Origin of the sequence: Leucobacter weissii (genome assembly GCF_017565745.1) — a bacterium.
In the GTDB taxonomy this organism is placed as follows: Bacteria; Actinomycetota; Actinomycetes; order Actinomycetales; family Microbacteriaceae; genus Leucobacter; species Leucobacter weissii.
Genome location: NZ_JAGDYM010000004.1, coordinates 55,436 through 505,631, shown reverse-complemented (window position 1 = coordinate 505,631; position 450,196 = coordinate 55,436). Strand labels below are relative to the sequence as shown.

The 450,196-nt window shown below is 70.7% G+C and carries 405 protein-coding genes, 4 tRNA genes, 1 other RNA gene and 2 pseudogenes (1 of these 412 only partly in view); 159 read left to right on the top strand and 253 right to left on the bottom strand.

What is annotated here, in order from left to right; genetic code table 11:
• Window positions 1-135: 135 nt before the first annotated feature.
• The 6 genes and pseudogenes from J4H92_RS04510 to J4H92_RS15290 all read left to right on the top strand — a co-directional run.
• A complete protein-coding gene (locus J4H92_RS04510; RefSeq protein ID WP_026926262.1) occupies window positions 136-684 on the top strand; it encodes a hypothetical protein in 549 nt (182 codons plus the stop codon).
• Entirely contained in the window at window positions 681-2,459 is a 1,779-nt protein-coding gene (locus J4H92_RS04505) for a type IV secretory system conjugative DNA transfer family protein (RefSeq protein ID WP_208096485.1), read from the top strand. Before J4H92_RS04510 ends, J4H92_RS04505 begins: the two co-directional genes overlap by 4 nt.
• A gap of 82 nt (window positions 2,460-2,541) precedes the next feature.
• Entirely contained in the window at window positions 2,542-2,979 is a 438-nt protein-coding gene (locus tag J4H92_RS04500) for a single-stranded DNA-binding protein (RefSeq protein ID WP_026926260.1), read from the top strand.
• Between the two features lie 11 nt (window positions 2,980-2,990).
• Window positions 2,991-3,554: a hypothetical protein gene (locus J4H92_RS04495; protein ID WP_374935762.1), complete on the top strand. Its 564-nt coding sequence runs from the start codon at window positions 2,991-2,993 to the stop codon at window positions 3,552-3,554.
• Window positions 3,555-3,557: 3 nt separating this feature from the next.
• Entirely contained in the window at window positions 3,558-3,764 is a 207-nt protein-coding gene (locus tag J4H92_RS04490; protein ID WP_144589011.1) for a hypothetical protein, read from the top strand.
• Between the two features lie 176 nt (window positions 3,765-3,940).
• Window positions 3,941-4,987, top strand: a pseudogene (locus J4H92_RS15290) (recombinase family protein); the annotation flags it as partial.
• Here the strand turns inward: J4H92_RS15290 and J4H92_RS15285 are convergent.
• Both J4H92_RS15285 and J4H92_RS04480 read right to left on the bottom strand, forming a co-directional pair.
• A complete protein-coding gene (locus tag J4H92_RS15285) occupies window positions 4,913-5,512 on the bottom strand; it encodes a hypothetical protein (protein WP_243751938.1) in 600 nt (199 codons plus the stop codon). The pseudogene J4H92_RS15290 and the gene J4H92_RS15285 overlap by 75 nt on opposite strands.
• A 100-nt stretch (window positions 5,513-5,612) precedes the next feature.
• Window positions 5,613-5,688 (bottom strand) — tRNA-His (locus J4H92_RS04480).
• A gap of 149 nt (window positions 5,689-5,837) precedes the next feature.
• Here J4H92_RS04480 and J4H92_RS04475 point away from each other — a divergent pair.
• From J4H92_RS04475 to J4H92_RS04465, 3 genes are read left to right on the top strand one after another with little or no spacing between them, the layout of a single operon-like run.
• Complete coding sequence (locus J4H92_RS04475) at window positions 5,838-6,185, top strand: metallopeptidase family protein (protein ID WP_208096483.1); 348 nt, start codon at window positions 5,838-5,840, stop codon at window positions 6,183-6,185.
• Window positions 6,185-6,481 (top strand): ATP-dependent Clp protease adapter ClpS, encoded by a 297-nt coding sequence (gene clpS / locus J4H92_RS04470; RefSeq protein ID WP_208096481.1) that lies wholly within the window; start codon window positions 6,185-6,187, stop codon window positions 6,479-6,481. The genes J4H92_RS04475 and clpS overlap by 1 nt, the downstream gene beginning before the upstream one ends.
• Complete coding sequence (locus J4H92_RS04465; RefSeq protein WP_208096479.1) at window positions 6,478-7,044, top strand: DUF2017 family protein; 567 nt, start codon at window positions 6,478-6,480, stop codon at window positions 7,042-7,044. The genes clpS and J4H92_RS04465 overlap by 4 nt, the downstream gene beginning before the upstream one ends.
• Before the next feature lie 15 nt (window positions 7,045-7,059).
• Here the strand turns inward: J4H92_RS04465 and dinB are convergent, their stop codons facing one another.
• The 12 genes from dinB to J4H92_RS04405 form a co-directional block, all read right to left on the bottom strand.
• The gene (gene dinB / locus J4H92_RS04460) at window positions 7,060-8,292 is read right to left on the bottom strand and encodes a DNA polymerase IV (protein WP_341782996.1); all 1,233 of its coding nucleotides are present in this window, start codon (window positions 8,290-8,292) and stop codon (window positions 7,060-7,062) included.
• A 10-nt stretch (window positions 8,293-8,302) separates the two neighbouring features.
• The gene (locus tag J4H92_RS04455) at window positions 8,303-9,436 is read right to left on the bottom strand and encodes a glutathione S-transferase family protein (protein ID WP_208096477.1); all 1,134 of its coding nucleotides are present in this window, start codon (window positions 9,434-9,436) and stop codon (window positions 8,303-8,305) included.
• Between the two features lie 79 nt (window positions 9,437-9,515).
• Window positions 9,516-10,571 (bottom strand): alpha/beta fold hydrolase, encoded by a 1,056-nt coding sequence (locus J4H92_RS04450; RefSeq protein WP_208096475.1) that lies wholly within the window; start codon window positions 10,569-10,571, stop codon window positions 9,516-9,518.
• Window positions 10,572-10,694: 123 nt separating this feature from the next.
• A complete protein-coding gene (locus J4H92_RS04445; protein ID WP_208096473.1) occupies window positions 10,695-11,726 on the bottom strand; it encodes a CdaR family protein in 1,032 nt (343 codons plus the stop codon).
• 58 nt (window positions 11,727-11,784) lie between these two features.
• On the bottom strand, window positions 11,785-12,756 hold the full coding sequence (locus tag J4H92_RS04440) for an alpha/beta hydrolase fold domain-containing protein (RefSeq protein ID WP_208096471.1): 972 nt from the start codon (window positions 12,754-12,756) through the stop codon (window positions 11,785-11,787).
• Window positions 12,757-12,763: 7 nt separating this feature from the next.
• Complete coding sequence (locus tag J4H92_RS15280) at window positions 12,764-14,209, bottom strand: GDSL-type esterase/lipase family protein (protein WP_208096469.1); 1,446 nt, start codon at window positions 14,207-14,209, stop codon at window positions 12,764-12,766.
• A 29-nt stretch (window positions 14,210-14,238) separates the two neighbouring features.
• Window positions 14,239-15,753, bottom strand: coding sequence for an Asp-tRNA(Asn)/Glu-tRNA(Gln) amidotransferase subunit GatB (gene gatB, locus J4H92_RS04430; protein WP_208096467.1), 1,515 nt, complete (start codon window positions 15,751-15,753; stop codon window positions 14,239-14,241).
• Complete coding sequence (gene gatA / locus J4H92_RS04425; protein ID WP_208096465.1) at window positions 15,753-17,306, bottom strand: Asp-tRNA(Asn)/Glu-tRNA(Gln) amidotransferase subunit GatA; 1,554 nt, start codon at window positions 17,304-17,306, stop codon at window positions 15,753-15,755. Before gatA ends, gatB begins: the two co-directional genes overlap by 1 nt.
• On the bottom strand, window positions 17,306-17,641 hold the full coding sequence (gene gatC / locus J4H92_RS04420) for an Asp-tRNA(Asn)/Glu-tRNA(Gln) amidotransferase subunit GatC (protein WP_208096463.1): 336 nt from the start codon (window positions 17,639-17,641) through the stop codon (window positions 17,306-17,308). The genes gatA and gatC overlap by 1 nt, the downstream gene beginning before the upstream one ends.
• A 59-nt stretch (window positions 17,642-17,700) precedes the next feature.
• On the bottom strand, window positions 17,701-18,306 hold the full coding sequence (locus J4H92_RS04415) for a DNA-3-methyladenine glycosylase I (protein ID WP_208096461.1): 606 nt from the start codon (window positions 18,304-18,306) through the stop codon (window positions 17,701-17,703).
• A gap of 125 nt (window positions 18,307-18,431) precedes the next feature.
• Window positions 18,432-20,885 (bottom strand): NAD-dependent DNA ligase LigA, encoded by a 2,454-nt coding sequence (gene ligA, locus J4H92_RS04410; protein ID WP_208096459.1) that lies wholly within the window; start codon window positions 20,883-20,885, stop codon window positions 18,432-18,434.
• Window positions 20,882-21,976 carry an NAD(P)H-dependent flavin oxidoreductase gene (locus J4H92_RS04405; protein ID WP_208096457.1) on the bottom strand — a complete coding sequence of 365 codons (1,095 nt, stop codon included), beginning with the start codon at window positions 21,974-21,976 and terminating at the stop codon, window positions 20,882-20,884. Before J4H92_RS04405 ends, ligA begins: the two co-directional genes overlap by 4 nt.
• Before the next feature lie 69 nt (window positions 21,977-22,045).
• Between J4H92_RS04405 and mnmA the strand changes: the two genes are divergently transcribed.
• Window positions 22,046-23,245: a tRNA 2-thiouridine(34) synthase MnmA gene (gene mnmA, locus J4H92_RS04400; RefSeq protein ID WP_341782995.1), complete on the top strand. Its 1,200-nt coding sequence runs from the start codon at window positions 22,046-22,048 to the stop codon at window positions 23,243-23,245.
• 15 nt (window positions 23,246-23,260) lie between these two features.
• Here mnmA and J4H92_RS04395 read toward each other — a convergent pair whose 3' ends face one another.
• The 3 genes from J4H92_RS04395 to J4H92_RS04385 are packed head-to-tail and all read right to left on the bottom strand — an operon-like array spanning window position 23,261 to window position 27,299.
• Window positions 23,261-24,466 (bottom strand): cysteine desulfurase family protein, encoded by a 1,206-nt coding sequence (locus tag J4H92_RS04395; protein WP_279549895.1) that lies wholly within the window; start codon window positions 24,464-24,466, stop codon window positions 23,261-23,263.
• 38 nt (window positions 24,467-24,504) lie between these two features.
• Entirely contained in the window at window positions 24,505-25,455 is a 951-nt protein-coding gene (locus tag J4H92_RS04390) for a tetratricopeptide repeat protein (protein WP_208096455.1), read from the bottom strand.
• A gap of 2 nt (window positions 25,456-25,457) precedes the next feature.
• Entirely contained in the window at window positions 25,458-27,299 is a 1,842-nt protein-coding gene (locus J4H92_RS04385) for a DUF8094 domain-containing protein (protein ID WP_208096453.1), read from the bottom strand.
• Between the two features lie 256 nt (window positions 27,300-27,555).
• On the opposite strand from J4H92_RS04385, the gene J4H92_RS04380 reads away from it, so the two are divergent.
• Complete coding sequence (locus J4H92_RS04380; protein WP_208096451.1) at window positions 27,556-30,360, top strand: coiled-coil domain-containing protein; 2,805 nt, start codon at window positions 27,556-27,558, stop codon at window positions 30,358-30,360.
• Here J4H92_RS04380 and J4H92_RS04375 read toward each other — a convergent pair.
• Window positions 30,345-31,073: an alpha/beta hydrolase gene (locus J4H92_RS04375; protein ID WP_208096449.1), complete on the bottom strand. Its 729-nt coding sequence runs from the start codon at window positions 31,071-31,073 to the stop codon at window positions 30,345-30,347. The genes J4H92_RS04380 and J4H92_RS04375 overlap by 16 nt on opposite strands.
• 229 nt (window positions 31,074-31,302) lie before the next feature.
• Between J4H92_RS04375 and J4H92_RS04370 the strand changes: the two genes are divergently transcribed.
• Window positions 31,303-31,845 (top strand): RNase H family protein, encoded by a 543-nt coding sequence (locus J4H92_RS04370; RefSeq protein WP_208096447.1) that lies wholly within the window; start codon window positions 31,303-31,305, stop codon window positions 31,843-31,845.
• A 27-nt stretch (window positions 31,846-31,872) separates the two neighbouring features.
• On the opposite strand, the gene J4H92_RS04365 is transcribed toward J4H92_RS04370, so the two are convergent.
• The 8 genes from J4H92_RS04365 to rpsB form a co-directional block, all read right to left on the bottom strand.
• Entirely contained in the window at window positions 31,873-32,160 is a 288-nt protein-coding gene (locus tag J4H92_RS04365; RefSeq protein ID WP_208096445.1) for an ATP/GTP-binding protein, read from the bottom strand.
• Between the two features lie 43 nt (window positions 32,161-32,203).
• Entirely contained in the window at window positions 32,204-32,839 is a 636-nt protein-coding gene (locus tag J4H92_RS04360; RefSeq protein ID WP_341782994.1) for an aggregation-promoting factor C-terminal-like domain-containing protein, read from the bottom strand.
• A gap of 129 nt (window positions 32,840-32,968) precedes the next feature.
• Window positions 32,969-33,517, bottom strand: a complete 549-nt coding sequence (locus J4H92_RS04355) for a DivIVA domain-containing protein (RefSeq protein ID WP_341782993.1) — start codon at window positions 33,515-33,517, stop codon at window positions 32,969-32,971.
• A gap of 50 nt (window positions 33,518-33,567) precedes the next feature.
• Window positions 33,568-34,488, bottom strand: coding sequence for a phosphatidate cytidylyltransferase (locus tag J4H92_RS04350; protein WP_208096443.1), 921 nt, complete (start codon window positions 34,486-34,488; stop codon window positions 33,568-33,570).
• 1 nt (window position 34,489) lies between these two features.
• Window positions 34,490-35,044 carry a ribosome recycling factor gene (frr, locus tag J4H92_RS04345; protein ID WP_208096441.1) on the bottom strand — a complete coding sequence of 185 codons (555 nt, stop codon included), beginning with the start codon at window positions 35,042-35,044 and terminating at the stop codon, window positions 34,490-34,492.
• A 53-nt stretch (window positions 35,045-35,097) separates the two neighbouring features.
• Window positions 35,098-35,811, bottom strand: a complete 714-nt coding sequence (gene pyrH, locus J4H92_RS04340) for a UMP kinase (protein ID WP_243751937.1) — start codon at window positions 35,809-35,811, stop codon at window positions 35,098-35,100.
• Between the two features lie 111 nt (window positions 35,812-35,922).
• Window positions 35,923-36,753, bottom strand: a complete 831-nt coding sequence (tsf, locus tag J4H92_RS04335; protein ID WP_208096437.1) for a translation elongation factor Ts — start codon at window positions 36,751-36,753, stop codon at window positions 35,923-35,925.
• A 68-nt stretch (window positions 36,754-36,821) separates the two neighbouring features.
• The gene (rpsB, locus tag J4H92_RS04330; protein WP_208096435.1) at window positions 36,822-37,751 is read right to left on the bottom strand and encodes a 30S ribosomal protein S2; all 930 of its coding nucleotides are present in this window, start codon (window positions 37,749-37,751) and stop codon (window positions 36,822-36,824) included.
• Between the two features lie 317 nt (window positions 37,752-38,068).
• On the opposite strand from rpsB, the gene J4H92_RS04325 reads away from it, so the two are divergent.
• Window positions 38,069-38,557 carry a M23 family metallopeptidase gene (locus J4H92_RS04325; protein ID WP_208096433.1) on the top strand — a complete coding sequence of 163 codons (489 nt, stop codon included), beginning with the start codon at window positions 38,069-38,071 and terminating at the stop codon, window positions 38,555-38,557.
• Window positions 38,558-38,664: 107 nt separating this feature from the next.
• On the opposite strand, the gene J4H92_RS04320 is transcribed toward J4H92_RS04325, so the two are convergent.
• On the bottom strand, window positions 38,665-39,597 hold the full coding sequence (locus J4H92_RS04320; protein WP_208096431.1) for a tyrosine-type recombinase/integrase: 933 nt from the start codon (window positions 39,595-39,597) through the stop codon (window positions 38,665-38,667).
• 326 nt (window positions 39,598-39,923) lie between these two features.
• Here J4H92_RS04320 and J4H92_RS04315 point away from each other — a divergent pair, with 326 nt between their 5' ends.
• Entirely contained in the window at window positions 39,924-40,841 is a 918-nt protein-coding gene (locus J4H92_RS04315; RefSeq protein ID WP_208096429.1) for a hypothetical protein, read from the top strand.
• Window positions 40,842-40,984: 143 nt separating this feature from the next.
• On the opposite strand, the gene J4H92_RS04310 is transcribed toward J4H92_RS04315, so the two are convergent.
• The 8 genes from J4H92_RS04310 to J4H92_RS04275 form a co-directional block, all read right to left on the bottom strand.
• Window positions 40,985-42,043: a hypothetical protein gene (locus tag J4H92_RS04310; protein ID WP_208096427.1), complete on the bottom strand. Its 1,059-nt coding sequence runs from the start codon at window positions 42,041-42,043 to the stop codon at window positions 40,985-40,987.
• Window positions 42,030-42,572, bottom strand: coding sequence for a sigma-70 family RNA polymerase sigma factor (locus J4H92_RS04305; protein ID WP_208096425.1), 543 nt, complete (start codon window positions 42,570-42,572; stop codon window positions 42,030-42,032). The genes J4H92_RS04310 and J4H92_RS04305 overlap by 14 nt, the downstream gene beginning before the upstream one ends.
• Window positions 42,573-42,747: 175 nt before the next feature.
• Window positions 42,748-44,046, bottom strand: coding sequence for a DNA-processing protein DprA (dprA, locus tag J4H92_RS04300; protein WP_243751936.1), 1,299 nt, complete (start codon window positions 44,044-44,046; stop codon window positions 42,748-42,750).
• The gene (locus tag J4H92_RS04295; RefSeq protein ID WP_208096423.1) at window positions 44,043-45,593 is read right to left on the bottom strand and encodes a YifB family Mg chelatase-like AAA ATPase; all 1,551 of its coding nucleotides are present in this window, start codon (window positions 45,591-45,593) and stop codon (window positions 44,043-44,045) included. The genes dprA and J4H92_RS04295 overlap by 4 nt, the downstream gene beginning before the upstream one ends.
• Complete coding sequence (locus tag J4H92_RS04290; RefSeq protein ID WP_208096421.1) at window positions 45,590-46,006, bottom strand: YraN family protein; 417 nt, start codon at window positions 46,004-46,006, stop codon at window positions 45,590-45,592. Before J4H92_RS04290 ends, J4H92_RS04295 begins: the two co-directional genes overlap by 4 nt.
• Window positions 46,007-46,125: 119 nt before the next feature.
• Window positions 46,126-46,449 carry a DUF2469 domain-containing protein gene (locus J4H92_RS04285; protein ID WP_208096419.1) on the bottom strand — a complete coding sequence of 108 codons (324 nt, stop codon included), beginning with the start codon at window positions 46,447-46,449 and terminating at the stop codon, window positions 46,126-46,128.
• A 107-nt stretch (window positions 46,450-46,556) separates the two neighbouring features.
• Window positions 46,557-47,102 (bottom strand): hypothetical protein, encoded by a 546-nt coding sequence (locus J4H92_RS04280; protein WP_208096417.1) that lies wholly within the window; start codon window positions 47,100-47,102, stop codon window positions 46,557-46,559.
• Window positions 47,103-47,104: 2 nt separating this feature from the next.
• On the bottom strand, window positions 47,105-48,406 hold the full coding sequence (locus J4H92_RS04275; RefSeq protein ID WP_208096415.1) for a hypothetical protein: 1,302 nt from the start codon (window positions 48,404-48,406) through the stop codon (window positions 47,105-47,107).
• A gap of 326 nt (window positions 48,407-48,732) precedes the next feature.
• Here J4H92_RS04275 and J4H92_RS04270 point away from each other — a divergent pair, with 326 nt between their 5' ends.
• Genes J4H92_RS04270 through J4H92_RS04255 form a run of 4 tightly spaced genes read left to right on the top strand, consistent with a single transcriptional unit; the run spans window position 48,733 to window position 56,006 of the window.
• Window positions 48,733-49,434 carry a hypothetical protein gene (locus tag J4H92_RS04270; RefSeq protein ID WP_208096413.1) on the top strand — a complete coding sequence of 234 codons (702 nt, stop codon included), beginning with the start codon at window positions 48,733-48,735 and terminating at the stop codon, window positions 49,432-49,434.
• Window positions 49,431-51,122 carry a Y-family DNA polymerase gene (locus tag J4H92_RS04265; RefSeq protein ID WP_208096411.1) on the top strand — a complete coding sequence of 564 codons (1,692 nt, stop codon included), beginning with the start codon at window positions 49,431-49,433 and terminating at the stop codon, window positions 51,120-51,122. Before J4H92_RS04270 ends, J4H92_RS04265 begins: the two co-directional genes overlap by 4 nt.
• A 14-nt stretch (window positions 51,123-51,136) precedes the next feature.
• The gene (locus J4H92_RS04260) at window positions 51,137-54,640 is read left to right on the top strand and encodes an error-prone DNA polymerase (protein WP_208096409.1); all 3,504 of its coding nucleotides are present in this window, start codon (window positions 51,137-51,139) and stop codon (window positions 54,638-54,640) included.
• Between the two features lie 43 nt (window positions 54,641-54,683).
• Window positions 54,684-56,006 (top strand): nicotinate phosphoribosyltransferase, encoded by a 1,323-nt coding sequence (locus J4H92_RS04255; RefSeq protein WP_208096407.1) that lies wholly within the window; start codon window positions 54,684-54,686, stop codon window positions 56,004-56,006.
• A gap of 19 nt (window positions 56,007-56,025) precedes the next feature.
• Here J4H92_RS04255 and J4H92_RS04250 read toward each other — a convergent pair whose 3' ends face one another.
• The 7 genes from J4H92_RS04250 to J4H92_RS04220 form a co-directional block, all read right to left on the bottom strand.
• Window positions 56,026-56,298 carry a DUF3039 domain-containing protein gene (locus J4H92_RS04250; protein ID WP_208096405.1) on the bottom strand — a complete coding sequence of 91 codons (273 nt, stop codon included), beginning with the start codon at window positions 56,296-56,298 and terminating at the stop codon, window positions 56,026-56,028.
• Window positions 56,299-56,341: 43 nt separating this feature from the next.
• Window positions 56,342-57,910 carry a hypothetical protein gene (locus J4H92_RS04245; RefSeq protein ID WP_208096403.1) on the bottom strand — a complete coding sequence of 523 codons (1,569 nt, stop codon included), beginning with the start codon at window positions 57,908-57,910 and terminating at the stop codon, window positions 56,342-56,344.
• Window positions 57,892-59,217: an ABC transporter ATP-binding protein gene (locus tag J4H92_RS04240; protein ID WP_341782991.1), complete on the bottom strand. Its 1,326-nt coding sequence runs from the start codon at window positions 59,215-59,217 to the stop codon at window positions 57,892-57,894. Before J4H92_RS04240 ends, J4H92_RS04245 begins: the two co-directional genes overlap by 19 nt.
• Before the next feature lie 76 nt (window positions 59,218-59,293).
• Window positions 59,294-60,949 (bottom strand): S1C family serine protease, encoded by a 1,656-nt coding sequence (locus J4H92_RS04235; protein ID WP_208096401.1) that lies wholly within the window; start codon window positions 60,947-60,949, stop codon window positions 59,294-59,296.
• A 268-nt stretch (window positions 60,950-61,217) separates the two neighbouring features.
• Entirely contained in the window at window positions 61,218-61,919 is a 702-nt protein-coding gene (locus tag J4H92_RS04230; protein WP_208096399.1) for a hypothetical protein, read from the bottom strand.
• 64 nt (window positions 61,920-61,983) lie between these two features.
• Window positions 61,984-62,688: a hypothetical protein gene (locus tag J4H92_RS04225; protein WP_208096398.1), complete on the bottom strand. Its 705-nt coding sequence runs from the start codon at window positions 62,686-62,688 to the stop codon at window positions 61,984-61,986.
• 209 nt (window positions 62,689-62,897) lie between these two features.
• Window positions 62,898-66,197 carry a hypothetical protein gene (locus J4H92_RS04220; protein WP_208096396.1) on the bottom strand — a complete coding sequence of 1,100 codons (3,300 nt, stop codon included), beginning with the start codon at window positions 66,195-66,197 and terminating at the stop codon, window positions 62,898-62,900.
• A gap of 157 nt (window positions 66,198-66,354) precedes the next feature.
• Between J4H92_RS04220 and J4H92_RS04215 the strand changes: the two genes are divergently transcribed.
• Window positions 66,355-66,428 (top strand) — tRNA-Met (locus J4H92_RS04215).
• Between the two features lie 155 nt (window positions 66,429-66,583).
• Here J4H92_RS04215 and J4H92_RS04210 read toward each other — a convergent pair.
• Together J4H92_RS04210 and J4H92_RS04205 are read right to left on the bottom strand one after the other, a co-directional pair.
• Window positions 66,584-69,640 (bottom strand): UPF0182 family membrane protein, encoded by a 3,057-nt coding sequence (locus J4H92_RS04210; protein WP_424960860.1) that lies wholly within the window; start codon window positions 69,638-69,640, stop codon window positions 66,584-66,586.
• Between the two features lie 87 nt (window positions 69,641-69,727).
• Window positions 69,728-70,798 carry a YlbL family protein gene (locus tag J4H92_RS04205; protein ID WP_208096391.1) on the bottom strand — a complete coding sequence of 357 codons (1,071 nt, stop codon included), beginning with the start codon at window positions 70,796-70,798 and terminating at the stop codon, window positions 69,728-69,730.
• 110 nt (window positions 70,799-70,908) lie between these two features.
• Here J4H92_RS04205 and J4H92_RS04200 point away from each other — a divergent pair, with 110 nt between their 5' ends.
• Window positions 70,909-72,360: a zinc-dependent metalloprotease gene (locus J4H92_RS04200; protein WP_208096389.1), complete on the top strand. Its 1,452-nt coding sequence runs from the start codon at window positions 70,909-70,911 to the stop codon at window positions 72,358-72,360.
• A 161-nt stretch (window positions 72,361-72,521) separates the two neighbouring features.
• Complete coding sequence (locus tag J4H92_RS04195) at window positions 72,522-73,346, top strand: hypothetical protein (protein WP_208096572.1); 825 nt, start codon at window positions 72,522-72,524, stop codon at window positions 73,344-73,346.
• Window positions 73,347-73,521: 175 nt separating this feature from the next.
• Here J4H92_RS04195 and J4H92_RS04190 read toward each other — a convergent pair whose 3' ends face one another.
• Complete coding sequence (locus J4H92_RS04190) at window positions 73,522-73,791, bottom strand: AbrB/MazE/SpoVT family DNA-binding domain-containing protein (protein ID WP_208096387.1); 270 nt, start codon at window positions 73,789-73,791, stop codon at window positions 73,522-73,524.
• Window positions 73,792-73,961: 170 nt separating this feature from the next.
• On the opposite strand from J4H92_RS04190, the gene J4H92_RS04185 reads away from it, so the two are divergent.
• A complete protein-coding gene (locus J4H92_RS04185; RefSeq protein ID WP_208096385.1) occupies window positions 73,962-74,903 on the top strand; it encodes an alpha/beta fold hydrolase in 942 nt (313 codons plus the stop codon).
• A 60-nt stretch (window positions 74,904-74,963) separates the two neighbouring features.
• Here the strand turns inward: J4H92_RS04185 and J4H92_RS04180 are convergent, their stop codons facing one another.
• Entirely contained in the window at window positions 74,964-76,661 is a 1,698-nt protein-coding gene (locus tag J4H92_RS04180) for an ATP-dependent helicase (protein WP_208096383.1), read from the bottom strand.
• Entirely contained in the window at window positions 76,651-77,556 is a 906-nt protein-coding gene (gene nudC / locus J4H92_RS04175; protein ID WP_208096381.1) for an NAD(+) diphosphatase, read from the bottom strand. The genes J4H92_RS04180 and nudC overlap by 11 nt, the downstream gene beginning before the upstream one ends.
• Before the next feature lie 85 nt (window positions 77,557-77,641).
• Between nudC and J4H92_RS04170 the strand changes: the two genes are divergently transcribed.
• A complete protein-coding gene (locus J4H92_RS04170; RefSeq protein WP_208096379.1) occupies window positions 77,642-78,847 on the top strand; it encodes a phosphotransferase in 1,206 nt (401 codons plus the stop codon).
• Between the two features lie 18 nt (window positions 78,848-78,865).
• Here J4H92_RS04170 and J4H92_RS04165 read toward each other — a convergent pair whose 3' ends face one another.
• Both J4H92_RS04165 and J4H92_RS04160 read right to left on the bottom strand, forming a co-directional pair.
• Complete coding sequence (locus tag J4H92_RS04165) at window positions 78,866-82,294, bottom strand: ATP-dependent helicase (RefSeq protein WP_208096377.1); 3,429 nt, start codon at window positions 82,292-82,294, stop codon at window positions 78,866-78,868.
• Window positions 82,291-85,512 carry a UrvD/REP family ATP-dependent DNA helicase gene (locus J4H92_RS04160; protein ID WP_208096374.1) on the bottom strand — a complete coding sequence of 1,074 codons (3,222 nt, stop codon included), beginning with the start codon at window positions 85,510-85,512 and terminating at the stop codon, window positions 82,291-82,293. Before J4H92_RS04160 ends, J4H92_RS04165 begins: the two co-directional genes overlap by 4 nt.
• 297 nt (window positions 85,513-85,809) lie before the next feature.
• Here J4H92_RS04160 and J4H92_RS15685 point away from each other — a divergent pair, with 297 nt between their 5' ends.
• Window positions 85,810-86,079 carry a DUF3107 domain-containing protein gene (locus J4H92_RS15685; protein ID WP_341782990.1) on the top strand — a complete coding sequence of 90 codons (270 nt, stop codon included), beginning with the start codon at window positions 85,810-85,812 and terminating at the stop codon, window positions 86,077-86,079.
• Window positions 86,080-86,353: 274 nt separating this feature from the next.
• Here J4H92_RS15685 and J4H92_RS04150 read toward each other — a convergent pair whose 3' ends face one another.
• Window positions 86,354-87,637, bottom strand: a complete 1,284-nt coding sequence (locus J4H92_RS04150) for a methyltransferase domain-containing protein (protein WP_208096372.1) — start codon at window positions 87,635-87,637, stop codon at window positions 86,354-86,356.
• The gene (locus tag J4H92_RS04145; RefSeq protein ID WP_208096370.1) at window positions 87,634-88,356 is read right to left on the bottom strand and encodes a ferritin-like fold-containing protein; all 723 of its coding nucleotides are present in this window, start codon (window positions 88,354-88,356) and stop codon (window positions 87,634-87,636) included. The genes J4H92_RS04150 and J4H92_RS04145 overlap by 4 nt, the downstream gene beginning before the upstream one ends.
• Before the next feature lie 273 nt (window positions 88,357-88,629).
• On the opposite strand from J4H92_RS04145, the gene J4H92_RS04140 reads away from it, so the two are divergent.
• The gene (locus tag J4H92_RS04140; RefSeq protein WP_341782989.1) at window positions 88,630-90,132 is read left to right on the top strand and encodes a DEAD/DEAH box helicase; all 1,503 of its coding nucleotides are present in this window, start codon (window positions 88,630-88,632) and stop codon (window positions 90,130-90,132) included.
• Between the two features lie 111 nt (window positions 90,133-90,243).
• Here the strand turns inward: J4H92_RS04140 and J4H92_RS04135 are convergent, their stop codons facing one another.
• Window positions 90,244-91,782, bottom strand: coding sequence for a protein adenylyltransferase SelO (locus J4H92_RS04135; RefSeq protein ID WP_208096367.1), 1,539 nt, complete (start codon window positions 91,780-91,782; stop codon window positions 90,244-90,246).
• A gap of 155 nt (window positions 91,783-91,937) precedes the next feature.
• A complete protein-coding gene (locus J4H92_RS04130; protein ID WP_208096366.1) occupies window positions 91,938-92,777 on the bottom strand; it encodes a PHP domain-containing protein in 840 nt (279 codons plus the stop codon).
• A 201-nt stretch (window positions 92,778-92,978) separates the two neighbouring features.
• On the opposite strand from J4H92_RS04130, the gene J4H92_RS04125 reads away from it, so the two are divergent.
• Entirely contained in the window at window positions 92,979-94,460 is a 1,482-nt protein-coding gene (locus J4H92_RS04125; RefSeq protein ID WP_208096364.1) for an aminopeptidase P family protein, read from the top strand.
• 20 nt (window positions 94,461-94,480) lie between these two features.
• Here J4H92_RS04125 and J4H92_RS04120 read toward each other — a convergent pair whose 3' ends face one another.
• Window positions 94,481-94,990 (bottom strand): YflT domain-containing protein, encoded by a 510-nt coding sequence (locus J4H92_RS04120; RefSeq protein ID WP_208096362.1) that lies wholly within the window; start codon window positions 94,988-94,990, stop codon window positions 94,481-94,483.
• 81 nt (window positions 94,991-95,071) lie between these two features.
• Between J4H92_RS04120 and J4H92_RS04115 the strand changes: the two genes are divergently transcribed.
• The 3 genes from J4H92_RS04115 (at window position 95,072) to J4H92_RS04105 (ending at window position 98,146) form a co-directional block, all read left to right on the top strand.
• Window positions 95,072-96,331, top strand: coding sequence for a magnesium transporter MgtE N-terminal domain-containing protein (locus J4H92_RS04115; RefSeq protein WP_208096360.1), 1,260 nt, complete (start codon window positions 95,072-95,074; stop codon window positions 96,329-96,331).
• 113 nt (window positions 96,332-96,444) lie between these two features.
• On the top strand, window positions 96,445-96,981 hold the full coding sequence (locus J4H92_RS04110; protein WP_243751998.1) for a DUF1003 domain-containing protein: 537 nt from the start codon (window positions 96,445-96,447) through the stop codon (window positions 96,979-96,981).
• Window positions 96,974-98,146: an Mrp/NBP35 family ATP-binding protein gene (locus J4H92_RS04105; protein WP_208096358.1), complete on the top strand. Its 1,173-nt coding sequence runs from the start codon at window positions 96,974-96,976 to the stop codon at window positions 98,144-98,146. Before J4H92_RS04110 ends, J4H92_RS04105 begins: the two co-directional genes overlap by 8 nt.
• A gap of 25 nt (window positions 98,147-98,171) precedes the next feature.
• Here J4H92_RS04105 and J4H92_RS04100 read toward each other — a convergent pair whose 3' ends face one another.
• Window positions 98,172-98,555 (bottom strand): twin-arginine translocase TatA/TatE family subunit, encoded by a 384-nt coding sequence (locus tag J4H92_RS04100; RefSeq protein WP_208096356.1) that lies wholly within the window; start codon window positions 98,553-98,555, stop codon window positions 98,172-98,174.
• Between the two features lie 127 nt (window positions 98,556-98,682).
• On the opposite strand from J4H92_RS04100, the gene J4H92_RS04095 reads away from it, so the two are divergent.
• Window positions 98,683-99,315 (top strand): class I SAM-dependent methyltransferase, encoded by a 633-nt coding sequence (locus tag J4H92_RS04095; RefSeq protein ID WP_208096354.1) that lies wholly within the window; start codon window positions 98,683-98,685, stop codon window positions 99,313-99,315.
• A 151-nt stretch (window positions 99,316-99,466) separates the two neighbouring features.
• Here the strand turns inward: J4H92_RS04095 and J4H92_RS04090 are convergent, their stop codons facing one another.
• Together J4H92_RS04090 and dapE are read right to left on the bottom strand one after the other, a co-directional pair.
• Window positions 99,467-99,637, bottom strand: a complete 171-nt coding sequence (locus J4H92_RS04090; protein ID WP_208096352.1) for a DUF3117 domain-containing protein — start codon at window positions 99,635-99,637, stop codon at window positions 99,467-99,469.
• Between the two features lie 90 nt (window positions 99,638-99,727).
• The gene (dapE, locus tag J4H92_RS04085; RefSeq protein ID WP_208096350.1) at window positions 99,728-100,843 is read right to left on the bottom strand and encodes a succinyl-diaminopimelate desuccinylase; all 1,116 of its coding nucleotides are present in this window, start codon (window positions 100,841-100,843) and stop codon (window positions 99,728-99,730) included.
• 19 nt (window positions 100,844-100,862) lie between these two features.
• On the opposite strand from dapE, the gene dapD reads away from it, so the two are divergent.
• On the top strand, window positions 100,863-101,819 hold the full coding sequence (gene dapD, locus J4H92_RS04080) for a 2,3,4,5-tetrahydropyridine-2,6-dicarboxylate N-succinyltransferase (RefSeq protein WP_208096348.1): 957 nt from the start codon (window positions 100,863-100,865) through the stop codon (window positions 101,817-101,819).
• A 174-nt stretch (window positions 101,820-101,993) separates the two neighbouring features.
• On the opposite strand, the gene J4H92_RS04075 is transcribed toward dapD, so the two are convergent.
• The 4 genes from J4H92_RS04075 to J4H92_RS04060 all read right to left on the bottom strand — a co-directional run bounded on the left by J4H92_RS04075 (window position 101,994) and on the right by J4H92_RS04060 (window position 107,568).
• On the bottom strand, window positions 101,994-103,304 hold the full coding sequence (locus tag J4H92_RS04075) for a citrate synthase (protein ID WP_208096346.1): 1,311 nt from the start codon (window positions 103,302-103,304) through the stop codon (window positions 101,994-101,996).
• A 183-nt stretch (window positions 103,305-103,487) separates the two neighbouring features.
• Window positions 103,488-104,633: a succinyldiaminopimelate transaminase gene (gene dapC / locus J4H92_RS04070; protein ID WP_341782988.1), complete on the bottom strand. Its 1,146-nt coding sequence runs from the start codon at window positions 104,631-104,633 to the stop codon at window positions 103,488-103,490.
• 7 nt (window positions 104,634-104,640) lie between these two features.
• Window positions 104,641-104,961, bottom strand: a complete 321-nt coding sequence (fdxA, locus tag J4H92_RS04065; RefSeq protein ID WP_208096342.1) for a ferredoxin — start codon at window positions 104,959-104,961, stop codon at window positions 104,641-104,643.
• 99 nt (window positions 104,962-105,060) lie between these two features.
• Complete coding sequence (locus J4H92_RS04060) at window positions 105,061-107,568, bottom strand: LuxR C-terminal-related transcriptional regulator (RefSeq protein WP_208096340.1); 2,508 nt, start codon at window positions 107,566-107,568, stop codon at window positions 105,061-105,063.
• A gap of 480 nt (window positions 107,569-108,048) precedes the next feature.
• On the opposite strand from J4H92_RS04060, the gene J4H92_RS04055 reads away from it, so the two are divergent.
• From J4H92_RS04055 to J4H92_RS04035, 5 genes are all read left to right on the top strand, one after another.
• Window positions 108,049-108,825, top strand: coding sequence for a DUF2510 domain-containing protein (locus J4H92_RS04055; protein ID WP_208096338.1), 777 nt, complete (start codon window positions 108,049-108,051; stop codon window positions 108,823-108,825).
• Between the two features lie 4 nt (window positions 108,826-108,829).
• A complete protein-coding gene (locus J4H92_RS04050; protein ID WP_208096335.1) occupies window positions 108,830-109,387 on the top strand; it encodes an ATP/GTP-binding protein in 558 nt (185 codons plus the stop codon).
• Window positions 109,384-109,851: a roadblock/LC7 domain-containing protein gene (locus J4H92_RS04045; RefSeq protein WP_208096332.1), complete on the top strand. Its 468-nt coding sequence runs from the start codon at window positions 109,384-109,386 to the stop codon at window positions 109,849-109,851. Before J4H92_RS04050 ends, J4H92_RS04045 begins: the two co-directional genes overlap by 4 nt.
• 13 nt (window positions 109,852-109,864) lie before the next feature.
• Entirely contained in the window at window positions 109,865-110,224 is a 360-nt protein-coding gene (locus tag J4H92_RS04040; RefSeq protein ID WP_208096328.1) for a roadblock/LC7 domain-containing protein, read from the top strand.
• 118 nt (window positions 110,225-110,342) lie between these two features.
• Window positions 110,343-112,010, top strand: a complete 1,668-nt coding sequence (locus tag J4H92_RS04035) for an ATPase, T2SS/T4P/T4SS family (RefSeq protein ID WP_208096325.1) — start codon at window positions 110,343-110,345, stop codon at window positions 112,008-112,010.
• Window positions 112,011-112,032: 22 nt separating this feature from the next.
• Here J4H92_RS04035 and J4H92_RS04030 read toward each other — a convergent pair whose 3' ends face one another.
• From J4H92_RS04030 to J4H92_RS03960, 15 genes are all read right to left on the bottom strand, one after another.
• On the bottom strand, window positions 112,033-113,313 hold the full coding sequence (locus J4H92_RS04030) for a type II secretion system F family protein (protein WP_341782987.1): 1,281 nt from the start codon (window positions 113,311-113,313) through the stop codon (window positions 112,033-112,035).
• The gene (locus tag J4H92_RS04025; RefSeq protein ID WP_341782986.1) at window positions 113,265-114,488 is read right to left on the bottom strand and encodes a type IV pilus twitching motility protein PilT; all 1,224 of its coding nucleotides are present in this window, start codon (window positions 114,486-114,488) and stop codon (window positions 113,265-113,267) included. The genes J4H92_RS04030 and J4H92_RS04025 overlap by 49 nt, the downstream gene beginning before the upstream one ends.
• Entirely contained in the window at window positions 114,485-115,180 is a 696-nt protein-coding gene (locus J4H92_RS04020; RefSeq protein ID WP_208096308.1) for a hypothetical protein, read from the bottom strand. Before J4H92_RS04020 ends, J4H92_RS04025 begins: the two co-directional genes overlap by 4 nt.
• On the bottom strand, window positions 115,177-115,833 hold the full coding sequence (locus J4H92_RS04015) for a hypothetical protein (protein ID WP_208096304.1): 657 nt from the start codon (window positions 115,831-115,833) through the stop codon (window positions 115,177-115,179). Before J4H92_RS04015 ends, J4H92_RS04020 begins: the two co-directional genes overlap by 4 nt.
• Window positions 115,833-116,861: a pilus assembly protein PilM gene (gene pilM, locus J4H92_RS04010; protein ID WP_208096301.1), complete on the bottom strand. Its 1,029-nt coding sequence runs from the start codon at window positions 116,859-116,861 to the stop codon at window positions 115,833-115,835. The genes J4H92_RS04015 and pilM overlap by 1 nt, the downstream gene beginning before the upstream one ends.
• A gap of 45 nt (window positions 116,862-116,906) precedes the next feature.
• Complete coding sequence (locus tag J4H92_RS04005; RefSeq protein WP_208096298.1) at window positions 116,907-117,743, bottom strand: prepilin peptidase; 837 nt, start codon at window positions 117,741-117,743, stop codon at window positions 116,907-116,909.
• Window positions 117,740-119,350, bottom strand: a complete 1,611-nt coding sequence (locus J4H92_RS04000; protein WP_208096295.1) for a PilV family protein — start codon at window positions 119,348-119,350, stop codon at window positions 117,740-117,742. The genes J4H92_RS04005 and J4H92_RS04000 overlap by 4 nt, the downstream gene beginning before the upstream one ends.
• Window positions 119,347-119,937 carry a PilW family protein gene (locus J4H92_RS03995; protein WP_208096293.1) on the bottom strand — a complete coding sequence of 197 codons (591 nt, stop codon included), beginning with the start codon at window positions 119,935-119,937 and terminating at the stop codon, window positions 119,347-119,349. The genes J4H92_RS04000 and J4H92_RS03995 overlap by 4 nt, the downstream gene beginning before the upstream one ends.
• The gene (locus tag J4H92_RS03990) at window positions 119,934-120,374 is read right to left on the bottom strand and encodes a PulJ/GspJ family protein (protein WP_208096290.1); all 441 of its coding nucleotides are present in this window, start codon (window positions 120,372-120,374) and stop codon (window positions 119,934-119,936) included. The genes J4H92_RS03995 and J4H92_RS03990 overlap by 4 nt, the downstream gene beginning before the upstream one ends.
• Window positions 120,375-120,508: 134 nt before the next feature.
• On the bottom strand, window positions 120,509-120,877 hold the full coding sequence (locus tag J4H92_RS03985; RefSeq protein ID WP_208096287.1) for a prepilin-type N-terminal cleavage/methylation domain-containing protein: 369 nt from the start codon (window positions 120,875-120,877) through the stop codon (window positions 120,509-120,511).
• Window positions 120,878-121,186: 309 nt separating this feature from the next.
• On the bottom strand, window positions 121,187-122,089 hold the full coding sequence (argB, locus tag J4H92_RS03980) for an acetylglutamate kinase (RefSeq protein WP_208096283.1): 903 nt from the start codon (window positions 122,087-122,089) through the stop codon (window positions 121,187-121,189).
• 41 nt (window positions 122,090-122,130) lie between these two features.
• On the bottom strand, window positions 122,131-123,285 hold the full coding sequence (argJ, locus tag J4H92_RS03975; RefSeq protein WP_208096281.1) for a bifunctional glutamate N-acetyltransferase/amino-acid acetyltransferase ArgJ: 1,155 nt from the start codon (window positions 123,283-123,285) through the stop codon (window positions 122,131-122,133).
• A 166-nt stretch (window positions 123,286-123,451) separates the two neighbouring features.
• Window positions 123,452-124,525, bottom strand: coding sequence for an N-acetyl-gamma-glutamyl-phosphate reductase (gene argC / locus J4H92_RS03970; RefSeq protein ID WP_208096279.1), 1,074 nt, complete (start codon window positions 124,523-124,525; stop codon window positions 123,452-123,454).
• A gap of 83 nt (window positions 124,526-124,608) precedes the next feature.
• On the bottom strand, window positions 124,609-125,067 hold the full coding sequence (locus tag J4H92_RS03965) for a hypothetical protein (protein ID WP_208096276.1): 459 nt from the start codon (window positions 125,065-125,067) through the stop codon (window positions 124,609-124,611).
• Between the two features lie 69 nt (window positions 125,068-125,136).
• Window positions 125,137-125,209 (bottom strand) — tRNA-Glu (locus J4H92_RS03960).
• A gap of 139 nt (window positions 125,210-125,348) precedes the next feature.
• On the opposite strand from J4H92_RS03960, the gene J4H92_RS03955 reads away from it, so the two are divergent.
• Window positions 125,349-126,026 carry an MBL fold metallo-hydrolase gene (locus tag J4H92_RS03955; protein WP_208096273.1) on the top strand — a complete coding sequence of 226 codons (678 nt, stop codon included), beginning with the start codon at window positions 125,349-125,351 and terminating at the stop codon, window positions 126,024-126,026.
• A gap of 28 nt (window positions 126,027-126,054) precedes the next feature.
• Here J4H92_RS03955 and J4H92_RS03950 read toward each other — a convergent pair whose 3' ends face one another.
• Window positions 126,055-126,462, bottom strand: a complete 408-nt coding sequence (locus tag J4H92_RS03950; protein ID WP_208096542.1) for a hotdog domain-containing protein — start codon at window positions 126,460-126,462, stop codon at window positions 126,055-126,057.
• 197 nt (window positions 126,463-126,659) lie between these two features.
• On the opposite strand from J4H92_RS03950, the gene J4H92_RS03945 reads away from it, so the two are divergent.
• The gene (locus J4H92_RS03945) at window positions 126,660-126,962 is read left to right on the top strand and encodes a putative quinol monooxygenase (protein ID WP_208096270.1); all 303 of its coding nucleotides are present in this window, start codon (window positions 126,660-126,662) and stop codon (window positions 126,960-126,962) included.
• Between the two features lie 49 nt (window positions 126,963-127,011).
• Here J4H92_RS03945 and J4H92_RS03940 read toward each other — a convergent pair whose 3' ends face one another.
• From J4H92_RS03940 to J4H92_RS03905, 8 genes are all read right to left on the bottom strand, one after another.
• Window positions 127,012-127,584 carry a GNAT family N-acetyltransferase gene (locus tag J4H92_RS03940; protein ID WP_208096267.1) on the bottom strand — a complete coding sequence of 191 codons (573 nt, stop codon included), beginning with the start codon at window positions 127,582-127,584 and terminating at the stop codon, window positions 127,012-127,014.
• An 18-nt stretch (window positions 127,585-127,602) separates the two neighbouring features.
• Window positions 127,603-128,574: a bifunctional DNA-formamidopyrimidine glycosylase/DNA-(apurinic or apyrimidinic site) lyase gene (mutM, locus tag J4H92_RS03935; RefSeq protein ID WP_208096265.1), complete on the bottom strand. Its 972-nt coding sequence runs from the start codon at window positions 128,572-128,574 to the stop codon at window positions 127,603-127,605.
• Window positions 128,575-128,592: 18 nt separating this feature from the next.
• Window positions 128,593-129,324 (bottom strand): ribonuclease III, encoded by a 732-nt coding sequence (gene rnc / locus J4H92_RS03930; RefSeq protein ID WP_208096262.1) that lies wholly within the window; start codon window positions 129,322-129,324, stop codon window positions 128,593-128,595.
• A gap of 134 nt (window positions 129,325-129,458) precedes the next feature.
• Window positions 129,459-129,662: a 50S ribosomal protein L32 gene (rpmF, locus tag J4H92_RS03925; protein WP_208096259.1), complete on the bottom strand. Its 204-nt coding sequence runs from the start codon at window positions 129,660-129,662 to the stop codon at window positions 129,459-129,461.
• 11 nt (window positions 129,663-129,673) lie between these two features.
• The gene (locus tag J4H92_RS03920) at window positions 129,674-130,222 is read right to left on the bottom strand and encodes a YceD family protein (protein WP_341782985.1); all 549 of its coding nucleotides are present in this window, start codon (window positions 130,220-130,222) and stop codon (window positions 129,674-129,676) included.
• A 42-nt stretch (window positions 130,223-130,264) separates the two neighbouring features.
• Complete coding sequence (locus tag J4H92_RS03915) at window positions 130,265-131,236, bottom strand: NYN domain-containing protein (protein ID WP_208096256.1); 972 nt, start codon at window positions 131,234-131,236, stop codon at window positions 130,265-130,267.
• 16 nt (window positions 131,237-131,252) lie between these two features.
• The gene (coaD, locus tag J4H92_RS03910; RefSeq protein ID WP_208096251.1) at window positions 131,253-131,747 is read right to left on the bottom strand and encodes a pantetheine-phosphate adenylyltransferase; all 495 of its coding nucleotides are present in this window, start codon (window positions 131,745-131,747) and stop codon (window positions 131,253-131,255) included.
• 109 nt (window positions 131,748-131,856) lie between these two features.
• Window positions 131,857-134,151, bottom strand: a complete 2,295-nt coding sequence (locus J4H92_RS03905; protein WP_208096249.1) for an ATP-dependent DNA helicase RecG — start codon at window positions 134,149-134,151, stop codon at window positions 131,857-131,859.
• A 139-nt stretch (window positions 134,152-134,290) separates the two neighbouring features.
• On the opposite strand from J4H92_RS03905, the gene J4H92_RS03900 reads away from it, so the two are divergent.
• A complete protein-coding gene (locus J4H92_RS03900) occupies window positions 134,291-134,875 on the top strand; it encodes an RsmD family RNA methyltransferase (protein ID WP_208096247.1) in 585 nt (194 codons plus the stop codon).
• A gap of 38 nt (window positions 134,876-134,913) precedes the next feature.
• Here J4H92_RS03900 and J4H92_RS03895 read toward each other — a convergent pair whose 3' ends face one another.
• The 3 genes from J4H92_RS03895 to gabT form a co-directional block, all read right to left on the bottom strand.
• Window positions 134,914-135,288 carry a variant leucine-rich repeat-containing protein gene (locus J4H92_RS03895; protein ID WP_481817102.1) on the bottom strand — a complete coding sequence of 125 codons (375 nt, stop codon included), beginning with the start codon at window positions 135,286-135,288 and terminating at the stop codon, window positions 134,914-134,916.
• A gap of 119 nt (window positions 135,289-135,407) precedes the next feature.
• Window positions 135,408-136,874 carry an NAD-dependent succinate-semialdehyde dehydrogenase gene (locus J4H92_RS03890; protein ID WP_208096242.1) on the bottom strand — a complete coding sequence of 489 codons (1,467 nt, stop codon included), beginning with the start codon at window positions 136,872-136,874 and terminating at the stop codon, window positions 135,408-135,410.
• Between the two features lie 22 nt (window positions 136,875-136,896).
• On the bottom strand, window positions 136,897-138,237 hold the full coding sequence (gabT, locus tag J4H92_RS03885) for a 4-aminobutyrate--2-oxoglutarate transaminase (RefSeq protein ID WP_208096239.1): 1,341 nt from the start codon (window positions 138,235-138,237) through the stop codon (window positions 136,897-136,899).
• A 177-nt stretch (window positions 138,238-138,414) separates the two neighbouring features.
• On the opposite strand from gabT, the gene J4H92_RS03880 reads away from it, so the two are divergent.
• Entirely contained in the window at window positions 138,415-139,635 is a 1,221-nt protein-coding gene (locus tag J4H92_RS03880) for a PucR family transcriptional regulator (protein WP_208096236.1), read from the top strand.
• Window positions 139,636-139,694: 59 nt separating this feature from the next.
• On the opposite strand, the gene thiL is transcribed toward J4H92_RS03880, so the two are convergent.
• Window positions 139,695-140,714 (bottom strand): thiamine-phosphate kinase, encoded by a 1,020-nt coding sequence (thiL, locus tag J4H92_RS03875; protein ID WP_208096233.1) that lies wholly within the window; start codon window positions 140,712-140,714, stop codon window positions 139,695-139,697.
• Between the two features lie 51 nt (window positions 140,715-140,765).
• Between thiL and J4H92_RS03870 the strand changes: the two genes are divergently transcribed.
• From J4H92_RS03870 to J4H92_RS15270, 3 genes are all read left to right on the top strand, one after another.
• A complete protein-coding gene (locus tag J4H92_RS03870) occupies window positions 140,766-141,251 on the top strand; it encodes a DUF3515 family protein (RefSeq protein WP_208096231.1) in 486 nt (161 codons plus the stop codon).
• Between the two features lie 141 nt (window positions 141,252-141,392).
• A complete protein-coding gene (locus tag J4H92_RS03865; protein WP_243751933.1) occupies window positions 141,393-141,812 on the top strand; it encodes an AAA family ATPase in 420 nt (139 codons plus the stop codon).
• Window positions 141,806-142,021: a hypothetical protein gene (locus J4H92_RS15270; protein ID WP_243751932.1), complete on the top strand. Its 216-nt coding sequence runs from the start codon at window positions 141,806-141,808 to the stop codon at window positions 142,019-142,021. The genes J4H92_RS03865 and J4H92_RS15270 overlap by 7 nt, the downstream gene beginning before the upstream one ends.
• 90 nt (window positions 142,022-142,111) lie before the next feature.
• On the opposite strand, the gene J4H92_RS03860 is transcribed toward J4H92_RS15270, so the two are convergent.
• The 7 genes from J4H92_RS03860 to J4H92_RS03830 form a co-directional block, all read right to left on the bottom strand.
• On the bottom strand, window positions 142,112-143,257 hold the full coding sequence (locus J4H92_RS03860; RefSeq protein ID WP_208096538.1) for a D-alanine--D-alanine ligase: 1,146 nt from the start codon (window positions 143,255-143,257) through the stop codon (window positions 142,112-142,114).
• Between the two features lie 80 nt (window positions 143,258-143,337).
• Window positions 143,338-144,435 carry an NAD(P)H-dependent glycerol-3-phosphate dehydrogenase gene (locus tag J4H92_RS03855; RefSeq protein WP_208096536.1) on the bottom strand — a complete coding sequence of 366 codons (1,098 nt, stop codon included), beginning with the start codon at window positions 144,433-144,435 and terminating at the stop codon, window positions 143,338-143,340.
• A 38-nt stretch (window positions 144,436-144,473) separates the two neighbouring features.
• Entirely contained in the window at window positions 144,474-145,247 is a 774-nt protein-coding gene (locus J4H92_RS03850) for a lysophospholipid acyltransferase family protein (protein ID WP_208096228.1), read from the bottom strand.
• A 56-nt stretch (window positions 145,248-145,303) separates the two neighbouring features.
• The gene (gene murA, locus J4H92_RS03845) at window positions 145,304-146,626 is read right to left on the bottom strand and encodes a UDP-N-acetylglucosamine 1-carboxyvinyltransferase (protein ID WP_208096534.1); all 1,323 of its coding nucleotides are present in this window, start codon (window positions 146,624-146,626) and stop codon (window positions 145,304-145,306) included.
• A gap of 190 nt (window positions 146,627-146,816) precedes the next feature.
• On the bottom strand, window positions 146,817-147,494 hold the full coding sequence (gene leuD / locus J4H92_RS03840; RefSeq protein ID WP_208096225.1) for a 3-isopropylmalate dehydratase small subunit: 678 nt from the start codon (window positions 147,492-147,494) through the stop codon (window positions 146,817-146,819).
• Window positions 147,495-147,496: 2 nt separating this feature from the next.
• A complete protein-coding gene (gene leuC / locus J4H92_RS03835) occupies window positions 147,497-149,041 on the bottom strand; it encodes a 3-isopropylmalate dehydratase large subunit (protein WP_243751930.1) in 1,545 nt (514 codons plus the stop codon).
• Window positions 149,042-149,247: 206 nt separating this feature from the next.
• Window positions 149,248-150,267 (bottom strand): TerC/Alx family metal homeostasis membrane protein, encoded by a 1,020-nt coding sequence (locus tag J4H92_RS03830; protein WP_208096222.1) that lies wholly within the window; start codon window positions 150,265-150,267, stop codon window positions 149,248-149,250.
• Between the two features lie 520 nt (window positions 150,268-150,787).
• Here J4H92_RS03830 and J4H92_RS03825 point away from each other — a divergent pair.
• The gene (locus J4H92_RS03825; protein ID WP_208096220.1) at window positions 150,788-151,597 is read left to right on the top strand and encodes a TIGR00645 family protein; all 810 of its coding nucleotides are present in this window, start codon (window positions 150,788-150,790) and stop codon (window positions 151,595-151,597) included.
• Between the two features lie 51 nt (window positions 151,598-151,648).
• On the opposite strand, the gene J4H92_RS03820 is transcribed toward J4H92_RS03825, so the two are convergent.
• From J4H92_RS03820 to J4H92_RS03800, 5 genes are all read right to left on the bottom strand, one after another.
• Window positions 151,649-151,762 carry a methionine/alanine import family NSS transporter small subunit gene (locus tag J4H92_RS03820; RefSeq protein ID WP_208096218.1) on the bottom strand — a complete coding sequence of 38 codons (114 nt, stop codon included), beginning with the start codon at window positions 151,760-151,762 and terminating at the stop codon, window positions 151,649-151,651.
• 2 nt (window positions 151,763-151,764) lie between these two features.
• A complete protein-coding gene (locus J4H92_RS03815) occupies window positions 151,765-153,357 on the bottom strand; it encodes a sodium-dependent transporter (protein WP_208096215.1) in 1,593 nt (530 codons plus the stop codon).
• Between the two features lie 78 nt (window positions 153,358-153,435).
• A complete protein-coding gene (locus tag J4H92_RS03810) occupies window positions 153,436-154,674 on the bottom strand; it encodes an alpha-hydroxy acid oxidase (RefSeq protein ID WP_208096212.1) in 1,239 nt (412 codons plus the stop codon).
• Window positions 154,675-154,684: 10 nt separating this feature from the next.
• Complete coding sequence (locus J4H92_RS03805; protein ID WP_208096210.1) at window positions 154,685-156,130, bottom strand: rhamnulokinase; 1,446 nt, start codon at window positions 156,128-156,130, stop codon at window positions 154,685-154,687.
• Window positions 156,127-158,172, bottom strand: coding sequence for a bifunctional aldolase/short-chain dehydrogenase (locus J4H92_RS03800; protein ID WP_208096208.1), 2,046 nt, complete (start codon window positions 158,170-158,172; stop codon window positions 156,127-156,129). Before J4H92_RS03800 ends, J4H92_RS03805 begins: the two co-directional genes overlap by 4 nt.
• Before the next feature lie 142 nt (window positions 158,173-158,314).
• Between J4H92_RS03800 and J4H92_RS03795 the strand changes: the two genes are divergently transcribed.
• Window positions 158,315-159,100, top strand: coding sequence for a DeoR/GlpR family DNA-binding transcription regulator (locus J4H92_RS03795; RefSeq protein ID WP_208096205.1), 786 nt, complete (start codon window positions 158,315-158,317; stop codon window positions 159,098-159,100).
• A gap of 125 nt (window positions 159,101-159,225) precedes the next feature.
• Window positions 159,226-159,996 (top strand): SDR family oxidoreductase, encoded by a 771-nt coding sequence (locus tag J4H92_RS03790; RefSeq protein ID WP_208096202.1) that lies wholly within the window; start codon window positions 159,226-159,228, stop codon window positions 159,994-159,996.
• A 37-nt stretch (window positions 159,997-160,033) separates the two neighbouring features.
• On the opposite strand, the gene J4H92_RS03785 is transcribed toward J4H92_RS03790, so the two are convergent.
• The gene (locus J4H92_RS03785; protein WP_208096199.1) at window positions 160,034-160,795 is read right to left on the bottom strand and encodes a DeoR/GlpR family DNA-binding transcription regulator; all 762 of its coding nucleotides are present in this window, start codon (window positions 160,793-160,795) and stop codon (window positions 160,034-160,036) included.
• A gap of 153 nt (window positions 160,796-160,948) precedes the next feature.
• On the opposite strand from J4H92_RS03785, the gene J4H92_RS03780 reads away from it, so the two are divergent.
• From J4H92_RS03780 to J4H92_RS03745, 8 genes are all read left to right on the top strand, one after another.
• Window positions 160,949-162,439 (top strand): FGGY-family carbohydrate kinase, encoded by a 1,491-nt coding sequence (locus tag J4H92_RS03780; RefSeq protein ID WP_208096196.1) that lies wholly within the window; start codon window positions 160,949-160,951, stop codon window positions 162,437-162,439.
• Window positions 162,436-163,197, top strand: coding sequence for a class II aldolase/adducin family protein (locus tag J4H92_RS03775; RefSeq protein WP_208096193.1), 762 nt, complete (start codon window positions 162,436-162,438; stop codon window positions 163,195-163,197). Before J4H92_RS03780 ends, J4H92_RS03775 begins: the two co-directional genes overlap by 4 nt.
• Before the next feature lie 65 nt (window positions 163,198-163,262).
• Complete coding sequence (locus J4H92_RS03770) at window positions 163,263-163,988, top strand: SDR family oxidoreductase (protein ID WP_208096190.1); 726 nt, start codon at window positions 163,263-163,265, stop codon at window positions 163,986-163,988.
• A 2-nt stretch (window positions 163,989-163,990) separates the two neighbouring features.
• Window positions 163,991-164,770 carry an ATP-binding cassette domain-containing protein gene (locus tag J4H92_RS03765; protein WP_208096188.1) on the top strand — a complete coding sequence of 260 codons (780 nt, stop codon included), beginning with the start codon at window positions 163,991-163,993 and terminating at the stop codon, window positions 164,768-164,770.
• Complete coding sequence (locus J4H92_RS03760; protein WP_208096185.1) at window positions 164,767-165,801, top strand: ABC transporter permease; 1,035 nt, start codon at window positions 164,767-164,769, stop codon at window positions 165,799-165,801. The genes J4H92_RS03765 and J4H92_RS03760 overlap by 4 nt, the downstream gene beginning before the upstream one ends.
• Before the next feature lie 51 nt (window positions 165,802-165,852).
• Window positions 165,853-166,863: an ABC transporter substrate-binding protein gene (locus J4H92_RS03755; RefSeq protein ID WP_208096182.1), complete on the top strand. Its 1,011-nt coding sequence runs from the start codon at window positions 165,853-165,855 to the stop codon at window positions 166,861-166,863.
• Window positions 166,864-166,966: 103 nt separating this feature from the next.
• A complete protein-coding gene (locus J4H92_RS03750; RefSeq protein WP_208096179.1) occupies window positions 166,967-168,016 on the top strand; it encodes a class I mannose-6-phosphate isomerase in 1,050 nt (349 codons plus the stop codon).
• Window positions 168,013-169,350 carry an FGGY-family carbohydrate kinase gene (locus tag J4H92_RS03745; RefSeq protein WP_208096176.1) on the top strand — a complete coding sequence of 446 codons (1,338 nt, stop codon included), beginning with the start codon at window positions 168,013-168,015 and terminating at the stop codon, window positions 169,348-169,350. Before J4H92_RS03750 ends, J4H92_RS03745 begins: the two co-directional genes overlap by 4 nt.
• 28 nt (window positions 169,351-169,378) lie before the next feature.
• On the opposite strand, the gene J4H92_RS03740 is transcribed toward J4H92_RS03745, so the two are convergent.
• Window positions 169,379-170,320, bottom strand: coding sequence for a hexose kinase (locus J4H92_RS03740; protein WP_208096173.1), 942 nt, complete (start codon window positions 170,318-170,320; stop codon window positions 169,379-169,381).
• A gap of 110 nt (window positions 170,321-170,430) precedes the next feature.
• Here J4H92_RS03740 and J4H92_RS03735 point away from each other — a divergent pair, with 110 nt between their 5' ends.
• The 14 genes from J4H92_RS03735 (at window position 170,431) to J4H92_RS03670 (ending at window position 187,100) form a co-directional block, all read left to right on the top strand.
• Complete coding sequence (locus J4H92_RS03735; protein ID WP_208096170.1) at window positions 170,431-171,255, top strand: class II fructose-bisphosphate aldolase; 825 nt, start codon at window positions 170,431-170,433, stop codon at window positions 171,253-171,255.
• Complete coding sequence (gene xylB, locus J4H92_RS03730; RefSeq protein ID WP_208096168.1) at window positions 171,252-172,754, top strand: xylulokinase; 1,503 nt, start codon at window positions 171,252-171,254, stop codon at window positions 172,752-172,754. The genes J4H92_RS03735 and xylB overlap by 4 nt, the downstream gene beginning before the upstream one ends.
• Window positions 172,751-173,500 carry a DeoR/GlpR family DNA-binding transcription regulator gene (locus tag J4H92_RS03725; protein ID WP_208096165.1) on the top strand — a complete coding sequence of 250 codons (750 nt, stop codon included), beginning with the start codon at window positions 172,751-172,753 and terminating at the stop codon, window positions 173,498-173,500. The genes xylB and J4H92_RS03725 overlap by 4 nt, the downstream gene beginning before the upstream one ends.
• 298 nt (window positions 173,501-173,798) lie before the next feature.
• Window positions 173,799-175,325 carry a sugar ABC transporter ATP-binding protein gene (locus J4H92_RS03720; RefSeq protein ID WP_208096163.1) on the top strand — a complete coding sequence of 509 codons (1,527 nt, stop codon included), beginning with the start codon at window positions 173,799-173,801 and terminating at the stop codon, window positions 175,323-175,325.
• A complete protein-coding gene (locus J4H92_RS03715) occupies window positions 175,322-176,341 on the top strand; it encodes an ABC transporter permease (protein WP_208096158.1) in 1,020 nt (339 codons plus the stop codon). The genes J4H92_RS03720 and J4H92_RS03715 overlap by 4 nt, the downstream gene beginning before the upstream one ends.
• Before the next feature lie 38 nt (window positions 176,342-176,379).
• A complete protein-coding gene (locus J4H92_RS03710; RefSeq protein ID WP_208096155.1) occupies window positions 176,380-177,357 on the top strand; it encodes a sugar ABC transporter substrate-binding protein in 978 nt (325 codons plus the stop codon).
• A 124-nt stretch (window positions 177,358-177,481) separates the two neighbouring features.
• A complete protein-coding gene (locus J4H92_RS03705; protein WP_208096153.1) occupies window positions 177,482-178,540 on the top strand; it encodes an NAD(P)-dependent oxidoreductase in 1,059 nt (352 codons plus the stop codon).
• 64 nt (window positions 178,541-178,604) lie between these two features.
• On the top strand, window positions 178,605-180,038 hold the full coding sequence (locus J4H92_RS03700) for a xylulokinase (RefSeq protein WP_208096149.1): 1,434 nt from the start codon (window positions 178,605-178,607) through the stop codon (window positions 180,036-180,038).
• Window positions 180,039-180,271: 233 nt separating this feature from the next.
• Window positions 180,272-181,525, top strand: a complete 1,254-nt coding sequence (locus J4H92_RS03695) for a cupin domain-containing protein (RefSeq protein WP_208096146.1) — start codon at window positions 180,272-180,274, stop codon at window positions 181,523-181,525.
• Window positions 181,522-182,580 carry an aldose 1-epimerase family protein gene (locus J4H92_RS03690; RefSeq protein WP_208096143.1) on the top strand — a complete coding sequence of 353 codons (1,059 nt, stop codon included), beginning with the start codon at window positions 181,522-181,524 and terminating at the stop codon, window positions 182,578-182,580. Before J4H92_RS03695 ends, J4H92_RS03690 begins: the two co-directional genes overlap by 4 nt.
• Window positions 182,577-184,070, top strand: a complete 1,494-nt coding sequence (locus J4H92_RS03685; RefSeq protein ID WP_208096142.1) for a sugar ABC transporter ATP-binding protein — start codon at window positions 182,577-182,579, stop codon at window positions 184,068-184,070. The genes J4H92_RS03690 and J4H92_RS03685 overlap by 4 nt, the downstream gene beginning before the upstream one ends.
• A complete protein-coding gene (locus J4H92_RS03680; RefSeq protein ID WP_208096139.1) occupies window positions 184,067-185,074 on the top strand; it encodes an ABC transporter permease subunit in 1,008 nt (335 codons plus the stop codon). The genes J4H92_RS03685 and J4H92_RS03680 overlap by 4 nt, the downstream gene beginning before the upstream one ends.
• A complete protein-coding gene (locus tag J4H92_RS03675) occupies window positions 185,071-186,129 on the top strand; it encodes an ABC transporter permease (protein WP_208096136.1) in 1,059 nt (352 codons plus the stop codon). The genes J4H92_RS03680 and J4H92_RS03675 overlap by 4 nt, the downstream gene beginning before the upstream one ends.
• Window positions 186,126-187,100, top strand: coding sequence for a sugar ABC transporter substrate-binding protein (locus J4H92_RS03670; protein ID WP_208096134.1), 975 nt, complete (start codon window positions 186,126-186,128; stop codon window positions 187,098-187,100). The genes J4H92_RS03675 and J4H92_RS03670 overlap by 4 nt, the downstream gene beginning before the upstream one ends.
• Window positions 187,101-187,167: 67 nt before the next feature.
• Here J4H92_RS03670 and J4H92_RS03665 read toward each other — a convergent pair whose 3' ends face one another.
• From J4H92_RS03665 to J4H92_RS03635, 7 genes are all read right to left on the bottom strand, one after another.
• A complete protein-coding gene (locus J4H92_RS03665) occupies window positions 187,168-188,169 on the bottom strand; it encodes a LacI family DNA-binding transcriptional regulator (protein WP_208096130.1) in 1,002 nt (333 codons plus the stop codon).
• 81 nt (window positions 188,170-188,250) lie between these two features.
• Window positions 188,251-189,423 carry an L-rhamnose isomerase gene (rhaI, locus tag J4H92_RS03660; protein WP_208096127.1) on the bottom strand — a complete coding sequence of 391 codons (1,173 nt, stop codon included), beginning with the start codon at window positions 189,421-189,423 and terminating at the stop codon, window positions 188,251-188,253.
• 37 nt (window positions 189,424-189,460) lie between these two features.
• The gene (locus J4H92_RS03655) at window positions 189,461-189,838 is read right to left on the bottom strand and encodes an L-rhamnose mutarotase (protein WP_208096124.1); all 378 of its coding nucleotides are present in this window, start codon (window positions 189,836-189,838) and stop codon (window positions 189,461-189,463) included.
• An 87-nt stretch (window positions 189,839-189,925) separates the two neighbouring features.
• On the bottom strand, window positions 189,926-190,972 hold the full coding sequence (gene rhaS / locus J4H92_RS03650; RefSeq protein WP_208096121.1) for a rhamnose ABC transporter substrate-binding protein: 1,047 nt from the start codon (window positions 190,970-190,972) through the stop codon (window positions 189,926-189,928).
• 88 nt (window positions 190,973-191,060) lie between these two features.
• Window positions 191,061-192,113: an ABC transporter permease gene (locus J4H92_RS03645; RefSeq protein WP_208096118.1), complete on the bottom strand. Its 1,053-nt coding sequence runs from the start codon at window positions 192,111-192,113 to the stop codon at window positions 191,061-191,063.
• Window positions 192,110-193,144, bottom strand: coding sequence for an ABC transporter permease (locus J4H92_RS03640; RefSeq protein ID WP_208096115.1), 1,035 nt, complete (start codon window positions 193,142-193,144; stop codon window positions 192,110-192,112). The genes J4H92_RS03645 and J4H92_RS03640 overlap by 4 nt, the downstream gene beginning before the upstream one ends.
• Window positions 193,141-194,685, bottom strand: a complete 1,545-nt coding sequence (locus J4H92_RS03635; RefSeq protein WP_208096112.1) for a sugar ABC transporter ATP-binding protein — start codon at window positions 194,683-194,685, stop codon at window positions 193,141-193,143. The genes J4H92_RS03640 and J4H92_RS03635 overlap by 4 nt, the downstream gene beginning before the upstream one ends.
• A gap of 262 nt (window positions 194,686-194,947) precedes the next feature.
• On the opposite strand from J4H92_RS03635, the gene J4H92_RS03630 reads away from it, so the two are divergent.
• A complete protein-coding gene (locus J4H92_RS03630) occupies window positions 194,948-195,955 on the top strand; it encodes a LacI family DNA-binding transcriptional regulator (RefSeq protein ID WP_208096109.1) in 1,008 nt (335 codons plus the stop codon).
• A 74-nt stretch (window positions 195,956-196,029) separates the two neighbouring features.
• On the opposite strand, the gene gap is transcribed toward J4H92_RS03630, so the two are convergent.
• On the bottom strand, window positions 196,030-197,040 hold the full coding sequence (gene gap, locus J4H92_RS03625; protein ID WP_208096106.1) for a type I glyceraldehyde-3-phosphate dehydrogenase: 1,011 nt from the start codon (window positions 197,038-197,040) through the stop codon (window positions 196,030-196,032).
• A gap of 173 nt (window positions 197,041-197,213) precedes the next feature.
• Window positions 197,214-198,155 (bottom strand): helix-turn-helix domain-containing protein, encoded by a 942-nt coding sequence (locus J4H92_RS03620; RefSeq protein WP_208096102.1) that lies wholly within the window; start codon window positions 198,153-198,155, stop codon window positions 197,214-197,216.
• 279 nt (window positions 198,156-198,434) lie between these two features.
• On the opposite strand from J4H92_RS03620, the gene J4H92_RS03615 reads away from it, so the two are divergent.
• Window positions 198,435-199,196 (top strand): thermonuclease family protein, encoded by a 762-nt coding sequence (locus J4H92_RS03615; protein ID WP_208096099.1) that lies wholly within the window; start codon window positions 198,435-198,437, stop codon window positions 199,194-199,196.
• Here J4H92_RS03615 and J4H92_RS03610 read toward each other — a convergent pair.
• From J4H92_RS03610 to ssrA, 10 genes are all read right to left on the bottom strand, one after another.
• The gene (locus J4H92_RS03610; RefSeq protein ID WP_208096096.1) at window positions 199,142-200,176 is read right to left on the bottom strand and encodes an aldose 1-epimerase family protein; all 1,035 of its coding nucleotides are present in this window, start codon (window positions 200,174-200,176) and stop codon (window positions 199,142-199,144) included. The two genes, J4H92_RS03615 and J4H92_RS03610, sit on opposite strands and share 55 nt — an antisense overlap.
• Window positions 200,176-201,687: an L-arabinose isomerase gene (araA, locus tag J4H92_RS03605; RefSeq protein WP_208096092.1), complete on the bottom strand. Its 1,512-nt coding sequence runs from the start codon at window positions 201,685-201,687 to the stop codon at window positions 200,176-200,178. The genes J4H92_RS03610 and araA overlap by 1 nt, the downstream gene beginning before the upstream one ends.
• Window positions 201,684-203,285 carry a xylulokinase gene (locus tag J4H92_RS03600; RefSeq protein WP_208096090.1) on the bottom strand — a complete coding sequence of 534 codons (1,602 nt, stop codon included), beginning with the start codon at window positions 203,283-203,285 and terminating at the stop codon, window positions 201,684-201,686. Before J4H92_RS03600 ends, araA begins: the two co-directional genes overlap by 4 nt.
• Window positions 203,282-203,983: an L-ribulose-5-phosphate 4-epimerase gene (locus tag J4H92_RS03595; protein ID WP_208096087.1), complete on the bottom strand. Its 702-nt coding sequence runs from the start codon at window positions 203,981-203,983 to the stop codon at window positions 203,282-203,284. The genes J4H92_RS03600 and J4H92_RS03595 overlap by 4 nt, the downstream gene beginning before the upstream one ends.
• Window positions 203,980-205,053 (bottom strand): ABC transporter permease, encoded by a 1,074-nt coding sequence (locus J4H92_RS03590; protein WP_208096085.1) that lies wholly within the window; start codon window positions 205,051-205,053, stop codon window positions 203,980-203,982. Before J4H92_RS03590 ends, J4H92_RS03595 begins: the two co-directional genes overlap by 4 nt.
• The gene (locus J4H92_RS03585) at window positions 205,050-206,126 is read right to left on the bottom strand and encodes an ABC transporter permease subunit (protein ID WP_208096083.1); all 1,077 of its coding nucleotides are present in this window, start codon (window positions 206,124-206,126) and stop codon (window positions 205,050-205,052) included. Before J4H92_RS03585 ends, J4H92_RS03590 begins: the two co-directional genes overlap by 4 nt.
• Entirely contained in the window at window positions 206,123-207,757 is a 1,635-nt protein-coding gene (locus tag J4H92_RS03580; RefSeq protein WP_208096080.1) for a sugar ABC transporter ATP-binding protein, read from the bottom strand. Before J4H92_RS03580 ends, J4H92_RS03585 begins: the two co-directional genes overlap by 4 nt.
• An 85-nt stretch (window positions 207,758-207,842) precedes the next feature.
• Window positions 207,843-208,847, bottom strand: a complete 1,005-nt coding sequence (locus J4H92_RS03575; RefSeq protein WP_208096077.1) for a substrate-binding domain-containing protein — start codon at window positions 208,845-208,847, stop codon at window positions 207,843-207,845.
• 166 nt (window positions 208,848-209,013) lie between these two features.
• Entirely contained in the window at window positions 209,014-210,033 is a 1,020-nt protein-coding gene (locus J4H92_RS03570) for a LacI family DNA-binding transcriptional regulator (protein WP_208096074.1), read from the bottom strand.
• A 499-nt stretch (window positions 210,034-210,532) separates the two neighbouring features.
• Window positions 210,533-210,903: a transfer-messenger RNA gene (ssrA, locus tag J4H92_RS03565) on the bottom strand.
• 231 nt (window positions 210,904-211,134) lie between these two features.
• On the opposite strand from ssrA, the gene J4H92_RS03560 reads away from it, so the two are divergent.
• Window positions 211,135-211,632 (top strand): YbaK/EbsC family protein, encoded by a 498-nt coding sequence (locus J4H92_RS03560; protein WP_208096071.1) that lies wholly within the window; start codon window positions 211,135-211,137, stop codon window positions 211,630-211,632.
• A gap of 115 nt (window positions 211,633-211,747) precedes the next feature.
• Here J4H92_RS03560 and J4H92_RS03555 read toward each other — a convergent pair whose 3' ends face one another.
• A complete protein-coding gene (locus J4H92_RS03555) occupies window positions 211,748-213,283 on the bottom strand; it encodes an MFS transporter (protein WP_208096068.1) in 1,536 nt (511 codons plus the stop codon).
• Between the two features lie 101 nt (window positions 213,284-213,384).
• On the opposite strand from J4H92_RS03555, the gene J4H92_RS03550 reads away from it, so the two are divergent.
• Window positions 213,385-213,951, top strand: a complete 567-nt coding sequence (locus tag J4H92_RS03550; RefSeq protein ID WP_208096066.1) for a TetR/AcrR family transcriptional regulator — start codon at window positions 213,385-213,387, stop codon at window positions 213,949-213,951.
• Window positions 213,952-213,961: 10 nt separating this feature from the next.
• On the opposite strand, the gene J4H92_RS03545 is transcribed toward J4H92_RS03550, so the two are convergent.
• The 4 genes from J4H92_RS03545 to ftsY form a co-directional block, all read right to left on the bottom strand.
• Window positions 213,962-214,945, bottom strand: a complete 984-nt coding sequence (locus J4H92_RS03545) for an arsenic resistance protein (RefSeq protein ID WP_341782998.1) — start codon at window positions 214,943-214,945, stop codon at window positions 213,962-213,964.
• 60 nt (window positions 214,946-215,005) lie between these two features.
• Entirely contained in the window at window positions 215,006-216,595 is a 1,590-nt protein-coding gene (ffh, locus tag J4H92_RS03540) for a signal recognition particle protein (protein ID WP_208096063.1), read from the bottom strand.
• Between the two features lie 58 nt (window positions 216,596-216,653).
• Entirely contained in the window at window positions 216,654-217,502 is an 849-nt protein-coding gene (locus tag J4H92_RS03535) for a 3-hydroxyacyl-CoA dehydrogenase (RefSeq protein WP_208096061.1), read from the bottom strand.
• Between the two features lie 189 nt (window positions 217,503-217,691).
• On the bottom strand, window positions 217,692-218,582 hold the full coding sequence (ftsY, locus tag J4H92_RS03530; protein ID WP_208096058.1) for a signal recognition particle-docking protein FtsY: 891 nt from the start codon (window positions 218,580-218,582) through the stop codon (window positions 217,692-217,694).
• Window positions 218,583-218,806: 224 nt separating this feature from the next.
• Here ftsY and J4H92_RS03525 point away from each other — a divergent pair, with 224 nt between their 5' ends.
• Genes J4H92_RS03525 through J4H92_RS03510 form a run of 4 tightly spaced genes read left to right on the top strand, consistent with a single transcriptional unit; the run spans window position 218,807 to window position 222,844 of the window.
• Complete coding sequence (locus J4H92_RS03525) at window positions 218,807-220,153, top strand: branched-chain amino acid ABC transporter permease (RefSeq protein ID WP_341782982.1); 1,347 nt, start codon at window positions 218,807-218,809, stop codon at window positions 220,151-220,153.
• A 9-nt stretch (window positions 220,154-220,162) separates the two neighbouring features.
• Window positions 220,163-221,149, top strand: a complete 987-nt coding sequence (locus J4H92_RS03520; protein WP_208096052.1) for a branched-chain amino acid ABC transporter permease — start codon at window positions 220,163-220,165, stop codon at window positions 221,147-221,149.
• Window positions 221,142-222,092: an ABC transporter ATP-binding protein gene (locus J4H92_RS03515; protein WP_208096047.1), complete on the top strand. Its 951-nt coding sequence runs from the start codon at window positions 221,142-221,144 to the stop codon at window positions 222,090-222,092. The genes J4H92_RS03520 and J4H92_RS03515 overlap by 8 nt, the downstream gene beginning before the upstream one ends.
• Window positions 222,089-222,844: an ABC transporter ATP-binding protein gene (locus J4H92_RS03510; RefSeq protein WP_208096044.1), complete on the top strand. Its 756-nt coding sequence runs from the start codon at window positions 222,089-222,091 to the stop codon at window positions 222,842-222,844. The genes J4H92_RS03515 and J4H92_RS03510 overlap by 4 nt, the downstream gene beginning before the upstream one ends.
• Window positions 222,845-222,914: 70 nt before the next feature.
• Here J4H92_RS03510 and J4H92_RS03505 read toward each other — a convergent pair whose 3' ends face one another.
• The 6 genes from J4H92_RS03505 to smc form a co-directional block, all read right to left on the bottom strand.
• Complete coding sequence (locus J4H92_RS03505; protein ID WP_243751929.1) at window positions 222,915-224,198, bottom strand: ABC transporter substrate-binding protein; 1,284 nt, start codon at window positions 224,196-224,198, stop codon at window positions 222,915-222,917.
• Window positions 224,199-224,338: 140 nt separating this feature from the next.
• Entirely contained in the window at window positions 224,339-225,001 is a 663-nt protein-coding gene (locus tag J4H92_RS03500) for a response regulator (RefSeq protein WP_208096527.1), read from the bottom strand.
• Window positions 225,002-225,021: 20 nt separating this feature from the next.
• Window positions 225,022-226,500: a histidine kinase gene (locus tag J4H92_RS15680; RefSeq protein ID WP_208096042.1), complete on the bottom strand. Its 1,479-nt coding sequence runs from the start codon at window positions 226,498-226,500 to the stop codon at window positions 225,022-225,024.
• A complete protein-coding gene (locus tag J4H92_RS03490; protein WP_208096039.1) occupies window positions 226,497-227,408 on the bottom strand; it encodes an ABC transporter permease subunit in 912 nt (303 codons plus the stop codon). Before J4H92_RS03490 ends, J4H92_RS15680 begins: the two co-directional genes overlap by 4 nt.
• Before the next feature lie 19 nt (window positions 227,409-227,427).
• On the bottom strand, window positions 227,428-228,363 hold the full coding sequence (locus tag J4H92_RS03485; protein ID WP_208096036.1) for an ABC transporter ATP-binding protein: 936 nt from the start codon (window positions 228,361-228,363) through the stop codon (window positions 227,428-227,430).
• Window positions 228,364-228,476: 113 nt separating this feature from the next.
• Window positions 228,477-232,046 carry a chromosome segregation protein SMC gene (smc, locus tag J4H92_RS03480; protein ID WP_208096033.1) on the bottom strand — a complete coding sequence of 1,190 codons (3,570 nt, stop codon included), beginning with the start codon at window positions 232,044-232,046 and terminating at the stop codon, window positions 228,477-228,479.
• 85 nt (window positions 232,047-232,131) lie between these two features.
• Between smc and J4H92_RS03475 the strand changes: the two genes are divergently transcribed.
• The gene (locus J4H92_RS03475) at window positions 232,132-232,383 is read left to right on the top strand and encodes a PLD nuclease N-terminal domain-containing protein (protein ID WP_208096030.1); all 252 of its coding nucleotides are present in this window, start codon (window positions 232,132-232,134) and stop codon (window positions 232,381-232,383) included.
• Between the two features lie 32 nt (window positions 232,384-232,415).
• Here the strand turns inward: J4H92_RS03475 and J4H92_RS03470 are convergent, their stop codons facing one another.
• The 6 genes from J4H92_RS03470 to guaB1 all read right to left on the bottom strand — a co-directional run bounded on the left by J4H92_RS03470 (window position 232,416) and on the right by guaB1 (window position 238,086).
• Window positions 232,416-232,970 carry a WHG domain-containing protein gene (locus tag J4H92_RS03470; RefSeq protein ID WP_208096028.1) on the bottom strand — a complete coding sequence of 185 codons (555 nt, stop codon included), beginning with the start codon at window positions 232,968-232,970 and terminating at the stop codon, window positions 232,416-232,418.
• The gene (locus J4H92_RS03465) at window positions 232,967-233,356 is read right to left on the bottom strand and encodes a DUF4260 family protein (RefSeq protein ID WP_208096025.1); all 390 of its coding nucleotides are present in this window, start codon (window positions 233,354-233,356) and stop codon (window positions 232,967-232,969) included. Before J4H92_RS03465 ends, J4H92_RS03470 begins: the two co-directional genes overlap by 4 nt.
• Window positions 233,357-233,463: 107 nt before the next feature.
• Window positions 233,464-233,871, bottom strand: coding sequence for a phage holin family protein (locus tag J4H92_RS03460; RefSeq protein WP_208096022.1), 408 nt, complete (start codon window positions 233,869-233,871; stop codon window positions 233,464-233,466).
• Window positions 233,868-235,025: an AI-2E family transporter gene (locus tag J4H92_RS03455; protein WP_243751928.1), complete on the bottom strand. Its 1,158-nt coding sequence runs from the start codon at window positions 235,023-235,025 to the stop codon at window positions 233,868-233,870. The genes J4H92_RS03460 and J4H92_RS03455 overlap by 4 nt, the downstream gene beginning before the upstream one ends.
• A gap of 16 nt (window positions 235,026-235,041) precedes the next feature.
• Window positions 235,042-236,472: a threonine synthase gene (gene thrC, locus J4H92_RS03450; protein ID WP_208096016.1), complete on the bottom strand. Its 1,431-nt coding sequence runs from the start codon at window positions 236,470-236,472 to the stop codon at window positions 235,042-235,044.
• 141 nt (window positions 236,473-236,613) lie between these two features.
• Entirely contained in the window at window positions 236,614-238,086 is a 1,473-nt protein-coding gene (gene guaB1 / locus J4H92_RS03445) for a GMP reductase (RefSeq protein WP_208096014.1), read from the bottom strand.
• Window positions 238,087-238,146: 60 nt separating this feature from the next.
• Between guaB1 and J4H92_RS03440 the strand changes: the two genes are divergently transcribed.
• Complete coding sequence (locus J4H92_RS03440; protein WP_208096011.1) at window positions 238,147-240,480, top strand: bifunctional alpha,alpha-trehalose-phosphate synthase (UDP-forming)/trehalose-phosphatase; 2,334 nt, start codon at window positions 238,147-238,149, stop codon at window positions 240,478-240,480.
• A gap of 172 nt (window positions 240,481-240,652) precedes the next feature.
• On the opposite strand, the gene pheT is transcribed toward J4H92_RS03440, so the two are convergent.
• From pheT to J4H92_RS03420, 4 genes are read right to left on the bottom strand one after another with little or no spacing between them, the layout of a single operon-like run.
• The gene (gene pheT / locus J4H92_RS03435) at window positions 240,653-243,271 is read right to left on the bottom strand and encodes a phenylalanine--tRNA ligase subunit beta (RefSeq protein WP_208096008.1); all 2,619 of its coding nucleotides are present in this window, start codon (window positions 243,269-243,271) and stop codon (window positions 240,653-240,655) included.
• Window positions 243,271-244,338 (bottom strand): phenylalanine--tRNA ligase subunit alpha, encoded by a 1,068-nt coding sequence (gene pheS, locus J4H92_RS03430; protein ID WP_208096005.1) that lies wholly within the window; start codon window positions 244,336-244,338, stop codon window positions 243,271-243,273. Before pheS ends, pheT begins: the two co-directional genes overlap by 1 nt.
• A gap of 38 nt (window positions 244,339-244,376) precedes the next feature.
• A complete protein-coding gene (locus tag J4H92_RS03425; protein WP_208096003.1) occupies window positions 244,377-244,514 on the bottom strand; it encodes a hypothetical protein in 138 nt (45 codons plus the stop codon).
• Window positions 244,511-245,551 (bottom strand): hypothetical protein, encoded by a 1,041-nt coding sequence (locus J4H92_RS03420; protein WP_208096000.1) that lies wholly within the window; start codon window positions 245,549-245,551, stop codon window positions 244,511-244,513. The genes J4H92_RS03425 and J4H92_RS03420 overlap by 4 nt, the downstream gene beginning before the upstream one ends.
• 59 nt (window positions 245,552-245,610) lie before the next feature.
• Here J4H92_RS03420 and J4H92_RS03415 point away from each other — a divergent pair, with 59 nt between their 5' ends.
• The 4 genes from J4H92_RS03415 (at window position 245,611) to J4H92_RS03400 (ending at window position 249,058) form a co-directional block, all read left to right on the top strand.
• Window positions 245,611-246,231 (top strand): hypothetical protein, encoded by a 621-nt coding sequence (locus J4H92_RS03415; protein ID WP_341782981.1) that lies wholly within the window; start codon window positions 245,611-245,613, stop codon window positions 246,229-246,231.
• Window positions 246,232-246,378: 147 nt separating this feature from the next.
• Window positions 246,379-247,017 carry a copper resistance CopC family protein gene (locus tag J4H92_RS03410; protein ID WP_208095997.1) on the top strand — a complete coding sequence of 213 codons (639 nt, stop codon included), beginning with the start codon at window positions 246,379-246,381 and terminating at the stop codon, window positions 247,015-247,017.
• Window positions 247,018-247,155: 138 nt separating this feature from the next.
• Window positions 247,156-247,800, top strand: coding sequence for a copper chaperone PCu(A)C (locus tag J4H92_RS03405; protein WP_208095994.1), 645 nt, complete (start codon window positions 247,156-247,158; stop codon window positions 247,798-247,800).
• Complete coding sequence (locus J4H92_RS03400; RefSeq protein ID WP_208095991.1) at window positions 247,787-249,058, top strand: Dyp-type peroxidase; 1,272 nt, start codon at window positions 247,787-247,789, stop codon at window positions 249,056-249,058. The genes J4H92_RS03405 and J4H92_RS03400 overlap by 14 nt, the downstream gene beginning before the upstream one ends.
• A 76-nt stretch (window positions 249,059-249,134) precedes the next feature.
• Here the strand turns inward: J4H92_RS03400 and J4H92_RS03395 are convergent, their stop codons facing one another.
• The 5 genes from J4H92_RS03395 to infC form a co-directional block, all read right to left on the bottom strand.
• Window positions 249,135-252,422, bottom strand: coding sequence for a M14 family metallopeptidase (locus J4H92_RS03395; protein WP_208095988.1), 3,288 nt, complete (start codon window positions 252,420-252,422; stop codon window positions 249,135-249,137).
• Window positions 252,423-252,642: 220 nt separating this feature from the next.
• On the bottom strand, window positions 252,643-253,458 hold the full coding sequence (locus J4H92_RS03390) for a TrmH family RNA methyltransferase (RefSeq protein ID WP_208095985.1): 816 nt from the start codon (window positions 253,456-253,458) through the stop codon (window positions 252,643-252,645).
• A gap of 113 nt (window positions 253,459-253,571) precedes the next feature.
• The gene (gene rplT / locus J4H92_RS03385; RefSeq protein WP_208095982.1) at window positions 253,572-253,958 is read right to left on the bottom strand and encodes a 50S ribosomal protein L20; all 387 of its coding nucleotides are present in this window, start codon (window positions 253,956-253,958) and stop codon (window positions 253,572-253,574) included.
• Between the two features lie 36 nt (window positions 253,959-253,994).
• The gene (rpmI, locus tag J4H92_RS03380; protein ID WP_208095979.1) at window positions 253,995-254,189 is read right to left on the bottom strand and encodes a 50S ribosomal protein L35; all 195 of its coding nucleotides are present in this window, start codon (window positions 254,187-254,189) and stop codon (window positions 253,995-253,997) included.
• 74 nt (window positions 254,190-254,263) lie between these two features.
• The gene (gene infC / locus J4H92_RS03375; protein WP_424960859.1) at window positions 254,264-254,821 is read right to left on the bottom strand and encodes a translation initiation factor IF-3; all 558 of its coding nucleotides are present in this window, start codon (window positions 254,819-254,821) and stop codon (window positions 254,264-254,266) included.
• A 350-nt stretch (window positions 254,822-255,171) separates the two neighbouring features.
• Here infC and J4H92_RS03370 point away from each other — a divergent pair, with 350 nt between their 5' ends.
• The 3 genes from J4H92_RS03370 (at window position 255,172) to J4H92_RS03360 (ending at window position 256,697) form a co-directional block, all read left to right on the top strand.
• Complete coding sequence (locus J4H92_RS03370) at window positions 255,172-255,537, top strand: DUF1844 domain-containing protein (protein WP_208095977.1); 366 nt, start codon at window positions 255,172-255,174, stop codon at window positions 255,535-255,537.
• Window positions 255,538-255,655: 118 nt separating this feature from the next.
• Complete coding sequence (locus J4H92_RS03365) at window positions 255,656-256,378, top strand: AzlC family ABC transporter permease (RefSeq protein ID WP_341782980.1); 723 nt, start codon at window positions 255,656-255,658, stop codon at window positions 256,376-256,378.
• A complete protein-coding gene (locus J4H92_RS03360; protein ID WP_208095974.1) occupies window positions 256,371-256,697 on the top strand; it encodes a branched-chain amino acid transporter permease in 327 nt (108 codons plus the stop codon). Before J4H92_RS03365 ends, J4H92_RS03360 begins: the two co-directional genes overlap by 8 nt.
• A gap of 37 nt (window positions 256,698-256,734) precedes the next feature.
• Here J4H92_RS03360 and J4H92_RS03355 read toward each other — a convergent pair whose 3' ends face one another.
• From J4H92_RS03355 to J4H92_RS03330, 6 genes are all read right to left on the bottom strand, one after another.
• Window positions 256,735-257,589: an SseB family protein gene (locus J4H92_RS03355; protein ID WP_208095970.1), complete on the bottom strand. Its 855-nt coding sequence runs from the start codon at window positions 257,587-257,589 to the stop codon at window positions 256,735-256,737.
• Window positions 257,590-257,599: 10 nt separating this feature from the next.
• Window positions 257,600-258,346, bottom strand: a complete 747-nt coding sequence (gene priA / locus J4H92_RS03350; RefSeq protein WP_208095968.1) for a bifunctional 1-(5-phosphoribosyl)-5-((5-phosphoribosylamino)methylideneamino)imidazole-4-carboxamide isomerase/phosphoribosylanthranilate isomerase PriA — start codon at window positions 258,344-258,346, stop codon at window positions 257,600-257,602.
• 14 nt (window positions 258,347-258,360) lie between these two features.
• On the bottom strand, window positions 258,361-259,047 hold the full coding sequence (hisH, locus tag J4H92_RS03345; RefSeq protein ID WP_208095965.1) for an imidazole glycerol phosphate synthase subunit HisH: 687 nt from the start codon (window positions 259,045-259,047) through the stop codon (window positions 258,361-258,363).
• Complete coding sequence (hisB, locus tag J4H92_RS03340) at window positions 259,044-259,649, bottom strand: imidazoleglycerol-phosphate dehydratase HisB (protein ID WP_208095962.1); 606 nt, start codon at window positions 259,647-259,649, stop codon at window positions 259,044-259,046. Before hisB ends, hisH begins: the two co-directional genes overlap by 4 nt.
• A 147-nt stretch (window positions 259,650-259,796) precedes the next feature.
• On the bottom strand, window positions 259,797-260,897 hold the full coding sequence (locus J4H92_RS03335; RefSeq protein WP_208095960.1) for a histidinol-phosphate transaminase: 1,101 nt from the start codon (window positions 260,895-260,897) through the stop codon (window positions 259,797-259,799).
• A gap of 67 nt (window positions 260,898-260,964) precedes the next feature.
• Window positions 260,965-261,381: a hypothetical protein gene (locus tag J4H92_RS03330; RefSeq protein WP_208095958.1), complete on the bottom strand. Its 417-nt coding sequence runs from the start codon at window positions 261,379-261,381 to the stop codon at window positions 260,965-260,967.
• A gap of 257 nt (window positions 261,382-261,638) precedes the next feature.
• On the opposite strand from J4H92_RS03330, the gene lexA reads away from it, so the two are divergent.
• Entirely contained in the window at window positions 261,639-262,304 is a 666-nt protein-coding gene (lexA, locus tag J4H92_RS03325; RefSeq protein ID WP_208095955.1) for a transcriptional repressor LexA, read from the top strand.
• Window positions 262,305-262,374: 70 nt separating this feature from the next.
• On the opposite strand, the gene J4H92_RS03320 is transcribed toward lexA, so the two are convergent.
• The 11 genes from J4H92_RS03320 to J4H92_RS03270 are packed head-to-tail and all read right to left on the bottom strand — an operon-like array spanning window position 262,375 to window position 272,593.
• Window positions 262,375-263,166 carry a glycerophosphodiester phosphodiesterase family protein gene (locus tag J4H92_RS03320; protein ID WP_208095952.1) on the bottom strand — a complete coding sequence of 264 codons (792 nt, stop codon included), beginning with the start codon at window positions 263,164-263,166 and terminating at the stop codon, window positions 262,375-262,377.
• A gap of 7 nt (window positions 263,167-263,173) precedes the next feature.
• Window positions 263,174-263,698: a glutathione peroxidase gene (locus J4H92_RS03315; RefSeq protein WP_208095948.1), complete on the bottom strand. Its 525-nt coding sequence runs from the start codon at window positions 263,696-263,698 to the stop codon at window positions 263,174-263,176.
• A 12-nt stretch (window positions 263,699-263,710) separates the two neighbouring features.
• Window positions 263,711-264,361, bottom strand: a complete 651-nt coding sequence (locus J4H92_RS03310) for a TetR/AcrR family transcriptional regulator (protein WP_208095946.1) — start codon at window positions 264,359-264,361, stop codon at window positions 263,711-263,713.
• A 56-nt stretch (window positions 264,362-264,417) separates the two neighbouring features.
• Window positions 264,418-265,818 (bottom strand): NAD(P)/FAD-dependent oxidoreductase, encoded by a 1,401-nt coding sequence (locus J4H92_RS03305; RefSeq protein ID WP_243751926.1) that lies wholly within the window; start codon window positions 265,816-265,818, stop codon window positions 264,418-264,420.
• Between the two features lie 6 nt (window positions 265,819-265,824).
• A complete protein-coding gene (locus J4H92_RS03300; RefSeq protein WP_208095942.1) occupies window positions 265,825-267,012 on the bottom strand; it encodes an ABC transporter ATP-binding protein in 1,188 nt (395 codons plus the stop codon).
• Window positions 267,012-267,797 (bottom strand): ABC transporter permease, encoded by a 786-nt coding sequence (locus tag J4H92_RS03295; RefSeq protein ID WP_208095939.1) that lies wholly within the window; start codon window positions 267,795-267,797, stop codon window positions 267,012-267,014. The genes J4H92_RS03300 and J4H92_RS03295 overlap by 1 nt, the downstream gene beginning before the upstream one ends.
• Window positions 267,794-268,642, bottom strand: a complete 849-nt coding sequence (locus J4H92_RS03290) for an ABC transporter permease (protein WP_208095936.1) — start codon at window positions 268,640-268,642, stop codon at window positions 267,794-267,796. The genes J4H92_RS03295 and J4H92_RS03290 overlap by 4 nt, the downstream gene beginning before the upstream one ends.
• The gene (locus J4H92_RS03285) at window positions 268,627-269,667 is read right to left on the bottom strand and encodes an ABC transporter substrate-binding protein (protein ID WP_208095933.1); all 1,041 of its coding nucleotides are present in this window, start codon (window positions 269,665-269,667) and stop codon (window positions 268,627-268,629) included. The genes J4H92_RS03290 and J4H92_RS03285 overlap by 16 nt, the downstream gene beginning before the upstream one ends.
• Window positions 269,668-269,682: 15 nt before the next feature.
• Window positions 269,683-271,023: a 2Fe-2S iron-sulfur cluster-binding protein gene (locus tag J4H92_RS03280; protein WP_279549824.1), complete on the bottom strand. Its 1,341-nt coding sequence runs from the start codon at window positions 271,021-271,023 to the stop codon at window positions 269,683-269,685.
• On the bottom strand, window positions 271,020-272,225 hold the full coding sequence (locus J4H92_RS03275; protein WP_208095930.1) for an NAD(P)/FAD-dependent oxidoreductase: 1,206 nt from the start codon (window positions 272,223-272,225) through the stop codon (window positions 271,020-271,022). Before J4H92_RS03275 ends, J4H92_RS03280 begins: the two co-directional genes overlap by 4 nt.
• The gene (locus J4H92_RS03270) at window positions 272,225-272,593 is read right to left on the bottom strand and encodes a (2Fe-2S)-binding protein (RefSeq protein ID WP_208095927.1); all 369 of its coding nucleotides are present in this window, start codon (window positions 272,591-272,593) and stop codon (window positions 272,225-272,227) included. The genes J4H92_RS03275 and J4H92_RS03270 overlap by 1 nt, the downstream gene beginning before the upstream one ends.
• A 242-nt stretch (window positions 272,594-272,835) precedes the next feature.
• Between J4H92_RS03270 and J4H92_RS03265 the strand changes: the two genes are divergently transcribed.
• A complete protein-coding gene (locus J4H92_RS03265) occupies window positions 272,836-273,963 on the top strand; it encodes a glycerate kinase (RefSeq protein WP_208095924.1) in 1,128 nt (375 codons plus the stop codon).
• A gap of 65 nt (window positions 273,964-274,028) precedes the next feature.
• On the opposite strand, the gene J4H92_RS03260 is transcribed toward J4H92_RS03265, so the two are convergent.
• The 8 genes from J4H92_RS03260 to J4H92_RS03225 form a co-directional block, all read right to left on the bottom strand.
• Window positions 274,029-275,375 (bottom strand): coiled-coil domain-containing protein, encoded by a 1,347-nt coding sequence (locus tag J4H92_RS03260; protein WP_208095922.1) that lies wholly within the window; start codon window positions 275,373-275,375, stop codon window positions 274,029-274,031.
• A gap of 74 nt (window positions 275,376-275,449) precedes the next feature.
• Window positions 275,450-276,397, bottom strand: coding sequence for a diacylglycerol/lipid kinase family protein (locus J4H92_RS03255; protein WP_208095919.1), 948 nt, complete (start codon window positions 276,395-276,397; stop codon window positions 275,450-275,452).
• Between the two features lie 476 nt (window positions 276,398-276,873).
• Window positions 276,874-278,244: an LLM class flavin-dependent oxidoreductase gene (locus J4H92_RS03250; RefSeq protein ID WP_208095916.1), complete on the bottom strand. Its 1,371-nt coding sequence runs from the start codon at window positions 278,242-278,244 to the stop codon at window positions 276,874-276,876.
• Window positions 278,241-279,116, bottom strand: coding sequence for a sulfurtransferase (locus J4H92_RS03245; RefSeq protein WP_208095913.1), 876 nt, complete (start codon window positions 279,114-279,116; stop codon window positions 278,241-278,243). Before J4H92_RS03245 ends, J4H92_RS03250 begins: the two co-directional genes overlap by 4 nt.
• Before the next feature lie 63 nt (window positions 279,117-279,179).
• Window positions 279,180-280,532 (bottom strand): NtaA/DmoA family FMN-dependent monooxygenase, encoded by a 1,353-nt coding sequence (locus J4H92_RS03240; RefSeq protein ID WP_208095910.1) that lies wholly within the window; start codon window positions 280,530-280,532, stop codon window positions 279,180-279,182.
• 2 nt (window positions 280,533-280,534) lie between these two features.
• Entirely contained in the window at window positions 280,535-281,323 is a 789-nt protein-coding gene (locus J4H92_RS03235; protein WP_208095908.1) for an ABC transporter ATP-binding protein, read from the bottom strand.
• Complete coding sequence (locus J4H92_RS03230; protein WP_208095905.1) at window positions 281,320-282,120, bottom strand: ABC transporter permease; 801 nt, start codon at window positions 282,118-282,120, stop codon at window positions 281,320-281,322. The genes J4H92_RS03235 and J4H92_RS03230 overlap by 4 nt, the downstream gene beginning before the upstream one ends.
• Window positions 282,107-283,174, bottom strand: coding sequence for an ABC transporter substrate-binding protein (locus J4H92_RS03225; protein ID WP_208095902.1), 1,068 nt, complete (start codon window positions 283,172-283,174; stop codon window positions 282,107-282,109). The genes J4H92_RS03230 and J4H92_RS03225 overlap by 14 nt, the downstream gene beginning before the upstream one ends.
• Before the next feature lie 199 nt (window positions 283,175-283,373).
• Between J4H92_RS03225 and J4H92_RS03220 the strand changes: the two genes are divergently transcribed.
• A complete protein-coding gene (locus J4H92_RS03220) occupies window positions 283,374-284,027 on the top strand; it encodes a GntR family transcriptional regulator (RefSeq protein ID WP_208095898.1) in 654 nt (217 codons plus the stop codon).
• A 20-nt stretch (window positions 284,028-284,047) separates the two neighbouring features.
• On the opposite strand, the gene J4H92_RS03215 is transcribed toward J4H92_RS03220, so the two are convergent.
• From J4H92_RS03215 to J4H92_RS03185, 7 genes are all read right to left on the bottom strand, one after another.
• On the bottom strand, window positions 284,048-285,424 hold the full coding sequence (locus J4H92_RS03215; protein WP_208095895.1) for a serpin family protein: 1,377 nt from the start codon (window positions 285,422-285,424) through the stop codon (window positions 284,048-284,050).
• Between the two features lie 218 nt (window positions 285,425-285,642).
• Complete coding sequence (locus J4H92_RS03210; protein WP_208095893.1) at window positions 285,643-287,394, bottom strand: alpha-amylase family glycosyl hydrolase; 1,752 nt, start codon at window positions 287,392-287,394, stop codon at window positions 285,643-285,645.
• A 5-nt stretch (window positions 287,395-287,399) separates the two neighbouring features.
• Window positions 287,400-289,553: a glycogen debranching protein GlgX gene (gene glgX / locus J4H92_RS03205; RefSeq protein ID WP_208095890.1), complete on the bottom strand. Its 2,154-nt coding sequence runs from the start codon at window positions 289,551-289,553 to the stop codon at window positions 287,400-287,402.
• A 16-nt stretch (window positions 289,554-289,569) separates the two neighbouring features.
• Window positions 289,570-291,027 carry a glycogen synthase GlgA gene (glgA, locus tag J4H92_RS03200; RefSeq protein ID WP_208095887.1) on the bottom strand — a complete coding sequence of 486 codons (1,458 nt, stop codon included), beginning with the start codon at window positions 291,025-291,027 and terminating at the stop codon, window positions 289,570-289,572.
• A 108-nt stretch (window positions 291,028-291,135) separates the two neighbouring features.
• Window positions 291,136-292,434, bottom strand: a complete 1,299-nt coding sequence (gene glgC / locus J4H92_RS03195; protein WP_208095883.1) for a glucose-1-phosphate adenylyltransferase — start codon at window positions 292,432-292,434, stop codon at window positions 291,136-291,138.
• Window positions 292,431-294,620, bottom strand: coding sequence for a 1,4-alpha-glucan branching protein GlgB (glgB, locus tag J4H92_RS03190; protein WP_208095882.1), 2,190 nt, complete (start codon window positions 294,618-294,620; stop codon window positions 292,431-292,433). The genes glgC and glgB overlap by 4 nt, the downstream gene beginning before the upstream one ends.
• 338 nt (window positions 294,621-294,958) lie before the next feature.
• On the bottom strand, window positions 294,959-297,397 hold the full coding sequence (locus J4H92_RS03185) for a glycogen/starch/alpha-glucan phosphorylase (protein WP_208095879.1): 2,439 nt from the start codon (window positions 297,395-297,397) through the stop codon (window positions 294,959-294,961).
• Between the two features lie 170 nt (window positions 297,398-297,567).
• Between J4H92_RS03185 and J4H92_RS03180 the strand changes: the two genes are divergently transcribed.
• The 3 genes from J4H92_RS03180 to J4H92_RS03170 all read left to right on the top strand — a co-directional run bounded on the left by J4H92_RS03180 (window position 297,568) and on the right by J4H92_RS03170 (window position 299,940).
• Complete coding sequence (locus J4H92_RS03180) at window positions 297,568-298,089, top strand: helix-turn-helix transcriptional regulator (RefSeq protein WP_208095876.1); 522 nt, start codon at window positions 297,568-297,570, stop codon at window positions 298,087-298,089.
• Window positions 298,086-298,865 (top strand): alpha/beta fold hydrolase, encoded by a 780-nt coding sequence (locus J4H92_RS03175; RefSeq protein ID WP_208095873.1) that lies wholly within the window; start codon window positions 298,086-298,088, stop codon window positions 298,863-298,865. The genes J4H92_RS03180 and J4H92_RS03175 overlap by 4 nt, the downstream gene beginning before the upstream one ends.
• Window positions 298,866-298,986: 121 nt before the next feature.
• Window positions 298,987-299,940, top strand: a complete 954-nt coding sequence (locus J4H92_RS03170; RefSeq protein WP_208095870.1) for a helix-turn-helix transcriptional regulator — start codon at window positions 298,987-298,989, stop codon at window positions 299,938-299,940.
• 236 nt (window positions 299,941-300,176) lie between these two features.
• On the opposite strand, the gene J4H92_RS03165 is transcribed toward J4H92_RS03170, so the two are convergent.
• The 11 genes from J4H92_RS03165 to J4H92_RS03115 all read right to left on the bottom strand — a co-directional run bounded on the left by J4H92_RS03165 (window position 300,177) and on the right by J4H92_RS03115 (window position 311,059).
• Window positions 300,177-300,344, bottom strand: a complete 168-nt coding sequence (locus J4H92_RS03165; RefSeq protein ID WP_208095867.1) for a hypothetical protein — start codon at window positions 300,342-300,344, stop codon at window positions 300,177-300,179.
• A complete protein-coding gene (locus J4H92_RS03160) occupies window positions 300,320-301,219 on the bottom strand; it encodes a glycine betaine ABC transporter substrate-binding protein (RefSeq protein ID WP_208095864.1) in 900 nt (299 codons plus the stop codon). The genes J4H92_RS03165 and J4H92_RS03160 overlap by 25 nt, the downstream gene beginning before the upstream one ends.
• A 124-nt stretch (window positions 301,220-301,343) precedes the next feature.
• The gene (locus J4H92_RS03155) at window positions 301,344-302,270 is read right to left on the bottom strand and encodes an ABC transporter permease (protein WP_243751925.1); all 927 of its coding nucleotides are present in this window, start codon (window positions 302,268-302,270) and stop codon (window positions 301,344-301,346) included.
• Window positions 302,270-303,589, bottom strand: a complete 1,320-nt coding sequence (locus J4H92_RS03150; RefSeq protein WP_341782979.1) for a quaternary amine ABC transporter ATP-binding protein — start codon at window positions 303,587-303,589, stop codon at window positions 302,270-302,272. Before J4H92_RS03150 ends, J4H92_RS03155 begins: the two co-directional genes overlap by 1 nt.
• 297 nt (window positions 303,590-303,886) lie before the next feature.
• Window positions 303,887-305,125 (bottom strand): MFS transporter, encoded by a 1,239-nt coding sequence (locus J4H92_RS03145; RefSeq protein ID WP_208095858.1) that lies wholly within the window; start codon window positions 305,123-305,125, stop codon window positions 303,887-303,889.
• A 103-nt stretch (window positions 305,126-305,228) separates the two neighbouring features.
• Window positions 305,229-306,035: a siderophore-interacting protein gene (locus J4H92_RS03140; protein WP_208095855.1), complete on the bottom strand. Its 807-nt coding sequence runs from the start codon at window positions 306,033-306,035 to the stop codon at window positions 305,229-305,231.
• 309 nt (window positions 306,036-306,344) lie between these two features.
• Window positions 306,345-307,661, bottom strand: coding sequence for an NtaA/DmoA family FMN-dependent monooxygenase (locus tag J4H92_RS03135; RefSeq protein ID WP_208095852.1), 1,317 nt, complete (start codon window positions 307,659-307,661; stop codon window positions 306,345-306,347).
• Window positions 307,658-308,359 (bottom strand): ABC transporter permease subunit, encoded by a 702-nt coding sequence (locus J4H92_RS03130; protein ID WP_208095839.1) that lies wholly within the window; start codon window positions 308,357-308,359, stop codon window positions 307,658-307,660. Before J4H92_RS03130 ends, J4H92_RS03135 begins: the two co-directional genes overlap by 4 nt.
• Entirely contained in the window at window positions 308,356-309,003 is a 648-nt protein-coding gene (locus tag J4H92_RS03125; RefSeq protein ID WP_208095835.1) for an ABC transporter permease subunit, read from the bottom strand. Before J4H92_RS03125 ends, J4H92_RS03130 begins: the two co-directional genes overlap by 4 nt.
• Window positions 309,000-309,761 (bottom strand): ATP-binding cassette domain-containing protein, encoded by a 762-nt coding sequence (locus J4H92_RS03120; RefSeq protein WP_208095833.1) that lies wholly within the window; start codon window positions 309,759-309,761, stop codon window positions 309,000-309,002. Before J4H92_RS03120 ends, J4H92_RS03125 begins: the two co-directional genes overlap by 4 nt.
• The gene (locus J4H92_RS03115; protein ID WP_208095830.1) at window positions 309,758-311,059 is read right to left on the bottom strand and encodes a Zn-dependent hydrolase; all 1,302 of its coding nucleotides are present in this window, start codon (window positions 311,057-311,059) and stop codon (window positions 309,758-309,760) included. The genes J4H92_RS03120 and J4H92_RS03115 overlap by 4 nt, the downstream gene beginning before the upstream one ends.
• Before the next feature lie 222 nt (window positions 311,060-311,281).
• Between J4H92_RS03115 and J4H92_RS03110 the strand changes: the two genes are divergently transcribed.
• Both J4H92_RS03110 and J4H92_RS03105 read left to right on the top strand, forming a co-directional pair.
• The gene (locus J4H92_RS03110) at window positions 311,282-312,127 is read left to right on the top strand and encodes a substrate-binding periplasmic protein (RefSeq protein WP_208095828.1); all 846 of its coding nucleotides are present in this window, start codon (window positions 311,282-311,284) and stop codon (window positions 312,125-312,127) included.
• Window positions 312,120-312,824, top strand: coding sequence for a maleate cis-trans isomerase family protein (locus J4H92_RS03105; RefSeq protein WP_208095825.1), 705 nt, complete (start codon window positions 312,120-312,122; stop codon window positions 312,822-312,824). The genes J4H92_RS03110 and J4H92_RS03105 overlap by 8 nt, the downstream gene beginning before the upstream one ends.
• Here J4H92_RS03105 and J4H92_RS03100 read toward each other — a convergent pair.
• Window positions 312,807-313,985 (bottom strand): helix-turn-helix domain-containing protein, encoded by a 1,179-nt coding sequence (locus J4H92_RS03100; protein WP_208095822.1) that lies wholly within the window; start codon window positions 313,983-313,985, stop codon window positions 312,807-312,809. The two genes, J4H92_RS03105 and J4H92_RS03100, sit on opposite strands and share 18 nt — an antisense overlap.
• A gap of 207 nt (window positions 313,986-314,192) precedes the next feature.
• On the opposite strand from J4H92_RS03100, the gene J4H92_RS03095 reads away from it, so the two are divergent.
• The 3 genes from J4H92_RS03095 (at window position 314,193) to J4H92_RS03085 (ending at window position 316,174) form a co-directional block, all read left to right on the top strand.
• Complete coding sequence (locus tag J4H92_RS03095) at window positions 314,193-314,684, top strand: carboxymuconolactone decarboxylase family protein (RefSeq protein WP_208095820.1); 492 nt, start codon at window positions 314,193-314,195, stop codon at window positions 314,682-314,684.
• Window positions 314,681-315,676 carry a pirin family protein gene (locus J4H92_RS03090; RefSeq protein WP_208095817.1) on the top strand — a complete coding sequence of 332 codons (996 nt, stop codon included), beginning with the start codon at window positions 314,681-314,683 and terminating at the stop codon, window positions 315,674-315,676. Before J4H92_RS03095 ends, J4H92_RS03090 begins: the two co-directional genes overlap by 4 nt.
• A 93-nt stretch (window positions 315,677-315,769) precedes the next feature.
• Window positions 315,770-316,174 (top strand): GNAT family N-acetyltransferase, encoded by a 405-nt coding sequence (locus tag J4H92_RS03085; RefSeq protein ID WP_208095814.1) that lies wholly within the window; start codon window positions 315,770-315,772, stop codon window positions 316,172-316,174.
• An 18-nt stretch (window positions 316,175-316,192) separates the two neighbouring features.
• On the opposite strand, the gene J4H92_RS03080 is transcribed toward J4H92_RS03085, so the two are convergent.
• Window positions 316,193-316,537: a MerR family transcriptional regulator gene (locus tag J4H92_RS03080; RefSeq protein WP_208095811.1), complete on the bottom strand. Its 345-nt coding sequence runs from the start codon at window positions 316,535-316,537 to the stop codon at window positions 316,193-316,195.
• Between the two features lie 117 nt (window positions 316,538-316,654).
• Between J4H92_RS03080 and J4H92_RS03075 the strand changes: the two genes are divergently transcribed.
• A complete protein-coding gene (locus J4H92_RS03075; RefSeq protein WP_208095808.1) occupies window positions 316,655-317,878 on the top strand; it encodes an MFS transporter in 1,224 nt (407 codons plus the stop codon).
• Between the two features lie 12 nt (window positions 317,879-317,890).
• On the opposite strand, the gene J4H92_RS03070 is transcribed toward J4H92_RS03075, so the two are convergent.
• Entirely contained in the window at window positions 317,891-318,412 is a 522-nt protein-coding gene (locus tag J4H92_RS03070; protein WP_208095805.1) for a hypothetical protein, read from the bottom strand.
• Between the two features lie 226 nt (window positions 318,413-318,638).
• Here J4H92_RS03070 and J4H92_RS03065 point away from each other — a divergent pair, with 226 nt between their 5' ends.
• Window positions 318,639-319,007: a glycine zipper domain-containing protein gene (locus J4H92_RS03065; RefSeq protein ID WP_208095803.1), complete on the top strand. Its 369-nt coding sequence runs from the start codon at window positions 318,639-318,641 to the stop codon at window positions 319,005-319,007.
• On the opposite strand, the gene J4H92_RS03060 is transcribed toward J4H92_RS03065, so the two are convergent.
• The 4 genes from J4H92_RS03060 to J4H92_RS03045 form a co-directional block, all read right to left on the bottom strand.
• Window positions 318,992-319,414 (bottom strand): DUF1622 domain-containing protein, encoded by a 423-nt coding sequence (locus J4H92_RS03060; protein WP_208095800.1) that lies wholly within the window; start codon window positions 319,412-319,414, stop codon window positions 318,992-318,994. The two genes, J4H92_RS03065 and J4H92_RS03060, sit on opposite strands and share 16 nt — an antisense overlap.
• A gap of 111 nt (window positions 319,415-319,525) precedes the next feature.
• Window positions 319,526-320,146 carry a metallophosphoesterase gene (locus J4H92_RS03055; protein WP_208095798.1) on the bottom strand — a complete coding sequence of 207 codons (621 nt, stop codon included), beginning with the start codon at window positions 320,144-320,146 and terminating at the stop codon, window positions 319,526-319,528.
• 1 nt (window position 320,147) lies between these two features.
• Window positions 320,148-320,942: a nitroreductase family protein gene (locus tag J4H92_RS03050; protein ID WP_208095795.1), complete on the bottom strand. Its 795-nt coding sequence runs from the start codon at window positions 320,940-320,942 to the stop codon at window positions 320,148-320,150.
• A gap of 56 nt (window positions 320,943-320,998) precedes the next feature.
• Entirely contained in the window at window positions 320,999-321,334 is a 336-nt protein-coding gene (locus J4H92_RS03045; protein WP_208095792.1) for a hypothetical protein, read from the bottom strand.
• A 166-nt stretch (window positions 321,335-321,500) separates the two neighbouring features.
• On the opposite strand from J4H92_RS03045, the gene J4H92_RS03040 reads away from it, so the two are divergent.
• From J4H92_RS03040 to J4H92_RS03015, 6 genes are all read left to right on the top strand, one after another.
• On the top strand, window positions 321,501-322,661 hold the full coding sequence (locus J4H92_RS03040; RefSeq protein ID WP_208095789.1) for a type III polyketide synthase: 1,161 nt from the start codon (window positions 321,501-321,503) through the stop codon (window positions 322,659-322,661).
• Window positions 322,658-323,350 (top strand): methyltransferase domain-containing protein, encoded by a 693-nt coding sequence (locus J4H92_RS03035; RefSeq protein WP_208095786.1) that lies wholly within the window; start codon window positions 322,658-322,660, stop codon window positions 323,348-323,350. Before J4H92_RS03040 ends, J4H92_RS03035 begins: the two co-directional genes overlap by 4 nt.
• A gap of 53 nt (window positions 323,351-323,403) precedes the next feature.
• A complete protein-coding gene (locus J4H92_RS03030) occupies window positions 323,404-324,078 on the top strand; it encodes a TetR/AcrR family transcriptional regulator (RefSeq protein WP_208095783.1) in 675 nt (224 codons plus the stop codon).
• Window positions 324,075-325,064: an ABC transporter ATP-binding protein gene (locus J4H92_RS03025; RefSeq protein WP_208095781.1), complete on the top strand. Its 990-nt coding sequence runs from the start codon at window positions 324,075-324,077 to the stop codon at window positions 325,062-325,064. Before J4H92_RS03030 ends, J4H92_RS03025 begins: the two co-directional genes overlap by 4 nt.
• Window positions 325,061-325,858 carry an ABC transporter permease subunit gene (locus J4H92_RS03020; RefSeq protein ID WP_208095779.1) on the top strand — a complete coding sequence of 266 codons (798 nt, stop codon included), beginning with the start codon at window positions 325,061-325,063 and terminating at the stop codon, window positions 325,856-325,858. Before J4H92_RS03025 ends, J4H92_RS03020 begins: the two co-directional genes overlap by 4 nt.
• A 63-nt stretch (window positions 325,859-325,921) precedes the next feature.
• Complete coding sequence (locus J4H92_RS03015) at window positions 325,922-327,196, top strand: hypothetical protein (RefSeq protein ID WP_208095774.1); 1,275 nt, start codon at window positions 325,922-325,924, stop codon at window positions 327,194-327,196.
• Between the two features lie 316 nt (window positions 327,197-327,512).
• Here J4H92_RS03015 and J4H92_RS03010 read toward each other — a convergent pair whose 3' ends face one another.
• A complete protein-coding gene (locus J4H92_RS03010) occupies window positions 327,513-327,989 on the bottom strand; it encodes an SRPBCC domain-containing protein (RefSeq protein WP_208095771.1) in 477 nt (158 codons plus the stop codon).
• Window positions 327,990-328,005: 16 nt separating this feature from the next.
• On the opposite strand from J4H92_RS03010, the gene J4H92_RS03005 reads away from it, so the two are divergent.
• The gene (locus tag J4H92_RS03005) at window positions 328,006-328,335 is read left to right on the top strand and encodes an ArsR/SmtB family transcription factor (RefSeq protein ID WP_208095768.1); all 330 of its coding nucleotides are present in this window, start codon (window positions 328,006-328,008) and stop codon (window positions 328,333-328,335) included.
• 247 nt (window positions 328,336-328,582) lie between these two features.
• Window positions 328,583-329,119 (top strand): hypothetical protein, encoded by a 537-nt coding sequence (locus J4H92_RS03000; protein WP_208095765.1) that lies wholly within the window; start codon window positions 328,583-328,585, stop codon window positions 329,117-329,119.
• 194 nt (window positions 329,120-329,313) lie between these two features.
• Here the strand turns inward: J4H92_RS03000 and J4H92_RS15875 are convergent.
• Window positions 329,314-330,348 (bottom strand): annotated as a pseudogene (locus J4H92_RS15875) (IS3 family transposase).
• A gap of 36 nt (window positions 330,349-330,384) precedes the next feature.
• Between J4H92_RS15875 and J4H92_RS02990 the strand changes: the two are divergent.
• Both J4H92_RS02990 and J4H92_RS02985 read left to right on the top strand, forming a co-directional pair.
• Window positions 330,385-330,756, top strand: a complete 372-nt coding sequence (locus J4H92_RS02990) for a nucleotide pyrophosphohydrolase (RefSeq protein ID WP_243751924.1) — start codon at window positions 330,385-330,387, stop codon at window positions 330,754-330,756.
• Window positions 330,743-332,500 (top strand): DUF2075 domain-containing protein, encoded by a 1,758-nt coding sequence (locus J4H92_RS02985; protein WP_208095762.1) that lies wholly within the window; start codon window positions 330,743-330,745, stop codon window positions 332,498-332,500. Before J4H92_RS02990 ends, J4H92_RS02985 begins: the two co-directional genes overlap by 14 nt.
• A 96-nt stretch (window positions 332,501-332,596) precedes the next feature.
• Here the strand turns inward: J4H92_RS02985 and J4H92_RS02980 are convergent, their stop codons facing one another.
• The 5 genes from J4H92_RS02980 to J4H92_RS02960 all read right to left on the bottom strand — a co-directional run bounded on the left by J4H92_RS02980 (window position 332,597) and on the right by J4H92_RS02960 (window position 337,076).
• Window positions 332,597-332,860, bottom strand: coding sequence for a ribbon-helix-helix protein, CopG family (locus J4H92_RS02980; protein WP_208095759.1), 264 nt, complete (start codon window positions 332,858-332,860; stop codon window positions 332,597-332,599).
• Between the two features lie 53 nt (window positions 332,861-332,913).
• Complete coding sequence (locus tag J4H92_RS02975) at window positions 332,914-333,135, bottom strand: hypothetical protein (protein ID WP_208095756.1); 222 nt, start codon at window positions 333,133-333,135, stop codon at window positions 332,914-332,916.
• A 57-nt stretch (window positions 333,136-333,192) separates the two neighbouring features.
• Window positions 333,193-333,432: a hypothetical protein gene (locus tag J4H92_RS02970; protein ID WP_208095753.1), complete on the bottom strand. Its 240-nt coding sequence runs from the start codon at window positions 333,430-333,432 to the stop codon at window positions 333,193-333,195.
• Between the two features lie 220 nt (window positions 333,433-333,652).
• Window positions 333,653-335,431 carry an ABC-F family ATP-binding cassette domain-containing protein gene (locus tag J4H92_RS02965; protein ID WP_341782978.1) on the bottom strand — a complete coding sequence of 593 codons (1,779 nt, stop codon included), beginning with the start codon at window positions 335,429-335,431 and terminating at the stop codon, window positions 333,653-333,655.
• Window positions 335,432-335,639: 208 nt separating this feature from the next.
• Entirely contained in the window at window positions 335,640-337,076 is a 1,437-nt protein-coding gene (locus J4H92_RS02960; RefSeq protein ID WP_208095750.1) for a nucleobase:cation symporter-2 family protein, read from the bottom strand.
• Window positions 337,077-337,277: 201 nt separating this feature from the next.
• Here J4H92_RS02960 and J4H92_RS02955 point away from each other — a divergent pair, with 201 nt between their 5' ends.
• The 3 genes from J4H92_RS02955 to J4H92_RS02945 are packed head-to-tail and all read left to right on the top strand — an operon-like array spanning window position 337,278 to window position 341,317.
• A complete protein-coding gene (locus J4H92_RS02955) occupies window positions 337,278-339,572 on the top strand; it encodes a glycosyltransferase family 4 protein (RefSeq protein WP_208095747.1) in 2,295 nt (764 codons plus the stop codon).
• The gene (locus tag J4H92_RS02950; RefSeq protein WP_208095744.1) at window positions 339,569-340,864 is read left to right on the top strand and encodes a nucleotide disphospho-sugar-binding domain-containing protein; all 1,296 of its coding nucleotides are present in this window, start codon (window positions 339,569-339,571) and stop codon (window positions 340,862-340,864) included. The genes J4H92_RS02955 and J4H92_RS02950 overlap by 4 nt, the downstream gene beginning before the upstream one ends.
• A 36-nt stretch (window positions 340,865-340,900) precedes the next feature.
• A complete protein-coding gene (locus J4H92_RS02945) occupies window positions 340,901-341,317 on the top strand; it encodes a hypothetical protein (protein WP_208095741.1) in 417 nt (138 codons plus the stop codon).
• A gap of 151 nt (window positions 341,318-341,468) precedes the next feature.
• On the opposite strand, the gene J4H92_RS02940 is transcribed toward J4H92_RS02945, so the two are convergent.
• Entirely contained in the window at window positions 341,469-342,476 is a 1,008-nt protein-coding gene (locus tag J4H92_RS02940; RefSeq protein WP_208095740.1) for an endonuclease/exonuclease/phosphatase family protein, read from the bottom strand.
• Window positions 342,477-342,723: 247 nt separating this feature from the next.
• Here J4H92_RS02940 and J4H92_RS02935 point away from each other — a divergent pair, with 247 nt between their 5' ends.
• Complete coding sequence (locus J4H92_RS02935) at window positions 342,724-343,764, top strand: DUF4031 domain-containing protein (RefSeq protein WP_208095737.1); 1,041 nt, start codon at window positions 342,724-342,726, stop codon at window positions 343,762-343,764.
• Here J4H92_RS02935 and J4H92_RS02930 read toward each other — a convergent pair.
• From J4H92_RS02930 to J4H92_RS02915, 4 genes are all read right to left on the bottom strand, one after another.
• Window positions 343,736-344,998 (bottom strand): wax ester/triacylglycerol synthase domain-containing protein, encoded by a 1,263-nt coding sequence (locus tag J4H92_RS02930; RefSeq protein ID WP_208095736.1) that lies wholly within the window; start codon window positions 344,996-344,998, stop codon window positions 343,736-343,738. The two genes, J4H92_RS02935 and J4H92_RS02930, sit on opposite strands and share 29 nt — an antisense overlap.
• Window positions 344,995-346,137 carry a YihY/virulence factor BrkB family protein gene (locus tag J4H92_RS02925; RefSeq protein ID WP_208095733.1) on the bottom strand — a complete coding sequence of 381 codons (1,143 nt, stop codon included), beginning with the start codon at window positions 346,135-346,137 and terminating at the stop codon, window positions 344,995-344,997. The genes J4H92_RS02930 and J4H92_RS02925 overlap by 4 nt, the downstream gene beginning before the upstream one ends.
• An 84-nt stretch (window positions 346,138-346,221) precedes the next feature.
• Window positions 346,222-346,911 (bottom strand): MerR family transcriptional regulator, encoded by a 690-nt coding sequence (locus J4H92_RS02920; protein ID WP_208095730.1) that lies wholly within the window; start codon window positions 346,909-346,911, stop codon window positions 346,222-346,224.
• Window positions 346,911-348,122, bottom strand: a complete 1,212-nt coding sequence (locus tag J4H92_RS02915; protein WP_208095727.1) for an MFS transporter — start codon at window positions 348,120-348,122, stop codon at window positions 346,911-346,913. The genes J4H92_RS02920 and J4H92_RS02915 overlap by 1 nt, the downstream gene beginning before the upstream one ends.
• Before the next feature lie 156 nt (window positions 348,123-348,278).
• On the opposite strand from J4H92_RS02915, the gene J4H92_RS02910 reads away from it, so the two are divergent.
• The 4 genes from J4H92_RS02910 to J4H92_RS02895 all read left to right on the top strand — a co-directional run bounded on the left by J4H92_RS02910 (window position 348,279) and on the right by J4H92_RS02895 (window position 351,316).
• Entirely contained in the window at window positions 348,279-348,908 is a 630-nt protein-coding gene (locus J4H92_RS02910; RefSeq protein WP_208095725.1) for a TetR/AcrR family transcriptional regulator C-terminal ligand-binding domain-containing protein, read from the top strand.
• Window positions 348,905-349,897 carry an SDR family NAD(P)-dependent oxidoreductase gene (locus tag J4H92_RS02905; RefSeq protein WP_341782977.1) on the top strand — a complete coding sequence of 331 codons (993 nt, stop codon included), beginning with the start codon at window positions 348,905-348,907 and terminating at the stop codon, window positions 349,895-349,897. Before J4H92_RS02910 ends, J4H92_RS02905 begins: the two co-directional genes overlap by 4 nt.
• Window positions 349,866-350,690: an SDR family NAD(P)-dependent oxidoreductase gene (locus tag J4H92_RS02900; RefSeq protein WP_208095722.1), complete on the top strand. Its 825-nt coding sequence runs from the start codon at window positions 349,866-349,868 to the stop codon at window positions 350,688-350,690. The genes J4H92_RS02905 and J4H92_RS02900 overlap by 32 nt, the downstream gene beginning before the upstream one ends.
• Before the next feature lie 125 nt (window positions 350,691-350,815).
• Window positions 350,816-351,316 carry a ClbS/DfsB family four-helix bundle protein gene (locus tag J4H92_RS02895; protein ID WP_208095719.1) on the top strand — a complete coding sequence of 167 codons (501 nt, stop codon included), beginning with the start codon at window positions 350,816-350,818 and terminating at the stop codon, window positions 351,314-351,316.
• A gap of 110 nt (window positions 351,317-351,426) precedes the next feature.
• Here the strand turns inward: J4H92_RS02895 and J4H92_RS02890 are convergent.
• The 3 genes from J4H92_RS02890 to J4H92_RS02880 all read right to left on the bottom strand — a co-directional run bounded on the left by J4H92_RS02890 (window position 351,427) and on the right by J4H92_RS02880 (window position 353,051).
• A tRNA-Gln gene (locus J4H92_RS02890) sits at window positions 351,427-351,501 on the bottom strand.
• A 182-nt stretch (window positions 351,502-351,683) separates the two neighbouring features.
• Window positions 351,684-352,133, bottom strand: coding sequence for a hypothetical protein (locus J4H92_RS02885; protein WP_208095716.1), 450 nt, complete (start codon window positions 352,131-352,133; stop codon window positions 351,684-351,686).
• Window positions 352,134-352,280: 147 nt separating this feature from the next.
• Window positions 352,281-353,051 (bottom strand): SDR family NAD(P)-dependent oxidoreductase, encoded by a 771-nt coding sequence (locus J4H92_RS02880; RefSeq protein ID WP_208095713.1) that lies wholly within the window; start codon window positions 353,049-353,051, stop codon window positions 352,281-352,283.
• A gap of 132 nt (window positions 353,052-353,183) precedes the next feature.
• On the opposite strand from J4H92_RS02880, the gene J4H92_RS02875 reads away from it, so the two are divergent.
• Window positions 353,184-353,750 carry a TetR/AcrR family transcriptional regulator gene (locus J4H92_RS02875; RefSeq protein WP_208095710.1) on the top strand — a complete coding sequence of 189 codons (567 nt, stop codon included), beginning with the start codon at window positions 353,184-353,186 and terminating at the stop codon, window positions 353,748-353,750.
• A 104-nt stretch (window positions 353,751-353,854) separates the two neighbouring features.
• Here J4H92_RS02875 and J4H92_RS02870 read toward each other — a convergent pair whose 3' ends face one another.
• The 3 genes from J4H92_RS02870 to J4H92_RS02860 all read right to left on the bottom strand — a co-directional run bounded on the left by J4H92_RS02870 (window position 353,855) and on the right by J4H92_RS02860 (window position 357,832).
• A complete protein-coding gene (locus J4H92_RS02870; RefSeq protein ID WP_208095707.1) occupies window positions 353,855-354,592 on the bottom strand; it encodes a PspA/IM30 family protein in 738 nt (245 codons plus the stop codon).
• A 94-nt stretch (window positions 354,593-354,686) separates the two neighbouring features.
• Window positions 354,687-356,732 carry a TPM domain-containing protein gene (locus J4H92_RS15605; RefSeq protein WP_208095703.1) on the bottom strand — a complete coding sequence of 682 codons (2,046 nt, stop codon included), beginning with the start codon at window positions 356,730-356,732 and terminating at the stop codon, window positions 354,687-354,689.
• Window positions 356,733-356,755: 23 nt separating this feature from the next.
• The gene (locus J4H92_RS02860) at window positions 356,756-357,832 is read right to left on the bottom strand and encodes a Ppx/GppA phosphatase family protein (RefSeq protein WP_208095700.1); all 1,077 of its coding nucleotides are present in this window, start codon (window positions 357,830-357,832) and stop codon (window positions 356,756-356,758) included.
• An 83-nt stretch (window positions 357,833-357,915) separates the two neighbouring features.
• On the opposite strand from J4H92_RS02860, the gene J4H92_RS02855 reads away from it, so the two are divergent.
• Window positions 357,916-358,347, top strand: a complete 432-nt coding sequence (locus J4H92_RS02855) for a GntR family transcriptional regulator (protein WP_243751923.1) — start codon at window positions 357,916-357,918, stop codon at window positions 358,345-358,347.
• 3 nt (window positions 358,348-358,350) lie between these two features.
• Here the strand turns inward: J4H92_RS02855 and J4H92_RS02850 are convergent, their stop codons facing one another.
• The 4 genes from J4H92_RS02850 to J4H92_RS02835 all read right to left on the bottom strand — a co-directional run bounded on the left by J4H92_RS02850 (window position 358,351) and on the right by J4H92_RS02835 (window position 364,660).
• Entirely contained in the window at window positions 358,351-359,802 is a 1,452-nt protein-coding gene (locus tag J4H92_RS02850; RefSeq protein WP_208095698.1) for a glycosyltransferase, read from the bottom strand.
• 1 nt (window position 359,803) lies between these two features.
• Window positions 359,804-361,135 carry a non-hydrolyzing UDP-N-acetylglucosamine 2-epimerase gene (gene wecB / locus J4H92_RS02845; RefSeq protein ID WP_208095695.1) on the bottom strand — a complete coding sequence of 444 codons (1,332 nt, stop codon included), beginning with the start codon at window positions 361,133-361,135 and terminating at the stop codon, window positions 359,804-359,806.
• 9 nt (window positions 361,136-361,144) lie between these two features.
• Window positions 361,145-363,892, bottom strand: coding sequence for a DEAD/DEAH box helicase (locus J4H92_RS02840; RefSeq protein ID WP_208095694.1), 2,748 nt, complete (start codon window positions 363,890-363,892; stop codon window positions 361,145-361,147).
• 99 nt (window positions 363,893-363,991) lie between these two features.
• Window positions 363,992-364,660 (bottom strand): DUF6891 domain-containing protein, encoded by a 669-nt coding sequence (locus J4H92_RS02835; RefSeq protein ID WP_208095693.1) that lies wholly within the window; start codon window positions 364,658-364,660, stop codon window positions 363,992-363,994.
• 74 nt (window positions 364,661-364,734) lie between these two features.
• Here J4H92_RS02835 and J4H92_RS02830 point away from each other — a divergent pair, with 74 nt between their 5' ends.
• The 3 genes from J4H92_RS02830 (at window position 364,735) to yczE (ending at window position 368,442) form a co-directional block, all read left to right on the top strand.
• Window positions 364,735-365,829: an NADH:flavin oxidoreductase/NADH oxidase gene (locus J4H92_RS02830; RefSeq protein WP_208095691.1), complete on the top strand. Its 1,095-nt coding sequence runs from the start codon at window positions 364,735-364,737 to the stop codon at window positions 365,827-365,829.
• A gap of 156 nt (window positions 365,830-365,985) precedes the next feature.
• Window positions 365,986-367,758 (top strand): cation:proton antiporter, encoded by a 1,773-nt coding sequence (locus tag J4H92_RS02825; RefSeq protein ID WP_208095688.1) that lies wholly within the window; start codon window positions 365,986-365,988, stop codon window positions 367,756-367,758.
• A gap of 48 nt (window positions 367,759-367,806) precedes the next feature.
• Window positions 367,807-368,442: a membrane protein YczE gene (gene yczE / locus J4H92_RS02820; protein ID WP_208095687.1), complete on the top strand. Its 636-nt coding sequence runs from the start codon at window positions 367,807-367,809 to the stop codon at window positions 368,440-368,442.
• A 288-nt stretch (window positions 368,443-368,730) separates the two neighbouring features.
• On the opposite strand, the gene J4H92_RS02815 is transcribed toward yczE, so the two are convergent.
• Window positions 368,731-369,219, bottom strand: coding sequence for an Lrp/AsnC family transcriptional regulator (locus J4H92_RS02815; RefSeq protein ID WP_208095685.1), 489 nt, complete (start codon window positions 369,217-369,219; stop codon window positions 368,731-368,733).
• Between the two features lie 202 nt (window positions 369,220-369,421).
• Between J4H92_RS02815 and ald the strand changes: the two genes are divergently transcribed.
• Window positions 369,422-370,546, top strand: a complete 1,125-nt coding sequence (gene ald, locus J4H92_RS02810; protein ID WP_208095683.1) for an alanine dehydrogenase — start codon at window positions 369,422-369,424, stop codon at window positions 370,544-370,546.
• 200 nt (window positions 370,547-370,746) lie between these two features.
• Complete coding sequence (locus J4H92_RS02805) at window positions 370,747-371,229, top strand: hypothetical protein (protein ID WP_208095682.1); 483 nt, start codon at window positions 370,747-370,749, stop codon at window positions 371,227-371,229.
• A gap of 161 nt (window positions 371,230-371,390) precedes the next feature.
• Here J4H92_RS02805 and J4H92_RS02800 read toward each other — a convergent pair whose 3' ends face one another.
• The 3 genes from J4H92_RS02800 to J4H92_RS02790 all read right to left on the bottom strand — a co-directional run bounded on the left by J4H92_RS02800 (window position 371,391) and on the right by J4H92_RS02790 (window position 377,861).
• Window positions 371,391-372,575, bottom strand: coding sequence for a pyridoxal phosphate-dependent aminotransferase (locus J4H92_RS02800; RefSeq protein ID WP_208095680.1), 1,185 nt, complete (start codon window positions 372,573-372,575; stop codon window positions 371,391-371,393).
• 198 nt (window positions 372,576-372,773) lie between these two features.
• The gene (locus J4H92_RS02795; RefSeq protein WP_208095678.1) at window positions 372,774-376,430 is read right to left on the bottom strand and encodes a TM0106 family RecB-like putative nuclease; all 3,657 of its coding nucleotides are present in this window, start codon (window positions 376,428-376,430) and stop codon (window positions 372,774-372,776) included.
• A 147-nt stretch (window positions 376,431-376,577) separates the two neighbouring features.
• On the bottom strand, window positions 376,578-377,861 hold the full coding sequence (locus tag J4H92_RS02790; RefSeq protein ID WP_208095676.1) for an ATP-binding protein: 1,284 nt from the start codon (window positions 377,859-377,861) through the stop codon (window positions 376,578-376,580).
• A 253-nt stretch (window positions 377,862-378,114) separates the two neighbouring features.
• Here J4H92_RS02790 and J4H92_RS02785 point away from each other — a divergent pair, with 253 nt between their 5' ends.
• The 4 genes from J4H92_RS02785 (at window position 378,115) to J4H92_RS02770 (ending at window position 382,169) form a co-directional block, all read left to right on the top strand.
• Window positions 378,115-379,695: a DEAD/DEAH box helicase gene (locus J4H92_RS02785; protein WP_208095674.1), complete on the top strand. Its 1,581-nt coding sequence runs from the start codon at window positions 378,115-378,117 to the stop codon at window positions 379,693-379,695.
• 67 nt (window positions 379,696-379,762) lie between these two features.
• Window positions 379,763-380,935, top strand: a complete 1,173-nt coding sequence (locus J4H92_RS02780) for a winged helix DNA-binding domain-containing protein (protein ID WP_208095673.1) — start codon at window positions 379,763-379,765, stop codon at window positions 380,933-380,935.
• Window positions 380,936-381,062: 127 nt separating this feature from the next.
• Entirely contained in the window at window positions 381,063-381,308 is a 246-nt protein-coding gene (locus J4H92_RS02775; RefSeq protein WP_208095671.1) for a hypothetical protein, read from the top strand.
• 6 nt (window positions 381,309-381,314) lie between these two features.
• Complete coding sequence (locus tag J4H92_RS02770; protein ID WP_208095669.1) at window positions 381,315-382,169, top strand: enoyl-CoA hydratase/isomerase family protein; 855 nt, start codon at window positions 381,315-381,317, stop codon at window positions 382,167-382,169.
• Between the two features lie 111 nt (window positions 382,170-382,280).
• Here J4H92_RS02770 and J4H92_RS02765 read toward each other — a convergent pair whose 3' ends face one another.
• Complete coding sequence (locus tag J4H92_RS02765; RefSeq protein WP_208095668.1) at window positions 382,281-383,927, bottom strand: aminotransferase class I/II-fold pyridoxal phosphate-dependent enzyme; 1,647 nt, start codon at window positions 383,925-383,927, stop codon at window positions 382,281-382,283.
• 125 nt (window positions 383,928-384,052) lie between these two features.
• Here J4H92_RS02765 and J4H92_RS02760 point away from each other — a divergent pair, with 125 nt between their 5' ends.
• Window positions 384,053-384,961 (top strand): LysR family transcriptional regulator, encoded by a 909-nt coding sequence (locus tag J4H92_RS02760; RefSeq protein WP_208095666.1) that lies wholly within the window; start codon window positions 384,053-384,055, stop codon window positions 384,959-384,961.
• Between the two features lie 147 nt (window positions 384,962-385,108).
• Here the strand turns inward: J4H92_RS02760 and J4H92_RS02755 are convergent, their stop codons facing one another.
• From J4H92_RS02755 to J4H92_RS02725, 7 genes are all read right to left on the bottom strand, one after another.
• Window positions 385,109-386,557 (bottom strand): DHA2 family efflux MFS transporter permease subunit, encoded by a 1,449-nt coding sequence (locus J4H92_RS02755; RefSeq protein WP_208095664.1) that lies wholly within the window; start codon window positions 386,555-386,557, stop codon window positions 385,109-385,111.
• Window positions 386,558-386,636: 79 nt separating this feature from the next.
• Window positions 386,637-387,422, bottom strand: a complete 786-nt coding sequence (locus J4H92_RS02750; RefSeq protein WP_208095662.1) for an amino acid ABC transporter ATP-binding protein — start codon at window positions 387,420-387,422, stop codon at window positions 386,637-386,639.
• Window positions 387,419-388,291 (bottom strand): amino acid ABC transporter permease, encoded by an 873-nt coding sequence (locus tag J4H92_RS02745; protein WP_208095661.1) that lies wholly within the window; start codon window positions 388,289-388,291, stop codon window positions 387,419-387,421. Before J4H92_RS02745 ends, J4H92_RS02750 begins: the two co-directional genes overlap by 4 nt.
• A gap of 4 nt (window positions 388,292-388,295) precedes the next feature.
• A complete protein-coding gene (locus J4H92_RS02740; RefSeq protein ID WP_208095659.1) occupies window positions 388,296-389,150 on the bottom strand; it encodes a transporter substrate-binding domain-containing protein in 855 nt (284 codons plus the stop codon).
• Window positions 389,151-389,450: 300 nt separating this feature from the next.
• Window positions 389,451-390,416 (bottom strand): hypothetical protein, encoded by a 966-nt coding sequence (locus J4H92_RS02735; RefSeq protein ID WP_208095657.1) that lies wholly within the window; start codon window positions 390,414-390,416, stop codon window positions 389,451-389,453.
• Window positions 390,417-390,617: 201 nt separating this feature from the next.
• Window positions 390,618-391,946, bottom strand: coding sequence for an amidohydrolase family protein (locus tag J4H92_RS02730; protein ID WP_208095656.1), 1,329 nt, complete (start codon window positions 391,944-391,946; stop codon window positions 390,618-390,620).
• Between the two features lie 133 nt (window positions 391,947-392,079).
• Window positions 392,080-393,714 (bottom strand): adenosylhomocysteinase, encoded by a 1,635-nt coding sequence (locus tag J4H92_RS02725; RefSeq protein WP_208095654.1) that lies wholly within the window; start codon window positions 393,712-393,714, stop codon window positions 392,080-392,082.
• Window positions 393,715-393,740: 26 nt separating this feature from the next.
• On the opposite strand from J4H92_RS02725, the gene J4H92_RS02720 reads away from it, so the two are divergent.
• The 3 genes from J4H92_RS02720 to J4H92_RS02710 all read left to right on the top strand — a co-directional run bounded on the left by J4H92_RS02720 (window position 393,741) and on the right by J4H92_RS02710 (window position 396,417).
• Window positions 393,741-395,138, top strand: coding sequence for an MFS transporter (locus J4H92_RS02720; protein WP_208095652.1), 1,398 nt, complete (start codon window positions 393,741-393,743; stop codon window positions 395,136-395,138).
• 80 nt (window positions 395,139-395,218) lie between these two features.
• Window positions 395,219-396,103, top strand: coding sequence for a DUF4349 domain-containing protein (locus J4H92_RS02715; protein ID WP_208095650.1), 885 nt, complete (start codon window positions 395,219-395,221; stop codon window positions 396,101-396,103).
• Window positions 396,100-396,417 carry a GNAT family N-acetyltransferase gene (locus J4H92_RS02710; RefSeq protein ID WP_208095648.1) on the top strand — a complete coding sequence of 106 codons (318 nt, stop codon included), beginning with the start codon at window positions 396,100-396,102 and terminating at the stop codon, window positions 396,415-396,417. Before J4H92_RS02715 ends, J4H92_RS02710 begins: the two co-directional genes overlap by 4 nt.
• A 10-nt stretch (window positions 396,418-396,427) precedes the next feature.
• Here the strand turns inward: J4H92_RS02710 and J4H92_RS02705 are convergent, their stop codons facing one another.
• Window positions 396,428-397,105: an asparagine synthase gene (locus J4H92_RS02705; RefSeq protein ID WP_341782976.1), complete on the bottom strand. Its 678-nt coding sequence runs from the start codon at window positions 397,103-397,105 to the stop codon at window positions 396,428-396,430.
• Window positions 397,106-397,223: 118 nt separating this feature from the next.
• Window positions 397,224-398,786 carry a MocR-like pyridoxine biosynthesis transcription factor PdxR gene (gene pdxR, locus J4H92_RS02700; protein WP_208095647.1) on the bottom strand — a complete coding sequence of 521 codons (1,563 nt, stop codon included), beginning with the start codon at window positions 398,784-398,786 and terminating at the stop codon, window positions 397,224-397,226.
• A 95-nt stretch (window positions 398,787-398,881) separates the two neighbouring features.
• Between pdxR and pdxS the strand changes: the two genes are divergently transcribed.
• The 3 genes from pdxS (at window position 398,882) to J4H92_RS02685 (ending at window position 401,103) form a co-directional block, all read left to right on the top strand.
• A complete protein-coding gene (gene pdxS / locus J4H92_RS02695) occupies window positions 398,882-399,826 on the top strand; it encodes a pyridoxal 5'-phosphate synthase lyase subunit PdxS (protein WP_208095645.1) in 945 nt (314 codons plus the stop codon).
• On the top strand, window positions 399,820-400,497 hold the full coding sequence (pdxT, locus tag J4H92_RS02690) for a pyridoxal 5'-phosphate synthase glutaminase subunit PdxT (RefSeq protein ID WP_208095643.1): 678 nt from the start codon (window positions 399,820-399,822) through the stop codon (window positions 400,495-400,497). Before pdxS ends, pdxT begins: the two co-directional genes overlap by 7 nt.
• Before the next feature lie 249 nt (window positions 400,498-400,746).
• Window positions 400,747-401,103: a VOC family protein gene (locus J4H92_RS02685; RefSeq protein ID WP_208095641.1), complete on the top strand. Its 357-nt coding sequence runs from the start codon at window positions 400,747-400,749 to the stop codon at window positions 401,101-401,103.
• A 15-nt stretch (window positions 401,104-401,118) separates the two neighbouring features.
• Here the strand turns inward: J4H92_RS02685 and J4H92_RS02680 are convergent, their stop codons facing one another.
• The 3 genes from J4H92_RS02680 to J4H92_RS02670 all read right to left on the bottom strand — a co-directional run bounded on the left by J4H92_RS02680 (window position 401,119) and on the right by J4H92_RS02670 (window position 405,273).
• The gene (locus J4H92_RS02680; protein WP_208095639.1) at window positions 401,119-402,447 is read right to left on the bottom strand and encodes an FAD-dependent oxidoreductase; all 1,329 of its coding nucleotides are present in this window, start codon (window positions 402,445-402,447) and stop codon (window positions 401,119-401,121) included.
• Window positions 402,444-403,919: a PucR family transcriptional regulator gene (locus J4H92_RS02675; RefSeq protein ID WP_208095637.1), complete on the bottom strand. Its 1,476-nt coding sequence runs from the start codon at window positions 403,917-403,919 to the stop codon at window positions 402,444-402,446. Before J4H92_RS02675 ends, J4H92_RS02680 begins: the two co-directional genes overlap by 4 nt.
• A gap of 124 nt (window positions 403,920-404,043) precedes the next feature.
• Window positions 404,044-405,273 (bottom strand): flavin monoamine oxidase family protein, encoded by a 1,230-nt coding sequence (locus tag J4H92_RS02670; RefSeq protein WP_208095636.1) that lies wholly within the window; start codon window positions 405,271-405,273, stop codon window positions 404,044-404,046.
• A gap of 321 nt (window positions 405,274-405,594) precedes the next feature.
• On the opposite strand from J4H92_RS02670, the gene J4H92_RS02665 reads away from it, so the two are divergent.
• Genes J4H92_RS02665 through J4H92_RS02650 form a run of 4 tightly spaced genes read left to right on the top strand, consistent with a single transcriptional unit; the run spans window position 405,595 to window position 409,641 of the window.
• On the top strand, window positions 405,595-406,734 hold the full coding sequence (locus J4H92_RS02665; RefSeq protein ID WP_208095634.1) for an extracellular solute-binding protein: 1,140 nt from the start codon (window positions 405,595-405,597) through the stop codon (window positions 406,732-406,734).
• Window positions 406,735-406,739: 5 nt separating this feature from the next.
• Entirely contained in the window at window positions 406,740-407,669 is a 930-nt protein-coding gene (locus tag J4H92_RS02660; RefSeq protein ID WP_208095633.1) for an ABC transporter permease, read from the top strand.
• Window positions 407,669-408,454 (top strand): ABC transporter permease, encoded by a 786-nt coding sequence (locus tag J4H92_RS02655; protein WP_208095631.1) that lies wholly within the window; start codon window positions 407,669-407,671, stop codon window positions 408,452-408,454. Before J4H92_RS02660 ends, J4H92_RS02655 begins: the two co-directional genes overlap by 1 nt.
• A gap of 5 nt (window positions 408,455-408,459) precedes the next feature.
• Window positions 408,460-409,641 (top strand): ABC transporter ATP-binding protein, encoded by a 1,182-nt coding sequence (locus J4H92_RS02650; RefSeq protein ID WP_208095629.1) that lies wholly within the window; start codon window positions 408,460-408,462, stop codon window positions 409,639-409,641.
• 41 nt (window positions 409,642-409,682) lie between these two features.
• On the opposite strand, the gene J4H92_RS02645 is transcribed toward J4H92_RS02650, so the two are convergent.
• Window positions 409,683-410,975 carry an MFS transporter gene (locus tag J4H92_RS02645; protein WP_208096503.1) on the bottom strand — a complete coding sequence of 431 codons (1,293 nt, stop codon included), beginning with the start codon at window positions 410,973-410,975 and terminating at the stop codon, window positions 409,683-409,685.
• Between the two features lie 370 nt (window positions 410,976-411,345).
• On the opposite strand from J4H92_RS02645, the gene J4H92_RS02640 reads away from it, so the two are divergent.
• The 7 genes from J4H92_RS02640 to J4H92_RS02610 all read left to right on the top strand — a co-directional run bounded on the left by J4H92_RS02640 (window position 411,346) and on the right by J4H92_RS02610 (window position 419,152).
• Entirely contained in the window at window positions 411,346-412,182 is an 837-nt protein-coding gene (locus tag J4H92_RS02640; RefSeq protein ID WP_208095628.1) for a DUF3097 family protein, read from the top strand.
• Window positions 412,179-412,658 carry a Fe-S oxidoreductase gene (locus tag J4H92_RS02635; protein WP_243751921.1) on the top strand — a complete coding sequence of 160 codons (480 nt, stop codon included), beginning with the start codon at window positions 412,179-412,181 and terminating at the stop codon, window positions 412,656-412,658. Before J4H92_RS02640 ends, J4H92_RS02635 begins: the two co-directional genes overlap by 4 nt.
• Complete coding sequence (locus tag J4H92_RS02630) at window positions 412,655-413,647, top strand: alpha/beta fold hydrolase (RefSeq protein WP_208095626.1); 993 nt, start codon at window positions 412,655-412,657, stop codon at window positions 413,645-413,647. The genes J4H92_RS02635 and J4H92_RS02630 overlap by 4 nt, the downstream gene beginning before the upstream one ends.
• A gap of 147 nt (window positions 413,648-413,794) precedes the next feature.
• Window positions 413,795-415,405 (top strand): ABC transporter substrate-binding protein, encoded by a 1,611-nt coding sequence (locus J4H92_RS02625; RefSeq protein WP_208095624.1) that lies wholly within the window; start codon window positions 413,795-413,797, stop codon window positions 415,403-415,405.
• Window positions 415,406-415,512: 107 nt separating this feature from the next.
• The gene (locus J4H92_RS02620; RefSeq protein ID WP_208095622.1) at window positions 415,513-416,469 is read left to right on the top strand and encodes an ABC transporter permease subunit; all 957 of its coding nucleotides are present in this window, start codon (window positions 415,513-415,515) and stop codon (window positions 416,467-416,469) included.
• A complete protein-coding gene (locus tag J4H92_RS02615) occupies window positions 416,466-417,401 on the top strand; it encodes an ABC transporter permease (RefSeq protein WP_208095620.1) in 936 nt (311 codons plus the stop codon). The genes J4H92_RS02620 and J4H92_RS02615 overlap by 4 nt, the downstream gene beginning before the upstream one ends.
• Window positions 417,398-419,152 carry a dipeptide ABC transporter ATP-binding protein gene (locus J4H92_RS02610; RefSeq protein ID WP_208095618.1) on the top strand — a complete coding sequence of 585 codons (1,755 nt, stop codon included), beginning with the start codon at window positions 417,398-417,400 and terminating at the stop codon, window positions 419,150-419,152. Before J4H92_RS02615 ends, J4H92_RS02610 begins: the two co-directional genes overlap by 4 nt.
• A 24-nt stretch (window positions 419,153-419,176) precedes the next feature.
• Here the strand turns inward: J4H92_RS02610 and J4H92_RS15600 are convergent, their stop codons facing one another.
• Window positions 419,177-419,962, bottom strand: a complete 786-nt coding sequence (locus tag J4H92_RS15600; RefSeq protein WP_208095616.1) for a FadR/GntR family transcriptional regulator — start codon at window positions 419,960-419,962, stop codon at window positions 419,177-419,179.
• Window positions 419,963-420,153: 191 nt separating this feature from the next.
• On the opposite strand from J4H92_RS15600, the gene J4H92_RS02600 reads away from it, so the two are divergent.
• The 6 genes from J4H92_RS02600 to J4H92_RS02575 are packed head-to-tail and all read left to right on the top strand — an operon-like array spanning window position 420,154 to window position 427,340.
• Window positions 420,154-421,248, top strand: a complete 1,095-nt coding sequence (locus J4H92_RS02600) for a substrate-binding domain-containing protein (RefSeq protein WP_208095614.1) — start codon at window positions 420,154-420,156, stop codon at window positions 421,246-421,248.
• Window positions 421,248-422,795 (top strand): sugar ABC transporter ATP-binding protein, encoded by a 1,548-nt coding sequence (locus J4H92_RS02595; RefSeq protein WP_208095612.1) that lies wholly within the window; start codon window positions 421,248-421,250, stop codon window positions 422,793-422,795. The genes J4H92_RS02600 and J4H92_RS02595 overlap by 1 nt, the downstream gene beginning before the upstream one ends.
• A complete protein-coding gene (locus J4H92_RS02590) occupies window positions 422,792-423,790 on the top strand; it encodes an ABC transporter permease subunit (RefSeq protein WP_208095609.1) in 999 nt (332 codons plus the stop codon). The genes J4H92_RS02595 and J4H92_RS02590 overlap by 4 nt, the downstream gene beginning before the upstream one ends.
• Window positions 423,791-423,844: 54 nt before the next feature.
• A complete protein-coding gene (locus J4H92_RS02585; RefSeq protein ID WP_208095608.1) occupies window positions 423,845-425,329 on the top strand; it encodes an amidase in 1,485 nt (494 codons plus the stop codon).
• Window positions 425,330-425,349: 20 nt separating this feature from the next.
• Window positions 425,350-426,078, top strand: coding sequence for a 5-oxoprolinase subunit PxpA (pxpA, locus tag J4H92_RS02580; RefSeq protein ID WP_243751920.1), 729 nt, complete (start codon window positions 425,350-425,352; stop codon window positions 426,076-426,078).
• Window positions 426,075-427,340: an MFS transporter gene (locus tag J4H92_RS02575; protein WP_208095606.1), complete on the top strand. Its 1,266-nt coding sequence runs from the start codon at window positions 426,075-426,077 to the stop codon at window positions 427,338-427,340. The genes pxpA and J4H92_RS02575 overlap by 4 nt, the downstream gene beginning before the upstream one ends.
• Before the next feature lie 58 nt (window positions 427,341-427,398).
• Here the strand turns inward: J4H92_RS02575 and J4H92_RS02570 are convergent, their stop codons facing one another.
• Together J4H92_RS02570 and J4H92_RS02565 are read right to left on the bottom strand one after the other, a co-directional pair.
• Complete coding sequence (locus J4H92_RS02570) at window positions 427,399-427,635, bottom strand: zf-HC2 domain-containing protein (RefSeq protein ID WP_208095604.1); 237 nt, start codon at window positions 427,633-427,635, stop codon at window positions 427,399-427,401.
• Window positions 427,632-428,330 (bottom strand): sigma-70 family RNA polymerase sigma factor, encoded by a 699-nt coding sequence (locus J4H92_RS02565; RefSeq protein WP_341782975.1) that lies wholly within the window; start codon window positions 428,328-428,330, stop codon window positions 427,632-427,634. Before J4H92_RS02565 ends, J4H92_RS02570 begins: the two co-directional genes overlap by 4 nt.
• A 157-nt stretch (window positions 428,331-428,487) precedes the next feature.
• On the opposite strand from J4H92_RS02565, the gene aroA reads away from it, so the two are divergent.
• From aroA to bcp, 3 genes are read left to right on the top strand one after another with little or no spacing between them, the layout of a single operon-like run.
• Entirely contained in the window at window positions 428,488-429,975 is a 1,488-nt protein-coding gene (gene aroA, locus J4H92_RS02560; RefSeq protein ID WP_208095603.1) for a 3-phosphoshikimate 1-carboxyvinyltransferase, read from the top strand.
• A 6-nt stretch (window positions 429,976-429,981) separates the two neighbouring features.
• On the top strand, window positions 429,982-431,049 hold the full coding sequence (rsgA, locus tag J4H92_RS02555; RefSeq protein WP_208095602.1) for a ribosome small subunit-dependent GTPase A: 1,068 nt from the start codon (window positions 429,982-429,984) through the stop codon (window positions 431,047-431,049).
• A gap of 38 nt (window positions 431,050-431,087) precedes the next feature.
• On the top strand, window positions 431,088-431,561 hold the full coding sequence (bcp, locus tag J4H92_RS02550) for a thioredoxin-dependent thiol peroxidase (protein WP_208095600.1): 474 nt from the start codon (window positions 431,088-431,090) through the stop codon (window positions 431,559-431,561).
• A gap of 49 nt (window positions 431,562-431,610) precedes the next feature.
• Here bcp and J4H92_RS02545 read toward each other — a convergent pair whose 3' ends face one another.
• On the bottom strand, window positions 431,611-432,003 hold the full coding sequence (locus tag J4H92_RS02545) for a hypothetical protein (RefSeq protein WP_208095598.1): 393 nt from the start codon (window positions 432,001-432,003) through the stop codon (window positions 431,611-431,613).
• A 197-nt stretch (window positions 432,004-432,200) separates the two neighbouring features.
• Between J4H92_RS02545 and J4H92_RS02540 the strand changes: the two genes are divergently transcribed.
• Window positions 432,201-432,449, top strand: coding sequence for a WhiB family transcriptional regulator (locus J4H92_RS02540; protein ID WP_208095596.1), 249 nt, complete (start codon window positions 432,201-432,203; stop codon window positions 432,447-432,449).
• Window positions 432,450-432,583: 134 nt separating this feature from the next.
• On the opposite strand, the gene argG is transcribed toward J4H92_RS02540, so the two are convergent.
• From argG to J4H92_RS02525, 3 genes are all read right to left on the bottom strand, one after another.
• The gene (gene argG, locus J4H92_RS02535) at window positions 432,584-434,005 is read right to left on the bottom strand and encodes an argininosuccinate synthase (protein ID WP_208095594.1); all 1,422 of its coding nucleotides are present in this window, start codon (window positions 434,003-434,005) and stop codon (window positions 432,584-432,586) included.
• Window positions 434,006-434,068: 63 nt separating this feature from the next.
• Window positions 434,069-434,905 (bottom strand): hypothetical protein, encoded by an 837-nt coding sequence (locus tag J4H92_RS02530; RefSeq protein ID WP_208095592.1) that lies wholly within the window; start codon window positions 434,903-434,905, stop codon window positions 434,069-434,071.
• Between the two features lie 60 nt (window positions 434,906-434,965).
• Complete coding sequence (locus tag J4H92_RS02525) at window positions 434,966-435,799, bottom strand: aldo/keto reductase (protein WP_208095590.1); 834 nt, start codon at window positions 435,797-435,799, stop codon at window positions 434,966-434,968.
• A gap of 106 nt (window positions 435,800-435,905) precedes the next feature.
• Here J4H92_RS02525 and hrpA point away from each other — a divergent pair, with 106 nt between their 5' ends.
• Complete coding sequence (gene hrpA, locus J4H92_RS02520; protein WP_208095588.1) at window positions 435,906-439,901, top strand: ATP-dependent RNA helicase HrpA; 3,996 nt, start codon at window positions 435,906-435,908, stop codon at window positions 439,899-439,901.
• Between the two features lie 7 nt (window positions 439,902-439,908).
• On the opposite strand, the gene J4H92_RS02515 is transcribed toward hrpA, so the two are convergent.
• A complete protein-coding gene (locus J4H92_RS02515; protein WP_208095586.1) occupies window positions 439,909-440,073 on the bottom strand; it encodes a hypothetical protein in 165 nt (54 codons plus the stop codon).
• 156 nt (window positions 440,074-440,229) lie between these two features.
• On the opposite strand from J4H92_RS02515, the gene J4H92_RS02510 reads away from it, so the two are divergent.
• The 3 genes from J4H92_RS02510 to rpsO all read left to right on the top strand — a co-directional run bounded on the left by J4H92_RS02510 (window position 440,230) and on the right by rpsO (window position 443,413).
• Window positions 440,230-441,441 (top strand): MFS transporter, encoded by a 1,212-nt coding sequence (locus tag J4H92_RS02510; RefSeq protein ID WP_208095584.1) that lies wholly within the window; start codon window positions 440,230-440,232, stop codon window positions 441,439-441,441.
• Window positions 441,442-441,600: 159 nt separating this feature from the next.
• Window positions 441,601-442,956, top strand: a complete 1,356-nt coding sequence (locus J4H92_RS02505; protein ID WP_208095582.1) for an NAD-dependent succinate-semialdehyde dehydrogenase — start codon at window positions 441,601-441,603, stop codon at window positions 442,954-442,956.
• Between the two features lie 187 nt (window positions 442,957-443,143).
• Window positions 443,144-443,413, top strand: a complete 270-nt coding sequence (rpsO, locus tag J4H92_RS02500; protein ID WP_208095580.1) for a 30S ribosomal protein S15 — start codon at window positions 443,144-443,146, stop codon at window positions 443,411-443,413.
• An 83-nt stretch (window positions 443,414-443,496) separates the two neighbouring features.
• Here rpsO and smpB read toward each other — a convergent pair whose 3' ends face one another.
• The 7 genes from smpB to J4H92_RS02465 all read right to left on the bottom strand — a co-directional run.
• A complete protein-coding gene (gene smpB / locus J4H92_RS02495) occupies window positions 443,497-443,973 on the bottom strand; it encodes an SsrA-binding protein SmpB (protein ID WP_208095578.1) in 477 nt (158 codons plus the stop codon).
• A 196-nt stretch (window positions 443,974-444,169) separates the two neighbouring features.
• On the bottom strand, window positions 444,170-445,084 hold the full coding sequence (gene ftsX / locus J4H92_RS02490; protein ID WP_208095576.1) for a permease-like cell division protein FtsX: 915 nt from the start codon (window positions 445,082-445,084) through the stop codon (window positions 444,170-444,172).
• Entirely contained in the window at window positions 445,081-446,214 is a 1,134-nt protein-coding gene (gene ftsE, locus J4H92_RS02485; protein WP_208095574.1) for a cell division ATP-binding protein FtsE, read from the bottom strand. The genes ftsX and ftsE overlap by 4 nt, the downstream gene beginning before the upstream one ends.
• A gap of 82 nt (window positions 446,215-446,296) precedes the next feature.
• A complete protein-coding gene (gene prfB, locus J4H92_RS02480; RefSeq protein WP_208095571.1) occupies window positions 446,297-447,403 on the bottom strand; it encodes a peptide chain release factor 2 in 1,107 nt (368 codons plus the stop codon).
• Window positions 447,404-447,553: 150 nt separating this feature from the next.
• Window positions 447,554-448,357 carry an ABC transporter permease subunit gene (locus tag J4H92_RS02475; protein ID WP_208095569.1) on the bottom strand — a complete coding sequence of 268 codons (804 nt, stop codon included), beginning with the start codon at window positions 448,355-448,357 and terminating at the stop codon, window positions 447,554-447,556.
• The gene (locus tag J4H92_RS02470) at window positions 448,354-449,214 is read right to left on the bottom strand and encodes an ABC transporter permease (RefSeq protein ID WP_208095567.1); all 861 of its coding nucleotides are present in this window, start codon (window positions 449,212-449,214) and stop codon (window positions 448,354-448,356) included. Before J4H92_RS02470 ends, J4H92_RS02475 begins: the two co-directional genes overlap by 4 nt.
• Window positions 449,215-449,226: 12 nt before the next feature.
• A protein-coding gene (locus tag J4H92_RS02465; RefSeq protein ID WP_208095566.1) for an ABC transporter ATP-binding protein crosses the window boundary here: on the bottom strand, window positions 449,227-450,196 show its 3' portion. 221 nt of this gene lie beyond the right edge of the window; the window shows 970 of its 1,191 coding nt (coding positions 222-1,191); its start codon lies off the right edge, out of view; its stop codon occupies window positions 449,227-449,229.

The following is a 450,196-nucleotide window of genomic DNA, read 5'->3' as shown; positions in this document are numbered from 1 at the left end:
CCGCAGAACCCTCAGGAATCATGATTATCCATCAGGATTCCTGAACGTGGTCGAGGCCAGCTTGGAGGCTGGGGAGACGCACCTAAGCGGCATGAAGATCAGTCTGGAAGATGCGGGTCTAGAGACGGGACACCGATGAACCTCACCGGCCCGCGCCGATCCACCCCGAACGAAGACGATGCCACGGCTCCTGTCGAGCTGCCGCACGTCCTCGTCACCGTCGCCGCAGACGGCACCCTCACCGCCACGGTCGATGGAACACCGTTCGCGTCGCCGGACGCGGGCGACTGGACGCGCGCGACGTTCGGGCCGCTCATGGATGCCATCACCAACGACCGCACCATCGCAGTCCGAGTCGAGGTGCGCGAGAACGACGGCAGCGTCTTCACCGACATCCTCCGCACCCGCAAACCCCGACGCGCAGTCGCACCGTCCGAGACCCCTGCGCCGGAAACTCGTCGAAGTCGCCACGCCCGACGGGTGCCGCGCTTGGCTGAGGTCACCGCGGGCGGGTTCGTGCCTGGCGAGGATGTCGCTGTCGCGACGATCGTCTCCCACACCGACGCTACCGGGACCGGCGAAGCCCGGACGCTCATCGACCTCGACGACCTACCCGACGGCACACACGAGGTGATCCTGTTCGGGCGCATCTCGGGCACGCTCGCGGTGCGGCGGCTGACATGAACCAGCGGCAGGCCGGGGGCATGGGCGACGAACTCACCAATGCCGCCCTCATTGGGCTGATCGGCATGTTCGGGATCGCCCTCGTTCTCCGCGCCGGTGGCAGTGTCGCCGCGTTCCTCACCGGCACACCCCAGCCAGACGCCGGCGCAGCGGCGGGACTCGCCGTGCTGTTCAACCCCGGCGACCCGGCAACCGCGCTCGGTGCCGACGGTCTCAACCCGGTCGCCTACTGGCTCGTCAGCGCGGCACTGCTCGGCGGACTCGCCACCGGGATCGTCTGGGTGTGGATCGTGCTGCGCCGCCACACGCGGAAGACCGAGACCGACCCGCACCGCCTTGCCGGGATCGCGACCAGCCATGAAGTCAAGACCGCAGCATCCGCGAAGGCACTGCTGCACCGCGCGGCCACACTGCGCCCCTCCTTGGAATCACCAGCCCCGCAGGATGTCGGCTACCTCCTCGGTGCCAGTCGCGGGACGAAGGTCTGGGCATCTGTCGAAGACTCGATCCTGCTGATCGGCCCACCCCGCTCAGGCAAGGGCCTACATGTCGTCATCAACGCGATCCTCGACGCACCCGGAGCGGTCGTCACCACCAGCACCAGGCCCGACAACCTCACCGCGACCCTCCGCGCCCGACGCCGCAGGGGCGGACCGGTCGCGGTGTTCGACCCGCAACACCTCGCCGAAGGCATCCCCGCCGGGCTGCGCTGGTCGCCCATTCGCGGCTGTGACGATCCGCTGACCGCGATGATCCGCGCTAACGGCCTCGCAGCCGCCACAGGACTCAGCGCCGGAGGGGTCGAGTCCGGCGGGTTCTGGGAAGGCAAAACCCGCACCGCACTCCAAAGCCTGCTGCATGCCGCCGCGCTCGACGGCCGCCAGCCAGCCGAGCTGTTCAGATGGACCCTCGACCCCAGCGCCGCGTCCGAAGCCGTCGCCATCCTCAACTCACACCCGAACGCCGCGATGGGCTGGGACGACTCACTGGCCGCGATGATCGACGCCGACCCCAAGACCCGCGACAGCATCTGGCAAGGCGTCTCCCTCGCACTCGCCGCACTCGCCGACCCGCGCGTACTCGATGCCGTCACGCCAGGCCCGCACGAGCACTTCGACCCCGAGACCTTCCTCACCGAACAAGGCACCCTGTACCTGCTCGCCACCGAAGCAGGAGCAGGAGCCTCGGCATCGCTGGTCGCGGCATTCGTCGAAGACCTCATCGAAACCGCCCGCCGACTTGCCGCCCGCTCGCCCGGAGCACGGCTCGACCCGCCGCTACTGCTCGCGCTCGACGAGATCGGGAATCTCGCCCCGCTGCCCTCACTTCCGACGCTCATGGCCGAAGGCGGTGGCACCGGGATCACGACAATGCCGGTCTTGCAGTCCCTCGCACAGGCTCGCGACAGGTGGAGTGAACACCAGGCCGGCGCGATCTGGGACGCTAGCATCGTCAAGATCATCCTCGGCGGCGCATCCAACAGCCGCGACCTCCAAGACCTCTCCACGCTCATCGGAGAGCGCGACGAGTACACCGACAGCGTGACCCTCGGCGACCACGGCACCCGCTCCAACCAGCGCTCGATCCGCCGCGTCCCGATCCTGCCGCCAGACCGCATCCGCACCCTGCCATTCGGCACCGGCATCACGATGCTGCGCTCCGCGCCGCCCATCGTCACCGACCTCCGCGCCTGGCCGACTCGCCCCGATGCCGCGCAACTCCGCAGCGACCGCGACGAACTCGAAACACTGCTGCGCCACCGCCCTGTCACCTGACGCTGCGTCTGGGTGCCGAAGCGCACCTGCCTGACACAGCGGCCACACACGGCTGGTCGCCCGAGTTCAGGAGGACGCCATCATGGCCATTCGTACCCACCAGTCCATCTCCGGCTTTGTCGCCTCGGACCCGCAGCTCAGCTACACCGACCGCGGCGACGCACGGCTCTACATGAAGGTCGGCATCGAGCACTACCGCAAGGAGCCCGACAACTCCTTTACGCAACTGGAGACGACGTTCCACGACCTCATTGCGTATCGCGGTGCTGCCGAGCAGGGAGCCGAGCGGCTCGCCAAGGGCGACAACATCATCGCCGACGGACGGGTGCGCGACTACTCCTACGAGCGCAACGGCCAGCGGTACGAGGGCGAGGAGTTCATCGCGACGCGCATCGGACACGACCTCGCCCGCACCCGCTACGAGGTGGATCGCAGCGAACGCACTTCCGGCCGAGACGCCGCGGCGTTCACCGGACCTCAGCAGGCCGCGCCGTCCACCGCGGCTGCCATCGGAATGTGAGCGATCCCGCCATGAGCGATCAGTTCCACCCTGAGCACGACGACATGCCACCCGAGGCAGGTCTCGCGTCCCCGCGTTTCGACGTGCCCGAGCCGCCGCATCCGGTCAACTGGAATCTGCTGACCGCCAACGATCTCGAAGCCGAGTTGCTCGAACTGAACCGTTGGGTGGACTGGCTTCGCCACACCTACGGACTTCCGGCCAGCGTCGTTCCGCCCTACTGGCACCGTCACCCCGAGCTCCTCTGGGAACTGTCGGCGCTGCACCTGCACTGGCTGTGCGCATACGACCCCGAGCAGAATGGGTCGGCACCGCTCGGCTGGCACCGCGACTTCGCCGATGCCCGTGCCCGCCTTCGTGATTGGGTGTCGGCCTGCGGTACGCGGCTCGACCGAGACCGCCCGACTCGCCAGACGAGCTGGCCCGGTGAAGACCCCACTCAGCCCATCGAGGACTCACCGATCACGGATCGCGACGAAGACTTCGTTCGGTTCGTGATCGACATGGTGGATGCGCGCCAGGAAGCAGAGGATGCCTTCTTCGCGGGCATCGACCCGGAGACGGGCGAGGTGTGAATCGTGGCGCGCCGCTATGAACGGAAGACCGGGCAGCGTCAACAGAGCGAGCGCGAGCTGACGATCCGCGCCGAGTTCCACGAGCCGCCCGACCTGGACAAGCTCTGCGAGCTGCTGATCCGCCTGGCGCTCCAACAGTCGGGAGCGTGCCGTTCGGAGGGATCGACGCAACCGAAGCGCCCTCGTGCCTCCGCGAGCGCGTCGTCGTAGAATGGAGGCATCCGTCGCGGATGGCGGATGTTGTGGTCCTAGCGCTTCGCCGCCACGGCGAGGCAAAGTAAACGTGGCCGACTCGGCCTAGTCCTACAGCCTTCGGGCTCTTCTCACGATCAACATCCGCTCTCACAAGTCCGCGTCGGCAGGACCAGTGACTGTGGAGAAGAGCCATGACGATCATCGACGCGGACCGAACCGCGATAGACAGCCTCGTAGCGCCCACCCCGTTCCCCGGATCATTCGCCGTCTCCTACCTACGGGTCTCCACGAAGGAGCAGGCGGAGAAGGGCGGCCAGGCGGAGGGCTTCTCGATCCCGGCCCAGCGCGAGGCGAACCAGCGCAAGGCCGACCAGCTCGGAGCAACGATCATCGAGGAGTTCGTCGACGCGGGCGAGTCCGCGCGCAAGGCCGACCGGCCCGAACTGATGCGGATGATCCAGTACGTCGCGAAGCACAAGACGAACTACTGCATCGTCCACAAGGTCGACCGGCTCGCCCGCAACCGAGCCGACGACGTGACCATCCACCTCGCCCTCAAGGACGCCGGCGTCACGCTGGTGTCGGCCACGGAGAACATCGACGAGACCCCGTCCGGGATGCTGCTGCACGGCATCATGTCCTCGATCGCGGAGTTCTACTCCCGCAACCTCGCCACCGAGGTCGTCAAGGGTCTGTCGCAGAAGGCCGCGCAGGGCGGCACCGTGACGAAGGCACCCATCGGCTACCGCAACGTCGGCGTGCGCGACGAGTTCGGGCGGGAAGTACGCACCGTCGAGATCGACGAGGAGCGAGCCCCGTTGGTGCGGTGGGCGTTCCAGGTGTTCGCATCCGGCGACTGGACGACGAGCCAGCTTCACCAGGAGCTCGTAGCGCGCGGGCTCACGACAGCGGCGTCGCCGCGGCGACCGTCCCGACCCATCGGGAAGTCGTCGGTGCATCGGATGCTGACGAACCCGTACTACAAGGGCAGCGTCCGCTACCAGGGCGTGACCTATGCCGGAGCGCACGAGGCCATCGTCCCCAACGAGGTGTGGGACCAGGTGCAGACCGTGCTCGGCACGCACCGCTCGGCAGCAGATGCAACGCAAGTCCACGAGCACTACTTGAAGGGGACGGTGTTCTGCGGCCAGTGCGGCTCGCGGCTACTGGTGTGCAACGCCAAGAGCAGCCAGGGCACGATCTACCCGTACTTCGTGTGCGCGAGCAGGCATGGTGGCAGAGGCGACTGCACCCGGCAGGCGATGCTCATCGAGCAGGTCGAACGGCTCATCGAGCGCTTCTATGCCAAGGTGCAGCTCGATCCCGAGACGACGCAGGCGGTCTCGGCGATGATCCATGCCCGGTTCGACGAGATGATGGCCGAAGGAGCCGCCGAACTTGCCGACCTCGCGTCCCGGAGAACCCAACTCGAAGGCGAGCAGCAGAAGTTGCTGCAAGCCCACTACGCCGGAGCCATCCCGCTCGACCTGCTCAAGAAGGAGCAGGACCGGATCACCGCGTCGTTGTGGACCATCGAGCACCGGATCACCGCTCACCACGGCCACTATGCCGACGCGCGGGCGAACCTCGACGACTCGCTGAAACTGCTGTCCAACGCAGCCGACCTCTACGAGCACGCCGACGACGCGAACCGCCGACTGTGCAACCAAGCACTGTTCAGGGCGATCTACATCGACGAGGACAACGACGTGCGCGTCGGCTACCGGAACCCGTATGACGGACTGAGCCTCTCCGGCCTCCACGCCGACGCCCTGAGCTGGGCCGCCGAGGCGAAGAAAATGGGCCAGGCGCGAACCGCGACCAAGGGTGGCCCCTTGGTCGCAAGTTCACACCTGACCCGTTTGGGGTGGCTAACGGGACTTGAACCCGCGACCACCGGCACCACAAGCCGGTGCTCTACCAACTGAGCTATAGCCACCACGCTGCCCGGCGGTGCTCGCAGGGCAACCCGACGATCATATCCCATCCTCTCGGTCCACGACGAACCGGGACGGGATGCGGCCTCCGATTCGCCGCAAACGGGCTGCGATGCTGTGTTCGGCCGGCCGACGCTTGTAGGGTGAAAGCATGCTCAGCGTGTCGCACGACGAATTCGAGGCTCTCGTCAGCGAGGGCCTCGACAGCTTGCACGACGACATGCTCGCGGAGCTCGACAACATCATCTTCGTGGTGGAGGATCGCCCGGGCGACGGCAGCGACCTGCTCGGTGTCTACGAGGGGTTCAACCTCAGGGAACGCAGCATCTACGGATACGGCGAGGCGCCCGACCGGATCATCCTCTTCCGCGAGAACCTGCTCGAGCGCTGCGCCGATCTGGACGAGCTGGCGAAGGAGATCAGGATCACGCTGGTGCACGAGATCGCTCACTTCTACGGCCTGAGCGAAGCGCGGATCCACGAGCTGGGGTGGGGCTGATGATCGCCCACGCGGAGACCCGCAGGGACCGGCGCGAGCAGTCCGACGCGGAGCCGAGTCCTCCCTGGCAGACGGTGGTGTGGGACGACCCGGTGAATCTGATGTCGTACGTCACCTACGTGTTCCAGCAGCACTTCGGCTTCGAACGCGCCCACGCGGAGCGCCTGATGATGCGGGTCCACACGAGCGGCAGCGCGGTCGTCGCGGAGGGCGGGCGCGAGATGATGGAGCTGCACGTCGAGGCGCTTCACGGATACGGGCTGTGGGCGACGGTGCGGCAGGCGGAACGGTCATGAGGATGATTCCGCTGCAGGAAGGCGGCCTGCGCCTGCGCCTCGACTTCGACGAAGCGCACCTGCTCGGTCAGCTGACGGGGCAGTTGATCGACCTGCTCCGCGATCACAGCGGAACCGCGCTCGATCCCGACCCTCTTTTCGCGAGCCTCGAGGTGGGCGGCTCGGAGCAGCTTCCCGGCGATCCGGCTCTCGCCCGTCTCTTCCCCGACGCCTACGAGGCGGCCGAGTCCTCCGCCCAGTTCCGTCGCGTCACCGAGCAGGGCCTGCTCAATCGCAAGCTGCAGGATGCGCTCGAGGTGAGCGGCGCCATCGGTCTCGGGGCGGTTCCAGCGCCCGATGCGGAGCCCTCGCCCGTGGAGATCGAGATCTCCCCCGCCAACCTGCCGGCGTGGGTGCGCACGCTCACCGCGCTCCGACTCGCCATCGCGGCCAGGATCGGCCTGAACGCCGAATCCGATCATGCGAGGCTGCTCGCCGACGACGAGAAGCGCGGCACCGTTCTGGTCTACGACTGGCTGGCGGCGATCATCGACTCGATGCTGCGCATGGGCGACGAGGGCTGACGGGAGGTCGGCCGACTACTGCGGCGGCTCCAGCGATCGCGGGTCGACGACGTCCTCGCGGCGAGCGAGCAGCCGCGCGGAAGTGACGCCCTCGCGGCCGAAACGGTCGCGCACCTCGTCCACCGCCTGATCGACGGCCCGCCACTCCTCGTCCTCGTCCCAGAGCGCGGCGGCGCGGCTGTCCTCCGGGAGGAGCTGCTCGGCGCGGACGCCGATCAGCCGGACGGGGCGCGGCGGTCCGCCGCCCGGCCCGTCTCCCAGTTCCGCGAAGAGTTCGCGCGCGGTCCGATAGAGGCGCTGCGTGGTGCCGGTCGCCTCGCCCAGGGTGCGGGATCGCGTGACGGTCGTGAAGTCGTCGTAGCGGACCTTGATCGCCACGGTGCGGGCGGCGAGTCCCTGCGCGCGCAAGCGCTCCCCCGTCCGGGTCGAGAGCCGCAGCAGCTCGCGCTCGAGCACCGCGCGGTCGCGCTGATCGACGGCGAACGTCTCCTCGTGACCGATGCTCTTCTCGACCCGCTCGGTCTCCACCCGTCGCGCGTCCCGTCCGTTCGCCAGCTCGTGCAGCCTCTCGGCGGAGGCCGCGCCGACGATCCGCCGCAGGCTCTCGAGCGGCTCGCGCGCGAGCTCCCCCACGGTGCGGATCGCGCGACCGTGCAGCGCACGGGCGGTGGCCCCGCCGACGCCCCAGATCGCTTCGACGGGAAGCGGGTGCAGGAACTCCAGCGTGCGCTCGGGCGGGATCTCGAGCACCCCGTCGGGCTTGGCCCGCTGCGAGGCGAGCTTGGCGACGTGCTTCGTGCTCGCGAGGCCCACGGAGGCCGGAAGGCCGGTGCGCTCGCGCACGCGCTCCCTCAGCCGGCGGGCGATCTCGGCCGGCGGCCCGAACAGGCGCGCGGATCCGGCCACGTCGAGGAACGCCTCGTCGATGCTGAGCGGCTCGACCAGCGGGGTGAACTCGCGGAACACCTGCATCACCTCCCGGGAGGCGGCGCGATACTTCTCGAAGTGCGGATCGATCAGGATCAGTCCCGGGCAGAGCTGCTTCGCGCGGACGACGGGCATCGCCGACCGCACCCCGAAGCGGCGCGCCTCGTAGCTGGCGCTCGACACGACCGAGCGACCGGTGTCGTGCGCGACGGCCGTCGGAAGGCCGCGGAGCTCGGGGCGATCCTGCAGCTCGACCGAGACGAAGAACGAGTCCATGTCGACGTGCAGGATCGAGGCCGTGCTCCGCTCGGCTCCGCTCACCTCGCCGCTCTCAGCCCAGCGGGCCGTGTCCGGGCACGACCCGCTCGCCCTCGGTCGGCGGCGCGGGCGGCGTGCCGTCGCCGAAGGGCTCCCCGCCGAGGCGCTCCCGCCCGTGGGGGTCGAGCCAGTTGGACAGCTCCGGCCCGTCCGGCACGATCCGGGTGGGGTTGATGTCCTCGTGGGTGACGTAGTAGTGCCGTTTGATCTGGACGAAGTCGACGGTGTCGCCGAACCCCGGCGTCTGGAACAGGTCGCGCGCGTAGCCCCACAGGTGCTCCATCTCGAGCAGACGGTTCCGGTTCGCCTTGAAGTGCCCGTGATAGACCGGGTCGAAGCGCACGAGCGTGGTGAAGAGCCGGACATCCGCCTCGGTGATCGTGCCGCCCATGAGGTAGCGGCGGGTGGCGAGCCGCTCCTCGAGCCAGTCCAGCGCCGCCCAGAGCCGTCGATACGCGGCGTCGTAGGCGTCCTGGCTGCCGGCGAAGCCGCAGCGGTACACGCCGTTGTTGACCTCGGTGAAGATCCGGGTGATCACGGGCCACATCTCCTCCAGCGCGCCGTCCGGCAGCAGATCCGGCGCGCCGTCGCGATGGAACTCGCGCCACTCCGTCGAGAGGTCGAGGGTGATCTGAGGGTAGTCGTTGGTCACCACCCGCCCGCTCGGAACATCGACGATCGCGGGGACCGTGATGCCGCGCGGATAGCCGGGGAAGCGCGCGAAGTAGTTCTCCTGCAGCCGGGCCGTGCCGAGCACGGGGTCGCGATCGCCGACGTTCTCGGGCGATCCCTCGAGGTCGAAGGTCCAGGATCTGGCGTCGTGCACCGGTCCGGGCCGTCCGACGGAGATGACGCCCTCGAGCCCCAGGAGTCGGCGCACGATGAGGGCGCGGTTCGCCCAGGGGCACGCGGCCGCCGCGACCAGGCGGTAGCGGCCGGGTTCGACCGGCCAGGCCTCCGCCCCCTCGCGGAGGCCGTAGCCCACCGCCCCGACCTTCGACGCGGGCGGCGCGGGCAGCCCGCGCACCGCCGCGGGATCCGCGACGATGCGATCCTCGATGTAGTTCGTGTCGCGGGTGAACTCGGCTCCGCCCGTCACGTAGGCGCCCCTGGTCGAGTGCTCGCCGTCGGCTCCGGTCTCGCTCATGCGACTCCCCTCCCCCGGCCCGGGCCGCGCGCGAGCCGTTCCACTCGATTCTATGCGGCTCCGGCGGGGCGGAGCGCGGTCAGACGGGGAGGCTCAGCAGGTCGCCGAGGTGCCGATCCACCTGGGGGATGAAGCCCGGGTCCACCGCGAACAGACCGAGATGCCCATGAACGTCGTCGATCACCCGCAACTCGCTGCCCGGGATGAGCGCCTGCTCGGCGGCGCAGTCGCGCACGGGGAAGAACATGTCCTCGCTGATCGGCAGCACGAACGTCTTGGCGGTGATCCTGCCGAGTGCCGCGGCCAGGTCGCCGCCGGTGTGGCGGGACACGTCGCCCCGCTGCCACTTCCAGGCCATCGCGAGCAGCGCGTTCGGATCCATCGCGGTGAAATAGGGCTCCAGGAAGCCGGTGAGGAACCCCTCCTTCGACCCGAAGCCGAGGGCCGACCATTTCTCCTGCTTCCAGAACTCGGTCGAGAACCCCATCGTGCCCCACAGGTGGGCGTGACGGATCAGCCCGTCGCGCACCTGCTCGTGGCTCGTGTACTCGCCGCCGTTCCAGCCCGGATCCGACCAGATCTGCTCGTTGAGCGTCTCGGTGAACAGGAAATCGTGCGGGGTGTTCTTCGCGGTGCCTGCGATGGGGGCGGCCCGGAGCACCTGGTCCGGGAAGCGCACCGCCCACTCGTAGCTCTGCTGCGCCCCCATCGAGCCGCCGACGACCAGCGCGAGGCGCTCGATCCCGAAGCGCTCTCGCAGCAGCCGCTCCTGCGCCACGACGTCGTCTCCGATGCGCACGCGCGGGAACCTCGACATCGCGATGGTCGGATCGCCGGTGTTGTGAGGAGACACGCTGAGCCCGTTGCCGATCTGATTGACGCAGACGATGAAGTACTTCTCCGGATCGAGCGCGTGGCCGGGACCGATGTAGGCGTCGGCCCAGATCTGATGCGTGCCCGAATACCAGGTCGGGATCAGGATCGCGTTGTCCCTCGCGGGAGCGAGGGTGCCCCAGGTGCGGACGGCGAGGGTGGTGTCCTCGATGACGCCGCCCTCCTCGAGTTCGAGCCGGCCGACGGAGACGATGTCGAAGTCCTGGTGGATGTCGCTGGAGTAGTAGGCGTTGTCGATCATGATGACCACCTCGTTGTGGGTTCGGATGCGGACATCCCCAAGTATGCGCGGCGCACGGCGCGGGCAGAACCGACAACGCGACCCGGATGCGAGCCGCGACCCCGCCACTTGGCGGTCGTCCGCTCAGCGTCCGGCGGGGGGCGGCGGGAGCACGAACGCCTCCGAGCGCCGCAGACGCCAGCGCAGAGCGCTCAGCGCGAATCTCGCACGCCCCAGCCCGTCGAGGGGATGATAGCCGAGCGCCCCGGTCATCGTGTCGAGGCGGGCGTTCATCGTGCTGTGGTGCACGCTCGCGAGCCGCGCAGCCTCGCGCGCGGTCGAGGCGCGGGTGAGCGCCTCGACCGTCTCTCCGACCCAGGGCGTCTGCTCCGCCAGCGCGGCCAGAGCGAGCTCGTCCTGATCGGGCGGTCGATCCGCCGGCGCGTCCGCCAGCACCTCGGCCAAGCCGCCGAGCTCGTCCGCGCGCACCGCCGGTTCCCGAGCGGTGCACAGCCGCAGGCAGACCAGAGCCGAGCGGGCGGCGGCGGGCAGTCCGACGAGGTCCGCGGGGCGGCTGATCCCGATCGGATCGGCCGCCGCCTCCGCGCGCGCGTCGACGATCGAGAGCTGCACCGGCCCGTGCTCGGTCGGCACGACGTCCTCGAGCCCCGTGGGACGCCGGCGCCACGTCGCGAAGAGCGGCGTCGCCACCGCGCGGTGGGGCAGGCCCGCGTCGAGACCCCGCCGCACGGCGATCTCGAGGCGCTCCGACCGGGGCGTCTCCGGGTCGATCAGGCTGGCCAGATCGCGCCGCTCCGGACGTGTTCCGCCGTTCAGGCGCAGCTGCAGCGCGAGGGCGAGACGTTCGAGGATGATGCGGTCGTTGACCGTCGGGAGGTCCTCGTCCACGATCCAGACGGTGAGCGGATCCGCACGATGCCGGTTCGAGCCGGGCGGGACCGGCGCCAGGGCGATGCCGTCCGGACCCACCACCTCCGCGGCGTGCCCCGGGGAGCGGACGAGCCCGACCGGCCGACCCGCGAGCGCCGCGGCGGCGCTCATCAGGCCGCGGACGCCGACGCCCCCGGCCATGAGCTCGTCGAAGCACGCCACCACCCGCAACGACTGGCTGGCCTCGGGATCGAGCGCACCGAGCCTGCCGAGCAGTTCTTGCATGGTGCCACCTCTTCGTGTGCCGGCCTCCGGGCTTGTGCAGCAGTCTGCCAGAGTGCGGTCAATCCTCCAAGCGGCGGCGCAGCCATCTCAGACGCGTCTCGATCATCGCCCTGGCGATGCCGGTGTGCCGGGCGAAGATGTCGCAGGCGTGAAAGGCGCCGGGCCAGACGTGGAGCTCCGCGTCGCCGCCGTCGCGCCAGATCCGCTGCGCATAATCCACCGTCTCGTCCCGGAAGATCTCCGCCGCCCCGACGTCCAGATAGGCCGGCGGCAGCCCGGCCAGCGTCTCCGCCCGCGCCGGCGCGGCGTAGGGCGACACCGTCCCCCCGCCGACCGCGTCGCCGAGCAGCGCGTTCCATCCGGTCTCGTTGCTCACCCGGTCCCAGACGCCCACGCCGTCGAATCGTCGCGTGGAATCCGTGACGCCCCGATCGTCGAGCATCGGATAGTCGAGCAGCTGCCCGACCGCACGGGGGCCTCCGCGCTCGCGGGCCGCGAGCGCCACCGCGGCCGCCAGTCCGCCGCCGGCGCTCGCTCCGGCGATCAGGACGCGTTCGGGGTCGAAGCCGAGTTCACGCGCGTGCGCGGCCAGCCACACGAGCGAGGCGTAGCAGTCCTCGAAAGGGGTCGGATGGGGATGCTCGGGCGCCAGACGATAGTCGACCGTGACGAGTCCGACTCGGAGCCGCGCGACCCAGTCGAGCGCGAGATCGACACCGCTGAATCGGTCTCCGAACATCATGCCGCCCGAGTGGAAGCTGAGGATCACGGCGCTGGGCCGCGCTCCGGCCGGCCTGATGATCGATCCCGCGATCGCCGCGCCGCCGTATCCCGGATAGTCGAAGTCCTCGATCTCGACATCGTGGCCTCGCAGCAGTTCGTCGCGCGGCGGTGAGGCGTAGGAACGCCGCATGAACGGGATCAGCCCGGGGGTGATCGTCGGCGGGAACACTCCCCCGACGACGGCGAGCGCCGCGCGCAGCTCGGGATCGAAGACATCGGCGGCGCGATCGCGGTGCCCGGGCGTCATCGCCGCCTCAGCAGTCGCGGTTGAGGTCGAGCGCGCGGCGGATGAGACCGTCGAGCGCCTCGTGCCCGGCGTCGGTCGGATGCACGAGATCGCCGCGGATCAGGTTCCACGGGTCTGAGGCGGTGGCCCCGGCATCCGTGAACCACTTCGAGAGGTCGATGCTCACCCGGCGCTCGGGATCCTCGGCGGCCACCTGCGCCATCGCATCGCGATACGCCGCCCAGGGGAACGGCAGCCCGGTGGGCCTCATCGGCCGGTAGGCGTGCACGAGCACGTGAATCGGCTTCTCCCCGCCCTCCAGGAGTCCGTCCAGCTCCTCGATCGACCGCCGCAGATCCGGCGTGTAGTCCGCGACGGGATCCCGGCTCTTCCGATAGTCGTTGGAGCCGACGAAGTGCACCACGATGTCCGGGGCGAGTCCGGCGACCCTGCTGAGCCGGGTCTCCGGCGAGCCGCGGAGCAGGTAGCTCTCGGAGGTGGCGCCGCCCACGCCCACGTTGACGACGTGGATGCCCGAGGTCTCCCGCGGCTCGCTCCAGCCGAACGCGTCCTGACGGAGCACGGGCGCCGGGAGGTTGCCGGACAGGTCGAAATCGGCGGAGAGCGCCGCGGCGAAGCGGTTGAGCCACCGGTTCATCTCCTGCGAGGCGCCGGAGCCGGAGGTCGTCGACGATCCCGCTCCGACGATCACCACCGGATGCTCCGAACTGCGTGCGAGACGGTCGCGCAGGGACTGCCGCAGCTCGGCGTCACCGGCGAGCGGCTGGACGCAGACCGAGGGTTCCACTCCTCTGGCCCGGATCCATCCGCTGACCGCCCGGGTCGAACGATCCTGCGCCGCCCGGCTCACTCGGAACACCGCAGCCCCCTCGCCCGGCCACAGCCGGAGGGAGAAGCGGCCGCCGGCATCCGGCTTGACCGACTGGACGTCGACCCATCTCGCGCCCGTCTTGCGCTGCAGGGTCATGCGGGCGCCGGGCAACGCCGGGCTGACCCGCCCCTCCACCAGAATCCTCTTCCCGGTGGTCTCGGTCGCGGACTGGCTCGCCGTGAGCGTCGTGACCGCCCGCACCCGGACCTTGCGGATGAGCGAGCGCCGCTCGACCTTGCGCTTGCCCGAGCGCCACTCGTATGCCAGCACGCGGAAGCTCGCGACCCCGGCCGTCTTCCGCGTGAGCGTGGTCCGGTAGTGGTGCTTCGAGGTCCGGGTGAGCCGCTTGACGGTGACCCAGCGCCCCTCCCGTCGCTCCTGCAGACGGACGATCGGTGTGCGCGTGAAGCCCGATACCTTGGCCTTGACCGTGATCGCGGCGCCCGGGTCGACGGTCTTCCTGACGACCGAGGCGCTCACCCTGCGGTCCGAAGCGGCCTGCGCGGACGGCGCGGGAGCGACGAGGAACGAGAGCAGGAGGGCGAGCAGCAGGCCGCCGATCACGGAACGGCGGAACGGCACGACGCGATCCTCTGCCCTGCTGCTCAGCATCAGTGCCCGGCCCGCTCCAGGATCAGCTCGCGCACGCGCGCCGCGTCGGCCTGGCCGCGCATCGCCTTCATCACCGCTCCGATGACCGCGCCGGCGGCCTGCACCTTGCCGTCGCGGATCTTCTGCAGCACATCCGGCTGCTCGGCGAGCGCCGCGTCGATCGCGGCGATCAGCGCGCCGTCGTCGGAGACGACCGCGAGGCCGCGGGCCTCGACGATCTCCTCGGCGGTGCCCTCGCCGTCGATGAGGCCCTGGATCACCTGGCGCGCGAGCTTGTCGTTGAGCGTTCCCGCATCGACGAGCGCCACCACGGAGGCGAGCTGCTCGGGCGAGATCAGATCCGCCGGAGGGACCGAGCGCTCGTTCGCGATCCGGGCGATCTCCCCCGTCCACCACTTGCGGGCGGTCTGAGCGGGTACGCCGGCGCCGACCGTCGCCTCGATCGCGCTCAGCAGGCCGGCGTTCACCACGTCCTGGAACTCCAGCGCCGAGAAGCCCCATCCCTCGCGCAGCCGGCGGCGGCGCAGCGTCGGATGCTCGGGCAGCGCGGCCCGCAGCTCCTCCACGAGCTCGCGCGAGGGAGTGAGCGGCGCCAGGTCGGGTTCGGGGAAGTAGCGGTAGTCGTCGGCGTCGCTCTTCGGCCGCCCGGGCGAGGTCTCCCCGGTGTCCTCGTGCCAGTGCCGGGTCTCCTGGGTGATGGAGCCGCCGTCTGCGAGGATGCGCGCCTGGCGCTGGATCTCGAAGCGCACCGCGCGCTCCACCGAACGCAGCGAGTTGACGTTCTTCGTCTCGGTGCGCGTGCCGAGCACGGCCATCCCGGCGCCCTCGTTGCCCCGCGGGCGCAGCGACACGTTCGCGTCGCAGCGCAGGTTGCCGCGCTCCATGCGGGCGTCGGAGATGCCGAGCGCGAGAACGATCTCGCGGATCGTCGCGACGTATGCGGCCGCGATCTCGGGCGTGTCCGCCTCGCCGCCGAACACCGGGCGCGTGACGATCTCCACGAGGGGCACACCGGCGCGGTTGTAGTCCACGAGCGAGTACTCGGCCCCCTGGATGCGCCCGGTCGATCCGCCCACGTGGGTGAGCTTGCCCGCATCCTCCTCCATGTGCGCCCGCTCGATCGGCACGTGCACGACCCGTCCCGATGCGAGTTCGATCTCCACTGAGCCGTCGAAGGCGATCGGATCGTCGTACTGCGAGATCTGATAGTTCTTCGCCATGTCCGGGTAGAAGTAGTTCTTCCGAGCGAAGCCCGACACCTCTGCGATCTCGCAGCCGAGTGCGAGACCGAGGCTGATCGACGAGCGCACGGCCTCGTCGTTGACGACCGGGAGCGCACCGGGGAGGCCCAGGCAGACGGGGGTGAGGTTGGTGTTGGGCTCGCTGCCGAACGCGTTCGGCGCCGAGCTGAACATCTTGGTCCTCGTGTTGAGTTCGACGTGGACCTCCAGCCCGATCACCGGCTCGAAGCGCTCCAGCGCCTCTTCGAAGGACATCAACCGGGTCTTCGCCATCAGCTCGCCGCCTTTCCGCCGATGTGGCCGTTCAGCTCGGGCGCCTGCGCCCAGAAGGGCCGGCCGTCGCGATCCTCGATCAGGCGCTCGAGCGCGGCTCCGGCGCGGTACAGCCGGGCGTCCTCGAACGCCGGCGCCAGCAGCTGCAGACCGACCGGCAGGCCGTCTTCGACGGCTGTTCCGACCGGAACGCTGAGCCCCGGGATTCCGGCGAGATTCGCCGGAATCGTCGTGGCGTCGTTCAGATAGTCGAGCAGCGGATCCCCGTGGTGGGATCCGAGCTCCCACGCCGTCGTCGGCGCCGTGGGAGAGGCGATCACGTCGACCCGTTCGAAGGCCGCGGCGAGATCCTGCTGGATGAGGGTGCGCACCTTCTGCGCGCTGCCGTAGTACGCGTCGTAGTAGCCGGCCGAGAGCGCGTAGGTGCCCAGGATGATCCGGCGCTTCGCCTCCGAGCCGAACCCGGCCTCGCGGGTGGCGCTCATCACCTCCTCCACCGTGCCGTTCGCCGCCCCGTCCGGGCCGACGCGCAGCCCGAAGCGGACCGAGTCGTATTTCGCGAGATTGCTCGACGCCTCGGCCGGCAGGATCAGGTAGTACGCGGCGACGGCGTATTCGAAGTGGGGCGCGTCGATCTCGACGATCTCGGCGCCCTGAGCCTGCAGGAGGGCGAGCGCCTCGTCGAAGCGCGCGGTGACCCCGTCCTGGGCGCCCTCGAGCGAGAGCTGAGCGACCACGCCGACCCGCAGGCCGCGCAGCGACTCCCCCGCGGCCCCGGCCCGGGCGGCGGCGGCCATCGAGGGCCAGTCGTGGCGCAGCGAGGTGGAATCGCGGTGGTCGTGCCCGGCGATCACGTCGTGGAGCAGCGCGGTGTCGAGCACGGTGCGCGCGACCGGGCCGATCTGGTCGAGCGACGAGGCCAGCGCGATCGCGCCGTAGCGGCTCACGCCGCCGTAGGTGGGCTTGGCCCCGACCGTGCCGGTGAGCGCCGCGGGCTGGCGGATCGAGCCGCCGGTGTCGCTGCCGAGCGCGAGCGGCGCCTCGAAGGCGCCCACGGCCACGGCCGAGCCGCCGCCGGATCCGCCGGGCACCCGGCCCGGCGCCCAGGGGTTGCGAGTGGGGCCGTAGGCCGAGTTCTCGGTGGAGGAGCCCATCGCGAACTCGTCCATATTCGTCTTGCCGATCGGCACGAGACCCGCCGCGCGCGATCTCGCGACCGCGGTGGCGTCGAAGGGAGAGCGATAGCCCTCGAGGATGCGGGAGCCGGCCGTCGAGGGGAAGTCGGTCGTGACGAGCACGTCCTTGATCGCGAGCGGCACCCCGGCGAGCTCACCGAGCGGCTCTCCGGCGCGGCGGCGCGCGTCGATCGCTTCGGCGGCGCCCAGCGACACCTCGGGGTCGACGGCGAGGAAGGCGTTCAGCCCGCGGTCATCGGCGCCGTCGACCGCGGCGATCCGGTCGAGGTGCGCCTGCGTCGCCTCGACCGAGGTGACCTCGCCGGCGGCGAGCCGGGCAGCCAGCTCGGCCGCGGTCAGTCGGATCACGTCGTCCACTACTGCTCCTCCCCCAGAATCGAGGAGACCCGGAACAGTCCCTCGGCCGCATCCGGCGCGTTCGCCAGCGCCTGCTCCTGCGTCAGCACGTCCGCGACCTCGTCGGGCCGCGTCACGTCGCCCAGAGGAATCGGGTGGCTCGTGGCGGGGACGTCGCCGCCGGCCACCTCGCTCACCTTCGCGATGCTGTGCAGGATCGAGCCGAGCTCGCCGGTCAGCGAGGCGATCTCGTCGTCGGTGAGGGCGATTCGGGCAAGACCGGCGAGATGCTCGACGGTCTGCGCCGTGATCTCACCGCCCTGCGATTCGCCGGAGTCCGCAAGGGTGTCGGGCATACTGCTCCATCGGGGGAAACTGGATCGGTGGGCCCCACCATCCTATTCCCCACGAGCCGCTATTCGCCTACCCGGGTGCCGTCTCGGTTCCACAGCCCGGAGCATCCCCTCCGCGGGCTGTCGACGAGGTGGGCGTCGACGATGCCGATCGCGGTCATCAGCGCGAACACCGTGGTCGGCCCCACGAAGGAGAAGCCCCGGCGCTTCAGCTCCTTCGCGAGCGCCGCCGACTCGCGCGAGGTGCTCGGCACCTCGTCGTCGCCGCGCGGCGCCGGTGATCGCTCGGGCATGTACGACCAGACGAGAGCCGCGAGGTCGGTCCCCTCGTCGCGCAGTCGCAGGGTCGCCGCGGCGTTGCGCACCGTCGCCGAGATCTTGCGGCGATTGCGGATGATGCCGGTGTCCGCCAGGAGCCGCTCGATGTCCGCCGCGCCGTAGGCCGCGACGATCTCGGGGTCGAAGCGGTCGAATGCGCGCCGGAAGGATTCGCGTTTGCGCAGAACGGTGAGCCATGACAGTCCCGCCTGAAAGGCCTCGAGGGAGAGCCGCTCGAACACGCCGGTCTCCTCGCGCACCGGCATGCCCCACTCCTCGTCGTAGTACGCGGTGAGCAGCGGATCCTGCAGCGCCCAGGCGGCGCGGGTCGCGGGAACGGCGATCGACATGTTCGTACCTCCGAGAGGGTCGTCTGCGGTATGTCTTCGCACCAGAGTAGAGAGCGCAGGAGCGCGGCATCGGAACAAAGCGAAATCTGTGGATAACTCGGAGGCGCGCCTCGGACGTGCCCGGCTCAGGTTTCCTCCAGCGCCTCCGGTCCCTCGGCGACCAGCACCGCGAACTGCTCCGCGTCGAGCACCCGGATGCCGAGCTCCTCGGCCTTGGCGAGTTTGGACCCCGCCCCCGGACCCGCCGCCACGAAGTCGGTCTTCTTCGACACACTCGACGCCGCCTTGCCTCCCGCGGCGATGATCGCCTCCTTGGCGCCCTCCCGGGTGAAGCCGTCGAGCGCGCCGGTGGCCACCACCGTCAGTCCGGCGAGGACGCCGCCGCTCTCGTCCGCCGCCCCGGGACCGGGATGGCCCGGGGTCGCCCACTGCACTCCGCTCGCGGCCCAGCGCTCCACGATCTCGCGATGCCAGTCGACCTCGAACCAGTCGAGCACCGATCGCGCGATGGTCTCGCCGACCCCGTCCACCTCGGCCAACTGCTCGACCGTGGCGGAGCGGATCGCCTCGAGCGAGCCGAACCAGTCGGCCAGCGCGCGCGCCGCCACCGGCCCGACGTGCCGGATGTTCAGCGCGACGAGCAGTCGCCACAGCGGGCTCGTCTTCGCGCGTTCCAACTCCGCCAGGAGGGTCTCCGCGTCCTTGGAGGGCAGCACCTCGCGGTGGTCCTTCCGGATACCCGCGGCACGGCGCTCGGCAGCCGTCTTCTCGGCCCACCCCGGCGGGTAGCCCGCCGCGCTCCAGCGCTGGAACGGCATCCGGCGCGCGGGCTCGCCCGTCTTCTCGTCGATCACCGGCTCGCCGGTCTCGCTGTCGCGGACGATCACCTCGATCGGCACCAGCTGCTCGAGCGTCAACTCGAACAGCGCGGCCTCCGTCTTCAGCGGAGGGTCCTCCGGCACCTCGGGTTGCGTGAGCGCGGCGGCGGTGATCTCGCCGAGCACCTCGATGTCGAGCGCGCCCCGGGAGCCGATGTGCTCGACCCGGCCGCGCACCTGCGCCGGGCAGTCCCGCGCGTTCGGGCAGCGGAGATCGATGTCGCCCTCCTTCATCGGGCGCAGCTCGGCTCCGCACTCCGGGCAGCGCGACGGCATCCGCCACTCCCGCTCGCTGCCGTCGCGCCGCTCGACCACCGCGCCGAGCACCTCCGGGATCACGTCTCCGGCCTTGCGCAGCACCACGGTGTCGCCGATCAGCACGCCCTTCGCCTGCACGACCTGCTGGTTGTGCAGGGTCGCCTGGCTGACGGTGGAGCCGGCGACGCGCACCGGCGCCATGACCGCGTACGGCGTGGCGCGCCCGGTCCTCCCGATGCCCACGCGGATGTCGAGCAGTTCGGTGTGCACCTCCTCCGGCGGGTACTTGTAGGCGATGGCCCAGCGCGGCGCACGGCTGGTCTCGCCGAGCTCGGCGTGCAGCGCCAGCTCGTCGATCTTCACGACGACGCCGTCGATCTCGTGCTCGAAATCGTGACGGTGCGCGCCGCGGTCCTCGACGAAGGCGACCACCTCGTCCACCGTGTCGAGGACGCGGGTGTGCGGAGACACGGGGAGCCCCCACTCCGCCATCAGCCGATAGGCGTCGCTCTGGTTCTCGAGGCTCGGGACCTCGGCGTCCTGGTCCGGCGCGTCGGCGCCGTCGGGGCGCTGCGTGAAAGCACCGGCGCCGTCGGGGCGCTGCTCCCAAGCACCGGTGCCGTGCAGGTAGAGCGCGAGGCGGCCGAGCCGTTCCCGCATGAGCGCGAGCTCGCGCGGGTTCTTCTTCTCGGCGCGCTGGCGCAGGCTGCCCGCCGCGGTGTTGCGGGCGTTGGCGAACTCGGGGTAGCGCACCGAGATGCGATCCTCGGGAACCCCCTTGGCCCGCTGCTCGGCCGCGTGCTCGGCCTGCAGCTCGTGCTGCCGCTCGTTCAGCGCCGCGAAGTCCGCCCCGCTCAGGAACACCTCGCCGCGCGCCTCGAAGAAGCGCGGCCACCCCCTCCCCTCCAGCCGCCTCGGGATCGCGGGGATGAACTCGACGTTCTCGGTGATGTCCTCGCCGACGCGTCCGTCCCCGCGGGTGGTGGCGGTCTCGAGCACGCCGTCGCGGTAGGCGAGGCTGATCGCGAGTCCGTCGATCTTCAGCTCGCTCAGCCAGCGCACCTCGCGGCCCGCCGCGGCCAGCGCCTTCTCCGCCCATTCCCGGAGCTCGTCGATCGTGAACACGTTGTCGAGGCTGAGCATCCGCTCCGCGTGCTCGTGGGTGGGGAACCCGGCCGAGACGATCGCTGCGCCCACCTGCTGGGTGGGGCTGTCGAGGCCCGCCAGTTCGGGGAACTCCCGCTCGATCTCCGCGAGGCGCCGGATCAGCGCGTCGTACTCGGCATCCGAGACGAGGCTCACGGCCTCGCTGTAGTAGGCGGTGCGGTACCGCTCGATCTCGGTCGTCAGTCGCTCGCTCTCCGAGCGCGCGGCGTCGAAGCCCTCGACCGCGCGGGACGGGGCGGGGTCGACTGATCGGGGATCGGGGGTGTCCGTGTTCACGGTCCGATTCTAGGGTGCGGTTCGGTGATCCGGTCGGGAGCCCCGTGGAGCTCGGCGGCGATGGCGCGCACGAGCTCGCCGGCGGGGAGAGCCCGGGCGCGGCCGGCGGATCGGCCGGCCCAGTTCGGCGCGATACCGCTGCGCCCGACGGCCTTCGCGGCCGCGGCGAGCCGTTTGTTGGCGTCGTAGGCGATGGGGAAGTCGGGCGGGCGGGGCGCATCAGGACGCTCGCAGAATTCCATGAAGGCGTTGACGAGGCCCCGGGCGGGCCTGCCGGAGTAGGCGCGGCTCAGGCGCGTGGTCGCCGCGCCGTCTCCGAGACGCGCGCGATACGAGGCGTCCGCCCCGGATTCCGGGCAGGCGACGAACGCGGTGCCCAGCTGCGCGGCGACGGCTCCGAGCTGCAGGACGGCGCGCACGCCGGCGCCGTCGGCGATCCCTCCCGCGGCGATGACCGGCAGCCCCGTCCGGGTCGCGAGGCGGCGCGTCAGCGCTGCGGTCGGCAGCCCCTCGTCGGTCGCGTCGGGATCGAACACGCCGCGGTGCCCTCCGGCTTCGATGCCCTGGGCGACGATGCCGTCGACGCCCGCCGCTTCGACGAGCGCGGCCTCGTGGGGGCTGGTGGCCGTGGCGAGGGTGCGGATCCCGGCCCCGCGGAGGGCGCTCAGGCGATCGGCTCCGGGCAGCCCGAAGTGGAAGCTCACGAGCGCGGGGCGCGTCTCGAGCAGTGTTTCCAGCAGGGCGTCGTCGTCGGCGAAGCTCGCGTAGACGGGCTCGAGGGCGTGCGGCGGATCGATGTGCAGCTCTGCGAAGAGCGGCGCGAGATAGCGCAGCCACGCCTCCTCTGTCTCGGGCGCCCGCCGCGGAGGACGGTGGCAGAACACGTTCACGCCGAAGGCGCGACCGGTGAGGCTCCGTGTGCGGAGGATCGTCTCGCGCGCCTGCGCGGCGCTCTGGCCGGCGAGGCCGAGCGAGCCCAGGCCCCCGGCGTTCGAGACGGCCGCGGCGAGCTCGGGGGTGGAGACGCCCGCCATCGGCGCCTGGATCACGGGGAGGCGCATCCCGAGGGAGCGGAGCAGCTCGTCGGCCATGCCCCCAGTCTGCCACGCTCCGGCTCGCACGCCCTCGAACGTCCGCGCGCGCTCGCGTAGACTGCCGGGGTGAAGGTTCTGGCAGCGATGAGCGGCGGCGTCGACAGCGCCGTCGCCGCGGCGCGCGCGGTCGAGGCGGGTCACGAGGTGGTCGGCGTCCACCTGGCCCTCAGCCGGATGCCGGGCACCCTGCGCACGGGATCCCGCGGCTGCTGCACGATCGAGGACTCCATGGACGCGCGCCGCGCGGCGAACCTGCTCGGCATCCCCTTCTACGTCTGGGACTTCAGCGAGCGCTTCAAGGAGGACGTGGTCGACGACTTCGTCGCCGAGTACGCCGCGGGTCGCACCCCGAACCCGTGCCTGCGCTGCAACGAGAAGATCAAGTTCGCGGCGCTCCTCGACAAGGCGATCGCGCTCGGCTTCGACGCGGTCGCGACCGGACACTACGCCACCCTGGTGAACGGCCCCCACGGCCGCGAGCTGCACCGCGCGAGCGCCTGGGCCAAGGATCAGTCCTACGTCCTCGGCGTCCTCACCTCCGAGCAGCTCGCCCACTGCTACTTCCCCCTGGGCGACACCCCGTCGAAGGACCTGGTGCGCGCCGAGGCGCAGCGGCGCGGGATCCAGGTCGCCCAGAAGCCCGACAGCCACGATATCTGCTTCATCCCGGACGGCGATACGCGGGGCTGGCTGGGCGAGCGCCTCGAGCGCCGGCCGGGCGAGATCGTGGACGAGTCGGGCGAGGTCCTCGGAACCCACGACGGCGCTCCGGGCTACACCGTCGGCCAGCGGCGCGGTCTCGCGATCGGGCGCCCGGCGGCCGGTGGCAGGCCCCGCTACGTGCTCTCGATCCGCCCCGTCTCGAATCAGCTCGTCGTCGGAGAGAAGGAACAGCTCTCCATCGGGCGCATCGCGGGCGGCCGCACGAGTCTCACGGGCGAGCCGGGCTTCGACCTCGCGGAGCGTTTCGACTGCGAGGTGCAGATCCGCGCCCACGCCGATCCGGTGCCCGCGACCGCGCGGCTGACCCCGATCGACGAGCACGAGCGCACCGAGCAGCATCGCGCCGGGGCCACGCACGAGTTCGTCGTGGACATCGACCTCGACCGGGCCGAACCGCTCCGGGGGGTCGCACCGGGCCAGAGCGCCGTGCTCTACCTCGGCACTCGCGTATTGGGGCAGTTCACCATCGACCGGGCTCTCCCCGCCTCCGGGCGCGAGGGCGCGCCCGGCGCAACCGGCGCGCAACGCGTCGCGTCGCCCTGAGCGCCTCGGTGCAGGTCAGGAGAGACCGGCGGCGCGGGCGCGGGCGACGGCGTCCGGCAGCGCCGCGAGGAGGGCGTCGACCTCGGCTCCGCTCGTCTCGGGGCCGAGGGTGAAGCGCAGCGCACCCGCTGCCTCCTGCTCCGGAATCCCCATCGCCCGCAGCACATGCGAGACCTCGACCACGCCCGCGGTGCAGGCGGATCCGACGGACGCCGACACGCCGGCCGCGTCGAGGAGGAACACGAGCGAGTCGCCCTGGCATCCGGGGAAGGTGAAGTGCGCATTGCCGGGCAGGCGGGATCCCGCCTCCGCCGGATCCGCACCGCGCAGCACGGCGTCCGGCACCGCCGCCCGCACCCCCGCGACGAGGCGATCCCGCAGCGCGGCGAGCCGCGTCATCCGGGCCGCCCGCCCGGCGCCGTCGCGATCGGCGCCGTAGGCGAGGTCGAGCGCCGCCGCGAACGCGACGGCCCCGGCGACGTCCTGCGTGCCGGAGCGCGCGCGCTGCTGCGATCCGCCGTGCAGCAGGGCGTCGGCCGCGGTCGTCCGGCCGAGCACGAGCGCCCCCACGCCGACCGGACCGCCGATCTTGTGCGCCGAGACGGAGAGCGCCGCGGCGCCGGACGCGGCGAAATCCACCGGAACCTGTCCGAGCGCGCCCACCGCATCGACGTGCGACGGCACGCCGACCGCTCGGGCGAGCGCCGTCAGCTCGGCGACGGGCTGCACCGTGCCCACCTCGTTGTTCGCCCAGAGGAACGACACGAGCGCGATGCGCTCGGCGCCCTCCTCCTCGACCGCGGCTGCGAGCGCACCCGGATCGAGCGCGCCGCTCGCGTCGAGCGGCAACCACCTCAGCCGCGCCCCCTGGGCGTCGCGCAACCACTCGACGGCGTCGATCGTGGCGTGGTGCTCGCCCTCCGGCACCAGGATCACCGGCCCGGATCCCCTGCGCCGCCGCGCCCAGTACATCCCCTTCACCGCGAGGTTGACCGATTCCGTGCCGCCCGCGGTGAGGATCACCTCGGCCGGGTCGCACCCCAGGCGGATCGCGATCCGCTCCCGGGCGGTCTCGAGCAGTTCACCGGCGCGCTGGCCGTGCCCGTGCGTCGAAGCCGGATTGCCGACCGTGCGCAGGGCCGAGACGTACGCATCGAGCACCTCCGCGGGCATCGGAGAGGTCGCGGCGTGGTCGAGGTAGGCCCCTGACGCGGTTCGCAAGCGTTCAGACCCCGGTCTCACGCGCACGGACGTCGGGCTCAGTAGAGCAGGCTCGCCAGGCGACCCCGCGCCGCGATCACTCGCGGATCGGCCACGCCCACCACGGCGAAGAGCTCGAGCAGGTGTTCGCGGATCCGCGTCCTCGCGTCCTCGTCCTCTGAGGAGGCGAAGAGCTCGAGCAGCCGCAGGAACGCGTCCTCGACGTGACCCCCCGAGAGGTCGAGATCCGCCACCAGCACCTGCGCGGCGACATCGCCGGGGTTCGCGGCGGCGGCCGCCCGGACCTCATCCGCGTTCGCTCCCTCCAGGCGGTGCAGGAGCTTGACCTGGGCGAGCGCGTCGCGAGCCTCCTGGTCGGCCGGGGCCTTCGCGAGCACCGCCTCGTAGGCGCGCACGGCCGCCGCGTAGTCGCCGCGCTCGAGCGCGTCGAGCGCCTCGGCATGGGCCGGATTGATCGGTGTCGCGCCGGGATCGTCGGCCTCGCCGCCGGGCGAGTCGGGAGTGCTGACGCGCCCCGAGACCCCCTGCTGCTCGGCCAGCTGCAGCAGCTGGGTGAACACCTCGCGCACCTGCTGCTCGGGCACCGCTCCCTGGAAGAGCGGAACGGGGCGCCCGCCGACGAGCGCGACGACGGTCGGGATCGACTGCGCCTGGAACGCCTGCGCGAGGCCCGGGTTCGCGTCGACGTCGACCTTCGCGAGCACGATGCGTCCGTCGAACTCGTCGGTGAGCTTCTCGAGCACCGGACCGAGCGTCTTGCAGGGCTGGCACCATTCCGCCCAGAGATCGACGACGACGGGAACCGTGCTCGACAGCTGGACCGCCTGCTCGAAGGTCCGGTCCGTCAGCTCGATCACGAGCGACGGCAGCTCGACCGCGCCGACCGGGCCCGCTCCCGCCCCGCTCGCGTCGACCGCTGCGCCGCGCGGCTGACCGGCCGCGGCCAGGTGGCTGAGATCGACGGCTCCGCCGGGAATGTGCTGCACCATGATTATTTCCTCGCCCCCACCAGTTCGGTCGTGTATCCCAGGAGTTGGATCCGCTGATCCCCCGTGTTGCTCGGCACGTAGAACAGCAGCTGATGCGCTACCTCGCTGACGATGCGGTCCTGCTGTCCCTCGAGGCCCGAGAGCGCCGAGACCGCGCCGACCGCCTTGGGCTTCCATCCCTCGCCGGCCCGCTCGACCCGCTCCTCGATCACGGTCGTCGTCACCAGGGCGCCGCCGGTGCCGGTCGAGAGGCTCACGTTCGGCGTCTCGGCCTGAGCCGTCTTCACCGAATAGCGGACATCCTGATCGTCCTCGTCGGCGGCGTCCTCGGCGGAGGCGACCCATGCCGCTCCGCTCTTCTCGATGATCGTGTCGTCCGTCAGGTCGAAGAGCGCCGCCTCCTCGGTGTCCGTCTCGCCGGCCAAGATCCTCGCGTACGCGCCTCCGACCTCGCCCGGAGGCAGCAGCAGCGTCTGCAGGTCGTCTGCGAGCAGCGCCGTCCCCTCCTCCGCCGGCGCGGCCGTCGGCATGGTGATCCCCCCGCGCAGCGCGATGACGCGCGACACCAGATAATTGCTGTGAGGAGTCTCCTGCGTCATGACGAGCGCGAGGGACGGCGAGGCGATCGACTCCTGAACGGCATCGGCGCGCACGGCCTCCGACCCGCCCCCGTCCTCCGAGCCGTCCTCGTCCTCCTCGGTCCCGGCAGGAGTCAGGGACTCCACCGTGACGAAGGCGGTCCGGGGCCATCCCTCGGTGCTCTGCACCAGTTCGTAGTCGAGCGCCTCGTCGGTCAGCCGGGGAGGAGCGTCGTAGGAATCGACCGATTCCCGGATCTCGTAGTTCGCGCTGCGCTGCGCCAACGCGTCTCCGGTGAACCGGGCCTCGAGCAGCTTCGCGTCGAGTTCGTCGTCGGCCGTTCCGGCCGCGGCGACGATCTCGCCGACGATGCGATCGAGCTGTTCGGGAGTGACCGGCACGGGTGCGGCGGTCGTCGTCTCGCCGGTGCCCGTCGGCGCATCCGTCGCCGCCTCCTCGGCGGAGAAATCCGGCCAGTAGCTCGGCGAGCAGCCCGTCAGCGCGAGGGCGAGTCCGATGCCGAGCACCGGCAATGCGCGACGACCGGCGCGGGCTCCGTTCCCGCTCCGAGCCGACGACGCGGCGGACCCGCTGCGGGTCCTCCGGCGACGTCCGAACATGTTCCGCAGGCCGAGCAGCGGCCCCCTCCGCCCGCGGCGCGGACCGAGACCGCGACGATCATGATCCACCGCCAGGAGATAGAGCACGAGGCCGGCGATCGCGAACAGGGCACCGGCAGCGAGCAGCGGGCCCGCCCACGGGGTCCGCCGGTCCTGTGCCCACGCGAGCGAGACGCCCGTCCCCGCCCCGGTCGCGACGATGATCGACTCGTTCTGCTCGAGCGTCACCGGCATCCGGCCCGGGCCCACCTGTTCGGAGCGCCAGAGGTCGCTGCCCCGAGGATCGGCGCCCTGCGCGTCCTCCGCGGTCTCCGGATCGGCGGCGACGGGATCCTCGCTCACCAGACGCGCGCCACCGGAATCGGCGCGCAGCGTGGCATGGGGGAATGCGCTCACCCAGGCTTCGACATCGATCGCCGCGCCGCGCGCGGCGAAGGCGTTCTCTCCCTCGATCACGAGTTCGACGTCGCCCGGCACCGCTTCCAGTTCGGGAGCGTCGAGGACCGCGTAATCGCCGTCGGCTTCGACGCCCGCATAGGAGTAGACGATCTCGTCGGGTCCGGCGAGAAAGGTGCGCTGACCGATGCCGAGGATGAGGAGGACTCCGGAGAGCACGAGTAAGGTGATGGCCAGCCCGAAGCGCACCGGGACTCCTCTCGTCGTCAGCTTTCAGTCATCCGGCCGCCGACGACGAGCACGCGATCGCGGCGACCATTCTCTCAACGCTACCCGAGCTTCCCGTGAACGGTTCTCAGGCCGGGACGCACGGGTCACCCGCGCCGACACGGCACACCGGGTAATCCGCAGGCGGCCTCCGTGCATTTTAGCTATGATTCAGTTCGTTGGGAAGAACGGCGGGCTCAGGAACGAGCACGATCGCCGTCAGGATCCGGAGGATCGCATGAGCGAAGCACACAGCCGTTTTTCCGTCTCGTTGCGCGGCTACAACCGCGCCGAGGTCGATACTCGGGTGGCGACGCTCTCGGAGCACATCGCGGCGCTGCAGACGCACATCGAATCGCTGCAGTCGGCTCACCAGCAGTCGCAGCGCGACGGCGAGGCGCAGCGGACGCTCATCTCGGATCTGCAGGAGCAGGTGGCCGAACTCGGGGCGAGCGGCTACTCGGGGCTCGGCCTCCGGGTCGAGAAGAGCCTGAAGATCGCCGAGCAGCACGCCCAGAATCTGATGGCGCAGGCCGACCTCGACGCCGAGAAGCTGCGCAAGGGCACCGAGGCCGAGACCAAGCGCCTGCTCGATCAGGCGCAGACCCGCGCCGACGAGCTGATCACGTCCTCCACCGAGCAGGCCGAGGCGCTGCTCGCCGGAGCGCGAACCGAGGCCGAGTCGCTCAGCGCACGAGCGCGCGAGGAGTCGCAACGCCTCCTGCGGGAATCCCGGGAGGAGGCGGCTCGCCTCGACACGGGATCGAAGCAGGAGTCGGCCGCAGCGCTCGAGACCGCTCGCTCGGAGGCCCGCGCGCTGCTCGCCGAGGCGGAGGCCGAGGCCGGGCGGCTCAGGACGGTCGCCCGTGCCGAGGCGGAGGATCTCCGACGTCGGAACGAGGCGGAGGCGGCGGAACTCGCCGAGCGCACCGCCGCGAGCGCCCGCGAGGCGGAGCTCGAGCGCGCTCGCCTCGCCGCCGAGGCCGAGGAGGCCCGAGCCGAGTTCGAGGCGAGGACGGCCCGGGCCGAGGCCGAGCACGCCGAGCGCTACGCCGAGCGCGAACGCGCGCTGAACACGGAGATGGACGAGCTGCGGCGCACGCTCACCGACGAGATCGAGACCCTGCGCCGGCGGATCGCCCAGGAGCGCGCCGAGCACGATCGCGCCATCGCCGAGGAGCTCCAGACCCACCAGCAGCGCCTTGCCGCGGCGGAGAGCAGCCACGCGGAGCGCATCGCGCAGGAACGGGCCGAGCACCTCGCGGAGACCGAGCGGCAACGGGCCGCGCTGCAGGCGGAGCTCCAGACGGCTGCGGCGCAGGCCGAGCGCGAACGGGCTCGTGCGGCGGAGCAGGCCGAGGCGGAGCTCCAGCACCGCGGAGACGCCCACGAGCAGCGGATCGTGAACGAGCTGGCGCAGCACGACCGCGTGCTTCGGGATGAGATAGCCGAGCATGAGGCGCAGCTCTCCAAGGAGCGGGAAGCGCACGAAACGGCGCTGCAGCGCGCCCGTGAGGATCAGGAGCGGAGCACCGCTGCCGAAGAGGCTCGCCTCGCGCAGCTCGGCGAGGCGCTCGAACGACGGATCTCCGAGGAGTCCCGGACGCACGACGAGCGGCTGGCGCAGGAGCGCGGCGATCATGAGGCCGAACTCGCACGCGAGCGGAACGAGCACGAGGCCGCCATCGCGCACGAGCGGAACGAGCACGAGACCGCGATCGCGCACGAGCGAGAGGTTCACCGGGCGACGATCGCACGCGAACGCGAGCATCACGACCGCGCCATCGAACGCGAGCGCCGCGATCATCAGGAGCATCTCGCGGCCGAGAGGAACGAGCACGATCGTCGGATCGCGGAGGAGAGCGAATCGCACGCGCTTCGTCTCGCCGACGAACGCGCCGAGCACGAGCAGCGGTTGGAGTCGGAGCTTCGGGATCATCAGAGCCGACTGGCCGACGAGCGCGAGGCGCAGCAGACGCTGCTCGCGACGGAGGCCGCCGATCAGCGTCGCGCGCTCGCCGGAGAGCGCGCCGCGCACGAGGCGGCCCTCGCGGACGAGGTGACCGTCCATCGCGAACAGCTCGCGGCGAGTCTCGCGGCGCACGAGCAGCAGCTCGCGGACGCCGCGACCGCCCAGTCGGAGAAGCTGCGCATCGACCGCACCGAGGCGGCGGCCCTGCTCGGCGCCGACCGGGAGGAGTTCGAGCTGCTGGTCGACCGCGATCGGACCAAGCTCGCCGCAGACATCGAACGCGAGCGCGCCGAGCACGAGCGGCGGCTCGCCTCCGCGGCGGAGGCGCACGCGGAACGGCTGCGCGCCGAGCGGGAGGCCGCGCTCGAGGCCGCCGCGCACGAAGTGCTGCAGTTGCGCACGACCGCGCACGAGGAGACGGACCTGCTGCGCGCGAGCACCGCGCGAGAGCTCGCCGAGCGCCGAGCCGCGGAAGAGGAGTCTCTCGCGTCGCTCAGGACGGAGGTGGAGACCGCGGTCCGGGCGGAGCGCGAGCGCATCGAGCACGAGTCCGCCGACTTCCAGAAGGCTGCGGCCGAGCGCAGGGAGCAGCTCGAACGGGAGATCGCGAACCGCCAGGCCGAGGCGGAGGCCACCGTGCAGCAGCAAGCGGCGGCGGCGAATGCTCTGCTGACGGAGTTGAAGGAGCAGGTCGACGCGGCACGCGCCGAGCACGCGCGACTGATCAGCGTTTCGACCGAAGAAGCCCGGGAGCTGCGTCTCGCGGGCGAGCGCGATGCGGCCGAGATCGTCCGCGAGGCCGAGCACCGCGCCCACGTCACCTTCGTCGAGGCGCAGAACCGCGCGGAGACGGTGCTGGCCGCCGCGGAGGATCGCATGACCCAGCTCAAGGTGGAGCGCGGCGCCGTCGCACGCTACTTCGAGAGCCTCGGGGAGGTGCTCACGAACGCGCAGAAGATGAACCAGGTCACGGAGAGCGCCGTCGAGACGCCGCTGACGGCGGATCGACCCGGCGGGGAGGCTCAGCGACCGCGCGAAGAGGGCGCCACGGCTGCTCAGCCGGAGAGCTGATCCTCCGTCGCCTCCTCCGGCAGCGGCGTCGGCGCCGTGCCGACCGTGCGCACGATTTCATCGAGAACGCGGCGAACATACGACTCGCCGACCCAGAGGTGCTTGGCGCCGTCGACCGGGACCACTCGGGCGTGCGGCACCGCGGAGAATCTCCTGATGGCCTCCTCGGGCCGGAGGAAGTCGTCGAGCTCGGGAACCAGCGCCACGAGCGGGACCCCGGTCTCCGCCCAGGCGGCGAGCTCCTCCTCGCTGGTGCGCCGCAGCGGCGGCGAGAGCAGGATCGCCCCGCTGATGGGATGAGCGAGCCCGTGCTTCAGCGCGAGTTCGGTGCCGAACGACCAACCCACGAGCCAGGGATCGGGCAGACCGCGCTCGGCGACGAACCGCATCGCGGCTGCGACGTCGAGGCGCTCGTCCTCGCCCTCCCCGAAGGAGCCCTCACTCGTGCCGCGCGGGGACGTGGTGCCCCGGGTGTTGAACCGCAGCACGGCGAGCCCGGCGAGCTCGGGCAGGCGCCACGAAGCCTTCCGCAGCACATGGGAGTCCATGTACCCGCCGTGCGTCGGGAGGGGATGCAGGGTGACGAGGGTGGCACGGGGCTCGGTGCGTTCGGGGAGCGCGAGTTCTCCGACCAGCGTCAATCCGTCCTCGGTGCGCAGCTCGATGTCTTCCCGTCGTGCTCGCAGCACCGTTCCGCTCGTGATCCGTCCCATTCCCGCAAGCCTAGTGCCGTGTGCCGGATGTTCACTGCACGTGCCCCGGCCCGCTCGCGGGGTCTCGCGGCGTTGTCGTCAGTCGACGATGCTTCCGGTATCGCCTCCCTCCTCCGCCTTGCGAGACCCCCGCGAGGGCACCGGCATACGCACAACGACATCCGGCATACGACGCGGTGCTTTGCTCCGAGCGCCGTGGTCCGCGCGGGATCCTGGCAGAATGGAGGGCATGACGATCACAGCGGCGGCGGACGGTTCCGCGCTCGGCAACCCCGGACCGGCCGGCTGGGCCTGGTTCATCGACGAGAGCCGTTGGCGCTCCGGAGGCTGGCCCCGCGCGACCAACAACCAGGGCGAGATCATGGCGGTCATCGACCTGCTGCACGCCACCGCCGGAATCGAGGAGTCCTTGCGCGTGCTGTGCGACAGTCAGTACGTGATCAACTCGGTCACCCAGTGGATGCCGGGGTGGAAGCGCCGGGGCTGGCGCAAGGCTGACGGGAAGCCGGTGCTCAACCGGGAGCTCCTCGAGACGCTCGACGTCGCGCTCGCCGGCCGCGATGTGACCTTCGAATGGGTCCGCGGTCACGCCGGTCATCCCCTGAACGAGGCAGCCGACCTGCGCGCGCGCGCCGCGGCGACCGCCTTCCAGCGAGGCGAGGATCCCGACACCGGACCCGGCATCGCCGGAGCCCCCGTCCCGGCGCGGCTCGACGGCGCCTCGGCCCCGCCGCCTCCCGGCCCCGCCGCCGCTCCGCCGGCGCTCTTCTGACGGCTCCCGCTCCCCCACCGGGTGCGCTCAGAACACTCGCCAGCAGTGGGTGTGCCAGTGCCTGCGTTCCCGGATCGCGGCGTCGTCGCCGAAGAGGTGCTCGGCACTCCAGATCACGAGGTGGGCCTGCCCCGGCAGGATATCCAGCGCGCATCCCGGGCAGACGTATGCCTTCTCGGACCTCGACGCGGGGATCTCGCGCACATACCAGTCGGATCCCCGCCGTGTCTCGAGCCGCGCGCCGCCGTGCGCGAGCCTCGTCACGTCGCGGGGCTCGCCGGATGCCGGACGCCGCCGTCGCTTCCCGCGTGCCACGACTACTCCGTCGTGCAGCGGGCGGATGCCGTACCGCTCACCCCTACCACCAGTGGTTTGCCTGCCAGAAGGCGTAGGCCTTGGCCCAGCTCCCGTATCGGCCCTTCGCATAGCCGTCGGCCCAGCGCAGGTTGTCGACCGGATCGAAGCAGCTCCCCGGGACCTTGCCGCAGGGAAGCGCCTGCACGAGACCGGAGGCGCCCGACGAGGCGTTCACCGCGTTGGGATTCCATCCGCTCTCCTTGGAGACGATGAAGTCGACGTAGCCCCAATCGCTCTCCGCGATACCGGCGGCCTCCATCCACTCCGCTGGCGAGCCGCCCCCGGTGTACTTCGGAGCGGGCTCCGGCGCCTGTTCCTGCGGAACCGCTTCGTCCGCGGGAGCCGCTTCGGGCTCGTCCGTCTCCTCGGGCTCGGGCTCGGGCTCCGGTTCGGGCTCGGGAACCTCGTAGAGCGGCGACACGTCTACGTTCAGCTCCTGCAGCTCAGCGGCCTCGGGCACGAACTCCTGGTGGATCCGCTCGTAGAAGCCCTCATCGACGGCGATGCTGCTGGGCGCCGTGAAGGGCGCCCCGACGGCGATGCCGAAGAACCCGACGACGGCTGACGCGGCCAGCACTCCGCGCAGACGGAAACCGCGCGAGGAGGACGCGCGGACGAGGGCTTTTGAAGCAGTCACAATGCGACGATCCTATATCACGAAGGGATCACGGTCGAGTTGGCGGACGTCCGGGCGCGGTGAGGCGGAGGTTCGACTCCCGTCGTCGGGATGCGCCCAGCGGCGCGCACGGGCCGGACGCGCCGACGCTCAGCGGGTGGAGAGGAGCATCTCGATGACGGCGTCGAGCAGCGCATCGACCTGATCCTCGTTGTAGCCGCGCCATTGGGTGTGGAACACGACGCCGCGCACCTCTGCCGTCGTCAGGGTCTCGCTGCCCGCGAGCATCGCGCGAACCCGTTCCAGAAACGCATCGACCTGGGAACGCCGGTATCCGCTCGCGAACAGCCCGCGGCGTCGAAAGCGCCGCCCCGGGGGCCGCTCGATACGCCCCCGCACCTCGGAGAGCAGCTGCTGGACCTCGGCCCACCAGCGCTCCTCGCCGATCTCGGCCAGTCGGGTGCGCCGCTCACGCTCGAAGAAGACCTCCTCGAGCCGATCCATGGCCGCGTCGACGTAGCGCGCGGAGTACCCCTTGCGCTTCAGGCCGAAAGCGGTCCGCCTGATCTCGGTCGAGGTCACCGTCCCGGGCCCCGCGCCCTGCTCGTAGCTCGCCCGCGCACGGTCCAGGAAGGCGTCGACCTGATCGCGGCGGTAGCCCGGCTGTTTGCCGGTGGCCGGTGGGAAGGCTGTGCTCACCAGACTATTGTGCCCTGGGTCGCTGGCATTCGCATGTGCGGCACGGCGTCTCAGGCGAATACGCCGAGCGCGAGCGCCACCCCGTAGACGCCGACCGCCGACGGGAGCAGGGAATCGAGGCGGTCCAGGAAACCGCCGTGACCCGGCACCCAGGAGCTCATGTCCTTGACGCCCAGATTGCGTTTGATGAGCGATTCGGTGAGATCGCCCCCGGTCGCCGTCACCAGCACGACGAGACCGAGCAGCACGCCCACCCACCAGGACTGCTGCAGAGCCAGCACCGAGATGAGCGCGCCGGACGCCATGGCCACGATCGCAGCCCCGGCGAAGCCCTCCCAGGTCTTGTTGGGACTGATCCGGGGCGTCATCTTGTGCCGCCCGAACAGCACTCCCGCGGCATACGCCCCGATGTCGACCGAGACGACGGTCAGCACGAGCGCGAAGACCCACCACTCCCCGCGGGGCGCTTGAACGAGCAGGATCGCGAAGGACGCCAGAAAGGCGACGTACACCAGGGTGAAGAGTCCCGAGAACACGTCTCGGATCAGGGTCTTGGGCGGCACCTCCCAGGCGGGGACGAGCCCCTCGACGAGCCGCCAGGCCGTCAGAAGCAGCGAGGCCGCGAACAGCCCCAGCAGCGCGCCCTCCGCGCCCCAGAACACCGCGCCCCCGGTCACGATCAGACCGCCGATCACCACGCCCACCCGCGGAACGCGGCGACCGGCGACGCGGAACGCCGCGGCCAGCTCGACGAGCGCCACCGACACCAGAAGCGCCACGAGCACCATGAACGCCTGGCGAGCGATGAACAGGCTCCCGAGGAAGAGCGCTCCGAAGATCAGGCCGGAACCGACCGCGAGGAAGAGGTTGCGCCCGGCTTTCTCCTCGATCTTCGCGCTCGTCGCCTCGAACTGCGCCCGCGCCTCATCGAGTTGGGCGCGAAACTCATCGCGACGCTCCTTGCCCGACACCTCACACCTCGAGCAGTTCGGCCTCTTTGTGCTTCAGCGAATCGTCGATCTGATCGATGAACTGCTTGGTCACCGTCTCGAGCTCCTTCTCGGCTCGCGCGACCTCGTCCTCGCCGACCTCGCTCTTGAGCGCATCGAGTTCGTCCTTGGCATGGCGGCGGGCGTTGCGCACGGCCACACGTCCGTCCTCCGCGCGAGCCTTCACGATCTTCACGAACTCCTTGCGGCGCTCCTCGGTGAGCTCCGGCAGCGTCACCCGGATCACGTTGCCGTCGTTGTTCGGGTTCGCCCCGAGATTGGGCATGTCGCGGATCGCCTGCTCGATGCCTTTCATCGCGCCCTTGTCGTAGGGCGTGATGATCAGACTGCGCGCATCCTGGTTCGACACCGAGGCCAGCTGCGGCAGCGGGGTGGGGGTGCCGTAGTAGTCGACCAGGACTCCCTGCAGCAGCGAGGGATTCGCGCGTCCGGTGCGCACCGTGGCGAAGCCCTCCCTGGCCGCTTCGACCGCTTTGGTCATGCGATTCTTCAGGTCGGCGAAAACCTCATCAATCACGGCGTGCTCCTTCGATGATTCGTTCTGTGAAAGTCTACCGGCTGGCAGCCGGCTCAGTTGTGAACGAGGGTGCCCAGGCGCTCGCCTCGGATCGCGGCCGTGACGTTGCCCGCCGGCTCCATCCCGAACACCCGCATCGGCATGCCGTTGTCCATGCAGAGGCTGAAGGCGGTGCTGTCGACGACCTTCAAGCCCCGGACGAGGGCGTCGGCGTAGCCGATCTCATCGATCCGGGTGGCTGCGGGATCCTCGCGGGGGTCCGCGGTGTAGACCCCGTCGACCCCGTTCTTCGCGACGAGCACCTCGTCGGCGTGGATCTCCAGCGCGCGCTGCGCCGCGACGGTGTCGGTGGAGAAATAGGGCAGTCCGGCTCCGGCGCCGAAGATCACCGCCCGCCCCTTCTCGAGGTGACGGATGGCGCGCAGGGGGATGTAGGTCTCGGCGACCTGCGTCATCGTGATGGCGGACTGCACCCGGCTCGACACGCCGGCCTGCTCGAGGAAGTCCTGCAGTGCGAGCGCGTTCATGACCGTGCCGAGCATGCCCATGTAGTCGGCTCGGGCACGATCCATACCGTGCTGGGAGAGCTCGGCCCCGCGGAAGAAGTTCCCTCCCCCGACCACGACGGCGACCTCAGCGTCGGACATGGCCGCTGCGATCTCCGTGGCGATCTGGCCCACCACGTCGGGATTGACGCCCAGCGATCCGCCGCCGAAGGCCTCGCCCGAGAGTTTGAGCATCACACGGCGCTTGCGGGGCTGGGTCATGGTCATCGGCTCCTTCGAAGTTCTGGCTGAGTGTAGCTTAGGGCACCCCGCGGCGATCGCGGGCAGCACGAGGGCCCGGACCGAAGAACGGTCCGGGCCCTCGTGCTGGGCTCAGGCGCCGACCTTGCCCCGCGCGAAGCCGGTCACGGTGATGCCGGCGGCCTCGGCCACCTTCGACACCGAGCGCTTCTGGTCGTCGAGCGCGTGCACCTGGTCGCTCAGCACGATCTGCTTGAAGAACGCCTCGAGTCGGCCCTCGACGATCTTCGGGAGCGCCGCCTCGGGCTTGCCCTCGTTCTTCGAGATCTCCGTCACGATCTCGCGCTCCTTCTCGACGTCGGCCTGCGGAACCTCGTCGCGGTTCACGTAGCTCGGCTCGGCGAAGGAGATGTGGCGCGCGATGCTGATCGCGGCCTGCTCGTCGTCCCCCTCGAAACCGACGATGACGCCGATCTGCGGAGGCAGATCCTTGGAGGTCTGGTGCAGGTAGACCGCCGTGCTCGGCGCCTTCACCACGACCACGCGGCGCAGCTGGATCTTCTCGCCGATGATCGCCGACTCGTCGGTGATCGCGGACTCCACGGTGCCGCCTTCGAGCGGCGCGGCGAGCGCCTCCTCGAGCGAGTCGGCCCGCGCGTCGGCGATGGCCTCGAGCACGCGCTCGCCGAGAGCGATGAACTTCTCGTTCTTCGCCACGAAGTCGGTTTCGCAGGCGAGCTCGATCAGCGTCGCCCGACCCTCGCGCTGCGCGACCGCCACCAGTCCCTCGCTGGCCTCGCGCCCCTCGCGCTTGGCGACGCCCTTCAGCCCCTTGAGCCGGAGGATCTCGATCGCCTTGTCGATATCGCCTTCGGCCTCGATCAGGGCGTTCTTGCTGTCGACCATACCTGCGCCGAGGCGATCGCGCAGTTCCTTCACGGCGGCCATGCTCACCGATGCCATAGTGACTCCTTTACGTCGGTTCGATTCTTCGAACGATGTCAAAATAACGGTTCCGAGTGAACCGCAGGTTACTCCGCCGCGGCCTCGGCGGGCGCAGCGGCTTCGGGAGCCTCGGCAGGCTCCTCGACCTGAGCCGCGGCGGCCTCGGGCTCGGCGGCCGGCGTCTCGGCGGACTCCGGCTCGGCGGCCGGTGCGGGCTCGGCGACGGCCTCGGCAGATTCGGCGGGGGTGCCGGCCTGCTCGGCGTTCAGCAGTTCCACCTCCCACTCGGCGAGCGGCTCGGCGGCGGTCTCGCCCTCGGCCGGCTTCTGGTGACGCTCCATGAGTCCCTCCGCGGCCGCGTCGGCGATCACACGGGTGAGCAGCGCGACCGAGCGGATGGCGTCGTCGTTGCCCGGGATGGGATAAGTCACCTCGTCGGGATCGCAGTTCGTATCGAGAATGGCGATCACCGGGATGCCGAGCTTCTTCGCCTCGTCGATCGCGAGGTGCTCCTTCTTGGTGTCGACGACCCAGAGCGCCGACGGGGTCTTGCTCATATGGCGGATGCCGCCGAGCGACTTCTGGAGCTTCTCGAGCTCGCGACGCTTCAGCAGCAGCTCCTTCTTGGTGAAGCCGCTGGTGCCGCCCTCGAAGTCGAGCTGCTCGAGCTCCTTCATCCGCTCCAGGCGGCCGGTGACCGTCTGGAAGTTGGTCAGCAGGCCGCCCAGCCAGCGCTGGTTCACGTAGGGCTGGTTGACGCGGGCAGCCTGTTCGGCGATCGCCTCCTGAGCCTGCTTCTTGGTGCCGACGAAGAGGATGGTGCCACCGCGCGCGACGGTCTGCTTGACGAAATCATAGGCCTCGTCGATGTAGCGCAGCGACTGCTGCAGGTCGATGATGTAGATGCCCGAGCGCTCCGTGAAGATGAAGCGCTTCATCTTGGGGTTCCAGCGACGGGTCTGGTGCCCGAAATGCACGCCGCTGTCGAGCAGCTGGCGAATGGTGACGACGGCCATGGTCGTTCTCCTGTTCTGCGCGCTCGGAAAAGCGCGCTCTGACGGTTGTCTTCCGTGGGCGGATGCCCCGAAACCTGGTGCCCCGGGTCACCACCGCTGGTTCGGCTCGGATGAGCGGACCAGACCGTCGGCGATTCGCCTTGCGCGGGCACGCGAAGTCACCCCTCTCGAGGTGCCCGTCCAGTGTAGCATTCACCGCCCCTGTTCTCGTTCGCCATCGGCCCTCACAGTTCGAGCGCCATACCGTTCGCAGCACGCTATCCGCAGATTCGCGACGCCGAGCCGTTCCGAGGTCCGCAGCATGTCAGCGTGGAGCGATGAGGATCCTCCGCACGCTCACCCTGCCGCTCGCGCTTCTCGTCGTAGCCGTCACCGCCGTCGCGCCCCGGTCCCACGCCGCATCCGAGCGGCTCTGGTCTCCGCCGCTCGGTCACCCGCTCCGGATCTCGGCGCCGTACTCCCTGCCGAACGGCCCGTATCGGGCCGGCCACCGAGGCATCGACCTGCCCGCCACGAGCGGCGACCCGGTGCGGGCCCCGACCTCCGGCACGATCTCGTTCGCGGGCACCGTCGTCGACCGTCCCGTCATCTCGATCCGCGTCGACGAGCGCACGGTGCTCTCGATGGAGCCGGTGACGAGCGCACTCGCCGCGGGGGACATCGTCGCCCCGGGCGGCATCGTCGGGGAGATCGACTCCGACGCGCACTGCGCGGGCGGCTGCCTGCACCTGGGCGTGCGCGTGGACGGCGACTACGTCAATCCGCTGCGCTTCCTGCGGCCGAGGCCCGTGCTGCTGCCGTGGTGAGTCCGGCACCGCCACGAGCACGTCATCCGCTCTCGCCCGCACCGTTCCCCCGAGGCCGAGACGGCCTCGGCGCGCCTGGAGAAAGCCCGGAAATGGGCTTTCTCTGCTCAGGCGCGTGGATGGGCCCGGCGGTAGGTCTCGGCAAGACGCTCGGTCGACACGTGCGTGTAGACCTGGGTGCTGCCGAGACTCGCGTGGCCCAGCATCTCCTGCACCACCCGCAGATCGGCTCCGCCGTTCAGCAGGTGGGTCGCGGCGCTGTGCCGGAGCGTGTGGGGTCCGCGCGGGCCGCTGCCGGGCTCCTGCTCGAGCTCCCGGGACACCAGCCGGTAGACCGCATGATCGGCGAGCGGACCGCCGTCGTTGCCGAGGAACAGCACGGGAGGCGACGCGCGTTCGGCGCGCGCGGCGAGCGGGGACCGCCCGCGCCCGAGATAGTCCCCCACCGCGCCGGCCGCAGGCGCGCCGAGCGGGACCACTCGCTCCTTGCCGCCCTTGCCGAGCACGCGCACGGTCCGCTCGCGCAGATCGATCCCGTCGAGTCGCAGTCCGCAGAGCTCGGAGACGCGCAGCGCCGTGGCGTAGAGCAGTTCGAGCACCGCCCGGTCGCGCAGTTCCGCCGGATCACCGCTCCGCGCCCGCGCAGCCGCGCGGTCGAGGATGCGCTGCAGCTGGTCCTCGCTGAGCACCCGGGGCAGCGGACTCTCGCGCTTGGGCGCCCTCAGCCTGGAGGCCGGGTTGCCCGGCACCAGCCGACGCTGCTCCAGCCAGCCGCCGAAGGATTTCGCCGTGGCCACGTTGCGCGCGAGCGTGCTCGGCGCGAGTCCGCGCTGCTGCCGCTGCCAGAGCCAGGCGCGCAGCAGCTCGAGGTCGAGCACCTGCACGTCCGCGGAGCCGGGGGCCGCGCCCGCCTCGTCTGCCACGACGAAGGCGGCGAGATCCCGGAGGTCGCGCCGGTAGGCGGCGATCGTGTGCGGCGAGTAGCCGTATTCGTACTCCACCGCGGTCAGGAACCCCGCGATCGCCTCGTCAAGCCGCATGCGCCCAGCCTAACGACCTCCCCGGTTCAGTGCTCGGAAGCTCACCCGCGTCCTCATCGAGGAGCTCGACTTCTCACGGGCGTCCACCTCCGGCGGGCATCGCGACGACCTCGACGCCGTCGATCTCATCGGGCAGCGTCCGACGGATTCCCTCACCGTCCCGGTCGCTCACCTCGGAGATCAGCTACGTCGAAACGGCGACCCACCGGCACTATCTACGTCGCCACTGGTTAGTGGTACAAAGTATTACGCCGCAGGTAGGTCGCGCCACAACGTCCTCGAATACGGCGGATGGTGAGACCTGAGCGAACGAAAGGTTTTCGACGATGACCGCTGCCTACTACCCCTCCCCGCGGGAGAGGCTTGCCGACAGGCTCCTGTGGCTGGCCACTTCCGAAGAAGAAGACACTGTCACGTTGATCCGCTTGTCCAGCTTTGCTGAAGCACAATCGCTCCTCACCCCTGAGAACTTGTGGGACTACATCTATGAGGTGATGGAGGAGCAGGTATTCTTCCTGGATCCGGATGCCGATCTCACGCCGCAGGCGAGCCAGGAGGAGATTGCCGAGTTGGGCGTCCAGCTCGCGCTCAAGGGAATCTCGGATAGCTGGAGCTCGCCCTTCGACAGCAGGCTTCAGCGGCTCGTCGACTTCGATTCGCCCCAGGCCGATGCCGCGGAAGAGTTCCTCGTCGCCGGGCCGGCTCCTGACTGGCGCGACTACATGTCAACGGCACGGAACTCCACCGGGTTCGGGGATTGGCAGTCGATCCCGCTGATACCCGGTGTCTTCCTCTCAAGCGAACCTCAACCTGGCCTGCCGGCAACCTTGCTATTGGGGAACGAGGACGACTTCGGCGACGAAGAAGCAACGATAAACGCTTCAATCAGGGAGACCGGCCCGATGCGCGTCTGGGAGATCGACGGTCCAGCGGATTGGGTGCGGCTCGTAGATGCCGCGCCTGCAGAGGCTACAACGTCCCGAGACGGATATTGGGGAGCAAACGAGACCGGGTGGAGATGGGAGATCCCCGACTGGGAAGCTGTCGCCGAAGAATTCGATGCCGTTCATGTCACAGTGAATGGCTACCTCGATACCTCATGCGTTCCTCTTGAAACCGGATCAGGTGCACGAACGATGTTCGTCGGGTGGGGCCCGGGAATCACGGTCTGGCTGACGCCGCCAAAGATCAGCTGGGGACCAGCATTCAGAGTACGTCGGGTTGACAGCGCCCTCTGGGTGTGAAATCTTGGTCTCCCTGTTTCCTGGCCGAAGCGATGCCCGGCACGCGGTTCGCGATATCTCCGTCGCGCTCCCGGACCGATGCGGGCAGAGCGCCGGTCCCGAGCACGATGATCAGCGCGCTCAGAGGAGCACCTCTGCTCGGGTCATCTCCAGAGGGTGTACCCGGCCGGAGAGCCGGGGTCGAGAGGAAGGTGGGAGAGGCCGCCGGCGTAGATATCCTCGACCTCCAGCACGCGCCGGCTCTCGACGTCGAGCACGAGGTCGTACCGATAGTTCGGTGCCGCCGCACCCGCTTCGATCCTGAGAAGGATCCCGGGCCTGCCCGCCCGATCCACCGTCTCGCCGAGGACGTCGGCGCCCGGCGCACCGAGAACGATCCGGAGCGCCGCGCGCTCAGCGGCATCGCCCAGGGTCCAGATCCGCTTGAGCGCGGTCAGCGCGTTCAGGTAGTCGCCCGCCGAGTGCCCCGGGTCGTCATCGTCCATCCCCGCAATGCGCTTCCAGGCGAGGTCTCGCTCGAGATACTCGCGCATCCCGCGTTCGGTGGTGGGCGGCTCCTCGGAGAACGGGTGCAGATACTCCTCCGGTTCCCAGGTCTCCTCCCAGATCACGGTGCCTGCTTCGAGCGCGTCCTCGGGGACCGGATCGAGCGGGGAGCCCTCCACGTCGCTCGGCGCGTCCGCGATCGTCCGGCTCCGCCCGCGCAGCTCGGAGTCGACGGTCAGCGTCGTCGTCTGCGACTGGAGATAATCGGGCAGCTCCTCCCCTTTGTCCCCGACCGCGAGGTCCCACTCCGTCCGCACGGCGCCCAGCCGCGAGCCGGAGGAGTCCGTCCGGTCCTCTTCGGCGAGCTCCTCCCTCAGCGCGTCGATCGTCCAGTCGCTCCGGCCGATGGGGAGGGCCGGCGGCACCGGTCCCACCGCCGCCTCGGTCACCGGCGCAACGGCGAGCTCATCCCCCCGCGGCAGAAGCACCGAGACGATCCCGACGGTCGCGATCGAGGCGACCACGAGGAATGCCGCGATGCCCGCGGCGAGCGCCGTCGGGTTGCGTCTGACGCGAGGCGGGGGTCCCTGCGTCTTCGGTGCCCTGCGCCCGCTCACGATGTCGTCGAGCAGACGCCGGGCGTGCTCGGGCAGGGGGTCGTCAAGCGAGGCCGGCCTCGCCGCACGCAGCCGGCGCTCCAGTTCAGCGTTGTCCATGCGTCGCTCCTTTCCCGGTCTCGGTGCGCGGCTCGTGCCGTGGTTCGGGATCCTCGAGCGCCCTGCGCAGCGCCGCTCGGGCACGCGTGAGCCGCACCCACAGCGCGGCGGTGGAGCATTCGAGGTAGCCCGCCGCCTCCGCGGCGGGCAGCCCCTCCCAATAGGTCAGGTAGAGCACGAGCCGGTCCGCGGGGCGCAGCCGCATCACTGCGGAACGGAGATCGGCGTGCCGCTCCGCGTCGTCCTCCGACTCCAGCACGGCGCGGTGCTCCATCGCCGCGTTTGCGAATCCCTCCCGGCTGCGCACCCGGCGCCGGTATTCGTTCCCGATCAGGTTGCGGGCGGTCTTGAGCAGCCATCCGACCGTCACGACCGTGCCGTCGCGGTGCTTCGCCCAGGCGATCGCGAAGGTCTCCCCCACGAGTTCCTCGGCGACTCCCGGATCGTTCACCCGCCCGCGGACATACCCCTCGATGATCCGATAGCTCTCGGCGTAGAGGATCGCGAAGGCGCCCGAGTCCGATTCCACGAGACCTTCCCCCTTCCCCGCATGCCGGCCGGATCATCCGGCCCCGCACGTCTACAAGGTAACTGTTTCCCGAGTCGCCGGATCCTTACACGTGAGCGGAGAATTCGTCGACCGTCGTCCTCGGGTCCCCGGATCGCGAACGGGATGGTGTATTCCTCCCCCGGGGCGACCGTGCTCACCGCCGCAGCGCCCATACGGCCTCCCCCGCGGCGGACGGTTCGCGCTGCTCGACACGGCCGAGCACATCGAGCTCGGCCAGGGCGCCGCGGGTCTCGGCGATGCTCAGCCCGCTGCGGCGCGCGACCTCGGCTGCGTCGCGGCCGCCGCGCAGCGGCAAGGCGTCGAGCACCCGCTCGTGCAGCGGCGGGGTGCGCGCCCCGTCGGGCTCCACCCGCTCCCCATCCGCGAGCACGGCGAGCCGGTCGTCGAGTCCGATCAGTTCACAGGCCTCCTCGGCGTTGGTGACCAGCGACGCGCCGTATTCGCGGATCAGGCGGTGGCACCCGGCCGACGCCGCGCTCGTCACCGGGCCGGGCACCGCGCCGAGCATCCGCCCCAGCTCGGCCGCGTGCCCGGCCGTGTTGAGCGTTCCCGAGCGCACCCCCGCCTCGACGACCAATGTGGCGCCGGAGAGCGCGGCAATGATCCGGTTGCGCTGGCGGAACCTCCACTTGGTCGGCGCGGAGCCGGGCACCATCTCGGCGCAGACGGTGCCTTCACGGGCGATCCTGCCGATCAGGGAGTCGTGGGCCGCCGGGTAGGCGCGATCGGCCCCTCCGGCGAGCACCGCCACCGTCGGAGCCGAGGCGGCGAGCGCGGTGCGATGCGCGACCGCGTCGATGCCGTACGCGGCTCCCGAGACGATCGGAGCCCCCGCGCGGCAGACGCCGTCGACGATCTCGGCGGCGACATGGGTGCCGTACCCGCTGGCCGCGCGGGCCCCCACCACCGCGAGCGAGTGCGCCTGGAGGATCGCGGGATCACCGCGCAGCCACAGCGCGATCGGCGCGTGGGCGCCGAGATCGTTCAGCTGAGAAGGCCAGCCGGCACCCTCCGGGATCACGACACTGAGCCCGCCGGCGAGGGCTCGGTCGATGTCGTCGAGCGTCGCGGCCCGGTCGAGGCGGGGCAGCCAGCGATCCCGCGCCTCCGCGAGCACGCGGGCGGCGATATCCTCACCCGCAGCGCGCACGCGTTCACGCATGCCCCTCGCCGAAACGTCATCGATCAGCAGTTGCAGCGCGACCCGAGGACCGAGCGCCGCCAGCATCGCCCCCGCGATGCCGTCACCGGGCTCGGCGAGACGGGACCAGGCGACGCGCGCGAGCAGGGTCTCGGCGCCATCCCACCCCGTCGCACCCTCCTCACCGCCCGGGAACTCATCGTCCCGCTCATCCGCGCTCAGTCGCCGCAGTCTCTGCCGCAGTTCGGCGTCCACGCCCATCCGATCAGCGACTGCCTCCGCCCGAGTCATGCTGCTGCTCCTCCGCGCAGGGCGAGCGCCTGTGCGAGCTGGCTCCGCCCCGGCCGCTCTCTGCCGGACAGATCGGCAAGGGTCCACGCCACCCGAAGCGCCCGGTCGTACCCGCGCATCGTGAGAGAACCGCGACTCAGAGCGTGGTCGAGCACCGCGGTGTCCGCCCGGGGCAGCCTCGCGGCGGGCCCGCGCAACCAGCTGCCCGGCACCTCGGCGTTCACGCGCCAGGGCGTACCCCGCAGTCGTTCGAGCGCCCGCTCCCGTGCCGCGACGACCCTCTGCCGCAACTCCGCGCTCGTCGGCCGGGAACGCTCATCGGTGACGGCGATCGTGCTCGAGACGCGTCGCACGCTCAGCCTCAGATCGATGCGATCGGCCAGCGGACCGGAGATCCGCCCCTCATAGCGGCTGCGCATGAGCGGGGAGCAGCGGCACTCGAGGGCGGTGTCGGGCGATCCGGCGTTGCCGCAGGGGCACGGATTGGCCGCGAGCACGAGCTGCACGCTGGCGGGCAGCGTGGTTCGGATGCGAGCGCGATGGATCTCGACGACCCCGTTCTCGAGCGGCTGACGCAGCGCGTCGAGCACCGTGCGGGGGAACTCGGGAGCCTCGTCGAGGAACAGCACGCCGTGACAGGCCCGGGTCACCGCTCCCGGAATCACCGCACTCGCGCCGCCGCCGATGATCGACACCGCCGAAGCCGTGTGGTGCGGACTCTCGAACGGCGGACGCACCACCAGACCGGTCAGCGAGCCATCGCCGAGCGAGGCGATGCTGCTCGCGACGATCTGCTCGTCCGGGGCGAGATCGGGCAGCAGCGTGGGCAGCCTGGTGGCGAGCAGCGTCTTGCCGGCTCCCGGCGGTCCGATCATGGAGAGATGATGCCGCCCCGCCGCGGCGATGACGAGCGCCTCGACCGCCTCGGGCTGGCCGATCACCTCGGCGATGTCGGGCACCGCATCGGGTACGGGATCGGGCAGCTCAGCCACGTCCGCGCCGAACGGCCCCTGCCTCCACCCCTCGGGCTCGCCCCGGTGCCAGGCGGCCGCCCCGCGCAGATCGCCGACGGCGATCACCTCGATGTCGGGCACCAGTGCGGCCTCCCTGGCGCAGTGCTCCGGCACCATCACCCGCTCGAAGCCGAGACTGCGAGCCGCGAGCACGGCGCTCAGCAGACCGGGCGGCCGGCGCAGGCCCCCGTCCAGGCCGAGTTCGCCCAGGTGCGCGGTCGTCCGCATGCGTTCCATCGGCACGCCGCCGGAGGCGGCGACAACCGCGAGAGCGATGGCAAGGTCGAAGCCCGACCCCTGCTTCGGCAGCGCCGCGGGCGACAGGTTGACCGTGACGAAGCGCTCCGACACCCCGAACCCGGCCTGCTGGGTCGCCACCCGCACGCGCTGCTTCGCCTCTGCGAGCGCGGTGTCGGGCAGCCCGATGATGGCCATGCCAGGCAGCTGATTCGAGAGCGCCGCTTCGACGAGCACACCGGTTCCGGCCAGACCGGTGAGTGCGATCGCGCCGACCCGGGCCACCACGTCGCTCATCCGATCCCTCGCAGATGATGGATGTCCGGGCGCTCGCCGCCGCGCAGCACGATGCCCACCGCATCGATGCGCAGCCGTTCGGCACGGGGGCGCCTCTCCTTCGTCCAGGCGATCAGCAGCCTGCGCAGGCGCCGGGCCTTCGTCGCGGTGACCGCCTCCAGCGGATGACCGAACCCGACGCCGCTCCGGGTCTTCACCTCGACCGCGACCACGGCGTCCCCGTCGCGGACGATCAGATCGAGCTCCCCCGCTCCCCCGTTTCGCCAGTTGCGCTCGAGGACGCGGCAGCCCCGATCCTCGAGATAGGCGGCGGCGATCGCCTCGCCGCGGGCGCCGAGCGCACGGTTGCGGGAGGCGTCGTGCGCGGCCGGGCGCGGTACGGACAGTGCGCGATCCGATGCTGTGTCGTTCATGCGACCAGCTTCGCGGGAGGCCGGGACGGGCGAGAGCGCAGCGGCTCAATCTGTGGAGAAGTGGGGCGATCCGTCGAATCCGGCTCACCTGTGGAGGGCGAAAGGCGCCCGCCCGCAGGCTACTCGTCGATGGAGAGTTCCTCCGGCAGCTTGAACTCGCGGGCCGAAAGCTCCTCGACGTTCACATCCTTGAAGGTGAGCACGCGCACCGACTTCACGAAGCGGTCGGCCCGGTAGACGTCCCACACCCAGACGTCGTTCATGGCCAGCTCGAAGTAGAAATCGCTGCCGGCATCCTGCCGCTGCAACTCGACCTCGTTGGCCAGGTAGAACCGGCGCTCGGTCTCCACGACATATCGGAATTGGCCGACGATGTCGCGGTACTCGCGGAACAGCGAGAGTTCCGCTTCGCGCTCGTAATCGTCGAGGTCGTCTTCGTTCATCGCCTCCATCCTACGCGGTCCCGACGATCCGCGCCCCGTCCCCGGGTCTCAAGATCCGGGAGCCGTAACGCCGGGCCAAAGTCTGACGCCACCGCCGCAGCCAGGCGTCAGACTTTGGCCCGGCCGCTGAGCGGTTCTTGGGCCTGCGCGCCGGCACTCAGCCTCGCCCGTGCTCTTCGCTCGAACCAGAGGCTCAGCAGCGCGGCCGTCACCACGAACACGGGGATCACGAGCCACGGCATCTCAAACCAGAGCGAGGTGACATGCAGGCCAAGATTTGGCGGCGGGAAGGCGAACGCGACCACTGGCCAGGACACACCGAAAGCGGCCACCGCGAGCAGCGCGACATATACCGCATGTCGGAGCGGTTGCACACCAGTGCACTGACGCACCAGGAGGAGCCAATACGCGCAAAAGAACAACGCGTACGGGAGCAGATCCACAGGGTAGAGGATGACGTTTGCGACGGGCAGTAACAACAGCACCAGCCCCCAGAGCATTCCCCCTTCGAGGCCGTTGCTCACATTGACGATCCCGACCGACAGGGCCGCGGCAAAGTTTCCCGCGAATGACGCGAGCAACGCGACCACCAACGACCTCATCAGCGCGCGTCGGATCGACATTCGCGCGCCGCCGTCATTTCTTTCGCCCACACTCAAAATGTCCCCTTCTTATTGATCGTCTCAAAACCGCATACGGGGATACCTGCTATGCAGGAGAAACCCTCGTTTCTCAGTCTCAAAATCGGCGTCCAGCTCTTTCCGTCGTTCCGCAGATACGCCTCATGCCGTGGGACCGGCCTTCGCAAACCATTCGAGATGACATACGAACCAGACCGCGAGACTTTGATCACCAGCTCGACGCCTATCGGCGCAGTTAACGCCGCATTGCAGAACGGAATCCTCACCGTTTTGCGCATCTTGAATGTCGCGATAGAGCTACTGATCCCCCGACTCGTCAAGACGATACCATCTGCGCTCGCCGTCTTCTTCTCCGTGTTCTTCCATGTGCCGTTTACCTTCTCCTGCCTGGTCGTGGTGCCGACCTTTTTGTTGAAGGTGAGTTTCTTGTCCTTCCAGTTCATGAACGCCGCCGCATGGGTCCGGTACGTTCCACTGTCCGCCGCATAGCCTCGGTTGTCACCTTTGAAACGAAAGGAATTGGTTGACGGCGGAGTGCAAACGACTGGCGGTGCGTCCACCCATGCCTCCTGGATGAAGGTGCGGTATCGGAACGTGGTCTTGCTCGGCAGTGCCTTCGCCGCGGCGAGCACTACAGCATCCGCCGCGCCTACCGTGTCAGACATCGGGGTGAGCACGTTCAGTGCGTAGATGTTGCCGGAGGTCGGCTCCGGGACTTCGCCCTCTTGTACCGCGGCGATCTCCTCATCGGTGAGGAACTCTCCCCACTGATCCTCCGGAACCCTCGAAGTGGTGTGCACCTCGTAGAAATACTCGCTGCCCTCCCGAACCTCCTCATCCAGGTACGAGATAGCGGCGTCGGCAGAGGGATGAGCGATCTCATGGATGCTCACGCCATCACGGTAGATGGTCACCTCCTCCGCGTTCACATCAGGCCAGATCAACTCCACGTGCTCGGATGATGCCACGGAGATCGCCTCATCCTCTTCAAGACCCTCATTGTCCGAGGCCATGAGCATGTCATTCACCGCCACATGTCGGCCGTCTTGCAAGACCGCTGAGAAGCCCTCGGTCGACTGGGCGCCCACCGAGACGAGCTCGTAGTTCTCGTCTTCGGCCTCAGCCGCCTCATTCACCACGGCAACCGCAGCGGGCAATCCGGCGTCAGAGTCAGTAACGCTGACACGAGCATCCGCCCCAAACGGACTTTCCTGCGCGGTTGCGGGCAATCCACTGATCAGCGATGCAAGCAATACGGCCATTGCTCCGGTGCCGAGCAGCGTCCGGTGGCGTTTCGTATGGTTACGATTCTGCATGACCTTGTTTCTGCTTTCTCTTCGGAGAGAGCGGAGCACGAACAGTGAGCGCTCTCACTACTTCAGTTGCGCAAGCGAGGCGGGTCGTCACAAACTTCTTGGAAAAACTTTCGTAGGCACCAAATTCCCTTGGCCCCCGACTCCCGATGCCAGCACACACTATCGGCAGTCGCGCCTTCACCACGACAATGGCGTTCCACGACGAGGGGCATGCTCCGCAACGGGAGTGGAGCACCATTCTCGTCGCGGAGGGTGCTTCTCGTCGCCCCATCACAGCGCAACGCATCGACTTGACTTATTCGAACATATCTTCGAATAATTGGTGCATGGGAACGGGCGCGACCATCACCGCACTGCGCCGGCGCATCGCCGAGATGCAGCCGACGCGCCTCGACGAGCGCGCCCTGCCGACCGAGCGCGGCCTCGCTCCGCTGCTCCCCGGCGGCGCCCTGCGACGAGGCGCCTCGTACTCCGTGCGGGGCTCGCACACGCTCGCCCTCGCGCTTCTCGCCGAGGCATCGGCCTCGGGCCTGTGGTGCGCGCTGATCGGCTACCCGGATTTCGGCGCCGAGGCCGCGGCGGGCCTGGGTCTCGCCCTCGATCGCTGCGTGCTCGTTCCGCAGCCCGGCGACCACGGGGTCGGTCTCGCGGGCCTCCTCAGCGAGGCCTTCACGATCGTCGCGCTGCAGCACTCCGGCCGCGTCTCCCCGGGGGAGGGCGAGCGCGTGTCCGCCCGGCTGCGCGAGCACGGATCCGCTCTCGTCGTCACGGGCGAGTGGCCCCGCGCCGAGAGCACGCTGCATGTCACCGCCTCGAGCTGGAGCGGGCTCGGGCAGGGCACGGGGATCCTCGAAGCGCGGCAGCTGACCGTGCGTTCGCAGGATCGTCGCGGCACCGGGCACCATACCGTGCGGCTGGTCGGCGGCGCTCTCCGCGAGCCCGCCCGCACCATCGCGCTCCCCGCCCGAGACGCAGACGGCAGGCGGGGCGGGGCCCGGCCCGGAGCACGAGAGACAGTCGCGCGGTGAGCCGAACCGCCGCCGCGAACCACGCCGCCGAACGCATCGTGGTGCTCAGGATCCCCGACTGGCCGGTGCACGCGCACCTCATCGAACGGGCTGCGACCGATGGCGTGTCGACCGATCGCGCGGCCGCCGACCGCGCGCCGAGCGACGGCACCGCAGCGAGACAACAGCGCCCCGCCCCCATCGCCCTGATCGCCGACCATCGCGTGGCCGCCTGCAACGAAGCGGCACGCGTCGAAGGGGTGCGCATCGGACTGCGACTGCGCGAGGCGCAGAGCCGCTGCCCGAGCCTCGCCACCCACCCCCACGATCCCGCGGTCGACGAACACCGCTTCGCCCCCGTGCTCGCCGCGCTCGAACGTCTCGTCCCCCACCTCGAACCGCTCCGCCCCGGCCTCTGCGCGATGCGCGCGCGAGGCCCGGCGCGCTACTACGGCGATGAGGCCACGGCTGCGGGCGCGATCCTCGGCCTCGCCGAGCGTCTCGGCTTCCACGAGGCGACGATCGGGATCGCGGACGGTCGCTTCGCCGCCGAGCAGGCCGCCCGTGCAGAGCCGGGCGCTCCGGGCCTCGAGAATCCGCGGCCGGGCGTGCGCATCGCACGCGCCGGCGGATCGGCCGCATTCCTCGGCCCCCTTCCGGTCGACCGCGCGGCGGGGCACGATCTCGCCGCCGTGCTGCACGGTCTCGGCATCCGCACGCTCGGCGCGCTGGCGGCGCTGCCCGAAGCGGCGATCCGAGAGCGCTTCGGCGCTGAGGGAGTCGCCGCGCACCGCCGGGCCACGGGCCTCGGGGCGCCCCACCGTCCGGAGATCCTGCCGCGCGCCCCGGCGCGCGAGTTCGCGAGCGAACTCGCCTTCGAACCTCCGATCGACGGCTCCGAGCAGCTCGCCTTCGCCTGCGTATCGCTCGCAGAGGAGTTCATCGACGGTCTGGCCGATGCGCGCCTCGTCAGCACCGCGCTCCGGATCGAGCTCACCGACGACACCGATGCGCGCTACGAACACGTCTGGTTCCACCCCCGCCACTTCACGGCGGCCGACGCGGTGAACCGGATCCGCTGGCAGGCCGACGCCATGCCGCGCGACGTCGAACGCGGCGGAGCGGGGATCACCCGCGTGCGCCTCGCGCCGGCGCACGCGGACCGCGCCTCCGCGCACGAACCCGGGCTCTGGGACAGCGGCCCGGACGAGCGCGTGCATCATCATCTCAGCCGAGCGCAGGGGCGGCTGGGGCACGCCGCAGTCGGCACGATGCAACTCGTCGGCGGGCGGCTGCTCGCCGATCGGCAGCGCTTCGTCCCCTGGGGCACCACGGCGGGAACCTCGCGGCGCGGCGCCCGACGGGCGGCGCACGCGCGCGCTCCGGGGCCCTGGCCGGGAGCGGTCCCCGCACCCGCACCCATTCGGGTCTTCGCGAAACCGCTTCCGGTCGAACTGCTCGACGGGGCCGGGCAGCGCGTGCGCATCGACGAGGACGACCTGCTCGCCGCCGATCCGGCTCGTTTCCGGCCGGAGCGGGACTCGTCGGCCCGAGCGGTGCGCGCCTGGTCGCTGCCCTGGGCCGTCCGGGAGCGCGCGTGGGCCGGCACGCCGCCGCGGTTCAGGCTGCAGGTGCAGCTCGAGAGCAGTGAGGCCTGGCTGCTGTTCCACGAGGCGGATCGCTGGTTCGCCGAGGGCCGTTACGACTGAGCCGGGGCTATCGGATGAGATGGAACAACACGCCCATTCCGTGGCGCGAATTCGAACGGCGGCTCTCCGGGCGCGGCGCCACCGAGGCCGAAGAGCGCGGCGCCGCCGCAGGAGAGACCACCGCACCAGACGTCACGGCGCCGGCGGAAACGGCGCCGAGCGCGGAACCCGTCACGCGGGCACCGATCATGCCCTACGCCGAGCTGCACGCCCACTCCCACTACAGCTTCCTCGACGGCGCCTCCTCCCCCGAGCAGCTGGTCGCCGAAGCGACGCGGCTGGGGCTCGTCGGGCTCGCGCTCACCGACCACGACGGCTTCGCCGGCGCGGCCCGCTTCGCCGAAGCCGCCGAGGCAGCGGAGACGCGGGCGAGGAAGGAAGCGGAAGAGGCCGAACGCGAGCGGAGGCCGCTCTCCGAGCGCAAGCCCGCGCTGCTCACCGTCTACGGCGCCGAGCTCTCCCTCGGCCTCGACGCCCCGCAGCTGGGAGCGGCCGACCCGGCAGGCACGCACCTGCTCGTGCTCGCCCGCGGCGCAGAAGGATACCATCGGCTCGCCGCCGCGATCACCGAGGCGCAGCTGAACGGGGGCGAGAAGGGGCGCCCGAGCTACAATCTCGAGGCGCTCTCGGCGGCGAGCGGCGGCGAGTGGGCGATCCTCACCGGCTGCCGCAAAGGCGCCGTGCGCCGTGCGCTCGACGGGGCGGGCAACCGCAGCGACGGCGAGGCCGCAGCGCGACGGGAACTGGATCGGCTCACCGCGCTCTTCGGCGTCGACCGCGTGCACGTCGAGCTCACCGATCACGGCCATCCCGAGGACAGTTCCCGGAACACCCGCCTCGCGGCGCTCGCCGACGAGTTCCGCCTGCCCACGATCGTCACGGGCAACGCGCACTACGCCACGCGGCCCGAGGCGGCGCTCGCCGAGGCCATGGCCGCGGTGCGGGCCAGGCGCAGCCTCGACGAGCTGGATCCGTATCTGCCGGCGAGCGGGATGGCGCACCTGCGCAGCGGCGACGCGATGCTCCGCCGCTTCGCGCAGCATCCCGATGCCATCGCCCGCACCGTGCCCCTCGCCCGAGAACTCGCCTTCCCCCTCCGAGCAGCGCGCCCGCGTCTCCCGAAGCTCGAGGTGCCCGAGGGCCACACGCAGATGAGCTGGCTGCGGCGGCTCGTGCGGGACGGCGCCGAATACCGCTACGGATCGCCGCTCCCCGAGCACGCGCGGGAGCGACTCGAGCGCGAGCTCGCCGTGATCGAGCAGAAGGACTTCCCCGGCTACTTCCTCATCGTGCACGACCTGGTGCGCGAGGCGCGCGAGCGCGGGATCCTCTGCCAGGGCCGCGGCTCCGCCGCCAACTCGGCGGTGTGCTACGTGCTGCGCATCACCGAGGTCGACGCCATCTTCTACAATCTCCCCTTCGAGCGCTTCCTATCGAGCCTGCGCGACGAGGAGCCCGACATCGACGTCGACTTCGACTCGGAGCGGCGCGAGCAGATCATCCAGTACGTCTACGAGACCTACGGGCGCCGCAACGCCGCCCAGGTGGCGAACGTCATCAGCTACCGCCCGAAGGCCGCGATCCGCGACGCCGCGAAGGCGCTGGGCTACAGCCCGGGCCAGCAGCGCGCCTGGACCAAGGCGATGGAGCGCTGGAGCGCCGTGGACGATCCCGACAGCCCGGTGCCCCTCCCCGTGCAGCAGCTCGCCCGGCAATTCCTGGGCGCCCCGCGGCACCTCGGGATCCACTCCGGCGGCATGGTGCTGACGGAGCGGCCCGTCGGCGAGGTCTGTCCGATCGAGCACGCCCGGATGGAGGACCGGACCGTGCTGCAGTGGGACAAGGACAGCTGCGAGACGATGGGCCTCGTCAAGTTCGACCTGCTGGGTCTCGGCATGCTCAGCGCGCTGCAGAAGACGATGGATCTCGTCGCGGCGGGCACCGGCGAGAAGTGGACGCTCGCCACGATCCCGCGGGAGGAGCCGGGCGTCTACGATCTGCTCTGCCGCGCGGACGCGATCGGCGTGTTCCAGCTGGAGAGCCGCGCACAGCTGAACACGCTGCCCCGGCTGCGGCCCCGCGAGTTCTACGACCTCGTGATCGAGATCGCGCTCATCCGCCCCGGCCCCATCCAGGGCGGGGCGGTGCACCCGTATCTGCGGCGCAGGAGCGGGCAGGAGCCGATCGCCTACCCGCATCCGACGCTCGAGCCGGTGCTCGAGCGCACCCTCGGGGTGCCCATCTTCCAGGAGCAGCTCATGCAGATGGCCACCGCAGTGGGCGGCTGCTCGGCGGAGGACGCCGATCTGCTGCGCCGCGCCATGGGGTCGAAGCGCGGCGAGGAGCGCATCGACAGCCTCAAGGCGACGCTCTTCGCAGGCATGAAGGAGAACGGGATCGAGGGCGACGAGGCGGACCGTCTCTACGAGCAGATCAGATCCTTCGCGGATTTCGGCTTCGCCGAGAGCCACTCGATCAGCTTCGCCCTGCTCGTCTACGTCAGCGCCTGGTTCAAGCTGCACTACCCGGCGGCCTTCCTCACCGGCCTGCTGCAATCGCAGCCGATGGGCTTCTACTCGCCCCGCGAGCTCGTCGAGGACGCGCGGCGCCACGGGGTGCGGGTGCTGCCGCCCGATGTGCAGCGCCCCCGCGTCCACGCCGAGCTCGAACCGGCGGAGGACGCCGGGGAGAGTCCCGCCGCGACGACCGGATCCCCCGGGCTCGACGCCTGCCTCGATCCGCAGCAGCCCCCGACCGGAGCGTTCGCCCCCGGCTCCCCCGACACGAGCGGCGCGCACCGCAGGGACGGCGCCTTCGCGGTCCGCCTGGGGCTCACCGGCGTGCGCGGCATCGAAGCCGCGGTCGCCGCGCGCATCGCGGCAGCGCGGACACGGGGCGGGCCGTTCTCCGACCTCGCCGACCTCGCCCGCCGCGCCGATCTGGATCGCGCCCGGATCGAGGCGCTGGCGGCCGCGGGCGCCTGCGACGGCCTCGGCCTCGGCCGCCGCGAAGCGCTCTGGTCCGCCGGCCCGGCCGCCGACAATCGCGAGCGCTTCCTGCCCGGCATCGCCGTGCACGTGCAACCTCCGCTGCTGCCCCTGCTGAGCGCGGCCGAGCAGACCGACTTGGATCTCTGGATGACGGGGATCCCCTTCGGCGCGCACCCGCTCGCGCTCATGCGCGACGCGCTCGACGCGCGCGGGACCGTCCGCTCCGACCGGGTGCGGCGCGCAGCGCCGGGCGGCCTCGTGGAGGTCGCCGGGCTCGTCACGCACCGGCAGCGCCCGGGCACCGCGAGCGGCATCGTCTTCGTCACGCTGGAGGACGAGGCGGGGAGCGTCAACGTCGTCACCTGGCGCGACGTCTGGGCGCGCTATCGGATCGTCGCCCGTTCCGCCCCCGCGCTCATGGTGCGCGGGATCCTCGAACGCTCGCCGGAAGGAGTCGTCAACGTGATCGCGGAGCACTTCGAGCCGCTCGCGGCGCCCACCGGCATCTCCTCGCGCGACTTCCGCTGACGCCCGCAGCGGCACGCGCCGACCCGCGCGGTAGGCTGGCCGCGTGAACGCCTCCACCGCACTCCTCACCGACCGCTACGAGCTGACGATGGTCGATGCAGCGCTGGCCGCGGGCACCGCGCAGCGGCAGAGCGTCTTCGAGCTCTTCACCCGGCGGCTGCCCGGAGCGCGGCGCTACGGGGTTGTGGCCGGGACCGGCCGCCTGCTCGAGGCCATCGAGCGGTTCCGCTTCGGCGACGACGAGCTCGCCTGGCTCGAGACGCAGGGGTTCCTGCGCCGGGAAACGCTCGACTGGCTCGCCGACTACCGCTTCAGCGGCAGCATCTGGGGCTACCCCGAGGGCGAGGTGTTCTTCCCCGGATCGCCGCTCCTCATCGTCGAGGCCGGCTTCGCCGAGGGCGTGCTGCTCGAGACCCTGGCGCTCAGCGTGCTGAACGCGGACTCCGCGATCGCCACCGCTGCCAGCCGCATGGTGAACGCGGCGAACGGCAAGCCGCTCGCGGAGATGGGAGGCCGTCGCACGGGCGAGCACAGCGCCGTCGCCGCGGCCCGCGCGTCATACATCGCGGGTTTCAGCGCGACGAGCAACCTCGAGGCCGGGCGCCGCTACGGCATACCGACCATGGGGACCGCCGCCCACAGCTTCACGCTGCTGCACGACAGCGAACGGGCCGCGTTCGAGGCGCAGATCGCCACCCTGGGCGAGGGCACCACCCTGCTGGTCGACACCTACGACACCGAGCAGGGCGTGCGCACCGCCGTCGAGGTGGCGGGCACCGGGCTCGGCGCGGTTCGCATCGATTCCGGCGACCTGCCGGTGACCGTGGCGCGGGTGCGCGAGCTGCTCGACGATCTCGGGGCCACGAATACCCGGATCACCGTGACCAACGACCTCGACGAGTACACCGTCGCCGCGCTGGCCTCCTCGCCGGTCGACTCGTTCGGCGTCGGCACGTCCGTGGTCACCGGCAGCGGAGCGCCGACCATGGGGATGGTCTACAAGCTCGTCGCCCGCACCGGGGACGACGGGGACTGGGTGTCCGTGGCCAAGCAGTCCGCCGACAAGGTCTCGAAGGGCGGGCGCAAGAGCGTGCGCCGACTGCTCGACTCCCGCGGCCGGGCCAGCGCCGAGCTGATCTTCATCGGCGACGGCCCGGGCGGCGAGGCCGAGGGCGAGGAGTTCGCGGACCGGTCCCGTCAACTGCTCGTCCCGCTCGTGGTGGTGGGCGAGACGCAACCGGGTCACACGGGGGGCGCAGGTCTGGAGGCCGCGCGCTCCCGGCACCGCGCCGCGGTCGCTGAGCTGCCTCCGGTCGCGATGCGGCTCAGGCGCGGGGATCCGGCGATCCCGACCGAGTACCGCTGACCGCGGCTCGCGGGTGCCGTCACTTGCGCATGCGCTCGTAGATCCGCTTGCAGTCGGGGCAGACCGGGAACTTCTCGGGATCCCGCGACGGCGTCCACTTCTTGCCGCAGAGCGCCCGCACGGGCTTGCCGGTGACCGCGGACTCCATGATCTTGTCCTTGGGCACGTAGTGGGAGAAGCGTTCGTGGTCGCCGTCCTCGACCTTGTCCTTCTCCAGCAGCTCCTCGAGTTCGCGGTCGAGCACATCGAGTCCGCCGCCGGAGTCCGGCTGGTCGCGCGTGAAGATACCCATGACACGAGTGTACCCGCGCCCGCGGATCGGGATCCCGGGAGGGTCAGTCGAAGGTCTGGGTGAGTGCGACCAGTTCGGGGCCGGCACGCCGGAAGATGCGTCCGCCGATCAGTGTGCACACGGCCAGGACGACCACTCCGTATGCGACGCCGAAGACGAGCGCGAACATGTTCTCGGCGAAACCCGGATCGATGAGCGCCGGAAATGCCACCCATACGGGCGGCACCGCGAGCAGCGCGGCGAGCAGCATCGAGAAGGTCTGCGCGGCGCCCGAGCCGGAGCCGACCACCGCCGGCTGCGCGAAGGGACTGTCGCCGGGACGGGTCGTCGGGTAGGGCATGAGCGCGGAGAAGACGCTCGAGCTGCCGCTCGCGCTCAACAGGATCGCCAGGTTCATGCCCGCCACGGCGGGCAGCATGCGCCAGTCCCCCACGAGCGTGACCGTGAGGCTCGAGCCGATGAGCACGAGCGGGAGCCCGATCATGAGCACCGGGAACAACCGTCCGATGCGATCATGACGTCCCTTGGTGCCGCTGGCGACATGCATCCAGATGGCCGTCGAGTCCAGCGCCACATCGTTGTGGACCGACCAGCCGAGCAGCAGCAGCATCACCGGGAGCGGCAGCAGCACGAGGGCCTCGAATCCCACTCCGGCGACCCAGAACGCGAGCAGCATCACGACCGGAGCGAGCGGAATCGCGGCGAGTGCCACGCGGTATCTCGGATCCCGCGCCCAGTAGGTGAGGGATCGGGCGCCGATCACCGAGGCGGGACGAGCCGGCACCCGCTCGAACCAGCCGAGCCCGTGACGGGCCGCGCCCGACTCGATCGGCTTGGCGACGGTGCTCAGCGAGACGCGCACGAGGAGGAACCACAGGAGACCCAGGAGCAGCACAGATCCCAGCGCGATCGCGAAGCGGAGATACGCCGCGGCTGCGTCGGTCTCATGCAGGAACACGCCGAAGACCGGCGCGCCGAACGGGCTCCAGGCGAGGATCTCAGCCGCATCGGCGGTCATCGTGCCGTGCGGATCCCTGAGCGCCTGCGCCACGGAGAACACGGCGACCGGCAGTGCGGCGATCAGCACGATCACCCCGGAGGCGCGCAGCGCACCCGACTGGTGGCGCGGCACCACGAGCCGGGAGAGCCCCGACGCGAGACGCGCGCCGGTCACGGCGAGCAGCAGCATGAGCAAGCAGGCGAGAGCAGGCGGCCAGGGCGAAGCCATCCACTCCGGCCGGAACAGCCAGAGCGAGACGAGCCAGACCAGCATCCAGAGCACGGGCCAGCTCAGCACCGTGGTGACGAGCAGCGCGAGGGCGACCGAGCCGGGGCGTTCGGGGAGCCCGGCGAACTGACGCGGCTCCAGGTGGCCACGATTCGCGAAGAACGGCACGAGCACCGCGAGGAGAAGCACCCCTGAGGCGAGCACCACGTCGATTGCGGCACGGTCGCCGGGATCATCCGAGAACCAGCGCGGCAACCAGGCCAGCGCGACCGCGCCGACCACCGCGACCAGACCGAGCAGCACGCGACGCACCACGGCAATAGGACGGCCGCGGAAGGCAGCGAGCAGCAGTGCAGCGCGGAGCCTCAGGAGCCGTGCAACCACTCCAGCCCCTTCCCAGCCTCTTCCGTCCGGGTCAGACTCCTGAACCGCTCCTCGAGGCTGACGCCGCCGCGCACCGCGTCGACCGTGCCCTGAGCGATCACCGCGCCGTCGACGATCACCGCGACATGATCGCAGACCCGCTGGATCAGGTCGAGGCTGTGGCTCGACATCACGACGCTGCCGCCGCCCGCGACGAACTTCTCGAGGATCTCCGTCACGTTCGAGGCCGAGACCGGGTCGATCGCCTCGAACGGCTCATCGAGCACCAGCACCCCCGGCGCGTGGATCATGGCGCACGCGAGGCCGATCTTCTTCTGCATGCCCGCCGAGTAGTCGCTGACCGGTCGTTCCAATGCGGATTCCAGGCCGAACGCCTGTGCGAGCTCGCGGGCGCGAGTGCTCAGAACCGCCTCTTCGACGCCGTGCAGGACGCCGGCGTAGTAGAGCAGCTGCGCGCCGGTGAGGCGATCGAACAGGCGGAGCCGGTCGGGAAGCGTGCCGATGAGGCGTTTGGCCTTGGGGCCGTCCGCCCAGACATCGATGCCGTGCACGGTGACGCGACCGGAGGTGGGCCGGTTGAGACCGCTGATCATCGACAGCACCGTGGTCTTGCCCGCGCCGTTCGGGCCGACGACCCCGATGAAGGATCCGGCGTGCACGGCGATGGAGACCTCCGCCGCCGCCAGCAGATCCCCATAGCTCTTCGTCAGCTCCTCGGTGCGCAGGACGATCGGATTGGCAGCCGCGGCGACGCCGCGTTCCCTGGCGCGCTGCACCGACGGAACCGGGATCTCGACGCGCTCGGCCGGGCGGGGCTGGGCCGGCGCGGGCTCGGGATCCCGAGCGGGATGCGGCGCCGGCGGTGCCGTCTCCTGGATCGCGGTGACGACGGACTCCGTGCCGGTGCCGGAGTACTCGGGAGTCGTTCGGGGATCCGGCTCCGGCTCAGCGACCGGCTCCGGCCCAGCGACGGGTTCGGGCTCCGGCTCGGCAACAGGTTGCGGATCGGCGACGGGCTCGGGCTCCGGCTCGATCACGGGATCCGTCTCGGCAGCGACCTCGGCTCCGGGTTCGGGATCAGCGTCGGCCGGCTCCGGAAGATCGGCTTCCGCACTCGCGTCGCCGGACGGCCGGATAACGGCAGCGCTGGCGGGCTCACCGGAGACGATCCTCCCGGTGACGACCCGACGCGACGCGTGTCGCTTGATCGTGCGCGGCAGCTCCGAAGCCTGATCGTCGATCGAAGCCGCCTCCTCGGCAGGAGACTCCGAGGCGGCAGCGTTCGGGTCAGACGAAGAATTCGGCACAGAGCTAACCTACCAAACGCAGGATGCCTCCGGGTTCGCCCCCGGAGCGGCGATGCCGACTCCGAGGGCGAACCGGCTACCACTCGAGGGTGCCGAGCGTCGCCGTCGTCTCGTACTGCTCCCCGTCGCGGTTGTATCCGATCGTCACTTCACTGCCGCCGGCCTGCATGCGGATGAGCGCTGTGACCGTGGTGAACGAATCGGCCAGGGCTCCGTTCACCGAGGTGATCACGTCGCCCGATCGCAGACCGGCCTCCTCCGCGGGGCTGCCGGGGGTGACCTCGCCGATCACGCCGCCCGTCTGCGTCGTCGCACTGGAGGTCGTCGCCTGGGTGACCCCGAGCTGGCCGTGCGAGGGCTTCTCGCCGTCGATGAGCGCGGCGACCACACGCGCGGTGAGATTGGACGGAACCGCGAAGCCGAGGCCGTCAGAGCCGGCGGCCTCACTCGTGGCAGTCGCCGAGGCGAGCGCCACGTTGACGCCGATGAGCTCCCCCTGGGCGTTCAGCAGCGCCCCGCCCGAGTTGCCCGGGTTGATGGAGGCGTCGGTCTGGATCACCGGGATCACCATCTGGGAGCTCGTCTGCTGCTGCTGTTGCTGCTGCCCCTCCGGGGACTCGAACTCGAACCACGGGAACGGGCTCGATCCCTCATTCGGGTCCTCCTGCTGGCTCTGACCGTCGTCCTGGCCGTCGCTCTGCTCGGGCACCATTGAACTCGACACGGTAATCCCGCGGTTGAGCGCGCTCACGATGCCACTCGTCACGGTGTTGGAGAGGTTCAGCGGGGCTCCGATGGCGACCGCGAGATCGCCGACGTTGATCGCGTCCGAGTCGGCGAACGTGATCGGGGTGAGCCCTTCGGCTTCGACCTTGATCACCGCGAGGTCGGAGAAGGGATCGGATCCGACCAGCGTTCCCTCTTGGAGTGTGCCGTCGCTGAACTGCACCTGGATCGTGGGTTCGGAGGTCGCACCCTCCAGAGTCGCGACATGCGCGTTCGTGAGGATGTAGCCGTCCTCGCTGTAGATGACGCCCGATCCCGATCCGCTCGCTGAGTTGCTCGACACCTGGAGCGTGACCACGCTGGGGGTGGCCACCGCGGCCACTCCGCTGATGGTGGTGGCGCTCTCGGTGTTGTTCAGCGTGAGCGTGCCGCCGCTCTGCGCCTGCACCGTCTGCGGGGTGCTCGCATTGTGGGCGACCACCGCAGCGGCCCCGCCGCCGACCAGCCCGCCCAGCAGCGCGCCGATGGCGATACCCGCGATGAGTCCGCCCTGCCGCGACCGGGGAGCCTCGCTCGCCGGCGCGGTGTCGGTCGCGGTGCCGCCGAATGCTGGGGGCACCGCTCCTCCGGCGGCCGTGGCACCGCTCTGAGGCTCGGCGACGGCCACCGCTCCGGCCTGGGGCGCGGCCGGCTGGCTCGAGACGTGTGGTGCGTCCGGCAGCGGCGTCGTGGGCTGCGTCGGGAAGCCCGTTCCGGCCGAATGGCCGGGATACCGGTCCGCGTGGCCGGAGGGAGCCGGAGCGGGCGCGGAGGTGTGGGGGGGCGCGGGGCTGGGCGCCACAGGGGCGGACGGCGCGTCGGGCAGCCGATGCGCTGCGGGGGTGCCGACCGCCTCGGGCGGGAGCGGCTGGGTGGGCGCGGTCGGCGTCGGATACTGCGTCGTCGCGTCCGGCTGCTCCTGCGGAGTCTGCGGAACCGGGCGCTCGGATTCAGGCGTGGTGCTCATCGGGGTCCTCCTGGGGTTTCGTGTTCCCAGGATGCCCGCCGAGTCTATGTTTTACATATACGCGGGCTGCACGCTACCTGCACGTTGCCGACCCGACCTCCAGTCGCTCGGGCATCTTCTCGATCTTGGCCGGGGAAGGGATGATCCGAGGTGTGGTCCGGAGACGGGCGGACATCCGACGGGCTGGCACTCGGAGAGGAGAAAAGGTGGGAAAGCGTGAGCACGTCTCTGGTGCCGGTCGCTGAAGAACAACTTCCGGTGCGGAACGCTAGGTGAATTCGATGCCGCCGAAGGGTGTCTCGCCCGAGGGCCACCGCGCCACCAGCACGATCACGAAGATCAGCACGCTGATGATTGTCAGCCAGATCGCGAGAACCGAGATGCGTCGTCTCTCTCGACTGAGAAACATCGCGAGGGCCGCGAACTGGGGCGCAGCGACCAGCAGGGGAATCGAGGCGATGAGGGGCGCGGAGAGCGCGGTCACGATCACACCGATGACGGCGCAGACTATCGCCAGCCGCCCCCACACCGTCGCATGCCGGGCGGCCCGCGCAACCTCCTCCGGTTGCTGCTGCGGAAAGACGACGATCTCCGGCCCGTAGGAGTTCGTCGCGGAGCCGGGGTTGAGCGTCAGCACCTGCCTGGCTGGAGAGCACACGCGGAAGGACACAGCCACGACGATCCAGAAGATGACCAGTTGATTGATCGCCGCGGGAAGCCAGAGGAACCCCACGCCGAAGCTGTTGGTGAACGCGGTCGCAGTGTCCGGGCCGAAGGTGTTGATCAGGAAGGCCATCGGGTAGAACAGGAACAGCATGAACGGCAGCACCGTCGGGAACGCGAGTATGCCGTGAATCGTGGACGGCCATGACGCCCACGGTCCACTCAGTTCGTCGGTGAAGAGCATCGACGCGAACAGGGCCACGAGCACGATCCACAGCGCAGCGTTACTCCAGCTCAGCGCCGGCACCCACCATCGGGGCATCCTCCGAGAAGCGTTCACCCTCTGGTCCTCCTCGCGAACCGTCATCGACTCAGACTCCGGGTCCATATCCGAAAGGGAAGGAGTCGGCGGTCAGTATGCCGGCCACCAGTAGGATCATGAAGATCAGCACGCTGAGGATGGTGAGCCCCGCAGCGATGGCCGGGGCGACGAATCGCTTCGCGTGCAGGAGAATCGCGACGAGCGCGCACTGCAGCGCCGCGACCAGCAGGGGGATGGACGCGATCACGGGCGAGGAGAGCGCCGTGATGACGAGGCCCGGCGCTGCGAACGCGACGGCCAGCCACCCCCAGACCCTCGCGTACGCGCTGGCCTGAGCCGCGCCCGCGGGCTCCGGGTGCTCGGCCGCCGTGGTGTCCGCGCCTCGGATCGGCGCCCTCCGCCCCTCCGGGACGATCCGCGAGTGCCCGCTCGCGAAGACGATGACGAAGGTCAGGATCACGAGCAGCCAGTAGGCGAGCAGCAGGTTGATCGCGGCCGGAAACCAGGGTGCCCCTGCGGCGAAGGCGTCCACCAGCACCGGGGCGGTCCGCGACTCGAACTCGTTGAGGACCCACGCGGTGAAAGTGAACAGGAAGATGGCGTACGGAGCGAGAATGAAGGCGGCCGGCATGGACGCTGCCAGCAGGATCGGCCCGACCTCCGGCAGCCCTGAGATCCCGCCCCTGCCCTCGACGAACGCCAGAGCGTAGAGCGCACCCAGGACGAGCAGCAGCAGAGCGTTGCTCCAGCTCACCGCCGGCGCCCACCGGCGGGGCATTCTCCAGAACGCGTTCACTGCTTCACCGTGCTCGTAATGCCGTTGGCAAATGGCTGCCAGATAACTGTTGCCCCACAACGGGAACTCTATGGCTTATTCACGGTTTGTCGTGAGCAAGTTCCGAATCGTTATGGTGCCCCGAGCCGATGAGCTCGGGGCACCACCCTGCGTGTACCAAGAGATACTCACTCCGTCGAGTCGGTTGACTCCACACTCAGCCCGGTTCGGCGACGCCTCGCGACCCACGCCAGTGCCGCCGCACCGGCCGCGAGGACGAGTCCCGCGACGCCGAGCAGCCCGCCCGGGGAGAGCGGTGCCGAACCCGTCACGGGCAGCCGCTCGCTGACGCGGGTGATCTCGTTCTTCGCCCCGCACTCGCCGCGGTGGATCACGGTCTCCTCACCGTCGACCTTCAGTCGGAGACTCTCGACCCAGTAGATCGTGCCGACATGCGCCGTCTCGGTCGTGAACTTCTCCGAGGTGTACTCTCCCGGCTTCGTCACCCTCACCGTGTCGGAGACGAAGATCCGGTTGCCGGCCTCGCAGACCGGGTCCGGGCTGTCTGCGGGTTGCAGGTACGCCTCGAAGATCACGTCGTGCGACACCCCGTCCCTCGTCGACAGCGGGCCCTCGACATCTGCGACGTCCCAGATCTCCTCGCCGACGATTGCGGACGACACCGCGGTCGTGGTGACCTTCGGCTCGGGCACGTTCGTGGTCTCGTTCTCGAGGCCGCACTCGCCGCGGGCGAGTTCAGCGCGGTGCAGTTCGGCGCCTTCATCTCCGCCGCCTCCATCAGCACCGATCTGCCACAGCGTCTCGATCCACCAGATCGTGCCCGCATGCTCCGGAGTCGCGATCGTGCGAGACGACTCGTATGTCCCAGGCCCCGTGACAGCCGTCGCCTCCGTGGTGAACAGCAGGTTCCCCGGCTCGCACACCGGAGCGCCGCCACCGTACTCAGCGCGATACGCGGAGAACGTCACCTCGTGGGTCACGCCCTCACGCGCCGACAGTTCGCCCTCGACGATCGCGGTGTCGTAGAGCTCGTCGCCGTAGAACGCGACCTCCACCGCCTGCGTGGTCACGGTCGGCCCGGTCGCCTCGGTGGTCTCGTTCTCCAGACCGCACTCGCCGCGGTGCACTTCAGTGCGCTCGCCGCCCTCGATCACCCACAGGGTCTCGATCCACCAGATCGTCCCCACATGCGCCGTGGTCGCGACGACCCGCTCGGACTCAACCTCGCCCGGACCGGTCACCTCGGTCGCGCCGGTCTCGAAGAGCCGGTTGCCCGTCTCGCAGACCGGAACCTGCTGCGTCGCCTCCCCGGTCTCCTCAAGTTCCTCCGGCGTCGACGCGCGCTCCTCGAACACTCCCTGGAACGCCTCGAAGGTCACCTCCCACCGGGCGTGATCGTTCCGCGCGAGCTCGCCACTCACGATCGCCGTATCGAAGAGGTGGTCGCCGACCACCGCGTCCTCGACGGCTCTCGTCTCGACCTCGGGGTGCGACACCGTGGTGGTCTCGTTCTCCAGCCCGCACTCGCCGCGGTGCACCAGCTGCGGATCCCCACCCTCCGGGGTCAGATACAGCGACTCGACCCACCAGATCGTCGTCCCGTGCGCGTAACGCACCGGCAAGGATCCCGACTCGACCTCGCCCGGCCCGGTCACGGGCACCTCACCGGAGCGGTAGATCAGGTTGCCGGTCTCGCACGTCGGCTCCGCCGCCGCCGGATCGTCCTCATCGTCGTGGCTGATCGTCTGTGCCGGGGCTCGGTACGCTTCGAATACCAGGTGGTACTCGGCGCCTGCGGCGAAGCGGCCGGTCACTGTCGCCGTGTCGGAGATCTCGTCGCCGATCACCGCGGTCTCGGTCGCCTGCGTCACGACGCCCGGGGTGGAGATCGCGGTCTTCTCGTTCGCGAGCCCGCACCGGCCGGTGTGGAGGTTGGTGCTGCTCCGCCAGTAGCGCTCGGTCCAGTAGACCGTGCCGGCGGACTTCACCTCCACCGGCTCGGACGTATACCGTCCCGCAGCGGTCACGCGCTGCCTGGCCGTGGTCGCCACCGGCTGCAGCACGCACAGCTCCGCGGCAGAAAGGCCCGCGAGCTCCTCCTCCGTCCAGGTCACCGGATCCTGTCGCGCGACCGTCTCGGTCGCCGGCACGGGGTTCCCGTCGTCATCGAGGACCGGCACCGGGTTCCCGTCGGCATCGAACACCGGGTTCCCGTCCGCATCGACCTCGAGCTGATACGTCGGCAGGCCGTCCGCGTCGAGCACGGGCTCCTCGACATCGTAGGGGTCGCCGAGGATCGGATTCCACGAGCTGTCATGCTTCGTCGCTCCGGCCAGCGGCTGCAGGTACGCCACGAAGTCGATATACCCCGGCTGCGGCAACGCGGAGGCTGCGCCCGTGACGATCGCGGTGTCGGTCATCGTGCCGCCCACATCGGCCGACGCCTGCGCCTGACTCGACACCGACCAGGTGCTCGGGGTCGCGGCGGTCACCGTCGCGCTCGCGCCGAGCGTCCCGCCGAGGGTCTTCACCGTCGAGGATCCGGTCGTTCCCACAACCCGCTGCTGCGGCACATTCGACGCCTTCCACGTCTTGATCTTCGGCTCCCAGCCACGAGTGCCGGTGGTCTTCCACTTCGCCTTCGCCGTGATCACCGTCTGCTTCTTCGGCTTCGGGGCATCCAGCGTAAAGCCACGACTCCCGGCCTTGCCGCTGGTCACCGTCACGGACCGCTTGCCGCTGCTCGTGAACTTCGCCTTCGTCAGCGTGATAGACGTCGCCCCCGCAGGCCAGGACACCGTGCCCTGCGTCCTCGCGGAGTTGATCGTGAGCGCGAGCTTCCCGGTCACCTTCTTCGGCGCTACCGGCGCGACCGCGTTCCTCTTCGCCGCAGCGAGCATGGCATTCGCATCGTTCAGGATCGCGCGGCCCTTCGCCGATCCGCGCAGCGTGCTCTTGAGCGAGGAGATCTTGTTATCGGCCCGCAGGATCCAGATCGCCGTGGCGAGGCCCGCCGCCTGGCTGCCCTTCGACGTCTGCGCGTAGGTATCCAGCAGATAGTTCAGCTGACGCATCTTCGACTTCGACGACATCTTGCTCGCCTTGATCCCGGAGGGACTGCGGTACGCGGGAAGCGAGGAGACCGTCGTGTTGCTCGGGAGGTCGGCCCAGGGGTCGGCAACGCCACGCTCCGAGCAGTAGACGATCCTGCCGTTGTGGCGGTAAGCCCCGATCCAGCCGATGCCCGGGATGTTCGAGACTCCCGGACCCTTGCCGGCTGCTTCCGCGACTCCGGTTCCGACGACCGACGAGACGCCGCCCAGCGCACCGGCGAACAGCGCGCCGGCGAGCACGAGCATGACGACCCGGCGCAGGAGCGGAGGTCGTCGACGTGCGGTCGCCGTGCGCCTTCGTGACGCGTGATGGACGGGCACCTCTCGGTGCCCTGAGTCGTTCGCTGCGAGCATGAGCGTCCTTTCTTCGTGAGGATGTCCAGACTGCGCCGAACCGCCCGTCGACCGATTCGGTTATCCACACCTTCGAGTGGCATCGTGGGCGGCTCCGGGACGCACGCGGGGCCGATTCGCCCTGCGATGACTTCCGTGCTAGGCTGATCTCTTGTGCCGCGGGGTGGAGCAGTTCGGTAGCTCGCCGGGCTCATAACCCGGAGGTCGTAGGTTCAAATCCTGCCCCCGCAACGAAATAAGAAAAGAGGATGCCCGGAAGGGCATCCTCTTTTCTCGTTGCAGCGCGAGGCCCGCAACCGAGCGGGTTGTGCCGGATCAGCGCGGCACCGGCCTTTTTCGCACAGGGAGAGGATGCCGCCCTGTGAGCGGCATCCTCTCCTCGGGTGCTATTCGGCCTGCATGGCCCGCTCGATGGCGTCGCGGAGCCGCTCGTCCGCTTCGCCGAACGCCGCCCAGTCGCCCTGCTGCATCGCCTCGTCGCGCTCGCTGAGCGCTTCCTGCATGTCTTTCAGCGCGGTCTCCAGATCGGCCGAGGGGACGCTCGGCTCGACCGGCTCGCCGGGTTCCTCGGACGGATCCTCGGGAGTCTCGCCGCTGATGTCGCCATCGCCGGCATCGACGCCGGAGTTTCCACCGAACAGGGAGTCGAGTGCCTCGTCGAGCGTGTCCTCGAACGCGATCTCATCGCCGAAGGAGGCGAGCACCTTCTGCAGAATCGGGAAGCTGGTGCCCTGCTTCGCCTGCACGTAGACGGGCTGCACGTAGAGCAGACCACCGCCCACCGGCAGTGTCAGCAGGTTACCGCTGATCACCTCGCTCTCCCCCTGGCGCAGGATGTTGAGCAGCTGCGAGACCTGGTTGTCGGTCGTGAAGCTGTTCTGCACCTGCCCGGGCCCGGGGATGCTGGTTCCCTTCGGAAGGGTCAGCAGTTTCAGCGTGCCGTACTCCTCGGAGACGACCCCGTCCTCCGACCCGGCATTCGCATTCGCCGCGAGATAGCCGGTGAGGATATCGCGCTGTCCCGCGCCCTCGGCTCGGGGGATGTAGGTCGAGTAGATGGAGAAGTTCGGATCGGCGTTCGCCCCCGCCGCGAGCGTCAGATAGTAGGGCGGCTGCTTGGGCTGGCCGCTGCCGGCGGAGGTCGAGGCCGCCGTGGAGGTCCCGTCCGCGTTGGTCTGCGTGGTGGTGGTCGTCGTGCGTGCGCTCGTCGACACCGGGTCGGTGGGAGTCCGCCAGGCGTCCTCGTCCGAGTAGAACGCGCCGGGGTCGGTGACGTGGTAGGTGGCGAGAAGCTCGCGCTGCACCTTGAACATGTCGCTCGGGTAGCGCACGTGGCTCAGCAGTTCGCCGCTCATCTCCGAGATGCTCTTCAGCGTGCCCGGGAAGATGCCGCCCCATGCTTTGAGCAGAGGATCCTCCTCGTCCCAGGCGTACAGCGACACCGAGCCGTCGTAGGCGTCCACGGTCGCCTTCACCGAGTTGCGGATGTAGTTGACCGGGTTGCTCAGCTGGCTGCGGCGCGGATTGTCCGCGTCGACGATGAGCTCGTTCATGTCCTTGAGCTCGCTGTAGGGGTACGCGTCGGAAGTGGTGTACCCGTCGACGATCCACACCACGCGGCCGTCGACGACCGAGGCGTACGGCGCCGAATCGATCGTCAGATACGGCGCCACCTTCTGGACGCGGTCGACCGGGTTCCGATCGTAGAGGATCTGGGATCCGTCAACGACCGCGCCGGAGAGCAGCACCTCCATGTCCTGGAATTTGAGCGCATAGATGATCTTCGTGAAGATGTTGTCGATGACCGGGCCGCCGTCCCCGGAGAAGGTGGTGAGATTCTGGCGGGCTCCGTCGCTCTCCTCGACGATCTCCTCCACCGGAGCCTCTTCGGCGGCCGGAGCCTCCTCCGCTCCTTCGGCGGGCTGCTCGGCCGCGTCGTCCTCCGCGGGCGTCTGGGTCTGGTCGTCCGCCGGGTAGTCGAGCTCGATCGGTCGATCCCGCTCGCCGCCGACGATGGAGTACTCGGGAGAGTACATGCCGAAGTACACGCGGGGCTCGAAGTCTCCGAGCCGGCCGCTGGTCGGGATACCGCTCTCCAGGAACACCGGCTCGCCGCCCGAGGATCGCTGGTTGCCGTAGGCCGCCACCAGGCCGTAGCCGTGGGTGTAGACGAGGGTGCGGTTGTACCATCCCTGCTGTCCGTCGACGTTGATGTCGCGGATGGCGGAGACGGTGTCCTCGGTCTTCCCGTCGATCTCGTAGCGATCGACGCTGAGCGAGCTGGGGAACTGGTAGTACTGCCGGCTCTGCTCGAGCTGCGCGAAGGTCGGCGAGACCACCTCGGGATCGATGATGCGGATGTTCGAGGTGGTGACGGCGTCGCCGCGCAGCTGACCGGGCTCGGCGTCGGTGACCGCGTCGTAGCGCTCCACCTCGACCTGGTCGATGCCGTAGGCGTGCCGGGTCGCCTCGATGTTCCGCTCGAGGTACTCGTTCTCGAGGCTCTTCTCATCCGGCTTCACCCGGAATTCCTGGATCGCCCAGGGGTATCCGACGCCCACCACGAGACCGCTGACCAGCAGAAGCGCGGTGCCGATCACGGGGAGGCGCCATTTGCCGGTGAAGGCGGTCACGAGGAAGAGCACGGCGACGAGCACCGCGATCGCGGCGAGGATCTGCTTGCCGGGGATCACGGCGTGCACGACCGAGTACGTCGCCCCGGTGAACCGTCCGCTCGCATCGGTCAGCGAGGCGTACTGGTCGAGCCAGAGGCTGATTCCCTGCAGCAGCAGGTAGAGGGTGGCGAATACGGCGGTCTGGATCCGCGTGGCCTTCGAGATCCTGAAGTCCCGCCCGGAGAACGATATGCCGCCGTAGAGATAGCTCGTCGCCACCCCGGCGATCAGGCAGAGCAGGATCACCGCGGAGGCGAAACCGACGACGCCCTGCCAGAAGGGCAGCTGGAAGAGGAAGAAGGAGAGGTCGAGCCCGAACTCGGCGTCGGTCTCCCCGGTCGGCGACGAGTTGAGCCAGAGCAGCACCCGCTGCCACTGCGACGCGGCCGCGAACCCGCCGAACAGGCCGACGAGGGCGGGAAGCGCCCACTTGACCACCCGGCGCACCGGCTCGACCAGTTCCTGGTAGCGATCGAGCTGCGCGGTGAGACGCGCGTAGACGGGACGCTTGCGATAGGCGAGGTCGATCGCGAAGAAGACCGGAACGGCCATGGCGAGGAAGCCGATGACGAACATGACTCCAGCGGCGATCCACTGGGTCGTCAGCACCGGGAGATACCCCAGCTGCCGATACCACAGCACCTCGGTCATCACCGACGCGACGGCCAGGAATCCGAGGATCAGGAGGATCACCAGGACGACGGTGACGGCGATCGGGGAAATACGGCGGGTGCGGGCCGGCTCTGCTGAGGTGCTCTGGTCGGTCACGTGGGTACTCTCCATCGGGGCAACGAAACTTGCGTTCGTCCAACCCTATCGGGGGCTACTGACAATACCCCCAGCGGACCGCGCTCCTCATCCCGCGCGGCAGCGCTCCACTCCGGCCGCAGAGCCGCCCGCCGCGACCGATCCGATCGCCTCGACCGCCTCGTCGAGATCCGCCACCGGGACGATCTTCATGCCCGCGGGCAGGCGCTCGGGCAGGTCCGCGCAGTTCTCGACCGGCATGAGCATGAGATCGGTTCCCGCGGAGGCGGCCGCCCACAGTTTCGACGACAGCCCGCCGATGGGCCCGACCGTCCCGTCGACGTCCATCGTCCCGGTGCCGCTGATCGCCAGCCCGCCGGTGAGCTCACCCGGTGTCAGCAGGTCGTAGACGGCGAGCGCGAAGACCAGTCCGGCGCTCGGACCGCCGATCCGGTCGAGCTCCAGCTCGACGTCGAACGGGACATCGAGCTCCGGTGCCGCGGTGACGCCGAGCATGAGCTCGCCGCTGCCGTCGAGGCTCTCCGGGACGAGCGATATCTCGAGCCGCCTCCCCTCGCGCTCGACCTCCAGCAGCGCCGCGTCGCCCGCCTCCCGATCCCCCACCTCGGCTCGCAGTTCCGCGACGGTCGACACGGCCTTCCCGTCGACGCCGAGCAGCAGATCCCCCTCGCGCAGCGTGCCGACCGCCGGCCCGTCCTCGAACACGCCGGCGACGACGACGGTGCTCTGCGGCGGGGTGCCCAGCTTGTTCAGGGCCGCAGCCGTGGCCGTCGCCTGGGAGGAGAGCATGAGCTCGGCGTTCTGCTGCGTACGCTCGTCGGAGGAGACCTCATCGGGGAAGACCGCCTCCCGAGGGAGGATCTGCTTGGTGGGATCCGTCATCGCGCCCAGGACGCGCAGCCAGCTCGCCGGGTGCTCGGGGCTGCCGGAGATCACGACGCTCAGCACGTTCAGGGAGCCGGCGGTCTCGTAGGTCTCGGTCCCGTCGACCTGCAGCACGTCGAAGGTGCCGTCCTCGGTCTCGATGGTTCCGAAGACGTCGACGACCGGCCCCGGCGCCTGGATGGCGTAGGGCGACGGGGTCGTGGAAGCGAGGAGGATCGCCGTGGCCGCCATCGCCGCCGCCAGCCACCAGCGCCAGGCCCCTCGCTTCGCCATCCGGCTCCCACCTCGCGCTCTCGTCCTGTTCGCAGCAAGCGCAATGGAGCGCCTCCCGAAACGGAGACACTAGCAGCACAATCTGGGTCGAATACCGTAGCGTTGAGGACATGAGCCAGAACGATCCCGACGACGCCGCGCACCCCGACGAGGACGGCGAGAACGAGGGCGCGCCGGATCCCGGCGGCGACGCCGAGGCGCTGCAGCGGCTGCTGAGGGATCTGCTCTCCGCGGAGGGCGGCAACGGCCTGGTCGGCTTCGACCCCGCGGCCCTGGCCCAGGCCGCCGGCCTCCCCGGCGACACCGGTTCGCTGCAGGGCCTCTTCGCCACGCTGCGCCAGGCCATGCAGAGCCCTGGCGAGGGCATCGACTGGGGCATCACCAGGAGCACCGCGATCGAGGTGGCCGCGCAGGGGTCCTCGGCCGAGGACGGCGCTGCGGCCCTGCGCGCCTTCCCCGTCGCCGGCCTCTGGCTCGACGAGGCGACCGAGGTCGGCCAGAGCCCCGACGCACCGCGGACCCTCACCCGCGTGGAATGGGTGCAGCAGACCGTCGACACCTGGATCAGCCTGGCCGAGCCGGTGGCCGAATCGATCTCGAATGCGCTCATGGACGCGCTGGACGATCAGCTCCCCGAAGAGCTCCGCACCGCGGTCGGAGGCTTCGGACCGATGCTGCGCAGCGTAGGCGGGGCCCTCTTCGCCACTCAGCTCGGGCAGGTCGTGGGCAAGCTGTCCCGCGAGGTGGCCGCCGGCGGGGATGTGGGCATCCCCCTCTTCGCAGGTCCCGGGAGGGAGGGCGGGGTGCTCATCCCGAGCGGAGTCGCGTCCTTCGCCGAGGGACTGGAGCAGGACTCCGAGGCGGTCACCCTCTATCTCGCCGTGCGGGAGCTGGCGCATGCGCGGTTGTTCCGGCATGCGAAATGGCTGAGGCTCCACCTCAGCACCGCGATCGCCGAGTATGCGCGGGGCACCAAGATCGATACCCACCGCATCGAGGAGCTGGCCCGGGACATCGACCCCTCGGACACCGAGGCGGTGCAGCGCCTGGTGTCGAGCGGGGCGCTGATCCCGCCGAAGACCCCGGAGCAGGTCGCGGCGCACGAGCGACTGGAGACGATGCTCGCCCTGGTCGACGGCTGGGTCGACGTGGTGACCGCCGACGCGGTCACCCGTCTGCCTGGCGCGGATGCCATCGCCGAGATGGTGCGTCGCCGCCGCGCGACCGGCTGCCCTGCCGAGCACGCCTTCAGCACGCTGGTCGGGCTCGAGCTCAGGCCGCGCCGCCTGCGCGAGGCGGCGGCCGTCTGGCGGCTGGTCGAGGAGCGGGGCGGGGCGGCCAGGCGCGACGGCCTCTGGGCGCATCCGGATCTGCTGCCGACCGCCGAGGAGCTCGACCACCCGGCGAGACTGCTCGAGCGGCTCGGGCTGGCCGGGGCCGAGCCGGGCGAGCAGGAGCCGGATGACTTCGATCGCGAGCTCGCCAAGCTGCTCGACGGCGAGTTGCCCCCGCCCGCGGACGGCACTCCGCCCGCCGAGGACGACGGCCCCGCGCCGGTCTGAGCCCTCGCGACGGGGCGAGGCACCGGACGGCGGGAATCACGACCGTCGAGTTGCCCCGGACTCGCCCCTCACAGTCGCGAGAGGGCGTGACGTTCTCGGCCTCCGCGGCTCAGGGCTGTGGACAACGACGACCGCACCGCGGACGCTGCCAGAGTGGACGCATGACAGCGTCCTACGCCCGCCTCGATCCGTCCCTGCCGCTCTGCTGGGAGGACGAGAACACCCTCAGGCTCGGCTTCGACCGCGCCGAAGCACGATTCACGCGGCCCTCCCCCGCTGTTCAGCGCCTGCTCTCGGCCTTGCGCTCGGGTATCCCGGGCGATCGCATCGGCCGGACCGTCCGCGAGTCGGGCGCCACCCGCGCCGAGTGGCACGAGGTCTCGGAACGACTGGGATCCGCGCTGATCCTCGACCCGCCTACGCCGCCGATCGTCCGTCCGGCTCCGCGGATCGGCCTGCTGGGCGGCGGCGCCTCGTCCGAGCAGCTGGGTGCCGCGCTGCTCCGCGCGGGATGCCGGGTCGCGCCGTTCCGCTCCCGGCACCCGGAGAGGGCCGAGCCCTTCGACCTCGTGATCGTGATCGAACGGTTCATCGAGGCCCCGCACCGCGCCGGGCGCCTGCTGGCCTCCGGGCTGCCGCAACTGCTCCTCCGCTTCACGGATCGCAGCATGCGGCTCGGCCCGATCGTGAGCGGACGGGGCCGGCCCTGTCACACCTGCGCGATCCTGCACGACTCGGAGGCCGATCCGGCGGTGCCGGCCCTCGCCGCGCAGCTTCTCGGCGGAGCACCCGCCGCCGAGACCCTGGCGAGTGCCGAGTTCGCCGCCGTGCTCGCCATCGCCACCGTACTCCGCTGGTGGGTCGGCGGCCGCGAGTACGACGGCACCCGGGTGACCGTGCCGGTGCGCGACGGGCTCCCCGTGGCGGAGCTCGAGCGCGACACGGTGCGGCCTCACCCCGACTGCGGCTGCGGGATCGCGGACTAGGGCGTCGAGGGACCCTTCGGCGAGGATGCGGTTGCAGCGCTCCGCCTTGCCGTTGTGACGCGGCACATACGGGGTGACCCGCTGACGGCGGGCCGGGAGCACGGCTCGCCGAGAGCTTTTGTGCGGGCGAGACGGGTGCATCCGTCGATCGCCGGAGGAGCGTCGCGATGTGGGTTCACGTCGCGTCATCGCGTGCTGGCGAGATGAGCTTCGACAGGGGTGAGGACCTGTCGAGCATCTCCATGAGACGTTCTGCGCTCATGAGTGCCAGCCCGTCGGCGCTTCCGAGCACCAGGAGTTTGTCGCCTGGTTCGAAACCGTGGTCGCGGCGCGCCTGCGCGGGGATGGCGATCTGTCCGCGTTCGCCGATCGTGACCGAGCCGTAGAACTTCCGTCCGCCGGGCCCGGTCACGACGTCGGCGACCTCATCATCTTCAGTTGACATGGAATACATGTTATACATGTCATGTGGTGGACGCGCGCAGATCGAAGAGGAGTCGTCGAATGGTCCTGGTCGTCGGCGTCGTAGTCGGGGTCGTCGTTGTCGTCGCCGGTCTGGGGATCGGGTTCTACGCTTGGAACAACACCACCTTCGCCGCCCGCGACCGAGACGCCGTGACGGAGGCCGGCTACGTCGAGCACACCCACGAGCTCACGAACGGCACTCGGCTCAACTACGCGGAAGGGCCCGCGAACGGGTCCGCGGTGCTGCTCGTCCACGGCCAGGGCAGCGCGTGGGAGAGTTACGCGCCCGCGTTGCCGGAACTCGCGCAGGACTTCCACGTCTTCGCCATCGATGTCGCGGGCCACGGTTCGTCGAGTCGCACGCCCGGCGGGTACGACGTTCACGCCATCGGTGCAGGTGTCGCCTCGTTCATCGACGACGTCATCGGCGAGCCCGTGATCCTGTCGGGCCATTCCTCAGGTGGGCTTATCGCCGCATGGGTGGCGGCGAACGCACCAGCACAGGTCGCGGCGGTGCTGTTCGAGGACCCGCCGTTCTTCTCCACCGAGCCGGATCGCATGCCGCAGCAGTTCAACTACGTTGATCTCGCGACCCCCGCGCACGAGTTTCTCCAGCAGGATGATGAGACCGATTTCGCGAGCTGGTACGTCGAGCACAACGCGTGGATCCGCTACTTCGGAAGCGGCCACGAAGGCATCGCCGGGTACGCGCGCGACTATCGCAGAGCCCGCCCTGACGAGGCCCTGAACATCTGGTTCCTCCCGCCATCGGTGAACAAGTCCTTCCGATACATGCACGAGTTCGATCCGGCTTTTGCCGACGCGTTCCACACGCTCGACTGGCAACGTGACTTCGACCAACAGGCGACGCTCGAAGCCGTCGAGGCGCCGTCGATCCTGGTGCACGCGAACTGGAGGATCACGGACGCGGGAATCCTCGAAGGAGCCATGACCGACGACGACGCGGCGCGCGCCTGCGCCGCACTGCTCGACTGCCGAATCGAACGTGTCGCTACCGGCCACAGCTTTCACGACGAAGACCCTCGCTCCTTCGTTCGACTCATCCGGCGGCTAGGTGACGCAACCGTCTGAAAGCCCGGGAGGCGCCGCTCTGGCGCGGTCAATCGTCGACGACGTCATGGCCGGCAACAACTAGTGCCTGCCCGAGCGCGGCAGCGGCAGCCCGGCCTCCGCGACGAAGCGCGAGGGAGCCCGGTCCGCCCGGGCGCCGCCCGCGGTGCCGGATATCCTGAGCACGTCCCGCGCGCGGGTCAGAGCGACGTAGGCCAGGCGGCGCTCCTCATCGATGGCGCGCGCGTCCTCCGCGTAGACGATCGGCAGCAGCCCCTCGCTCATGCCGATCAGATGCACGAGGGACCACTCGAGCCCCTTCGCCGCGTGGATCGCGCTCAGCGTCACCGCTTCGAGCGCCGGTTCGTGATTCACCCGCGAACGGGCGAGCAGCTCTTCGCTGAACTCCTGAATCGTCGTCTTCGGGGGGAACTCGTCGACCAGGGCGAGGATCGCGTTCAGCGACTGCCAGCGCTCGCGCGCCGCGGCGCCCTCCGGCGGCGCGGTCCCCCACCCCACCGCGCGGAGCAGATCGCTGACGATCTGGAAGAGCGGCCGGTCGTCGGCGACCTTGGCTTGTCCGCGCACGAGCATGACGGCCTGACGCACCTCCGCGCGGTCGAAGAAGCGCTGCGCCCCGTGCACCGTCGTGTCGACGCCCAGGCCGTTCAGAGCCGCCTCGATCTCCGCGGACTGGGCGTTCGCCCGATAGAGCACGGCGATCTCCGCCGCCGGCGTTCCCGCGTCGATGCTCTCCCGGATCGAGGCGGCCACGGCCTCCGCCTCCTCGCGCTCGCTCCGGAACCACTCGAAGGCCGGTTCGCTCTCCCCCGTCTTGGCGCTGTGCAGGGTGAGCGCCCCCGGCTGGTCGCGCATCAGCCGGTTCGCCGCCCTGACGATCGACCCCGAGGAGCGGTAGTTGCGCTCCAGGCGGAACTGCCGCGCGCCGGGATGCTCCTCGTCGAAGCGCAGGAGGTAGGCGTTGTCGGCGCCCGCGAAGCCGTAGATCGTCTGGCTCGCGTCGCCGACCACGCACACGTCGTCCCGGTCGCCGAGCCAGGCGCGCAGGAGCGCGTGCTGCAGGGGCGAGACGTCCTGATACTCGTCAACCGTGAAGAACCGGAACCGCTCGCGCACCTGCACGGCGACCCGGGGTTCGGACTCGATCATCCCCGTGGTGAGGATCAGGACGTCCTCGAAATCTATCTGCCGCCGTTCCTCGAGCCGAAGCGCGTAGTTCTCCTGAAGACGGATGAGCTGCTGCGCATCGAGGCCGTTCGGCGCCGTCCGCTCGCCCGCGTGGAGGCGGACGGAGTAGTCCTCGATGCTGAGCATCGAGACCTTGCGCCACTCGATCTCGGACGCCACGTCGCGCAGCGCCTCCTTCGAGAGGCCGAGGTCGAGCGCATCTGCCAGTTGCGCGAGCGTCGGGATCTTTCCCCCTCCGAGCAGTTGGGGCGCCGGGCCTCCGACGAGCTGCGGCCAGAAGTATCCGAGCTGCGCCAGCGCCGCGGAGTGGAAGGTCTGCGCGCGCACGCCCTCCGCGCCGAGCCCGCGCAGGCGCGCCTGCATCTCGCCGGCCGCTTTGCGCGTGAAGGTGACTGCGAGCACCCGCTCGGGCGCATAGACACCGCTGCTGACCCCGTGCGCGATGCGATGGGTGATGGTCCTCGTCTTGCCCGTACCGGCTCCGGCGAGCACCGAGACGGGACCGCGCAGGCACTCGGCGATCTGCCGCTGATCGGGGTCGAGCCCCTCGAGCGCACGCTCAGCCACCATCGCCCTCGGCGACCCACAGGTCGATCAGCCACCTGGCGATGGACATCGGCATCGGAAGCCTGATCCCGGGCGCGGGGTCGCTCAGCTCCCGCCGCGTGAACCAGCGCACCTCGGAGAGCTCTCCGGGATCGGGGACGAGCGCGTCGGGATCCGCTCCGGCTGCGGGTCGGGCGCGGAACCCGAGCATGAGGGAGCGCGGGAAGGGCCACGGCTGGGAGACGACGTATCGCACGTCGTCGACGCGGAGACCGGACTCCTCCTCGATCTCGCGGATCACGGCCTGCTCCGCCGATTCGCCGGCCTCGATGAAGCCCGCCAGCAGCGAGAAGCGGCCGCTCTCCCAGAGCGCGTTCGACCCGAGCAGCAGACGATCCTCGTGTTCGACGAGGACGATCACGACCGGGTCGGTGCGCGGGAAGTGCTCTCCTCCGTGCGCGTCGATGCGCGCCCACCCGCCCAGCGCGGGTCGCGTCGGGCCGCCGTCCCGCGGCGAGAAGGGCGAGGTGCGGTGCCAGGCGATGAGCGCCAGCCCGACCGCCAGCAGCTCGCCCTCGACCGGATCGAATCCTGCGCCCGCCTCGAAGGGCTGGCACCAGCCCGCCTGCGGCTCAGGTTCGGGTCGGGATCCGTCGACCGCTTCGGCGGCGAAGACCGGATCTCCCGCGGCGCGGCCGAGGTAGTAGTGGTCGGGTCCGCGACGGCCTTCGACCGGGATCAGGTCGAGCGAGGTGCGCTCGGCCCCGCGTTCCCGCACGGCGACACGGCCCTCGCGGAAGCGCAGCAGACGCGCGCCGGGCTCTGCCCAGGCCGCGTCGAGCGCGTCCTCGCTCGCTCTCGCGGCGGCGTCCCTGTCGATGTACCCGCCGGTCAGCTGCGGGTGCGGCGTCCCGGTCATCCGGCCTCCTCAAAGGTTGTTCGAAGGTTTCAGCCCGTGCGCGTGGCGCGCACCTCGGCGGCGGGCCGCTGTTTACGCTGAGTGCATGATCAGCACCCCTCTCACCTTAGCCGCGCTCGCCACCTCGGCGGTCCCGGGCCTGCGGGTCGTCGGCAGCCGCGCCCACGACGACGAGGGCTACGATGCGGCGGTGCTGGTGAGCGACGAGCGCGAGTTGCTGGTCCGGGTTCCGCGCACGACCGTTGCCGAGGTCCGGCAGTCCGGGGAGCTGCTGGGACTCGCAGCCCTCTCCCGGGGCGCGCGGGAGGAGCTTCCCTTCCGCGTTCCGGAGACCCTGGGGGTCACGCGGGCCGGCGATACCAGGGCCGTGGTGTCGACGTTCCTGCCCGGGGGGAGGATCGCGGCCGCGGACCTCGAATCCGATGCGCTGCTGCTGCTCCCTATCGCCGAGGCGCTGGCCGCGATCCATCGACTGCCGACCGCGCTGGTCCATCAGTCGGGCCTGCCTGCGCGCTCCGCCGAAGAGGTGCGGCGGAACGCGGCGCGCCTCGTCGAACGCGCGGCGGAGACCCGGCTGCTCCCGCGGACCGTGCACGGCCGCTGGCTGCAGCTGCTCGGCCAGACGCAGCTGTGGGATTTCGACCCCACCGCGGTGCACGGATCGTTCGACGCGGACCAGGTGCTCGTCGACGAGGACCGCGTCGTCGGGGTGCTCGGCTGGGGCGACTTCTCGGTGGGCGACCCAGCGGCCGATCTCGCGTGGCTGCTGGAGGCGGGGCCGGAGGTCCTGGACGCGGTGATCGCGAGATACTCGGCCGGTCGGGGCTCGGGAGGAGGGGGCGATCTGAGGTTCCGCGCTCAGCTCCACCACGAGCTGGGCGTCGCGGCCTGGCTGATCCACGGCGTGGAGGCCCACGACGACGCGATCGTCGAGGACGCGGTCGGCATGCTCGATCGGCTCGTCGATCGGCTCTCCCGTCCGGGCGGCGCGGCACCTGCTCGGCGACCGGCGTCTCCCGGCGAGGCCGAGCGGATCCTCGACGAGGTCCCCGAGCTCCCCGAGGATCGACGGAGCGAGACCGCCGAGTACGAGGCCCTGGACGAGGACCGCGCGTTCTCGCTCGAGGCCGACTTCGCCGACGACGGCCATGAGGACCTCGAGGAGGGGCCGCCCGGTGCCCGGGAATCGCGGAGCGACCCCGGAGACGATTCGGCGGACGCGACGGAGGCCTATCGCCGCGACGCGGCCGAGCACGCGACGGAGCCCATCGACCCTCTCACCGACCGCTGAGCCCGCGCCTCTTCGCCGTCACTCCCCGTCCGCGGGATCGGCCGCGTCGAAGCCGACCGCCTGCGCCGAGCCCCTCCACAGTCCTTCGAGTTCCTCCAGGCTCCGATTGCCCTCGCCTCTGAGCTCCTCCCCCTCCGCCACGTAGAACAGGGTCACATCGATCTTCTCGGGAGAGATTCCCGACCATCGCGCATAGGCCTGCCGGTAGAGGTCGAGTTGCAGGAAGCGCGAGCTGCGCTCCGCGTCATCGCGGGGCGGACGGCCCGATTTCCAGTCGACCACCTCGTAGCGCGCCTCCGGGCCGTCGCCGTCGCGATAGACGGCGTCGAGCTTGCAGACGAGCGTGCGACCGGCGAAGGGCAGCGCGATCTCGAGCTCGACCGCTATGGGCTTCCGATCCGCCCACCTCGACGCCTCGAAGCGCTGGATCAGCGGTTCGAGGTCGCGATGGACGTCGAACTCCTCTCTCTCGGGATCGACGGCGCCCGGTTCGAGGCCGGGAAGCACGAGAGCGGTGCCGATACCGGTCGTGGCCCGACGTTCGACCCACTCGTGGAAGCGGTTGCCGGTTCTCGTCCTCCGGTAGGGGCGTTGCGGCACCGGACGGAGCCGGTGCCGCTCGGCCCAAGCCGGGTTCTCCACGAACTCGTGGAAGGAGGAGGCGGTGATCCGTTCGGCGAGCACCGTCTCTCCGTCGCCCCGCCGGGCGGCCTCTCGCTCGGCCAGCAGCAGACCCACGGTGGGGTCGACGGGCTCGGCATCCGCACTCGCGATCGCCGTGCGCACCGCCGCGGCGGCTCGTCGCACCGCAGCCGCGCGCACGCCGAGAGGATCGAGCGGCCACTGCATCGTGTACTCGTCCGTCCGGCTCGGATCGTCGTCGTGCCGGCTCTCCTCCGGGAGCGCGGCGCTGAGCGGACGGTCGAGCGGCCGTTCGACCCGTCCGTGCCCGTTCCCGGCGGACTCCTCCCGCGGGCGCTCCTGCTGCGCGTGCCCCGCGAGCTCGCGCAGATAGGGCGATGGCTTCCTCGGCCGGCTCTGCCCGCCCCAGAACGATCCGCTGAGCAGCAGTCGCCCCGCGGAGCGGGTGACCGCGACGTAGGCGAGGCGCCGCTCTTCGGCCGCGTAGCGCTCCTTGAGCTCGTTCCGGTAGTCCGTCAGCCGGCCCCTGAGCTCCTTCTGCGTCGTCGCGATGCGCCAGTCGAGCACGGGACGCGCCGCAGCGTCCGCGCGCAACTCGTCCGGCAGCTGTCCCTTGCGAAGCCACCCCGTCCCGTCGCGGGGCGTCGCGGGGAACTCGGCCTCGACGAGTCGGGGCACCGCGACGATGTCCCATTCCAGCCCCTTGGATCCGTGTGCGGTGATGAGATGCACGGTGCCGGGAACGGGGGCGGCGACGTGCTCGGCGGTCTCGTCGGCCTCGACGGCTCGCTCGATCCATTCCAGCAGCGAGGGCAGCGTGCCGTGCGCGTCGATCGCGAGGTGCTTCTCGACCAATTCGACGAAGACGTCGAGGTTGGTCATCGCGACGGCTCCGGCTTCGGCCCAGCGATGCTCGTTCGCCTCCAGCTCGATGTCGATGCGCAGAGCTCGCACCACGGCCCAGATCAGCTCGACGATGTCTCCGGCCACGCCCTGCCGCAATGATCGCAGCATCAGCCCCGCGTCTCGAAGCCGCTCTCGCCCGACGGGGCTGATGCCCGCGAACGCGGGGTGCTCGACGTCTCTCACGGCGACGAACTGGTCGAGCGCGTCGACGAGGGTGAATTGCCGGTCGGGGTCGGGAAGCATCCGATCGGCCTCCCGGTCCTCATCGCCGAGCCGCTTCTGCGAGACGTCGCGCGCCTCGAACCAGCGGGCCGCATCGCGGAGACCGGCGATATCCGCGACGCCGACGCGGAATCGGGGACCGACGAGCAGCCGTATCAGCTCCCCGCCGGCATCGGCGTACCAGAGGCAGCGGAGCGCACTCACCACGTCCGTGATCTCCGGCGTGCTCAGCAAGCCTCCGAGACCCACGATCCGGTTCGGCACGCCCGCCTGGGCGAGCACCGCGGAGAAGGCCGCCATATGACGGCGGTTGCGGAAGATCACGGCCGCGGTCGGCAGCGCCCCGTGTTCGGCTTCGTGCGCTTCTCGCGCTCGGGATACCCAGGCTGCGACCTGCTCGCGCTCCTCGTGCACGGTCTCCGGAAAGATCCATTCGACTGTCCCTTGCGGAGCGCCGGTGCGGGGGCGCAGGCGCGGAACGTCGATCACGGAGTCCGCCGCCAGCGGTGCGGAGATGACGTTCGCGGCCTCCAGCACCGTCTCGGGATTGCGCCAGCTGGTCGACAGGGTGAGCGTGGCCGCCCGGTGCTCCGAGCCCGGGGCGCGGAAATCGGCGTGGAATGATCGCAGGCCCGCGGCGGAGGCACCGCGCCAGCCGTAGATCGACTGATGCGGGTCGCCGACGGCCATGACCGGAGCACCCGCGAAGATCCGTGAGAGCAGACGCGTCTGCCCGACGGAGGTGTCCTGCACCTCGTCGAGCAGGACCGCCCGGTGGCGGCCGCGCAGCACCTCGGCCGCGTCGGTCGAATGCTCGAGGGCCCTCACGGCCAGGACGAGCTGATCGGAGAACTCGATGAGGCCTCTGCGGCGCTTCTCCTCGGCGAACTCACCGGCGAGTCGGGCGATGAGCGGCGTCTCCGAGACGTTCGCGACGGCGTCGCGCACGGCAGCGTAGTTCTTGCCGGCCGGACCGCCCACCGGGTCTTTCTCGTCGTAGGGCAGGTCGATCACCCGGGAGAACTCCGTCACGATCGCCTGGACGCGGTCGAGAGTGGTGAGGTGGTCGGCGACGGCGTGATCCATGCCGATCACCTGGCGCACCAGTTCCGGGATGCGAAGACCGCTCGAGGCGAGTCCGGGATCGCCGCTCGCGAGAATCACCTCTCGAGCGATCCGCCAGGCGGTGGCCTCGTCGATCATCGTCGCCCCGGGCAGGAGACCCGCGGAGACGCCGAACTCCTGCAGCACCCCCGCGGCGAAGGAGTTGTAGGTGCTCACCTCCGGGAGATCGAGCCCGTCCGAGAGCAGGTCGACGAGCGCTGTCGCCCGCGCAGCCTCGGCGCTCGTGAGCCGGCCCCGTTCGGCGGCATCGGCGAGTCGCGCGCCGAATGCCTCCAGCCGCCCGACGATGCGTTCCCGCAGTTCTCCGGCGGCCTTGCGCGTGAAGGTGAGGCCGAGCACCTGATCCGGCGCGACGAGACCGTTGGCGACGAGCCACACCACCCGCGCGGCCATGGTCTCCGTCTTGCCGCTGCCGGCGCCCGCCACGATCAGCGCACTGCCCTGAAGCGGATGCTCGATCACGGCGCGCTGCTCCGAGGTCGGCACGAGCGCGGATCTCGGTGGCTCGGCGAGCAGCTCGGCGATGCGAACGGCGGAGAACACGGCGGTCATGCGTCGCTCACCGCCCGGATCACATGGATCCTGCACGCCCCGGGGCGGTAAGGATCGCTGCAGTGGTGCTCGATCCGCGCGGTGAACGAAGCGGCGGCCATCACCTCGGCGATCTCCTCGACGCGGCGCACGAATCGCTCCTGGGCGTCGTCGTTCAGCGGCGCCTGAGCCCGTTCGACGAAGCCTTCGCCATGCGTCGCCTCGGGGTGCACGTAGAGCAGACGGGCTCCCCCGTTGACGATCCCGCCCGCGTCCGCATCACCGCCGGCGTCCGATCCGTTCTCGGCTGCGAACGCCCCGCGGAGCACGCCGAGCTGGTAGGCCTGCAACTGCGCGTGCTCCGCGGTCTCCGGGCCGGATGGAGGCTTCGCGCCGGTCTTGAGGTCGAGCACGCTCACCTCGATACCGTCGGTGACCGGACGGCCCTCGAGACGGTCGGCCGTCCCCTTCAGCCGGGCCCGACCGAGCGACACGCTGAAACCGCTCTCCCGTCCGAGCAGGCGGCGCTCCGAGGATGCGAACTCGCGCAGGTAGTCGGCAAGGCCCCGGACCATCGACTCGGCGATCGCCCGGGTGCGCGCCGCTTCCCATTCGGCTTCGAACGGGAGCCTCCGCCACTCCCGTTCGATCTCCGCGAAGATCGCCTCGGGATCGCTCGTGTCGGCGGTCTCGAAGGCCCGGTGCACGAGCGTGCCGATGGTCATCGCGAGGCTGCCGGCACCCCCGCCGAGGGCGCCGATGGCCCAGTCGAGGGGGCAGGTCTCGGCCCGTTCCAGTTGAGACGGGCTCACCGGGACGTGCCGATCGGGCAGCGAGAGGTCGTGGAGCGGCGCCTCAGTGCTGGGCGGCAGCACCCCGTACCAGTCGTCCGGATGCGCTCCCGGAACCGCGGCGCGCGCCAGCGCGGCGAGCGACGACCGCGCCTCCTCATCCGTCGGATCGTCCGCGAGCCGGCGCCGCATCTGCGCGGTCGCGCCGCGAAGGGTCAGGCGGGCGCTGGGCATGCCGGCGCTGAGATGCTCCCTGCCGAAGCCGAAGAACGCACTCGGATGGTGCTCGTCGTCGCTGACGGCGACCACGAGCAGTTCGCGCCGCGCGCGCGAGCAGGCCTGCGCGAAGAGCCGCAACTCGTCGTGGACCGTGTCCCGGCGCGAGGGATCGGACGGGCGTCCGTCTCTGAGCCAACGCTCGAGCGCGACCGTGCCGAGCAGCGATCCGCGCGTGCGCGTGTTGGGCCAGGCGCCATCCTGCACCCCGAGCACGGCGACGAGATCGAACTCGTGGCCGACTGCGCCCTGGGGTGTGGTCACCGTCACCTCGTCGCGCTGCGAACGCCGCGCGAGAGAGTCCTCCGGCACGGCGCTCTCCAGCAGTTCTTGCAGCAGTTGCGCGATCGGCTGCTCGCTGTGCTGCTCCTCGTGCCGCTGCAACGCGAAGAAGAGCCCCATGACCGCGTCGAGCGAGCGGTGCGCCTCGTCGGCTCGGAATCCCCGCTCGCCGAGCGCGTCCTCCTGCCAGGCCTCGGCCAGCCCCGTCTGCTCCCACAGCTTCCAGAGCACCTCTCGCGGCGTGCCCCCATCGGCGTGCTCCTTCACCCCGCCCGCGACGATCAAACCGAGTCGCCGCAGCGCCCGACCGCCGCGGCTGTCGATGAGCGGACCACCGCCCGGGAAGGCGAGTCCCTCGAGGATGAGGTCGTCGGTGCTGCGCGCCTCGCGCTCCTCTTCGCGTGCGCGTCGCCGCTCGTCGAGCGTCAGCGCACCGCGCAGGCGTCGCACGGCGACCGGGTCGAGCCCGCCGAGCGGGCCGCCGAGCAGACGGAGCGCGTCCTGCGCCCCGAGCGGCTGATCGTCCAGCGCGTGCTGCAGCAGACGGATCAGGTCGCGAACGACCTGATGCTCGCGGAGGACGAGCCCGCCGGCCGACACGCCCGTCGGCACCTGGTGCGCGGCCAGCGCGCGCGACACGCGGGCCGTCTCGGCCCGCGACCGGCAGATCACCGCCATGCCCCGCCAGCGCATCGGATCGGACCCGTCGAGTCCCAGCCGACTGCGACGCAGCCTATTGGCCACGATGCCCGCCTGCTCGGACGGCGACGAGGCGACCGCGAAGCGCACCGTCGACCCGCCGCCCGCCCCGAGATCGGATCCTCCCGCGGCGGGCGCAGCCGGCGCCGCCCGCTGCGCCCCGCTTCCGACGACGCCGATGCGCGCGGTGAGACCCCTCACCAGTTCCCGGATCTCCGCGGCGTGACGGTGCGCGGTCCCGAGCACGCACAGCTGCTCCGGCTCTTCCGCCGACCCCCGCAGGGCCCGCCCGCCCGCGCCTTCACGCCGGGCGAGCTGGCCCGCGAGGTCTTCGAGCACCCGCGGCCGCTCCCCGTGAAAGGTTCCGGTCGCGGTGTCGGGGTCGCCGAACACCCATACGCGGCCGCCGCCGGCCGCGCAGGCGGCCAGCAGTGCGAGATCGCCTTCGCCGAGCTCCTGCGCATCGTCGACCAGCAGGAGCCTCGGCACGGCGGCCCGCCCCGAGCGCACGGCATGACCCGCGGCCCGGAGCAGCGCGCTCGGGCCGATCTCGGAACCGCGCGCTCCGGACAGTCTCCGGCCCACTTCGGCGACGATGCCGAGCGCTTCCGCCCAGCGCTCGAGCAGACGATCATCGGGGATCCGAGTGACGGCCTCTCTGGCCGCCTGCCCCCGCAGGCCCCGCAACCGCTCGAGCAGCTGCAAGGGGTCGAGGTCGAAGTCGTCGAGCACCCGCCAGAACTCCCGCAGCTCTCCGCGGAACGCGGGACTGCGCAGCACCTCAGGCGGGAGAGGCCCCGCCTCGACCCCGGAACCGCATCGTTCCTCGATCACGGAGGAGATCGCCTCGTCCTGCACCGTGCCGGTCAGCAGACGGGGTGCGGACTCCCCCGACTCCGCCGCGGCGCGGGCGAGCACTCCGAAGGCGAACGAGGTGGGCGTGCGCGCAGGAGTTCCGCCGAGGGCGCGCCCCACCCGCACCTCGATGGCCGAGCGCAGCGAGCCGGCAGACAGCCGGCTCGGCGCCAGTGCCACGACGTCGGCCTCGGACCAGCCCGGCCGCTCCAGCACCAGTGCGTACGCCTCGATGAGCGTCAACGTCTTGCCGCTGCCGGGAGCTCCGAGCACACGCGCGTGCCGCGCCGGGTCGAGGCTCAGGACCGCGCGCTGCGAGGCGTCGAATTCGATCATGCTCTCAGCCTAGAACCGACCGCCGACACTCCCGTCAGCGCGGCCGGCCGGCCGCCCCGGCCCCGGAGACCGGGGAACACGCGGAGAGATCGCGATCGGCGCCGGAATCGTCGCCCGCCGGGATTCCCACAGCGAGCCCGAAAGACCGCCGTCCGCCCTGCCCGCGCTTCCCTCCTCCCCGCCTTTCGTATAGCCCGCACGCGCCTACAGCTGCCCGGAGCGCCGGACGGGCTGCGCTGTGGGCGAAACGTCCGCGGTATCGCCGCCGCCGAGACACGCCGGGCCGTAGACTCGCAGGTGCGCAAGCAGCACATCCGCACCGATCCAAGGAGGCAGTCCGTGGAAGTCCGTATCGGCATTGTTCATTCTCCCCGCGAGCTCACCTTCGAGACCGACACCGCGGCCGAGGAACTGCGCACGATCCTCGATGCCGCGCTCGCCGAGGGCAAGCAGCCGCTGGTCGCCTTCACCGACACGAAGGGCAAGCAGTACTTCGTGCCCACCGCCGGAATCGCCTACGTCGAGCTTGGCGGCGAAGGCGGGCGCAAGGTCGGCTTCATCAGCTGATCCCGCCCCAGCGCTGATCCGCGGAGCATCCGAATCGCGGGTGCACCCCGAACACACGGGCGTACCTCGAAATCACGGGCGTACCTCGAAATCACGGGCGTACCTCGAAATCACGGGCGTACCTCGAAATCACGGGCGTACCTCGAAATCACGGGCGTACCTCGAAATCACGGGCGTACCTCGAAATCACGGTGTTCTCGAGGTACGCCCGTCGGTTGAGCGTACGCCGGCGGCGCGGGCGGGCGGCAGCGGGGAACCCGGCCGACGGTGCGGATCACGCCGAGCGCTCCAGCCGCACCGCGACCTCGAGGTGGGAGGTGTGGGGAAACATGTCGAACACCCGGGCCTCGCGCACCCGATAGGCAGGCATCGCAGCGAGGTCGCGCGCCAGGCTCTCCGGATTGCAGCTGGAGTACACGAGCTGCGGGACGCCCGATCCCTCGATCCAGTCGGCGAGAACCGGACCGATCCCCCGCCGCGGCGGATTGACGATCAGCAGTCCGGGTGCGTCGCGTGATGCCGACGCGAGCGCGAAGTCGGTCGCGTCGGCGGCGGTGAATCGAGCGTCGAGACCGGCCTCCCGGGCCGACCGCCGCGCCGAATCCACGGCGGCCTCGCCGAGCTCGACCCCCAGCACGGTCGGCTTCGGCGCGCCCGGCCCGGCCCGGAATCCGCGAGCACGGCGCTGCCCGCCGGCCTCGCGCAGCGCGTGAGCAACGTGCAGCGCGAACCCGCCCACGCCGCAGTAGAGATCCCAAACCGAGTCGGGAGCGCCCTCGACCGCCCAGGCCGAGACCTGCGCGTAGAGTTCCCGCGCCGCCTCCGTGTTGGTCTGGAAGAAGCTCCTCGGCCGGAGGTGCAGCGTCACCGGCCCGAGGCGCATGGGCAGCGTCTCGCCGTGCAGCACCTCCTCGCGCTCCCCCTCGAGCACCGCCTTGTGCTCGGGAAGCAGGTTCACCGAGATCACCGCCGCCCGGGGGAATTCGCGCCGCAGCTCGCCCGTCCGGCTGCGCAGCGCGCGCAGCGCCGCCTCGCTCCGCACGACGAAGCGCAGCATCAGCTCGCCCCCGGAGGCGTCACCGCCCGCGCCGCGATCCTCGGGCGCCATCGTGAGGTGGACGAACTTCAGCTCGCCCCGGCGCGCCGGCACGTCGTAGGGCGCGAGGCCGGTGCGGTCGAGGAATCTCGATACCGCCGGGAGCACTGCGGCGATGCCGGGAGCCTGGATCCGGCAGTCCCGCAGATCCACGCCCCGTCGGTCGGGCCCGAGGATCCCGAGGGTCACCCGCCCGGCGGAACCGCCCACCACCAGCTTCACGCGGTTGCGGAAGCCCCGGTCGGCGCCGCCGAACGCCGGTGCCCACGCCGTTTCGGGCACGGCGGGCAGCAGCTCCCGGCAGCGGGCCTCCTTGGCGGCGAGCTGCTCGAGGTGCGGGATCTCGATCAGCGTGCACGAGCGGCATTCGCCGGCGTCGAAGTGCCGGCAGCGCAGGACCCCGGCACCGCCCTCCCCCGGACCCGAGCCCGTCGGCCGGGTCGGGATCCGGACGCCGCTCATGCGGTCAGTCCGAGCCCGTCCATGCGCCGGATGTGATCCGCGATGAGCTCCGTGAACACCGGCTCGACCTCGCTCGCGACGAACTCCCGCCCCTCGCTGAGCGTCAGGACGTGTCGTGAGACCAGGAGGGTGTCGCCGACGAGCCGGCGCCCCCAGAGCGCGAGTCGGTTCGCGATCGACGGATCCGCCGCGATCTCGGCCGCGAGCAGTTCGCGCAGTTCGTCCCGCCCGGAGCCGTCGAGCAGGATCGCGATGGCGTCGTCCCGGTAGCCGTCGTCGAGGCCCTCGGCGAGCGAGGCGAAGAAGCCGTCGAACAACCCGCCGACCAGATAGATCGAGAGGACGTGCTGGTGCCAGTCGGGCACCTCGATCCGATCGATGTAGCGATCGATGACGGGGGCGAACGGCTCCATGATCAGATAGGGCTCGCGCCCGCGACGGCGGATCTCCGCGGTGAGGCGCTGATGCTTGGTCAGCGTGATCCCGGCCGCCCGCGCGAGCACGTCCTTGGAGCGCAGCTCGGGGGCGCCGGAGACCGCGCGGGTCGAGGCCTCGTAGAGTTCGAGCTGCAGATAGGCGGTCAAACCGAGGAACGGCATGATCCCGGGAGCGAACTCGGCGAGCTCGACCTGCTGGGCGTCGGCGGAGGAATCGCGGGAGCCCAGGGTGCGCGCGGGCGCCTTCGTCTTCCGGCGCAGCCTCTTGATCCACTCGAACACGTCGCCAGTGTACCGGCGAACACCAGCTTGCACCGCATAGACTGGACCGGCGGGCAGTCGTCTGACGGCCCGAGATGGATCGCGGGAGTCGTGGAACTCTCCCGCCGCTACGCCTGCAGCGAAGTCACAAGCAGCACTGTTTGGGTCCGAGAGTCCGAAGACTTCCGGATCGGCGCGTAGCACGCAACCGACGGCGCCTCGAGCGCCGGAAACGAAACTGGCACTGCGCGGCACCACGGGAGCCGCCGAAAGAGAAACGACAGGTAGCACAGCGTGACCACGTTCACCGAACTCGGCGTCGACGCCGACATGGTCGGCGCCCTCGCAGATCAGGGCATCATCGACGCATTCCCCATCCAGGAGCAGACGATCCCGCTCGCCATCGGCGGGCAGGACATCATCGGTCAGGCGAAGACCGGAACCGGCAAGACCTTCGGCTTCGGCCTGCCGCTGCTGCAGCGGCTCGGCACGGATCCCGCCCCCGGCGTGCAGGCGCTGGTCGTGGTGCCGACCCGCGAGCTGGCCGTGCAGGTGTTCGAGGATCTCGAGCTGGCCTCGAAGAACCGGGCAACGCAGATCGTTCCGATCTACGGGGGCAAGGCCTACGAGGGGCAGATCGAGCAGCTGAAGGCGGGCGCGCAGGTGGTCGTCGGCACGCCCGGTCGCCTGCTGGATCTCGCCGGCCAGCGGCTGCTCGACCTCAAGAACGTCGCCGAGATGGTGCTGGACGAGGCCGACAAGATGCTCGATCTGGGCTTCCTCGCCGATATCGAGAAGCTGTTCGCGCAGACGCCGCCGGCCCGCCACACCATGCTGTTCTCCGCGACGATGCCCGGCACCATCGTCACCCTCGCCCGCCGCTTCATGCGCAACCCGATCCACATCCGCGCGAGCGACCCCGACGAGGGCGCGATGCAGGCGAACATCGAGCACCACGTCTACCGGGCGCACTCGCTCGACAAGGACGAGGTGATCGGGCGCATCCTGCAGGCCGAGGGCCGCGGTAAGACCGTCATCTTCATGCGCACCAAGCGCGCCGCGGCGAAGCTGCAGGAGGAGCTCGCGGATCGCGGCTTCTCGGTGGCGAGCGTGCACGGGGATCTCAACCAGGATCAGCGCGAGCGCGCCATGGCGGCGTTCAAGGCCGGCAAGAAGGAGATCCTGATCGCGACCGACGTCGCCGCGCGCGGCATCGACGTGGACGACGTGACCCACGTCATCAACCACACCGTGCCGGACGACGAGAAGACGTACCTGCACCGGGTCGGGCGGACGGGCCGGGCCGGGCGGACCGGGATCGCGGTGACCTTCGTCGACTGGGAGGACATGCACAAGTGGGCGCTCATCGATCGCGCGCTCGACTTCGGCACCCCGGAGCCCCTCGAGACCTACAGCTCCTCGCCGCACCTCTACGAGGATCTCGGGATCCCCGAGGGCACCAAGGGCCGGCTGAAGGCGACCCCGGTGAAGGATCGTGCGCCGCGCGGCAGCCGCGACGGCGGGAGCGCGCAGGAGCAGGGGGACGCTCGGGGCGACCGCGGCCGGCGGCGCACCCGCAGTCAGAACCCGCGCGGCCGGGGCCGGCACGAGACGCACGATCACGAGGGGCACGGCCACGATGCCGCGGGCGGCGGCGAGCCCGGCGCGCCGATCGAGCCGGGCGAGGCGCCCCGCAGGCGGCGCCGGCGACGCCGGGGCGGCCGCGGAGCGGGCTCGGGTTCGAGTGGCGAATCCTCCTCGCCGACCCCGTCGGCCGAACCCACCGCCGCCGACTGACGCTCCGCCTCCGCGTCTCCGGAGGCGAGTCGGGTCGCGAACGACGGTTGCTCACGGCGAGCCGCCCGCATTCGCGCACCCGAGCTCGCCGGGACGCAGGAGGCGCACCCGTCAGGTGCCGCAGTAGGTGACGTGGGGGCGGGACCCGGCCGGCGCGGGGAGCGCGTAGCGTTCGCGGCCCGCCTGCAGGACGTACGGTCGGGTGACGGCGTCGAGCAACTCCTCGAAGAGCGAGAGGTCGCCCTCCGTCGCCGCGTCGAGCGCCGCATCGACCAGGTGATTGCGCGGGATCACGACGGGGTTCACCTCCTCCATGGCCCGGGCGTCGGGCGACAGCCCTGTCCACTGCGAGAGCCAGGCGCCGGGTCGCCGGCCGTCGGGGTACAGCGCGAACAACTCGTCATCGCGGCCCCGCGCCGCGTCGGCGAGCACCCGGAAGAAGCGCGTGTAGTCGATCCGGTGCATCTGGAGTTCGCCGAGCATCGCGGCCGAGAGCTCGACGAGCGCCGCGTCGGGGAAGCGCTCGACGGGAACGGCCGCGATCCCGAGCTTCGCCCGCATCCCCGACGACCAGGCCGCGTCGTACGCCGGCCCGAAGCCCGAGAGGGCGTCCAGCGCCGCCGCCTGCGCCGACTCGGAATGCGCCGACTCGGGATCCGCGGTCTGCGCACTGCCCGAGGCCCCCGCGGCTGTGCTGGGCGGCGGCAGGAGCGGCAGGAGCGACTCCGCGAGACGGGTGAGGTTCCACAGCGCGATCCCCGGTTGGCTGCCATAGGCATAGCGCCCGGCGTGGTCGATCGAGCTGAAGACCGCCGCGGGATCGTAGGCGTCGAGGAAGGCGCAGGGCCCGTAGTCGATGGTCTCCCCCGAGATCGTCGTGTTGTCGGTGTTCATCACCCCGTGCACGAAGCCGACGAGCATCCAGGAGGCGACGAGACGCGCCTGGGCCTCGACGACCGCCGAGAGCAGCCCGAGGTGGGCGTCGGCGCGTTCGGCGAGATCGGGGAAATGGCGCGCGATCGCGTGATCGGACAGGCGACGCAGGAGAGCGAGGTTCCCGGTGGATCGCGCGTACTGGAAGGTGCCCACCCGGAGATGGCTGCCCGCGGTGCGCACCAGCACGGCACCGGGGAGGGCGTCGAAGGAGTCGTCGCGCCGCACGCCGCGGCCGGTCGCGACCACCGCGAGCGCCCGGGTGGTGGGGATGCCGAGGGCGTGCATCGCCTCCCCCATCAGGTACTCGCGCAGCATGGGCCCGACGGCCGCGAAGCCGTCGGCGCGCGCGAAGGGCGTCGGCCCGGATCCCTTGAGGTGCAGATCCACGAGCCGCCCGTCCGGGGCGCGGATCTCGCCGAGCAGCAGGGCGCGGCCGTCGCCCAGGCGCGGTGCGTACGCGCCGAACTGGTGCCCCGCGTACACCTGCGCGACGGGCGCGGCGCCCTCGGGCAGCTCGTTGCCGAGCAGGAGGCGCACGCCCCGCTCGCCGCGGAGCCGGATCGGATCGAGGCCGAGTTCGCGCGCGAGCGGCTCGTTGAGCGCGAGCAGCTCGGGATCCTCCGGCCGCACCGCCCGCCACGAGGCGCCGAGCTCGGGCAGCTCCCGCGCGAAGGCGTCGCCGAGAGCGATCGCATCGACGGTCGGGACATCCATGCGGCCACGGTACGCGTGCCGCCTGTCCACGCACTCAGCTTCTCGCGCTTCGCCGCGCGCAGGGGACCGTCGTTCTCCAGCGGGACCGTATTCGCCGGGACAATCCGGAGGCTCTCGCGAACGACCGTCCCATTCGCGGCGGGGTCGCGGCGCCCTCAGCGCGGGATCGCGGCGATCGCCCGGACAGCCTCCCAGATCGCCTCAGGGCTCGTCCGCTCCCCCAGCAGGTTCGGCTTGCCGGCCCCGTGGTAGTCGCTCGCCCCGGTGACCCGCAGCCCGTGGACCGCGGCGAGCCGCGCGAGCCCCGGAAGCCACTCGGACCGGTTCTCGGGGTGGTCGAGCTCGATGCCCCACAGCCCCGCGCGGACGAACCGCTCCAGCGCGGCCGGATCGACGGAGCGGGAGTGGCGCCCCGCCGCCGGGTGGGCGAGCACCGGCACGCCGCCGGCGTCGCGCACCATCCGGATCGCCTCGGCCGTGTCGATCGCGTAGGTGTCGACGTAGTAGGGCGACCCCGGGCCGAGCACCCGGCTGAAGGCCTCGCTCCGGTCGGTGAAGTAGCCGGCCTGGACCAGCGCATCCGCGATGTGCGGCCGGCCGACGGTCCGGCCCGCCGCCTCGTCCTCCACGACCGAGTGCCAGCGGATATCGAAGTCCGCGCCGAGGCGTCGCACCATCTCCTGTGCCCGGCCCACGCGCGAGTCGCGCACCCTGCGGAGCGCGCCCGCGAGTTCCGGGGCGTCGGGGCGGGCGCCGTAGGCCAGCAGGTGCGTGGAGCGTCCCGCGTCGCGGGTGGTGATCTCCATGCCGGGCAGGAACTCGATCCCGGACTCCGCGGCGGCGGAGCGCCCCTCGGCCCAGCCGTCCGTGGTGTCGTGGTCGGTCAGCGCGAAACCCGCGAGACCGAGCGCGGCCGCCTCGCGCGCGATCGCCGTCGGCGTGGTGGTGCCATCGCTGTGCACGGAGTGCGTGTGCAGATCGTAGCGGCGGGACATGCGTCCATCGTATGCTTCGGCAGGGCGCACGATGGACTCGGACGCCCCGCGAGTGCTGAGTTGTGCAGGGTGCGTACCGTGCACACCCTGCACAACTCAGCACCTCAGCGCTCAGCAGTTCAGCAGTTCAGCTCGCGGCATGCACGCGGCCGCGCGGGAGCGGATCGGACGCGGAGCTCCGAGAGGCGAGAGAATGGACGTATGGGAGACACCACGACGCACGAGGCCGGGATCGACCACAGCGCCCGGAGCACGACGCCGCGCGGAGACCAGTTCCTGGCCTACATCGGCTCCGGCTGGGCCGCGCGGGACTCCTCGCCGCCTCCGCCTCGCCCGGCGGCCGAGCGCGCCGCCGTCAGGCGGGCCGCGCTGAGCTCGCAGTTCCCCGGCGAGCGGCTGGTCATCGCGGCCGGGCCCGCGAAGCAGCGCTCGAACGACACCTTCTTCCCCTACCGGGCGCACAGCGCCTTCGCCCACCTGACGGGCTGGGGCAGCGACGCCGAGCCGGGCGCGCTGCTCGTGCTGGAGCATCCCGGCGGCGAGGGTGCCGAGCCCTCGGCCACCTTGTTCTTCCGCGAGGCCGCGGGCCGTGACAGCGACGAGTTCTTCGCCGACCCGGAGATCGGCGAGTTCTGGGTGGGCCCGCGCCCCACGCTGGCCCAGGTCGCCGCCGATCTCGGGATCGCCACGGCTCCGCTGGCCGACTTCGCAGCGCTCGACGCCGACCGCACCCTCGGCGCCGACCGCGCGCCCGACGACGGGGAGCTCGCCCGCGCGGCGAGCGAGCTCAGGCTCGTGAAGGACCCCTTCGAGGTGGCCGAGCTGCAGCGCGCGGTGGACGCGACGGCCAGGGGCTTCGACGAGGTGATCGCGTCGCTCGACCGCGCGATCGCCGGCGCCAGGGGCGAACGCGTGGTCGAGGGGGTGTTCAACCTCCGTGCGCGGCTCGACGGCAACACCGTGGGGTACGAGACGATCGCGGCGGCGGGCAGCCACGCCTGCACCCTGCACTGGGTGCGCAACGACGGCGAGGTGCGCGAGGGCGACCTGCTGCTCCTCGACGCCGGGGTCGAGCTCGACAGCCTGTACACGGCGGACATCACCCGCACGATCCCCGTGTCGGGATCCTTCTCCCCGGTTCAGCGCCGGGTCTACGACGCCGTGCTGGAGGCGGCCGATGCCGCCCGCGCCATCGTACGGCCCGGGATCCGCTTCGGCGACGTGCACGATGCGGCGATGGCGGTGATCGAGCGGCGCACCCGGGAGTGGGGGCTGCCGCTCGGCATCGGCGCCGCTGCCGACGCCCCTGACGTGCGGGGCGAGGATGGCGGCGCTTCCGACGGGAGCGCGGGCGGCGAGGCGCCGCTCCCCTATCACCGCCGCTACATGGTCCACGGCACCAGCCACCATCTCGGCCTCGATGTGCACGACTGCGCCCAGGCGAGGCGCGAGATGTATCAGGACGGCCGGGTCGAGGCGGGCATGGTCTTCACGATCGAGCCCGGCCTCTACTTCCAGTCCGACGATCTGACGGTGCCGGAGGAGTACCGGGGCATCGGGGTGCGCATCGAGGACGACATCCTGGTGACGGAGGACGGCTGCATCAACCTCTCGGCGGCGATCCCGCGCACGGCGGACGAGGTCGAGGAATGGTGCGAGCGTCGCGGCAACGCATCGCGTTGACGTAGCGAGCAGCGGCGCCGCTACTCGCCGCTCTCGCCGCTCTCGCCGCCGAGGATGCCCCGCGCCCGCCCCACCAGCTCCGCGGAGGTGATCAGATCGTAGCGGGTGGCGACGAACTGCATCACGGAGGAGAAGTCGCGGCGGTTGCGGTTCATGGCGTAGGACAGCACCCCGAAGAGCATGCCGAAGCCGGCGCCGATCGCGATCGCGGAGAAGAACACGCCCGCGATCGCCGAGTTCTCCGGCTGGAAGATGAACAGCAGCAGACCGAGGAACAGACCCAGGTACGCGCCCGACAGCGCCCCCATCAGGGCGACGCGTCCGTAGGTGAGCCGCCCGGTGACGCGCTCCACGCTGCGCACGTCGTTGCCCACGATCGAGACCTCGTTGACCGGGAAGTCGGCGCGCACCAGGTGGTCCACCGCCTGCTTGGCGTCGGCGTAGCGGTCGTAGGTCGAGATGATCTCGCCCTGAGGGAGCTCGGGCAGCTGCGGGGGGCGTCGGGAGGAGGGCGAACCGGGAAGACTCATACCTCGATTCTCCCACCAACTGTCCCGCGCCGGGAACTCGGGATCGGTTCGTCACGATGCTCGACCCACTACCCTGGAGTGGTGAGCAGTTCGAGGATATTCGTGGGGCGTCTCGGCGGCCGCGGGGTGTTCGATCCCGCGGGCGAGCGGATCGGCAGGGTCCGCGACGTGCTGGTGATCTATCGCGCCGCCGCCGCCCCGCGCGTGGTGGGGCTGATCGTCGAGATCCCGGGCAAGCGCCGCGTGTTCGTGCCCATCGGCCGCGTCACCTCGATCGCCGCGGGTCAGGTCATCACGACCGGCCTCATCAACGTGCGCAGATTCGAGCAGCGCGGCGGTGAGACCCGGATGATCGCCGAGATGATCGGCCGGGAGGTGGGCCTGGTCGACGGGACCCGGGCGACGATCGAGGACGCCGCGATCGACCGCAGCCGCTCCGGCGACTGGACCGTGTCGGAGCTCTTCGTCCGACTGCCCAAACCCGCGGCGCCGTTCGCCAGGGGCGAGACGAGGATCGTCCGCTGGGCGGATGTGCGGCTCCCCAGCGACGCCTCGGGCGCGCAGTCCGCGGAGCTCCTGATCCAGACGCTCGTGGACCTGAAGCCCGCGGATCTCGCGGAGGCCCTGCTCGAGCTGCCGCAGACCAGGATGATCGAGGTGGTCGGGGAGCTCTCGGACGACCGGGTCGCGGATGCGCTCGAGGAGATGGTCGAGGAGGATCAGCTCGCCCTGCTCGCGCAGCTGCCGATCGCGCGCACCGCGGACGTGCTCGACCGGATGGAGCCCGACGACGCCGCGGATCTGATCTCCGTGCTCCCGGCCGCGCGCGGCGAGGAGCTGCTCGAGCTGATGGAGCCGGAGGAGGCGAAGGACGTGCGGCGCCTGCTCGAGTACGACGCCGACACGGCGGGAGGATTGATGAGCCCCTCCCCGATCGTGCTCTCGGGAGAGGCGAGCGTGGCGGAGGGCCTGGCCATGATCCGCCGCGAAGAGGTCCCCGTGCCCATGGCGTCCGCGGTCTACGTCACCCATCCGCCGTACGAGACGCCGACGGGAGAGTATCTGGGGATGGCGCACTTCCAGAAGATGCTGCGCTTCCCCCCGCACGAGCGCATCTCGGCACTGATCGACGGCGAGATCGAGGCGATCCCCGCGAGCGCGAGCGCGAGCGAGGTGGCCCGCCGCCTCGCGAGCTACGATCTGGTCGCGCTGCCGGTGGTCGACGAGCAGCGGCAGCTGGTGGGGGTGGTCACGATCGACGACGTGCTCGACCACCTGCTGCCCGATGATTGGCGTCATGCGGACGAGCCGCAGGGCCCGGAGAACGGGAGCGGACGGTGAGGCTGTTCGGACGGCGCTCGCCGGAGCTGGACTCCCCGCAGCCGACGGCGCGGCGCGGCGCGCGCGGCGGCCGCTTCGGCGCGGATGACGCGGGCGCACTCGGCGCCGAGGAGCTGCGCGAGGAGGTCGGCGGCAACGAGGTGTTCGGCCGCTGGACCGAGGGCATCGCGCGCGGCATGGGCACCCCCTGGTTCCTGCTGGTGCTGACGCTGTTCTGCGTCGCCTGGCTCGTCTGGAACATCCTGGGCCCGGAGCATCTGCGCTTCGACAGCGCCGCGCTCGGCTTCACCGCGCTGACGCTGATCCTCTCGCTGCAGGCGTCCTACGCGGCGCCGATGATCCTGCTCGCTCAGAACCGCCAGGACGATCGGGACCGGGTGCAGATCGAGCAGGATCGGCAGCGGGCCGAGCGCAACCTCGCCGATACGGAGTTCCTCGCACGCGAGGTGGTGGCGCTCCGCCTCGCGATCAAAGATCTGCCGGACCGCGATTTCGTCCGGGCCGAGCTGCGGGCGCTGCTCGCCGAGCTGGCCGAGGATCCGCAGGAGGAGACGCGCGCCGAGTCGGATTTCGACGAGCCCGATGGCACGGACCCGGCGCGGACGCCCTCTCCCTCGAACGGCCCGGAGGACGAGCCCCGCGATGCCTGATCCGGCTGCGGATGCGCCCCGGCCCGACGAGGTCGAGGCGGGGCTCTGGCGCGCGCTCGGCCGGGTGCGCGATCCGGAGATCCTGCGCCCCATCACCGATCTGGGCATGGTGACGGAGGCGTCGGTGGACGCCGACGGCCGCGCGATCGTGCAGCTCTCGCTCACCATCGCCGCGTGCCCCGCGGCGAGACGGATCGAGGCCGACACGCTCGCGGCGGCGGCCTCCGCTCCCGGGGTGACCGAGGCCCGTGTCGACGTCGGGGTGATGAGCCCCGAGGAGCGGCAGGCCTTCATCGAACGGGTGCGCGGGGGCCGCGCCAAGCGGACCTCGCAGTTCGGCGCGCTGACGCGCGTGATCGCCGTGACCAGCGGCAAGGGCGGGGTGGGCAAATCGAGCATCACCGCGAATCTCGCGGCGGCGATCGCCGCCCGGGGCCTGTCGGTCGGACTCATCGACGCCGACGTCTTCGGGTTCAGCATCCCGGCCCTCATGGGGCTCAGCAGCGACGGCCGCACCGAGCAGCCCACCCGTGTCGACGAGCTGATCCTGCCCCCGGTCTCGCACGGCGTGAAGGTGATCTCGATCGGCATGTTCCTCGGCGACGCGGATCCCCGCTCGACCGCGGTGTCGTGGCGGGGCCCCATGCTGCATCGCACCGTCGAGCAGTTCCTGAGCGACGTCTGGTTCGGCGACGTGGACGTCCTGCTGCTCGATCTCCCCCCGGGGACGGGAGACATCGCGATCAGCGTCGGCCAGCTCCTGCCTCAGGCCGAGGTGCTCGTGGTGACCACCCCGCAGGAGGCCGCGGCCGACGTCGCGGTGCGCAGCGCGCTCGTCGCCCGGCAGACGGGTCAGCGCGTGATCGGCGTCGTCGAGAACATGGCCGGGCTGCCGCAGCCGGACGGCACCGTGCTCGAGCTCTTCGGCAGCGGCGGCGGGCGACTCGTGTCGGAGCGGCTGAGCGACGAGGAGCACGGCGAGATCCCCCTCCTGGGGAGCGTACCGCTCAGCGCCTCGTTCCGCGCGCACGGCGACGCGGGCACGCCGGCGGTTCTCGCGGAGCCGGAGGACCCCGCGTCGCTGGCGCTGATCGAGCTGGCCTCGCGGCTCATCACCGGCGGCCCCAGCCGCGTCGGCACGCCCCTCCCCCTCAGCCCGGGCTGATCGCCCGAACGGTGTTGCTCAGCCCTCAGGTCGCCTCTTCGTCGAAGTTGGGCGCCGTGCCCTGCGCGACGGCTTGCTCGTGCTCCCTGAGCCTCGCCTTGCGGGCCTCCGCCGCCTCGGCCTGGCGGGCGCGGCGGGCGGCCGCGGCCGCCTCGCGCTCATCCTCGACGAGGGCATCCCGGATGATCCGGCGGGGATCGTACTGACGCGGATCGAGCTGCTTCCAGTCCACTTCCTCGAACTCGGGGCCCATCTCGTCTCGCAGGCGATCCTTCGCGCCGTCGGCCATGCGCTTGATCCCGCGTACGAGTTCGCCGAGCTTCTTCGCATACACCGGCAGCCGCTCGGGGCCGAGCAAGAACATGGCGATCACCAGGATCACCAGAATCTTGTCGAACGTCAGGCCCATGAGGCCAGTGTAGTCACGGCGACCCGGACCCCGCACCGCGCGTCACCGCCGAGCGCGCGCCCGACACTTGTACGCTGAGCTGAGCAGCGCCCGCACGGGCCCGAAGACGATGGATGACGGAGAAACAGTGAGCCGCCTCGAACGCAACTGGCAGTATGCAGAGCAGTACCCCACTGAGACCGACGCCCAGGTGCGGGCGCGCCGGCTGTCGCTCGAGCTCGGCGTCGAGCCGGTCAGCCGCGCCATCGCCGCGCAGCTGTCCGGCCTGGTGGCCGCCACCGCGACGACCGCGATCTGCGAACTCGGCACCGGAGTGGGAGTGAGCGGCCTCGCGCTCCTCCGCTACGCCCCGGAGGCGACGCTCACCTCGATCGAGATCGAAGCCGAGCATCTGCGGCAGGCGCGCACGGTGTTCGCCGATGCCGGGATCGCGCAGTCCCGCCTCCGGCTGATCGAGGGCGATGCCGCCCAGGTGCTGCCCCGCCTCAACCTGGAGGCCTACGATCTGACGGTCATCGACGCCGATCCGGAGCGGCTGCTCGACTACTTCGAGACGGCGCTGCAGATCGTGCGCCCGGGTGGCACGATCGTCGTGCCGAACGCGTTCGCCCACGGACGGGTGCCGGATCCGGCCGCGCGCGACACGGTCACCCGGAATCTGCGCGACCTGCTCGCGACGGTCGGCGATTCGACGGCGATAGCGCCGGTGCTTTCGCCTGCGGGCGACGGCTTGTTGACGGTGACCCGTCTGAACGGCTGAAACGTTCCCAGAGGCCGGGCCGGCCTCTGCGCTGGCGTCGCGGCAAAGCCCAACGGGCTTTGCTCCAAGCTCCAGCGCGCCTGCGGGCGACGGCCTGTTGACGGTGACCCGTCTGAACGGCTGAAACGTTCCCCGAGGCCGGGGAACGCCGCTAACCGTCGAGGACCGCCGAGAGGACGTCTCGCAGTTCGGTGGCCTCTTCGTCGTTGACCGAGACGACGAGGCGTCCGCCCCCCTCGAGCGGGACGCGCAGCACGATCACGCGGGTCTCGCGCACGGCCTCCATCGGCCCGTCCCCAGTCCTCGGTTTCATCGCAGCCATGACGCCTCCTCAGAGTTCTATTCGGTCCCCTCCATTTTATCGGCCCGGAGCGGGCAGCGCGAGGCGGGTGCCTCCCGGTTACGCCGCGGATCAGCGCGTGAGCCAGGCCTTCAGCGCCGCATGACTGTCGACGATCTGCGCGACGGGCACCCGCTCGTCGTCGGCGTGGGCGAGGAGCGGATCGCCCGGCCCGAAGTTCACGGCGGGCACCCCGAGCGCGGAGAAGCGCGCCACGTCGGTCCATCCGAGCTTGGCGGCCGGCTCCCGCCCGACTGCGTCCACGAAACCGCGGGCGAGCGGCGCGTCCAGGCCCGGCCGGGCGCCCGGAGCCCGGTCCACGATGCGCACCTCGTCGGCATCGGCGAAGAACGCCCGCACGACCGCCTCGGCCTGCTCGACGCTGCGACTGGGGGCGAAGCGGTAGTTCACCTCGAAGGCGCAGTGATCCGGGATCACGTTGCCGGCCACTCCCCCCTCGATGCTCACCGCGTTGAGGCCCTCCCGGTACTCGAGCCCGTCGACCACGATGCGCTCGGGCTCGTGCCGCGCGAGGCGCTCGAGGAGTTCCCCGGCGCGGTGGATCGCGTTGCGACCCATCCAGGCCCTGGCCGAGTGCGCTCGCCTGCCGCGCAGCACGACCCGCGCCCGGAGCGTGCCGTTGCAGCCGCCCTCGATCGTGCCGTTGGAGGGCTCGCCGAGGATCGCGAAGTCAGCCTCGAAGAGCGCCGGGTGGTGGCGCATCGCCCGGCCCAACCCGCTCAGCTCCGAGGCGACCTCCTCGTGGTCGTACCACACCCAGCTCAGATCGACGGCGGGGTCGGCGAGCTCCACCGCGAGGGCCAGCTGCACCGCCACCCCGGCCTTCATGTCGACCGTGCCGCGCCCCCAGAGCAGCGCCTCGCCGGTCTCGGCGTCGCGCCCGTCGCGCACCGGCAGATTGGCGCCGCCGGGCACGGGCGCGTTCGCGCTGACCGGGACGGTGTCGAGGTGACCGGCGATGGCCACGCGTCGATCCCGTCCGAGCTCCGTGCGCGCGACGATCGTGTCGCCGTCGCGGATGATCCGGAGGTGGGGGGCGCGATCACGCAGCAGCCGCTCCACCGCGTCGGCGATCCGACGCTCGTCGCCCGAGACCGAGGGGATGTCGCACAGCTGCCGGGTCAGCTCGACCGGGCCGGCGTCCACGTTCAACAGGTCCGCGCTCATCCCCACTACTGTAGTCGTTATGACTGAGACACGCGCAGCCTGGGCCCAGGGCCTCTCGACCACTGCCGCCGACGGAACGACCCTCGACGCCTGGTTCCCGGCGCCGCGGCTGGGCGCGCGTCCGAGCGGGCACGATCCCCACATCGCGCCGGCCGAGCTCGAATCGCTGCTCGGGCGCGACGAGCTCCGCGACGTCGAGTCGCGCTTCGTCGACATCGAGATCGACCTCGACGCCCCCGCCTCGAGCACTGCGGACGCCTACCTCCGCCTGCACCTGCTCTCGCACTGCCTCGTCCGGCCCAACAGCATCAACCTCGACGGGATCTTCGGCGTGCTGCCGAACGTCGCGTGGACCACGGCCGGCCCGCTGCTGCCGGAGGACTACGCCCGGCGCCTCCCGATCCTCCGCCGCGCGGGCATCACCGCGGCCGGCCTCGACAAGTTCCCGCGGCTCACCGACTACGTCGTTCCGCGCGGCGTGCGTATCGCGGACACGGCCCGCGTGCGCCTGGGCGCGCATCTGGCCCCCGGCACGACGGTGATGCACGAGGGCTTCGTGAACTTCAACGCGGGCACGCTGGGCGCCTCGATGGTGGAGGGGCGCATCTCCCAGGGCGTCGTGGTGGGCGACGGATCCGACATCGGCGGCGGGGCCTCGATCATGGGCACGCTCTCCGGGGGCGGGACCCAGCGCATCTCGATCGGCGAGCGCGCGCTGCTGGGGGCGAACTCGGGCGTCGGCATCTCGATCGGCGACGACACCGTGGTCGAGGCGGGCCTCTACGTCACCGCGGGCACGAAGGTGCGGCTGCCCCACGGCACGGAGGCGTCGGGCGGAGCGGCGGTCGAGGTGAAGGCCGCGGACCTCTCGGGAGTTCCGAGCCTCCTGTTCCGCCGCAACTCCGCGACCGGCGCCGTCGAGGCGCTCCCGCGCACGGGCGCCGGCATCGCCCTCAACGAGGCGCTGCACGCCTGAGCGCTCGCTCTCCCCTCGGCCGGTGGCAGCGTGCGTCGGGTCCGGATGTGCTGCCGCGAGAACGGTGCTCCGGCACGAGGGGCACCCTCCGCGACGGGTGCCGAGCATCATTCTCGTCGCGGAGGGTGCTTCTCGTCGCCTAGCGAATCGAGGGAGGGGGCCGCGCTCACCCGCTCAGCGGTCGAGATGGCGCTCCGGCGATCCGATGTAGAGCTGCTGGGGCCGGCCGATCTTGGTCTGCCGATCCTCTCGGGCCTCGCGCCACTGCGCGATCCAGCCCGGCAGGCGGCCGATGGCGAACAGCACCGTGAACATGCGGGTCGGGAAGCCCATCGCCTTGTAGATGACGCCCGTGTAGAAGTCGACGTTGGGGTAGAGCCGGCGCTCCTTGAAGTAGTCGTCCTCGAGGGCGATCTGCTCCAGCTCCTGCGCGAGCGCGAGCAGCGGATCGTTGACGCCGAGCTCGCTCAGCACGCGGCCGGCGCTCTCCTTGACGATGCGCGCACGGGGATCGTAGTTCTTGTAGACGCGGTGCCCGAAGCCCATCAGCTTCACGCCCGCCTCCTTGTTCTTCACCCGCTCAACGAAGGAGCGCACGCCCTGACCGCTCTCCTGGATCTGGCCGAGCATGTCGAGCACCGCCTCGTTGGCACCGCCGTGCAGCGGGCCCGAGAGGGCGTTGATGCCTGCCGACACGGAGGAGAACATGTTGGCGCCCGTCGAACCGACGAGGCGCACGGTCGAGGTCGAGGCGTTCTGCTCGTGATCCGCGTGGAGGATCAGGAGCTTGTCGAGCGCGTCGACGAGCACCGGGTTCATGACGTACTTCTCGGCCTTGTTGCCGAAGTTCAGCCGCAGGAAGTTCTCGACGAAGCCGAGATCGTTGTTCGGGTAGAGGAACGCCTGGCCGATCGACTTCTTGTGCGAGTAGGCCGCGAGCACCGGCAGCTTCGCGAGCAGGCGGATCGTGTTGACCTCGACGAACTCGGGCACCGCGGTGTCGAGCGAGTCCTCGTAGTAGGTGGACATCGTCTGCAGGCCGCCCGAGAGCACCGCCATCGGATGCGCGGTGTGCGGCACTCCCTCGAAGTAGTACTTCATGTCCTCGTGCAGGAGGGTGTGCCTGCGGATCTCGCCGTCGAAGGCCGCGAGCTCGTCCGCGCTCGGAAGCTCGCCGTAGATCAGCAGGTAGGCCACCTCGAGAAAGGTCGACTTGGCCGCGAGCTCCTCGATGGGGTAGCCGCGGTAGCGCAGGATCCCGGCGTCGCCGTCGATGTAGGTGATCGACGACTTCGTCGAGGCCGTGTTCACGTATCCGTAGTCCAGCGCGGTGTAGCCGGTCTGCTTGGTCAGCGCGCTCACGTCGATGGCCGGCTGGCCATCGGTCGCGGCGAGCAGCGGCAGTTCCACCTCGCTCCCGCTCACTGTCAGCTTGGCGGTGCCGTTCCGGCCCGATGTTGATTCGAACGCCGTCGATTCGGTCACAGTCGTCTCCTCGTGGGGGTCGGGTGTGCGTGTCCAGCGTCCGATGAGACGCCTGCCACCTCGTCAGTCTAGCGACACGAGCACCGGTTTTCGGCAACCTCGCGGCTTCCCGCCGCCGAAAAGTATCTCGATATCGAAGTTCTTCCGTCCCCCGTGAGCGGGTTTCGGCCGCGCCCCGAGCGCTCAGGCCGGGCCGTCTGCGGCCTGGCTCGAACGCGCGGCGGCGAGGCTCAGCCGCTCCGCGGCGGCCGAGATCACCGGGTCGCTCGCGGTCAGCGCGAGGCGGACGTGCTGGGGCGAGTGCACGCCGTAGAAGTGCCCGGGCCCGGACACGATGCCCAGTTCGGCGAGCTCGGCGACGCTCTCCCAGGCGTCGGCGCCGCGGGTCGCCCACAGGTAGAGACCCGCCTCGCTGCCGTCGATGCGGTAGCCGGCGGCCTCGAGCGCGGGCCTCAGCAGGGCGCGGCGCGCGCGATAGCGTTCGCGCTGCGCGTCGACGTGCGCCTCGTCGCCGAGCACCGCCGCCGTCACCGCCTGCACCGGAGCCGGGGGGATCAGGCCCGCGTGCTTGCGCACGCGCAGCAGCGAGGCGATCAGCTCGGCGTCCCCGGCGACGAACGCGGCGCGATACCCCGCCAGATTGGACTGCTTGCTCAGCGAGTAGGCGGCGAGCACCCCGCGATGATCGTCGCCGACGACGCGGGGGTCGAGGATCGAGGGGATCCGCTCGATATCCCACGGCGCCTCCCAGCCGAACTCCGCGTAGCACTCGTCGCCCACGATCACGGCGCCCAGCTCACGCGCTCGCGCGACCGCGGAGCGCAGCTCGGCGACGCCGAGCACGCGGCCGTCGGGATTCGACGGCGAGTTGACCCACACCAGCCGCGTGCCGGCCGGCCACTCCCCCGGGTCGTCGGCCGCGACCGACTCCGCCCCCACGAGCGCCGCGCCCATCGCGTACGAGGGGTAGGCGATCCGCGGATGCACGACCGCCTCGCCCCGGCCGATCCCCAGCAGCAGCGGCAGCAGCGCGACGAGTTCCTTGGAGCCGATGGTCGGCAGCACGGCGTCGGGGGCGACCGTCACCCCGCGCCGACGAAGCGTCCACTCCGAGATCGCTTCGCGCAGGTCCGCCGCGCCGGCGGTCGCCGGGTAGCCGTGCGCCTCCGCGGCGGCGGCGAGCGCCTCGCGAGCCACCGAGGGGGTGGGATCGACCGGGGATCCGATCGACAGGTCGAGGACTCCGCCCGGGTGGCGGCGCGCCCGTTCGATGAACGGGGCCATCGTGTCCCACGGATAGTCGGGCAGCGGATCCCTGAGCGTCGGCACGAGGACCCTACTCGCCCTGGGGCGGCAGCGCCGCGACGATGGGATGATCGAAATCGTAGGCGCCGACCTTCGCGGCGCCGCCGGGCGAACCGATCTCGTCGAAGAAATCGACGTTCGCCGTATAGTACTCGGCCCACTCGCTCGGCAGATCGTCCTCGTAGTAGATGGCCTCGACCGGGCAGACCGGCTCGCAGGCGCCGCAGTCGACGCACTCGTCCGGGTGGATGTAGAGCGAGCGCTCCCCCTCGTAGATGCAGTCGACCGGACACTCGTCGACGCATGCGCGATCCTTCACGTCCACGCACGGGAGCGCGATCACATAGGTCACTGCGCCTGCCTTTCCTGGTCTGCGGGCGTCAGAACAGTCTACTCCTTGCGGCTCGCGCGGGCCGACACGACCGGGCCCTACGACCAGACGCCGGAGGGCTCATCCGATCGCCAGCGGCCGCTGGAAGATCATCAGCTGCTCCGCCCGGCGCAGCATCTCGGCCTGCCCGCTCGCATCCAGCTTCTTCCCGATCGACCGGACATGCGTCCTCACCGTGTTGATGCTCAAGAAGTGCTTCTCCGCGATCTCACGGGTGTTCAGCCCCTCACGCAGCTCCTCCAGCACCAGGCGCTCGCGATCGGTCAGCGCCTGGAACTCGTTCCCCTCGCCGAGGGTCTCGCCGGAGCCGAGCGCGCCCGCGAGCGTCGCGGCCGTGCGCAGAGGGCCGAAACTCGGGACCAGGGCGACCAGGTCGTCGACGTCCGAGGGGGTGAGATACGTCAGCGCCTGGACCAGTGCGGTCTGCGGCAGATGCTCGGCTTGCAGCAGCGCCATCCGGGCCGACTCCAGACGGCCGCATCGCAGCCTGGCGCTGGCCCGCAGCACCGATCTGTCGGCTTCCACGCGTTCGCCCCAGCCGTCTTCGATGCTCTCGATCTGCGAAAGGGCGTCGCGCTCGCGTCCCGACGCGAGGAGCACGATCGCGCGGAGCACCGTCGCCGACGGCTCGGGGGCCTCCGCACGGTAGGCCGTCTCCATCGCGCCCTCCAGGTTGCCGCTGAGCAGCTTGCCGAGGCCCTCGACGAACGTGCCGAAGATGCGCGGATACCCGCTCGCACCGCGGATGTCGGCCATGAGCGACCCCTCGGCGGGGGCGTCCCGGCGGACGGCGCCGAGCACGTCGTCGAAGGCCCGGTCCACCCTCTCCATGGCGGAGGCCTCGCGCACGCAGGTGGCGCCGGAGAAGATCAGCGCCCGGTAGCTGTAGGGCTCGGGGAGCCGCCGGATGGGCTCCGGGAGCGTCGGCGCCCGTCTGACGCGATCCAGCAGCTGCTGCGCCAGAAGCCGGCGGTAGCCGAGGAACACGGATCCACCGGCGTGCGGCAGCGAGACCATACCGTGCGGAATCGTTCCGCAGGCGAAGAGCGCGAGCGTGGCCGTCAGCGCGGCCTCGGCCCGCGAGAAGAGCGTCTGGTCGTCCGGCTCCTCCTCGAGCGGACGCTCGAGTTCCCGCAGCACCCGTTCGGCCTGCTCCCTGGCCGCGACGACGAGCCGCTTTCGCGCGAGCACGGCAGCCCGGACCGCGAGCATCATCGGCGCCGTCGCGCTCTGCTTCGCACCGAGTTTGCTCAGATTCTCTGCGCACACGCGCAGATCCTCCCTCGAGGCGTGCGGATCCAGCAGCATCTGCACCGCCCTGAGCAGCGGGAAGTCTCTGAGCCTGGCCGAAGAGGCCTCCTGCACGCCGCGTGCGACCTCGGGAGAGAGCGTCTCGTACACGGTGAGGAATCGAGCGCGGAGAACCGCCTCCGCCTGCGCGAGATCTCCGGCCAGGAACCACTGCTCGAACGCCGCGCCCACCTCGTTGCTCTCATAGAGCTTCACCGCGAGCTCGCGTCGGGCGAGGGTCTTCATGCTGTTCCGCTGCACCGCCGCGTGCCAGAACTCCTCGGACCAGACGTATTCGCCGGCTTTGGTCTGATGACGCGTGTCGCAGGCGGGGAAGGCCTCGAGCGCCTCGACGGCGTCCGGGGCGATCCCGGGAAGGCAGATCGCGATGTGCTGGAGGGTGAATCTCGGCATGAGCGAGAACGTCTCGATCAGCTCGGAGAACCCCGAGCGCCGGTGGGCGAGCGACTGGATCCGCAGAATATGCGCGAACACCGCCTGCATCTGCTGGGCGAACACGGCCTCGCTCCACTCGCCGAGCTCCGCGATGCGGTCCACGGCCAGGGCGACGCCGAGCGGGAAGCCCCTGGTGGCGACGAACACCGCGCGCATCTCGTCCTCGGTCAGCCGTCGGGCTCCCCGGGGTTCCCGGGAGGTGGCGCGCTCCAGCACGAGGTCGCAGAGATCCCTGGTCTCCTCGTAGCTGAAGAGGAGCGCGTCCGCGGGAAACTGCATGAAGCGGCGATCGTCGAGACGGATCGACGCGGCGGACAGCGGGTCGATCGTCGTGGTGACCACCCGGAGCCGCGGAACAGCCTCGAGCAGAGCCTCGAGCGCGGCTTGGTGCGTGGCGGGGGCCAGCAGGTCGAAGTCGTCGATCAGCACGGTGAAGGTTCCGCTCGGGTTCTCCGCGGCCCGGAGGTCGAGCCACCGCGCCAGCCCCGCGAGACCCCGCGAACCTCCGCGGAAGAGGGCGTCATAGGCGACGCCGGCGCGCCGCGCGGTCCAGAACGCGTGGAAGCTCTCCCCCTCCAGAGCGAGCTCCGCGCAGATCTGGTTGAGCAGGGTCGTTCGTCCCGTGCCGGGGGCACCGCTGACGGACGCCCAACGCACCGACGCGTCGAGCGCGCGGCGAATCAGATTCGGCCGTCGGATCTCGGGGAGGGACGGCCCGCCGGCGAAGTGGCGCTGCCAGACGCGCTCGGAGGGATACTCGGCTCGTCTGAGCGCCGGTGCCGAGGGGTACCCGGAGGCTTCGGGGGACGGAGCGTCACGCATGGCGGTCTGAGCGGAGAACGCCGTGCGGCCACTCTCTGTCCGCATCGGAATCGCAGCCGGCACGACCATGCCCGTCCATTACGTCCTCCCCTATTCGCCGGGCATGAAGAACCCGGACCCTTTCCCCCAGAACCAGATCTTAGTGGCGGGTTCCCGCGCGACGGGGAGCGGCACGCCCGAATACGCACCGGCGCCGCGGGAACGGCCGCCGGAAAGCGATCGTCAGGATGATATTGATGGGTGATATCCCCGGGGCGGTGGAATCCGGCTCCGCACGGGGCGGTCCCGGATGCCTACAGTGAACGGTAAGCGGCTCCGGATTCTCGTTCGCGGACCGGCGGCAGTCCTCGGCTCCGAGGCCCCGAACGGGGCCCCGGGGACGGGGGTCGGCCCGAGGATACGGATGAGGCGGTCGCCCGAGAACGCGTCGAACGATGCCGCATTTCCCCGTCCGCCCCTACAGACTTCGTCGGAGCCCACATGATCGACACCAACCAGCGCGTCGCGGATGGCTGGTACCCGGATCCGGAGGGACGCCTCTCCCTGCGCCGCTGGGACGGGGCGCAATGGACGCAGGAGACGCGCGGCAACCTCGACTGGGGGCGGCCCGTCGCGTCACTCGACCTGCCGAGCCGCCACCATCCGGACGCCCCGGAGACCGGATGGGCGGGGGTGGCCTTCGCGCTGCACTCCGCGCTGGTCAGCCGCGAGGCGGTCGCCCTTCGCATCGGGATCGCCGAGCAGTCCACGATCACGGTGGACACGTTCGAGCAGAGCTACGTCTGGGACGACGAACCGGCCTCGCTGCCGGCCATACCCGCGAACGTGCGCATCACCTTCTCGCCGAGCGATCTCGCCGCGCAGTCGCAGGGCCGGAATCTCGACGGGCTGCTCTGGAGGATCAGCCGCGAGGCCTTCGCCGACCGCCTCGCCCCGTGGCTGCAGCCCGACGACCTCTACCGGCTGCAGCGCTGGCCGAACCTCACGACGATCAATCCCGAGCTCGACGACATGCGGCAGGCCGCCATGCTCGCCAACGGGATGTTCACGGTCGAGGAGCTCGCGGGCTTCTCGGACCGATCGCTCCACGCGACGCGGGCGCTCATCAACGCCCTGAGCCTCATGAACACCCTGCGGATCGCGGCGCCTCGCGACACGGCGGCCTTCGTGACCCCGGCCGCGCCGGCGCCCGCGCCCGCCGCCCCCGCGCGCAAGCCCGGGCTCTTCCAGCGGCTCCGTGCCAGGCTGGGGCTCTGACGCCGTGACCGAGCATGTGATCCTGTTCGCTGGCCCGATGGGCGCGGGGAAGACGACCGCCATCCGCTCGCTCAGCGACATCGAGGTGATCTCCACCGAGGCGACGAACTCGGACCGCGCCACCTTCGACAAGGAGACGACCACGGTCGCCCTCGACTACGGCGAGATCGGCATCAACGAGACCGAGAAGATCCGCATGTACGGTATTCCCGGGCAGCGGCGATTCGACTTCATGTGGGAGATCCTGAAGGATCGCGCGATGGGCCTCCTCCTCCTCGTCCACGCCGACAGCCCCGATATCGGAGGGAGCATCGAAGAGCATCTCGAGGCGTTCGGCGACATCGTCGAGCGCGGAGGCGTGGTCGTCGGCGTCACGCGCAGCGACGTGCACGGTCCCGGCGCCCTCGGACGCGCGCAGGCCGCAACCGGTAGATTGTTCCCCGGCAGACCGATCCCGGTGTTCGAGATCGATGCCAGAGACACCGAACAGATGCGGGTGGCGTTGATGACTCTGATCGCAGACGTCGAAGCCCGAGAACTCATCAGGGGGAGCAGACGATGAATACCGACGGGTCCTTCCACGCGCCTCGAGATCTGCGAATCGTGGCCGCCTGCAACCGCGCGATCGAGACGTTGCGCTCCGGCTGCCGTTCGCTCCAGATCGCCGCGTTCGCGACGGACGACGGCTTCGAGATCACCCGCCGCCCCTCGTCGGGCGCGCAGGACGAGCGTCTCGCCAGCATCGCGAGCTCGCTCCAGGCGCTCACCGAGGCCGTCGCGCGCAACCGCGCCATCGGTGGCACGACGTACACGCTCATCGAGGCGGACGCCGGCCGGGTGCTGCTCCGCCGGGTTCCCGGCCACCCGATCATGCTGCTCGCGGTGTTCGGCGCCGAAGAGGTCGCGGGTCAGGCGATCTCGATCTCGCGCGGCGTCGTCAGCGACCTCGGCGCCGAGCTCTCCGCCCTCGACCCGCAGGCGGGTGCGCCGGATCCGACGGACTTCCACGTAACCGAATCACAGTAGAAGGAGGACTCCCATGTCCATCAACGAAGTGCTCAACGACCTCGTCAACGATATCGACGGCGGCCTGGCGGCGCTGCTCGGCGACAGCGAGTCCGGCATGCTCCTCGCTTCGGCCGGCAGCGGACTGGATCTGGAGGTCGCCGCGGCGGGAACGACGGAGTTCATGCGGGCCAAGCTCAACACCATGCGCGCGCTGGGGCTCGAACAGAGCATCGAGGACATTCTCGTCACCCTCGGCGATCAGTACCACATCATCCGCCCGATCGCCGCGAAGCCCGAGATCTTCATCTGGGTCGCGGTGGATCGGGCTCGCTCGAACCTGGCGCTCGCGCGACTGCGAGTCAAATCCGCAGAGCAGAACATCGCGCTGTAGCCCTCTCCGGCCCATCGTTCGACCGACGCTCCGCGCGCGTCGCAGCGGGCTCCGCGACTCGCCGAGCGGACGGCGCGGCTGAGTTGCCCGCCCGTCGCGGATAGCGGAGAATGTCGGAGTGAGAGTTGCAGAGAGCCTCGTGTCCGCCGGCATCGTGGGGACCGAGCGCATGGGCGCGCTCGTCGCGGAGCACGGCGACGGCAAGGAGCTCCGCGCTCGAGTCGTGGCGGACGGCCTCGCCAGCGAGAACGATATCGCCCAGGCGGTCGCGAGCCGCGCCGGCGTGCCCTACGTCGATCTGGGGCGGGAGGCCTTGAGCCCCGAGACCATCTCGCTGGTGCCGGCCGCGCTCTGCCGCAGATACCAGCTGATCCCCGTCAGGCGGACCCGGCGCCATCTGCTCGTCGGCATGGTCGACCCCAGCAATCTGATCGCGATCGACGATGTGACCACCGCCACCGGCCTGGCCATCGCCCCCGCGGCCGTGGCGTCGGACGCGCTCGACCTCGCCTTCGGACGGTTCCTCCGCATGGACGAGGAGCTCAGCGAGCTCTCGGTCCAGATGGACGACACCTCCGACTCCGAGATCGAGACGTCCGCCTCCGAGTCCCTCGACAGCACCTCCGACGACGCCCCGGTGGTGCGCTTCGTGAGCCTGCTGATCTCCCAGGCGATCGACGACCGCGCGAGCGACATCCACATCGAGCCCGGCGAGAAGCACCTCACGGTGAGATACCGGATCGACGGCGTGCTGCAGGAGACGCAGCAGGCGAGCCGGGCCATCCAGGACGGCGTGATCTCCCGCCTGAAGATCATGGCCGCCGTCGACATCGCGGAGCGGCGCAAGCCGCAGGACGGCCGGATCTCCGTGCAGCACAACGGCCGGAGGATCGACCTGCGCCTGGCCACGCTCCCCACGGTGTGGGGCGAGAAGATCGTGATGCGCATCCTGGCGGGCTCCGCGCAGGAGCTCACGCTCAAGGATCTGCGCTTCTCGGAGCGGAACGAGCGCAGCTTCACCGAGGCCATCTCGAGACCGTACGGCATGGTCCTCGTGACCGGCCCGACCGGCTCGGGCAAGTCGACGACGCTCTACACGGCGCTCAGCACGATCGCCACTCCGCAGGTGAACGCGATCACGGTGGAGGATCCGGTGGAGTACCGGATCGCCGGGATCAGCCAGGTGCAGGTGAACCACAAGGCGGGGCTCAACTTCCACACCGCGCTCCGGTCGATCCTCCGCTCCGATCCGGACATCGTGCTCGTCGGCGAGATCCGCGATCAGGAGACCGCGACCATGTCGATCGAGGCGGCGCTCACCGGGCACGTCGTCCTCTCGACGCTCCACACCAACGACGCGCCGAGCGCGCTCACCCGGCTGATCAACATCGGCTGCGAGCCGTTCCTCGTGGGCACCGCCGTCAACGCGATCGTCGCGCAGCGGCTCGCGCGGCGGCTCTGCCTCAGGTGCCGGCAGCCCTACGCCGAGGATCCGGAGAAGCTCGCCGCCCTCCGCATCCCGCACGAGACCGGCCGCCGGCCCACGTTCTACCGAGCGGTCGGCTGCCCGGAGTGCTCGGGGACGGGCTACCACGGCCGCCTCGCGCTGCACGAGGTGATGACCATGTCGGAGGAGCTGGAGCAGCAGGTCATCTCGCACGCCTCCGGCACCGAGCTGCGCGACACGGCCCTCCGGCAGGGCATGATCACGCTGCGTCAGGACGGCTTCGAGAAGGCGCAGCAGGGCGCGACGACCATCGAGGAGGTCCTCCGGGTCTCCGCCTGACCCGGAGCGGGATCCGGGACGATCAGGTGTTCGCGATCTCTCCGTAGATCGAGAAGATCGGCAGGTAGAGCGACACCACCATGCCGCCGATGAGGATGCCGATCCCCACGATCAGCAGCGGCTCGATCGCCGAGGTGAGCTGCTCGGTGGCGGTCTTCACCTCGTCGTCGTAGAACTCGGCGATGCTCTCGAGCATGTCCGGCAGCGTGCCCGACTCCTCGCCGACCGCGGCCATCTGCACCACGATCGAGGGGAACACGCCCGACTCCTCGAGCGGCTTCGAGAAGCTCTTCCCCTGCTTGATCGACTCCTGCACGGCGCGCACCGCCTGCTCGATCCTGAAGTTGTTCGCGGCCTGCCCGACGATGTCGAGCGCCTGCACCAGGGGCACGCCGGCCCCCAGCATCATCGCCAGACCGCGGCTGAACCGCGCGACCGCCACCTTGGTCGCGAGCTTGCCGAAGACGGGGATCTTGAGCCGCCACGGGTCGACCACGCTGCGCACCCGGTCGGTGTGCTTCTGCGACTGCCACCAGAGGAATCCGCCGATCACGAGCACGACGAGCAGCGGGAAGATCCAGCCCATGTTCTGCGACAGCCCCACCAGGACCTGGGTCGGCAGCGGGAGCTCCGAGCCCAGGTTGTCGAACATGCTCGCGAAGATCGGCACGATGAACATCACCATGCCGAGCGCGCCGAGCAGCGCGATGATGAGCACGATGACCGGATAGGTCGTCGCCGACTTGATCTTGTTCTGCAGCTCGGCCTCGGTCTTGTAGGTGTCGGCCGCGCTCGTCATGGTCTGGGCGAGGAAGCCGCCCATCTCGCCGACCCGCACCAGACTCACCATGAGCGGGGGGAAGACCTTGGGATGCCTCCCCATCGCCGCCGAGAGGGTCTGGCCCTGCTCGATGCCCGTGCGCACCTGGGAGAGCGCCGCCTTGAGCTTCTTGTCCTCCGCCTGCTCGATGAGCACCGCGAGCGCGCGCAGCAGCGGCAGTCCGGCGTTCAGCAGCCCGGCCATCTGCCGCGAGAACACGGCGAGCGTGTCGGCCTTCACGTGCCCCTCCAGCCAGGGGATGCGGATCTCGGTGTTCAGGCCGGTCTTCGAGACGACCGAGACGTCGAGCGGGGTCAGGCCGCGACCGCGCAGGGCGCCCACGACCGCGTCGCGGCTCGATCCCTCGAGCGTGCCGGTGACCATCTTGCCGGTGGCGTCGGCGGCGCGGTAGCTGTACTCCTCGTTCGCCGCCATCAGTCGGCCCACCCGTCGCTCTGCTGGTTGCCCATCTCGCCCATCCACGCGTCCTCTCTCAGCCCCGATCTCACGCGCACGCCCTCGACGATCGACTTGGGATCCTGCGCCCGGGACTGGGCGAGTTCGAGCGTGATCTCGCCCTGCTCCACCAGTCGCTTGAGATCCTGGTCGAGGGTGTGCATGCCGAGGCTGCGCCCGGCCTGGATCATCGAGTAGATCTGGCTCACCTCGCCCTCCCGGATCAGGTTGGCGATCGCCGGCGTGTTCACGAGCACCTCGGTCGCGATGAGGCGGCCGTGGCCGACGGCCTTCGGCAGGAGCGTCTGCGTGATGATCCCCTGCAGCGTGTCGCCGAGCTGGGTGCGCACCTGCTGCTGCTGCGCGGGCGGGAAGGCGTCGACGATGCGGTTGATCGACTTCGCGGCCGACTGCGTGTGCAGCGTCGAGAGCACGAGGTGGCCCGTCTCGGCCGCCGTCAGCGCGGTCGCGATCGATTCGGGGTCGCGGAGCTCGCCGATGAGGATGATGTCGGGATCCTGCCGCAGCACGCGCCGCATGGCCTCGGCGAAGGATCTGGTGTCGCTGCCGACCTCCCGCTGGTGGATCAACGCGGTCTTGCTCTCGTGGCGGAACTCGACGGGGTCCTCGATCGTGACCACGTGGGCGGGCAGCCGGCGGTTCACCAGGTCGATCATCGCGGCGAGGGTGGTCGACTTGCCCGAGCCGGTGGGCCCGGTCACGATCACGAGCCCCCGGGGCCGCACGGCGAGATCGGCCGCGATGGCCGGCACGCCGAGTTCCTCGAGCGGCTTCGCCTCGTCGGGGATGAAGCGCATGGCGGCGGCGAGCGAGCCGAGCTGGCGGAACACGTTCACGCGGAAGCGCGCGAGCCCGGCGACCGCCACCGAGAAGTCGAGCTCGTCGGCTCCGGCCAGATCCTCGAGCTGCTGCGGGGTCATCATCTCGGCGAGGGCCGACTGGAACCACTCGCGCGAGAGCGGCTGCTCGCCGCCGGGGATCGCGACGAGGTCGCCGTCGACGCGCATCTGCGGCGGCAGCCCCTCGGTCAGGTGCACGTCGGACGCGCGCGAGCGGTGCGCGGTCTCCAGGAGCCCCCGCAGCCCGTGCCCCGCGCCGAGCCCTCCGGGGGCCGTCTCGGCTGCGAGGGACTCCCGGCGGCGCTCGCGGCGCATCGGCTGGCGGGCGGACGGATCGGTCACGAGTCCGCCCCCGTCCGGTTGAAGATCTGCGCCGTCACCGTGAGTCTGCCCTCCATGCCGCGTTCTTCGTCCTCCTCGCGCTCCACCTTCGCGGAGGTGACGAGCAGGAGTCTCGGCCCCGCCCGCAGTTCGTCCAGGATGGCCGTCGCGGTCACCACGTCGGGCACGGCGATCTCGATCGTCAGCTCGATCTGCTGACGCGGATCCGCGGGCGGCTCCGCGTCGGCGGCGCCCGCGGCCGGGGCCTCGGTCCCGGATGCGGCGGCCGGGTCCTCGGCCGCCGGGTCGGCCGGCGGGGCGGGCTCGCCGTCGTCGCCCTCGTCCGCGGTCGGATCCGGTCTGGGCGCGAAGTCGGCGGGCTCGCCGAAGGCGGTCAGCTTGACGAAGCCGTCCTCCTCCTCGAGCGCGTTCTCGATGAGCTCCAGCGCGCTGTCGTACTCGGCGCCCTCGGGGATCTGCCTCCGCACCTGCGCGATGCTCCGCTCGATCTCGCCGCGGCGCGCCTCCGCGTCGTTCAGCACGCCGAGCTGGGCCCGGTATCCCGCGTTGATCTGCTCGCTGTCGGCGATCTCGCGGTTGGCCTCCTGGCCGCGCTCGTACATGGGCAGCGCGATCAGCACGATGCCGAGCGCGAGCACCCCGACGAGCACCAGTAGGCCGAGCAGGTTCACGAGCCTGGCTTCGAGTCTCATTCGCCCGCCTCCTCATCATCGTGTCCGGCGTACACCGTCTGGTCGAAGGCGATCTCGACCGTGTGCGCATAGGCGTCGATCTCGTCGTCCCAGGAGCCTTCGAGCACGGTGGCGGAGGCGACCCCCTTCACCGAGAGGATGTCGCCCATGAACGCGCTTCCCGCGGGGAACGGGCCGCAGACGGTGACGGTTCCCACGAACCCGACGCCGGTCTCGGGGTCGCCGCTCGGCTCGGCGCCGGAACGAAGCTCGTAGGCGCACACCCAGCCGTCGTCCGGCAGCGCCTCGCGGATGCGGTCGATCGTCCGCTCCCACGAGAGATCCGTCGACCGGGCCTCGGCGCGGAACCCCGTGAGCTCCTGCTCCCGGTTGAGCAGCTCGCCGATCTCGCTCTTCGCCGCGATCTGCGTGAGGAGAGCCTGGCCGTCGGCCTGCACCGCGCTGAGGCGCAGCGCCGCGATCGCCTGCCACGCGAAGAGCAGGACGCAGACGACGCCGACGACGACCACGGCGCCGAGGAGGCGGAAGCCCCAGTTCTTGAGGATCGTGCGCTGCGCGCGGCGCTCCACCACCTCCCGGGGCAGCAGGTTGACCCGCGGCGTGCCGCCGGCGGCCACCTGCGCCGGGCCGGACTTCCTGGGCAGCAGGTCCATCAGCGCGCCTCCGCCATCGCCAGGCCCACGGGGGTGAGCAGCTCCAGATCCTCCTGGCCGTGGCGGGAGGTGACGTTGGACTGCGCGAGATGGTGCCCGCCGACCAGGTGCACCGGAACCGAGAAGCGCTCCCGGAACGCGGGGTGCACCCCCGCGATGCCGGCGCCGGCGCCGGTGAGGAACACCTGGGCGATGCTCCCCCCGCCGGATCGCTCGAGATGGAAGCGCAGGGTGTTGACGATCTGGGTGACGAGCTCGTCGATCCGCTCCGGGGTGAGGGGCGCGGCGACCGCCGGCCGCGAGCGGCGCGACAGCTCTTGCGCCGTCAGGGGTCCGGCCTCCTCCGTCGGCCCCGCGTGCTCGCCCTCCGCGATCTCCTCTCCCTCCGGCTCCGGCACGGCCGCGCCGAGCTCGAGCGGGATGATGCGCACGAAGCGGGGGACGCCCTGGACGGAGACGACCACGTAGCTGGTGTGCGGGCCCAGGTGCACGATCGCGACCGACTCGGCCGAATCGGTGAGCATGCCGATCGCGCGGAGCAGGCCGAACGGGGAGAGGTCCACCTGCTCGACGTGCAGCTTCGCCTGCGTGAGCGTCTCGACGAGCTCGGTCACCGTCTCGGAGACGGCGGCGACCAGCAGCCCCGAGAGCTGCTCCCCCTCCTGCGCGATCGGATAGAAGTCGATGACCGCCTGGTCGGCCGGCACGGGGAGCAGATCGGCCACCTGGAAGGGCAGCGCCTGCTTGAGCAGCTCGGGGCTCATCGCCTGCGTGCGGTAGTCGCGCACCAGCACCCGTCGGCTGCAGATGCCGAGCACCACGCGCCGGCTCTTGAAGCCGGCCTGCCGCCAGAGCTGCTGCAGCGCACCGACCACGGCCGCGCGGTCGAGCACCTCGGAATCCTTGGCCGCGCCGCGCGGCAGCCGCACCGTCCCGTGCGCGAGGATCCTCGGGTTCCTGCCCGTGGTCGCCTCTGCCGCCCGCACCTCCTCCTCGGTGATCTCCAAGCCCACTATGCTGCTCGCCATGCCGGGGTTCCTTTCCTCATCGCCCTGAAGCCTCCGTCCCCGCCGCTACCCGGCGAGGAAGATCGATACGTACCACTCCGCCACCCGGTTGCCCGCGAGGATGCCGGCCCACGCGCCCAGGATCATCCACGGTCCGAACGGGATCCGGGAGCGCCGGGATGCCCGACGCGTCACCATGAGGACCACCCCGAAGACGCCGCCGAGGAGGAACGCCGCGAAGGCGCCGACCACGAGCGCTCCCCACCCCAGCCACGAGAGCGCGAGACCGAGCAGGAGCGCGAGCTTCACGTCCCCGAACCCCATCCCACCCGGCCAGAAGAACCAGAGCAGCCCGTAGAAGACGGTCAGCGCCGCGCCGCCGAGCGCCGCTCGCAGCAGCGCGGCGGGGTCGGCTCCGCACAGCGTCGCCGCCACCAGCAGCGCGGCGAACACCGGGATCGAGGGCAGAACGACGGCGTTCGGCAGCCGGAAGGTGTCGAGGTCGATCAGTGCGAGCGCGATCGACACCGCCGCGAGGAAGAGGAAGGCGAGGAGCAGCAGGACCGATGCGGCGGTGCCCATTCCCGCATCGATCCCGCTCCCGAGCCACCACCAGGCCACTCCGGCGAAGGCGAGCGCGGTGCCGAGCTCGACGAGCGGATAGCGCGGGGAGATGCGGCCCCCGCAGTTGGCGCACCTGCCGCGGAGCACCGCCCAGCTGATCACCGGCACGTTCTGCCAGGCGCGGATCGGTGCGTCGCAATCGGGGCAGCGGCTGCCCGGCATCAGCGATCTGCCCGCGGGGACGCGGTGCACCACCACGTTGAGGAACGAACCGATGAGCAGTCCCAGCACCCCGCAGTACACCGCCCAGACGACGGTCCAATTCACCGGCTCGCTCACGGTATCGGCATATCCTGGCTGGAGACGAGCGTGAACGCGCTCGGCCCGGTGGTCTCTTCACCGCCTCCGCCTCCCGATTCCGATTCCATGCCCGGGAGCCCGATCGGGTCCGCGAGGAACCGCAGTCCGCCGCCGTAGCTCCAGCTCGCACCGTAGAGCTGCCCGTTGAAGGTCGAGTGACCGGCGACGTAGATGCCGCAGGGGGAATACGCCATCGTCCTGATGGACGTGTCGGCGCCGACGTGGTTCAGGTAGAGCGGGCCGAGGCCCGAGCCGCAGGTGGGCGCGTGATCGGACGGATTGGGATCCTCGGTGACGAACCACAGCGACGGCTGCGATGCGGCGCTCGAGTGGGCGCGCCACTTCGACGAGGTCGTGTCGACCTGCCGCGCCAGGATCAGCAGATTGTGCCTGAGCTGCACGTCGGGCGACGTGCCGGCGTTCGTCGACAGGGTGGAGCAGGCGCGGGCGTCGAGAATGGTGTTCTGGGTGAGGTTCGCCATCTCCACCCATCCGGTCTGCGGCCAGGAGTTGAAGTAGCCGCAGGTGTTCGGGCCGCTTCCGCTGCTGCTGAGGGTCCGGACCGCGTAGCCGCCCCATTCGGCCGGATCGTGCTGGTACTCGAACCAGTCCGGCAGCTCGGGCAGCACGGGGGCCGCGACGCTGCCCGGCCGGTTGAGCGAACCGTAGCTCCCGCCCTCCCACGAGTTCTTGGTCAGCGTCTTCGAGGCCGGCAGCGTGAGCGAGCCCTGGATGCGGGTCTCGCGCAGTTTGACGTCTCCGTCGGCGATCACCGAGCCGCCGATCGTGCGGTTGCTCCACGAGAACGCGATCGGCCCCGCGGTGTGCACGCTCCCGCCGATGGAGCCGTTCAGCTCGCTCTCGCCGGATCCGCCGGCGACGACGTCTCCGGTGATCGTGTCCGACGAGTTCGACATCTTGACCGTTCCCTCGGTCGAGGTCACATCGCCGTGGATGGTGCAGCCGCCGTTGGTTCTGATGTCCTTCTTGGCGGTGATGCTGCCCCAGAACTCGGTCTGGCAGACGAAGCCGGCCTTCGGGATCACGACGTCGACGGGGTTCTCCGGGGTGCCGGCGTCGACCTCGGCGGTGAAGGTGACGTCGCTCTCGCCGAAGAAGGTGATGTCGCCTCCGGTGCCGGTCACCGCGCCCGCGGTGTAGCTGAACACCGCCCGGTGCAGGGCCTCCTCGCCGTCGACGTTGGCGCGGGCCTGCAGCGTGGCCGTGCCGGTCTCGCCGCTCACGGTGCAGTCGAGGGTCCAGGTGAAGGCGGGCGAGTCGGCGGCCGTGCCGTTCCGACCGCTGCCGGTCTGCTGGTTGACCGGGTCGCAGGCGAGCCGGCCCTCCATGAGCTCGATCGTCTGGGTCGCGATAGCGCCGTCGACCACCATCTGCGCGCTGGTGCGGTGCTTGGAGCTCGCCACCATCGTCGCGGTGTTCATGGCGATCGCGGCGAGCGCCACGCCTCCGATCGTGAGCACCATCATGATGATGAGCACGGTCACCATCGTCGATCCGGCGTCGGGTCGCAGGCGCCGGGAGCGGCGGGCGAGGCCGAGTCGCGACAGGTCCACTGGACGCTTCACCAGCATGCACCTCCTCCGGCGACCGCCAGCGTGAGGGGCCGCAGACTGATGGACGACGCGACGGCCTCCTCGGGCAGGCGCCGCTCGTTCGTATAGATCAGGAGCTTCAGGGTCGGGGATGCGCCGCTGCGCGTGTCGGCGAGGATCGCCGGGCCCGACGCCGTGCCGGAGTCGTCGTAGAGCCGCGCATTCCCGTCGAGCGCGGTCCACTCGGACGGCACGCCGGCGGCGGGCGTCCACTCTTTGTAGGCGAGGACGTGGCTGCTCGCCGCGGGCGGCGGGGCGTCCACGCGCCAGGCCCGGCAGCGCACGGTGCCGGCCGCGTCGACCACGCGCACCCGCACCTCGTCGCGGGCCCCCGAATACCACGAGGCAACGGCGTCGCGCACCGTCTCGTTGAACAGCAGGGTCTGCGCCGTGGTGCGCTCCGTCGCGGCGTTTCGCTCCGCGGACTGCTGCTGGGAGCTCAGCCCCTGGCCGAAGATCACCGCGACGAGGCCGAGCAGGAGCGACGAGACCGCGATGGCGACGATCAGCTCGACCAGCGACATCCCGGCCTGCGCGTCTACTCCGCGTGCGGCGGTCATCGGGTCACCCGCACGCTCGTGTCGAAAGTGGCGACGACGTCGCCGTCGCTCTCCCGCTCGATCGTGTAGCGCACGCTCACGGAGGCGGGGAAGTCGTCCGGGTCGTCCGGGCACGGGGCCGCGGATCGCGTGGCGACCATGCCGTCGCCGATCGAACTGGAGAGGCCGATGGGACCGCCGCCGGCGTGGAGCGCGCTGCACGGTTCCGCGGCGTCCACCGCCGGATCCGAGGGATAGACGCCGCGCAGGTAGGCGATGTCGGCGTTGACCGCGCTTCGGGCGGCCTCCACGTCTCGATTCTGGGCGGTGAGCTGGGTGACGCCGATGATCACGGGGATCACGGCCACGGAGAGCAGCGCGAAGAGGAACATGGCGATCACGATTTCGACCATGCTGAAGCCGCGATCGTCCGAACGCTGACGCTCGCGCTCATGCATCGCGTGCTCCCTCATCACAGAGAATCGGACAGCCTCACACCTGGCCAATCCATTTTTCGATCTCGACCCTAGTTCCGGCCAAGGGGACAATCGCCCTCGCCTCGGCCGGAACTAGAGTCTTCTTAGTCAACTAATCAGGCGCAGCCGGGGCCCTTAGACGCGGTCTTTCCGTCCTTTGCAGCGGTGACACAGACATTCGTGATTGTCGGAGAAGCCGGGGCAACCGTGTAAGCGATGCCGTCCTTCGAAGCGGGCACTCCGTGGGCTCCCGCCGAATCGGGGTTGGCGAGATTCGCAACAGCCTGGCTCGCCATGTTCGCAGCGGCGGCGTCGACCGCGCTCTGCTCGGCCTGGTCCTGGATGCCGATGAAGATCGGGATGGCGACCGCGGCGAGGATGCCGAGGATCACGACGACGACGATGAGCTCGACGAGCGAGAAGCCCGACTCGCCGTTCTCGCGGCGCTCCTTGGCCGCTTCGAGGTATGCCTGGATAGTACGCATGCTGACTGTTCCTGTCTCTGTGAGGTATGCGTGGTTCGATGAGTCGTGCACGAGCGCAGTGGTGAACAGTGGTCCCACTCGCGAACAATCCCGAAACTCAGGAAGCCCCTGCACCCAGGCGGAAGCGCGGCGCGCCTCGCCCGAGCTCCCCCCAAAACTCGGCACGCCTCTCAGTATGGCGGCGCGGTCCCACCGCCCGACCCGCAGTCTCAGCTTCAACCAAAACTTCACCCACCAGAATCATCCTCCGGATGGCGCGTCGCAACCGTTTCGTTATCTTAGTGAGAGCGCGCGAGCCGCGCGCGGCTCTCAGCGCGTGACCTCGGTGCCGATCCCGCGGTCCGTGAAGATCTCCAGGAGCACCGAGTGCGGCTCCCTGCCGTCGATGATCGCCGCCTTCGACACGCCGCCGCGGACCGCGTCGAGGCAGGCCCGCATCTTCGGGATCATGCCCGACTCGAGCGACGGCAGCAGTCCCTCCAGCTCGTCGGCCGAGATGCTCGACACGAGCGAGTCGCGATCCGGCCAGTTCGCGTACAACCCGGCGACGTCGGTCAGCACGACCAGCTTCTCCGCGCCCAGGGCGACGGCGAGAGCCGCGGCGGCGGCGTCCGCGTTGACGTTCAGCGAGACGCCCGGATGGTCGACGTCGGGCGCGATCCCGGCCACCACCGGGATCAGGCCCGCCTCGAGCAGTGCGAGCACGGGTTCGGGGCGGACCCCGGCCACGTCCCCCACGAGCCCCAGCTCCACGGCCTCGCCGTCGACCTCGATCGGCGGGCGACGGCGGCCGATGAACAGACCGGCGTCCTCCCCCGTCGTGCCGGCCGCGAGCGGCCCGTGCTGATTGATCTGGTCGACGAGCTCGGGATTCACCTTCCCGGTCAGCACCATCCGCACCACGTCCATCGCCTCCGGCGTGGTCACGCGGTAGCCGCCCCTGAACTCGCTCGAGATGCCGAGCCTGCCGAGCATCTCGCTGATCTGAGGACCGCCGCCGTGCACCACGACCGGCCGCACGCCCGTGTGCCGCAGGTAGACGACATCCTCGGCGAAGGCGCGCAGCAGGTCGAGGTCCACCATGGCGTTGCCCCCGAACTTGATCACGATGATCGCATCCCGGAACTTCTTCAGCCACGGCAGCGACTCGATCAGCACCCCGGCTTTCGCCGCGGCCTCGTCGTGCGCCAGCGTGCTCGTCGTGTTGCTCATCCGTTCAGACTACCGGCCCCGATCTGCGCGCGCCGATGCGGTCAGCTGGAGTACGCGCTGTTCTCGTGCACGTAGTCGTGGGTGAGGTCGTTCGTGCGGATCGTGGCCGTGGCCTCGCCCGCGAAGAGCTCGATCAGCACGCGGGTGCGCCGCGGGCTGAGGTCGCACTCCTCGACCGGTCGATCCGGCGCGCCGGCGTGGCACAGGCGCACGCCGTTGAACCACACGTCGACCGCGTACGGATCGAAGACGGCCTCCGTGGTGCCGATCGCGGCGAGCACCCGGCCCCAGTTCGGGTCGTTGCCGAAGATCGCCGCCTTGAAGAGGTTGTTGCGCGCCACCGATCGGCCCACCTCCACCGCGTCCTCGACCGACAGGGCGCCGCGCACCTCGATGTCGATGTCGTGGCTCGCGCCCTCGGCGTCGGCCTGCAGCTGCGCCGCCAGGCGATCGCAGACCCCGGCGAGCGCGTCGGCGAAGGCGTCCTCCTCGGGCGCGACCCCGGAGGCGCCGCTCGCCAGCAGGGTCACCTGGTCGTTCGTCGACATGCAGCCGTCGCTGTCGAGCCGGTCGAAGCTCGCGGCGGTGGCGCGGCGCAGCGCGCGGTCCGCCGTCTCCGCGTCGAGCACGGCGTCGGTCGTGATCACCACGAGCATGGTGGCGAGTCCGGGTGCGAGCATCCCCGCGCCCTTCGCCATGGCGCCGATGCTCCACCCCTCCCCCTCGTAGGTCGCGGTCTTCTCGACAGAGTCGGTGGTCAGGATCGCCGCGGCCGCGGCAGCGTCGTCCGCGGCCAGCCGCGCGACCAGCTCGGGCACGCCGCCCACGATCCGGTCGCGGAAGCGCTGATCCCCGGTGCCGATCAGGCCGGTGCTACACACGAGCACGTCGTCCGCGACGAGATCCAGCCGTTCGGCGACCGCCTGGGCGGTGAGCCGCGTCGTCTCGTAGCCGAAGTCGCCCGTGAAGCAGTTCGCCCCGCCCGAGTTGAGGATGATCGCGCGAGCGGATCGGTCCTCGGCCGCCTTGCGGCTCCACAGGATCGGATTCGCCTGCGCCCGGTTGCTCGTGAACACCGCCGCGACGACGTGCACGGGCCCGTCGTTCACCACGAGGGCGAGATCCGGCTTGCCGGTGCTCTTCAGGCCCACGGCGATCCCGGCGGCGCGGAACCCCTTCGGTACGGTGACGCTCATCCTCGGCCCTTCCTCTCCATTCGTGCCCGGACTCCGGCCCGGACACCCGACTCCTGCGGCGCAGAGAAGATGCCAACTGCCCTTTCGCCGGGCGTGAAAGGGCAGTTCGGGTCCTTTCGTGCGCTGGGCACGAGAGGCACGCGCCGGGCGCGCCTCGAAACCTGGCTCACGGGGCCACGCCGTTCACGCTGAGCCCCGCGCCCTCCGGCAGCCCCAGCGCGAGATTCGCGGACTGGATCGCGGCGCCGGCCGTGCCCTTGGCCAGATTGTCGAGGGCGGCGACCACCACGACGCGGCCCGCCGCCTCGTCCACCGCGAGGCCCAGGAGGCAGGTGTTGGCGCCGAGCGTGTCCGCCGTGCGCGGGAAGCGCCCCTCCGGCAGCAGCCGCACGAAGGGCTCGTCCGCGTAGGCGCGCTCCCAGGCCGCGCGCACCTCGTCCGGCGTCGTGCCCGGCGCGAGGCGCGCCGTGCTCGTCGCGAGGATCCCGCGGCTCATCGGCACCAGAACCGGCGTGAAGCTGATCGTCGGAGAGTCCTGCGCCGCAGCGCCTGCGGCGGCATCGCGCAGCGCCTGCCGGATCTCGGGGATGTGCCGATGCGAGCCGCCGACGGCGTAGGGGTTGGCGGTGCCCATCAGTTCCGCGCCGAGCAGATGGGTCTTGGCGGCCTTGCCCGCGCCGCTCGGGCCCACCGCGAGCACGCTGACCAGATCCGTCGGCTCGATCACCCCGGCCGCGATGCCCGGGACGAGCGACAGCGCCACGGTGCTCGCGTTGCATCCCGGTGCCGCGATCCGGCTCGCGCCGCGGAGTGCCTCGCGCTGCTTCTCGAGCACGCCGTCCGCGCCCCGCACGAGCAGCTCCGGAACGCCGTAGCTCCAGGCCTCGTGGTGTTCGCCGCCGTAGAAGGCCGCCCAGTCATCGTCGCTGCGCAGGCGATGATCCGCGCCGCAGTCGACGACCAGCCGCACCTCGCCGAGCCGCGCGGTGAGCGCTCCGGAGGCCCCGTGCGGCAGCGCGAAGAAGACCAGGTCGTGGCCGTCGAGCGCCTCGGGCGTCGTCGGCTCGAGCCGAAGGTGCGAGAGCGATCGCAGATGGGGCTGATGGTCGATGAGCGGATCCCCCGCGCTCGAGTGCCCGGTGACGGTGCGCACCTCGAACTCCGGATGCCCGGCGAGGATGCGCAGCAGCTCCCCGCCCGCATACCCCGACGCCCCGGCTACGGCTACTGAAAACGTCACGGCCCTGGGCCTCCCTCCTGCGTCCCCTGCGGGACGCTTTCATTCTGCTCCATCGAGCGGTCTGCTCCGTCGAACGACGCGGTTCAGTCCGGTCGCGGAGAGGGCTCCGGATCCCGCGGACGTCGGGTGAGGGCCGCCTCGACGCCGCCGCCGAGCGCCGCAGCCAGCAGCGGGAGCCCCGTGAGCACCACGAGCAGGATCACGCTGACCCCTGCGAGCAGGGGCGCGGCCTCGCCGGCGCCGTGCCGGATCATCACGTCGAGACCGTAGCCGACGCCGAGCGCGAGCAGATAGCATCCGGTCGGGATCGATAGCGCGAGTCCGATCCGCCTGCCGCGCGACGCGGCCGGGATCCGGGCGATGAGCACGAGCGCCGCCCCCCAGGCGAGCACCGCGATCCACCAGGGCCACTCATTCCAGATGGTTCCGTGGGAGATCCAGCCGGCCTCGCCGGGACCGCCGAAGAGCATGGGCGCGACCAGCCCCTGCAGCACGAAGAGCACCGCCGCGGCGACCGCGGTGAGGGTCAATCGTCGTGCCATCTCTCGCCTTCGTCGGTGTTCTCGCGAAGATACGTCGAGAGCCCCGTCGGATGACGAGGCTCTCTTCCGTGACCCCAGCGGGATTCGAACCCGCGTTACCGCCGTGAGAGGGCGGCGTACTAGGCCGCTATACGATGGGGCCGTGTGCAATGCCCCGGCTTCGCGGCCGGGACGATGACAACCCGTCTATTCTGGCACAGACCACGCGGGCTCGCCAAATCGGGCGGCCGCGGAACCGCGCCCGCATGCCGGCGACCCGCGGGGCTGCGTAGGATCGACCCATGCGCTGTTTCAGACTCTCGCACGCCGGCCTGGTGGTCGAGGACTCCGAAGCCTCCCTGTTCGTCGATCCCGGCGACTTCTCGTCTCCGGACGAACTCGCGGCGTCCATCGCCGCCGCGACGCCCATCGCCGGCATCGTGATCACCCACGAGCATGCCGACCACTGGACCCCGGCCCATCTCACGGCGTTGCGCGTCGCCTCGCCGCGGGCGCCCGTCTTCACGACCCGGAGCACCGCCGCGGCGCTGGACGCGGCGGGGATCGCAGACGTGCGCGTCGTGCGCGAGGGCGAACGGATCCAGGCCGGACCGTTCTCGCTCGACTTCTACGGGGGCCGGCACGAGCCCCTCCACTCGAGCATCCCCGTGATCGACAACATCGGCGTGCGCGTGAACGAGACCGTCGCCTGGGGCGGGGATTCGCTGGTGCGACCGCCGTTCGCGGCGGAGGTGCTCGGCGTGCCGATCGGCTCGCCGTGGTCCAGCATCGCCCAGGTGATGGACTTCGTGCTGAACGCGGCGCCGCGACGGGCATTCCTCACCCACGACGGCATGCTCAGCGTTCGCGGACTGGGACTGTTCGCGGCACGGGTGCGCTGGTGCCTGGATCAGGTGGGCGGCGAACTCGTCGAGCTGCCCAGGCTCGACGGCGATCCGACGGCACGCACCGCACTCTGACGCGACGCGCCTCGGAACCCGGCCCGCGTCACTCGGTGGCCGGCTGAATGGTCGGCATACGATCCCGCTCATAGGTGATCGTCGAGTAGCCGTGCGGGGCCGGGGCGCCGTCCTCGCCGAGGTTCACGAACACCATGCGCTCGATCGTGAGGATGGTCTTCCGGGTGATCATGTTGCGCACCTCCGCGCGCATCGTGAGGGAGGTGCGCCCGAACCGCGTGGCCACGAGCCCCATCTCGATCAGATCGCCCTGCCTCGCCGACGCCTCGAAGTTGACCTCCGAGATGAACTTCGTGACGACACGGTGGTTGCCGAGCTGCACGATGGCGTAGATCGCGGCCTCCTCGTCGATCCAGCGCAGCAGGCTGCCGCCGAAGAGCGTGCCGTTCGCGTTCAGGTCCTCGGGCCGCACCCACTTGCGGGAATAGAAGTTGATCCCCCGCTCCCGCCTGCCGCTGTTCTCGCCGTCACCCGTGTCCGCCCTGTGCTTCTCGCTCACTCTGGCAGTTTAGGGCGAACGTGTTACGACGGGATGGCGGGCGCGTAACGGCGGCGGGCACCGCCTTGCCAGGAGACCCGGCGTCACGCGATCCGAAGGACGAGGGCATATCCGAGGTGTATAGACTCTCGCACATGACCTTTGCGAACGTGGGCACCCTCGGCGCGCTTCCGGGCAGACGGGACGAGATCGTGACGATCCTCACCCGGCTCAATGCCGACCTCGCCGAGGCCGGCTGCCTGCTCTACGAGGTCGGGGTCAACGAGGACGCCCCCGACACGGTGTTCGTCGCCGAGCTGTGGGAGTCCGCGGAGGCCCACCGCGCATCGCTGCAGCTCGAGAGCGTGCGCTCGGCGATCGCCGAGGCGATGCCCCTGCTCTCCGGCGAGATGGGCGGCGAGCGCTTCGAGGTCGTCGGCTCGCCGTTGCGGGCGTGACGACGCGTCCGCGGAGATCTCCTGCGCGAAGGGAATCCGCCCGGGCCGCTCAGCCGAGGGCTCTCCGCATCAGCACCCGCGGGAATCCGTCGAGCACCGACCCGGTGTCGGCGGCCTTCGAGAACCCGCACTCCTCGAACAGGCTCCGCGTGCCGACGTAGGCCATCGTCTGGTTGACGCGCTCGCCGCGGTTGTCCACCGGATACCCTTCGACGGCGGGCGCGCCGGAGGCTCGGGCGTGCGCGACGGCGCCCGCGATCAGGTCGTGCATGATCCCCTGCTTGCGGAAGCCGGGCCGCACGCGGAAGCACCAGAGCGACCAGACGTCGAGTTCGTCGACGTGCGGGATGAGGCGGCTGCGCGCGAAGCTCGTCCCGCTCCTCGGGTGCACGGCGGCCCAACCGACCGGCTCGTCCTCGAGGTAGGCGATCACTCCCGGCGGAGGATCCTGCGCGCACAGTTCTCTGACGCGATCGGCTCGAGCGGAACCGCGCAGCGCGGTGTTCTCCTTGCTGCCGATGCGATAGCTCAAGCAGAAGCAGACGTTCGAGGTCGGCTTCTTCGGCCCGACGAGCGCGGCGACGTCCGCGAACGCGGTCGCCGACCTCACCGTGACCCTCATCCCATCAGTATCGCAGACTCACCGCCGCCGCTGGCACCGAGGGCAGAAATGGCTCGACCGCCCGCCGATCGCCATGCGGCGCAGCGGCTCTCCGCAACGGCGGCACGGCTCCCCCGTGCGCCCGTAGGCGTTCAGCGAATGCGCGAAGTACCCGGCCTGCCCGTTGACGTTGACGTACTGCGCGTCGAAGCTCGTGCCGCCCTCCGCGAGCGCCTGCGCGAACACGGCGCGCACCTGGGCCAGCAACTCGGCGGCGCGGAGCGCGCCGATGCGATGTCCCGGGGTCTCGGGGTGCACCCGCGTCCGCCACAGCGCCTCGTCGGCGTAGATGTTGCCGACTCCGCTGATCAGGGTCTGGTCCAGCAGCGCCCGCTTCACGGCGGTGCGACGGCGGCGCAGCTCGGCGACGAAGCCCGCATCGTCGAACCCGGGGTCCACCGGGTCGCGCGCGATGTGCACCGCCTGCGACGGGATGCGGTCGGCCGGATCGACGGCGCCGGAGGCATCGGGGGCGGCCGTCAGGCGATCGAGCGCGAGCGAACCGAACAGGCGCTGGTCGGCGAAGTCGATCCGCAACTCGCCGTGCGACGGATGAGCGATCCAGATCCGGATCCGCACGTGCCGGTCGTCGGGCGCGTCCAGGGCGCGCAGCAGAAGCTGACCGCTCATGCCCAGGTGCGCGAGCAGCGCCTGCCTCGGCGCCGACGCGCCGGAGGCCGACGCCGTGTGCGGCACCCAGAGGAACTTGCCGCGGCGCTCGGGCGCGCCCAGCAGCGCTCCGGTGAGCCGGCGCTCGAAATCGGCGATCCGCATCGCGGCGGCCTCGCCGGCGAGCGTGACCCCGTGTCCGCCGAGACCGTCATCGCCCTCCTGCGGAATGTGCCGCTTGAGCGCGCGCGGATCCCTCACCTCGACCGAGAGGACCCGCGCCCCCGTTACCGCCGGCGCGAGACCGGATCGCACGACCTCGACCTCCGGGAGTTCCGGCATCGTTCCGCCCGACCCGCGTCAGTCGCGCGACTCGGCGGCCCGGAGTTCGAGCCGGGCGACCGCGTCGCGGGCGGCCGCGAGTTCCGCGGCCTTCTTGCTGGTGCCGGTGCCGATGCCGTCGACACCGTCGAGGGACACCCTCGCGGTGTAGAGCCGGTCGTGATCGGGGCCCTCGCCGCTGGTCTCGTAGCTGGGATGCGGCAGGCCGAGGGCCGCGGCCCGCTCCTGCAGCGTCGTCTTCGGATCCAGGGCGATGGTGAACCGCTCCGGGTCGGCGATCAGGGGCGCGACCAGTCGCAGGACGAACGACTCGGCGGTCCGAGGCCCGGTCGAGAGGAACACCGCACCGATCACCGCCTCGACGGCATCCGCCAGGATGCTGTCCTTGCCGCGCCCTCCGCTGCGCTCCTCGCCGACGCCGAGGCGCAGTTGCGCCCCGAGGTCGATGGCGCGAGCCACCTCGGCCAGCGCGACGCTGGACACGAGCGCTGCCCGGCGCTTGGCGAGTGCGCCCTCGTCGAGTTCGGGGTAGTCGAGGAAGAGCTTCACGGTGACCGCCTGGCCGAGGATCGAATCCCCCAGGAACTCGAGGCGCTCGTTGTGCGGTGCCCCGCCGTGCTCGAACGCCCAGGAGCGGTGGGTCAGGGCGAGTTCGAGCAGTTCGGGATCGACCTTCACGCCGAAGGGCGCGAGAAAGCCGCCGGACTCCCCCTCGGGGGCCTCCGGCGGCGTCTCGTCGTTCTGCGTCATCATTCCAGTCAAGCCGGCGTTCACCAAGCCACCCGAACCCCGCCCGGAATGCTACTCAAAACTTCCGCGCGACAACGCCCCTCGAGCGCTGTGCATAGGTTCGCGACAACACGCTCGCGTGTTGTGCCATGAATTCAGACGTCGGCGACCTTGCGGCCCTTGTACTCGAGGAAGAGGGGGGTGCCCTGCGAATCCTCGACCACGCGCGCACGGTGCGGCAGGCTGTAGACGGTGCGGCCGTTCTCGACGGTCTTCACCAGCTTGGGCGCTTCGGCCTTCCACGCCGAGCGGCGGTGACGGGTGTTCGAACGCGACATCTTGCGCTTGGGAACAGCCATGATGATCTCTCCTACTTGCTCTCAGGATCGGATTTCCGATCCGCGTCTGTCTCTTCGGCCAGCAGTCCGGCCAGCGCAGCCCACCGCGGATCCACCGGGACGGACTCGGCTGCAGTCCGGGCATCGCGCAGCTCGCCGGTCTCGGGGTCGAGTCCCGGGCAATCTGGACGGCACACAGGCTGGAACGGCAGTGCGAGCACAACCGCGTCTCGGAGCGGGGGTTCAAGATTCACGTGATCACCGTGAACCCCGTACTCGTCGGCCTCCGAAGGAGTATACGCGAAAAGCTCCTGGAATTCGACCTCGAACGGCTCGGAGAACTCGGTGAGGCACCGCCCGCACTGGGCGTGCATCGTCGTGCGCGCGAGGGCCGACACGAGGATCCCCTCGTGCACCGATTCGAGGCGCACGTCGAGATCGATGTCCTCGCCCGCCCGGACGGTCGCCAGAGACTCGCCGAACGCCTCGACCGCCTGGAGACGACGCGCGCGCTCCCGCATCTCGCCCGGGCGATCGACGATCTCCCGGACGTTCTCTTCGTACACGCGGCTGCTGGTCACCGCATCAGCCTACCCGCTCCGGGCTGCGAGTCGCCTCGGCGCTCAGTGGGACCCCGGGCGGCGGCGGATGCGGTTGTGCCCGCTCTCGTCGAGCTCGGCGACTCCGGGATAGGCTTTCACGAACGCGGAGAACGTCGGGAAGCCGTGCTCGCGCTCCTGGAACGAGGGGTCCATGCGGAGCATCTGATTCTTCACGGCGGACGCATCCTGCCATTCCTCGTCGGTCTTGGTCTCCAGGAGCACCAGCGCCTTGCGCAGCAGCGGTCCCGGACGGCGGCGGGGCACCTCGGGCCCGACCTCGGCGTCCGGAGCGGCGGCCTCCCTCTGCAGACCGCCGAGCGGATCGCCGCCGAACGGATTCCGGCCGACCGCCGTACCGGCCGCCGCCGGGGGCGCGAGCGCCTCGATCCGCTCGTCCTCCTCCGCCTCGTCGTCGGTCAGCAGCGCATCGTAGTCCGCGTATTCGTCGCAGGCTCCCGCGAGCACGCGGCTCGTCCCGCCCGCCACACCGATGCCGACGACGTAGCGCCCGAGCCGCCGCACCTTCTGCACCAGCGGCACGAAGTCGGAGTCGCCCGCGACGATCACCACGTGGGTCACGTCGTCGAGCAGGAACAGATCCTCCATCGCGTCGACCGCCAGCCGGATGTCGGCGCCGTTCTTGCGCCGGACGCTGAGCGGGAACATCTGCACCAGATCCGCCGCGCGGGCGGTCAGATCGTCGCGGTAGGCGGCGTTGACCGGGTGCGACCAATCGGCATAGGCCCTGCAGACGGCGAGGGTGCCGAAGGTGGCCGCGTAGTCGAGCACCGCGTTGACGCTCACCCGCGCTTCATCCAAGCGCTTCAGGGCCTCCTCGCTCAGCGGCTCGGATCGCCCGGAGCCCCGCACATCGCGCGCGAAGGCGCTGCGCCCGAACCGCTGGTCGAAGCGGGAGATGACGATGTTGTCGAAATCGAAGTAGACCGCCACCCGCGGCTCACCGCTCACCTTCTGCGCCTTCCACGCCGCCATACCGCTCCCGCCTCCGTCACGCGGGCCGGGTGGAGTCGAGGTACCTGGCCACCGCCGGCGGCACGTAATCGCTCACATCCCCGCCGAGGGCCGCCACCTGACGCACCAGGGAGCTCGACACGTGCGCGTGGCCGGGCTCCGGCAGCAGGAAGACCGTCTCGACGTTCGCGAGGCTGCGGTTCATCAGCACCATCGGCGTCTCGTAGGCGATATCGATCTGCGAGCGGATCCCCTTGACCAGCACGCTCGCACCCACCTCGGTGCAGTAGTCGACGAGCAGCCCGACCGACCAGGAGGCGACCGTGACGTTCGCGTGCGTCTGGGCGTCCTCGTCGATGGAGCGCTGCAGCAGGCTCACCCGCTCCGAGATCGGCAGCATGGCGTTCTTGTCTGGGTTGTGGACCACCAGCACGTGCACCTCGTCGAAGATGCTCGCGGCGCGGCGGATCACGTCGAGATGCCCCAGCGTGACGGGGTCGAACGAACCGGGCACGACGGCGATGGTGCTCATACTCCGATTCTACGGCACGTCGCACGGATTCGAACGCGGCGCGACGCCCCCTCGCGCGCGTCGCCCCGCGACCACGGCCGGAGCGACGGGATGCGCGCCCCCGCTCCTCCTACGACTTCGCGAGATTATCGAGACGGCGCTGCTGCGCCTCACGCTCGAGCACTTCCGCGAGCCCGGGTGCCGACATCAGCTCGGGATCCCGCTCCAGCAGCGACTCCGCCACCGAACGGGCATGATCGATGAGCTCGCCGTGCTCGGTCACCCGCAGCAGTCGCAGCGCGCTGCGCCCGCCGGACTGCGCCGTGCCCAGGATGTCCCCCTCGCGCCGCAGCTCCAGGTCCTTCTCCGCCAGTTCGAAGCCGTCGAGGGTGGCTGCGACGGCCTCCAAGCGCTCACGGGCGACACTGCCCGTCGGGGCGGCGGTGAGCAGCAGGCAGAGGCCCGGATGATCGCCCCGGCCGACCCGGCCGCGCAGCTGGTGCAGCTGGGAGATGCCGAAGCGGTCGGCATCCCGCACGATCATCACGGAGGCGTTGGGCACGTTGACCCCGACCTCGATAACGGTGGTCGCGACCAGCACGTCGATGCCGCCCGCGGCGAACGCCCGCATCGTCGCGTCCTTGTCGTCGGGCCGCATCGCCCCCGTCAGGCTCGCGATGCCGATCCCGGCGTAGTCGGCGCGACCGCTCAACTCGGCGAACGTCTGCTCGACGCTCGCGAGCGGCCGCGCAGCCCCCTCCTCGGCGTCCGTCGCCTCCCCCTCCTCGCGCTCGCCCTCCTCCCGCTCGCCGGGCGCGATCGCGGGGCACACCACGTAGACCTGCCGGCCCGCGGCCACCTCCTCGAGCGCTCGCACCCAGGCGCGCTCGGCCCACTTCGGCCGCTCGAGCAGCGGGACGACGAACGTCTCGATCCCCTGCCGCCCGGCCGGCAGCTCTCGGATCACGCTCGTCTCGAGATCGCCGAACGCGGTGAGGGCGACGGTGCGCGGGATCGGAGTCGCCGTCATGACGAGCAGATGCGGTTGCGCCCCCTTCCGTCGCGGCGCCTCGCGCTTCGCGTCGCCCTCTTCGGGCTCCGCCCCCAGCACCGTGCCCTTCCGTCGCAGCGCGTCTCTCTGTTCCACGCCGAAGCGGTGCTGCTCGTCGATCACCGCGAGGCCCAGGTCGTAGAAGGCCACGTTGTCGCTCAGCAGTGCGTGCGTGCCGATGACGATGCGCGCGCCGCCGCCGGCGACCGCGAGAAGCGCTCGGCGCTTCTCCGCGGCCGGCATGCTGCTGGTGATGAGCACCGGCTGCAGGCGCTCGACGAGCTCGGGGCCCAGCGCGTCGACGACGCTGCGGAAGTGCTGGGCCGCGAGCACCTCGGTCGGGGCGAGCAGCGCGCTCTGTCCGTCGCCCGGTGCGGCGCCCGCCTCCGTCTCAGCCGGGCTCTCGGCGACCTGGATCATGGCGCGCAGCGCGACCACCGTCTTTCCCGAGCCCACTTCTCCCTGCAGCAGCCGGTGCATCGGATGGGGCCGGGCGAGCTCCGCGGAGATCGTCTCGGCGGCACGGCGCTGATCGTTCGTCAGAGCGAACGGGAGCGCCCGGTCGAACGCCGCGAGCAGGCCGCCCTCGCCCTCAACCGGCGGTCGCGGGGCGGCGGGGGCCGCCCCGAGCCCCCGCCTCCGGTGCAGCAGCGCGAGCTGCAGCTCGAACGCCTCGCGGAAGCGGAGGCTCTCCTGGGCGCGGCGCCAGTCGCCCGCGTTCTCGGGCCGGTGGATCAGCTCCAGCGCCCGGCTGAGCGGCAGCAGGCCCTCGTCCCGGAGGAGCTCCGCCGGGAGCGGATCCTCGACGGGTCCCAGGGCGTCGAGGGCGAGGGCGATCGCCTGCTGGATGCTCCAGCTCGGCAGCTTCGCCGTGGCGGGATAGATCGGCACCGGGCGCTCGGCATAGGCGCGCGCGGCCGCGCGGTCGAGCGCAGCGGCCTCCTGCGAGCCGACCTCGCGATCCTCGAACAGCTCGTAGTCGGGATGCTGCAGCTGCAGCTGTCCGCGGTACTCGCTGACCTTCCCGGCGAAGATGCCGCGCGCGCCCGGGACGAGCTCGGCCGCCCGCCAGGCCTGGTTGAAGAAGGTGAGCTGGAGCGTGCCGGTCCCGTCCGTGATGCGCGCCTCCAGGAGCTTGCCGTTCCGCCGCTGCATGCGCCGCTCGCGCACGTCGAGCACCTGGGCCAGCACGGTGACGTGCTCGCCGACCGGCAGGCCGGTGAGCGGGGTGAGGTCGCCGCGGTTCGAGTAGCGCCGAGGCACGTGCCACAGGAGCTCGCGCACGGTCCGCAGCTCGAAGGCTCGCTGCAGCGCGGCGGCGGTGCGCCCGCCGACGACGCCGTCGAGGCGCGAGTCGAGCGTGGCGGCGGTCATGCTCCCAGGCTACTCGCCTCGGCTGCGGCGAGCCTCGCCCTCGCGAGTGCGCCCCCGCTGCGCGGTCGGACGCGGGCGCTCTCGCGAATGCGGGTCCCGTTCACGTGGGAGGCACCCGGCCGGGCAATAGGGTGGAGGGATGACCAGGATCATCTCGGGCGCGGCCGGATCCCTCAGGCTGGAGGTGCCGAAGTCGGGCACCAGGCCCACGAGCGACCGGGTGCGGGAGGCCGTCTTCTCGGCGCTCGACTCGTGGGACGCGCTCCAGGGCGCTCGGGTGCTCGATCTCTACGCGGGATCCGGCGCTCTCGGCCTCGAGGCCGCGAGCCGCGGAGCCGGATCCGTCACGCTGGTCGAGCGCCACCCGCAGGCGGCTCAGGTGGCGCAGCGCAACGCCCGCACGGTCGCCGGGGCGTTCGGTGAGGGGACGGGGCCGCGGATCGACGTGCGACGCCAGAGCGTGCGGGGGTTCCTGGAGGCAGCGGATCCGGCGGCGGACTCTCAGCCGGGCTACGGGATCGCGCTGATCGACCCGCCCTACGACTTGGGCGAGAGCGAGCTCTCCGAGAATCTCGCCGCCCTCGTGCCGCTGCTCGCCGAGGGGGCGATCGTCATGGTGGAGCGCTCGACGCGCTCCCCCGAGCCGGTCTGGCCGAGCGCCCTCGAGCCGCTCCGGGGGAAGCGCTACGGCGAGACCGCGCTGTGGTGGTCGGAACTCGCCTAGCGGCGCAGCACGGCCTGGCGTGATCTCCGCCGCTCGATTCAGGCGTCGAGATCGCTCCAGGGCGCCGGCTCGGGTTCGCCGAACCACCGATCGAGCGCTCCCGTCGCGGCGAGCGAGGCGGCCGCGCCGCCGACGGCGAGCAGCACGGCGATCACCACGGCCACCACGGCCGTCGCGCGTTTGCTCAGACGCCCGGGCAGGGGCGCCTCGGGAGGGTCGTCCGGAGTGGGCTGCTCGGCGGCGTGCTGCTTCGCGATCCACTGCCACAGTTCCGGCTGCGCGTTCGGATGCTCCAGTATCTCGCCCCACAGATCCGGTCGTTCCACGGCCAGTCGCTCCAGCCGTGCAGAACTGAGATCCGCGGAAAGGCCTCCGTCCGGATTGACATCCGAATCCCATGCCCCTCGGTTCATCGATCCCCTCCGTCTACGGTCGGGGTGACCGCGGCGCTTCCCCGATCAACCCGACAGCCGAGCCAAAGTCTCCCGCATCCGGCTGGGAATAGCGGGAGACTCCGGCTCGGCGATGGACCTCAGCGGGGCAGCATCGTGTACTTCGTCGAGAGGAACTCGTGGATCCCCTCGAAGCCGCCCTCGCGGCCGAGACCGGACTGCTTGACGCCGCCGAACGGGGCCGCCGCGTTCGAGGCGAGCCCCGAGTTGAGACCCATCATTCCGGTCTCGAGACGCTCGATCATGCGGTGGCCGCGGTGGATGTTCTCGGTGAACACGTAGCTCATCAGACCGTACTCGGTGTTGTTCGCGATCTCGACCGCCTCGTCCTCCGTCGAGAAGCGGATGATCCCGAGCACCGGCCCGAAGATCTCCTCGCGCATGATCGCGGACTGCGGGCTCAGGTGGTCCACGACCGTCGGCTGGAAGAAGTTTCCCGGTCCGTCGATGGCGTCCCCGCCGGTCACGATGTTCGCACCGGTGTCGACCGCGTCGGCCACCAGACGCGCCGTGTTGGTCACGGCCTTGTCGTCGACGAGCGCTCCGATGTCGTTGCCCTCCTCGGCGCCGCGGCCGATCTTCATCGCGGCGACCCGCTCGCCGATGCGGCGGGCGAACTCGTCGGCGACCGACTCGTGCACGATGACGCGGTTCGCGGCCGTGCACGCCTGGCCGATGTTGCGGAACTTCGCCACCAGCGCGCCCTCGACGGCCCGGTCGAGATCCGCGTCCTCGAACACGATGAAGGGGGCGTTGCCGCCCAGCTCCATCGAGGTGCGCAGCACGTTCTGGGCCGAGGCCTCGAGCAGCTTCACGCCGACCGGGGTCGACCCGGTGAACGAGAGCTTGCGGAGGCGGGTGTCGCTGAGCAGCGCGCTCGACTGGGCGCTCGACTTCGAGGTCGGCACCACGTTGACCACGCCGGCGGGCAGACCGGCCTCTTCGAGCAGCTGCGCGAAGAAGATGGTGGTCAGCGGCGTCAGCGCGGCCGGCTTGATGACGACCGTGCACCCCGCGGCGAGCGCCGGGGCGATCTTGCGGGTGGCCATCGCGAGCGGGAAGTTCCACGGCGTGATGAAGTAGCAGGGCCCGACCGGCAGGTGCGAGACGAGGATGTTGCCGGTGCCCTCGGGGTTCTGACGGTAGTCGCCCTGCACGCGCACGGCTTCCTCCGAGAACCAGCGCAGGAACTCGCCGCCGTAGACGACCTCTCCCCTGGCCTCCTGGATGGGCTTGCCCATCTCGATGCTCATCAGCAGCGCGAAGTCCTCCTTGCGCTCGGTCAGCAGGTCGAAGGTGCGGCGGAGGATGTTGGAGCGCTCTCGGCTGGACGTCGCCGCCCATGCCTCCTGCGCCGCGACGGCGGCGTCCAGCGCGCGCACCGCATCCTCGACGGTCGCGTCTGCGATCGTCTTGACGACCTCTCCGGTCGCCGGATCGTGAACGTCGAAGGTCGCTCCCGTGGCCGAGGGCTGCCATTCTCCGCCGATGCCGAGCCCGGTCTGCACACGATCGAGCAGTTCCTGCTCGTGGGGCTTGAGTGCCATGTTGTCCGGTCCTTTCAGATTCTCAGTTGGCCGCGATGCCGTCTGCGACGACCTGGAGGGCTTCGCGCAGGAGCTCGTCGCTGATCGAGAGCGGCGGCAGGAAGCGGATCACGTTGCCGTAGGTGCCGCAGGTGAGCACGAGCACGCCCTGATCCGCCGCGTACTTGGCGACCGCGCCCGTCAGCGCGGAGTTCGGCGTCTTGGATCCCGACTCCACCAGTTCGATCGCCTGCAGCGCACCGCGGCCGCGGATGTCGCCGACGCGATCCTCGTCCTGCTGGATGCCGGCGAAGAACTCGGTGATGATCGCGCCGATCTCCCGCGCGCGCTGCGTGAGGTTCTCGGCCTCGTAGGTCTCGATGGTGGCCAGCGCCGCCGCGGTCGCGATCGGGTTGCCCGCATAGGTGCCGCCGAGTCCGCCGGAGTGCGCAGAGTCCATGATCTCGGCGCGGCCGGTCACGGCCGAGAGCGGGAGTCCGCCGGCGATGCCCTTCGCGGTGGTGACGACATCGGCGACCACCCCCTCGTGGTTCGCCGCGAAGAGGTCGCCCGTGCGGGCGAAGCCGGTCTGCACCTCGTCGAGGATGAACACGACCCCGTTCTCGTTCGCCCACTTCTGGATCGCCGGCAGGAAGCCGGGAGCGGGGTCGATGAAGCCGCCCTCGCCCTGGATCGGCTCGATGATGACCGCGGCGAGGTTGCCGACGCCGACCTGCTTCTCGATCTGCAGGATCGCCTGCGCGGCGGCCTCCTGACCGGTCAGCCCGTCGCGGAACGGGTACGAGGCCGGCACGCGGTAGATCTCGGGCGCGAAGGGGCCGAAACCGTCCTTGTACGGCAGGTTCTTCGCGGTCATCGCCATGGTGAGGTTGGTTCGGCCGTGGTAGGCGTGATCGAAGGTCACGACGGCGTTCTTCCCGGTGTAGTGGCGCGCGATCTTGACCGCGTTCTCGACCGCTTCGGCACCGGAGTTGAAGAGCGCCGAGCGCTTCTCGAAGTCGCCGGGGATGAGCTCGTTGAGCTTCTCGGCGACGGCGATGTACCCCTCGTACGGGGTGACCGTGAAGCAGGTGTGCGTGAAGTGCTCGACCTGCGCCTTCACGGCCTCCACCACGCGGGGCGCCGAGTTGCCGACGCCGGTGACGGCGATGCCGGATCCGAGGTCGATGAGGGAGTTGCCGTCGGCGTCGACGATCACGCCGCCGCCCGCCGCGACGACCGACACCGGCAGCGCGACGCCCACGCCCGAGGCGACCGACGCGTTCTTGCGGGCGATCAGCTCCTGGGACTTCGGGCCGGGGATGGCCGTGACGATCCTGCGCTCCTGCGGAAGCGAGGGGCCTCCGATGGGGGTTTCAGACATGACATGCTCCTTCACGATGTTGCTGGCGAGGTCGGGATCCCGGGTCGGGAATCCTCGGACTCCCGGGTCGGGACGGTGCTGCGTCGAAGTCGGCGACCGAGCGGTCGCCGACCAGCCGGCTCCGCTCACCAGCCTACGACTCGCACCCCTCCGCAAGAGATGCCATACTGTCCAATCATGCAGCAATCTTTCGCCAGTGTGTCGAAATCCGCCGATGCGGGAGGGACCTCCCCCGCGGTCATCGAGCTGGACTCGCTGCTGCGGGACTATCTCCTCGGGCTCGTGCTGATCGGAGGCATCGGCAGAGACACCGGCACTCGGCCCGTGCAATGGGTCCATTCGAGCGATCTGCTGGACCCCGCGCCGTTCCTCACCCCGCGCACCGTGCTCCTCACGACCGGAGCCCAGTTCGGCGACGACGATCCGGAGGTGCTCGAGGCCTACGTGCAGCGCCTCATCCACGCCGGCGCGACGGCTCTCGGGGTCGGCGCGGGCCTGCGATGGGAGCGGATCCCGCCCGCCCTCATCGAGCTCTGCGACCGACTGCACCTGCCGCTGTTCCGCGTGCCCTACGACACCCCGTTCCTCGCCGTGGTCCGGACGGCGGCGAGGCTGATCGACGCGCGAGCGGCGGCCGACTGGGGCCGCGAGCAGCATCCGCCGCCCAGCTTCTCCGGCCGGCGCGAGCGGCTGCTCGCCGCGGAGCGGAGTCTGCGGGAGGCCGTGCTCCAGCTGATGGTCGACGGCCGCCTCGACCTCGCGGAACGCGTCGCGGCGAAGGCGCTGCCCCAGCTGCCGCGCGGCTCGCTGTCGGTGCTGACCTTCAGCGAGCCGCCCGACGAGAGGTTCCCGACGGACTTCGCCGCCCTCGTGACCGAACAACCGGGCGTGCTCTCGGCAACGCTCGACGGCGCCACCGTCGTCATCGCCGAGGCCGGCGAGGTCGCCCGTCTCCGCCGGGCTCTCACGCGCGCCGGGGTGCCGGCCGGGGTCTCCGAACGCGCCACGGCCGCGGACCTGCCCGAGCTCCTCGAGCAGGCGCGGCGCGCATCCGAGCTGGCCCGCGGCGCTCGGGATCCCGGTCCGCTCGACTACCGGCCCGAGATGCACGCCGGCGTGCTCCAGCTGCTCCGCGACAGTCCCGAGGCGGTGCGTCGAGCGCAGGGCCTGCTCGCCCCCCTGCGACGGCACGACGAACGGCACGAGGATCGGCTCGAGCACAGTCTCGCCGTCTGGCTGCGCCACCACGGTCAGACCAGCCCGGCAGCAGCCGAGCTCGGCGTCCACCGGCACACGCTGCGGTCGCGTGTGCAGGCGGCCGAGAGCCTGCTGCAACGGGATCTCGACGACCCCGATCTGCGGGCCGAGCTCTGGGCCGCGCTGCGCCTCGCGGAATGATCCGGCCCCGAGGCGTCGGGGCACGCGCTCTCGCGCCGACGCACCCTAGGCCCGGGGCCTCACGAACCCGGCGGGCGCACGGTGTAGGGGTCCCAGCCGCCCGGCCGGCAGGGTGCGCCGTCGAGTCGGAGCTCCGGCGCCTCGGCGGTGGCGGCGCGCACCTCCCCGATCACGACGAATCCCTCGGGAAGGGCGGCGTCGCGCGGGAACGTCGCGAGCAGACCGTGATCCTCCCCGCCGGTGAGCATCGCGGGCAACGGCACTCGAACGCCGCGCTGCACGGAGAACCCCCGCTCGAGTCGACCCGAGGCGAGATCGAGGATCGCGCCGCTCGCCCGCGCGAGTCTCGCCGCGTCGAGGGAGAGCGAATCGGAGACGTCCATCATCGCGGTCGCCCCGGCCGCCGATGCGAGCACGCCGGCGGCGATGGGCGGCTTCGGCGCGAGCTGCGCCGCCAGCTCGACCGGGTGCCGCTCGCGCAGGCGGGCGAGGCCTCCGGCGTGGGCGGCGCCGTCCGGATCCGCGGACTCGCGGAAGAGCAGCGACAGACCGAGGCCGGCGAGCCCCAGGTATCCCGCGTAGGCGACGACGTCGCCGGGTCGCGCTCCGGAGCGGAGCACGGGCGCCCGGCCGCCCAGCTCGCCGAGCGCGGTGGCCGAGACGACGAGGACGGGGGCCCGGCCCAGGTCGCCTCCGACGACGCCGCACCCGGGGGCGAGCTCCCGGCAGGCGGCGTCCAGCCCCGCGGCGATCTCCTCCAGCAGCGCGACCGGCGTGCGCTCGTGGCAGGCGAGCGAGACCGTGAGCGCGGTGGGGGCGGCGCCCATCGCCGCGACGTCCGAGAGGTTGGTCGCCGCGAGCTTCCACCCGAGATCGAAGCCGCTGTGCCACGCCAGCCGGAAGTCGGGCCCCTCGATCATGGTGTCGGTCGTCACGACGGCGTCGCCGTCGAAGGCGAGGACGGCGCAGTCGTCGCCGGGGCCGAGACGCGCGGCCCGCGCGGGAGAGAGTCGCGCGAGCACGCGCCGCAGGGCGCCGCTCTCCCCCGCCTCCGCCACGCTGAGCTCAGAATCCTGCATGCTCCCACGGTAGCGGGGTCCGCGACGGCGGCGCGACGGTAGGCTGGAGACATGCCGTCTCGAACCGCCACTCCCGCGCTCGCAGCACTGGCGGCACTCGCGTTGACGGCATCGCTGACGGCCTGCGCCGGGGACGTCCCGATGGACCCGTCCGAGGATGCGAACAACCCGGCCTGCGCCGACGTGATCGTCCGGCTGCCGGACTCCGCAGCGGGCCTGGACCGTCGCACCACCAACGCGCAGTCGACGGGGGCCTGGGGCGATCCGGTCGGAATCGAGCTGCGCTGCGGGATCGAGGCCGGCGGTCCCACGACGGACGACTGCGTCAACGTGAACGGCGTCGATTGGGTCATCGATCGCTCGGGCGCGCCGCTCTACCGCTTCGAGGCGTACGGCCGGAGCCCCGGCCTGGAGGTCTACGTGAACAGCGAGCTGGCCAGCGGCACCGAGGCGGTGGTCGACCTGGGCGCGGCCGTGCAGGTCCTGCCCCAGGAGCGGCAGTGCACGAGCCTGATCGACTCCCTCGACTTCGAGTGATCCGACCTCGATCGCGTTGATTCCGAGGGCTCTTCCCGGGGTATGCGCGTGAGATGCGCTCTGACCGATAGTTCCGGGATCGGTCAAGCAGAATTGAGGGAATCAGTAAAGTAAAATCGCTGTTATCGGTAAAGCATAAACATGACAGAGTATCACCTGCGCATCATTGATGATGAACTCGATGAGGTCTTTCCCGCACTCGCCGCGGTTGCGATCGACGGACCGAAAGGTGTGGGGAAAACAGCGACTGCGACTCGACGGGCGACAACGATCATTGCGCTCGACCAATTGGCACGAGCTCAGGAACTCGCCGCGGACCCCGGATTCATGGAGCGGGCTCCGAAGCCGCTCCTACTCGATGAATGGCAACGGTTGCCACAGGTGTGGGACATGGTTCGCCGTTCGGTCGATCATGACCGTTCCGGCGCACAGTTCCTGCTGACCGGAAGCGCCGGTGACCACTCCGACGCACTCGGGGGCTGGCCGCATTGCGAGCCTGCGTCTGCGCCCGCTCTCGGTGGCGGAGCGCGTCGAGCACGATCGGCTATCGGGACGTGCTGAGTCTCATCGTCGAAGCACGAGGCCGCGTCGTGGGCATCGAGGTGAAGCTTTCAGCGGAGGTCGGGAGCAGGGATGTGCGGCACCTGGTCTGGCTGCGGGAGCGTCTCGGGGAAGCAGCTGCGGATATGGTCGTGCTGACCACAGGCGAACGCCCGTACCGGCGCCCCGACGGCGTGGCGGTGGTGCCGCTCGCCCTCCTCGGCCCGTAGCGTGCCCCGCGAGCGGCCGCCGTTCGGAGATGAGAATCGAGCCAGGCCGAATGATCCCGGCGGAAGGAAGATCCGGCCGACCGTGAGCCTCTAGTCCGAGCCGGGCCGAGGCCCCTCGAGCGCCAGCTCGACCAGCTCCGTGATCAGCTCGGTGTAGCCGAGGCCCGACGCCTCCCAGAGCCGCGGATACATGGAGATCGGCGTGAAGCCCGGCAGGGTGTTGATCTCGTTGAGCACCGGACCGTCCGCGGTGAGGAAGAAGTCGACGCGGGCGAAACCGGCGCACTGCGACACCTCGAAGGCGGTGACGGCGGCGTCGCGGAGCGCCGCGAACTCCGCGTCCGTCACACCGGCGGGCAGCACGAGATCCACGCCGGCCGCGCCGAGGTACTTCGCCTCGAAGTCGTAGAACTCGCGGCCGGAGAAGACGATCTCGCCGATCACCGCGCTCGTGCGCGGAGGCTCTCCCGACCGCCCCTGCAGCACCGCTATCTCGACCTCTCGGCCGACCACCCCGGACTCGACGAGCACGAGCGAGTCCTCGGCGAAGGCGACGTCGAGGGCGGCAGGCAGCTGGTCCGGGGCGGTCACCCGGCTCACCCCGACGCTCGATCCGGCGCGATTCGGCTTCACGAACAGCGGATAGCCGAGGCCCTCGTCGAGGCGGCACACCAGCGAAGGATCGCGCGCCACCTCTGAGCGCGAGACCGTGCGCCACGGCGCCACGGCGATCCCGGCCGCCGCCAGCACCGTCTTCAGCGCGTGCTTGTCCATGCACAGCGCCGAGCCGAGCACGCCGCTGCCCGCGTAGGGAAGATCGACCAGGTCGAGCATGCCCTGCACCGTGCCGTCCTCGCCGTACGGCCCGTGCAGCATGGGCAGCACGACGTCGACGCGACCGAGCGAGCGCACCGGCGCCGCGCCCTCGGACGAGCGCTCCGCGCCGCCCGATTCGATCACGGTCAGCGTCCGCGTCCCCGTCGAGGCGGGCCAGAGTATCCTCGTGCCGTTCTCGACCACCTCGGGCGACCCGTCGAGCCGATACCCCTGCACCTCGTGCTCGTCGACCAGCACGGTCGCGCCGTTCTTCGCGATGCCGACCAGGATCACGTCGAAGCGCGCCCGGTCGATGGCCCGAAGCACACCGGCCGCGGTGACGCAGCTGATGCCGTGCTCGCTCGAACGGCCGCCGAAGAGGATCACCACCGTGATCCTCTCATCAGGACCGGGGATCACCCCGGCGATCCTCTCATCAGCGCCGGGGATGGCCGCGACCCGCTTGCGGTTCTCCGACTCCGGCCAGTAATCCTCGGCACTCACGCGCGGCCGCCCTTCATCCGGCCCAGCAGTCTCCGCCAGGCTCCCTGCTTTCCGATTCCGAGCGACAGCTCCGCCCTCGGCACGTCGTCCTCGGTGGCGAGATGCGGCCCCAGCTCCTTCGGACGCATCCGGCCGCTCAGCACCATCTGCACCTGCTGCACGATCGGCATGGCGATGCCCCGCTCGCGCGCGAGCTCGAGCACCGGTCCGACCGAGGTGATGCCCTCAGCCGTCTGCTGCATCTGCTGCTTGGTCTCCTCCAGCGAGAAGCCCTGCCCGATGAGCCGGCCCGCCGTGTTGTTGCGCGAGAGCGGCGACTGGCAGGTGGCGATGAGATCCCCGAGACCCGCGAGACCAGACAGCGTGGTGGGGCTCGCCCCCTGGGTCACGGCGAACTCGGTCATCTCGGCGAGACCGCGGGTGATGATCGAGGCCTTGGTGTTCTCGCCGTAGCCGACGCCGTCCACGATGCCGATCGCGAGGGCGATGAGGTTCTTGAGCACGCCGCCCAGCTCGGTGCCGACGACGTCGGTGTTGACGTAGCTGCGGAAATAGGGCCCGGAGCAGGCCGTCGCGATCTCCTGCGCGGCGGCGAGGGAGACGCAGGAGGCGACCGCGCCGGTCGGCTGCTCCTTCGCGATCTCGAGCGCGATGTTGGGCCCGGAGACCACCCCGATCCGATCGGGATCGAGATCGAGCGCGTCCGAGATCACCTCGCTCATGCGCATCGAGGTGCCCCGCTCGACGCCCTTGACGAGGCTCACCAGAAGGCTCTCGCGCTCGAGGTAGGATTCCAGCTCGGCGAGATTCTCCCGCAGGCTCTGGCTCGGCACCGCCAGGAACACCTGCTCGGCGCCCTCGAGCGCCCGGGCCGGGTCGCTCGTGGCGCGCAGGCGCTTCGGCAGGTTGACCCCGGGCAGGTACTGCGAGTTGCGCTTCGCGACCTGGATCTCCTGAGCCGCCTCGGGGCGCCGCGCCAGGATGGTCACCTCGCAGCCGGCGTCGACGAGGACCTTGCCGAACGTCGTGCCCCAGCTGCCGGCCCCGACGACGGCGACGCGCCGGCCGCGGTTGCGCTTGGGGCTCGCCTGCACGATGCCGATCGTGCCCGAATTGCCCGAGCGCGGCGCCGTCAAAACCTGCCCGTTTCGCTCTGGTCGTGCTTCACCGGATCCCACCGCTCCGCCGGCGGCTCCTCGCCCCGCAGCTCCGCGAGCAGATCCGTGATCGCCGCCATCAGCAGCTCGGTGGCCTCGTTGATGGCCTTGGACTCGTGCTCCCGTCCCGCGAAGCGCGAGAGATCGAGCGGCTCGCCCACCGCGACGCGGATGGTCTTGCGCGGGAACGGGCGTATGCGCTTGCCGTAGCGCGGCATGAGCTCCTGGGTGCCCCAGTGCGCCATGGGGATCAGCGGGATGCCCGCGTCGAGCGCCAGCCGGACGGCGCCGCTCTTGCCGCGCATCGGCCACAGCCCGGGATCGCGGGTGAGCGTGCCCTCGGGGTAGACGATCACGCCCGCCTCGCGGCTGACCAGTTCGCTGGCCGCGCCCATCGGGTTCGCATCGGATCCACTGCGGGCGCTGCCCTGGCGCCGCACGGGGATCTGCCCGGAGGAGCGCAGCAGCCAGCCGAGGAAGGGCACCCGGAACAGGCTCTCCTTGGCCATGAAGCGCGGCAGCCGCCCGAGATGCCAGGTGGCGGCGCCCATGGCGATGGGATCGATCTCGCTGTAGTGATTGGGCGACAGGATGAAAGGGCCGGTGGACGGCAGCTTCGAGTCAGGGGTGAAGCGATAGCGCACCATGCACGACCAGAGGGGCAGGATCAGCGCGGCGAGGAACCAGAAGAACCCCGGCCGACGCTTCTCCGGGGAGGAGCGGGAACGGATCTTCACGGTCTGGGGCATGCCTTCAATTATGGCAGGACCGGTATCACGACCCGGCGCGTCCTCCCGGGTGCCGTTCAGCTCTCGAAGACGAAATCGGCGCCGAGCAGCCGGAGCTTCTCGATGAAGTTCTCGTAGCCGCGCGAGATGATGCCGAGATTGGTGACCTTGGACTGCCCCTTCGCCGTGAGCGCTGCGATCAGGTGGCTGAACCCTCCCCGCAGGTCCGGCACCTCGATGTCCGCGCCCGTCAGCGGCGTCGGTCCCGTGATGACGGCCGCCTGCTCAAACTCGCGGCGCTTCACCCGGCGGGCCTCGTCGGCGAGCCCGTCCTTGTAGACCTGGATGTTCGCACCCATCTGGCAGAGCGCGTCGGTGAAGCCGAAGCGGTTCTCGTAGACCGTCTCGTGAATGGTCGAGACGCCGTCCGCCTGCGTGAGCGCGACGACCAGCGGCTGCTGCCAGTCCGTCATGAAGCCGGGATGCACGTCCGTCTCGATCGTGACCGGCTTGAGCATGCCGCCCGGGTGCCAGAAGCGGATCCCGTCGTCCAGCACGTCGAACGCGCCGCCGACCTTGCGGAAGATGTTGAGGAAGGTCATCATCTCCTCCTGCTTAGCCCCGCCGACGATCACGTCGCCCTGGGTGGCGAGCGCCGCAGCGGCCCAGCTGGCGGCCTCGTTGCGGTCGAAGATCGCTCGGTGGTGGAATCCCTGCAGCTCCGGGACGCCCTCGATGAAGATCACCCGGTTCGGCTCCATCGTGATGATGGCGCCCATCTTCTGGAGGATGCAGATGAGATCGACGATCTCGGGCTCGATGGCCGCGTTGCGCAGCTCGGTCTGGCCCTCGGCCAGCACCGAGGTGAGCAGCACCTGCTCGGTCGCGCCGACCGAGGGGTAGGGCAGCTCGATGTCGGCGCCCTTGAGGCCGTCCGGCGCGGTGAGTCGGATACCGCTCGGCAGCTTCTCGATCACCGCGCCGAACTTGCGCAGCGCCGCGAGATGGAAGTCGATCGGGCGGTCGCCGATCCGGCAGCCGCCGAGATCGGGGATGAAGGCCTCTCCCAGCCGGTGCAGCAGCGGCCCGCAGAAGAGGATCGGGATGCGAGACGAGCCCGCGTGGGCGTCGATGTCGGCGTGGTGCGCGATCTCGACGTTCGAGGGGTCGAGGCGCCACTCCCCGGGCTCCTCGCCGCGGGTGATCAGCACGCCGTGCAGGGCCAGCAGACCGGCCACCACCCGCACGTCCGAGATGTTCGGCACGTTCCGCAGCACGCTGGGACTCTGCCCGAGCAGCGCGGCGACCATCGCCTTGGTGGCGAGGTTCTTGGCGCCGCGCACCTCGATCCGCCCCCGCAGCGGCCGCCCGCCGTTGATGATGATCTCGTCCGAGGTCAGCCCGACCCTCGCCCCGGCCTTCCGGGCGTCCTTCTTGAGGCCCTCGTCCGCGGGTGCGGCGGCCTCGGCGTTCTCGTTGCCTTCGGCGCGTGCGACGCGTTCGGAGACTTTCTCAGCAGTGCTCACGAGTGATCTCTCCAGACTCGGGTGGTGGAAGCCGACAGTAGTAACAGCGTATGCCTCGGCCGGTCTATTCCTCGGTTGCCACGGGCAGCGGGTCCTTCGCCCGGATCGGGAGGGCGCTCCCGGCCCGCGCCGGGAGGGGCGCCTCCGTCCGGACGGGCAGGGTCCGCGGCATCCAGCTCGGGCGCCCGGCCTCGAAGTCGGAGATGGCCTGCTCGTTCCGCAGGGTGAGCGAGATGTCGTCGAGTCCCTCGAGCAGGCGCCAGCGCATGTAGTCGTCGATCTCGAACGGCACCGTGAGATCTCCCGCGCTCACGGTGCGATCCTCGAGGCTCACCGTGAGCTTCGCGCCCGGTTCGGCCTCGAGCACCGCCCAGAGGCGCTCCACATCGGATTCCACGACCGCCGCGGTGAGGAGGCCCTGCTTGCCCGAGTTGCCGCGGAAGATGTCGGCGAACTTCGGGGAGATGACGACCTTGAACCCGTAGTCCCGCAGCGCCCAGACCGCGTGCTCGCGCGACGATCCGGTGCCGAAATCCGGGCCGGCGACCAGGATCTCGGCGTCCGCGTATTCCGGCAGGTTGAGCACGAACTCGGGATCCTGCCGCCAGTGGTGGAAGAGCGCGTCCTCGAAGCCGGTCTTGGTGACGCGCTTGAGGAACACCGCCGGGATGATCTGATCGGTGTCGACGTTGGAGCGCTTCAGCGGCGCGGCGACGCCCGTGAGCGTGGTGAACTTCTGCATGATCAGGCCACCGCCCTTTCCGTCTCGACCGCCGAGCCGGTGGGCTCACCGCGGGTCTCGGTCGAACGCGATGCGCTCTCGCCCGAAGAGACCTGCTCATGGGTGATGCCGCGGGCGGCGTCGTCCTGCAGGTCCCAGGGGCTCGACAGGGTGCCCCGGATCGCCGTGGCCGCCGCCACGAGCGGCGAGACCAGGTGGGTGCGCCCGCCCTTGCCCTGGCGCCCCTCGAAGTTGCGGTTCGAGGTGGCCGCGCAGCGCTCACCGGGAGCCAGCTGGTCGGGGTTCATGCCGAGGCACATCGAGCAGCCGGCGAAGCGCCACTCGCCCCCGAAATCCTCGATGATCCGGTCGAGGCCCTCCCGCTCGGCCTCCAGTCGCACCCGGGCGGATCCCGGCACGACCATCAGCCGCACGCCCTCAGCCTTCTTCTTGCCCTTGATGATGCTCGTGAAGGCGCGGAGATCGTCGAGGCGCGCGTTGGTGCACGAGCCCATGAACACCGCGTCGACCGCGATCTCCTTCATGGGCGTTCCGGCTTCGAGATCCATGTATTCCAGGGCGCGCTCGGCGGCGGCGCGCTCGTTGGGCTCCTCGATCCCGGCGGGATCCGGCACGCGATCGCTCAGCAGCACGCCCTGGCCCGGATTGGTGCCCCACGTGACGAACGGCTCGAGCTCGCTCGCGTCGATGGACACCTCGGCGTCGAAGACGGCGCCCTCGTCGGTGGGCAGTGTCTTCCAGTACTCGACCGCGGCGTCCCAGTCGGCGCCCTGAGGGGCGTGCGGACGGTCCTTGACGTAGGCGAAGGTGGTCTCGTCGGGGGCGACCATCCCCGCTCGGGCTCCGGCCTCGATCGACATGTTGCAGATGGTCATACGGCCGTCCATCGACAGGTTGCGGATCGCCGAGCCGCGGTATTCCAGCACATAGCCCTGTCCCCCGCCGGTGCCGATCTTCGCGATCACGGCGAGGATGATGTCCTTGGCCGTGACGCCGGGGCGCAACTCCCCCTCGACGTTGATGGCCATCGTCTTGAAGGGCTTGAGCGGCAGCGTCTGGGTCGCCATGACATGCTCGACCTCGCTCGTGCCGATGCCGAAGGCCAACGAGCCGAAGGCCCCGTGGGTCGAGGTGTGGCTGTCGCCGCAGACCACGGTGAGCCCGGGCATCGTGAGCCCGAGCTGGGGGCCGACCACGTGGACGATGCCCTGCTCCTTGTCGCCGAGGGGATGGGCTCGGACGCCGAACTCGGCGACGTTCTTGCGGAGGGTGTCGATCTGCAGGCGGCTGGTCGGATCCTCGATCTGCCTGGTGATGTTGATGGTCGGCGTGTTGTGGTCCTCGGTCGCGATCATGAGGTCGACCCGGCGCAGGGGCCGCCCCGCATCGCGCAGGCCGTCGAAGGCCTGGGGACTGGTGACCTCGTGGATGAGGTGGAGATCGATGTAGATCAGATCGGGATCGCCGTTCTCGCCTGCGACGACGGTGTGGGCGTTCCAGAGCTTCTCGGCCAGGGTACGGGGGCCGGGTGTCTGCTGTTCGGTCATGGCTGTGCTTCTCAATTCCGTGGTGCTGCGCGATCAATCGCGGTTCGACCATGCGTGAACACCGCGACGGGAGGGTCGAAGGCTACACCCCGTCGCGGCACCGAAGAAGAAGCTGCCGCATGCGCACGGGACGATTCTACCACCAGCCGCGCCGGACGGACTCAGGCACGCGGACGGGGCAGCGCCGGAGCGGCGGGAGCGCCCGGCTACGGGCGATCCTCGCGGGCGCCGAGGTGCAGCCGCTCGCCGCTCGCCCGCGCCTCGCGTCGCACCTTCACGAGGCTCGCGATGGTGGCCACGGCCATCGCCACGACGATCACGCCGAGGGAGACCCAGGTGCTGATCTCGGGCGCCCACTCGATCGGCTGCCCGCCGTTGAGGAACGGCAGCTCGTTGACGTGCATCGCGTGCAGCACGAGCTTCACGCCGATGAAGGCCAGGATGAAGGCGATGCCGTATTTGAGGTACACGAGGCGATCCAGCAGACCGCCGAGCAGGAAGTAGAGCTGGCGCAGACCCATGAGCGCGAACACGTTGGCGGTGAAGACGATGAAGGCGCTCTGGGTGATCCCGAAGATCGCGGGGATCGAGTCGAGCGCGAACAGCAGATCGGTGGTGCCGAGCGCGATCAGCACGAGCAGGAACGGGGTCCACATCCGCTTGCCGTTCACCGTCGTGCGCAGCTTGCCCCCGTCGTACTCGTCGCTGATGGGCATGACCTTCTTGACCTGGCGGATGAACCAGGTGTCCCCCTGCTCCGCCTCCTCGTCGTGACGGATCTGCTGCCATGCGGTCCACACCAGCCAAGCGCCGAAGATGTAGAAGATCCAGCTGAAGTTCTCGATGAGCGCGGCCCCGGCCAGGATGAACAGGCCGCGGAAGACGAGCGCCAGCACGATGCCGATCATGAGCGCGCGCTGCTGGTACCGGTAGGGCACGGCGAATCGCCCGAGGATCAGGACGAAGACGAAGAGGTTGTCGATGCTGAGGCTGTACTCGGTGAGCCAGCCGGCCAGGAACTCCGTGCCGTGCTGGACGTCGCCGAGCAGGAACATGCAGCCGGCGAAGACGAGGGCGAGCAGCACGTAGAAGCCGACCCAGAGACTGGCCTCGCGCATCGACGGGACGTGGGGGCGGCGGATGATGAGCAGCAGGTCGACGATGAGGATCAGGACCAGGACGATCATCGAGGTGATCTCGAACCAGAGCGGAAGAACCGTGGTCACGGGGCTCGCTTTCGATCGGGCGCGGGAGGCGCGGGGTGACGGAAATCCCGAAAGTCTCTTCCCGCACCGGCCCGCAGCGGAACCGGCGCGCGCCCGCACCGGCCGGGCCACGGAGCCCGGCGTCTTGACGACGCGGGCGAAAACGGAATACTCCCTCTCGCGGTGAACAGTCTATGCCAGCCGGAGCGCCCCATCTCCGAGTCGCCCGGATTTCATCGCGTATAGGCGAAATAGCTTTGGTGCATTTCGCACTTTCATGATACTCTGAGAATCCTGCAGATGGCTATTGTCGGGCGACCGCCGTTAAGCTAGGGCGGCGATCGCCTCGTCTGCAGGATTCGGATGATTGCGAGTACTGGCCCGGGGAAACCCGGTGCCGCCTCGGCCCCCGGCGCAGCAGCCTCGGGGGCCGAGGTCGTCCCCGCGAGAGGCACGGGCGCGGATCCGCTCGTCCGCGGATCATCAGCCTTCACGGAAGAACTCCGTAGGATAATCGGGTGACGATCCCGAAAGGACGCCCGTGAACGACCGCAACAGCTCGCCGATCGAGCGCATCGACGAGCTGGGCCCCGGCCCCGCCTCGCGCACCCTCGCCGGCTTCATCTTCGCGAGCCGCTGGCTGCAGGCTCCGCTCTACCTCGGCCTCATCGTCGCGCAGGCCGTGTACGTGGTGCTCTTCTTCGTGGAGCTGTGGCACCTGTTCGAGAACGCCATCATCCACGGGCACATCAGCGAGACCGAGGTGATGCTGAGCGTCCTCGCCCTCATCGACATCGTGATGATCGCGAATCTGCTGATCATGGTCATCATCGGCGGGTACGAGACCTTCGTCTCGAAGATCCGCGTGCAGGGCCATCACGACGAGCCCGACTGGCTCTCGCACGTGAACGCGAACCTGCTCAAGGTGAAGCTCGCGATCTCGATCATCTCCATCTCGTCGATCCATCTGCTGAAGACCTTCATCGAGGTCGGGCGCATGGACGGGGGGAAGGTGACGAACTCCAACGGCGCGACCATCTACTCGGGAGAGGGCGTGCTGTGGGAGGTGGTGATCCACCTGGCCTTCATCGTCTCCGCGCTCGCTCTGGCCTGGATCGACCGCATGAGCCAGAGCCATCCCGCCCCCGCGAAGAAGCGCAAGCGCGTCTACGACTCCCCTGCGGCGGCTGCGGAGGAGCGCTCCGCAGCCGGCAGGACGGAGCCGGGCGCCGTCGCGAAGCCCCGTCCGGAACGGACGCTTCCGGCGCCCGGAACCGACGAGGACGGCTACGTGACGGTGCGGCTCCCCTCGGGCACAGCGCTGCCCGAGGGCGCCCGCATCGTCGAGTAGCGCCGCGACGCCGCCGCTTCCGCCCGTCGGTGGCAGTGCACCTCGGTGCCGCTACTCGTCGTCGTGGCGCTCGGGGTGCCGCCGCAGCCGCAGGATCGCCCAGGCGAGCCCGCCCCAGAGCGCTGTCACCGACACCAGCATCATGATGATGGATCCCGTCTCCACGATCAGCTCCTCCCCTCGTCGGCCTCCGGGCCGGACTCGCCCGCGCCCCGCGCTCCCCGCGCCTGCGGCTCGCCCGCGAGCTCCTCCGGATCGTCGGCCGTGAACTCCTCCGCGTCGTCGCGCCGGTATCGCCGGTAGCTCATCGCGAAGGAGAAGACGGCGAGGAACGCGATCGACCCCCAGCCGACGAGAGCGACGAACCAGGAGGGATACTCGCCGTACCCGTCGCGGATGTAGGCCGTCGCCCCGCTGACGAGGATGACCCCGAGCACCACGGGCGTGACGACGGAGACCATCGCGCGCCAGAATCGGCCGACGCGGAACGAGGAGATGGCGTTGAGGTGCCGCGAGAGCTGCGGGATCGCGCGGAGCACCCACGCGGTGAGGACGAGCATCACGACCGCCGAGAAGGTGACGCCGATGTTGTTCACGAAGGCGTCGAGCACGTCGAGCACGTTCAGACCCGAGGTCGCGGAGAAGAGCAGCACCGAGGGCACCCCCGTGAGGATGCCGACGGTTACGGCCGTGCGCCGCGATCCCCAGCCGGTCTTGTCCTGCACCGCGCCGGCGACCACCTGGTAGATGGACAGCAGCGAGGTGAAGCCCGCGAGCAGCAGCGAACCGAAGAAGAGCACGCTCATGATCGCTCCCCCGGGCATCTCGGTGAGGAGGGTCGGGAAGGTCACGAACGCGAGGATCGGCCCCGAGATGCCCTCGAGGCCCGCGATCTCGGTGCCCTGGGAATGGGCGAGGAAGCCGAGCGCGGCGAACACCCCGATGCCCGCGAGGATCTCGAAGCTGCAGTTGGCGAAGGCCACGACGAGCCCGGATCCGGTCAGGTCGCTGCGCCGTCTCATGTAGGAGGAGTAGGTGAGCATGATGCCGAACGCGATCGAGAACGAGAAGAAGATGTGCCCGTAGGCGGCGATCCAGACGGTGGGGTCGGCGAGGGCCGCGAAGTCGGGAGCGAAGAACTGGTTCACTCCGTCCCACGCGCCCGGCAGGCTCAGCGAGTAGACGACGAGGATCGTGAACACCGCCACCAGAAGCGGCAGCGTGATCTTGTTGGCGCGGTCGAGGCCGCGGCGGAGGCCCAGGGACATCACGACGATCGCCGCGATCCAGACGACCAGGAGCGTCACCAGCACCCCGGGCACGAAGTCGGCCGTGAGCCCGGCGCTCTCCGAGACCCGCAGATAGTCGTTCACGAAGAATGCGGCCGCATCATCGCCCCACTGGCGGCCGAAGCTGAACCAGAAGAAGCTGAGCGCCCAGGCGATGACGACCGCGTAGTAGGTGAGGATCAGGTACGAGACCCCGACCTGCCACCAGCCGAGCGGCTCGACGCGGCGGTCCAGGCGGCGGAAGGCGAGCGGCGGAGCCGCACGGTATCGGTGCCCGATCGAGTAGTCGAGGAACAGGATCGGCAGGCCGGCGGTGACGAACGCCACGAGATAGGGGATCAGGAAGGCGCCCCCGCCGTTCTCGAAGGCGACGCCGGGGAACCGCCAGATGTTCCCGAGACCGATCGCCGAGCTGATCGCCGCCACGATGAAGGCGGCGCGCCCTCCCCAGGTCTCCCGCTGATGGCTCATAGGGCTTCCCCGCACGCACTCATTCCGGCAACGCTAACAGAGAGCCCCGCCCCGGCGCCAGGACGCGGTGCATCGGGCTCAGCGCCGCTGCCGCGGCACGAGTCGCTGCAGCTGCGTGACGTGGCCGGGGGTCAGCTCGGCGAGCGAGGAGACCTCGAGCAGCTTCATCGTGCGCACGACCTGCTCGGAGAGGATCGCGATCGCGCGGTCCACGCCGGCACGGCCGCCCGCCATCAGCCCGTACAGATAGGCGCGGCCGATCAGGGTGAACTTCGCCCCGAGCGCGACGGACGCGACGATGTCGGCGCCGTTCATGATCCCCGTGTCGATCGCGATGTCGACGTCGGAGCCGACCTCGCGCACCACCTCCGGCAGCAGGTGGAACGGGATCGGGGCCCGGTCGAGCTGGCGGCCGCCGTGGTTCGACAGGATGATGCCGTCGACGCCGAGACCGGCGAGCCGCTTCGCGTCCTCGACGTTCTGCACGCCCTTCACCACGAGTCTGCCCGGCCACATGCCGCGGATGACGTCGAGGTCCTCGAACGAGATCGAGGGGTCCATCGCCGCGTCGAGCAGTTCGCCGACGGTGCCCCCGGTCGACGAGAGCGAGGCGAACTCGAGCTTCGGGGTGGTCAGGAAGTCCCACCACCACCACGGCCGCGGGATCGCGTTGGCGATGGTGCCCAGCGAGAGCTGCGGTGGGATCGAGAAGCCGTTGCGCTTGTCGCGCAGCCGCGCCCCCGCGACGGGCGTGTCGACGGTGAACATCAGCGTGTCGAAACCGGCCGCCGCCGCCCGTTCGACGAGGCCGTAGGAGATCTCGCGCCGACGCATCACGTAGAGCTGGAACCAGTTGCGCCCATCCGGGTTCGCCGCCCGGACGTCCTCGATCGAGGTCGTTCCCAGCGTGGAGAGGGTGAAGGGGATCCCCGCGGCGGCGGCGGCGCCCGCGCCGGCGATCTCGCCCTCGGTCTGCATGAGCCGGGTGAAGCCGGTCGGAGCGATGCCGAAGGGCAGCGCGGAGGGGCCGCCGAAGACCGTGGTCGAGGTGTCGACGGTCGACACGTCGCGCAGGATGGAGGGGTGGAACTCCACGTCCTCGAACGCCTGGCGGGCGCGGGCGAGCGACAGCTCGCCCTCGGCCGAGCCGTCGGTGTAGTCGAAGGCGGCCTTCGGCGTGCGCCGCTTCGCGATGGCGCGCAGATCGTGGATCGTGAGCGCCGACTCGAGCCGTCGCCTGCGGGCGTTGAGATCGGGCTTCTTGAAGCTCATCAGCTCGAAGATCTCGGCGGGTCTGGGGAATTGACGGGTGACCATGGCAACCTCTTCAGAGCCCGACGCGCGGCGCGGCGGGCGAGTACTCGATGATGGGGGCGGATCTGGCGACGATCCCGCGCAGGGCGTCGAGCCCGGGGGCGATCAGGCCGAGCGCACGCGCCTGGATGAGCATGTTGCCCATCGCGGTGGCCTCGGTGGGGCCCGCGAGGACCCGCAGGCCGGAACGATCGGCGATCGCCTGGCAGAGCAGGGCGTTCTGCGAGCCGCCGCCGACGATGTGGATGACGGAGACGTCGCGCCCCGCCAGTCCGGCTGCGGTGCGCACGCTCGCCGCGAGGGCACCGGCCAGGCTCTCGATGATGCGGCGCACGGTCTCGGCGCGACCGGAGGGTTCGCGCTCCCCGTGCTCGCGATACCAGTCGCGTATGCGCCCGGGGATGTCGCCGGTGGGCAGGAACACCGGATCGTCGACGTCGAAGAGCGGCACATCGCTCGGCAGCCTCGCGGCCTCCGCCAGCAGCTCGCCCAGCAGGCTGGAACGCTGCGCGTCGGTGGCGGCCGGCTCCCAGTGCCGCAGCGACTCGGAGAGCAGCCACAATCCCATCACGTTGTGCAGGAAGCGGGTGCGCCCGTCGACGCCGAGTTCGTTCGTGAACCTCTCGCGACGCGCCTCCTCGGTGAGCACCGGCGCATCGAGCTCGAGACCGACGAGCCCCCACGTCCCGCACGAGATATAGGCGAAATCAGGGTCCGTGGCGGGCACCGCGGCCACCGCCGACGCCGTGTCGTGCGATGCCACGGCGACGACGTCGACCGCGCGCCCCACGGTCTGCGCGGCCTCGGGGGCGAGGGGGCCGAGCGCGGTTCCCGGGTCGATGAGCCGCGGCAGCACCGCGGGCGGCACGCCGAGCCGTGCGGCGAGCTCCGCGTCCCACTCGGCGGTGGAGGCGCTCAGCAGTCCCGTGGTCGAGGCATTGGTGCGTTCGGCCGCTTCCACGCCGGTCAGCCAGTAGCCCAGCAGATCCGGGATCAGCAGCAGTCGGTCCGAGAGGCCCAGGAAATCGCCCTCGGTCGCCAGCTGGAAGACGGTGTTGAACACGAGGTGCTGCAGCCCGTTCCGCTCGTACTGCTCGGCGTCCGAGATGATCTCGCGCACGGCGGCGACCCCCGCCTCGTTGCGCTCGTCGCGGTAGTGGCGCGGGAGGCCGAGCAGACGACCGCCGCGCAGCAGGCCGTAGTCGACCGCCCACGAGTCGATGCCGATGCTCGCGATCTCGCCGGGCGCCTCGCGCTCGGCCGCGGTGAGCCCCCGAAGGATCTCCCGATAGAGGCCCAGCAGGTTCCAGTGCAGGCCCTCACGGGTGCGCACGGGATCGTTGGCGAATCGGGCGATGTGCTTCGTGTGCAGTCGCTCGTCCTCGACCCGGCCGAGGATCACTCTGCCGCTGGTGGCGCCCAGATCGACCGCGGCGACGGCCGCACCGCGGACGTTCATCGCAGGAAGGCCGCGGCCACGCCGGAGTCCACCGGCACGTGCAGCCCGGTCGTGCGCGAGAGCTCGGGACCCGTCAGCACGTACACCGCGTCGGCGACGTTCTCGGGCACGACCTCGCGCTTCAGGATGGTGCGGTTCGCGTAGAACTGGCCGAGATCCTCCTCCTTGACGCCATAGGTGGCGGCGCGATTGGCGCCCCAGCCCGACGCGAAGATCCCGGATCCGCGCACGACGCCGTCGGGGTTGATGCCGTTGACGCGTACGCCGTGCTCGCCGAGTTCGACGGCCAGCAGGCGGACCTGGTGCGCCTGGTCGGCCTTGGTGGCGGAGTAGGCGATGTTGTTCGGCCCGGCGAAGACGCTGTTCTTCGAGGAGATGTAGATGATGTCGCCCCCGAGCCCCTGGGCGATGAGCGCCGCGGCAGCGGCCTTCGAGACGAGGAACGAGCCCTTGGCCATGACGTCGTGCTGCAGATCCCAGTCGGCCTCGCTCGTGTCGAGCAGCGACTTCGAGAGCGAGAGACCGGCGTTGTTGACCACGATATCGACGCCTCCGAAGGCGAGCACCGCGGCGTCGACCGCCGCCTGCACCGCGTCGGCGTCGGCGACGTTCGCCGCCACGCCGATCGCGACGTCGCTCGAGCCGAGCTCCGCGGCCGCGGCCTGCGCCTTCTCGAGGTCGAGATCGGCGACCACGACGCAGGCGCCCTCGGCGGCGAGCCGCGTGGCGATGGCCTTGCCGATGCCCGAGGCCGCCCCGGTCACGAAGGCGATCCGTCCCTGATGGGACTTCGGCTTCGGCATGCGCTGCAGCTTCGCCTCCTCGAGCGCCCAGTACTCGATGCGGAACTTCTCCTCGTCGCTGATCGGCGCGTACGTCGAGAGCGCTTCGGCGCCGCGCATCACATTGATGGCGTTGACGTAGAACTCTCCGGCCACGCGCGCGGTCTGCTTGTTCGCGCCGTAGCTGAACATGCCCACGCCGGGCACGAGCACGATGAGCGGATCGGCGCCGCGCATCGCCGGGCTGTCGTCGGTCGCATAGGCGTCGTAGTAGGCGCGGTAGTCCTGCCGGTAGGCCTCGTGCAGCTCGGCGAGCCGCGCCAGCTGCTCGTCGAGCGTCGCGGTCGCCGGCAGGTCGAGCACGAGCGGGCGCACCTTGGTGCGCAGGAAGTGGTCGGGGCAGCTGGTGCCGAGGGCGGCGAGCGGCGCCAGCTTCTCGCGCGAGAGGAAGTCGAGCACCACGTCGCTGTCGGTGAAGTGGCCGACCATCACCCGATCCTTCGACGCAAGACCGCGGATGGCGGGGGCGAGTGCCGCCGCGCGAGCGCGGCGATCCTTCTCCGGCAGCGCCGCGAAGCCCGGAACCACCGCGCCGAAGGGCTCGGGGGCGCCGTGCTCGGCGATGTAGGCGGCTGCCGTGTCGATGATCCACAGCGAGTTGCGCTCCGACTCCTCGCTGGTCTCGCCCCAGGCGGTGATGCCGTGCCCGCCGAGGATGCAGCCGATCGCCTGGGGGTTGCGGGCCTTGATCTCGGCGATGTCGAGGCCGAGCTGGAAGCCGGGGCGACGCCAGGGCACCCAGACGACGCGGTCGCCGAAGATCTTCGCGGTCAGCTCTTCGCCGTCGGCGGCGGTGGCGATGGCGATGCCGGAATCGGGATGGAGGTGGTCGACGTGCGGCGCGTCCACCAGGCCGTGCATGGCGGTGTCGATCGAGGGGGCGGCTCCGCCCTTGCCGTGCAGGCAGTAGTCGAAGGCCGCGACCATCTCGTCCTCGCGCTCCAGGCCCGGGTACACGCCGACGAGCGCGCGCATCCGATCGAGGCGCAGCACGGCGAGGCCGGACTCCTTGAGCGTGCCCAGATCACCGCCGGAGCCCTTCACCCAGAGCAGTTCGACGTCCTCGCCGGTCACCGGGTCGCGCTCGACGCCCTTGGCTGAGGTGTTACCTCCGGCGAAGTTCGTGTTCTTCTTGTCCGAGCCGAGACGGTTGGACCGCGCGATGAGCGACGCGACGGCGGGGGTGACAGAGCGGGACATGGCTACCTTTCGAACGCGGTGGGTCTGCGCACCACGATAGAGAATCTTGCTTACGAAAACAAGTAGATATTCTTTCGGTTGAAAATCTCGCACCCTGACCGGGCGAGCGCTTCCCGGGGTGCTGACGATAGAGTGACCGACTATGGTGCGATCAGCTGAGCCCAGGGACGAGAGGATCCTCGCGCTGCTCGAGGAGCGCGAACGGGTCTCCGTCGGCGAGCTCGCCGCCGTGCTCGGCGTCTCCGAGGTGACGGTCCGCAAGGATCTCGACACCCTGGCCCGCAATTCGCTGGTCGAGCGGATCCGCGGCGGGGCACGACTGCGCTCGGCGGAGGAGGGGCCGCTCACCGTGCGGCTCGGCCATCGGGTCGCCGCCAAGCGCGCGGTCGCGCGCCGCGCCGCCGAGTTGGTGGAACCCGGTGCCGTGATCGCCATCGACTCCTCGTCCACCGGCTACTACCTCGCCCTCGAGCTGTCGGGGCGAGCGGACGCGACCGTGGTGACGAACTCGCTCAGGGTCGCGACGCAGCTCGGAGAGCAGAGCGGGGTCGACCTCGTGCTGCTCGGCGGCAGCGTGCGCCGGACGTCCTACTCCACCGTCGGCTTCCCGCCCGAGCTGCTCCGCGGCTTCGGCCGCATCGACCTCGCCTTCTTCGGCGTCTCGGCGCTCTCCGTCGACCGCGGTCTCCTCGAGCGCTCGTTCTCGGAGGCCGAGACGAAACGATCGATCGCCTCGGCCTCGGCCCGGGTCGTGGCGCTGTTCGACTCGTCGAAGACCGAGGGGTTCGGCCAGCACGATGTCGTCCCGGCCGGGCAGGTGCACCGCCTCGTCACCGACGAGGGGTTCGACGACGCCGAGGCGGAACGCTGGCGCGACCTCGGCGCGGCGGTCGACCGAGTGCCGCTGCCCGTGCACCGCGCGGACTAGGGCATGTCTCGTCAATCTTCGTCGTCGCGAGCAGAGCACCGGCGGGAAGCGACCCGCAGGCCGCTCTTGAGGTAGTGTGCTATCACTGTAAAACGAACATATTGTCACACACAAGGAGACCGATCATGACCTTGCACCTCCCGCTGACCGGACCGGCCGTGATCACCGGGGGCGCCCGCGGACTCGGGTTCTCGCTGGCGAGCGCGCTCGCCTCGGGCGGCTCGGCCGTGGCGCTGCTCGACATCCTGCCCGAGGTGACCGAGTCCGCCGAGCGCCTCGCGCAGCAGCACGGGGTGGACGCCGTCGGCCTGCGCGTCGACGTCACCGACCAGGCCGCCGTCGCGGGCGCCTTCGCCGAGGCCGCCGAGCGGCTCGGGACTCCGCGCGTCCTGCTGACGGCCGCCGGCATCACCGTCTGGAACGATTCGGTCGAGGTGAGCGACGCGGAGTGGCGCAGGGTCATGGCGGTGAACCTCGACGGGACCTTCTTCGCGGCGCAGGCCTTCGGACGGGGGCTGCTCGAAGCCGAGCTCGGGGGGAGCGCCGTCTTCGTCGCATCCATGTCGGGGTCGATCGTGAACGTGCCGCAGTTCCAGGCCTCGTACAACGCGTCCAAAGCGGCGGTCGCGCACCTCGCTCGGTCGCTGGCCGTGGAGTGGGCGCCGGCCGGGATCCGGGTCAACTCGATCTCGCCCGGGTACTTCCTCTCGGACATGACCCGTCAGTTCACCGAGCAGAACCCGGATCTCGCGCGGGACTGGACGGCCCGCATCCCCGCGGGACGGATGGGCGAGCCCGGCGACCTCCACGGACTGGTCGGCTTTCTGGCCTCCGACGCGTCGGCCTACCTGACGGGACAGGATCTCGTGATCGACGGCGGCTACACGGCGGTCTGATCCGTCTCCGCGGCGGCGCGCCCGGACCGGCGCCTCCCTACAAGATGCCCTCGACCGCGTCCCGATAGGGGTCGAGGCGCGGGTCGGAGTCGTTCAGCTCGGTGACGAGCAGGTCGATGTCGTCCAGCTCCAGCGATCGGAAGCGCGCCTGGGTCTCGAGCTTCGAGGAGTCGATGGCGAGCACCATGCGCTGGGACACGGCGCCGAGGGCCCGTTTGAACGAGACCTGGGCGAGGGTGTTCTCGCTCGCGCCGAGGCCCTGGGCGAAGCTCATCGTCGAGATGAAGGCGGTGCCGATCATGAAATGCCCGAGCGCCGCCTCGGCGAGCGGGCCGACGAGCGAGTCGTTCTGCACCTCCTGCTCGCCGCCGGTGAGGAACACGTGGGCGCCCTGCCTCGAGCGCAGCGCGTGGAAGGCCGGCAGCCCGTTCGTGACGATCGTCACGTCTTCGAGATCGACGAGGTGCTCGGCGAACACGCTGATCGTCGTGGAGGCGTCGAGCGCGATCACCGAGGCGGGGTCCACGAGTCCGAGCAGCTTCTGCGCGATGGCCTCCTTGGCCACCGCGTTGAGGTGCCGGCGGTGCTTGAAGCTGTCCCCGCGCAGGGCGATGATGCCGCCGCGCACGCGGCGCGCGATCCCGCGGTTGACGAAGTGGTCGAAATCCCGGCGCACGGTCATCGCGTGAACGCCCCACTCGAGCGCGGCCTCACTCACCTGCAGCGAGCCGTCGCTGGTCAGACGGGCGACCATCGCCTCTCGTCGGTGCTCGGTGACGAGCGTGCCGTTCACCGCCATCGCCTGGGTTCTCCCTCGCTGCTCCGCTCCCCCGGACACGGCCGGCGGGATGTCTTCGCCTATTCTAAGGTCTCATTTCAGCATAGGTATTTGTTGTTAAAAGAAACACGATATAACATAGTTACGACACACGCTCGAAACATTCACAAGGACGTGACGACCCGCATGGACCCCCAGCACCAAGCTCCCGCCGCGGAGCGCGCCTACGCCGCGGTGGACCTCGGCGCTTCGAGCGGCCGCGTCGTGCTGGGCGGTCTCAGGACGAGACGCTGGCACTTCGAGGAGGTCCACCGCTTCGCGAACGGCGTCAGCGACACCGCGGCGGGCCTCGCCTGGGATCTCGAGCAGCTCTTCGAGGAGACACTCGCCGGACTCCGCCGTGCGGTCGAGCGATGCGCGGCGGACGGCCGGAGACTCAGCGGCATCGGGGTCGACTCCTGGGGCGTCGACTGGGTGCTCGTGGCCCCCGACGGAACACCGGAGCTGCCCGGCCTGAGCTATCGCGGCGCGCCGGATCCGGCACCGGTCCTCGCGTCGCGAAGCCTGGATCCCGGCGCCGTCTACGGGATCAGCGGGATTCCCGATCAGGCGATCAACACGGGTCTCCGGCTCGCCGCGCGGTCCGCCTCGCGCGATCTCGCCGATCGGCAGCTGCTCTTCATCCCGGATCTCTGGGTGCTCGGACTCACCGGGAACCGGGGCAGCGATCCCACGATCGCCTCGACGAGCCAACTGCTCGATCCGCGCACGGACCGGTTCTCGGAGACGCTGCTGCGCGACCTCGGGCTCGACGGTCTGGCGATGCCGGACCTCGAGGCGGTCGGCGCGATCGCCGGCCCGCTGCGCGAAGCGGTGCGCGACGGACTGGGACTCCCCCACGACGTCCCCGTGTTCCGAGTGGCCGGCCACGACACCGCGGCGGCCTTCGCCTTCGCCGATCCGGCACGGACGGAGGGCGTCGAGGCGCTCGTCTCGAGCGGCACGTGGTCGCTCGTCGGCGCGGCGGTGCGCGAACCGATCACCACCGAGCAGGCCGAGCGACTCGGCTTCTCCAACGAGCGCGGCGCCGACGGGGTGCTCCTGCTCCGCAACCTCACCGGCCTGTGGATGCTGCAGGAGTGCCTGCGCGAGTGGGGCGGGGCGGAGGAACCGGCGGATCCCGCGCCGCTGCTCGACGCGGTCGAGCGCCGCGAGTTCGACTCCCGCACCTTCGACGCCTCCGCACCGGAACTGCTCGGCACGGGCGACATGGAGGGGCGCCTCCGCACCCTCTGCGCCGAAGCCGGCCGGCCGCTCGACGACAGTCGCGAGAGCGTGGTCCACGCCATCATCGACAGCCTCGCGGTCACCTACGCGGAGGGGGTGCGCGCGACCGAGCAGCTCATCGGGACGCGGGTGCAGCGCGTGCGGATCGTGGGCGGGGGGTCCCGCAACCACCGCCTGTGCCGGCTCACCGCCGAGCTGCTCCAGCGGCCGGTCATCGCAGGGCCGACCGAGGCATCCGCGATCGGCAACATCGCGGTGCAGGCGACCGCAGACGGCATCGTCGCGAGCCCGTCCGCCGTGTTCGACGCCCTCGCGCCCGAGCAGACCCGCGTTTACGAACCCCGACCAGATCGAATCGTCCAGGAGAGTCGAGCATGACCGAAACCGCCCACGCCCGCATCGATGAGATCGTCGAGCTGACCCGACGAGCCGGCGACCCCGCACGGGCCTACGCCATCCTCGCCGAGGGCAACACCTCGCTCCGCACCGCCCCCGGCCGGATGCTGGTGAAGGCGACCGGCTCGTCGATGCACACGGCGGCGCGGCACAGCTTCGTCGAGGTCGACCTGGAACGCTACTGGGAGGCGATCGACGAGGGCCCCGACGACGACGACCACGTCAAGGCCCTCTTCGAGGAGGCCCGCACGTGGGGTCACGGGAAGCCATCGGTCGAGTCGGTGCTGCACGCCGTCTGCCAGCGGCTCGACGGCGTGGACGCCGTCGTGCACACGCACCCCATCGCCGTGAACGCGCTGCTCTGCTCCGATCGCGCCGAGCTGCTCACCGACGGAGCGCTGTTCCCGGACCAGATCGTCGTGATGGGCCGGCACCCGTTGCTGGTCCCCTACGTGGATCCGGGCCTGCCGCTGGCGCGAGCGACCGCTCGCGCCCTCGACGAGCACCTGGACCGTCACGGCGAACGTCCGCGCGTGATCTATCTGCGCAACCACGGCGTGTTCGCGCTGGCGGGAACCGCGGAGGAGGCGCTCTCCATCACCGCGATGACCGTCAAGAGCGCCGAGGTGCTGAACGGGGCGCTCGCGGTCGGCGGGCCCGTCTTCCTCTCCGAGGAGCACGCGGCCCGCATCGATACCCGACCGGATGAGCGGCTCCGTCGCGCGCTGCTGGCGGGGTGAGCGGGATGACAGGCAGGCACGAGCAGGCGCCGGCGAGAGTCGGCGAGGGAGAGGGAGGAGACGGAATGGAGACCGTCGCAAAGAAGATCGCGCTCGTCACCGGGGCGAGCTCCGGAATCGGACGCGCCGCGGCGCGAGCGCTCGCGAGCGCGGGCGCGAGCGTGGTGCTGGTCGGGCGCGACGAAGGGCGCCTGCGCTCGGTCGCGGACGAGCTGCCCGGCGACCATCTCGCGGTGGCTGCCGACGTGTCCGCCGAGGGCGGCGCCGCCGAGATCCTCGCGCGCGCCGTCGAGCGCTTCGGACGCGTCGACATCGTGCTCGCGAACGCCGGACTCTATCTCCCGGGCGACTTCGCCGCGGCCGATCTCGCGGCGGTGCGATCCCTGCTCGACGTCAACGTCTTCGGCGTCATGGCGGTGGTCCGGGAGGCCCTGCCCGCGATGATCGCCGAGGGCGGCGGCGACATCGTGGTCACCAGCTCGGTGTCGGGGCACCAGGCGATCCACTGGGAGCCGGTGTACTCCGCCTCGAAGCACGCCCTGCAGTCCTTCACCCATGGAGTGCGGCGCCAGCTCGTCGGCACCGGCGTGCGCATCGGGGCCATCGCTCCCGGCGTCGTGCTCAACGAGCTCTGGGGAGTCGGCGAATCCGACGAGATCGCCGGGAAGATCGCCGCCGCCGAGGGCATCGAATCCTCGGACGTCGCCGAGGCGGTGCTCTTCATGCTCACGCGTCCGCGCCACGTCAACATCCGGGATCTCGTGATCCTGCCGACCTCCCAGGAGATTTGATCATGACCGACACCACCGTCCGCGAACCGCTGCTCGAGGCGAGCGGCATCGTGAAGAACTTCGGCCACGTGCGCGCGGTGCGCGGCGCCGACTTCACCGTCTATCCGGGCGAGATCGTCTCGCTCATCGGCGACAACGGCGCCGGCAAGAGCACCCTCGTGAAGATGCTCTCGGGCGCCATCCGCCCCGACGAGGGAACGATCGTCTTCGACGGAGCCCGAGTCTCGTTCGGCAACCCCCAGGATGCGCGTCGATACGGCATCGAGACGGTCTATCAGGACCTCGCCCTCGCGCAGGACCTCGACCCGGCCGCGAACCTCTACCTGGGCCGCGAGCTGCTCCGCGGCGGGCTCCTCGGGGCGCTCGGGTTCCTCGACCGCCGGAGGATGCTCGACACCGCCGAACGCGAGATGTCCGACCTGGGGGTCAAGCTGAAGGACATCACCGCTCCGGTCGCCGAGCTCTCCGGCGGCCAGAAGCAGTCGGTGGCGGTGGCACGGGCCGCCATGTGGGCCAAACGCATCATCTTCATGGACGAGCCGACCGCCGCACTCGGCGTCGTGCAGACCAAGCAGGTGCTCGAGCTCATCAGGCGCGTGCGCGACGCCGGCATCGCGGTCGTGCTCATCAGCCACAACATGCCGCAGGTGCTCGAGGTCAGCGACCGGGTCGAGGTGCTCCGCCTCGGCCAGCGCGTCGCCCGGTTCGAGGCGTCCGAGGCCACCGTCGAGGATCTGGTCGCCTCGATGACCAGCGGAGAGAAGGAAGGGAAGCAGCGATGATCGCCCCGAACGAGGAGACCATGTCGACGGCCGTCATCGGCTCCGCAGAACTGTACCAGCGCCCTCCCGTGTGGAAGCGGGTGCTCGGCAGCGACGCATTCCGCCTCTTCCTGGCGATGGTGGCGCTGATCGCGGTGTTCGGACTGCTCCGCCCGTCGGCGTTCTTCACACCGAACAACTTCATCAACCTGCTCACCGACGCCGCGATCCTGCTCGTCATGGCGGCCGGTGCCACCTACGTCATCATCACGGCGGGCATCGACCTCTCCGTGGGCGGCGTGCTCGTGTTCTCGAGCGTGACCGGGGCCCTCACCATGGCGGCGATCGGCGACGGCTCACCCCTGACGCTCGTCATCGGCCTGCTCGTCTCCCTCGCCTCGGGGGCGGCCTGGGGCGTGCTGAACGGGCTGCTCGTGGCGAAGGCGAGAATCCCCGCGCTGATCGTGACGCTGGCCACGATGGGGGCGTCGCTCGGGGCGTCGCTCCTGATCACCGGCGGAGTGGACGTGCGGAACGTCCCCTTCGAACTCGTCGACACGGTGGGCTCGGGAAGGATCCTCGGGATCCCCGTCCTGGCCGTCATCGCCATCGCGGTCGCCGTCGTCTTCGGGCTGATCCTGGCGCAGACCCGCTTCGGCCGGTACACCTACGCGGTCGGCTCGAACGCCGAGGCGCTGCGCCGCACCGGGGTGAACGTCGATCGGCACCTCGTGAAGGTCTACATGCTCGCCGGACTGCTCGCGGGCCTCGCAGGATACCTCTCGGTGGCTCGTTTCGCGACCACCACCCTCGGCGGGCACTCGACCGACAACCTCTCCGTCATCACGGCCGTCGTCATCGGCGGCGCGAGCCTCTTCGGCGGCCGCGGTCTCATGATCGGCACCGTGATCGGCGTCTTCATCCCCGTGATCCTGCAGAACGGATTCGTCATCCTGAACATCAGCCCGTACTGGCAGCAGATCGCCGTCGGCGCGGTCCTGCTCGGCGCCGTCTACCTCGACCAGATGCGCCGGCGCAACAGCAACCGGTAGCCACATCCTCATCATCGACCCATCACCCACACCGAAAGGCAGAACACCATCATGAACACCCTCAAGCGCAGCGCTGCGCTTCTCGCAGCATCGGCTCTCGCGATCTCCCTCGCGGCATGCACCACCGGCAGCCAGCAGTCCGAGGCGAACAACCAGGGCGGCGGAGAGGCGCTGAGCGAGGCCGATCTCGCGGGTCAGACCATCGGGTTCATCCCGGGCGTCAACGACCCCTTCTACATCTCGATGCAGTGCGCCATCGAGGAGACCGCGGCGGAGTACGGCATGGAGGTGAGCGTCCAGATCCCCGAGCAGTTCGAGGCGGCGGTGCAGACCCCGATCGTCAACTCGATGATCGCGACCGATCCGGCGGCGCTGCTCATCGCCCCGACCGACGGCACGGCTCTGCAGCCGCCGCTGAAGCAGGCGGTCGACGCCGGCATCCCCGTCGGACTCGTCGACACCACGCTCGACGACCCGTCGCTCGCCTTCACCTCGGTCGCGACCGACAACGAGCTCGGCGGCGCCGCGGCCGCGGATGCGCTCGCCGATCTGATCGGGGGCGAGGGCAAGGTCCTGGTCATCGCCTTCAAGGCCGGTGCGTCCACCTCGGACGCCCGGCAGAAGGGATTCGAGGATCAGATCGCCGCGCACGAGGGGATCGAGTATCTCGGAGCGCAGATCAACGACAACGATCCGGCCAAGGCCGCCTCGATCGTGCAGGCGTCCCTCGCCGCGAACCCGGATCTTGCGGGAGTGTTCGCCACGAACCTCTTCGCGGCCCAGGGCGCGGCGACCGGCCTGCGCAACGCCGGCGCGGAGGGCGACGTGAAGATCGTCGGATTCGATGCCGGCGCGACCCAGGTCGAGCAGCTCGAGCGCGACGACGTGCAGGCGCTCGTCGCTCAGAAGCCGGGCGACATCGGGCGCCAGGCGGTCGAGCAGACCGTCGCCGAACTGACGGGCGGCGAGGTCACCCCCGAGATCGGCACCGAGACCGTGGTGCTGACGCAGGAGAACCTGTCGAGCATGCAGGATGCGATCTACCAGGAATCCTGCAGCTGACTGAGGCCCGCGGAGGGGGTCGCGCGCTCCCTCCGCGGAACCCCGGCCGGACGTTCCGGGGAGATCGGCCGCCGACGGAGCTCGGCGGGAGGGAGGAGGCGAGATGAGCGATCCGGGCATCGTCGAGCTCGAGGCCAATCGCCCCGGTGCGCGACCCTACCGGGGCGGCAGCGGCATCGCCGGCTTCCGCGGTGTGCCGCACGCGGATCCGTATCTGCCGGAGGACTTCCTCGCGTCGACGACGGAGGTGTTCGCGGGCGGCGGCGTCGGGCTCAGCCGTCTGGCGGACGGTCGTCTGCTGCGCGACGCCATCGCCGCCGATCCGATCGGATTCCTCGGATCGGCGGAGGCGGGCGCGTCGGGCGGGACGGGGCTGCTCACGAAACTGCTGAGCACGGACGAGCGGCTCTTCATCCACGCCCACCCGGACGACGCCTTCGCACGGGCGCACGGTCTCGGGAGCTGCGGCAAGACGGAATCCTGGTTCGTCTTCGACGTCGCCCAGGGCGCCGACGCCTTCGTACTCCTGGGATTCCGCCGGGATGTGGGGTTCGCGGAGCTCACCGGATGGTTCGATGACCAGGATGTGGCGGGCATGACCGACGCGATGCACCGGATCCCGGTGCAGACGGGCGACACGTTCCATGTTCCCGCCGGCCTCCCCCACGGGATCGGGCCCGGCCTCACCCTCGTCGAGCTCCAGCAGGCGACCGACCTCTCGGTGCTGCTCGAGTACGCGGGATACCCCGGGATCGATCGCGACGGCGCTCTGCTCGCGCTGCCCCGGGACGAGGCGCTGCGGGCCTTCCGCCGGTCGCGGCTCGACGACGAGGAGCTGGCCGAGCTGCGGACGTCCCGCCCCGCCTCGGGCCGGACGCGCGCGCTCTTCCCCGCCGCCGCCGACCGCTTCTACCGCGCCCGCCACGTGCGCGCGGGTCGGGATCCCGTGCGGCTGGAGACGGGATTCGCGGTGCTCGTCGTGCTCGGCGGCGCGGGCCGGCTCTCCTGGGAGGGCGGCTCGCTCGAGGCCGAGCGCGGCCGCACCTTCCTCGTGCGCCACGACGCCGGCCCCGTCTCCGTGGGGCCCGGACTCGAACTGCTCAGCTGCCGGCCGCCGCGATCGCGCGGCGAACGAAGCGGACCGGGGCGTTGAGCGCCGCGGCACCGGCGCCCCTGCTGCTGGGGGTCGACGTCGGGACGACCGGGATCAAGTCGGTCGTCTTCTCCCGCACCGGGCGGGCTCTCGCGGGGAGCCGACGCGAGACCCCGTGGACCGTCGTCGCGGAGGGGGCCGAGACGACGGCCGAGCAGCTGCGCGACGCCGCGCTCGACTCGGTCCGGGAGGCCGTCGACGCCGCCCCGCCGGGGCGCATCGCCGGGATCGGCGTCGCGAGCTTCGCCGAGTCCGGAGTGCTCCTCGATCCGGACGGCCGCGGCACGGCCCCGGTGATCGCCTGGTACGACCGCCGGGACGCCTCCGAGCTGAACGAGCTGGAGGCGGCGCTCGGGTCCCTCCGCTTCTCGGCGACGACCGGCCTGCCCTTCGCCCAGCAGTGGTCGATCACCAAGGGCCGCTGGCTCAGCGACCACGCTCCGAAGAGCGGCTCCCGGACGATCCGACGGCTGAGCGTCGCCGAGTGGATCGCCGTGGCCCTGGGAGGGCGGGCGGCCACCGAGCCCTCCCTCGCGTCACGCACCGGCTGGTTCTCGCTGCGCGAACGCTCCTGGTGGCCCGAAGCGCTGGAGTTCTCGCGGGTACGGGAGTCCTGGCTCCCGGAGACCGCCGAAGCCGGAACCGACCTCGGGGCGGTTCGCGACGGGGTCCATCCCCGGCTCACGGGCGCCCGGATCGCCGTGGCGGGTCACGACCACCAGGCCGCCGCGGTCGGGGCGGGGGCCTGGCGCCCCGGCGAGGTGCTGGACTCCTGCGGAACCGCCGAGGCGCTGGTGCGAACCGCCGAGGCGAGCCTCGACCTCTCGGCGATCGAGCGCCTCACGGCCGGGGGCGTCACCGTCGGCTGGCACGCGCTCCCCGGGCGCTGGTGCCTGCTGGGAGCGACGGAGGGCGGCCGGGTGCTCGGCGCTCTGCTCGCACGGCTCGGCGTCGACGATCTCGCGGGCGGGATCGACGACCGTGCGCGTGCGCTGCCGGACACCGGCCTCCGGATCCGCGCCGACGCCGCGGCGGGCGGGCGGGCGGCGCTCGTCGCCGAGGGCGATCCCGCCGCGCTCTGGCGGGCCGCGGTCGAGGGCGTGACCGAGGACGCGGGCCGCCTCGCGAGGCTCATGGAGCGCAGCGCGGGCCCCAGCGCGCGATTCATCGCGGTCGGGGGGTGGACCGCCAGCCGGGCGCTGATCGACGCGAAACGGCGTATCCTCGGAGCCGTGGACCTTCCCCGGATCGACGAGGCCGGCGCTCGCGGCGCGGCGCTCTTCGCCGGGATCGCCGCAGGGATGTGGGAAGATGCCTCCTCATCCGCGTTCTGAGCCCGAGTCCCGGAGACCTCGCTCGCCGTCAGTCGAGTCCGAGGGCGTACGAACGGTCGATGCGGTCCGTGCACCAGCGCTCGAAGCGGTCCTCGGGGAGGACCTCGAAGAAGGTGCTCGCGTGGGCGACCGCCGATCCGCCCCACAGCACGGCCGCGCGCAGCGCCCGCTCGCGATCGGAGCGCGCGGAGAGAAAGCCCGCCAGCATGGCGTCGCCCGCGCCGACCGCGTTGCGCACGCGATCCGGCCGGGCCCCCGCCCAGAGCTCCCCGTCCGCGTCGACCAGCAGCGCGCCGTCGGCCCCAAGACTCACGAGCACGGATCCGACGCCGTGTCTCCCCCGCAGCTCGTGCGCCGCGTCCCGCACCTCTCCCAGGGTCGCGACGGGTGCTGCGACGAGCTCGGCGAGCTCCTGGGCGTTCGGCTTGACCAGGTCGGGTCCGGCGGCGATCCCCTCGAGCAGGGCGGCTCCGGAGGTGTCGAGGGCCGCGTACCGACCCCGTTCCCGCGCACGCTCGACGATCCGCGCGTGCAGCCGCGCGTCGCTGCCGGCCGGGAGGCTGCCCGCCGTCAGGATCGCGGCTCCGGGCCGATCCGCCAGATCCGACACCAGTTCGATCAGCGCCGCGCTCTGGGAGTCGCTCAGGGCGGCCCCGGAGGTGTTCACCTTCGTGTCCGCGCGTCCGTCCACGAGCAGCGTGAGGTTGGTCCGCACCGGCCCGCCGGAGGCGAAGGAGTGCGGCACCCCGAGCGCCGCGAGTTCCCGATCCATGAAGTCGACGCCGTCGCCCGCGGCGACCAGCACCGCGTGAGTCGCCCGACCGGCGCGGTGGAGCGCCACCGAGACGTTGACCCCTTTGCCGCTCGGTTCTCGGCGCTCGCTGCGCGCACGGTGCACGGCGCCGAACTCCCACCCCTCGACTTCGACCGTCCAGTCGATCGCGGGGGCGGGGGTCACGGTGATCAGCACCCGTCCATCGTAGCGAGGCGCTCCGCAGCCCCGCGACGGGCGGGCGGGCCGGACGCTCGAACCGGAGATGAGGCTCCCGCGCAGGGGGGCCTCGAAGAAGGAGGAGGATCATGATCGCTGCGAGAGACCTGATCGCCGAGGCCCGCGGAACGGGCGTTCTGGCGGTCAACATCGTGACGGTGGAGCACGTGCTGGGCACGGTCGCCGGCGCCGAACGCGCCGGGAAACCCGTGATCCTGCAGCTGAGCGAGAATGCGATCGCCTACCACGGCCGCGCCGAGCCGATCGCCGCGGCAGCTCGGGCCGCCGCCGAAGCGGCGGCGGTGCCCGTGGCCCTGCATCTCGATCACATCACCGACGAGGCGCTGGCGCTCCGCGCTCCCGAGCTCGGTTTCGGATCGGTGATGTTCGACGGGGCGGCGCTGCCGTTCCAGGAGAACCTCTCGCGGACCCGCGCGGTGGCCGAGGCGCTGCAGGATGCCGGACTGCGGGTGGAGGCGGAACTGGGCGAGATCGGCGGCAAGCTGGGCGCCCACGCCCCCGGTGTGCGCACCGATCCCGAGGAGGCGCGCGCCTTCGTCGCGGAGACGGGGGTCGACGCGCTGGCCGTCGCCGTGGGGTCGCAGCACGCCATGACGACCCGCGACGCGAGACTCGACGTCGACCTCATCGCGCGCCTGGCCGAGGCCGTGCCGGTGCCGCTCGTGCTGCACGGCTCGTCGGGGGTGTCGGACGCGGGGATCCGCGACGCCATCGCCGCGGGGATCGTCAAGGTCAACGTCGGCACGGCGCTCGGCATCGCATTCACGGAGGCCGCGCGACGGGTGCTGATGGATCCGACCGTGACGGACCCGCGACGCTACCTCGGCCCCGCGCGCGACGCCGTGGCCGGAGAGGTCTCCCGCCTGCTCGACGCGGTGATCGGCAACCGATGAGCGTCTCCGCGGTCGTCGGCGTCGACTCGTCGACGCAGTCGTGCAAGGTCGAGTTCCGCGAGCTCGACGGCGGGCGCCTCCTCGCGCGCGCGAGCGCCGCCCATCCGCCCACGGAGCCGCCCGTCAGCGAGCAGGATCCGGAGTCCTGGTGGCAGGCGTTCGTGCGCGCGTTCCGCCGCGCGCGCGCCGAGGCGGGCGCGGTGCGCGTCGAGGCGATCAGCATCGCCGGGCAATGCCACGGCTTCGTGCCGCTCGACGCCGCGGGACGGGTCATCCGCCCGGCCAAGCTCTGGAACGACACCACGGCCGCACCGGAGCTCTCGGCGCTCGTCGACGAGATCGGCGCCCGCCGTTTCGTGGAGACCACCGGATCCATCCCCACCGCGGCCTTCACCATCGCGAAGGTCGCGTGGCTGCGCGCGCACGAGCCGCAGCACTTCGCCCGGCTGCGCACGATCCTGCTCCCCCACGACTACCTCGGCTACCGTCTCACGGGCCGCTATGCGACCGACCGCTCGGACGCCTCCGGCACCGGATACTTCGACCCGAGCCGGAACGCCTACCGTCCGGAGCATCTGGCCCGCATCGACGACCGGGCCGACTGGGAGAGCATGCTCCCCGAGGTGCTTCCGCCGGACAGCTCGGCCGGCACGGTTCGCGCAGCGGCCGCGGAGGCGCTCGGCATCGGCACGGACACGGTCGTCGGAGCGGGAGGCGGCGATCAGCACGCCTCGGCGCTCGGCCTCGGCATCGAGGCCGGCGAACTCGTCTTCTCCTTCGGCACCTCCGGGGTCGTCGTGACCACGACCCCGGAGCCCGTGCGGGATCTCAGCGGAGCGGTCAGCGGAACGGCGGATCTGACCGGCGGGTTCCTGCCGCTCGTCTGCACCCTCAACGCGGCGAAGGTGACCGACACCTTCGCCCGGCTGCTGGGGGTCGACCACACCGATCTGTCCCGCCTCGCCCTCGACGCCGACGACGACGGCCCGGTGCTCGCGGCGTTCCTCGATGGCGAGCGAACTCCCGACCGGCCGCACGCGTCCGGTCTCCTCGCCGATCTCACGCCGAGCGCGACGCGCGAACAGCTCGCGCGCGCGGCGGTCGAGGGGGTGGTGTTCGGCCTGGTGGGCGGCGCGACCGCGATCTCGCGACTGGGCTGCGACACCGACGGTGCGGTCTTCGCGATCGGAGGCGGCGCGCGGTCGGAGGCCACGGTTCGGCTGCTGGCCGAGGCGCTCGGGCGCCCCGTGGAGCTCGCGAGGACGGCCGAGCCGGTCGCCCGCGGAGCGGCGGTGCAGGCGGCGGCGGTGCGCCTCGGTGCCGAGGTCGCCCGGATCGGCGAGGCCTGGCGACCCGCCGTGGACCGCTCCGTGAGCCCGCGCCCGGGCCGTGCGGCCGCCCGCCGATACGCCCGCTATCGCGAGGTGGCCGCCGTGACCGATCTCGACGCCGCGGCCCCGCGCGAGTCGCGGGACGACGCTACGCTATTGCCACGATGACTTCTCTCGCCGCAGAACAACGACGCGCCTGGCTCCTGAGCCGGTTGCGCGAGACGCAGCGGCTCTCGCTGGCCGAGGCGGCGAGCGAGCTGGAGGTCAGCGAGATGACGGTGCGCCGCGATCTCGATCGACTCGAGGAGAGCGGGGGCATCCGCAGGGTGCGCGGCGGCGCGCTGTACACGGGCCCGGTGAGCTTTCAGGGACGCGAGCGCTCCTACGCCGACGAGAAGATAGCGATCGCCGAGAAGCTGCTCCCGCTGGTGCCCGACCGGGGCATGATCGCCTTCGACTCCTCGACCACGATGCACCGGCTCGCGCAGCGCATCGTCGGGGGCGGCGATCTCTGCGTCGTGACCAACGGCATGCTCACCTTTCAGGCGCTGCAGGAACGACCCGGCCTGACGGCCGTCCTCACGGGGGGCGCGGCGGACCGTCGCAGCGACTCCCTGATCGGCCCGGTCGCGACCCGCTTCCTGTCCGGCGTGCACCTCTCCGCCTTCTTCGCCTCCGCCGCGTCGGTCGACGAGCGGGGCTGTCACGAGAACACCCTCGAGGAGGCCGAGATCAAGCTGGCCTTCGCCCGCGCGTCCGACCGGGTGATCATCGGGGTTCACGCCGAGAAGCTCGGCAATCCGGCGACCGCCGCCGCGGTGGAGTTCGAGCGGATCGATACGCTCGCCACCGAGCTCTCCCCCGACACGCGCGAGCTCGAGCCCTATCGCGGCCTCGTCCCCGAGCTGCTCTGAAGCGAGAGCCCGTGGACTTCCGCCTCCAAACGGCGCCGCCCCCGGGCCGGTGGCCGGACCGCTGACCCGGCGCCGACCAGCCCCTCGCCGCCCGGCTCCGGCGGCTGCGATCGCCCGCCCGGCGCGTCCCTCGACGTCCGCGGCGGCGACGGGTCGCGCCCGCCGAGGTTTCCATTCGATGAACGGGAGGTTTCCCGTTCGTTACCGTTTCGATATCTAACAGAAATTGACAAAACCTAACAATAGAGAACATGATGAGTGCATTGCACACACGTCACAACGCAGTGGAGGAGCCCCGATGTCAGCTCGGAGCACGGCGGTCGGCGAGCCGCGGGAGACCGGTCTCGCGCTGCAGATCGACTCCCTGACCAAGGAGTACCCCGGGGTGCGCGCCCTCGACGGCGTCAGCCTCGATCTCCGCGCCGGAGAGGTGCACGCCATCGTCGGCGAGAACGGCGCGGGCAAGTCGACGCTGATCAAGGCGCTCTCGGGAGCCATCGCTCCCACCAGCGGCACCATCACGGTGGACGGGGACCGCTACGACCGGTTGACCCCGCAGCTGGCGCGCGAGTTGGGGATCGCCGTCATCTACCAGGAGTTCACCCTCTTCCCGAATCTGAGCGCGGCGGAGAACGTGTTCCTGGGCGATTTCATCCGCAGAGGGCCGGTGCTCGATCGGAAGGCCATGGCCGAGCAGTCCAGCGCACTGTTCACGCGCCTGGGCGTCGCCATCTCGCCGGGCGCGCTGGTCGAGACGCTGACCACCGGCTATCAGCAGATCGTCGAGATCGCGAAGGCGCTCTCGAAGGAGGCGAAGCTCCTGATCATGGACGAGCCCTCCGCACCGCTCACTTCGACCGAGGTCGAGGCCATGTTCGCGATCGTCGAAACCCTCAGGCGAGAGGGCATGACCATCGTCTACATCTCGCATCGCATGGAGGAGATCTTCCGGCTCTCCGACCGCGTCACCGTGCTGCGGGACGGCAGCTACGTCGCGACCCGGAACACCGCCGAGACGTCGAAGAGCGAGCTGATCTCGCTGATGGTCGGCCGCGAGCTCAGCGAGGGATACCCCGCCAGGCACCACGAGATCGGCGAGCCCTCGCTCACGGTCGACTCGCTCAGCGGCAACGGCGTGACCGACATCAGCTTCGTCGCCCGGCGGGGCGAGATCCTCGGCTTCGCCGGGCTCATCGGCGCGGGCCGAACCGAACTCATGGAGCTCCTCTTCGGGGCGAAGCCGACGGAGTCGGGAACGGTCGAGCTGCACGGCGCGTCGGTGCTCTCCGCGAGCCCGATCGCGGCGATCCGCAACGGCATCGCGCTGGTGCCGGAGGACCGCAAGCGCCACGGCCTGGTCCTCGAGTTCTCCATCGAGCAGAACATCTCGCTTCCCACGCTCAAGAAGCTCTCGCGCGGGCCGGTCGTGTCGGGATCCGCCGAAGCCGGTCTCGCCGAGCGCTATATGCGCGAACTGCGGGTCAAAGCGCCCAGCGGCAAGGAGATCGTCGGAAACCTCTCCGGCGGCAACCAGCAGAAGGTCGTGCTCGCGAAGTGGCTCGCCACCGGCCCGGAGGTGCTGATCTTCGACGAGCCGACCCGCGGCATCGACATCGGTGCCCGCCACGAGATCTACGCCATCATGAACCGCCTCGCAGCCGAGGGGAAGACGATCCTGATGATCTCCTCCGACATGGAGGAGCTGATCGGGATGTCGGACCGCATCGTCGTGCTGCAGGAAGGCCGCCAGCGCGGCGTTCTCGCCCGAGAAGACATCACTCAGGAAGCCGTGCTCACCCTGGCTTCGGAAGGAGACCACGCATGACCGCGAAACTCATGCCCCGCATTCACGGGCTGGGCATCGTCCTGGTCCTGGTGCTGCTGATCGCAGGCTTCAGCATCCTCTCGCCCAACTTCCTCGATGCGAACAACCTGTTCAACATCCTGCGCCAGGTCACGACCCTCGGGATCGTCGCCGTCGGCTTCGCGTTCGTGCTCCTCACCGGGGGCATCGACCTCTCCGTCGGCTATCAGATCTCGCTCTACGTCGTCGTCTGCGGCATCCTGATGTCCCAGTTCGAGGTGCCCTGGCCCCTCGCCATCGTGCTGGTGCTGGTGCTGGGCGTGATCATCGGACTCATCAACGGGCTGATCATCACGCTCACCGGGGTCGCGCCGCTGATCGTCACCCTGTCCATGATGACGATCCTCAACGGCGTCAGCTACCTGCTCTCCAAGGGTCTCCCCATCTCGGGATTCCCGAGCGGCTTCTCGGTGCTCGGGCAGGGCGCGGTCGTCGGCATCCCGATCTCGGTGATCGTGCTGGTCGTGATCTGGGCGATCGGCTACTTCATCGCGAACAAGACCTACATCGGCCGCTACTTCTACGCCATCGGCAACAACATCGAGGCCGCACGGCTCTCGGGCGTGAACACCCGCCGGACCCTGCTGTTCGTCTACGCCGTGTGCGGGCTCTTCACTGCGGTCGGAGCGGTTCTGCTGCTGTCGCGCCTGAACTCCGCGCAGTCGGCCACCGGCGCGGGATTCGAGTTCAGCGTGCTCACCGCCTGCGTCCTCGGCGGCGTCAGCGTGATGGGCGGACGCGGATCGCTCTTCGGCGCCTTCATCGGCGTGCTCATCGTCGGCGTGCTCGACAACGGCCTGGTGCTGCTCAACGTGAGCGAGTACGTCCAGCTGGTCATCAAGGGCCTGATCCTGCTCACCGCCGTCATCTACGACGCGATGTCGAAGAACGCGAAGGGTCGCGGTCGGCAGATCGGCGGCGTCTCGCTCGGGGGCAAACCCGTCGACCCCAAGACCTCGACCGTCCCCCTCTCCTGACCACGTCATCAACACCTCACCTCGAAAGGAATCTCTCAATGAAGAAGATCACTGCAGTGCTCGCAGCAGGAGCGCTCCTCCTCGGCCTGAGCGCCTGCTCCTCCAACGGCGGCGGCGCCCCGTCCGCGTCCGACGACGACTACTCGGTCGGCGTCACGTTCTCCGATCTCTCCAACCCGGTCTGGGCGGAGCTCGTCCAGGAGGCGCAGAGCTACGGCTCGGAAGAGGGGCTGGCCGTCAACTACGTCGACGCCAAGAGCGACGCCTCCACGCAGGTCACCCAGATCGAGAACTTCATCCAGCAGGGCGTCGACGCGATCATCATCTGCGCCGTCGATGCGGCGTCGCTGGTCGACGTCACGCAGCGGGCCCAGGATGCCGGCATCAAGGTGGTCGGATACACCCAGGTGCTCGACAACTACGACGCCCAGTACCTCGTGGACGCCTACAACACCGGATACGCCAACGGCGAGGCGGCCGCGAAGTGGATCAATGAGAACTACGGGCACGAGAGCGTCGTCGAGTGGGGACTCATGGATCTGCCCACCTTCCCCGAGATCATCGACCGCGCGAACGGAATCAAGGACGCGATCGCCGAACTCGCGCCGAACGCGGAGCTCGTGGCGACCAACTCGGCGCTGACCGCTGAGGAGGGCGTGACCAACGCCGAGAACTTCCTGCAGGCGAATCCGGATCTGAAGGTCATCGCGACCATCGGCGGCGGCGGCGCTCAGGGCGGCAACGAGGGCGTCAAGGCGAGCGGCATCACCGACTACGACGCCTTCGGCCTCTTCGGCATCGACGCGACCGAGATCGAGATCCAGAACATTCTCAATGGCGACCCGCAGAAGGCCTCGATCAGCCTGGGCGGCGGCAAGGCCCACGGGCGCACGCTGGTCGACATCACCGCCGACCTGCTCGCAGGCGAGACGGTCGAGAAGGATCAGTACATGCCGATCACGGTCATCGACCAGAGCAACGCGCAGGAGTACTACGACGAGGTGTTCGGCGGCTGAGCGCCGGACGCATCGCTGCGGTGCGGGCGCGCCCCGCGGCCCGCACCGCAGCACCCAGCACACTCGCGCGGACCGGACCGCTCCGGCCCCGCGCCCGGAGCATCAAGATACGAGGCAGACACCGATGACACGCATTCTGGCCGCGGGAGACCTGTTCATCCGTTCCGCGCACCTGCGCCGAGCGATCGAGCACGCCCTCGAGGAGCGGCCCGCAGACATCCGAGAGATCGAGTTCGACTGGCCCGACGCCCCGTTCGGCCGAGTCGCGGAGGTGGACGAGGCCTCGGGCACCGAGGATGAGCTGATCGAGGCGCTGCGCGGCGTGACGGCCATCGCGACCCAGCTCGCCCCGCTGACCGAGCGGGTCCTCGCGGCCAGCCCCGAGTTGAGGATGATCGCCGTCTCCCGCGGCGGCCCCACGAACGTGAACCTGGCGGCCGCGCGCGCCCACGGCGTCGCCGTGGCCAATGTGCCCGGTCGCAACGGCGTCGCGACGGCCGAGATGACCATCGGGCTCGCCCTCGCGCTGCTGCGCCGCATCCCGCTCTCGCACGGCACCCTGCTCGCCCACGAGTGGCGCGGGGAGTTCTACCGCTACGACGAGGTCGGAGGCGAGGTTGCCGCGTCCACCATCGGCCTGCTCGGCGCCGGAGCCGTGGGGGCGCACGTCGCCCGCGTGTTCGCGGCCATGGGAGCCGACGTCCTCGTCTTCGATCCCTATCTTCCCCCCGGCGTATTGGACGGAGTGGTGCGTCGCGCCGCCACCGCCGAGGAGGTGTTCCGCGAGTCGGACCTGGTGTCGGTGCACGCGAGGCTCTCCGACGAAACCGCGCACCTCGTCAACGCCGAACGACTGGCCCTGATGCGGCGGGGGTCCTACCTCGTCAATGCCGCGCGGGGCGGCCTGGTCGACTACGACGCGGCCGCGGACGCGATCGAGAGCGGGCAGCTCGCCGGCGCCGCATTCGACGTCTATCCCGAGGAGCCGGTGGATTTCGGGCATCGCATCTTCGCGCTCGCCGCGGACGGGCGCGACATCGTGCTCACGCCCCACATCGCCGGAGCGAGCCGGGAGACCGCCGCCCGCGCCGCGAACGGCGTCGCTGAGGAGCTCCGGCGCTTCGTCGCGGGAGAGCCGGCGCTGCATCCTCTCGTAGAATTCGCGCAGGGCCCCGCGCGCTGAGACGCGGCGCGCACCCGCTCCCGAGCGACCTTCCCCCGTTCCCGATCCCCCAGTCAGAGCGAACATGAGCAAGCTACTCCTCGGCATCGACGTCGGCACGAGTTCCGTCAAGGTGGTCGCGACCGACCACACGGGCAAGCTGCTGGCCGACGCCTCGCAGCGCTACCCCACGGCCACCGACGGCACCGCGGCCGAGCAGGACGCGAACGCCTGGTGGGCGGCGGTGTGCGCCGTGACCCGGCGCGTCGTGAACGGGCGCGAGGTGACCGCGGTCTCGGTGACCTCGCAGGCGCCCACCCTGGTGCCGATCGACGCGAGCGGCGCGCCGACCTCTCCCGCGCTCACCTGGCTGGACCGCCGTGCCTCGGCCGAGGCGCGGCGCATCGCCGAGATCGTCCCCGGATCTCGCAACGGCGCGGATCCCTTCTTCGGCACCGCGAAACTGCCCTGGCTCGCCGCTCACCGCCCCGAGGCGCTGAGCACGGCCGAGCACGTGGTCTCGGCCAACGGCTTCATCGTGCGTCGGCTCAGCGGAGCGAGCGTGCTCGACGACACCACGGCGGCGCTCATGCAGGGGTTCGACGACGACGCCGACGCCTTCGATTCCTCGCTGCTCGAGGCCGAGCCCTCGCTGCGCCGCCTCCCCCGCATCGTGCCGTCGACCGAGGTCGTGGGAACGGTGACCGCGGAGGCCGCCCGCGCCACCGGCATCACCGCGGGCGCGCAGGTGGTCGCCGGCGGCATCGACTCGATCGGATCGGCCCTCGAGGCCGGCATCATCGCGCCCGGGGATCCGCTGGTCGACATGACCGGGTTCTCGAGCGTCACCATCCTGCCGGTGCCGCGAGGCACCCGAGTGCCCGGATTCATCCACACGCGTCACTGCGTGCCCGGCGTCGACCTGCTCATCACCGCCCAGGTCACGGCCGGCGCCACGATCGACTGGGTCAACGGCCTCGACGGGCAGCGCGATCTGCGCGACGATGCGACTCTGGGGGCCCGATCCCGGCCGGGTCGTCTGACCATGGTGACCAGCCTGGCAGGAGAGCGCACCCCGACCTGGAATCAGCGTTCCCGCGGCGTGATCGACGGCATCGATCTCGCCGCGGACGGGTACGATCTGATGCTCGCCGCGATGGAGGGCAACGCGATGGCGCTCGCGCGCGATGTCGCGACGATCGCCGAGGCGGGCTACCCGGTGGACCGGGTCGTGTCGACGGGAGGCGGGTCCTCGTCGCACGTCTGGCTCCAGATCAAGGCGGACGTGCTGGGGGTTCCGGTGGACCGACCGGCCAGCGGCCACGGAGCCGCGCAGGGGGCTGCGGTGCTCGCCGGGCTCGCGACCGGGGAGATCCCGACCTTCGAGACGGTTCGCCGGCTCGGGCAGGCGACCCAGGCGAGCTACGCCCCGCAGCCGTCGCTGACGAGCGCCTACGCCGAGCGTCTGACGCGCTTCGCCGAGCTGAGCGCGCTGAACGAGACCCGCCGGGCCCGCTGACCGTCCCCTCGTCCGCGCCCCGGCGACCGGACGCGGCGGATCAGTGCCGCCCTTCGCGCCCGGGTCGCGCCCCGGGGTCGCTGCGGCGATCCCGTTTCCGGGGGCCGAGGAATCGGAGCCCCGGTGTGTCGCGCCCTCCCACTTGTGCCCTCGGATGAGGTCTGATAGTTTCATTGAAACATCTTTGGTTCAATGAACCAGATCATGCAGATGAACGCACAAAGGAGTGGGTAATGGCACAAGCCGGTCCGTACGAGGGCGTCTCGGGTTCCGAATCCGCCATCGATCGAGCGATGAACGACGCGAACGGCGTGCTGCGCCTGGCGCCCGCCTGGGTTCCGCGCTCGTTCTGCACGCCGGGGCGAAGGATCCGGCTGCATCCGGACGACTACTTCCCGCTCGGCAAGGAGCGCGGCGGCATCGATGAACGCTGGCTGGCGAGCGCCGTGCGCGCGGAGAACGGCCCGCTGACCGACCCCTTCGAGGGCCTCAGCCTCGTCCGCGACCCGAACGGCGGCGTGATCCCGCTCGACGAGGTCTTCGCCCATGCGAAGGGGGAGGCGCTCGGCGAGCTGTGGGAGAGCCACGGTCGCTGGCCGATGTACTCGAAGTTCTTCGACAACGAATTCCCGCTGCCCTTCCACATTCATCATCGCGACGAGCATGCCGCGCTGGTCGGCAAGCCGGGCAAGCCCGAGGCCTACTACTTCCCCCCGCAGATGAACGACCACGGCGGGCGCTTCCCCTACACCTTCTTCGGGCTCCATCCCGAGACGACGAAGGAGCAGGTGCGCGACAGGCTCGAGGCGTTCCTGCGCGGCGGCGACAATCGCATCACCGACCTCTCGAAGGCCTACCGGATCGCCGCGGGCACCGGATGGGACGTCCCAGCGGGCATCCTGCACGCGCCCGCGAGCGTCTGCACCTACGAGCCGCAAGCCGCCTGCGACGTGTTCGCGATGACCGAGTCCTGGTCGAACAACCGCGAGGTGCCCGACGAGCTGCTCTGGAAGGACGTGCCGGCGGAGAAGGTCGGCGACCTCGATTTCATCATCGACCTGATCGACTGGGATCGCAACGTCGACCCGGAGTTCTGGAGCCACCGCTTCACTCCCCCGGTCGAGACGCTCGAGAGCCGGACGGGCTCCCCCGAGTTCGTCGAGCGCTGGATCACCTATCGTTCCCCGGCGTTCAGCGCCAAGGAGCTCACCGTGGCACCGGGCGGAACGGCCCGGATCTCCGATCGCGATGCGCACGGGCTCATCGCCGTCGCCGGACACGGCAGGATCGGCGGGCAGCTGATCGCCGCGATCTCGGGCATCCGCTACGGCCAGTTCTCGGACGACGAGTTCTTCGTCACGTCGAGCGCGGCCGAGGAGGGGGTCGTGATCACGAACGCCTCGTCGACCGAGGACCTCGTGATCCTCAAGCACTTCGGGCCCGGCAACCGGCAGCTCGAGGCCGAGCGCGGGGAGCTCGGGATATGACCGTGCGGGACGAGCCCCGTCTCTTCGGACGCACGCTGCCCGAGGCGCGACGCCGGGTGGGAGCCCTCCGTCAACTCGCCGGCGCCGACGAACTGGTCGAGACCCAGGGGCCCGCACGCGGCGGGCGCCGGATCGTCGTGACCTCCGGCGGCGGCCTCGCGCTCGACCTGCACCCGGACCGCGCCCTCGACATCGGCGCCGTCAGCTACCGCGGCGTTCCGCTCGCCTGGCACTCCCCGACCGGGTTCGCCTCGCCGGCCCTGGCCGTCGACTCGGGAACCGGCTGGCTGCGGAGCTTCGGCGGCGGGCTCCTCGCCACCTGCGGCTTGGACGCCTACGGGCCGCCGAGCCTCGAGTCCGGGATCGAGTATCCGATGCACGGCCGGGTGGGAACCGTGCCCGCCGCGATCACCCGGAGCCAGGTCGCCGACACCGAGATCGTGGTCGAGGGGGAAGTGCGCCAGACGGCGGTGTTCGGGGAGAACCTGGTGCTGCGCAGGCGGATCCGGATCCCGCTCGGCGGCACGAGCATCGTGGTCGAGGATCGCGTGACGAACGAGGCGGCCGCTCCCGTCGGCCACATGGTGCTGTATCACGCGAACCTCGGCTGGCCGCTGATCGACGAGGGCGCCGTGCTCGACCTCCCCTCGAATGCCGTGTCCCCGCGCGACGCCGACGCCGCGTCCGGTCTCGAGCACTGGGACGCGCTGTCCGCACCCGTCCCCGGCTACGACGAGCAGGTCTTCCGGCACGACTTCTCCGATCGCGGCACCGCCGAGGTCTCGGTCGACAACCCCTCCCTCGACGTGCGGCTCGCCCTGCGCTTCGACACGGCCTCGCTGCCCGCCCTCCACCAGTGGAAGATGCTGGGAGAGGGCCACTACGTTCTCGGGCTGGAGCCCACCAACGTGGACTGGAGCCTCGGCCGGGCCGCCGCGCGCGACGCCGGAGTGCTGCCGATCCTCGCGCCCGGCGAGAGCGCCGACTACCGCCTGGAGTTCCACTGCGGCCCCAGCCGCGCACGGATGGCCGACGAAGAGCGGAGCGCAGCATGACCGCGGCGCTGGAGATGCGGGGCATCTCGAAATCGTTCCCGGGGATCCGCGCGCTCGCGGACGTCGACCTCGAGGTCCGCGCCGGTGAGGTGCACGCCATCGTCGGCGAGAACGGCGCCGGAAAGTCGACGCTCATGAAGATCCTCGCCGGCGTCTACCAGCCGGATCGGGGGACGATCAGCCTGGAGGGCGAGGAGACCCGCGTCTCGGGGCCGATCGACGCTCGCAGACGCGGCATCGGAATGGTCTATCAGGAGCTCAACCTGGTGCCGGATCTGACCGTCGCCGAGAACATCATGCTCGGGGCGACGCCGTCCCGCCTGGGCTTCGTCCGGCGGCGCCGGCTGCACGACGCGGCGGTGGCCGTGCTCGACGCCTTCGATGCGCGGGTCGACCCGTCTGCGATTCTCGGCTCGCTCACGGTGAGCCAGCAGCAGATCGTGGAGATCGCGAAGGCCTACGCGCAGCGGCCGAAGATCATCGTGCTCGACGAACCGACCTCGTCGCTCAGCGAGCACGAGGCGCAGGCGCTCTTCCACATCGTGCGGAGGATGCGCGAGGACGGCATCGCGATCATCTACATCAGCCATCGCCTCCGCGAGGTCCTGGACCTCGCGGACCGCGTCACGGTGCTCAGAGACGGCCGCAGAATCGAGACCAGGGAGTCATCCGGCCTCACGGCCGGCGAGATGATCCGTCTCATGGTCGGCCGCGAGCTCACCGACATCTTCCCCAAGCGGGAGGTCCCCATCGGAGCGACGGTGCTGGAGGTCGAGGAACTCACCAGGAGCGGCGCCTTCGACGAGGTCTCGCTGCATGTTCGCGCGGGCGAGATCGTGGGGCTCGCCGGGCTCGTCGGAGCCGGCCGCACCGAGGTGGCACGGGCGGTGTTCGGCCTCGAACGAGCGCAGTCGGGCGCGGTGCGGGTCGACGGCGTCGAGGTGCAGGCCCGCACCCCCGGCCAGGGCGTCAAGGCCGGAATCGCCTATGTTCCCGAGGACCGCAAGCGGGACGGCATCGTGCCGTCCGCGTCGATCAAGGACAACATCGCCCTGCCGGTGCTCTCGGGGCTGTCCACCGGCGGGTGGATCTCGCGCTTCCGGGAGCGCTCCCTGGCGCGGGAGCAGGTCGACAGCCTCGGCGTCTCCCCTCCGGTGATCGAACGGGCGGTCGACACGCTGAGCGGCGGCAATCAGCAGAAGGTCGTGATCGCGAAGTGGCTGGCCGCCCGGCCGCGGGTGCTGATCCTCGACGAGCCGACGCGCGGCGTGGACGTGGGGGCGAAGGCCGACATCCACGAGATCATCGGCGAGCTCGCCGCGGCGGGCACGGCGATCCTGCTCATCTCCTCCGAACTGCCCGAAGTGCTGGCGGTGAGCGACCGCATCTACGTGCTCCACGAGGGCCGCATCTCCGCGGAGCTCGGGCGCGCGGAGGCGGACGAGGCGACCGTCATGCACGCGGCGACCGGAGAGGCGGTGCACTCGTGAGCGACACCAGGCTCGACACGACGGCGACGGGGGTTCCCGGGACGAGCCGAGTCACCCAGGCCAATCTCGCCGCCAGGCTGGGCCCACTGATCGGGATGCCGCTCGGCGTCCTCCTGCTGCTCGTGATCGGGACCGTGCTCTCGGATCGTTTCCTCACGGTCGGCAATCTCGTCAACGTCCTCATCAACATCTCGATCCTCGGCGTGATCGTCGTCGGAATGACCTTCGTGTTCATCACCCGAGGACTGGCCGATCTCTCCGTCCCTGCGACGGTGGCCGTGGGCGCGATCCTCTCCCTCAGCCTGCAGCCCCAGCTCGGCACCCTCCCCGCCGCCGCCGTCGGCGTTCTCGCGGCGACCGGCGCCGGGGCGGTCAACGGGGTGCTGATCGGCTACGCGCGGATCAATCCGGTCATCACCACGCTCGCGGTGAGCACGATCGTGCTCGGCATCGCCCAGTGGAGCGCGGGAGGCGTCATCGTCTACGGATCCGACCCCGGCGCGCAGGCCTTCCTCAACAGCCGGGTGTCCGGGATCCCGGTGATCGTGATCATCTTCGCGGTCATCGCGACCGCCGGCCATCTGGTGCTCTCGAGAACCACCCTCGGGCGCTGGGTGTACGCGGCGGGGAGCAACCCCGACGCGACCCGAGCGAGCGCGGTGCCGCTGGCGCGGACCCGCGCCGCCGCCTTCGTCCTCACGGCCGGGCTGGGCGGCTTCGCCGGCGTCCTGCTCGGGATCACGCTGCAGACCGCCCGCCCGGCGATCGGCGTCGGCTACGAGTTCGACGCCATCACCGCGGTGGTGGTCGGCGGGATCAGCCTGCTCGGAGGCTCGGGCAGCATCCCGCGGGCGCTCGGCGGGCTCATGTTCGTGGCGCTCCTCAACAACATCCTCGTCCTCCAGGGCGTGCCGACGGCGGTGCAGGGCATCGCGAAGGGACTGCTGATCGTGCTCGCCGTCTCGCTCGACATCTATCTGCGCCGCAAAGGAGGCCGCTCATGACCCCCACGAGCTCCGCGCAGCGTCCCTGGACCCTCGCGCTCCTCGGCCTGGTCCGATACCGGGTGGTGGTGATCCTTGTCGCCACGCTCGCGATCTCGGCGACCTTCGTGCCGGGCTTCTTCGCGGCCAGAACGCTGAGCCTGGGCGCGGATCGCGTCGCGACCATGGGCCTGATCGCAATCGGCCTCACCGTCGTGCTGATCGCCGGGCAGCTGGATCTCTCGGGCGGCGCGATTCTCGCGCTCTCCGGAATCGCCGCCATCGGACTGCAGGAACAGCTCGGTCAGGTGCCCGCCGCGATCGTCGGCGTCGGCGTCGGGATCCTGGCGGGCACCTGCAACGGGGTGCTCGTGGTGGTGCTGAGGATCAACTCGCTCGTCGCGACGCTGGCCTCGATGCTGCTCTTCCGAGCGGTGTGCCATCTCATCACCGACTCCCGGCCGATCAGCGGCGTCGACCCCTTCTTCGGCATACCGCTGACCCAGCCCCTCTTCGGCACGCTCTCGGCGCGGGTGGCGCTGTTCCTGGTGCTGATCCTGCTGCTGCACGTCTGGCTGACGCGCACGGTCAGCGGGCGCAACCTCTTCGCGGTGGGCAGCAACGCGACCAGCGCCTCCGCGAGCGGGATCCGCTCGCGCTGGTACCTCTTCGGCGCATTCGTCTTCAGCGGGTTCATGGCGGGCCTCGCCGGCGTTCTCTTCAGCGTCGCCTCGAACACGGGATCGCCGGTGTTCGGCGACACGATCGTGCTCACCGCGATCGCGGCGGTCGTGATCGGCGGCACGCGGCTGGAGGGCGGCGTCGGGTCGGCGCTCGGCACTCTGGGAGGACTGCTCACGCTCGCCGCGCTGACCACGGCCATGGAGTACCAGAGCGTTCCGGCCTATGTGCAGGACATCGTCACCGGCGCGATCCTCCTCCTGCTGATCCTGCTCGATGCGCTCACGCACGCGAAGAGAGGCGTCGACCTCTCCCTCCCCTCGCTCGTACGCCGCTTCTCACCGAGGAGAGCCGGCAGCACCCCAACGAAGGAAACCGAAAGGACACACGCATGATCAAGAAAGCGCTCATCGGAGGCACGGCGCTGGCCGCAGCGCTGCTGCTCGCCTCCTGCTCGGCGGGCGGCGGCCCCGAGGCGGACCCCGCAGACGGCGAGGCCGCCGAGATCTGCTACATCACGGCGGCCGAATCGCACGCCTACGCCACGCCCGCGAACGAGGCGTTCAGCGCGGCGGCCGAAGCGGCCGGTGCCACGGTCACGACCCTCAGTCAGGACTTCGACGTCCAGACCGGCACGGAGCAGCTCACCACCTGCATCGGCCGCGATCCCGACGGGATCGTGCTGTGGCCGCTCGACCCGCAGGCCTACATTCCCGGCCTCATCCAGGCGCAGACGGCTGGCATCCCGGTCGTGCTCATCAACTCGCCGATGGACGACGAGGCGCTCGAACTCGTGGCGAGCTTCACCGGTCCCGATGTCTACGAGGAGGGCGTGCTCTCCGCGGATGCGCTGAACGATGCGCTGGGCGGCACCGGGGGCGTCGTCATCATCGCGGGCCAGGCCGGCAACGGAACCAGCATCGGCCGCACCGACGGCTTCACGGAACGACTCGAGGAGCTCGGTTCGGAGATCGAGATCCTGCAGACGGTGAACGCCGACTTCGACCAGCAGAAGGCGCTCGTCGCGAGCCGAGACCTCATCACCCGCTTCGGCGACGACATCGACGGCGTCTACGCGAACGACGACACGATGGCCCGGGGGTTCATCGACGCGTGGGCCGAAGCCGGGAAGGATCCGGACTCCATCCCGCCGATCGTCGGCATCAACGGGCAGCGGGACGCGTTCGAGTCGATCAAGGCCGGACAGTTCTACGCAACGATCGTCCAGTCGCCGGTCGAGGACGGGAAGCTGGCGCTGGAGACGATCCTGCGAGTGGTCGCCGGCGAGACCGTCGACAGCCGCATCCCCATCCCGCTGACGGTGGTCACCGCTGAGAACGTGGACGACGTCGAACCGGCGTTCTGAGGTTCGACCGCATTCGGGGGCGGGGCGGCGAGGAGCCGCCCCGCCCCCTTCCGTCCCCAGGACGGTGTCAGCTCGAGTCCCGCACGACGAGCTCGGGCGCCAGCACGACGTGGTTCGCCTCGAGGGCGGAACCGGAGCCGTCGATCAGGCTGATCATCATCTCGACCGCGGTGCGCCCCAGCTCCGCGCGAGGCTGGGCGATCGTCGTCAGCGGAACGGCTCCGAGCGCCGCCCACTCCAGATCGTCGTATCCCACCACCGCGATGTCGTCGGGGATGCGCAATCCCGCTCGGATCAGCTCCTGCATGAGTCCGAGAGCGAGCATGTCGTTCGCGCAGAGCACCGCCCGCGGTCGCTTGTCCGGCGGCCGCAGGGCGAGAGCCGCACCGACCGCGCGGCCGTCGTTCACCGTCCACGAGGCGCTCGAGACGATCTCCAAGGTGATGTCGCCGGCTGAGCGATCCACGACCTCCCTGACCCCCTCGTACCGCTCGCGGACCTTCCGGGAGCGGTGGGGGTGGCCGACGAACGCGATCCTGCGGTGACCTCTGCCGATGAGGTGCTGGGCGCCGAGACGGCCGCCCTCGCGGTCGTCCACGACGACCGACCAGACATCGCGGTCGTCGCCGACGCGATCCACGAACACCATCGGCACGCCGCGATCCCTCAGCATGTCCAAGCGGGAGCTCTTCTCGTCGACCGGCGAGATGATGATCCCCTGCACGCGCTGCTGCACGAGCAGATCGAGATTCTGCGATTCCAGCAAGGGATCGTAGGAGCTGTTGCAGAGCACGACTCCGAGGTCGTGCTCGCGGCAGAAGGCCTCCGCGCCGAGCGCGACATCGACGAAGAACGGGTTTCCGAGCTCGGCGACGGTGATCCCGATCGAGCGCGTGCGTCCCGGACGGAACTGACGCGAGCGCTGATTCGGAACGAAATCGAGCTCCGAGATCGCCTGCATGACCCGCTCACGAGTCTCGGCCCGAACGTACGACGGTCGGTTGAGCACGTTGCTCACGGTGCCGGACGACACGCCGGCGAGGCGCGCCACATCGCGTATGGTCGTCAACGATCACCGCCCTGCACTGTTCGAACTACGGTTCATTGAACAATGCTACCCCGTCGCGGCGGGCGGCGGGCGGATCTCGGCTCAGGCGCCCCAGCTCGCCTGCGTGCCGCCGACCCGCTCGGCCGCGATCCGCTCGAAGTAGCCGGACGAGGCGTAGGCGGCCATCGGGTCGGCGGGCAGCCCGCGGGACTCCCGCCATTCCGCGAGCGCGGGGCGCACGTCCGTCTGGAAGGCGTCCATGAAGACGCCGTTCGCGCTCAGCACGTCGCCGGCGGCCTGCGCCGCGCCCAGGGCGTCTCGATCCAGCAGCAGCGCGCGGGCCGCCATCTCCTGGACGTTGAGCACCGAGCGGATCTGACCGGGGATCTTGTCCTCGATGTTGTGGCACTGGTCGAGCATGAACGCCACCGGGCTGTCCGCCTCGAGACCGCCGCCGCGCACCACCTCGACGAGGATCCGGAACAGCTGGAAGGGGTCCGCCGCGCCGACGATGAGGTCGTCGTCGGCGTAGAAGCGGGAGTTGAAGTCGAAGGAGCCCAGCTTCCCGAGGCGCAGCAGCTGCATCACGATGAACTCGATGTTGGTGCCGGGCGCATGGTGCCCGGTGTCGAGGCACACGAGCGCCCGCTCCCCGAGCGCGCTCACCTGCGCGTAGGAGGTGCCCCAGTCCGGCACGTCGGTGTGGTAGAACGCGGGCTCGAAGAACTTGTACTCGAGCACGAGGCGCTGCTCCTCGCCGAGACGCTCGTAGATCCGCTGCAGCGAATCCTGCAGCCGGTCCTGACGGTCGCGCAGATCGGCCTGACCCGGGTAGTTCGACCCGTCCGCCAGCCAGATCTTGAGGTCGCGGGATCCCGTGAGGTCCATGATGTCGATGCACGCGAGGTGGTGGTCGATGGCCTTCCGGCGGATGCGGTCGTCGGCGTGCGCGAGCGAGCCGAGCTTGTAGTCGTCGTCCTGGAAGGTGTTGGAGTTGATCGTCCCGAGGGCGACGCCCTCGGTCTCCGCGTGCGCCTTGAGCGCCGCGAAGTCGTCGACCAGGTCCCACGGGATGTGCAGGGCGACGGCGGGTGCGAGTCCGGTGTGCCGATGCACCTGGGCCGCGTCGGAGATCTTCTCGAAGGGATCCCGGGGCGTGCCCGGGGTGCCGAACACCTTGAACCTCGTGCCCGAGTTTCCGTAGGCCCACGAGGGGACCTCGATGGCCAATCGCTCGAGTACGGCCCGGGCGTCGGGGGTCAGCAGGGTGCTCATGATGTGCGCTTTCGTGTCGGGGGTGTGATGCGGCCGGTCACGCGGGCCGGCCGGTCTCTGCGGGCTCGCGGCTCTCCGCGAGCCCCGCGGCGGCGGCCTGCTCCTCGAGGTTGAACACCTCTCGGAGCCGGGGCGCGCCCTGGTCGGGTCGCCCGTCGAGGGCGACGAAGAAGTCGGCCATCTCCGCCTCCCAGGCGCGCGTGCGGGGATCCTCCGCGAGCGCACGCCGAGCGGCTTCGTCGTCATCGGTCTCGTAGGTGCCGATCAGCAGGCCGTCGTCCCTCAGGAAGAGGGAGTAGTCGCGCCGGCCGGCGTCGACGATCGCCTGGAGCATCTCGGGCGGCACGGCCGCGTGACGCCGCACGTACTCGTCGAGCCGATCCGGCCTCACCTGCAGCTGGAAGCAGACGCGCATCGCTGACACCTTTCCGTTCTCGTCCCGATGATGCGGGTGGTACCGGCGGCGCTCCCCGGGATGCGAGGGGCGCCGCCGGTCGACGACTCAGAAGTCGAAGTCGCCGATGTTGTCCGCGTTGAAGCGGTAGGGCTCTCCGAGCAGCACGACGCCGTCGGCGCCGACCGTGTACTCGCCGAGCTTGCCGGCCTCGAAGGTGTCGCCCTCGGCGCCGGTCACCGTGCCGTCGACGAGCGCCTGCGCGGCGAAGGCGGTGAGGTAGCCGAGATCCTCCGGGTTCCACAGCGCGAACTCGGTGACGGTTCCGTCCTCGACGTACTCGCGCATCTGGTTCGGGGTGCCGAGACCGGTCAGCGCGACCTCGCCCTTGGCATCGGAGGTCGACAGGTAGCGCGCGGCGGCCGCGATGCCGACCGTCGTCGGCGAGACGATGCCCTTGAGCTCGGGGTAGGTCTGGAGCAGCGCCGCGGTCTTGTCGAACGAGGTCTGATCGTCGTCGTCGCCGTAGACCACCTCGACCAGCTCGATGTCCGGGTGGTTCGCCGCGATCTCGTCCTCGATCAGCTCGATCCAGGCGTTCTGGTTCGTGGCGTTGGCCGCCGCCGAGAGGATCGCGATCTGGCCCTCGTCGCCGATCTGCTCGGCGATCATGTCGAGCTGCACCTGGGCGATGCCCGCGGCGTCGGCCTGGTTGACGAACAGGTCCCGGCACTCGGGATTGGTGTCGGAGTCGAAGGTGACGACCTTCACGTCGTTGTCGCGGGCCTCGTTCAGCGCGTCGCAGATGGCCTGCGGGTCGTTCGCCGACACGGCCAGCGCGTCGACGCCCTGCTGCGTCGCGGTGTTGATGAAGCTCACCTGGGCGTCGGGCGTGGCCTCGGCGGGGCCGACCTCGCTGAAGGTGCCGCCGAACTCCTCGACGGCGGCCTTGCCGCCCGCGCTCGAGGTGTCGAAGTAGGGGTTGCCCAGGTTCTTCGGGAGGAAGGTGACGCTGGCGCCCGAACCGGTCTCTCCCGATCCGGTGTCGCCGGAGCCGGTGTCTCCCGTGTCGCCGCTGCAGCCGCTGAGCAGCAGCGCCGCGGAGGCCGCGAGCGCGAGGACGGCGCCGGCCCGCTTCTGTGTGTTGAACCGCATCGTTCTGTTTCCTTTCGTTGTCCCCGCACGGCGGCGGGGGTGGGTTCTCGTTCGGTTATTCGGTCGTTCGGTCAGTCGATCGGGGCCGTCATCCCCCGACCGGGGTCGCGGTGCCCGCGAGTACGAGCTTCGTGCGTCTGCGCCGGTTGCGGAACGCGGCGAACACGCTCGAAGAGACGACCGCGGCGATCAGCAGCACGCCGGTGATGATGTTGATCACATCGGATCCGACGGTCGCGAGACGCAGCGCGCTCGCGAGGGAGCCGATGAGCAGCACGCCCGCGATGACCCCGTGGAGGGCGCCGCGGCCGCCGAAGATCGACACGCCGCCGAGCAGCACCGCGGCGATCACCTGCATCTCCATGCCCGTGGCGTTGTCGCCGCGGGCGCTGCCGTAGCGCAGGGTGTAGTAGACGCCGGCCAGCGCCGCGACGGCGCCGCTGAGGACGAAGAGGACGAACTTGGTGCGCTCGACGCTCACACCCTGGAAGCGCGCCGCCTCCGGGGCGAGGCCGATCGCGAAGATCCCGCGGCCGAATCGGGTGAAGTGCAGCAGCACGGCGAAGACCGTCGCGAGCAGGATCACGACCACGATCGTCACCGGGATGCCCGTGTCGCCGATCTTCGCCTTCACGAGCCCCGTCCAGAACTCGGGGAAGTCGGTGACCGCGGTCGTGCCGAGCAGCCCGACCGCGAGCCCCCGGTAGAGCGCGAGCGTGCCGATGGTCACCGCGAGGGACGGCAGCCCGACCACGGTGACGAGGAAGCCGTTGAGCGCCCCGCACAGGACTCCGCCGACGATCGCGCACACCAGGGCGAGGCCGAAGGGCACGCCGGCCTGGGTGAGCACGCCCGTGAGCACGCTCGAGAGCCCCACGGTGCTGGCGACGGAGAGATCGATCTCGCCGGTCACGATGATCGCCGTCATCGGCAGGGCGATGATGAGGATGGGGAACATGTCCATCAGCAGATAGGTCATCGTGATCTTGCTGCCGAAGTTCGGCACGACGGCGGCGGCGATCACGACCACCACGGCGAAGAGGGCGATGATGGCCATCTCGCGGGTGGCGAACCAGCGCTGCCAGAGCGGGCGGTCGAACTCCGCGATCGGTCGCAGCGTTCCCGTGTTCACTGCGGTCATCGCTTCGTCTCCCGTTCCTCGATGAGTCTTCGATGCTGGCGCAGGGCGAGCACGCGGTCGAGCACGATCGCGCCGATGATGAGCACGCCGACCACGGCGCGCTGCCAGAAGTCGGGCACGCCCAGCACCGGGAGCGCCCGGTTGATGGTCATGAGCAGCACCGCGCCGATGGCCGCGCCCCAGACCGTGCCGACGCCGCCGAAGATGGCGACGCCGCCGATCACGGCCGCGCCCACCGCGTCGAGCTCCCAGCCCGACCCGGCCTGCGAGTTGATGGTGCCGTAGCGCGCCGCGTAGAGCACGCCCGCGAAGCCCGCGAGCGCTCCGGAGAGCACGAAGGCCGACAGGACGCGCCGCGTGACCGGCAGACCGTAGAGCTCGGCGGCCGCAGGGTCGGAGCCGATCGCGTAGCACTCGCGGCCGGCCCGCGTGTTCCGCATCCACCAGGCCACGGCGATCAGCACGACGACCGCGATGATCGTCAGCACCGGGATCGTGAGCACCTGCGCGGTGCCGAGCTGCAGGAACTCCCGCGGCAGATCGGAGGCGTTGACGCGATCCGATCCCGCCCACCACACGTTGATGCCACGGTAGGCGTACATCGTGCCGAGGGTGATGACGAGCGCGGGCACTCTCGCGAAGGCGACGAGTGCGCCGTTGATCAGGCCGAGCAGCCCGCCGAAGACGACGGCGATCACGATCACCGCGATCATCGGGATGCCCGGCAGATCGATGAACAGCCGCCCGGTGAGATAGGCGGAGAGGCCGAGCACCGACCCGACCGAGAGGTCGACGTTGCGGGTGATCAGGACCACGGCCTGCCCCACCGCCACCAGCATCAGGAGCGAGGGCGTGAGCCAGAGGTCTCGGAAGCCGTCGGGCGAGAAGAGGAAGTTGGGGTTCTTGAGCGTCGCCGCCAGCACCACGAGGAGCACCGCGAGCACGATGCCCGCCTCCCTCGCGCTGGCGATGCCGGCGAGGGCGCGGCCGAATCCGCCGCGCCGCGTGATGGTCACCGCGTCCGCGCTCATGCGCTCGCCTCCGTTCCGCCGTCGGACGGGCCGTCGGCAGGGCTGTGGGTCGCAGCGCGCATCACGTTCTCCTGACTGGCCTCGGCCCGGTCGATGTCGGCGGTGATCCGGCCCTCGTGCATGACGACGACGCGATCGGCCATCCCGAGCACCTCGGGGAGCTCGCTCGAGATCATCAGCACGCCCATGCCCTCTCTCGCGAGCGTGGAGAGCAGGCGGTGCACCTCGCTCTTGGTGCCCACGTCGATGCCGCGCGTCGGCTCGTCGATGATGAGCACCTGCGGCCGCGTCGCCAGCCATTTGCCCAGCACGACCTTCTGCTGGTTGCCGCCGGACAGGGTGCCGGCGAGGGTGCTCATGGCGCTGGCCTTCACCTCGAGCCGCTCCGCCCACGGGCGCGCGGCCCGGTGCTCGGCCCGCGCGGTCACCAGGCCGAGCCTGGCGATCGACGAGAGGATCGCCGAGGCGGTGTTGCGCGCGACGCTCTCCTCGAGCACGAGGCCCTGCTTGCGACGATCCTCGGGGACGAGGGCGAGGCCGGCGCGCATGGCGGCGGTCGGCCTGCCCTTGGGCACGCTCCTGCCCGCGACGGTCACCCGGCCGGATCGATAGCCGTCGACCCCGAAGATCGCGCGGGCCACCTCGCTGCGTCCGGCTCCCACCAGCCCGGCGAGGCCGACGATCTCGCCGGAGCGCACGGTGAGGTCGATGTCGTGGAAGATCCCGGGGCTGGTGAGGCCGGTGACCTCGAGCAGCGGCTCGCCGATCTCGGCGTCGAGCTTGGGGAAGAGCTCGGTGATCTCGCGGCCGACCATCTCCGCGACGATCCGATCGGAATCGGTGTCGTCCGTGGCGGTGGTGGAGACGTAGCTGCCGTCGCGCATCACCGTGATGGTGTCGCAGAGCGCGAACACCTCGTCGAATCGGTGAGAGATGAACACGAGCGCCCGGCCCTCGTCGCGCAGCGAGCGCGCGACCTGGAAGAGCCGCTCGACCTCGACCCCGGAGAGCGCCGCGGTCGGCTCGTCCATGATGAGCACCTTGGCGTCGAGGGACACGGCCTTCGCGATCTCGATCATCTGCTGGTCAGCGATCGAGAGGCCGTCGGCGGTCCGGTCCGGATCCATCGTCACGCCGAGCTGCGCGAACAGGCCCTCGACCTCGGTGCGCATCCGGCCCCGGTCGATCCGCCCGAAGCGGCCTCGGGGCTGGCGCCCCATGAAGATGTTCTCGGTCACCGAGAGGTCCGGGAAGAGCGTGGGCTCCTGATAGATCACCGCGATGCCGGCCGCCTTCGCCTCGGCGGTGCCCGCGAAGTCGACCGGTTCGCCGGAGAGCAGGATCTCCCCCGCATCCCGGCGGTACAGACCGGCGATGATCTTCACCACGGTGGACTTGCCCGCACCGTTCTCGCCGACGAGCGCGTGGATCGAGCCGGGGCGGAGCACGAGGTTGCCGTCGCGCAGCGCCACCACCTGTCCGAAGGACTTCGCCACACCGCGCAACTCGAGCGCGGCTTCCGAAGCTGGTGATCTCTTCATTGAACTCACGGGCCTTCTGCCGTCGGGACGGCGGTGTCTGGGGGTGTCAAGCGATGTGTTTCGATCGTGTGTCAAAAACTGAATCGTTTCAATCAACGAGCATAGTGAGTGTATGCATACCGAGCGGGCGGGGTCAAGTCCAAGGCCGAAGATCGCGCCGAGTCGTTATTGAAGCGTTTCAAAACTCGGAGTAGACTTTCAGCCGCGAGGCGCTGTCGTCCATCCGACGGGGACCTTGCCGAAGGCGAAGGAGTCGTGAAACATGGCCGCGAGTGTGCGCGATGTGGCCCGCGAGGCCGGCGTCTCCGTGGGCACCGTCTCGAACGTGCTCAACCGTCCCGACAAGGTCTCCCCCGCCACGGTCGCCCGCGTCACCTCGGCCATCGACCGGCTCGGCTTCGTGCGCAACGACGCCGCCAGGCAACTGCGCGTCGGGCGCAGCCGCACCATCGGCCTGGTCGTGCTCGACACCCGCAACCCGTTCTTCACCGACCTCGCGCACGGCGCCCAGAACCGCGCTCTCCAGGAGGGCTACTCGGTGCTGCTCGGCGGGAGCGACGAGTCGAGCGGGCAGGAGGCGACCCTCCTGGACCTCTTCGAGGAGCAGCGCGTGGCCGGCCTGCTCATCTCTCCGGTGCACACCGACCTCAGTCGGCTCTGGCGTCTGCGCGACACGGGCACCCCCGTCGTGCTGGTCGACCGCGGCAGCTCCGATCGCTCGTTCTCCTCCGTCTCGGTCGACGACGTGGAGGGCGGTCGGCTGGCCGCGCAGCACCTCGTCGACATCGGGCGCGATCGCATCGCCTTCATCGGCGGCCCGCTCAACATCGAGCAGGTCGCGCAGCGACTGGAGGGCGCCCAGTCGGTGGTCGCCCAACGCGCCGGAGTCGCGCTGAGCGTCCACCCGACCCAGGCGCTGAGCGTGCTCGAGGGACGGCGGGTCGGTGAGGCGATCGCGGCCATGCCCGCCGCCGAGCGCCCGAACGCCGTCTTCGCGGCGAACGATCTGCTCGCAATGGGCGTCATCCAGGCGCTCGTGATGACCAGTTCGCTGCGCGTCCCCGAAGACGTCGCGCTGGTCGGCTACGACGACATCGATTTCGCCAGGGCAGCGGTGGTGCCGATCACCTCGGTGCGCCAGCCCTCGACCGAGATCGGTGCAACCGCGGTCGAACTGCTCATGCGCGAGGCGGATGGACGCACCGAGCACGAGCAGGTCGTCTTCCAGCCGCAGCTGATCACCCGGGCCTCGACGCTCGGCCACGAATAGCGACCACCGCGGAACGTCGGACCGCCACGGGCCCCGATCCGCCGCCCCGCGCCCGGCGCCGAGGACTCTCGGGATTACTCGGCGAGGAAGACGAGCGTCTCGGCGACGCGGTTCGAGAAGCCCCACTCGTTGTCGTACCAGGCGGAGACCTTCACGTGGCGGCCGGCGACCCGCACGAGCCCGGAGTCGAAGATCGATGACGCCGGGTCGCCCACGATATCCGAGGAGACGAGCGGGTCGTCCGAATACCTGAGCACACCGGCGAGCTCACCGTCGGCGGCCGCACGATAGGCGGAGAGCAGCTCGTCGACGCTCACCTCACGCGCCACGGTGGCATTGATCTCGACGATCGACCCGACCGGCACGGGCACCCGGAGGGCATCGCCGCTGAGCTTGCCTTCGAGCTCCGGCAGCACCAGCCCGATGGCCTTCGCGGCCCCCGTGGACGTGGGGACGATGTTCAGCGCGGCGGACCTCGCGCGGCGCGGATCCCGGTGGGGTCCGTCGACCAGGTTCTGATCCTGCGTGTAGGCGTGCACCGTGGTCATGAAGGCCTGCTCGATACCGGCGACCTCGTGCAGCACCTTGGCCAGGGGCGCCAGCGCGTTGGTGGTGCAGGATCCGTTCGAGACGATGCGGTGAGCCGCCGGATCGTACACCGGCCAGTTCACGCCGCGCACGAGGGTCGCATCCGCACCTGAGGACGGAGCGCCGACCAGCACGCGACCCGCACCGGCATCGAGGTGGGCGCGGGCCTGCTCCGCAGCTGCAAATCGGCCGGTGACCTCGAGCACCGTGTCGACTCCGAGCTCGCCCCACGGCAGCCGGCTCGGATCACTCTCGCTGAGCAGTCTGATGCGCCGCTCGCCGATCACGAGCACCTCGCCGTCCTCGCCGGACTCCACCTGCGCGCGCTCCACGGCGCGGCCGTAGACCGAGTCGAAGTTGAACAGCTTGGCGAGGCCGGAACCGTCGGCGAGGTCGTTCACCGCGACGACCTCGACCGGTGCGTCCTGCTCGAGGATCGCCCGAAGCGCTCCGCGCCCGATACGCCCAAAACCGTTGATTGCGATGCGAGTGGTCATGTCTTCCTTACTCTGCTGTCAGGCGGATCCGCCGCATCAAGACTGGCGGCTCCCGAGCCCGGAATCCAGTGGCAATTCTGACGAGAGCCGAAAGGATCACGCCAATCTTGCGGCGGACCTGGACGGCACCGGAATTCGCTCGGGTGCGGGGCGACTCCGGATCCGCCGCGCGCCTACTCTCCGTGGGCGTAGGCGCGCCGATACTCGGTCGGCGTCGTGCCGAGCACACGGCGGAAGTGCACCCGCAGGTTGGCGCCGCTGCCGAGCCCAGCCGCCGCCGCGATCTCGTCCACCCCGAGTCGCGTGCTCTCGAGCATCTCGCGGGCGAGATCCACGCGCGCCCGCATCACCCAGTGCATCGGCGTGTACCCGGTCTCATCCCGGAAGACGCGCGAGAACGTGCGCTGCGATACCCGTGCGTGGGCGGCCAGCCTCGCGATCGTCAACGGCTCGTGCAGGCGGCGCAGCGCCCACTCGCGCGTCGCCGAGAACCGCTCCCCGCTCGTGGAGGGCACGCGCCGCCTGATGAACTGGGGCTGTCCGCCGCTGCGATACGGCGCCGCGACCAGGCGCTCGGCGGCGTAGTTCGCGGCGGCGAGACCCAGATCGGCGCGCAGGATGTGCAGGCAGAGGTCGATCCCCGAGGCCGCGCCGGCGGAGGTGAGCACCGAGCCCTCGTCCACGAACAGCACGCCGGCGTTGACCTCCACCTGGGGGAAGCGCTCGGTGAAGGCCCGGGTGTAGTGCCAGTGGGTCGTCGCACGCCGTCCGTCGAGCAGGCCGGTCTCGGCCAGGGCGAAGGCGCCCGTGGACAACGAGGCGAGCCGGGCTCCGCGGCCGTGCGCCCGGAGCAGCGCCTCGACCAGTTCGGGCGGGGGCGCTTCGGTGTCGGGATGCAGATACCCGGGCACGAAGACGAGATCCGCGTCGTCGAGCGCCTCCAGCCCCGCATCGAGCTGGTAGACGAGACCGTCCGCGCCCGCGACGCGGCCGGGCCGCGCTCCGCACAGGCGCACGTGATACGGCATGCTCGGCCGCGTGGTGAACACCTGGGCGGGGATGCCCACGTCGAGCGGCTTCGCCCCCTCGAGCACCACGACCGCCACACGCCTCACACTGCCACCCTACCCGCGAGAGTGACCGGCTTTCGCGAGAGTACCCCCTTTGCGCCGTGGAACTCGGGCGCACTCGCGCAAACCCGTCCCACTCGCCGTAGAGGCTGAGAGCCGCCACGTGGGCGACGGCATCCGCGAACACCGCAGCCCGGAGGAACGACACCGCGCCGACCGTGCGCGCGCTGCGCGCGTCGGCGCCCCGCCTGACCTACACTGGAGCCTCGGAACACCCGCCGCCGGTCCGCGCATCTTCGGATCCGCGCTGTGATGATGTGCGGGATGGACGACGAGAGGGACGGACGACGAGTGAGATCCGCGCGGGCTCTGCGAGCGACCGGCGCCGCGACGGCGCTGACGATCGGGCTGCTCGGATGCTCGGTCCCGGGATCGCCGGCCGGCCCGGCCACCGCCGAGGGTCCGACGACCGCCGGGAGCTCGGAGGCGGCCGACTTCGTGTCCGTCGTCGACGGCGACACGGTCGAGACGAGCGCCGGCACCATCCGGATCATCGGGATCGACACCCCGGAGCGGGGCGAGTGCGGGCACGACGAGGCGTCCGCCGCGATCGAGGGGCTGCTCTCGGCGGGCGATCCCGTGACGCTCGATCTTCCGGCGGGACAGAACGATCGGGATCGTCACGGACGGCTCCTGCGCTACGTCGTCACCGAGGACGGCGTCGACATCGGACTGATGCAGCTGGAGACGGGCAACGCGCTGGCGCGGTACGACTCCCGCGACGGGTATCCGGCGCATCCGTTCGAGGACGGCTACCGCGCAGCGCAGCGCGCCTCCTCCGGGCCCGACGGCACGGTCGTCACGACCGCCTGCCAGGACGGGACGTCGCCGGAGGTCGTGCCGCCCGCCGGCGACCGCTGGTGGGAGCGGTATCCGTCCTGCGCGCGGCTCAAGAAGAACGAGGCGGGGCATCCGACCGGCCCGTTCCGCCAGGGCGATCCCGCTGAGGCGGAGATCTATGCGTGGTTCGCCTACGGTACCGGCAACGGGGGCGACGGAGACGGAGACGGTCTCGCCTGCGAGTGACCCTCCTGCGCCTCCACGCCGATGGTTGCCGTCTCATCCGGTGCGAGCTCGGAGATTCGCCATGAGGCGACTGCGGTCTCGCCGGGCTCGATCACGATGAGGCCCGTATCGAAGGGGTAGCGCGCGGCGTTGAACGCATCCGGGGCGCAGGTCATGGGCTCCACGGCCAGGCCTGAACGATGGCCCGGATGGGAGGGCCCCTCCGAGAGATCGGCGGTATGGATCTGCACCCAGGCGCAGGCCGCATCCCACGTCACCTCAACTCCCCCTCCCGCGGCATCGCGCACCCGCACCGCGACGGTCCCCCGGTCGTCGCGTGCCAGATCGGTGTAGGCGTGATCGATCTCCGTGGCGCCGATGGTTCGGGGTGCGCGGAAGTCCAGCGCCTCGGGGACCGGAACGAGCCGGTCCGGGATCAGCCGCTCTGCGGTGACCGTCAGCATGCGCTCGGCGGGCAGCTCCAGCGTCCATTCGTCGACCGGTCCGCTCCCCGCAACCAGATACGGATGCGGTGCGGTACCGAACGGCGCGGCAGACGAGCTCTCGTTCCGTGCGCGGACGAGCTGTGTCAGCCCCTCCGGGCCGAGCGAGTAGGTCGTCGAGACGCCGATGCGCCAGGGGTAGCCCGCCTGCGGTTGGATGACGGCCTCGAGTGTGACGAAGTCGGCGCCCTCGTCCACCGCGTCGAAGGCGAGCCACGATCCGAGGCCGTGCAGCGCATGCGCTCTCTGCGGCTCGGTCAGCGGCAGCCGGTGATCCGCACCGTCGAACGAGTACGTCCCGTCGACCACGCGGTTGGGCCAGGGAACGAGCGTCGCCCCCCGATAGGCCGGGCGCACCTCATCGGCGTCGAACGGCACCACCAGATCACGCCCCGCATGGACGAGCGAGCGCAGCGATGCACCGACGCTCGCCACACTCGCGGAGTAGTCCCCGTGCCGGAGGGAATGCTGCGAGCCCGATGTCGGGAGCGCCGACATCAGAGACCCTGGGCGAGGCGGTAATAGGCCTGGTTCCAGCGCAGCTCGGCCTGGAAGTCCCTCACCGTCGTCTGCTCGTCGATCACGGCGAGTTCGGTCTCCGCGATCTCGGCGAAGTCGCGGAAGACTTCGAGGCCCACCGCGGTCGTCATCACCGAGTGGTGCGGGGCTCCCGCGGCGAGCCAGCATGCGGCACTCGTCGCGAAGTCGGGGGCCGGCTTCCACACCGCGCGCCCGACCGGCAGCTTCGGCAGATCCGGAGCCGAGATGTTCTGCACCACGTTCGCCGTCAGCCTGAAGCGGTCCCGCATGTCGCTGAGCGCAACGACCAGGGCCGGCCCGGGGTCCGCGGTGAACACGAGCCGAACAGGGTCGTCCTTGCCGCCGATGCCGAGCGGGTGGACCTCGAGCCGCGGGGTCTCCGTCGTCAGCGAGGGCGAGACTTCGAGCATGTGCGCTCCGAGGATCTTCTCGTCGCCGGAGGTCAGATCGTAGGTGTAGTCCTCCATGAGACTCGCGCCACCGGGCAATCCGGCACCCATCACGTTGGCGGCTCGGATCAGGATCGCGGTCTTCCAGTCGCCCTCCGCCCCGAAGCCGTAGCCTTCGGCGACGAGCCGCTGCACCGCGAGCCCCGGCAACTGCGTGAGCGCGCCGAGATCCTCGAACGAGGTCGTGAACGCCCCGAAACCGCCCTCTTCCAAGAAGGTCCGCAGACCGACTTCGATCGCGGCTCCGTCGCGCAGGGACTGGTGGCGCTCCCCGCCGGGCAGCAGCTCTGCTGCGACGCGGTAGCTGTCGGCATACTCTTCGATGAGGGCGTCCACCTCTGCCGGCTCGACCAGCTCCACCGCAGCGGCGAGCTCATTCACCCCCCAGGTGTTCACCTGCACCCCAAACCGGAGCTCGGCCTCGACCTTGTCTCCTTCGGTGACGGCGACGTAGCGCATGTTGTCGCCGAACCGAGCCAGCTTGAGTGTGCGCACCGCCCGCCAGCCGGCGGCTGCGCGCTGCCAGTCGTCCACCTGCTGGCGCACGACCGGGTCCGTCACGTGACCGACCACCGTCTTGCGCGCGATGCCGAGCCTCGTCTGCAGATACGCGAATTCGCGGTCGCCGTGCGCAGCCTGGTTGAGGTTCATGAAGTCGAAGTCGATCGTGCTCCACGGGAGTTCGAGGTTCGCCTGCGTGTGCAGGTGCAGCAGCGGCTTGCGCAGCGCGTCGAGACCGGCGATCCACATCTTCGCGGGGCTGAAGGTGTGCATCCAGGCGATCACGCCGACGACGGAATCATCGGCGTTCGCCTCGAGAGCCAGCCGGCGAATGCCCTCGGGATCGGTCAGCACGGGCTTCCACTCCACCCGGACCGGCAGCCCGGCGAGCCGCTCGGCCACGGCCCGCGACTGCTCGGAGACCTGCCTCAGCGCCTCCTCGCCGTACAAGGACTGGCTTCCGGTCACGAACCAGACGGTGTGCCCTTCGAACGAGGTCGACAGAGGGGTGCGCGTCATGAGGATGTCCTTCCGTTGAGAGCGGCGACTGCGGTGTGCTCGATGGCGAGCGCATCGCGATAGCGTTCGAGATAGGCGGAGAAGCCGACGACGTCCGCCCCCTGGGGTTCGGAGACGGAAAAGCCCGCATCGGCGAACACCTGTTCGTTCAGGTAGTCGCCGAGGCTGCGGGTCGCGGCGGCCCGGAGATATGAGGCGAGCACGGCCATGCCCCAGGCGCCTCCCTCGGCCGCGGCGTCGCCGACGGCGACGGGGGCTCGAAGCACGCTCGCGAGAAAACGCTGCGCGACGCCCTCGGTGCGGAACACCCCGCCGTGCGCGAACATGCGATCGACCTCGACGCCCTCGTCCGAGAGCGACTGCATGCCCAGAGCGAGCGTGCCGAACACTCCGTAGAGTTGGGAGCGCATGAAGTTCCCCAGGGTGAGCGCGCTCTCGGGCCCGCGCACGACAAGGGGCCTGCCCTCGACGAGGTCCGCGATCGGCTCCCCGGAGAGGTGGTTGAACGAGATCAGACCTCCCGCGTCGGCCGCTCCCTCCAGCGCCTCGCGGAACAGCGCCTCGTATGCGGCGTCCTCCTCGATGGGCCGGTTCGCGATGGCGGCGAACCGGATGAACAGGGCGACCCACGCACCGAGCTCGCTTGCGCCGTTGTTGCAGTGCACCATCGCGACCGGATCCCCGGTCGGTGTCGTCACGAGGTCGATCTCTCGGTGAACACCGACGAGCCGGCGCTCGAGCGCCACCATCGCGAAGATACTCGTTCCCACTGAAACGTTTCCGGTCCGGGGCGAGACCGAGTTCGTCGCGACCATGCCGGTGCCCGCATCTCCCTCCGGCGGGCACAGCGGCACGCCCGGTCGAAGCGTGCCGGAGGGATCGAGGTAGGCTGCACCCGCGGCGGTCAACGATCCCGCGGGCGAACCCGCGGTCAGCACGTCCGGCAGCAGCTCGCGCAGCGGTGCGGGGATTCTGCCGGCGGTCAGCCCCTCATATGCGGAGACCATACCCTCGTCGTAGTCGCACCGCGCGCTGTCGATCGGGAACATGCCCGACGCGTCGCCGACCCCGAGCACGACGCGGCCGGTCAGCCGACGATGCACATACCCGGCGAGGGTTGTCACCGTCGCGATCCGGCCGACATGCGGCTCCGCATCGATGACGGCCTGATGCAGGTGCGCGATCGACCAGCGCAGTGGAATGTTCACCCCGAAGAGTTCGGTGAGCTCGGCGGTGGCGGCGGCGGTCGTGGTGTCCCGCCAGGTGCGGAACGGCACCAGAAGCTCCCCCGTCGCATCGAAGGCGAGGTATCCGTGCATCATGGCCGAGACGCCGATCGCGCCAAACGTCGTCGGTTGCACCCCGTATCGGCATTTCAGCTGCGCGACGAGATCGGCATAGGCCGCCTGCACGCCCCGCTCGACCTCGTCGAGCGAATACGTCCAGTGGCCCCCCTCCCAGCGATTCTCCCACCCGTGCGATCCCGCACCGAGGACGGTCGCGGCATCGGTTCCAATCAGGCACGCCTTGATCCGGGTTGATCCCAACTCGATCCCCAGACTGGTTCGGCCCTCCAGGATGTCGTCGTGCGCGGTCATCTGCGCGCATCCGTGCGCTGGCCGTACACCTGCTGGTAACGGTCGTAGAGCCGATCGATCGCCTCCTGGGGAATCGGAATCAGCTCCCCCGCCTGCCGCGCGTGGTGCACGGTCCGCGCGACATCCTCGACCATGACCGCTGCCTTGACCGCGTCCTTCGCGTTCACGCCGATGGTGAACGGACCATGGTTCTGCATCAGCACGGCACGCGAGCGATGGCCGGTAAGGGTCTCGACGATTCCCCTGCCGATCGAGTCGTCTCCGATGATCGCGAACGGCCCCACCGGGATCGGGCCGCCGAACTCGTCGGCCATGGCGGTGATGACGCACGGGATCGGTTCGCCTCGCGCGGCCCAGGCCACGGCGTAGCTGGAGTGGGTGTGCACGACGCCGCCCACGGCGGGCATGTGGCGGTAGACGTAGGCATGCGCTGCGGTGTCGCTGGACGGGGCGCGCTCGCTGCCGGGGCTTCCGGGAACGACGGTGCCGTCGAGATCGCAGAGGATCATGTTCCCCGGCTCCAGATCGTCGTAGGACACCCCCGATGGCTTGATCACGAAGAGATCCGCGCCGGGAACACGCCCAGACACGTTTCCACCCGTCCAGACGACCAGACCGTAGCGCACGAGTTCGGCGTGCAGCGCCGCGACCTCGGTGCGAACCGTGTCGATCGATGCCTGAAGCTCGTCGGCATTCATTGCTGCCTCCCCGTTCTGCTGGCCAGCACACGCTGCAGCAGCACGAAGGCCAGCAGCACCGCTCCGGTGATGATCGTCAGATACTGCGGGTCGATCGTGCCGTCCTTCGTGATGATCAGACGCAAGGTCTGAAGCACGAGCACCCCGATGACGGAGCCGAGCACATAGCCGGCGCCGCCCGTCAGCAAGGTACCGCCGATGACGACCGCCGCGATCGCATCGAGCTCCCACCCGAGGCCGGTGACATTGCGCGCGGCTCCCTGCACGCTCGCGGTGTAGACGACCGCCGCGAGTCCGGCGCAGGCGCCGGAGAGCACATAGATCCACACGCGTGTCCGCGCCACCGGCAGGCCCATGAGCTGCGCCGAACCGTCCGAACCCCCGATGCCGTACACCGTGCGTCCCATACGTGTGCGATGCATGAACCACACCGCCAGGATCACCACGACCACCGCGATGACGAGCCCCGGTGTCACGATGAAGTCGTTGACCTTCGGGCCGTCGTAGAGCTTCCACTTGGAGGCCAGCCATTCGAACGGGGAGCCCTCGGGAGCACGCACGACATCAGTGGTCAGCATCGACGCGAGTCCGCGCGCGAGAAACATCATCGCCAGTGTCGCGATGAACGGCTGCACATTGAAGACCTGCACCATGACCCCCGCAACGAGGCCGAACAGCGCGCCGAAGGCCACCATCGCCAGCACCCCGAGCCATCCGTTGACGCCGGTGTTCATGATCATGACGCCGGACACCGAGCTGAAGGCCACGACGGCGCCGACGGAGAGATCGATCCCGGCCGATACGATCACGATCGTCATACCGACCGCCAGGATGAGCATCGGCGCCGCGCCGATCAGCAGGTCCGAGATGGTGCCGGCGTGGAAGACGCGACCGTATGCGGCTTCGGCGTAGATCAGCATCCCGAGCAGAAGCGCGAGAGCGATGAATGTCGGGAGCAGGCCCCTGGCGCGCTGCCACAGGCGGCGTGCCCCCACGGTCCTGGACTCTGAGACAGGGGCGAGGTTCGCCGCATCGCCCGCTCCGTCGGTCAGCGTGTTCGGGGCGGTCATGCGGAGGCCTCCTTCGAAGCGTGCTCGGTCTTCGCTCTTCGGGGAACGAGCGGCGCGCCGAGTGCGCCCTTGCGCCGGAAGACGAGGGTGCGAATGCGGTCCGACTGCAGCAGCACCAGGCCGATGATGACGATGGCCTTGAAAGCCGGCGTCGCGGCCGACGGCACGCCGAGGAACACGACCGTCTTGTTCAGCGTGGCGATCAGCAGCGCCCCCATCGTGGAGCCGATGATCGAGAATTTGCCTCCCGCCAGCGAGGTGCCGCCGATCACCACGGCGAGAATCGCGTCCATCTCCATGAGATTGCCGGTGCTCGATGGGTTGACGGTCATCACTTCGGCGACGTTGAGCACGCCCGCGAGCGAGGCGAGCACTGCGGCGAGCGCATAGACCGTGATGAGGGTGGGCTTCGGGCGGATGCCGGCGAGACGGCTTGCGTGGGGGTTGACCCCGATCGCCTCGATCATCAGCCCCAGAGCCGTCCGCCGCATGAGCAGCGCGACAAGCACGACGATGCCCAGCGCGATGACGAAACCGGTGGGCACGCCGAGAATCTGACCGTTCGCGAGCTGCCGGAACGGCTCGTTCTGCGCGTTCGTGTTCTGCCCGCCCGTGACCACCCGGGCGATGCCGCGGGCCGCCATCATCATCACCAGTGTCGTGATGAAGGGCTGCAGGCCGACCACCGACACGAGAAAGCCGTTGACGAGGCCGAGCACCAGTGCGAGTAGCACGGCCAGCCCGATCGCCTGAAGCATGGCCCCGACCGAGCCCGGGTCATCGGTGGTGCTGAGCGTCTGCATCGCCACGGCTCCGCCGACCGCCATCATCGAACCGACCGACAGGTCGATCCCCTCGGTGGCGATCACGAACGTCATGCCGAGGGCGATCAGGATGATGGGGGCCGATACGCGCAGGATATCGAGCAGGTTGCCGGTCATCATCCCCGTGGTGGGGTTCAACCCGATCGACAGGTAGCCCGGATCCTTGATGGTGTTGATCGCAAGCAGCACGATGATCCCGGCGATCGCCCAGAACCAGGGAGCGCGGAGCACGGCTGTGAGTCGGTTCACGACTGGTCCCCCTCCCGCTCCGCAGCATCCGCATCCGGGGTGGCCTCATCGGTGTCGATGCTCGCGGAGGCCTCCTCAGCGAGCGCATTCGCCTGATCCTCGGCGACTTCTTCGGACTCGGCGGCGATGATCGTGACGATGCTCTCGGCCGTCACCTCGGGACCGTTGATGACTTCTCCCACTTTCTCGTGGTCCTTGAGGATGACGACGCGCTCGGAGAGCCGCACGACCTCCTCGACCTCGGAAGAGATGAAGACGACGCTCATGCCGCCCTCCGCGAGTTCCGCGACCGTCTCCTGGATGTCCGCCTTGGCACCGACATCTATGCCTCGCGTCGGTTCGTCCAGCAGCAGCAGATCGGGGTTGGTGGCGAGCCAACGGCCGAGCAGCACCTTTTGCTGGTTTCCGCCGGAAAGCAGCCGAATGGGGCGGTCGGGGTCGTTGGGACGCACGCCGAATCGTTCCATATAGGTGGTGACGAGCTGATCGACCTCTTTCGCCGTGACCCGCCGCATCCAGCCGCGCCGCGCCTGCACCGCGAGCATGATGTTCTCGCGAACGCTGAGATCGCCGATGATCCCGTCCTCACGACGGTTCTCCGTGGAATAGGCGATGCCGTGCGCAAGGCCGGCGACCGGCGAACCGATCACCGCTCGGCTGCCCTTCAGTCGGATCGTGCCGGTGTCTGATTTGTCGGCACCCGCGATGAGTCGCGCCAGCTCCGTGCGCCCCGCACCGAGCAGACCCGCGAAGCCGACGACCTCGCCGGCATGGATCTCGAGATCGGTCGGGTTGATCGCTCCTTTCCGACCGAGATCGGTGGCCGCCAGCAACGGGGTTCCGCTCCGGTCCCGAACCGCGGTCTGCCGGTTGGAGCCGAGCGCCTTGAGCGAGGCGAAGTCCTTGCCGATCATCTTCGAAATCAGATCGGTGCGATTCAGCTCGCTGGCCGGGTATTCCCCCACCAAGCCGCCATTTCTCAGAACGGTGATCCGATCGCTGATCTCGTAGACCTGGTCGAGGAAGTGCGAGACGAAGAGGATCGCCACGCCCTGATCGCGGAGGCGACGGATCACTGAGAACAGCACCTCGACCTCGTTGGCGTCGAGGCTCGAGGTCGGCTCGTCCAGGATCAGCACCTTGGAATCGGTGACCATCGCCCGGGAGATCGCGACGAGTTGCTGCATCGCGATCGAAATCGAGGAGAGCGAAGCGCGAGGATCGAGGTCGCCGAGCCCCAGCCGTGCGAGCGCCCGCTGCGCCTCGGCGTGCGTGCGGCGCCAGTTGATCCCCGCCCATCCGCGCGTTTCGCGGCCGAGCATCACATTCTCGCCGATGCTCAGATTGCCGCAGAGGTTGACCTCTTGATACACGGTGGAGATTCCAGCGGCCTGAGCGGCCGCTGTTCCGTTGAAACGGCTTTCGACGCCTGCGACTAGGATCGATCCCGAATCGATCTGGTAGACGCCCGTGAGCGCCTTGATGAGCGTCGACTTGCCGGCCCCGTTCTCTCCCATCAGGGAGTGAACCTCGCCGGGCAGCAGCCGGAAGCTCACCTCGTCGAGCGCCTTCACCCCGGGGAAGGCGATCGAGGCGTCTCTGACCTCGACGGCGGGACTGGGCTCGGCCATCGTTGATGCACCTCTCGTGGGGAGGGTGCGGGGCCGCTGGGATTCAGCGGCCCCGCACCGCAGGAATCGATCGAAGACGTCTCGGCTAGAAACCGAGGCCGTCGTCCAATGCCTGCTGACCGGCTTCGGGAGAGTCGAACGACTCTCCGGGAACGATGATCGTCTTCTCGAGAGCCTCACCCGCGAGCGCCTTGTTGACCGCATCGATCGCGATGTCGCCGAAGAACGGGTTGTACTGGGCGACGAAGCTCAGGTCCCCCTCGGCGAGGGCTTCGAGTGCGCCGGTCGTACCGTCGATCGTGGCGATCTTCACGTCGGTGCCGGGCGTGAGCCCGGCGTCCTTCACGGCCTGCGCAGCGCCGATGCCCATCTCGTCGTTCTGGGCGAAGATAAACTGTATGTCGTTGTCGTTGGCTCTTAGCACGGTCTCGGTGACCGACTTGCCCTCGTCGGCGCTCCAGTTCGCGGTCTGCGCACCGACCTCTTTCCAACCCGAGGCGCCGGCGATCGCTTCCTCGAAGCCCTCGTTGCGCTCATTGACCACGGAGAGGCCGGGCACGCCTTCGAGCACGTAGTAGTTCGCGCCGTCGGGGAAGGCCGTGAGCGCCCATTCGCCTACTTGAGCGGCCACGGCCACGTTGTCCGGAGCGATGCGCGTCTCGAAGAGATCCTCGCTGGCGTCGACCCCACGGTCGAGCAGAATGACGGGGATCTCCGCCTCCTGCGCGAGTTCGAGCGAAGACTCCCAGCCGGAGGCCTCGGTGGCCGTCAGCAGGATCGCGTCGACCTCGTCGTTGACGAACGTGGCGAACGCATTGATCTGCGAGTTCTGATCGGTCGGACTCGATGCTGGAGCGTACTTCAGGTCGAAGCTCGCATCCGCATCGAATGCGTCGCGGATGGCCTTCTCGTGAGCGTCGCGCCAGCCTCCCTCCGGGCCGACGGCGACATACCCGACGGTGACCACATCACCGTCGCCGGAGCCCGTATCCGAGGTGTCCGAGTTGTTCGAGCAGGCGACCATGCTGATCGAGAGAGCGCCTACTGCTGCGAGGCCGAGAAGCCCTCGCGCGTGCTTGGTGAATTCCATCGTCGTCTCCTCCTTGAGACTCCATGATCTGTCGTGGAGCAGTCACGCCCCGATACTCGATGGGGGTGAGACTTACCAGCCATTGTTAGCGCTAACATTGGTGAACGCAAGCCTTCCCGCGATTATTTCGAGTTCGTTACGGATCCGTGACCGGACCGCCTCGCCTTCATCGACGCGCGGTAGTCGAGGCTCGTACCTTGAGCCGCGGATCGATCTTCTCGTGCATCGCCGTGTCGGTGCCGCTGATGGCGGTGGCGATGGAGCGCATCGCCAGCGCTCCGAGCGCGGCGAAATCCTGGCGCACCGTGGTCAGCGGAGGAAGGAAATGGCGCGCATCCGGCAGATCGTCGAATCCGACCACACTGATGTCTTCGGGCACGCGCAGCCCCCGCTCGGAGAACCCGTGAATGATCCCGAGCGCCATCTGATCGTTGGCGGCAAACACCGCGGTGGCCTCGCCAACCTCGAACTCCCGCGCGAACTCGTACCCGAAATCGGAAGTCCAGTCCCCCACGACGTGGCGGGCCTCGGAGATGCCAGCAGCCGTCAGCGCATCGCGCCAACCCCGTTCGCGCACCCGGGCGTCGTACCAGTCTCTCGGACCCGCCACATGCACGATCGATCGGTGACCGAGGCTGACGAGATGGTCGACCGCGAGCACCGCGCCGGCATGCTGATCGACTCCCGCGGTGTGCATTCCCGGATGGGGTTCGGATTTGATGAGTATTCGCGGCAGGTTGAGCTTCAACTCACTCAGCAGGTCGAGCGACGATACGCGGGGGGCGATGACGCAGAGCGCGTCCACGCCCTCGGTGACGAGTTCGATTGCTCCCGTGTCGATTCCCCTCCCCTCGCCGTCGGTGATGGAATAGGCGCTGACCGCATAGCCGGCCTCTCGCGCCGCGCGCTCGAGCGCCCGAAGCGTGCTGTTCGGGCCGAATTGCACGGGCGAGTCGACGATCACTCCGATCCGCATCGCTTTCTTCGTGGCGAGAGCGCGTGCGATCGAGCTGGGCGTGTACCCGGTATCGACGATCGCCCGCATCACTCGCTCGCGGGTGGCCGGCTTGATGTTGGGGTGTTCGTTGAGGACTCGCGACACCGTCATGTGGGAAACACCGGCGACCCGTGCGACATCGTAGATACTCGGCCGCTGTCGGCCGCGCTGCCCATTCAGTTCGGTCATGATCCCTTTCACCCAGTCGGAAACATGGTATCCCCAGGATCCACGCGACGAGCCCGAGCCGCAGCAGTGAGTCCGTGACGACGCCTCCAGCGAGAAGCAGTGCCGCAGCGGCCAGGTCGAGACCAGCTATGGAGCCCCGCCGTCGAGCGCCCGACTCGGCGTGCACTCGATCGGCAACGATGCCTGCGAGCCTCTCGTCTCCGATGCACTAAGTCACCTTGCGAAAACGAGAACCAGCAATTTCAGGAAAAGGCCTGATCAGACGATGCCTCAAGCGGGAACCGCTCACGTCCTGACCAAGAAAGCGAAGCGCCGTCCCGAAGTCTCATCGCCAAGCGCCCGAAGATAGGAAAAACACCTGATCAGGTTACATGAATGAGACCTCGATTCCTCCACAGCGTGTGATGCGAATAGCCCGTGTTCATGGCGCTTCGCGCCGAAACGAGTTTCAATCGGCTCGGAAGAGCAAGCAAGCTCGCTCTTCTCTCGCCTCAATCACTCGTGGAGCCGAGGGGAATTGAACCCCTGTCCACTTCGATGATTCCGTGCCTTCTACGGGTGTAGTCCGTGGAGGCGTTCTACTCGGCCCCGCTCTTTGTCACGAACACCTAGAGCGACAGGCCCAGTCTCAGTTGAAGTCCCCGCACGCCCTGAGACGCGACGCGCGAGCAAGCCCTCTGGATGACGCCAGGAACCGGGGCGAAGGCGGACCCGGCCTGACGGACTCGGTCTCGTGCTTAGGCAGCGAGAGCGAAGTCGGTGCGCTTAGCGTTGGCACCTATGGGTTGCGACGGGCGTTAACGAGATAACGTCGCGTCCTCGACCCGCTTCTCACGGTTTCAAATCGACGTGTCGAAACCGATCGGCCCCTGAGCGCAAGACGGCGATCACGCTCGACCGCCCCTTGCGGGCATTCACATCACACGCTGTGGAGTTATCAGCCCGGTCGAACCGGGCCTTACAGAATACCATGCGGCTCCATTCCGAGCAATCGTCGTCGGCGAAGCAGGGGTGCTGCGTCGCAAGCCGTCCTCCCGCACGGCGCACGGGGATAGGGTGGATCGGGATCGGGATCGGGATCGACGGGGAAGGACGAGCGTTTTGGGCACTGCAGCGGTTCGGGAGCATCTGCTCGGCAGGGGCTGGTCCGGCGACATTCTCGAGTTCGCGGAGTCGAGCGCGACGGTCGAGCTCGCCGCGCAGAAGGTCGGTACGGCACCGGCCAGGATCGCCAAGACGCTGGGATTCTACGATCCCGAGAGGCCGGAGGGAGCCCTGCTCGTCGTCGCGGCCGGCGACGCGAAGGTGAACAGCGGGAACTTCAAACGGCGCTTCGGAGGGAAGCCGCGGATGCTGCGGGGCGACGACGTCCCGGCGCGGACCGGGCATCCCGTCGGCGGGGTCTGCCCCTTCGCCAACCCCGCGGGCGCCGACGTCTACCTCGACGAGTCCCTGCGCCGCTTCGACACCGTCTTCCCCGCCGCGGGCACGAGCACCTCGGCGGTGGAGATCCCGGTCCCCGATCTCGAGCGGCTCAGCGGCGCCCGCGGCTGGGTGGACCTCACCACCGGCTGGCGGGACGACGAGACGACCGGCTGAGGCTCGCACTCCCAGAGGAGCGAACGACGATCCCGCGGACGATCCCGCACCATTGGCCGCTGTTCTTCGCGTTCGGCGACCAATGGTGCGACATCGTTTGAGACCGGGGGCAGGATCACTCCCCGTGACCGGCTCCTTCTCGTTTCGACGGGATCGTACGCCAGGCGATGACCGCCCCGACCACGCTCACGGCCGCCGCCGCGAGCGCGGTGAACTGCATGGCCGAGGTGAACGCCGCCTGCGCCGCGAGCAGCGCGGGCGAAGCCGGGTCGAGGACGGCTGAGGCCGCGGCGAGGGAGTCCTCGGCCGCGACGCGCTGGGCGTCGCCCAGTCCCGCGGGCAGTTGCAGCATGCCGCGGTAGGCGAGATTGAGCACCGACCCGAGGATCGCGATGCCGAAGGCCACGCCGAGCTCGTAGGCCGTCTCCGAGATCGCCGAGGCGGCGCCGGCCTTGCGGGGAGGCACCGCGGAGACGACCGCATCGGTCGTGAGCGTCTGCGACAGGCCGACGCCGAAACCCACGGGGATGAGCGCGAGAGCGAGCCAGAAGTAGTGCTCCACGCCCTCGGCCATCGCGATCCCGATCATGCCGAGCGCGATGAGGATGAGGCCCGCGGCGATACCGCGCCCGCGGCCGATCCGCGCGACGACCCAGCCGACCACGACGATCACCGCGATCGACGCGAGCGTGGCGGGCAGTTCGGCCAGGCCCGCCTGGAGCGGAGCGAAACCGCGCGCGAGCTGCAGGTAGAGCGAGAAGAAGTACAGCAGCCCGCTGAGCGAGAACACCGCGAGGAACGCCGCGAAGACGGCGCCGCTGAACGCCGGCACCCGGAACAGCTCGACGTCGAGGAGCGGCACGGCGAGCCTGCGCTGACGCCGCACGAAGACGTAGCCGATGACGAGGCCGGCCGCGAGGCTCACCACGCCGATCAGGTCGATGCCCGACTGGACCGAGTGCTTGATCGCGTAGACGAAGGGCGTGATCGCGGCAACCGCGAGGAGTGCCGAGAGCAGGTCGATCGGCCCGGGGTGCGGATCCCGGGACTCGGGCAGCAGGAAGATGCCCGCGACGATGAGCACGACCATGACGGGCACGTTGATGAGGAACACCGATCCCCAGAAGAAATGCTCGAGCAGCGCCCCGCCCACGAGCGGGCCGAGCGCGGCCCCGCCGCTCGCCGCGGCCGACCAGACGGCGATGGCCCGCGTGCGCTCGCGAGGATCGGTGAAGATGTTTCGGATCAGCGACAGCGTCGACGGCATCAGCGTGGCGCCCGCGACGCCGAGCAGCAGCCTGGCGAGGATCAGCATCTCGGCGCTCGGCGAGAACGCCGCCAGCAGCGAGGCCGCGCCGAAGAGGAACGAACCGATGAGCAGCAGCTTCTTGCGCCCGACACGGTCGGCGAGCGCGCCCATCGGGATCAGCAGGCCCGCGATCGCGAGCGAGTAGATGTCGCCGATCCAGAGGATCTGGTTCGCGGTCGCCCCGAGCGCCTGGGTGAGGGAGGGGACCGCGAGCGCGAGGACGGTGCCGTCGATCGCGAGCAGCAGCACGGCGAGGGAGAGCACGCCGAGCGCCGCCCAGCGCCGCAGCGGGGACAGCGTGGAGGCGGTGGGAACGGGAGCAGAGGGCGAAGTCACGGTCATACTATACTGGACGTTCAGTTCAGTTTCTCTGGGAATCGGCGGATTCAGCCGATGGCTTTGGCATGATGGGGTCGCAGGATGACCCCGACCGGGAGGTTCGCATGGGACGCACCAGCGGCAGGACCGCCGACGAGACGCGCCGCCTGGCGCTCTCCGCCGCAGCCCGGGTGATCCGACAGCACGGAGCCGCCGCACCGCTGGATCTGATCGCCGACGAGGCCGGCCTCTCGAAGGGCGGCGTCGTCTACCACTTCGCTTCGAAGGATCAGCTGCTCTCGGCACTCGCCCAGGAGCAGTTCGACGCGTTCCGCGCCGAGGTCGAGGCGCAGCTCGCGCACGACGACACCGGCCCCGGCCGCCTCGTCCGCGCATACATCCGAGCCAGCCTGGTGCCGCAGGACGCGGAGGAGCTGCGCGAGCGGTTCGCCCTCATCACCCAGCTGCTCACGGTTCCCTCCGTGCTCGAGCTGGCGCGCCAGGACGATCTGCGCTGGTCCGAGGATCTCGAACGCGATGGCGTGCCGGAGCCGGTCCGCGTGCTGGTCCTCGCCGCAGCCGACGGCTTCGGCGGCGCTCCGCTGTGGGCGACCGAGCATCCGGAGCGCGTACGGCAGCGACTGCAGCACGATCTCATCGCGCTCGTCGACCGCGCGATCGAGCGGCGCTGAAGCACGAGCGTCAGTGCGATACGGACGGTGCCCGCGGAGCCGGGATCACTCGCGGGATCACGCGCACGAAGACCACCATCGCGATGAGTTCCACGAACGTCTGCAGCACCACCGCGAGCGGCGCCGACTCGAATCCGTCAGGCAGCGCGAGCACGAGCGGCAGCACGACCAGGGAGTTGCGGGTCGCCCCGCTGAAGACGACGGCTCGGCGGCCCGGCACGTCCAGGCCGGCGAGCCGGCCGGCGAACGCGCCGATGGGCACCATGACGACGGCGAAGAGGACGTAGAGCGGCAGCAGCGGGAGCAGGTGCCCGAGCGCACCGGAGAGCCCGCCGACCTGCGAGGCGACGACCACCGCCAGGGTGAGCATCATGAGCGGCACCATCGCGCCGGCGACGATCTCGCTCAGCACCCGGGCGGAGCGCCGTCTCGCGGCCGCGAACTGCGTGGCCCATGCGGCGGCGAACGGCAGGAGGATCAGCAGCAGGAACGCCTCCGCGAACGGCGCGAGGTCGACGGCCGCGGCGAACTCGGCCCCTGCGAACAGCCGGAGGTACAGCGGCAGGCCGGCCACCTGCACGAGCATGAGGAGCGGCGCCGCCGCGAGCAGCCGGTCCCGGGCGCCGCCGGCCAGCCCCGTGAAGGCGATGACATAGTCGATGCAGGGTGTGAGCAGGACGAAGAGCACGGCGATCAGCAGCGCTCGATCGTGACTGATCGGTCGGGACAGCAGCCACACGACGGCCGGGACCACGAGGAAGTTCACGACCAGTACCGTGGCGAGGAAGCGCACGTCGCGGAACGCCCGGCCGATCCTCGCGAACGGCACTCCGAGGAAGGTCGCGTAGAGCAGCAGCGCGAGGATCGGGGTGACCGCCGCCTCGGCGGCACGGGCGACGCCCGGCAGGACGAGTCCGAGCAGCGCGCCGAACGCCAGTGCCAGGAGGTACAGCGGCACCTGCAGGCGCTCGGCCCGCTCCCGCAACCCGCCCACGGCGCTCAGCTCCGCCGGCCCGACCCCGTCAGCACCGCTCCTCGCCGGCACCGCTCCCCATCAGCGCAGGCCCTTGCCGAGCATGTTCTGCAGCTGCGCGAGGTCGGTCTCGCTCGGCTGAGGCGCCTCGCCGCGGCCGAGGCCGAAGCCGGAACCGTCCGCGACCGGGGCGGCCGCCCGTCCCGAGCTCTCGGCGGCGCGCTTGGCCGGGTTGCCCGAGCGCTTCGCCCCCTTGCCCTTGCCCTTCGGCTGCTGCCGTTTGCGGCCGGCTCCTCCCCCGCCCATGCCGGGAACCGGCCCCATGCCCGGGATCTGCGGCACACCGCCGCGGGCGACCGTCTTCATCATCTTCGCGGCCTGTTCGAATCGGCTGACGAGCGAGTTCACGTCGGTGACCGTCATGCCGGATCCCTTGGCGATGCGGAGTCTGCGGGAGCCGTTCAGGATCTTCGGGTTGCCCCGCTCCGCCGGGGTCATCGACTGGATGATCGCCTCGGTGTGCACGATCTCGCGCTCGTCGAAGTTCTCGAGCTGATCCTTCATCTTGCCCATGCCCGGCAGCATGCCCATCATCTTCTTGATGGAACCGGCGCCGCGCAGCTGCTGCATCTGCTTCAGGAAGTCGTCGAGCGTGAACTGATCGCTCGCCAGCTTCTCCGCGGCCTTGCGGGCCTCCTCCTCGTCGAAGGCGTGCTGGGCCTGCTCGATCAGGGTGAGGATGTCGCCGAGGTCGAGGATCCGGCTCGCCATGCGATCCGGGTGGAAGGGCTCGAAGTCGCCGAGCCCCTCCCCGGTGGAGGCGAAGAGGATCGGGCGCCCCGTGAGGCTGCGGATCGAGAGCGCGGCGCCGCCGCGCGCGTCGCCGTCGAGCTTGGTGAGCACCACGCCCGTGAAGTCGACGCTCTCCTGGAAGGCCCGGGCGGTCGCCACCGCGTCCTGACCGATCATCGCGTCGATGACGAAGAGCACCTCGTCCGGATCGATCGCCCGTCGGATGTCGCCGGCCTGCCGCATCAGCTCGGCGTCGACGCCCAACCGGCCCGCGGTGTCGACGATCACGAAGTCGTGCTGCTTGGCCCGGGCCTCGGCGATGCCGTCCTTCGCCACCCGCACGGGATCGCCCGAGGTCGCGTCTTCCCCGGCGCCGGTGTTGCCGGGATGCGGGGCGAAGACCGCGGCCCCCGCCTGCTCGCCCACCACCTTCAACTGGGTGACCGCGTTCGGGCGCTGCAGATCGCAGGCCACCAGCAGCGGCGTGTGACCCTGATCCCGCAGCCATTTGGCGAGCTTGCCCGCGAGTGTCGTCTTGCCCGCGCCCTGGAGGCCCGCCAGCATGATCACGGTCGGCGGGTTCTTGGCGAAGCGCAGACGCCGCTGTTCGCCGCCGAGGATCCCCACCAACTCCTCGTTGACGATCTGCACGACCTGTTGAGCGGGGTTCAGCGCCCGGTTGACCTCGTCGCCGAGAGCGCGCTCGCGCACCTTCGCCGTGAACTCCTTGACGACCTCGAGCGCGACGTCCGCTTCGAGGAGCGCGCGCCGGATCTCCCGCACGGTCCCGTCGACGTCGGCCGCCGAGAGCTTGCCCTTCGCGCGGAGGTTCTTGAAGGTGTCCGTGAGCCTGGCGGACAGGTTTCCGAAAGTAGCCATGATGAGCCGATTCTACTCGGCCGCGCTCCGGACCGGTTGCGAATCGGGGCGGACCGCGCTACTCGTAGCTGTAGAAGCCCCGACCCGCGCCCTTCCCCAGATAGCCCTTGTCGATGTAGTCCCGCTTGAGGACCTCGGCGAACTCGCGCATCGTCGGATCCGCGCTGTCCTTGCTCAGGTTGTACGGGGTCATCATCCCGACCACGTCGTAGATCCGGAACGGACCCACCGGGGCTCCGGTGGCGATGGTCCACGTCTTGTCGATGTCCTCCGGAGACGCGACGCCCTTGACGAACAGCGCCGCCGCCGCGTTGAGGAACGGCACGAGCAGCGAGTTCAGTACATAGCCCGGCTGCTCCTTGTTCACCCGGATGGGAACCATGCCGATCTGCTCGGCGAACACCGCGACCTCCTCGAACACCTCCGGGTCGGTGCCCGCGTGCCCCATCACCTCTCCAGTGTTGAACTTCCACACCTCGTTCGCGAAGTGCAGCGCCAGGAATCTCGCCGGGCGGCCGGTGAAGGGCGCGATATCGCTCGGCAGCAGCGTCGACGAGTTGGTGCAGAAGATCGTCCGCTCGGGAGCGACCGCGGCCACCTTCTCCCAGGTCTGCTGCTTGATGTCGAGGCGCTCCGGAACGGCCTCGATGATGATGTCGGCCGCGGAGACGGCATCGGCGAGGTCGGCGGTCGCGCGAATGCGGGAGACGGCGGCGTCGAGCTTCTCCTCGGACGCATCGGGCACGTCACGACGGTAAGCCGCCTTCAGATACTCCCAGCGCTCGGGGAGCTTCGCGAGGATGTCGCCCGAGAGGTCGTAGGCTACGACGTCCTTCCCGGAGTACGCCGACTGAAAGATGATCTGGGAGCCGAGCACGCCGGTCCCGAGCACGGTGAGATGCTGCATTGTCCTGCCTTTCTCGAGAACCGCTCGGCGGATGCGAGCGGTTGACGCTCTGGCGGTCGCGCGTCTCGGGCGGCCGTCGGGCCTCACCCTCTGGTCTACTCCTCTTTCGCGCTCTCGTTCGTGAATTTCGCGTGAGGCGATCAGATGATCGGGTACTCGGCCGATCGCCGGGCGGCTGCCTATCGGCCTCTAGCCGATCAGCTGGGCGGCGAAGACGTGCGGCGTGAAACCGGTGAGATCGCCGATCCCCTCCCCCTGGCCCACGAGCTTCACGGGCAGCCCGGTCTTCTCCTGCACGGCGAGCACGAAGCCGCCCTTCGCCGAGCCGTCGAGCTTGGTCAGCACGAGCCCCGTCACCCCCGCGTGCTCGATGAACGCCTCCGCCTGCGTCAGCCCGTTCTGGCCGGTCGTGGCGTCGAGCACCAGCAGCACCTCGGCGACGGGCGCCTGCTTCTCGATGACGCGTCGCACCTTCGAGAGCTCGTCCATGAGCCCGCCCTTGGTCTGCAGCCGCCCCGCCGTATCGATGATGGCGATATCGTGGCCCTCGTTCGAGGCCCGAGCCACCGTCTGGAAGGCGACGGAGGCGGGATCCTGACCCTGCTGCTCCGGGCGCACGATGTCGACGCGCGCGCGCTCCGCCCACGTCGCCAGCTGCTCCACCGCCGCGGCGCGGAAGGTGTCCGCGGCTCCCAGGACCACGCGCTTGCCGAGGGAGCCGAGGTAGTTCGCCAGCTTGCCGATCGTCGTGGTCTTCCCCACGCCGTTCACGCCCACCACCAGGATCACCGCCGGGCTCTCGGAGAGCCGGAGCGTCGGATCGTAGGCGGCGAGCCGCTCCTCGAGCGCCTCGCGCAGCATCAGCCGCAGCTCCGAGACGCGGGTCACCCGGTGCCGATCCGCCTGCTCGCGCAGGCGGCCGAGGATCGACTCGGCGATGTCGGGGCCGAAGTCGGCCGAGATCAGCGCGATCTCGAGTTCATCCCAGGTGTCGTCGTCGACGAGCGCTTCCTCCCGGTCGCCGCCGTTGCCGAACACGCCGCGGAACACGTTCGCGAGGGACCAGGATCGCTCTGCCATGCCTCAATCGTATCCCGGAAGGGCCGCCCCGAGCCTCGCTTCCGGTCTGTGGAGATCCCACCACGAATGTTCCCGTTTGGTTACGAACGTCCACCGAAATCGTGAGTTTCCGCCTTCGACGCGCCCGGACTCCGCTACGATTCAAACGTTCACAGCGTTCACGCAGAGTAGCCGGACGCGCGACCCACCTCGGAGGTACCGTGACCCGGAAAACGGAGATAACGGTGAGCGCCAGGCGTCCAATCGGTCTCGCTTTGCTCTTCGCATTGCTCGTCGCCGTGTGCAGCGGGCTGTTCGCCGTCTCGCCGGCCCACGCGGCGGAATGCAGTTCGGACGCGAGCACCGGCTGCCTGCAGGGCATCATCAAGACGAGCGACGGGGATCCCGCGTCGGGCATCGGCCTGACCCTGACCGGCGGGGCCGAACAGCAGACCACCGAGACCGGCTCGGACGGGCGCTGGTCCTTCGCGGTGACCGAGGCGGGCGCCTATACGGTGGCGGTGGACGAGGCGACGCTCCCCGAGGGCCAGTATCTGAAGAGCGTCGGCAGCCGGGAGCTGACCGTCGAGCTGGGCAACGTCGCGAGCGGGCTCTTCCCGCTGACGGACGATCCCGATGAGGCCGGCGGCGGCCCGGAGACGCCCGCGGCCAATGAGGGCGACGATCAGGCCGCCTCCGCCGGCAACAGCTTCAGTTGGCCGCGATTCTGGCAGCAGTTCGCATCGGGGCTGCGGATGGGTCTGCTGATCGCACTCGCGTCCCTCGGCCTCTCGCTGGTGTTCGGCACCACCGGCCTCAGCAATTTCTCCCAAGGGGAGATGGTCACACTCGGCGGGCTGCTCGCCGCCAGCTTCATGGGCTGGGTCGGCAACCTCTGGCTGGCCGGCCTGCTGGCCGTCGTGGTCGCGGCGGCCTTCGGCTGGGCGCAGGACAAGGTGCTGTGGAAGCCCCTCCGCAGGAGAGGGCTCAGCCTCATGCAGCTGATGATCGTGTCGATCGGCCTGTCGATCACCCTGCAGTACGTCTTCCAGTTCTTCTGGGGCTCCGGCGTGATCCGGATCGACCGGGAGACTCCCGCCACCTGGACGGTGCTGGGGGTCACCCTCACGGTCCAGTCCTACATAGCGATGGGCGTCGCGCTGCTCGCCATCACCGCGGTCGGGCTCGGTCTGATGTTCACCCGTTTCGGCCGGGCGACTCGGGCCATCAGCGACAATCCGGCACTCGCCCGGGCATCCGGCATCGACGTCGACCGGGTCGTCAACATCGTCTGGGTCGTCGGCGCCGCGCTCGCCGGGCTCGCGGGCGTGTTCCTCGGCCTGGTGTTCAACGGCCTCAACTGGTTCACCGGCGGAACGATGCTGCTGATGTTCTTCGCCGCGGTGACGCTGGGCGGGCTCGGCACCGCCTTCGGCGCCTTCGTCGGCTCGATGATCATCGGCATGATGGTCGAGCTCACCAACATCTGGCTGCCCGGCGACCTCAAGTACGCGACGGCGCTGGTCCTCCTCATCATCATCCTGCTGGTCAGACCGCAGGGCATCTTCGGCCGCAAAGAGCGGATCGGCTAGGAGCGCATCATGGATTTCTGGTTCGGACTCCTGCAGAGCATCCTGCAGACCGCGATCGCCCCGACTACCGCCGCGTTCGTGCTGGCGGCCATCGGACTGAACATACACTTCGGATTCACCGGCCTGATGAACATGGGGCAGGCTGGCTTCATGCTCGTCGGGGCGTACGGCTTCGGGGTGTCGGTCGTGCTGGGCGCGGGCTTCTGGGCCGCACTCGGGATCGCAATCGCGGCGGCGATCATCTTCGCGCTCATTCTCGGCATCCCCACCCTGAAGCTCCGCGGCGACTACCTCGCGATCGTCACGATCGCCGCGGCCGAGGTGATCCGCATGGTCGTGAAGCTCGCGGTACTGCAGGACATCACCGGCGGGCCGAGCGGCATCCCCGGCCAGAGGTACCGTCCCGTCTTCACCGAGCTCTCGCCACTGCCGGAGGGGCGGACCACGATCTTCGGTCTCAGCTATGCCAACACCGGCGTGGACGATTGGTGGACCCGCATCGTGGCCTGGGGGCTCGTCCTCGTCTTCCTGCTGATCACCTGGGCGCTCATGCGCAGCCCGTGGGGACGGGTGCTCAAAGGGATCCGCGAGGACGAGGACGCGGTGCGGAGTCTGGGCAAGAGCTCCTACGCCTACAAGATGCAAGCGCTGATCCTGGGCGGGGTCATGGGCGCCTTCGGCGGGATCGTGATGGCGCTGCCCGCCGCGATGCAACCCGACTCGATGGGCCGGCCCATGACCTTCAACCTCTGGATGATCATGCTGCTCGGCGGCGCGGCCACCATCTTCGGCCCGCTGCTGGGCAGCATCCTCTTCTTCACCGTTCGACTGGTCCTGACGAGCCTGGCCGGCGAGTTCATCCCGTCCTCGGTGTTGAGCGCACAGCAGACGGAGCAACTGGCGTGGATCCTGATCGGCATCTCGTTGATCCTGCTGGTGGTATTCCGACCCCAGGGCGTGCTGGGCAATAAGAAGGAGCTGTCGTTCAATGTCTGAGTATCCGTACGACCGCGCCGCTCTGCGGGCGCACCTGCACGAGCTCGAACAGGTGCCTGGCGTGGCGAAGCCCGATCCCATTCTCACCGTCGATCGCATCGTCCGCCGTTTCGGCGGCATCACCGCGGTCGACGTCGCGCACCTCGAGGTGCAGCGCGGCGCGATCACCGCACTCATCGGACCGAACGGCGCGGGCAAGACCACCTTCTTCAACCTGATCACCGGCTTCGATCGACCGTCGAACGCGGCGAGGCTGATCGGAGGAGGGGACGCCCGCTGGTCCTTCAACGGGAAGACCCTCACCCGAACCGGCGCGTCGCAGGCCGCGCGGGCCGGCATGGTGCGCACCTTCCAGCTGACCAAGGCGCTGGGCCGGATGACCGTGCTGGAGAACATGCTGATCGGGGCGAACGATCAACCGGGCGAGAATCTCTTCGTCGGCCTCTTCAAGCCGCTGTGGGCGAGGCGCGAGCGGGAGAACATCGAGCGCGCGGAGGAGCTGCTGACGCGCTTCAAACTCGATGCCAAGAAGAGCGACCTGGCCGGCGAGCTCTCGGGCGGCCAGAAGAAGCTGCTCGAGATGGCGCGGGCGCTGATGTCGAGGCCGGCTATGATCATGCTCGATGAGCCGATGGCGGGCGTGAACCCGGCGCTGACGCAGAGCCTGCTCGAACACATCCAGGCGCTGCGTGACGAGGGCACCACCGTGCTGTTCGTCGAGCACGACATGCACATGGTGCGGCACGTCAGCGACTGGGTCGTCGTGATGGCTCAGGGCGAGGTGATCGCGGAGGGCCTGCCGGAGAGCGTCATGAGCAGCCGAGCGGTGGTCGACGCCTATCTGGGCGCCCACCACGATCGGGATCTCGGCGACAACGAGGTGCTCACGACGGGCGTGATCCGCGCCATCGCCGAAGAGGTGGAGGAGGAGGAAGCCCGATGAACGATCCGAAGCTCGTGGTGCAGGCGGACGATATCACGGCCGGGTACCTGCCCGGGGTCAATATTCTGAACGGATGCACGCTCGAGGCCTACCAGGGCGAGCTGATCGGCATCATCGGGCCGAACGGTGCGGGCAAGTCGACCCTGCTCAAAGCTCTCTTCGGCCTCGTGGACATCCGAGAGGGCCGCGTCGTCCTGGATGGCGAGGACGTGACGCGGTCCGCGACCAACCAGCTGGTGCGCAAGGGCGTCGGCTTCGTGCCGCAGACCAACAACGTGTTCCCCTCGCTCACCATCGAGGAGAACCTGCAGATGGGCCTGTTCCTGAAGCCCAAGGAGTTCAGCGCGAGGGTCGAGGAGATGTGGGACCTCTTCCCCATGCTCGCGGAGCGGCGCCGGCAGCGGGCGGGCTCGCTCTCCGGCGGCGAGCGGCAGTCGGTCGCCATGGCGCGAGCCCTGATGATGGATCCGAAGGTGCTCCTCCTCGACGAGCCGAGCGCCGGGCTCTCCCCCGTCCGCCAGGATGAGACGTTCATCCGCACCCGTCAGATCAACCGGACGGGTGTGACCATCATCATGGTGGAGCAGAACGCGCGCCGCTGCCTGCAGATCTGCGATCGCGCCTATGTGCTCGACCAGGGCAGGAACGCCTACGAGGGTCCGGGGCGAGAGCTCGCGAACGATCCGAAGGTGATCGAGCTCTACCTCGGCACCCTCGCCGCCGACGTGGAGAGCAAGGCGAAGACCGGGTAGAGATCGGATTGCAGCAGTACGGCCCCGGTTCGATGAACCGGGGCCGTACTGTCCATCAGGAACTGCGGCGCTATTCGACCGCGCCCTCGATGGCCCGCTGGAAGACGGGGTTGTTGTCGTCGTCGTACTGGTAGATGCCGATGAACGCCGAAGACGGATCGTTGTTGTCGTTCAGCGGACCAGTACCGGCCTTGCCGACGTAGTGGATCTCATCACCCGCCTCGATCGCGGCCTTGCCCTCTTCGAAGCTCGTCACCTCGGTGCCGCCGTTCGCTCCGGTGACCGCGTGCAACTGCTCCCGGATCGAATCGGCGTCGGTCGCGCCGGCCTTCTCCGCGGCAAGCGCCACGATCGTGACGAGATCGTACGCCTCGGGGGCGTAGGTGAAGCTCTCGAGCTCGCCGTCGAACTCGGCTTCGTAGATCTCTTCGAGCTGATCCTGGAACTCCTCGTTCGCCTGGGCGCCCGGGATCGATCCCTGAGCTCCGGCGAGCGTGCCCTCGGGGAACTCCTCGCCGTAGCCGTTCGCGTTGCCGTCGACCAGGTAGAAGGTCGAGAGATCGAGGCCCTGGTTCACGGCCTCGGGCACGATCTGCTTCAGCTGGTCGTAGGTGACCACGACGATCGCCTCGGCCCCGGAATCCTTCACCGCGGTGATCTCCGAGGAGAAGGAGGTCTGCTCGGTCGGGAACTCGTTGCCGTCGCCCTTGCCGCCGTAGACCACCTCGGCACCGCCGGCTTCGACGGTCTGCTGGATCACGTCACGAAGGCCCAGGCCGTAGGGATCGTTGAAGGTGAGGAAAGCGACGCTGGTCTTGCCGTCGTCGAGGATCTGGCTGCCGAGCGCGTCACCCTGCACCGTGTCCGGCGGCGCGGTGCGGAAGTAGTTCGGGCTGACGCCGCTCAGCCCGGCGTCGGTGTTCGACGGCGATCCCTGCAGAATGCCCGCCTCGGCGATCTTATCGACGACGTGCGCGCTGCGACCGGATCCCATCGCGCCGAGCACGAAGGAGGCGCCGCTGGCGATCACGTCGTCGGCGCCCTTCTCCACCACCGTCAGGTCGGTGGCATCGCCCTCATTCGCCTCGGCCACGATCTCGATCGGCTGTCCCAGCACGCCGCCGGCCGCCTCGATGTCGGCCTGGGCCTGCGCGATGCCGGCCTGCACCGGCGGCATGAGGAAGCCGAGGGAACCGGTCTGGGGAAGCAGCGTGGCGATCTTGAGCGCCTCGGTGCTGCCGCCGTCGTTCTCATCGGCGGGCGTCTCCGGCGTCGACGAGCAGGCCGAGAGCACCAGAGCGGCGCTCGCGATCAAGGCCACGGCACCGGCTGTGCGCTTGGTAATCATCTTCATGAATGATGCCTTTCTTTCCGGTCGCTCCACTGCGACACACTCCCTGAGCATAGTCAGACAGCGCAGCGGTGCGCCGCCGCGTAAGCCGCCCGAAACAGAAGTGTTAGCGTCTTGTGACCGAGCGGCCCTCCGGGCGCCGCTCAGCGCAGACCGCGCTCGTAGGCGAGGATCACCGCCTGCACGCGGTCGCGGAGTCCCAGTTTCGCGAGGATGCGGCCGACGTGGGTCTTCACGGTGGACTCCGAGAGGAACAGGCGATCGCCGATCTCGAGGTTGGAGAGCCCCTCCGCGATCAGACCGAGCACCTCGGCTTCGCGCTCGGTCAGCTCCGGGATCCCGGTTCTCGCCGACGGCGCGGCGGCCGGCTGCTCGGGCGCCCCGTCCCCGCGCAGCCGCTGCATCAGCCGCATCGTCACACTCGGGGCCATCACCGCGTCACCCTCCGCGACGGCCCGCACCGCGCGGATCAGCTCGACCGCGCGCGCGTCCTTCAGCAGGAACCCGCTCGCGCCCGCCTCCACCGCGTCCATCGCGTACTCGTCGAGGTCGAAGGTGGTCAGGACGATCACCCGGGTGCGCGGGAACTGCCTCACCAGTCGCCCGGTGGCCTCGATGCCGTTCATCCCCGGCATACGCACGTCCATGAGCACCACATCCGGATCCCGTTGCCGGTCCGACAACTCGCCGAGAACCCGCAGCGCCTCGGCGCCGTCGCCGGCCTCGCCGACGACCTCGATGCCGTCGGTCGCACCCAGGATCAGCGCGAACCCCGTGCGGATCAGCTCCTGATCGTCGACGATCATCGTCCGAATAGGCTCGACGTTCACGATCCTCCCCCTTCGCGCCCCGCGCCCCGCGTCGGGATGATTGCGCGCAGACGCCACCCGCCGCGATGCGGCCCCGCCTCGAAGACCCCGCCGAAGATGCGCACCCGCTGCTCGACCCCGGCCAGTCCCCGCCCGCTGCCCGGGATCGGCCCGTCCGCCCGATCGCGCTCCGAACCGGCGAGCGCTCCGGAGCGGCCGGAATCGCCGATCTCGAGACTCGTCCGCTCGGGCGTGTGCTCCAGGATCACCCGGACCTCGGCGCCCGGCCCCGCGTACCGGAGCGCATTGGTCAGGCCCTCCTGGGCGATCCGGTAGACGGCGAGCTGCTGCGCGGCATCTCCCGCGGGAACTCCCTCCTCGCTGAGTTCCACGCTCAGTCCCGCCTCCGCGAAGCCCGCCACGAGATCCCGCACCTGCCCGACGCCCGGCTGCGGTGCGAGCGGCGCCGCAGCCCTCGGCTCCGGCGTCGTCGACCCACCGGGAGCGGCGGGATCGCGCAGCACCCCGAGCAGCCGGCGCATCTCGACGAGCGCGCTGCGCCCGGTCTCCGAGGCCCGCTGCATCGCCTGCCTGGAGGCGGCCGGGTCGGCGTCCAGCGCCACCGCGGCGCCCTCGGCGAGCGTCACCACGACCGACAGCGAGTGGGCGACGATGTCGTGCATCTCCCTGGCGATGCGCGACCGCTCCGCCGCCGCCGCCAGCTCGGCCCGCTGCTCTCGCTCCCTGGCGAGCTGATGGGCGCGGTCGATGAGCGCCGCGACGTAGCGCTTGCGACTGCCGGCGTTGATCCCGAGCATCAGCGCGGCGAGCAGCCAGAGCGCGGTCATCACGCTCAGGATGACCACGTCGCTCACGGCCATGCGGTCCCCGGAATAGGCGACGAGGGCGACCGGACCGCCCCACGGGATGACGGCGACCAGCGCCATGAACAGCACGCTCGTGCCGAGCGCGACGCCGTAGGCGATCCAGCCCGCGACGATGCTGCGGTAGACCGGCACCGCGTAGAGCAGGAAGATGAGGGCGATCCCGTTCGGCAGCGCCAGGAACCCGAGCTCGAAGATCTGCAGCAGCGAGACGACGATCACGCCGAGGAGCGGATGACGGCGGCGGACGGCCAGCAGCCCCGCGACGGCCGCGGTCACCGCCACGGGGATGAGTACGTGCGGCCAGAGGAGGTAGGCGCCCCGGGCGCGCATCTCGTTCGCGACATCGGCCTCGATGTCGCTGAGGTTGTCTGCGGCGTAGGACGAGACGAGCTCCGCAGCGACCATGAGCGCGCAGCCGAGCAGGTAGACGGCGACGATCGTCCAGTCGACCGTGCGGGGATGATCGGACAGCCAGCGCCGGAAGACCCCGGGCGGGCGCGGCAGCCGCAGCTCTGCATCAGCAGGCTGCGGCTGCGCGGCGCTCGGAGACCGGGACGAGCGCGACGAACGCGACTCGGCCCCGGCCGGAGCGATGGGACGTGGGATCACACGGCGTCTCTCTTGCGGAACAGGATCGCGGCGGGCACCAGGGCGGCGGCGGCCCAGGCGACGAGTCCGCCGAGTGCGGCCCAGTATCCCACGCCTTCGGGTTCGACCGCCAACCCCTCCGAGGCGAGGTTCGACACGTTCGCCGAGACCGGTTCCAGCGCGAGCGTCGTGCCCAGGTCGCTCGGCAGCCAGTCCGCCACGCGATCGACCCAGTCCCATCCCGTCAGCGTGAGCACCTGGAACAGGATGGGGGCGACGAACACCAACCCGACGACGGCCGCGATCGCCCCCGCGCTCGAGCGCAGCAGGAAGCCGATGCCCAGCGCGAGCAGCGCCACCAGCGCCAGGTAGAGCGAGGTGCTCACCATCGATGCGAGCACCTCGGGCTTCACGTAGGCGTCGAGGGCGTCGCCGCCGAGGAAGATCGCAGCGATCAGTCCGCCGCCGAAGGTGCCCAGCGCCCCGACCCCGAAGGAGATCGCGGCGACGACGAGTGCCTTCGCCGCCAGAAGCGGTGTGCGGGAGGGCACCGCGGTCAGGCTCGAGAGGATCAGCCCGCTCGCATACTCGCTCGTGATGGCGAGCACTCCGAGCACGCCCATCACCAGCACGGTGAAGCTGCTGCCGATGCTCGCCGCCTGGACGAGCAGGGCTGGGATGTTCTCCGGGGTGAACATGCCGGCCCCCAGGTCGGGATCGTCTCGCAGCATCGAGAGCGAGAGCCCCATCAGCGCGGCCGCGCCCCAGCTCAGGACCAGGATGATGGCGATCGACCAGCGGATCGAGCGGAGGGAGAGCAGCTTGATCCACTCGCTCCGGAGCACGCCGTCGAAGGTGAGGCGCCCCTCGGCGCCGGCGGCGCGGACGCGGGGAGCGGTCGGGGTTGCTGTTGCAGTTGAGGTGGTCATGGTTCGTCTTCCGATCGTCTCAGGCCGCGGCGGGCTGGTCTGCGTGGTGCTCATCGGTGGAGTACTCGACTTCGCTCCGGGTCAGGGCGAGGTAGGCCTCCTCGAGCGAGGTGGCGTCGGTGGAGAGTGCGTGCAGGACGATGCCGTGAGCCGCGGCGACCTCGCCGACCCGCTCAGCCGCGATGCCCTCAAGCACCAGCTCGCGGTTGTCGGCGCGCTGCGTGCTGCGCGCGCCCTCGGCGCGCAGGAGTTCGCCGAGGCGGATCGCGTCGGGCGAGACGACCCGCACGGTGCGCCGCTCCCCGGAGGCGAGCAGCTCGGCGATCGGCGCGTCGGCGATCACACGGCCGCGGCCCAGCACGATGAGATGATCGGCGGTCTGCGCCATCTCGCTCATGAGGTGGCTCGAGAGCAGCACGGTCCGGCCCTCGGCGGCGAAGGCGCGCACGAACTGCCGCACCCAGAGCACGCCGTCGGGATCCAGGCCGTTCACCGGTTCGTCGAGCACCAGCACCTCGGGATCCCCGAGCAGGGCCGCCGCGATGCCGAGACGCTGCCCCATGCCGAGGGAGAACTTGCCGACCCGTTTCTGAGCGACCGACTCGAGCCCGGTCAGCTCGAGGACCTGGTCCACACGACTCCTGCTGATCCCGTGCGTGACGGCGAGCGCCTGCAGGTGGCTGCGCGCGCTGCGCCCGGGATGCACGCCCTTGGCGTCGAGCAGCGCTCCCGCGATGCAGAGAGGGTTCCGGTGCTCCGCATAGGGTTTGCCGAGGACCGTGATGCCGCCCTCGCTCGGCCGGTCGAGCCCCATCAGCATCCGCATGGTCGTCGACTTCCCCGCGCCGTTCGGTCCGAGGAAGCCGGTGACCTGCCCGGCCTGCAGCGAGAAGCTGACGTCTTGTACGGCGGTCTTGTCACCGAAACGCTTGGTGAGTCCGCGTGCCTCGATCATGGTTCCCTGCCTTTCAGGGGTGCGTGTCACCCTCTGGAATCAGAGTAGAGTCACCCCGGCCGGGGCGCATCGGTCTGCGGTACCGTTCGGCATCCTCCCCGGGGATGATCCGGCTACTCCTCGGGACCCACCCGCTGGCCGACGACCGCCGAGATGCCGTCCTGCCGCATCGAGACGCCGTACAGAGCGTCCGCGATCTCCATGGTGCGCTTCTGGTGGGTGATCACGATCAGCTGGGAATGCTCGCGCAGTCCCTCGAACACCTGCAGCAGTCGTCCGAGATTGGCGTCGTCGAGGGCCGCCTCGACCTCGTCCATGATGTAGAACGGGCTGGGCCGCGCCTGGAAGATCGCGATCAGCCAGGCGACCGCGGCGAGCGAGCGCTCGCCGCCGCTGAGCAGCGAGAGCCGCTCGACCTTCTTGCCCGCCGGGCGCACGGTCATCTCGATGCCCGTGCCGAGCAGGTCGTCGGGATCGCTCAGCGAGACCTCGCCGGATCCGCCCGGGAACAGGATCGGGAACACCTCGGAGAAGGCGGCCTGCGTATCGGCGAACGCCGCGGCGAAGATCCCCTGCATCTTCGCGTCGAGCTCGCCCACGATGGACAGCAGATCGGACCGCGTCTTCGTGAGATCGGCCAGCTGCTCGGCGAGGAACGCGTGCCGCTGCTCGAGCGCCGCGAACTCCTCGAGCGCGAGCGGGTTGATGCGCCCCAGCTCGGCCAGGCGCTTCTCTGCGCGCGCGAGGCGCTTCTCCTGTTCCGCCCTCGTGAGAGTCGCGGGATCGGGATCCTCCACCTCACCGTTCTCCGAGCGCGCCGGCGCGCTCGGGACGGAGCGCGCGTCAGGCGATGCCCGCTCCGGAGCGCGCGGTCCGTACTCCGCGATCAGGACGTCCTCGACGAGACCCAGTTCATTGCCTGCGCGCTCGAGCAGGGTGGAGAGCTGCAGCTTGCGCTCGTAGCTCTTCAGCTCGGCTCCGTGCACCTGCTCGGTCAGCGTCTGGAGCCGCGAGCGCAGCCCGGCCTCATCCGCGCGCAGCAGCGTGAGCTCCTGGCTGTGCTTCGCCCGCTCCTGCTCGACCTCGCGCTGGGCGAGACGCGCCTCCGCCAGGGCGCGATCGCACGCGGCCTGGATCGCGGGCAGCAGTCCCGCGACGCGCTCGGCCCGCTCCACCTGGTGCGCGCGGAGCACGGCCCGCCGGGCGGCCTCGGCCGCGGCGCGGCGCTCCGTCTCGAACTGCTCGGCGAGCAGGCGGTGTCGAGCGTCCGCCGCCCGTGCGCGCTCCCTCGCGGTCTCGAGTTCGAGCCTGCGCTCCATCTCGGCCGCGCGGGCCCGCTCGGTCTCGGCCCACAGCGTCTCCCGCTCGCCGGCGTCGAGGATCGGCCTCGGTCTCGCCTCGGCCTCCGCCAGCACCTCCGAGGCGCGGGTCACCGCCCGCTCCGATTCCTCGGCGCGTCCCGCGATCCCCGCCAGAGCCTGCCGCGCGCGCTCGGCCTCCGCCTGCCCCGCTTCGGCGCGCACCGAGAGGCGGTTGCGCTGCTCGGCGAGACTCGCGATCCTCGCATCCGCGGCGCGCAGTTCCGCGAAGGCTCGCTCGGCGTCGACCTTGGCGCGGGAGGCGGCCTCCCGGAGCTCGGCGAGCTCCGCCTGCGCCGTCTCGAGTTCGGCGACGAGTTCCGCCCGGCGCCGTTCGGCCTGCTCGAGCTCGGCGACGAGTTCGACACGGCTCGGGACGGCGCCGGACCCGCCGCTGAGCGTGTACGGCGTGAGCAGGTCCCCTCGGGCGGTGACGATGGCGAAGAGCTCCGCGGGGCGAGTCGCGCGGAGGATCTCGGCTGCGGCGAGCGCGCGCTCGAGATCGGGGGCGATGTAGCTCTGCGCGAGGAGGCCGTAGACGCCCGGGGGCGCGTCGAGCACGACGTCGATGGCCCGGACCAGCTCGGTCCCCTCGGGGACGGCGGCATCCGGGATCGCGTCCGACGTCCGCGCGATCACGGCGCGCAGACGACCCAGATCCCGCCGATGCGCCGTCTCCACGGCGTCCCCCGCCGCGCCCGCGTCGGCGGCGAGCAGGGCGTCGGCGAAGACGCCGAGCGCCGTCCCCACGGCCGCCTCGTATCCCTCGGCCACGCGCATGCGATCCGCGACCCGCTCGCCCACGCCGTCCGGCGACTCGGCGATCAGGGCAGCCGAGGCGTCCCGCTGATCGAGCGAGCGGGACAGCACGCCGATCCTCGCGTCGAGCCCGGCGCGCTCCTGCTCCAGCGCGTGCAGGCGGTCGCGCAGCTCATCGCGCAGGCGCTCGGCTTCGAGCTGAGCGTCCTGCGCCGCGCGGTACTCGTCGTCGAGTCCGCTCTCGGGCGCCTCCGAGACCTCTTCGGCCGCCTCGAACGCGTCGAGCTCGTCTCTCGCCGCCGCGGCGCGCTCCTCCGCCTGCTGCACGGCGTGCTCGCGCCGGGCGAGCTCCTGCGCCAGCGCGCCGTGCCGCTGCTCCGCTGCCTCGAGCCGGCCGCGCAGCTGCGAGAGTTCCAGATCGTGCTCGGAGACGAGCGCGCTCTGGGCTGCGAGGTGCTCGTCGATCGCGTCGAGCGCCTGCTGCGCCCGGCGGGTCGTATCGCCGGCCGCCTGCCAGGCGGTCTCGGCCGCGGGTATCAGCGCGGCGAGCCCGTCTGCTTCGGCACGGGCCTCGGCGACGGCGCCGGGGCTGAGGAGATTGACCTGTTCCGGGGATTCCGCCTGGGTGGCGAGGAAGGTGAGCCGCTGCTGCGCCTGGGCGAGGACGCCGCTCAGGCGGGACTGCGACGCCTCGAGCGCGATGGTCACCCGGCGCGCGGCGTCGAGCCGCTCGCCCTGCTGCTCCTGCTCGAGCCTGCCGATCCGCAACTGCTTCTGCTCGACCTGCTCCTGCAGCACGATGCGCTCGCCGTGCCGCTCCGCCTCGTCCCGGCCGAGCTCGTCCAGTTCGGCGCGCAGCCGCGCCACGTCGTCGGCGAGCAGCCGCGCCTTCGCGTCGCGCACTTCGGCGGCGATCTGCTGGGCGGCGCGCGCCACCTCGGCCTGCCGCCCGAGCGGCTTCAACTGCCTCCGGATCTCGCCGGCGAGGTCGTTCAGGCGGGTCAGGTTCGTCTCCATCGCCTCGAGCTTGCGCAGCGTGCGGTCCTTGCGGCGGCGGTGCTTGAGGATCCCGGCCGCCTCCTCGATGAAACCGCGCCTGTCCTCGGGCGTCGCGCGCAGCACGGCGTCGAGCTGCCCCTGCCCGACGATGACGTGCATCTCCCGCCCCAGGCCGGAATCGCTGAGCAGCTCCTGCACGTCGAGCAGACGGCAGCTGTCGCCGTTGATCGCGTACTCGCTCGCGCCGTTGCGGAACAGCGTGCGCCCGATCGTGACCTCGCTGTACTCGATCGGCAGCGCGCCGTCGCTGTTGTCGATGGTCAGCCGCACCTCGGCTCGGCCGAGCGGGCCGCGCGTGGAGGTGCCGGCGAAGATGACGTCCTCCATCTTGCCGCCGCGCAGGGTCTTCGCGCCCTGCTCCCCCATCACCCACGCCAGCGCGTCGACCACGTTCGACTTGCCGGAGCCGTTGGGGCCGACGATGGCGGTGACGCCGGGCTCGAACTGGAAGGTCGTCGACTGCGCGAAGGACTTGAAGCCCTTGACCGTGAGGCTCTTCAGGTGCACTGCCGACTCCTCTCCACGCTTGCAGTCGTTCCCGGCGGCGTATCCGTCCCACCCTACCGGCTCGGCGACCGCTAAGCTCGGAGGCATGGACGCCCCGATCGACCCGCTCGCGCCGACCGCCTACGACGTCTCGTTCACGATCTTCGCGGCGATCGCCGCCGTGCTGCTCGTCGTGGCGCTGGTGTCGATCGCGCGGCACGCTCAGCGCCTCACCGCCTGGCAGGCGATCCTGTGGGTGCTGCTCGCGCTCGTGATCCCCGTGCTCGGTCCCCTGGCCTGGCTGTTCATCGGCCGCCGCGCGGGAGCCCCGCTGCGGAGCCTGCCGCACCCGTCCTGACCGCCGCGACGTCCTCGGTGCCGCTCGACGCCTCACGGAGAGAGCGAGGCGACGGTGTCGACGAACAGCGCCCAGGCGGCGTCGAGGTCGGCCTCGGGCGGGAATCGCTCGGCGAGCTCCAGCGCCGTCAGCCCGTGGGCCGCGGCCCAGGCGAAGCGCGCGCGATCGCGCTGCGCGCCGCTCTCGCCGAGGAGCCGGAGCAGCGCCCCCATCGCCGCCTCCTCGGCTCCCGGCTCGATGCGGCTCCGGTCCAACGGCCGCCCGGTGGCGAGACGGTAGAGCTGCGGCGCCCGACGCGCCTCGTCACGGTAGGCGGCGGCGAACGCGCTCACGCGCTCTCGCGCGCTCGCCCCGGCGGATGCCGTTGCGGTCTCGGCCGTGTCGAACCGTTCCGCGAGGCGGAGGAAGCAGCGGGAGATCAGCGCGTGCTCGAGATCCTCCGCCCCGGTGAAGTGCTTGTACAGGCTGGGCGGCTTGAGGTCCGCCTCCCGGGCGAGCGCGTTGACGCCGAAGCGCTCCAGACCGTCGCGTTCGAGCAGGATCTCCGCGAGGTCGAGCAGCTGTTCGCGCCGCGCGGAACGCCTCACGCCAACCGCCCGCCCCCGACGGGAAGGATGCTGCCGTCCGCGGCCCGCAGACCGAAACCTGCGGCGCGATCCACCGCGATGTGCGCGAGCCAGGCGAGGCCGGCGAGCAGCACGCCCCAGAACTGCGCGGCCACGAGCAGGATCGGCGCGCCGAGCACCGCGAGGCCGATGGCGAGCGCCGGCGCGTGCAGCAGATTGTAGAAGCCGACGCGAGACGGTTTGAGCCGCCCGCGGCCGGCGAAGGCTCCCAGCAGGGCGATGTCGGGCAGCAGGGCGAAGACCGTCGCGAGCAGCGCGGCGCCCCAGCCCCGGGCGATGCACACGGCGACGATCGCGACGATGAGCACCGCGGCGAGGAGGAACCAGAGCAGACGCGCAGCGTTCATGCGGCTAATAGTATTAGCCGCATGACGGCGCGTCAAGCGATGCCGATGCCGTGCGCGACGAAACGCGCGACGAACGGTGAGCCGGCGCCGTCGGCCGAGTATCCGCGCTACGCGACGGCCCGCGCCGCCTTCTCGCGATCCCGCTTCTCGAAGTGTCGTTTGAGCACGACGCCCAGGAGGATCCATCCCCCGAGCGCCGTCACGATCCACACCAGCAGCGGCGCGAGCACCCAGCCCAGACCCGAGATCTCGATCCCCCCGAACAGCGTGGCCACCCACAGCGCGAGCAGCGTGGAGACGAGGCCGATGCCGCCGAGCAGCGCAGAGGCGTACTGACGGGCCAGATTGAACACGAACGGAGAGAGCACCGCCTGCGCGAGCGCGAAGATCACGACCGCGACGAGAAAGCCGCTGACGTGCAGAGTCACCCACTCGGAGAGCAGCAGCCCTGCGAGGAGGAGGGCCAGGGCGGAGAGCACCAGGTGCGCCGCGAGGCTCAGCAGAAAACGGATCACGACGGGTTCCTCTCAGCGTCCCTCGCCCATCTGGCCGGCAGGTCCGGCCCGGCCCACACCTGCACGATACCCCACACCACCGCCGCGATGGGCACGGCCAGCACGGCGCCGAGGATGCCGGCCAGCACGGTGCCGACGGTCAGGGCGAGCAGGATCACCAGGGCGTGCAGCTTCAGCGCGCGGCCCATCAGCACGGGCTGCAGGAAGTTGCCCTCCAGCTGATTGACCAGCACGACGACACCGACCACGAGCACCGCGCTGAGCGGTCCGTTCGCGACGAGCGCGACCAGCGCCCCGAGGATGCCCGCCAGAGTGGCGCCGACCAGGGGGATGAAGGAGAGCAGGAACACGACGACCGCGAGGGGCAGCGCGAGCGGCACCTGCAGGATCACGAGGCCGATGCCGATGCCGACCGCGTCGACGAGCGCGACGCTCGCGGTGCCGCGCACGTAGGAGCCGAGGGTCTCCACCGTCTTGTCGCCGATGCGCTCGGCCCGGGCACGGGCCTCGCCCTCGAAGGGGCGCAGCAGGAATCGCCAGATGACCGGGCCGTCCTTCAGGAAGAAGAAGAGCAGCACGATCATGAGCACCAGTCCGGTGATGAAGCTCGCGACCGCGCCGACGCCGGCGATCGCACCGGATCCGAACTGGGCGCTGGTCGCGAAGTCGATGATGCTCTGCTGCCACTCGGCGAGCTGCTCGGCGTCGGGCGCGAAGGGCAGCGTGTTCACCCACGCGATCAGCTCGCTGAAGCCGTCCTGCGCCTGAGCCGAGAGCTCATCCCACTGGTCGCGCACCGCCCAGGTGACGAGCCACCCGACGAGACCGAGGATCAGGACGATGCCGAGCAGCACGATCACCGCGGAGAGGGCACCCGGCACGCGCCGCTCCTTCAGCCAGCGGGTGACCGGCCAGAAGGTGCTCGCGAAGATCAGTGCCAGCACCACCGGGATCATCACGGTGCTGAGGGTCTGCAAGCCCCAGATCAGCGCCCCGACGAGCACCACGACGATGATGATCTGCAGCGAGCGGGTGGCGAGCTGGCCGAAGCCGTCGCCCCAGAGGCGGGCGACGGTGCGCCGCGGGCGCTCCAGTCGCTCGAGTCGTTCCCGCTCAGCGGCCTCCTCCGCGCGTGCGCGCCTGCCGAATAGCATCGTGTCCCCCATCCCCTCAGCCGTGAAGCGCTCGTTCCGCGATGAACGATCGCAGGGCGTCCGCATCGCTCTCGACCTCCGCCACGTGCTGGGGCAGCTCGAGCAGCCCCGCGAGGTGCGGCGGCAGCTGCGCCGTCGTCCCGGTCGCCTCGGCGACGATCTCCGGGAACTTCGCCGGCTTGGCCGTCTCCAGCACCAGCATCGGCACGCCGGGCTCCACGTGATCGCGGGCGACCGTGACCCCGTCCGCCGTGTGCGGATCGATCAGGATGCCGTTCTCCTCGTAGACCGAGCGGATCGCGAGCACGCGATCCGCGTGCGTGCTCGTGCCGCTGACGAGGCCGAACTCCTCGAGGAAGCGCGGCTGCGCGTCGGCCAGGTCGAAGACGCCGTCCGCGTCGAGCGAACGCCAGAGCTCGTTCAGCCGCTCCGGGTCCCGGCCCACCAGGTCGAAGACGAAGCGCTCGAGGTTGGAGGCCTTCGAGATGTCCATCGACGGGCTCGATGTGGCGTGCGTGTCAGCGGCGCCGCGGGGCCGGTAGACGCCGGTGCGGAAGAACTCGTCCAGCACGTTGTTCTCGTTGGCGGCGAGGACGAGGCGGCGGATCGGCACCCCCATGCTGCGGGCGAAATGGCCCGAGAGGATGTTGCCGAAGTTGCCGGAGGGCACGGTGAACGAGACCTGCTGCGCCGCCCGCTCCGCCGCGGGGAGATCGTCGGTGGCGCGCAGCCAGGCCCAGAAGTAGTAGACGATCTGGGCGGTGATCCGGCCCAGGTTGATCGAGTTCACCGTGCCGAGGTGGTGCGCGCGCTTGAAGGCCAGATCCGCCGAGAGCGCCTTGACGAGATTCTGGCAGTCGTCGAACACTCCGTCGATCACGATGTTGTGGATGTTCTCATCGGTGAGCGAGTACATCTGCGCGCGCTGGAACGCGCTCATGCGGCCCAGCGGGGAGAGCATGAAGACGGCGATCCCGTCCTTGCCGCGGAGCGCGTACTCGGCCGCGGAGCCCGTGTCGCCCGACGTCGCCCCGAGGATGTTCAGAGTGCGGTCCTTCCGCGCGAGCGCGTGCTCGAGCGCCTGACCCAGGAACTGCATCGCGATGTCCTTGAACGCGAGGGTCGGCCCCTCGCTCAGGCCGACGAGCGCGAGCCCGCCGCGCAGCGGGGTGAGCGGCACCACCTCGGGGTGCGCGAAGGCCTCGGGACCGTAGGCGTCCCGGCACATGCGGTCGAGCTCCTGGACCGGGATGTCCGTCGCGAAGAGCCCGATGATCCGGGCCGCCAGCTCGGGGTAGGCGAACCCGCGCCAGGCCTCGAGCTGCTCGGCGTCCACGAGCGGCAGGTCCTCCGGCACCGTCAGGCCGCCGTCGGGCGCGAGCCCCTCGAGCAGGGTGTCGCTGAACGGCGCGGGATCCATGCCGCCGCGGGTGGAGATGTATCTCACAGATATGTTCCTTCCGAAGCCCGGTCTCGGTCCATTCTCTCACCCACCCGCTCACATCCCGCTACACTCCGCGGGCTGTCGCCGTCGGCTGCCCCGAGCCGTGTACCGCGAAAGCCGACCGCTTTCGCCCGTATCGCGGGCTCACCACGACACCGGGAGCGCCTTGCCCTCCTCGTAGCCCGCGGCGGACTGCAGACCGACCCGCGCGCGCTCGTGGAACTCGGGGAGCGTCACCGCGCCCGCGTAGCTGAACGACGACCGGACCCCGGAGGTGATCATGTCGATCAGATCCTCGACCCCGGGACGCTGCGGATCCAGGTAGATCCGCGACGACGAGATGCCCTCGGCGAAGAGCTCCTTCCGGGCGCGCTCATAGGGATCGAGCCCGCCGAACCGCGCCTGCACCGCCTTGGTGGAGGCCATCCCCCAGGACTCCTTGTAGTGGCGTCCGTCCGCATCGAGGCTGAGGCGCCCGGGGGCCTCGACCGTGCCCGCGAACCAGGATCCGATCATGACCGAGTCGGCTCCCGCGGCGAGCGCGAGCGCGACGTCGCGGGGGTAGCGCACCCCGCCGTCGGCCCAGACGTGCGCGCCGAGCGCGCGCGCCGCCTCGGCCGTCTCCAGCACCGCGGAGAACTGGGGGCGTCCCACGGCCGTCATCATGCGGGTCGTGCACATCGCGCCGGGGCCGACTCCGACCTTGATGATCGTCGCCCCGGCCGTGACCAGGTCGCGCACGCCCGCCGCCGTGACGACGTTGCCCGCGACCAGCGGTAGGCCGAGCCCGAGTCCGGCCACGGTCTCGAGCGCGCGGATCATGCCGTCCTGGTGGCCGTGCGCGGTGTCGAGCACGAGCACGTCGGCGCCCGCATCGGCGAGCGCCCGCGCCTTTCCCGCTACGTCGCCGTTGATCCCGACCGCCGCGGCGATGCCGAGCCGGCCCGCATCGTCCACCGCGGGCCGGTAGAGCGCGCTGCGGAGAGCGCTCCGCGAGGTGACCGTGCCGCGCAGCAGATCCCCGTCGAACACGGCGAGGGGTTCCCCCGAGGCGCGCTCCTCGGCGGCCAGCACCGCGTCGAAGCCCGCCCGCCCGCCGTCGAGCGCCGAGGCCGCCACCGTCTGCAGCTCGCCGTGGAGGAGATCGCCGAGGCGGGCGTCCTCGGGCACCTCGGCGAGCCGCGCGGCCGCGACCACGCCGCGCACCTGCCCGCGGGTGAGCGGCCGGTCCGGCGCGCCGTCGCCGACCACCACGCCGTGCCCATCCGTCGGCGGGACGAGCCGCAGCGCCTCGGCGGCCGTCTGGTCCGGGGAGAGCACCAGCGGAGTGTCGCAGACGATCGGCTGCCGCTTGACCCAGCCGACCGCGTCGATCATACGCTCGATGGCGAGATCCTGCGGCAGCACGGCGAGCCCGCCGCGGCGGGCGAGGGCGGCCGCCAGCCGGGGACCGCTGACGGCGTTCATATTCGCCGCGACCAGCGGGATCGTCGCGGGCGTGCCGTCGCCCGGGGAGAGATCGACCTCCAGGCGGCTGCGGACGGCCGAGCGACCGGGCACGAGGAACACGTCGGAGTAGGTGAGATCGACCGTGGGCCGGTCGCCGATGAACTGCATGGGTCCACGGTACCGGGATAGACTGATATCCACCGCACCGAGCCGTCTGGAGCCGAAGGCATGCCCGAACTGACCGACATCGTAGGCGGACGAGAGATCGTCGTCGTCGCGAACCGGCTGCCGGTGGATCGGGTCGTCGAAACCGACGGCACCGCGTCCTGGCGCACGTCCCCGGGCGGTCTCGTCACCGCGATGGAGCCGGTGGTGCGCGAGCTCGGATGCCTCTGGGTGGGCTGGTCGGGCGGCGCCGACGAGGATCTTCCCCCCTTCGAGGCGGAGGGCATGCGGCTGGTCCCGGTGCCGCTCAGCGGCGACGATCTGGAGGGGTACTACGAGGGCTTCGCCAACGGCACGCTCTGGCCGCTGTACCACGACGTCATCGCCCAGCCCGGGTTCCACCGGGAGTGGTGGGAGAGCTACGAGCGGGTGAACCGGCGCTTCGCCGAGGTGGTCGCGCACGAGGCGCCCCGCGACGCGATCGTCTGGGTGCACGACTACCAGCTCCAGCTCGTGCCCGCGCTGCTGCGCGCGCTCCGTCCCGATCTCACGATCGCCTTCTTCCTGCACATCCCGTTCCCGGCGCGTCCGCTCTTCGCCCAGCTGCCCTGGCGGCGCGAGATCGTCGAGGGCCTGCTCGGAGCGGACGTCGTCGGGTTCCAGCGCGAACAGGACGCCGCCAGCTTCCGGGCCGCCGCCGAGCGCTACGCCGACGCGCTCGCGCACGGCAACCTGCTGCGGCTCTCGGCCGAGGACGACGATCCCTCGCGCTCGGTCCTGGCCCAGGAGTTCCCGATCTCGATCGACGCGGACGCCTTCGCCGCGCTCGCGACGCGGCCGGAGGTGCGGCGCCGCGCGGAGGAGATCCGGGAGGAGCTCGGCAATCCCCGGACCGTGCTGCTCGGCGTGGATCGACTCGACTACACCAAGGGCATCCGCCACCGTCTGAAGGCCTTCGCCGAGCTGCTCGACGAGGGCGAGGTGACCGTCGGCGAGGCCGCGCTGGTGCAGGTGGCGAGCCCCAGCCGCGAACGGGTGGCGGCGTACCGTCGGCTGCGCGAGGAGGTCGAGCGGACGGTCGGGCGGATCAACGGCGAGCACGGCTCCATCGCGCACACGCCGGTGGTGTACCTGCATCAGGGGTTCTCGCGGGAGGAGATGGCTGCGCTCTACCTCGCCGCCGACGTGCTCGTCGTGACGGCGCTGCGCGACGGGATGAACCTGGTCGCCAAGGAGTACGTCGCCTGCCGCTCGGACGAGCTGGGCGTGCTCGTGCTGAGCGAGTTCACCGGCGCCGCCGACGAGCTGCGCCGCGCACTGCTCGTGAACCCGCACGACATCGAGGGCATGAAAGCCGCGTTCCTGCGCGCGATCCACATGCCCGAGAAGGAGCAGCAGCGGCGTATGCGCGGCCTCCGCGCGGTGGTGCAGGGCAACGACGTGCGCCACTGGGCCGAGAACTTCCTGCGCGCGTCGAGCTCGATGGCGGAACAGCGCGCCGCGGCGGACACCTCCGAAACCGGCGCGGGCGCCGACTCGCCCGCCACGGGCCCCATCCTGCTCAGCGCCAGCATGGAGGGGTCTCTGCGGAGGTTCGCCACCGCGCCCGAGCTGATCGTGGCCTGCGATTTCGACGGCACGCTCGCGCCTATCGTGTCGCATCCGGGCGATGCGCGGATCATCGAGCGCTCGCAGCGGGCGCTCTCGATCCTGCAGCAGGCCCCGGGGGTTCACGTGGTGCTGATCTCCGGGCGTTCGGTCGAGGACCTGCTGGCGACCGGCATCGACACCGACGGCTGGATCGTCTCGGGTTCGCACGGCATCGAGCTCGTCGGCCTCGCTCCTCTCGCGACCGCAGATCCCGGGGCCGCGGGGCCGCGGGGCGCCGCCGCCCGCTTCGGCACGCCGCTCTCGCCGGAGGAGTCGGACGGCATCTCGGCGCTGGGGCGCCGACTCGCCCGCATCTTCGGGCGCGAGCCGGGGGTGCGTCTGGAGCCGAAGCCCTTCGGCATCGCCGTGCACACGCGGCAGGTACGGGACGAGGAACGCTCCGACGACATCCTCGACGCCGCCACGCGCATCGGCGCGGAGGCCGGCTACGAGGCGCGCAACGGCAAGCGGGTGCGCGAATTCTCCGCGCGCCTCTCCGACAAGGGGTCGGCGCTGGGCCATATCCGCTCGCGGCTGCCGGACGCGCCGGTGCTGTTCCTCGGCGACGATGTCACCGACGAGGACGTGTTCCGCACGCTGGAGGTCGACGACCTCGGCGTCAAGGTCGGCGCGGGCGACACCGCGGCGCGGGCGCGCATCGCCGACCCCGAGGCCGTGAGCGCCGTGCTGGCACGACTCGCGGAGCTGCGCACGGGCATCGTCATCGGCAGCGAGCCGACGGAGTAGGCGGACTCCGGACTCACCGCACGACCGCGCTCGCCCTGCATCCCGCCGCTGCTCCCCGAGCACGGTGCCGACTTCGCCGACGCGCTCATCCGGGCCGCGATGGAGATCCACGTGCACCGGAGCCGATGCCCCTCGGCCGCGCGGGCGCGGGAGGCTCGGGCCCGACGCAGCGCTACTCGCGGAGCTTCGCGCCGAACGCGGTCTCGGCGGCGCGTACGCCCGCGAGCTTCGCCTCCGTGGCCTCCTCGGCCTTGAGCGTCCGGTCGTCCGCCCGGAAGCGCAGCGCGAGGGTGAGGGCGCGCTGTCCCTCCGGCACTCCCGAGCCGCGGTAGTCGTCGACGAGCTGCGCGTGCTCCAGCAGGTCTCCCCCGCCCGCGACGACCGCGGCGAGCACCGCGTTCGCGGGCACGCCCGCGTCGACCAGCAGCGTCAGGTCCTGCGTGGCCGCGGGATAGCTCGACAGGTGCGAGGTCTGCGGCTGGCGCGGGGCCAGCTCGATCAGACGGCCGAGATCGAGCTCGAACGCCGCAGCGCGGCCGGGCAGATGCGATGCGGCGACCAACTCGGGCAGCAGCTCGCCCGCGACGCCGAGCGTCACGAGCTCGCCCGCGTGCGCCACGAGCAGTTCGGCGGTGCGGCCCGGATGGAAGGCCCGGTGCCTGCCCTGGCGCACCACCAGCTCGGCCGCAACGGACGCGGCGAGCGCACGCGCCGCATCGAGCGCGTCGGCCCAGTCGTAGGATCGCGGATCCTCCCCCGGCTGCTTCGCCACGGCCGCACCGAGCAGCAGCCCCGCCGCACGGAAGGGCTGGGCGGGGATCGACCGGTCGAGCGCCGCGAGCGTCTCCGCGCTCGGCAGCTCCGCGAGCGGAGGAACCTCGGCGGTGCCGAGCGCGTCGGCCGTGAGCTGCCCTGCTGCTTGCCCTGAGCCCGTCGAAGGCACGAACACGGCGCCGAACTCCGCGAGCGCGAGATCGGCGAGACCGCGGGAGACGTTGCGCTGGGCCGCGCCGACCAGTCCGGGCAGCAGCGAGCGCCGCAGGAAGGGCGCTTCGCCGTCGAGCGGGTTGGCCAGCCGGATCGCCGGGATCCCGCCCTCCGCGCCGTCGCCCGGCTCGTCATCGCCGTTCGCCTCGCCGCCGAAGGCGTCGAGCTGCGCGCGCGAGACGAAGGGATAGCTCTGCACCTCGTCGAGCCCGTGCGCGGCGATGGCATCGGCCGCGCGGCGGCGCAGGCGCTGCGCACGGGTGAGACCGCGACCGGCCGGTGCGACCGGCAGCACCGAGGGAATGCGATCGTAGCCGAGGATCCGCGCGACCTCCTCGATCAGGTCGGCGGGACGGCCGAGGTCGCCGCGCCAGCTGGGCGGAGCGACCAGCAGCACGCCCGCCTCCTCGACCCGAGAGCCCGGGACTTCCGGGTCGGAGACCTCGCAGCCGATCAGCTGGATCGCGGCGCGGATCTCGGCGTCCGAGAAGTCGGTGCCGAGCAGGCCGTTCACACCGGCCAGCGGCAGCCGGACGGGCTCCTGGGCGAACGGGGCGACGATCTCGGCGCCCAGGGGGTCCGCCGAGCCGCCGCCGAGCTCCACGAGCAGGTCGACCATCCGCTGCGCGGCGGCCCGCGCGACGAGCGGATCGACCCCGCGCTCGAAGCGCTTCGATGCCTCGCTCGGCAGCTTGTGCCGACGCGAGGTGCGGGCGATCGAGACCGGGTCGAAGGTCGCGGCCTCGATCAGCACGTCGACGGTCGTCTCATCGGTCTTCGTCGACTCGCCGCCCATCACGCCGGCGAGGCCGATCGGCCCCGACTCGTCGGTGATCAGCAGATCCTCCGGATGCAGCTCGCGCTCCTGCCCGTCGAGGGTGGTGAGCGTCTCCCCCGGCTGCGCACGGCGCACGGTGATCCCGCCGCTGAGCTTCGCCAGATCGTAGGCGTGCAGCGGGCTGCCGAGTTCGAGCATGACGTAGTTCGAGATATCGACCTCGAGCGAGAGCGAGCGGATGCCGGCGAGCTGCAGGCGCGCGACCATCCAGGCCGGAGTGGGTCTCGCGGGGTCGATGCCGCGCACCACCCGCGCGATGAAGCCGGTGCAGCCCTCGCGGCCGCGGATCGGCGCACGGTCGTCGAGGGCGACCGCGAAGCCGGAGGCTCCTCCGATCACCGGCAGATCCGCGGGATCCCGGAAGTCGAGCCCGGTCGCGTGGCCGTACTCCCTCGCCACGCCCCGGATCGAGAACGCGTAGCCGCGGTCCGGCGTGACGTTGATCTCGACGGCGCTGTCGCGCATCCCGAGCAGTTCGAGGGCGTCCGCCCCGATCTCGGGATCGAGACCCAGCCTCGAGAGCACGATGATGCCGTCGTGATCCTCGCCGAGCGCGAGCTCCTTCGCCGAGGCGATCATCCCGTCGCTGACGTGCCCGTAGGTCTTGCGGGCCGCGATCCGGAAGTCCCCCGGCAGCACGGATCCCGGCAGCGTCACCACCACCTTGTCGCCGGCCTCGAAGTTGTGGGCGCCGCAGACGATCCCGCGCACCGCCTCCCCGCCGTCGGCGGCACGCTCTCCGTCGGGCGCCACCCTGACCCGGCACCAGTTGATGGTCTTGCCGTTCGACTGCGGCTCGGGCTCGCGCGACAGCACCTCGCCGACGACGATCGGGCCGCTCGCCTCGAAGCGGCGGATCGACTCCTCCTCGAAGCCGACGCGCACGAGATCGGCGTGCACCTGTTCCGGTGTCGCGTCCGCGGAGAGCGGCACGAACTCGCCGAGCCAACTGAGTGGTACGCGCATCAGACCAGCCCTCCGAACTGACGGTTGAATCTCACGTCGCCCTCCACCATGTCGCGCATGTCGCTGAGGTCGTGACGGAACTGCAGGGTGCGCTCGATGCCCATGCCGAAGGCGAAGCCCTGGTACTCGTCGGGGTCGATGCCGGTGGCGAGCAGCACATTGGGGTCGACCATGCCGCAGCCGCCCCACTCCACCCAGCGCGCGCCGCCCTTGGCGTGCGGCTGCCAGACGTCCATCTCCGCCGAGGGCTCGGTGAAGGGGAAGAAGTTGGGGCGCAGCCGGATGGCGGCCTCCTCGCCGAACATCTGCCTGGCGAAGTGCTCGAGCGTGCCGCGCAGGTGCGCCATGGTGAGGCCGCGGTCGATGGCGATGCCCTCGATCTGATGGAACACCGGAGTGTGGGTCGCGTCGAGTTCGTCGGTGCGGTAGACGCGCCCGGGGGCGACGACGTAGACGGGGAGCTCGCGGCCGAGCAGCGAGCGGATCTGCACCGGCGAGGTGTGGGTGCGCAGCAGCAGATGACGATCGGCGGGCTCCACGAAGAAGGTGTCCTGCATCGCGCGGGCCGGGTGATCCGGGTCGAAGCCGAGGGCGTCGAAGTTGAACCACTCGTGCTCGAGCTCGGGACCCTCGGCCACCTCCCAGCCCATGCCGACGAAGGTGTCGGCGATCTCGTCCTGCAGCTGGGCGAGCGGGTGCCGGGTGCCGGGCCTGCGGCGCGTCGGCGCCTCGGTCACGTCGACGGTCTCCGCGACGAGCCGCGCCGCCGCCTCGGCCGCGGCGAGCTCCTCCTCCCGTCCGCGATAGGCGCCCTCGATACGGCCCCGGGCCTGGCCCATGAGCTTGCCGGTCTCGGCCTTCTCCGCCTTCGGCACCGCCCGCATCCGGGCGTTCAGCCTGGCGATGGGCGAGGACTCCCCCGCGTGCTCGGCACGGGCCTGCTTCAGCTCCGCGACGGAATCCGCGGCCGCGAAGGCGATGAGGGCCTCCTCGACCGCCGCCGCCACGGCGTCCGCTGTGATGGGATTGCCGGTCGTCTCTTCCGGGTTCGCTCTGCTCGCTGACACAAGTGTCAATCCTACCGGGAGGAGCTGGCGCGCGCGGCTCAGTCCCCTTCGCCGCGGGATCGCTGCGCCGCGTCCCGCTCCGCGAGTTCCGCGCGGAGCGCCTCGACCTCGTCGGAGAGCGAGACGACCTGGCTGTAGAGGTCGGAGATCAGATTCAGGATCGCCTGGGAGTTCACAGCGCCGTCACCTTCAGCTGCCCGCGGGAGACGCCGAGCCGGTAGCGCTTGCCGCCGTCGCGCAGGATCACGCCGCGGTTCGCGTCGGAGACCTCGAGATCCCCCTCGAGTTCGAGCACGCCGTCGGAAGCCGGCTTGAGGACGACGGGGGCTCCGCCTCGACCGTCCCGCCAGCTGAGGCGTCCGTCGCCGCGCACGGTGAACCGCGACTTCTCCTCACCGCGCACGCTCACCTCGAGCGCGGGGGTCTCCGGGCCGCGGACCTTGAACCGGACGAGACTCTGATCCGTCGGAGCCGTGCCCTCGACGAGCAGCGGCTTCTGCTCGGCCTTGATGTGGATGTGGCGCTCGGGGTTGGTCGTTCCGAAGCCCACCGCGCCGGTGAGGCGCCGCACGAACATCACCGGACGGTCGATCGGATCGCCCTCGTCGTTTCGCGAGATGAGCCGGACGTCGTTCTTCTCGTCGAGCCTGATGGTGAAGCGGCGCTGCGACTTCTCCGCTGTCGGCCGATTGGCGAACTCCAGATCCCGGTTGGTGCCGCCCGACCCGGCGACGCGCAGGACGCCGAAGCCGACCGTGAAGTCGGCCGAGGAGGTCTTGATGTTCGTGTGGTCGGTGCCGTAGGGGATCGCGAGCCGCGTCTTCATGTCGCCCTCGGAGTTCGCGACCTCGACGGACCAGTGGCGGTGCGGCGCCTCCTCGATGTCGGTCGCCTTGTCGTGGGCGCCGATCCACGCCTTCATCGAGGGGTTCTCGGGATCGGTGTAGTCCCACCAGCCGATGAACGCCTTGGCGTCGGGTTCGCGCCACCGCAGTTCCATCACGTCGCCGGAGCGGTTGTTCGGCAGACTGGAGCGGTTGTACGACTCGAGGATGATTCGTGTCGAACGCGAGGCGAAACCCTCGAAGTCCCGCCGCGGCGGGCTCTTCAGATAGAGATCCCCGGTCAGCGTGCCTCCCGTCGTCGGAAGGTGCTGAACGGTCTCCGCCGCGTCCGCCTCGGTGTTGCTGGTGTCGCGCGCTTGATCGGTCACCGTTCCAGCATAGTACGCGGGACTGCGAAGCCGGCCGGGCGACCGGATACACTGGGGGCGTGACCCGGGAAGACGACCGCATGCCGCGCGCCGCGCGCACGGCGCGCGGCGCTGCGGGCGCACTCTTCGCCACGCTGATCGCGGCCGTCTCGCACGGCGCTGCCGGCGGGTCGATCACCCCGCTCGCGGTCCTCGCCACCGGCGCGCTCGCGCTGCCGCTCTGCGTCGCGCTCGCGGGGCGTCTCGGATCCCTGTGGCGCACCGCGCTGGCGGTGGGCGCCAGCCAGTTCCTCTACCACTGGTCGTTCGCCGGCCTCGGCCTCTCCTCGGGGAACGGGCCGGGCGTCTCGGGCGGCGCGCACGCCGGTCATCTCCCCGTCGGCCTTGCCTCGGCCTCGCCCTTCGCCGCGGATCTCGCCGCGGCCGGCGCCTCGGACGGATGGATGTGGGCCGCCCACGGCCTCGCCGCGCTGCTCACCGCGCTGCTGCTGCACCGCGGCGAGCGCGCAGCGGTCGGCCTCGCGCGACTGATCCGGGACGCTGCCCCGCTGCCGCGGCTGCTGCTGGCGGTCTCCGTCGACCCCGCGCCCGCTCCACGCGCCGCCGTCGGGCAGACGCCGCTCCGATCGCACCTCTGCTCGGTCTCCGCGATCACCCATCGCGGTCCACCCCTGTCCTGACACGAGAGTCCTCGGACTTTCGAGCCCGAAAGGCGCTGCCCCCGGTCAGAGGCCGCCAGGCCACTGACCCCCGGAGACACCGCCCGCGCGAACCGATTCGCCCGGGTCGCGCTGCACACCCGTTCCACCCGTCAGGAGTTTTCCCGCATGTCCGCTTCCACACACACCGCCGAGGGATCGAGTCGCGCGCTTCGCGGCGCCCGACTCGCCACCGCCGCGCTCGGCCTCGCCATCGGCGCCGCGCTGCTCGGCATCGTCGCAGCGCCCGCCGCGCACGCGCACGATGTACTGACCGACACCGAGTTCGAGACGAACGCGAGCACCGGCGCGGTCGAGGCGATCCGACTCACGTTCAACAATGAGGTGCTGCCCTCGGGCAGCGAGATCGTCGTGACCGCTCCCGACGGAGAAGACGCCGGCGACGGCGCGCCGGAGGCGGAGGGCCGCGAGGTGGTCCAGCGCCTCGCCCCGGATCTCGAGCCGGGACGCTACGGCGTGGCCTGGAGGGTCGTGTCGAGCGACGGGCATCCCATCGAGGGCGCCTTCTCGTTCGACGTCGACCCTGGGAGCACGGAACCGCCGGAGGCTCTGCCCTTCTCGGCTTCGGAACCGGATGCGCCGGACGAGCGGGCGACGGCGGAGCAGCAGCCCGAGTCCGTCGGCGACGCCTCCGCCGAGACGGCCGTGTGGCTGTCGATCGCGGTCGCGGCGGCCCTGCTGATCCCGGTCGCAGCGGTCGCCGTGGTCCTCCTGCGCAAGCGCCGCCGTTCGGCGAACTCCGAGTAGGCGGCGGGTCTCCCGGGGCGATCCCGCTCCCGCACCACCGAATCACCGCGCGCAGAGCGCCGCTCTGCCGCACGCGGCCGACGCGAACGCGTCGGCCGCGCACCGACACGCATACGACTCTTCGAAGGAAACCCCATCATGATCATCTCTGCCCACTCGCGCCCGAACACCCGGCGGCGCACGCTCGCCCTCGCCTCGGCCGCGGTCCTCGCGCTGAGCGCTCCTCTGCTCCTCTCCGCGTGCTCGTCCCCCGCCGCGGCACCGTCGGGCGGTGCCGCGAACGAGTCCCCGGCCTCCCCGGCGCCGGCCTCCGACCATCCCCTCGGCATCGAGGGCGCGTGGGTCAAGGCGACGTCCGCGGATCTCGAACCCGGCACCGGCATGAGCGGCGCATTCGGCACCCTGGTGAACACGGGCTCGGAGGATGTCGAGATCACCGGAGCGAGCAGCACGGCAGCGGGCACCGTCGAGTTGCACGAGGTCGTCGACGGGACGATGCGCGAGATCGACGGCGGATTCGTGGTGCCCGCCGGCGGCACCCTCGAACTCGCGCCGGGCGGCCTGCACATCATGCTGATGGAGATCGCCGAGCCGATCCTCACCGGCGACACCGTCCGAATCGACTTGCAGCTCGCGGACGGGAGCACCGTCGGGTTCGAGGCCCTGGTGAAGGACACCGCCGGCGCGAACGAGGAGTACGAGGGCTCGGAGGAGGATCACGGTTCGCACGAGCATGCGGACGGCGAGGACCACGACCACGAGGACGGACATGCCGACCACTGAGTCGGTTCCGCCCGAACCCGGCTCCGCACCCGATCGCGGACTCGGGCGCCGCGCCCTCCTCACGGGGGGCGCGGCGGGCCTCGGCCTCGGCGCCGCACTGGGGCTCGGCGGAGCCCTCCTCGGCGGGAGGGCGCTGCAGTCCGGCGGCGGCTCCGAGACCGACGGCGGCGAAGCGGGGTTCGGCGGGGAGGAGCTGGGCTGCCACGGCGCCCATCAGGCGGGCATCGTCACCGCCCCGGGCGCTCACATTCGCTTCCTGGCATATCGCCTGCTGGAGGACACCGACGCGGATGCGCTCGCGCGCATGTTCAACATCCTGACCGGCGATATCGAGGCGCTCACCGCGGGAGAGGGGCCGCTGGCGGATCCCGAGCCCGAACTCGCCGCACGGCCCGCCCGGCTCTCCATCACCGTGGGAGTGGGCGCCGGTCTCGTCGAGCGGGTCAGCAGCGCGCGACGACCGGAATGGCTCGGACCGCTCCCCGCGTTCACTCGGGACCGGCTGGGCAACGGATACGACGACGGCGACCTGCTGCTCATGGTTCAGGCGGACGATCTGCTGCCGGTCGCTCACGCGGCGCGCATGCTGGAGCGGGACCTCGTCAGTTTCGCCGAGCCGCTCTGGAGCCAGCAGGGCTTCCGGCAGGCGCGCGGCGCCGAGGCGAGCGGCACGACCATGCGCAATCTCATGGGGCAGGTCGACGGCACGGAGAATCCCTCCCCGGAGGACGACGACCTCGCTTCGCTGATCTGGCTGGACGGCTCGGCCGCTGGCGAGGGCTGGCTCGCGGGCGGCAGCGCCCTCGTGCTGCGCCGCATCCGCATGGAGCTCGATACCTGGGACCAGGTGGATCGCCCCGGCAGGGAGCAGACGATCGGACGCCGGCTCAGCGACGGGTCCCCGCTCAGCGCCCCCGCCGCCTCCGCCGACGAGCGCACGCCCAGCGATTTCGAGGCGACGAACGAGTACGGGCTTCCGCTGATCCCGAGCGCCTCCCACATCCGGCGGGCGCACTCCGAGGACCCGGGCGAGCGGATCTTCCGCCGGGCCGTCAACTACGAGCAGGACGGCGAGTCGGGGTTGCTCTTCGCCTGCTATCAGCGCGATCCGCTCAGCCAGTTCGTGCCGATCCAGGGCCGCCTCGACGAGCTGGATCTGCTGAACGAGTGGATCACCCACACCGGTTCCGCCGTCTTCGCGATCCTCCCCGGCTTCCGCGAGGGCGAGACCCTGGGCGCGAGTCTGTTCGCGCGCTGAGCAAGCGGGAGGGGCAGTCGCGGTCGTTCTGCACGATGAGAACGACCACGACTGCCCCCCGGTTACCGGGCGATGATCAGCCCACCCGCAGCTTCACCCCCTTCGAGACCGCGCGCTCCTGGAGGGAGTTGCTCAGGAGCTCGACCTGAACCGTGCGCGTGCCCTTCTTCAGCTTCGGCAGGGTCACCGTGATCTTGCCCTTCTTCGCGGAGGAGAGCGTCACGGTCCTGACCGACTTGCCGCTGACCTTGACCCGCACCTTGCCGGTGGCGGAGACCTGCGACGCACCGGGCAGCTTCGCCGTGACGGTGACCTTGCCGCGCTGCTTCGTCGAGATCTTCGACTTCGCCAGCTTGATGCTCACGGCCGGCTTGGCCTTCAGCACCTTCAGCGACCGGGTGGCCTCAGCCGCCTTCACGGTGTCGGAGCCCTGATACTTCACGGTCAGGGCGTACGTGCCCGGCTTCTGCGCGGCGGGGAGCGGGACCGAGGCCTTGCCCTCCGACAGCGTCGGCGTGCCGACGACCTTTCCGCCGAACCGCACCTCCACCTGGCCCGCGACGGGCTCACCCGCGCTGCTGACCGAGACGGCGACCGCGTTCGGCTGGCCGTACCGCGTCGTGGACTTCGTCGGCGTCACCGCGATACGCGTCGGCGGGATGACCTTCTCCCCCTCCGGTGCGGCCCAGAACAGGCCGCGCGCAGCCTGGCTCAGGCCGCCCTTCGGGTGGGTCCGGAAGAACACCGACGTGCCGAAGACCAGCGCTTTGGCGCCCGAGGCCGCCTCGCCGGAGATCACCGAGGCGTTACCCGCAGCGACCTCGGGACCGTTGGTCGCGTTGGTGGAGCGCCAGTGACCGGCGAGGAGCGGATTCCCCGCGCCGTAGCTCTGCTCCGCCTTGGTTCCCTCGCCGAGATTGGTGAACGAGACCGCGGGATACACGAACGACGTGTCCTGCTTGTAGGGCTCGAGCACCGACCCCTCCGGCGTGTCGACCGCGACGATGCCGTTGCCGGAGCCGTTGCCGGCGACGGCGGTCGCAGAGAGCAGGCCGAACGCGTTGGCCGCGGTGTACGCCGACGCCGTGCGACCGACGATGGAGCCGCCCTCGTCGAGCCAGCTCTGCACCGCCGCCCGCCCGGTCGCCTGCGCTCCCGAGAAGGTGAAGGCGGCGCCCACCCAGATCACATCGACGTCGTCGAGGACCGCGGGGTTGCTGTTCACGCCGGCGGCGGTGATCTGCACCAGATCGTCGAAGCCGAGTTCCGTGAGCGAGAGCCGATCGTCCTGGTTGCCCACGTAGGCGACCTTGAGATCCGACAGGCCCTTGGCGCTCGGCTTGCTCAGCGCCGCGAGATCCTCGGATCCCGCCTGCTCCACGGCGATGTCGAACTCGGCAGCCACCGCGGCGACCGCCTGGGCATCCGAGTCGGCGACCACCACGGATCCGTCCTCGATCATCGTGACCGCGACGCCCTGATCGAGCAGCTCGTTCACCGCCTGGTAGTCGGCGACGCCGGCGAGCTCGAAGGTCGAGTAGCCGCCGGTCGACGGTGCCGAGTGGTTCGGGTTCACCGCGTCGATCCGGGTGGCGGAGCCGATCGCGGGATCCGTCACCAGCCCGACCTTGTCGACGTCGGCGCCCCAGATGTAGCCGAGGCTCCACGCCGAGATGTCGTACATCGACGGCAGCTTCTGCGAGATGTCCTCGCCCAGATCGAGCAGGGCGTTGGCGAGACCGCGCAGCGGCTGGTGCATGTCGACCACATAGGAGCCCTTGGGATAGGTCGTGCCCCCCACGGTCGTATCCGCGTCGAGCGTTCCGACCTCGAGGCCGACGTCGATCAGTCGCTGCACGAGTCGATTGGCATCGCTCGCCGAGCGCTGGTCGTCGCCCACGGGAATGACGTAGGCGCGCGGAAGAGTGATCGCCTCCTGGTCGTCGGTGCTGTCCCACTCGGCCTTCCACTGATCCGGGCCCGGCACATCTGCGATGTTGCCGGTGGTCAGCGCGACCTTCGGCTCGCCCTCCACGCCGCGGCGGAAGGTCTCGATCTGGTTCAGCAGCAGGTCCTTGGCGACTGCCGGCCTGTTGAGGTAGTCCACGATCGCGACCATCGTCTCGTAGGAGACCTCGGTGTTGATCTTGGCGCGATCGGCGCTGATCAGCACGCCTCCGCTGCCGGTGTTGCCGGCGTTGCGGTTGCGGCTCCACGGGATCTCCACCGTCGCGGTGATCGCGCCGTAGAAGGCCGCGTACTGCGCCGTGAAGATCGGCGGGAAGTCGTCCCAGCCGGATGGGGTGTCGCGGTACGGGATCTTGATGTAGTCCGTCGGCGTGTTGACGATCGAACCGGTTCCCGTGGCCTTCGGAGCGCTCAGATAGGTGTTGCCCGGGATCTGCTTGCCCGTGACGTGCTTCTCGACCGCCAGGGCGAGGGCGTAGTTGTGCGGAATGTACAAATCGTACTCGTAGTTCGAACCGTGGGGCGGACCCGTCGGCTCCATCTGCAGCACGCTCGTATACCCGTGGAAGTCGGCGTTGTAGATCGCCTGGACGGCGTCGGCGGTCTGCACGAAGGACGCCGTCTCCGGTGTCGTCAGGGTGATCATGTCGCGGTTCGGGTCGAGCCCCAGCGCCGTCGCCCGGGTCGCGTTGGTGCGACCGTCCGGGTTCAGCGACGGCGAGAAGTAGATCCGGTTGTTGCGCAGGATGGATCCGACCTCGCTCATGGGCGCGGTGGCGAGGTACTCGATGTACTGCAGCGCGGCGTCGGTGCCCTCCCACTCGTTGCCGTGGATGTTGTTGCTGATCCAGATCGGGGTCTTGTAGCCGGAGAGCAGTGCCGCATCGCTCTTGGCCGCGACCGGGTTGTTCCGGATCTTGTCGCGCCAGGCGGTCTGCTGAGCCGTGAACGTCTCCGTCTCCGGGGCGGTCACCGTGACGAGGTAGAGATCGCGCCCCTGCGTCGACTGCCCGATCACCTGGGTGGACACGCGGTTGCTGCGCTCCATCAGATCGGTCAGGGCCGGCGCGATATCGGGGTGGCTGACCAGCTCGGGGACGTTCGTGTTGAAGTCCGCCTCGCCGTTCGGGCCCGTCGGATTGTCCCGATAGAAGTTCAGCCGAGGCTGATGCGGGTACGACGTCGGCAGGCTGAGCTTGTCGCTCTCACCCTCCTCGGCCGCCGCGAGCGAGGGCGCTCCCCCGCTCTGAATCTTGGCCGTGTACGGCGCGGACGGCCGATTCTCTGTGCCCGGTCCGCGACCTTCGTCGGCCAGGGCCGCCGGGCCGATCGCGGTCAGAGTCAGCGCGGCGATCGCCACCCCGCTGAGCCCCGCGAATAGTCTTCGTCGACTCATATTTTCCTCTTCACTCTCCACTGAGTTGTCCGATTCGGACAATTGCAGAGTAATCTCGCTTCCGGAGCCGAGTCAAGCCGAGTTCACTACGCGATATGTTGCGGAAACAATATGTTCCGAAATCTTCACCATACTCTGTATGTATCAGATGCAGAGCTCGGCTGGATCGGAACCGCCTCCGATGACCGGGCCCGTCCCGCGCGTTTCCGCGGGATACGGGTCATTCCCGGCGCGTGAGGCGCTGGGCGAAGGCGGTCGTGTAGAGGCACACCGCGGCCGCCGCGGCGAGATTCAACGATTCGGCCTCGCCGTAGATGGGCAGCCGGAGCGAGCGGTCGGCGAGCGCGCGCTCCGCGACGCTCAGACCCCGCGCCTCGTTGCCGAACACCCAGGCGATCGGGTCCCGGAGCGCCTCCGACCTCGGGTGGAGGTCCTCCCCGTGCACGTCGGCCGCGATCACGGAGAGGCCGCCGGCCCGTGCGGCCGCGACCGCCTCGCCGAGCGTCGGCGTCACCGCGATGGGCAGATGGAAGAGCGAGCCGGTCGTCGCGCGCACCACCTTGGGGTGCCAGGGGTCGACGCTGTCACCCGCGAACACCACCGCCCCGGCCCCGGCGGCGTCGGCCGCGCGCAGCACCGCCCCGGCGTTCCCCGGATCCCGCACCTCGTGGAGGATCGCGACCAGACCGACGCCGCGGACCGCATCCTCGACCGGCTCGTCCTCGACCCGCGCCACCGCCAGGACGCCCTGAGGCTGGACGGTCTCCGCCATGGCGGCGAGCACCGCATCGGTCACCCGCTCGATCGGCACGCCCTCCTCGGAGGCCAGACGATCCAGCTCGTACTGCCAGGCCTCGGTGCCCATCGTCGCGTAGACGGTCTCCGCCCGACCGGACCGGTGCTGCAGCAGCTCCCGCACGGCCTGCGGCCCCTCCACCAGGAAACGACCGCTCTGCTGCCGCTCCTTCTTCCGGGCGAGCGCGGCCACGCGCCGCACCCGAGGACTCCTGGGATTCTCGAGGATCTCGCCGGTCATCGTCTCAGCCTAGGGCACGCGGACCGCGCCGAGGCGAGCCCCGCGGGCGCAGACGCGAGCCCCCCGCCGCGGAACGCGCGGCGGGGGGCTCGTGGTGATGGTCGGGGCGCCGATCAGGCGGCGTCCTTCGCAGCGTTGACGTCTTCGGGAAGCGCCTGCTTCGCGACCTCGACGAGGGCGGCGAACGCGGCCGGCTCGTTGGTGGCCAGCTCCGAGAGGATCCGTCGATCGACCTCGACGCCCGCCAGGCCGAGGCCCTGGATGAAGCGATTGTAGGTGAGGCCGTTGGCACGGGCTCCGGCGTTGATGCGCTGGATCCACAGCCGTCGGAAATCGCCCTTGCGCTTGCGGCGGTCGTTGAACGAGTAGACGAGCGAGTGGGTGACCTGCTCCTTCGCCTTGCGGTACAGACGCGAACGCTGTCCGCGGTATCCCTCGGCGCGCTCGAGGACGACGCGACGCTTCTTGTGGGCGTTGACGGCCCGCTTGACTCTAGCCATTTCAGTTCTTCCTTACCGGGTCTTCGTCTTCTGCGCTTAACGGACGAGCAGCCGCTTGGCCTGCTTCGTGTCTGCCGCCGAGAGCACCTGATCGGCGTTCAGGCGGCGCTTCCGCTTGGAGGCCTTCACCTCGAGGTTGTGGCGCATTCCGGCCTGCTGCTTCACCAGCTTGCCGGTTCCGGTCACCTTGAAGCGCTTCTTGGCGCCCGAATGGGTCTTCTGCTTGGGCATCATTCTCTCCTTGCTGTGCGGCGCACCGCGCGATCACATGTGTCACGGCCGTGCGGCCGCTGGTCTCCGTCGGCCTACTGCTCGTCGGCCGCGTCGGCTTTCTCGGCCTTGCGGCTGGCCTTCTCCTCGGCGCGCCGAGCGTTCTGCTCCGCCTTCGCCTCGCTCTTGTTCTTCAGCGGGGCGACCACCATCACCATGTTGCGCCCATCGATCCGCGGGTTGCTCTCGACAGTGCCGAACTCGACGATGTCCTCGGAGAACTTCTGGAGCAGGCGCACCCCCAGTTCGGGACGAGACTGCTCGCGACCCCGGAACTGGATCATGGCCTTCACCTTGTCGCCCTGGGAGAGGAACCCGATGGCGCGCTTGGTCTTGGTCTCGTAGTCGTGCGTGTCGATCTTCAGGCGGAACCGCACCTCTTTGAGGACGGTGTTCGCCTGATTGCGGCGAGCTTCCTTTGCCTTCTGGTCAGCCTCGTACTTGAACTTGCCGAAATCCATGATCTTCGCGACGGGCGGGTCGGAGTTCGGGGCGACCTCGACCAGATCGAGGTCGGCATCGGCCGCGAGACGCAACGCCTTGTCGATCGGCACCACCCCGACCTGTTCGCCGCCGGGGCCCACAAGTCGCACCTTGGGGGCGCGGATTCTGTCATTCGTACGGGGATCGCTGATCGCCTGCTCCTCACATCTCGCTGCATCGGCTCGACCCTTGCGGGTCACACGCTGGGCGGAGATAGGAGGAACGCGCACGCACGGTCCCACACCCTTTTCCTGCTGCCGGTCAACGCTCGCCCGGAGCCTCAGCTCCGATCCTGCCCTGACCGACGGGGTGTCAACAACCCGGTAGCCTGTGTATCGGCGACGGGTGGGAGTATCTCCACTTACGGGTTCGCGGCGGAATGCAGCGAACCTCATAGAGATTAGCAGAGCAGCGGCGAAGAGTAAAGCCTCCGTCTCCGGGGTCGGGTAGACTGAACGACGTGCAAGAGAATCCGCGGGCGATCGCCGAGAACGAGGAGCCGGCCGCTCAGGCCGCCAGGGACATCGCCGAGGTCCCGGCGGTGGAGGTCATCACCGCCGCAGCGGTGAACCTGCTCAGCGCGGCGGCCGTGAAGTGCGGTCTCGCCGACGACCCCGAAACGCAGACCGATCTCGATGAGGCCCGCAAGCTGATCAACGCCCTCGCCGGGCTGATCTCAGCCGGAGCGCCCGAGATCAGCGACTCGCATGCCCGCCCGCTCCGCGACGGCCTCCGCTCGGTGCAGCTGGCGTTCCGCGAGGCATCGGCGATCCCCGACCCCCCGGGGAAGGGGCCGGGCGAGAAGTACACCGGATCGGTGGTCTGATGCTCGGCGGGGTCGGCACCGACCCGCGGCCGGGACCGACCGCGGCACATACGGCGCGCAACGCGATGCGTTGCCCTGAGCGCCTGGGTGCGGGCGAGAAGTGCACCGGATCGGCGGTGTGATCGGGAGCATCCGTGCCGGCGTCGCCGACTCGCTGGGCGTCGGCCTCGGCATCTTCCCGCTCGGGATCGCCCTCGGCGTGCTCGTGATCCAGGCGGGACTGCCCTGGTGGCTGGCGCCGGCCCTGTCGATCGGCGTGTTCGCCGGCTCGGTCGAACTGCTGCTGGTGAGCATGATCGCGGCGTCGACCCCCCTCGTCACCATCGCGGTGACGGTGTTCGCGATCAATTTCCGCCACGTCTTCTACCCGCTGTCGTTCCCCATCCAGGCCGTGAGACCCGGCCTCGGACGCGCCTACTCCGTCTACGCGATGATCGACGAGGCCTACGCCACCTACGTGCTCCTGCCGCCGGAGAAGCTCTCCTCGGCGCGCATGCTGACCGGCCAGTTCCTCATGCAGGCCTACTGGGTCGCGGGAGGGATCGTCGGCGTGATCCTCGCCTCCGTCCTGCCCGAGCCGATCGAGGGCTTCGAGTTCGCCCTGGTGGCGCTCTTCATCGTGATGACGCTCGACGCGGCGCGCTCGAAGCGCGAGGTCCCCTCGGTCGTCCTGGCCGGGCTCTCGGTCGCCATCGCCATGATCGCGTTCCCGGGCGCCGAGGTGCTCGCCGCCCTGCTCGTCTTCACGCTGCTGCTCGTCGGACGCTACCTCTGGAAGCGGGATCCGGACGCCGCTCCGGATGGCGACCGGATGCGACGGGGTGATCCCGGGCATGCCTGAGCTCTGGTACATGATCGCGGCCGTCGCCGTCGCCGGGATCATCACGATCCTGCTGCGCGCGCTGCCGTTCGCGCTGCTGAAGCCGCTGCGCTCCTCGCGCTTCGTGAAGGCGCTCGGCCGCTGGATGCCGGCCGGGCTGCTGCTGATCCTCGCGGTGGTGATGCTCTCCGGCGAGTTCGCCGCCCGCCCGGGCCGGGCCTGGATCGTCGTTGCGGCGGCGGCCGTCACGGTGCTGGTGCACCTCTTCGCGGGGCGCCGCGCACTGCTGAGCATCTTCGCCGGCACGGGCGTCTACGTGCTGCTCCTCAACCTCTTCTGATGCTCTCGGATCCGTGCCCCAGCACCGGAGGCGCGCCCTAGCGGACGACCACGCGCAGCGAGTCGACCCGCTCCGCGATGACGTCGGCGGCGGCCCATCGCCGCTGAGCCTCTTCGAGCAGTCGTGCGAGGTCGTCGCGTTCGAGACCCGGCCGCAGGCGGAGGATCACCTCGGTCTCGGGAGCGAGGAGTCGCGCCTGAGGGTCGCCCGGGGCGAGGTCGAGCGCGAGGACCGCGGGTTCGGCGCTCAGCGCTGACCGGAACGCCGCGCGCACCTCCGGATCGGCCCAGGGCGGGAGGGGGCGTCCGCCCAGCGCCAGCTCCCGGAGCTGAGTGCGCCGCACCCCGAACTCGTGATCCGGGGAACCGGGATCGACGATGATCAGGTCGGTTCCCTCCTGCGCCGCCGCGACCGCGGCCTGCGGCGCCGGAACCGGAATGGGGCGGGCCTCGGGGTTCCAGGCGCGCATCGTCTCGACCGAGCTGAACACCGGCATCACCCGTCGGCCGTCCGGCGCGGAGACCGTGACGATCGAGAGCTCCTGCGTCTTCTCGACCGTGCGTCCATCGGGTGCCGTCTCGAAGTCGCCCGCCTCGGCGAGCAGCGGGATCAGCAGTCGGACGCGCGCGAGCGTTTCGATGGCGCATGCGTGCGCCTCGGCGAGCCCCGCAACGCCTCCGTCCTCCGCCGCGCGGCGGACGTCGAGAACGGCCGTCCACCAGGATTCCGAGGGACGGCCGTCATCGTCGGAGAACGCCGCACCGTGATGCTCGAAGGTGCGTCCGGCCCAGGGGAAGCCGGCGGAGTCGGTTTCCCCTCCGGGAACGAGGCTCTCGGGCACACCGGTCGCGCGGGGCGCGTCTCCGGTCGCGGGCAGGCGCTTGATAGCCACGGGACCCCGGCTACGCACCCGCCACGTCGAGGGCTGCGGGGAGGGTGAACGCTCCCGCGTAGAGCGCCTTGCCGACGATCGCCCCCTCCACGCCGTGCGGCACGAGCTCCCGCAGCGCCGCGATGTCGTCCAGGCTCGATACGCCTCCCGAGGCCACGACGGGACGGTCGGTGCGCGCGCACACCTGCTTCAGCAGTTCGGTGTTGGGCCCGCGCAGCGTCCCGTCCTTCGTCACGTCGGTGACCACGTACCTGGGGCAGCCAGCCGTCTCCAACCGGTCGAGCACCTCCCAGAGGTTGCCGCCCTCCTGGGTCCATCCGCGGGCCGCCAGCGTCTCGCCGCGCACGTCGAGCCCGACCGCGATCTGCTCGCCGTACCGGGCGATCACGGCTCGCGTCCACTCGGGGTTCTCGAGGGCGGCGGTGCCGAGGTTCACGCGCTTCGCGCCGAGCTCGAGCGCGGCTTCGAGGCTGGCATCGTCGCGGATGCCCCCCGAGAGCTCGATCTTCACGCGCTTCGACTGCTTGACCACCTTGCGCAGCACGCCGGCGTTGCTGCCGCGGCCGAAGGCGGCATCGAGGTCGACCAGGTGGATCCATTCCGCGCCCTGCTCGATCCAGTCGAGCGCCGCGTCGACGGGGCTTCCGTAGTTGGTCTCGGTACCGGCTTCGCCCTGCGTGAGCCGCACGGCTTTGCCGTCCGCGACATCGACGGCGGGCAGGAGCTCGAGCTTCGGTCCGGTGCTCAGGGTGGTCATCGTGGTCACTCTCTCTACAGGCTTTCGATCCAGTTGCGCAGAAGCCGGATGCCGGCCTCGCCCGACTTCTCCGGGTGGAATTGCGTGGCGGACAGGGGGCCGTTCTCGACCGCGGCGATGAAGCGCTCGCCGTGCTCGGCCCAGGTCACCTTCGGCTGGGATGCGGGGGTGCGCCCGGTCAGGGTCCACTCGGTCGCCGCGTAGCTGTGCACGAAGTAGAAGCGCTCGTGCTCGACGCCGGCGAAGAGGCGCGATCCCGGCGCCGCCTCGACCGTGTTCCAGCCCATGTGCGGCAACCGCTCGGCCTCGAGCTGGCGGACGGTGCCCGGCCACTGCCCCAGGCCGGCAGCCTCGATCCCGCGCTCGATCCCGCGCTCGAACATCACCTGCTCCCCCACGCAGATGCCGAGCACCGGGAGTCCCCCGGCGAGTCGACGGTCGATCAGCTCGTCCCCCCGGATCTCCGTGAGCCCCGTGACGACGGCATCGAACGCGCCGACGCCGGGAACCACCAGGCCGTCGGCCGCCATGACGAGCTCGGGATCGCGACTGAGCGTCACCCCGGCCCCGGACCGCTCGAGCGCCTTGACCGCCGAGTGCACGTTCCCCGAGCCGTAATCGAGGACGACGACCTGTTTGGCGTCGGCCGAGAGACCATCGGCACCGTCGAGGAGGGCGGCGACCCGTCCGTCCCGGCTCACAGGGCGCCCTTGGTGCTGGGCACGCCTCGGACCTGCGGATCCAGCGCCTTCGCCTGGCGGAACGCGCGCGCGAACGCTTTGAACTCGGCCTCGGCGATGTGGTGCGGATCGCGGCCCTCGAGAAGCCGCAGGTGCACGGTGAGCCTCGCGTTGAGCACGAGCGCCTCGAAGAAGTGGCGCACCATGCTGCCGGTGAAGTGCCCTCCGATGAGATGGTATTCGAAGCCGGCGGGCTCGCCGCCGTGCACGAGGTAGGGACGTCCGGAGATGTCGACGACGGCCTGGGCGAGCGCCTCGTCGAGGGGCACGAGCGCATCGCCGTAGCGGCCGATGCCGTGTTTGTTTCCGAGGGCGTCGAGCAGCGCCCGGCCGAGAAGGATGCCGGTGTCCTCCACCGTGTGGTGGATGTCGATGTGGGTGTCGCCGCGGGCGCTGATCCTCAGGTCCGTGAGCGAGTGCCGCGCGAATGCGGTGAGCATGTGGTCGAAGAAGGGCACTCCGGTCTCGATGTCGGCCTCGCCGGTGCCGTCGAGGTCGACGCTCAGGCTGATCTGCGACTCGCTCGTGCTGCGCTCGAGCGTCGCGGTGCGGGATTCACTCATGCCCTCCAGCCTATCCCGCTCGCGCCCGGCCCCTCGCACCGATCCAGCGCGCCAGACGGCGCGGTTGCGGATCCGCGGGTGCTGAGTTGTGCAGGGTGTGCAGCGCGCGCACCCTGCACAACTCAGCACCGTACGGAGCCGGACCGCTCACGCGCGGGCGCCTCCGGGGCCGAGGGCGCGAACGGCCTCGAGAAGGGTGCCGGTCTCGGCCTCCGTGCCCGCGGTGATACGCAGGTGGCCGGGGATGCCGAGATCGCGGATGAGGATGCCGTGCGCCCGCAGCGCTTCGAAGGTGGCGGTCGGGCTCTCGAATCCGCCGACGAGCAGGAAGTTGGCGCCCGAGGGGTGCACCTCGTAGCCGAGTTCGCGCAGCCCCGCGGAGAGCCGGTCGCGCTGGGCGCGGATGTCGGTGACCGTGGCGAGCATCTCGTCGGCGTGCCTGATGGCGGCGATGGCGGCCGCCTGCGTCAGCGCGGAGAGGTGATACGGGAGGCGGACGAGGCGGAGCGCGTCGATCACGGCCGGGTCGGCCGCGAGGTAGCCGAGTCGCACACCGGCGAAGGCGAAGGCCTTGCTCATCGTGCGCGAGACGAGCAGACGGGGGCGTCCGGGCAGCAGCGACGCGGCGCTGGCGCGGCTGCCGTCGAACTCGAAGTAGGCCTCGTCGACCACGAGGATGCCCTCGAAGGCGTCGTAGGCCGCGAGGATCGTCTCGGTGTCGAGCACGGTTCCCGTCGGATTGTTCGGACCGCAGAGGATGGCGATGTCGGGACGGTGCTCTCGCAGCGCGTCGGCGACGTGCGCGGGAGTGAGCGTGTAGTCGTCGAGTCGCGGAATCGGCACCCACCGCGTGTCGGTGCCGTCCGCGAGCAGCGGATACATCGAATAGGTGGGGGTGAAGCTCAGCAGGCTCCGACCCGGGCCGCCGAAGGCCTGCAGAACCTGCTGGAGCACCTCGTTCGAACCGTTGGCAGCCCAGAGCCGATCGGCATCGAGCCCGTCGTCGAGGCCGCGTCCGAGATATCCCGCGAGGGCTTCGCGCAGCTCCCGGAAGTCGCGATCCGGATAACGGTTGACCCCGCGCACGGCCTCGGCGAGCGAGGCCACGATATCGGCCACCACGTCCTCGGGAAGCGGATGCGTGTTCTCGTTGACGTTGAGACTGATCGGTACCGGATCCTGAGGTGCGCCGTACGGACGCTTGCCCACCAGGTTGGCGCGCAGGGGGAGGTCGCTGAGCTGGGTCACTGCATCAGTCTACGGCGTGCCTGCGATCCCTACGTCCCTCAGCGCGCGGAGCGCTGAGGGACACGCCTCAGCTCCGCGTCTCCGAGAGGTCGGCCTCGTGCGCGCTCACCACGCCCGGAGCGTCGCTGTAACGGAGCGGGACCGCCAGCGCCTCGCCCGCCTGAACCTCGGACCCCTGAAGCTGATTCAGCCTCACGATCTCGGCGATCACATCACGGGGGTCCGAGGCGCTGTCGAGTTCGGTGGCGACGGTCCACAGGGAGGCACCGGGCTGAACCACGATGTAGCCGTAGCTCGCGCCCTCCCGAGGTTCGGCCTCGTTCGAGGCGAACGCCCGGGTGCTGCCGAGCGTGACCGCAATCGCGACCGCCGAGGCCGCCAGGAGAACGACCAGCAGGGCGATGACCACCCGGCCCCGTCGCGTCAAGCGGAGCCGGCCCGGACGAGTATCCGCCAGTTCTGCGCTGGTTCGCGATGCGTTCATGGTTGCACCCTCCCTCTCGAATCCCGTCGGCACTCGCCGTCGTATCGAACACTTGTATCGAATCTATCTTCGATTTTATCAAAAATCAAGCACGAGTTCGAAGATTCATCCCGAATATTTTTCGAACAACACTCGAACATATGTTTGCCCCTCTCCGCTTCAAGCAGTTACGATCTGCTCATCGGGACCACTGAAACACCCACCACCGACATTCACGTGTCGCGGCGGGTTCCGACCAAGAGCAAGGAGTGCAGGACATGGCCGCATCGCATACCCGGTCGACGCCGAAGAAGCCCACCGAGAAGCAGCAGGCCATCCTCGAGTTCATCTCGCGCTCGGTGGAGACCAGGGGCTACCCGCCGTCGATGCGCGAGATCGGCGACGCGGTCGGCCTCTCCTCGCTCTCGAGCGTGACGCATCAGCTGAGCAGGCTCGAGCTCGCCGGCTATCTGCGTCGGGATCCGAACCGCCCTCGCGCTCTGGAGGTGCTCGTCGAGCTCGCGGACACCGAGCGCGCGGTCGCCGATGCGCCGCAGATCCAGGCCGAGGCGACCGCCTACGTGCCCCTGGTCGGACAGATCGCCGCCGGCGTGCCCATCACCGCTGACCAGCAGGTCGAGGAGCTGGTTCCGCTCCCGCGCACACTGGTGGGCGACGGGCAGCTCTTCATGCTGAAGGTGGTCGGCGACTCGATGGTCGACGCCGCGATCTGCGACGGCGACTTCGTCGTCGTCCGGCAGCAGCGCGACGCCGAGAACGGTGACATCGTCGCCGCGATGCTCGACGGCGAGGCGACGGTCAAGGTGTTCCGGCGCCGGGACGGGCACACCTGGCTGCTGCCCCGCAACAGCGCCTTCGAGCCGATCCTCGGCGACCACGCCGAGGTGCTCGGCAAGGTCGTGGCGGTGTTCCGCTCGGTGTAAAGGGCAGCCGGACACGGGTCGACGCGGTGCGCATGCGCTCGGCGCCCCGGGCGACCGGGCGTCGATCTGCTCAGCCCTTCTCGGCCTCCTGCAGGGTCGCGAGCGCCGCATCCGCGCGATCCGTCACGATGCCGTCGACGCCCATGCCGACCAGCTCGGCCATGCGCTCCGGGTCGTTCACCGTCCACACGTGCACCTCGACGCCCGCCCGATGCGCCGCGTCGACGAGTCGCGGTGCAAGCACGCGGATGCGCCCCTGCCGCTCGGGGATCTGCAGAGCGTCGACGCCGGCGAACGCGTTCGCCTGCAGGATCCGCGAGCGCGACGCGACCGCCAGCAGGATGCGGACGAGCGCTCCCCGACCGGGCGAGGTCGCCGGACGGGAGGCTCCTGGAACGGCCGCCGCTGCGCGGAGCGCACGGCGCCGCACCCGGTCGGAGAAGCCGGCGACGAGGACCCGGTCGGCGTGCGGCGCGATGATCCGGCCCCCCGGATCCGCGGCCGCGAGCGACTTGACGTCGATGTTGAACCTCGATCCGGGGAAGGCCTCGAGCGCGTCCTGCAGGGTGAGCAGCCCGCCGCGCCCGGACATCAGCGAGACGAGTTCGCGGTGCTCGACCGCCGAGACCGGCCTGGGATCGCCGACGACCCGGCGGAGATCCGCGTCGTGGAACAGCACCACGACCCCGTCGCGCGTGAGGCGGCAGTCGGACTCGAGATACACGGCTCCGGCGTTCCGTGCCGCGGCGAACGAGGCGCGGGTGTTCTCCGTGATCCCCCGCGCTGCGGCGTCCTCGGTGACGAGCCCGCGATGCGCGAGCACGCGCGGTCGAGGCGCGGCGCTCAAGTAGGGGTGCGGCATGCCCCGTTCAACGGCCCGGCTCGAGAGGGCCGAGCGCCCGCTCGATCGCCTCGATCACCTGCGGCGCATCGGGCTCGGTGCGCGGGCCGAACCTGCGGACCTCTCCGTTCGGCGCGATGACGAACTTCTCGAAGTTCCAGGTGATGCGGCCTGGCTTGCCGTTCTCCTTCGGCACCTCCACCAGTCGGCGGTAGATCGGGTCGGCGTCCCTGCCGTTGACCCGCACGCGCTCCGACATCGGGAAGGTCACGCCCCAGGTCGTCGAGCAGTACTCCTGGATGCGATCCTCGGATCCGAGCTCCTGCAGGAACTGATTGCTCGGGAAGCCGACCACCGTGAAACCCCGGTCGGCATACCGCCGCTGAAGCGCTTCGAGCCGCTCGTACTGGGGCGCCAGCCCGCAGCGGGAGGCCACGTTGACGACCAGGGCGACCCGTCCGGCGGTCAGCTCGCCGAAGGTCGTGACCCGCCCGTCGATCGTCGTGACCGGCAGATCCTGGACCTCCGCGACGGAGGGAGTGTTCTCGTCCATGGTCCTGCCATCCTAGTACCGCGCGGACGACGGCGGGGCGTCGATCGGCCGGGGTCTCAGGAGCGCGCGCCCGAGCAGCAGTGCCCGTCGCCGCAGTTCGGCGACGTCCGCCTCGACGAGCCCCGTGCCCATGTCGTACTCGTAACCGTCGAAGAACGCCAGGTAGGCCGCCACGGTGTCGTCGATGTCGCCCACCGGGTCGAGCTCGCCCGAGGCGGCGCCGTCCTCGATCGCGCCGCGCACGATGCGCTCCCAGGAACGGTAGACCCGCTCGAGCTGGGGTCGGAGCTCGGGATGACCGGCGACGGCCGCTCCGAATGCGATCCACATGAAGCTGTGCTCGCGGATGTCCGTCACCGAGCAGAGATGGTCGACCAGTGCCTCGATCCGCTCCCACGCTCCCCGAGGTGCGGCGCTCGGCCGGGCGAAGGCGCTCAGCAGCTCTTCGCTCAGATGCCGGATGGCCTGCGCGAGCAGTTCGTCGCGCGTGTCGAAGTAGTGCTGGATCAGCCCGACCGACACCCCCGCGCGTCGGCTCACCTCGCGCATGCGCACGCCGTCGTAGCCCTGCTCGGCGATGCACTCCGCGGCGGCGGTGAGGATGATCTTCCGCCGCTCCTCGGACAGGCGATCGGAGAGGGCTGCGGCGAGCGCGGAGGTCATGACGGTGGCGACTCCTCGTCGGACGGGGAAGGCGCGCGGCGCGCCTGGCGGCAAGTCTACTCGTGCAGCCCGGCGAGCCTGGATCCCAGACGCGCGAGCACCGAGGTGCGCGAGGCGTCGCGCCGCTCCTCGATCCGATCGGCGTAGGCGAACAGGCGATACATCGCGTGCACGCCGAACCACCGGATCGGCTCGGGCTCCCAGTTCCGGGTCTGCCGCCCGGTCCAGGGCAGGCTCAGGTCATCGTCTCCGGGCACGGCCACCGCACCGGCGAGGCTCTTCGCCGCGAGATAGGCGGAGGTCACCCCGTGGCCAGCATAGCCCTGGGCGTGCCCGAGCCCGTGCTCCCGGTCGTAGACGACCGAGGCGCACCAGTCGCGCGTCACGCCCAGCACCCCCGACCAGGCGTGCGCGATCCCGTGCCCCTCCGTGGCCGGGAACATCGTGTGCAGACGCGCGACGAGCGATTCGACGGTGCCCCGGTCGACCCGCCCCTCTCCGCCGGTCCCCGACCCGAAGCGATAGGGGTTGCCGCGCCCCCCGATGAGGATCCGGCCGTCGTCGGTGCGCTGCGAATAGCTGAACACGTGGGCCGCGTCGCTGAACAGCTCGAACCGGTCCCAGCCGATCTCCGACCACACGCTCTCGGGCAGCGGCTCCGTGACGATGATCGAGCTGTTGATCGGGATGATGCGCCGCGGATCCGGGGCGAGCTCGACGGAGTATCCCTCCGTGCACCGGAGCACGCTCGCGGCGCGCACGGCGCCGCGGGACGTGTGCGCCGCGCCGGGGGTGATCGACGTGACCTCGGTCCGCTCGAAGATCCGCACGCCGCGGCGCTCGACCGCGTCGGCGAGTCCGCGGACCAGGCCGCCGGGATCGAGGCGGCCGACCGTCGGGTAGAAGAGCCCGCCGACGGCTCCGGAGACCCGGATGCGCTCCTGCACCTCGGCGGAGGAGAGCTCCTGCCCCTCGTCGTCGCGGTATCCCCATTCCCGGTCGGCCGCGAGCCGGCCCCTGAGCCGCTGCATCGCGGCCCTGTTCCTGGCGACCACCACGTTGCCGCTGCGAATCGCCCCCGCATCGATGCCCTCCCGCGCGATCACCTCGAGCACCTCGTCGACCGCTTCGAGCATGCGGCGCTGCAGCGCTCGTCCGGCCTCGCGCGTCCCGGCGGTCCGGGAGAAGGTGCGCCGGTTCCCGGGAACCAGCGGGGAGAGCCACCCCGCGTTCCTCCCCGACGCGCCGTATCCCGCGGTCTCGCGCTCGAGGACGACGATGCTGAGATCCGGGCGGGCCTCGCTGAGATGGTAGGCGGTCCACAGTCCCGTGAAACCCGCGCCGACGATGCAGACGTCGGCCGTCGCCTCTCCGCCCAGGGCGGGGCGGGCGGCGTCGAGCCGACCCGGGCGGAGGCCCCGGCTCCGCATCCAGTGGGAGATCTCACCGTTGATCATGAGCCCTCACCTCCCCGCAGCGAGCAGCTGCTGCGTCGCGAGCCCGGTGTCGGCCCCGCGGGCGCCGGGCCCGTCGTCCGGCACCACCACCGCCTGCCCGGGCCTCCAGCCTACGCGCACGTGATCCCCGCCGCTCACCCTGAGCGCCGCTTCGGTGCGGGGTGCCCGGACTTCGAGCTCACGGCCGTCGTCGGTGCGCACCAGGTAGAGCAGCGCCGACCCGATGTAGATCACGTCGGCCACCGTGCCGGCGATGGAGTCGGGCCGGGGGCGGTCGCGCTCCCCGGGCGGGACGGACTCGATCGAGAGATCCTCCGGACGCAGCACCAGCACGCCGCGGCCGTCCCTCAGCTCGGCGCGCTCGGGCAGGCCCCCGTGCCAGCCGGTGCCGATGAGGCTGCCATCACTGCCGACGGCGCACGGCAGCAGCACCGATTCACCGATGAAATCGGCCACGAAACGGGTGCGGGGCGTCTCGTAGAGGTCGCGGCTGGTCCCCAGCTGTTCGATCGCGCCATTGTTGTAGACGGCGATGAGGTCGCTCATCACGAGCGCCTCCTCCTGATCGTGAGTGACGTAGACGACCGTGGAGCCGAGATTGCGGCTGATGCGCATGATCTCGATCTGCATCTGCGTGCGCAGACGCTTGTCCAGCGCCCCGAGCGGTTCGTCCATGAGCAGCAGCGGCGGCTCGAAGACGACGGCCCGGGCGAGCGCCACGCGCTGCTGCTGGCCGCCGGAGAGCTGCTTGGGGAGGTGCCGCGCGCGGTTGGCGAGCTCGACCATCTCCAGCGCCTCGCGGGCCTTGCGGAGGGAGTCTCGGCGGCGCATCCCCTGCATCTCGAGCGGGAACGCCACGTTCTGCTCCACCGTGAGGTGCGGAAACAGGGCGTAGTTCTGGAAGACCACCCCGATGCCACGCTTGTGCGGCGGTATCTCGGAGATATCGCGTCCGGCGACCTCGATCGTGCCGCGATCCTGGAGGGTGAACCCGGCGATCATGCCGAGCGTGGTGGTCTTGCCCGAACCGGACGGGCCGAGCATCGTGAGGAACGTCCCCGGCTCGAGAGCGAACGAGACGTCGTCCACCGCCGCCTGGTCGCCGTAGTACTTCGAGATGCCCCGGACCTCGAGCGCGTGCGGCGCCTCGGACGCGGAGCTGGCGCGCGCGTCGGCGCGCTGGACATCTGACATCAGTCGTTTCCCTTCTGAAGTCGACGCATCGAGACGAGTGCGACGATGGAAAGAACGGTGAGAAATACGCCGACCGCGGCGAGGGCGGGCGTGAGCTGGGTGCGCACCTGGGTCCACATGAACACGGGCAGCGTGCGCGTCTGCGCATCGGTCAGGAAGATCGAGACCACCACTTCGTCCCAGCTCATGACGAACGCGAACAGGGCGCCGGCGAACATCCCCGGCGCGATGAGCGGAAGCGTCACCCTCCGGAACCGGGTCCACGGACTCGCGCCGAGACTCGCCGCAGCCCGTTCGTAGACGGGGTCGAGCTGGGACAGCGTCGCCGTCACCGTGACCACGACGAAGGGAAGCGCGAGGACGCTGTGCGCCAGGATCAGACCGAGCACCGAGCCGTCGAGGTACCAGCGGAGGAACAGCACGTAGGTGCCGATGCCGATGATCACCGGGGGGATGATCATGGGGCTGACGATCACGGCGGTGATGGGCAGCCGCCACCTCGCCGAGACCCGCTGCAGCCCGAGTGCGGCTGCCGTGCCGACAGAGGTCGCCAGGATCAGCGTGCCGACGGCCACCTGCAGGCTCACGAGCGCCGTGGCACCCCAGCTGCGGTCGGTGAGGATCTCCTCGAACCACCGCAGCGACCAGGTTTCGGCGAACACGCCGAGCACCGAGGAGTCGTTGAGCGACATCGGGATGACGATCAGCGTGGGCAGCATCAGGTAGGCGGCCACGAGCGCGGCGAACGCGCCGAGGAGCACCCAGCGGAGTCGGATCCTGCTCATGCAGCGCTCCTTCGTGTCGAGCCGATGCGCTGCACGGCGAGCAGCAGCGCCAGGGAGATCAGGGTGCCGACGAGCAGCACGAGGCCGAGCGCGCTCGCCATCACCGGACCGTAGCGGGTGACCTCCTGCACGATGGTCTCGCCGATCATCGCATCGCGGGCGCCGCCGAGCAGCGCGGGGGTGATGTAGAAGCCCAGAGAGAGCACCAGCACGAGCACCGATCCGGAGAGGACGCCGGGAACGCTGAGCGGCAGGAAGACCCGCGCGAACCGGCGGAGCGGACCCGCCCCCAGACTGCTCGCGGCACGGAGCACCGATCCGTCGATCTGTCCCATCGTGTTGACCAGCGGCAGCACCATGTAGGGCAGCAGCACGTGCACCATGCCGACCAGCACCCCGACCGGCGTGCGGATCAGCTGCAGCGGGCCGTCGACCAGTCCGAGGGCCTGCAGCGCCTGGTTGAGGATCCCGGAGTCCTGCAGCAGGCCCACCCAGGCGAAGCTGCGCACCAGGAGGCTCGTCCAGAACGGCAGCAGCACGACGCCCAGCATGACCAGGCGCAGCCGGGGTCCGACCCGCGTGAGGACGTAGGCGTACGGGTAGGCCAGGAGCAGGCAGAACACCGTCGTGAGCACCGCGGTGCGCACGGTGTTGCCGAGCACGAGACCGTAGACGGGCGAGGTGAAGATCTCGACGTAGGTCTCGAATCCGTCGCGCAGACTCGTCTCGACCATGAGGCCGAGCGGGACGAGGAAGAAGAGCGCGAGGAGCAGCGCGGCGGGCAGGAGAAGGAGCCAGCCCGCCCGCCGCGCCTCGGCCGGGGCCTTCGTCAGCCGAGCAGCCATTCCTGGAACTTCCGGTCGGTCTCCTGCTGGTTCGCGCCCCACCACTCGTCGTCGACGGCCACCTGCGTGTCGAGGTGGTTGGTGGGCCGGTTCTCGTTCTGCCGCACCTCCGGGTCCTCGGCCGCTGCGGCGTTCACGGGCCCGTAGTCGGAGAGCCCGGCGAAGGCCACCTGGGGATCCTCCTGCAGCAGGAAGCCGAGCGCCTGCTGGGCCGCCGCCGCGTTGGGCGCGCCCTTGGGGATCACCCAGTAGGCGTCCACCTGCAGCCAGGAGTCCCAGTTGATTCCGACCGGGGCCTCCTTGCCCGCATCGACCGCGCGCCCGACCCAGACCAGGCCGATCGACGCCTCGCCCGAGGCGAGCAGCTGCTGCGACTGCGCGGAGGTCTCCCACCAGACGATGTCATCCTTGATCGTGTCGAGCTTGGCCAGCGCTCGATCGATGTCGAGCGGGAAGAGCTCCTCGGGAGCGACCCCGTCGGCCAGCAGGGCCGCCTCAAGCACCCCGCCCGAGACGAGCTTGTTGAACAGGCGCTTGCCGGGGAACCGCTCGGTGTCGAAGAGGTCCTCCCAGGTGGCGGGGGCCTCGGAGTACTCGTCGCTGCGGTAGGCCAGGACGGTCGCCTCGATGTCGGCGGCGACCCGATACTCCTGCGCAGCGCCGGGGATCAGCTGATCGCGGTCGACCGCGTCGTAGTCGACGGGCTCGAGGTAGTCGGCGTCCGCGGTGGTGCCGAAGTCGTTGGCGACGAGCACGAGATCCCAGGTGGGCCGACCCGTGTCCACCATGCTGCGCAGCTGTGCGTAGTCGGTGGGGCTGTCCTCGACCACCTCGATGCCGGACTCGGCCGTGAACGGCTGGAAGAAGGCCTCCGACTGGGCCTCCTGATACGGTCCGCCGTATGAGACCACGGTGAGCGAGTCGCCACCGCTTCCGCCGTCGGACCCGCCTCCGGAGCATGCGCTGAGCGCCAGCGACGCAGAGGCCGCGAGGCCGAGGACGAGGATGAGCTTCTTGCGTTTCATCTGTTTCTCCTTTGTTCACTCCGATGTGGTGGAGGTCTTCTCTTCACGCGAAGCCGCGCGGCGCCCGTCGTGCCCGACCCCCGAGGGCTCAGCGACGGCCAATGCCGCGAACCGGACATCGGCGAGCGAGTAGCTCACCTCACCGGTCGCCGAGCCCACGACCGCGACGCGGGCACCGGGATCGGGGCGATCGGATCGCACGAGTTCGTGCGATCCGCTCTCGGCGTAGGCGAGATGGAGCAGGAGCTCCTCCGCCGGGCGGCGCGGCCCCGCGACGCAGACGAGATCGGCTCTGATCCGGCTCGGAGAGCCTGTGGTGCGCACGCCGGTCGCCCGCGACCAGCCGGTGACGCGCCGCAGCTGTGCGCTGGGCACGATCGCCGCGACGGTCACCCCGCGCCGTCGCAGCCGCTCCGCCACCGCTTCGCCCCGGGCGTCGGCGACGACGACGGCGCGGCGCCCGGGCCGGACCAGTTCGATATCGGCGAGCCGAAGCGCGCCGTCGGCGAGCATGACGCCCGGCAGGTCGTGCCCGGGGACCATCAGCGGCACCTCGTAGCCGCCGGTGGCCAGCACGAGCGCGTCCGGACGCAACTCGAACCTCGTCCGGCTGCGCTCGTCGACGACCGGGACGAGGCCGTCGATCCATCCGAGCGCGAGGCCCTGCAGCAGGTGGATCCGCGCGTGCGCACGAGCGGCCCGCAGCAGTTCGTCGACGAGCTCCCCCGGGCTCCGCTCGGCGCCGCGCTCGTCGACGACGGCTTCCGTGCGCACACGCCCGCGCCCGCCGATCATCTCCTGGTCGACGAGCGTCACCTCGGTGCCGGCATCGGCCGCCGCCAGGGCCGCGGTGAGCCCGCTGACCCCGCCGCCGATCACGAGCAGCCGCGGCTGAGCCGTCTCGACGCGCGCAACGACGGCGCGCTGGGCGGCCTCCGCGCTGGGCCGACGACCACCGCCCGCGAGCACGGCGAGCAGGCGTCCGGCGATCTTGCTCAGCCGGGGCTGCCGGGCGAAGAGCCTGAACTGGAACCCGGCCCGCAGCATGGGCCGCATCAGATCGGCGGCGCGCAGCAGATCGAACGATGCCGCCGGCAGTCCCTGCTCGCGCCGCACCTGTTCTCCGCCCCGCACCGGGGCGGTGCAGGAGGTCGTGGCCGGCATGCCGTCGATCTTGAGCGGGCAGTCACCGCAGGCGCCGAAACCGCAGGTGTATCCGCGGGGCCGATGGTACTTCACGCTCCGGGAGAGCGTGCGCACGCCGGTGGCGTGGAGGGCCCCGGCGATGCTCTGCCCGGGTCTGGCCGGCACGTTCCGTCCCTCGAAGGTGAAGCCGAGCTCCGCGCCGTCGGTCATCGGGCCTCCTCGGCTTCCAGTTCGGCGTCGACGACGAGGGATCCCTCGCGGATCCACTCGCCGCTGCGCGTCCGCTCGATGCCGAACGGCCGCAGCCTCGGGTCGGTCTCGCCGGTCGCGATGTACTCGGCCAGCAGTTGCCCGGCGGCCGGCGCCCCCATGAAGCCGTAGACCCAGCCGACGCTCAGCAGGTACCCCGGAATCTCGGGCACCGGCCCCATGACCGGGGCCAGATCAGGCGTCTGGCTGACCGTGCCCGCCCAGTGCCGGAGCAGGCGGACTCCGGCCAGCAGCGGGAACAGCCGCACGAACTTGGTCGCCATGTCCTGCAGGACCGTCCAGGTGCCGTTGAGGCTGGTGGTGGCGTCGACGCGGGGCAACTCGGTGCCGCCGACGAACTCGCCGCGCCCGGTCTGATGGCAGTAGCCGAGCAGTTCGAGCGCCGCGACTCCGGGGGTCAGGAAGGGACGCACCGGCTGCGTGACGATCATCTCCAAGCGGGCCGCGACGAGGGGCATCGACAGATCGACGAGTTCGTTGACCGCGAGGGCGTCGCCGCCGGAGGCGTTGACGACGATCCGCGCGCGGATCCGACGCCCGCGCGCGGTCTCGACGCCGACGACCGCGTCCCCGGCCCGCAGCAAGCCGGTCACGCGCTCTCCGGCCACCACGTGGACGCCCATCCTCGCGGCGTTCTCCAGATACCCGGCCACGACCGAGTCGTGATGGGCGAATCCCGCCTCCTGCTGGATCACCGCCCCGCGCACGAGGTCCGGGTTCGCGGCGGGCAGCAGCCGCCGGGCCTGCTGCTGGTCGAGGAGCTCGGAGGGGATCCCCCGCGACTCCTGGAACGCCCAGTCGTCCCGGCACTGCTGCCACTGCTCCTCCGTCGAGGCCACGACGGCGTATCCGGTCCGGTTGAAGAGCAGGTTGACGCCGAGCTCCTGGGACAGGGTCAGCCATTTGCGGCGCGACAGCTCGAAGAGGTCGCACCACTCCCGCGAGGAGAAGGCCGAGCGGATCAGTTCGCCGTTGCGTCCGCTGGCGCCGCTGCCCGGCCAGGAGCGGTCGAGCACCAGCACGTCGCCGTGCCCCCGCTTCGCGAGCTCGTACGCGATCGCCAGACCCTGCACGCCGGCGCCGATGATCACCGTGTCGTAGCCCGCACGGGGCTCGTCGCGGGACACGCCGGGGAGAGCCATCAGCCGTCCCTCTCGTCGACGCCCGGGCACGTCCGGGGAGGGCGGGGCGCATCGTCGGCGGATTCGCCGCTCGCGAGCCGCGCACGCTCGGCGGGGGCGAGCAGGGCTCCGAGCGGCACCGGTGCCGCCGGCAGGCGCGCCGCCGGTCGGCGCTGCTCCCCGACGCGTTCGACGCCGCGCTCGACGAGGATGCTCTGCACGAGCGGCGAGCAGAACTTCCCCTGGCACGCTCCCATGTACACGGCGGTCGCGCGCTTGATGGTCTCCGGGTCGGTGTGCCCGTGGTCGATGGCGTCCTCGATGTCCGCCCGGGTCACATCGTGACAGGGGCAGACCACTGCGCTCCGCATCGCATCCTCACGAGCCACGTTCACTCACCTCATCGTGTCGGCATCCTCTTCGACAGGCACAACAATACAAGCATATTGCTACCAATACAAATTTATTGCCCAGCTCGGATCGTGTGCCGCACCCCGCCCCGATCTGCCGCACCGCCTCGGACGGGCCGCGCAGCAGCAGGTCGGATCGTGCCGCTAGGCTCGAAACATCCGAGCCAGCCGCGACACCGCGTCTGTCGGCCCACGATCACGCCGAGGAACGGAGAGCGCTGATGGATCCGGCCGCACCCCCTCACCGCCGGGTCGTGATCGCGCCGGACTCGTTCAAGGGGTCGCTCTCGGCCGCCGAGGCCGCGGACGCCCTCGCGCGCGGGTGGCTGCGCGGCTCCCCCGGCGACCGTGTCCTCGGCCTCCCGATGGCGGACGGCGGAGAGGGCACGCTCGACGCGGTGCTCCGAGCCGTCCCGGGGTCCCGGAGCGTGCCCGTCCGCGTCGACGGGCCCAGCGGATCCCGTGTGGACGCGCACTGGGTCCGGTTGCCGAACGGGGACGCCGCGGTCGAGCTCGCCGCGGCGAGCGGGATCCTGCTCCTCCGGCGCGACGCCTCGGGGAGGCCCGAGCTGCGTCCGCTGGACGCGCACACCCGGGGCACCGGGCAGGCGATCCGTGCGGCGATCGAGAGCGGGGCGCGACGGGTGTTCGTGGGCCTGGGCGGAAGCGCCTCGACCGACGGCGGAAGCGGGATCCTGCAGGCGCTCGGCGTGCGATTGCTCGATCGCGACGGGACGGAGATCCCGCCCGGGAACAGACATCTGACGGAGGCGGCCCGCGTCGACTTCTCCGGTCGGGTGACGCTCCCTCCGGACGGACTCGTCGTGTGGAGCGACGTCACGGCGCCGCTCCTGGGAGAGCTCGGCGCGGCGCGCGTCTTCGGCCCGCAAAAGGGAATGGACGAGGCGATGATCGCGGACGCCGAGCGCGGGCTTCAGCGCCTGTCCGACGTGCTCGGCGGGGACCCCCGCGCTGCCGGCGCGGGTGCCGCAGGGGGCGCCGGCTACGCCCTCGGCCTGCTGGGCGGCGTGCTCACGAGCGGCGCGGAGGCCGTCGCGCGGATGATCGGTCTCGAGGAGCGCATCGCGGAGGCGGACCTCGTCATCACCGGCGAGGGGCGCTTCGACCTGCAGAGCGAACGGGGCAAGACCGTGTCGCGCGTCCGCGCGTCGGCCGCCGCGCACCGCCGCCCGGTGGCCCTGATCGCGGGCAGGATCGAGGCGCCCGTCGACGGCTTCGCCTGGTCCGCTTCGCTGACGATGCTCGCGAGGCCGGGCGAGTCCCCCATGCGGGACGCCGCGCGCATCCTCGAACGGGCCGGTGAGCAGCTCGCAAGCAGATGCTCCTGAGCGGTCTTCCGCGGCGTCGGGCCGCGTCGCCCCAGGGTCCGCGGAGGATCGCCTCTCCCCCGGCCTCAGTCGAAGATCTCGCCGAGGAGGCCTCCGAGGATCACTCCCCCGAGCACCGGTCCGAGGATGTTGCCGCTGTCTCCGAGCGGAGACCCGCCGCGACCGCCCCGCGGTCCGTCTCCGCGGCCGCCGCGGGGGCCCCAATCGTCGTCGTCCGGGCGGGAGGAGTCGATGTCGCGCTGCGCCAACTGCACGGCCTCGCCCGCGAGCTGCGCCACGCGGCGAGCGAGCTGCTGCGCCTCCTCCCTCGTCTCCTCGGAGGGGATGAGCGGTTCGATCTCGGTCCGGATCCGCTGCGCCTCCGCGAAGCGCGTGCGGGCGTCCGCGCCGATCCAACCGCGATGCCCGTTGATGAGACCGCTCGCGACGCCGAGCGCGCGATCCGCGGCCGCGAGATCGTGGCGCACGTGCTCGATGCTCGGCAGCGGACGCGCAGCGCGCTCCCGAGCCCTGGCGACCGCCTCGTCCAGCGCCGCGTTCGCTCCCGAGAGCGCCGCGAGATCCGCGAACGGATCCGACGCCGCGCCGCCGGAGGCGAGCCGGCCGAGCGCGGCCTCCAAGCCTCGCATCGCCTCGGCGACGGGCGGCGAGCCCGACAGGCCCGCCGCCGCGATCAGATCGCCGCGCGAATCCGCGATCACCTCCGCGAGGGTGCTCTGCGCGCGCATCGCCTCGATCTCGAACTCGTCGACGCCGTCGATGATGGCGTCGGCCCGGCGGACGGTCTCGATCGCGGTCTCCAGTGCGAGGTTGGCCTCTTCGTTGCGCCCGGCGGCCCGGCGGCGCTCCGCGACGTCGGCGGAGTGCAGCGCGAACTCGAGCACCCGTTCGGCCTCGTCCGCGGTGATCCGCACGCGCTGCAGGGCCGCCTCGCTGTAGTGCCGCTGCAATCGGGCGATGGTCTCCCGCATCTGCGGCAGCCGCTGCTGCAGCTCGGCCGTCTCCCTGCGAATTCCGGCGAGGAGCTGCGGCGCGGCGCGCACGCGCTCGATCTTGGCCTTCAGCGGCTCGGTGCGCTCATCGAGCACCTCCTCGGCCCACTCGCAGAGCTGCACGATGCGCGCGTTCCGGGTGCGCAGCTCCTCCGCCGTATCCGGGATCTCGTCGTGATTCAGCTGATGGAGCTGGAAGGCCTCGGTCAGGTGCTCTCGCACCGCCTCGAGGCCGACGCGCAGCTCCGCCGTGGCCGGCTCTCCGAGTTCCGCGACCGCGAAGGCGAGTTCGTCCTGAGTCACCCGGATGCGCTCGTCCGCGGTGACCAGCGCGGTGCGCGCGCGCAGCGCGAGCCCGCTGTCGGCCGCCGCGAGACGCGCCTCCTCCTCGCGGTCGCGCCGACCCCAGAAACCTGCCATGCAGAAATCTTAATCGGGTCCGGCCCGGATGAACGCTGAGTCCGGGGAGCACGACCGCCGCGGCCGAGCCGCGCTCAGCGGATCCGCAGCGCGGCGGGCTGGATCTCGATCCCGATGCGGGTGGTCTCGCCGAGATCGTCGCCATCGACCTCGAAGACCCGCGGCTCGGCGAGCTCGATGGTCAGCGTCGTCACGCGCCGATGGGCGGCGCTCTCGCTGCTCTCGGCCTGATCCGCGGCGCCACCACCGGAGATGAGCCGTTTGAGGCCGTTGTCCCACACCAGGTTGCGCAGCGTATCGGCCCATCCCGCGATGCCGTCGGCGCTGAGCACGAGCAGGTCGAGCTCCCCGTCCGAGGGGTCGGCGTCGGGCAGCAGCGTGATCCCGCCCTGCAGAGTGCCGCAGTTGCCGACGATGAGCGTGTGCGCCTGCTCCTGCGCGGCGTCGCCGCCGTCGAGGGCGAGTTCGATCCCGATCACCTCGCTCGCCGAGACGGCGCGGCCGAGCGACTCCACGTAGGCCAGCCAGCCGGCGCGGTCCTTGAGGTCGTCGTCGGTCTCGGTGATCATATGGGCGTCGATGCCGAACCCGGCCATCACGGTGAAGGCGTGCCGCTCCTCGCCGTCCGGCGCCGCTATGGTCGCCCAGCCGAGGTCGATCGTCCGCGGCTCGCCCTCGAGCGCGCGGGAGATGGCCGCGGCCGCATCGTTCAGCGGCACGTCGAGGTTGCGGGCGAGCAGGTTGCCCGTGCCGAGCGGGATGATGCCGAGGTCCGCCGACGCGCCCGCCTCGGCGAGTTCCTCGGCGACGGCGCGCACGGTGCCGTCACCACCGGCGGCGAGCACCAGCCCGGCCCCCGACTCGAGCGCCTTGCGCGTCGCCGAGCGACCCGGATCGTCCTCCGCCGTCTCGAACCAGTGGGCGTCCACCGCGGAGTCGCCGGCCGCATCGACCAGGGCCTTCTCCAAGTCCTCGCGACCGGCCTTCGAGGGATTCCAGACGATAGCTACACGTGCACTCATGTCGGTGCTCCTTCCTGTCTCGGTTGGATCACCATTCTCCCGGAATTGCCCGAGAACGGCATCTGCGGCGTCCCACCGGGATGAGTCCGCCTGCGAAAGAGAATTCGCACAAGCAGTCAGCACCGGGCGAGGGTGCTCCTTCCTGGGTCTCGGAGATTCTCGGGGAACCGCACCCTCTCGGCTGCGAAGACGCGGTCAGCGCGGGTAGGCCGTTCGCGGCCGAGGCGCGGTTCACCGCGGGAGGCGGCGCCGAGGCGCTGATGCTCTCGACTGCGGCCGCGCCCCCAAGAGCACCGTTGTCGCCGTCGACGAGCCGCTGGGCCCGGGTGCTCTGATCCGCCCATCGGTCATCCTGATACCGGACCCCGCCGCCGGCCTGAACTGGCTGACCTCGGCGGTGACGCTCCGCGCGAGAGCGGTCGGCTCTTCGACTGAGCGGATCAGCGCACGCCGAGCGTCGGTCTCACCCGCGGAGTTCACCACCGGTAGCGCGCGGAGGGGTGCTCCTCGCCGCGCGTGCGCGATGCGCCCTCGCCGTTCAACCGTTCCCGGAAGGTCACCGGAGCGGTGTCCTCGGCATCGACCAGCCCCCTGCCGCGCAACTCCGGGACCACCAGATCGACGAAGTCCCGCGCGAGCACCGGCGGGATCGGATCGGCGATGTTGAAGCCGTCGACCCCGGTCTCGTCCAGCCAGCGCTCGAGCGCATCCGCCACCTCGACCGGATCGCCCACGAAGACCGGACCCGCGCCGCCGAAGTTGTTCAACTCGGCGATCTGCCGCGTCGTCCACTCCCGCTCGGCGTCCACCGAGGTGTACAGATCGAGCATGCCCTGGATCGCCTCGGTCTCGGCGTTCTTGAGCGGCAGGTCCGGATCGACCTGCGAGAGATCGATCCCGAAGAGGGCGCTGAGCTGCGCCAGTTCCGCCTCGTAGTCGAAGTAGCTCCGGAAGTCGGCGAGCTTGCGGTGGGCCTCCTCGGAGGTGGGCGCGACGACGACGGTCACCATCGAGAGGAGCTTCACAGCATCGGCCGGACGGCCCGCCTTCACCGCCCGCGAGCGGATGTCGTCGCCGGCCGTCCGCGCGTGCTCGGGGCGGTCGCTGACCAGGAACACCCCCTCCGCGTGCTGGGCGGCGAAGTCCCGTCCCCGCGAGGAGGCCCCGGCCTGGATGATCACCGGTGTGCGCTGCGGCGACGGTTCCGTCAGGGCGATTCCCGGGACCTCGAAGTAGCGGCCGCGGTGCTCGATCGGCCGCACCCGCGTCGGATCGGTGAAGACGCCAGCCGTCTTGTCGCGCTGCACGGCGTCGTCCGCCCAGCTGCCCTCCCATAGCTTGTAGGAGACCTCGAGGAACTCCTCCGCGATGTCGTAGCGCTCGTCCTTCGAGATCTGCCGGTCGTAGCCGAGGTTCCGGGCGGCGGACTCCAGCGCCGAGGTGACGACGTTCCAGCCGATCCGCCCGTGCGTGAAGTGATCGAGCGAGGCGAAGGTGCGAGCCAGCAGATACGGTTTCTCGTAGGTGGTGGATGCGGTCACCGCGAAGGAGAGCCGATTGGTCGCCTGAGCCAGCGCCGGCAGCAGCACCACCGGATCCGCCATCGGGATCTCGGTCGCGGTGCGCAGCGGCACCGCGGGGCTGCCAGCGTAGGTATCGAGCGCGCCGACGACGTCGGCGAAGAACAGGAAGTCGAAGCTGCCCCGATCGAGGATCTGCGCGACCTCGATCCAGTAGTCGACCTCGTTGTACCGGTGCGCCTGCGAGAGCGGGTGCCTCCAGAACCCCTGCGTCGTGTGTCCGATGGTCACCTGGCGAAGCGCGCCGAGGATGATGCGATTCGTCATGCTCCGGGTTCCCCTCGCTCGAGCCCGCGACGGCCGCCGAGCACCCAGCTGTCGAGCGAGCCATCGTACAGCCTGATGTCGTCGCGGCCGATCAGAGCCAGGCCGAAGATCAGGCCGGTGGCCGAGACGCCCGCGCCGCAGTAGGCCGCGACCGGGCCGCCCTCGCCGGCGGCCGACAGGACCGGCGCGGCGGCCCGTTCGATCTCCTGCGGATCGGCGAAACGACCGGAATCGAGATCCGCCGCCACCGGCCAGGGGATGTTCGCGCTCGCAGGAATGCGGCCGGCCGTCGTACCGTGGGTCGGCACCTCGCCGGTGAAGAGTTCGTAGGGCAGGGCGTTGACGAGCAGGCCGGGGGCCTCCCCCGAGCTGATGCGCTCGACCTCGCGCTCGTCGATCACCAGTTCCTGCCTGGGCCGAGCCGTGAATTCAGCCGGCACCGGCGACGGGATCTCCTGCGACACCGGCAGCCCCGCCGCTGCCCAGCTCCTGAAGTTGCCGTTCAGCACTCGCACCCGGTCGAACCCGAAGTAGCGGAACAGCCACCAGAGTCGCGTCGCCCAGATCTGCCACCCGTCGGTGTAGACCACCACCCGGCTCTCGTCCCCGACGCCGAGGGCTCCGACGGCTCGCGAGAAGCGCACCGCGGAGGGCAGGGTGAACTGGAGTCGATCGTGCGGGTCGGAGAGCTCGCCGACGAGGTCGACGAACAACGCGCCGGGGAGATGGCCCTCCTCGTACGCGCTCCGGTGCGGCACCGGTTCCCCGTCGACGTAGTGCACGCGGACATCGAGCACGACGAGGTCGTCAGCGCCGACCTCCAACTCCTGCGCCAGCTGATGAGGATCTATCAGAAGCGTCTGATCGGCCATGGGTCTTCCCTTCTCTCGTGGTGATGCGCCCGAACTCGGGCTCAGATGGTTCGTGGTCCGGCCTCAGCGTCCCTGCCTCCGCGCGGGATGCCGTTCCGGCAGCCGCGGTCCGCGGCCGGGGAACAACTGTTCGCGGAAGGTTCCGGAGCGGCGTCCGCGCCGCGCGAGCCCGCGCTCGCGCAGCACCGGCAGCACCTGATCGACGAAGTCGAGATAGCTGCCGGGCGTGGTCACATGGATGATGTTCAGGCCGTCCACCCCGGCTCGAGCCCACTCGGCGACGCGATCCGCGATGGTCTCGGGGCCGCCGACGACGCGCTGCGACCAGGCCCAGCGGGCGAGCTCGCGGAATGTCTTGGGCTTTCCCGGGGCGCTGTCGAGCAGCCCTTGCACCGCACCCTGCACGCGCCGACTCTGGAATCCCTCCACCGGCTGGTCGAGATCGATGCTCGTGAAATCGATGCCGATGGTGCTGCTCATATGGATCAGCATGGCCTGCTCCACCAGCTCGTCGTCGATGTCAGTGCTGAGTCGCTGCGCCTCCTCGTCGGTCGAACCGACCACGAAGCTCAGTCCCTGGATGAACCGGAGGTCGTCCGCTCGCCTCCCGTGCTTCGCGAGCAGCGCTCGCGTCTCGCCGATCACCCTGGCTGCCGAAGCGGGGTCGTGACCGGCGATGAAGGTGCCCTCGGCATGCCGGGCCGCGAAGTCGCGCCCCACGGGGGATCCCCCCGCCTGGAAGAGCACCGGGGTCCGCTGAGGCGAGGGCGCCTGCTGCTGCACTGCGTCGACGGTCCAGTGCGCGCCGCGGTGGTGGATCTCGTGCAGCTTGCGATCATCGAGGTATTCGCCGCTCGCGCGGTCGGCGATGATCGCCCCCTCTTCCCAGCTCGTCTCGAGCAGAGCGTACACGACCTCCAGGTACTCCTCGGCCATCGCGTAGCGTTCGGCATGCGGGGAGATCTCCGCGAGACCGACGGCGCGGGCCTCGGTGCGGCGCGAGCTCGTCACGACGTTCCAGCCGATCCTGCCGCCCGACAGATGGTCCAGCGTGGCGATGTAGCGTGCGAAGACGAAGGGGTGCTCCTTCAGGATCGAGCTGGTCAGCACAAAATTCAGTTCGCTGGTCCGGGCGACGAGGGCGGGGACCAACGCGGCGGGATCCCCCGCAGGGAATTGCACGCCGTACCGTGCGGCCTCCCGCCAGCCGCCGGCGGTGTCGTCTCCGAAGCCGAGCACGTCAGCGAAGAAGATCGCGTCGAAGCCACCGTGCTCCAGGGCCTCCACCAGCTCGGTCCAGGCGCTCAGATCGTTGAAGTCCACGTTCCGGGAGCTGGGATCGCGCCATTTCCCGTGGTGGATGTGCGAGAGGTTCTGCGTCAGGAACGCGTTCAGGATCAACGGGCGAGGCGACATCCCTATTCCTCCTCGGTGACGGCGGCGGTGTGCGCGGCGAGCGCGTCGAGCAGCTGCTTCTCGAGCCGAACGACATCCGGCTCGAGCAGAAAATCACGGTCGCGGATCCGGCTGTCGCGCGGCACCTGGAGTTGGGTCGCGATTCCGGCGGGTCGTCCGGCGAGCACGAGCACGCGGTCCGAGAGCAGCAGAGCCTCGCGGATGTCGTGCGTGACCAGCACCACGGTCCAGCGGTGGCGATCCCACATCCGCGCCATCCACTGCTGCAGTTCGAGCCTGGTGATCGCATCGAGGGCGCCGAACGGCTCATCGAGGAATACGAGCCCGCGCTCCTGAACGACGGTGCGCAGGAGCGCGACGCGCTGACGCATGCCCCCGGAGAGCTGCCTCGGGTAGAGACGTTCCGTGCCGGACAGGCCGAATTCGGCGAGCAGAGAAGCCACCCGGCGTCGCGCTTCCGCGCGCGGCACGCCGCGAAGCTGCAGCCCGAAGGCGGCGTTGTCGACGATGCGCTTCCAGGGGAGCAGCACGTCGCGCTGCGGCATGAATGCGAATGCGTCGGCGTCGGGGCGCTCGACCGGACGGCCGTCGACTTCGAGCGCACCGGCATCGGCGCGGAGTCCTCCGGTCAGGATGGAGAGGAGCGTGCTCTTGCCGCTGCCGCTCGGCCCGATGATGCTGACGAACTCTCCGCCCCGCACGCTGAGATCGAGATCCCGCAGCACCGCGCGTCCATCGAAGCCGTGGCTCAAGCCGCTTGCGCGCAGCTTGGGCGTGATCGACGCATTCATCGGGTCCTCCCCTGTTCGATGCGCACCCAGGGCACGGTGACCCGCTCGATCACCAGCACCACCGCGTACAGCAGGAGCGTCAGCAGGCTCGAGACCACGACTGCCGCGAGCACGAGGTCGGTGCGGAACGAGGCCTTGGACTGCAGCATGAACACGCCGAGACCGGACACCGCACCGGCGTACTCCGCGAAGATCGCCCCGACCACCCCGTAGGTGATCGAGATGCGCAGCCCGGAGAAGAACGACACGGTGGCCGACGGGAGGCGCACGTGCCGGAACACGCTCCAGGCACCGGGCCGGATCGAGCGCACGAGGCGCTCCGCATCGGGATCGCTCGAGCGATACCCCTGCAGCAGGCTGATCGTCAACGGGAAGAAGGTCACCAGCGCGACGAGCAGCACCTTCGGGAGCAGCCCGAACCCGAACCAGAGGATCACCAGCGGTGCGATCGCGACGATGGGAAGCGTCTGGCTGATGATGAGGACGGGCAGCACCGCCCGGCGCAGCGCAGCCGAGAAGTCGAGCAGCAGCGAGATCAGGAAGGCCGCGACGAGCGCCAGCGAGAAGCCGAGCACCGCCGCACGCAACGTGGGCCAGGTGTTCGCGAGCAGCGCCTCCCGCGAATTCCAGGCCGCTTCGAGCACCGCGACCGGCCCGGGGAGCAGCCGCACGGGAATCACCCCGATGCTCGCGATCACCTGCCAGAGCAGCAGCAGCGCGGCGATGAGGGCAAGGGGCTGGAGCACCGAACCCAGCGCTCCAGCCCTGATCCCGACGACCCGGTTAGAGGTACTCATTCGTGTAGTAGCTCTCCCAGTCGGGCGCCTCGGTCACGATCTCGCCCGAGCCATCCGTCAGCAGTTCGGACTCCAGGAGGAATCCGCCGAAACCGTCCCAGGCCTCGGGGTCGTGGGAGCCCACAGCTCGGTCCCCGTTCTGGAAGTAGCCCTCGTCGATGAGCTTGTCGAGGCTGGCGCGCACCAGTTCCTCGGACTCGCCGAGCGTGGTCGTATCCGCGTCGATCAGCAGCTGAGCCGCCTCTTCGCGGTTGTCGATGGTGTACTGATAGCCGCGTTGCGTGGCCTGCACGAAGGCCTCGACCTTCTCGGGATCCGCGGAGATGGTCTCGTCGCTCGTCGCGATCAGGATCGTCTGCTCGTTCGGGATGCCGAAGTCCTCGTATTCGAACACCTGGAACGGCTGGCCGGCCTGCTCCTGCAGGATGCTCTCCCAGGTGGTGATGGCCGCGGTGAAGTCGATCGATCCCGCCTCCAGCGCGTCGTAGGCTCCGGTGGTGAGGGTCACCTCCTCGATGTCTCCCTGGCCGCCGTCGTTCTTGATCACCTGCTGCGCGAGCTTGTGATAGAGCGGAATGCCGAAGCCGCCGTAGAGCTTGCCGTCGAGATCGCTCGGCGAAGCGATATCGTCGCGATCCGGCAGGGTCACCAGTGCCCCGGTCTCCTTCTGGACGACCGCGAAGACCGACGCGAGGTCGGCTCCCGCGGTGCGTGCCTGCTGGACCACCGCCTGCGTGCTCACGCCGAAGTCCGCGGAGCCGCTCTCGATGAGGTCGGTGGTGGGCGACGACGCGTACGGCAGGATCTCCAGCTCCAAGCCGGCCTCCTCGTAGTACCCCAGCTCCTCGGCGACATAGATGCCTACGTGGTTGGTGTTGGTCGTCCAGTCGAGTGCGACGGTGACCGGAGTACTGTCGGTCTCTTCACCCGCCGGCGATTCCTCGCTCGCAGGAGAGGAGCACGCAGTCAGTCCGAGGGCCAGCGCCACCGCGCCGAGTGCCGCCACTCCCTTTCCCCGTCTGTTGGGCGCGATGCCTCGCGTGATCTGATCCATTTCCTACTCTTCTCTCGTGCCGTGCTTCAGGTGGTCTCGATGCGGGTGCTCGGCGAGATGCGCCGCAGCGGGCGCGGCCCGCCGTTCTACACCCTCGAGAAGGACTGTATTCGGATCGTTGCTACTGTATACAAAAATGCGTAATAGTTCTTCACAACTCACCCATTCGATAGGGTGTGCTTCGGCGAGGAGGAGACGGATGACCGAGGATGCTCAGGCGAGGGGCGGCGCCGACGTGCCATCGGCCACCCCCTACGAGATCATCCGCGAACGCATCCTGCAGGCCCAGTACCGCCCTGGCGAGCTCCTGCGCGAAGTTGCTCTGGCCGATGATCTCGGCGTGTCCAGAACCCCTGTGCGGGAGGCGCTCTTCCGTCTCGAGCACGATGGTGTGCTGAGCCGCTCAGCCAAGGGCCTCCGAGTACGCGTCTTCTCCATCGACGAGATCGTTGCCGTCTACGACGCCGCCATCGTGCTCGAGGCCGAGGCGGCCCGGCTCGCTGCGCTGCGGCGCACGACCCAGCAGATCCTCACACTGAAGCGCATCGCAGACCAGGCCGCGGCGCAGGTCGCCGCGCACGAAGATCCGCTGCGTCTCATGGACAGCTGGCACTTCCAGCTCTGGGAGGCCGCGCAGAATCCCAGCATCACGGATCTGCTCTCCCGGCTCTCGGCTCAGCTGTTCGGTCTTCCCACGCCGAAGTCCCGATTCGACTACTGGCAGGAATCGGTGGAGTCGCACAACGCGATCAACGCCGCGATCGAGCAGCAGAGTCCTGACGAGGCCTCGCGGCTGATGCGCCGGCACATGGAACACGGACGGGACTCCGCAGCCCGTCTCCTGATGGAGTGATCGACTGAGCGGGTGACGGATCACCGCGGATCGCGGATCGCGGCCTGGAACAGCGGCCAGCCGCTCTCGCTGTGGGTGATGGTGAGCAGGAACGGCCGATCGAAGTGCACGGCCGCTGGGGCGGCCTGGGCCGAGAACGTCGAGATCCCGACCTCCGTGGCGGCCGCCGCGACGGTGCCCGCCTCGTCGACGCGCAGCACTGCCTGCTGCACCGCCTGATCGAGGCACAGCCGAGTGCTCCCCCCGGCGATGCCCGAGAGGTCACTGCGTCCGCTGCCGCAGACGACGGCGGAGACCCCGGCCTGCTCGAGCGCTCCGCTCTCGATCAGATCGAGCGGCGTCTCGGCCTCGATGTCGATCTTCGGCAGCGAGAGCGCGAGCGGCACCGGCTTCGCCGCATCGAGCTGCTCGGCGGCCTCGGCCAGCAGCGCCGGCGTCGCCGCGGCGGGGTCGGTGCCCTTCGGCGGCAGCAGCAGATCGCTGTGCGCACCCTCCTGGTAGGGCAGGCGCACCGCCACCCAGCCACCGCCGAGCTCGGCGTGGGCGAACACGCCGCCTTCTCCGCCGGAGGCGTGCATCGTGTCGACCTCGACCCGCTCGCCGCTCGGCAGGGTGAACGGCCGACGGTAGCTGCTGCCCGCATCGAACGGGGTCTGCCATCTCGCGGCGAACAGGATCGCATCCTGCAGCACCACCCGCAGATCCGCGTGGGTGCGGATCGCCGACTCCTCGATCAGTCCGCCCGTGTGCTCGTTCACCCACTCGCTCAGCACGGCCTTGCCCGCGTCCGAGGTCAGGTCCGCGTACTGCACCCCGGCGTCGAAGCCGTCGGCGAGCGCCGCCAGATACTCGGGGAGCACCTCGAAGCCCTCGCCGTTGTGCACGACCACGTTGTTGGCGAGATGCAGGATCGGCCGCTCCGGCAGCTCGTCCGCGGTCGCGTCGAACGGGTCGCCGTCCAGCTCGAGAACCGAGCGCTGCAGCGCCGCGAAGGCATCCCGACGCTCCTCGCCGCTCGCGCCGAGCGCACGCTCCAACTCGTCGAGGCTCTCGCCGCGGGCGCCCTCGCCCAGCATCGCCAGCGCCGTCGCCAGGCTCGCCGGCGACACCACGGCGTTGCCCTCGTCGGGCGCCGCACCGAGCACGGTCAGCCCGAGCGCTCCGGTCGCCGCGACCACCGCGTCCAGCGCTCCGGCGTCGTCCAGTCCGACCGTGCGCATCGACGCGTTCTCGGCCCGCACCGTGCCCTCCTTGCCCGCGACCGGCGTCGTGGCCGGCGCGGCGCATCCCGCGAGCAGCGCCAGCGGCAGCGCGAGCCCCGCGAGCGACCGGATGGGTCGCCGCCCCGCGGCGGAGATCGGCGGCGTCTGCCTCCGTGCGCCGTTCGTGTGCGTCACTTCACTGTCCCCCACTTCGCTGTCCCTTCGAGCTCCGATGCTCGGGGCCGCTCGCGACCCGCTCTCACCCGGTACATCGCTGGAGCCGGCAAAACCTGACACCGTGCGTCCGGCCCCGGACTCCGGATCCGCCGCCTTGCCCGTGCGCACCGGGATGGGCGCGACGGTTCCCGGCTTCGGGAACGTCGGAGCTGATCCCTCGGAGAACGTTCAGCCGCTCAGCCGGCGAGCCACACGGCGCAATCGGTGGGCAGCAGCGCGGCGGCGGGATCCTCGCGCGAGCCGGGGTCCTCCCCGGCGCCGGGATCGCTGGCCACGAGCACCCGCCACCCCGCGGGAATCGTCCAGGCCGGGCCGAGGTTGAGCACCACGCGGGTGGCGCCCGACACCGCGGTCACGTCGAAGGCCACGATCCCGTCGTGCGCGCCCTCGATATCGGCGCCGTCGATCTCGACCCACGCGAGCGACCCCGACCCGAGCCCGCGCTCGCGCCGCAGGGCGAGCAGGCGGCGGTAGAGTTCGAGCGTCGAGCCGGCCGCCCCCTCCTGACGGTCGACGGCGAGCTCGCCGAACACCGGCGGCTGCGGAAGCCACGAGGCGCCGGAGGGGCTGAAACCGTAGGCCGGCGCGTCGCCCTCCCAGGGGATCGGCACGCGGCAGCCGTCGCGGCCGAGCCGCGCACCGCCCGTGCGGCGGAAGGTCGGATCCCGCCGCGCCTCGGGATCGAGGTCGAGCACCTCGGGCAGGCCCAGCTCCTCCCCCTGGTAGAGATAGGCGCTGCCGGGAAGCGCGAGCATCAGCGCGGTGGCGGCCCGGGCCCGCCGCAGGCCGAGCGCGGGATCGGGCGCGGCCACGGGTGCGCCGAGCTGAGCCGTCGCGCCGCGATCGGCCAGCGCGAAGCGGGTGGCGTGGCGGATCACGTCGTGGTTGGAGAGCACCCAGGTGGTCGGCGCGCCCACCGGCTCGTTCGCGCGGAAGGAGGCGGCGATGCTCGCGCGCAGGGCGTCGGCGTCCCACACGGTGCTGAGGAACGGGAAGTTGAAGGCCTGATGGTGCTCGTCGGGCCGCACATAGCGGGCCACCCGGTCGTAGGGCCGGATCCAGGCCTCGGCGACCATCACGCGATCTCCCGGATACTCGTCGAGGATCCGGCGCCACGCGCGGTAGACGTCGTGCACGCCCTCCTGGTCGTAGTAGGGCGCGACGCTCGTCGGCATGGTCCCGTTCGCCAGCTCGTCGCGGGTGAGGCCCGAATCGGGCAGGCCGGGCGCCTTCACCAGGCCGTGCGCGACGTCGACGCGGAAGCCGTCGACGCCGCGGTCGAGCCAGAAGCGCAGAATCCTCTCGAAGGCCTCGCGCACCGGCGGATGCTCCCAGTTGAGGTCGGGCTGCTTCGCATCGAAGAGGTGCAGGTACCACTGTCCGGCGCTGCCCTCGGGCGCCGAAGGACGCGGCGCGGGCTCCTTCGACCAGGCGGGACCGCCGAACTCCGAGGGCCAGTCGTTCGGCGGTCGCGAGGGATCCTCCGGATCCGCATCGCGGAAGTGGTACCAGTCGCGCTCCGGGCTGCCGGGGCCCGCGGCGAGCGCGCGCTGGAACCACGGGTGCTCGTCGCTCGTGTGATTGGGCACGAGATCGATGATCACCCGCAGCCCGAGCTCGTGCGCGCGGGCGAGGAGCGCGTCGGCGTCGTCCAGCGCGCCGAAGAGCGGGTCGACCCCGCAGTAGTCCGCCACGTCGTAGCCGCCGTCCGCCTGCGGCGAGGGCGTGAAGGGCGAGATCCACACCGCGTCGACGCCGAGAGCACGCAGATATCCCAGCCGCGCGGTGATCCCGGGCAGGTCGCCGATCCCGTCGCCGTCCGCGTCGGCGAAGGATCGCGGATACACCTGGTAGATCACGGCGGAGCGCCACCAGGCGGGCGCGGTGTCGGCGGGCGCGGCGGGGGCCGCGCGGTCGGCGTCGGTCACTCGGGTCACCTTTCGTCGGGCGGAACGGTCGAGAGCACGACCACGGACTGCGCGGCCGCCGGGTACGACGAGGTCACCGCGCCGGCGGCCTCGGGGCGCGCGGTGTCGATCTCGACGAACCACCCCGGCGGATCCTCCGGCCCGGGCGGATCGCCCGCACCGCCGTCACCGGGACGCGCATCGGGCTCCGGCAGCCGCACCTCGGTGTCGTCCCCGGTGTTCAGGATCACGAGCACCACGCCCGTGAGGCTCTCGCCCCACGCCTCGCCCGCGGCGCCCCGCACCGCGGCGACGATGCAGCGCTGCTCGGGATCGTGCCAGTCCTCCACGCTGGGCTCGGCGCCGTCGGCGCGCCGCCAGACCACGTCGCGGTGCCCGTCGCGGCGCTCGATGCCGTGGAGGAAGGTGTGCTGGCGCAGCACCGGATGCCTGCGGCGGAGGGCGATGAGCCGCCGCGCGATCCCGAGCAGCTCGGCATCGGGATCCGACCAGTCGACCCAGCCGATCTCGTTGTCCTGGGCGTACGCGTTGTTGTTGCCGCCCTGGCTGTTGCCGATCTCGTCGCCCGCCAGCAGCATCGGCACGCCCTGCGCGATCAGCAGGGTGGCGAGTATCCCGCGCGCGCGGCGGGCGCGGGCCGCCGCGATCGCCGGATCGTCGCTCGGCCCCTCGACGCCGAGGTTGTCGGAGTGGTTGTCGTCGTGACCGTCGCGGCCGTCCTCGCCGTTCGCCTCGTTGTGCTTCCGGGCGTAGGAGACGACATCGGCGAGGGTGAAGCCGTCGTGGGCCGTCACGAAGTTCACCGAGGCGGTCGCGGCGCGGCCCGAGTGCTCGAAGTGCCCGGCCGAGCCGAGCAGCAGCGACCCGAGGCCCACCTGCCCGATCGCGTCGCCGCGCCAGGCCCGGCGCACGCCGTCGCGGAAGCGGTCGTTCCACTCCGACCAGGGGTGCGGGAAGCCTCCGAGCTGGTAGCCGCCCGGGCCGAGATCCCAGGGCTCGGCGATCAGCTTGACCCCGGCGAGCACGGGATCCTGACGCACCGCCTGGAAGAACGCTCCGTTCGGGTCGAAGCCGTGCGGGGTGCGACCGAGGGTCGTCGCGAGGTCGAAACGGAAGCCGTCGATCCCGTACCGCGTCGCCCAGTGCCGCAGGGCGTCGAGCACGAGGCGCAGCACCATCGGCCGGTCGACGGCGAGGGTGTTGCCGGTTCCGGTGTCGTTGACGTAGCCGCCCCCGTCGGTGAGCCGGTAGTAGCCGGTGTTGTGGAGGCCGCGATAGGCGAGCGTGGGCCCGCCGTCATCGCCCTCTCCGGTGTGGTTGAAGACGACGTCGGCGATCACCTCGATGCCCGCCGCGTGCAGCGTGTGCACCAGGTGGCGCAGCTCGACGTCCGCGGCCTCCGGGCGGCTCGCGTAGCGCGGTTCGGGCGCGAGCCAGGCGATCGGCTGGTAGCCCCAGTAGTTCGTGAGGCCGGAGCGCACGAGGTGCTGATCGTCGAAGAACGCCTGCACCGGCAGCAGCTCGACCGCGTTCACGCCGAGCGAGACGAGGTGCTCGACGATCGCGGGATGCGCCATGCCCGCGTAGCTGCCGCGCAGCTCCGCCGGCACCTCCGGGTGCGTCGCCGAGATGCCCCGCACATGCGCCTCGTAGATCACGAGATCGCTCAGCAGGTGGTTCGGCCGGTTGGCGGCGGGATCCGCGCCCTCGGCCGGCCCGGCCACGACCCCCTTCGGCACGACGGCGGCGCTGTCGCGGGTGTCGAGCACGAGCCCGCCGGCCGTGTCGTCGCTCATGAGCGGGTGCCAGCGCAGTGGGGCGTCGAGGGCGCGGGCGTAGGGATCGATGAGCAGCTTGTGCGGATTGAAGCGCGCGCCCGCCGCGACGCGATGCGAGCCCTCCGCGCGCAGGCCGTAGCGCGCGCCCGGCCCGATCCCCCCGAGATGCGCGTGCCAGACGTCGCCGTCGCGGTACGGCAGCTCGATCCGCTCCTCGCCGCCGTCGTCGTGGAACAGGCAGAAGAACAGCCGGGACGCCTCTGGCGCCCAGACGGCGACGTTGACGCCGTAGGCGTCGGGGATCGCACCGAGGGGCTGGGATCGTCCCAGCCCGACCGGGCGCCGCGGTCCGGTGTGCGCCGCGTCGCGACCCGCGCTCATCGGCGGCCGCCCGCGCTCATCGGGCGAGTTCCTCGAACAGCCCGGCGTAGCGCGCCGCGGACGCGGCCCAGCCGAACGGCGCGCGCATCGCCCGCTCGCGCAGGCGCGACCACGCCTCGCGATCGGCGTGCAGCTCGCGCGCGCGGTCGAGCGCCGCGCGCAGCCCGGCGGCGTCGATCGCCCCGTCCTCGCCGAACGAGAAGCCGGTCGCCGTGCCGTCGGCGAGGCGCTCCGGCGTCGCATCGACGACGGTGTCGCGCAGGCCCCCCGTGGCCGCGACGACCGGCACCGCGCCGTAGCGCAGCCCGTAGAGCTGGGTGAGGCCGCAGGGTTCGAAGCGGGAGGGCACGAGCACGAGATCGCCGCCCGCGTACATGCGGTGGCTGAGCGCCTCGTCGTAGCCGATGCGCACCCCTGCCGCGCGCGGGTGCGCCGCGGCCAGTTGCGCCAGCCCGTGCTCGTAGCCGGGATCGCCGGATCCGAGCACGACCACCGCACCGCCTGCCCCGATGAAGCCGGGCAGCGCCTCGAGCAGCAGATCGATCCCCTTCTGGTGGGTGAGCCGGGTGATCACCACGGCCAGCGGCCCGCTCGGCTCGTCGAGCCCGAACTCCTCGAGCAGCGCGCGACGGGCGAGCGCCTTCCCCCGCGGATCGCCGGCGGAGAAGGGCGCGACGTGCGGATCTGCCGCCGGATCCCACACCGCGGTGTCGATGCCGTTGAGGATCCCGCTCATCTCGCCCCTCGCCCGCCGGGCGGCGACGACCCCCTCGAGCCCGAAGCCGAACTGCGGCGTGCCCAGCTCCTCCGCATAGCTGGGGCTCACCGTGGTGACCCGCGCGGCATGCACCAGGCCCGCCTTCAGCGCGCTGACGAGGCCGTGGTACTCGAGCGCGTCCGAGTGGAAATCCCAGCTCGGCAGACGCAGCGGATCGAGCTGGTCGGCGCCGAAGATCCCCTGGAACGCGATGTTGTGGATCGTGAGGACGGAGGGCACCGCGGATCCCGCGTATTTCAGGTACGAGGGCACCAGGCCGGCCTGCCAGTCGTGGGCGTGCACGACATCCGGGCGCCAGCGGTCGACCGTGCCCTCGATCGCGAGCCTCGCCCCGACCCAGGAGAGCGCGGCGAAGCGGACGTGGTTGTCGGGATGGTCGCGGCCCTCGACGGCGTAGGGGCCCCCGGGCCGGTCGAAGAGATGGGGCGCGTCGAGCAGCAGCAGATCGAGCCCGGCGTGCTTGGCGTGCCGCACGGCGGCCGGGCCGCCGAAGAGATCGTCGTCCCGCCAGACCCGACGGGAGCGCCCGGCGCGGTGGAGCAGGCCCGGGTAGGCGGGCATCAGGATCCTCGACCGCCATCCCAGCGGTTCGAGCGCGGCCGGCAGCGCGCCGACGACGTCGGCGAGACCGCCGGTCTTCAGCAGCGGGGCGCACTCCGAGGCCACGGACAGCACGCGGCGCAGCGGTCGAGCCATCCCTCCCCTCCTCTCGTCCGTTCATCCACCGGGTCGGTGATGCGAGCACCGGTCATCGGACCGGCGGCACCCGCAGATGCGTCCCCGATTCGGGGACCCCCGAGGCGCTCATCGCTCCAAGGCGGCGGAGCGCCGGTCCAGCATGGGCTGCGTGACCAGCACGATGCCCCCCGGCGTGCGCCGGAACCACTTCTCGTCCTCCTCCGGATCCTCCCCCACCACGAGCCCCTCGGGGACGCTGACCCGGCTGTCGATCACGCAGCGGCTGAGCTGCGCGCCCCGCGCCACCTCGACGTAGGGCAGCAGCACCACGTGGTCGAGCGAGGAGTAGGAGTGCACGCGGCCGCCGGTGAACAGCAGCGAGTTGCGCACGTCGGAGCCGCTGATGATGCAGTCCCCCGAGATCAGCGACTGGATCGCCTGCCCGCGCCGGCCGTCATCGTCGTGGATGAACTTCGCCGGCGGGGTCAGCTCGGCGTAGGTCCAGATCGGCCAGGCGTTGTCGTAGAGGTCGAGCGCGGGGATGAACTCCGTGAGGTCGATGTTCGCCTGCCAGAACGAGTCGATCGTGCCCACGTCGCGCCAGTAGGGCTCGGTCTCGAGCCCGGTCATCACGCACGACTCGCTGAAGCGGTGCGCATAGGCGTTGCCGCCGCGCACGATCGCGGGGATCAGATCGTAGCCGAAATCGTGCCGGGAGCTCGTATCGTCGGCGTCGAGCAGCAGCAGGTCGCGCAGGAACGACCAGTCGAACACGTAGATGCCCATCGAGGCGAGCGCGCTGTCGGGATCCTCCGGGGTGCCGGGCGGATCGGCGGGCTTCTCCAGGAAGTCGACGATGCGGCCGCGGTCGTCGACGTGCATGATGCCGAAGCTGGATCCCTCCTCGCGGGGCACCGTGAGGCAGCCGACCGTGACGTCGGCGCCGGTCTCCACGTGCTGGCGCAGCATGATCTCGTAGTCCATCTTGTAGACGTGATCCCCGGCGAGGACGATCACGTACTTCACGTCGTAGTCGTCGACGATGTCGATGTTCTGCGTCACGGCGTCGGCGGTGCCGAGATACCACTTGCTCTCCTCGACGCGCTGGCTGGCCGGGAGGATGTCGAGATACTCGTTGCGCTCGGCCCGGAAGAAGTTCCAGCCGCGCTGCAGATGCCGGATCAGCGAGTGCGCCTTGTACTGCGTGGCCACCGCCATCTTGCGGATCCCCGAGTTGAGGGCGTTCGAGAGCGGGAAGTCGATGATGCGCGACTTGCCGCCGAAGTGCACCGCGGGTTTCGCGCGGCGATCCGTGAGCTCCTCGAGCCTGCTGCCGCGGCCGCCCGCCAGGACGAAGGCCATGGTCTGGCTCGAGAGCCGGGTGTGGGCGCCGTTGCTCCGGTTCTGATAGGGATTCACCGTCATGACCGTTCCTCCACGAAGTAGATGGCTGAGAGTGGTGGCAGGGTGAGCATCGCCGACTGGGCCTCGTCGCCGGCCGGCACCTCCTCGGTCTCGATCGCGCCCGTGTTGCCGCGGTTGCCGCCGCCGTAGGCCTCCGAGTCGGTGTTGAGCGCCTCGGTCCAGCGCCCGGGCACCGGGAAGCCGACGCGGTAGCCCGTGCGCTCGACCGGCGTGAGGTTCAGGACGACGACGACGTGGGGATCGCCGGGTGCGCCGCGCCGCAGCCAGGCGAAGACCTGGTCGTCGACCGCGTCCACGAGCAACCACTGGAAGCCGCGGCCGTCGGCGTCGCCGCGGTGCAGGGCGGGCTGCGCGCGGTACAGGCGGTTGAGATCGCGGACGAGGCTCTGCACGCCGGCATGGCCGGGATCCCGGAGCACGCCCCAGTCCAGCTCTGAGCCGTGATCCCACTCGGCCGGCTGCCCGAACTCCTGACCCATGAAGAGGAGCTTCTTGCCGGGGTAGCCCCACATGTAGCCGTAGAACGCCTTGAGATTGCCGAGCTTGTCGGCATGGTTCCCCGGCATCCTGCCGTACATCGAGCCCTTGCCGTGGACCACCTCGTCGTGACTGATCGGCAGCACGAAGTTCTCGGTGAAGGCGTAGGTGATCCCGAAGGTCAGTTGGTCGTGGTGATGCCTCCGGTAGACCGGATCCTTGCCGAAATAGCTCAGCGAGTCGTTCATCCAGCCGAGGTTCCACTTGTAGCCGAAGCCCAGGCCGCCCCGGTCGACGCCGTGACTCACCCCCGGGAAGGTCGTCGACTCCTCCGCGATCATGGCGATGCCCGGATGCTCGCCGTAGGCGGCGACGTTGACGCGGCGCAGGAACTCGATCGCCTCGTAGTTCTCGCGGCCGCCGTCCGCGTTGGGGATCCACTCCCCCGCGCGGCGCGAGTAGTCGCGGTAGATCATCGACGCCACCGCGTCGACGCGCAGGCCGTCGAGATGGTACTCGTCGAGCCAGTAGAGCGCGTTCGACACGAGATAGTTCAGCACCTCGGGCCGGCCGTAATTGAAGATGAGCGTGTTCCAGTCGGGATGGAAGCCCTCGCGCGGATCGCGGTGCTCGTAGAGGGCGGTGCCGTCGAAGCGTCCCAGCCCGTGCTGATCGGTCGGGAAGTGGCCGGGCACCCAGTCGGCGATCATGCCGAGCCCGCGCGCGTGCGCGCGATCCACGAGGGCCGCAAACTCCTCGGGCGTGCCGTGCCGGACCGTGGGAGCGAACAGGCCGATCGGCTGGTAGCCCCAGGAACCGTCGAAGGGGTGCTCGCTGATCGGCATCACCTCGAGATGGGTGAACCCGAGGTCGGCCGCGTAGTCGACCAGCTCCGTCGCCAGCTCGAGGTACGAGAGCGGGCGCTCCCCCGCCGCGCGCCGCCAGGATCCCAGATGCACCTCGTAGACGCTCATCGGGGCGTCGACGGCATTGATCGCGGCGCGCCGGTCGATCCAGCCCGCGTCCTGCCAGCGGTGCCGGCCGAGCGGCCGCACCACCGATCCGGTCGCCGGCGGGTGCTCGCTGCCGAAGCCGACGGGATCCGCCTTCAGCGGGAGCTGACGCCCTCCCTCGCCCAGGATGTCGTACTTGTAGACGGCGCCCTCGCCGAGCCCGGGCAGGAAGATCTCCCACACCCCGGTCGCGCCCCGGGAGCGCATGGGGTGCGCGGTCGGGTTCCAGCCGTTGAAGTCGCCCACGATCGACACCCGCTCGGCATTCGGCGCCCACACCGCGAAGTGGACGCCGTCGGCGCGTTCATGGGTGATCCGGTGGGCGCCGAGCACCTCCCACAAGCGCCGGTGGGTGCCCTCGCCGATCAGGTACTCGTCGATCTGCCCCAGCACCGGGCCGAAGCGGTAGGGGTCCTCCCGCTCCTCGACGGCGCCGCCGGGCCACTGGATGCGGAGACGGTAGAAGGGCAGCGCAGCGCCGACGAACACCGCCTCGGCGTCGGAGTGAGGGTGCAGCTCGGCGCGATCGGTGTCGTTGACCGCCCAGACGCGCTCGGCGCCGGGCAGGTGCGCCACGATGTGGCGGCCGTCGTCGGAGGGGCCGAGCACCGCGAAGGGATCCGCGTGGGTCCCCCCGGCGATCCGCCGAGCCGCGGCTGCGTCGAGTGCGAACGGTGCCGCGCTCTCCCCAGCCATTTCGGTCTCCCTCAGCTTGGCCTATACCCCCATCTAACCACTGAGGGCGGACTCGGGATGCCCCGAAGTGCATAAGTTCGACACATGTTCATGTCGGCGCGCCGACCCGCGGGCGCCGGCACCTTCAAGCAGCGCGACGCGCACCGTGCCCTGAGCGCGTCGGAGGGCGCCCCCGCGCCCGCTCACCGGCGGCCGTCAGCGCGGCGAAAGCGGGGAGCGGCGTTCGGTTCGGGCGGAGATCGCAGTTCGGGAGGACGCTTTCGGGGGAACAATTTCCTCCCGGGCTGCAGGATCCTCCCGAACTGCAGTTCGGGAGCTACGGGGGCTGAACGCGACCCCTACAGCGCGGGGACGATGTCCCAGATCTCGCTCATGTACTGCCGGATCGAGCGGTCCGAGCTGAAGTGGCCCATCCGGGCGACGTTGAGGATCGCCATGCGCTGCCAGCGCTCGGGATCGCGGTAGACCCGGTCGACCTCGGTCTGCGCCGCGTCGTAGGCGGCGAAGTCCGAGGCGACGAGGAACCAGTCGCTGTTCCAGAGCAGATCGAGCAGCCCCCCGTAGCGATGCGGATCCTCCGGGCTGAAGGTCCCCTCGGCGATGGCCTGCAGGACGTCGCGCAGCGGTTCGCTCTGCTCGATCGCGGCTCGCGCGTGATCGGGCTCGGCCCGGCGCACCGCGACCTCCTCGGCGGTCAGCCCGAAGAGGAAGAAGTTCTCGGGCCCGACCTGCTCCCGGATCTCGACGTTGGCCCCGTCGAGGGTGCCGATGGTGAGCGCGCCGTTCAGCGCGAACTTCATGTTGCCCGTTCCCGAGGCCTCCATGCCTGCGGTGGAGATCTGCTCCGACAGGTCGGCCGCGGGGATGAGCTTCTCGGCCATCGAGACGTTGTAGTTGGGCGGATAGACGACGCGCAGCAGATCCCGGGTCTCGGGATCGTCGTTGAGCACCGCGCCGACATCGTTGACGAGGCGGATGATGTCCTTGGCGACGTGGTAGCTGGGTGCGGCCTTGCCGCCGAAGACCTTGACCCGGGGCACCCAGCCGGCGCCTGGATCCCGCTTGATCCGCTGCCAGTGCGCGATGGTCCAGAGGATGTTGAGCAGCTGGCGCTTGTATTCGTGGATCCGCTTGACCTGGGCGTCGACGAGGGCGCCGACCGGCACGTCGACGCCGTGCTCGCTCCGCAGCCAGCCGGCGAAGCGCTCCTTGGCCAGATGCTTCGTCCGGCCGAAGGCCTCGCGGAAGCTCGGGTCGTCGACGTGGCCCTCGAGTTCGCGCAGCCGGTCGAGGTCGGTCTCCCAGCCCTCCCCGATCGTGTCGGTGATGAGACGGGCGAGCGGCGGGTTGGCCAGCTTGATCCAGCGTCGCGGCGTGACGCCGTTGGTGATGTTGACGATCCGCCCGGGATGCCTGGCGTCGAGCGCGGGGAACAGCTCCGTCCTGACGAGGTCGCTGTGCAGCGCCGAGACGCCGTTGACCCGGTGGCTGCTGAGGAAGGCCAGCTCGCCCATCTTCACCTGGCCGTGCTCGATCAGCCCGACGCCCTCGGGGCGGGGCCCGTGCAGTTCGACCTCGTGGGCGTCGAGCCGCTCGATGATCTGCAGGTGGCGCGGCAGCACCTTGCGCATGAGGTCGACCGACCAGCGCTCGAGCGCCTCGGGGAGCAGCGTGTGGTTCGTGTAGCCGAGCACCCTGTTGGCCAGCTCCGCAGCGGCGGCGAAGTCGAAGCCGTGCTCGTCGACGAGCAGGCGGACGAGCTCGGGACCGGCGATGGCCGGGTGGGTGTCGTTCATCTGGATGGCGACGTGCTCGGGCAGGCGGCGCAGCTCGTCGTGCCCCTTGAGGTAGCGGCGGAGGATGTCCTGCACGGAGGCGGAGGTGAGGAAGTACTCCTGCGTCAGCCGCAGTTCCTTGCCGCGGTCCGTCGAGTCGTTGGGGTAGAGCACGCGGCTGAGACTGCGCGCCCAGGCCTCGGGCTCGGCCGCGGCGGTGAAGTCGCCGGCGTTGAAGCGGTCCAGGTCGAAGAGCTCGGCCCCCGGCAGCGCCGCCCACAGGCGCAGGGTGTTGGCCCAGCGCCCCCGGTAGCCCACGACCGGCGTGTCGTGGGCCGCCGCGAGGACCTGGAAGCGCGGCCGCCAGACCGAGCGGCCGTCCTCCTCCACGACGTCGCCGCGGAGGCCGACCTGATAGGCCGACTCCGGGCGGGTGAAGTTCCACGGATTGTCGGCGACCAGCCAGTTCTCGGGGGCCTCGACCTGGCGCCCTCCGTCGAAGCCCTGTTTGAAGAGCCCGTGCTCGTAGCGCAGCCCGTAGCCGTACCCCGGGCAGCCGAGAGTGGCCATCGACTCCATGAAGCAGGCGGCGAGCCTGCCCAGGCCGCCGTTGCCGAGCGCCGCGTCGGGCTCGTCGTCGGCGATCTCCGAGAAGTCGAGGCCGAGTCCCTCCAGCACCTCGGCCGCCACGTCGCGGAGGCCGAGGTTGATCGCGGCGTCCTCGAGCAGACGGCCGATGAGGAACTCCATCGACAGGTAGTAGACGCGTTTGCGGTCCTCGTCCCAGGTGCGCCTGGTGGCCTCGAACCAGGGCGCCATCGCGCGATCCCGGATCGTGTGCGAGAGCGCCATGCGCCAGTCGAAGCGCGAGGCGTGCTCCGGGTCGGTGCCGACCGTGTACTGCAGGTGGTGCAGCAGCCACCACCGGAAATGGCCGGGGGTGGGCTCGGGAAGCGTCAGGTCGTCCTTCTCGACGCCGTGGACTTCGAGGCTCTCGGACATGAAACTCCTACGGGGTGTGGTGGTGTGATTCGTCGCCGACGCGCCGGGCTGCGCCACCGTGCCAGTTTAGGGCCGCGGCACTGGGCCATCTTAGGGCGCGCGGGTGAACGGCACGGGGCGACGGCTTGTACTAGTAGATAAATCTACTATATGCCGAGTACACTAGTCCCGTGATCCTCTCTCGCATCATCCTCGGCCTGCTGGCCCTGGCCCCGATGACCGGCTACGACCTCAAGCGGCACTTCGACTCGAGCGCGCGGCACTTCTGGGCCGCGGACAAGGCCCAGATCTATCGCACCCTGGCCCGGCTCGTGGAGGAGGGGCTCGCCGAGATCGAGGTGATCCCCGGCGCCGGCGCACCGAACCGGCAGCTGCACCGGATCACGACGGGCGGCCGGGCCGCGCTCGAGGCCTGGCTGCGCTCGCCGGTCGAGCCGCACGCCGACCGCGACCCGTTCCTCGCCAGGATGTTCTTCGCCGAGCACCTCTCGCCCGAGGCGTTCCGCGCGCTTCTGGCGGGGCGCCGGGAAGAGGCCGAGGCGCTGCTCGCGCACTTCGAGCGGCTGCGAGCCGAAGCCGCGGAGGCGACCGACCGCGGGACGCGGATGCGGCTCGCCACGCTCGCCAACGGCATCGCCCACGCCCGCGCCGAGCTGTCCTGGCTCGACGAGACCGAGAAGGAGCTGCCGTGATCGACACCCCCGCGTTCCCCGTCGCCCATCCGCCCGCCGCCGCGGGCGCGCGGCCGATCGTGTTCCTGCACGGCGGCAACGTCGCCAACTGGATGTGGGAGCCGCAGCTGCCCGACTTCCGGGATCGGCTCGCGCTCACCCCGGACCTGCCGGGCTTCGGGTCGCGCACCGAAGAGCCCTGGCACGGTGTCGACGCCGCGGCCGACCACGTGGTCGCCGGGGTGCGCGCCGCCGGGGTGGACGGGCCGTTCGACCTCGTCGGGCTGTCGCTCGGCGCGATCGTCGCCCTGCGCGTGCTCGCGCGGCACGGCGAGGCGGTCCCGCGCGCGTTCGTCACGGGCTCCGTCCTCGTCGGCGTCGATGCCGTCGCCCGAGTGGCGACGAGGCTGCAGCTCGCCCTCTGGAACGCGCCCTGGTTCTGGCGGGCGCAGGCGGCCGCGTTCCGACTGCCGCAGGACGCGCGCGCGGAGTTCGTCGCGCACGGGCTCTCCGTCCGCAAGGAGAACGCGGTCGAGATGTCGCGCGACGTCGTGAACGGGCGGGTGCCCGAAGCACTCGCCGGCTACGGTGGCGCTCTGCTCGCCGTCGCCGGCGAGAAGGAGTCCGGCGCGGCGCGGCGCTCGCTCGTCGCGATCCGCGCAGCGCTCCCGAGCGCCGAGATCCGGCTCGCGCCCGGGATGCATCACGTCTGGAACGTCGAGGATCCCGGCCTCTTCTCCGCGGTCGTCCGCCGCTGGACTGCCGGCGAGATCGATCCGCGCCTCCGGCCCGCCTGAGCGCCCCGGCGGTTCGGCGGCGCAGTCCGCGGCCCGGCCGGGCCGCCTCGCGATGGCGCCCGAGCGGTGACGCCGTCGGAGGCGGCGGAATAGTCGCCTGCGGCTCGGGGTTGAGGCCACCATGAGCTCGATCGCACTCGCCCCGGCCGCACCGCGCTCCCCCGCGCCCCCGCCGCGCACCGGCGGGGGCGCGACGATCGAGGACGTCCTCGCGGAGCTCGACGTGGGGGTGCGGCGGCAGCTCCGGTTCCCGCTCGCGCACGGGGAGGCCGTGCACCTCGAAACGGGGCGCCTCTCGCTCGTCTACCTGATCGAGGGGGCGGTCGCCGTGTCGGCGGGGGCCGACACGGCGGCGGGCGATCACCGGAACCGATCCGCCTATCCCGGGCTCCCCCGGGAACTGGCCGCGGGCGGGGTCCTGCTCTCGTCCGGGCGCGACCCGCTGATCCTCCGCGCGCCGACGGGCGCGTCGATCGTGCTCTCCGAACTCGACCTCGTCCCGAGCGCGGCGCACCTCGCGGCGCTGCTGCCGGACGTCGCGCTCGTCAGGGGCTTCGACCGGCACGAGCCAGCCGCGGCCGCCCTCGCCGTCCACCTCGGCTCGGACGGGCGCGGGGAACTCGGCGCCCGCGTGAGCTGCCCGAGTCGAGACGGAGATCTCGTCGTCTGCCGCGCGATGGCGCGGACCGTGCTGCTGTCGGCGATCCGCTCCTGGTGGCGGCACGGCTGCGCACCAGAGGGGTGGCCGTCGCTGTCACGGGATCCTTTCCTGGATCGCGTGGTGGCCGCGGTCGCCGCGGAGCCGGGCCGCGACTGGTCCGTCGAGACGCTCGCGGCGACCGGGGCGATGTCGCGGTCCGTGTTCGCCGAGCGCTTCCGCACGGCCTTCGGCCGTTCCCCCGCAGGGTACGTCGCCGAGGTGCGGATGCGCGCCGCGAAGGATCTGCTGGCCCGCGGCCGCGGCGTGAGCGAGGTCTCCCGGGAGCTCGGCTACCGCTCCGACGAGGGGTTCAGTCGCGCGTTCCGCAGGCACACCGGCGTGACGCCCTCCGCCTGGCGGGCCGGCGCGAACTGAGGCGAGGATCCCGCTGCGCGGATCCTCCGACCGCGCCACCTCCTCCCGCCCGACCCCGCACCTCTCTCGCGCCCCTCTCCCACCTCTCTCGCGCCCCTCTCCGCCGCGATTGGCCCCGAACTGCCCTTTCCCTGGTGCCGAAAGGGCAGTTCGGGGCCGATGGCGTGCGCCTGAGACGAGCGGGAAGAGGGCGCAAGCGGGAGAGCGGGCAGGCGGGAGAGGGCGCGAGCGCGAGATCACCGGGCGCTCGCGCGGTTCGACATCCCGAGCAGCACCGCCCCGAGCACGAGCACGGCCTGCGCCGCGGAGGGAGCCCAACAGCGCACGAGGGCGCCCCGGTCGATGCCCGGGGCGCCCTCGTGCGCGAAGAGGCGGCCGATCAGGAGGTCAGGCCGTCCACCCACTCCTGGTTCTCGCTCATCCACTGGCGGACGATTTCGGTGTAGTCCGAGACGTCCTCGTCGGTGTTGTACATGACGTTCTCCAGGGAGAAGAGCACATCGGAGTCCATCGTGAATCCGGACAGCCAGCCGTGCACCTCGGGGAACTCGGCTTCGAAATCCGAGCTCGCGATCGTATGGATCGACTCGGCGGCGCCGAGGGTCTCCTCCGGATCCTCCAAGTCCTTGATGGCGAAGGCGTCGTAGGCCCAGTGCGGACGCCACAGGGTGACCGCCACGTTCTCACCGGCCTCCAGCTTGGTCTGCAGCTCGGCCAGCATCGCCGGGGTCGACGAAGTGACGAAGTCGAAGCCCTCCAGGCCGTACGTCGGGATGGTGTTGTCCTGGGTCGCGGCGGTGAGGCCGGCTCCCGGCTCGATGCCGATCAGGCGGCTGCCGAACAGGTCGGCGTTGTCCGCCAGTTCGGTGAGCGAGTCGATCGGCGCGTCGGCGTTCACCGCGATGGTGAGCTTCGCGTCCTCGTTCCAGGCGCCGAGGTCGACGATGTCATCGCCGAACTCCTCGAAGTACGCGGCGTGGGTGAACGGCAGCCAGCCGTCCAGCGCGAGATCGTAGCTGCCGTCGGCGACGCCGGCGAACACCGGGCCCGCATCCGCGTACTGGAGATCGACGTTGTAGCCCTGATCCTCGAGCACGAGCTTCCAGACGTAGGAGGCCGCCTCCCCCTCGGGCCAGCCGTTGAACACGCCGATCGTGAGATCCTTCGAGCCCCCGTCGCCGGATCCGCCCTCCGGCTCTCCGCCTCCGGCGCAGCCCGCGAGGGTGAGCATCGCGGCCGTGCCGAGCGCCAGTGCGCCGAGCAGGTGTCGCTTCTTCATATTGTTCCTTTCCTCCCGCAGCCGTTGCGGCGGGTGTTGGGGATGCCCACGAGTTGCCGTGGGCCGTCGGCGCGCGCGCTGCGCGCCTCGATCTGGGCGGGGGCCAACCGCATGGCGGAGGCGATCAGGCCGCCGTCGGTGCCGCCGCGGCTGCCGAATCCGCTGCTGCGGGTCTCCTCGACCGCGACGCGTGCTTGCGGCTCCGACCTCGACCGCCGAAACCGCCCGTGATGCGGTCGAGGATCATGGCGATCACCACGACGGCGATCCCGGCTTCGAAGCCCAGCGAGATGTTGACCGAGCTGAGCGCCTGCACGATAGGGCGGCCGAGCCCGGGGGCCCCGACCATGCTGGCGATGACCGACATCGAGAGCGAGAGCATGATCACCTGGTTGACGCCCGCCATGATCGACGGCATCGCGAGCGGCAGTTGGATCTGCCGGAGGATGCGTGCGGGCGTCGCGCCGAAGGCGGTGCCCGCCTCGACGACCTCGCGGTCGACACCGCGGATGCCGAGCTCGGTGAGCCGCACGCCCGGAGCGACGGCGAACATGATCGTCGCGACGATGCCGGGAACGGGACCCACGCTGAAGAGGAAGATGGCCGGGAGGAGGTAGACGAAGGCGGGCATCGTCTGCAGGAAATCAAGAATCGGCCGGACCACGTTCGAGATCGCCTGAGAGCGAGCCGCCCAGATGCCGAGGGGGATCGCGATGATCGTCGCGATCAGCACGGCGACGAGGGTGAGCGCAAGGGTGAGCATCGCGTTCTCCCACTGCTCGACCGTGATGATCAGGACCAGCCCGAGCACGGTCCCCAGCGCCAGCTTCCACCCCTTGGCGAGGAAGGCGATCGCGGCGAGCGCGATGATGATCGTCCAGGCCGGAGGGGCGGTGAAGATCCAGGTCGTCGCGTCGTAGATGCCGGTGAAGAGCATCGCGATGAAGTCGAACAGCCACCCGAGATAGTCCTTCAGGAAGTTGATGAGCTCCTTCACCCACGCGCCGAGGGGAATACGGGCGCCGTCGTTCAGCCACTGGAGGAGGTCCATCAGCGCGCACCCCCTTCGCCCGGGGTGCCACCCGCGGGAGCGGAGGCGCCTCCCGGCGCACCGGCCGCAGCGTCCACCAGCGGGGTGAACTCGGCGACCAGGTCGATCGGCGTCTGGACGATCGGCATCTCACGGGTCGTCGCGGGCACGTTGCCGAGCGCGGCGAGGAGGGTGACACGCGGGATCACCCCGACGAGCCGGCGATTCTCGTCGATCACCGCGAGGGGAATCGGGGTCTCGACAGCACGCTCCACGATGTCGGTGAGCAGATCGTCAGGGCCGACCGTGAGCACGGAATCGTCGACGATCGACCGCAGCTCGGTGGTGCCGGCCTTGACTGCGCGGATGACCGCCCGGTCCGTGACCGCCCCCACGAGCCTGCGGTTCTCGACCGCGAACACGGCGCTCGTCTGCTGCTCGCGCAGCGTGCGCAGCGCGCCGCGCACGCCGGCGCTGAGGGGGGTCGTCAGGTGCGGCGGTTCCATCACCGCGCTCGCCGTGAGCACGCGCGCACGGTCGACGTCCTGAACGAACTGGGCCACGTAGTCGTTCGCCGGGTCCGTGAGGATATCCTCGGGAGTGCCGCTCTGCACGATGCGCCCGTCGCGCATCACCGCGATCCGATCCCCGAGGAACATCGCCTCGTTGAGATCGTGGGTGATGAAGATGATCGTGCGACCGAGCTCCTGCTGCAGCTCGATCAGCTGCTCCTGCATCTCCCGGCGGATCAGCGGGTCGAGCGCCGAGAAGGCCTCGTCCATGAGCAGGATGTCGGTGCCGGCGGTGAGGGCGCGGGCGAGCCCGACCCGCTGGCGCATACCGCCGGAGAGCTCGTCGGGGTAGGAGTCCGCCCAGTCGCCGAGCCCGACCTTCTCGAGGATCTCGCGAGCCGCGGAGAGCCGTTCGGCTTTGGCCGCTCCCTGGATCTCGAGCGCGTAGGCGGCGTTGTCGATCACCGTCCGGTGCGGCAGCAGCGCGAAGTGCTGGAAGACCATCGAGACCGACTCGCGGCGGATCGCGCGGAGTTCGGCCGGAGAGGCCCCGGTGATGCTGCGCCCCTGGATGATCACCTCGCCCTCCGTCGGCGCGAGCAGGCCGTTCAGCATCCGGATGATCGTGGACTTGCCGGAGCCGGAGAGCCCCATGATCACGAAGATCTCTCCGCGCCGAACCGTGAAACCGGCGTCGATGACGGCCGCGGTTCCGGCGTCGAGCACGTCGGCTCGGCCCTCTCCGGCCTTCAGCCTGCGGACGGCCTGATTCGGGTGCTTGCCGAACACCTTGTACAGATGACGCGCTTCTAGAGCCGTTTCGGACACGTTTCCCTCGTGGCTCGACCGTACGGCCGGGCTTTTCTCGGTTACGCCCGGGTGATGCTCGCAGGGCAGGGCCGCAGTGACGATATCGCACGACGGCTCCCGCAAGGGATTTCGGATCCGCGCACAGAGCATCGACCGTACGCTCGCGACCCTCCGTGCGTGCGGAGCAGGCTCGGATCTGGGACGCGACCGCGGACTGGTCAGGAGGCACAAGGCCCGCACCAAACGTAACGAAGGTACCGCTCTGAGGCAAATCTGCCGACTCGGGGCTCCCCTCGGCCGGTCGCCGGAGGGTGCCTAGGCGCGATCGCCGCTCGCGCGGTTCGACATCCCGAACAGCACCGCCCCGAGCACGAGCACCGTCGCGCCGCAGAGGTAGACGACGACCACGCTGCTCGCATCGACCAGGATCCCGCCGAAGCCGGCCGCGAGCATGATCGCCGCCTGGAAGCCGACCACGACCAGGCTGCCGCCCGCCTCGAGGCGGTCCGGCATCCGGTGCCCCACCCAGGTGTTCACGACGAGCAGCCAGGAGGCGAAGCAGAAGCCCCAGACGAAGGCCACCGCGCCGATGCCCCACGGCGACCCCGCGCCGACGATCATGAGGATCGCCATGAGCGCGATGACGACCGGCGAGACGACCGCGAGGCGGCGGTAGCCGCGGTCGACGACGAGCCCGATGAGCACGTTGCCGAGCAGACCTCCGACGCCGAACAGCGCGAGCAGGAGGATGATGGTCCCGGCGTCGATCGGCTCGCCGTCGGAGCGCACCCGTTCCAGGGCGAGCCGGATGTAGGTGTAGGCGAGGAAGTGGCCGAGGACCACGAGGAGGTGCCCCGCCATCCCGAGCGAGACGCCGGGCCGGCGCAGCGTGTCGACGAGCGTCGAGAGGCGTGCCGCGCCCTCCGGGGGCACGCTCGGCAGCAGGATCCGGAGCGCGACGACGAGCAGCGCCGTGGCCGCTGCGGCGAGGCCGAAAACGCCGCGCCAGCCCAGCACCTCGCTCAGCATCACGCCGACCGGGACACCGGCGACCGTGGCGAGCGAGGTGCCCGCGGTGGTGAACACGACCGCGCGGCCGATCCGCTCCGGGCCCGCGATGCGCGCGGCCACGGTGATCGACATCGCCCAGAACGCGGAGAGCGCCGCGCCCAGCAGCACCCGCGCGAGCAGCATCAGCGGGAGGCTGGGCGCGACGGCCACCACCGCGTTCGAGACGGCGGCGGCCACCGCCATCCAGACGAGCAACGAGCGACGGTCGAGACGTGGCAGCGCCAGACCGACCGTCGGAGCGACGAACAGCCCGACGAGTGCGGTGACCGTGACCAGCTGGCCGGCCTGGCCGGGGGTGACCCGCAGCTCGTCGGCGATCTCGAGCAGCACGCCGTTGGGCAGGAACTCCGCGGTGACCAGCAGGAAGCTCATCGACATCATGGCGATGAGGGCGCCGTAGCGCATACGCGGAGCGGCGTCGTTCCGGGAAGCGGGGTCGTTCTGGGGCGCGGGGCTGACGGGCACCGGGGCAGTCGTGGTCATGCTCCCAGACTGCCGTGCGGGGCGGCGTTCCGCCCGACCGTGCGTCCGGCGCACCCGACGGATCGTCCGGGATCCGCCGCGCGGGCCGCCGCCCCGGCTATCGCTACCGGATGCGCCAGTAGCCGGTGAAGTCGATCGCCGTCTTCGGGACCCCGAGCTCGTTCACCAGGTGGCGCCGTCCGCCGCTCGCGAGCTGCTGCTCACCGGCGATGAACGCCGAGAGCGGCTCGTCCGCGAGTTCGGGGGCCGGCTCGTGGGCGCGCAGCTCCTCGAGCGCGGCGGCGCCGGGTCGCGCTCCCGCGTCCCGCGCGATCCAGCGCACCTCGACGCCACCCGGCGCGACGACATCCTGGCGATCCGCCTCGTCGGGGATCTCGATGATCGCCAGTCCGGTGCTGTCGGCGGGCAGGTCGCGGAGGATCCCGATCACGGCGGGCAGCGCGCTCTCGTCACCGGCGAGCAGCACCCGTCTGGCGCCCTCGACCGGTCGGTACCCGCACCCCTGGTCGATGAGCGCGACCGGAGCCGCGAGCGGCAGGGAGGCCGCCCAGGGTCCCGCGACGCCCGCCGTGCCGTGCACCACGAAGTCGACGTCGAGTTCGCCCGCCTCGGACCGGTACTCGCGAACGGTGTAGTTGCGGATCACCGGCCGCGTCGCCTTGGGCAGCGTGAGATACCGGAGGTATCCGCGCATGTCGAAGCGTTCGCTCAGCTTGTCGAAGCGCGTGTCGTCGGAGACGGGGAGCGCCAGCCGGAACCACTGGTCGAAGCCGAGATCGCGCCATTCGGCGATCCTGCCCCCTCCGAGGGTGAGCCGCACGAAGTGCGGGGAGATCTGCTCGGCGCGCAGCACCTCTGCGGTGACCAGGCCCGTGTCGGCGTGACTGACTGCGATGTTGCTGGATGGCATGACCGGCCTCCGCTTCTCTGTTCTCGTCTCCCCCGGGCTCTCGTGGCGCGGGGCGGCGAGCGCTCCCCCGCGCCCGGCCCTTCACCCGAAGCTACTACATCTGATGAATATCGGGGAGGGCTTCCCAGACCACTCCCAGACCGTCAGTCCAGCACGAAGGAGGCCTCGGGATCCTCGAGCAGGTGCAGGGTGCCGCGCGCGTGCCGGACCGACGGGGCATCGGGGCGAGCGGTCATGGTTCTCCCGGTTGCGGGCTTCGGGGATGGTCCGGGTCCAGCATAGGAGCGGATCCCCGGATCCTCCGCTCTTTCAGAACTCCCGCAAGCGGTCGCGCAGCCGCGGTCGCGGCGGCTCGGCGACGGGGTCCCGCACGAGCCCGCGCCGGCGCAGCTCCGGGACCAGCCCGTCGGCGACCTCGATCACGTACTTCCGGTTGATGCGCATGCCCGGGGCGTGGATCAGGAAGCCGTCCCCGCCCACGGCGCGGTGGATCTCCTCGAGCCGATCCGCCACGGTCGCGGGCGTTCCGACGAGATCCCCCTTGCGCCGGCCGCTGTCGCCCAGGATGATCTCGCGCAGCGTCTTGCCCTCGCTCCCCTTCAGCATGGCGCGGAGCGTGCCCTGCTCGCCGTGGGTCGCCAGGTCGGCCGGCAGCGGCTGGTCGAGATCGAAGCGGGAGAAGTCGATGTCGGTGACGTCGGCGATGCCCACGAGGGTGCGCTCCAGGAACTCGGGATCCCGCAGCCGCGCCTCGGCCCGTTCCCGGGCGTGCGCATCGGTGTCGCCGAGGGTCGGCGAGACGAGGAACAGCACCTTCACGTCGTCCGGGCGGCGGCCGAGCGCCTCGGCCCGGGCCCGGATGTCGTCCCGGTAGGCGCGCATGTCGTCGACCGTCGAGGCCGGCGACACCACCACGTCGGCGTACTTGGCGGCGAGATCCCGGCCCTTGGGAGACCCGCCCGCCTGCGCGATGACGGGTCGGCGCTGCGGGGACGGCGGGGTGTTCAGCGGTCCACGCGAGGCGTAGAACCTGCCCGAGAAGCCGATGTCGCGCACCTTCGCGCCGTCGGCGTAGGTGCGCGTCTCCCGGTCGAGCACGACGGCGTCCTCGTCCCACGACTCCCAGAGCCGCTGCACGAGGTCGACGTACTCGTCGGCCTTCTCATATCTCAGGTCGTGCTCCGGGATCCGCTCGTAGCCGTAGTTCTGCGCCGCGCGGTCCTCGCCGGAGGTGACGACGTTCCACCCGACCCGGCCGCGCGTCAGATGGTCGAGCGTGGCGGTGAGCCGGGCGAGCAGATACGGCGGGTAGAAGGTGGTCGAGAGCGTCGCGATGATGCCGAGCCGCTCGGTGGCCCGGGCGAGCAGCGGCACGAGCGGCGCCGGGTCGAGCTTCGGCGCGTGGTAGGCGTGCTTGAGCTCGGCGACGAAGGATCCGCCGTAGGTATCGGCCACCATCGACTTGTCCTCGAGCAGCACGAAGTCGAAACCGGAGCGGTCGAGCTGACGGGCGACGTCGACGAGGGTCTCCCCCGACCAGTCGCGGCCGCCGTCGCCCCACTGCCCGTCCCAGTCGTCGACGGTGAAGTTGAGGAACCATCCGAGATGGAAGCGGGAATCGGTCATGATGCTCCTGTCTGTTGCGGCGCGGGAGGGAGAGGGGCCGACGCGGCGCCGGCCCGGGATCGGGCGGTGCGGCGCTCGAGTCGGGCGACGAGTCTGATGAGCGGCAGGGTGACCGCGGCGTAGAGGACGCCGGCCGCGACGAGCACCTGCAGGTATTGGAAGGTGATCGAGCCGATGTCGTAGGCCCGGCTCAGCAGCTCGGGGATCCCGAGCGCGAACGCGAGCGAGGTGGCCTGGAACATCTGGATGCAGAACCCGAGCAGCGGCGCGAGCGAGATGCGCGCGGCCTGCGGCAGGATCACCGAGAAGAAGGCGTCGGTCCGGGTGAGGCCGAGCGCGCGTGCGGCCTCCCGCTGCCCGTCCGGGACGGCGAGCAGGCTCGCGCGCAGGATCTCGCTGCTGTAGGCGGCCGTGGTGAACGACAGGCCGATCCAGGCCGCGGGCATCGCGTCGAGCACGATGCCCGCGCTCGGCAGTCCGAAGTAGACGAGCAGGAGCACCACGAGGACCGGCGCGCCGCGGCCGATCTCGACGACCGCGATCGTCGGCCAGGAGACCCAGCGGGAACGATGCGTCGACAGGAGCGCGAGCAGGAGGCCGGACGTCACGCCGACCAGCGTGCTCACGCCGGCCAGCTGCAGCGAGACGCCGAGGCCGGGCAGCAACTCGCGCAGCGTGTCGATCAGCTCGCCGTTCACGGCCGCACCCGCTTCCGGAGGGCCCGCTCCGCACCGCGCGCGGCCACCGCGACCGGGATGCTGAGGACCAGGTAGAGGAGCACCGCGACGAGGTAGGCGTCCAGCCCGGCGCCCGCGGTGCGGTTCGCCTGGGTCGTGAAGTAGGCGATCTCGGTCACGCCGATCACCGAGGGGATCGACGAATCCTTGAGCAGCGTCAGCGCGAACGTGGCGGCCGAGGGCAGGGCGACCCGCACCATCTGCGGTGCCACGACGAAGCGGAAGCGATCGATGGGGCCGAGCCCGAGGCTGCGCGCCGCCTCGCGCTGCCCGTCGGGCACCGCGGCGAGCGCGGTGCGGCAGACCTCGGAGAGGTAGGCGGCGGCCACGATCCCGAGCACCAGCACCGCCGCGGGGAGCGGGGCGAAGTGGAACCTGCCGATCGAGACCCCGAAGTAGAGGATGAACAGCCAGACCAGGATCGGCACGCTGCGCACGAGGTCGACGACCGCGCGCACCGGGTAGCGCAGCCAGCGGCTGCGCGCCTCGAGCGCGAGCGCACCGGGCACGGCGAGGAGCGCGCCGAACGCGAACGCGCTCACCGAGATCAGTACCGTGAGCGGCACGCCCGCGGCGATGCTCGTGAAGATCTCGCTCGGGCTCACTGCTCGCGCACGACCTTCAGGAACTGCCTGGTGCGCTCGTGCTGCGGGGCGGAGAACAGCCGAGCCGGGGGCGCGTGCTCGATCACGCGGCCCTCGGCCATCACGAGCACGTCGCCGGCGACCTGCTCGGCGAAGCGCATCTCGTGGGTCACGACGAGCATGGTGATCCCGGAGCCCGCCAGCCGGCGCAGCACCTGCAGCACCTCTGCGCGGAGCTCGGGGTCGAGCGCTGAGGTCGGTTCGTCGAGCAGCAGGACCCGCGGCTCGAGGGCGAGCGCGCGGGCGATCGCCACCCGCTGCTGCTGGCCGCCGGAGAGCTGGGAGGGGCGGTGCCCCGCCCGGTCCGCGAGGCCGACCTCCGCCAGCCCCGCGCGGGCCCGCTCGGCCGCCTCTCCCCGGGACAGTCGCCGCACGCGCCGCAGCGCCAGGGCGACGTTCTCCAGAGCGGTCAGGTGCGGGAAGAGGTTGAACGATTGGAACACCATCCCGACGTCCGCGTGCAGGGTCCGGGCGGCGTCGACGGGCTTCCGGCCCGCCGGGTAGACGGTGCCCGCGATCACGACCTCCCCCGTGTCGGGCTCCTCGAGCCGGTTGAGGCAGCGCAGCATGGTGCTCTTCCCCGATCCGCTCGGTCCGATGATCGCCGTGACCGATCCCGCCGGCACGTCGAAGTCGACGTCGGAAAAGACCAGGTGGTCCCCGAACGACTTGCTCAGTCCGCGCACCGACACGAGCGGGGGCCGGGCTGCGCCGTTCACCGGCGGGCTCCGCTCAGCTCAGCGACCGTCTCGAACAGCACCCGCGCGCCGTTCGCGGCCCATTCCGGGGTGATCCGCTCGGCCTCGGAGTGGCTGATCCCGCCCGCGCAGGGGATGAAGATCATGGCGGTCGGTACCCGCGCGGCCAGCTGCATGGCGTCGTGCCCGGCGCGCGAGATCAGATCGGCGCCGGAGAGCCCGAGCGACCGCGTCGCGGAACGGACGGCTTCGAGCACGCCGGAGTCGAAGACGACCGCGGGCTGATCGAGGATCACCTCGATCTCGACGGACGTCCCGGAGTCGGCAGCGATCCGCGCGGCCGCCTGTCGGATCGTGCGCTCGGCCCGATCCAGGATCCCCGCGGAGGGGTGGCGCAAGTCGAGGCCGAGGCGGGCGTGCGCGGGGATCACGTTGCGCGAGTTGGGGGTGACGACGAGTTCGCCGACCGTGGGGCGGATGTCCGGGTCGACGGTTTCGCCCAGCCCCGCCACCTCGGCGACGATCCGGGAGGCCGCGACGAGGGCGTCCCGCCGCGCCCCCAGCGGCGTCGTGCCCGCGTGGCCGCTCTCGCCCGAGACCCGGGCGTCGATCCAGCGGATCGCCTGCACCCCCGACACGAACCCGATATCGGTCCCGGTCGCCTCGAGTTCCGGCCCCTGCTCGATGTGCAGCTCGACGGCGGCGTGGATCCCCGCGACGCTGGGCCGCTCGGCGGTCGGCGCGGCGACCCCGCCGACGCCGGCGAGGGCCTCCGCGACCGTCGCACCGCCCGCGTCCGCGCGTGCCAGCGCCTCGTCGAGCGCGAGCGAGCCGCTGAACACCGCGGAACCCATCATGCTGGGGCTGAAGCGGGCGCCCTCCTCGTTGGTCCAGTTCGCCAGGATGATCGGGCGTTCGTGCTCGATCTCCCGCTCGGCCAGCGCGCGCAGCACCTCGAGTCCGGCCAGCACCCCGTAGACCCCGTCGTACCGCCCGCCCAGCGGCTGGCTGTCGAGGTGCGAGCCGATGAGCACCGCCTCCGCGTCGGCCCGCCGCCCGGGCTTGACGACGAACTGGTTGCCGATCCGGTCGCGTTGCACCGGCCAGCCCGCGACAGCCGCAGCCGACTCCAGCCACGCCCTGACCTCCGCATCGGCCTCGTCGAGCGCGAGCCGATGGAGGCCTCCGCGCTCGGTGCCGCCGAATCGCGCGGAGTCGACGAGGGTCGTCCACAGCCGCTCGGCGTCGATGGAGACCCCGGCCCCGGAGCCTCGCGCCGGGCGCGAGCCGGCTTCGCCCTCTCCAGCTGAGTGGTGCATGCGTGTCTCCAGATCCTCGGGCCGGGTGTGGCCTCCGATCATAAGGAAGACCCCGCCGCGCATTTCTCGGCATTTGTTCAAAAGCGCCGGACGCCGGGCGCCGGAGACGTCACACTGCGTAATCTGCGGCCGTTTTCGACACCTGTCTATGTTCCGCTCGCGATCGAATCGCCACAGTAGTGTCCCATCGGCAACACCCAACCCCGCTGCATTGGAGACATCATGAAACGTCGCTCAGTCCTCTCGGCCGTAACGGCCGCGGTGTTCGTGCTCGGCCTCGCCGGCTGCTCGTCGGCCGATCCCGACGGCTCGGGAACGGAGGCCGAGACGCAGGATCGCTCCTTCACCACCATCACGGAGGGCACCCTGACCGTGGGCGTGCCGGAGTTCCCCCCGTTCGTCGGGCTCGAGGGCGACGAGATCACCGGCCCGGACGGCGAGATCATCGCCGCGCTCGCCGAGCGGTACGACCTCGAGCTGCAGCCCGAGCCGTACGAGTTCGCCGCGCTCATCCCCGCGATCCAGCAGGGTCGGATCGACGTGGCCATCGGCTCGATCTTCCGCACGGCCGAGCGCGCGGAGGTGGTCGACTTCTCCGCCCCGCTCTACGACGAGCCCGCCGGCGTGATCTCCGAGGACGGCGTCGACGCGGTCGCCGACTTCGCCGATCTCCGGGTGGGGACGATCCAGGGCTACAACTGGGTCGAAGACGTGCAGACCGTGCTGGGCGACAACCGGCTCACGCTCTACCCGTCGTCGACGGAGCTGCAGCAGGATCTCGAGGCGGGCCGCATCGACGTCGGCATCGACAGCTACGGCACCGCGCTGTATCTCTACGCGGACTCCGATTTCACGGTGGAGCGCCTCGCCGAGGATGAGCGCATCGCCACCTCGCTGGAGCCGGGCCAGACCGCGTTCCTGCTCTCGAAGGACAACCCCGAGCTGACGGCCGCGCTCGACGCCGGCATCGCGGAGCTGCACGAGAACGGGCTCATCGCCGAGGCGCTGGAGCGCGCCGGACTCGATCCGATCGCCGCGGACACCGGCGAGCCGCGCATCCTTGAGTAGCCCGGCCCCGCCCCCGGCCGAGCGGCCGCGGATCGCCGTGCTCGTCCCCTCGAGCGACACTAGCGTCGAGATCGAGCTGCCCCGCCGCCTCGGCGGGGCCGCATCGATCCACGTGGCCCGGATGCGGCTCGACTCCGTGACCGCCGAGGGGCTGCGCGGGCTCGAGGCCTCGGCGCTCGAGCAGGCCGCCGGGCTTCGGCAGATCGCGCCGGATCTCGCGCTGTTCGCGTGCACGAGCGGCACGTTCCTGCGCGGAGCCGCGTTCGAGCGGGGGTTCGTCGCCGAGCTCGAGGAGCTCCTCGGCGCACGGGTGCTGACCGCGGCGCGCTCGATGGTCCGCGCGCTCGTCGCGCGGGGCACCCGCGTGCGCCTCGTCGCCTCGTACACCGAAGACCTCGTGGCGGCCGAGAGCGCCTACCTGCGGGACCACGGGCTCGAGGTGGCCTCCGCGCGGGGGCTCGGCATCCTCGACGACGAGGCCACCGCCCGCGTGACGCCGGCGCAGCTGGCCGAGGCCGCGGCCGGCGCAGCGGGCGACGGCGCCGACGCGGTGATGCTCAGCTGCACGAATCTGCGCACCCTCGACGCCTCGGCCTGGCTCGAGCAGCGGATCGGGCTCCCGGTCGTCAGTTCGAACTCCGCGCTCGCCGAGGCCGCGCTGGCCGCGCTCGGAAGCGGCTCAGACCCGTTCGAGTAGCCCCTCGATCTGGGCGGCGGTGAGGCCGAGGTGCAGGGCGACGCGGTGATCCCCGCGTTCGAGATCGAAACCGGTCTGCTCCTCGATCCGGGCGATGCGGTAGTAGAGCGTGCCGCGGTGCACGCCGAGTTCGGAGGCGGTGCGCCCCGCGTTGCCCCCGCTGTCGAGGAACGCCTTCGCAGTGCGCGCGATGATGCGCCCCCGCTCGGTGTCGAGCAGCGTCAGTATCGCGGGCGGAACCTCCAGCCGGCTGATGGGAGCGATGCGGCCGAGCTCGATGAGCAGCTCGTACGCCGAGAGCCCGTCGGCGAACACCGCGTCGTCCGTCCCCCGCACCGCGCGCGCGATGGGGTGGACGGCGTCGAGGTGGTCGAACACCTCGTACGAGGTGTAGAGGATCGGCGACGAGAACGCGGTCAGCCGGCCGATCGCGCCGGCCTCGGCGTTGATCGAGCCCAGCGCCTCGGCGAGCGCGGGCGCCAGCGACCGATGGGCGAGCGCCTCGGGCGCTCCGCCCGCGACCAGCAGCTCCTGCCCCGCGCGGTCGCGCGTGATCGCCCAGTGCACGCCCCGGAGCCCCGGGTGGAGGCCTTCGAGAAGACGATCGGCGGGCGGGAACGCGGCGTGCCCGTCGGGCTCGATCACCGGCTCCGTCACGAGGTCGACGGAGATCACGCGGAAGGCGCGATGCGCCGACGCGAAGCGATCCAGCGCGACGCCCCGGGCGGCCGCGACGGCGGCGGGAACCCGCACGACCTCGCCCAGAGCGTCCGCGGCGGCGCGCTGCAGCCTCAGCCAGTCGCCCTCCGCCACGGCCGCCTCGCTGTCGATCGCCCAGATGTGCCCGAGCAGCGCGCCGCGCCCGTCCCGGACCGGCAGATGCACCCGGCCGAGCTCGAGGCCAGGGAACGGGTCGATGCGCTGCGGCGAGGATCCGGTGAAGATGCCCGAGCCGCCCGCGAGGGTGCGCCGCACCGTGTCGGTGACCGGCTTGCCGAGCAGGAGGGCGAGGCGGCTCCCGTCCAGCGGGCCGGCGTGCGGCGTCGAGACGAGCGGGCGCATGTCGGCGGTGTTGAACGCCAGGGGCGTGTCGACGAGCGCGCTGAGCTCCGCGATCGTCCTGCTCAGCCGATCGCCCGCTCCCCTCAGTTCGACGGACATGCACGTATGCTACTTCGGCGGCCTCCGACCGGGCGCAGGATCCGAAACATCCGGTCATCTGCGCGTCCCGGTCCGGCGCACCGGGCGGCGGCCGGACGGCCTGCGCGCGGGCGCGGGACGCTGCGGGCGCCGGCCCCTCCCCCGCCGATCTCGCCGGTCCCGAGGAGGCGGTAGGATTCAGGGGAGTTCGCGACTGGGAGGATGTGTATGCGTCCGTTTCTGGACAGGGCGGTGCCCGAGGCCTGGGAGGCCGCAGAGGCCTTCTCCGCGGCGGTGCGCGAGTCCGCGCTGGCCCGCGGGCTGAGCGCGCAGGAGAGCGAGTTCATCAAGGTGCGCGCCTCGCAGCTGAACGGCTGCGCCTTCTGCCTGGATCTCCACTCGCGCGAGGCCAGGCAGTCCGGGATTCCGCAGCAGAAGCTCGACCTGCTGGCCGCCTGGCGCGAGACCGGCGCCTACGGCGAGCGCGAGGCGGCGGTGCTGGCCATCGCCGAGGCGGCGACGATCCTCCCCCTGGGCGAGGAGGCGCAGGCCGACCTCTTCGCCGCGCGGGGCGTGCTGGGCGACGATGCCTTCGCGGCCGCGGAATGGGTGGCCGTCGCGATCAACGCCTTCAACCGCGTCTCGATCCTGAGCCGGCATCCCGTGCGGCCGCGCGACGCCGAGGGCCGCCTGGCGCCGAAGGACCCGCGATCCCGATGAGCAATCTCGACGCACGACCCGACCTGGCGATCCTGAGCCCGGGTCAGCCGTGCACGGCCGTCGAAGTGCTCGAACCACGACCGGTGCCGCTGGGCGGGCTGCGCGCGATGACCGTGCACCGCACCCTGCCGCAGCGCCGCCGCTCGCTGGTGGGATCCTGGTGCTTCCTGGATCACTACGGCCCCGACGACGTCTCGGCGACCGGCGGGATGCGGGTGCCGCGGCACCCCCACACCGGCCTCGCGACCGTCTCCTGGCTCTTCAGCGGGCGGATCGACCACCTCGATTCCGGCGGGGTCGCCGCGGCCGTGCGGCCCGGCGAGCTGAACCTCATGATCGCGGGGCGCGGGATCACCCACCAGGAGATCAGCGCGCCCGAGACGCGCACCCTGCACGGCGTGCAGCTCTGGTACGCGCTGCCCGAGTCGACCCGGTTCGGCGAGAACGGCTTCGCGCACTACGAGCCCGAGCCGGTGGAGCTGCCGGGCGCCAGCGCGCGGGTGTTCATCGGCGAGCTGCTGGGCTCGGCCTCGCCCGTCGACACGCGCACGCCGGATCTGCTCGGGGCCGAGCTGCTGCTCGCTCCCGGCGCATCGGTCTCGCTCGAGGTGCGGAGCGACTTCGAGCACGCGGTGCTCGCGGAGAGCGAGGCGGTCCGGGTGAACTCGGTCGCCGTCGCGCATCGGGCGCTCGGCTATGCTCCGCCGGGCGCCGACACCCTCGTGATCGCCGCCGGGGAACGCGGTGCGCGGGTGATCCTGCTGGGCGGCGTGCCGCTCGGCGAGGAGATCGTGATGTGGTGGAACTTCGTGGGGCGCGGACACGACGAGATCGTCGAGTTCCGTCGCCGCTACCAGGCGGAGCTCGGCTTCGAGCCGGCCGACCCCCTCGACGCCGGCAAGCCCGCCCTGTTCGGGGGGTTCCCGCAGGGTCAGCCCCGCGCTCTGCCCGCCCCCGCGCTGCCGATCTCGCGGTTGAAGCCGCGAGCCTGACGCGCGGGCGGACCGGGCCCAGCGGCATCCGCCACCCATACCGATCTCGACACCGACACCGACACCGACGTCCGACCACCAGGGAGGCACACCATGACCCGGGAACGATTCGAAGTGGAGCATCGCGACGCGGAGTCGCGCTACGTGCTGATCGACCGCGGGGAGGACGGCAGCGGCGCGCAGGAGATCGGCGAGGAGTCGTACGTCGACGTCGCGGCCGACGACGCCGCCGCGGAGGCCGCGGGCGACGCCCGGCCGCGGGCGGGCGCGGTCCAGCGCGTGCTCTTCCACACCTTCGTCTCCGAGGCGTACGCGGGGCAGGGGCTCGCCTCGATGCTCGTGCGCACGGTCGTGGACGATCTGATCGCGGCGGGCCGCGCCGTCGTGCCGGTCTGCCCCTACGTGGCGGGGTGGCTGCGCAAGCATCCCGAATACGCGGCGCACGAGGTCGCGCCGACGCCCCGGCACCTGCGCGCGGTGCGCCGGCAGCAGCGGTAGGCGGATCGGGATCCGCGGCTATTCGGCGCCCCGTGCGCTGAGCAGGAACCGGCTCAGCGATTCCCGGCTCGAGCTCAGGCAGGTGATCCTGGCGTCGAGATCGGCGATCTGGTCGCGGATCAGGCCCGCGAGGATATCGTCGCAGGCCTCCGTCCACGCGACCCGCCCCGACCGGCGGTCGAGGATGATCCTGATCATGCGGGTCGGTATGCCCGAGCTGCTCAGGTCCCGGATCATCACCACCTGTTCGACCTCGGATTCCGTGTACTCGCGGTAGCCGTTCGCACCCCTCCCCGGGCGGAGGAGCTCCTGCTGCTCGTAGTAGCGCAGCATCCTGCTGGTGACCCCCGTGCGACGTTCCACCTCGCCGATCCTCACGCGCTCCGCCCCCTTCCTCCGGCGAACCGGCGTCCGGCCGCCGCGGACCCCCTCGAGCCGGCGCTTGACCTTGACACCGATGTTAGTGTCTACCGTTGCAGGATGACCGCTCCCACCGACCCCTCCGCCTCGCCCTCGGGACGCGCCCGGCCGCTCGGGCTCGTGCTCGCCGGACTCACCGCCGCCACCTTCTGGACGGTGACCGCGGAGCTGCTGCCCTCCGGACTCCTGCCCGAGATGAGCCGGGATCTGCGCGTGCCCGAGAGCGCGATCGGCGCGCTCGTGAGCGCATGGGCGATCACGATCGCCGCCGCCGGGATCCCGCTCGTGCGCCTCACCATGCGCGTGCCCCGCGCCGCGCTGCTGACGACGGCGCTCGGCATCGTCGCCGCCGCCAATCTCCTCACCGCGCTCGCCCCGGACTATGCGCTCGCCCTGCTGGCGCGGGTCGTCGCGGCGGCGGCGCACGGACTGTTCTGGGCGGTGGTCGTCGCCTACACCGCCTCCATCGTCGATCCGGCCCGCCTGGGTCGGGGGCTGTCGATCGTGCTGGCCGGTCCGACCCTCGCCGGGCTCGCGGGGCTCCCCGCGGCGGCGGCGCTGGCCGACCGCGCCGGCTGGCGCACCGTGTTCGCCATCGTATCGGCGCTGCTCGCCCTGACCGCTCTGGCGCTGCGTTGGCTGCTGCCGCGCGACCGCCGGGAGGCCGCTCCGGCGCGGGAGCCCGGGGCTCCGGCCGCCGCGCGAGACCGCGAGCGCCGCCGCGTCGTGCTCGTCACGGGTGCCGGCGGCGTGGTACTGGTCGGGCATTTCGCCGCATTCACCTACATCGTGCCGCTGACCCTCGGTCACGGCGGGCTGCCTCCCGGATCCGCACCGGTCGTGCTGCTGCTCCTCGGAGCCGCCGGGGGCCTCGGCGTCCTGCTCGCGGGATTCGCCTCGGATCGCCTCCCCCGGACGGGGGTGGTGATCGCCGGGGGGCTCGTGGCCGCCGGGTTGGCGATGCTGCTGCTGGGTGGGTTCTCACCGGCCGTGTTCCTGTCGGGCGCGGCGGTGTGGGGGCTCGCGGTCGGCGCGTTCCCGCCGCTCCTGCAGGCGTGCGTGCTCCGCCTGGCCGCGCCGTCCTTCCGCGGGACGGCCGGCGGCATCATCGTCACCGTCCTCAATCTCGGCGTCGCGGTCGGCGCAGCGCTGGGCGCCGTCGTCATCGCCTGGGGGCAGACTCAGCTGCTGCTCGTCGCGGCGCTCTCGACCGCGACCGGGACGGCCGCGCTCGCGCTCTTCAGCACCGCGGACCCGGTTCCGGATCCGGTCACCGCGGAGTAGGAGCCTCCCTCTTCAGCCCTCCTCACCGGGCGACTGCGCGGCGGCGCGGCGCGCCCGGGAGCGCTGCGCCAGAGCCCTCGCCCACTCCGCGACGAGCCACACGAAGCCACCGACCCAGGCGACCGCCGCGACGAGGGCGACGGTGTCATTGAGCGCATCGGTCGCCGCGTGGACGGCGTCGGCGTCGGGGCCGTAGGCGCCGAGCCACACCTGGAAGGTCGATCCGTAGCCGACGTCGCCGCCGTCGGTCAGGAAGACGCCGAGCAGGACCACGCCGACGAGCGTCAGCCAGGCCGCGACGGTGGCGCGGGACCGCGCGGCGGCCGAGGCGAAGAGCGCGCGCGACGAGAGGAAGCCCTGCGCCGCGATCACGATCTGCAGCGCGTAGCCCGCGATCAGGACGAGGATCGGGCCGAGGATGATCACGAGCATCAGCCACCCGGTGGAGAAGCCCTTGAGGACGAGCGCGGCGAGCGGCAGGACGATCAGAGCGACGCCGGTGACGACTGCGGCGGGGGTGCGCGATGGAGTCATGCAGTTCAGTGTGACAGGGTCGCCGCCGGGGCGGTAGTGCCGCCCCGGATCGCACGTCCGCTCCCCGTCCCACCCGCTGGCGCCCCTTCTTCCGACCCGCGTGCGCCGAAGACACCGCGATGCGGATATACGCTCGCCGATCCGGCGCGCACTCGTCCTTGCGACGGCCTCGGATATCCGTCTCGCGGCGGAGGCGTCGGACGCTCGGGCTTCCTACGCTGGAGGTATGACCGGAACAGAGAAACCCGAGAAGGCCTCGGACCAGACCGGGCTCGCCCTGGGTCTCGCCCTGGGCGTCGGGGTCGGAGTGGCACTCGGCGTCGCCACCGACCAGCTGGGCACCTGGATGGCCATCGGAATCGCGCTCGGGCTCGTGTTCGGGCTCTCCTACGACGCGCGGAGGCGAAGCGCACGGGCCGCTTCCGACCCGGGGAATGAGGATCCTCCCCCCGTGAAGATCGTCGATGGCGCGACCTACACGCTCGTGAGGCGCGACGACCCTCCGCCGGGGCGGCGGGCCCACTGCTGGCTCGGCGACAACGGGTGGGAGCTCGAACTCGCCGAGGAGGAGGCCGCGCGCTACGGCGTGGACTGAGCGGCTCGCGTCGCGCGGGTCTCGCGGGAGACCGATCCGGCGAGCAGCTGACCGCCGCTCGTGAGGAGGGCGCGCTTCCAGGGCACGACGCCGTCGATCTCGATCTGCAGCGACATGCTCAGCACGGTGCGGATCAGCACGATGACGGCGAGCACCGCCACCTCTTCGAGGGAGGGGACCGAGGAGATCGTGCGGATCAGGTCGGCGGCGACGAGGACTTCGAGCCCGAGCAGGATCGAGGCGCCGATCGTGGAGCGCAGCACGAGGTAGGCCGCGCGTCCGCCCTCGCGGCGGCCGAGCGTGCGGAGGGCGAGGACGACGGCGATCCCGAACCCGACGACCATGGCGATGACTCCGAGCACCTCGAAGCTGATGGTGATGGTCTCGAACACGTCGGCGATCCGCATGCGCCCAGCGTACCCCGGGCGGCGGCCTCGATCGGCCGTGGCCGGTCCGGGTGCGGCGGGGGGGCGGCTGGCCGGGGTGATGCGACGCGGTCGGGGCGGGATCCGGTCGGCTCACGTCGGGGGTGCGCCGCCGCCGTGCTCGTTCGCGATCCAGGATTCCAGCAGCCGTTCCCCCACGAGATCGCGATGCACCTCCCACGACACGCAGTACATGCTGGTGAGGATCCCGCCGGTCTGCGGGTGCGGCGCCTGGGGCGTGCTCTGGTGCGTGTGGCCGTGGATGAGCGGGAACCCGCGGTCGGGGAGGCGGAACTCCGGGTAGCGCGTCGCGCCGCGGCCCGGCCCCTCGCCGAGCGATTCGTAGGGGTAGTGCGACATCAGCACCTCGCGGCCGCCGAGCCGCACCCAGCCGAACTGCTGCACCGATCCGAAGACCTCGAGCCACTCGCGCTGGTGCCGGTAGCCGCGGCGGTGGATCGAGGAGACGCCGTCGTGGTTGCCCGCGATGAGGTGCAGCTCGGCGTCGACGCCGCGCAGGAGTTCGAGAGCCCGCTGCTCCTCCTCCGGCCGTCCGCTCGTGAGGTCGCCGAGCACCCAGACGACGTCATCGCGGCGCAGTCGCCCGAGCTGCCCGAGCACGGTGTCATCGTGCTCCTCGGTCGTCTCGAACCCCCTCCGCCGCGCGACGCTGTCGTGGCCGAGGTGCAGATCGGCGATCCAGTAGCGTGCCATCTCAGCCTTCGTCCCACCCCTCCTGCGGCACGGAGCAGGTCTCGCGGAAGACGAACTGCGAGGGCGGCCTGCGCTCCCGGCTCGACCAGTCGATCGCCGGCCGCCGCGCCTGCGCGGGAACGTAGCCGAGCCGGTAGAGTGCCATGAGCTCCAGATCGTCGGGCACCTCCAGGAGATCGATGATCCGCTCCCACTGATCCGGCTGCTCCATCGGGAACGAGATGAACTGGATGCCCATGCCCAGTTCGACCGTGGTCAGCCAGAGGTTCTCCACAGCGGCGCCCATGCTGAACTGGCAGTAGAAGTCCGCGAGCGGGTGCGCGCCCCGCTCCTGCCGGTCGAGCATGACGCCCAGGATCAGCGGCGATCCCGCGACGAGCCGCCGATTCTCCTCACCCAGGGTCCGGGGAACCCGCAGCATCCTCATCGCCCGCACACCGGCCCGGGTGAAGACCGTCCGGGTGAAGGGCCGCAATGGCGACGGCAGCCGGTCGAAGTACATCCCGGATCGGTGCTCGGCCATCTCCTCGGCGCTGAAGCGGAAGTGGCGTTTGTACCTCTCGAAGAAGGACCCCTCGGAGATCACGGCCGTCATGGACTCGCCGCTGATCCGAGCAATGGTCGCGATCGTGGTGGGATCCTCGATCACGAGGAAGCGCCACGGCTGACTGTTGAACTGCGACGGCGCGGATGCGGCCGCCCTGATGAGCAGTCTCTGGTGCTCCTCCGAGACCGGTTCGGAGAGGAACGGGCCGTTGGTGGTGCGGCGGTCGAAGAGGACGTCGAAGAACTCCATCGCTTACTCCTGAGTCGGGGGTTCCGCCGGGCGGCTTCGCACGGCTTCGAGGGGTCTCATCGCGCCGCCCAGAGTACGAGGGCGGCGAGATAGGGGGGAGCCGCGCTGAGTCCCATCAGCGCGTGGCGCCTCGGGCGCCTCGCGACGGGAACGCCGAGGAAGGGGAGCAGGGAGAGCGGCACGAGGGCGAGGGCGAGCAACAGGCCGCGCATCCACTGAGCGGGGAGCGAGAGCGCCGCAGCCAGGGCGGTGAGTGCGAAGGTCAGGACGAACAGGCGGCTGTGCCACGCGCGCCTCACCCGATGGCCGCGCTGGCTGAGCAGCCCGAGCGTAACGGTGACGAGATAACTGAGGACGGCCAGCAGCACCGCCGCTTCCGCGACGAGCCCCATCACCGAGATCCTCGCCCGTTTCTCGTCCCGCCTCTCATCTCGTTACCCATCGACGGCGAGCTCACACTCCGATCATGTCGCGCAGCCGCCCCGCGCACAAGCCCGCGCCCCCTGCGGCCCTTGTCAACCCCTTCCGCTGTCGCCCCCGACCCGCTTTCATGGAGGCATGGTCACCCGTCTGCTCTCGGTCGGCACCGCCGTTCCCGACGCGCGGCTGCGACAGTCCGGGATCCGGGATCTCTTCGCCTCGCAGCCCGGTGTCGACCGGCTGACCGGACGTCTCATCGCCGCGGCCTTCGATCGCTCAGGCATCGAGACCAGGTACGCCGTCATCGGCGGGGCCGACGGGCTCTCCCCCGCATTCGCGGGCGACGGAGACCGGCTGCTCGCGCCGACGACCGGCGAGCGCAATGCGATCTACCGGCGCGAGGCCCCGCCGCTGAGCGCCGCCGCCGCGGGCGATGCGATCCTGCGCTCCGGGCACGAGGCCGCCGAGATCACGCACGTCGTGACGGCCTCGTGCACGGGTTTCTTCGCGCCGGGGCCCGATTTCCTCCTGGTGAGGGATCTCGGCATCCCGCGCACCGTCGAGCGGTATCACATCGGGTTCATGGGCTGCGCCGCAGCCTTCCCGGCGCTCCGCGCGGCGACCCGCATCTGCGATGCGCAGCCGGGATCGGTAGCGCTCGTGGTGTGCACCGAACTCTGCTCGCTCCACCTCCGCACCTCGAGCGACCCCGAGCAGATCGTCGCCTCAGCGGTCTTCGGCGACGGTGCTGCGGCCGCGATCGTGTCGTCCGCGACGCCGAGAACGGACGATGCGCTGCTCGAGGTCGGCGGCTTCACCACGGCCGTCACGCACGAGGGCGAGCAGGACATGGACTGGACGATCGGCGACCACGGGTTCGAGATGCGGCTCACGGCGGAGGTGCCGCGCATCATCGGGCGCGAGATCGTCGGGGTGGTCGATCGGATGCTGGGTTCGGGATCGGGCGGGGCCGATGGCGACGGCACGGAGGCGGTCGAGCGCATCGACGGCTGGGCCGTGCACCCCGGCGGGCGCAGCGTGCTCGATCGGGTGCAGGCCGGGCTGGGCCTGCCCGACGAGCTGATGGGCCACTCTCGCGCGGTGCTGCGCGACTACGGCAACATGTCGAGCGCGACGATCCTGTTCATCCTGCGGCGAATGCTGGCCGACGAGTCCCTCGGAGACGGCGCGCAGCTGGCGGGGCTCTGCTTCGGGCCGGGGCTCACGGTGGAGACGGCCCGGTTCACCCGTCGCTCCAGCGGCCCGGGTTCGCGGTCTGCGGGCGAGGCCTCGGCATGAGGCTCTCCGAGCGCGAGACGCGGCTGAGGGAGTTGATGGACGACCCGGCCTGCGATCCCGTGCGCCTGCGCCGCACGCTCGAGCGCTTCGCCCTCGTCAACCGTGCCGTGTCGTGCTGGGGCGCCGTCTACCGCGCCCGGTTGCGGCCGCTGCTGAGGCGCCTCGATCGCCCCGCGCGCCTCCTCGACATCGGCTGCGGCGGGGGCGACGTCGTGCGCCGCCTGGTGCGACTCGCGCGCAGCGACGGCTTCGGCGTCGAGGCGCTCGGCATCGATCCCGATCCCCGCGCGCTCGAGGTGGCACGCGCCGCGAAGACGATGCCGGGCGTCTCCTACGAGCAGGCCCGCAGCCGCGCGCTCGTCGAGCGGGGCGAGCGATTCGACCTCGTCATCTCGAACCACCTGCTGCACCATCTCGACGACGGGTCGCTCGAACAGCTGATCGCGGACTCCGAGGCTCTGGCGACCGGGCTCTGCCTGCACTCCGACATCGCGCGCAGCGACGGCGCCTATGCGCTGTTCTCGGTGGCGGTGCCGCCGATCGCGCCGGGATCGTTTTTGCTCGTCGACGGCCTGCGCAGCATCCGGCGCAGCTACGCTCCCGCGGAGTTGCGTGCTCGGCTGCCGCCCGATTGGCGCGTGGAACGGCCGGGCAGGTTCCGGCTGCTCGCCGTGAACCGGCGTCGCTGACGGCGAGCCTCGCGCGCTTGCGCGAAGCTGAACGATTGTTTAGTATAATGAACATGCGTTCAACCTCGATTCCGGATGACCTCACCACCCGCGCGCGCATCCGCAATGCGGCGATCGAACTGTTCGGCTCCCGCGGCTTCGAGCGCGCGAGCCTGCGCATGATCGCCGAGGCGGCGGGCGTGAGCGCGGCGCTCGTCGTGCACCACTTCGGGGACAAGTCCGGGCTCCGCGCGGCGTGCAGCGCCCACGTCGCCGAGATGTTCACGGTCGATCGAGAGGGCGTCGGAGGCTCCTCCCCGACCATCGACTCGATCCAGGCCGCGCTGCACGACCTCGACGCCTACGGCCCCGCGCTCGACTACCTCGCCCGCATGCTCTCCGACGACGATTCGGAGTCCGCCGACGAGCTCTTCGACGGCATCCTCGGGGGCGCGCTCCGCGGTGTTCAGGAGCAGGAGGCCGCGGGCGTGATCCTGCCCCAGAGCGATCCCAGGATCACCGCGCTGCTGCTGACCGTGTTCGGCCTGGCCCCGCTCGTGCTGCGCCGCCACTTCGCGCGCGCCCTCGGGGAGGCGGAGCTCACGCCGGCGGCGCTCGGGCGCCTGACCGTGCCGATGCTCGAGCTCTTCACCCACGGCTTCTATCGCGACGACGCGATCCTGCGTGCCGCCGAGGCCGCGGTCGAACAGCAGGAGCAGGGGCAGCGGAGTCGGGAGGAAGAGGCATGAGCGCCGCCCCGATCCTCCGATGCGCGAAGCTGACGAAGCGCTTCGGCGGCTTCACCGCCGTGCGGGATCTCGACCTCGAGCTCGAACCGGGCGCGGTCCTCGGCTTCCTCGGGCCGAACGGCGCGGGCAAGAGCACGGCGATCCGCATGATGCTCGGGCTCTCGGCGCCCAGCGCGGGCACCGTGCGCCTGTTCGGCGAGGATCCGCTGCGGCAGCGGCGCGTGCGCGCCCGGGTCGGCTACTCCCCCGGCGAGCTGCGACTCGACGACCGGCTGACCGTGGCCGCGACGCTGCGGAGCTGGGCCCGGCTGCGCGGCGGGGTGGACGAGGCGTTCCGGGATCGGCTCGTGGCGCGCCTCGGCGTGCAGGTCGACCGGCACGTGCGGGGGCTGTCGACGGGCAACCGCCGCAAGCTCGCGCTGGTCGGCGCACTGATGTCGCGCCCCGAGCTGCTGATCCTCGACGAGCCGACGAACGGACTCGATCCGCTCGTGCAGAACGAGTTCATGGCGATCCTGGAGGAGGTGACGGCGTCGGGCACGAGCGTGCTGCTGTCGTCCCACGTCCTCAGCGAGGTCGAGCAGATCGCGAACCGGGTGGTCGTGATCCGCGCCGGCGTCGCGGTGGCCGACGGGCCCACCGACGAACTGCGGCACGGCGCCGCGCAGGAGTTCCGCGTCGTGTTCGCGGGCGCGGGGCCGGATGCGGCCGACATCGCGGCGTTCGCGGCGCTGCCGGGCGCCGTGTCGGTCGAGTCTTCGCGGTCCGGTGGGGCGCGGTCCGGGGAACTGCGGATCCGGTGGTCCGGACCGCCCGGTCCGCTGCTGCGGCGGCTCGCCGGCACCGAGATCGTCTCACTCACCGCGCCCGAGCCGGATCTGGAGACGGCGTTCCTGTCGTACTACCGCGGCGGCGGGGACGGCGGCGCGGGCGGGGCCTCTGCGGCGAGTGCGGGTGCGGACTCGACGGACGGGGGCGCGCGATGAACGCGGAACTGCTCGCTCGCGGTCTCGGTGCGCAGCGGCGCGGCGCACTCGTATGGGCTGCAGCGCTGCTCGCCCTCGTCGCCTCGGTGCTGGCGGTCTGGCCGTCGATGAGCGAGTCGGGGTCGCTCGACTCGCTCGTGGCCGGCATGTCGCCGGAGGTCGTCTCGGCGCTCGGGCTCGAGGCGCTGGCGTCGCCGGCCGGGTTCCTCAACGGCAACCTCTTTGCGCTGCTGCTGCCGCTGCTGGTCGCGGCCCTCGGCATCATGCACATGAGCGCGCTGACGGCCGGGGACGAGGACGCCGGTCGGCTCGAGCTGCTGCTCGCGCTGCCCGTCAGCCGGGTGGGCGTCTATCTCAGCCGCTTCGTCGCGGTGGCGCTGGTGCTGGCGGCCGTGGCGCTGCTGGTCGGCGCGACCGTGGGCTTCGGCGGCGCGGCGCTCGACATGAAGCTCCGCGCCGAGGGGGTCGCCGCCGCGACGCTGGGCGTCTTCCTGCTCGCGGTCTTCCATGCCGCTCTCGCGCTGGCGCTCGCCGGGATCGGCCTGCGCGCCGGGGTCGTCCTGGCCGGGTCGTTCGGGGGGCTCGTGCTCGGGTATCTGATCTCGGCGCTCGTTCCGACGATCGCGGCGCTGGAGCCTGTTGCGGTGGTCTCGCCCTGGCACTGGGCGCTCGCCGAGCGGCCGCTCGAGAACGGCTTCGACGGCGCGGGCATCGCGGTGCTGGCGGGCGGTGCGATCCTGCTCGCCACGGTCGGGATCCTGACCGTGCGCCGCCGCACGATCCGCACGGTGTGACGGTCGAAAAGATCAGGGTGCCCCCTGACGCGGATTCGCACCGGACCGGCGGAGAATTTGGAGATGCGCTCTCTCATCGCGAAATCTCTGGTGGCCTGCCTTGCCGTGGGGGTGCTGACTGCCGCACCGGCGGCGGCATCTGCGGCGGCCGCACCCCCGCAGGTGTCCTATATCGACGGCGGCAAGATCTGGGTGTCGACCTTGGACGGCAAGCATAAGCGCGCCATCTCGGGGGCGGCGCCGACCGGTCGCAAGTGGACGGAGCAGACGCAGTCGGACGACGGATGGATCTTCGGCGTGGCGAGGAAGCCCGCGTCGTTCGGGGCCGGAGCCCCGACCAGGCTGTGGAAGCCGAACGGCGCCGTTGCCGTGCGGTCGTCACTCGGCTACGACCCCAGTATGGCCTCCGCTGCCGTGCCAGTGGACCTTGCCCTGACCACGGGCGGCAGACAGGTCGCGTACACCTACTCCTATCTCCAATACGCCTACCCCGTTTCGAATCTCTACCAGGGAACCTGGGTCACGAACACCGCCAACTCGTCGCTCACCCCGATCAACATCAGCAATCTGCTGGGCACCTCGGTCATGGGTTCGCGCCTCTTCGGGGTCGATGCCAACAGCGACGACGCCCTGGTTCAGGATCCCGCGGGTGTGTTCAGCCCCGACTTCGCGCCGTGGTTCAGCCTGCCCGGCCTGTACGATGTCGACGTTTCCGCCGACGGTAGAACGGTCGCGGTGTCGTTCGAGACGGGCTCCTCCGGCGACACGAAGGAACTGGGCTTCATCAAGACGGCCGGTCTCGGCGGAGCGATCACCGCGGAGTGCCTGGTGCCGACCGCGGGCGGCGTCACCGACTTCAGCCTGTCCCCGGACGGCTCCTGGATCTCCTGGGTCGACAGTCGGGGCCTGCTCGCCGCGCGCACCCCCGCGTCCCCGGCGACCTCCTGCACCCTCGTGAAGCCCGTGCTGATCTCCAAGACCGGCAGCTTCCCCTCGATCGGGGCCACGCAGCTCGCCACGTCGAAGAATGGCGCGACGCCCAAGCGCAAGACGATCCCCAGCGGGTGGATCGCCAAGTGGCCCAAGAAATCGTCCACCCCCAAGGTCGGCAAGGTCGTCAAGGTCGGCAAACCGACATTGTCGAAGGCCGGCAAGAAGGCGGGGCTCAGAGTTTCGTACCGGTGGTACGCCAGCGGCAAGACGATCAAGGGAGCGACCAAGCAGAAGTTGCGCATCGCCAAGAAACTGCGGAACAAGAAGATCACGGTGAAGGTGACGGTCTCGAAGACCGGATACACGTCGAAGTCGAAGACCGTGAAGTTCGGGAAGGCGCGCTGAGGCGAAGCGCCGAGCTCGATAGCCGACTCCGCATACGCCAAGCGGAACTCCGCTACACGCGCAGCATCTTGGCGTCGACCGCGAGGGCGGCACGCTGCCGCGCGGCGTAGACGCGCTGCGTGAGGTCGGCGAGCCACTCGCCCAACCCTTCCGGCGGGTCGGTCAGCGCGTCTGGCCGATCATGTGAGCGCTGTCATATCTCTCCCTTTCTCCGATTCGGCAGATGCGACAGGTGCGAGCGCCAAGCCGGCTCAGAGCCCATCACCAGGTCGGCAGGCTTTCTGCCGTGCCCTCAGAGTAACGATGACCTCCGACGTTAGCGGTAGAACCCCTCGCGGAGGTTGATGCCGTGCTCCACCCAGGCCTTCATTGCGGCGAGCATGCCGGTCCAGCCGACGCAGTTGCCGAAGGCGTTCCGGGCGCCTTCGGGGGTGGGCAGCCAGGAGGATTCCGTGATGGTGACGAGGGTTCTGGTGTCGCCGTCGAGGGGTTCGAACTCGAAGACGGTGCGCGTCGTGCCGCGCTCCCCCGTCGTCGCCTCGCCGTCCCATTCGATGACGATCCGCCGGGGCGGGTCGGCCTCCACCACGGCGACCGGGAAGGCACCGGGGAAGTCGCGGAAGTCCCAGGTCACGTCGGCGCCGGGCTCCAGGCGCCCGCGGGCGCCGCCGGTCGTGAAGTACTTCGAGAGCTGCTCGGGATCGGCGACGGCCTCATAGACCTCGGCGCAGGATCGCGCGATGCGCCCGGAGACGGTGAAGGACAGCGTGTCGAGCGGCTCAGTGTCATTCATGTTGTAAATTTACCACATGTCTGGATCGATTGACCAGGGCTCCGGTGACGACGACCGGGTGTTCAAGGCCCTCGCCTCGCCGGTGCGCCGCCGGATGCTCGACGCGCTGAAGGCGTCGCCGCACACGACGGGTTCGCTGTGCGCGCTGCTGCCGGAGCTCGACCGGACCACCGTGCTGCAGCATCTGCGCGTCCTCGAGAGCGCCGAGCTGGTGACCGGCCGCCGCGTCGGCCGCGAGCGGCACCTCTCCCTCGCGCCGCTCCCGATCAAGCGGATCCACGACCGCTGGATCAGCGACTACGCCCGCGCCGCGGTGGAGCTATTGGAGCGGCTCGATGAGGCCTGAGAGTGTAAGCTATTCAGTGGCGATCGTGGGCGTCGCAGAAATACTCCGGTCAAAGGATGCCGTCTCGATCCATGCCTCTGATAGGCAGACTCGAACCAAGAACAACTGATCCGAGGCACGCTCCCCAACGATCCTGGAAACCGTAGTCGCCTTCACCCCCGACCGGCTGATCGACTATGCCCGCTTGGAACGCCGGGCGACCTCGCTGCGTCTGGATCCGCCGCTGCGCTAATCCGCTGCCTTGGCGATGGCCGCCCGCGACGCGTCTGATGAGGTGCCGCGCCGTCATGTACTCGAAGAGCAGTTCGCGCTCACCAGTCAGCAGATCCTTGACATCATCGGCGGTCGTAACCGTTTGGCGGTCACCGTTCGAGGTGGCGTAGCCGAATACCACCTCGAACTCCAACTCCAGCAGGCTACCGGTGTCGCATCCGTCGAGCGTTTCGACCTCGACGCTCAGCACGACTTCAACGTCACACTCGACGACGGGCGGATGCTTCGGGTCGAGTGCAAGAACGCCAGCCCAAAGACCTACGCCAACGGCGACGTCAAGGTCGAGGTGCAGAAGACCCGCGCCTCCCAGAACGACCCCGCGTCCAGGTTCTATCCCATCGATGGCTTCGATGTCGTCGCAGCCTGCTTGTTCTCGCCCACCGGACGATGGGAGTTCCGCTTCGGCGCGACAGCCACCATGAATCGGCACAACGACTTCTCTGACAGACTCGCCCCGATACAGGCCGTTACCGAGGAATGGGCAACGAACCTGGCTGATCTGGAAGCTTGAGTTCTCCCTCGTCGCCGTCGCCGTCGCCGTCGCCGTCGCAACAGTGTGGACGGTGTCGGTGGTGACACCTTGCGCCCTGTGAGCGGTGACTGCGTAGCCGAGATCCACAAAGTCGGACGCATACGCCACGAGCATTGAAGCAATACTGTCGCAGGGCCGTTTGGGACTGCTGAGGGTCTTGGTGTCTCTTTTTGTTAGGCCGAGAACGCGACCTGTGTGGTCATAATTGCTTCGAACTCAACCGGCGTCAACTTGCCGAGGACTCGTTGTCGGCGTCGCCTGTGGTAGGTCCGCTCGATCCAGGTCACGATCGTGATGCGTAGTTTCTCACGCGTGGCCCAGGAGCGCCGGTTCAGGACGTTCTTCTGCAACAAGCTGAAGAACGATTCCATCGCGGTATTGTCGCCGCAGGACGCGACCCTGCTCATCGATCCGACGAGGTTATGCGCCGCGAGTTCGCGCCGTAGTTTCCTGCTTCGAAACTGCGATCCTCGATCCGAATGGACGATGCAGCCCGTAACGTTGCTTCGCATCCGGGCGGCGTTGCGGACGGCGCGGACCGCAAGCGATGCCTTCATCCTCGGGTCGATCGAGTAGCCCACGACCCGACCGCTGAAGGCGTCCTTGACGGCGCAGAGGTAGAGCTTGCCCTCCGCTCCACCAGCCATTCTCCGATGCGGCCCTCCACGCCGTGCGATCCGCCATCGCCTCACCGTCTTCATCACGGGACTCATCGGCGAGAAGCCGATACCCGAACTCCGGGTCATCACGATGCGCGTCGAACAGCGCGTTCGCGCGATACGCCGTGTCCACCTCCCGCCGGGTGACCGGGTTGCACAACCAGCGATAGTAGAGCTGCCGTGAGAGCTTCAATACCCGGCACGACACCGCGACGGGAATCCCATCGACGGCGAACTCGCTCACGAGCGGGTACATCATTTCGCAGGCAGATGCGCCTGCGGCAGATACGCCGCCGCGCGACGCAGCACCTCATTCTCCTGCTCAAGGAGACGGTTGCGCTCACGGAGTTCGCGCAACTCGACAGACTCGGACTTCGTCTCACCCGGCTGCTCACCCGCCTCGATGCGGGCTTGCCGCATCCACTTATCGGGAGTGCAGACATGGACACCGAATTCCTTCGCGATCTGCGCAAGCGTGACCTCCGGATCACGGTTCTCCGCGACCCGGATCACATCGTCTCGGAACTCCTTGAGAAACGGTTTGGGCATAACGCCATACTTCTAGGCCAGCACACACGGCTAGCCATGTTCGATGTCACCTATCCGCGCAGCGGACCCTTCATTGATAGCTTTGAAGATGTGCATCAGAAATCTCTTCGCGACGCGCTGCACGACTTCGTCGCCGAGCGCGATTGGCAGCAGTTCCACACACCAGAGAACCTGGCCAAGAGCATCAGCATCGAAGCAGGCGAGCTCCTCGAGTGCTTCCAATGGGGCGACGCTGATCTCGCCTCTGCCAAGTACGAACTCGCTGACGTGCTCACCTACTGCATGTTGTTGGCCGACCGGCTCGGCCTGGACCCAGACACCATCATCGCGGAGAAACTGACGCAGACGAAAGAGAAATATCCAGTCGAGAAGGCCCGCGGACGAAGCGACAAGTATGACCGGCTTTGAAATCCTGAGTTTCCCATTCGCGACGGGAGGGCTCCCGCAGGAACCGGCCGAACTCCTGAACTGGCCGGTGGTGTATGTACTGACCGGCGAGCGTCACGCCTACATCGGAGAAACCCACGCGGCGGTCAGCCGCATGGCTCAGCACCTTCAGATTACCGAGCGCAGGAAGAATCTCCGTGTCGCACGGGTGATCATCGACGAGACGTTCAACAAGTCGGCCTGCCACGATCTCGAGTCCTTTCTCATCAAGTACGTCGACGGAGACCAACGGTTCACCCTCCTCAATAAGAACGCTGGGCAGACCAGCTACAACTATTTCAACCGCGATATCTACCAATCCGCGCACGAGCAGATCTTCGAGGCGCTCAAAGCGGAGGGACTCTTCGACGGATCGATCCGTGACATCGAGAACTCCGACCTCTTCAAGTTCTCCCCCTTCAAACAGCTCACCGACGTGCAGACCGCCGCAGTGTCGAACATCACCGAAGGGTTGCTCGAGGATCTCGGAGACGATCGCCCCTCGCTCTCAGTGATCGAGGGCGGCCCCGGCACGGGCAAGACGGTCGTCGTGATCACGCTGCTGAAGCTGCTGCGCGATATTCAGACGGTGGCCGAGGGCGAGGATATCCTTGAGGAGGACATCGACGGTCCTTACGGCGACTTCTTCCTCTCCGGCTACCGGGAAGCACTCGTCGGACGCCGGATCGGCCTCGTGGTCCCGCAGCAAGCACTGCGCGAGACACTGACGCGGGTATTCCGCCGCAGCGCAGCACTCCGGGAGATCGAGATCCTTACGCCTTGGAACGTGGGCAAGTCGGACACTCGGTGGGATCTGCTGATCGTCGATGAGGCGCACCGCCTCAGCCAGTATGCGGCGCAGTCGTTCGGTGGGCTCGTCGCCGACTTCCGGACCATCACGACACGGCTCTTCGGCGAGATGGACCCCGACATCACGCAACTCGATTGGATTCGCGCGCAGAGCGACCATCAGGTGCTCATCGTCGATGAGGGACAGGCAGTGATTCCGGCGGATCTTCCCGCGGAAACGATCGCTCAGCTCACGGACGAGGCTGCGCGGAGCGGTCGACGATATCTGCTCGAGTCTCAACTGCGTGTGCAGGCCGGGGGCGACTATGTGGATCACATTCGGCGACTGCTGAGCGGCGAACGCGTGGATCCCCGCACGTTCGACAGCTATGATCTGCGCTTTTACGACGACCCGGCAGACATGCATGCTTCCATTCGCGAGCAGAATGAGCGCACCGGGCTGGCCCGCTTGCTGGCGGGGTTCGCATGGCCTCACGTCAGCAAGAAGTCCGGATACGAAAGCGTACGAGATATCACCATCGGGGATTTCAGCGTGCAATGGAACCGGAAGCTCATCGACTGGGTGAACTCGGGGACCTCGATCGACGAGGCCGGTTCAATTTACACGATTCAAGGCTACGACCTGAACACCGCGGGAGTGATCATCGGCCCAGATCTCGTATACCGGGAGGGCCGGATCCGACTGGATTCTTCGAACTATTTCGACCCTCGCGGCAAGCAGCGGAACAACAGACTCCGCAATATCCAGCTTGCGCATGACGATATCGAGAAGTTGGTGAAGAACATCTATTCCGTGCTCCTCACCCGCGGCATCCTCGGAACATATATCCACGTCGTCGACCCGGCACTGCGGGAGCACTTGCGCCCCCACTTCCCCGCGGCAGCACCGATCAAGTCGCGTGCTGGGAAGGACTGAAGGCGAACACGCCCGGATGCCGCGACGGAGCCGCCGAAGGAAATAGAACCGCATCCTCGACGAGAACGCCGTGCTTCGGTTCCGAGTCGTCAACTTTCACAAGGCTAAAAAATGAAGGGCCTCGCGGATGACTTCTGAACGCGACTTGCCCTCGCGCTCAGCGCGCTCGTCGATCGCGGCGATCTCTTCAACGGTAAGCCGGAGCGCCACTACTTGAGATGGTTCTGCACCGCGACCAGGGCGTCCGCGACCGCGCTTCTTCAAAGCCGCAACGTCATAGCCAGCCTCGGCTTCGGCGGCCCAGGCAGCGATCCGCTCCTCGGTGACGGGAACCCCGTCGATCGTCTCGCGCTCGTTCACGCCATTAATGTATAACGAAAATACTGACTCGGCAGGAGAGTTCCTTCGCGTGGTCAACTCCCCAGGATCTTATCGAGCACGTCGACGGTGATCGGGTCGACCTCCTCGGCACTGACGACGTAACTGGTTCTCGTGATCTGCTCACTTGCATGCCCCAGCAACCGGGAAGCTGGCGTGAGACCTGCCACCCGTTCGATGAGGGTGGAGACGGTGCGGCGGTAGATGTACGTCGAATACTCGTCCCACCTCCACGCAGAGGTCTTCGAGCGCTTCACGGTTGTCGTCAATGAAGGAACGCAGCAGCGCTCGTAGCTACTGATTTCGATTCAAACTCAGAACTGTGCGCACAGGCTCTCGCGCACCGTCTTTCGCAGCTGGCGCTTTTCCTTGCGGCGCCGCGGTTTCACCTGCAGCAAGCGTTTCGGAGCGGTGCCCTTAATACACATATAGCAGGGCTTCGCGTGGGAAACGTTCTTGTCGCGATCCTTGCGGATGACTGGCACACGCCCGCCATGCTGCGCCCACATGGACCTGAACGCCTGGTGGAAGTTTCGTTTTGTGCTGCGGCTCATCTGAGTTCCTTCTCGGTACCCGCCACGAAGGCAAGAGTCCATCGTACGCCGAGCCGCCAATTCAACTCAAGAGAACCACGAGTAGCGCAGCCCACAGTTCGACGGCCCGTTCTTAGACGCGGTTCATCACTTAGTAGTGCTTCGTAGTGTGGTGTAACCGGACTACGCGGCACCACTGCGCCAGGTTCGCGCTTGGTCTGTTCGATGGGATGTCCTTGATTTACTCCGCACCGAGCCGCACCTCCCGCCCCGCCCACCGCCTCCGCAACCAGCGGTCGTGGGAGGCGACGAGGATCGTGCCCGGGGACGCGGCGATCGCCGCCTCGAGTTCGCCGGCCAGCGCGAGCGAGATGTGGTTGGTCGGCTCGTCGAGCAGCAGCAACTCCGGCTCGGAGGCGACCAGCAGCGCGAGCGCGAAGCGGCGTCTTTGACCCACTGACAGTTCGTGCAAGGGCCGCGCGGCGTCGCGCGAGCGGAGCAGGCCGAGGTGCGCGAGCGGCGGGGCACCCCGCCGCTCGAAGGGCTCGTAGAGCTGCTGCGGGCTCCGCTCCGGGTGCTCGAAGCGCGGATCCTGCGTCAGCTCGCCGACCCGCCGCGCCGACACCCGCAACTCGCCCGCATCCAGCGGGATCCGCCCCGCGATCGCACCGAGCAGCGTCGACTTGCCCGCGCCGTTCGGCCCGGTGACGAGCACGTGCTCGCCCGAGGAGACCGAGAGCTCGGGCAGCGCCAGTCGGCCCGCTACGCGAAGATCCCGGGCCTCGATCACCGGTCCGGGAGAGGATCGCGCGGCCCGCGCACCCGGACCCTGCAGCAGCGACGCGCTCAGACTCAGCAGCGGCGGCGGCTTTCGCACCTGCTTCTCCTCGGCCTCGGCCAGCCGGCGCTCGGCGTCCTTCTTCCGCCGCGCCAGCGCGCGATCCACGTTCGCGCCCTTGAAGCGGTAGATGAACTTGTCGTTGTCGCGCGGCCCCCGATTGTGGGCGATGCTGCCCGAGCCGATCGACGCGGCGGCCCGCAAGCGCTTCAGCTCCTCCTGCTCCGCAGCGTACCGCTGCTCCCACCGCTCCCGCGCCGCGGATCGCTCCCCCTCGTAGGCGCTCCAGCCGCCGCCGAAGCGGCGCACCCCGCTGACGACGAAACCGGATCCTGCGCCGGAACCAGCGCCGGAGCCCGGCACCCCGGTCCCGGCACCGTCCGACTCGGGACCGACAACCCCCTCCGCTCCGACCACCCCGGGATCCAGGTCGATCAGCTCCGTCGCCGCCTCGTCGAGGAACACCCGGTCGTGGCTCGCGAAGAGCACGACCCCGCCGAGCTCCCCCAGGCGCCGGGCCAGCAGCTCGAGCGCGGCGTCGTCGAGGTGGTTCGTCGGCTCGTCCAGCAGCAGCGCGTCCGGGCGACGGGTCAGCGCGGTGGCGAACGCCAGCCGGCTCCGCTGCCCGCCCGACAGCTCGGCCACGGGGCGCAGCGGATCGATCCCGGCGATCCCGAACTCCTCCGCCAGCAGCAGCGCCCGCCGGTCCGCATCCCAGGCGTCGTGCGCCTCGGCCCACTCCAGCAGTTCGGCGTAGCGCTCGGCATGACTCACCGCGGCGGCGGGATCCCCCAGCCGCGACGCCAATCGCTCCAGCTCGCGCACCGCCTCCCGCAGCGGCGCGAGCGCCCCCGCGAGCGCCTCGGCCACGGTGCGCGCCTCGCCGAACGACGGCTCCTGATCCAGCCAGATGAGATCGGCGGGCCGGGCGATATCCCCGCCGCGCTCCGCGTTCGGCGGCAGCCGCCCGGCGATGGCGCGCAGCAGCGTGGACTTGCCCGCCCCGTTCTCGCCGACCAGCGCGACGCGGCGCCCCGGCGGAGCGGTGAAGCCGACCCCGTCGAGCACCGTGCGGCCGGCGTAGGCGACGCTCAGGTCGCGGACGACGACGGCCTGGGCGGCGGCGCAGCCGGCAGGCGAGCCGCCGAACGGCGCAGACGGCAGAGATGATGCGGGAGACACGGGAAACACTGATCCTTCAGCAGCGGCGACGCCTGCCGGGAGGATCCTCGGGCGCAGGCTGGATCAGCTGAGTGTCCGCATGCGGCCAGTGTAACAGGCAGGATCCCACTCGGACCCGCCGGGAAACCCCTCGAGCGACGCGACGGCCGAAAAGGAGAGCACAACCGCCGGGACCAGCCGCGGCCACGAGCGCCAGGCCTGCCCGCCCCTACCGATCCGGCTCGGCGTCCCGCGCCGCGACCGAGCCCTCGCCGCGCGTCGCGCCGGCACGTTCGTCGGCCGCCGCACCCGAACGCTCGTCGTGCGCCGCAGCGGACCGCGCCGCCTCAGACTGCGCGGACACGAGCTCGTTGAACACCAGGTTCAGCACCACGGCGGTGATCGCGGAAGCGCTGATCCCGGAGTGGAACACCGTGCTGAACCACGACGGGAACTGTGCGAAGAAATCGGGTTGCGCGATCGGGAGGCAGCCGATCCCCAGCGACACCGCCACGATCAGGGTGTTGAAGGTGCCCTCGTACCGCACCCGGCTCAGGATGCGGATGCCCGAGGCCGCCACGGTTCCGAACAGCAGGATCCCCACGCCCCCGAGCACCGTCGTCGGCAGCGTGGCGACCACCCGCCCGAGGACCGGCAGCAGCCCGAGGACCACCAGGATGCCCCCTCCGGCGGCGACGACGAAGCGGCTCTTCACGCCCGTGATGGCGACCAGGCCGACGTTCTGCGCGAAGGCGCTCTGCGTGAAGGTGTTGAACACCGGGGCGAGGATGCTCGAGAGCATGTCGGCGCGGAGCCCATCGGCGATGCGTCGCGAGTCGACCTTGGCGCCGGTGATCTGACCGACCGCCACCATGTCGGCGGTCGTCTCGGTCAGGATGACCAGCACCACGACGAACATGGAGATGATGCCGCCGATCTCGAACGTCGGCAACCCGAAGGCGAAGGGCTGCGGAAGCGCGAAGATCGGCCCGTCCGCCACCGACGAGAAGTCGGTCATGCCGAGCGGCCACGCGATCACCGTGCCGAGCACGAGCGCGAGCAGGATCGCCGCGCGCGAGATCCCCGCGACCGGCACGCGGGAGAGCACGAGCGCGATCGCCAGGGTGGCGGCCGCCATGCCGATGTTGGCGACGCTGCCGTAGTCGGGCGCACTCGCGTTCCCGCCCATCGCCCACCTCGCGGCGACCGGCATGAGCGAGATCCCGATCATGGTGATGACCACGCCCGACACCACGGTCGGGAAGAACCTGACGATCTTCGCGAAGAAGGGGGCGATGAGGAACCCCGCCACCGCCGCCACCAGCACGGCGCCGAACACGCTCTGGATGCCGCCTCCGCCGTCGAGGATCGCGGTCAGCGTGGCGACCGATGCGAAGGAGGTGCCCTGGACCAGCGGCAGCTGACTGCCGAAGAACGGCAGCCCGAGCGACTGCAGCAGCGTCGCGATCCCGCCGACGAACAGGCAGCTCGCGATGAGGACCCCGATCTCGGTCTGCGTCAGCCCGGCGGCACCTCCGATGATCAGCGCCGGCGCGATCATGCCCCCGTACATGCTGAGCACGTGCTGCAGGCCATAGGCAAGGTTCTTGCCCCACGGGAGGCGCTCGTCTTCGGGTCGAGGATCCCGAGTGGTCGCTCGGCTCATCTCGCGGTCGCTCTGTTCATCCGGATCAGTCTGACCGCTTCGGATCGGCCGGCCAAGACCGTTGACAAAGCCGCCGCGATACCACAAGGTGAGCGCCGAAGAAAGCGCGGATCAGCCCCGCGAGAATAGCTGCTACCTTGAAATCGGCATCCCAGGGTCTCATCGCTGATGAGACGGGTTCTGCTGATGACGGGGGCGCGTATGGCAGTGGTGGAGCGGTTGGCCGCAATGCGTGAGGAGCGCAGCATCGTCCGGGCCCTGTCGCAGGCGCAGGAGCTGATCGCCGAGGCCGATCGCACCGCCGACCGAGCATCGGTGGACGCGCTGATCGCCGCGATCGCGGGCCGCGACCAGGTCATGGCGATCGCTGCGGTGCACGCGGCGGCACGGATCGACTCCCCCGTTGCCGAGGACGCGCTGCATGCGGCGCTCGAGGACCCGCGCACCTTCATCCGGGAGCACGCGGCCTGGGCCTCCGGAGAGCAGCCCTTCCGTGAAGCGTCGCTCGCCGCGCTGATCGAGCTGCTGACCATCGGCGGCCTCGGCGGGATGCTGGCGCAGCGCACGCTGCAGCTCTGGGGGGCCGCGGCGGCGGCGTCAACGGCGATCGCCGCCCGGCTGCGGTCGACTCTGGTGCAGCATGAGGACGCCCTCGCCCGCCGCCTCCTGATCGAGACACTCGGCCTGCTGCATCACGCGGGATCGGCCGATCCCCTGCTCCGGATCGCCCGCGATGCGGAAGAGCAGGCACCCGTGCGGCACGCCGCCGTCGCCGCGCTCGGCAGCCGGCCGGCCGCCGCACGGATCACGGCGGCACTCGAGGAGCTCCGTGCCCGCGGCGATGACCTCTCCGACACCGCCGCGCTCGCCCTGGAGGACCTGGCCGATCAGCCCGGCGCGACCACGGCCGACGCCCCGCGCGGCGCCGGATCTCTGCGGATCGCGCAGCTGTTTCTCGGCGCAGACATCGATCCCGAGCTGCGCCGCGTCGGCAGCGGCAACAACGGCGGCATCGCCACCCTGCTCGTGCGCCTGGGCAACGCTCTCGTCGACGGCCCGGCATCGGGCGCTGGGTCGGACGCTGAGACTCCGCCGTTGCCCGGGGTCGCCCGGGTGCTCACGCTGTCGCGGGGTCTCGGCACAGCAACCACCGCCCCGTCGCCCACCGGCGACCACACCGATTCCGACGCCGACGCCGATGCCAGATCCGATCGCACCGATGCCGGAGCCCGTCACGCCGCAGGGGCGGCCCACCGGCACGTCTATGCGGGCGTGCCGCTGCCGCTGCCCGTGAGGCGAACCGAGGACTCCTGGTCCAATCTGGTGGCTGCGCGGCGAGGCATCGCACGGGAGCTCGGGCGTCACGGCCCGATCGATGTGGTCCATCTGCGAATGGCCGACGTCGGATCCTTCGCCGCCTGGCAGGTGGCCCAGGATCTGCGGATCCCCGTCGTCTTCACCGCCGCGCCCGATCCTCACGTGCTGATCGAGTCGTTGCAGCACTCGGGCAAGCTGACGCGGGAGAACTTCGGGGTGTGGGATGAGGCGGAACGCTTCTGGTTCCGCAGCTGGCTGGTGCGGGAGCTCGCCGACTCCGCACAGCACACGGTGCTGATGCCGCGCGAACACCTGCGAGACGACTTCCGGCGCCTGGTCGGCATCGACATCGGCGCGGATCCGACGCGCTTCAGCGCGGTCGCCGAGGGGATCGACGTGACCGTGGCCGACGCTGCCGTCGCAGAGGCCCGGCTCGGCGAGGCGGGCGACGCCGGCGCCGAGCCCTCGGCGGCGCTCCGCGCGCTGCGCGAGGTGCTGGCCCCGCTGCCGGTGAGCCGACGCGGGCTGCCGCTGCTGATCACCGTGGGACGGCTGCACCCTGCGAAGGGGATGGCCTCGCTGGTCGAGGCGTGGGCCGGATCGACGATCCGAGAGCGCTGCAACCTCCTCATCGTGGGCGGCGACCTGCGACGGCCGTCCGCCGACGAGGCCGAGCAGCTGCGTCGGATCGACCGACTGATCGACCCCGCGCAGCGCGCCCGGGAGGGTCTGCTGCTGGCCGGGCATCAGCCCAACTCGGTCGCGGTCCGCTGGCTCGCGGCTGCCCAATCCGGGCTGGCCGACTGGGTCAGACCCCGCGGCGTCTACGCCTGCGCGAGTTTGAAAGAGGAGTTCGGACTGGCGATCCTGGAGGCCATGGCGACCGGCCTGCTGGTCGTGGCACCGGAGCGCGGCGGCCCGGCGACCTACCTCGATCACGGCGACACCGGATTCCTGACGGACACCTCGAACGTGGAGACGCTGCGCGCGACGCTCGCCACGGCGTTGGATGCCGCCGAGCAGCCCGGGCCAGAGGCGCGCATGGCGCGGGCCCGCAGCGTGGTCGCCGAGCGGTTCTCGATCCGCAGCATGGCCGAGCATCTGACGCGCATCTATGCCTCGGTGGCCCGCACGCACGCCGCGTCGCGAGCCGGAACGGCAGAGGAGGCCGCGGCGTGACCCTGCTGATCATCAGCCCCGATTACGCGTCTCACCTCTATCCCCTGGCGTCGATGGGGCGGGCCTGGCAGGATCGCGGCCACCGGGTCGTGGTCGCCACCGGCGCCGCGACCGCCGAGATCGTCAGGTCGTTCGGCTTCGCTCACGCACCGCTGCAGCTGAGCCAGGGATCGAATCCCGGCACGATCCGGGCCGAGGATCAGCCGAAGGGCGAGGACGAGGTGCTGCGGGGCTTCTTCGAGGCGACCCGCGACGGCATGATCCCGACACTCGCCTATCAGGCGCGCGCGCGGCTGCACGACCTGATGTGGCAGCCGGTGAGCTCGGCCCGGGCCGTGCGGTCGATCATCGACGAGGTCGCGCCGGACGAGATCATCATCGACCACCTGGCGTACAGCGCCCGGCTCGCCGTGGAAGCCGCGCAGATCCCCTACATCGACGTCGTGCTGGGGCATCCGACGGCGCTGCCGCTGCCCGCGGCCGGCGAGGTCTACGGCTTTCCGCCCGCCTGGCCCGAGGCGTTCGCGCCCGCCGCCGCCGAACTGCACGAGCTGCGCGAGCTCTGCGACGAGGTGAGCGAGCGGTTCACGCGCGAGTGGAATGCGGTGCTGGCCGAGCTGGCACCCGAGCGGCCTCCCGCGGCGAACGCCTTCGCCGCTCACGGCGACTTCCTCGTCTTCAACTACCCGGAGTCGCTGGTCTCGCCGCAGCGCCGGGAGCTCCTGCCCCCGCACACCTTCGTCGGCTCCCTGCTGCGGCCCGAGCGGCACGACGACGAGGTGGCGGCCTGGCTCGAGCAGAGCGACGAGCCCTTCGTCTACGTCAGCTTCGGCAGCTTCCTCTCCGTGCGCGGCGACGTGCTCGCCCGAGTCGCCGCGGCCCTGCGCGAGCGCGGGCTGCGGGCGGCGATCGCCCACGGATCCTCGTCGCCCGAGGAGCTGGGCCCGCTGCCCGAGAACTGGCTGGTGCGCGGCTTCCTCCCCCAGTTGACGCTGCTGGAACGCGCAGCGGCGGCGGTGACGCACGGCGGCAACAACAGTGTGACCGAGGCCCTCGCCTGCGGAGTGCCGCTGGTGGTCCTGCCGTTCTCCACCGATCAGTTCGCCGGCGCCGAGGCGCTGGAGCGCACGGGGCTCGGGATCGCGCTGGCGCCCAACGAGGCGAGCCCGGCCGACCTCGCGCAGGCGATCGGATCCGCGCTCGAACGGGGCCGGGCCGAGCCGTCGCATCCGGCGGAGCCGGGGCCGGAGATCGCGTACCGCAGTCGTCGACTCGATCGCCGATTGCGCTGAGCGATCCGATCGACGCGCAGCGAAAGGACGGACACCATGGCGGAAACCATTTTGATCCTCGGAGAATCGAGCAGCAGTCTCGTGGTGGAGGCGGAGGCGGATGACAAGGTTCCGTGGGCGTACAACCTGACGTTCCGGGTGCGGGCGTGGCCGTTCGAGGGGACGCTCTGCGGGATGATGTCGGACACCTATCTGGAGGAGTTGCGGGACGAACTGCGCACGGATCCGCTCCCCGCACAGCTGCACCTGGGCAGGGATCGCTCGATCGAGCTGATCCTCGATGTCGACGAACCCTACGGCGGCGAACGCACGGACTACGGATTCACGGCGAAACTGTCGTGGACGGGGGACGACCCGTTCCCGTCGATCACCTGGATGCTGGGCAGCACCCCGCCCGACTTCGCCGAGCAGGCGGCCGACGCGATCGACCGCCTGCTCGCCGCCGAGGGCTGACGCCGGGCGCAACGGGGGTCAGCCTCGCGAATGGGACCCGATTGCGCGAGAGTACCCGGTTTCGACCGCGCAACGGGGGCACTCTCGCGAAACAACGTCCCACTCGCGGAACGCCGGGCGGCCCCGGCGCTCGCGGAAGGCCGGGCGGCGCTCACGCCCCGCAGAGGCGCAGCCCGGCCGCGACGCCGCGGTGGTCGCTGCCCTCGACCGCGAAGCTGCGCCACTCCGCGGGCGCTCCCCCGCGCACCAGCACGTGGTCGATCGCCGTGAACGCGGGGATCGGCCGATCCGATTCGGGCCAGGTGGGCCACGGGATCGGCCCCGCCGCGGCCGAGGCGTTGACGAAACCGCCGGCCAGCTCCCGGAACGCGGGATGCGCGTACGACGCGTTGAAATCCCCCGCCACGATCAGCGTCTCGTCCGGGGCGGCCTCCAGCCAGCGATCCAGCATCCCGAGTCCGTCGCGCCAGAGCCGCGCACCCGGGATCGGCGGATGCGGGTGCACGGCGACGAGCCGCACATCGCCGAAGCCCGGCACCGCGGCCACGGCCGTCGGCTGGTCGAAGGCGCTGCCCGGCGCCCGATCCTCGTCGCGCAGCGGATGCGCCGAGAGGATCACGCTGCCGCTCGCGCCACCAGTCGACACCTCGCCGCTGCGCTCGGGGAGTGCCTCGGCGAGCCCCTCGTCGACGAGCAGCGCGCGGATCAGCGGCTCCGTCGCCTCCACGAGGATCACGGCATCGGGATCCTCGTCCCGGATCTGCGCGGCGAGCCGGCCGGGATCCGCCTCCCCGAACTGGGCGTTGAACGACACCACCCGAAACGCGGCGGCCTCGGCACCGCATGCGACGCCGTCCGCCTGGGCGAAGGCGCCCGTCGGCGTGAGGGTCGGCAGCACCCCGGCCACCGCCGCCGCCGCGAGCACCGCCGCGGCGCCCCACGCCCGCAGCACCAGCATGACGAGCGCGCAGGCGAGGACGACGATCGAGGCGACCGGCACGAGCGCCTGCAGCGACTGGATCACGCCGACGACGACCAGGTCCAGGTGCGGCAGCACCGCGAACGGGATGCCGACCAGCAGCGAGACGATCAGCAGGATCCTGCGCCGCACCGCGCGCTCCGTCCCGATCTGCAGGTCGGCGAGCACCCGGGTGAGCACCGGCCGGCACCGGGCGACGAGCCGAGCGGAGGATCCTGAGGGGTCACGGTGACTCGTTTCTGCGAAGAGTGTGCGGCGATGGGTTCCACCATCATGCTAATCGCCCGGCTCTGCTCGGGTCCGCACTGACCGTGCCTCGTGCCTTGACCGTTGATCCGGCAGTAGTGGGGTGTTCTCGGGCCGGAAAGACGTCACGAGTGCCGGATCGAATCCCGGGCCGAAGCGAGCGCCGCGCTACGCTGATGCGATGGCGATCCTCATCGACCCGCCCGGCTGGCCCACCGGCGGCACCCTCTGGAGCCACCTCGTCTCGGACCGCGACTACGACGAGCTGCACGTCTTCGCCGGGCGCCTGCCGCTGCCCCGGCGCAGCTTCGATCTCGACCACTACGACGTGCCGGCGCGACTGTACGAGCGCGCCGTCGCGCTCGGCGCCCGCCCGGTGGGGCCGAAGGACATCGTGCACCGCCTGCGCGACGCCGGTCTGCGCGTGCGGCAGAAGGAGCGCGACGCGGTGCGGCCGGTGCGGCGCCGGCAGTATCTGCGCGCCGAGTGGACGGGCCTCGGCGCACTGATCGGCGTCGGTGGCGCAGCGCACCGCGACCGCCACCGGCGGCGGCAGGCCGACGACTGGCAGCGCCTCGGCGACGATCTGCTCGCGCGCTGGAACGAGCCGCACCGCCGCTACCACGACGAGCGGCACCTTGAGGACGTGCTGCTCGCACTCGACCACCTCGCGATCCGCGGCGAGCGCCTCTCCCCCGCGACGCTGCTCGCGGCCTGGTTCCACGACGCCGTGTACGCGGGCCGCGGCGGCACCGGGCCGGAGGGCCGCTCGGCAACCGACTCCGCCGGGCCGCAGGCCCGCCTGGCGGCTGACACCGACGAGGTCGAATCGGCGCGGATCGCGACCGGCGCGCTCAGCGCTTTCGACCTCGAACCGGGCACGATCAGGCTGGTGGGCTCGCTGATCGTCGAGACGACGCCGGCCCGGTCGATCGCGGATCCCGACCCGGCGCTCGCCCACCTGCTCGACGCGGATCTCGCGATCTTCGCGTCGCCCGCGCCCCGCTACGACCAGTACGCGAGGGCGGTGCGCGCAGAGTACGCGCACGTCCCGGCCGCGGATTTCGCCGCCGGGCGCGCGGGCATCCTCCGCGGCTACCTGGAGCGGCCGATGATCTACCGCAGCGACGCGGCGCAGCGGCTCTGGGAGGAACGCGCCCGCGCGAACGTCGAGCGCGAGGTCGCGGAGCTGCTCAGCTCCGGCGGCGATCCTCTGCGGTGAGCAGCGCCGCCCGCATCCCCGCGGCGAACGCCGCGCCGGCGTCGCCCAGCCGATCGCTCCAGAGCACGCAGCACGTCAGCGTCCCCGCGTAGGACACGACGGCGACGCCCGTCCGCACGTTCCCGCCGAGCACGGGAAGCGCCCAGACCGCCTCCACGGGTGCGCCGCAGAGCGTCCGCGTCCGCGCCGGGCCGCGGACGTTGGTCGTCAGCAGGGCGGTCATCCTCTGGCGCGCGACGAACCAGCGCATCACCAGGCCGCCCAGCCGCGTGCCGGCGAACCACGGCAGGCCCTGGGCCCGCGTGCGGGCGACCGCCTCGCGCGAGATCCCCGCCACGGCGGGCAGGAGTTCGTCCAACGGCGCCTCGCGCAGCGGGATCCGCACGACGACCGCCGACACCTGATTCGCGACCGACGCGTTCGCCGGCAGCACGACGGGCACCGACACCGGCAGCGCTTCCGGCACGTCCTCGCCCGCCGCGAGGAACGCGCTCCGGGCACCCGCCCCGGCTGCGGCGAGCACGAGGTCGTTGACGGTGGCGCCCCGGGATCGAGCGCGCTCGGCGACGGCCGCCAGGTCGACCGAGAACACCCGGATCCCACGCCCGAGGCCGAGGCGCCCGAGCAGGACGGTGCGCGGCATCCGTTCCCCGAGGGCGCGGAGCAGACCGGACCAGTAGCCGGCCGGCGTGGATCCCGTGCGGCGCGGCCGCTGCGGAGGATCCTCCCCCGGAGGCACCGGGTCGAACAGCCCGTCGAGGATCCGTGCGACGTTCGTGCCGTCGGCGAGGGTGTGGTGAATGCGGAACACCCAGCCGACCGGGCCCTCCGACCGCAGGCCGGGCACGAGGAGCAGCTCCCACAGGGGACCATCCGCCCGCAGACGCGTCGTCGCGAGCCGCGCGCAGAGGCGCTCGAAGCCGGCGCGCCCGTCGACGGGCTCCGCGAGGCGCACGTGCTCGGCGAGGTCCACGGCGCCGGGCTCGAAGCGGTGCCGCCCCCACGACCCCCGCACCGTCGCGCTGAGGCGCGGCACGGCGGCGACGCGCGCCGCCAGTCCCGCGCGGAGTCCGTCGAGGTCGATGCCGTCCCGGCCGGTCGCTCCGTGGCCGACGAAGCCGCCACGGCCCAGGGCTCCCGCAACCGTCACCACGTAGACGCTGTCGCCGCGGTCGAGCAGCAGGTTGACCTCGTCGGCGCCGCTGAGACGCTCGCCGGCGCGCGTTGCATTCACTGCGAGCGCCGTGAGTCGCTCGCCTCGGAACGTCCCGTGTCCGCGGCCTCGCGCTCGGCCCGTTCCGCCTCCTGGGCGGCCCGCAGCTCGCGCGTGGCGGCGTGGACGAGATCCTCCGCACGCCGCCGCCGATGCTGGGCGAGGGTGCTGGCGCCGTAGCGCTCGCGCACCCGATCGTGGGATTCCGCGGTCGCCACGATGGTGTAACTGCTCGCCAGCAGGATCACCTGGGCCGAGAGGTTGAACCACAGCAGCAGGGCGATGAGCGCGGCGAAGGACGCGAGCAGCGGATTCGAGGCCGCTCCGCGCACGAACAGCCCCGAGAGCTCCTGGAGCACCGTCAGCCCGACGCCGCCGAGTGCCGCGCCGCCCCAGAGCGCTCGGGCGGGGGCCGAGACCCCGGAGAGCAGCCGGAACACCATCGCGAGGGCGATCGTGTCGACCGCGAACACGATGAGCACCCCGACGATCCGGGTGAGCACCTCCAGCACTCCGCCGGACAGCGACGCGCCGGTCCACGAGGCGACGGTGCCGAGGCCCTGGGAGCCGAGCACGCTGAGCACCGCCGCGACCGCGAGGAGTCCGCCGAAGCCGATGGCGACCAGCAGATTGCGCAGCAGCACCCAGAGGAAGAAGCCGTCGTCGTGGAGTTCGTCGGCGAGGACCCGGATGGCGATGCGGAGGCTGGCGATCGCGCTGATGGCGGCGCCGAGCAGGCCGATCAGCGAGATGGCGCCGACGACGGTGAAGCTCGCGGGGGCGTCGATGCGGCTCGGGTCGACGATCTCCGTGAGGCCGGGGATGACCCGGTCGAGCGTCTCGGTGAGGGTGCGCATGGCCTCAGGGTTGCCGCCGAGCCAGAGGGCCGCGAGCGAGAAGCCGAGCAGCAGCGCCGCGAAGACGCTGAAGAGGGCGCGGTAGGTGATGCTGTCGGCCAGTCCGGGCCCGCGATGCTCCGAGTAGAGCAGGTAGGCGCGCACCAGCCGCCGTCGCAGCGCGAAGGCCACGACCGAGCGCACGAGACCGGCGATCCCGCCCGGCTGTCCCGGTTCGCCTGTGCCCGCGTTCCCCGGCTCCCGCGCCCGGCCAGGATCCTCATCCGCGCCGAACTCGGTCTCGCCCGCTTCTGCACCGCTCATGATCTCACCCTATCCAGGATCAGGCGTCTCGCATCGGGCTTGCCGATCCGGTGGTGGAGGCGCTAGAGGAACGACGTGCCGCTCTCAGAGCCGACGGCGCAGGAACTCCTTCTGCCGGTCGTTGAGCTCGCGTTCGGCGAGCGCGAGCAGCAGCTGCGATCGCTCGGGCGCCAACGGCGGCAACTCGGCGGCCAAGGCACCCCCTCCGAGCTCCGACACGATCGATCGCATCTCGGCCGCGAGGCCCTCGAGCTCGCCGTCCGGCGTGGTCTCGTCGACCGCCTCGAAGCGCCGCTGGATCGAGGCCAGAGCGGCGCGCGACTCCGGCTCGAGCAGCGCGTCGGCGAACGCCTCCACCGTCGGCTGGTCGCGGTAGAGGTGGGCGAACAGCACCGCGACGGGGAGGTCCGAGGCGCTGAAGCTGAGCGCTGCGGCGACCCGCGAGAGCCCCAGATGACCACCGGCTCGAGCCTGCGCCAGTCGCGTGCGCTGTTCGGTCAGCGCGGCGATCCGCGTCTCCAGGGCGCGATCGATCTCGTCGAGCACCTCGTCGCTCGATCCGCTCGATTCGGCGGCCAGCGCCCCGGCGTGCGCCAGGGACAGGCCCGACCCGGTGAGCTGGGCGATTCTCAGCAGAGTCACCAGGTGATCCGCGTTGTAGTCCCGATACCCGTTGGAGCGCCGCGGCGGTTCGGGGAGCGCCCCGACCTGATGGTAATAGCGGATCGTCCGAACCGTCACACCGGCCAGCTCGGCGAGTTCTGCGATGCGCATCAGGATCCCTCCCGCCCGAGTCGTCGGATTCGCGGACTGAGCAGCGCCGCCGCGGCCGCTGCGACCCACAGTACCGTGACGCCGACCATCGCCAGCCGTAGACTGCCCAGCTCGATCAGCAGCGCCGCGCCGCCGATGCCCGCCGCGGGCACCAGCGTCAGCAGGGCGTTCTGCGCGCCCAGCACCCTGCCTCGCTCGGAGTCGTCGACGTTCTCGACGAAGGTCAATCCGACCACGGCGTTCATGCAGCCGCCGCCGAGGCCCACGATCGCGGCGCCGGCGAAGACCGTCCACAGCGGACCCAGCACGGCGATGACGACGAACCCCGACGCGACGACGATGACGCCGACGAAGAACCAGGTGCGGCGCGGGATCCTGCCGCCCAGCGCGGCGAAGAGCCCGCCGCCGAGCAGGAGCCCCGCGGCGAGCGAGCTGAGAACGAAGCCGACGAACCCGGCCTCTCCCCGGAACGCGAAGTGGACGGGGATCACCATGCCCTGCGTCGCGGCGAGCACGAGCGCCAGGGCCAGCCCCAGGAGCACCATCAGTCTCAGCAGCGGCGAGCGGAAGATGATCACCAGGCCGTGGAACACGGACCCGGACGATCCTGAGCTGCGTTCCCTCGCCGGCTCATCGGGGAGCGCCGAGGCACGCGGCGGCACGCCGAGCGTGAGCACCGCGGCCAGCGCCGCCGTTCCCGAGGTGATCCACAGCACCGTCACCGGCTCCAGTGCGGCCACGAGGATCCCGGCGACGGCGGGGCCGGCCAGCAGGGATACGCCGGCCAGCGATTCTCTGAGCCCGATCAGCCTCGACGGGTCCATGCCCGCCGATCTGGCGACGGCCGGCAGCATCGCCTCGCGGGCGGTGATCCCGGGCACGTCTCCGAAGGAGTTCAGCACGGCAACGGCGATGAACCAGCCGAGATTCAAGCCGACGGTGAGGTCGACGATCGGCAGGATGAGCAGCGCGACGGCCGAGATGACATCCGAGAGGATCGCCACCGTGCGGCGATTGATCCGGTCCATCAGCGAGCCCATCAGCAGCCCGGCCACGGCGGAGGGGACCGCTGCGGCGATGGCCACCGCCGAGGCTCCGAGCGGGCTGCCGGTGGTGAACAGCACCAGCAGCGGCAGAGCGATCGCGGTGATCGAGTTGCCCAGCAGCGAGGTTCCGAATGAGGCGAGGTAGAAGAGTGCGATGCGTGCCATACGGCCAGTAAAAACGCTGACGTCGCGTCAGAGTCAAGCCGGTATCGGCGCATGGGCTCGCAGGAATGCCCGGCTGCCAGCCCTTGCGCAACACTCAGCTCGATACTAAATTAGGAAATGAAATCGTTTCGTATTTACTGAGGCCGGGAGGCGGTTGTGGGTCCGAGCGAAAGGACGAGCCCCGGGTCACGCGGTCGACCGCTCGATACCGGGCTGACCCCCGCGATCATGGAGGCGGTGCTCTCCCTGCTCGCCGATGAGGGATACGCCCGCCTGACCACTGCCGCGGTTGCCAGGCGTGCCCGGGTTTCGACCGCGACGCTGTACCGGCGATGGCCGTCGAAACGCGATCTTCTGCTCGCTGCGGCGGAGCAGATCGCCGAGTCGGAGACGGCGGACATCGACACCGGGGCGACCGAAGAGGATCTGCGGGAACTGTTCGCGCACAAGCGACGCGTGCTCTCGGGCCGGATCGGAGCGACCCTGCTCGCCCTGCTCGGAGAGTCCGCGCACGATCCCGAACTGGCGTCGATCGTGCGCACGAGCATCTTCGATCCGACGCGTGAGCATCTGGCCGCGATCCTCGAACGTGCGCGGGCGCGGGGCGAGCGCGTCGAGGCGGACGCCGCCTCCGCCGCGCATATCGTGGTCGGTTCGGTGCTCACCCGAGTGGCCTTCGCAGGATCCGACCGTGACGGCGAGATCCTCACCGAGGGCGATGTGGCGCTGCTCGTGCGGGCCGTCGCCGGCTCCGCGGCCCGGCAGCGCGACGGAGCAGATCGGTGAGCAGAGCCGCGAGCGGCGCGGAGCGCACCATCGTGATGACCGGGGCGAGTCGAGGTATCGGTCGCGTCGCGGCCAGGCGCATACTCACCGAGCAGCCTCGATCCCACCTCGTCCTGTTGAGCCGTACCGCCCCGCACGAGCTCCTGGAGGAGTTCGCGGCAATCGACGGCACCGTCTCGACGATCCATACCGAACTGTCCTCATTGCAGAGCGTGGCCGACGCGACGGATGAAGTGGTCGCCCGTGCACGCTCCGGCGACCTGCCTCCGATTCACACGCTGGTGTGCAACGCCGGGGTGCAGCACACGAATGCGCTCACTGAGACGATCGACGGCTTCGAATCGACGTTCGCGGTGAACGTTCTCGCCAATCATGTGCTGGTGCGAAGACTCCAGGATCATCTGCACGCGCACGCGAGTCTGGTGATCACCGTCAGCGATACCCACTTCGGAGATCTTCGGCACAACCTCGGCATGGTGCCCGGCCCGAGGTGGCAGCCCGTCGGAACGCTCGCGCGCGTCGGCGCATTTCCCAAACCCGCGGGCACGACGGCGGGGCGCATCGCGTACTCGACCAGCAAACTCGCGGCGATCTACCTCGTCCACGAGTATGCGCGCCGCCTCCCGGCGACGTGGAGGATCGCCGGTTACAACCCCGGATTCGTGCCGGGCACCGCTCTGGCCCGTGACGCCGATGCCTGCTCCCGATTCGCGATGCGCCGGGTCATGCCGCTGCTGACGGTGACACCGTTGGCCGCGTCGGTGGGCGATGCCGGGCGATTCCTCGCTGACGCGGCACTCGGGGCGCTGGAAGCGCCGAGGGGCGGATACATCGACCGCAGCAGGATCGCGCCCTCCTCGACGGCGTCATACGATCCTCAGCGCGAACGTGAGACCTGGGAAGCCGTTGAAGCGCTCACCGCAGACTTCCTCCCGAAGACCGCGAAAGGAGATATCGATGCGCACCATCGTCATCACGGGGGCGAGTGACGGGATCGGCGCGGCGGCCGCGCGGCAACTCGCCGACACCGGCGCTCGGCTGATCCTCGTCGGACGCTCCCCCGAGAAGACGCGAGCGGTGGCCGAAGCCACCGACTCGGAGCACCACCTGGCCGATTTCACGAGACTCGATGACGTACGGCGCCTCGCAGCGGCACTCGACGAGAGTTGCGACCGGATCGACGTGCTGGCCAACAACGCGGGCGGCATGTTCTCGGGGCCGACGGCGACCGGGGACGGCTTCGAGCAGACGTTCCAGGTCAACCACCTCGCGCCGTATCTGCTCACGAATCTGCTGCTCGACAAGCTGCTCGACAGCCGGGCGGCGGTCGTGAACACCGCCAGCATCGGAGCTCGGCTGTTCGGCGACATCGATCTCGACGACCTCAACAACTGGCGGGGCTTCACCCCCACCAAGGCCTACGGCGACGCGAAGCTGGCGAACATCCTGTTCACCAGGGGTCTGCACGATCGCTTCCACGCGCGCGGACTCTCGTCGGTCGCGCTGCACCCGGGCAATGTGGCCACCAACTTCGCATCCGACACCGACAGCTGCTTCCGGCGGATCTATCACGGCGCGCTGAAACGCTTCCTCATCTCGCCCGAACGGGGCGGCCGACGGCTCCGGTACTTCATCGACGGCGAACCGGGAGATGCGTGGCGATCGGGGGACTACTACGTGGCGCCGCGACGGATCGGGCGCACCAACCGGCAGGCCTACGATCCTCACATCGTGCGCGAGCACTGGCAGCGCAGCGCCGACCTGCTCGGCGTCCACTGGTGACGCCGAGCCTCGAGCGCGCGCCGGGATCGCGGCGGCGGAGCTGAGGGGTTCGCGAACACCTCCGCCCGTGAGAGAATGAGAACAGCGAACAACCGAAGCGCCTCTCGGGCGGGGGAGATCATCCTATGGCCGTTCCCGCCTCCAAGGACGAACTCCTCTCGGCGATACGGACGAGTTTCGACCGGCTCGACCAGGACCTGGATCGCGTACCGCCGCAGATGGCGCGCGATACGGTGCTTCCGGGGCACGCGAAGGACACGCTGATGAGCCCAGCCGATCTGGTGGCCTACCTCATCGGCTGGAATGAGCAGGTGCTCATCTGGCACGAGCGCCGCAGGAACGGTCTCGAGGACGAGTTCCCGGCTGAAGGCGTCACGTGGAACGAACTCGGGAAGCTCGCTCGACGCTATTACGCCGACCGAGCCGATGCCTCCTGGGAAGACCTCCGCCGTCGACTGGTCGACGTGAAGGAGCGCATCGTCGCCCTGATAGAAGGCTCCAGCGACGAGGAACTGTACGGTGCGGCATGGTACGGGAAGTGGACGCTGGGGAGGATGATCTCTTTCAACACCTCATCGCCGTACGCGAACGCACGGAAGAGGATTCGGGCCTGGCTTCGAGGCTGACGATACCGGGCGCCGCCCAGACCCGATACCGTCACCGCACGAGCCGTTCCCGGGGTGCGCAGCCCGGTTCACGACGCCCCTCGCGGAGGCGGTTTCGCGTGACGATCGGATGGCTGGGATACCAGGACTCGAACCTAGAATGACGGTACCAGAAACCGTAGTGTTGCCAATTACACCATATCCCAAAGATGGCCCCGTTCCCGGCGAACCGGTCGGAGTACCAAGCGACGAGTCTACCCTATGTCGACGGGCACCCCAAAACGAGGGACATGCCGGGAGCGGCTCATCACCGGGTTGCGAGACCCGGCACTCCCGTGAGCATCGGATCGCGCGTCAGCGGCACGAGCGGCGCGTCGAGGAACTGCGGCTAGGACCACTCCGCGGGCAGGAGCTGCCGCACGCCTCCGCTGTGCAGCAGGAACTGCGCCCGGATCCGCAGCTCACGGCGCTCCCCCTCCGCCACGACCTCCCGAGCCCAGCTCAGGTCCGTGCCGCTCGGCTTCGGCGGCCCCGGCCGCTCCCAGACGAACACGAGCGAGCTCGCGCCCACCGCCTCGCGGACCCTATCGACCCGCTCGACGAGCACGCACGAGAACGGCACGATGCCCAGATCGGCGGTGCGGCACAGGTGCTGGGGCACCGGCGGATGATCGCCCATCGGCATGACCGGGTCGAGGATCCGGTGCTCCCGGCTCAGGTAGAGGGTCCAGATCTGACGCCGATCGGCCTGGCCGAGCAGCAGCGCGAGTTGCTCGCGCAGCTCGGCATCGTGTGCCAGGGTTCGCGCTCGGTCCTGGGCGGGGTGCGGTGAGTTCATTCACCCAGAATGGCCGGAACGCGCCTCGGGGCTGCCCCGGAAGCATCGATCTGTGGACAAGTCGAAGGCGTCGGCGAGGAGGGCCGAACGGTGAGGGGCGGGATCGCCGCGCCCGGTCCCCGCCCCTCGGTACGCCCGCGACCGCGATCAGCGGGCGGTGTACCCCGCGTCGGCATGGATCGTGGTGCCGGTGAGGTACGACGACTGATCGCTCGCGAGCCACAGGCTCGCCTGCGCGATCTCGCGCCCCTGCCCGAAGCGGTTCAGCAGGCTCAGCTGGGGCGCGAATGCCTCCGGGTCGATCCCGGTCTCCTCGAGCGCCTCGCGCAGCATGGGCGTGTCGATCGCGCCGGGCGCGACCGAGTTGACCCGGATGTTCTGCGCCCCGTATTCGAGCGCCGCCACCTTGGTCATGCCGACGACGCCGTGCTTCGCCGCGACGTAGGCGATGTTGTTGGGCTGCGGGCGGAATCCGCTGACGGAGGAGATGTTGATGATGGATCCCCCGCCGCCCTGAGCGAGCAGCTGCCGGATCTCGTACTTCAGGCACAGCGCGGTGCCCTTGAGGTCCACCGCGAGCAGCCGGTCCCAGTAGGCCTCGTCGAACTCGGCGACGGGTGCGTTGTCGGGCTTCAGCGCGGCATTGTTCACGGCCACGTCGAGTCGCCCGTAGGTCTCGACCGCGGCGGCGACGAGCGCCTGCACCTGCTCGCCGTCCGACACGTCGACATGCACGAAGCGCGCTTCGCCGCCGGCCTCGCGGATCTCCTGCGCGACCTTCTCGCCGAGCTCGTCGTTGAAGTCCGCCACGACCACCTTCGCGCCGGCCTCGGCGAACAGCTTCGCCGTCTCATAGCCCATGCCCATCGCGGCACCGGTGACGATCGCCACCTTGTCTGCCAGAACCGGGAATGTCATCGTTTCCTTCTTTCCTCGTAGGGATGGATCCGCGCCCCGGCGCCGGGATGTGGCCTCGGGCCGCACCGCAATTGTTTCACATGCGAGAAATAGACGCGAGCGCCCGTCGGCGCGCACGGATACGATGCCTGGATGGATCCTCGCTTCACGCGCACGGCCGACTCCCTCCGGGAGACGGCGCTGCGGCTCGCCGCCGAACGACCGGTCGAGCAGATCGGCGTGAGCGAGCTCGCAGACGCGGCGGGCGTCACGCGCCGCACGTTCTACAATCACTACCGAGACCCGGCCGCACTCGTCACCGCACTGCTGGGCTCGGAACTCGAGACCGTGGCGAACGCCTTCGAGAGACGACTGGAGCAGGGCCGGGATCTCCGGGAGAGCTGGCTGCAGGGCGACCACGAGCTCGCCGCCCATCTGCTCCGGCGCGCGGAGATCTACGGCGCGGGGATCCGCACCCCCTCGGATCACATGTCCCCCGCCCTGGAGCGCCTGCTGAGCGATCACTTCGAGCGCGGCGTGACACTCGTCCTGAGACGCTCGGGCAGGCATCGCGGAGAGGCTCCCCTGGTGGCGCGCTTCATCGGCCACGGCATCGTGGGTGCGCTCGAGGCCTGGCTGCTCGAACCCGGGCGCGACCCCGACCGGCTCGCGGCCGCGCTCTTCCTCAGCGTCCCCGAGTGGGTGACGCTCGGCGCATGAGCAACGGCCCGGCACCAGGAGGCGCCGGGCCGGCGTATTCACGGGTCCCGGAGGATCGCGCCTCGGCGCCGCCGACGTCACGGGTCGACGGCGCCGGACGGCGACTACTGCTCGATCGCGGGGGCCGTTCCCGAACCGCTCTTCAGCGCCGCGAGGCGCAGCTCGACCTCGGTCAGCTCGCCGAGATCCTCGAGTTCGTTGAACTGGGCGTCGAGCGACGAGGCTGCGAGCTCCTCCTTGCCCTGCGCCAGCGCCTCCTGGCGGCGGATCTTGTCCTCGAAGCGTCCGAGGTCGCTGGTCGGATCGAGCACGTCGATCGACTTCACCGCGTCCGCCACGCGGTTCTGCGCCTCCGCGGTCTTCGCGCGGGCCACCAGCTCGGCGCGCTTCGCCTTCAACTGGTCGAGCTTCGTCTTCATGCCGTTCAGGCCGGACTTCAGCTTCTCGACGACCTCGTTCTGCGAGGCGATGGTCGGCTCGGCCTGCTTGGCCTCGTTCTCGGCGGAGATCTGCCGCTGCAGCGCGACCTTGGCGAGGTTGTCGAACTTGTCGGCCTCCGCGGCGTTGCCCGCCGCGCGGTACTCCTCGGCCTTGTTGCTCGCTGCGAGCGCCTTGGCGCCCCACTCGCCGGCCGCCCGCACGTCCTCGGCATGGTCGCGTTCGAGCAGTCGCAGGTTGCCGACGGTCTCGGCGATGGCCGCCTCGGCGTCGACGATGCTGTTCGTGTAGTCGCGCACGAGCTGATCGATCATCTTCTCGGGATCCTCGGCGGAGTCGAGCAGCGAGTTGATGTTCGCCCGGACGAGGCTCGAGATGCGCCCGAAGATTGATTGCTTGGACATGGGGGTTCCTTTCAGGAGGTGGGTGAGAACGAGCAGGTCACAGATGGGGCCCGGCGCACCGCGGGGCGGGAGCATCTCATGAGCAGAGACGGCATCAGAATCGGCCTCCGCCGCGACGGCTGCGAGTGCCGGATCCGCCGAAGCTGCCCGCGGAGAAGCCGCCGGAGCGACGCCCGCCGCCACCGCCACCGAATCCGCCGCGGGAGGATCGCGAACCGCGCGAGCCACCGCCGCCGCCCATCCCGCCGAGCAGGATCCCTCCGAGCACCGCGGCGAGGACGTCTCCCCCGCCCGACGACCCGGAGCCGCCCGCCGCACCGCGGGGGTACCCGCCCTGGGGCGGAGAGAAGCCGTTCACGTCGTTCTCCGCCGCCTGCAGCGCGGCCGCCGCGAGCTGCACCGCCCGCTGCACCTCGCCCTGCGCCGTCGTCACGTCCTGCTGCGCGCGCGCCGCCTCCGCCCGCGCCAGCGCCTGCTGCGCCTCGGCGATCCTGGTGCGCGCGGTGGCGCCGATCGCGCCGCGCCGCGAGGCGATGTAGTTGTCGGTCTGCAGGATCCGATCCCGCGCCTGGGCGAGCTGGGCGTCGAGCAGTTGCTGAGCCCGGGCCAGCCCGCTCGCCTGCTCGACCACGCCGTCGATGTGCGCGTTGGCGTCCTCCAGGGCTCGCTCGGCGCGCTCCGGGTGGCGCCGATCGCCCTCCAGATCGCCTCGGGCCTCGCCGATCCGCCGCTCGGTGGCCTGGACGGCCGCCGCCACAGCCCCCTGCGGATCCGGCAGCCCCCGAGCGGTGGCGATGTCGTTCCGCAGTTCGGCGATCAGGGCGTTGGCCCGCTCGCCGGCCGCCTGCAGCTCGGCCTCGTGGGCGGTGAGCGCCTGCGCCAGCGCCTCCGCCTGGGCGAGCGACTGCTCGGCGGCCCGGATGCTCACCGCCGCCGCAGCGGAGGCGCCCGCGTCGACGGACTGGCGCGCCCGCGCGATCTCCTGGTCGGTGAAGGCGAGCCGCGCGGCGACGAGGGCCGGGGTCTCTGCCACCGTCGCCAGCGCCTCCTCCGCGTACCCGGCTCGCAGCGAGTGCAGCTTCTGGGCGAGCGCCTCGGCACCCCCCGCGCGCGCTCGCGCGGACTCGAGCGCGGCGAGCGCCGCGGGCGCGTTCTGCTCCAGCTTGCGCAGCTCGTCGAAGGCCGCGGCCTTCTCGTCGAGCCGAGCCTCGGCCTGAGCGCACAGCTCGGCGATCTGCAGATTCCACTCCCGCCGCTGCTCCTCGGTGTCGGGGATCTCGTCGTCGAGCTGCTGCTTGAGCGCGAAGGCCTGCTCCAGGCCGGCCCCGGCCGCGGCGATGGTCTCGGCGAACTCCGTCACCGACTCGTCGCCGAACTGCGCCCGGGCGAACTCCAGCTCCTCGGCGCTGGTCTTGAGCGCGTCGTCCGCGCGTACGAGGGCCACGCCCGCGTCGCGTTCGAGCTCGGCGAGGCTCTGCTCCCGCAAGCGGCGCTCGGCTCCCCGCTTGCGCCGCTTCACGATCACGACGATGAGCACGATCACGGCCGCGATCCCGAGCGCGATCAGCAGGAACACGCCGATGCCCGTCATCGCGTCCGCCGCGAAGGAGCCCTCGCCGGACTCCGAGCCGCCGCCGGACTCGCCCTCCTCGATCAGGGCCGCGGCGGTCTCGATGGCGCCGATCCAGTCCTCGCCGCGCAGCTCGGGACGGATCTCCTCCTCGATCTGCCCGAGGAAGTCGTCGGAGAGGTCGCCGCCGTCGAGCCCGGAGATGTAGTACTGGCGCCCCTCGGTGGAGACGCCGAGCAGATACTGCGAGGCGCCCAGGCCGTTCAGGTCGGCCGTGTCATTCGTCCAGTCGTTGCTGTCCGAGGGGTCGGTGAACTCGTCGACGAAGACGACGAACAGGTCGACCCCGGTCTCGCGGTAGGTCTCGTCGAGGCGCTCGTCGGCGCGCTCGAGCTCGGCCTCGGTGAGCACCCCGGCGAAGTCGGTCACCGCTCCGGAGTCGAGCGGCACGGGCGGCGTCGCGGACGCGGCGCCGACCCCGAGGAGGCCTCCCCCGAACACACCGGCGGCGAGCCCGATGGCCAGGGCGATCCTCCCCACAGCGCCCCTCGCGCGCGCTCCTGCGCTCATCCTCCGCCCGCCTTCCGCTCCGCTCATCGCGCCGACGCCCTCGCGCGCTCGCGCTTCCGCTTGCCGCGCGGCTCGGGCGCGGCGGATTCCGAGGCCTCCTCCGGCGCGACCCGGCCCGGCACCTGCTGGCTCGCCAGCTGCGGCGGCACCGGCGCGGTCGGATCCGCCCCCGAGCCGTCGAGCGCGTCGATGTAGCGCAGCACGATCCCCTCCCGCAGCGCCCAGGGCGAGACCGTCAGCGTCTCGACGCCGAACACCTTCATCGCCGTGCGGAGCACGATCGCCCCGGCGAGGATCTGATAGCCGCGCTCGGGCGTGATGCCCGGCAGGTATTCGCGGACGGTGCCCGGCATCTCGCGCAGCGTCGGCTCCCACTCCCGCAGGCCCGTGTAGTGCAGGGGGGCGAGTTCGCCGGTCACCGGATCCGAGGGGCCGCCGACGAGCCGCCCCAGGGAGCGGATGGTCTTCGACGTGCCGACCACCCGCGTGGGCCGCGGCCGATCCGAGAAGAACGCGTCGCGGGCCTCGGTGAAGGCCTCCCGCGCGTGCGCGCGCAGCGCAGAGACGGCGCCCCGCGGCGGCGGATCCTCCCGCAGGAAGCGCATCGTCGTGCGCCCCGCGCCGAGCGGCAGCGACAGCGACACGTCGGGGTACTCGTCGGCGCCCTGCGCGATCTCGAAGGAGCCGCCGCCGATGTCGAAGAGCAGGATCTCGCCGGCCGACCATCCGAGCCAGCGCCGCACGGCGAGCATCGTGATCCTCGCCTCGTCCTCGCCCGAGAGCACCTGCAGCTCGGTGCCGGTCTCGCGCGCGATGCGGGCCAGCACGGCCTCGCCGTTGGCGGCCTCGCGGATGGCCGAGGTGGCGGTGGCGATCAGATCGTCCACGCCGATCTCGGCGACGGTGCTCAGCGCCTCCCGGATGGCTTCGACGATGCGCCGCTGCCCCTCCTCGACGATCGCGCCGTCGTCGTCGAGGTAGCGCATGAGCCGCAGCACCGAGCGCTGCGAGTGATAGGGCACCGGGCTCGCCCCGGGGTGCGCGTCGACCACCAGCAGGTGGACGGTGTTGGACCCGACGTCGATCACTCCGAGGCGCATGCCTCAGATTCTACGGTGCTCCCCTGCGAGCGCGGCGACCGTTCAGCGACCGCCGCGACCGGACGCGGCAGTAGGCTGAGGGGATGAGCGACGGCGAGATGAGAGACACCGAGCGGACCGACGGCGCCCCGCACTCGGACGGCCTCGCCTTCGCCGTGGATCGCGAGAGCGCCGTTCCGCCCTCCGCCCAGCTGCGCGACGCGGTGCTCGCCGGGGTGGGCGACGGAACGCTGACCCCGGGGCAGCGCCTGCCCACCGTCCGCGGGCTCGCAGCTCGGCTCGGCATCGCGGCCAACACCGTCGCCGGAGCCTACCGTGCTCTGGAGCGGGCCGGGGTGATCGAGGGACGGGGACGGGCCGGCACGTTCGTGAGTCTGGGAGACGATCCCGTGGCGGCGGAGGCGCGGCGGATCGCCCTGGAGACCGCGGCGGCGCTGGCCGAGCTCGGCGTCGATCGCGACGAGGCGATCCGGCTGCTCACCGAGGCCGTGGCGGCCCGCCCGGGGCGCGGCTGAGGTTCAGTCCGGCGGATCGCCCTCGATCGCCTCGCGCTCCGTCTTGGCCCAGCGCTGCAATCCCATCAGCTGCCGCAGCAGCGCGCGGTAGACGACCGGATAGATCAGCCACGAGTAGAAGACGTAGAGGTGCGCGAGCAGCACATCGGCGATCAGCTTCAGCGGCGTGAAGCGGCGACGGGCGAAGACGACCGACCAGACGACGGGGAACACGGCGAAGAGGTACAGCACGAGCAGGAAGAGCACGCTCGGCTGCACCCGGGTGGTCTGCGTCGCGACGAACACCACCGTGAGCAGCACGGTCAGCCCCATCCAGGCCTGCACGAGCGGGTTCAGCAGGTACCAGAACTGATCCCAGCGCCCCGCGATCCCGACGGAGGGGTTCCTCAGCATCCGCCAGCTCAGATCGAGCATCTGCCAGCCGCCCTGCGACCACCGGGTGCGCTGCCGGTAGAGCGCGCGCAACGAGTTGAGCCCCTGCTGATGCACGGTCACCGTGGTCGACTGGGCGCCGCGCCAGCCGCGCTCGATCATCCTGAGGCCGATGTCCTGATCCTCGGTGAGCCGGCCCTCGCGCCAGGGACCCCGCTGCCCTCGCCGGTTCTCGACCGCGACCTCGTCGAGCGCGGCGAGGCGGTTGAACTGCCCGTTGCCGCCCATGTTCGCGGTGCCCCAGCTCATGCGTCCCATCTGGAAGAGGTGGCCGAAGACCCCGAACTCGATGTCCTGCGCCCAGGTGAGGAAGGAGCGGCGGTTGTAGATCCGGACGAGCGCCTGCACCCCGCCCACCCGTGGATCGTCGAAGAGCCGCGAGACGCGGGCCGCACGCGCGTCGAGACGGCCGTCGGCGTCGACGATCGTCACGATCACCCGCCGCGGATCCCAGCCGCCGTAGACCCCCGCGCCGAGCACCTCCCGGTGCAGGTAGCGCCAGGCGTCGTTGAGCGCCTCCGACTTCCCCTGCCTGGCCTCGGGGGCCGTCCGCGTGAGCACCGTCAGCTCCGGCACGTCGAGCGACGCGAGGATCTGCCCCGTCCGATCGTCGGAGCCGTCGTTCACGACGAGGATCCGCTTGTGCGTCGCCCGCACCTCGCTCAGGCGCCCCACCGAGTCGGCGATCGTCACCTCCTCGTTGAGCGCCGGCACCATGAACACCCAAAGATAGTCCGCCTCGCTCTCGGCCGGGTCGCCGTACCGCCTGCGGGCGCGGGCGGTACGCGCGAGCTGCAGCTGCGCCGAGACCGTCAGGGCGAGCAGCGAGACCGTCGAGACCAGGATGATGACGAGCGCGACCCAGAACAGCGGAACCGCCCACCACGGCAGTCCGCCGTAGAGGTCGAACAGGAAGTCCCCCGTCTCGCGCCACCACTGCGCGAACCCGCCGCTCGTGCCGAGCGCCCCGGGACGACCGGCGAATCCGATCAGTCCGATCAGTCCGATCAGCAGGGCGGGCATGTCAGCCGCGCTCCTCGAACCCGCGGTCCCCCATGAATCTCCGCACCGCGGAGCGCAGCTGATCGCCGTCGTACTGCTCCGGTGCCGCGCCGTCGAGCAGCACGTGATCGAGCGAGCGCACGATCCGCTCGGCGGCGCGCCCGTCGCCGTAGGGGTTGCGCGGCGCATCCTCGGGCGCCCCGGGCGCGCGGTCGAGGATCCGGACCGCCTCGGACACGATCCGGCCGGGATCGGTCCCGACGAGGGTGAGGGATCCGGCGAGCACCCCCTCCTGCCGCTCGGTGGTCTCACGGGTGACGAGCACCGGCACCCCGACCGCCGGCGCCTCCTCCTGCAGGCCGCCGGAGTCGGTGATGATCAGGGCCGAGGCGGCGATGAGGTGCACGAACTCGAAGTAGTCCCGCGGCTCCACCAGCCGCACGTTGCCCTGCCCCGTGAGCGCCGCCCGCATCGGGCGCCTCGCGACGGGATTGGGGTGCAGCGGCACGACGAACTGCGATTCCGGGTAGCGCTCGCTCAGCCGCCGCACCGCCTCGGCGATGCCGTCGATCCCCGCGCCCCAGTTCTCCCTCCGGTGGGCGGTGACGAGCACGATGCGCCGTCCCGGGCCGGGTTCGAAGCCCTCGAGGCATTCGAGCCCCTCCCCGTAGCCCGACGGCTGCCCGATCGCCCAGTGCAGCATGTCGATGGCCGTGTTGCCCGTCACCACGATCCGGTCGAAGTCGATGCCCTCCCGCACGAGATTCGTCTTGTTCCTCGTCGTCGGCGCGAAGTGCAGGGCGGCGACGCGCGAGATCAGCTGCCGGTTCCCCTCCTCGGGGAACGGCTCGAGGAGGTTGGAGGTGCGCAGCCCGGCCTCGACGTGCACGACCGGGATCTGCAGATTGAAGGCGGCGAGCGCCGCGGCCGCTGCGGAGCTGGTGTCGCCGTGCACGAGGCAGGCGAGGGCGCCCTTCGGCCGCCGCGTCCCGTCGGCGCTGAGGTCGGCGGGCACCGCGTTCTCCCGCCAGATCCGGTCGATGCCGGTGATGACGCGCGCCACCATCTCGTTCAGCGAGGGGGCGAGGCCGTCGCGGTGCTCGCCCGCCCGCAGGTTCGCGTCGAGCCGCAGGTGCGAGCGCTGGATGAGCTGTTCGAGCATCGCCGCGTGCTGCCCCGTGCTGACGACGACCGGGCGGAATCTGCCGGACTCCTGGAGTGCGCGGATCACGGGGATCATCTTGATCGCCTCGGGGCGGGTGCCGATGACCACGAGCACGCGGCGCGGCTCCTCGCGCTCGGCGCTCCCGACGGCGCGCTCGGCCCGAGGTGTTCCCGTGTTCTGCTGCGTCATCTCGATCCCTCACTCCCGCCCGAACGGCCCGACCCGCTCGACGCGCACCACCGGCTCCCCCGACGCCTCGGAGGCCGCCAGCTCGACGGCTCCCTCGATGGCCCAGTCCCGGTCCCCCTCCGGATCGTCCAGCACCTGGCGGAAGCGCCACTCCGCCGCACCGGCTCCCGAGCCCGCCGCGGAACGGTCGATCTCGAGCAGCGCCGCAGAGCGGGCCTCGGGCCCCGTGCCGATCGCGTCGTACTCGGCGAAGTAGGCGTCCAGCGCCTCGCGCCAGCGCTCCGCTCCGAAGCCGTGCGCGCCGTCGAGCTCGGCGAGCTCGTCGAGGTGCTCGAACGCCGCCGCCCGCACCCGCCGGAACACGGCGTTGCGGACCATCACGGTGAAGGCCCGCTCGTTGACGAGCACCGAACGGGTCGGCGGCGCGAGATCGGCACCGGGATCCGAGGGCGCGGCATCGTCAGCGTCGACGATCAGCCGCTCCGGATGCGCGAGCGCCGCCCACTCGTCGAGGAGGCTCGAATCGACCTGGCGCACGAGCTCTCCGAGCCACTCGATCAGCTCTTCGAGTTCCGGGGTCTTCGCCTGCTCCGGCACGGTGCGCGAGATCGCGCGATAGGCGTCGCTGAGATAGCGCAGCACCGTCCCCTCGGCGCGACCGAGCTGATAGAACGACACCAGGTCGCGGAAGCCGAAGGCGCGCTCCACCATGTCGCGCACCACCGACTTCGGCCTCAGCTCGAAGTCCCGCGCCCACGGCACCTCGCGCAGGTAGGCCTCGAACGCCTCGCCCAGCAGCTCGGCGAGGGGCTGCGGGTGCGTGACCTCCTCGAGCAGTTCCATGCGCTCGTCGTACTCGATGCCCTCCGCCTTCATGGCGGCGATCGCCTCGCCGCGCGCCCGGTGCTCCTGCGCCCGCAGGAGGGAGCGCGGATCCTCGAGCGTCGCCTCGATCACCGAGATCACGTCGAGGGCGTAGCTCTCGGATTCCGGGTCGAAGAGCTCGATCGCGGCGAGCGCGAAGGGCGAGAGCGGCTGGTTGAGGGCGAAGTCATGCTGCAGCTCGACCGTGAGGCGCAGAATGGGATCGGGGCTCGCCGCGCCGCCCTCGCCATCGTCGACGATCACGCCGTCGTCGCTCCACACGCCCCCTGACCAGCGACCCCCGCCCCAGTCGTCCTCGCTGCGGTCGGGATCGACGATCTCGACGACGCCGCCGTCGCGCAGCGTGCGGAAGATCGCGAGCGCCGTGCGGGCGTGGGCGAACTGGGCCGCCGGCGGCTCATGGCTGTCGAAGATCAGCGCGCGCATGACCCGCAGCACCTCGCTCGCCCGCTGGCCGGCCGCGGCGCTCCGCCCGGCGACGCCCGTCGGATCGGGAGACGAGCGCCCGATCACTCCCAGGACCATCGCGTGGGTGATGCGCATGCGGCTCACGAGCGGCTCGGGCTCGGCGACGGTGAGCCGCTCGAGCGTCTGCTCGTTCCAGCCGACGAAGCCCTGCGGCGGAGCCTTCTTCCTGACCGGCTTGGCCTTCTTGCCACCGGCGCGCCCCGACTCCGCTCGCGCCGCCGCCTTCGCGGCCGCGCGCGCGTTCTCCACCTCGTGCTCGGGCGCCAGCGCGATCACGTCGCCCTCGGTGTCGTAGCCGGCGCGCCCCGCCCGACCCGCGATCTGGTGGAACTCGCGGGCCGACAGCCGCCGCATCCGCTCCCCGTCGAACTTGGCGAGGGCGGTGATCACGACGGTGCGGATCGGCACGTTGATGCCCACGCCCAGCGTGTCGGTGCCGCAGATCGCGCGCAGCAGCCCGCGCTGCGCGAGCTGCTCGACGAGCAGCCGGTAGCGGGGCAGCATGCCGGCGTGGTGCACGCCGATCCCCGAGCGGACGAGCCGCGACAGGGTCGTGCCGAAGCCGGTGCTGAAGCGGAACGCGCCGATCGCCTCCGCGATCTCGTCGCGCCGGGCGCGATCCACCAGCTTGATGCTCGCGAGCGCCTGCGCCTGCTCGACGGCGTGCGACTGGTTGAAGTGCACCAGGTAGGCGGGGGTGCCGCCCTCGGCCAGCAGCAGCTCCACGACCTCGTGCACGGCGCGCACCTCGTAGGCGAAATGCAGCGGCACGGGGCGCTGCGCGCCGGTCACCAGCTCCGTGCCCCGGCCGGTGCGGCGCGAGAGGTCGGCCGCGAGCTCGCTCACGTCGCCGAGCGTCGCCGACATGAGCAGGAACTGCGCGTCCGGCATGAGCAGCAGGGGCACCTGCCACGCCCAGCCCCGGTCCGGCTCGGCGTAGAAGTGGAACTCGTCCATCACCACCTGGGTGATGCCGCCCGCCGCGGCGTCGCGCAGCGCGAGATTGGCGAGGATCTCGGCCGTGCAGCAGATGATCGGCGCGTCGGAGTTGATCGAGGAGTCGCCCGTGATCATGCCGACCCGCTCCGCACCGAACGCCGCGACCAGCTCGAAGAACTTCTCGCTGACCAGCGCCTTGATGGGCGCGGTGTAGACGGTCCGCCTTCCTTCGGCGAGCGCGAAGAAGTGCGCGCCCAGCGCCACGAGCGACTTCCCGGATCCCGTGGGCGTGGCGAGGATCACGTTCGAGCCGAGGGCGAGGCCGAGCAGGGCCTCCTCCTGCGCCGGGTAGAGGCTGAGCCCGCGATCCTCCGCGGCCCACTGCTCGAAGCGCGCGAAGAGCTCATCGGGCTCGGAGGATCCGCCGGCAGCGCCCGCCGCGTCGAGTACGTGCGCCAGGCTCATACCCCCAGCCTACCCGCGAGCAGCCCCGTGACGCCCGAGTGCCGTCCCCCTCGACAAGCCCAGGGGGCGGGGGCCAGCACTGGAGGCGCGACCGGATCGCTACACGGCGACGAAGAGATCGACGTTCGACAGCAGGATCCGCGTGCCGAGATCGCGGTTCCAGCTCACCTCGATGCCGTGCCGTTCGAGCACGGGGAACACCTCGTCGACCATCAGCCCCGTGACGATCCGCTCGTAGCGCTCGTCCTGCTGCTCCTCGTTCAGCGCGTTCCACTCGTCCTCCGGGAGATGCGCGTCGAGGAAGGCCCCGTAGCCGACGTAGGTGCTGCGATCCTCCGGGATCCGCTCGGCGTCCTGGGTGTGGTAGTAGAGGTAGCCCCGCCAGACCCGCGAGTCGTCCCGCTCGTCCCAGATCTCCGCGGAGCCGCAGGTGCCGCAGCAGGTGAAGTCCTCGCGCCCGAGCACGCCGATCTCCGCGAGTTCGGCGAAGGCACGGGAGAGGCGCGACTCCGGCGGTCCGCCCAGCTCGTCCTGCTGCCGTCGGCGCAACTCGATCGCGGAGGCGAAGAACGCGAGCGCGCGCTCCTCGGCCACCCCGGCCTCGGCCAGCTCGTCCTCGAAGAGGGCGACGAACTCGGCCGGGTCGTTCTCGCCCTTCAGGATCAGCGACCAGGCGGAATCGCGGAGGATCTCCCGGTCCTCGTCCTCCAGGCCCCACGATGCGGGGATCTCGTAGCTCTCCGGCGCGGCGTACCAGTCTGTGCTCATGCCCCAATGCTCCCATCCGGGCGAGTCCCCGGGCAAGCACGGCGCGCCCGGCCGTCGGCGGTAGAATCTGCCGTATGGCGAACCCCCTCCTCTTCCAGCCGTACCGCCTCCGCGGGCTCGAGATCCGCAACCGCCTCTGGGCGGCGCCGATGTGCCAGTACTCGGCCGTCGCCGAGAGCGGCCCCGGGGAAGGCGTGCCCGGGGACTGGCACGTGCAGCATCTCGGCGGGCTCGGTCGGGGCGGGGCCGGGCTGGTGATGGTCGAGGCGACCGCGGTGGTGCCCGAGGGCCGGATCAGCCCGGGCTGCCTCGGACTCTACAGCGACGAGCAGGAAGCCGCCTTCGCGCGGATCGTGCCGCTCGTGCGGGCGCACGGGGCTCGGATCGGGATCCAGTTGGCGCACGCGGGCCGGAAGGCGTCGACCTACCGCTCACTGCCGGGCGAGCCCGAGGGCTCGGTGCCGGAGGGAGCGGGCGGCTGGCAGACGGTGGCGCCCTCCGCCGAGCCGTTCGACGGCCTCGCGACCCCGCGCGAGCTCTCCGTCGCCGGGATCGAGGGCGTGGTCGAGGCCTTCGTCGCCGCGGCCGAGCGCGCGGTGCGGATCGGCTTCGACGCGGTCGAGGTGCACGCCGCGCACGGCTACCTGCTGCACGAGTTCCTCTCGCCCCTGAGCAACCGGCGCACGGACGGGTACGGTGGCACCCCCGAGAACCGGGCGCGTCTCACCCGCGAGGTGGTGCGCGGGATCCGCGCGGCGCATCCCGAGCTGCCGATCATCGTGCGCATCTCCGGCGACGAGTGGGTCGAGGGAGGGTTCGACCGGGACGCCGCGGTGCAGCTGACGGGCTGGCTGGCCGAGGACGGCGCCGATCTGATCGACTGCTCGTCCGCCGGCAACACCGGGCGCGCGCCCATCCCGGTCGGCCCCTCGTACCAGGTGCCGATCGCGGCGCGGGTCCGCGAGGCCGGGCTGCCGGTCGGCGCCGTCGGGCTGATCACTCAGCCGGAGCAGGCCGAGGGGATCCTCGCCTCCGGGCAGGCCGACGTGATCTCGCTGGCGCGTCCGCTGCTCGCCGACCCGCACCTGCCGATCGCCTGGGCGCACCGGCTGCGGGCAGAGAACGCGGCTTCACTCGTGCCGCCGCAGTACGCCCGAGCCCGCTTCTGAGCCCGGCCCCGCTTCCTCCTCGCGCACGCGCCGCTGCGCCCGACGCGTGAGCACGAATCCCCCGCGCCCCCGTCACGGTGGTGCATCCGCCCACGCGCCGCTCGAGGATCCGAGCTCGGAGAGCACCGTCTCGCCGCCCGCCGCTACCCTGGACACATGGACATCGAAGAGCTGTCGCTGATCGGCATCGCCGCGCTGATCGCGGTCGTCGCGGTCGCGATGCTCGCCAGCCGCATCAACGTCGCCGCGCCCCTGATCCTCGTCGTGCTCGGCATCGGCATCGGCTACATCCCCGGCGTCCCGCTGATCTCGATCGATCCCGAGATCATCCTGCTCGGGGTGCTGCCGCCGCTGCTCTACGCGGCCGCGGTGAACGTGCCCGTGCTCGATCTGCGGCGCGACCTCGGACCCATCTCCGCGCTCTCGGTGGTGCTCGTCATCATCTCGGCCATCGCGATCGGCGCTCTGCTCCACCTGGTCGTGCCCGCCATCCCCTTCGCCGCGGCCGTGGCGCTCGGAGCCGTCGTCGCCCCCACCGACGCCGTCGCCGCGACCTCGATCGGCAAGCGGGTCGGCATGCCGCCGCGCCTCGTCACCATTCTCGAGGGCGAGAGCCTGGTGAACGACGCCACGTCCCTCGTGCTCCTGCGCACCGCGATCGCGGCCGTGGCCGGGGGCTTCGTGTTCTGGGAGGCGGCGGCGACCTTCGCCTTCGCCGTGGTCGTCGCCATCATCATCGGCCTCCTCGTCGGCGCGATCACCGTGTGGGTGCGATCGAAGCTCAGCAACCCGATCCACGACACCGTCGTCTCGTTCACCGTGCCCTTCATCGCCTTCGTGCCGACCGAGTACCTCGGCGCCTCGGGCGTGCTCGCCGTGGTCGTCACCGGGCTCTACTCCGGGCACCACGCGCCGCACAAGTTCAGCGCGACCGCACGCGTGAACGAGCGTCTGAACTGGCGCACGGCGCAGTTCCTGCTCGAGAACGGCGTGTTCCTGCTGATGGGGCTCGAGCTGCACAAGCTGGTCGACGACGTCGCCCGCAGCGACGTCCACCTGAGCCGGACGCTGCTGCTCGCCCTCGGCGTCGTGGTCGTGCTGATCCTGCTGCGCATGGCGTTCATGTGGCCGGTGACCTGGGCCCTGGCGCGGGCGCTCCCCCGCGCCGAGGCCCGGGCCGCGGGCATGCGTCGGCTCGCGAAGCGGGTGGAGGCCCATCCGCGCTCCAGCGCGCCGACCGACACGCAGGCGATGCGACTGCGGCGCTTCGACCGCATGGTGCGCCGCACCGCTGCCGATGCCGCGCACGCGAGGGATCAGGGGCTCGACTGGCGAGGGGCGACCATCCTCGGCTGGAGCGGCATGCGCGGCGTGGTCACCCTGGCCGCGGCGCAGTCGATCCCCACCTCCGTTCCCTACCGCTCGCAACTGGTGCTCATCGCCTTCCTCGTGGCCGTCGCCACGCTGCTGCTCCACGGCCTCACCCTCCCGGGCATGATCCGCAAACTGCGGCCGTCGGGCCCCTCGGCGGGGGATCGCTCCCAGGAGCTGACGGCGCTCGCCTCCGACCTCGCCGAGGCGGGCGAGTCGGCCCTCGACGCAGCGATCGAGCACGACCGGGAGCTGGCCGAGGCGGATCCGGCGCACCCCGTCCCCTCCGAGACGGTGATCGATCGCGCGCGCTCGAACGTGCGCGGCTCGGTGGCGTCCATGGCGTTCGCGCTGCCGCAGTCCCCCGACGCCGAGCGCACGCCGGCCGAGGACGAGGCCCGCGCGCAGCTGCGCCTCGCCCGCATCGTCCTCGATGCGCAGCGTGCGACGCTGCTCGAGGAACGAGCGGTCGGGCAGTACAGCAGCGAGGCCTTGCGCGCGGCCGAGGCCGCGCTCGACGCGCACGAGCTGCGGCTCACGCCGCCGTCGAAGCATTGAGCGTCGGATCCCGGCGGCGAGGCGGCGATGTCTGCGGACCGTAGTCGAATGCGAACGCCCGAGCGGGTCGGCCGCCGCAGCGCGCAGCTGCTGCTCGGGCTGTTCCTCTACGGGATCGGCATCGCGCTCATCGTGCGCGGCACGCTCGGCGCCTCGCCCTGGGATGTGCTCACGCTCGGGATCATCGGGCACGTCCCGCTGAGCTTCGGCACGACCACCGTGCTCGTCAGCATCGTCGTCCTCCTGTGCTGGATCCCGCTGCGCGAGCGCCCCGGCATCGGCACGGTGTGCAACGCGGTGCTGGTCGGGCCGGCCGCGGACGCCGGGCTGCTCCTGATCCCGGAGGCGGAGCCGCTCTGGCTGAGGATCCTCGCGCTCGCCGCCGGCATCGTGACGGTCGGCGCGGCGACGGGCCTCTACATCGGGGCTCGTCTCGGACCCGGACCGCGGGACGGGCTCATGACGGGGCTGCACCGGGTCACCGGGCTGCCCATCTGGATCACCCGGACGGGGCTCGAGGTGACCGTCGTGACGCTCGGCTGGCTGCTCGGCGGGAACGTCGGCTTCGGCACCGTCGCGTTCGCTCTCGCGATCGGACCGCTCTGCCAGGTCTTCCTGCGCATCTTCAACATCCCGCTCGCGCGCGACGCGCCGGACGGCGGGACCGGCTCGGGCGACGACTGAGCTAGGGCACGTTGAATAGGTCCGAACGCGCTGCGGTGCACCCGTGACGCACGCTCGCAGCGTTGTCGTCAGTCGACGGCGCGGCAGAGCGTTGCTCTGCCCTGGGCGCCTGCACCGAGGGCCGCATGCGGCCCTCGGCACGTGGGCGCGCAACGCGATGCGTTGCTTCGAGCGCCCGGTGCGAGCCTTCCGGCATCGCCTCGCTTCTCCGCCTTGCGAGCGCACGCCCCGGGCACATCCTCGCCAGCGCACGGACCTATTCAACGCACCCGAGCGGCCGCCGAGCGATCAGCCCCTGAGATGGACGGGGTTCTGGTGATGGCTGAAGACGATGCTCGTGCGCGTCGACGACACCGCCGGATGGGCGGAGAGGTGGTCCGTCACGAAATCGCGGATGTGGTCCGAGTCGCGCGCGGCGAGGTGGATGATGAAATCCTCGACGCCGCCCAGGAAGAAGAGCTGCAGCACCTCGGGCAGCTCTCGCAGCTCATCGCTGAATTCGCTGAGGCGCTGACGCGCTCCGGCCCGGAGCGACACGCTCACCAGCACCTGGAGGTTCATGCCGATGACGCCCGGATCCACACGGGCGGTGAAGCCCGTGATCACCCGGCGCGCCACCAGCCCGCGCACCCGGGCCACGCAGGTCGAGGCGGCGATGCCGACGCGCTCGGCGAGCTCCGCGTTGGTGATCCTGCCGTTCCGCTGGAGCTCCTCCACGATCAGACGGTCGACCTCGTCGAGCACGGGCTCGACTCGCAGATTCTTCGACGGTTCCATGTCTTCCCGAGCCCCTTCGGTCAATGCACCGAGATATCCCCGATTGCTTCGAAGAATATTCTATACACCACCGTTACCGGCGAATATAGTGCAGAATCGGAACCGTATTCGAGTGGTCGGCTCGTTCGGCTCCGCGCAGCGAAGCGCAGGATGTACCCCGGACCGCTCGCAGTCAGCCAAGCGAACACGAGGGAGCAGAATCATGCGTGTCGGTATCCCCACCGAGATCAAGAACAACGAGAACCGCGTCGCCATCACCCAGGCCGGGGTCTTCGAGCTGAAGCGCCGCGGGCACGAGGTGCTCGTCCAGGCGGGAGCCGGCCTCGGCTCCGCCATCACCGATGCGGACTACGTCGCCGCCGGCGCCACCATCGCCCCCACCGCAGACGAGGTCTGGGCGTCCGCCGACCTGATCCTCAAGGTCAAGGAGCCGATCGCCGCCGAGTACGACAAGCTCCGCAAGGGCCAGGTGCTCTTCACCTATCTGCACCTCGCCGCCGACAAGACCCTCACCGAGGCCGTGCTCGCCTCCGGCACCACCGCGATCGCCTACGAGACGGTGCAGCTGCCGAGCCGTGCGCTGCCGCTGCTCGCCCCGATGAGCGAGGTGGCCGGCCGGCTCTCGGTGCAGGTCGGCGCCTACAGCCTGATGAAGGCGAACGGCGGCCGCGGCGTGCTGCTCGGCGGCGTCACCGCGACCCGGCGCGGCAAGGTCGTGGTGATCGGCGGCGGCGCCGCGGGCGAGCAGGCCGCGCGCATCGCCTACGGCATGGGCGCCGAGGTCACCGTGATCGACATCGCGATCCCGCGCCTCAAGCAGTTGGAGGACGAGTTCAACGGCCGCATCCAGACCCGCACCTCGAACGCGCTCAACATCACCGAGGCGCTGAAGGACGCCGATCTCGTGATCGGCTCGGTGCTGATCCCGGGCGAGAAGGCGCCGAAGCTCGTCACCGACGAGATGGTCGCCCAGATGAAGGCCGGCTCCGTGCTGGTGGACATCGCGATCGACCAGGGCGGCTGCTTCGAGAACTCCCGCCCGACCACGCACGACGATCCCACGTTCCCCGTGCACAACTCGATCTACTACTGCGTCGCCAACATGCCGGGCGCCGTGCCCGAGACCTCGACGGCGGCGCTCACCAACGCGACGCTGCCCTACATCGTGGCGCTGGCCGACAAGGGGTGGCGCGCGGCGCTGTCCGCCGACGAGTCGCTGGCGAAGGGCCTGAACGCTCACGAGGGGGCGGTGACCAACCACGGCGTGCACGAGGCCTTCACCGATCTCGCCTACACGCCCTACGGCGAGGTGCTGGCCTCGGCGTAGCCCCGAACCCGACCCCCAACCCCCGGACCCGGACCGGGACCCGCCCCCGGGACCCGCGAGAATGGCGCTCCGCCACGAGGAGCACCCTCCGCACCAGACGCGAAACGCCATTCTCGTCGCGGAGGATGCCTCTCGCTCGGGGCCACCCGTCCGGGTCGAGCACGTCTCGGACCTCCGCGCAGCGCGATACGCTGGAGGCCATGAGCCTGAAGTTCACCTTCGGCGGGGCGTCGCCCGAGCCGCACGATCATTCGGATCGCGGCGCGGACGGCGCTCCGTCCGGCATCCCGCTCCCCTTCGTCGGCGCCTCGGGCGGGCCTCCGGTCTCGACCTCGAGCACGCTCGAACTGCGGGTGACCCGCGAGGGCGGCGAACTCGTCTGCGTCGCGCTGTCGGGTGACGGCGTGGACTATGCTCGCGCGTCGAAGCGACTCCGGGTTCCCGGCCCGTCGGGGCTCGCGGCCGCCGCACGCTCGGTCATCGCTCGTGCCGGCGCCGAACTGCCGGAGCCGCTGCTCGGCGCGGTCACCGCGATCGTGCTGTCCCTCGACGGCGCGGAGAGCGCCGTGCTGGCGGAGCTCAATCTCTCCATCGACAGAGCGGGAAGCCCCCCGGCCACCGTCGATCACGCGCTCCAATCCCGCACCGGAATCGCCGCGGGCACACCGATCCGCTTCGACTGATCGTGCGGCGACGCGCCCGCGTCGCTCGCGAGTGGGTTCATGTTTCACGAGTGGAACCGGATTCGACCGCCCAAACCGATCCCACTCGCGCAAGCCGGCCTCACTCGTTCGGCGCGGCGACGCGCCCGCGCGACCGCGACCTGTGGTCGCGCGGGGCCGCCTCAGCGCGCCTGGAAGCGGAGGATCCGGTCGAGCGCCTCGGCGACGGCCGGCTCCCCCGCGGCGTAGGAGAGGCGGACGGCGCGCTCGCCGGCGAGCGGGTCGAAGTCGACGCCCGGTACCACCGCGACGTCGGCGCCCTCGAGCAGGGCACGGGCGTAGGCGGTCGCGCTGCCGAAGCGCGCGAGCTGCGGGCCGAGTTCGCTGTAGTAGTAGAAGGCGCCGTCGCTCGGCGCCGCGGCGCCCCAGTCGAGTTCCGGGGCCGCGTCGAGGATCAGCGCCCGGGCCCGGGCGAAGCCCGCGACCACGGCGTCGCGTTCCGCGTAGCTCTCGTCGGTGAAGGCGCGGAGCGCGAGCTCCTGCGCGGGCGCGGGCGGCGAGAGCGCGAAGTTCGAGGCCAGCGCCTCCAGCGGGGCCACGAGGCTCTCGGGGAGCACCGTCCAGCCGAGTCGCCATCCCGTCATCCCCCAGTACTTCGAGAAGGAGTTGATCGCGATCGACTCGGAGCCGAGCTCGACCGCCGTCACACCGCGGGGGTCCGGGTCGTCGGTCCGGGGGAAGGTGATGCCGTGGTAGATCTCGTCGCTGATCAGGCGCACCCCCCGCGTCCGCGCCCACTCGACGAGCGCGGTCAGCTCCGCACGGCCGAGCATGGTGCCGGTGGGATTCGCCGGCGAGGCGACGACGAGTCCGGCGAACTCCCCGTGATCGGTGATCGCCGCGTCGAGCAGCTCCGGGGTCGGCTGGTATCGGGTCTCCGGGCCGGTGGGGATCTCGACCACGCGCACGCCGAGCGCGGTGAGGATGTTCCGGTAGGCGGGGTACCCGGGGCTGGCGAGGGCGACCCGGTCGCCGGGGTCGAAGGCGGCGAGGAACACCAGCTGGAACGCGCCGGACGACCCGGTCGTGACGGCGACCCTCGCGGGATCGACGTCGACGCCGTACCAGTCCCGGTAGTGGCCGGCGATCGCCTCGCGCAGCGGCGAGGTGCCGAGCGGACCCGTGTAGCCCGCGGGCTTCAGCGTGCCGGGTGCGGGGCGCGCGCTCGGCTCCCCTGCGCACAGCGAGACGACGTCGTGGCCGGCGAGACGGCGGCGGGCGATCTCGTCGGTGATCCGCATGACCTCGAAGGCCGGGATGCGCGAGCGCCGCGATGCGGTCGGCGGTTGCCGTTCGCTGGGAGTCATGCTCCTACGCTACCCCCTTCTGGCATTTCCACCCGGCGGGCGGAGCCCCGCGCTTCTGGCTGAGGTTGCGGTTCTGGAGGAGCCTTCGCTGCCGGAGGATCAGCCCGAACTGCAATCTCAGCCAGATCAGGCGCGCGCACGGGGGCAGAGCACCCCGAAGCGGCACGCAGGCGCGCACCGGATCGCGCGGTCGACCGATCAGGGGCGAACCGCGCGCTCGAGGAGGCGCAGATAACCCGCGAGCGCGGCCAGCCCCTCGGCGGAGCCCGGCAGCCCGTCGCCGAGGTGCGGTGACGAGACGAGATGCGCCGACCACTGGGCCCGGCTGATCGCGACGTTCAGGCGGTTGCGCAGGAGGAGGAACTCGAGCCCGCGCGGTACGTCGGCGGGGCTCGACGCCGCGAGGGTGACGATGGCGACCGCCGCTTCCTGGCCCTGGAACTTGTCGACGGTGCCGACGCGGACGTCGCCGAGCCCCGCGACGGCGCACGCCTCGGCGACGCACTCGACCTGAGCGTTGTAGGCGGCCACCACGATCAGATCGGCCGGGGTGAGCGACCGCTCGGCGCGGCCGGGTTCGCGCAGCCGGCCGCGCAGCACCTCCCGGGCGATCCGCACCGCTCCGGCGGCCTCCTCCGGCGAGCTCGTGGCGTTGCCCGCGTGGTCGACCGGGTGCCAGACGAGACCGGCCGGCCCGGCTCCGCTGACTTCCCGCAGAGCTGCGTCGGGGTGGGCGCGCAGGCGCCCCTCGTAGGCCAGGTCGGAGACCACATCCGCGAGTTCCGGCCGCATGCGGCGCGTTTCGGCCAGGAAGTAGCCCGATCCCTCGGGTATGGTCCCCCGGCCGCCCAGCAGCCAGCCGAGCGCGGAGGTGTCGACGGGTTCCGGATGCACCCCCTGAGAAACCTGCGGCAACTGCTGCGGGTCGCCGAGCAGCAGCAGGCGCTCGGCAGAGACGGAGGCGGCGATCGTCGGCGCGAGCGAGAACTGCCCCGCCTCGTCGATCACCAGCAGGTCGAGGCTGCGACGAGCCACACGCGACGCGTTGCTGAAATCCCAGGCGGTGCCGCCCACCACGGCACCCCGACCGGCCGCGGCGGCCGCTCGCAGGAAGGCGTCGTGCCCGTTCCTCGGGAGGACCGTGTAGGCAGGCCGGAGGCCGCCCTCCTCGATCCGCCCGCCCTGCGGCACCTTGCCCACGAGACTCGGATCGAGACCGGCGCGCACGGCGCCCTCGAGCACGTTCTCGACCACCCGATGCGATTGAGCCACGACCCCGATCCGCCAGCCGTCGCGCTCGACGAGGGTGCGGATCACCCGGGCCGCGAGGTAGGTCTTGCCCGTTCCCGGCGGGCCCTGCACGGCGAGAGCCGAGCGGTCGAGCCGCCGCAGACTGTCCACGACGGCGCCCGTGACGCCCGAGTCGTCGCCCGCGAAGGCGCTGCGGGCCTCCGGCGAGCCGGGAGCGACGAGCGCCGCTCCCCCGCGCAACCGCGGCGGCACCCGCCGCATCAGATCGACCACCGGGTCCGCGAGGAAGTATCCGCTGTCGAGAGAGGCGGCCAGGGTCGCGCCCCACTCCTCGATGGCCGGCTTCTGGGCGCCGGGCGGAGGCGGCGGTCCCGGAGTCAGCGCCACGGGCAGCTCCCGGTAGGCGACCGCTTCCGCCGCCCGCGTCTCCTCCACCGTGACCCCGTCGGGGTGCCGCTCGACGATGCTCGCGAGACGGGCGCCACGAGCACCGGGACCGCCGCCCGCCTGGGCGAAGGGCGCGGGGAAGTCGTAGAGCAGGTATCCCTCGCTCCCGGGCTTCGGCGAGCTGCCGGGCGCGAACTGCCCGCGCAGCCGCAGCCTCCGTCGGTGCTTCCGCTGCCGGCCTTCCGGCTCTCGCCAATCGCTCTCCACGGCGCTGGCTGCGGTGTCGACGACCAGCACGTCCCGGGTGTCCGCCCACTCCTCGATCGGATCGACGAGCCGTGCGAAGTGCGCCCACCAGAACGATTTCTGCTCCCTCTGGTAGTAGTCGATCGCGCTGCCCGCGAGGGCCGCCGCGCGGCGGTCTGCAGGATCCTCGGCCAGTGCCGCGTACCGCGTCAGCTCGGCGGCGAGCGAGCTCAGCTCGAGTTCGGGACCGTCTCCGTCCTCCTCGGCTCGGACCGGGTCGAACGGCGGCACATCGTGCTCGGCGGCCAGGCGCAGCAGCCAGTCCCGCAGGCGCAGCGTCGAGACGCAGTCGTAGCGGTTGTAGTCGGCGATCGCGTCGAGCCGGCGCTGCCCCTCCGCGCGCTCGACCGCATCCGACGATCTCACGAGTGCGCTCGCCTCCGCGTACTCCGTGATCGACTGCCCCGCGCTGGTCACCCCGTCCTCGTCGCGCAGTTCGTCACCCATGTAGAGGGGCTCCAGTTTCTTGATCGAGTAGGAGCGGGATCCGACGCGCAGGGCGCGCCGCACGATCGGGTAGAGGTCGACGAGCACGTGCTCGCGCAGCAACCGGTCGACCTCGGCCTCGCCGACGCCGTGGCGGGCCGCGATCGAGAGCAGATGCGTGCGCTCGTAGGAGGCGTAGTGGTAGATGCGCAGGCCGGGGTACCGTCTCCGCCGCTCGGCGACCAGCGCCAGGAACTCTTCGAGTGCCCGGCGCTCCGCCCGGAGGTCGTGCGCCCACAGCGGGGTGAATCGCTCGTGCGCGTCGATCGTTCCGAAGAGGTAGTCGAGACCCCAGCGCGCGCGCTCGCCGGCTCCCGGTTCGCGGTAGAGCGGGTCGCCCTCGAAGTCGAAGAACAGGTCGCCGGGGTTCGGAGGCGGCAGCGCAGCGAGGGCGGCCGGTTCGGCGACCCGGAACGGCGGGGGCTCGGCCTCCACCGCCTCGATCTGCAACGCGGCCTGCTCGGCCAGGCGCTGCAGCACGGCCCGCCCGACGCCGTCCACGCTCACCGCGCCGGAGATGATGGCGGGCAGCGCGGCCGCGACGCCGTCGATGGTGTCGAACCCCGCGCCGATCAGCCGATCCCGCTGCGCCATCCGCACGCCGGCGATGAGCAGAGGATCCCGAGCCGACGCGACCTCCGGGCCGCACACCTCGCAACGCCCGCAGGCGACCACATCGTCCGCGCGCCAGCTCACGGCCGCGGCGCTCTCGCGACGACCATCGGCCCCGACCGCCCGCACGCGCCGCAGCAGGATCTCGTGCAGCCGCACCCGCCGCGCGCGGAACACCGGAGCGATGTCGTCCAGACGATGGCGGCTGCGCGCCCCGTCGCCGAGGATCAGCACCGCCTCGGGAGAGACGGGAACGCCCAACCGCTCCAACTGCTCGGCATATGCCGCCAGCTGCATGAGCGCCGTGACCTTGGCGCGGCGGGCGAGCTTGGTGTCCTGAACCTCGTAGGACCCGTCCGCGGTGCGGGCGAGGAAGTCCGCGTAGCCGACGAAGCCGATCGCCGGATCCGCGGGAACGCGCTGCACCCCCACCTGAAGATTCCGCGTGAAGAACGTCGCCTGGAACACGATGTCCGCCCCGCCCATGAGCGCGGCCACCGTCGCCTCCTGGGCCGCCAGCAGCGCGGCCGGGTCGCGCGAATCGGCCCGCTCGATCTCGATCACGCCGCCGGCGGCGCCGATCCCGCCCTCGCCGAACTCGGCGCGATACGCCGCGAGCACCCGATCCTCGTGGGCGTCGCCCATCCGCGCGGCCCGCGCGAGCATCGGGTCGTCGTCGGGCGGCACCTCGACCTCACGCCCCAGTCTCGCATCCACCCGGCGCAGGAAGGCGAACTCGCAGGAGCTCGCGGCAGTGAGATCGCTCGCGCTCGTGACGAGGCGCAGCCCTTCGCCCTCCCGCTGCACGAACATCAGCGATCCCCCTTCCTAGCCGGTTCCGGTCGCTGCTCACACACTACGGTGCACCGCCGACATCCGGGGCGCTCGCGACCCCGCCCGCTCGACCCCTCGTCTCCCGCACCGCGCCGGCGCGGCCGGCGGAGGGCCGAGAGACGCGGCCTACAGTCTCGCGAGCGCCTCGATGTCCTGGAGGAACGCCTCCACCTCGGCCGCCGACACCGTCGCCCGGGTCGCGGCGAGAGCCTCGAGGTAGTCGACCGTCGCGAGCTCCGCCCGGGCCGCCGGCGCCGTCTCGGCGCGCAGCTCCCGGGCGAGTCCCTCCTGGGAAGCGCGCCGCGCCGCGTACTCGATATCGGCGGGGGTGAGGCCCTCACTGCGTTCGACGAGCATCGGGACGTCGATCGCGGAGATGATCTCGGGAGGCACGTAGCGCCGCCAGATGGCATCCCGCGCCTCTCGGTCGGGCAGACCGATCGGCAGCACGTAGTCGAACCGTCCGTGCCGCAGGAAGGCCGCGTCGAGGGCGCGCACGAAGTTCGTCGCGCAGATGAGCAGCAGCCCCTCGCGCGCGCGGAAGTCGGCGACGATCTTCAAGAGCTCGTTCGTGACGCCCTGCGTCGGAGAGGGCGGATCGCCCCGGCGCTGAGAGGCGATCTCCTCGACCTCGTCGATGAACACCACGGCGTGCTCGAGTTGATCGATCCGTTCGAAGATCCCGCGCAGCGACGCCGCCATCCCCGTGCCGCCGTCGCCCAGCCGCGAGGGGAACACCTCGACGAACGGCCAGTCGAGGCGCGAGGCGACGGCCTTCGCGAAGGTGGTCTTGCCGGTGCCGGGGGGACCGAAGAGCATCACGGCGCGCGGCGGAACCACGCCGTAGCGGTCGGCCAGATCCGGCTGCGCGAGCGGAGCGACCAGTCGCTCCTCGAGGAGTTGCTTCTCGTGGTGCATGCCCGCCACCTGATCCCAGAGATGCCGAGGGAGGATCCGCCCGCCGACGTCCTTCAGCAGATCGAGCTCGCGCCGCTGCACCGGCAGCCGCCGTTCGAGGTAGCGCAGGCGGTGGCGGAGGCGGAAGCCGTTGGAGGTGAGCAGATCGATGCGGCCGTCCTCGGGCATGAGCACCGAGAGCGTGGAGATCCCGAGCGGCAGCATCCGCCGTTCGAGCGCGTCGAGCAGCACGGCCGACACGTTCTCGGAGCGGGAGTGCTCCGCCACGCCGAAGAACACGATCCACCCCTGGGCGTGCGCCGCGCGCCCCACCGCGGCGGCGACCACGCGGTCGTCCTGCACCGCGACGACCGCGTGGTCCTCGCGGCAGGAGGCCGTCACCTCGGCGAGCGAGTAGACCGGCGGCTCGGCCGAGGAGGCGGCCTCCCACCAGAGCCCCACGACCGCGTCGAGGTCGTCATCGTGAAACTCACGGATGTGCACGCGTCCCATGGAGGCATCCTCGCAGATCGGAACGGATTCTGACAGCCGCTCTGCGGAACATCCGCTAGACTTCAGAGCACGGGCCCGATCCGAGGGCCCCATCGTCGCTGACATTCCTCACGAGCCCCAGGGCGCGCGTGTTTTCTCCGCGGCGAACGGATGCGCGGTCCCGCGCACTCGCCGATCCGGCAGCGATGCACGATTCCCGGGAGCCGAAGGCCCCGGCCGTCGCTCTGCGCCGCCATCACCACGAAAGGTCACCGTGACCACTCCCTCATTCGCCGATCTCGGCGTGCCCGCTCCGCTCGCGCACGCACTCGAGAAGAACGGCAAGACCTCCCCCTTCCCGATCCAGCGCGACACGCTCCCCGACACCCTCACGGGCCGCGACGTGCTCGGCCGCGGGCGCACCGGCAGCGGCAAGACCATCGCCTTCGCGATCCCGCTCGTCGCGCGCCTCGCCGGCGACGTCGAGGCCAAGCGCAGGCCGAACCGCCCGCGCGGCATCGTGCTCGCCCCCACCCGCGAGCTGGTCACCCAGATCGCCGAGACCGTGAAGATGCTGGCCGATCCCGTCGGCGTGCGCGTCACCACGATCTTCGGCGGCGTGCCGCAGCGTCGGCAGGAGGCCGTGCTCGAGCGCGGCGTCGACATCGTGGTCGCGGCCCCCGGGCGCCTCGACGACCTGATGCGCCAGCGGCTCATCAGCCTCGACGGCGTCGAGATCACCGTGCTCGACGAGGCGGATCACATGGCCGACATGGGCTTCCTGCCCGTCGTCACGCGCATCCTGAACGCCACGCCGAAGCAGGGCCAGCGGCTGCTCTTCAGCGCGACCCTCGACAACGGGGTCGACAACGTCGTGAAGAAGTATCTGCACGACCCGATCCTGCACTCGGTCGACAGCGCCGAGTCGCCGGTGCCGCAGCTGACCCACCACGTCTTCGAAGTGGCGGGCACGGAGCAGAAGAACGCGCTGATCGAGGCGCTCGCGAGCGGCTCCGAGCGGCGGATCCTCTTCACGCGCATGAAGCACCAGGCCAAGAAGCTCGCGAAGCAGCTCACGGCGCGCGGCATCCCGGCCGTGGAGCTGCAGGGCAACCTGTCGCAGAATGCACGCGACCGCAACCTCGCCGAGTTCGTGAGCGGCGAGGCGAAGGTGCTCGTGGCGACCGACGTCGCCGCGCGCGGCGTGCACGTCGACGGCGTCGACCTGGTCGTGCACGTCGATCCGCCGGTCGAGCACAAGGCGTATCTGCACCGCTCCGGGCGCACCGCGCGGGCCGGCAACGAGGGAGACGTCGTGACCGTCGTGCTGCCCGAGCAGCGCGGCGAGATGCGGCAGCTGCTGCGCGCCGCGAAGATCCGGGTGACGCCGCGACCCGTGACCACGGGCGACCCCGAGGTCGTCGAGCTGATCGGCGAGGTCGCGCCCCGCGTCGACGCGCGCGAGACCGAACGCCGCCGGGCGGCCGCCCAGACCGCGCAGCAGCGGGCCGCGGGCCACTCCGCGCCGGGCGAGGGCCGCTCCACGGGGGCCAACGCCAAGCGCAAGCGCTCGCGCGGCGGCCGGGGTCGCGGAGCGGCGGGCTCCGGCGCGCAGGGACAGGGCTCCTCCCAGGCGCCGCGGACGGGATCGGGCCAGTCCGGGCAGCGCCAGGGCCAGCCGGCGCGTCAGTCGCAGAACCAGGGGCAGCAGGGCCAGAGGAGCCAGCAGCACCAGAACTCCCAGGGTCAGGGCACGGGCGGCCAGCGCCGCGGTGCCGAAGGCGGCCAGCGCCGCAGCGGCCGTCGTGCCCAGAGCTCGGGAGGCGCGGTCTACTCGACCGGCTACCGCGACTGAGGCGCCTTCCCGCGCGGAGAGCCTCGGGCGGAAGGACGAACCGACGGAACGACGATAGACTCGCCGCATGCGCCGAGCGTTGACCGCGAGCGAACTGCGGCGGCTGCGGCTGGCTGCGCAGGGACTCCCCGCAGACGCTCGGGGCGAGGGATCCGGCGCCGAGCGCGCGGCCGCGACGGCTCGTCGCATGCTCGCCCTGCAGGGGCAGGACTGGCGCTCGTCGCGTTGGGCCCTCGGCGTGCGCACCCCCGGCATCGAGGTCGAGCACGTGCACGCCGCCTTCGACGCGGGCACGCTCGTCCGATCCTGGCCGATGCGGGGCACGGTGCACGTGGTCGCCGCGGAGGACATCGGCTGGCTGCAGACCGCCACCAATCACCGCGTGCTCAAGGACGCCCCCAGGCGGCGCGAGTTCCTCGGACTGGACGACGCGGTTCTGGAACAGCTCGTGGAGGTGTCGGTCGCCGCGCTGCGGGGCGGGGCCGCACTCGACCGCGACGAGCTCGCCGCCACGTGGACGGAGGCGGGGATCGAGTGGAAGAGCAACTGGCGCTATCACCTCGTCTGGTGGCTCTGCCAGAACGGGCTCGCGGTGTTCGGCCCGGTGTCGGGAGGCGACGAACCGAGACTGGTCTCCGCAGAGGAGTGGATCACCGCTCCCCGGCGGCTCGGCGGCGACGAGGCGCTGGCCGAACTCGCCGTCCGCTACGCCTCGCCTCGCGGGGCGGTGTCCGTGAAGGATCTCGCCTGGTGGTCGGGGATGACCGTGGGAGAGTCCCGGCGAGCGGTCTCGCTCGCCTCGGACGCCGGACGGCTCGTCCCGATCCCGGTGGAAGACGCCGGGGAACTCTGGGCGGCTCCGGGCGCGCTCGACCGGATTCCCGGCCCGAGCGGCGCGGGCACGGGAGCCGGATCCGGCGCCGAGGCCGCCGACTGGCTGCTGCTCCCCGCCTTCGACGAGCACCTGCTCGGCTATCAGGATCGATCCGCGCAGCTCGAGCCGGGGCATTTCGCCCGCATCGTGCCCGGCCGCAACGGCGTGTTCCTCGCCACCGTCGTGCGCGACGGGCGCGTCGTCGGCACCTGGAAGCGCGGCGCGAAGCAGGGCGAGGGGATCGTCGCGACCGCGCTGCCGGGCGAGTCGCTGGACGCGGGGGTGGAACGGCTCGCCGAGCGAGCGGCCGAATGGGGGGCCTTCCAGGGCCTCGACCGCATCGCGTTCGCCGTGACCGCGCCCTGAGCGCGGGGACGCAGGGGCGGATCCCCCCGAGCCCGGCGGCTCCGGTTCGCGGGAACGGCCGCGGACACGGCAGAATAGAGTCAGCACCCCGGGAGCCGCCGGCACCCGCCCGTAGCGAGGAGACCACGTGAAGACCATCGCCCGCATCGCCACCGCCGCCGCCGCGCTCGTCTCGGTGTTCGTCGCCGCAGTGCTCACGACCAGCCCGGCGCTCGCCGCGGAGGAGGGCGTGGAGAAGTTCAACCCGGCCGATCAGTTCTCGACGGCCGGCGAGCCGCTGCAGGTGGGCGCCATCATCATCTGCGGCATCGTGCTGCTGGCGATCGTGCTGATCCTCGCCCAGCTCATCGGCAACCTCTTCGAGAAGAACTGAGCCGTCATGACCGCCGCGGCGCAACTCGCGGATCTCGAGCTCGATTCCCTCCGCCTGGAGGTCGCCGAGGGTCTGCTCACCGTCTCCGTGCACCGGCCCGAGGTGCTGAACGCGCTCTCGCCTCTCGTGATAGCCGAGTTGCGCGAGGTGTTCTCCCTGCTCCGCGGTCGGATCGGCCGGAGCGGCGACGGGGCTGCCGACGATGCTCCGGACTGGTCGATCCGAGGCGTGATCCTGACCGGTTCGGGCGAACGCTCGTTCGTCGCCGGCGCCGACATCTCGGTGATGCGCGACCAGAGCCGGGACGAGGCCGCGGCCTACGCCGCCGACGCCCAGGAGCTGACCGCATGGATCGAGACGCTCCCGGTGCCCGTGGTGGCGGCCGTCAACGGCTTCGCGCTGGGCGGCGGCTGCGAGCTCGCCATGGCCTGCGACTACATCCTCGCCTCGGAGAGCGCCAGTTTCGGCCAGCCCGAGGTCGCTCTGGGGCTGATCCCCGGTTTCGGCGGCTGCGTGCGACTGCAGCAGTACGTCGGCATCGCCGCGGCCCGGGAGCTCATCCTCACCGGCCGCCGGATCGACGCCCAGGAGGCCCGCGAGCTCGGCCTGGCGCTCAGAGTGCTGCCCGACGCCGCCGCGCTGCTCGACGCGGCCCGTGAATCGCTGCGGGCGTCCGCCGCCCAGTCCCCCACCGCGGTCGCCGCGGCCAAGCGCACCGTGCGCGCCGCGCAGGCGCTGCCCACCGACCGCGGCCTCGAGATCGAACGGCAGGCCTTCGCCGACCGCTTCGGCACTCCCGACATGCTCGAGGGCACCGCGGCGTTCGTGGAGAAGCGCCGCCCGAGCTTCCCCGGAGCCTGACACCCCGCAGCGCTCGCGCGACGAGACTCGGGAAACGGGAACGCAGAGGTTCGCCATCGGCCAGACGGGACCGTCGTTCGCGTCCCCGATTCCCTTCCCCGCTGCGCCCGGCTACCCGGCCTGCGAGGCCGTGACCGGGTCGCGCACCACGCGGAAGCTCGTGAGCCGAGGATCGGCGGCGCCGCGGACGAAGCCGGTCGGCGAGGCGGCGACCGCCTGCAGGAACGAGACGGTCTCCTCCGTGATCTCCTCGCCCGGGATCAGGTTCGGAATGCCGGGAGGATAGGCGGCCAGCGTGTCGGAGGAGAGGCGTCCGATCGCCTCCTCCGCGGAGACGAGTTCGCTCTCGCCAAAGAACGCGGCCCTCGGCAGCATGCGCAGGGTGCCCGGATCGGGAAGCCTGGGGAACTCGGTCTGCCGCGCGATCTCCTGCGGGGCGGACCCGGGGTCGCCGGTCCCCTGCGCGGCGCGCAGCCGATCGGCCTCGTCGGCGACCGCGCCGAGCGCGTCCATCAGCCGATCCAGGTCGGGCGAGGAGAGCGCCCCGATGACCGCGACGACGCTCGTGGCCGTGGACATCTCGAAGAACACGCGGTGCTCGGAGATGAGCCGGTCGCGCACCCAGTGCCCGCTCTGCCCCAAGCCCGACACGTCGATGGGCACCCGCAACGGGTCGGTCGCCACGATATCCGGGTAGGCGCCGAAACCGTCGCTGATGACGGCGAAGCGGTCGTCGGCCCGCAACCGCTCCCGGAACTCGGCGGCGAGGCGGATCGCGTGCCCGATCTTCGCCTCGCCGGTGACGAGCGCGCGGCGCGCGGCGTCGAGCGATCCCATCAGAACCGAGCTCGCAGAGGTCGAGGCGGTCAGGGTGTAGGCGCGCTTGATGAGCGGCTCGAGGCGCTCGGCGAACGGTCCGTCGCCCAGTTGCAGCATCGCCGACTGCGTGAGCGAGCCGGCGAGCTTGTGCGTGCTGGAGATCACCAGGTCCGCGCCGAGACGAGCGGGTGATTCGGGAAGTTCCGGGTGGAAGCCGAAGTGCGCACCCCAGGCCCCGTCGACGATCAGCACGGCGTCGTGCGCGTGCGCCACTCGGGACAGTCCGGCCACGTCGGCCGTCGAGCCGAAGTAGCTGGGCGAGACGACGTAGACGCTGTCCACCGGCCGGCCGGCGTCGCGTTCCTGCGCGAGCGCCGCCTCCAGCGCCTCGGGGGTCAGCCCGTGGGCGATGCCGTGCCGCTGGTCGACGTTGGGCGAGACGAACGCGGGGATGAGCCCGGCCAGCAGCACGCCGTCCGTGAAGCTGGAGTGCGAACTGCGCTGCATGAGGACCCGCTCGCCGATGCCGCGAACCGCGAGGGCCGCGGTGCGGTTGCCCTGCGACGCCCCGTTGGTGAGCCACCACACCCGGCGCGCGCCCCAGGCCTGCGCGGCGAGCGCCAGCGACTCGTTCAGGGGCGAGTCGTCGCCCAGGTCGATCCCCTCGAGCATCAGCGGCACGTCGTAGCGGACGACGCGGTCGCCGTACACCTCCGAGAGATGGTCGCCGCCTCGATCCGAGGTGCCGCTGTGCCCCGGCACCATGACCTGCAGCGGCTGCGACTCCGCCAGCCGCTGCACCGCGCTCAGATACGGGGTCTCGGTCTGCGCGTCGGCGCCGGAGGGGCTTCCGGCCACGCCTCCGGCGCGGCTCGCATGCCCGCGCAGTCCGGATACGCGCGGGCCCGGGTGCTCAGGCAGCTTCACAGTTTCGTACATGGTTCCAAACTGCCGGGAATTCCGCCGCTTCGGAAGCCCGAATCCCCTCCCTCCCTCCATACTGGATATAGATCACCGGCGCGCATATGGCAGTATTGCTGCAGACGGTATGAGAAGAGGGTGAGATGCTGGATCCGCGACAGCTCAAGGCGCTGCAGGCCGTTGCGGCCGAGGGATCCGTCGCGCGCGCGGCGAAGCGGCTCGGATGGAGCCAGCCCACGGTCGACTACCATCTGAGAGCCCTCGACGCCCTGGTGGGCCATCCGCTCACGGAGCGCAGCGCACGTGGGAGCACGCTCACCGCGGCGGGAGGGCTGATGCTCGAGCGCGGCTCGGAGATCCTGGCCCTCTCGGAGCGCGCCCTGGCAGATGTGCGCGAGTTCGCCAAGGTCGGGCGGACGCGGCTGCGCTTCGGCTCCTTCCCCACGGCCGCCGCGCGTCTCCTGCCCAGCATCGTCAAGCGGCTCGGCGAGGTCGGCATCGAGCTCGACGCCGTGCTCGAGGAGATCGCTCCCCTGGTCGCGCGGGTCAATCAGCACACCCTCGACGCGGCGCTGGTCTATACCGCACCGGGCTATCCGCTGCCCTTCCGCACGGGCGTGCACACCACGCACCTGCTCACCGATCCGCTGCTGCTCGCGCTGCCGGCCGATCACGGCTCGGCCGGACGCGAGCGCTTCACCCTCGAAGCCCTGCTCGATCTCGACGACTCCCCCTGGGTGTACGGCGCCACCCCCGGCGACACGCTCGACGAGGTGATCACCGACGCCTTCGCCGACGCCGGCCGCCGCTTCGAGGTGGCGATCCGCACCGACGACTACTCGGTCGCGCTCGGCATGGTCGCCGCGGGCATGGGGGTCGGCATGGTGCCGCAGCTCGCCGCCGAGCACATCCCTCCGGGCACGGTGCTGCGGCCGATCGACGACCCGAGATTCGCGCGCGAGATCCTGCTGGCGGCGACGGGCCCGCACCCCTCCCCCGCCGTGCGGCAGCTCGCCGAGGCGGTGCGCCGGACCATCGCGGCGCTCAGCTGACCGGCCGCGAACACCCCCTGCCCGAGTCGCTCACCTCCGTCAGGTGCTGAGTCGTGCAGGGTACCGCCTCGGCGAGCTGCCGGCGGCCTGCTGCACGGCTGCTGTACTCAGCACCTGAGGAGCCGGCGGGGGCGGCTCACACGCGGTTCAGACCCGCCGGGACTCCGGCTGCTCCGTCACGAAGAACGCGATCACCGCTCCGATCGTCGCGGCGACGCCGCCGAGCAGGAACGCCGCCCTGGTGCCCGCCGCGAGCGCGTGCGGATCGACCGCGTCCGGGGATCCGGCCGCCTGGTTCGACACGAGGGTCATGACGGTGACGAACAGCGCCGTCCCCGCGGCGCCGGCGACCTGCTGCACCGTGCTGATCGTGGCACTGCCGTAGGAGGCCAGCCGCGACGGGAGCGACCCCAGCGAGACGGAGAACAGCGGGGTGAACATCCCCGCGAGTCCCAGGCTGAGCAGCAGGTGCGAGACCAGCACCTGCCAGATCGAGCTCGTGTCGCTGAGCAGCCCGAAGCTCCAGAGCGCCGCGGCCGCGACGATGCTGCCCGGGACCAGCACGGAACGAGCACCGCGGACGTCGACCATACGGCCGACGAACGGTCCGAGCAGCCCCATCAGCAGCCCGCCCGGCAGCAGGACGAGGCCCGCCTCGAGCGTCTCGTAGCCCAGCACCTGCTGCACGTAGATCGGGAGCAGGATCAGACTGCCGAAGAGCGCCATCATGCTGAACGCGAAAAGCACCACCGAGAGCGCGAAGGGTCGCGTGAGGAAGGTGCGCAGGTCGAGCAGCGCCCGGTCGCTCCGCTGGAGGATCAGCTGGCGCCAGACGAACACCGCGAGCGCGGCCAGCCCCAGCAGGATCGGGATCGCCGGCGGCAGCGTCTCGACGCCGTTGGCCTGCTCGCCGATCGAGCTGAGGCCGTAGACGAGCCCGCCGAAGCCGAGTGCGGCGAGCAGCACCGAGAGGACGTCGATGCGGATCCTGGTCTGCTGGCCGACGTTCGGCAACCGGAGCAGCCCGAGCAGCAGCGAGAGCGCCGCGATCGGGAGGACGACGAGGAACAGCCAGCGCCAGCTCAGCCACTGCAGGATGAGCCCCGAGATCGTCGGGCCGATCGCCGGGGCGACGGACATGACGATGGCGATCCGCCCCATCAGCCGCCCGCGCTGCCGCTCGGGGACGAGCGTCGTGACGGTGGTCATGAGCAGCGGCATCATGATCGCCGTGCCGCCCGCCTGGACCACGCGGCCGACGAGCAGCAGCCCGAAGCCGGGCGCGACCGCCGAGAGCAGGGTGCCCAGCGTGAACAGGGTCATCGCGGTCAGGAAGAGCGCGCGGGTGGTGAAGCGCCGGATGAGCAGTCCCGTGATCGGGATCACCACGCTCATCGTCAGCAGGAAGGCCGTGGTCAGCCATTGGCCGGCGGCGGCGGAGATCTCGAGATCCTCCATGAGTCGCGGCAGCGCCACGCCCATGATGGTCTCGTTCAGCATCACGACGAAGGCGCTGCCGAGGAGCAGCCAGATCGCGAGCTGCTCGCGGGGACCGAACTCCCGCTCGGTTTCTGAAGGGGGCGGGGTCGCAGGCATAAGGCTGTTCAGACTACACCCGCTCAGTGACGTCAGGATGACGGATCCGGCGGTGTTCGCCGAGAGCGTTTGCCGACGCTCAGGAGAACGGGTCGCGCAGGCGCGAGAGGAACTCCCGGGTCTCCTCGCGCTCGGGCGCGTCGAAGATCTGGGCGGGCGGGCCGGACTCGACGATCCGCCCGTCCTTGAGGTAGACGACCCGGTCGGCGACGCGCCGGGCGAAGCTCATCTCATGGGTCGCCATCAGGATCGTGGAGCCCTGCGTCTTGAGCTCGCGCACGAGATCGAGCACTTCCCCGACGAGCTGCGGATCGAGCGCACTCGTGATCTCGTCGAGCAGGAGGAGGTCCGGGTCGGTGGCGATGGCGCGGGCGATGGCGACGCGCTGCTGCTGCCCGCCCGAGAGCCGATCCGGGTACTCCCGGGCCTTCTCCGCGAGCCCGATCCGCTCGAGCAGTTCCAGGCCGGTGCGCTCGGCCTCGGCGCGGCCGGCGCGGTGCACCTTGCGCGCGGCGAGGGTGACGTTGTCGAGCACGCGCAGGTGCGGGAAGAGGTTGTAGTGCTGGAACACGACCCCGATCCGGCCGCGCACGCGATCCGCGTCGATGCGCGGATCGGTTATGTCCTCGGCGGCCTCGCCCGGCGCGTCCGCGCGGCCCAGGAGGATCCGGCCGTCGTCGACCTGCTCGAGCAGGTTCACCGTCTTCAGCAGCGTGGACTTGCCGCTGCCGGACGCGCCGATCAGCACGACCACCTCGTGCCGTCCCACCTCGAGGTCGATGCCGTCGAGCACGGTGTGCTCGCCGAAGCGCTTGACCACGCCGAGGATGCGCAGCAGCGGCGCGGCCGCCTCCGGCTCGCTCATACGGTGCCCCCGATCTGCTCGCGCTGCTGCGCCCGCGCCGTGACCCAGTCGGTGATCCGGATGAAGGGCCAGGCGAGCGCGACGAAGAGCAGCCCGGCGAGCACGTAGGGGGTGAAGTTGTAGCTGTTGGCCACCTCGATCTGCGCCGCGCGCACGGCGTCGACCGCGCCCAGCACCGAGATGAGGCCCACGTCCTTCTGCATCGAGACGAAGTCGTTCATCAGCGCGGGGGTCACCTTGCGCACGGCCTGCGGCATGACGATGAGCCGCAGGGTCTTGGAGTGGGTGAGCCCGAGCGAGCGCGCCGCGAGGCGCTGCGAGGGATGCACGGCCTCGATGCCCGCGCGCAGCACCTCGGACACGTAGGCCGAGTAGGTGAGGATCAGCGCGATGGTGCCCCAGAACTGCGCCGGCATGCGCTCCGTGAGCTCGAGCCCCGGCACGCCGAAGCCGATGATGTAGAGCACGAGCAGCAGCGGAACTCCGCGGAACAGGTCGGTGTAGCCCGCGGCGAAGAGGCGGATCGGGGTGAACACCGCGCCCCGCAGGGTGCGCGCGATGGCGAGCAGCGTGCCGAACACGGCGACGCCGAGCGCCGCGAAGACCAGCACTCGGATGTTGAGCCAGAGACCCTCGATCACGCGCGGGAACGCCGCGACGGCCACGTCGAGATCGAAGAAGGTGCTGCTCACCCGCTCCCAGCCGGGGCTGCCCACGAGCACGAGCACGAGCACCCCGGCGAAGACCAGGGTGCTCAGAATGCTGACCAGCACGGATCGCCGGCTGCGGGCGCGCCGGAAGGCGCGTCGTTCCAGCTCGACGGAGCTGGGCTGGAACGGACGCGCCTCCGGCCGCGGGGTGGGGGTCAACAGCTCAGCTGAGGAACGGCGCGCCCTGGTCGGCGAGCCAGGTCTGCTCGAGCTGCTCGAGCGTGCCGTCGGCGCGCAGGGCGTCGACCGCCGCGCTCACGTCGGCGGTGAGGGCCGAGTCCTTCGGCAGGACGAAGGCGAACTCGTCGCCCGCGGCGGCGTCGAGCTGGCCGACGATCACGCCGTCGCCCTCGAGCTGGGCGTCGCGCACGTAGAAGGCCGTGGGCAGGTCGACCACGAGCGCGTCGATCTGGCCGTTCTGCAGGGCGGTCACGGCGTCGGCGTTGTCGTTGAAGACCTGCACATCGGTGTCGGGGGCGATCACGTCCTCCGCGGCCTTGAGCGAGGTCGTTCCGCTCATCACGCCCAGGGTGGCGGACTTGAGATCGGCGATGCCGGCGGCCTCGGCGGCCTCGGTGCCGGTCGCGGCGACGACGGCCTGGGTGGTCTCGTAGTAGGGCGAGGAGAAGTCGACGACCTCGGCCCGCTCCTCGGTCACCGAGAACTGCTGCAGGTTGAGGTCGAAGTCCTTGGGACCGGGGGCGATCGCGGCGTCGAAGGTGGTGCGCACCCACTCCACGTCCTCGTCCGCGAAGCCGAGCTGCTCCGCCACCGCGTAGGCGACCGCCGCCTCGAAGCCCTCGCCGCTGGCGGGGTCGTCGCCGACCACCCACGGCTCGAAGGCGGGCTCGCCGGTGGCGATGGTCAGCTTGCCCTCGGTGAGCGTGCTGAGGCCGGTCTCCGGCGCGGGTTCGGCCGTGTTCTCGGTCTCGCCGCCCCCGCTCGTGCACGCGGTGAGGGCGAGGATCGCGGCAGCGCCCAGCGCGAGAGCGGCGGAGAGTCGGGTCTTCTTGAGCACAGTGGTGGGTCCTCTCGGGGTTCCTGAGCCGGATCGGCGGACAACCAAACCAGCATAGGCCAGCGTTCCCGGATCCGGAGAACCCGGTCGTCACAGACGGTCATCTTCCACGCGGAGGCCGCTGCGTATCGGCGGCGAGTCCCGGGGCTGACGAGAGGCATCCTCCGCGACGAAAGCGGCGCTCCGCTCCTGCAAGGAGAGATGCCCCTCGTCGCGGAGCACCATTCTCGTGGCGGAAGCGCGGCGAGCAGAGGGACGGAAGCGCGGGGAGCAGGGGAGCGCGCGGTCGACGACCGCGCGTCACGTCAACGGCCGGTAGCCCGACTCGGTCTCGCTCAGCAGCTCGACGTCGGCCGGGGCGGGCCACGCCTCCAGCTCGCCGACGTCGCGCCCCGCGTCGTCCCAGTCGTCCCGCTCCTCCGGCGTCCAGTCGGCTCCCTCATCGATGTGGATGCTCTCCAGGCGCCCCTCGTCGACGAAGATGCGGATGTCGAAGGTGCGGCTGTCGAGCGCGCGGAAGCGCCCGATGACGGGGAACACACCGTTCCCAGGCACCGCCCGCGGCAGATCCGTCGGAGTGTCGAACTGCGCGAAGGAGATCTCGATCGCACCATCGTCGAAGCTGATCGCCCTCGCCGCGGCCAACTGCTCCCGCAGCCGTGGCGCACCGTGATCCTCCGTGGCGGAAAGCACGTGCAGCGCCAGATCCCGGAGCTCCCCCGGCAGCTCGACCAGAGCCCGCGCGGGCTCCTCGAACGCATACTCGGTATCGATGCTGACACGGTCGAGCCGACGAGCGGCCCACCACGCGGCAATCGACAGTGCCGCCTCGCCAGCCGCCAGCCAGAGACGCGGACGCCGCGCGCCGGCGCGGACCAGCCCGTCGTGCAGCCGGGCGTCGAGGGCCTCGCCCGCCTCGGCGATCCCGAGCGCCGCACCGGCCGCACCGGTGGCGACCGCAGCGCGCCCGAGCGGCCCGAGCGGATCGGCCGGGCCGAGCGAACCGAACGAGGCGGCGGGATCAACCGGGCCGAGCAGGGGGACCGGGCCGGCCGAATCGACAGTCTCGTCGCTCTTAGGCCGCAGGCTCGCCCACACCATCCAGGCGGTCATCGCGGCGATCCCGACCCGATAGACCAGGCGACGCCCCGTGGTCAGCCTCCGCGGCTCGACCAACGCCAGCCCCGCCACGAGCGCCGTCGAAACAACCCCGTGCGGCACGCTGCTCGGATCGTTCACACGACGCAGGACACCACGGATTCCCATGGGAGCCAGCCTATCGGCCGCCGCTCACCGAGTCCCGTCCGAGCGGCCGTGCCCATAGCGCTCCTGAGGCAGTGGCCTCAGCGCGGATCGCGGTCGAACGCCATGCGTTCTCCCCTGAAGCGCTCCTGAGGCAGTGGCCTCAGCGCGGATCGCGGTCGAACGCCATGCGTTCTCCCCTGAAGCGCTCCTGAGGCAGTGGCCTCAGCGCGGATCGCGGTCGAACGCGATGCGTTCTCCCCTGAAGCGCTCCGCGCCCGCGACCAGCGTGCGGGCGCAACGACCGGCCCCGGCCTCGACGAGCTCCGCGAGCACCGCGTCGCGATCCCGCCCCCGCACGTCGAAGAAGGCGAGATCGGCGTACGCGCCGACGACGAGCTGGCCGATCCGCTGCTTGCCGACGTGCAGCCCCATCGCCGTCGCCCCGCCGAGCGTCGCTGCCGAAAAGAGGCGCTGATGCAGATCCGCCTCGGCGTAGCCCTGCTGACGTGCCACCCGGTAGAGCGCCCCCACATCGGCCAGCGGGTCGAGCGACGGGGACGAGGCCAGCGAATCGGTGCCCACCGCGATGGGGTTGCCCTCGCGCAGGTAGTCGGCGACGGGCGGCAGGTCGAGGCCGATGATCTCGTTCGAGCGCGGGCAGAGCGCGACGCTGCTGCCGCGCGCCCGCAGCAGCGCGCGGTCGGCGGCGTTCGCGTAGACGCCGTGCGCGATATGGCAGTCGGGGCCGAGCACGCCGAGGTGGTCCACGAACTGGGTCGAGGAGACGCCGATGCCTCGGGATCGCAGCGCCCGGAAGCTGTCGGCGCCCAGCTCGGGCCAGGTCTCGTGCGCGTCGCCGCCCGACGAGCCGCGGCCCTGGATCCCGCCGCGCTCGCGCTCCATGTGCGCCTCGGCGAGATGGATGTGCAGGCGCAGCCCCTCCTCGCGCACGAGGTCCGGTATCTCGAGCAGCGGCTGCACCTCCAGCGAGTAGGGCGCGTGCGGCGAGACCCCTCCGCCCGGCGGCGCGGGGATCTCGCGGAGCTGGCGGCGCACGCTCTCCCGGATCTCCGGCGTCCAGTCGGCGTTGCTCTTGCCGTAGACCTCCCAGTAGGCGATGCCGTGCAGCGCGGCGTCGTGCAGCGCGGAGAGCGCGGCGCGGTCGGTGACGACGTCGGCGAGCGCCGTCACGCCGGCGGCGACCGACAGCGCAGCTCCCTCGGCCGCCGCCGCAGCCCAGTCGTGTCCGGGGCGCTCGTAGGCGTCGTCGAAGGCGCGTCCCCAGTCGTCGAAGCCCTCGTAATGGCGCGCGGCGACGTCGCTCATCCGTGTGTACTGGAGATGGGTATGCGCGTTGACCAGCCCCGGGGTGATCACGCCGTCCCAGCGCTCCTCGCGGATCGGCTCGCCGCGCTGCGCGAGCGCCTCGAGCACCCAGCGCCGGTCCCCGACGTGCAGGATCCGCCCGCCGCGCACGGCGACGGCGCCGTCGCGGATCCGCGGGCTGCTCACCGGGAAGACGTGCTCGGCGCTGTAGACGGTGATGCTCACCCCGCGAGTCTACTGTCGCGCCCGTCTCCCCTTTTCGCCGTCGCTCGGGGCAGAGCTGCGGGATCGACCGGGTGTTCCGGGCCGCGTGCTTCCCTCCGGGCGTGGACCCCTTGCCGCGGGCGACGCGAGAGGATCAGGTTCGGGCCCGGTAGCGGTGCGCCCGCCAGGCCTGCGCGGCATCGCCGGGGCGCGGAGCGGACGCCGCCCCGGCGTGCGCCGACCCGCCGCGCGCGGCCAGCGCGGCACGCGCGACCCGCTGCTCGTCCTCCGCGCCGAGGCGATGCACGCCGGGCTCGAGCCCGCCAGCCGACAGCCGCCCGAGGGCGGCCAGCTGGGTCGCGAAGGAGAGATCCATGACCTCGACGGGGTTGCCCTCGGCGGCGGTGTAGTTGACGCCGCCGCCGTCCGCGAGCACGATGACGCCGAGCGCGACGCCGGCGGAGGCATCGACCGCGGGCGGCCGCCACTCCCCCGCCGACCCGGTGACGGCCCCGCGCCGCCACCCCAGCGCCCGCAGCGCGTCGAGCGCGAGCTCGTCGTCCACGCCGCCGGCGACCGCGACCACGGTGCCCGGCCGCAGCAGCCCGAACCCCGCCGCGTCGAGCGTGTGCCGGATCCCGGTGGCGCTCACGACCACGTCGGCGAGCGGCAGCACCGACGTGGGCTCTCCGACCTCGAAGCCGTCGTGCAGCGCCGCGAGCGCCCGCACGGCGTCGCGCTCGACCACCGTCACCCGGGCGCCGAGCGCGGCCGCGAAGCGGGCGACGCCCTCGCCCACCGGACCGTAGCCGAGCACCGTCCAACAGCGCCCCGCAACGCCGGGCGCGAGCCCCCGCTCGGCGAGCGCCGGGTGATCCACGGCGTCAGCGATCGCGAACACGCAGGACTGCCCGGTGCCGATCCGGTTGTCGAAGAGCGTCTTGGTGCGGGCGTCGTTCGCGGCGAGCACCGGGATCCGCAGCGCTCCCTCGGCCTGCATCTCGCGGAGGGGGCGCACGCCGCTCGTGGTCTCCTCGCTCGCGCCGCGCAGTCGGACGAGCGCGTCGGGTCGTTCGGTGTGGGCGAGTCGGATCAGATGCGCCCCGTCATCGACGAGCAGCTCGGGCCCCCAGTCGAGCACGGCGGCGGCGTGCCGGGCGTCCGCCACGGCGGCGGCGTCCGGATCCGTCTCCGAGCCGGCCACCGGACCTGAGGCGGGCGCGAACACCGTCAGACCCTCGCGCAGCAGCTCGCGCACGACGGCCGGGTCGGTCTCCGACGCGGCCCCGAACACCGCGACCTCAGCCCCCGCTCCGCGCAGCGCGAGGGCGAGCGCCGCGGTCTTCGGCTCGATGACGAGGCTCACGGCGACCCGCGCGCCGGCGAGCGCGCCCGAGCTCCGCAGCTCGTCCGCCAGCGCGGCGGTCGCCGGCATGCGGGCGCGCGCCCAGGCGATCCGCCCGGCGGCCGATCCGTCTCGGATCTCCGGCGGTCCGACCCGCTCATCGCCGATGACGATATCCGCCTCGCCCCCGGAGGCGGGGTCGCCGCCCGCACCGATCGGCCCGGCGGGTTCGCGCTCGAGCCTCGCCCCCATCCGCCGCAGGGCCGACCGCAGCGGCTCGGCCACCTCAGGATCGCTCACCCGGACCGCCACCCGCGCACCCGCGATCAGGCCGTTGCCGGCTCGAGCGGCGCCTCTGATCAAGCGCTCGGCGCGGAGCGGCGGCGGCGCGGAGCCGGGCGCGGGGACGTGTGCGGAATCGGGCGCGGAGCCGGGTGCGGTCATGGTGGCTATGAGCCTACGATATGTGCATGACCGCATCTTCCGAGCCGCTGAACTCCGCTCCCGAGCCGCGGCCGCCCGCGCCGTCTCCGGCCGAACGCCTGGACCGCCTGCCGTTCACGCGCAAGCACGGCCGCGTCCTCACCGGCTCGGGGATCGGCTGGGCGCTCGACGCCATGGATGTCGGCCTGATCTCCTTCATCATCGCCGCGCTGGTGGAGCACTGGGGGATCACGAAGGGCGAGAGCGGGCTCATCGTCTCGGTGGGCTTCGCCGGCATGGCGATCGGGGCGAGCCTCGGCGGCCTGCTCGCCGACCGGATCGGACGCCGTCAGGTGTTCGCCCTGACGCTCCTGATCTACGGCGTCGCGACCGGCGCGAGCGCGCTCGTGGGCGGGGTGGGGCTGCTGCTGCTGCTGCGCTTCATCGTCGGGCTCGGACTCGGCGCCGAGCTGCCGGTGGCCTCCACCTACGTCAGCGAATTCGCGCCGGCGCGCATCCGGGGTCGGCTCATCGTGATCCTCGAGGCGTTCTGGGCGGTCGGCTGGACGGCCTCGGCGGTCATCGGCTACTTCCTGGTCCCGGCCTCGCCCGACGGCTGGCGCTGGGCGTTCGTGCTCGGCGCGATCCCGGCGGCCTACGCCCTGATCGTCCGCTGGGGCCTGCCCGAGTCCCCCCGCTGGCTGATCGGCCGGGGACGCGCGGACGAGGCGGAGCGGATCATCGCGGACTTCGAGAGGTCCGCCGGGATCCAGGCACCCGTGGAGCCCAGCCGCGCCGCGGCGGCCTCCGCCGTCGCGGCGGCCGCGCCGCTGGCGCGCAGTTCGGGCGCGCGCGTCGCCTCGCTGTGGTCACGCGAGTTCCGCGTGCGCACGGCGTCGGCCTGGCTGATCTGGTTCTGCGTGAACTTCGCCTATTACGGCGCCTTCATCTGGATTCCGAGCATCCTCGTCGACGCCGGCTTCAGCCTCGTCCGCTCCTTCGGCTTCACGCTGATCATCACGCTCGCCCAGCTGCCGGGCTACGCGGTGGCGGCATGGCTCATCGAGAAGTGGGGGCGCCGCTCGACGCTCTCCGTGTTCCTGCTGGGATCGGCGGGTTCCGCCGTCCTCTTCGGCACGGCGCAGAGCGAAGCCGCGATCATCGCCTCCGGGATGGCGCTCTCGTTCTTCAACCTCGGCGCATGGGGCGCCCTCTACGCGGTCACCCCCGAGATCTACCCCACCTCGCTGCGCGCGACCGGCGCGGGCTGGGCCGCCGGCGTCGGCCGCATCGCCTCGATCATCGCGCCGCTGCTGGTGCCGCTGATCCTCGCCGCGGGCGGTGCGGCGCTCGCCTTCACCCTCTTCGCCGTCTTCTTCGTCGTGGCGGCCGCGGCCACGTGGGGTCTGGTGGATCGCGGCGGGACCCCCCTCGACGACCGATGACGATCACCGCTCCATAACGATCTCGCCGCGACCCGGTCTTCTCCAGCAACACCGAGGACCGCGGCTCTAGCGTGTGTCGTATGAAGCTCCGCCGCACCGCGCTCGCCGTCGCCTCCGCTCTGCTCGTCGCCTCCCTTGCCGCCTGCTCCTCGGACGGGGGCGCGACGGATGCCGGCACTTCCGTCGCGCCCGAGCTGGGCGTCGTCGAGGAGCAGGGCTATGCCACCGGGGACGCCGTCGCGGCGAACGACGACCCCTCGGCGGTGTCCGGCCGGTCGGTGGTCTACAGCGGGGACGCCGCGATCCAGGTGGAGCACCCCGCGGACGCGGCCCAGGAGGTGAGGCGGCTCGCGGAGGGCTTCGGCGGCTACGTCGAGTCGGAGACGATCGAGCGCGCCGACGAAGACGGGGCGTCCCGGGCCGAGCTGCAGCTGCGGGTGCCCTCGGAACGTCTCGACGAGGCCTTCGCCGCGCTCGCAGCGATCGGCACGGTGGTGTCGCAGAATCGTTCGGCGAACGACGTCACCGCGGAGCACGTCGACCTCCAGGCCCGGGTCGCCGCGCTCGAGGCCTCGGTCGAGCGGTTGACGGCGCTCATCGCCGACGCGGACAACACCGCCGATCTGATCGAGGCCGAGGCCGCGCTCTCGGAGCGCCAGCAGGAGCTGGACGGGCTCGTCGCGCAGTTGAAGTCGCTCGAGGGGCGCGTGCAGGAGGCGAGCATCCGGGTCTCCCTCGGCAGCGAGGCGGCAGTGCTGCCGGGCGGCCCCGCCAACTTCTGGGAGGGTCTCGTCGCCGGCTGGAACTCGATCGCGACCGCCGGCGCAGGACTCCTGGTGGTGCTCGGCGTGCTCCTGCCATGGCTCGCACTCGGCGGCGTCATCGCTCTCGCCGTGGTGCTCCTCGTTCGGTTCGCCAAGCGCCCGAGGAACCGCGGGGTCGAGGTCGAGGGGAACCCAGAATGACCGGGTACGCCGACGAGAAGGCGGCGCGCGACGACGGACTCGTCATCTCCCACGAGCCCGAGCGCCACCGCTTCGTCATCCTGCGGGAGGGCGCGCTGCTGGGCACGGCCCACTACGCGCTGCACGGGGAGGCGGGCGCCGAGGGCGCGGCGATCGACTTCGACGGCACGGAGGTCGATCCCGCGCTGCGCGGCAGCGGCATCTCCCGCCTGCTCGCACAGCGCGCGCTCACCGACGAGATCGTCGAGGGGAGGCGGATCCTCGCCTCGTGCTGGTTCATGGCGGCGGAGCTGCGTCGGCTGAACTCGGCCTAGCGGGACGATCCTATCCGTCCTCGCCCTTCCGTCCGCCGAGCAGCCTGCGGCGGGACTTGCCCTCGGCCGGACGCTGCTGGGCCTCCTGCCGCTCACGCATCAGCTCGGTGAGGTCGCGCTCGATGAGCAGCTGGATGCGCGAGTCGCGGGCGCGCCGGTACTCGGCCGAGTGCCCGCCGGCATAGTAGGGGTGGCTGGCGCGCTCCTTCAGCGAGTCGCCGATCTCTCCCCAGGCCGCCGCCCGGGCGCGCTCCGCCGTGCGGGTCAGATAGTCCGGGTCGTCGGCTCTGAGACGCAACTCGGCGGCGACGCCCTCGTAGACCTCCTGGCGGTGACGGAGCGTCCGGTTGTCGTCGTTGCCGTATTCCGATTCGGTCCAGGCGCTCCGTCCGGTGCTCCGGATCTCGCCCCGCATCCGGTCGATGTGCTTCGCATCACGCTCGCGCTCCTCCGCGAGCTCCGTGATCGCGCTGCGCACCATCTCGACGATCTGCTGCTCGTCGTAGTCGACCTTGCGCTTGAGCGCGTTCATGATGATGTCGTTCTTGACGGCCATACGCGCCGCGACGTCGGCGACGAGGAGCCCCTGCTCGACGATCTCCTCCACCGGGGCGAGTTCGCGGCGCGGCAGTCTGCGGTGCGCGCGCGGGCGCGATCCACCGAACATGCGTCTCAGACGTTCGAACACGGCGCTCCTCTCCCGGCTCCCTCTCACGATCCCAGCCAGCTACCAGTATCTCCCACCCGGGCCGGCGAACGAGCGAAGGCGGTCCTGCCAGAAGCGCGCCCGGGGGTGTGCCGGCGCCTCAGACCCCCGGATGCGCCTCCTTGCCGCCGAGATCGGCGGCCAGCAGCACCGCGCGCAGCGCAGTCAGCGCGCGCGCGAAGCGGGCGTCGTCGGCGCCGCCGGTGCCGATGACCAGCCCGTACCGCATGGCGCCGGGCGTGCGCTGCTGCCAGTACGCGCTGAGGGGCACCGCGCCGAGCCCCACCGCATCGGAGGCGGCGAGCACCTGCCGCTCGGTCTCAGGCGAGGAGCCGAACTGGACGACCGCGTGCAGCCCCCCGCTCATGGTCCGGACCCGCGCACCCGGCACGCCGAGGAGCTTCTCCACCACGGCCTCGCGCCTGGCCGCGTACCTCCGGCGCATCCGGGCCGTGTGCCGCCGGAGCTCCCCGCTGCCGAGATAGGCCGCGAGCGCGGTCTGCACGACCGCGGGCACCGGACCGCCCAGGTCGCGGCGCACCGGTTCGACCAGGGCGCGCAGCCGCCGGGGCGCGAGCAGGAAGCCCGCCGAGAGCGATTGGGAGACGGTCTTCGAGAACGTCCCCAGGAGCACCACGGATCCCTCGACCGGGTCGTCCAGCGCCGCGAGCGCCGGGAGCGGGCTCCCCGCGTGGCGCAGCTCGGAGTCGTAGTCGTCCTCCACGATGACCGCCCCGCCGCGAACCGCCCACTCCAGCAGTTGACGGCGACGCGCGAGCGGCAGCGAACCGCCGAGCGGATACTGGTGGCTCGGGGTGACGATGACCGCATCGAGCAGACCCTCGGGAAGCGCACCCGTGTCGAGGCCGTCGACATCGACGGGCAGCGCGACGATCTCGGCGCCGTGCCGCGCGGCCACCCGCCGGAGCGACGGATAGCCGGGATCCTCCACGCCGATCACGAGCCGGCGCCCGCCCGTCGTGCCCAGCGCCGTCATCAGCAGGCCGAGCCCCTCGCGCGTGCCGGCGGTCACGATGATGTCCTCCGCGGGCCGGGCCGTGCCGCGCATCCGGCGCATGTGCTCGGCGATCTCGGAGCGCAGAGCGGGATCCCCGAGATCCGGCGCCCGCAGATGCGCTCGCGCCGCCGCCGAGCGCCACGCCGCGCGCCACGCGGGGGTGTCGACCGCGCTGATGTCGGGCAGCCCCGGGGTGAGGGGCCCCGCGGGCCCGCGCGCGGATCCGGCCGCTCCGGCCGCACCCGATGCCGGCCCCGGATCGGGTGCGGCGATCGGCTCCGCCCCCCGACCGCTCGCGGGCCGCGCTCCCCCGACGGGTCCCGCGGAGGCCGTGCGCAGCTCGGGGTGCACCCTCGTGCCGCGCCCGTGGGCCGCGGTGAGATACCCCTCGGCGATCAGCTGCTCGTAGGCCGCGACCACCACGCCGCGGGCGACGCCGAGGCGCCGCGCCTGCTCCCGGCTCGCCGCGACCGGCTCGCCGGGCAGGAGCGCGCCGCCGTCGATCGCGGCGCGGAGCGCGGCGGCCAGCTGCACCGGCAGGGATTCCTCGCCCCGGCGATCCAGCACGACCGGCAACTCGGCCGCCGTGCGGCTGTGCTGATGGGCGCGTTCCTCGGATCGGCGCGGGTCGGCGGTGTTCGGCATCCGACCAGTGTGCCACCGCTTCCCCTCTTGGTCTATTTCATATGATGATTCTTGGCACTTGAAAGAGACCAACTGCGCGGTCCAGAGTGAATGGCATGACTCACGATCACGCTGCTCGCACCCCTGCCGCCTCCCCCGCCCGAGACGCCGACGCGCCCACCTCGACCGGTTCCCCGCTCGTCAAGCGCGGCCTCGCCGACATGCTCAAGGGCGGCGTCATCATGGACGTCGTCACCCCCGAGCAGGCCAGGATCGCCGAGGACGCCGGCGCCGTCGCCGTGATGGCGCTCGAGCGCGTGCCCGCCGACATCCGCGCCCAGGGCGGCGTCGCCCGCATGAGCGACCCCGACCTGATCGACGGCATCAAGGCGGCCGTCTCGATCCCGGTCATGGCGAAGGCGCGGATCGGCCACTTCGTCGAGGCCCAGGTGCTCGAAGCGCTCGAGGTCGACTACATCGACGAGTCCGAGGTGCTCTCCCCCGCCGACTACGTCAACCACATCGACAAGCGGGGCTTCACCGTGCCCTTCGTCTGCGGCGCCACCAACCTGGGCGAGGCGCTGCGGCGGATCGCCGAGGGCGCGGCGATGATCCGCTCCAAGGGCGAGGCGGGCACGGGCGACGTCTCCGAGGCCACCAAGCACATCCGCACCATCCGCGGCGAGATCGCCCGCCTCGGCTCGCTGGGCGACGACGAGCTCTACGTCGCCGCGAAGGAGCTGCAGGCCCCCTACGACCTCGTCGCCGAGGTCGCGCGCACCGGCGCGCTGCCGGTGGTGCTCTTCACCGCGGGCGGCGTGGCGACCCCCGCCGACGCGGCGATGATGATGCAGCTCGGCGCCGACGGCGTATTCGTGGGGTCGGGCATCTTCAAGTCGGGCGAGCCGGCCAAGCGCGCCGCGGCCATCGTGGCCGCGACCGCGCAGTACGACGACCCCGCCGCGATCGCTCGCGCGTCCCGCGGGCTCGGCGAGGCGATGGTCGGCATCAACGTGGCGGATCTGGCGGCTCCCCACCGCCTCGCGGAACGGGGATGGTGAGCGCCCGCCCCCGCACGGCGCCCGCCGCCGTCGGCGTCCTCGCGCTGCAGGGCGGCGTCGCCGAGCACCTCCGCCTGATCGAGGGGCTCGGCGCGCGGGCGGTGCCGGTGCGACGCGAGCGCGATCTGACGGGTCCCGACGGTCCGCGCGTCGACGCGATCGTGCTGCCCGGCGGCGAGTCGAGCACCCAGGATCGGCTGCTGCGCCTGCTCGACCTCGCCGAGCCGCTGCGCGGGGCGGTCGCGGACGGTGTCCCCGCGCTGGGCACCTGCGCCGGCCTGATCCTGCTCGCGCGCGAGGTGCTCGATCCGGCCCCCGGTCAGCGATCCCTCGACCTGCTCGACGTCTCCGTGCGGCGCAACGCCTTCGGAGCGCAGCTCGTCTCCCACGAGGCGGAGTTCGAGGTCGGACCATCTGGGATCGACGGCACCGAGCCGGGCGGGACCGTTCGGGGAGCGCTCATCCGGGCCCCGGAGATCGTGTCCGTCGGCTCCGGCGCGCGCGCGATCGTGCGCCGCGACGGCCGGGTGCTGGGGGCCACCTCGATCGAGGGTGACGCGGACGTCGCGGGGCACGCGTCGCTCGGGCGGGTGACCGGCATCGCCTTCCATCCCGAGCTCTCCGGCGAGCCCGCGATCCACCGCGCCCTGCTGAGCCGGATCCCCCGCTGACCCCCCGCGCACCGTCGTCCGCGCACCAGCACGAAAGGGACCCTCCACCACGGGAGGGACCCTCAGTCGCGGGAGCGGAGCAGCCTTCTCGTCGCGGAGTGTCCCTCTCGCGCCCGGTCGGGCCCGCCGAGCCACGCGCCCCAGGCCGCGTCGACGACGAGAGCAACGGGCGTCGCGCCCGTGACGGTCGTCCGCTACCCTGTACACACCGAAGCCGCGGGGGCGAGAGCCCCGACGAACGGAGCGAACATGATCCGCCTCGGAATGGTCACCCTCGATACCCGCGATCCGCGGCCGATCGCCGCCTGGTGGGCGGAGCGGCTGGGCGGGGAGATCGTCTTCGACGCCGACGGCTGGTTCAGCATCGTCAGCGCTCCCGATTCGGCGGTCAACCTCGGCTTTCAGCGGGTGGGCGATCCGACACCGGGCAAGAATCGGATGCACCTCGACCTCGACCGCTCGGCGGGAGAGGATCGGGAACGGATGGTCGCGGAGTGGGTCGCGGCCGGCGCGGTGCATCTCGGGCAGCGCGGGGACGCCGACTTCGGCTGGGATATCTTCCAGGATCCCGACGGCAACCAGTTCTGCATCGGCGACCCGCACTGAGCTCCGGCGCCGCGCTCAGCGGGGCAGAAGCGCGTCCAGGATCCGACGCGACTCCCGCAGCCCGCTCTCGATCGCACCGTCGATGAAGCCGCCCCACAGGCTCGCGTTGTCGCTCGTGGCGAAGTGCAGCACGCCCGCCGTCTCCTGCAGCTCCGCCAGGTCGCGCGTGAGCTGCCCGGGGCGGTGCGTCATCCAGGTGGTGCGGGAGAGCGGATCCGCCATCCAGTCGTGCGCGGTCGCGCCGGTCACCCGGATGCCCGACCGCACGGCGTCGACGGCGGACTGCACCCCGGCGAGGTCGTCGGGGTCGATCCGGGAGTGGTCGGGCCCGAAGCCCACGAGGAGGGTGCAGGGCTCGCCGTCCTCGTCGGAGCCGTGGAACTCAACTTTGAGCACGGAGATGGGGTCGTGCTGAGTGGCGTAGGCGAAGAACCGCGGCAGGTGCCCGCGGGCGCGGATCCAGATCTTGGTGCCGTCGGAGGCGACCGCCTCGGCGTTCTGCCTCCGCCAGGCGGACGGCAGCTCCGGCGAGAAGCGGATGCCGCGGACCGCGTTCACGGGAAGCGTGCTGACCACCCGGCGGGCGCGGATCCGCTCGCCGCCCGCGGTCTCCACGATGGCCGCGTCGCCGCGCTGCTCGACCGACACGACGGTCGTCCCGAGGCGGATCTCGCCACGCACGTCTCCCGCGATGAGGCGGGTGAACTCGCTCATCCCCTCCGAGACGCGGAAGGTGGCCGAGGCCTCGTGCATGAGCGGCCAGTGGCCGCCCGTCGCCGCGACCCACCGGTACGCGCTGGAGAGCCCGACCCGGTCGAGCGGCGCGTTCACGTGGCCGACCCACACCGACTCGTTCGCGGCGAGCGCCTCGGGATCGAGCCCGAGCCGGTCGAAGCGGTCCTGGATGCTGAGCCGGTCGAGCTCTCCGATCGCGCCGACCGTCGGTTCCGTGCCGCGCGGCATCGCCTCCGCGACGTCGGCGACGAGCCGCCGCTGGCCGTCGTTGATGAGCGCCGTGAAGTCCGCGAGGGTGCCGCTCCGCGGGGCGCCGCCGGCGCCCCGCCAGTGCGCCTCCTCCGCGGCCGGGCTGCGCTCGATGCCCCGGCCGTAGCGCGTCATCTCGGCCCATACGTGGGGCTGCACCCAGTGCACCCAGTTCGCGCCGAGCTCGAGGGGCCGGCCGAGGCGGTGCTCGGTCCAGGTGCGCCCGCCGACGCGGTCCCGGGCTTCGAGCACGAGGACGTCGAGTCCGCCCCGGCCCAGTTCCCGTGCGGCGATCAGGCCGGCGAAACCGGCCCCGATCACCGCGACGTCGACGGAGCGGTCGGCATCCGTGTCGTTCACGTCTCCTCCGTTTCCGATGGGTGCGGCGCGGTGTCCGCGCGGCGGGCCGCGACGCCGGGGTCCAGCTCGCCGGAGCCGATGGCGGCCTGGATGGCCAGCCAGCACTCCGCCGCGTCCTCCATCGAGGAGAGGTCGCGGTCGATGATCTTCTCGATGCGGGAGATGCGGGCGATGAGCGTCTGGCGGTGCACGTACAGGCGTTCGGCGGCGCGCACCCAGCTCCTATTCTCCTCCAGGAAGACCCGGAGGGTGTGCGTGAGCTTCGTGCCGCGCTGCCGATCGTAGGTCTGGAGCGGGCCGAGCACCTGCCTGGCGATGCCGCGGAGCTGCGCGGGGTCGTTGGGGAGGAAGAGCGAGGAGGTCTCGTGCTCCTCGAACCGCATCACGAGCCCGGGCTCGTGATTGCGGATGAGCGCGCTCCTCGCCTGGCGCAGCGCCGTCGGCAGCTCCTGCAGCGCGTCGAAGTGCTCGCTGACGCCGAGGCGCGCACCGGCCCGGGCGATCGCGTCGAACACGTCATCGACTGCTTCGCCCGCGTTGCCGAGCAGCAGCAGCTGGTGGTCCTTGACGGTGACCAGGGCCGGCACGCCGTCGGCGGCGAACGCCGTGTGCACGGACGCGAGGAGCGCCTCCGGTTCCGCGGCCTGGGCGGCGGCCAGCACGAACGGCGTGCGGAGCCCGTAGGCGGCGACGAGGTCGCCCGCGTTCTCCGCGGGAAGGGTCTCGTCGCAGAGCTCGCCGAGCAGCAGCGAGCCGTGCCGCCAGTCGCTGTGCCTGGCGGCCTCCTCCACCGCCAGGGCGCTTCCGACGATGCTCGCGGCGTGCAGCAGCAGCGAGGGATCGATGTCGAGGGCGCCGGAGAAGCGGAGCTCCGTCTCCGTCTCCGCGGGGACGACGGCGGTCAGCACCCCCCGGGAGACGCGTTCCACCGGTTTCCGGTCGACGCCACGCTCGGCGCCGCGGTGCAGGCTGAGCTCCCCGCCGAGCACCCGGCCCAGCTCGGCGAGCAGCAGGTCGACCGTCCGGTCGGTCGCGCGGGTGCGGAGGATCGCGTACATCCGCTCCGCCTGCCGGATGCGGCGGACCCGATCCTGCTGAGCCGCGCGGGCCACCGCCATCGAGAGCTGGACGAACGGCACCTCATGGGCGGTCTGGAGCACGGGGAGGCCGATCCTCGCCGCGTCGTCCAGTGCGGAGGCGTGGAGCTCGACCTCGGGCATCGTCTCGTCTATGGTGATCGCCGCGATCCCGCCCGCGTGCACGCCCCGGAAGTACTCCCGCTGCTGCTCGGCGTCCGGCGGCAGCGGGAGGCCGGTGGTCATGAGCAGTGCGCCCGCACCGAGCCAGCGCCAGGGCTCGGGCAGCTCGCAGACGTGCGCCCAGGTGATCAGGCGCTCCTCCCCCACGCCGGGGGTGAGCGAGACGGTGCGGGCCTCGGGCAGATCGAGCAGGGACTTGACGGTGAAGGTCATGCGCCGGTGCTCTTCGCGGTCGCCGACGCTCCGGGTGGTCGGACGCCTCTGCCGTGGGCGATCGGGCGCGGGTGCGCCCCCGGCCCGTTCGGCGGTGTGCGGTCGGAGTCGGCGCGGTCCACGGCTACACCGTCGACCCGCGTTCGAGGGCCGCGGCCGCGCGATACCCCGAGGCGACCGCGCCCGAGAGGGACTGGGCCGCACCGGTGTGCTCGCCCGCGATCGCGACCCGGCCCGCCGGCTCTCGGAACGCGTCGGTGTCCTCCGGAGCCCACGCGAGCCCGGGGGCGCTGTAGGCCCCGCGGGTCCAGCGATCGTCCGTCCAGTCGGTGAGCAGCGGCTCGCCGTCGATCTCGAGCTCGGGCCGCAGCTCGCGCAGCGCCCGCACCCAGCCCTCGTGCCCGTGCTGCGTGCCGAGCGCCTCGAGCGCGAACGGGCCGCCGGCGAAGCAGGAGAGCGCCGGGATCCGGTGCTCGCCGTCGATCGAGAGGGACCGCCACGACCACCAGGTGTGCTCGGGGTGCTGCAGCGCCGAGTCCTCGTCGACGCGGCTCAGCGGGACGCCGAGCTTGGCCGCGACCCCCATGAAGCGATGGTCGAGCGCGCGCCGCTGCGCGTCGGGCAGCTCGAAGCCCAGCTCCAGTTCGCCGAGCAGCGGCAGGGGGACGGACACGACGGCCGCATCGGCGTCGATCCGCCCGCCGTCCGCGAGCGTCACCTGCACCCCCGAGGCGGACTGGTCGACCCCGGCGACCGGATGCTCGAGGCGGACGCGGTCGCCGAGTTCCCGGGCGAGCGCGAGCGCGAGCGACTGGTTTCCCGCCGCGAAGCGGCCCCCGTCCTCGATGTAGCCGCCGACCCCCGAGGATTCGTGGAGGAGGACCGCGGCCGCGCTCACCCGCTCCGGATCGGCCGCCGCCGAGGTCGTGGTGCGCCGGTAGACGGGATCGAGGCGGTAGCCCTCTCCGAGCGCCTCGGCGAAGGCCTGCTCGAGCGAGACCTCCGTCTCGCCGTCGGCGAGCATGCGATCGAGCGTCCCCCGCACCAGTGCCGTCGTCTCGCCGAGCTGCTCGAACGAGATGACGCGGCCGGCGACGGTCCTCCGCCCGTAGCGGACGTTGTGCGTCATGATCGGCACGCCCAGCTCGGCGGCGAGCCGTCGGATCGGGAACTCGGTCGGGAACACGTACTCGCCGCCCCGCTCGGTCAGCTGGCCGTTCCCCAGGCGCTCCGACCAGGTGCGGCCGCCGACGCGGTCGCGCGCCTCGAGAACCGTGACCCGGTGGCCCGACTTCCCGAGCTCCCATGCTGCGGTGAGACCGGCGAGCCCCGCGCCGACGACGACGATATCCATTGGTGTTCCTCCTCGAACCCGTTGCAGCACCATCGTAAGGAATCCGCGGTCCGACGCGAGCGGATCGGAGCCCGGATCGTCCGGATTCTTATGTTCGTACGACGCTTCGCGGCGGCTCCGTACGAATCTATGAAACATCGCGGTCCGCGGTAACGAACGGGTAACGGCACCGCCCTCGACCGGGTCGGGCGCTGCTACCTTCGGGGCATCCCGTCGCGGCGTCCGCCGAGCGGCACGGCCGGTTCCGGGGGCTCAGGACGAGCCGTCGGAGGAGCAGACGGGACGGCCGAACAATCACGATGAGGTGAGGGAGCAACAGCCATGACGAAGAGAATCACGAACAGACGCGGCGGGGCAGTCGTCAGACGCGGCGCGACCGTGGCCGCCGGCGCCGCGGCGCTGATGCTCGCACTGGCGAGCTGCAGCGGCGGCGAGGCGGAACCCCCTCCCGAGCGGGATCTCGGCACCCCCGTCGCGGGCGAGGTGCCCGCGGGGGTGTTCGACGGCGTCACCCTCACGTTCGCCGGCTCCGGCGGCATCTTCCAGGACGGCCAGACCGAGGCGCTGTGGACTCCGTTCGCCGAGGCGTCGGGGGCGTCGTTCAACCAGGACGCGTTCGACGCGGGCAAGCTCAAGGCCATGGTCGACAGCGGCAACGTCACGTGGGACATCGTGAACACGACGCAGTTCGACACGGCGCGGGGCTGCGGCACCCTCTACGAGGAGTACGACTACGACCAGATCGACCTCTCGAAGATCCCCGAGGGCACCATCACCGACGACTGCATGGTGCCGCAGATCCTGTACGGGCTCGTCGTCGCCTACAACACCGAGGCGTTCGGCGACGACCCGCCGACGAGCGCGGCGGACTTCTTCGACACCGAGAAGTTCCCGGGCAAGCGGACGGTGAGCCAGTCCACCTACGTGGATCCGCAGACCGTGGAGTTCGCGCTCACCGCGCAGGGGAAGGACGTGCAGAACCTGCAGCCGGAGGACATCGAGGGCGCCTTCGACCTCTACAAGGGGCTCGGCGACAGCGTGATCGGCTGGACGACCGGCGCACAGGCGCAGCAGCAGCTCGAGGCGGGCGAGGCCGTGATGGGCCTGGTCTGGTCCGGGCGCGGCTACGGCGCCGCCGCCGCCGGCGCGCCGGTCGCCCCCATGTGGGACGAGTGGATGATCATGGTCGACTCCAACGGCATCCCGAAGGGGGTCAAGGACAAGCAGGCCGCGCAGGCGGCGGTCAACTACTCCCTCGGCGCCGAGCAGCAGGCGAAGATGACCGAGCTCACCTCGTACGGCGGGGTGAACGTCGACGCGAAGCCCGATCTCGACGAGACGCTCACCACCTGGATGACGACCGAGCACCTCGACACCGGCATCGCGCCGAACGTCGACTTCTGGGTCGACAACTACGACGCGCTCGCCGCGGCGTGGGCCGGCTGGGCCACCGGCAACTGATCGCCATGACCGAGAGCACCGTCACCGGGGGCACGGCGACCGAGCGCATCGCCGCGCAGGGCGCCGCCCCCGGTGCGGACGCCGCGGGCGGGAGGAAGCGGGGCGCGCGCAACTGGCGCCCCCTCCTCCTGCTCGTCCCGGCGTTCGTGATCGTCTCGCTGTTCTTCCTGGCCCCGCTGGTAGACGTCTTCATCCGCTCGGTCACGGACCCCGTGCCGGGGCTGCAGAACTACGTCTGGCTGTTCACGACCGAGGCCAACCTGGCCGTGGTCGTGCGCACCTTCGGCACGGCGTTCCTCGTCACCGTCGTCTGCCTGCTGCTGGCCTACCCCTACGCGTACCTGATGACCATCGTCTCCGACCGCACCCGCAACCTGCTGCAGCTGTTCGTCATGCTGCCGCTGTGGACCTCGATCCTGGTGCGCACGCTCGCCTGGATGGTGCTGCTGCAGGACACCGGCCCCATCAACGGGCTGCTGGCGGCCTGGTTCGGGATCGGCCCGATCCCGCTGATCCGCACCACCTTCGGCGTGGCCCTCGGCATGAGCCAGGTGCTGCTGCCCTTCATGGTGCTGCCGCTCTACTCGGCGATGGCGAAGATCGACAAGCGGCTCCTGCCCGCCGCGTCGAATCTGGGGGCGAAACCGGTGACGGCGTTCCTCACGGTGTATCTGCCGCTGTCGCGCCCGGGCATCTTCGCGGGCTCGGTGACGGTGTTCATCCTCGGCCTCGGCTTCTACATCATCCCCGCCCTGCTGGGATCCTCGAAGGAGATCATGATCTCGGCCCTGATCCAGCAGCAGATCAGCGTGTTCCTGATGTGGGGCCAGGGCACCGCGCTCGGGATCTTCCTGCTCGTGTGCACCATCCTGCTTCTCGTCGTCGTCTCGCGGCTGAACAAGGGCGGCAGCCTCTTCCCGGGGGTGAACCGCTGATGACGTCCAAGCGTCTGCTCGGCGCCTTCGCCGTGATCATCATCGTCTGGCTGGTGCTGCCGACCCTCGTGATCGTGCCCATGTCGTTCAACGACGCGTCGTCGTTCAACTTCCCGCCGCAGGGATTCTCGACGCGCTGGTACGAGAACTTCTTCACCGACCCGACCTGGCTGAGGTCGCTGTTCTCGTCCCTGCAGGTGGCGATCCTCACGATGCTGGTGGCCACCGCCGTCGGGGTGCTGGCGTCGCTCGGGCTCTCGAAGGTGCGCTTCCGCGGCAAGAGCCTCGTCGAGGGATACTTCCTGCTGCCGCTGATCGTGCCCGGCATCGTGCTCGCCGTCGGCCTGTACTCCCTGTTCCTGCGCATGAACCTGCTCGGCACGCTGCCCGGCTTCGTGCTCGCGCACACGATCGTCGCCCTGCCGCTCGTCATCACGAACGTGATGGCCTCGCTGCAGGGGCTCGATCCGCGGCTGGAGCAGGCCTCCGCGAGCCTGGGGGCGGGCAAGGTGCGCACCTTCTTCAGCATCACCCTCCCGCTGATCGCGCCGGGGGTCACTGCGGGCGCCCTGTTCGCCTTCGTCACCTCCTTCGACGAGGTGATCCTCTCCCTCTTCATCCAGAGCCCCTCGCTGCAGACGCTGCCGGTGAAGATCTTCAACAGTGTGACGCAGACGAACGACCCGACCGTGGCCGCCGTCGCGGTGATCACGATGGTGACCTCCGTGCTGGTGATGCTCACCGCCCAGTTCGCCTCGAGAAAGAGAAAGCGAGTCGCAGCGTGAACGCGATGACCCACAACGACATCCCGGTGCCCGAGGGGCACGAACGCGCCCTGCGCGCCGAGGGGCTCGACACCTCGGCGATCTCCACGATCGGCGAGGCCGGGATCAGCCTCAACCAGGTGACGAAGCGCTACGGCGAGAGCACCGTCGTCGACCGCATCGATCTGGTGATCGAACCGGGCGAGTTCATGACCTTCCTCGGCCCGTCGGGATCGGGCAAGACCACGACCCTCAACATGATCGCCGGCTTCACGCAGGTCACCGACGGTCTCCTGCACATCTACGGCAAGCCGGTCGCGAAGCTCCCGCCGCACAAGCGGGACATCGGGATGGTCTTCCAGAACTACGCCCTGTTCCCCCACAAGACGGTCTTCGAGAACATCGCCTATCCCCTGCAGCGGCGCAGGATCTCGAAGACGGAGCAGCGGAGGATGGTCTCGGACGCCCTCGACATGGTGCGCATGGGCGAGTTCGGCGACCGGTACCCGTCCGAGCTCTCGGGAGGACAGCAGCAGCGCGTCGCCCTCGCCCGCGCCCTCGTCTACCACCCCCGCGTGCTCCTGATGGACGAGCCGCTCGGCGCGCTCGACAAGAAGCTGCGCGAGTGGCTGCAGTCGGAGATCAAACGCATCCACCGCGAGGTCGGATCCACCTTCGTGTACGTGACGCACGACCAGGAGGAGGCGCTGTCGATGTCGGACCGCATCGCCGTGTTCAACAACGGGCGGCTCGAGCAGGTCGGCACGGCCGAGGACCTCTACGAGGCGCCGCAGACGCTCTTCGTCGGCCGCTTCCTCGGCGAATCCACGGTGCTGCTCGGCAAGGGCGCGTCCGTGGGCGACCGGCAGACCGCGATCGAGGTCGCCGGGCACCGGGTCGTCGCGAACGGTCACGGCCTGGCGGAGGATCTCGCGATCCTGATCCGGCCCGAGAACCTCCGGCTCGAGCCGGCGGGCACCGAGCCGAGGGGCGAGCGCAACGCCATCCCGGTCACGATCCTCGACGTCACCTACCTCGGGGCCTCCCGCCGCTACACGGTGCGCCTCCCCGACGGCAGCGAGGGATCCGTGCGGCTCGGCCAGGAGGCGCGGATCCACAATCGCGGCGACGAGGTGACGATGACCTGGAACATCTCCTCCGGGGTGCTGCTGGTCGACACGGGCGAGGCGGGCGAATCGGCCACCTGACGCTCCCGCCGCCGGTGCGGCCGGGTCGGCGGGTCCGGCCGCTACGGCGTGGGGCTGATCGCGTCGTAGCGCTGGAAGCCGCGCCAGGTGCGCAGCATCAGCAGCATCAGCACGACGATCGCGACGCCGCCGATGAGCGGGGGCGCCCAGAGCGCGATCGCGGTCGCGAGTGCTCCGGCGAACAGGTCGCCCACGCGCGGCCCGCCCGCGACGACCACGTAGAACAGCCCCTGCATGCGGCCCCGCACCTCGTCGGGAGCGGCCGCCTGCAGGATGGTCGTGCGGAACACCGCGCTGACGTTGTCGCTGAACCCGGCCGCCGCGAGGGCGAGGCAGGCGAGGACGAGGGCCGTCCAGCGCACCTCCGGCGCACCGCTGGCGGCTCCCTCCTCGGGAGCGGAGGCCAGGCCGGCGATCAGCAGCACCGCTCCGAACGCGGTCACGCTCGCGCCGTAGGCGGCGATGGCGAACGTCACCGCGCGGCCCTGCCGCCGCACCCGGCCGAGCGGACCCGAGATCACCCCGCTCAGGAGCGCGCCCCCGGCGAACGACGCGGTGAGCGCGCCGACCGTCACCGGACCGCCGCCCAGCACGAGCGCGCCGACGGCGGGGAACACCACCCGCGGCGTGCCGAAGCCCATCGCGATGAGATCGAACACGAAGGTGGCGCGGACGTTGGGCGCGCGGCGCAGGAACCGCAGGCTCTCGACCACCGAGCGCAGGCCGGGCGCCGAGCGCTCGCCCTCCGGCTTGAGGCTCGGCAGCCCCAGGATGCCCACGAAGGCGGCGGTGAACAGGACGGCGTCGAGCAGATAGGTGGGCGCGTACCCGATCGTCGCCACCAGCACACCGGCCAGAGCCGGGCCGACGGTCACGGCCAGCGCCATGGTGATGCCGTTCAGCGCGGCCGCGGCGGGGAGCAGCCCGCCCGGGAGCAGCCGCGGCACCATCGCCCCGCGGGCGGCGCCGATCACGGTGGCCGATGCGGCGTTCACGGCGGCGAGCGCGTAGTAGGGCCAGGTGGCCTCGATGCCGAGGAACGCGATCAGCGTCATCGTGCCGATGCTGGTCCAGGCCACGCAGGCCGTGACGAGCGCGACCATCCTCCGGTCGAAGCGATCCGCGAGCGCGCCGCCGCCGAAGCCCGCGAGGATCATCGGCCCCAGCGCCCAGAGCGCGACCATCGAGACGGCGAGCGTCGACTCGGTCAGGTGGTAGATGTGCAGGCCGACCGCGACGATGGTCATCTGAGCGCCGATCTGCGCGACCGACCCCCCGAACCAGAGCCGGGCGAAGGCGGGGCTCTGCCGCAGCGGCGCGGTGTCGACCAGCAGATCCCTGAACCGTCGGCGCGGTGCCCGATCCTCGCGCCCGCCCTTCTGCGCTTCGCGTCGCCGATCATGCGCTTCGCGCTGCCGCTCGGCTTCGTCGTTCGTTCCGCCCACCCCCGCACCTTACACCCCGATGCGCCCGCGCTCCGCGCTCTTCCCATCCGGCTCCGCGTTCTTCCCCGCCCCGCCGTTCCCGGCCTCCCCTTCCCCTCCCTTCCGTTCCTCCGCGAGTGGGACCCCGTTTCGCGAGAGCGACCCCATTGCACCGCCAAACTCGGTCCCACTCGCGAAACAAGGTCCCACTCGCGAAACTCGGCGCGGCTCACGCGGGACCCGGCGAAGCGCACGGCGTCGGGCGCGGTAGCGTAGAGGCGTGTTCGACCCGAGATACGACCAGGATCCCGTCGCCGCGATGCGCCCGCGCCGCGGGCCGGTGCGGCGCCGCGCGGTCGCCCTGGAGCGCGGCCTGGTGGTCGAGCACAGCGAGAGCGAGTGGTGCGGCGCGGTGGTGGGCGCGCGCGAGGGACTCGTGCAGCTCGAGGACGGGCGCGGGCGCGTGCGATCCTTCCCGCTGAACGACGCCTTCCTCATCGACGGCGCCCCGGTGTCGCTGACCCTGCCCGATCGGCCGAAGCAGCGGCAGCGCACCGCGTCGGGATCCTTCGCGGTGGAGCAGCGGCGGGCGCGGGTCGCGATGCCGAGCCGCATCTTCGTCGAGGGCAAGCACGACGCCGAGCTGGTCGAGCAGGTCTGGGGCGACGACCTGCGGGTCGAGGGCGTCGTCGTCGAGCTGCTCGACGGCGCGGACAACCTCGAGGCGGTGCTCGCCGAGTTCCGCCCCGGTCCCGAGCGACGAGCCGGGGTGCTGCTCGACCACCTCGTCGCGGGCAGCAAGGAGAGCCGGATCGCCGCGGGCATCGCCGGGGGCTCCCTCGGCGCGCACGTGCTGATCGTCGGCCATCCCTTCGTCGACATCTGGGCGGCGGTGCGGCCGGAGCGCCTCGGCCTGCGCGCCTGGCCCGAGATCCCTAGGGAGGTCGAGTGGAAGGCGGGCATCTGCGGGGCGCTCGGCTGGCCGGCCGAGGATCCGTCCGACATCGCCGACGCCTGGTCGAGGATCCGCGGCCGGGTGCGCTCGTACCGGGATCTCGACCCGCGCCTGCTGGGCCGCGTCGAGGAGCTCATCGACTTCGTGACGGTATCGCGATGAGCGGCGGTGCCGCGATCACGCGCGCGCGTCCCCGGACCCTCGTCGGGATCGCATACCGGTACGCACCGGCGTCAGCTGAAGCGCACCGCGTTTCCGCACCCGGCGAACCGGCGCCCGCGGCGCCGCAGAGGCGACGCGCATACCCGTTCGCGAGAATCGGGTACTGGTACGCGACCGTCGTCGGTTTCGTGTGGGGGTCGATCTGGAGCACCGGAGAGGTGCGTCGCATCGACGGGCTCTGGGTGTTCACGGGCCTGCCGAAGTGGGCCTTCGGCCGCGGCGGCAGCTGCGTCGGCGCCTGCTACCTCACCGCCGACAACGCGGGAGCCGCGGTGCTGCGCCACGAGCGGGTGCACCGCGAGCAGTGGCGGCGCTACGGGATGGCGCTGCCGGTCCTCTACCTGTTGGCCGGACGGGATCCGCTGCGCAACCGCTTCGAAATCGAAGCCGGACTCGAAGACGGAGGCTACCTGTGAACGACACCGAGACCGACGGCCTCGACCCCGGCGTCACCGCCGAAAGCACCGGCGCTGCCGACAACGCCGACGAGTTCCGCTTCCTCGCGGCCGACGCGGAGAGGGTCGGCCGGGTCGCGCCGCTCCCCGCGGTCGAACGGGTGCGCACCGAGACCGCGGAGGGCCGGGGGATCTCGGCGCTGGCGTTCGAGGCGGGAGAGGCGCCCGCCACCGTGCTGCTCCACGGCATGGGCCTGAACGCGCACAGCTTCGACCCGGTCGCACTCGCACTGGGCGACCTCCGCGGAGGCGCGCCGACGCTCTCGGTCGACCTGCCCGGCCACGGTCGGAGCGACTGGCGCGAGGACGCGGACTACACGCCCGGCCCCCTCGCGGCCGACCTGTCGCGCGCGCTCGAGCGCCTCGCGCCGCAGCCGTTCGCGCTGGTCGGCCACTCGCTCGGCGGCCTGGCTGCGATCCTCCTCGCGGCGGAGCGCCCGGAGCGGGTCCGCGGGGTCGCACTCGTCGACATCACGCCGGGGGTCCGCCCGAAGCGGGACGCCGGCGCCGTCGTCGAGTTCATCACGGGACAGCGCGACTTCGCGACGCACGAGGAGATCGTGGATCGCGCGATCGCCTTCGGCATCGGGCACGATCGGGCTGCGCTGCGGCGCGGGATCGCGCTCAACACGCGCAGGCGGTCCGACGGGCGCTGGGAGTGGGCGCACCACCTCGCCCATCTCGAGACGCCGCCGATCGCGGCGAGCGACGACCCCGCCCCGCTCCGGCCGTTGTGGGCCCCGCTCGAGGCGCTCCACGCCGCGGGAGCGCCCCTCGCGCTGATCGCTGCGGAGGGCGGCCTGGTCGACGCCGCACTGCGAGCGGAGTGGGGCGAACGGCTGCCGGGCAGCACCGTCGTAACGGTCGACGGTCCGCACAATCTGCACGAGGCCGCGCCGCGCGAGCTCGCCGCCGCACTCGGCGGCCTCGCCTTCGTAACAAGAGGTTAACCAACTGGTGGTTCCGCCGATATCCGCGCAGAATCAACATAGGCAGCATCCACGTAGTCTCGGCGCACCTGACGATCCTGCATCGCCGCGCGCCGTCTTCGACCCCGCCGCGCGGCACCATCGCGCACAACCGCAAGGAGCACATCCGTGACCGAGCAGCAGCCAGAGCCGCAGGCCGAGAACCGGCAGGCCGCCCCCGAGTACCGCAAGCGCAAGCGCTCGGGCACCACCGTCATCATCGCCATCGCGGTGCTCGCGGTCGCCGCGATCGTGGCCGTGGTCGCGCTCACGGCCGGTCGCGACAACGGCGAGGGCGGCGCGCCGACCGGCGGAGACGACGGGGCCCGAGGCGAGCTGACCGTGGGCCTGCAGCTGGAGCCGGGCAATCTCGACATCCGCAACACGGCTGGGGTCGCACTCGACCAGATCCTCATCGACAACGTCTACCAGGGCCTCGTCGGACTCGCCCCGGGATCGGTCGACGAGTTCGTGCCGGTGCTGGCGGAGTCGCTTCCCGAGGTCTCCGAGGACGGCCTGAGCTACACCTTCGTGCTGCGCGAGGGCGCCGCCTTCGAATCGGGCAACCCGGTGACCGCCGCGGATGTCGTCGACTCGCTGAGTTCCGAGGACGCCTCGTTCACGCTGGCGGCGGCGCTCGGCACGGCGCCGGCGGTCTCCTCCCCGGACGAGCGCACCGTCGTGATCGAGCTCGAGGCGCCGAACAGCCAGCTGCTGTGGCATCTGGCGAATCGTCCCGGCCTGATCTACGAGACCGCCTTCGACGGGGATCTGGCGAGCGCCACCAATGGCACGGGACCCTACGTGCTCGAGGACTGGAAGCAGGGCGACAGCATCGCCTTCGCCGCGAACGACGCCTACTGGGGCGAGCCGGCCACGCTCGACCGCGTGATCTGGCAGTACATCCCCGATGCGAACGCGGCGGTGAACGCCGCGCTCGGGGGCGAGCTCGACGTGGTCGCGCCCGTGACCTCGAGCTTCGTCTCGCGTTTCGACGGCTCCGACGCGTTCTCGCTCACCCGGGCCGACAGCACCGATGTGTTCACGCGCGCCTACAACTCCGCGAAGGAGCCGCTCGACGATCCCCGCGTGCGCAGCGCGCTGTCGAAGGCCATCGACGGCGAGGCGATCATCGAGGCGTTCTACGGCGACGGCAAGGCGCTGGGCGGCCCGATCACCGATCTCGAGCCGGCCTACGAGGATCTCACCGCCGTCAACGACTACGACCCCGAGGGCGCGCGAGAGCTGCTCGCGGACGCGGACGCGGAGGATCTCGAGCTGACCGTGACGATCCCGAACTTCTATCCGCAGGAGCCGATCGATCAGGTGGTCAGCCAGCTCGCCGAGGTCGGAGTGACGCTCGAGGTCGAAGCGGTCGAGTTCGCGACGTGGCTGAGCGACGTCTACACCGCCCCCGAGGACGGCGGTCCGCGCGACTTCGACCTCAGCTACGTCAACCACGCGGAGGCGAACGACTTCGTGAACTACGTCACCGAGGGATACTACTTCGGCGCGGTGAACGAGGAGGCGCGGGAGCGCTACGACGCCGCGATCGCGGCGACCGACGGGGCCGAGGCGAGCCAGCTCATCAGGGAGGCTGCGGCCCTCGTCGCGGAGGACGCCCCGGCGAAGTGGCTGATCAACTACACGCCCACCAACGCCGTCAGCACGGAGGTCCACGGCTTCCCGGAGAGCAACACGAACTCCCGGATCCCTCTCGAAGGCGTGAGCATCGGCTGATCTCGCATCGCCCGCCTCCGGACCCTTCGACGGGCCCGGGGATCGGAAGGGCGTCCCCTGAGCCTGTCGAAGGGAGCGCCCCCGGGTCGAGAGCTTAGGATCGAGAAGTGAGCCGATTCCTTGCGATCAGGGCCCTGACGCTGACGGCGGGGCTGCTGCTGGCGAGCCTGCTCATCTTCGCCGCGCTGCGGTTGCTGCCCGGCGACGTGGCCCAGGTGATCGGCGGCACCACGGCCTCGCCGGCGCGGATCGCGGCGCTGCGCGAGCGGCTCGGGCTCGATCTGCCGCCTCCCGCGCAGTACGTCGACTGGATCGGCGGCGTGCTGACCGGGGATCTCGGCAACTCGCTCGTCTCGGGCACCCCGATCGCCGCGGAGCTCGCTCAGAAGGCCCAGGTGACCGTGCCGCTCACGCTCTACGCACTGGTGATCTCGCTGCTCGTCGCGCTCCCCTTCGGGGTGCTCGCCGCGTACCGTCGGCACGCCCTCGCCAGCCGTGCGCTGTCGGTGCTCGGGGTGGTCGCCGCAGCGGTGCCGATCGTCTGGGCGGGGCTGCTCGGCATCATCGTCTTCTCGTCGTGGCTCGGCTGGCTGCCGCCCCAGGGCTTCCCCCGGGCCGGCTGGCAGGACCCCCTCGCCGCGCTCCGCTCCCTCACCCTGCCGGCGCTCACCATCGGCCTGGTGGTGGGCGCGATCCTCTTCCGCTTCGTGCGCTCGGCCACGCTCAGCGCACTCGGTGCCGACCATGTGCGCACGGCCATGTCCCAGGGGCGCACGAGACTCGGCGCGCTCGTCCGCCACGGCCTCCCCGGGGTGGGACTCTCGGTGATCTCGCTGCTCGGGCTGCAGATCGCCGAGCTGCTCGTCGGCGCCGTGGTGATCGAGCAGCTGTTCAACCTTCCCGGACTCGGCCGCATGCTCGTCTCCGACGTCGGCAACCGGGATCTCGTGAAGGTGCAGAGCACCCTTCTCGTGCTCACCGGCGTGATCCTCGTGCTGGGCGCGCTGATCGACGTGCTCCACCGGGTCATCGACCCGCGTCTGCGGGTGGAGGAGCGCGAATGATCCGTTCGGTCGTCCGCTCACCGCGCGGGCTCTTCTCCCTCATCGTGCTCGGGGCGGTGCTCGCCCTGTGCCTGCTGTCTCTGGTCTGGCTGCCCGGGGATCCGAACCAGGCCAGCGCCTTCCGCGCCTGGCAGCCGCCCTCCCCCGAGCACTGGCTGGGCACCGACGGCTCGGGCCGCGATCTCGCCTCCCGCCTCATCGCAGGCAGCCGCGTGACGGTGATCGTGGTGCTCGGAGCCGCGGTCGTCTCGGGTGGGATCGGGCTGCTGCTCGCCGTGCCCGCCGCACTCGGCGCCCGCTGGGCGCGCGAGCCGCTCGCGATCCTCATCGACGTGCTCATCGCCTTTCCGACGCTGCTGCTCGCGATCATGCTGGCCGCCGTGTTCGGCAGCGGTCTGCCCGTCGTGATCGCCGCCGTCGGCGTGGGCTACGGGGTGGCGATCGCCCGGGTGGTGCGCGCCGAGCTGCGGCAGGTGGCCGCGGAGGACTTCGTGCTCGCGGCGCGGGCGGCGGGGCTCTCGCGCTGGGCGATTCTGCGCACCCACCTGCTGCCGAACGTCTCCCCCGTCTTCACGGTGCAGCTCTCGCTCTCGATGGGCCTGGCCCTGCTCGCGGAGGCCGGGCTGAGCTACCTCGGCTTCGGCGCGCCGCCAGGGGTCCCCTCGTGGGGGCGGATGCTGGCCGAGACCCAATCGTACGTCTCGATGCATCCCGAGGTCGTGATCCTGCCCGGGCTCGCGATCACCCTGACCGTGCTCGCCTTCACCCTGCTCGGCGATGCGCTGCGCGAGGCGATGGACCCGAGGCTGCGGACGGGCGGCCCGGCCGGGCGGCCGGTGGTCCCGGGCGCAGCGCCGCCTCCGGTCGCCCTGTCCCTGCCCGCCGCGCTCACCCCTCCCGCGGGGGTCGTCGACGGGGGGCCGAAGCGATGAGCGCCCCTCCTCTCGAGGTCTCCGGCCTGCGTGTCTCCATCGGCGGCCGGCCGCTGCTCCACGACCTGTCCTTCGCACTCGCTCCCGGCGAGCGGCTCGGGTTCATCGGCGGCTCCGGCTCCGGCAAGACCGTGACCGCACTCGCCATCGCCGGGCTGCTTCCCGAGGACGCCGAGGTGCGCGGTTCGATCCGGCTCGGCGATCGCGAGCTCGTCGGGCTCGGGGAGCGCGAGCTCTCCGAGATCCGCGGAGACCTCATCGGGACGGTGTTCCAGGAGCCGAAGACCGCGTTGAACCCGCTCCGGCGGCTGGGGAGGCAGATGACCGAGGCGCTCTCGGTGCACTACAATCTGTCGCGCGCCGAGCGACGAGCTGCGGCGCTGCGCCTGGCGGAACGGGTGGGGCTCGGCGAGCCCGAACGCATGGTGCGCGCCTACCCCCACGAGGTGTCGGGCGGGCAGCGCCAGCGGGCGGCGATCGCGGCGGCCGTCTCGGCGGATCCCGTGCTGCTGCTCGCCGACGAGCCGACGACGGCGCTCGACGTGACGGTGCAGCGCGGCATCCTGCGCCTGTTCCGCGACCTCACGGAGGGCGACGGCTGCTCGCTCGTCTTCATCTCGCACGACCTCGCGGTCGTCTCCGACGTGACCGAACGGGTGCTGGTGTTCGCCGAGGGGCGCATCGTCGAGGAGGGGCCGGTCTCCGAGATCCTCGACGCGCCGCGCCACCCGGTGACGCGGGCGCTCGTCGACGCCGCGCGGAGCCCCGCGCTCCAGGCTCCCGCGCCTCCCCTGCCCGCGCCGAATCCCGCGTCCCCCGCGCGTTCCCCCTCCCGTGCGTTGCTCCCCCCTTCTCCGTGGCAGGACCCCGAGTCGGAGACGCGGATACCGGTTAACCCGCCGACGAAACCGGCGTTTGCGTCCCCGATCTCTGACGCCGGCGGTGGGGCGCGAGCGAGCGGCGCAGCGGGCGCTGCGCTGGTTGAGGCGCGGGATCTGACCAAACGGTATCGGGTGACGGCGACGAAGGTGTTCGAGGGGGCCGGCGAGACCACCGCGCTCGACGGGGTGGACCTCGCCGTCGAGCGAGGACAGAGCCTCGCCATCGTCGGCGAGTCGGGCTCGGGCAAGTCGACGCTGCTGCGCCTGCTGCTCGGGCTGAGCCGACCGACCGCGGGCGAGGTGCGCTTCGACGGCCGGACCGTCGACCCCGCGCGCGACCGCCTGCTCTGGCTGCGCCGCCGCACCGGGATCGTGCTCCAGGATCCCTACGCCTCGTTCGACCCGCGGCGCACGATCGGGCAGACCGTCGCGGAGCCGCTCGTGGCCACGAGCGCTGCCGGGGATCATCGCCTCGCGGTGCGCGAGATCCTCGACCGGCTGGAGCTGCCCGGGGATGCCGCAGACCGCTACCCGTACGAGTTCTCGGGCGGACAGCGGCAGCGCATCGCGCTCGCCAGGGCCCTCGTGCACCGGCCCGATCTGCTGCTCGCCGACGAGCCGGTGAGCGCGCTGGACGTGCTCGTGCGGGGGCGCCTGCTCGACCTGCTGGCCGGGCTGCACCGCGAGTTCGGCCTGACCCTCGTCACGGTGACGCACGACCTGAGCATCGTGCCGCGGCTCGCGGAGCGCATCGCCGTGATGCGCGAGGGCCGCGTGATCGAGCAGGGCCCGACGTCGGAGATACTCGCCGCCCCCCGCGACCCCTATACCCGCGAGCTCATCGCGGCGCTGCCGCGCCTCCCGGAGTAGGCGGGGCGATCGAGAGCGTCGACGTCATCTCTTCTTGCTGTCGCGGAGCGGCAGGTCGGAGAGCGGGACGTCTTCGACGGCGAGCGCCGCGAGCGCGTCACGGCGGACCTCGTCGAGGTAGCGGACGTGCGCACGCAGCGCCTCCCGGGCTCGCTCGGGATCCGACGCCTCGATCGCGGCCGCGAGCTCGATGTGCTGATCCAGCACCTCCTGGCGGCCGAGGAACTCGACGAAGACCTTGTTGGTCAGCGGACGGATGAGGTGCACCGCCATCATCGCGAGCTCGAGAATGGGGTTCTTCGTCGCCCGGGAGATGGCCGTGTGGAACGCGATGTCCCAGTCGAGCCACTCCTCGATCTCCATCTCGAGATCGCGGGCGGCGTCGACCGCGAGGCGGATCGCCTTGAGGTCGTCCTCCGTTCGGCGCTGCGCTGCGAGGCCGGCGATGATGGTCTCCAAGGCCTCGCGTGCCTCGTCGACGTTGTGGATCGTAACGTTGCCGACGCGGAACCAGAGGCGGATCGCATCGCCCAGCTGGTTGGCGATCTCGTCGGCGTCGGGCACCGTCACGAAAGTGCCGCCCTGGCCACCGCGCGTCGACTGCACGAGCCCCGTGGCGGAGAGCAGCTTGAGCGCCTCCCGGGCGGTCGCTCGCGCGACATCGTAGGTCTCCGCGAGCTCCTGCTCGGTAGGGAGCCGCTCCCCCGGAGTCCACACGCCGGAGGTGATCGCCTCGCGCAACTGCCGCGCAATCTGGCCCGAGGCGTCGCGCCGCGTGAGAGCAGTCGGTTCAAACTCCGGCCTGGCCATCTGGACTCCGTAATTCTTCGCGGGGGACAAGAGAACTCTATAGGGACGCCCGCTCGGCCGGGGTGGATCGCACGGGCACGTCCGTAACAAAAACGTTACACATGTGGTCTATGCGTGTAACATGACCAACATACAATGTTCAATGTCGAACAATTGACATTGAACATCTAAGTATTGACAAAGGAGTCGATGTGACTACACGACCTACGCGACGAATTCTCATCATCGGCGCGGCGATCGCCGCCCTCTCCCTCTCGGCATGCGCCGCACCCAACCAGTCGAGCGACGACGCGGTCCCCTCCGGCAAGGACGCGGTCGCGTCCGAGTCGGCGATGGCCGAGACCCTCGCCTTCATCGACGCCGGGCTCCCCGACCTCGAGGGCGCCAAGATCGCCTACCTGACCGAGTGCGCCACCGAGAACGCCTTCTGCCAGCGCCGCTGGCAGGGCGCGCAGGACGCGGCGAAGGAGCTGAACGCCGACATCACCCTCTTCAACGCGGGCTTCGACGTCAACGCGCAGCAGTCCCAAGTGGAGGACGCGATACAGCGAGGCTTCGACGGCTACATCCTCTCCCCCGTCGCCGACGCCCCCGGCTGCGCCAACTTCGAGACGCTCTCCGAGACCGGCGCCCCCATCGTCAACATCAACAGCCCGATGTGCGGCAACCCCGACTTCACCGAGGGCACCTCCGGATTCGTGGCGATGCAGACCGAGCTGTTCTTCTATCAGCACGTGAGCAATGCCTTCGAGTCGTGCGAGGACGAGTGCAAGGCCATCGCGGTCGGCGGCTTCGTCGGCAGCGATCTCTACACTCGCTGGCAGGACGCGATCGCCCGCGCCGCTGAGGAGCACCCGAACGTGACCGTCGTCTCGGAGCAGCCCGGCAACTTCGACCCCTCGGTCGCGCTGGGGGTCGTGCAGGACGCCCTGCAGGCCAACCCCGACGCCGAGATCGTGCTCTCCTCCTGGGACGACATGACGCGCGGCGTCGAAGAGGGCGTCCGCGCCGCCGGCCTGACCCCGCGCGAGGACGTGCGCATCTACAGCGTCGCAGGCACCGAGTACGGCGTCGAGCGGGTGCTCGACGGCGCCTGGACCTCCACCTCCGTCCTGCTCCCCTACGAGGAGTCCTACTACGGTGTCGTCCAGCTCGCCCGCGCCCTCCGCGAGGGCGCCGCCACCGAGGGCTTCACCTACCTCGCCGAGGCCCCGCGCATCGTCGACGGCCCCGGTGCCATCTTCCTCACCAGTGACAACGCATCGGGCTTCGAGCCGGGGTACTGATGCAGACGCCTCCCGCCCAGGAGTCGGCGCTCGTCGTCTCCGGACTCGCCAAGGACTACCCCGGAGTACGTGCCCTCGCCGACGTCTCGCTCTCTCTCGCGGCGGGCACGGTCCTCGCCGTCGTGGGCGAGAACGGGGCCGGCAAGTCAACGCTCATGAAATCCGTCGCCGGAGCCATCCGCCCGACGGCCGGGACGATCGAGGTGCTCGGCTCCCCTCTCTTCGGCGGCAGCCCGCGCGCCGCCGAAGAGGCGGGGGTGGCGATGATCTACCAGGAACTGACCCTCGCCCCCGAGATGTCAGCTGAGGAGAACGTCTTCCTCGGCCACGCGCCCTCCCGATTCGGCGTCATCCGCCGTCGCGAGATGCGTCTCCGCTACGACGAGGTCTCACGCCGTGTGGGCGGGGGGATCCGCCCGGACACCCGGGCGGGCCGGCTGTCGACGGCGAGCCAGCAGCTGCTCGAGATCATGCGGGCCATCGCTCACGGCCGTCGCCTCGTCATCATGGACGAACCGACGGCCTCCCTCGGGCCAGGCGAGATCGAGCGGCTGCACGGCATCATCAGAGAGCTCAAGGCCGACGGCTGCGCGATCCTCTACGTCTCGCACGACCTCGACGCCGTGCTCGACGTCAGCGACGAGGTGCTCGTGATGCGCGAGGGCCGCACGGTGGCTCACGATCGGACCGAGAACTGGCGGAAGGACACGCTTGTCACCGCCATGCTCGGGCACGTGCCCGACATCCCGCGGCGGGATCACACCGCGCGGACGGAGACGCGCACCGCGGTGGAGATCGAGGATCTCCGGGCGCCGGGCGTGGACGTGCCCCATCTCGCGATCGGCGCCGGCGAGGTCGTCGGGATCGCCGGGCTCGTCGGGTCCGGCCGCACCCGCATGCTGCGGAGCATCGCCGGCGCGGACCCCGTCCGGTCGGGCCGGCTCGAGATCGACGGGGCCGTGGTCGCCTGGCCGAAGAGCACCGCGCGGGCCTGGCGGACGGGGATCGCGCTCGCACCCGAGGATCGGAAGCGCCAGGGGCTCGTCCTCCACCGCGAGTCCGCCTGGAACGTCGCAGTGGGCGCGTTCGGCACGGTGCGCAGGCGGGGCGCGATCACCCCGCAGTCGATCCGGCTCTGGGCCGCCCCTTTCACGGAGCGCGTCGCCTTCAAGACGGCGCGGCTCAAGGCGCCGGCCGGCACCCTCTCGGGCGGCAACCAGCAGAAGCTGCTGCTCGCGCGTCTGCTCTCCCGCCCGCTTCGACTCATGCTGCTCGACGAGCCGACGCGCGGCATGGACATCGGCGCGAAGTCGGAGGTGTTCGCCGCCATGCGCGCCTTCGCCGACACCGGCGCCTCGGTGCTCTGGTCGTCCAGCGAGCTCCAGGAGGTGCTCGATCACAGCGACCGCATCGTCGTCGTGAACGGCGGGCGCATGGTCGCCGAGTTCCCGGCCGGGACCTCGATGCAAGAGGTTCTCTCCGCATCCTTCGCCGCCGCGCCCACCCGCACAGACCCCAAGAACCAGACGGAGGAGATCCGCCCGTGACCATCCCGACCGACACCATCCCGGGACCCACCCCGACGGCCGCCTCGCGCACGCGACACCTGCTCGGCGAGTACGGCGTCGTGCTGGCGCTCGTCTGCCTGATCATCGTCATCAGCCTGCTCCAGCCCTCGTTCCTCGCCCTCGGCAACCTCATGAACGTCATGTCGCAATGGGCGCCCGTCGCGATCATGGGCATCGGCATGACCTACGTCATGCTCACTGGCGGCTTCGACCTCTCGATGGCGTCGACCTACGCCCTCGGCGCCGTGCTCGCGGCCGCCTTCGGGCAGACCGCGCCTCCGCTGCTCGCCTTCGCCGGGGCGATCCTCATCACCGCGCTCGTCGGCACCGTCAACGGGCTGATCGTGACCGAGCTGCGCGTGAACCCGTTCATCGCCACCCTGGGCTCGTCGCTCATCATCGCGGGCATCACCCTGCTGCTGACGGGGAACAAGCCGATCCAGGTGAGCTTCGACCCGTTCACGGTCCTCGGCCGGGGTGAGCTGCTCGGCGTGCCGTTCAGCGCTCTGCTCATGGTCGCGCTGTTCGTGCTGGCCGGCCTGATCCTTGCCTACACCCGCTACGGGCACAACGTCTATGCGGCGGGCGGCAACCGCGAGGCCGCGAGGCTCTCCGGCATCCGCACGGACTGGGTCATCGCGAGCACGTACACGATCGCCGGCGTCACCGCAGGCATCGCGGGCTCGATCACCGCCTCGAAGCTGAGCTCGGCGCAGGCGGGGCTGAGCGGCTCGCTCGTCTTCGACGTGCTCACCGTGGTGATCGTCGGCGGGACCGCCCTCACCGGCGGCAAGGGCTCGATCTGGCGGACCGCAGTCGGCGTGGGCATCCTCGCGACCCTCCAGAACGGCTTCAACCTGCTCGACATCGATCCCTACTATCAGAACATCATCAAGGGGGTGATCATCATCGCGGCGCTCGCATCCTTCGACTGGAGCAGATTCTCGAGGATCCGGCGCCCCGGCGCCGACTGACCCGTTCCGCACCCGTGACGACCCCTTTTCAGAACAACCCGATGGAGTAACCCCATGTCCGAGACATTCGCATTCGAAGAGATCACGATCGACGAGATCCTCAGCAGGTACGCATCCGGTGCGCTCACGGTGCGCGAGGTCGTGCAGGCCTACCTCGACCGCATCGACGCAGTCGACCGCTCGGGACCGAGCCTCAACTCGATCGTCGCCCTCTCGCCCCGCGCGCTCGACGACGCCGACGCCCTCGACCGGGCCTTCGCCGGGAGCGGTCGGTTGAGCGGTCCGCTGCACGGCGTTCCCGTGCTCGTGAAGGACCAGGTCGAGGTAGGCGGCATGCCCACGAGCTACGGCAGCGAGATCGCCGCCGAGTCGATGCCCGAGCGGGATTCGACGGTCGTGCGCCGCCTGCGCGACTCCGGCGCCGTGATCCTCGGCACCACCACGATGCCCGACTTCGCGACCTCCTGGTTCAGCACCTCCTCCCGCTCGGGTGTGACCAAGAACCCCTACGACCTCAGTCGCGATCCGGGCGGCTCCTCCTCGGGCTCGGCGGCCGCGATCGCCGCGAACCTGGCGCTCGTCGGCATCGGCGGCGACACCGGCGGCTCGATCCGTCTGCCGGCGTCGTTCTGCAACCTCGTCGGGCTCCGCGTCACCCCCGGCATCATCAGCCGCGACGGCATGTCGTCGCTCGTGGTGCCCCAGGACACCCCCGGCCCGATGACGCGCACCGTCGAGGACGCCGCGCGCCTGCTCGACGTCGTCGCCGGATGGGACCCAGCCGATCCCTTCACCTCCGTGAACCGCATCTCGCACCACACGGGTTCCTACGCCGAGGGGCTCGCCGAATCCACGATGTCGGGCAAGCGGTTGGGCGTGCTGCGCGGGGCCTTCGGGGATCCTTCGGACCCCGACGGCGCGCGCGTGAACGCAGTGCTCGAGCGCGCGCTCGAGCAGCTGGTGGCTGCGGGCGGCGAGGTCGTCGACGTCGAGATCGAGGATCTGATGCACCTCGTCGGCTTCACATCCGTCTACAACACGAGGTCGCACGCCGACATGAACGCCTTCTTCGCCACCCGCCCCGGCAGCGGCGTGAAGGGCATCAGCGAAGTCATCGAGAGCGGACGCTACCACGAGAAGCTCGACCTGCTCGAGGGCATCGCGGCGACCTCGACGGACCCCGCAGACGACCCCGAATACCTGAACCGCATCCTCGCGCAGCAGGACTTTCAGCGCGAGGTCGTCGGGCTGCTCGCCGAGCTCGGCCTCGACGCGATCGTCTTCCCCGACGTTAAGCTGCCGGCGCCGACCCACGACGAGGTGTTCTCCGACAAGTGGACCTGCCTCACCTACCCGACGAACACCGTCATCGCCTCGCAGCTGCACTTCCCCGCCATCACCGTGCCCGTCGGGTTCACCGACAACGACCTGCCGGTGGGCCTCGAGATCATCAGCGCGCCGTACGACGAGCACCGGCTCCTCAATGTCGCCGCAGCGGTCGAGAAGGCGACCGGCGCACGCCGCGCTCCCGCCCTGTGAGTGGCCGACCCGTGCCCGCCATGACGCGACCCACCATCAACGCCGACATGGGCGAGTCCATCGGCATCCACTCGTTCGGGCACGACCAGGAGCTGCTCGACCTGGTCGACCTGGTGAATGTGGCGGGAGGGATGCATGCCGGCGATCCCTCGGCGATCGCCGAGACCGTCGATGCCGCCGTCAGTCGCGGCGTCGCCGTCGGCGCGCACCCGGGGCTCCCCGACGTGGCGGGCTTCGGCCGACGCGCGATGGCGATCACCGCGCAGGAGGCGCGCGACCTGGTGCGGTACCAGGCTGGCGCGGTGCAGGCGTTCGTGCAGCGCGCCGGTGCCGAGCTCAATCACATCAAGCCGCACGGCGCCCTCTTCGGCATGCTGGCGCGCGATGACGAGATGATGGACGCCGTGTGCGAGGTGGCGCTGCAGTTCGAAGTACCGATCCTCGGTCTCGCAGGCACGGCGCACGAGCGCTCGGCCCTGCGACTCGGCGTCGAGTTCGTCCCGGAGTTCTACGTCGACCTCGACTACGACGATGACGGCATGGTGATCGTCAACCGGGTCGGCAGAACCCGGGACCTGGAGGAGGTCGAGACGCGCGCCCGCCGCGCGCTCCTCGACGGGCGCACCTCGAGCGTCTCGGGCACGGAGCTGGCCGTGCGCGCCGAGTCGTTCTGCGTGCACTCGGATCTTCCGAACGCCGTCGAGGTGGCACTGAGGATCCGTGCCGTGATCGAGGAAGAGGCGGTATGAGCCGGCGGGGTGGCACCGCGCACCCCGCCGCCCCCGCCCCGCAAACCGGACCGGGGGCGGCGAGCGGATCCCGGTCTCTGGCCCGCTCCGGCCTGAGACCGGGATTCATGCTCGTGGGGATCCTCATCATCGCGGCGAATCTGCGGGCCCCCATCACGGTGGTGGGACCGCTCATCGCGCCGGTGCGGGACTCGCTCGACCTGAGCCCGGCTGCGGCCTCGATCCTCATCGCGCTGCCGGTCTTCTGCTTCGCCGTCCTCTCGCCGACGGCGCCCTGGCTCGGACGGCGGCTCGGGCTGGAGCGCGCGCTTCTGGCTGCGCTTGTCGCCCTGGCCGTCGGCATACTCGGCAGATCACTCCCCTCGAGCCTCTCGCTCTGGCTGGGCACCGCCCTCATCGGCTCCGCGCTCGCGATCGTCAACGTGCTGCTGCCGAGTCTCGTGAAGCGGGAGTTCCCCCGGAGCCCCGGGCGCATCACGGGCGTCTACTCCGCTGTGCAGTCGGGCACCGCCGCCGTCGCCTCCGCGATCGCGGTGCCGATCGCGGGCGCCACGGGCGATGGCTGGAGGCTCTCGTTCGGTATCTGGACCGGGCTGGCCCTGATCGCGATCGGTGTCTTCCTACCCGTCCTGCGGCACGCCGGCCCGATCCGGGCCGAGGCATCGCGCACCCCGGGAGATGCGCGCGGCCTGTGGCGGTCCCCGCTCGTCTGGCACCTCACGATCTTCAACGGGCTCCAGGCCCTGCTCTACTACACCGTGCTCACCTGGTGGCCGACGATCGAGCGGCTCTCGGGGGTCGGCGCCTCCGAGGCGGGTCTGCACCAGGGAGTGCTCCAGGTGGTCTCGATCGTCTCATCCCTCGGCGCCGGTTGGGTGCTGCAGCGCGGCGGCGACGACGCCCGGCCAGCGGTCTGGGCGTTCGGCCTGCCTGGGCCGGTCGGGCTCGTGGGCCAGATCCTGTTCCCCGGCCTCGGACTGCTCTGGGTGATCCTGCTGGGCTTCGGCATCGGAGGCACCTTCGTCGTCGTCACTTCGCTCTTCAGCATCAGGTCGGCGAACCCCGCGCAGACCGCGCGGCTCTCCTCCTTCGCCTTGACCTGCGGCTACACTCTCGCTGCGCTGGGCCCCGTGTCGGCCGGCGCGCTCGCCAGCCTCTCGGGCACATGGCTCACCGTGCTGCTCGGGCTGACGGCGCTCCAGATCGTGCAGCTCTGCTTCGGCCTGCTGAGCGGGAGGCCGGGGTCCGTCGACGTGCGCTAAGCGGCATCCGGACCGGCCGCGGGTGGCGCGTCGGCGCCCGGCATCCCGGGTAGTGGGATCAGTCGTGCAGTGCGCGCATGCTGTCGAGCACCGCATCGCGCAGCGAGGGCGGCGCGGGGCCGTCGCAGGCGCGTCGCACGGCGACCGTGAGCTTCTCGAACACCTGCTGCTCGTCCCGGCACTCGGGGCAGTCCGCGAGATGCTCGCGGATCGGCCCGCAATCCACCTCGCGCAGTTCGCCCCGGATCAGCTCCTCGAGGTTCGCCCTCGCGTGCTCGCAATCGCAGCCGCTCATCTCGCCCTCCTCTGCTCCGCCCGGTCGCCCTGCCCCGCCCGCGTCGCACTCTCCGCGCCGACGCCGAAGCCCTGCTCCCGCGCATACTCCCCCAGCGACTGCCGCAGCCGGGCACGTCCGCGGTGCAGCCGACTCATCACGGTCCCGATCGGGCGCCCGATGATGTCGGCGATCTCCTGGTAGCTGAAGCCCTCCACGTCGGCGAGGTAGACCACCATCCTGAAATCCTCGGGCAGCTCGTTCAGCGCGCGGGTGACGACGTCGGCCGGAGTCCGGTCGATGGCCTCGGCCTCGGCGGACCGCGACGACATCGAGGTCGTGGACTCGGCCCCGCCCAGCTGCCAGTCCTCCAACTCGTCCACCGCGCCCAGATGCGGCTCCCGCTGGCGCTTGCGATAGGTGTTGATGTAGGAGTTCGTGAGGATCCGATAGAGCCAGGCCTTCAGATTCGTCCCCTCGGTGAAGGTGCCGAACGAGGCGAAGGCCTTGGTGAAGGTCTCCTGCACGAGATCCTGCGCGTCCTGCGGGTTGCGGGTCATCTTCATCGCCGCACCGTAGAGCTGATCGAGATAGGGCAGCGCATCGCGCGTGAAGCGCCGCTCCAGCTCGGCGGACGTCTGCGCCTGCGACGTCTGCGCCGCGTCGGCCCGATCGGACGCGTTCGTGCGCGCGGCACGATCCCTACTACGACTCACAATGCTCAAGCCTAGTCGGGGTCGCCGGTCGAGCAGGGCCGTGGCCATCGTCGTCATCGTGCCTCCTCCCACTCGATCGCAGCCGGTAGACTGTACAACTCAGAGCACGCCCCGAACATTCCATCGCGGAGCACCGCATCGTCGAGAGGTCTCTTCCATGCTCATCGCCAAGCTGAACGCCGGACGGGACGACGAGGATCCTGCCGGCCGCAGCGACGATGACGGCGCCGCGCCCGAGGCCTGGTCCGCGCCGACCGCGCAGGCACCGCTCGACGCGACCGTGCGGCTGCCGGGCTCGAAGTCGCTGACCGGGCGGGAGCTGATCCTCTCGGCGCTCGCCGACGGTCCCGGACTGCTGAGGGCTCCGCTGCACTCACGCGATTCGCAGCTCATGATCGACGCGCTCCGCGCCCTCGGCACGGGCATCGAGGAGATCGGCGAGGCCGGCGACTTCGGGGCGGATCTGCGCATCGCCCCGGCGGATCCGCTGTTCGGCTCGACCACGGTCGCCTGCGGCCTCGCCGGCACCGTCATGCGCTTCGTGCCTCCGGTTGCCGCTCTGGCGCTCGGACCCACCGCCTTCGACGGCGACCCCTACGCCCGCAAGCGCCCGATGCGGCCGGTGCTCGACGCGCTGCGCGCCCTCGGCGCGGACATCGCCGACGAGGGCCGCGGCGCGCTCCCCTTCACCGTGCACGGCACGGGATCGCTGCGGGGCGGCCGGGTCGAGCTCGACGCGTCGCTCTCGAGCCAGTTCGTCTCGGCGCTGCTGCTCAGCGCCCCGCGCTTCGACGAGGGCGTCCACGTGGTCCACACGGGCGAGCGCGTCCCCAGTCTGCCGCACATCGAGATGACGCTGGAGGTGCTGCGCGCCCGCGGCGTGGACGCGACCGCCACGGGCGACGGCGAATGGCGCGTCGCGCCCGGGCCGATCGAGGCGCGGGAGCTCGCGATCGAACCGGATCTGTCGAACGCGGCGCCGTTCCTCGCCGCTGCGCTCGCCGCGGGCGGGAGCGTCGCGGTGCCGGGCTGGCCCGAGACCACCACTCAGGTCGGCGACCGGCTGCGCGAGCTGCTGCCCGCCTTCGGAGCGGCCGTCTCCTCGCAGGACGGTCTCGTCCGCGTGACCGCGGGCGGGCAGCTGCGCGGCGCGCGCCTGCACCTGCCCGACGCCGGGGAGCTCGCCCCCACCCTCGTCGGGCTCGCCGCGCTGGCGGCCCACGGATCCGAGGACTTCCCCGGAGAGCCCAGCGAGATCACCGGCATCGGACACATCCGGCACCACGAGACCGATCGGATCGCCGCACTGGTGAACGAGATCCGCGGGCTCGGCGGCGACGCGGTCGAACTCGAGGACGGCATCGCGCTCAGGCCGGCGAAACTGCACGGCGGAGCCTGGCGCGCCTATGAGGATCACCGCATCGCGACCACCGGTGCCCTGATCGGCCTGCGCGTTCCGGGCGTCTCCGTCGACGACATCGGCACCACCGCGAAGACCCTGCCCGACTTCCCGCGGATGTGGGCGCGGATGCTCGGGATCGCCGGACCCTCCGCGGGAACGGCCGCCTCCGATCCGCCGCCGGCGAACGGCGCGCTCGGCCTCTCCGGGTTCGTCGGCGGGCTCCTTCCCGGCTTCGGCGGGTAGGCGCCGGTGAGCTGGCTCCCTCCCGACGACGAGACGGAACTCGACGGCCCCTACGCCGAGTACGCCGACCACCGCGTGAGGCAGCGGCCGAACCCGAAATCGAACCGCCCCCGGACCAAGCGCCGCCCCGAGCACGCGGACGCGGTCGTCGGGATGGTGGTCGCCGTGGATCGCGGCCGCTACACGGTCCTCGTCGACGGGACGACCGTCACCGCCGCCCGCGCCCGCGAACTGCGCAGCACCCCCATCGTCATCGGCGATCGGGCGCAACTCGTCGGGGATGTCAGCGGCGAGGAGGGCACCCTCGCGCGCATCGTCGGGCTCGAGGAGCGGCGCACGGTGCTGCGGCGCAGCGCCGATGACAGCGACCGGATCGAGCGCGTGATGGTCGCGAACGCCGACCAGATGCTGATCGTGGTGGCCGCGGCGAATCCGGAGCCGAGAGTGCGCCTGGTGGATCGCTATCTGGTCGCCGCCTACGACGCGGGCATCTCCCCGCTGATCTGCATCACCAAGACCGACCTCGCCGACCCGGAGCCGTTCCTCGCGAACTTCGCCGCGCTCGACGTCCCCGTGATCCGCTCCGGGACGGGCGCCGAACCGCTCGCCCAGCTGCGCGCGGCCCTCGCGGGGAAGACGACCGTCTTCGTCGGCCACTCGGGAGTCGGCAAGTCCACCCTGATCAATGCGCTGGTCCCCGACGCGGATCGCGCGACCGGGCACGTCAACGAGGTCACCGGCCGCGGACGGCACACGTCGTCGTCGTCGATCGCGCTCCGGGTGAGCACCCCCGGAGGAGCCGGAGACCGCGGCGCCGACGCCCGCCCCGCGGACGACGACCACGGGTGGGTCATCGACACGCCCGGTGTGAGATCCTTCGGCCTCGGGCACGTGACGGGCGACGGCCTGCTGCGCGGCCTCCCCGATCTCGCACCCATCATCGACGAGTGCCCCCGGGGCTGCACCCACCTCGCCGGCGCGCCCGATTGCGAGCTGGACGCCGCCATAGCCGACGGCCGGCTGGACGCGGCGGGCGCCGGGAGGGTCGAGTCCCTGCGGAGGCTGCTGCGCTGACGCGCGCGCGAGGCGACCGGCGGCGATAGGCTTGGGGCATGTCTGAGAAGGTCGTGCTCGAAGCCGGATCCCCCGCCCCCGATTTCTCCCTCGTCGATCAGGACGGCGGCACGGTCTCGCTCTCCGGCCTGCGAGGGCGGCGCGTGATCCTCTTCGCCTACCCCGCGGCGCTGACGCCGGGATGCACCACCGAGGCCTGCGATTTCCGCGACTCGATCGAGCCGCTGCGCGCAGCGGGGTACACGGTGCTCGGCATCTCGCCCGACGCCCCCGAGAAGCAGAAGCGGTTCGCCGAGACCGAGCACCTCGACTACCCGCTGCTGGCCGACGAGGACCGCAGCGTGCTGACCGCCTACGGCGCCTTCGGCGAGAAGAAGAACTACGGGCGCATCGTCCAGGGTGTGATCCGCTCCACCTTCGTCATCGACGAGGAGGGGCGGGTGGCGCACGCGCTCTACAACGTCAAGGCCACCGGGCACGTGGCGCGCATCCGCAAACTCCTCGAGGTCTGAGCCCGTTCCGACGTCCGGGTTTGCCCGGACGTCGGCGGCCCGAGCGCCCTCAGCGCGGCGAGGGCTTCGCGAGCAGAGCGGCGAAGAAGCCGGCGAGCGACATCAGCACGAGCACCCAGCCGAGCCGGGGGTCGGCGAGCGAGAGCTGCAGGATCCCGGTTCCGGCGGCGAACAGCAGCACGTGAATGGTGATCGCGGATCCGCGGGACCACGGCGCTCGCGACCGCAGGGCTCCGGCGAGCGTCGCGCAGACCCAGAGCCATCCGATCACGAGCGCCAGGAACACGCTGAGCCGCTGGCCGAGCGGCTCGGCCGAGGCCGCGACCAGTCCCCCGATCGCGCTCACCACGAGTACGAGACCGCCGAGCGCCTCGGCGGCGAGGAGGACGAGGAGCGTCGTCCAGGCGATGCGCGGGCCGGGCACCGGGGCCGAGTTCTCCATGCGGTCAGCTTCCTCTCAGGCAGTTCCAAAAATTAACTATTGATTAACCTGTTACTTCATGGAAACATATATTCATCGAGTTTCGCGCACGCCGCTGTGAGCATGCTCAGCCCACATGTCAGCATTTGGCGCGAAATCCAGGCTATCGGCCATCAGCGGTTTTCGCGCGCGTGCACACGCACAGAGGAGGAACACCCATGGATTGGCGCGAACAGGCCGCTTGTCTCACCGTCGACCCCGAGCTCTTCTTCCCGGTCGGCAACACCGGGCCGGCGGTCGACCAGATCGACCGCGCGAAGGCGGTGTGCGCCCGCTGCACCGTCACCGAGATGTGCCTGCAGTACGCGATGGACACCGGCCAGGACTCCGGGGTCTGGGGCGGTCTGAGCGAGGACGAGCGCCGCGCCCTCAAGCGTCGCGCGGCCCGCGCCCGTCGCGCGAGCTGAAGGCGCGGTTCCGCAGTCGCAACCCCCGCCCCCGTCGACGAGCTCAGGAAGCCTCGTCGAAGGGGCGGGGGTTGCGCTTTGTCGTCTCCGAGACCGCCCCTCCGACGGGCTCGGGGCGATCACGATGAACCGCGTCAGTCGGTGCCGGTGTCGAACGCGGCGCTGAGTCCGAGTTCGTCCGCGTCCCCGTCGATCCCGCCGACCGCGTCGGCGATCTCCTCGGCTCCGCCGCGCTCGAGCTCGCCCACCAGCTCCGCGGTGGCCCCTCCCACGAGGCCGAGCGACGCGTAGTGCTCGAGCCGCTGGCGCGAATCCGCGATGTCGAGGTTGCGCATGGTGAGCTGCCCGATGCGGTCCTGCGGACCGAAGGCCGCGCCGACCGTCCGCTCCATCGAGAGCTTCTCCGGGTGGTAGCTGAGATTGGGCCCGGAGGTGTCGAGGATCGTGTAGTCGTCCCCGCGCCGGAGGCGCAGCACGACCTCGCCGGTCACGGCCGAGCCGACCCAGCGCTGCAGCGACTCGCGCAGCATGAGCGACTGGGGGTCGAGCCAACGCCCCTCGTACATGAGCCGTCCGAGACGGCGGCCCTCGTTGTGGTACGAGGCGATGGTGTCCTCATTGTGGATCGCGTTGACGAGCCGCTCGTAGGCGATGTGCAGCAGAGCCATCCCCGGCGCCTCGTAGATGCCGCGCGACTTCGCCTCGATGATGCGGTTCTCGATCTGATCCGACACCCCGAGGCCGTGCCGTCCGCCGATCGCGTTGGCCTCGAGCACGAGGGCGACCGGGTCGTCGAACTCCGTCCCGTCGATCGCCACCGGACGCCCGGCCTCGAAGCGCACCGAGACCTCCTCGGTGGCGACGCTCACCTCGTCGCGCCACGCGGCCACGCCCATGATGGGCTCGACGATGTCGAGGCCGGTGTCGAGGAATTCGAGCCGCTTCGCCTCGTGGGTGGCGCCCCAGATGTTCGCGTCCGTCGAATAGGCCTTCTCGGCGGCGTCCCGGTAGGGATAGCCGTGTTCGACGAGCCACTCGCTCATCTCCTGCCGGCCGCCGAGCTCCTCCACGAAGTCCGCGTCCAGCCAGGGCTTGTAGATGCGCAGGCGCGGATTGGCGAGCAGGCCGTAGCGGTAGAAGCGCTCGATGTCGTTGCCCTTGTACGTGGAGCCGTCGCCCCAGATGCCGACGCCGTCCTCCTTCATCGCGCGGACCAGCATCGTGCCGGTGACGGCTCGGCCGAGAGGCGTGGTGTTGAAGTAGGTCTTGCCTCCGGAGCGCACGTTGAAGGCGCCGCACTGCAGCGCCACCAGCCCCTCCTCCACGAGCGGCGTCTTCGCATCGACGAAGCGCGCGATCTCGGCCCCGTACTCCTTGGCGCGGCCGGCGACTCCCTCGATGTCGGGCTCGTCGTACTGACCGATATCCGCCGTATAGGTGCAGGGCACCGCGCCCTTCTCGCGCATCCAGGCGACGGCGCAGGAGGTGTCGAGACCACCGGAGAACGCGATGCCGACGCGCTCGCCGACGGGCAGGGAAGAGAGAACCTTTGACATGCTCTCTATCCTATTCGGCTCCAAGCACCCCGGCGGAGCGGAACCGGTTCCCGGCCGCGATCGTCACCGCAACTTCGACCAGCCGACGAACGCCGAGGTGTTCCCGTAGGCCCCTGCAGCGAGCTCGTAGCGGCTGAACCAGAACCTGATGCCCGTGCCGCTCACCTGGAAGCTATCCAGCTTCGGCATCTCCTTCGCGGACCTCGGCCAGATCGAGTCGGCCCCGTATTCGCGCACGGCGCTCCGGTAGGCGAGTCGTTTCAGCTCGGCCGTAGAGAGCTTGGTGAAGCGCGAGAGCTTCGCCGTCTTTCCCGTGCGCGCGTCGACGGTCACGGTGGGCGAGTTCTGCTGCGACACGCCGCCGATGTTCGGATTCGTGTCGAAGAGCAGGGTCGCGCTGACGTAGTTCTTGTACCGGCTCACCTTGGGCCGCATGGAGAAGTGCGCGCTGCCGTCCTTGTACGTGGCGTAGAGAACGTCGTCCGGCGAGTATCCCCCGCTCCGCCACCTCACCAGCGAGCGCCGTTCGGCCCTGACCAGCTGGTCGACCTTGGCGTTGAATCTCTTCTTCGCCTTCGCCTTCGCGCCCGTGAGCAACGGCAGGCGATAGTCGTATCCGATGCGCTTGGGGGCCTGATTCTTGTACCAGGTGCCCGTCTTCAGCCTCTTCGAGACCGTGATCCTGGGCTTCTTCGACTTCTTCGACTTCTTCGACTTCTTCGACTTCTTCGCGACCACCGGGGCGATCGCGGGGCCGGGAACGATCGCGACGGCCGCCGCCGGAGACGAGACCGGCAGCGCCACCGCGGCCGTGGCCGCACCCGAGACGAGCGATCCGAGCGCCAGCGCGAGCGCGACGCCCGCGGCGGGCATCGCGCGCGATGGGCGGTGCGTGGTCATCGATGCTCCTCCACCGTTGAGAGCACGGCTGGTCCGTGCGAAGGATCCGCGGGCACCGGGTCAGCCCTCGAAGGTGCGGGGATCCGCACCGAACGCCCGCTGCTCGTCGAGCGCGTCGATCCGGGCCACCTCGTCGTCGGAGAGCCGGAAGTCGAAGATCTCCGCGTTCTCCACCAGGCGCTTGCGACGGGTGCTCTTGGGGAACACGATGAAGCCGTGCTGCAGGTGCCACCGCAGCACGACCTGCGCCGGGGTCTTGGCATGCGCGGCGGCGGCCTCGGCGACCTCGGGGAGCTCGAACAGGTCGCTCTTGCCCTGCGCCAGCGGACCCCACGACTCGATCGCGATGTCGTACTCGGCGCAGAACGCGCGGAGCTCGCGCCGCTGATGCAGCGGATGCAGTTCGATCTGGTTCACGGCGGGCACCACGCCGGTCTCGTCGATCAGTGCGCGCAGATGCTCGATCTCGAAGTTGGAGACGCCGATCGAATCGACCAGGCCGGCGCCGACGATCTCCACCAGGCCGCGCCAGGCGCGCACCGCGGTGCCGCGCCTCGGGACGGGCCAGTGGACGAGATAGAGGTCCAGCTTCTCGAGGCCGAGCTTCTCGAGGCTCGCGTCGAACGCGGCTCGCGGGTCTCCGTGATCGGAGTTCCAGAGCTTCGTGGTCACGAACAGCTCGTCGCGCGGGATCCCGGAGGCCGCGATGGCCCGCCCCACCTCGGCCTCGTTGCCGTACACGGCGGCCGTGTCGATGTGCCGGTATCCGGCTTCGAGCGCCTTGGCGACGACCCCCTCGGTCTCCTCCGCCTCGACCTTGAACACGCCGAGGCCGAACTGCGGGATCAGGTTGCCGTCGCGCAACTCGATGTTCGGAACAGGCAGTGCGTTCATCTGCTGGCCTCCTGGAACGGGATCTTTACCTCCGGTGAACCCGGGTTTCTCAGCATAGGGCACGTCCTCGGCGGGAGACGCGCTCCACCCCGATAATGGAACAGTCATGTCTGAAGCAGAATCGCGCATCCGCTTCCCCGAGGAGCTGCCCGTCAGCAGGATGCGCGACGAGATATCCGCCGCGATCGAGAAGCACCAGGTCCTGATCGTCGCGGGCGAGACCGGGTCGGGAAAGACCACCCAGCTGCCCAAGATCGCGCTCGCCCTCGGCCGCGAGCGCATCGCGCACACGCAGCCGCGCAGGATCGCCGCGCGCACCATCGCCGAACGGATCGCGGACGAGCTGGGCAGCGAGCTCGGCGACCTCGTCGGCTACCAGGTGCGCTTCACCGACCGGGTGAGCGAGAGGACCCGGATCCGGCTGATGACCGACGGGATCCTGCTGAACGCGATCCACCGCGACCGCGACCTCCGCGCATACGACACCATCATCATCGACGAGGCGCACGAGCGCAGCCTCAACATCGACTTCCTGCTCGGATATCTGAGGACCCTCCTCCCCCGCCGTCCCGATCTCAAGGTGATCATCACGAGCGCCACGATCGATCCGGAGTCGTTCGCGCGGCACTTCGCGGGCCCGGACGGAGAACCGGCCCCGATCATCGAGGTCTCCGGTCGCACCTACCCCGTCGAGATCCGGTATCGGCCGCTGGTGGAGCAGCAGGAGATCCCGGATCCGAAAGGCGGAGCTCCGAGGACCCGGAGCATCGAGAGAGACCTCTTCGACGCCATCGGCGACGCGGTCGCCGAACTCTCGAGGGAGGATCCGGGCGACGTGCTCGTGTTCCTGAGCGGCGAGGCCGAGATCCGGGACGCGGCGGACGCCCTGCGCGGGCGCCTGGCCTCGTCGGCCCGCACCCGCCCGGCCGAGATCCTGCCCCTCTACGGCCGGCTCAGCGCCGCCGAGCAGCATCGCGTCTTCGAGCGCGCGACCCTTCGACAGGCTCGGGGACCGGCGGCAAGAAGGATCGTGCTGGCGACGAACGTCGCAGAGACCTCGCTGACCGTCCCGGGCATCCGCTACGTCGTCGATGCGGGCACCGCCCGGATCTCGCGCTACAGCTCTCGCAGCAAGGTGCAGCGCCTCCCGATCGAGGCGATCTCGCAGGCGAGCGCGAACCAGCGGTCGGGGCGCTCCGGCCGCACGAGTCCCGGCATCGCGATCCGCCTCTACAGCGAGGAGGACTTCGGCTCGCGGCCGGCCTACACGGAGCCGGAGATCCTGCGCACCGGCCTCGCGAGCGTGATCCTGCAGATGCTCTCGCTCGGTCTGGGAGACATCGCCGCGTTCCCGTTCCTCACCCCGCCCGACCAGCGCGGCATCGCCGACGGTCTGGGACTGCTCGCCGAGCTGGGAGCGGTGGAGTCTCGCTCCCCTCGACAGGGTCAGGGAGCGAGACGCCACCGCATCACGAAGGTCGGCCGGGAGCTGACGCGCCTGCCGATCGAGCCTCGCTTCGCGAGGATGATCGTCGAGTCGCGGCGCCACGGCGCGACCGCGGAGGTGATCGCGATCGTCGCGGGCCTGACCGTGCAGGACGTGCGCGAGCGCCCGGCCGAGCAGCGCGCCCGCGCCGACGAGCTGCACGCGCGCTTCGCGGATCCGCTGGGCGACGCGATGACCCTGCTGAACCTCTGGAACCATCTGCAGGAGCAGCAGGCGGATCTCTCGTCGAGCGCCTTCCGGCGCCTGTGCCGCGCCGAATTCCTGAACTTCCTGCGCGTGCGGGAGTGGATGGATCTCGTGCGGCAGCTGAATCGCTCCGCAAAAGCCTCCCCCTCCGGCGACTCGGGTGCGGGGAGCGGGTCCGCGGAGGCGATCCACCGATCCATGCTCGCGGGCCTGCTCTCGCACATCGGCGTGCGCGACGATCGGCAGGACCGCCGCGCCGCGCCCGGCGGACGCGGAGCGGGCGGCGCGTCCCGGCGCAAGCCCGCGCAGGAGTACCTCGGCTCGCGCGGCACCCGCTTCGCGCTGCACCCCGGCTCGGTGCTCGCGAAGCGACCGCCCGAGGTCGTCATGAGCGTCGAGCTGGTCGAGACGAGCCGCCTCTTCGCGCGCGGCAACGCCGCGATCGAGCCGGAGTGGGCCGAGGAGCTGGCCGGACCGCTGGCCAAGCGCCAGCTGAGCGAGCCGCGCTGGGAGAAGAGCCAGGGCGCGGCGGTCGCCTACGAACGGGTGACGCTCTACGGCGTCCCCATCGTCGAGCGCCGCCGGGTGCAGCTGGCGCGATTCGACCCGGCGCACGCACGGGAGCTCTTCATCCGTCACGCACTCGTCGGCGTCGAGAACGATACCGACGACGGCGGCCGCGGCGGATCCGGCTGGGACGCTCCCGGCGGGCCGCTGTACGCGTTCGACCGGGCCAACCGGCAGCTGCGACGCGAGCTGGAACAGCTCGAGGAGCGCACGCGCCGGCGCGGGCTGGTGGGCGATGACGACGCCGTGTTCGACTTCTACGACGAGCGGATCCCCCACGAGGTGGCGAGCGTCCGCGATTTCGAGGGCTGGTGGAAGAAGGAGCATCGCGAGCAGCCGAAACTGCTGCACCTCCGGCGCGAGGATCTGCTCGACGACGATGCGGACGCCGCCGCTGACGGCGCGGCCGACCGCGCGTTCCCGCGCGAGTGGCGCCACGGCGATCAGACGCTGCGTCTGCGCTACCGCTTCGATCCGACGGCCGAGGACGATGGCGTGACCGTCGCGGTGCCGCTGCCGCTGCTGCCGAGGATCGAGGGCGGCGAGTTCGAGAAGCTGGTGCCGGGTCTGCGCGAGGAACTGGTCGCGGCGCTGATCCGGACACTGCCCAAGGCGATCCGCAAGCACGTCGTCCCGGCGGCGGACTGGGCCCGCACGCTGCTCGGAGCGCTCGGCCCGCGGCTCGACGATCCGGCCGAGACCCGGACGCTCACGGAACTGCTCGCGGCGGAGATCCGTCGGCGCACGAGCGCTCCCATCACGTCCGAGAGCTTCGATGCCGCCCGGCTGCCCGCGCATCTGACCCCGACCTTCCGGGTGATCGACGAGCGCGGCCGCGCCATCGGCACCGGCAAGGACCTCGCCGAACTGCAGGCCGCGCACCGCGACCGCGCGACGCGCGGCGTGGCCCGGGTCTCGACCGCCGCCCGGCCGAAGAACGACCTCGAGCGCAGCGGTCTCCGCGCCTGGGACTTCGGCGACCTGCCCGAGCACCTCGACAGCTCGTTCGCGGGCGGACGCGGAGGAGGAGGCGTGGTGCGCGCCTATCCGGCTCTGGTGGATCGGCGGGACTCCGTCGATCTGGTGCTCGTCGCCGACGAGTCCGAGCAGCGGCGCCTGTCGCGGCGGGGGGTCCGCCGCCTGCTCGTCCTCAGCTCCCCGTCGCCGGCGAGCTACGTGCGCGACCATCTCTCGAACCAGGAGAAGCTGCTGCTGGGCGGCGGGCCCCATCGCACGCTGGACGAGGCGATCGCCGACGTGTCCGCGGCCGTCGCGGATCGGGTGCTCCGGCGCCACCGTCCCGACGGGCTGGTGCGCAGGCAGCAGGACTTCGAGACGATCGCGAACGAGTACGCCCGGGCCCTGATCGACGAGATCTACCGGGGCATCGCGCTGACCGCGCGGGTGCTCGACGAGGCGCGGCTGGCGCGCAAGGCCATCGAGGGGACGAAGTCGCTGCAGGTCCTCGGGCAGGTGGCCGATGCCAAGGCGCAGCTCGACGGGCTGGTCTACCCGGCCGGCGGAGCGGGCGAGGGCTTCGTCTCCCGCACCGGCCTGGACCGGCTGGAGCGCGTGCCCGTGTACCTGGAGGGGATCCGTCAGCGCATGGCGGGGCTGGCCGCGCAGCCCGGGCGGGATCGGGCCTGGCAGAACGAATCGGACCGCGCGCTGGCGCTGTTCGCGGAGGCCGGGGGTTCGATCCCGCTGCCGCCGGACGCGCCGGAGCGTCTGGTGCGGGCCCGCTGGCTGATCGAGGAGCTGCGGATCAGCCTCTTCGCGCAGCAGCTGCGCACCGCTGAACCGGCCTCCCTCGCCCGCCTGCAGAAGACGCTCGCAGAATAGTGCGGGATCAGTCCTCGTCGGCCTCGGCGCCCTCGCGGGTGCCGAGCTCGCCGTCCACCTGATCGGCGAACTCGGTGCGCTTCGCCGTCTGCGGCGACTCCTGCTGCCAGATCTCCTCGAGGTCGGCGGCGAGCTCCGCCTCCTGCTCTTCCCGCTCGGTTCCGTTCTCCATGGTTCAACGGTAACCCCGCCGAGCCCCGCGACCAAGACCGCGGGCCGAACGGGTCGAACCGCGAGCGGTCCATCGCATTCGTGAATCGCGGGAATCGCCACTGATTCCTTGCAGATCCAGCTCGAAAGTTGCGGAATCCGAGGCTAGACTCTGCTGGTGGGCATCTATCGGGACCTGGGGCGCAACCCGGGCGTCTATCGGATCCTCCTCGCGCAGCTGACCGCGAGGTTCCCGTTCGGCATGCTGTCCATCATCGTGCTGCTGCACATCCAGCTCGCCTACGGCAACTACACCGCGGCGGGCATCGTCCTCGCCGCGCAGAGCATCGGGCAGGCCATCTCGGGTCCGCTCGCCGGGCGCCTGATGGGCCGACTGGGCATGCGCCCCGTGCTCCTGACCACCTCGATCGTATGCACGGCGCTGCTCACCACCCTGGCACTGACGCAGCTCCCCCTCGTCGTGCTCACCCCCCTCGCCTTCGCGCTCGGCCTGACGACGCCCCCGGTCACCCCGGCCGTCAGAACGGTCTATCCGAAGCTGGTGCCCGGCAAGCAGGTGTCGGCGCTCTTCTCGCTCGACGCCTCGGCCCAGGAGATCATCTGGGTCATCGGCCCCGTGGTCGCGGTGTTCGTCTCGGGGCAGCTCAGCACCGTGTGGGGCCTGCTGCTCGCCGCGCTGTTCATGCTCGGCGGCGGACTGTGGTTCACCTACAGCCCCGAGATCGGCCGCGTGCAGATCCCGCCGGCGCGCCGGCGCTTCGGCGCGGTCCTCGCGCAGCCCACCGTGCTCATCGCGACCATCGGGAACTTCTTCTTCGTGGCGTCCTTCGCCGCGCTCGAGGCGGGCATCGTCGCCGCCTTCGGGCACGGCGGGATCGAATCCGGCATCCTGCTCGCGATCTTCTCGGTGGGATCCATCCTCGGCGGCCTGCTCCTCGGGCACCGCGCCGTGCGCAGATGGTCGATGTTCTGGCGCTCCGTCATCGTGCTGGTCGGGACGGCGCTCTGCCTGCTCAGCTCCGACCCCTACTGGCTGGCCGCGGCCCTCTTCGTCGGCGGCATCGGGGTCGCGCCGTTCTTCGCCGCGCTGTACTCGTCGGTCAGCGCCACGGTCAAGTTCTCGGAGACCGCCGAGGCCTACGGCTGGGTCGGAACCGGCATGCTCGTCGGCGTCGCCATGGGGTCCGCCCTCGCCGGAGTCGCGATCGACGTGGCCGGGGGCAACGGCGGGATCGCGGTGTCGGCGCTGCTGCTGGTCATCACGGCGGTCACCGCCGCGATCAGCGTGCCCTGGCTGCCCGACCTGCGCGGGCGCGATGCGACGCCGATCCCCGATACCGCGCCGATCCAGCTGCCCCATCAGGGGTGATTCAGCCCGACCGATTCCGTCGATTTCACCTAAGCACACGGGCGATTTCGCCTGCAGGTGTGAATCAGCCGGAGGTTTTTCGAAAAGATAGAGTTGCGCCGCGAGGTGTGCCAGACTGGCTTCGACCCCAACAACGCCGTTCAGAAGGAGCACGTCCCCATGGCTACGTTCGCCGTCATCAATCCGGCTACCGGCGAGACCCTCGCCGAGTACCCCGATGCCACCTCCGAGGAGATCGAGGCCGCGCTCGCCTCGACGCAGAAGACCTACTCCGAGTGGTCGCGCACCACCACCGTCGCCGAGCGCGCCGCCCTCGCGCAGCGCGCCGCGGAGCTGTTCGAAGAGCGCAAGGACGAACTCGGCGCGATCATCAACCGCGAGATGGGCAAGCCGCTCGACCAGTCCGTGGGCGAGGCGGAGTTCTCGGGCGCCATCACCGCGGCCTTCGCGCAGAACGCGGAGAAGTGGCTCGCCGACGAGCACCTGGAGGTCGAGGACGGGCTGAAGACCTTCTTCCGTTTCCAGGGCATCGGCGTGATCCTCGGCATCATGCCGTGGAACTACCCGTACTACCAGGTCGCCCGCTTCGCGGTGCCGAACCTGATCCTCGGCAACACCGTGGTCCTGAAGCACGCCGCTCAGTGCCCCGAGTCCGCGCTCGCGCTCGAGAAGCTGTTCCGAGACGCCGGGTTCCCCGAGGGCGCATACGTGAACGTGTTCGCCACCCACGATCAGATCGCCGACATCATCGCGGATGACCGCGTGCAGGGCGTCTCGCTGACCGGCTCGGAGCGCGCCGGCGCGATCGTTGCCGAGCAGGCCGGCAAGCACCTCAAGAAGTGCGTGCTCGAGCTGGGCGGCTCCGACGTGTTCCTCGTGCTCGATACCGACGACCTCGACCACGCGGTCGAGCACGCGGTCGGCGGACGCATGGAGAACACCGGACAGGCGTGCAACGGCTCGAAGCGCATCGTGGTGCTCGACAAGTACTACGACGAGTTCTCGAAGAAGTTCCTCGAGGCCATCGGCGGTCAGAGCTACGGCGCAGATTTCGGCCCCCTCTCCTCCGCCGGCGCGACCAAGACCCTGAGCTCGCAGGTGCAGGGCGCGATCGAGCAGGGCGCCGAGGTGCTCGTGGGCGGCGGCGAGCCCGACGGGAACGTCTACACCCCGACCGTGATCGGCGGGGTCACCCCGTCGATGGACGTCTACAGCCAGGAGCTGTTCGGCCCGGTCGCGCAGCTCTACAAGGTCTCCAGCGATGAGGAGGCCATCGAGCTGGCCAACTCCTCGCCCTACGGCCTCGGCTCCGTCATCATCAGCGATGATCTCGAGCGCGCCGAGCGGGTCGGCACCCAGCTCGACGTGGGCATGGTGTTCATCGGCGCCGCCGGCCTCGAGGGCGCGGACGTGCCCTTCGGCGGCGTCAAGAAGTCGGGCTACGGGCGAGAGCTCGGCAAGGTCGGCCTCCTCGAGTTCGCCAACAAGAAGCTCTTCCGCTTCGCCGAGAAGTAATACCGGAGCTCGCGGCGAACACCGCAGAGCGGCGACACGGGTGCGGCCCCGGGGAGGATCCCCGGGGCCGTTTCGCTCTCCACCTCACCAGTGCTAGGATGGACAGGTTGCCGTCGAACGGCCGCGGATCGAGAGAGTCGGAACATCGGGTTCCCGACGCCGCGCAGCAACACGAAAGGGGAGCCCCATGGCACTGAACGCAGAAGCCAAGAAGGCGATCATCGAAGAGTACGCGACCACACCCGGTGATACCGGTTCCCCCGAGGTGCAGGTCGCGCTGCTGACCCAGCGCATCAAGGATCTCACCGAGCACCTGAAGGACCACAAGCACGACCACCACTCCCGTCGCGGTCTGCTGCTGCTCGTCGGCCAGCGCCGCCGCCTGCTCGGCTACCTGCAGGAGATCGACATCAATCGGTACCGCGCGCTCATCGAGCGCCTGGGTTTGCGCCGATAGGCGCACACCGACCACCGCGTTAGCGCCCCTCGCCGTTCAGGCAGGGGCGCTTTCGTCTGCCCGGCGGCGCTCCTCGACGAGCGTCACTCCCCCAGTCGGCGCCGGGAGGCGATCGCGCGCTCGGCCTCGCGCCGATCCTGCTGCTCCCGCAGCGTCTGCCGCTTGTCGTACTCGCGCTTGCCCTTCGCGAGCGCGATCTCGACCTTCGCACGGCCGTCGCGGAAGTAGAGCCTGAGCGGCACGATCGTCATGCCGCCCTCGCGGGTCTTCTGGAAGAGCTTGTCGATCTGCTGGCGATGGAGCAGCAGCTTGCGCTTGCGGCGGGGCGCATGATTCGTCCAGGACCCGTTCAGATACTCGGGTATGTAGGCGGCGTCGAGCCAGGCCTCGCCGTTCTCGATGAACACGTAGCCGTCGACGAGAGAGGCCCGTCCCATCCGCAGCGACTTCACCTCGCTGCCGGTCAGCACCATCCCGGCCTCGTAGGTGTCGAGGATGTGATAGTCGTGGCGCGCCTTCTTGTTGGAGGCGATCAGTTGCTCTCCGGTTTCGCGTGGCATGGTCCGCCTCCCTCCTCGTGCGCAAAGAACCATCGTATCGCAGCCCGTCGCGACCTCGCCCCTTCCCGGGTCATCAGAGCGTCGGACGAGATGCGAACCGCCTCGCGGGGCGCTTCTGCACGGTGTCACGCCGCATGACGACCACCCGCGTTCCCCGGCGCCGTCTGGCGGCGGGCCGATGACGAGTTGCGCGCGGTCAGACGCGCAGGTACCTCGTGATCGCGATCTTCGCCGCGATCGCCGACAGCACCACGCCGACCACGAGCAGGATGGGCGGCACGACGAGGGACTGCTCCACCGTGATGTAGCTCGTGAAGGGGACGTTCGACGAGAGATAGTCCTGCACGAAGAACTTGACCACCGCGACCGACGCGCCTCCCGCGAGCAGCGCGCCGACGAGCGCCGCGATGATGCCCTCGATGATGAACGGCGTCTGGATGAAGCGGTTCGACGCCCCCACCAGGCGCATGATCCCGATCTCGCGCCGACGGGAGTAGGCCGAGAGCCTGATCGTCGTGGAGATCAGCAGCATCGCGGCCACGAGCATGAGGCTGGCGATCGCGATGGCCGTATAACTGGCCACACCGAGCAGGAGGAAGATCCGGTCGAGCAGACTCCGCTGGTCCGAGACGCTCTGCACCCCGGGGACGTCGGTGAACGTCTCCTGGATGATGGCCGACTGGGACGGGTCCTGCAGCTTGACCCAGAACGTCTGATTCAACTGCTCGGGAGAGGTGATGTCGACGATCGGGTTGCCCTCGAACTGCTTCGTGAACTCCTCGTAGGCCTGATCGTGGTCCACGAAGAAGAAGTCCTCGAGGTACGGCGCGAGCGTATCCGACTGCAGCGCCTCCTCGATGGCGGCGATCTGCTCCTCGTTCACATCCTCGCCCGGGCAGGTGGCGCTCTGGTCGAACTCCGTGCACAGATAGATCGCCACCTGCGCGCGGTCGTACCAGAACGTCTTCATCTGCTGCACCTGCAGCTGCATGAGGATCGCGGCGCCGACGAAGGTGAGCGACACGAAGGTGACCAGGATCACCGAGATCACCACGGAGAGATTGCGGCGCAGCCCGTTCCAGACCTCTCCCAGTACCAGTCCGAGTCTCATCGCACGGGCCCCACATCCGTCTGATCGTCCGAGGCGGGATCGAGTCCGAGTCGTTCCGCCAGGCTGCGGTCCTGCGTGGCGAGGGTCACGGGGTCGATGCCGTCCCCGGCCGACCGATCAGCGCGCCGGCCGTCGTCCCGCGGAGGATCGTCGTCCTCCGCGCTCGGCGGGCGCTCGGGCGCCGGCCCGGCCGACTCTCCCGCGACCCCCTCGGGCCCGGCTTCCGCCGGTGCCGCCGGTTCGGGCGGCGCAGTCGGCTCCGGATCCGCCGGGTCGTCGACGGCCCCGGCCCGGGGCGCGTCCGCGCTCCCCGCGGAACGGGACGACTCGGCTCGCGCCCGCTCCGCCGCGCCCAGCTCCTGGGTCAGGGTGGCGCGCACCACCTCCTCGCTCGCACGGAGCACCTGCACGCCGGCCTCGGTGAGATCCGCCGCGGGGATGGAGGCCGTGTCGCCGTATCCGCCGCTCTGCTCGTCGCGCACGACCACGCCCTGCGACAGCTCGATCACCCGCTGCTGCATGATGTCGACGAAGGTCGCCTCGTGCGTCGCCATCACGACCGTCGTGCCCGAGGCGTTGATGGCCCGCAGGAGTTGCATGATCCCCAGGCTCGTGGCGGGGTCGAGGTTGCCGGTGGGCTCGTCGGCGAGCAGGATCGCCGGCTTGTTGACGATCGCGCGCGCGATGCCGACGCGCTGCTGCTCGCCGCCGGAGAGCTCGTGCGGGTAGCGCTTCGCCTTGCCCTCGAGCCCCACCATGCGCAGGGTATCGGGCACGGCCTCCTGGATGAAGCCGCGGGACTTGCCGATCACCTGGAGGGAGAAGGCGACGTTGTCGTAGACCGTCTTGTTGGTGAGCAGGCGGAAGTCCTGGAACACGACGCCGAGATTGCGCCGGAAGTAGGGAACCTTGCGGGTCGAGATCCTGCTGAGATCCTGTCCGAGGACGTGCAGCTCGCCCTGGCTCTGCGACTCCTCGCGCAGGATCAGCCGCAAGCAGGTCGACTTGCCCGAGCCGGACGCCCCGACGATGAACACGAACTCGCCGCGTTCGACGTTCATGCTGACGCCGTCGAGCGCGGGGCGCTGCGTGCCGCGATATTTCTTGGTGACGTCTTCGAAGAGGATCATGACGCGTTCGACCTTACGCCGGGGCGCGGAGCCCGGGGCCGCGACTCGCGGGCGTGCCGCGGGTTCCCAGCTTCGGGACGGATCAGTCCTTCTTCAGCGAGCGCCAGCGTATCCCCGCGGCGATGAACCCGTCGAGGTCGCCGTCGAAGACCGCGTCGGGCTGCGAGGACTCGTGCCCGGTGCGCAGATCCTTCACCAGCTGCTGCCCGTAGAGGAAGTAGGAGCGGATCTGGTCGCCCCAGCTCGCGGTGATCGACCCGGCCAGCTCCTTCTTCTTCGCGGCCTCCTCCTCGCGCTGCAGCAGGAGCAGGCGGGTCTGCAGCACCCGCATCGCCGCGGCGCGGTTCTGGATCTGGCTCTTCTCGTTCTGCATCGAGACGACGATCCCGGTCGGCAGGTGCGTGATCCGCACCGCCGAGTCGGTCGTATTGACGGACTGGCCGCCCGGGCCGCTGGAGCGGTAGACGTCGACCCGGATGTCGGTCTCGGGGACCTCGACCTCCGTCGCCTCCTCGAGCAGGGGGATCACCTCGACGCCGGCGAAGCTGGTCTGCCGCTTGTCGGCCGAGCCGAAGGGGCTGATCCGCGCCAGCCGATGGGTGCCGGCCTCGACGGAGAGCGTGCCGAAGGCGTAGGGCGCGTCCACCTCGAAGGTCGCCGACTTGATCCCCGCGCCCTCCGCATAGCTGGTGTCGAGAACCTTGGTCGGGTAGTCGTGCTGCTCGGCCCAGCGCAGGTACATGCGCAGCAGCATCTCCGCGAAGTCCGTCGCGTCGTCGCCGCCGGCGCCGGAACGGATCGTGATGACCGCGGCGCGCTCGTCGTACTCCCCCGAGAGCATCGTCTGCACCTCGAGGTCGCCGACCAGCGTCTCGAGATCGGCGAGCTCGCGCCGGGCCTCCTCCGCAGAGGCCTCGTCGTCCGCCTCTTCGGCCAGCTCGATGAGCACCTCGAGGTCGTCCAGGCGCGATTCGACGCCGCGCAGCTTGGCCACCCGCGACTTGCGATGGCTCAGGCCGCTGGTGACGCGCTGCGCCGCCTCCGGATCGTCCCACAGGCCGGGCGCCACGGCCTGTTCCTCGAGCTCGCCGATCTCTCGCTCGAGCTTCGGCAGATCCAGCACCGCGGCGATGTCGGAGAACGTGGCGCGCACGGCCGAGATGCGGCCGCTGAAATCGAGATCGAGCATGATCCCCCAAGCCTACCGGGTCCGGACGGGACCGCCCTCACCCTTTCGATGCGGCGGCGCCGGCGAAAAGCGATGCTCTTCGCTTCGGTCACGCCCTGCGGCAGTGGCCGCAGCGCGGGCGTGGGCGAAAAGCGATGCTTTTCGCTTCGGTCACGCCTGCGCCATTCGCCTCCGCTTGTTGATGTTCACCATCTGCACGATGATCACCAGCAGGAGCGCGCCGATGAACACGATCGACGCGAGCACGTTCGCCTGCGCCGGAACGCCCTTCGCCGCGGCCGTGTAGATGAACTTCGGGAAGGTGCTGACGGCTCCCGAGTTGAAGTTGGTGATGATGAAGTCGTCGAAGGAGAGCGCGAAGCTGAGCAGCGCCGCACCGATGATGCCGGGCATCAGCATCGGCAGCGTGATCCGGAAGAAGACCTGGAAGGGCGAAGCGTAGAGATCGCGCCCGGCCTCCTCGACGGCCGGGTTCAAACTCGCCACCCGCGCCTTCACCGCCACGACCACGTAGGAGATGCAGAACATGATGTGCGCCAGGATGATCGTTCCGATGCCCTTCTGCACGCCCATGGTGAGGAACTGGTAGGCGAGACCCGCTCCGAGCACCACTTCGGGTGTGGCCATCGGGGTGAAGAGCAACAGCGACACGGTGCTGCGGAACTTGAAGCGGTATCGCACGAGCGCGATGGCGATCAGCGTGCCGAGCACCGTGGCGACCGCTGTCGAGACGACGCCGACGAGGATGCTGTTGCCGAAGGCCGTGCACACGTCGGGCGCGCCGCAGATGTTCATCCAGTTGTCGAACGTGAAGCCGTTCCACGAGATGTTGTTGCGACCGCGTCGCTCGTTGAACGAGAAGAGGATCACGTTGGCGATCGGCAGCAGCAGGTAGATCAGCACGATGATGCTGACCACCGGCACGAAGGCCTTGCCCAGGCTGAACTTCCTCACAGCAGATCCTCCGTCCCGCTCCGGCGCACATAGACCACGATCATCACCAGGATGATGAGCATCAGCATGATCGACAGCCCCGCGGCCAGCGGATAGTTCTGCGTCTGCAGGAAGTTGGACTCGATCACGTTGCCGATCATCTGCGTGTCGGTGCTGCCGAGGAACTGACGCGAGGCGTTGATGTAGTCGCCCGACATCGGGATGAAGCTCAGGAGCGTGCCCGACACCACCCCGGGCATGGAAAGCGGCAGCGTCACCTTGCGGAAGACGGCGAAGGGGGAGGCGTACAGGTCGGTCCCCGCCTCGACCAAGCGCAGGTCCAGCGCTTGAAGCGAGGCGAACATCGGCAGCACCATGAACGGGATGAAGTTGTAGATCAGCCCGAAGACGACCGATCCGTCGGTGCCGATGAACTCGGTCGGCAGAATGGACTTCCACGCCAGCGTCCGCAGCAGGAAGCTGATGAAGAAGGGGGCGATGACGAGGATCAGCAGAATGCCCTGGAGCATCGGCTTGTCCCGCACCCGCACCCCGATCAGATAGGCGAGCGGGTAGCTGATGAGCAGCCCGACGACGGTCGCGATGATCGCGTAGACGAAGGAACGGAGAAGATGCGGCCAGTACACTTCGAGCGCGGCCCAGTAGTTGGAGAACTGCACCGCGGCGACGTACTGCCCGATGCCGCCCCCCTCGGCGGGCGCCTGCAGCGACGTGAGCGCGAGCTGGATGAACGGCGTCACGAAGAAGAGCAGCATGTACAGCACCCCGGGGGCGAGCAGCAGCAGCGCTATCCAGCCCCTCTTCTTCGGCGCCTGGTCGACCGCCTTGGTCGCGGCCGAGAATGCGGTGAAAGCCATGCTCCCGCCCTTCTACTCTTGCCCGGCGTGCGCCGCCTGGGCGGCGATCGCCTGCGTGGAGAAGTCCGCGGCGACCCCGGCGGGCGCGACCGGGTCGTCCGCGAGGCCGAAGGTGTGGTCGACGTACCAGCTCAGCCACACCTCGTCTCCGAGCTGCGCCGCGGGTCCGGCCTCGACGTTCTGAGAGAACACCTCGACCTCGCCGAGACCCGGCACCTCGACCGTGTACTCGGTGCTGACGCCGATGAACGAGACGTCGGTGATCCGGCCCGGTCCGAGGACGTTCCGCTCGCTCGTCTCGGCGGGCGCCTCGCTGTGCAATCGCAGCTTCTCGGGGCGCACGCCCACCGTGATCGACCCGGCGTCGCGCTCGGTGCGCGAGCGGGACACCGTGACACGGGTGCCGTTGACCGATTCCGTGTGGATCACCCGGTCGGTGCCGCTCACGACCTGCACCTCGAACAGGTTGGACTTGCCGAGGAAGTTGGCGACGAACACCGTCTTCGGCAGCTCGTAGAGCTCCTCGGGCGCGCCCAGCTGCTCGATGCGTCCCTTGTTCATCACCGCGACGGTGTCGGCCATGGTCATGGCCTCCTCCTGGTCGTGGGTGACGTGCAGGAAGGTCAGTCCGACATCCTGCTGGATCTGCTTCAACTCGTGCTGCATCTGACGGCGGAGCTTGAGGTCGAGCGCGCCGAGCGGCTCGTCGAGCAGCAGGAGCGCCGGTCGGTTCACCACCGCGCGGGCGAGCGCCACGCGCTGCTGCTGTCCGCCGGAGAGCTGGGCGGGCTTCCGATCCGACACGTGATCGAGTTCCACCAGGCGCAGCGCCTCGTGCGCCTTGCCGACCGGGTCGTCTATCTTGCGGCGGCGCAGGCCGAAGGCCACGTTCTCGAGCACGGTCATGTGCGGGAACAGGGCGTACGACTGGAACACCGTGTTGACGGGGCGCCGGTGCGGCTTGTGCTGGGTCACATCCGTC

What these genes read in the sequence shown, in the direction of transcription:
- J4H92_RS04510 (WP_026926262.1), top strand. Translation starts at nt 136, where the DNA reads ATGAACCTCACCGGCCCGCGCCGATCCACCCCGAACGAAGACGATGCC.
- J4H92_RS04505 (WP_208096485.1), top strand. Translation starts at nt 681, where the DNA reads ATGAACCAGCGGCAGGCCGGGGGCATGGGCGACGAACTCACCAATGCC.
- J4H92_RS04500 (WP_026926260.1), top strand. Translation starts at nt 2,542, where the DNA reads ATGGCCATTCGTACCCACCAGTCCATCTCCGGCTTTGTCGCCTCGGAC.
- J4H92_RS04495 (WP_374935762.1), top strand. Translation starts at nt 2,991, where the DNA reads ATGAGCGATCAGTTCCACCCTGAGCACGACGACATGCCACCCGAGGCA.
- J4H92_RS04475 (WP_208096483.1), top strand. Translation starts at nt 5,838, where the DNA reads ATGCTCAGCGTGTCGCACGACGAATTCGAGGCTCTCGTCAGCGAGGGC.
- clpS (WP_208096481.1), top strand. Translation starts at nt 6,185, where the DNA reads ATGATCGCCCACGCGGAGACCCGCAGGGACCGGCGCGAGCAGTCCGAC.
- J4H92_RS04465 (WP_208096479.1), top strand. Translation starts at nt 6,478, where the DNA reads ATGAGGATGATTCCGCTGCAGGAAGGCGGCCTGCGCCTGCGCCTCGAC.
- J4H92_RS04455 (WP_208096477.1), bottom strand. Translation starts at nt 9,436, where the DNA reads ATGAGCGAGACCGGAGCCGACGGCGAGCACTCGACCAGGGGCGCCTAC.
- J4H92_RS04450 (WP_208096475.1), bottom strand. Translation starts at nt 10,571, where the DNA reads ATGATCGACAACGCCTACTACTCCAGCGACATCCACCAGGACTTCGAC.
- J4H92_RS04445 (WP_208096473.1), bottom strand. Translation starts at nt 11,726, where the DNA reads ATGCAAGAACTGCTCGGCAGGCTCGGTGCGCTCGATCCCGAGGCCAGC.
- J4H92_RS04440 (WP_208096471.1), bottom strand. Translation starts at nt 12,756, where the DNA reads ATGACGCCCGGGCACCGCGATCGCGCCGCCGATGTCTTCGATCCCGAG.
- gatB (WP_208096467.1), bottom strand. Translation starts at nt 15,753, where the DNA reads ATGGCGAAGACCCGGTTGATGTCCTTCGAAGAGGCGCTGGAGCGCTTC.
- gatC (WP_208096463.1), bottom strand. Translation starts at nt 17,641, where the DNA reads ATGCCCGACACCCTTGCGGACTCCGGCGAATCGCAGGGCGGTGAGATC.
- J4H92_RS04415 (WP_208096461.1), bottom strand. Translation starts at nt 18,306, where the DNA reads ATGTCGATCGCCGTTCCCGCGACCCGCGCCGCCTGGGCGCTGCAGGAT.
- J4H92_RS04405 (WP_208096457.1), bottom strand. Translation starts at nt 21,976, where the DNA reads ATGGCCGACGAGCTGCTCCGCTCCCTCGGGATGCGCCTCCCCGTGATC.
- J4H92_RS04390 (WP_208096455.1), bottom strand. Translation starts at nt 25,455, where the DNA reads ATGGTGCAGCACATTCCCGGCGGAGCCGTCGATCTCAGCCACCTGGCC.
- J4H92_RS04380 (WP_208096451.1), top strand. Translation starts at nt 27,556, where the DNA reads ATGAGCGAAGCACACAGCCGTTTTTCCGTCTCGTTGCGCGGCTACAAC.
- J4H92_RS04375 (WP_208096449.1), bottom strand. Translation starts at nt 31,073, where the DNA reads ATGGGACGGATCACGAGCGGAACGGTGCTGCGAGCACGACGGGAAGAC.
- J4H92_RS04370 (WP_208096447.1), top strand. Translation starts at nt 31,303, where the DNA reads ATGACGATCACAGCGGCGGCGGACGGTTCCGCGCTCGGCAACCCCGGA.
- pyrH (WP_243751937.1), bottom strand. Translation starts at nt 35,811, where the DNA reads ATGACCCAGCCCCGCAAGCGCCGTGTGATGCTCAAACTCTCGGGCGAG.
- tsf (WP_208096437.1), bottom strand. Translation starts at nt 36,753, where the DNA reads ATGGCATCGGTGAGCATGGCCGCCGTGAAGGAACTGCGCGATCGCCTC.
- rpsB (WP_208096435.1), bottom strand. Translation starts at nt 37,751, where the DNA reads ATGGCCGTCGTCACCATTCGCCAGCTGCTCGACAGCGGCGTGCATTTC.
- J4H92_RS04325 (WP_208096433.1), top strand. Translation starts at nt 38,069, where the DNA reads ATGAGGATCCTCCGCACGCTCACCCTGCCGCTCGCGCTTCTCGTCGTA.
- J4H92_RS04320 (WP_208096431.1), bottom strand. Translation starts at nt 39,597, where the DNA reads ATGCGGCTTGACGAGGCGATCGCGGGGTTCCTGACCGCGGTGGAGTAC.
- J4H92_RS04315 (WP_208096429.1), top strand. Translation starts at nt 39,924, where the DNA reads ATGACCGCTGCCTACTACCCCTCCCCGCGGGAGAGGCTTGCCGACAGG.
- J4H92_RS04310 (WP_208096427.1), bottom strand. Translation starts at nt 42,043, where the DNA reads ATGGACAACGCTGAACTGGAGCGCCGGCTGCGTGCGGCGAGGCCGGCC.
- dprA (WP_243751936.1), bottom strand. Translation starts at nt 44,046, where the DNA reads ATGACTCGGGCGGAGGCAGTCGCTGATCGGATGGGCGTGGACGCCGAA.
- J4H92_RS04295 (WP_208096423.1), bottom strand. Translation starts at nt 45,593, where the DNA reads ATGAGCGACGTGGTGGCCCGGGTCGGCGCGATCGCACTCACCGGTCTG.
- J4H92_RS04290 (WP_208096421.1), bottom strand. Translation starts at nt 46,006, where the DNA reads ATGAACGACACAGCATCGGATCGCGCACTGTCCGTACCGCGCCCGGCC.
- J4H92_RS04285 (WP_208096419.1), bottom strand. Translation starts at nt 46,449, where the DNA reads ATGAACGAAGACGACCTCGACGATTACGAGCGCGAAGCGGAACTCTCG.
- J4H92_RS04275 (WP_208096415.1), bottom strand. Translation starts at nt 48,406, where the DNA reads ATGCAGAATCGTAACCATACGAAACGCCACCGGACGCTGCTCGGCACC.
- J4H92_RS04270 (WP_208096413.1), top strand. Translation starts at nt 48,733, where the DNA reads ATGGGAACGGGCGCGACCATCACCGCACTGCGCCGGCGCATCGCCGAG.
- J4H92_RS04260 (WP_208096409.1), top strand. Translation starts at nt 51,137, where the DNA reads ATGAGATGGAACAACACGCCCATTCCGTGGCGCGAATTCGAACGGCGG.
- J4H92_RS04250 (WP_208096405.1), bottom strand. Translation starts at nt 56,298, where the DNA reads ATGGGTATCTTCACGCGCGACCAGCCGGACTCCGGCGGCGGACTCGAT.
- J4H92_RS04235 (WP_208096401.1), bottom strand. Translation starts at nt 60,949, where the DNA reads ATGAGCACCACGCCTGAATCCGAGCGCCCGGTTCCGCAGACTCCGCAG.
- J4H92_RS04220 (WP_208096396.1), bottom strand. Translation starts at nt 66,197, where the DNA reads ATGCTCGCAGCGAACGACTCAGGGCACCGAGAGGTGCCCGTCCATCAC.
- J4H92_RS04205 (WP_208096391.1), bottom strand. Translation starts at nt 70,798, where the DNA reads ATGGCGAAGCGAGGGGCCTGGCGCTGGTGGCTGGCGGCGGCGATGGCG.
- J4H92_RS04200 (WP_208096389.1), top strand. Translation starts at nt 70,909, where the DNA reads ATGAGCCAGAACGATCCCGACGACGCCGCGCACCCCGACGAGGACGGC.
- J4H92_RS04195 (WP_208096572.1), top strand. Translation starts at nt 72,522, where the DNA reads ATGACAGCGTCCTACGCCCGCCTCGATCCGTCCCTGCCGCTCTGCTGG.
- J4H92_RS04190 (WP_208096387.1), bottom strand. Translation starts at nt 73,791, where the DNA reads ATGTCAACTGAAGATGATGAGGTCGCCGACGTCGTGACCGGGCCCGGC.
- J4H92_RS04180 (WP_208096383.1), bottom strand. Translation starts at nt 76,661, where the DNA reads ATGGTGGCTGAGCGTGCGCTCGAGGGGCTCGACCCCGATCAGCGGCAG.
- nudC (WP_208096381.1), bottom strand. Translation starts at nt 77,556, where the DNA reads ATGACCGGGACGCCGCACCCGCAGCTGACCGGCGGGTACATCGACAGG.
- J4H92_RS04170 (WP_208096379.1), top strand. Translation starts at nt 77,642, where the DNA reads ATGATCAGCACCCCTCTCACCTTAGCCGCGCTCGCCACCTCGGCGGTC.
- J4H92_RS04165 (WP_208096377.1), bottom strand. Translation starts at nt 82,294, where the DNA reads ATGACCGCCGTGTTCTCCGCCGTTCGCATCGCCGAGCTGCTCGCCGAG.
- J4H92_RS04160 (WP_208096374.1), bottom strand. Translation starts at nt 85,512, where the DNA reads ATGATCGAATTCGACGCCTCGCAGCGCGCGGTCCTGAGCCTCGACCCG.
- J4H92_RS04150 (WP_208096372.1), bottom strand. Translation starts at nt 87,637, where the DNA reads ATGAGCGGCGTCCGGATCCCGACCCGGCCGACGGGCTCGGGTCCGGGG.
- J4H92_RS04135 (WP_208096367.1), bottom strand. Translation starts at nt 91,782, where the DNA reads ATGGATGTCCCGACCGTCGATGCGATCGCTCTCGGCGACGCCTTCGCG.
- J4H92_RS04130 (WP_208096366.1), bottom strand. Translation starts at nt 92,777, where the DNA reads ATGTCCCGCCGCTACGATCTGCACACGCACTCCGTGCACAGCGATGGC.
- J4H92_RS04125 (WP_208096364.1), top strand. Translation starts at nt 92,979, where the DNA reads ATGGGAGACACCACGACGCACGAGGCCGGGATCGACCACAGCGCCCGG.
- J4H92_RS04120 (WP_208096362.1), bottom strand. Translation starts at nt 94,990, where the DNA reads ATGAGTCTTCCCGGTTCGCCCTCCTCCCGACGCCCCCCGCAGCTGCCC.
- J4H92_RS04105 (WP_208096358.1), top strand. Translation starts at nt 96,974, where the DNA reads ATGCCTGATCCGGCTGCGGATGCGCCCCGGCCCGACGAGGTCGAGGCG.
- J4H92_RS04100 (WP_208096356.1), bottom strand. Translation starts at nt 98,555, where the DNA reads ATGGGCCTGACGTTCGACAAGATTCTGGTGATCCTGGTGATCGCCATG.
- J4H92_RS04090 (WP_208096352.1), bottom strand. Translation starts at nt 99,637, where the DNA reads ATGGCTGCGATGAAACCGAGGACTGGGGACGGGCCGATGGAGGCCGTG.
- dapE (WP_208096350.1), bottom strand. Translation starts at nt 100,843, where the DNA reads ATGAGCGCGGACCTGTTGAACGTGGACGCCGGCCCGGTCGAGCTGACC.
- dapD (WP_208096348.1), top strand. Translation starts at nt 100,863, where the DNA reads ATGACTGAGACACGCGCAGCCTGGGCCCAGGGCCTCTCGACCACTGCC.
- J4H92_RS04060 (WP_208096340.1), bottom strand. Translation starts at nt 107,568, where the DNA reads ATGCGTGACGCTCCGTCCCCCGAAGCCTCCGGGTACCCCTCGGCACCG.
- J4H92_RS04055 (WP_208096338.1), top strand. Translation starts at nt 108,049, where the DNA reads ATGATCGACACCAACCAGCGCGTCGCGGATGGCTGGTACCCGGATCCG.
- J4H92_RS04045 (WP_208096332.1), top strand. Translation starts at nt 109,384, where the DNA reads ATGAATACCGACGGGTCCTTCCACGCGCCTCGAGATCTGCGAATCGTG.
- J4H92_RS04040 (WP_208096328.1), top strand. Translation starts at nt 109,865, where the DNA reads ATGTCCATCAACGAAGTGCTCAACGACCTCGTCAACGATATCGACGGC.
- J4H92_RS04020 (WP_208096308.1), bottom strand. Translation starts at nt 115,180, where the DNA reads ATGAGACTCGAAGCCAGGCTCGTGAACCTGCTCGGCCTACTGGTGCTC.
- J4H92_RS04015 (WP_208096304.1), bottom strand. Translation starts at nt 115,833, where the DNA reads ATGGACCTGCTGCCCAGGAAGTCCGGCCCGGCGCAGGTGGCCGCCGGC.
- pilM (WP_208096301.1), bottom strand. Translation starts at nt 116,861, where the DNA reads ATGGCGAGCAGCATAGTGGGCTTGGAGATCACCGAGGAGGAGGTGCGG.
- J4H92_RS03995 (WP_208096293.1), bottom strand. Translation starts at nt 119,937, where the DNA reads ATGACCGCCGCACGCGGAGTAGACGCGCAGGCCGGGATGTCGCTGGTC.
- J4H92_RS03990 (WP_208096290.1), bottom strand. Translation starts at nt 120,374, where the DNA reads ATGCATGAGCGCGAGCGTCAGCGTTCGGACGATCGCGGCTTCAGCATG.
- J4H92_RS03985 (WP_208096287.1), bottom strand. Translation starts at nt 120,877, where the DNA reads ATGCGTACTATCCAGGCATACCTCGAAGCGGCCAAGGAGCGCCGCGAG.
- argB (WP_208096283.1), bottom strand. Translation starts at nt 122,089, where the DNA reads ATGAGCAACACGACGAGCACGCTGGCGCACGACGAGGCCGCGGCGAAA.
- argJ (WP_208096281.1), bottom strand. Translation starts at nt 123,285, where the DNA reads ATGAGCGTCACCGTACCGAAGGGGTTCCGCGCCGCCGGGATCGCCGTG.
- J4H92_RS03965 (WP_208096276.1), bottom strand. Translation starts at nt 125,067, where the DNA reads ATGGCACGACGATTGACCCTCACCGCGGTCGCCGCGGCGGTGCTCTTC.
- J4H92_RS03955 (WP_208096273.1), top strand. Translation starts at nt 125,349, where the DNA reads ATGCGCTGTTTCAGACTCTCGCACGCCGGCCTGGTGGTCGAGGACTCC.
- J4H92_RS03945 (WP_208096270.1), top strand. Translation starts at nt 126,660, where the DNA reads ATGACCTTTGCGAACGTGGGCACCCTCGGCGCGCTTCCGGGCAGACGG.
- J4H92_RS03940 (WP_208096267.1), bottom strand. Translation starts at nt 127,584, where the DNA reads ATGAGGGTCACGGTGAGGTCGGCGACCGCGTTCGCGGACGTCGCCGCG.
- mutM (WP_208096265.1), bottom strand. Translation starts at nt 128,574, where the DNA reads ATGCCGGAACTCCCGGAGGTCGAGGTCGTGCGATCCGGTCTCGCGCCG.
- rnc (WP_208096262.1), bottom strand. Translation starts at nt 129,324, where the DNA reads ATGACGCAGAACGACGAGACGCCGCCGGAGGCCCCCGAGGGGGAGTCC.
- rpmF (WP_208096259.1), bottom strand. Translation starts at nt 129,662, where the DNA reads ATGGCTGTTCCCAAGCGCAAGATGTCGCGTTCGAACACCCGTCACCGC.
- J4H92_RS03915 (WP_208096256.1), bottom strand. Translation starts at nt 131,236, where the DNA reads ATGGCGGCGTGGAAGGCGCAGAAGGTGAGCGGTGAGCCGCGGGTGGCG.
- coaD (WP_208096251.1), bottom strand. Translation starts at nt 131,747, where the DNA reads ATGAGCACCATCGCCGTCGTGCCCGGTTCGTTCGACCCCGTCACGCTG.
- J4H92_RS03905 (WP_208096249.1), bottom strand. Translation starts at nt 134,151, where the DNA reads ATGACCGCCGCCACGCTCGACTCGCGCCTCGACGGCGTCGTCGGCGGG.
- J4H92_RS03900 (WP_208096247.1), top strand. Translation starts at nt 134,291, where the DNA reads ATGACCAGGATCATCTCGGGCGCGGCCGGATCCCTCAGGCTGGAGGTG.
- J4H92_RS03895 (WP_481817102.1), bottom strand. Translation starts at nt 135,288, where the DNA reads ATGAACCGAGGGGCATGGGATTCGGATGTCAATCCGGACGGAGGCCTT.
- J4H92_RS03890 (WP_208096242.1), bottom strand. Translation starts at nt 136,874, where the DNA reads ATGGCACTCAAGCCCCACGAGCAGGAACTGCTCGATCGTGTGCAGACC.
- gabT (WP_208096239.1), bottom strand. Translation starts at nt 138,237, where the DNA reads ATGTCTGAAACCCCCATCGGAGGCCCCTCGCTTCCGCAGGAGCGCAGG.
- J4H92_RS03880 (WP_208096236.1), top strand. Translation starts at nt 138,415, where the DNA reads ATGCAGCAATCTTTCGCCAGTGTGTCGAAATCCGCCGATGCGGGAGGG.
- thiL (WP_208096233.1), bottom strand. Translation starts at nt 140,714, where the DNA reads ATGCAGGATTCTGAGCTCAGCGTGGCGGAGGCGGGGGAGAGCGGCGCC.
- J4H92_RS03870 (WP_208096231.1), top strand. Translation starts at nt 140,766, where the DNA reads ATGCCGTCTCGAACCGCCACTCCCGCGCTCGCAGCACTGGCGGCACTC.
- J4H92_RS03865 (WP_243751933.1), top strand. Translation starts at nt 141,393, where the DNA reads ATGACAGAGTATCACCTGCGCATCATTGATGATGAACTCGATGAGGTC.
- J4H92_RS03850 (WP_208096228.1), bottom strand. Translation starts at nt 145,247, where the DNA reads ATGCCCCAGACCGTGAAGATCCGTTCCCGCTCCTCCCCGGAGAAGCGT.
- leuD (WP_208096225.1), bottom strand. Translation starts at nt 147,494, where the DNA reads ATGCAGAAGTTCACCACGCTCACGGGCGTCGCCGCGCCGCTGAAGCGC.
- leuC (WP_243751930.1), bottom strand. Translation starts at nt 149,041, where the DNA reads ATGACCGAACAGCAGACACCCGGCCCCCGTACCCTGGCCGAGAAGCTC.
- J4H92_RS03815 (WP_208096215.1), bottom strand. Translation starts at nt 153,357, where the DNA reads ATGAGCCATCAGCGGGAGACCTGGGGAGGGCGCGCCGCCTTCATCGTG.
- J4H92_RS03810 (WP_208096212.1), bottom strand. Translation starts at nt 154,674, where the DNA reads ATGGTCACCCGTCAATTCCCCAGACCCGCCGAGATCTTCGAGCTGATG.
- J4H92_RS03805 (WP_208096210.1), bottom strand. Translation starts at nt 156,130, where the DNA reads ATGAACGTCCGCGGTGCGGCCGTCGCCGCGGTCGATCTGGGCGCCACC.
- J4H92_RS03800 (WP_208096208.1), bottom strand. Translation starts at nt 158,172, where the DNA reads ATGTCCCGCTCTGTCACCCCCGCCGTCGCGTCGCTCATCGCGCGGTCC.
- J4H92_RS03795 (WP_208096205.1), top strand. Translation starts at nt 158,315, where the DNA reads ATGGTGCGATCAGCTGAGCCCAGGGACGAGAGGATCCTCGCGCTGCTC.
- J4H92_RS03790 (WP_208096202.1), top strand. Translation starts at nt 159,226, where the DNA reads ATGACCTTGCACCTCCCGCTGACCGGACCGGCCGTGATCACCGGGGGC.
- J4H92_RS03785 (WP_208096199.1), bottom strand. Translation starts at nt 160,795, where the DNA reads ATGGCGGTGAACGGCACGCTCGTCACCGAGCACCGACGAGAGGCGATG.
- J4H92_RS03775 (WP_208096193.1), top strand. Translation starts at nt 162,436, where the DNA reads ATGACCGAAACCGCCCACGCCCGCATCGATGAGATCGTCGAGCTGACC.
- J4H92_RS03770 (WP_208096190.1), top strand. Translation starts at nt 163,263, where the DNA reads ATGGAGACCGTCGCAAAGAAGATCGCGCTCGTCACCGGGGCGAGCTCC.
- J4H92_RS03765 (WP_208096188.1), top strand. Translation starts at nt 163,991, where the DNA reads ATGACCGACACCACCGTCCGCGAACCGCTGCTCGAGGCGAGCGGCATC.
- J4H92_RS03760 (WP_208096185.1), top strand. Translation starts at nt 164,767, where the DNA reads ATGATCGCCCCGAACGAGGAGACCATGTCGACGGCCGTCATCGGCTCC.
- J4H92_RS03755 (WP_208096182.1), top strand. Translation starts at nt 165,853, where the DNA reads ATGAACACCCTCAAGCGCAGCGCTGCGCTTCTCGCAGCATCGGCTCTC.
- J4H92_RS03750 (WP_208096179.1), top strand. Translation starts at nt 166,967, where the DNA reads ATGAGCGATCCGGGCATCGTCGAGCTCGAGGCCAATCGCCCCGGTGCG.
- J4H92_RS03735 (WP_208096170.1), top strand. Translation starts at nt 170,431, where the DNA reads ATGATCGCTGCGAGAGACCTGATCGCCGAGGCCCGCGGAACGGGCGTT.
- xylB (WP_208096168.1), top strand. Translation starts at nt 171,252, where the DNA reads ATGAGCGTCTCCGCGGTCGTCGGCGTCGACTCGTCGACGCAGTCGTGC.
- J4H92_RS03725 (WP_208096165.1), top strand. Translation starts at nt 172,751, where the DNA reads ATGACTTCTCTCGCCGCAGAACAACGACGCGCCTGGCTCCTGAGCCGG.
- J4H92_RS03720 (WP_208096163.1), top strand. Translation starts at nt 173,799, where the DNA reads ATGTCAGCTCGGAGCACGGCGGTCGGCGAGCCGCGGGAGACCGGTCTC.
- J4H92_RS03715 (WP_208096158.1), top strand. Translation starts at nt 175,322, where the DNA reads ATGACCGCGAAACTCATGCCCCGCATTCACGGGCTGGGCATCGTCCTG.
- J4H92_RS03710 (WP_208096155.1), top strand. Translation starts at nt 176,380, where the DNA reads ATGAAGAAGATCACTGCAGTGCTCGCAGCAGGAGCGCTCCTCCTCGGC.
- J4H92_RS03705 (WP_208096153.1), top strand. Translation starts at nt 177,482, where the DNA reads ATGACACGCATTCTGGCCGCGGGAGACCTGTTCATCCGTTCCGCGCAC.
- J4H92_RS03700 (WP_208096149.1), top strand. Translation starts at nt 178,605, where the DNA reads ATGAGCAAGCTACTCCTCGGCATCGACGTCGGCACGAGTTCCGTCAAG.
- J4H92_RS03695 (WP_208096146.1), top strand. Translation starts at nt 180,272, where the DNA reads ATGGCACAAGCCGGTCCGTACGAGGGCGTCTCGGGTTCCGAATCCGCC.
- J4H92_RS03690 (WP_208096143.1), top strand. Translation starts at nt 181,522, where the DNA reads ATGACCGTGCGGGACGAGCCCCGTCTCTTCGGACGCACGCTGCCCGAG.
- J4H92_RS03685 (WP_208096142.1), top strand. Translation starts at nt 182,577, where the DNA reads ATGACCGCGGCGCTGGAGATGCGGGGCATCTCGAAATCGTTCCCGGGG.
- J4H92_RS03675 (WP_208096136.1), top strand. Translation starts at nt 185,071, where the DNA reads ATGACCCCCACGAGCTCCGCGCAGCGTCCCTGGACCCTCGCGCTCCTC.
- J4H92_RS03670 (WP_208096134.1), top strand. Translation starts at nt 186,126, where the DNA reads ATGATCAAGAAAGCGCTCATCGGAGGCACGGCGCTGGCCGCAGCGCTG.
- rhaI (WP_208096127.1), bottom strand. Translation starts at nt 189,423, where the DNA reads ATGAGCACCCTGCTGACCCCCGACGCCCGGGCCGTACTCGAGCGATTG.
- J4H92_RS03655 (WP_208096124.1), bottom strand. Translation starts at nt 189,838, where the DNA reads ATGCGCGTCTGCTTCCAGCTGCAGGTGAGGCCGGATCGGCTCGACGAG.
- rhaS (WP_208096121.1), bottom strand. Translation starts at nt 190,972, where the DNA reads ATGCGGTTCAACACACAGAAGCGGGCCGGCGCCGTCCTCGCGCTCGCG.
- J4H92_RS03645 (WP_208096118.1), bottom strand. Translation starts at nt 192,113, where the DNA reads ATGACCGCAGTGAACACGGGAACGCTGCGACCGATCGCGGAGTTCGAC.
- J4H92_RS03640 (WP_208096115.1), bottom strand. Translation starts at nt 193,144, where the DNA reads ATGAGCGCGGACGCGGTGACCATCACGCGGCGCGGCGGATTCGGCCGC.
- J4H92_RS03635 (WP_208096112.1), bottom strand. Translation starts at nt 194,685, where the DNA reads ATGAAGAGATCACCAGCTTCGGAAGCCGCGCTCGAGTTGCGCGGTGTG.
- J4H92_RS03630 (WP_208096109.1), top strand. Translation starts at nt 194,948, where the DNA reads ATGGCCGCGAGTGTGCGCGATGTGGCCCGCGAGGCCGGCGTCTCCGTG.
- gap (WP_208096106.1), bottom strand. Translation starts at nt 197,040, where the DNA reads ATGACCACTCGCATCGCAATCAACGGTTTTGGGCGTATCGGGCGCGGA.
- J4H92_RS03615 (WP_208096099.1), top strand. Translation starts at nt 198,435, where the DNA reads ATGGACGACGAGAGGGACGGACGACGAGTGAGATCCGCGCGGGCTCTG.
- J4H92_RS03610 (WP_208096096.1), bottom strand. Translation starts at nt 200,176, where the DNA reads ATGTCGGCGCTCCCGACATCGGGCTCGCAGCATTCCCTCCGGCACGGG.
- araA (WP_208096092.1), bottom strand. Translation starts at nt 201,687, where the DNA reads ATGACGCGCACCCCTCTGTCGACCTCGTTCGAAGGGCACACCGTCTGG.
- J4H92_RS03600 (WP_208096090.1), bottom strand. Translation starts at nt 203,285, where the DNA reads ATGACCGCGCACGACGACATCCTGGAGGGCCGAACCAGTCTGGGGATC.
- J4H92_RS03595 (WP_208096087.1), bottom strand. Translation starts at nt 203,983, where the DNA reads ATGAATGCCGACGAGCTTCAGGCATCGATCGACACGGTTCGCACCGAG.
- J4H92_RS03590 (WP_208096085.1), bottom strand. Translation starts at nt 205,053, where the DNA reads ATGACCGCCCCGAACACGCTGACCGACGGAGCGGGCGATGCGGCGAAC.
- J4H92_RS03580 (WP_208096080.1), bottom strand. Translation starts at nt 207,757, where the DNA reads ATGGCCGAGCCCAGTCCCGCCGTCGAGGTCAGAGACGCCTCGATCGCC.
- J4H92_RS03575 (WP_208096077.1), bottom strand. Translation starts at nt 208,847, where the DNA reads ATGGAATTCACCAAGCACGCGCGAGGGCTTCTCGGCCTCGCAGCAGTA.
- J4H92_RS03570 (WP_208096074.1), bottom strand. Translation starts at nt 210,033, where the DNA reads ATGACCGAACTGAATGGGCAGCGCGGCCGACAGCGGCCGAGTATCTAC.
- J4H92_RS03555 (WP_208096068.1), bottom strand. Translation starts at nt 213,283, where the DNA reads ATGACCGTGACTTCGCCCTCTGCTCCCGTTCCCACCGCCTCCACGCTG.
- J4H92_RS03550 (WP_208096066.1), top strand. Translation starts at nt 213,385, where the DNA reads ATGGGACGCACCAGCGGCAGGACCGCCGACGAGACGCGCCGCCTGGCG.
- ffh (WP_208096063.1), bottom strand. Translation starts at nt 216,595, where the DNA reads ATGGCTACTTTCGGAAACCTGTCCGCCAGGCTCACGGACACCTTCAAG.
- J4H92_RS03535 (WP_208096061.1), bottom strand. Translation starts at nt 217,502, where the DNA reads ATGCAGCATCTCACCGTGCTCGGGACCGGCGTGCTCGGCTCCCAGATC.
- ftsY (WP_208096058.1), bottom strand. Translation starts at nt 218,582, where the DNA reads ATGGCAGAGCGATCCTGGTCCCTCGCGAACGTGTTCCGCGGCGTGTTC.
- J4H92_RS03520 (WP_208096052.1), top strand. Translation starts at nt 220,163, where the DNA reads ATGGATTTCTGGTTCGGACTCCTGCAGAGCATCCTGCAGACCGCGATC.
- J4H92_RS03515 (WP_208096047.1), top strand. Translation starts at nt 221,142, where the DNA reads ATGTCTGAGTATCCGTACGACCGCGCCGCTCTGCGGGCGCACCTGCAC.
- J4H92_RS03510 (WP_208096044.1), top strand. Translation starts at nt 222,089, where the DNA reads ATGAACGATCCGAAGCTCGTGGTGCAGGCGGACGATATCACGGCCGGG.
- J4H92_RS03505 (WP_243751929.1), bottom strand. Translation starts at nt 224,198, where the DNA reads ATGAAGATGATTACCAAGCGCACAGCCGGTGCCGTGGCCTTGATCGCG.
- J4H92_RS03500 (WP_208096527.1), bottom strand. Translation starts at nt 225,001, where the DNA reads ATGATCGTCGACGATCAGGAGCTGATCCGCACGGGGTTCGCGCTGATC.
- J4H92_RS03490 (WP_208096039.1), bottom strand. Translation starts at nt 227,408, where the DNA reads ATGACCACCTCAACTGCAACAGCAACCCCGACCGCTCCCCGCGTCCGC.
- J4H92_RS03485 (WP_208096036.1), bottom strand. Translation starts at nt 228,363, where the DNA reads ATGATCGAGGCACGCGGACTCACCAAGCGTTTCGGTGACAAGACCGCC.
- J4H92_RS03475 (WP_208096030.1), top strand. Translation starts at nt 232,132, where the DNA reads ATGGACGCCCCGATCGACCCGCTCGCGCCGACCGCCTACGACGTCTCG.
- J4H92_RS03465 (WP_208096025.1), bottom strand. Translation starts at nt 233,356, where the DNA reads ATGAACGCTGCGCGTCTGCTCTGGTTCCTCCTCGCCGCGGTGCTCATC.
- J4H92_RS03455 (WP_243751928.1), bottom strand. Translation starts at nt 235,025, where the DNA reads ATGCTATTCGGCAGGCGCGCACGCGCGGAGGAGGCCGCTGAGCGGGAA.
- guaB1 (WP_208096014.1), bottom strand. Translation starts at nt 238,086, where the DNA reads ATGCAGTTCATCGGCGACCGGCCCACGGTCGATCTCACCTACTCCGAC.
- J4H92_RS03440 (WP_208096011.1), top strand. Translation starts at nt 238,147, where the DNA reads ATGCCCGAACTGACCGACATCGTAGGCGGACGAGAGATCGTCGTCGTC.
- pheT (WP_208096008.1), bottom strand. Translation starts at nt 243,271, where the DNA reads ATGCGCGTACCACTCAGTTGGCTCGGCGAGTTCGTGCCGCTCTCCGCG.
- J4H92_RS03410 (WP_208095997.1), top strand. Translation starts at nt 246,379, where the DNA reads ATGTCCGCTTCCACACACACCGCCGAGGGATCGAGTCGCGCGCTTCGC.
- J4H92_RS03405 (WP_208095994.1), top strand. Translation starts at nt 247,156, where the DNA reads ATGATCATCTCTGCCCACTCGCGCCCGAACACCCGGCGGCGCACGCTC.
- J4H92_RS03400 (WP_208095991.1), top strand. Translation starts at nt 247,787, where the DNA reads ATGCCGACCACTGAGTCGGTTCCGCCCGAACCCGGCTCCGCACCCGAT.
- J4H92_RS03395 (WP_208095988.1), bottom strand. Translation starts at nt 252,422, where the DNA reads ATGAGTCGACGAAGACTATTCGCGGGGCTCAGCGGGGTGGCGATCGCC.
- J4H92_RS03390 (WP_208095985.1), bottom strand. Translation starts at nt 253,458, where the DNA reads ATGACCGGCGAGATCCTCGAGAATCCCAGGAGTCCTCGGGTGCGGCGC.
- rplT (WP_208095982.1), bottom strand. Translation starts at nt 253,958, where the DNA reads ATGGCTAGAGTCAAGCGGGCCGTCAACGCCCACAAGAAGCGTCGCGTC.
- rpmI (WP_208095979.1), bottom strand. Translation starts at nt 254,189, where the DNA reads ATGCCCAAGCAGAAGACCCATTCGGGCGCCAAGAAGCGCTTCAAGGTG.
- J4H92_RS03360 (WP_208095974.1), top strand. Translation starts at nt 256,371, where the DNA reads ATGCCTGAGCTCTGGTACATGATCGCGGCCGTCGCCGTCGCCGGGATC.
- priA (WP_208095968.1), bottom strand. Translation starts at nt 258,346, where the DNA reads ATGACCACCCTGAGCACCGGACCGAAGCTCGAGCTCCTGCCCGCCGTC.
- hisB (WP_208095962.1), bottom strand. Translation starts at nt 259,649, where the DNA reads ATGAGTGAATCCCGCACCGCGACGCTCGAGCGCAGCACGAGCGAGTCG.
- J4H92_RS03330 (WP_208095958.1), bottom strand. Translation starts at nt 261,381, where the DNA reads ATGAACGCATCGCGAACCAGCGCAGAACTGGCGGATACTCGTCCGGGC.
- lexA (WP_208095955.1), top strand. Translation starts at nt 261,639, where the DNA reads ATGGCCGCATCGCATACCCGGTCGACGCCGAAGAAGCCCACCGAGAAG.
- J4H92_RS03320 (WP_208095952.1), bottom strand. Translation starts at nt 263,166, where the DNA reads ATGCCGCACCCCTACTTGAGCGCCGCGCCTCGACCGCGCGTGCTCGCG.
- J4H92_RS03315 (WP_208095948.1), bottom strand. Translation starts at nt 263,698, where the DNA reads ATGGACGAGAACACTCCCTCCGTCGCGGAGGTCCAGGATCTGCCGGTC.
- J4H92_RS03310 (WP_208095946.1), bottom strand. Translation starts at nt 264,361, where the DNA reads ATGACCTCCGCGCTCGCCGCAGCCCTCTCCGATCGCCTGTCCGAGGAG.
- J4H92_RS03305 (WP_243751926.1), bottom strand. Translation starts at nt 265,818, where the DNA reads ATGATCAACGGTGAGATCTCCCACTGGATGCGGAGCCGGGGCCTCCGC.
- J4H92_RS03300 (WP_208095942.1), bottom strand. Translation starts at nt 267,012, where the DNA reads ATGTCAGATGTCCAGCGCGCCGACGCGCGCGCCAGCTCCGCGTCCGAG.
- J4H92_RS03295 (WP_208095939.1), bottom strand. Translation starts at nt 267,797, where the DNA reads ATGAGCAGGATCCGACTCCGCTGGGTGCTCCTCGGCGCGTTCGCCGCG.
- J4H92_RS03290 (WP_208095936.1), bottom strand. Translation starts at nt 268,642, where the DNA reads ATGGCTGCTCGGCTGACGAAGGCCCCGGCCGAGGCGCGGCGGGCGGGC.
- J4H92_RS03285 (WP_208095933.1), bottom strand. Translation starts at nt 269,667, where the DNA reads ATGAAACGCAAGAAGCTCATCCTCGTCCTCGGCCTCGCGGCCTCTGCG.
- J4H92_RS03280 (WP_279549824.1), bottom strand. Translation starts at nt 271,023, where the DNA reads ATGACCGACGGCGCGGAGCTCGGCTTCACCTTCGAGGGACGGAACGTG.
- J4H92_RS03275 (WP_208095930.1), bottom strand. Translation starts at nt 272,225, where the DNA reads ATGGCTCTCCCCGGCGTGTCCCGCGACGAGCCCCGTGCGGGCTACGAC.
- J4H92_RS03265 (WP_208095924.1), top strand. Translation starts at nt 272,836, where the DNA reads ATGGATCCGGCCGCACCCCCTCACCGCCGGGTCGTGATCGCGCCGGAC.
- J4H92_RS03260 (WP_208095922.1), bottom strand. Translation starts at nt 275,375, where the DNA reads ATGGCAGGTTTCTGGGGTCGGCGCGACCGCGAGGAGGAGGCGCGTCTC.
- J4H92_RS03255 (WP_208095919.1), bottom strand. Translation starts at nt 276,397, where the DNA reads ATGAGTGCACGTGTAGCTATCGTCTGGAATCCCTCGAAGGCCGGTCGC.
- J4H92_RS03250 (WP_208095916.1), bottom strand. Translation starts at nt 278,244, where the DNA reads ATGACGAATCGCATCATCCTCGGCGCGCTTCGCCAGGTGACCATCGGA.
- J4H92_RS03245 (WP_208095913.1), bottom strand. Translation starts at nt 279,116, where the DNA reads ATGGCCGATCAGACGCTTCTGATAGATCCTCATCAGCTGGCGCAGGAG.
- J4H92_RS03240 (WP_208095910.1), bottom strand. Translation starts at nt 280,532, where the DNA reads ATGTCGCCTCGCCCGTTGATCCTGAACGCGTTCCTGACGCAGAACCTC.
- J4H92_RS03235 (WP_208095908.1), bottom strand. Translation starts at nt 281,323, where the DNA reads ATGAATGCGTCGATCACGCCCAAGCTGCGCGCAAGCGGCTTGAGCCAC.
- J4H92_RS03230 (WP_208095905.1), bottom strand. Translation starts at nt 282,120, where the DNA reads ATGAGTACCTCTAACCGGGTCGTCGGGATCAGGGCTGGAGCGCTGGGT.
- J4H92_RS03225 (WP_208095902.1), bottom strand. Translation starts at nt 283,174, where the DNA reads ATGGATCAGATCACGCGAGGCATCGCGCCCAACAGACGGGGAAAGGGA.
- J4H92_RS03220 (WP_208095898.1), top strand. Translation starts at nt 283,374, where the DNA reads ATGACCGAGGATGCTCAGGCGAGGGGCGGCGCCGACGTGCCATCGGCC.
- glgX (WP_208095890.1), bottom strand. Translation starts at nt 289,553, where the DNA reads ATGAGCGCGGGTCGCGACGCGGCGCACACCGGACCGCGGCGCCCGGTC.
- glgA (WP_208095887.1), bottom strand. Translation starts at nt 291,027, where the DNA reads ATGGCTCGACCGCTGCGCCGCGTGCTGTCCGTGGCCTCGGAGTGCGCC.
- glgC (WP_208095883.1), bottom strand. Translation starts at nt 292,434, where the DNA reads ATGACGGTGAATCCCTATCAGAACCGGAGCAACGGCGCCCACACCCGG.
- glgB (WP_208095882.1), bottom strand. Translation starts at nt 294,620, where the DNA reads ATGGCTGGGGAGAGCGCGGCACCGTTCGCACTCGACGCAGCCGCGGCT.
- J4H92_RS03185 (WP_208095879.1), bottom strand. Translation starts at nt 297,397, where the DNA reads ATGTCCGAGAGCCTCGAAGTCCACGGCGTCGAGAAGGACGACCTGACG.
- J4H92_RS03170 (WP_208095870.1), top strand. Translation starts at nt 298,987, where the DNA reads ATGAGCTCGATCGCACTCGCCCCGGCCGCACCGCGCTCCCCCGCGCCC.
- J4H92_RS03160 (WP_208095864.1), bottom strand. Translation starts at nt 301,219, where the DNA reads ATGAAGAAGCGACACCTGCTCGGCGCACTGGCGCTCGGCACGGCCGCG.
- J4H92_RS03155 (WP_243751925.1), bottom strand. Translation starts at nt 302,270, where the DNA reads ATGGACCTCCTCCAGTGGCTGAACGACGGCGCCCGTATTCCCCTCGGC.
- J4H92_RS03145 (WP_208095858.1), bottom strand. Translation starts at nt 305,125, where the DNA reads ATGACCACGACTGCCCCGGTGCCCGTCAGCCCCGCGCCCCAGAACGAC.
- J4H92_RS03140 (WP_208095855.1), bottom strand. Translation starts at nt 306,035, where the DNA reads ATGCCATCCAGCAACATCGCAGTCAGTCACGCCGACACGGGCCTGGTC.
- J4H92_RS03135 (WP_208095852.1), bottom strand. Translation starts at nt 307,661, where the DNA reads ATGACCGATTCCCGCTTCCATCTCGGATGGTTCCTCAACTTCACCGTC.
- J4H92_RS03115 (WP_208095830.1), bottom strand. Translation starts at nt 311,059, where the DNA reads ATGCACCACTCAGCTGGAGAGGGCGAAGCCGGCTCGCGCCCGGCGCGA.
- J4H92_RS03110 (WP_208095828.1), top strand. Translation starts at nt 311,282, where the DNA reads ATGAAACGTCGCTCAGTCCTCTCGGCCGTAACGGCCGCGGTGTTCGTG.
- J4H92_RS03100 (WP_208095822.1), bottom strand. Translation starts at nt 313,985, where the DNA reads ATGTCCGTCGAACTGAGGGGAGCGGGCGATCGGCTGAGCAGGACGATC.
- J4H92_RS03095 (WP_208095820.1), top strand. Translation starts at nt 314,193, where the DNA reads ATGCGTCCGTTTCTGGACAGGGCGGTGCCCGAGGCCTGGGAGGCCGCA.
- J4H92_RS03090 (WP_208095817.1), top strand. Translation starts at nt 314,681, where the DNA reads ATGAGCAATCTCGACGCACGACCCGACCTGGCGATCCTGAGCCCGGGT.
- J4H92_RS03085 (WP_208095814.1), top strand. Translation starts at nt 315,770, where the DNA reads ATGACCCGGGAACGATTCGAAGTGGAGCATCGCGACGCGGAGTCGCGC.
- J4H92_RS03075 (WP_208095808.1), top strand. Translation starts at nt 316,655, where the DNA reads ATGACCGCTCCCACCGACCCCTCCGCCTCGCCCTCGGGACGCGCCCGG.
- J4H92_RS03070 (WP_208095805.1), bottom strand. Translation starts at nt 318,412, where the DNA reads ATGACTCCATCGCGCACCCCCGCCGCAGTCGTCACCGGCGTCGCTCTG.
- J4H92_RS03065 (WP_208095803.1), top strand. Translation starts at nt 318,639, where the DNA reads ATGACCGGAACAGAGAAACCCGAGAAGGCCTCGGACCAGACCGGGCTC.
- J4H92_RS03060 (WP_208095800.1), bottom strand. Translation starts at nt 319,414, where the DNA reads ATGCGGATCGCCGACGTGTTCGAGACCATCACCATCAGCTTCGAGGTG.
- J4H92_RS03055 (WP_208095798.1), bottom strand. Translation starts at nt 320,146, where the DNA reads ATGGCACGCTACTGGATCGCCGATCTGCACCTCGGCCACGACAGCGTC.
- J4H92_RS03050 (WP_208095795.1), bottom strand. Translation starts at nt 320,942, where the DNA reads ATGGAGTTCTTCGACGTCCTCTTCGACCGCCGCACCACCAACGGCCCG.
- J4H92_RS03045 (WP_208095792.1), bottom strand. Translation starts at nt 321,334, where the DNA reads ATGGGGCTCGTCGCGGAAGCGGCGGTGCTGCTGGCCGTCCTCAGTTAT.
- J4H92_RS03040 (WP_208095789.1), top strand. Translation starts at nt 321,501, where the DNA reads ATGGTCACCCGTCTGCTCTCGGTCGGCACCGCCGTTCCCGACGCGCGG.
- J4H92_RS03035 (WP_208095786.1), top strand. Translation starts at nt 322,658, where the DNA reads ATGAGGCTCTCCGAGCGCGAGACGCGGCTGAGGGAGTTGATGGACGAC.
- J4H92_RS03030 (WP_208095783.1), top strand. Translation starts at nt 323,404, where the DNA reads ATGCGTTCAACCTCGATTCCGGATGACCTCACCACCCGCGCGCGCATC.
- J4H92_RS03025 (WP_208095781.1), top strand. Translation starts at nt 324,075, where the DNA reads ATGAGCGCCGCCCCGATCCTCCGATGCGCGAAGCTGACGAAGCGCTTC.
- J4H92_RS03020 (WP_208095779.1), top strand. Translation starts at nt 325,061, where the DNA reads ATGAACGCGGAACTGCTCGCTCGCGGTCTCGGTGCGCAGCGGCGCGGC.
- J4H92_RS03015 (WP_208095774.1), top strand. Translation starts at nt 325,922, where the DNA reads ATGCGCTCTCTCATCGCGAAATCTCTGGTGGCCTGCCTTGCCGTGGGG.
- J4H92_RS03010 (WP_208095771.1), bottom strand. Translation starts at nt 327,989, where the DNA reads ATGAATGACACTGAGCCGCTCGACACGCTGTCCTTCACCGTCTCCGGG.
- J4H92_RS03005 (WP_208095768.1), top strand. Translation starts at nt 328,006, where the DNA reads ATGTCTGGATCGATTGACCAGGGCTCCGGTGACGACGACCGGGTGTTC.
- J4H92_RS03000 (WP_208095765.1), top strand. Translation starts at nt 328,583, where the DNA reads ATGGCCGCCCGCGACGCGTCTGATGAGGTGCCGCGCCGTCATGTACTC.
- J4H92_RS02990 (WP_243751924.1), top strand. Translation starts at nt 330,385, where the DNA reads ATGTTCGATGTCACCTATCCGCGCAGCGGACCCTTCATTGATAGCTTT.
- J4H92_RS02985 (WP_208095762.1), top strand. Translation starts at nt 330,743, where the DNA reads ATGACCGGCTTTGAAATCCTGAGTTTCCCATTCGCGACGGGAGGGCTC.
- J4H92_RS02970 (WP_208095753.1), bottom strand. Translation starts at nt 333,432, where the DNA reads ATGAGCCGCAGCACAAAACGAAACTTCCACCAGGCGTTCAGGTCCATG.
- J4H92_RS02960 (WP_208095750.1), bottom strand. Translation starts at nt 337,076, where the DNA reads ATGAGCCGAGCGACCACTCGGGATCCTCGACCCGAAGACGAGCGCCTC.
- J4H92_RS02955 (WP_208095747.1), top strand. Translation starts at nt 337,278, where the DNA reads ATGGCAGTGGTGGAGCGGTTGGCCGCAATGCGTGAGGAGCGCAGCATC.
- J4H92_RS02945 (WP_208095741.1), top strand. Translation starts at nt 340,901, where the DNA reads ATGGCGGAAACCATTTTGATCCTCGGAGAATCGAGCAGCAGTCTCGTG.
- J4H92_RS02935 (WP_208095737.1), top strand. Translation starts at nt 342,724, where the DNA reads ATGGCGATCCTCATCGACCCGCCCGGCTGGCCCACCGGCGGCACCCTC.
- J4H92_RS02925 (WP_208095733.1), bottom strand. Translation starts at nt 346,137, where the DNA reads ATGAGCGGTGCAGAAGCGGGCGAGACCGAGTTCGGCGCGGATGAGGAT.
- J4H92_RS02920 (WP_208095730.1), bottom strand. Translation starts at nt 346,911, where the DNA reads ATGCGCATCGCAGAACTCGCCGAGCTGGCCGGTGTGACGGTTCGGACG.
- J4H92_RS02915 (WP_208095727.1), bottom strand. Translation starts at nt 348,122, where the DNA reads ATGGCACGCATCGCACTCTTCTACCTCGCCTCATTCGGAACCTCGCTG.
- J4H92_RS02900 (WP_208095722.1), top strand. Translation starts at nt 349,866, where the DNA reads ATGCGCACCATCGTCATCACGGGGGCGAGTGACGGGATCGGCGCGGCG.
- J4H92_RS02895 (WP_208095719.1), top strand. Translation starts at nt 350,816, where the DNA reads ATGGCCGTTCCCGCCTCCAAGGACGAACTCCTCTCGGCGATACGGACG.
- J4H92_RS02885 (WP_208095716.1), bottom strand. Translation starts at nt 352,133, where the DNA reads ATGAACTCACCGCACCCCGCCCAGGACCGAGCGCGAACCCTGGCACAC.
- J4H92_RS02880 (WP_208095713.1), bottom strand. Translation starts at nt 353,051, where the DNA reads ATGACATTCCCGGTTCTGGCAGACAAGGTGGCGATCGTCACCGGTGCC.
- J4H92_RS02875 (WP_208095710.1), top strand. Translation starts at nt 353,184, where the DNA reads ATGGATCCTCGCTTCACGCGCACGGCCGACTCCCTCCGGGAGACGGCG.
- J4H92_RS02870 (WP_208095707.1), bottom strand. Translation starts at nt 354,592, where the DNA reads ATGTCCAAGCAATCAATCTTCGGGCGCATCTCGAGCCTCGTCCGGGCG.
- J4H92_RS15605 (WP_208095703.1), bottom strand. Translation starts at nt 356,732, where the DNA reads ATGAGCGCAGGAGCGCGCGCGAGGGGCGCTGTGGGGAGGATCGCCCTG.
- J4H92_RS02860 (WP_208095700.1), bottom strand. Translation starts at nt 357,832, where the DNA reads ATGCGCCTCGGAGTGATCGACGTCGGGTCCAACACCGTCCACCTGCTG.
- J4H92_RS02855 (WP_243751923.1), top strand. Translation starts at nt 357,916, where the DNA reads ATGAGCGACGGCGAGATGAGAGACACCGAGCGGACCGACGGCGCCCCG.
- J4H92_RS02850 (WP_208095698.1), bottom strand. Translation starts at nt 359,802, where the DNA reads ATGCCCGCCCTGCTGATCGGACTGATCGGACTGATCGGATTCGCCGGT.
- wecB (WP_208095695.1), bottom strand. Translation starts at nt 361,135, where the DNA reads ATGACGCAGCAGAACACGGGAACACCTCGGGCCGAGCGCGCCGTCGGG.
- J4H92_RS02840 (WP_208095694.1), bottom strand. Translation starts at nt 363,892, where the DNA reads ATGAGCCTGGCGCACGTACTCGACGCGGCGGGCGCTGCCGGCGGATCC.
- J4H92_RS02835 (WP_208095693.1), bottom strand. Translation starts at nt 364,660, where the DNA reads ATGAGCACAGACTGGTACGCCGCGCCGGAGAGCTACGAGATCCCCGCA.
- J4H92_RS02830 (WP_208095691.1), top strand. Translation starts at nt 364,735, where the DNA reads ATGGCGAACCCCCTCCTCTTCCAGCCGTACCGCCTCCGCGGGCTCGAG.
- J4H92_RS02825 (WP_208095688.1), top strand. Translation starts at nt 365,986, where the DNA reads ATGGACATCGAAGAGCTGTCGCTGATCGGCATCGCCGCGCTGATCGCG.
- yczE (WP_208095687.1), top strand. Translation starts at nt 367,807, where the DNA reads ATGCGAACGCCCGAGCGGGTCGGCCGCCGCAGCGCGCAGCTGCTGCTC.
- J4H92_RS02815 (WP_208095685.1), bottom strand. Translation starts at nt 369,219, where the DNA reads ATGGAACCGTCGAAGAATCTGCGAGTCGAGCCCGTGCTCGACGAGGTC.
- ald (WP_208095683.1), top strand. Translation starts at nt 369,422, where the DNA reads ATGCGTGTCGGTATCCCCACCGAGATCAAGAACAACGAGAACCGCGTC.
- J4H92_RS02805 (WP_208095682.1), top strand. Translation starts at nt 370,747, where the DNA reads ATGAGCCTGAAGTTCACCTTCGGCGGGGCGTCGCCCGAGCCGCACGAT.
- J4H92_RS02800 (WP_208095680.1), bottom strand. Translation starts at nt 372,575, where the DNA reads ATGACTCCCAGCGAACGGCAACCGCCGACCGCATCGCGGCGCTCGCGC.
- J4H92_RS02795 (WP_208095678.1), bottom strand. Translation starts at nt 376,430, where the DNA reads ATGTTCGTGCAGCGGGAGGGCGAAGGGCTGCGCCTCGTCACGAGCGCG.
- J4H92_RS02790 (WP_208095676.1), bottom strand. Translation starts at nt 377,861, where the DNA reads ATGGGACGCGTGCACATCCGTGAGTTTCACGATGACGACCTCGACGCG.
- J4H92_RS02780 (WP_208095673.1), top strand. Translation starts at nt 379,763, where the DNA reads ATGCGCCGAGCGTTGACCGCGAGCGAACTGCGGCGGCTGCGGCTGGCT.
- J4H92_RS02770 (WP_208095669.1), top strand. Translation starts at nt 381,315, where the DNA reads ATGACCGCCGCGGCGCAACTCGCGGATCTCGAGCTCGATTCCCTCCGC.
- J4H92_RS02765 (WP_208095668.1), bottom strand. Translation starts at nt 383,927, where the DNA reads ATGTACGAAACTGTGAAGCTGCCTGAGCACCCGGGCCCGCGCGTATCC.
- J4H92_RS02760 (WP_208095666.1), top strand. Translation starts at nt 384,053, where the DNA reads ATGCTGGATCCGCGACAGCTCAAGGCGCTGCAGGCCGTTGCGGCCGAG.
- J4H92_RS02755 (WP_208095664.1), bottom strand. Translation starts at nt 386,557, where the DNA reads ATGCCTGCGACCCCGCCCCCTTCAGAAACCGAGCGGGAGTTCGGTCCC.
- J4H92_RS02750 (WP_208095662.1), bottom strand. Translation starts at nt 387,422, where the DNA reads ATGAGCGAGCCGGAGGCGGCCGCGCCGCTGCTGCGCATCCTCGGCGTG.
- J4H92_RS02735 (WP_208095657.1), bottom strand. Translation starts at nt 390,416, where the DNA reads ATGGGAATCCGTGGTGTCCTGCGTCGTGTGAACGATCCGAGCAGCGTG.
- J4H92_RS02725 (WP_208095654.1), bottom strand. Translation starts at nt 393,714, where the DNA reads ATGACCGCACCCGGCTCCGCGCCCGATTCCGCACACGTCCCCGCGCCC.
- J4H92_RS02720 (WP_208095652.1), top strand. Translation starts at nt 393,741, where the DNA reads ATGACCGCATCTTCCGAGCCGCTGAACTCCGCTCCCGAGCCGCGGCCG.
- J4H92_RS02715 (WP_208095650.1), top strand. Translation starts at nt 395,219, where the DNA reads ATGAAGCTCCGCCGCACCGCGCTCGCCGTCGCCTCCGCTCTGCTCGTC.
- J4H92_RS02710 (WP_208095648.1), top strand. Translation starts at nt 396,100, where the DNA reads ATGACCGGGTACGCCGACGAGAAGGCGGCGCGCGACGACGGACTCGTC.
- pdxR (WP_208095647.1), bottom strand. Translation starts at nt 398,786, where the DNA reads ATGCCGAACACCGCCGACCCGCGCCGATCCGAGGAACGCGCCCATCAG.
- pdxS (WP_208095645.1), top strand. Translation starts at nt 398,882, where the DNA reads ATGACTCACGATCACGCTGCTCGCACCCCTGCCGCCTCCCCCGCCCGA.
- pdxT (WP_208095643.1), top strand. Translation starts at nt 399,820, where the DNA reads ATGGTGAGCGCCCGCCCCCGCACGGCGCCCGCCGCCGTCGGCGTCCTC.
- J4H92_RS02685 (WP_208095641.1), top strand. Translation starts at nt 400,747, where the DNA reads ATGATCCGCCTCGGAATGGTCACCCTCGATACCCGCGATCCGCGGCCG.
- J4H92_RS02675 (WP_208095637.1), bottom strand. Translation starts at nt 403,919, where the DNA reads ATGACCTTCACCGTCAAGTCCCTGCTCGATCTGCCCGAGGCCCGCACC.
- J4H92_RS02670 (WP_208095636.1), bottom strand. Translation starts at nt 405,273, where the DNA reads ATGGATATCGTCGTCGTCGGCGCGGGGCTCGCCGGTCTCACCGCAGCA.
- J4H92_RS02665 (WP_208095634.1), top strand. Translation starts at nt 405,595, where the DNA reads ATGACGAAGAGAATCACGAACAGACGCGGCGGGGCAGTCGTCAGACGC.
- J4H92_RS02660 (WP_208095633.1), top strand. Translation starts at nt 406,740, where the DNA reads ATGACCGAGAGCACCGTCACCGGGGGCACGGCGACCGAGCGCATCGCC.
- J4H92_RS02655 (WP_208095631.1), top strand. Translation starts at nt 407,669, where the DNA reads ATGACGTCCAAGCGTCTGCTCGGCGCCTTCGCCGTGATCATCATCGTC.
- J4H92_RS02650 (WP_208095629.1), top strand. Translation starts at nt 408,460, where the DNA reads ATGACCCACAACGACATCCCGGTGCCCGAGGGGCACGAACGCGCCCTG.
- J4H92_RS02635 (WP_243751921.1), top strand. Translation starts at nt 412,179, where the DNA reads ATGAGCGGCGGTGCCGCGATCACGCGCGCGCGTCCCCGGACCCTCGTC.
- J4H92_RS02615 (WP_208095620.1), top strand. Translation starts at nt 416,466, where the DNA reads ATGATCCGTTCGGTCGTCCGCTCACCGCGCGGGCTCTTCTCCCTCATC.
- J4H92_RS02610 (WP_208095618.1), top strand. Translation starts at nt 417,398, where the DNA reads ATGAGCGCCCCTCCTCTCGAGGTCTCCGGCCTGCGTGTCTCCATCGGC.
- J4H92_RS15600 (WP_208095616.1), bottom strand. Translation starts at nt 419,962, where the DNA reads ATGGCCAGGCCGGAGTTTGAACCGACTGCTCTCACGCGGCGCGACGCC.
- J4H92_RS02595 (WP_208095612.1), top strand. Translation starts at nt 421,248, where the DNA reads ATGCAGACGCCTCCCGCCCAGGAGTCGGCGCTCGTCGTCTCCGGACTC.
- J4H92_RS02585 (WP_208095608.1), top strand. Translation starts at nt 423,845, where the DNA reads ATGTCCGAGACATTCGCATTCGAAGAGATCACGATCGACGAGATCCTC.
- pxpA (WP_243751920.1), top strand. Translation starts at nt 425,350, where the DNA reads ATGACGCGACCCACCATCAACGCCGACATGGGCGAGTCCATCGGCATC.
- J4H92_RS02575 (WP_208095606.1), top strand. Translation starts at nt 426,075, where the DNA reads ATGAGCCGGCGGGGTGGCACCGCGCACCCCGCCGCCCCCGCCCCGCAA.
- J4H92_RS02570 (WP_208095604.1), bottom strand. Translation starts at nt 427,635, where the DNA reads ATGAGCGGCTGCGATTGCGAGCACGCGAGGGCGAACCTCGAGGAGCTG.
- aroA (WP_208095603.1), top strand. Translation starts at nt 428,488, where the DNA reads ATGCTCATCGCCAAGCTGAACGCCGGACGGGACGACGAGGATCCTGCC.
- bcp (WP_208095600.1), top strand. Translation starts at nt 431,088, where the DNA reads ATGTCTGAGAAGGTCGTGCTCGAAGCCGGATCCCCCGCCCCCGATTTC.
- J4H92_RS02545 (WP_208095598.1), bottom strand. Translation starts at nt 432,003, where the DNA reads ATGGAGAACTCGGCCCCGGTGCCCGGCCCGCGCATCGCCTGGACGACG.
- J4H92_RS02540 (WP_208095596.1), top strand. Translation starts at nt 432,201, where the DNA reads ATGGATTGGCGCGAACAGGCCGCTTGTCTCACCGTCGACCCCGAGCTC.
- argG (WP_208095594.1), bottom strand. Translation starts at nt 434,005, where the DNA reads ATGTCAAAGGTTCTCTCTTCCCTGCCCGTCGGCGAGCGCGTCGGCATC.
- J4H92_RS02530 (WP_208095592.1), bottom strand. Translation starts at nt 434,905, where the DNA reads ATGACCACGCACCGCCCATCGCGCGCGATGCCCGCCGCGGGCGTCGCG.
- J4H92_RS02525 (WP_208095590.1), bottom strand. Translation starts at nt 435,799, where the DNA reads ATGAACGCACTGCCTGTTCCGAACATCGAGTTGCGCGACGGCAACCTG.
- hrpA (WP_208095588.1), top strand. Translation starts at nt 435,906, where the DNA reads ATGTCTGAAGCAGAATCGCGCATCCGCTTCCCCGAGGAGCTGCCCGTC.
- J4H92_RS02515 (WP_208095586.1), bottom strand. Translation starts at nt 440,073, where the DNA reads ATGGAGAACGGAACCGAGCGGGAAGAGCAGGAGGCGGAGCTCGCCGCC.
- J4H92_RS02505 (WP_208095582.1), top strand. Translation starts at nt 441,601, where the DNA reads ATGGCTACGTTCGCCGTCATCAATCCGGCTACCGGCGAGACCCTCGCC.
- rpsO (WP_208095580.1), top strand. Translation starts at nt 443,144, where the DNA reads ATGGCACTGAACGCAGAAGCCAAGAAGGCGATCATCGAAGAGTACGCG.
- smpB (WP_208095578.1), bottom strand. Translation starts at nt 443,973, where the DNA reads ATGCCACGCGAAACCGGAGAGCAACTGATCGCCTCCAACAAGAAGGCG.
- ftsX (WP_208095576.1), bottom strand. Translation starts at nt 445,084, where the DNA reads ATGAGACTCGGACTGGTACTGGGAGAGGTCTGGAACGGGCTGCGCCGC.
- ftsE (WP_208095574.1), bottom strand. Translation starts at nt 446,214, where the DNA reads ATGATCCTCTTCGAAGACGTCACCAAGAAATATCGCGGCACGCAGCGC.
- prfB (WP_208095571.1), bottom strand. Translation starts at nt 447,403, where the DNA reads ATGCTCGATCTCGATTTCAGCGGCCGCATCTCGGCCGTGCGCGCCACG.
- J4H92_RS02470 (WP_208095567.1), bottom strand. Translation starts at nt 449,214, where the DNA reads ATGGCTTTCACCGCATTCTCGGCCGCGACCAAGGCGGTCGACCAGGCG.